396 protein-coding genes, 5 tRNA genes, 2 rRNA genes, 8 pseudogenes and 2 riboswitches (2 of these 413 cut by a window edge) are annotated in these 457,741 nt (G+C 71.4%); of the genes and pseudogenes, 182 read left to right on the top strand and 229 right to left on the bottom strand.

The genetic code is table 11. The features are described 5' to 3' along the window. Both AS594_RS20695 and AS594_RS20690 read right to left on the bottom strand, forming a co-directional pair. Positions 1–513, bottom strand: partial view of a Bax inhibitor-1/YccA family protein gene (locus tag AS594_RS20695; RefSeq protein WP_069928455.1) — the 5' portion only. The gene continues 360 nt to the left of window position 1, outside the view; 513 of the gene's 873 nt are visible here — the first part of the coding sequence; its start codon is at positions 511–513; its stop codon lies off the left edge, out of view. 103 nt (positions 514–616) lie between these two features. Beyond that, positions 617–698: transfer RNA gene (locus AS594_RS20690), tRNA-Leu, on the bottom strand. A 392-nt stretch (positions 699–1,090) separates the two neighbouring features. Between AS594_RS20690 and AS594_RS20685 the strand changes: the two genes are divergently transcribed. Both AS594_RS20685 and AS594_RS20680 read left to right on the top strand, forming a co-directional pair. After that, entirely contained in the window at positions 1,091–1,867 is a 777-nt protein-coding gene (locus tag AS594_RS20685) for an ABC transporter ATP-binding protein (protein ID WP_069928454.1), read from the top strand. A 57-nt stretch (positions 1,868–1,924) separates the two neighbouring features. Next, positions 1,925–4,453, top strand: coding sequence for an ABC transporter permease (locus AS594_RS20680; protein WP_069935210.1), 2,529 nt, complete (start codon positions 1,925–1,927; stop codon positions 4,451–4,453). A 65-nt stretch (positions 4,454–4,518) separates the two neighbouring features. Here the strand turns inward: AS594_RS20680 and AS594_RS20675 are convergent, their stop codons facing one another. From AS594_RS20675 to AS594_RS20610, 14 genes are all read right to left on the bottom strand, one after another. Further along, positions 4,519–5,703, bottom strand: coding sequence for a phospholipase D-like domain-containing protein (locus tag AS594_RS20675; RefSeq protein WP_240509060.1), 1,185 nt, complete (start codon positions 5,701–5,703; stop codon positions 4,519–4,521). Positions 5,704–5,908: 205 nt separating this feature from the next. Then, positions 5,909–7,237 (bottom strand): SAM-dependent methyltransferase, encoded by a 1,329-nt coding sequence (locus AS594_RS20670; protein WP_069935208.1) that lies wholly within the window; start codon positions 7,235–7,237, stop codon positions 5,909–5,911. Between the two features lie 296 nt (positions 7,238–7,533). Further along, the gene (locus AS594_RS20665; RefSeq protein WP_069928450.1) at positions 7,534–8,928 is read right to left on the bottom strand and encodes an NAD(P)/FAD-dependent oxidoreductase; all 1,395 of its coding nucleotides are present in this window, start codon (positions 8,926–8,928) and stop codon (positions 7,534–7,536) included. Between the two features lie 347 nt (positions 8,929–9,275). After that, complete coding sequence (locus AS594_RS20660; protein ID WP_069935207.1) at positions 9,276–10,223, bottom strand: Ppx/GppA phosphatase family protein; 948 nt, start codon at positions 10,221–10,223, stop codon at positions 9,276–9,278. After that, the gene (locus tag AS594_RS20655) at positions 10,220–10,777 is read right to left on the bottom strand and encodes a DUF501 domain-containing protein (protein ID WP_069935206.1); all 558 of its coding nucleotides are present in this window, start codon (positions 10,775–10,777) and stop codon (positions 10,220–10,222) included. Before AS594_RS20655 ends, AS594_RS20660 begins: the two co-directional genes overlap by 4 nt. Positions 10,778–10,829: 52 nt before the next feature. Next, positions 10,830–11,309, bottom strand: coding sequence for an FtsB family cell division protein (locus AS594_RS20650; RefSeq protein ID WP_069928447.1), 480 nt, complete (start codon positions 11,307–11,309; stop codon positions 10,830–10,832). 113 nt (positions 11,310–11,422) lie between these two features. Next, positions 11,423–12,709 carry a phosphopyruvate hydratase gene (gene eno / locus AS594_RS20645; RefSeq protein ID WP_069928446.1) on the bottom strand — a complete coding sequence of 429 codons (1,287 nt, stop codon included), beginning with the start codon at positions 12,707–12,709 and terminating at the stop codon, positions 11,423–11,425. A 253-nt stretch (positions 12,710–12,962) separates the two neighbouring features. After that, positions 12,963–13,667 carry a LysM peptidoglycan-binding domain-containing protein gene (locus AS594_RS20640; RefSeq protein ID WP_069932383.1) on the bottom strand — a complete coding sequence of 235 codons (705 nt, stop codon included), beginning with the start codon at positions 13,665–13,667 and terminating at the stop codon, positions 12,963–12,965. Between the two features lie 3 nt (positions 13,668–13,670). Continuing rightward, a riboswitch (cyclic di-AMP (ydaO/yuaA leader) is annotated at positions 13,671–13,843 on the bottom strand. 277 nt (positions 13,844–14,120) lie between these two features. After that, entirely contained in the window at positions 14,121–15,092 is a 972-nt protein-coding gene (locus AS594_RS20635; RefSeq protein WP_069928444.1) for a LysM peptidoglycan-binding domain-containing protein, read from the bottom strand. A gap of 112 nt (positions 15,093–15,204) precedes the next feature. Then, a complete protein-coding gene (locus tag AS594_RS20630; RefSeq protein ID WP_069935205.1) occupies positions 15,205–16,458 on the bottom strand; it encodes a cytochrome P450 family protein in 1,254 nt (417 codons plus the stop codon). 70 nt (positions 16,459–16,528) lie between these two features. Beyond that, on the bottom strand, positions 16,529–17,521 hold the full coding sequence (locus AS594_RS20625; protein ID WP_069935204.1) for a nucleoside triphosphate pyrophosphohydrolase: 993 nt from the start codon (positions 17,519–17,521) through the stop codon (positions 16,529–16,531). Positions 17,522–17,567: 46 nt separating this feature from the next. Beyond that, positions 17,568–18,227, bottom strand: coding sequence for a SurA N-terminal domain-containing protein (locus AS594_RS20620; protein ID WP_069928441.1), 660 nt, complete (start codon positions 18,225–18,227; stop codon positions 17,568–17,570). 71 nt (positions 18,228–18,298) lie between these two features. Next, entirely contained in the window at positions 18,299–18,748 is a 450-nt protein-coding gene (locus tag AS594_RS20615) for a GtrA family protein (RefSeq protein WP_069928440.1), read from the bottom strand. Beyond that, positions 18,745–19,716, bottom strand: coding sequence for a glycosyltransferase family 2 protein (locus AS594_RS20610; protein ID WP_069935203.1), 972 nt, complete (start codon positions 19,714–19,716; stop codon positions 18,745–18,747). Before AS594_RS20610 ends, AS594_RS20615 begins: the two co-directional genes overlap by 4 nt. Positions 19,717–19,915: 199 nt before the next feature. On the opposite strand from AS594_RS20610, the gene AS594_RS20605 reads away from it, so the two are divergent. After that, a complete protein-coding gene (locus AS594_RS20605) occupies positions 19,916–22,483 on the top strand; it encodes a YfhO family protein (RefSeq protein WP_069935202.1) in 2,568 nt (855 codons plus the stop codon). Positions 22,484–22,546: 63 nt separating this feature from the next. Continuing rightward, entirely contained in the window at positions 22,547–23,458 is a 912-nt protein-coding gene (locus AS594_RS20600) for a class I SAM-dependent methyltransferase (RefSeq protein ID WP_069928437.1), read from the top strand. 30 nt (positions 23,459–23,488) lie between these two features. Here the strand turns inward: AS594_RS20600 and AS594_RS20595 are convergent, their stop codons facing one another. The 3 genes from AS594_RS20595 to AS594_RS20585 all read right to left on the bottom strand — a co-directional run bounded on the left by AS594_RS20595 (position 23,489) and on the right by AS594_RS20585 (position 27,932). Then, the gene (locus AS594_RS20595) at positions 23,489–25,021 is read right to left on the bottom strand and encodes a serine/threonine-protein kinase (protein ID WP_069935201.1); all 1,533 of its coding nucleotides are present in this window, start codon (positions 25,019–25,021) and stop codon (positions 23,489–23,491) included. Further along, positions 25,018–25,704 (bottom strand): hypothetical protein, encoded by a 687-nt coding sequence (locus AS594_RS20590; RefSeq protein WP_069935200.1) that lies wholly within the window; start codon positions 25,702–25,704, stop codon positions 25,018–25,020. Before AS594_RS20590 ends, AS594_RS20595 begins: the two co-directional genes overlap by 4 nt. Positions 25,705–25,835: 131 nt before the next feature. Further along, positions 25,836–27,932 (bottom strand): N-6 DNA methylase, encoded by a 2,097-nt coding sequence (locus AS594_RS20585; protein WP_240509275.1) that lies wholly within the window; start codon positions 27,930–27,932, stop codon positions 25,836–25,838. Between the two features lie 199 nt (positions 27,933–28,131). On the opposite strand from AS594_RS20585, the gene AS594_RS20580 reads away from it, so the two are divergent. After that, on the top strand, positions 28,132–28,971 hold the full coding sequence (locus AS594_RS20580; RefSeq protein ID WP_069935199.1) for a DUF4190 domain-containing protein: 840 nt from the start codon (positions 28,132–28,134) through the stop codon (positions 28,969–28,971). Positions 28,972–29,074: 103 nt separating this feature from the next. Here AS594_RS20580 and AS594_RS20575 read toward each other — a convergent pair whose 3' ends face one another. Continuing rightward, positions 29,075–29,842, bottom strand: a complete 768-nt coding sequence (locus tag AS594_RS20575; protein ID WP_069932387.1) for an HNH endonuclease family protein — start codon at positions 29,840–29,842, stop codon at positions 29,075–29,077. 165 nt (positions 29,843–30,007) lie between these two features. Between AS594_RS20575 and AS594_RS20570 the strand changes: the two genes are divergently transcribed. After that, on the top strand, positions 30,008–31,312 hold the full coding sequence (locus AS594_RS20570) for an SGNH/GDSL hydrolase family protein (protein WP_069935198.1): 1,305 nt from the start codon (positions 30,008–30,010) through the stop codon (positions 31,310–31,312). 44 nt (positions 31,313–31,356) lie between these two features. Here AS594_RS20570 and mfd read toward each other — a convergent pair whose 3' ends face one another. The 3 genes from mfd to AS594_RS20555 all read right to left on the bottom strand — a co-directional run bounded on the left by mfd (position 31,357) and on the right by AS594_RS20555 (position 38,521). Then, complete coding sequence (gene mfd / locus AS594_RS20565) at positions 31,357–34,884, bottom strand: transcription-repair coupling factor (RefSeq protein ID WP_069935197.1); 3,528 nt, start codon at positions 34,882–34,884, stop codon at positions 31,357–31,359. Positions 34,885–35,150: 266 nt separating this feature from the next. After that, the gene (locus AS594_RS20560) at positions 35,151–37,736 is read right to left on the bottom strand and encodes an ABC transporter permease (protein WP_069935196.1); all 2,586 of its coding nucleotides are present in this window, start codon (positions 37,734–37,736) and stop codon (positions 35,151–35,153) included. Next, positions 37,733–38,521, bottom strand: a complete 789-nt coding sequence (locus AS594_RS20555) for an ABC transporter ATP-binding protein (protein ID WP_069928430.1) — start codon at positions 38,519–38,521, stop codon at positions 37,733–37,735. The genes AS594_RS20560 and AS594_RS20555 overlap by 4 nt, the downstream gene beginning before the upstream one ends. Before the next feature lie 434 nt (positions 38,522–38,955). On the opposite strand from AS594_RS20555, the gene AS594_RS20550 reads away from it, so the two are divergent. The 4 genes from AS594_RS20550 (at position 38,956) to AS594_RS20535 (ending at position 44,436) form a co-directional block, all read left to right on the top strand. After that, positions 38,956–40,542: an MFS transporter gene (locus AS594_RS20550; RefSeq protein ID WP_069933843.1), complete on the top strand. Its 1,587-nt coding sequence runs from the start codon at positions 38,956–38,958 to the stop codon at positions 40,540–40,542. Between the two features lie 274 nt (positions 40,543–40,816). Beyond that, positions 40,817–41,221, top strand: coding sequence for a DUF485 domain-containing protein (locus AS594_RS20545; protein WP_069932391.1), 405 nt, complete (start codon positions 40,817–40,819; stop codon positions 41,219–41,221). After that, the gene (locus tag AS594_RS20540) at positions 41,218–42,840 is read left to right on the top strand and encodes a sodium/solute symporter (protein ID WP_069932392.1); all 1,623 of its coding nucleotides are present in this window, start codon (positions 41,218–41,220) and stop codon (positions 42,838–42,840) included. The genes AS594_RS20545 and AS594_RS20540 overlap by 4 nt, the downstream gene beginning before the upstream one ends. A gap of 273 nt (positions 42,841–43,113) precedes the next feature. Further along, the gene (locus tag AS594_RS20535) at positions 43,114–44,436 is read left to right on the top strand and encodes a peptidase (RefSeq protein WP_069935195.1); all 1,323 of its coding nucleotides are present in this window, start codon (positions 43,114–43,116) and stop codon (positions 44,434–44,436) included. Positions 44,437–44,563: 127 nt separating this feature from the next. Here the strand turns inward: AS594_RS20535 and AS594_RS20530 are convergent, their stop codons facing one another. Then, positions 44,564–45,457 carry a cellulose-binding protein gene (locus tag AS594_RS20530; RefSeq protein ID WP_069932394.1) on the bottom strand — a complete coding sequence of 298 codons (894 nt, stop codon included), beginning with the start codon at positions 45,455–45,457 and terminating at the stop codon, positions 44,564–44,566. Positions 45,458–45,668: 211 nt separating this feature from the next. Between AS594_RS20530 and AS594_RS43055 the strand changes: the two are divergent. Continuing rightward, positions 45,669–45,764: pseudogene (locus AS594_RS43055) on the top strand (LCP family protein); the annotation flags it as partial. A gap of 27 nt (positions 45,765–45,791) precedes the next feature. Here the strand turns inward: AS594_RS43055 and AS594_RS20520 are convergent. The 3 genes and pseudogenes from AS594_RS20520 to AS594_RS20505 all read right to left on the bottom strand — a co-directional run bounded on the left by AS594_RS20520 (position 45,792) and on the right by AS594_RS20505 (position 50,038). Then, entirely contained in the window at positions 45,792–45,974 is a 183-nt protein-coding gene (locus AS594_RS20520) for a hypothetical protein (RefSeq protein WP_069932396.1), read from the bottom strand. An 81-nt stretch (positions 45,975–46,055) separates the two neighbouring features. Then, positions 46,056–49,047, bottom strand: a pseudogene (locus AS594_RS47575) (SUKH-4 family immunity protein). 7 nt (positions 49,048–49,054) lie between these two features. Then, positions 49,055–50,038 carry an SMI1/KNR4 family protein gene (locus tag AS594_RS20505; RefSeq protein ID WP_069928421.1) on the bottom strand — a complete coding sequence of 328 codons (984 nt, stop codon included), beginning with the start codon at positions 50,036–50,038 and terminating at the stop codon, positions 49,055–49,057. Positions 50,039–50,277: 239 nt separating this feature from the next. On the opposite strand from AS594_RS20505, the gene AS594_RS20500 reads away from it, so the two are divergent. Both AS594_RS20500 and AS594_RS20495 read left to right on the top strand, forming a co-directional pair. Then, a complete protein-coding gene (locus tag AS594_RS20500; protein ID WP_079144495.1) occupies positions 50,278–50,859 on the top strand; it encodes a YwqJ-related putative deaminase in 582 nt (193 codons plus the stop codon). A gap of 10 nt (positions 50,860–50,869) precedes the next feature. Beyond that, positions 50,870–51,421 (top strand): SUKH-3 domain-containing protein, encoded by a 552-nt coding sequence (locus tag AS594_RS20495; protein WP_069928419.1) that lies wholly within the window; start codon positions 50,870–50,872, stop codon positions 51,419–51,421. Between the two features lie 242 nt (positions 51,422–51,663). Here the strand turns inward: AS594_RS20495 and AS594_RS20490 are convergent. Further along, positions 51,664–52,996, bottom strand: a pseudogene (locus AS594_RS20490) (sensor histidine kinase). Between the two features lie 154 nt (positions 52,997–53,150). Between AS594_RS20490 and AS594_RS20485 the strand changes: the two are divergent. The 7 genes from AS594_RS20485 to AS594_RS20455 all read left to right on the top strand — a co-directional run bounded on the left by AS594_RS20485 (position 53,151) and on the right by AS594_RS20455 (position 58,785). Then, positions 53,151–54,008 (top strand): helix-turn-helix domain-containing protein, encoded by an 858-nt coding sequence (locus AS594_RS20485; protein WP_069935192.1) that lies wholly within the window; start codon positions 53,151–53,153, stop codon positions 54,006–54,008. A gap of 26 nt (positions 54,009–54,034) precedes the next feature. Further along, positions 54,035–54,106, top strand: a tRNA-Gln gene (locus AS594_RS20480). Positions 54,107–54,215: 109 nt separating this feature from the next. After that, positions 54,216–55,664, top strand: a complete 1,449-nt coding sequence (gene glmU, locus AS594_RS20475) for a bifunctional UDP-N-acetylglucosamine diphosphorylase/glucosamine-1-phosphate N-acetyltransferase GlmU (RefSeq protein WP_069935191.1) — start codon at positions 54,216–54,218, stop codon at positions 55,662–55,664. A gap of 121 nt (positions 55,665–55,785) precedes the next feature. Then, a complete protein-coding gene (locus AS594_RS20470; RefSeq protein ID WP_069928415.1) occupies positions 55,786–56,763 on the top strand; it encodes a ribose-phosphate diphosphokinase in 978 nt (325 codons plus the stop codon). 186 nt (positions 56,764–56,949) lie between these two features. Then, positions 56,950–57,534, top strand: coding sequence for a 50S ribosomal protein L25/general stress protein Ctc (locus tag AS594_RS20465; RefSeq protein WP_069928414.1), 585 nt, complete (start codon positions 56,950–56,952; stop codon positions 57,532–57,534). Positions 57,535–57,660: 126 nt separating this feature from the next. Beyond that, complete coding sequence (gene pth / locus AS594_RS20460; RefSeq protein ID WP_069930648.1) at positions 57,661–58,251, top strand: aminoacyl-tRNA hydrolase; 591 nt, start codon at positions 57,661–57,663, stop codon at positions 58,249–58,251. Between the two features lie 66 nt (positions 58,252–58,317). Next, positions 58,318–58,785: a hypothetical protein gene (locus AS594_RS20455; RefSeq protein WP_069932401.1), complete on the top strand. Its 468-nt coding sequence runs from the start codon at positions 58,318–58,320 to the stop codon at positions 58,783–58,785. 111 nt (positions 58,786–58,896) lie between these two features. On the opposite strand, the pseudogene ppc reads toward AS594_RS20455, so the two are convergent. Beyond that, a pseudogene (gene ppc, locus AS594_RS20450) lies at positions 58,897–61,622 on the bottom strand (phosphoenolpyruvate carboxylase). 218 nt (positions 61,623–61,840) lie between these two features. Between ppc and AS594_RS20445 the strand changes: the two are divergent. Next, complete coding sequence (locus AS594_RS20445) at positions 61,841–62,824, top strand: acyl-CoA desaturase (RefSeq protein ID WP_069928411.1); 984 nt, start codon at positions 61,841–61,843, stop codon at positions 62,822–62,824. Continuing rightward, positions 62,821–63,510 carry a TetR/AcrR family transcriptional regulator gene (locus AS594_RS20440; protein ID WP_069928410.1) on the top strand — a complete coding sequence of 230 codons (690 nt, stop codon included), beginning with the start codon at positions 62,821–62,823 and terminating at the stop codon, positions 63,508–63,510. The genes AS594_RS20445 and AS594_RS20440 overlap by 4 nt, the downstream gene beginning before the upstream one ends. Positions 63,511–63,630: 120 nt before the next feature. Here AS594_RS20440 and AS594_RS20435 read toward each other — a convergent pair whose 3' ends face one another. From AS594_RS20435 to AS594_RS20410, 6 genes are all read right to left on the bottom strand, one after another. Then, on the bottom strand, positions 63,631–64,719 hold the full coding sequence (locus tag AS594_RS20435; protein WP_069932403.1) for a serine hydrolase domain-containing protein: 1,089 nt from the start codon (positions 64,717–64,719) through the stop codon (positions 63,631–63,633). Then, complete coding sequence (locus AS594_RS20430; RefSeq protein WP_069932404.1) at positions 64,716–65,642, bottom strand: DUF6895 family protein; 927 nt, start codon at positions 65,640–65,642, stop codon at positions 64,716–64,718. Before AS594_RS20430 ends, AS594_RS20435 begins: the two co-directional genes overlap by 4 nt. Further along, on the bottom strand, positions 65,639–66,598 hold the full coding sequence (locus tag AS594_RS20425; protein ID WP_069932405.1) for a DUF6895 family protein: 960 nt from the start codon (positions 66,596–66,598) through the stop codon (positions 65,639–65,641). Before AS594_RS20425 ends, AS594_RS20430 begins: the two co-directional genes overlap by 4 nt. Next, positions 66,595–67,302, bottom strand: coding sequence for a hypothetical protein (locus tag AS594_RS20420; protein ID WP_240509059.1), 708 nt, complete (start codon positions 67,300–67,302; stop codon positions 66,595–66,597). Before AS594_RS20420 ends, AS594_RS20425 begins: the two co-directional genes overlap by 4 nt. Positions 67,303–67,315: 13 nt before the next feature. Next, on the bottom strand, positions 67,316–67,507 hold the full coding sequence (locus AS594_RS20415) for a hypothetical protein (RefSeq protein ID WP_107364806.1): 192 nt from the start codon (positions 67,505–67,507) through the stop codon (positions 67,316–67,318). Positions 67,508–67,646: 139 nt separating this feature from the next. After that, positions 67,647–68,450 carry a trans-aconitate 2-methyltransferase gene (locus AS594_RS20410; protein WP_069928405.1) on the bottom strand — a complete coding sequence of 268 codons (804 nt, stop codon included), beginning with the start codon at positions 68,448–68,450 and terminating at the stop codon, positions 67,647–67,649. A gap of 88 nt (positions 68,451–68,538) precedes the next feature. Here AS594_RS20410 and tamR point away from each other — a divergent pair, with 88 nt between their 5' ends. Then, positions 68,539–69,036, top strand: coding sequence for a MarR family transcriptional regulator TamR (gene tamR / locus AS594_RS20405; protein ID WP_069928404.1), 498 nt, complete (start codon positions 68,539–68,541; stop codon positions 69,034–69,036). Here the strand turns inward: tamR and AS594_RS20400 are convergent. After that, positions 68,995–69,768 (bottom strand): response regulator transcription factor, encoded by a 774-nt coding sequence (locus AS594_RS20400; protein WP_069930646.1) that lies wholly within the window; start codon positions 69,766–69,768, stop codon positions 68,995–68,997. The two genes, tamR and AS594_RS20400, sit on opposite strands and share 42 nt — an antisense overlap. A gap of 272 nt (positions 69,769–70,040) precedes the next feature. Between AS594_RS20400 and AS594_RS20395 the strand changes: the two genes are divergently transcribed. Beyond that, entirely contained in the window at positions 70,041–70,487 is a 447-nt protein-coding gene (locus AS594_RS20395) for a GNAT family N-acetyltransferase (protein ID WP_069928403.1), read from the top strand. A gap of 36 nt (positions 70,488–70,523) precedes the next feature. On the opposite strand, the gene galK is transcribed toward AS594_RS20395, so the two are convergent. The 3 genes from galK to galT are packed head-to-tail and all read right to left on the bottom strand — an operon-like array spanning position 70,524 to position 73,698. Beyond that, positions 70,524–71,687: a galactokinase gene (gene galK, locus AS594_RS20390; RefSeq protein ID WP_069935189.1), complete on the bottom strand. Its 1,164-nt coding sequence runs from the start codon at positions 71,685–71,687 to the stop codon at positions 70,524–70,526. After that, the gene (galE, locus tag AS594_RS20385; RefSeq protein WP_069928401.1) at positions 71,684–72,655 is read right to left on the bottom strand and encodes a UDP-glucose 4-epimerase GalE; all 972 of its coding nucleotides are present in this window, start codon (positions 72,653–72,655) and stop codon (positions 71,684–71,686) included. Before galE ends, galK begins: the two co-directional genes overlap by 4 nt. Then, positions 72,652–73,698: a galactose-1-phosphate uridylyltransferase gene (galT, locus tag AS594_RS20380; RefSeq protein ID WP_069928400.1), complete on the bottom strand. Its 1,047-nt coding sequence runs from the start codon at positions 73,696–73,698 to the stop codon at positions 72,652–72,654. The genes galE and galT overlap by 4 nt, the downstream gene beginning before the upstream one ends. Positions 73,699–73,893: 195 nt before the next feature. Between galT and AS594_RS20375 the strand changes: the two genes are divergently transcribed. Next, a complete protein-coding gene (locus AS594_RS20375; protein WP_069935947.1) occupies positions 73,894–75,564 on the top strand; it encodes a sodium:solute symporter family protein in 1,671 nt (556 codons plus the stop codon). Between the two features lie 22 nt (positions 75,565–75,586). Further along, positions 75,587–75,868, top strand: coding sequence for a hypothetical protein (locus tag AS594_RS20370; RefSeq protein ID WP_069928399.1), 282 nt, complete (start codon positions 75,587–75,589; stop codon positions 75,866–75,868). A 76-nt stretch (positions 75,869–75,944) separates the two neighbouring features. Here the strand turns inward: AS594_RS20370 and AS594_RS20365 are convergent, their stop codons facing one another. The 11 genes from AS594_RS20365 to rsmI all read right to left on the bottom strand — a co-directional run bounded on the left by AS594_RS20365 (position 75,945) and on the right by rsmI (position 89,892). Beyond that, on the bottom strand, positions 75,945–76,619 hold the full coding sequence (locus tag AS594_RS20365; protein WP_069928398.1) for a helix-turn-helix transcriptional regulator: 675 nt from the start codon (positions 76,617–76,619) through the stop codon (positions 75,945–75,947). A 227-nt stretch (positions 76,620–76,846) separates the two neighbouring features. After that, positions 76,847–78,634 (bottom strand): outer membrane protein assembly factor BamB family protein, encoded by a 1,788-nt coding sequence (locus tag AS594_RS20360; protein ID WP_069928397.1) that lies wholly within the window; start codon positions 78,632–78,634, stop codon positions 76,847–76,849. A gap of 77 nt (positions 78,635–78,711) precedes the next feature. Next, the gene (locus tag AS594_RS20355; RefSeq protein ID WP_069935188.1) at positions 78,712–80,568 is read right to left on the bottom strand and encodes an outer membrane protein assembly factor BamB family protein; all 1,857 of its coding nucleotides are present in this window, start codon (positions 80,566–80,568) and stop codon (positions 78,712–78,714) included. A gap of 229 nt (positions 80,569–80,797) precedes the next feature. Then, positions 80,798–82,600 carry an ABC-F family ATP-binding cassette domain-containing protein gene (locus AS594_RS20350; RefSeq protein WP_069928395.1) on the bottom strand — a complete coding sequence of 601 codons (1,803 nt, stop codon included), beginning with the start codon at positions 82,598–82,600 and terminating at the stop codon, positions 80,798–80,800. 117 nt (positions 82,601–82,717) lie between these two features. Beyond that, a complete protein-coding gene (locus AS594_RS20345) occupies positions 82,718–84,064 on the bottom strand; it encodes an acyltransferase family protein (protein ID WP_069928394.1) in 1,347 nt (448 codons plus the stop codon). A gap of 128 nt (positions 84,065–84,192) precedes the next feature. Beyond that, complete coding sequence (locus tag AS594_RS20340; protein WP_069928393.1) at positions 84,193–85,098, bottom strand: 4-(cytidine 5'-diphospho)-2-C-methyl-D-erythritol kinase; 906 nt, start codon at positions 85,096–85,098, stop codon at positions 84,193–84,195. After that, complete coding sequence (gene rsmA, locus AS594_RS20335; RefSeq protein ID WP_240509058.1) at positions 85,095–85,988, bottom strand: 16S rRNA (adenine(1518)-N(6)/adenine(1519)-N(6))-dimethyltransferase RsmA; 894 nt, start codon at positions 85,986–85,988, stop codon at positions 85,095–85,097. The genes AS594_RS20340 and rsmA overlap by 4 nt, the downstream gene beginning before the upstream one ends. Before the next feature lie 59 nt (positions 85,989–86,047). Then, positions 86,048–87,424 carry a ubiquitin-like domain-containing protein gene (locus AS594_RS20330; protein WP_107357909.1) on the bottom strand — a complete coding sequence of 459 codons (1,377 nt, stop codon included), beginning with the start codon at positions 87,422–87,424 and terminating at the stop codon, positions 86,048–86,050. Positions 87,425–87,543: 119 nt separating this feature from the next. Further along, on the bottom strand, positions 87,544–88,413 hold the full coding sequence (locus AS594_RS20325; RefSeq protein WP_069928392.1) for a TatD family hydrolase: 870 nt from the start codon (positions 88,411–88,413) through the stop codon (positions 87,544–87,546). 85 nt (positions 88,414–88,498) lie between these two features. Beyond that, the gene (locus tag AS594_RS20320; RefSeq protein WP_069928391.1) at positions 88,499–88,903 is read right to left on the bottom strand and encodes a hypothetical protein; all 405 of its coding nucleotides are present in this window, start codon (positions 88,901–88,903) and stop codon (positions 88,499–88,501) included. Positions 88,904–89,031: 128 nt separating this feature from the next. Continuing rightward, positions 89,032–89,892 (bottom strand): 16S rRNA (cytidine(1402)-2'-O)-methyltransferase, encoded by an 861-nt coding sequence (gene rsmI, locus AS594_RS20315; protein WP_069928390.1) that lies wholly within the window; start codon positions 89,890–89,892, stop codon positions 89,032–89,034. Positions 89,893–90,031: 139 nt separating this feature from the next. On the opposite strand from rsmI, the gene AS594_RS20310 reads away from it, so the two are divergent. Together AS594_RS20310 and AS594_RS20305 are read left to right on the top strand one after the other, a co-directional pair. Next, entirely contained in the window at positions 90,032–91,804 is a 1,773-nt protein-coding gene (locus tag AS594_RS20310; RefSeq protein WP_069935187.1) for a dolichyl-phosphate-mannose--protein mannosyltransferase, read from the top strand. Positions 91,805–91,941: 137 nt separating this feature from the next. Beyond that, positions 91,942–93,573, top strand: coding sequence for a penicillin-binding transpeptidase domain-containing protein (locus AS594_RS20305; protein WP_069928388.1), 1,632 nt, complete (start codon positions 91,942–91,944; stop codon positions 93,571–93,573). 110 nt (positions 93,574–93,683) lie between these two features. Here the strand turns inward: AS594_RS20305 and AS594_RS20300 are convergent, their stop codons facing one another. From AS594_RS20300 to AS594_RS20280, 5 genes are all read right to left on the bottom strand, one after another. Next, positions 93,684–94,466: an SDR family NAD(P)-dependent oxidoreductase gene (locus AS594_RS20300; RefSeq protein ID WP_069935186.1), complete on the bottom strand. Its 783-nt coding sequence runs from the start codon at positions 94,464–94,466 to the stop codon at positions 93,684–93,686. A 7-nt stretch (positions 94,467–94,473) separates the two neighbouring features. Then, positions 94,474–95,631: a serine hydrolase domain-containing protein gene (locus AS594_RS20295; protein WP_069932427.1), complete on the bottom strand. Its 1,158-nt coding sequence runs from the start codon at positions 95,629–95,631 to the stop codon at positions 94,474–94,476. 104 nt (positions 95,632–95,735) lie between these two features. Then, positions 95,736–96,485 carry an energy-coupling factor ABC transporter ATP-binding protein gene (locus AS594_RS20290; RefSeq protein ID WP_069932428.1) on the bottom strand — a complete coding sequence of 250 codons (750 nt, stop codon included), beginning with the start codon at positions 96,483–96,485 and terminating at the stop codon, positions 95,736–95,738. Then, positions 96,482–97,243: a cobalt ECF transporter T component CbiQ gene (gene cbiQ, locus AS594_RS20285; RefSeq protein WP_069932429.1), complete on the bottom strand. Its 762-nt coding sequence runs from the start codon at positions 97,241–97,243 to the stop codon at positions 96,482–96,484. The genes AS594_RS20290 and cbiQ overlap by 4 nt, the downstream gene beginning before the upstream one ends. 1 nt (position 97,244) lies before the next feature. Beyond that, positions 97,245–98,321: an energy-coupling factor ABC transporter permease gene (locus tag AS594_RS20280; protein ID WP_069935185.1), complete on the bottom strand. Its 1,077-nt coding sequence runs from the start codon at positions 98,319–98,321 to the stop codon at positions 97,245–97,247. 158 nt (positions 98,322–98,479) lie between these two features. Between AS594_RS20280 and AS594_RS20275 the strand changes: the two genes are divergently transcribed. Beyond that, on the top strand, positions 98,480–98,863 hold the full coding sequence (locus tag AS594_RS20275) for an SsgA family sporulation/cell division regulator (RefSeq protein ID WP_069932430.1): 384 nt from the start codon (positions 98,480–98,482) through the stop codon (positions 98,861–98,863). 127 nt (positions 98,864–98,990) lie between these two features. Here AS594_RS20275 and AS594_RS20270 read toward each other — a convergent pair whose 3' ends face one another. Then, positions 98,991–101,204: an MMPL family transporter gene (locus AS594_RS20270; protein ID WP_069928381.1), complete on the bottom strand. Its 2,214-nt coding sequence runs from the start codon at positions 101,202–101,204 to the stop codon at positions 98,991–98,993. A gap of 154 nt (positions 101,205–101,358) precedes the next feature. Beyond that, on the bottom strand, positions 101,359–101,934 hold the full coding sequence (locus tag AS594_RS20265) for a TetR/AcrR family transcriptional regulator (RefSeq protein ID WP_069928380.1): 576 nt from the start codon (positions 101,932–101,934) through the stop codon (positions 101,359–101,361). 134 nt (positions 101,935–102,068) lie between these two features. Here AS594_RS20265 and AS594_RS20260 point away from each other — a divergent pair, with 134 nt between their 5' ends. The 3 genes from AS594_RS20260 to AS594_RS20250 all read left to right on the top strand — a co-directional run bounded on the left by AS594_RS20260 (position 102,069) and on the right by AS594_RS20250 (position 108,294). Next, positions 102,069–105,731 (top strand): S41 family peptidase, encoded by a 3,663-nt coding sequence (locus AS594_RS20260; protein WP_240509057.1) that lies wholly within the window; start codon positions 102,069–102,071, stop codon positions 105,729–105,731. Between the two features lie 313 nt (positions 105,732–106,044). Then, complete coding sequence (locus AS594_RS20255; RefSeq protein WP_069932431.1) at positions 106,045–107,247, top strand: NAD(P)/FAD-dependent oxidoreductase; 1,203 nt, start codon at positions 106,045–106,047, stop codon at positions 107,245–107,247. Positions 107,248–107,397: 150 nt separating this feature from the next. Continuing rightward, positions 107,398–108,294 (top strand): RNA polymerase sigma-70 factor, encoded by an 897-nt coding sequence (locus tag AS594_RS20250; protein WP_069928378.1) that lies wholly within the window; start codon positions 107,398–107,400, stop codon positions 108,292–108,294. 171 nt (positions 108,295–108,465) lie between these two features. Here AS594_RS20250 and AS594_RS20245 read toward each other — a convergent pair whose 3' ends face one another. From AS594_RS20245 to AS594_RS20230, 4 genes are all read right to left on the bottom strand, one after another. Then, positions 108,466–108,723 (bottom strand): hypothetical protein, encoded by a 258-nt coding sequence (locus AS594_RS20245; protein WP_069928377.1) that lies wholly within the window; start codon positions 108,721–108,723, stop codon positions 108,466–108,468. A gap of 109 nt (positions 108,724–108,832) precedes the next feature. Next, positions 108,833–109,714 (bottom strand): SDR family oxidoreductase, encoded by an 882-nt coding sequence (locus AS594_RS20240; protein ID WP_069928376.1) that lies wholly within the window; start codon positions 109,712–109,714, stop codon positions 108,833–108,835. After that, positions 109,711–110,658 carry an alpha/beta fold hydrolase gene (locus tag AS594_RS20235; RefSeq protein ID WP_069928375.1) on the bottom strand — a complete coding sequence of 316 codons (948 nt, stop codon included), beginning with the start codon at positions 110,656–110,658 and terminating at the stop codon, positions 109,711–109,713. Before AS594_RS20235 ends, AS594_RS20240 begins: the two co-directional genes overlap by 4 nt. Continuing rightward, positions 110,655–112,229, bottom strand: a complete 1,575-nt coding sequence (locus tag AS594_RS20230; protein WP_069928374.1) for a flavin-containing monooxygenase — start codon at positions 112,227–112,229, stop codon at positions 110,655–110,657. Before AS594_RS20230 ends, AS594_RS20235 begins: the two co-directional genes overlap by 4 nt. Before the next feature lie 132 nt (positions 112,230–112,361). On the opposite strand from AS594_RS20230, the gene AS594_RS20225 reads away from it, so the two are divergent. Next, positions 112,362–113,066, top strand: coding sequence for a MerR family transcriptional regulator (locus tag AS594_RS20225; protein WP_069928373.1), 705 nt, complete (start codon positions 112,362–112,364; stop codon positions 113,064–113,066). Positions 113,067–113,121: 55 nt separating this feature from the next. Here AS594_RS20225 and AS594_RS20220 read toward each other — a convergent pair whose 3' ends face one another. After that, positions 113,122–113,919: an exodeoxyribonuclease III gene (locus AS594_RS20220; RefSeq protein ID WP_069928372.1), complete on the bottom strand. Its 798-nt coding sequence runs from the start codon at positions 113,917–113,919 to the stop codon at positions 113,122–113,124. 80 nt (positions 113,920–113,999) lie between these two features. On the opposite strand from AS594_RS20220, the gene AS594_RS20215 reads away from it, so the two are divergent. Beyond that, positions 114,000–114,482, top strand: coding sequence for a GNAT family N-acetyltransferase (locus AS594_RS20215; RefSeq protein ID WP_069928371.1), 483 nt, complete (start codon positions 114,000–114,002; stop codon positions 114,480–114,482). A gap of 160 nt (positions 114,483–114,642) precedes the next feature. Here the strand turns inward: AS594_RS20215 and AS594_RS20210 are convergent. From AS594_RS20210 to galU, 7 genes are all read right to left on the bottom strand, one after another. Further along, positions 114,643–114,716, bottom strand: a tRNA-Ala gene (locus AS594_RS20210). 60 nt (positions 114,717–114,776) lie between these two features. Beyond that, on the bottom strand, positions 114,777–115,901 hold the full coding sequence (sepX, locus tag AS594_RS20205; RefSeq protein WP_069928370.1) for a divisome protein SepX/GlpR: 1,125 nt from the start codon (positions 115,899–115,901) through the stop codon (positions 114,777–114,779). Between the two features lie 172 nt (positions 115,902–116,073). Further along, positions 116,074–116,700, bottom strand: coding sequence for a GNAT family N-acetyltransferase (locus AS594_RS20200; protein ID WP_069928369.1), 627 nt, complete (start codon positions 116,698–116,700; stop codon positions 116,074–116,076). Further along, positions 116,697–117,290: a MogA/MoaB family molybdenum cofactor biosynthesis protein gene (locus AS594_RS20195; protein ID WP_079144496.1), complete on the bottom strand. Its 594-nt coding sequence runs from the start codon at positions 117,288–117,290 to the stop codon at positions 116,697–116,699. The genes AS594_RS20200 and AS594_RS20195 overlap by 4 nt, the downstream gene beginning before the upstream one ends. Continuing rightward, positions 117,287–117,766 (bottom strand): cyclic pyranopterin monophosphate synthase MoaC, encoded by a 480-nt coding sequence (moaC, locus tag AS594_RS20190; protein WP_069928368.1) that lies wholly within the window; start codon positions 117,764–117,766, stop codon positions 117,287–117,289. Before moaC ends, AS594_RS20195 begins: the two co-directional genes overlap by 4 nt. Positions 117,767–117,828: 62 nt before the next feature. After that, positions 117,829–119,130 carry a molybdotransferase-like divisome protein Glp gene (gene glp, locus AS594_RS20185; protein ID WP_069932448.1) on the bottom strand — a complete coding sequence of 434 codons (1,302 nt, stop codon included), beginning with the start codon at positions 119,128–119,130 and terminating at the stop codon, positions 117,829–117,831. Positions 119,131–119,135: 5 nt separating this feature from the next. Next, positions 119,136–120,062 carry a UTP--glucose-1-phosphate uridylyltransferase GalU gene (gene galU / locus AS594_RS20180; RefSeq protein ID WP_069928366.1) on the bottom strand — a complete coding sequence of 309 codons (927 nt, stop codon included), beginning with the start codon at positions 120,060–120,062 and terminating at the stop codon, positions 119,136–119,138. 83 nt (positions 120,063–120,145) lie between these two features. Here galU and AS594_RS20175 point away from each other — a divergent pair, with 83 nt between their 5' ends. Next, the gene (locus tag AS594_RS20175) at positions 120,146–120,739 is read left to right on the top strand and encodes a 5-formyltetrahydrofolate cyclo-ligase (protein WP_069932449.1); all 594 of its coding nucleotides are present in this window, start codon (positions 120,146–120,148) and stop codon (positions 120,737–120,739) included. Here AS594_RS20175 and AS594_RS20170 read toward each other — a convergent pair. Continuing rightward, entirely contained in the window at positions 120,729–123,554 is a 2,826-nt protein-coding gene (locus AS594_RS20170; protein ID WP_069932450.1) for a penicillin acylase family protein, read from the bottom strand. The two genes, AS594_RS20175 and AS594_RS20170, sit on opposite strands and share 11 nt — an antisense overlap. A gap of 181 nt (positions 123,555–123,735) precedes the next feature. On the opposite strand from AS594_RS20170, the gene AS594_RS20165 reads away from it, so the two are divergent. From AS594_RS20165 to mscL, 6 genes are all read left to right on the top strand, one after another. Further along, the gene (locus AS594_RS20165) at positions 123,736–125,262 is read left to right on the top strand and encodes a potassium/proton antiporter (RefSeq protein ID WP_107357910.1); all 1,527 of its coding nucleotides are present in this window, start codon (positions 123,736–123,738) and stop codon (positions 125,260–125,262) included. Positions 125,263–125,635: 373 nt separating this feature from the next. Further along, positions 125,636–126,901, top strand: coding sequence for an MFS transporter (locus tag AS594_RS20160; RefSeq protein ID WP_069928363.1), 1,266 nt, complete (start codon positions 125,636–125,638; stop codon positions 126,899–126,901). Between the two features lie 66 nt (positions 126,902–126,967). Then, a complete protein-coding gene (locus AS594_RS41175) occupies positions 126,968–127,315 on the top strand; it encodes an FmdB family zinc ribbon protein (RefSeq protein ID WP_079144497.1) in 348 nt (115 codons plus the stop codon). Positions 127,316–127,394: 79 nt separating this feature from the next. Next, positions 127,395–128,234 carry an S-methyl-5'-thioadenosine phosphorylase gene (locus AS594_RS20150; RefSeq protein WP_069928361.1) on the top strand — a complete coding sequence of 280 codons (840 nt, stop codon included), beginning with the start codon at positions 127,395–127,397 and terminating at the stop codon, positions 128,232–128,234. Positions 128,235–128,579: 345 nt separating this feature from the next. Beyond that, positions 128,580–129,059, top strand: a complete 480-nt coding sequence (locus AS594_RS20145) for an RcpC/CpaB family pilus assembly protein (RefSeq protein WP_420877808.1) — start codon at positions 128,580–128,582, stop codon at positions 129,057–129,059. 123 nt (positions 129,060–129,182) lie between these two features. Beyond that, positions 129,183–129,659 (top strand): large conductance mechanosensitive channel protein MscL, encoded by a 477-nt coding sequence (gene mscL / locus AS594_RS20140; protein WP_069928360.1) that lies wholly within the window; start codon positions 129,183–129,185, stop codon positions 129,657–129,659. Between the two features lie 10 nt (positions 129,660–129,669). Here the strand turns inward: mscL and AS594_RS20135 are convergent, their stop codons facing one another. Next, positions 129,670–129,894, bottom strand: a complete 225-nt coding sequence (locus AS594_RS20135; protein ID WP_069928359.1) for a hypothetical protein — start codon at positions 129,892–129,894, stop codon at positions 129,670–129,672. 93 nt (positions 129,895–129,987) lie between these two features. Here AS594_RS20135 and AS594_RS20130 point away from each other — a divergent pair, with 93 nt between their 5' ends. Together AS594_RS20130 and AS594_RS20125 are read left to right on the top strand one after the other, a co-directional pair. Beyond that, on the top strand, positions 129,988–131,070 hold the full coding sequence (locus tag AS594_RS20130; RefSeq protein WP_069932451.1) for a P1 family peptidase: 1,083 nt from the start codon (positions 129,988–129,990) through the stop codon (positions 131,068–131,070). A gap of 144 nt (positions 131,071–131,214) precedes the next feature. Beyond that, positions 131,215–131,994: a DUF6227 family protein gene (locus tag AS594_RS20125; protein ID WP_069928357.1), complete on the top strand. Its 780-nt coding sequence runs from the start codon at positions 131,215–131,217 to the stop codon at positions 131,992–131,994. A gap of 78 nt (positions 131,995–132,072) precedes the next feature. On the opposite strand, the gene AS594_RS20120 is transcribed toward AS594_RS20125, so the two are convergent. The 4 genes from AS594_RS20120 to AS594_RS20105 all read right to left on the bottom strand — a co-directional run bounded on the left by AS594_RS20120 (position 132,073) and on the right by AS594_RS20105 (position 137,746). After that, on the bottom strand, positions 132,073–134,304 hold the full coding sequence (locus tag AS594_RS20120; protein ID WP_069935184.1) for a PTS fructose transporter subunit IIABC: 2,232 nt from the start codon (positions 134,302–134,304) through the stop codon (positions 132,073–132,075). 46 nt (positions 134,305–134,350) lie between these two features. Then, positions 134,351–135,298 (bottom strand): 1-phosphofructokinase, encoded by a 948-nt coding sequence (pfkB, locus tag AS594_RS20115; RefSeq protein ID WP_069928355.1) that lies wholly within the window; start codon positions 135,296–135,298, stop codon positions 134,351–134,353. 12 nt (positions 135,299–135,310) lie between these two features. Continuing rightward, complete coding sequence (locus AS594_RS20110; RefSeq protein ID WP_069928354.1) at positions 135,311–136,072, bottom strand: DeoR/GlpR family DNA-binding transcription regulator; 762 nt, start codon at positions 136,070–136,072, stop codon at positions 135,311–135,313. Between the two features lie 183 nt (positions 136,073–136,255). Further along, positions 136,256–137,746: an MFS transporter gene (locus AS594_RS20105; RefSeq protein WP_069928353.1), complete on the bottom strand. Its 1,491-nt coding sequence runs from the start codon at positions 137,744–137,746 to the stop codon at positions 136,256–136,258. A 62-nt stretch (positions 137,747–137,808) separates the two neighbouring features. On the opposite strand from AS594_RS20105, the gene AS594_RS20100 reads away from it, so the two are divergent. After that, the gene (locus AS594_RS20100) at positions 137,809–138,789 is read left to right on the top strand and encodes a helix-turn-helix transcriptional regulator (protein ID WP_069928352.1); all 981 of its coding nucleotides are present in this window, start codon (positions 137,809–137,811) and stop codon (positions 138,787–138,789) included. Positions 138,790–139,077: 288 nt separating this feature from the next. On the opposite strand, the gene AS594_RS20095 is transcribed toward AS594_RS20100, so the two are convergent. Continuing rightward, positions 139,078–140,076 (bottom strand): sigma-70 family RNA polymerase sigma factor, encoded by a 999-nt coding sequence (locus tag AS594_RS20095; protein WP_069928351.1) that lies wholly within the window; start codon positions 140,074–140,076, stop codon positions 139,078–139,080. 163 nt (positions 140,077–140,239) lie between these two features. On the opposite strand from AS594_RS20095, the pseudogene AS594_RS41170 reads away from it, so the two are divergent. Then, positions 140,240–140,599, top strand: a pseudogene (locus tag AS594_RS41170) (N-acetyltransferase family protein); the annotation flags it as partial. Between the two features lie 98 nt (positions 140,600–140,697). Here the strand turns inward: AS594_RS41170 and AS594_RS20085 are convergent. Next, the gene (locus AS594_RS20085) at positions 140,698–141,468 is read right to left on the bottom strand and encodes a dioxygenase family protein (RefSeq protein ID WP_079148147.1); all 771 of its coding nucleotides are present in this window, start codon (positions 141,466–141,468) and stop codon (positions 140,698–140,700) included. Positions 141,469–141,561: 93 nt separating this feature from the next. Between AS594_RS20085 and AS594_RS20080 the strand changes: the two genes are divergently transcribed. Continuing rightward, positions 141,562–142,053, top strand: a complete 492-nt coding sequence (locus AS594_RS20080) for a MarR family winged helix-turn-helix transcriptional regulator (RefSeq protein ID WP_069928348.1) — start codon at positions 141,562–141,564, stop codon at positions 142,051–142,053. A gap of 79 nt (positions 142,054–142,132) precedes the next feature. On the opposite strand, the gene AS594_RS20075 is transcribed toward AS594_RS20080, so the two are convergent. Further along, entirely contained in the window at positions 142,133–143,671 is a 1,539-nt protein-coding gene (locus AS594_RS20075) for an MFS transporter (RefSeq protein WP_069932453.1), read from the bottom strand. A gap of 123 nt (positions 143,672–143,794) precedes the next feature. After that, positions 143,795–144,451, bottom strand: coding sequence for a TetR/AcrR family transcriptional regulator (locus AS594_RS20070; RefSeq protein ID WP_069928346.1), 657 nt, complete (start codon positions 144,449–144,451; stop codon positions 143,795–143,797). 286 nt (positions 144,452–144,737) lie between these two features. Here AS594_RS20070 and AS594_RS20065 point away from each other — a divergent pair, with 286 nt between their 5' ends. Continuing rightward, positions 144,738–146,048, top strand: a complete 1,311-nt coding sequence (locus tag AS594_RS20065) for a M6 family metalloprotease domain-containing protein (protein WP_069935183.1) — start codon at positions 144,738–144,740, stop codon at positions 146,046–146,048. Positions 146,049–146,111: 63 nt separating this feature from the next. Here the strand turns inward: AS594_RS20065 and AS594_RS20060 are convergent, their stop codons facing one another. Together AS594_RS20060 and AS594_RS20055 are read right to left on the bottom strand one after the other, a co-directional pair. After that, a complete protein-coding gene (locus AS594_RS20060; protein ID WP_069932455.1) occupies positions 146,112–147,806 on the bottom strand; it encodes a class I adenylate-forming enzyme family protein in 1,695 nt (564 codons plus the stop codon). A 39-nt stretch (positions 147,807–147,845) separates the two neighbouring features. Beyond that, positions 147,846–149,180, bottom strand: a complete 1,335-nt coding sequence (locus tag AS594_RS20055; protein ID WP_069932456.1) for an MFS transporter — start codon at positions 149,178–149,180, stop codon at positions 147,846–147,848. A 294-nt stretch (positions 149,181–149,474) separates the two neighbouring features. On the opposite strand from AS594_RS20055, the gene AS594_RS20050 reads away from it, so the two are divergent. Next, positions 149,475–149,547, top strand: a tRNA-Arg gene (locus AS594_RS20050). A 345-nt stretch (positions 149,548–149,892) separates the two neighbouring features. Here AS594_RS20050 and AS594_RS20045 read toward each other — a convergent pair. Next, positions 149,893–150,357, bottom strand: coding sequence for a DUF6082 family protein (locus tag AS594_RS20045; RefSeq protein ID WP_069932469.1), 465 nt, complete (start codon positions 150,355–150,357; stop codon positions 149,893–149,895). 103 nt (positions 150,358–150,460) lie between these two features. Here AS594_RS20045 and AS594_RS20040 point away from each other — a divergent pair, with 103 nt between their 5' ends. Beyond that, positions 150,461–151,555, top strand: a complete 1,095-nt coding sequence (locus AS594_RS20040; RefSeq protein ID WP_167368035.1) for a DUF1152 domain-containing protein — start codon at positions 150,461–150,463, stop codon at positions 151,553–151,555. Positions 151,556–151,599: 44 nt separating this feature from the next. On the opposite strand, the gene AS594_RS20035 is transcribed toward AS594_RS20040, so the two are convergent. Next, entirely contained in the window at positions 151,600–151,941 is a 342-nt protein-coding gene (locus tag AS594_RS20035; protein ID WP_069928341.1) for a deoxyxylulose-5-phosphate synthase, read from the bottom strand. 272 nt (positions 151,942–152,213) lie between these two features. Between AS594_RS20035 and AS594_RS20030 the strand changes: the two genes are divergently transcribed. Next, on the top strand, positions 152,214–153,716 hold the full coding sequence (locus AS594_RS20030; protein ID WP_069928340.1) for a VCBS repeat-containing protein: 1,503 nt from the start codon (positions 152,214–152,216) through the stop codon (positions 153,714–153,716). An 86-nt stretch (positions 153,717–153,802) separates the two neighbouring features. Here AS594_RS20030 and AS594_RS20025 read toward each other — a convergent pair whose 3' ends face one another. Both AS594_RS20025 and AS594_RS45425 read right to left on the bottom strand, forming a co-directional pair. After that, complete coding sequence (locus AS594_RS20025; RefSeq protein ID WP_240509056.1) at positions 153,803–154,789, bottom strand: adhesin; 987 nt, start codon at positions 154,787–154,789, stop codon at positions 153,803–153,805. A gap of 342 nt (positions 154,790–155,131) precedes the next feature. Continuing rightward, positions 155,132–155,599, bottom strand: a complete 468-nt coding sequence (locus AS594_RS45425) for a trypco2 family protein (RefSeq protein WP_176733109.1) — start codon at positions 155,597–155,599, stop codon at positions 155,132–155,134. 57 nt (positions 155,600–155,656) lie between these two features. Here AS594_RS45425 and AS594_RS47270 point away from each other — a divergent pair, with 57 nt between their 5' ends. Genes AS594_RS47270 through AS594_RS46220 form a run of 5 tightly spaced genes read left to right on the top strand, consistent with a single transcriptional unit; the run spans position 155,657 to position 163,950 of the window. Continuing rightward, on the top strand, positions 155,657–157,690 hold the full coding sequence (locus AS594_RS47270; protein ID WP_079148151.1) for a S1 family peptidase: 2,034 nt from the start codon (positions 155,657–155,659) through the stop codon (positions 157,688–157,690). Positions 157,691–157,722: 32 nt separating this feature from the next. Further along, positions 157,723–160,230 (top strand): tetratricopeptide repeat protein, encoded by a 2,508-nt coding sequence (locus tag AS594_RS20010; RefSeq protein WP_069932471.1) that lies wholly within the window; start codon positions 157,723–157,725, stop codon positions 160,228–160,230. After that, positions 160,227–161,642, top strand: coding sequence for a VWA domain-containing protein (locus AS594_RS20005; protein WP_069932472.1), 1,416 nt, complete (start codon positions 160,227–160,229; stop codon positions 161,640–161,642). The genes AS594_RS20010 and AS594_RS20005 overlap by 4 nt, the downstream gene beginning before the upstream one ends. After that, entirely contained in the window at positions 161,639–162,676 is a 1,038-nt protein-coding gene (locus AS594_RS46225; protein ID WP_069928335.1) for a hypothetical protein, read from the top strand. The genes AS594_RS20005 and AS594_RS46225 overlap by 4 nt, the downstream gene beginning before the upstream one ends. Beyond that, positions 162,673–163,950 (top strand): extracellular solute-binding protein, encoded by a 1,278-nt coding sequence (locus AS594_RS46220; RefSeq protein ID WP_069928334.1) that lies wholly within the window; start codon positions 162,673–162,675, stop codon positions 163,948–163,950. Before AS594_RS46225 ends, AS594_RS46220 begins: the two co-directional genes overlap by 4 nt. 108 nt (positions 163,951–164,058) lie before the next feature. On the opposite strand, the gene AS594_RS19990 is transcribed toward AS594_RS46220, so the two are convergent. Both AS594_RS19990 and AS594_RS19985 read right to left on the bottom strand, forming a co-directional pair. Then, complete coding sequence (locus AS594_RS19990; RefSeq protein WP_079148154.1) at positions 164,059–166,053, bottom strand: hypothetical protein; 1,995 nt, start codon at positions 166,051–166,053, stop codon at positions 164,059–164,061. A gap of 158 nt (positions 166,054–166,211) precedes the next feature. Further along, positions 166,212–169,106: a serine hydrolase gene (locus AS594_RS19985; protein ID WP_069935182.1), complete on the bottom strand. Its 2,895-nt coding sequence runs from the start codon at positions 169,104–169,106 to the stop codon at positions 166,212–166,214. A gap of 208 nt (positions 169,107–169,314) precedes the next feature. Between AS594_RS19985 and AS594_RS19980 the strand changes: the two genes are divergently transcribed. The 3 genes from AS594_RS19980 (at position 169,315) to AS594_RS19970 (ending at position 171,674) form a co-directional block, all read left to right on the top strand. Further along, positions 169,315–170,058 (top strand): GOLPH3/VPS74 family protein, encoded by a 744-nt coding sequence (locus AS594_RS19980; RefSeq protein WP_069928333.1) that lies wholly within the window; start codon positions 169,315–169,317, stop codon positions 170,056–170,058. Positions 170,059–170,419: 361 nt separating this feature from the next. Continuing rightward, entirely contained in the window at positions 170,420–171,277 is an 858-nt protein-coding gene (locus AS594_RS19975) for a helix-turn-helix domain-containing protein (RefSeq protein WP_069928332.1), read from the top strand. A gap of 187 nt (positions 171,278–171,464) precedes the next feature. After that, positions 171,465–171,674 (top strand): DUF397 domain-containing protein, encoded by a 210-nt coding sequence (locus AS594_RS19970; protein WP_069928331.1) that lies wholly within the window; start codon positions 171,465–171,467, stop codon positions 171,672–171,674. Positions 171,675–171,783: 109 nt separating this feature from the next. On the opposite strand, the gene AS594_RS19965 is transcribed toward AS594_RS19970, so the two are convergent. Continuing rightward, the gene (locus AS594_RS19965) at positions 171,784–172,638 is read right to left on the bottom strand and encodes a hypothetical protein (protein ID WP_069928330.1); all 855 of its coding nucleotides are present in this window, start codon (positions 172,636–172,638) and stop codon (positions 171,784–171,786) included. Between the two features lie 90 nt (positions 172,639–172,728). On the opposite strand from AS594_RS19965, the gene AS594_RS19960 reads away from it, so the two are divergent. Then, positions 172,729–173,511 (top strand): SDR family oxidoreductase, encoded by a 783-nt coding sequence (locus AS594_RS19960; protein ID WP_069932474.1) that lies wholly within the window; start codon positions 172,729–172,731, stop codon positions 173,509–173,511. A 427-nt stretch (positions 173,512–173,938) separates the two neighbouring features. Beyond that, positions 173,939–175,525, top strand: a complete 1,587-nt coding sequence (locus tag AS594_RS19955; RefSeq protein ID WP_069932475.1) for a sodium:solute symporter family protein — start codon at positions 173,939–173,941, stop codon at positions 175,523–175,525. Between the two features lie 13 nt (positions 175,526–175,538). Here AS594_RS19955 and AS594_RS19950 read toward each other — a convergent pair whose 3' ends face one another. The 6 genes from AS594_RS19950 to AS594_RS19925 all read right to left on the bottom strand — a co-directional run bounded on the left by AS594_RS19950 (position 175,539) and on the right by AS594_RS19925 (position 183,103). Beyond that, the gene (locus AS594_RS19950) at positions 175,539–176,654 is read right to left on the bottom strand and encodes an ADP-ribosylglycohydrolase family protein (protein WP_069932476.1); all 1,116 of its coding nucleotides are present in this window, start codon (positions 176,652–176,654) and stop codon (positions 175,539–175,541) included. Between the two features lie 266 nt (positions 176,655–176,920). Then, positions 176,921–178,354, bottom strand: coding sequence for a flotillin family protein (locus tag AS594_RS19945; protein WP_069932477.1), 1,434 nt, complete (start codon positions 178,352–178,354; stop codon positions 176,921–176,923). Positions 178,355–178,441: 87 nt separating this feature from the next. Beyond that, a complete protein-coding gene (locus AS594_RS19940) occupies positions 178,442–178,951 on the bottom strand; it encodes a hypothetical protein (RefSeq protein WP_069932478.1) in 510 nt (169 codons plus the stop codon). 115 nt (positions 178,952–179,066) lie between these two features. Beyond that, on the bottom strand, positions 179,067–181,703 hold the full coding sequence (locus AS594_RS19935; protein ID WP_079148449.1) for a bifunctional FO biosynthesis protein CofGH: 2,637 nt from the start codon (positions 181,701–181,703) through the stop codon (positions 179,067–179,069). 228 nt (positions 181,704–181,931) lie between these two features. Beyond that, positions 181,932–182,150 carry a hypothetical protein gene (locus AS594_RS19930; protein ID WP_069928324.1) on the bottom strand — a complete coding sequence of 73 codons (219 nt, stop codon included), beginning with the start codon at positions 182,148–182,150 and terminating at the stop codon, positions 181,932–181,934. 107 nt (positions 182,151–182,257) lie between these two features. Continuing rightward, the gene (locus AS594_RS19925; protein ID WP_069932479.1) at positions 182,258–183,103 is read right to left on the bottom strand and encodes an LLM class F420-dependent oxidoreductase; all 846 of its coding nucleotides are present in this window, start codon (positions 183,101–183,103) and stop codon (positions 182,258–182,260) included. Between the two features lie 252 nt (positions 183,104–183,355). Here AS594_RS19925 and AS594_RS19920 point away from each other — a divergent pair, with 252 nt between their 5' ends. Then, on the top strand, positions 183,356–184,885 hold the full coding sequence (locus tag AS594_RS19920; protein WP_069932480.1) for a CehA/McbA family metallohydrolase: 1,530 nt from the start codon (positions 183,356–183,358) through the stop codon (positions 184,883–184,885). 112 nt (positions 184,886–184,997) lie between these two features. Here AS594_RS19920 and AS594_RS19915 read toward each other — a convergent pair whose 3' ends face one another. The 8 genes from AS594_RS19915 to AS594_RS19880 all read right to left on the bottom strand — a co-directional run bounded on the left by AS594_RS19915 (position 184,998) and on the right by AS594_RS19880 (position 194,977). Then, on the bottom strand, positions 184,998–186,566 hold the full coding sequence (locus AS594_RS19915; RefSeq protein ID WP_069932481.1) for an APC family permease: 1,569 nt from the start codon (positions 186,564–186,566) through the stop codon (positions 184,998–185,000). Between the two features lie 226 nt (positions 186,567–186,792). After that, positions 186,793–188,265 (bottom strand): aldehyde dehydrogenase family protein, encoded by a 1,473-nt coding sequence (locus tag AS594_RS19910; RefSeq protein WP_069928320.1) that lies wholly within the window; start codon positions 188,263–188,265, stop codon positions 186,793–186,795. Then, on the bottom strand, positions 188,262–190,001 hold the full coding sequence (locus AS594_RS19905; protein WP_069932482.1) for an N-acyl-D-amino-acid deacylase family protein: 1,740 nt from the start codon (positions 189,999–190,001) through the stop codon (positions 188,262–188,264). Before AS594_RS19905 ends, AS594_RS19910 begins: the two co-directional genes overlap by 4 nt. A gap of 173 nt (positions 190,002–190,174) precedes the next feature. After that, entirely contained in the window at positions 190,175–191,302 is a 1,128-nt protein-coding gene (locus AS594_RS19900; protein WP_069928317.1) for an LLM class flavin-dependent oxidoreductase, read from the bottom strand. Positions 191,303–191,396: 94 nt separating this feature from the next. Continuing rightward, complete coding sequence (locus AS594_RS19895; RefSeq protein ID WP_069928316.1) at positions 191,397–192,182, bottom strand: SDR family NAD(P)-dependent oxidoreductase; 786 nt, start codon at positions 192,180–192,182, stop codon at positions 191,397–191,399. 15 nt (positions 192,183–192,197) lie between these two features. After that, positions 192,198–193,145, bottom strand: a complete 948-nt coding sequence (locus AS594_RS19890; RefSeq protein WP_069928315.1) for an LLM class F420-dependent oxidoreductase — start codon at positions 193,143–193,145, stop codon at positions 192,198–192,200. 114 nt (positions 193,146–193,259) lie between these two features. Then, entirely contained in the window at positions 193,260–193,673 is a 414-nt protein-coding gene (locus AS594_RS19885) for a PaaI family thioesterase (RefSeq protein ID WP_069928314.1), read from the bottom strand. An 83-nt stretch (positions 193,674–193,756) separates the two neighbouring features. Further along, a complete protein-coding gene (locus tag AS594_RS19880) occupies positions 193,757–194,977 on the bottom strand; it encodes an amidohydrolase family protein (protein WP_069928313.1) in 1,221 nt (406 codons plus the stop codon). 170 nt (positions 194,978–195,147) lie between these two features. On the opposite strand from AS594_RS19880, the gene afsR reads away from it, so the two are divergent. Together afsR and AS594_RS44735 are read left to right on the top strand one after the other, a co-directional pair. Then, complete coding sequence (afsR, locus tag AS594_RS19875) at positions 195,148–198,150, top strand: SARP-family global regulator AfsR (protein WP_069932483.1); 3,003 nt, start codon at positions 195,148–195,150, stop codon at positions 198,148–198,150. Between the two features lie 211 nt (positions 198,151–198,361). Next, positions 198,362–198,523, top strand: a complete 162-nt coding sequence (locus tag AS594_RS44735; RefSeq protein ID WP_167368034.1) for a hypothetical protein — start codon at positions 198,362–198,364, stop codon at positions 198,521–198,523. 173 nt (positions 198,524–198,696) lie between these two features. Here the strand turns inward: AS594_RS44735 and AS594_RS19870 are convergent, their stop codons facing one another. Beyond that, on the bottom strand, positions 198,697–200,298 hold the full coding sequence (locus tag AS594_RS19870; RefSeq protein ID WP_069928311.1) for a FadD3 family acyl-CoA ligase: 1,602 nt from the start codon (positions 200,296–200,298) through the stop codon (positions 198,697–198,699). A 107-nt stretch (positions 200,299–200,405) separates the two neighbouring features. On the opposite strand from AS594_RS19870, the gene AS594_RS19865 reads away from it, so the two are divergent. From AS594_RS19865 to AS594_RS19855, 3 genes are read left to right on the top strand one after another with little or no spacing between them, the layout of a single operon-like run. After that, on the top strand, positions 200,406–201,554 hold the full coding sequence (locus AS594_RS19865; RefSeq protein ID WP_069932484.1) for a lipid-transfer protein: 1,149 nt from the start codon (positions 200,406–200,408) through the stop codon (positions 201,552–201,554). A gap of 3 nt (positions 201,555–201,557) precedes the next feature. Next, positions 201,558–202,016 (top strand): Zn-ribbon domain-containing OB-fold protein, encoded by a 459-nt coding sequence (locus AS594_RS19860; RefSeq protein ID WP_069932485.1) that lies wholly within the window; start codon positions 201,558–201,560, stop codon positions 202,014–202,016. Next, positions 202,013–202,825, top strand: a complete 813-nt coding sequence (locus AS594_RS19855) for an enoyl-CoA hydratase/isomerase family protein (RefSeq protein WP_069928308.1) — start codon at positions 202,013–202,015, stop codon at positions 202,823–202,825. Before AS594_RS19860 ends, AS594_RS19855 begins: the two co-directional genes overlap by 4 nt. Before the next feature lie 15 nt (positions 202,826–202,840). Here the strand turns inward: AS594_RS19855 and AS594_RS44730 are convergent, their stop codons facing one another. After that, positions 202,841–203,446 (bottom strand): hypothetical protein, encoded by a 606-nt coding sequence (locus AS594_RS44730; protein WP_107357912.1) that lies wholly within the window; start codon positions 203,444–203,446, stop codon positions 202,841–202,843. Positions 203,447–203,669: 223 nt separating this feature from the next. Here AS594_RS44730 and AS594_RS19845 point away from each other — a divergent pair, with 223 nt between their 5' ends. Continuing rightward, complete coding sequence (locus AS594_RS19845; RefSeq protein WP_069932486.1) at positions 203,670–204,317, top strand: hypothetical protein; 648 nt, start codon at positions 203,670–203,672, stop codon at positions 204,315–204,317. 103 nt (positions 204,318–204,420) lie between these two features. Here the strand turns inward: AS594_RS19845 and afsK are convergent, their stop codons facing one another. Both afsK and kbpA read right to left on the bottom strand, forming a co-directional pair. Continuing rightward, positions 204,421–206,952, bottom strand: a complete 2,532-nt coding sequence (gene afsK / locus AS594_RS19840) for a protein serine/threonine kinase AfsK (RefSeq protein WP_069932487.1) — start codon at positions 206,950–206,952, stop codon at positions 204,421–204,423. 439 nt (positions 206,953–207,391) lie between these two features. Further along, positions 207,392–208,189: pseudogene (gene kbpA, locus AS594_RS19835) on the bottom strand (AfsK-binding protein KbpA); the annotation flags it as partial. A gap of 345 nt (positions 208,190–208,534) precedes the next feature. Here kbpA and AS594_RS19830 point away from each other — a divergent pair. Then, a complete protein-coding gene (locus tag AS594_RS19830) occupies positions 208,535–209,182 on the top strand; it encodes a TetR family transcriptional regulator (RefSeq protein WP_069928303.1) in 648 nt (215 codons plus the stop codon). 101 nt (positions 209,183–209,283) lie between these two features. On the opposite strand, the gene AS594_RS19825 is transcribed toward AS594_RS19830, so the two are convergent. Then, positions 209,284–209,805 carry a nitroreductase family deazaflavin-dependent oxidoreductase gene (locus tag AS594_RS19825; protein WP_069928302.1) on the bottom strand — a complete coding sequence of 174 codons (522 nt, stop codon included), beginning with the start codon at positions 209,803–209,805 and terminating at the stop codon, positions 209,284–209,286. Beyond that, complete coding sequence (locus AS594_RS19820) at positions 209,805–211,058, bottom strand: acyl-CoA dehydrogenase family protein (protein ID WP_079148716.1); 1,254 nt, start codon at positions 211,056–211,058, stop codon at positions 209,805–209,807. Before AS594_RS19820 ends, AS594_RS19825 begins: the two co-directional genes overlap by 1 nt. 162 nt (positions 211,059–211,220) lie before the next feature. On the opposite strand from AS594_RS19820, the gene AS594_RS19815 reads away from it, so the two are divergent. Both AS594_RS19815 and AS594_RS19810 read left to right on the top strand, forming a co-directional pair. Then, positions 211,221–212,399: an acetyl-CoA acetyltransferase gene (locus AS594_RS19815; RefSeq protein WP_069932489.1), complete on the top strand. Its 1,179-nt coding sequence runs from the start codon at positions 211,221–211,223 to the stop codon at positions 212,397–212,399. Positions 212,400–212,510: 111 nt separating this feature from the next. After that, positions 212,511–213,164 (top strand): pyridoxine/pyridoxamine 5'-phosphate oxidase, encoded by a 654-nt coding sequence (locus AS594_RS19810; protein ID WP_069928300.1) that lies wholly within the window; start codon positions 212,511–212,513, stop codon positions 213,162–213,164. A 78-nt stretch (positions 213,165–213,242) separates the two neighbouring features. On the opposite strand, the gene AS594_RS19805 is transcribed toward AS594_RS19810, so the two are convergent. Both AS594_RS19805 and AS594_RS19800 read right to left on the bottom strand, forming a co-directional pair. Continuing rightward, entirely contained in the window at positions 213,243–213,665 is a 423-nt protein-coding gene (locus AS594_RS19805; protein WP_069932490.1) for a Zn-ribbon domain-containing OB-fold protein, read from the bottom strand. Further along, complete coding sequence (locus AS594_RS19800) at positions 213,662–214,117, bottom strand: DoxX family membrane protein (RefSeq protein ID WP_069932491.1); 456 nt, start codon at positions 214,115–214,117, stop codon at positions 213,662–213,664. Before AS594_RS19800 ends, AS594_RS19805 begins: the two co-directional genes overlap by 4 nt. Before the next feature lie 182 nt (positions 214,118–214,299). Here AS594_RS19800 and AS594_RS19795 point away from each other — a divergent pair, with 182 nt between their 5' ends. Then, a complete protein-coding gene (locus AS594_RS19795) occupies positions 214,300–215,580 on the top strand; it encodes a flavin-containing monooxygenase (protein WP_079144506.1) in 1,281 nt (426 codons plus the stop codon). Between the two features lie 62 nt (positions 215,581–215,642). On the opposite strand, the gene AS594_RS19790 is transcribed toward AS594_RS19795, so the two are convergent. Next, positions 215,643–216,098 carry a carboxymuconolactone decarboxylase family protein gene (locus tag AS594_RS19790; RefSeq protein ID WP_069928297.1) on the bottom strand — a complete coding sequence of 152 codons (456 nt, stop codon included), beginning with the start codon at positions 216,096–216,098 and terminating at the stop codon, positions 215,643–215,645. A gap of 75 nt (positions 216,099–216,173) precedes the next feature. Between AS594_RS19790 and sigJ the strand changes: the two genes are divergently transcribed. From sigJ to AS594_RS19770, 4 genes are all read left to right on the top strand, one after another. Beyond that, on the top strand, positions 216,174–217,085 hold the full coding sequence (gene sigJ / locus AS594_RS19785; RefSeq protein WP_069932492.1) for an RNA polymerase sigma factor SigJ: 912 nt from the start codon (positions 216,174–216,176) through the stop codon (positions 217,083–217,085). Positions 217,086–217,263: 178 nt separating this feature from the next. Continuing rightward, entirely contained in the window at positions 217,264–219,498 is a 2,235-nt protein-coding gene (locus AS594_RS19780; RefSeq protein ID WP_069932493.1) for an acetate--CoA ligase family protein, read from the top strand. 177 nt (positions 219,499–219,675) lie between these two features. Beyond that, entirely contained in the window at positions 219,676–220,506 is an 831-nt protein-coding gene (locus tag AS594_RS19775) for an enoyl-CoA hydratase/isomerase family protein (protein WP_069928294.1), read from the top strand. Positions 220,507–220,607: 101 nt separating this feature from the next. Further along, positions 220,608–221,249 carry a flavin reductase family protein gene (locus tag AS594_RS19770; protein WP_069928293.1) on the top strand — a complete coding sequence of 214 codons (642 nt, stop codon included), beginning with the start codon at positions 220,608–220,610 and terminating at the stop codon, positions 221,247–221,249. On the opposite strand, the gene AS594_RS19765 is transcribed toward AS594_RS19770, so the two are convergent. Both AS594_RS19765 and AS594_RS19760 read right to left on the bottom strand, forming a co-directional pair. Then, positions 221,239–222,543: an MFS transporter gene (locus AS594_RS19765; RefSeq protein WP_069933854.1), complete on the bottom strand. Its 1,305-nt coding sequence runs from the start codon at positions 222,541–222,543 to the stop codon at positions 221,239–221,241. The two genes, AS594_RS19770 and AS594_RS19765, sit on opposite strands and share 11 nt — an antisense overlap. A gap of 159 nt (positions 222,544–222,702) precedes the next feature. Next, positions 222,703–223,911 (bottom strand): MFS transporter, encoded by a 1,209-nt coding sequence (locus AS594_RS19760; RefSeq protein WP_079148450.1) that lies wholly within the window; start codon positions 223,909–223,911, stop codon positions 222,703–222,705. A 117-nt stretch (positions 223,912–224,028) separates the two neighbouring features. On the opposite strand from AS594_RS19760, the pseudogene AS594_RS41165 reads away from it, so the two are divergent. Beyond that, a pseudogene (locus AS594_RS41165) lies at positions 224,029–225,024 on the top strand (GlxA family transcriptional regulator); the annotation flags it as partial. A 30-nt stretch (positions 225,025–225,054) separates the two neighbouring features. Here the strand turns inward: AS594_RS41165 and AS594_RS19750 are convergent. The 3 genes from AS594_RS19750 to AS594_RS19740 form a co-directional block, all read right to left on the bottom strand. Further along, positions 225,055–226,113, bottom strand: coding sequence for a Zn-dependent alcohol dehydrogenase (locus AS594_RS19750; protein ID WP_069932494.1), 1,059 nt, complete (start codon positions 226,111–226,113; stop codon positions 225,055–225,057). A 14-nt stretch (positions 226,114–226,127) separates the two neighbouring features. Then, positions 226,128–227,267 (bottom strand): acyl-CoA dehydrogenase family protein, encoded by a 1,140-nt coding sequence (locus tag AS594_RS19745; RefSeq protein WP_069932495.1) that lies wholly within the window; start codon positions 227,265–227,267, stop codon positions 226,128–226,130. A gap of 280 nt (positions 227,268–227,547) precedes the next feature. Further along, complete coding sequence (locus tag AS594_RS19740) at positions 227,548–228,462, bottom strand: SDR family NAD(P)-dependent oxidoreductase (RefSeq protein WP_069928289.1); 915 nt, start codon at positions 228,460–228,462, stop codon at positions 227,548–227,550. Between the two features lie 84 nt (positions 228,463–228,546). Between AS594_RS19740 and AS594_RS19735 the strand changes: the two genes are divergently transcribed. Then, a complete protein-coding gene (locus tag AS594_RS19735) occupies positions 228,547–229,473 on the top strand; it encodes a cyclase family protein (RefSeq protein WP_069932496.1) in 927 nt (308 codons plus the stop codon). A 360-nt stretch (positions 229,474–229,833) separates the two neighbouring features. On the opposite strand, the gene AS594_RS19730 is transcribed toward AS594_RS19735, so the two are convergent. From AS594_RS19730 to AS594_RS19715, 4 genes are all read right to left on the bottom strand, one after another. Continuing rightward, on the bottom strand, positions 229,834–230,301 hold the full coding sequence (locus AS594_RS19730) for an ATP-binding protein (RefSeq protein WP_069928287.1): 468 nt from the start codon (positions 230,299–230,301) through the stop codon (positions 229,834–229,836). A 601-nt stretch (positions 230,302–230,902) separates the two neighbouring features. Next, complete coding sequence (locus AS594_RS19725) at positions 230,903–231,814, bottom strand: acyl-CoA dehydrogenase family protein (protein WP_069932497.1); 912 nt, start codon at positions 231,812–231,814, stop codon at positions 230,903–230,905. Further along, complete coding sequence (locus tag AS594_RS19720) at positions 231,814–232,980, bottom strand: acyl-CoA dehydrogenase family protein (protein ID WP_069932498.1); 1,167 nt, start codon at positions 232,978–232,980, stop codon at positions 231,814–231,816. Before AS594_RS19720 ends, AS594_RS19725 begins: the two co-directional genes overlap by 1 nt. After that, positions 232,980–234,251 carry an amidohydrolase family protein gene (locus tag AS594_RS19715; protein ID WP_240509055.1) on the bottom strand — a complete coding sequence of 424 codons (1,272 nt, stop codon included), beginning with the start codon at positions 234,249–234,251 and terminating at the stop codon, positions 232,980–232,982. Before AS594_RS19715 ends, AS594_RS19720 begins: the two co-directional genes overlap by 1 nt. 144 nt (positions 234,252–234,395) lie before the next feature. On the opposite strand from AS594_RS19715, the gene AS594_RS19710 reads away from it, so the two are divergent. Beyond that, the gene (locus AS594_RS19710) at positions 234,396–235,937 is read left to right on the top strand and encodes a class I adenylate-forming enzyme family protein (protein WP_069932499.1); all 1,542 of its coding nucleotides are present in this window, start codon (positions 234,396–234,398) and stop codon (positions 235,935–235,937) included. Between the two features lie 76 nt (positions 235,938–236,013). On the opposite strand, the gene AS594_RS19705 is transcribed toward AS594_RS19710, so the two are convergent. Further along, positions 236,014–236,544 carry an EF-hand domain-containing protein gene (locus tag AS594_RS19705; protein WP_069928282.1) on the bottom strand — a complete coding sequence of 177 codons (531 nt, stop codon included), beginning with the start codon at positions 236,542–236,544 and terminating at the stop codon, positions 236,014–236,016. 50 nt (positions 236,545–236,594) lie between these two features. Further along, entirely contained in the window at positions 236,595–236,969 is a 375-nt protein-coding gene (locus AS594_RS19700; protein ID WP_069928281.1) for an STAS domain-containing protein, read from the bottom strand. Between the two features lie 259 nt (positions 236,970–237,228). Here AS594_RS19700 and AS594_RS19695 point away from each other — a divergent pair, with 259 nt between their 5' ends. Both AS594_RS19695 and AS594_RS19690 read left to right on the top strand, forming a co-directional pair. Further along, positions 237,229–237,813: a sigma-70 family RNA polymerase sigma factor gene (locus tag AS594_RS19695; RefSeq protein ID WP_069928280.1), complete on the top strand. Its 585-nt coding sequence runs from the start codon at positions 237,229–237,231 to the stop codon at positions 237,811–237,813. After that, complete coding sequence (locus AS594_RS19690) at positions 237,810–239,144, top strand: maleylpyruvate isomerase N-terminal domain-containing protein (protein WP_420877806.1); 1,335 nt, start codon at positions 237,810–237,812, stop codon at positions 239,142–239,144. Before AS594_RS19695 ends, AS594_RS19690 begins: the two co-directional genes overlap by 4 nt. An 85-nt stretch (positions 239,145–239,229) precedes the next feature. Here AS594_RS19690 and purU read toward each other — a convergent pair whose 3' ends face one another. Together purU and AS594_RS19680 are read right to left on the bottom strand one after the other, a co-directional pair. Beyond that, entirely contained in the window at positions 239,230–240,120 is an 891-nt protein-coding gene (gene purU / locus AS594_RS19685) for a formyltetrahydrofolate deformylase (protein ID WP_069928279.1), read from the bottom strand. 29 nt (positions 240,121–240,149) lie between these two features. After that, on the bottom strand, positions 240,150–240,596 hold the full coding sequence (locus AS594_RS19680) for an SCO4402 family protein (RefSeq protein WP_069928278.1): 447 nt from the start codon (positions 240,594–240,596) through the stop codon (positions 240,150–240,152). A gap of 171 nt (positions 240,597–240,767) precedes the next feature. Between AS594_RS19680 and AS594_RS19675 the strand changes: the two genes are divergently transcribed. Continuing rightward, entirely contained in the window at positions 240,768–242,102 is a 1,335-nt protein-coding gene (locus AS594_RS19675) for an ABC transporter substrate-binding protein (RefSeq protein WP_069930631.1), read from the top strand. A gap of 100 nt (positions 242,103–242,202) precedes the next feature. Here the strand turns inward: AS594_RS19675 and AS594_RS19670 are convergent, their stop codons facing one another. Then, positions 242,203–243,990 carry a hypothetical protein gene (locus AS594_RS19670; RefSeq protein ID WP_107357913.1) on the bottom strand — a complete coding sequence of 596 codons (1,788 nt, stop codon included), beginning with the start codon at positions 243,988–243,990 and terminating at the stop codon, positions 242,203–242,205. Positions 243,991–244,248: 258 nt separating this feature from the next. After that, positions 244,249–245,634: an NsdA family TPR-like regulatory protein gene (locus AS594_RS19665; RefSeq protein WP_069928276.1), complete on the bottom strand. Its 1,386-nt coding sequence runs from the start codon at positions 245,632–245,634 to the stop codon at positions 244,249–244,251. A 307-nt stretch (positions 245,635–245,941) separates the two neighbouring features. Between AS594_RS19665 and AS594_RS19660 the strand changes: the two genes are divergently transcribed. Genes AS594_RS19660 through AS594_RS19650 form a run of 3 tightly spaced genes read left to right on the top strand, consistent with a single transcriptional unit; the run spans position 245,942 to position 249,244 of the window. Further along, positions 245,942–246,619 carry a bifunctional DNA primase/polymerase gene (locus AS594_RS19660; RefSeq protein ID WP_420877805.1) on the top strand — a complete coding sequence of 226 codons (678 nt, stop codon included), beginning with the start codon at positions 245,942–245,944 and terminating at the stop codon, positions 246,617–246,619. Between the two features lie 43 nt (positions 246,620–246,662). After that, positions 246,663–247,484 (top strand): ABC transporter ATP-binding protein, encoded by an 822-nt coding sequence (locus AS594_RS19655; RefSeq protein ID WP_069932500.1) that lies wholly within the window; start codon positions 246,663–246,665, stop codon positions 247,482–247,484. After that, positions 247,481–249,244 carry a transporter gene (locus tag AS594_RS19650; RefSeq protein ID WP_240509054.1) on the top strand — a complete coding sequence of 588 codons (1,764 nt, stop codon included), beginning with the start codon at positions 247,481–247,483 and terminating at the stop codon, positions 249,242–249,244. The genes AS594_RS19655 and AS594_RS19650 overlap by 4 nt, the downstream gene beginning before the upstream one ends. 121 nt (positions 249,245–249,365) lie before the next feature. Here AS594_RS19650 and AS594_RS19645 read toward each other — a convergent pair whose 3' ends face one another. Together AS594_RS19645 and AS594_RS19640 are read right to left on the bottom strand one after the other, a co-directional pair. Next, entirely contained in the window at positions 249,366–250,256 is an 891-nt protein-coding gene (locus tag AS594_RS19645) for an alpha/beta fold hydrolase (RefSeq protein WP_069928274.1), read from the bottom strand. Between the two features lie 539 nt (positions 250,257–250,795). Then, on the bottom strand, positions 250,796–251,488 hold the full coding sequence (locus tag AS594_RS19640) for an iron-dependent transcriptional repressor DtxR (RefSeq protein ID WP_069928273.1): 693 nt from the start codon (positions 251,486–251,488) through the stop codon (positions 250,796–250,798). A gap of 174 nt (positions 251,489–251,662) precedes the next feature. Between AS594_RS19640 and AS594_RS19635 the strand changes: the two genes are divergently transcribed. Next, on the top strand, positions 251,663–252,418 hold the full coding sequence (locus tag AS594_RS19635) for an SIS domain-containing protein (protein ID WP_069928272.1): 756 nt from the start codon (positions 251,663–251,665) through the stop codon (positions 252,416–252,418). A 168-nt stretch (positions 252,419–252,586) separates the two neighbouring features. On the opposite strand, the gene AS594_RS19630 is transcribed toward AS594_RS19635, so the two are convergent. Both AS594_RS19630 and pdxH read right to left on the bottom strand, forming a co-directional pair. Next, positions 252,587–253,945, bottom strand: a complete 1,359-nt coding sequence (locus AS594_RS19630) for a PAS domain-containing protein (protein ID WP_069930628.1) — start codon at positions 253,943–253,945, stop codon at positions 252,587–252,589. A 462-nt stretch (positions 253,946–254,407) separates the two neighbouring features. Further along, positions 254,408–255,031 (bottom strand): pyridoxamine 5'-phosphate oxidase, encoded by a 624-nt coding sequence (gene pdxH / locus AS594_RS19625; protein WP_069930627.1) that lies wholly within the window; start codon positions 255,029–255,031, stop codon positions 254,408–254,410. A 334-nt stretch (positions 255,032–255,365) separates the two neighbouring features. Here pdxH and AS594_RS19620 point away from each other — a divergent pair, with 334 nt between their 5' ends. Next, positions 255,366–256,466, top strand: a complete 1,101-nt coding sequence (locus AS594_RS19620; RefSeq protein WP_069932501.1) for a citrate synthase 2 — start codon at positions 255,366–255,368, stop codon at positions 256,464–256,466. 92 nt (positions 256,467–256,558) lie between these two features. Here AS594_RS19620 and AS594_RS19615 read toward each other — a convergent pair whose 3' ends face one another. From AS594_RS19615 to AS594_RS19570, 10 genes are all read right to left on the bottom strand, one after another. Then, positions 256,559–257,239 carry a TetR/AcrR family transcriptional regulator gene (locus tag AS594_RS19615; protein ID WP_069928270.1) on the bottom strand — a complete coding sequence of 227 codons (681 nt, stop codon included), beginning with the start codon at positions 257,237–257,239 and terminating at the stop codon, positions 256,559–256,561. Further along, positions 257,227–257,964, bottom strand: coding sequence for an enoyl-CoA hydratase family protein (locus AS594_RS19610; protein ID WP_069928269.1), 738 nt, complete (start codon positions 257,962–257,964; stop codon positions 257,227–257,229). The genes AS594_RS19615 and AS594_RS19610 overlap by 13 nt, the downstream gene beginning before the upstream one ends. Beyond that, positions 257,961–259,553, bottom strand: a complete 1,593-nt coding sequence (locus AS594_RS19605; RefSeq protein ID WP_069932502.1) for a 4-coumarate--CoA ligase family protein — start codon at positions 259,551–259,553, stop codon at positions 257,961–257,963. Before AS594_RS19605 ends, AS594_RS19610 begins: the two co-directional genes overlap by 4 nt. 44 nt (positions 259,554–259,597) lie before the next feature. Beyond that, positions 259,598–260,761, bottom strand: coding sequence for an acyl-CoA dehydrogenase family protein (locus AS594_RS19600; protein ID WP_069928267.1), 1,164 nt, complete (start codon positions 260,759–260,761; stop codon positions 259,598–259,600). After that, complete coding sequence (locus AS594_RS19595; RefSeq protein ID WP_069932503.1) at positions 260,758–262,746, bottom strand: acetyl/propionyl/methylcrotonyl-CoA carboxylase subunit alpha; 1,989 nt, start codon at positions 262,744–262,746, stop codon at positions 260,758–260,760. The genes AS594_RS19600 and AS594_RS19595 overlap by 4 nt, the downstream gene beginning before the upstream one ends. Positions 262,747–262,757: 11 nt before the next feature. Beyond that, positions 262,758–264,356 (bottom strand): acyl-CoA carboxylase subunit beta, encoded by a 1,599-nt coding sequence (locus AS594_RS19590; protein WP_069935179.1) that lies wholly within the window; start codon positions 264,354–264,356, stop codon positions 262,758–262,760. 175 nt (positions 264,357–264,531) lie between these two features. Continuing rightward, positions 264,532–266,265 carry an acyclic terpene utilization AtuA family protein gene (locus AS594_RS19585; protein ID WP_107358082.1) on the bottom strand — a complete coding sequence of 578 codons (1,734 nt, stop codon included), beginning with the start codon at positions 266,263–266,265 and terminating at the stop codon, positions 264,532–264,534. Positions 266,266–266,354: 89 nt separating this feature from the next. Continuing rightward, entirely contained in the window at positions 266,355–267,185 is an 831-nt protein-coding gene (locus tag AS594_RS19580; protein ID WP_069928263.1) for a TIGR03084 family metal-binding protein, read from the bottom strand. 102 nt (positions 267,186–267,287) lie between these two features. Beyond that, positions 267,288–268,274 (bottom strand): EamA family transporter, encoded by a 987-nt coding sequence (locus AS594_RS19575; RefSeq protein ID WP_069928262.1) that lies wholly within the window; start codon positions 268,272–268,274, stop codon positions 267,288–267,290. Between the two features lie 51 nt (positions 268,275–268,325). Beyond that, positions 268,326–271,244 (bottom strand): FAD-binding and (Fe-S)-binding domain-containing protein, encoded by a 2,919-nt coding sequence (locus tag AS594_RS19570; RefSeq protein ID WP_079148157.1) that lies wholly within the window; start codon positions 271,242–271,244, stop codon positions 268,326–268,328. 376 nt (positions 271,245–271,620) lie between these two features. On the opposite strand from AS594_RS19570, the gene serC reads away from it, so the two are divergent. Together serC and AS594_RS19560 are read left to right on the top strand one after the other, a co-directional pair. After that, positions 271,621–272,739 (top strand): phosphoserine transaminase, encoded by a 1,119-nt coding sequence (serC, locus tag AS594_RS19565; RefSeq protein WP_069932504.1) that lies wholly within the window; start codon positions 271,621–271,623, stop codon positions 272,737–272,739. A gap of 295 nt (positions 272,740–273,034) precedes the next feature. Next, entirely contained in the window at positions 273,035–273,724 is a 690-nt protein-coding gene (locus AS594_RS19560; RefSeq protein ID WP_069932505.1) for a DUF4360 domain-containing protein, read from the top strand. A 74-nt stretch (positions 273,725–273,798) separates the two neighbouring features. Here AS594_RS19560 and AS594_RS19555 read toward each other — a convergent pair whose 3' ends face one another. Together AS594_RS19555 and AS594_RS19550 are read right to left on the bottom strand one after the other, a co-directional pair. Continuing rightward, positions 273,799–274,653 (bottom strand): ABC transporter permease, encoded by an 855-nt coding sequence (locus AS594_RS19555; RefSeq protein WP_069928259.1) that lies wholly within the window; start codon positions 274,651–274,653, stop codon positions 273,799–273,801. Further along, complete coding sequence (locus AS594_RS19550; RefSeq protein WP_069928258.1) at positions 274,650–275,642, bottom strand: ATP-binding cassette domain-containing protein; 993 nt, start codon at positions 275,640–275,642, stop codon at positions 274,650–274,652. The genes AS594_RS19555 and AS594_RS19550 overlap by 4 nt, the downstream gene beginning before the upstream one ends. A 98-nt stretch (positions 275,643–275,740) precedes the next feature. Between AS594_RS19550 and AS594_RS19545 the strand changes: the two genes are divergently transcribed. Then, complete coding sequence (locus AS594_RS19545) at positions 275,741–276,595, top strand: TetR/AcrR family transcriptional regulator (protein ID WP_069935178.1); 855 nt, start codon at positions 275,741–275,743, stop codon at positions 276,593–276,595. Between the two features lie 42 nt (positions 276,596–276,637). Here AS594_RS19545 and AS594_RS19540 read toward each other — a convergent pair whose 3' ends face one another. The 4 genes from AS594_RS19540 to AS594_RS19525 all read right to left on the bottom strand — a co-directional run bounded on the left by AS594_RS19540 (position 276,638) and on the right by AS594_RS19525 (position 280,395). Then, complete coding sequence (locus AS594_RS19540; RefSeq protein ID WP_141743752.1) at positions 276,638–277,360, bottom strand: hypothetical protein; 723 nt, start codon at positions 277,358–277,360, stop codon at positions 276,638–276,640. Positions 277,361–277,492: 132 nt separating this feature from the next. Further along, positions 277,493–278,782: an ATP-binding protein gene (locus AS594_RS19535; protein ID WP_069932507.1), complete on the bottom strand. Its 1,290-nt coding sequence runs from the start codon at positions 278,780–278,782 to the stop codon at positions 277,493–277,495. Between the two features lie 307 nt (positions 278,783–279,089). Further along, complete coding sequence (locus AS594_RS19530) at positions 279,090–279,287, bottom strand: DUF6381 family protein (protein WP_069930625.1); 198 nt, start codon at positions 279,285–279,287, stop codon at positions 279,090–279,092. A gap of 97 nt (positions 279,288–279,384) precedes the next feature. After that, positions 279,385–280,395, bottom strand: coding sequence for an esterase-like activity of phytase family protein (locus tag AS594_RS19525; RefSeq protein ID WP_069928254.1), 1,011 nt, complete (start codon positions 280,393–280,395; stop codon positions 279,385–279,387). On the opposite strand from AS594_RS19525, the gene AS594_RS19520 reads away from it, so the two are divergent. The 4 genes from AS594_RS19520 (at position 280,394) to AS594_RS19505 (ending at position 284,969) form a co-directional block, all read left to right on the top strand. Beyond that, positions 280,394–281,173 carry a GDSL-type esterase/lipase family protein gene (locus AS594_RS19520; protein WP_240509053.1) on the top strand — a complete coding sequence of 260 codons (780 nt, stop codon included), beginning with the start codon at positions 280,394–280,396 and terminating at the stop codon, positions 281,171–281,173. The genes AS594_RS19525 and AS594_RS19520 overlap by 2 nt on opposite strands. 278 nt (positions 281,174–281,451) lie before the next feature. Further along, positions 281,452–282,048: a dihydrofolate reductase family protein gene (locus AS594_RS19515; RefSeq protein WP_069928253.1), complete on the top strand. Its 597-nt coding sequence runs from the start codon at positions 281,452–281,454 to the stop codon at positions 282,046–282,048. Between the two features lie 233 nt (positions 282,049–282,281). Further along, the gene (locus tag AS594_RS19510; RefSeq protein WP_240509052.1) at positions 282,282–283,400 is read left to right on the top strand and encodes an IS4 family transposase; all 1,119 of its coding nucleotides are present in this window, start codon (positions 282,282–282,284) and stop codon (positions 283,398–283,400) included. A 366-nt stretch (positions 283,401–283,766) separates the two neighbouring features. After that, entirely contained in the window at positions 283,767–284,969 is a 1,203-nt protein-coding gene (locus tag AS594_RS19505; RefSeq protein WP_069932508.1) for an IS110 family RNA-guided transposase, read from the top strand. Positions 284,970–284,998: 29 nt separating this feature from the next. Here the strand turns inward: AS594_RS19505 and AS594_RS19500 are convergent, their stop codons facing one another. Both AS594_RS19500 and AS594_RS19495 read right to left on the bottom strand, forming a co-directional pair. After that, complete coding sequence (locus AS594_RS19500) at positions 284,999–285,922, bottom strand: hypothetical protein (RefSeq protein WP_069928251.1); 924 nt, start codon at positions 285,920–285,922, stop codon at positions 284,999–285,001. 97 nt (positions 285,923–286,019) lie between these two features. Further along, positions 286,020–286,427, bottom strand: coding sequence for a hypothetical protein (locus AS594_RS19495; RefSeq protein WP_069928250.1), 408 nt, complete (start codon positions 286,425–286,427; stop codon positions 286,020–286,022). A gap of 83 nt (positions 286,428–286,510) precedes the next feature. On the opposite strand from AS594_RS19495, the gene AS594_RS19490 reads away from it, so the two are divergent. The 3 genes from AS594_RS19490 (at position 286,511) to AS594_RS19480 (ending at position 288,045) form a co-directional block, all read left to right on the top strand. Continuing rightward, complete coding sequence (locus AS594_RS19490; protein ID WP_240509051.1) at positions 286,511–287,323, top strand: helix-turn-helix domain-containing protein; 813 nt, start codon at positions 286,511–286,513, stop codon at positions 287,321–287,323. Then, positions 287,320–287,511 carry a DUF397 domain-containing protein gene (locus tag AS594_RS19485; RefSeq protein WP_069928248.1) on the top strand — a complete coding sequence of 64 codons (192 nt, stop codon included), beginning with the start codon at positions 287,320–287,322 and terminating at the stop codon, positions 287,509–287,511. Before AS594_RS19490 ends, AS594_RS19485 begins: the two co-directional genes overlap by 4 nt. A gap of 129 nt (positions 287,512–287,640) precedes the next feature. After that, positions 287,641–288,045, top strand: coding sequence for a peptidase inhibitor family I36 protein (locus tag AS594_RS19480; protein ID WP_069928247.1), 405 nt, complete (start codon positions 287,641–287,643; stop codon positions 288,043–288,045). A 69-nt stretch (positions 288,046–288,114) separates the two neighbouring features. Here the strand turns inward: AS594_RS19480 and AS594_RS19475 are convergent, their stop codons facing one another. Then, the gene (locus AS594_RS19475) at positions 288,115–288,876 is read right to left on the bottom strand and encodes a class I SAM-dependent methyltransferase (protein ID WP_069928246.1); all 762 of its coding nucleotides are present in this window, start codon (positions 288,874–288,876) and stop codon (positions 288,115–288,117) included. A gap of 366 nt (positions 288,877–289,242) precedes the next feature. Between AS594_RS19475 and AS594_RS19470 the strand changes: the two genes are divergently transcribed. Then, positions 289,243–290,241 carry an aldo/keto reductase gene (locus AS594_RS19470; RefSeq protein WP_069928245.1) on the top strand — a complete coding sequence of 333 codons (999 nt, stop codon included), beginning with the start codon at positions 289,243–289,245 and terminating at the stop codon, positions 290,239–290,241. A gap of 195 nt (positions 290,242–290,436) precedes the next feature. Here the strand turns inward: AS594_RS19470 and thpR are convergent, their stop codons facing one another. Beyond that, complete coding sequence (gene thpR, locus AS594_RS19465; protein WP_079148158.1) at positions 290,437–291,006, bottom strand: RNA 2',3'-cyclic phosphodiesterase; 570 nt, start codon at positions 291,004–291,006, stop codon at positions 290,437–290,439. Positions 291,007–291,127: 121 nt separating this feature from the next. Here thpR and AS594_RS19460 point away from each other — a divergent pair, with 121 nt between their 5' ends. Together AS594_RS19460 and AS594_RS19455 are read left to right on the top strand one after the other, a co-directional pair. Then, a complete protein-coding gene (locus AS594_RS19460; protein WP_079144513.1) occupies positions 291,128–291,367 on the top strand; it encodes a hypothetical protein in 240 nt (79 codons plus the stop codon). Then, the gene (locus AS594_RS19455) at positions 291,364–291,735 is read left to right on the top strand and encodes a hypothetical protein (RefSeq protein ID WP_069928244.1); all 372 of its coding nucleotides are present in this window, start codon (positions 291,364–291,366) and stop codon (positions 291,733–291,735) included. Before AS594_RS19460 ends, AS594_RS19455 begins: the two co-directional genes overlap by 4 nt. Before the next feature lie 81 nt (positions 291,736–291,816). Here AS594_RS19455 and AS594_RS19450 read toward each other — a convergent pair whose 3' ends face one another. Then, positions 291,817–293,232: an MFS transporter gene (locus tag AS594_RS19450; protein ID WP_069928243.1), complete on the bottom strand. Its 1,416-nt coding sequence runs from the start codon at positions 293,230–293,232 to the stop codon at positions 291,817–291,819. Between the two features lie 31 nt (positions 293,233–293,263). Continuing rightward, positions 293,264–293,701 carry a MarR family winged helix-turn-helix transcriptional regulator gene (locus AS594_RS19445; protein WP_069932509.1) on the bottom strand — a complete coding sequence of 146 codons (438 nt, stop codon included), beginning with the start codon at positions 293,699–293,701 and terminating at the stop codon, positions 293,264–293,266. 130 nt (positions 293,702–293,831) lie between these two features. Between AS594_RS19445 and AS594_RS19440 the strand changes: the two genes are divergently transcribed. Next, positions 293,832–294,014, top strand: coding sequence for a toxin-antitoxin system HicB family antitoxin (locus AS594_RS19440; protein ID WP_069930621.1), 183 nt, complete (start codon positions 293,832–293,834; stop codon positions 294,012–294,014). Positions 294,015–294,078: 64 nt separating this feature from the next. On the opposite strand, the gene AS594_RS19435 is transcribed toward AS594_RS19440, so the two are convergent. After that, the gene (locus tag AS594_RS19435; protein WP_069928241.1) at positions 294,079–295,530 is read right to left on the bottom strand and encodes an NCS2 family permease; all 1,452 of its coding nucleotides are present in this window, start codon (positions 295,528–295,530) and stop codon (positions 294,079–294,081) included. Between the two features lie 197 nt (positions 295,531–295,727). Here AS594_RS19435 and AS594_RS19430 point away from each other — a divergent pair, with 197 nt between their 5' ends. Both AS594_RS19430 and AS594_RS19425 read left to right on the top strand, forming a co-directional pair. Continuing rightward, the gene (locus AS594_RS19430; protein WP_069928240.1) at positions 295,728–296,033 is read left to right on the top strand and encodes a DUF2530 domain-containing protein; all 306 of its coding nucleotides are present in this window, start codon (positions 295,728–295,730) and stop codon (positions 296,031–296,033) included. A gap of 174 nt (positions 296,034–296,207) precedes the next feature. Further along, positions 296,208–298,610: an HAD-IC family P-type ATPase gene (locus AS594_RS19425; RefSeq protein ID WP_069928239.1), complete on the top strand. Its 2,403-nt coding sequence runs from the start codon at positions 296,208–296,210 to the stop codon at positions 298,608–298,610. Between the two features lie 18 nt (positions 298,611–298,628). Here the strand turns inward: AS594_RS19425 and AS594_RS19420 are convergent, their stop codons facing one another. The 4 genes from AS594_RS19420 to AS594_RS19405 all read right to left on the bottom strand — a co-directional run bounded on the left by AS594_RS19420 (position 298,629) and on the right by AS594_RS19405 (position 304,791). Then, entirely contained in the window at positions 298,629–299,372 is a 744-nt protein-coding gene (locus tag AS594_RS19420; protein ID WP_069932510.1) for a calcium-binding protein, read from the bottom strand. A 163-nt stretch (positions 299,373–299,535) separates the two neighbouring features. After that, positions 299,536–300,369, bottom strand: a complete 834-nt coding sequence (locus tag AS594_RS19415; RefSeq protein ID WP_069928237.1) for a DUF5707 domain-containing protein — start codon at positions 300,367–300,369, stop codon at positions 299,536–299,538. 107 nt (positions 300,370–300,476) lie between these two features. Further along, on the bottom strand, positions 300,477–303,608 hold the full coding sequence (locus tag AS594_RS19410) for a sacsin N-terminal ATP-binding-like domain-containing protein (protein WP_069928236.1): 3,132 nt from the start codon (positions 303,606–303,608) through the stop codon (positions 300,477–300,479). 259 nt (positions 303,609–303,867) lie between these two features. Further along, complete coding sequence (locus tag AS594_RS19405; RefSeq protein WP_069928235.1) at positions 303,868–304,791, bottom strand: DUF3027 domain-containing protein; 924 nt, start codon at positions 304,789–304,791, stop codon at positions 303,868–303,870. 392 nt (positions 304,792–305,183) lie between these two features. Between AS594_RS19405 and AS594_RS19400 the strand changes: the two genes are divergently transcribed. From AS594_RS19400 to AS594_RS19385, 4 genes are read left to right on the top strand one after another with little or no spacing between them, the layout of a single operon-like run. Beyond that, positions 305,184–306,536 carry an MFS transporter gene (locus tag AS594_RS19400; protein ID WP_069928234.1) on the top strand — a complete coding sequence of 451 codons (1,353 nt, stop codon included), beginning with the start codon at positions 305,184–305,186 and terminating at the stop codon, positions 306,534–306,536. 27 nt (positions 306,537–306,563) lie between these two features. After that, positions 306,564–307,058, top strand: a complete 495-nt coding sequence (locus AS594_RS19395; RefSeq protein WP_069928233.1) for a DUF2771 domain-containing protein — start codon at positions 306,564–306,566, stop codon at positions 307,056–307,058. A gap of 2 nt (positions 307,059–307,060) precedes the next feature. Further along, entirely contained in the window at positions 307,061–307,726 is a 666-nt protein-coding gene (locus tag AS594_RS19390; protein ID WP_069932511.1) for a futalosine hydrolase, read from the top strand. Beyond that, positions 307,716–308,567, top strand: coding sequence for a 1,4-dihydroxy-6-naphtoate synthase (locus AS594_RS19385; RefSeq protein ID WP_079144514.1), 852 nt, complete (start codon positions 307,716–307,718; stop codon positions 308,565–308,567). Before AS594_RS19390 ends, AS594_RS19385 begins: the two co-directional genes overlap by 11 nt. A gap of 1 nt (position 308,568) precedes the next feature. On the opposite strand, the gene AS594_RS47265 is transcribed toward AS594_RS19385, so the two are convergent. Then, positions 308,569–308,952, bottom strand: coding sequence for a cold-shock protein (locus tag AS594_RS47265; RefSeq protein WP_028811088.1), 384 nt, complete (start codon positions 308,950–308,952; stop codon positions 308,569–308,571). A 188-nt stretch (positions 308,953–309,140) separates the two neighbouring features. Between AS594_RS47265 and AS594_RS19375 the strand changes: the two genes are divergently transcribed. Further along, positions 309,141–309,395, top strand: coding sequence for a hypothetical protein (locus AS594_RS19375; protein ID WP_069928231.1), 255 nt, complete (start codon positions 309,141–309,143; stop codon positions 309,393–309,395). Here AS594_RS19375 and AS594_RS19370 read toward each other — a convergent pair. After that, positions 309,365–310,024, bottom strand: a complete 660-nt coding sequence (locus AS594_RS19370; protein ID WP_069928230.1) for an HAD family hydrolase — start codon at positions 310,022–310,024, stop codon at positions 309,365–309,367. The genes AS594_RS19375 and AS594_RS19370 overlap by 31 nt on opposite strands. A 75-nt stretch (positions 310,025–310,099) precedes the next feature. On the opposite strand from AS594_RS19370, the gene AS594_RS19365 reads away from it, so the two are divergent. The 4 genes from AS594_RS19365 to AS594_RS19350 are packed head-to-tail and all read left to right on the top strand — an operon-like array spanning position 310,100 to position 314,080. Then, positions 310,100–311,125, top strand: a complete 1,026-nt coding sequence (locus tag AS594_RS19365) for a FecCD family ABC transporter permease (RefSeq protein ID WP_069928229.1) — start codon at positions 310,100–310,102, stop codon at positions 311,123–311,125. Beyond that, entirely contained in the window at positions 311,122–312,183 is a 1,062-nt protein-coding gene (locus tag AS594_RS19360) for a FecCD family ABC transporter permease (RefSeq protein ID WP_069932512.1), read from the top strand. Before AS594_RS19365 ends, AS594_RS19360 begins: the two co-directional genes overlap by 4 nt. Beyond that, on the top strand, positions 312,180–313,106 hold the full coding sequence (locus AS594_RS19355; protein ID WP_079148159.1) for an ABC transporter ATP-binding protein: 927 nt from the start codon (positions 312,180–312,182) through the stop codon (positions 313,104–313,106). Before AS594_RS19360 ends, AS594_RS19355 begins: the two co-directional genes overlap by 4 nt. Continuing rightward, on the top strand, positions 313,103–314,080 hold the full coding sequence (locus tag AS594_RS19350) for an ABC transporter substrate-binding protein (RefSeq protein WP_069932513.1): 978 nt from the start codon (positions 313,103–313,105) through the stop codon (positions 314,078–314,080). The genes AS594_RS19355 and AS594_RS19350 overlap by 4 nt, the downstream gene beginning before the upstream one ends. 6 nt (positions 314,081–314,086) lie before the next feature. On the opposite strand, the gene AS594_RS19345 is transcribed toward AS594_RS19350, so the two are convergent. Beyond that, on the bottom strand, positions 314,087–315,160 hold the full coding sequence (locus tag AS594_RS19345) for a hypothetical protein (protein ID WP_069932514.1): 1,074 nt from the start codon (positions 315,158–315,160) through the stop codon (positions 314,087–314,089). Positions 315,161–315,238: 78 nt separating this feature from the next. Here AS594_RS19345 and AS594_RS19340 point away from each other — a divergent pair, with 78 nt between their 5' ends. Beyond that, positions 315,239–317,788, top strand: coding sequence for a helicase C-terminal domain-containing protein (locus AS594_RS19340; protein ID WP_069932515.1), 2,550 nt, complete (start codon positions 315,239–315,241; stop codon positions 317,786–317,788). 73 nt (positions 317,789–317,861) lie between these two features. On the opposite strand, the gene AS594_RS19335 is transcribed toward AS594_RS19340, so the two are convergent. Beyond that, the gene (locus tag AS594_RS19335) at positions 317,862–318,395 is read right to left on the bottom strand and encodes a VanZ family protein (RefSeq protein WP_069928225.1); all 534 of its coding nucleotides are present in this window, start codon (positions 318,393–318,395) and stop codon (positions 317,862–317,864) included. A gap of 103 nt (positions 318,396–318,498) precedes the next feature. On the opposite strand from AS594_RS19335, the gene AS594_RS19330 reads away from it, so the two are divergent. Beyond that, positions 318,499–320,154 carry a DNA repair helicase XPB gene (locus tag AS594_RS19330; RefSeq protein WP_069928224.1) on the top strand — a complete coding sequence of 552 codons (1,656 nt, stop codon included), beginning with the start codon at positions 318,499–318,501 and terminating at the stop codon, positions 320,152–320,154. A 96-nt stretch (positions 320,155–320,250) separates the two neighbouring features. Here the strand turns inward: AS594_RS19330 and AS594_RS19325 are convergent, their stop codons facing one another. Next, on the bottom strand, positions 320,251–321,453 hold the full coding sequence (locus AS594_RS19325) for a glycosyltransferase 87 family protein (RefSeq protein ID WP_069933861.1): 1,203 nt from the start codon (positions 321,451–321,453) through the stop codon (positions 320,251–320,253). Between the two features lie 218 nt (positions 321,454–321,671). Continuing rightward, positions 321,672–321,869, bottom strand: coding sequence for a hypothetical protein (locus AS594_RS19320; RefSeq protein WP_069932517.1), 198 nt, complete (start codon positions 321,867–321,869; stop codon positions 321,672–321,674). Positions 321,870–322,181: 312 nt separating this feature from the next. Here AS594_RS19320 and AS594_RS19315 point away from each other — a divergent pair, with 312 nt between their 5' ends. Next, positions 322,182–324,272 carry a HelD family protein gene (locus AS594_RS19315; RefSeq protein WP_069930618.1) on the top strand — a complete coding sequence of 697 codons (2,091 nt, stop codon included), beginning with the start codon at positions 322,182–322,184 and terminating at the stop codon, positions 324,270–324,272. Between the two features lie 130 nt (positions 324,273–324,402). Here the strand turns inward: AS594_RS19315 and AS594_RS19310 are convergent, their stop codons facing one another. Next, complete coding sequence (locus AS594_RS19310) at positions 324,403–325,098, bottom strand: copper homeostasis protein CutC (protein WP_069928222.1); 696 nt, start codon at positions 325,096–325,098, stop codon at positions 324,403–324,405. A 262-nt stretch (positions 325,099–325,360) separates the two neighbouring features. Between AS594_RS19310 and AS594_RS19305 the strand changes: the two genes are divergently transcribed. From AS594_RS19305 to AS594_RS19290, 4 genes are all read left to right on the top strand, one after another. Continuing rightward, entirely contained in the window at positions 325,361–327,601 is a 2,241-nt protein-coding gene (locus AS594_RS19305; RefSeq protein WP_069933862.1) for a heavy metal translocating P-type ATPase, read from the top strand. Between the two features lie 149 nt (positions 327,602–327,750). Next, positions 327,751–328,416 (top strand): HD domain-containing protein, encoded by a 666-nt coding sequence (locus tag AS594_RS19300; RefSeq protein ID WP_107357914.1) that lies wholly within the window; start codon positions 327,751–327,753, stop codon positions 328,414–328,416. Between the two features lie 172 nt (positions 328,417–328,588). Beyond that, entirely contained in the window at positions 328,589–329,806 is a 1,218-nt protein-coding gene (locus tag AS594_RS19295) for a Cmx/CmrA family chloramphenicol efflux MFS transporter (protein ID WP_069933864.1), read from the top strand. 133 nt (positions 329,807–329,939) lie between these two features. Next, the gene (locus tag AS594_RS19290; RefSeq protein WP_069932518.1) at positions 329,940–330,542 is read left to right on the top strand and encodes a Uma2 family endonuclease; all 603 of its coding nucleotides are present in this window, start codon (positions 329,940–329,942) and stop codon (positions 330,540–330,542) included. Between the two features lie 30 nt (positions 330,543–330,572). Here the strand turns inward: AS594_RS19290 and AS594_RS19285 are convergent, their stop codons facing one another. Together AS594_RS19285 and AS594_RS19280 are read right to left on the bottom strand one after the other, a co-directional pair. Beyond that, a complete protein-coding gene (locus AS594_RS19285; RefSeq protein WP_069928219.1) occupies positions 330,573–330,839 on the bottom strand; it encodes a DUF4031 domain-containing protein in 267 nt (88 codons plus the stop codon). Continuing rightward, positions 330,836–331,195 carry a hypothetical protein gene (locus AS594_RS19280; protein WP_069928218.1) on the bottom strand — a complete coding sequence of 120 codons (360 nt, stop codon included), beginning with the start codon at positions 331,193–331,195 and terminating at the stop codon, positions 330,836–330,838. The genes AS594_RS19285 and AS594_RS19280 overlap by 4 nt, the downstream gene beginning before the upstream one ends. Positions 331,196–331,411: 216 nt before the next feature. Here AS594_RS19280 and AS594_RS19275 point away from each other — a divergent pair, with 216 nt between their 5' ends. The 5 genes from AS594_RS19275 (at position 331,412) to AS594_RS19255 (ending at position 338,574) form a co-directional block, all read left to right on the top strand. Then, on the top strand, positions 331,412–332,344 hold the full coding sequence (locus AS594_RS19275; protein WP_069930615.1) for a MurR/RpiR family transcriptional regulator: 933 nt from the start codon (positions 331,412–331,414) through the stop codon (positions 332,342–332,344). 100 nt (positions 332,345–332,444) lie between these two features. After that, a complete protein-coding gene (gene murQ / locus AS594_RS19270; RefSeq protein ID WP_069932519.1) occupies positions 332,445–333,407 on the top strand; it encodes an N-acetylmuramic acid 6-phosphate etherase in 963 nt (320 codons plus the stop codon). Between the two features lie 40 nt (positions 333,408–333,447). Next, the gene (locus tag AS594_RS19265; RefSeq protein ID WP_069935177.1) at positions 333,448–335,034 is read left to right on the top strand and encodes a PTS transporter subunit EIIC; all 1,587 of its coding nucleotides are present in this window, start codon (positions 333,448–333,450) and stop codon (positions 335,032–335,034) included. Positions 335,035–335,207: 173 nt separating this feature from the next. Then, on the top strand, positions 335,208–336,908 hold the full coding sequence (locus AS594_RS19260; protein ID WP_069932521.1) for a hypothetical protein: 1,701 nt from the start codon (positions 335,208–335,210) through the stop codon (positions 336,906–336,908). Beyond that, positions 336,898–338,574, top strand: coding sequence for a hypothetical protein (locus AS594_RS19255; protein WP_069932522.1), 1,677 nt, complete (start codon positions 336,898–336,900; stop codon positions 338,572–338,574). Before AS594_RS19260 ends, AS594_RS19255 begins: the two co-directional genes overlap by 11 nt. A gap of 81 nt (positions 338,575–338,655) precedes the next feature. Here AS594_RS19255 and AS594_RS46210 read toward each other — a convergent pair whose 3' ends face one another. Then, complete coding sequence (locus tag AS594_RS46210) at positions 338,656–338,796, bottom strand: hypothetical protein (protein WP_240509050.1); 141 nt, start codon at positions 338,794–338,796, stop codon at positions 338,656–338,658. 77 nt (positions 338,797–338,873) lie between these two features. Then, on the bottom strand, positions 338,874–339,089 hold the full coding sequence (locus tag AS594_RS19245) for a hypothetical protein (RefSeq protein ID WP_069928212.1): 216 nt from the start codon (positions 339,087–339,089) through the stop codon (positions 338,874–338,876). Between the two features lie 116 nt (positions 339,090–339,205). On the opposite strand from AS594_RS19245, the gene AS594_RS19240 reads away from it, so the two are divergent. Both AS594_RS19240 and AS594_RS19235 read left to right on the top strand, forming a co-directional pair. Then, positions 339,206–340,045: a helix-turn-helix domain-containing protein gene (locus AS594_RS19240; protein WP_069932524.1), complete on the top strand. Its 840-nt coding sequence runs from the start codon at positions 339,206–339,208 to the stop codon at positions 340,043–340,045. After that, positions 340,029–340,292: a DUF397 domain-containing protein gene (locus tag AS594_RS19235; protein WP_069932525.1), complete on the top strand. Its 264-nt coding sequence runs from the start codon at positions 340,029–340,031 to the stop codon at positions 340,290–340,292. Before AS594_RS19240 ends, AS594_RS19235 begins: the two co-directional genes overlap by 17 nt. 73 nt (positions 340,293–340,365) lie before the next feature. On the opposite strand, the gene AS594_RS19230 is transcribed toward AS594_RS19235, so the two are convergent. From AS594_RS19230 to thrC, 5 genes are all read right to left on the bottom strand, one after another. After that, positions 340,366–341,475, bottom strand: coding sequence for a S8 family peptidase (locus AS594_RS19230; RefSeq protein ID WP_240509049.1), 1,110 nt, complete (start codon positions 341,473–341,475; stop codon positions 340,366–340,368). 238 nt (positions 341,476–341,713) lie between these two features. Continuing rightward, complete coding sequence (gene groL, locus AS594_RS19225; protein ID WP_069928208.1) at positions 341,714–343,336, bottom strand: chaperonin GroEL; 1,623 nt, start codon at positions 343,334–343,336, stop codon at positions 341,714–341,716. Positions 343,337–343,651: 315 nt separating this feature from the next. After that, the gene (locus AS594_RS19220; RefSeq protein WP_005315736.1) at positions 343,652–343,855 is read right to left on the bottom strand and encodes a cold-shock protein; all 204 of its coding nucleotides are present in this window, start codon (positions 343,853–343,855) and stop codon (positions 343,652–343,654) included. Positions 343,856–344,279: 424 nt separating this feature from the next. Next, complete coding sequence (locus tag AS594_RS19215; protein WP_028811122.1) at positions 344,280–344,555, bottom strand: MoaD/ThiS family protein; 276 nt, start codon at positions 344,553–344,555, stop codon at positions 344,280–344,282. Continuing rightward, positions 344,552–345,850, bottom strand: a complete 1,299-nt coding sequence (gene thrC, locus AS594_RS19210; RefSeq protein WP_069928207.1) for a threonine synthase — start codon at positions 345,848–345,850, stop codon at positions 344,552–344,554. Before thrC ends, AS594_RS19215 begins: the two co-directional genes overlap by 4 nt. Positions 345,851–345,866: 16 nt before the next feature. Continuing rightward, positions 345,867–345,994: riboswitch (SAM riboswitch) on the bottom strand. A gap of 176 nt (positions 345,995–346,170) precedes the next feature. On the opposite strand from thrC, the gene AS594_RS19205 reads away from it, so the two are divergent. Next, a complete protein-coding gene (locus AS594_RS19205; protein WP_069928206.1) occupies positions 346,171–347,121 on the top strand; it encodes a glucosyl-3-phosphoglycerate synthase in 951 nt (316 codons plus the stop codon). Positions 347,122–347,202: 81 nt separating this feature from the next. Further along, a complete protein-coding gene (locus AS594_RS19200) occupies positions 347,203–348,618 on the top strand; it encodes an alpha,alpha-trehalose-phosphate synthase (UDP-forming) (protein WP_069932526.1) in 1,416 nt (471 codons plus the stop codon). Positions 348,619–348,707: 89 nt separating this feature from the next. Here the strand turns inward: AS594_RS19200 and otsB are convergent, their stop codons facing one another. The 3 genes from otsB to AS594_RS19185 form a co-directional block, all read right to left on the bottom strand. Continuing rightward, complete coding sequence (otsB, locus tag AS594_RS19195) at positions 348,708–349,574, bottom strand: trehalose-phosphatase (protein WP_069932527.1); 867 nt, start codon at positions 349,572–349,574, stop codon at positions 348,708–348,710. Positions 349,575–349,682: 108 nt separating this feature from the next. Next, positions 349,683–350,057 (bottom strand): DUF3263 domain-containing protein, encoded by a 375-nt coding sequence (locus AS594_RS19190; RefSeq protein WP_240509048.1) that lies wholly within the window; start codon positions 350,055–350,057, stop codon positions 349,683–349,685. A gap of 95 nt (positions 350,058–350,152) precedes the next feature. Beyond that, positions 350,153–351,367, bottom strand: a complete 1,215-nt coding sequence (locus tag AS594_RS19185) for an ABC transporter substrate-binding protein (protein ID WP_069933868.1) — start codon at positions 351,365–351,367, stop codon at positions 350,153–350,155. A gap of 268 nt (positions 351,368–351,635) precedes the next feature. Between AS594_RS19185 and AS594_RS19180 the strand changes: the two genes are divergently transcribed. From AS594_RS19180 to AS594_RS19165, 4 genes are all read left to right on the top strand, one after another. Further along, a complete protein-coding gene (locus tag AS594_RS19180; protein WP_069932528.1) occupies positions 351,636–352,607 on the top strand; it encodes an ROK family protein in 972 nt (323 codons plus the stop codon). Continuing rightward, positions 352,607–353,752 carry an N-acetylglucosamine-6-phosphate deacetylase gene (gene nagA / locus AS594_RS19175; protein ID WP_069932529.1) on the top strand — a complete coding sequence of 382 codons (1,146 nt, stop codon included), beginning with the start codon at positions 352,607–352,609 and terminating at the stop codon, positions 353,750–353,752. The genes AS594_RS19180 and nagA overlap by 1 nt, the downstream gene beginning before the upstream one ends. Positions 353,753–353,910: 158 nt before the next feature. Continuing rightward, positions 353,911–354,837 carry a 1-phosphofructokinase family hexose kinase gene (locus AS594_RS19170; RefSeq protein WP_069932530.1) on the top strand — a complete coding sequence of 309 codons (927 nt, stop codon included), beginning with the start codon at positions 353,911–353,913 and terminating at the stop codon, positions 354,835–354,837. A 34-nt stretch (positions 354,838–354,871) separates the two neighbouring features. Continuing rightward, positions 354,872–355,723: a class II fructose-bisphosphate aldolase gene (locus tag AS594_RS19165; RefSeq protein WP_069932531.1), complete on the top strand. Its 852-nt coding sequence runs from the start codon at positions 354,872–354,874 to the stop codon at positions 355,721–355,723. 68 nt (positions 355,724–355,791) lie between these two features. Here AS594_RS19165 and AS594_RS19160 read toward each other — a convergent pair whose 3' ends face one another. Together AS594_RS19160 and cdgB are read right to left on the bottom strand one after the other, a co-directional pair. After that, positions 355,792–356,808, bottom strand: a complete 1,017-nt coding sequence (locus tag AS594_RS19160) for a carbohydrate-binding protein (protein ID WP_069932532.1) — start codon at positions 356,806–356,808, stop codon at positions 355,792–355,794. A gap of 110 nt (positions 356,809–356,918) precedes the next feature. Next, positions 356,919–358,592, bottom strand: a complete 1,674-nt coding sequence (cdgB, locus tag AS594_RS19155; protein WP_069928197.1) for a diguanylate cyclase CdgB — start codon at positions 358,590–358,592, stop codon at positions 356,919–356,921. A gap of 373 nt (positions 358,593–358,965) precedes the next feature. On the opposite strand from cdgB, the gene AS594_RS19150 reads away from it, so the two are divergent. After that, the gene (locus AS594_RS19150; protein WP_079148161.1) at positions 358,966–359,571 is read left to right on the top strand and encodes a flavin reductase family protein; all 606 of its coding nucleotides are present in this window, start codon (positions 358,966–358,968) and stop codon (positions 359,569–359,571) included. Between the two features lie 49 nt (positions 359,572–359,620). Here the strand turns inward: AS594_RS19150 and arfB are convergent, their stop codons facing one another. Further along, a complete protein-coding gene (gene arfB, locus AS594_RS19145) occupies positions 359,621–360,046 on the bottom strand; it encodes an alternative ribosome rescue aminoacyl-tRNA hydrolase ArfB (protein WP_069928195.1) in 426 nt (141 codons plus the stop codon). Between the two features lie 293 nt (positions 360,047–360,339). Here arfB and AS594_RS19140 point away from each other — a divergent pair, with 293 nt between their 5' ends. Beyond that, complete coding sequence (locus AS594_RS19140; RefSeq protein WP_069928194.1) at positions 360,340–360,915, top strand: TerD family protein; 576 nt, start codon at positions 360,340–360,342, stop codon at positions 360,913–360,915. A 473-nt stretch (positions 360,916–361,388) separates the two neighbouring features. On the opposite strand, the pseudogene AS594_RS19135 reads toward AS594_RS19140, so the two are convergent. Together AS594_RS19135 and AS594_RS19130 are read right to left on the bottom strand one after the other, a co-directional pair. Beyond that, positions 361,389–362,854, bottom strand: a pseudogene (locus AS594_RS19135) (M1 family metallopeptidase). Between the two features lie 127 nt (positions 362,855–362,981). Continuing rightward, positions 362,982–363,539, bottom strand: coding sequence for a GlcG/HbpS family heme-binding protein (locus tag AS594_RS19130; RefSeq protein ID WP_069928192.1), 558 nt, complete (start codon positions 363,537–363,539; stop codon positions 362,982–362,984). Positions 363,540–363,913: 374 nt separating this feature from the next. On the opposite strand from AS594_RS19130, the gene AS594_RS19125 reads away from it, so the two are divergent. From AS594_RS19125 to AS594_RS19115, 3 genes are all read left to right on the top strand, one after another. Continuing rightward, complete coding sequence (locus AS594_RS19125; protein ID WP_079148453.1) at positions 363,914–365,056, top strand: sensor histidine kinase; 1,143 nt, start codon at positions 363,914–363,916, stop codon at positions 365,054–365,056. Next, positions 365,053–365,676 carry a response regulator gene (locus tag AS594_RS19120; RefSeq protein WP_069928191.1) on the top strand — a complete coding sequence of 208 codons (624 nt, stop codon included), beginning with the start codon at positions 365,053–365,055 and terminating at the stop codon, positions 365,674–365,676. The genes AS594_RS19125 and AS594_RS19120 overlap by 4 nt, the downstream gene beginning before the upstream one ends. 207 nt (positions 365,677–365,883) lie before the next feature. Continuing rightward, positions 365,884–366,387 carry a hypothetical protein gene (locus AS594_RS19115; protein ID WP_069933869.1) on the top strand — a complete coding sequence of 168 codons (504 nt, stop codon included), beginning with the start codon at positions 365,884–365,886 and terminating at the stop codon, positions 366,385–366,387. Positions 366,388–366,390: 3 nt separating this feature from the next. On the opposite strand, the gene AS594_RS19110 is transcribed toward AS594_RS19115, so the two are convergent. Then, a complete protein-coding gene (locus AS594_RS19110) occupies positions 366,391–367,143 on the bottom strand; it encodes a pentapeptide repeat-containing protein (RefSeq protein ID WP_079148715.1) in 753 nt (250 codons plus the stop codon). Between the two features lie 128 nt (positions 367,144–367,271). Here AS594_RS19110 and AS594_RS19105 point away from each other — a divergent pair, with 128 nt between their 5' ends. Continuing rightward, positions 367,272–368,456 (top strand): FAD-dependent oxidoreductase, encoded by a 1,185-nt coding sequence (locus tag AS594_RS19105; protein WP_069932536.1) that lies wholly within the window; start codon positions 367,272–367,274, stop codon positions 368,454–368,456. A 49-nt stretch (positions 368,457–368,505) separates the two neighbouring features. Continuing rightward, positions 368,506–369,510, top strand: a complete 1,005-nt coding sequence (locus AS594_RS19100) for a zinc-binding dehydrogenase (RefSeq protein ID WP_069932537.1) — start codon at positions 368,506–368,508, stop codon at positions 369,508–369,510. 30 nt (positions 369,511–369,540) lie between these two features. Here the strand turns inward: AS594_RS19100 and AS594_RS19095 are convergent, their stop codons facing one another. Further along, entirely contained in the window at positions 369,541–370,413 is an 873-nt protein-coding gene (locus tag AS594_RS19095; RefSeq protein WP_069932538.1) for an alpha/beta fold hydrolase, read from the bottom strand. 337 nt (positions 370,414–370,750) lie between these two features. On the opposite strand from AS594_RS19095, the gene AS594_RS47570 reads away from it, so the two are divergent. Both AS594_RS47570 and AS594_RS19090 read left to right on the top strand, forming a co-directional pair. After that, complete coding sequence (locus AS594_RS47570; RefSeq protein WP_338120173.1) at positions 370,751–371,095, top strand: hypothetical protein; 345 nt, start codon at positions 370,751–370,753, stop codon at positions 371,093–371,095. Positions 371,096–371,182: 87 nt separating this feature from the next. Further along, a complete protein-coding gene (locus AS594_RS19090) occupies positions 371,183–372,097 on the top strand; it encodes an FG-GAP and VCBS repeat-containing protein (protein ID WP_338120172.1) in 915 nt (304 codons plus the stop codon). Positions 372,098–372,201: 104 nt separating this feature from the next. On the opposite strand, the gene AS594_RS19085 is transcribed toward AS594_RS19090, so the two are convergent. Continuing rightward, positions 372,202–372,678 carry a GNAT family N-acetyltransferase gene (locus AS594_RS19085; protein ID WP_079148163.1) on the bottom strand — a complete coding sequence of 159 codons (477 nt, stop codon included), beginning with the start codon at positions 372,676–372,678 and terminating at the stop codon, positions 372,202–372,204. A gap of 209 nt (positions 372,679–372,887) precedes the next feature. Between AS594_RS19085 and AS594_RS19080 the strand changes: the two genes are divergently transcribed. Continuing rightward, positions 372,888–374,279, top strand: coding sequence for an NAD(P)/FAD-dependent oxidoreductase (locus tag AS594_RS19080; protein ID WP_069932540.1), 1,392 nt, complete (start codon positions 372,888–372,890; stop codon positions 374,277–374,279). A gap of 65 nt (positions 374,280–374,344) precedes the next feature. On the opposite strand, the gene AS594_RS19075 is transcribed toward AS594_RS19080, so the two are convergent. Beyond that, positions 374,345–376,036, bottom strand: a complete 1,692-nt coding sequence (locus AS594_RS19075) for an FG-GAP repeat domain-containing protein (protein WP_069932541.1) — start codon at positions 376,034–376,036, stop codon at positions 374,345–374,347. A gap of 186 nt (positions 376,037–376,222) precedes the next feature. After that, positions 376,223–376,299: transfer RNA gene (locus AS594_RS19070), tRNA-Thr, on the bottom strand. 177 nt (positions 376,300–376,476) lie between these two features. Here AS594_RS19070 and AS594_RS19065 point away from each other — a divergent pair. The 3 genes from AS594_RS19065 (at position 376,477) to AS594_RS19055 (ending at position 379,008) form a co-directional block, all read left to right on the top strand. Then, entirely contained in the window at positions 376,477–377,613 is a 1,137-nt protein-coding gene (locus AS594_RS19065; RefSeq protein WP_069930611.1) for an ABC transporter ATP-binding protein, read from the top strand. 213 nt (positions 377,614–377,826) lie between these two features. After that, complete coding sequence (locus AS594_RS19060) at positions 377,827–378,243, top strand: hypothetical protein (protein WP_069928181.1); 417 nt, start codon at positions 377,827–377,829, stop codon at positions 378,241–378,243. 39 nt (positions 378,244–378,282) lie between these two features. Then, a complete protein-coding gene (locus AS594_RS19055) occupies positions 378,283–379,008 on the top strand; it encodes a nucleotidyltransferase family protein (RefSeq protein ID WP_069928180.1) in 726 nt (241 codons plus the stop codon). A 316-nt stretch (positions 379,009–379,324) separates the two neighbouring features. Here AS594_RS19055 and AS594_RS19050 read toward each other — a convergent pair whose 3' ends face one another. The 6 genes from AS594_RS19050 to AS594_RS19025 form a co-directional block, all read right to left on the bottom strand. Next, on the bottom strand, positions 379,325–381,028 hold the full coding sequence (locus AS594_RS19050; protein ID WP_069932542.1) for a DoxX family membrane protein: 1,704 nt from the start codon (positions 381,026–381,028) through the stop codon (positions 379,325–379,327). Positions 381,029–381,170: 142 nt separating this feature from the next. Continuing rightward, the gene (gene rlmB, locus AS594_RS19045) at positions 381,171–382,127 is read right to left on the bottom strand and encodes a 23S rRNA (guanosine(2251)-2'-O)-methyltransferase RlmB (RefSeq protein WP_069928178.1); all 957 of its coding nucleotides are present in this window, start codon (positions 382,125–382,127) and stop codon (positions 381,171–381,173) included. A gap of 91 nt (positions 382,128–382,218) precedes the next feature. Beyond that, the gene (cysS, locus tag AS594_RS19040; protein WP_069930610.1) at positions 382,219–383,622 is read right to left on the bottom strand and encodes a cysteine--tRNA ligase; all 1,404 of its coding nucleotides are present in this window, start codon (positions 383,620–383,622) and stop codon (positions 382,219–382,221) included. A 195-nt stretch (positions 383,623–383,817) separates the two neighbouring features. Continuing rightward, positions 383,818–384,321 carry a 2-C-methyl-D-erythritol 2,4-cyclodiphosphate synthase gene (ispF, locus tag AS594_RS19035; RefSeq protein WP_069928177.1) on the bottom strand — a complete coding sequence of 168 codons (504 nt, stop codon included), beginning with the start codon at positions 384,319–384,321 and terminating at the stop codon, positions 383,818–383,820. Continuing rightward, complete coding sequence (gene ispD, locus AS594_RS19030) at positions 384,311–385,066, bottom strand: 2-C-methyl-D-erythritol 4-phosphate cytidylyltransferase (RefSeq protein ID WP_069928176.1); 756 nt, start codon at positions 385,064–385,066, stop codon at positions 384,311–384,313. Before ispD ends, ispF begins: the two co-directional genes overlap by 11 nt. A gap of 342 nt (positions 385,067–385,408) precedes the next feature. Further along, positions 385,409–385,891 carry a CarD family transcriptional regulator gene (locus AS594_RS19025; RefSeq protein WP_006380568.1) on the bottom strand — a complete coding sequence of 161 codons (483 nt, stop codon included), beginning with the start codon at positions 385,889–385,891 and terminating at the stop codon, positions 385,409–385,411. A gap of 606 nt (positions 385,892–386,497) precedes the next feature. Between AS594_RS19025 and AS594_RS19020 the strand changes: the two genes are divergently transcribed. After that, a complete protein-coding gene (locus AS594_RS19020) occupies positions 386,498–387,181 on the top strand; it encodes a copper chaperone PCu(A)C domain-containing protein (RefSeq protein ID WP_069928175.1) in 684 nt (227 codons plus the stop codon). Positions 387,182–387,304: 123 nt separating this feature from the next. Here AS594_RS19020 and phoP read toward each other — a convergent pair whose 3' ends face one another. Next, positions 387,305–387,985, bottom strand: coding sequence for a two-component system response regulator PhoP (gene phoP / locus AS594_RS19015; RefSeq protein WP_028814608.1), 681 nt, complete (start codon positions 387,983–387,985; stop codon positions 387,305–387,307). Further along, positions 387,982–389,265: a two-component system sensor histidine kinase PhoR gene (phoR, locus tag AS594_RS19010; protein WP_069928174.1), complete on the bottom strand. Its 1,284-nt coding sequence runs from the start codon at positions 389,263–389,265 to the stop codon at positions 387,982–387,984. The genes phoP and phoR overlap by 4 nt, the downstream gene beginning before the upstream one ends. A 190-nt stretch (positions 389,266–389,455) precedes the next feature. Here phoR and phoU point away from each other — a divergent pair, with 190 nt between their 5' ends. After that, on the top strand, positions 389,456–390,148 hold the full coding sequence (gene phoU / locus AS594_RS19005) for a phosphate signaling complex protein PhoU (RefSeq protein ID WP_069928173.1): 693 nt from the start codon (positions 389,456–389,458) through the stop codon (positions 390,146–390,148). Positions 390,149–390,246: 98 nt separating this feature from the next. Then, positions 390,247–390,408 (top strand): hypothetical protein, encoded by a 162-nt coding sequence (locus AS594_RS44725; protein ID WP_167368032.1) that lies wholly within the window; start codon positions 390,247–390,249, stop codon positions 390,406–390,408. Between the two features lie 218 nt (positions 390,409–390,626). Here the strand turns inward: AS594_RS44725 and AS594_RS19000 are convergent, their stop codons facing one another. Together AS594_RS19000 and AS594_RS18995 are read right to left on the bottom strand one after the other, a co-directional pair. After that, positions 390,627–390,923, bottom strand: coding sequence for a hypothetical protein (locus AS594_RS19000; protein ID WP_141747171.1), 297 nt, complete (start codon positions 390,921–390,923; stop codon positions 390,627–390,629). 124 nt (positions 390,924–391,047) lie between these two features. After that, positions 391,048–391,809, bottom strand: a complete 762-nt coding sequence (locus AS594_RS18995) for a phosphoglyceromutase (RefSeq protein ID WP_069928172.1) — start codon at positions 391,807–391,809, stop codon at positions 391,048–391,050. A 148-nt stretch (positions 391,810–391,957) separates the two neighbouring features. Between AS594_RS18995 and AS594_RS18990 the strand changes: the two genes are divergently transcribed. Then, positions 391,958–393,271 carry an MDR family MFS transporter gene (locus tag AS594_RS18990; RefSeq protein WP_069928171.1) on the top strand — a complete coding sequence of 438 codons (1,314 nt, stop codon included), beginning with the start codon at positions 391,958–391,960 and terminating at the stop codon, positions 393,269–393,271. Here the strand turns inward: AS594_RS18990 and AS594_RS18985 are convergent. Further along, positions 393,261–394,943 (bottom strand): glycosyl hydrolase family 28-related protein, encoded by a 1,683-nt coding sequence (locus tag AS594_RS18985; RefSeq protein ID WP_069935945.1) that lies wholly within the window; start codon positions 394,941–394,943, stop codon positions 393,261–393,263. The two genes, AS594_RS18990 and AS594_RS18985, sit on opposite strands and share 11 nt — an antisense overlap. A 257-nt stretch (positions 394,944–395,200) precedes the next feature. Between AS594_RS18985 and AS594_RS18980 the strand changes: the two genes are divergently transcribed. Beyond that, positions 395,201–395,554 (top strand): hypothetical protein, encoded by a 354-nt coding sequence (locus AS594_RS18980; RefSeq protein ID WP_069928170.1) that lies wholly within the window; start codon positions 395,201–395,203, stop codon positions 395,552–395,554. Between the two features lie 177 nt (positions 395,555–395,731). Here AS594_RS18980 and AS594_RS18975 read toward each other — a convergent pair whose 3' ends face one another. Together AS594_RS18975 and mshA are read right to left on the bottom strand one after the other, a co-directional pair. Further along, positions 395,732–396,274 carry a type III secretion system chaperone family protein gene (locus tag AS594_RS18975; protein WP_069928169.1) on the bottom strand — a complete coding sequence of 181 codons (543 nt, stop codon included), beginning with the start codon at positions 396,272–396,274 and terminating at the stop codon, positions 395,732–395,734. Then, positions 396,267–397,613: a D-inositol-3-phosphate glycosyltransferase gene (gene mshA / locus AS594_RS18970; RefSeq protein ID WP_069928168.1), complete on the bottom strand. Its 1,347-nt coding sequence runs from the start codon at positions 397,611–397,613 to the stop codon at positions 396,267–396,269. The genes AS594_RS18975 and mshA overlap by 8 nt, the downstream gene beginning before the upstream one ends. Before the next feature lie 241 nt (positions 397,614–397,854). Between mshA and AS594_RS18965 the strand changes: the two genes are divergently transcribed. The 4 genes from AS594_RS18965 to AS594_RS18950 all read left to right on the top strand — a co-directional run bounded on the left by AS594_RS18965 (position 397,855) and on the right by AS594_RS18950 (position 401,640). Continuing rightward, positions 397,855–398,661, top strand: a complete 807-nt coding sequence (locus AS594_RS18965; protein ID WP_069928167.1) for a class I SAM-dependent methyltransferase — start codon at positions 397,855–397,857, stop codon at positions 398,659–398,661. Positions 398,662–398,855: 194 nt separating this feature from the next. Next, positions 398,856–399,896: a C40 family peptidase gene (locus AS594_RS18960; RefSeq protein WP_069928166.1), complete on the top strand. Its 1,041-nt coding sequence runs from the start codon at positions 398,856–398,858 to the stop codon at positions 399,894–399,896. A 9-nt stretch (positions 399,897–399,905) separates the two neighbouring features. Beyond that, positions 399,906–400,088 carry a hypothetical protein gene (locus AS594_RS18955; protein WP_069928165.1) on the top strand — a complete coding sequence of 61 codons (183 nt, stop codon included), beginning with the start codon at positions 399,906–399,908 and terminating at the stop codon, positions 400,086–400,088. A 184-nt stretch (positions 400,089–400,272) separates the two neighbouring features. Then, positions 400,273–401,640 carry a PP2C family protein-serine/threonine phosphatase gene (locus tag AS594_RS18950; RefSeq protein ID WP_069932545.1) on the top strand — a complete coding sequence of 456 codons (1,368 nt, stop codon included), beginning with the start codon at positions 400,273–400,275 and terminating at the stop codon, positions 401,638–401,640. 66 nt (positions 401,641–401,706) lie between these two features. Here the strand turns inward: AS594_RS18950 and AS594_RS18945 are convergent, their stop codons facing one another. From AS594_RS18945 to AS594_RS18935, 3 genes are all read right to left on the bottom strand, one after another. Further along, complete coding sequence (locus AS594_RS18945; protein WP_069930607.1) at positions 401,707–402,051, bottom strand: DUF2516 family protein; 345 nt, start codon at positions 402,049–402,051, stop codon at positions 401,707–401,709. Between the two features lie 137 nt (positions 402,052–402,188). Further along, entirely contained in the window at positions 402,189–402,746 is a 558-nt protein-coding gene (locus AS594_RS18940) for a hypothetical protein (RefSeq protein WP_069928163.1), read from the bottom strand. A 25-nt stretch (positions 402,747–402,771) separates the two neighbouring features. After that, positions 402,772–403,197, bottom strand: coding sequence for a helix-turn-helix domain-containing protein (locus AS594_RS18935; RefSeq protein WP_069928162.1), 426 nt, complete (start codon positions 403,195–403,197; stop codon positions 402,772–402,774). Positions 403,198–403,339: 142 nt separating this feature from the next. Here AS594_RS18935 and AS594_RS18930 point away from each other — a divergent pair, with 142 nt between their 5' ends. After that, positions 403,340–403,945 carry a hypothetical protein gene (locus AS594_RS18930; RefSeq protein WP_069928161.1) on the top strand — a complete coding sequence of 202 codons (606 nt, stop codon included), beginning with the start codon at positions 403,340–403,342 and terminating at the stop codon, positions 403,943–403,945. A gap of 112 nt (positions 403,946–404,057) precedes the next feature. On the opposite strand, the gene AS594_RS18925 is transcribed toward AS594_RS18930, so the two are convergent. Then, positions 404,058–404,561 (bottom strand): DinB family protein, encoded by a 504-nt coding sequence (locus AS594_RS18925; RefSeq protein ID WP_069928160.1) that lies wholly within the window; start codon positions 404,559–404,561, stop codon positions 404,058–404,060. 129 nt (positions 404,562–404,690) lie between these two features. On the opposite strand from AS594_RS18925, the gene AS594_RS18920 reads away from it, so the two are divergent. Continuing rightward, positions 404,691–405,164: a nitroreductase family deazaflavin-dependent oxidoreductase gene (locus tag AS594_RS18920; RefSeq protein WP_240509047.1), complete on the top strand. Its 474-nt coding sequence runs from the start codon at positions 404,691–404,693 to the stop codon at positions 405,162–405,164. Positions 405,165–405,265: 101 nt separating this feature from the next. Here the strand turns inward: AS594_RS18920 and AS594_RS18915 are convergent, their stop codons facing one another. From AS594_RS18915 to AS594_RS18905, 3 genes are all read right to left on the bottom strand, one after another. Further along, on the bottom strand, positions 405,266–406,510 hold the full coding sequence (locus AS594_RS18915) for a GNAT family N-acetyltransferase (protein WP_069932546.1): 1,245 nt from the start codon (positions 406,508–406,510) through the stop codon (positions 405,266–405,268). A 95-nt stretch (positions 406,511–406,605) separates the two neighbouring features. Beyond that, entirely contained in the window at positions 406,606–407,583 is a 978-nt protein-coding gene (locus AS594_RS18910; protein WP_069928158.1) for an asparaginase, read from the bottom strand. Positions 407,584–407,639: 56 nt separating this feature from the next. Next, on the bottom strand, positions 407,640–408,269 hold the full coding sequence (locus tag AS594_RS18905; protein ID WP_176733112.1) for an RsiG family protein: 630 nt from the start codon (positions 408,267–408,269) through the stop codon (positions 407,640–407,642). A gap of 120 nt (positions 408,270–408,389) precedes the next feature. On the opposite strand from AS594_RS18905, the gene dtd reads away from it, so the two are divergent. After that, positions 408,390–408,815, top strand: a complete 426-nt coding sequence (gene dtd, locus AS594_RS18900; RefSeq protein WP_069932547.1) for a D-aminoacyl-tRNA deacylase — start codon at positions 408,390–408,392, stop codon at positions 408,813–408,815. Positions 408,816–408,882: 67 nt separating this feature from the next. Here dtd and ygfZ read toward each other — a convergent pair whose 3' ends face one another. The 3 genes from ygfZ to AS594_RS18885 are packed head-to-tail and all read right to left on the bottom strand — an operon-like array spanning position 408,883 to position 410,941. Further along, positions 408,883–409,863 carry a CAF17-like 4Fe-4S cluster assembly/insertion protein YgfZ gene (gene ygfZ / locus AS594_RS18895; protein WP_069932548.1) on the bottom strand — a complete coding sequence of 327 codons (981 nt, stop codon included), beginning with the start codon at positions 409,861–409,863 and terminating at the stop codon, positions 408,883–408,885. A gap of 10 nt (positions 409,864–409,873) precedes the next feature. Beyond that, positions 409,874–410,323 carry a Fur family transcriptional regulator gene (locus tag AS594_RS18890; protein WP_069928155.1) on the bottom strand — a complete coding sequence of 150 codons (450 nt, stop codon included), beginning with the start codon at positions 410,321–410,323 and terminating at the stop codon, positions 409,874–409,876. A gap of 54 nt (positions 410,324–410,377) precedes the next feature. Beyond that, on the bottom strand, positions 410,378–410,941 hold the full coding sequence (locus tag AS594_RS18885) for a heme-binding beta-barrel domain-containing protein (protein ID WP_069928154.1): 564 nt from the start codon (positions 410,939–410,941) through the stop codon (positions 410,378–410,380). Positions 410,942–411,254: 313 nt separating this feature from the next. Here AS594_RS18885 and AS594_RS18880 point away from each other — a divergent pair, with 313 nt between their 5' ends. Further along, complete coding sequence (locus tag AS594_RS18880) at positions 411,255–411,617, top strand: DsrE family protein (protein ID WP_069930604.1); 363 nt, start codon at positions 411,255–411,257, stop codon at positions 411,615–411,617. A gap of 7 nt (positions 411,618–411,624) precedes the next feature. On the opposite strand, the gene AS594_RS18875 is transcribed toward AS594_RS18880, so the two are convergent. From AS594_RS18875 to AS594_RS18845, 8 genes are all read right to left on the bottom strand, one after another. Then, positions 411,625–411,885, bottom strand: a complete 261-nt coding sequence (locus AS594_RS18875; protein ID WP_069928153.1) for a DUF3099 domain-containing protein — start codon at positions 411,883–411,885, stop codon at positions 411,625–411,627. Positions 411,886–411,976: 91 nt separating this feature from the next. Continuing rightward, a complete protein-coding gene (locus tag AS594_RS18870; RefSeq protein ID WP_018101653.1) occupies positions 411,977–412,264 on the bottom strand; it encodes a DUF1416 domain-containing protein in 288 nt (95 codons plus the stop codon). A gap of 36 nt (positions 412,265–412,300) precedes the next feature. Beyond that, on the bottom strand, positions 412,301–413,140 hold the full coding sequence (locus AS594_RS18865; RefSeq protein WP_069928152.1) for a sulfurtransferase: 840 nt from the start codon (positions 413,138–413,140) through the stop codon (positions 412,301–412,303). Positions 413,141–413,319: 179 nt separating this feature from the next. Next, positions 413,320–413,403 (bottom strand): putative leader peptide, encoded by an 84-nt coding sequence (locus tag AS594_RS47940; protein WP_355254274.1) that lies wholly within the window; start codon positions 413,401–413,403, stop codon positions 413,320–413,322. 164 nt (positions 413,404–413,567) lie between these two features. Further along, positions 413,568–414,266: an LmeA family phospholipid-binding protein gene (locus AS594_RS18860; RefSeq protein ID WP_069932549.1), complete on the bottom strand. Its 699-nt coding sequence runs from the start codon at positions 414,264–414,266 to the stop codon at positions 413,568–413,570. 90 nt (positions 414,267–414,356) lie between these two features. Beyond that, positions 414,357–415,751, bottom strand: coding sequence for a hypothetical protein (locus AS594_RS18855; RefSeq protein WP_079148164.1), 1,395 nt, complete (start codon positions 415,749–415,751; stop codon positions 414,357–414,359). Between the two features lie 10 nt (positions 415,752–415,761). Then, a complete protein-coding gene (locus AS594_RS18850; RefSeq protein WP_069928149.1) occupies positions 415,762–416,016 on the bottom strand; it encodes a MoaD/ThiS family protein in 255 nt (84 codons plus the stop codon). A gap of 33 nt (positions 416,017–416,049) precedes the next feature. After that, positions 416,050–416,991, bottom strand: a complete 942-nt coding sequence (locus AS594_RS18845) for an alpha/beta fold hydrolase (protein WP_069928148.1) — start codon at positions 416,989–416,991, stop codon at positions 416,050–416,052. Positions 416,992–417,323: 332 nt separating this feature from the next. Between AS594_RS18845 and AS594_RS18840 the strand changes: the two genes are divergently transcribed. The 5 genes from AS594_RS18840 to AS594_RS18820 all read left to right on the top strand — a co-directional run bounded on the left by AS594_RS18840 (position 417,324) and on the right by AS594_RS18820 (position 422,586). Then, complete coding sequence (locus AS594_RS18840; protein WP_069928147.1) at positions 417,324–418,133, top strand: response regulator transcription factor; 810 nt, start codon at positions 417,324–417,326, stop codon at positions 418,131–418,133. A gap of 24 nt (positions 418,134–418,157) precedes the next feature. Next, a complete protein-coding gene (locus AS594_RS18835) occupies positions 418,158–419,186 on the top strand; it encodes a LacI family DNA-binding transcriptional regulator (RefSeq protein WP_069928146.1) in 1,029 nt (342 codons plus the stop codon). A 112-nt stretch (positions 419,187–419,298) separates the two neighbouring features. Continuing rightward, entirely contained in the window at positions 419,299–420,315 is a 1,017-nt protein-coding gene (locus AS594_RS18830) for a S1C family serine protease (RefSeq protein WP_069928145.1), read from the top strand. A gap of 118 nt (positions 420,316–420,433) precedes the next feature. Continuing rightward, positions 420,434–421,153: a response regulator transcription factor gene (locus AS594_RS18825; RefSeq protein ID WP_069928144.1), complete on the top strand. Its 720-nt coding sequence runs from the start codon at positions 420,434–420,436 to the stop codon at positions 421,151–421,153. Next, complete coding sequence (locus tag AS594_RS18820; RefSeq protein WP_069932551.1) at positions 421,150–422,586, top strand: sensor histidine kinase; 1,437 nt, start codon at positions 421,150–421,152, stop codon at positions 422,584–422,586. Before AS594_RS18825 ends, AS594_RS18820 begins: the two co-directional genes overlap by 4 nt. 7 nt (positions 422,587–422,593) lie before the next feature. Here AS594_RS18820 and AS594_RS44720 read toward each other — a convergent pair whose 3' ends face one another. Together AS594_RS44720 and AS594_RS18810 are read right to left on the bottom strand one after the other, a co-directional pair. Beyond that, the gene (locus AS594_RS44720) at positions 422,594–424,000 is read right to left on the bottom strand and encodes a hypothetical protein (RefSeq protein WP_069932552.1); all 1,407 of its coding nucleotides are present in this window, start codon (positions 423,998–424,000) and stop codon (positions 422,594–422,596) included. Positions 424,001–424,416: 416 nt separating this feature from the next. Beyond that, the gene (locus AS594_RS18810) at positions 424,417–426,261 is read right to left on the bottom strand and encodes a bifunctional metallophosphatase/5'-nucleotidase (RefSeq protein ID WP_069932553.1); all 1,845 of its coding nucleotides are present in this window, start codon (positions 426,259–426,261) and stop codon (positions 424,417–424,419) included. A gap of 119 nt (positions 426,262–426,380) precedes the next feature. On the opposite strand from AS594_RS18810, the gene mshD reads away from it, so the two are divergent. The 11 genes from mshD (at position 426,381) to pstB (ending at position 438,182) form a co-directional block, all read left to right on the top strand. Then, positions 426,381–427,307, top strand: coding sequence for a mycothiol synthase (gene mshD / locus AS594_RS18805; RefSeq protein ID WP_069930603.1), 927 nt, complete (start codon positions 426,381–426,383; stop codon positions 427,305–427,307). Between the two features lie 90 nt (positions 427,308–427,397). Then, the gene (locus AS594_RS18800) at positions 427,398–427,784 is read left to right on the top strand and encodes a GntR family transcriptional regulator (protein ID WP_069928140.1); all 387 of its coding nucleotides are present in this window, start codon (positions 427,398–427,400) and stop codon (positions 427,782–427,784) included. Next, the gene (locus AS594_RS18795; protein ID WP_069928139.1) at positions 427,781–428,683 is read left to right on the top strand and encodes an ABC transporter ATP-binding protein; all 903 of its coding nucleotides are present in this window, start codon (positions 427,781–427,783) and stop codon (positions 428,681–428,683) included. Before AS594_RS18800 ends, AS594_RS18795 begins: the two co-directional genes overlap by 4 nt. Next, positions 428,680–429,690, top strand: coding sequence for a hypothetical protein (locus AS594_RS18790; RefSeq protein WP_069932554.1), 1,011 nt, complete (start codon positions 428,680–428,682; stop codon positions 429,688–429,690). The genes AS594_RS18795 and AS594_RS18790 overlap by 4 nt, the downstream gene beginning before the upstream one ends. Positions 429,691–429,932: 242 nt before the next feature. Beyond that, the gene (locus tag AS594_RS18785) at positions 429,933–432,173 is read left to right on the top strand and encodes an RNA degradosome polyphosphate kinase (RefSeq protein WP_069932555.1); all 2,241 of its coding nucleotides are present in this window, start codon (positions 429,933–429,935) and stop codon (positions 432,171–432,173) included. A 25-nt stretch (positions 432,174–432,198) separates the two neighbouring features. Then, complete coding sequence (locus AS594_RS18780) at positions 432,199–433,272, top strand: CHAD domain-containing protein (protein WP_079148455.1); 1,074 nt, start codon at positions 432,199–432,201, stop codon at positions 433,270–433,272. Then, on the top strand, positions 433,242–433,688 hold the full coding sequence (locus AS594_RS18775) for an NUDIX hydrolase (protein ID WP_240509046.1): 447 nt from the start codon (positions 433,242–433,244) through the stop codon (positions 433,686–433,688). The genes AS594_RS18780 and AS594_RS18775 overlap by 31 nt, the downstream gene beginning before the upstream one ends. A 385-nt stretch (positions 433,689–434,073) precedes the next feature. Further along, the gene (gene pstS / locus AS594_RS18770; RefSeq protein ID WP_069928136.1) at positions 434,074–435,207 is read left to right on the top strand and encodes a phosphate ABC transporter substrate-binding protein PstS; all 1,134 of its coding nucleotides are present in this window, start codon (positions 434,074–434,076) and stop codon (positions 435,205–435,207) included. A gap of 114 nt (positions 435,208–435,321) precedes the next feature. Beyond that, entirely contained in the window at positions 435,322–436,311 is a 990-nt protein-coding gene (gene pstC, locus AS594_RS18765) for a phosphate ABC transporter permease subunit PstC (RefSeq protein ID WP_069928135.1), read from the top strand. Next, entirely contained in the window at positions 436,308–437,381 is a 1,074-nt protein-coding gene (pstA, locus tag AS594_RS18760) for a phosphate ABC transporter permease PstA (RefSeq protein ID WP_069932556.1), read from the top strand. The genes pstC and pstA overlap by 4 nt, the downstream gene beginning before the upstream one ends. A 24-nt stretch (positions 437,382–437,405) precedes the next feature. Then, positions 437,406–438,182, top strand: a complete 777-nt coding sequence (gene pstB, locus AS594_RS18755) for a phosphate ABC transporter ATP-binding protein PstB (protein WP_069928133.1) — start codon at positions 437,406–437,408, stop codon at positions 438,180–438,182. 122 nt (positions 438,183–438,304) lie between these two features. On the opposite strand, the gene AS594_RS18750 is transcribed toward pstB, so the two are convergent. Both AS594_RS18750 and AS594_RS18745 read right to left on the bottom strand, forming a co-directional pair. Further along, a complete protein-coding gene (locus AS594_RS18750) occupies positions 438,305–439,303 on the bottom strand; it encodes an inorganic phosphate transporter (protein WP_069928132.1) in 999 nt (332 codons plus the stop codon). A 6-nt stretch (positions 439,304–439,309) separates the two neighbouring features. Continuing rightward, a complete protein-coding gene (locus AS594_RS18745) occupies positions 439,310–439,930 on the bottom strand; it encodes a DUF47 domain-containing protein (RefSeq protein WP_028814660.1) in 621 nt (206 codons plus the stop codon). 195 nt (positions 439,931–440,125) lie between these two features. Here AS594_RS18745 and AS594_RS18740 point away from each other — a divergent pair, with 195 nt between their 5' ends. After that, complete coding sequence (locus AS594_RS18740) at positions 440,126–440,494, top strand: metal-sensitive transcriptional regulator (protein ID WP_069928131.1); 369 nt, start codon at positions 440,126–440,128, stop codon at positions 440,492–440,494. Between the two features lie 121 nt (positions 440,495–440,615). On the opposite strand, the gene AS594_RS18735 is transcribed toward AS594_RS18740, so the two are convergent. Together AS594_RS18735 and AS594_RS18730 are read right to left on the bottom strand one after the other, a co-directional pair. Further along, positions 440,616–440,804 (bottom strand): hypothetical protein, encoded by a 189-nt coding sequence (locus AS594_RS18735; RefSeq protein ID WP_069928130.1) that lies wholly within the window; start codon positions 440,802–440,804, stop codon positions 440,616–440,618. A gap of 134 nt (positions 440,805–440,938) precedes the next feature. Continuing rightward, positions 440,939–441,763: an SCO4651 family lipoprotein gene (locus tag AS594_RS18730; RefSeq protein WP_069928129.1), complete on the bottom strand. Its 825-nt coding sequence runs from the start codon at positions 441,761–441,763 to the stop codon at positions 440,939–440,941. Between the two features lie 194 nt (positions 441,764–441,957). Between AS594_RS18730 and AS594_RS44715 the strand changes: the two genes are divergently transcribed. Both AS594_RS44715 and AS594_RS18725 read left to right on the top strand, forming a co-directional pair. Continuing rightward, the gene (locus AS594_RS44715; RefSeq protein WP_167368031.1) at positions 441,958–442,119 is read left to right on the top strand and encodes a hypothetical protein; all 162 of its coding nucleotides are present in this window, start codon (positions 441,958–441,960) and stop codon (positions 442,117–442,119) included. 420 nt (positions 442,120–442,539) lie between these two features. Beyond that, on the top strand, positions 442,540–444,153 hold the full coding sequence (locus tag AS594_RS18725) for an FAD-binding oxidoreductase (RefSeq protein ID WP_069935175.1): 1,614 nt from the start codon (positions 442,540–442,542) through the stop codon (positions 444,151–444,153). A gap of 180 nt (positions 444,154–444,333) precedes the next feature. Here the strand turns inward: AS594_RS18725 and AS594_RS18720 are convergent, their stop codons facing one another. The 3 genes from AS594_RS18720 to AS594_RS18710 form a co-directional block, all read right to left on the bottom strand. Next, positions 444,334–445,092 (bottom strand): phosphatase PAP2 family protein, encoded by a 759-nt coding sequence (locus tag AS594_RS18720; protein ID WP_069932558.1) that lies wholly within the window; start codon positions 445,090–445,092, stop codon positions 444,334–444,336. Between the two features lie 301 nt (positions 445,093–445,393). After that, on the bottom strand, positions 445,394–446,404 hold the full coding sequence (locus AS594_RS18715) for a C40 family peptidase (RefSeq protein WP_107358085.1): 1,011 nt from the start codon (positions 446,402–446,404) through the stop codon (positions 445,394–445,396). A 154-nt stretch (positions 446,405–446,558) separates the two neighbouring features. Next, on the bottom strand, positions 446,559–446,939 hold the full coding sequence (locus AS594_RS18710) for a peptidoglycan-binding domain-containing protein (protein WP_069932559.1): 381 nt from the start codon (positions 446,937–446,939) through the stop codon (positions 446,559–446,561). A gap of 799 nt (positions 446,940–447,738) precedes the next feature. Here AS594_RS18710 and AS594_RS18705 point away from each other — a divergent pair. The 6 genes from AS594_RS18705 to AS594_RS18680 all read left to right on the top strand — a co-directional run bounded on the left by AS594_RS18705 (position 447,739) and on the right by AS594_RS18680 (position 455,206). Beyond that, a complete protein-coding gene (locus tag AS594_RS18705; RefSeq protein WP_028814667.1) occupies positions 447,739–448,047 on the top strand; it encodes a hypothetical protein in 309 nt (102 codons plus the stop codon). Positions 448,048–448,229: 182 nt separating this feature from the next. After that, positions 448,230–449,078 (top strand): DUF8175 domain-containg protein, encoded by an 849-nt coding sequence (locus AS594_RS18700; RefSeq protein WP_069932560.1) that lies wholly within the window; start codon positions 448,230–448,232, stop codon positions 449,076–449,078. Next, positions 449,068–450,423, top strand: a complete 1,356-nt coding sequence (locus AS594_RS18695) for a hypothetical protein (RefSeq protein ID WP_176742707.1) — start codon at positions 449,068–449,070, stop codon at positions 450,421–450,423. Before AS594_RS18700 ends, AS594_RS18695 begins: the two co-directional genes overlap by 11 nt. Then, complete coding sequence (locus tag AS594_RS18690) at positions 450,420–451,970, top strand: SCO6880 family protein (protein ID WP_069932561.1); 1,551 nt, start codon at positions 450,420–450,422, stop codon at positions 451,968–451,970. The genes AS594_RS18695 and AS594_RS18690 overlap by 4 nt, the downstream gene beginning before the upstream one ends. 19 nt (positions 451,971–451,989) lie before the next feature. After that, positions 451,990–453,405: an ATP-binding protein gene (locus tag AS594_RS18685; RefSeq protein WP_069932562.1), complete on the top strand. Its 1,416-nt coding sequence runs from the start codon at positions 451,990–451,992 to the stop codon at positions 453,403–453,405. A 1-nt stretch (position 453,406) separates the two neighbouring features. After that, positions 453,407–455,206 carry a type IV secretory system conjugative DNA transfer family protein gene (locus AS594_RS18680; RefSeq protein WP_069935174.1) on the top strand — a complete coding sequence of 600 codons (1,800 nt, stop codon included), beginning with the start codon at positions 453,407–453,409 and terminating at the stop codon, positions 455,204–455,206. Here AS594_RS18680 and AS594_RS18675 read toward each other — a convergent pair. The 3 genes from AS594_RS18675 to AS594_RS18665 all read right to left on the bottom strand — a co-directional run. After that, on the bottom strand, positions 455,203–455,778 hold the full coding sequence (locus tag AS594_RS18675) for a GNAT family N-acetyltransferase (RefSeq protein WP_069932564.1): 576 nt from the start codon (positions 455,776–455,778) through the stop codon (positions 455,203–455,205). The genes AS594_RS18680 and AS594_RS18675 overlap by 4 nt on opposite strands. A 116-nt stretch (positions 455,779–455,894) precedes the next feature. Continuing rightward, positions 455,895–456,011 (bottom strand): 5S ribosomal RNA (gene rrf, locus AS594_RS18670). A 74-nt stretch (positions 456,012–456,085) separates the two neighbouring features. Then, positions 456,086–457,741: ribosomal RNA gene (locus AS594_RS18665) — 23S ribosomal RNA — on the bottom strand; it runs 1,469 nt beyond the window's last position.

The raw sequence follows: 457,741 nt of genomic DNA, 5'->3' as shown, positions 1-457,741 counted from the left end.
GACGAAGACCGCCATCGTGCCCAGCACCGCCTGCATGGCCGCGCCCTCGGCCACGTACGTGTTCACGTAGTTGCTGAGTGCGCCGAGGAAGATGCCCTCGAAGGCCGCGTACGCCAGGATCATCGCGGGGACGGGCTTGCTCTTGAAGGACTGGACCAGCCCGAGCACCATCGCCACGAGAGCGGCGCCGATGGCCAGGCCGAGGCTGAGGTCCATCACCCATGCCACGGTGGCGCCGGCGATCACGAGGCCGAGCGTCATGCCCGTCCGCGCGACGACGTCGTCCATCGTCATCACGTTGCCGCGTACGGGCGCCTGCGGGGCGCCGTACTGCGTGTCCTGCTGGGCGTAAGGGTTGGTCGCGTACGGGTTCGCGGGGGCGCCCTGGGCGTACGGGTTGCCCTGCGCCGTACCGACGGCGGGGCCCCCGGCCTGCGGTGCCGCGGTGAAGCCCGCGGTGCCGTTGTCGCGGCTGAAGCCCCGTCGCGAGAAGACCGGGTTGCTGCTCCTCATCTCACTCCTCCATGGCCACCCTGCGTGGCCTTGGAGTCAAGAGTAATGGGAAAGCAAAAGGAACACCCTAGTGCCAGGGGAGGATCTTTCTGAGACCGTGACGTGCCCGGAGCCGGACTCGAACCGGCACGCCCCGAGGGGCAGCGAGGTTTAAGCTCGCCGTGTCTGCATTCCACCATCCGGGCAAGGTGCGCGGCTCCGCAATTAGCGGGTCAGAGCCTATCCGGACGCTTCCCCCGAACAGCGGAACCCCCGGCCGATGTTGTCTTATTTTATTGGCGCCTGAGGGTGTGTCAGCGTGCGTAATGGGCTGTCGGCACATGCCCGGCGCGGTGGACGCGTCCGAAGGGCCGCCTGCGGGAAAGGCGGAAACTCGACTGTGCGTGGCCTCTTCGTGACTCAGGGGACGGGCCCGGGGAGGGTCTCAGGGGCGGCGTCATACCAAAGGAGGACCGCCGTGTCCGGCGATGCGACTCAAGAGGGCCACCCGAACGGGCACGAGGGCTGATCCGCGGGCGCCGATCGGACGGGACGATGAAGGGGTCCCTTTACACGTCCCCGACAGGAGTGCCCTCTCGTGACCACCACCCCCACCGCCACCGCCCACCGCGCCACCGCGGTGGCCGCACGCGCCACGGAGCTTTCGAAGGTCTACGGGCAGGGCGAGACCCAGGTGGTCGCCCTGGACCGGGTCACGGTCGACTTCCGGCAGGGCGAGTTCACGGCGATCATGGGTCCGTCCGGCTCCGGCAAGTCGACGCTGATGCACTGCGTGGCCGGTCTGGACTCCTTCAGCTCCGGCTCCGTACGGATCGGTGAGACCGAGCTGGGCACCCTTAAGGACAAGCAGCTCACGCAGCTGCGCCGGGACAAGATCGGCTTCATCTTCCAGGCGTTCAACCTGCTGCCCACGCTGACCGCCGCCGAGAACATCACGCTGCCGATGGACATCGCCGGCCGCAAGCCCGACCAGGAGTGGCTGAAGACGGTCATCGACATGGTGGGCCTGTCCGACCGGCTCAGCCACCGCCCCGCGCAGCTCTCCGGCGGCCAGCAGCAGCGCGTCGCCGTGGCCCGCGCGCTGGCGAGCAGGCCGGAGATCATGTTCGGCGACGAGCCGACCGGAAACCTGGACTCGCGCTCGGGCGCCGAGGTCCTGGGCTTCCTGCGGAACTCGGTGCGCGAGCTGGGCCAGACCGTCGTCATGGTGACGCACGATCCGTCGGCCGCCTCGTACGCGGACCGCGTGATCTTCCTGGCGGACGGGCGGATCGTGGACGAGATGCTGAGCCCGACCGCGGACGGTGTCCTCGACCGGATGAAGGAGTTCGACTCCAAGGGCCGCACCAGCTGACCCGCGAGAGCTCGCTCCCCTCCGGCCGCCGCTTCCACCACCAGGACTGACAGAAACATGTTCCGTACCGCCCTGCGCAATGTGCTCGCGCACAAGGCCAGGCTGCTGATGACCGTGCTCGCCGTAATGCTCGGCGTGGCCTTCGTGTCCGGCACCCTGGTCTTCACCGACACCCTCTCCAACGCCTACAGCAACCAGTCCGCCAAGAGCTACAAGGACGTCGCCGTCGCGGTCACCACGTACCCCGACATGGAGAACAGCAAGAAGGAACAGGGGATAGACGCCCGGACCCTGAAGAAGATCCAGGGCCTGGACGGCGTCGCCTCCGCCACCGGCCGGGTTTCCGGCTTCGCCGGGGTCGCCGACCCCGACGGCAAGTTGATCGGCAACGGCTGGTCGAACACCGGAGCGAACTTCGAGCCGGGCGCGAACGGCAAGGACCCGGCGTACGACTTCACCGACGGCTCCGGCCCCGCGAAGGCCGGTGAGATCGCTCTCGACAAGGCCACCGCCGACAAGGGCGAGTACCGGACGGGTGACACCGTGCGGGTCGCGACCAACGGCCCGGTGAAGGAGTACACCCTCTCCGGCGTCTTCACCACCGAGGACGGCCAGGTCAACGCCGGCGGCTCGCTGGTGCTCTTCGAGACCCCTGCCGCCCAGAAGCTCTACCTGACGCCCGGCCACTTCAAGGACGTCACGATCGCCGCCGCCTCCGGCACGTCCGAGCAGAAGCTGCTCGACGCGGTGAAGCCGCTGCTGCCCAAGGAGGCCGAGGCCCAGACGGGCAGGGAGCTCGCCGACGACCAGGCGAAGATGATCGAGGAGGGTCTGAGCACCCTCAACCAGGTACTGCTCGGCTTCGCCGCGATAGCGCTCTTCGTCGGCGTCTTCCTGATCTCCAACACCTTCACCATGCTGGTCGCCCAGCGCACCAAGGAACTGGCGCTGATGCGCGCGGTCGGCGCCTCGCGCCGCCAGGTCAAGCGCTCCGTACTGCTCGAAGCCATGGTGGTCGGCGCGATCGCCTCCGTGGTCGGCTTCGCCCTCGGACTCGGCCTCGCGACCGGGCTGCGCTCCGCGATGTCCATGTTCGGCGCGAAGATGCCGGCCGGTCCGCTGATCGTCTCGCCCACCGCGGTCGCCGCCGCCTTCGCGGTCGGCGTCCTGGTCACCATGCTCGCCGCGTGGCTGCCCGCCCGCCGGGCCGCGAAGATCCCGCCGGTGGCGGCGATGAGCAGCGTGCACGCCGTGGCGACCACCAAGTCGCTCGTCGTACGCAACTCCATCGGCGGCTTCATCACGCTGCTGGGCGCCGCCGGCATCCTCGCCGGCGCGGCGGCCGGCAAGGACGGCCGGATGCTCATCGGGGCCGGCGCGTTCTTCGCGCTGATCGGCATCATCGTGCTGATCCCGCTGCTGTCCCGCCCGGTCATCGCGCTCGTACGGCCGCTGATCAGCAAGCTCTTCGGGGTGTCGGGCACGCTGGCCGGCCAGAACGCGGTCCGCAACCCGCGGCGCACCGGAGCCACCGCGTCGGCGCTGGCCATCGGCCTCACTCTGGTCACCGGGCTGTCCGTGCTGGGCGTCACGATGGGCCGGGCCGTGGACAAGATGACCACGGACAACATCAAGGCCGACTACATGTTCACGATGGCCGGCGGCGGTTCGCTGGACACGTCGGCGCTCAGCGCGCTGGAGAAGGCGCCGGGCGTGTCCGCGGTCTCGCCGCAGACGGCCGCCGACTTCGACCTCAAGGGCGAGTGGGCCGCCGCCTCCGGCGTCACGCCGGGCGACATCGAGCGGGTCATCAACGTCACGCCGGTCGCCGGCTCGCTGGACTCGCTCGCCGAGGGCGCGATAGCGGTCGACGACAAGACGGCGAAGAGCCGCGGCTTCAAGGTCGGCGACAGCGTGCCGGTGAAGTGGGCCGACGGCAAGAAGGGGAAGCTGAAGGTCGGCGCGACGTACAAGGGCAACGAGTTCCTCTCGCCGGTCCTCATCGACCAGAAGACCGTCACCGAACACCAGGCCAAGCCGTACATCCGCGAGATCTGGGTGAAGACGGACGGCGGCGCGAGCGAGGCGAACGAGAAGGCGCTCGTGGACGCGCTGGGGCAGAACCCGGCGATCAGCGTGATGGACCAGCAGGACATCCGCAACCAGTTCGGCGGCATGATCAACACGATGCTGAACATCATGTACGGCCTGCTGGGCATGGCCCTGCTGATCGCGGTGCTCGGTGTCATCAACACCCTGGCGATGTCCGTCTTCGAGCGTCAGCAGGAGATCGGCATGCTGCGCGCGATCGGCCTCGACCGGCGCAGGGTCAAGACCATGATCCGGCTGGAGGCCGTGGTCATCTCGCTCTTCGGCGCGGTGATCGGTGTCGGCCTCGGTACGTTCCTGGGCTGGGCCATCGGCCAGACGGTCAGGGACCAGGTGCCGGGTTACGCACTGGTCCTGCCGTGGGACCGGATCGGCGTCTTCCTGCTGCTGGCGGCGGTCGTCGGCGTGCTGGCCGCGATGTGGCCGGCCCGCAGCGCGGCGAGGCTGAACATGCTCGACGCGATCAAGGCCGAGTAGGCGGCGGTACGCATGCGGGCGTGCCGAAGGGCCGGTCCCACCGGGGGCCGGCCCTTCGGCGTGGGTCAGGAGCCCTTGCAGTAGCTCATCAGCCGGGTGTGGCTCGTCTTGTACTGGCCGAAGAGGGTCGCGTTGTCGATCTTCAGCAGCGTCTCGTCGTTGGACCGCAGCGCGGGATACGTGTAGTTGTGGCTGCCGGTGAACACGAGCCTGCGGCCCGCGGCGCCGGCGTACGTGCCCTCGACCAGCAGGTACTTGGAGTGCAGACCGGCCCGCGGCAGCCCGGACCCCCGGTCCTCGTAGCACCGCACGCGCTCGGTGAGACCGCCGGACACGGCCCGTTCGACCGACGCGCTCATCGAGCGTGGCGCCCCGTCGTGGGCCAGGCGTACCGAACAGCCCGCGTTCTTCAGCGACACGAGCTTCTTGGCGACCTCGTCGCGCGTGAACAGGTTCGCCGCCATCCGGACCTGGGTGCCGCCCGCACAGCCGACGTTGTCCAGGATGAGCTTGACGGTGTCGGTCCGGGCGTCGTTGTTGTGCCCGGCGCCCTGCCGTTCCCGGCGCGGGAAGAAGTAGGTCTTGTACCCGCCGCTCGACGGCGTCCGGTAGTAGTGGCTCAGCCCGCCGGACGACGACCCGTACTTCAGCAGATCGGCGAAGTACGCCCGGTAGATGTCGTAGAGCCCGGCGCCGACGATCGTCACCGCGTTGTTGAAGAGGTTCGTGCGCTGGGTGTGGGTCATGTTGGCCGAGGTCTGCACCACCACGGGGTCCGACCCTCCCACCGAGGAGAAGAGGAAGAACTTGTTGTGGTTGATCGGGCCGTCCGCGTCGCCGGGGAGCGTCCGCGTCCCGACACAGCCGCGCCCCGCCGGACAGGCCAGTACCCACGACGGCCTGGTCCGGTCGGTGCCGAGGCCGGCGGCCAGCGTGTCGTACTCGCCGCCGGTCATCGTGACGGAGGTGCGGTCGAGGATCACCTTGACCGAAACGCCGCGACGCTTCGCGGCCACGAGCGCGTCGGCGACGGTGTCGTCGGTGAAGGTGTACATCGACACGGTGATCGAGGTGCCCGCGGCGGCCCGGTTCACCAGGCCGGTGATGTGGTCGCGGATCCGGCTCTGCTCCGCCGCGGTTCCCGCGGGGTGGTTGAAGGTGGCGCCCGTCGCGACGGCCGCCGCGGCCGCCGGCCGGCTTCGCGGCTGCGCCGGGGAGGCTGCCGGGGCGTTCAGCAGGGCGGTGGTCATGAGAATGGCTGCCAGGACAGGCAGCCACGTCCTTCTGGGGCGAAACAAGTGGATCCCCCTTGCTTCGTGACGCATCCATGACGCTGCGGGCACGCGAAAGGCGGGGCACAGGCCGGTCGGATCCTGTGCTCCCGCCTTGCTCGCCGAGCCCGGAGTGCTGAACGTATCCAGAAGCCAAAGGGGTCAGAAAGTCGCAATCAGGCCGTTATCGGATGGTCGGATTCCACGTACGCGCGCGCAGCGGCATCCCTGACCTGCCGCCCTCCCCCGGCCGTACGGCCAGTACCTGATTGACGCCGATCTTGTTGTGCTCGAAGGAGAGCGCGGAGGCCGCCATGTAGAGCTGCCAGACGCGGGCCCGTCCCCATGAGCTCGCCCGCACGGCCTCTTCCCAGTGGTCCTCCAGATTGGCGACCCACTGGCGCAGCGTCAGGGCGTAGTGCTCACGGATCGACTCGACGTCACGGACCTCGAAGCCGGCCTCCTCCAGCGTTCCCACGGTCCGGCCGACCGGGGCGAGCTCGCCGTCCGGGAAGACGTACGCGTCGATGAACTCGTCCACGTGGTACGCCTCTTCGTTCGGCTCCGGGCGCCGCGCGATCTGGTGGTTGAGCAGCCGCCCGCCGGGCTTGAGCAGGGCGAACAGGTCGTCGGCGTACTGCCGGTACTGGACCGAGCCGACGTGCTCGGCCATCCCGATCGACGAGATGGCGTCGTACGGTCCGTCGCTGACATCGCGGTAGTCCTGCACCCGGATCTCGACGCGGTCGGTCAGGCCCTCGTCGGCGATGCGCTTGCGGGCGTACGCCGCCTGCTCCTTGGAGAGGGTGATGCCGGTGACCTGCGCGCCGTACTCGCGCGCCGCGTGCATCGCCATCGAGCCCCAGCCGCAGCCCACGTCGAGCAGCCGCGTCCCTTCCCGCAGCGCCAGCTTGCGGCTGATCAGGTCCAGCTTGGCGTACTGGGCCTCTTCGAGCGTCATCCCGCCGGGGGACGTGTCGGACTCGGCGGAATCGTCGAAGTACGCGCACGAGTAGACCATCGAGGGGCCCAGTACCAGCCCGTAGAAGGCGTTGCCCACGTCGTAGTGGTGGCTGATCGCCTCCTTGTCGCGTCGCCTGGTGTGCAGCGGGCCCGTGCGGCGTCTGACCTCTTCGGCGGGCGGGGGCGGCGGCGGCCAGGGCCCGGCGAGGGCGATCAGGCCGCGGGCGGCTGCGCGCAGGCGCGGGTCGCGCACCGGGTGGACGGCGGACTTGGTCTCGGCGCCGCGCTCCCAGAGCAGTCCGGCGATACGGTCGAGGGCCTCGTACAGATCGCCCTCGATGTCGAGCTCACCGGCCACCCAGGCACGGGCCAGACCGAGTTCGCCGGGCTTCCACAGCAGTCGGCGCAGCGCGCGACGGCTCTTGATGACGATGGCTGGGGCGTCGGCGGGGCCGGACTCGCTTCCGTCCCAGGCACGGACGCGGACAGGCAGTGGAGTCCCGAGGAGTTCCTCGGCAAGCGTGGTCAGCCGCAGGGCGGCGTCGGCCATGGTGCACACCTCCGTGACAAGTGTTGCCCGGATTACTGAGCGTTCACCCCAGACAACACCGGAGGACACCCGGGAGCATCCCGGTGCCGGGCAAGGGATCAGCAAAGCGAGTGACGACCCCTGCGACTCCGGTGACTCAGGCGGCTCCGGTGACTCAGGCGGCTCCGGCGACTCCAGCGGCCGAACGGACCGCGCCGCGGAAACGCCGAAGGGGCCGCCCGCACCACGGATGGCGGGCGGCCCCTTCGGGCTGCGCATTACTGCCTACTGGCTGCTGCCTGCTGATGGCGGCAGCGTCAGGACGCCTTGGCCTTCTCGCTGCCGGCCGGCGCGCCCGTCTTGGCGGCGGGGGCGGGCGCGGGCTTGGCGGCCTCGTAGAACTCCTCGCGCGGAGTCTCCATGGCGCCGAGCGAGACGACCTCGCGCTTGAGGAACATCGCGAGGGTCCAGTCGGCGACGACGCGGATCTTGCGGTTCCAGGTGGGCACGGCCAGACCGTGGTAGCCACGGTGCATGTACCAGGCGAGACGGCCCTTGAGCTTGATCTTCATCTTGCCCATGACGATCATCGCGACGCCCTTGTGCAGGCCCAGTCCGGCGACCGCACCCTTGTTGGCGTGGCTGTACTCCTTCTGCGGGAAGCCCCGCATGCCGGAGACCACGTTGTCGCCGAGGACCTTGGCCTGGCGCAGCGCGTGCTGGGCGTTCGGCGGGCACCAGGCGTTCTCGACGCCGGCCTTGCGGGCGGCGACGTCCGGGACCTGGGCGTTGTCGCCCGCGGCCCAGATGTAGTCCGAGCCCTGCACCTGGAGGGTCGTCTGGGTGTCCACGTGGCCGCGGGGGCCGAGCGGCAGGCCGTAGCGGGCCAGCGCCGGGTTCGGCTTCACGCCGGCGGTCCACACGATGGTGTTGGAGTCGACCTCGAGGCCGTTGTTCAGCACCACGTGGCCGTCCACGCAGGAGTCCATGCCGGTCTTGAGGTAGACCTCGATGCCACGGCCCTCGAGGTGCTCCTTGCCCCACTTGCCGAGCTCGGGCCCGACCTCGGGGAGGATCTTGTCGGCCACGTCGACGAGCAGGAAGCGCATGTCCTCGCGCTTGACGCTGGTGTAGTACTTGGCCGCGTCGCGGGCCATGTCCTCCACCTCGCCGATGGTCTCGGCGCCGGCGAAGCCGCCACCCACGAAGACGAAGGTCAGCGCCTTGCGGCGGACGTTCTCGTCGGTGGTGGAGTCGGCCTTGTCCAGCTGCTCCAGGACGTGGTTGCGCAGGCCGATGGCCTCCTCCACGCCCTTCATGCCGATGCCCTGCTCGGCCAGGCCGGGGATCGGGAAAGTGCGGGAAACCGCGCCGAGTGCGACGACGAGGTAGTCGAAGGGCAGCTCGTAGGCCTCGCCGACGAGCGGCGCGACCGTGGCGACCTTGCGGTCCTGATCGATGGTCGTGACCCGACCGGTGAGCACCTCGGCCTTGGGCAGAACGCGTCGCAGGGGTACGACGACGTGCCTCGGCGAGATGCTGCCGGCGGCAGCTTCGGGGAGGAAGGGCTGGTACGTCATGTACGAGCGCGGGTCGACGACCGTGACGGTCGCTTCCGCATAACGCATCTTCTTGAGAATGCGTCGTGCTGCGTACAGGCCTACGTACCCACCGCCTACTACGAGGATCCTGGGACGCTCCGTGGTGCTCATGCCATCGAGTATCCACCCCTTGAGGAGGGGTGGCTCGTGAGCCCCTTCACAAGCTCTCTGGACACCTCTGCTACACTCCGCCGCCCACGTGATCCAGGTCATGGCGCACCGGGGGAACCACGGTGTACGACCGGACGTTGAAAACCCCCGGTGAGCTGCGCGCACAGGGGGTTTCAGGGGGTGGACCACCGGCCCGGCGGGGGCCCCGTTCACACCGGCGCAACCCGCGGGAAGCGGTCCGGGATACGAGTGGCACCGCCTAGTTGAGCCTCGGAAGGGCTTCTGGACCCACATTCGTAGGCCGAGAGGCCCCAATTCCTTGTGAAGAACTTCACGAAGTTCCTTCGTCAGGCGATGGACCAAGCGATTCCGTCGAGGATGTCGTGCTCGCTGACCACGACTTCGCGGGCTCCCGTGCGCTCCATGATCTCCAGCAGCACGAGCGCTCCGGCCCCGATCACATCGACCCGGCCGGGGTGCATGACGGGGATCGCGGCCCGCTCGTCGTGGGTCGCGGCGAGCAGGTCGCCGGTGATCTCCCGGACGCGCTCGTACGGGACGCGGGAGTGGTGGATGGCCGCCGAGTCGTACGCCTGGAGGCCGAGCGCGATCGCGCCCACGGTCGTCACCGATCCCGCCAGCCCCACGAGGGTGTGCGCCTCGCGCAGCGGCACCGTCTCCTCGGCGAGGTCGAGCGCGGCGCGGATGTCGTCCCGTATGGCGGCGATCCGGCCGGGGTCGGGCGGGTCGCTGACGACGCCGTCGCGCACGAGGTGGCGCTCGGTCATCCGTACGCAGCCGATGTCGACGGAGCGGGCGGCCCGAACGTGGTCGTCACCGACGACGAACTCGGTGGAGCCGCCACCGATGTCCACGACGAGGTAGGGCCCGGCCAGGTCGTCGCGGCCGGTCAGCTCCTTGGTGGCGCCGGTGAAGGAGAACTCGGCCTCCTGGTCACCGGTGATGACCTCGGGCTCCACGCCCAGGATGTCGAGGACGCCCCGTACGAACTCGTCACGGTTGGCGGCGTCGCGGGAGGCGGACGTGGCGACGAACCTGATCCGCTCGGCGCCGTGCGCCTTGATGGCCCCGGCGTACTCGCGGCAGGCCGCGAACGTGCGCTCCAGCGCCTCGGGGGCCAGGCGGCCGGTGCGGTCGACGTCCTGGCCGAGGCGGACGATCTGCATGCGTCGGTCCATCTCGGCGAGCTCACCGGTCGCGGGGTCCGCGTCGGCGACGAGCAGGCGGATGGAGTTCGTACCGCAGTCGATGGCGGCGACGCGGGTGCGGGTCACTTGGCGTCCTCCTGGGCTGCCCCGTCCGTCGTGTTCGGCACGCACGGTGTCACGCACGGGCCCTTCGCCCACCACTCCGGCAGCAGCGCCAGCGCCTCGTCGCCGAACGGGTTCACGCCGGGGCCGGCCGCCAGCGCGTGGCCGACCAGGACGTGCAGGCACTTCACCCGGTCCGGCATGCCGCCCGCGCTCGGGAAGCCCTGGAGCACCTCGATCGCGTCGCGGCGCCGGATGTAGTCCTCGTGGGCGGCGCGGTAGGCGGCGGCCAGCTCCGGGTCCTCGGAGAGGCGGTCCTGCATCTCCTTCATCAGGCCCGAGCCCTCCAGCGTGCCGATCGCGCCGGACGCGCGCGGGCAGGTGAGGTAGTACAGCGTCGGGAACGGCGTGCCGTCCTCCAGCCGCGGGGCCGTCTCGACCACGTCCGGCTGACCGCAGGGGCAGCGGTGCGCGATGGCGCGCAGCCCGCGCGGCGGGCGGCCCAGCTGCTGCTTGAAGGCGTCGATGTCCGCCTCGGTGGGCTCGGTGCGCGGGGTGGTCGGGGGTGCGGCGTCCATGCGTGCGTTCGTGCCTTCGTGTTCGGTGGCGAGTGGTGAGTGGTGAGGGTGCTTACTGGTTGCCCGTGCGGTCGGCCTTGTCGACGCCGTCCCAGAGGTTCGTGTACCAGGGGCGGTCGGCGGCCCCCTGGTCTTCGCGGCGCCTGTCGCGGGCGCCCGGGTCGTAGACGGTGTAGCCCGTCTCGCCCGGCCGTACGAGGTGGAGGTGCTCACGGGCCAGGCGCTCGATGTACGCGTCGTCCTTGAGCCGGGCCTTCTCGTCGCGCAGCTCCTCGACGCGCCGGCCCGCCTCGCGCATCTTCCGCTGCTGGTCGGCGATCTCGCCGCGCTGCGACACGTACTGCCGCATCGGGTAGGCGAGCGCCACGACCAGGGAGCACACGACGAGGACGAGCAGCGCGGCCCGGCCGGTGAGCCGGGAGCGGTGCGCCTGACGGCGGGTCTGCGAGCGGTAGACACGGGCGGCGGTCTGCTCGCCGAGCAGCCGAAGCCTGGTCGCAGTGGAGAACCGGTCCCGGTCCTTCCCGGCCATGTCTCCGCCTCCCCTTATACGCGCGTACGTCCCCGCACACGGTACGGGACCGGGTGCGGGGACGTACGGAGGCTGGGGTCTTCAACCCTTGCCGCGACGGTTCCTTGCTGCGTCTATCCCTTGAAGCGGGGGAAGGCGCTGCGGCCCGCGTACACGGCCGCGTCGTCGAGGATCTCCTCGATGCGCAGCAGCTGGTTGTACTTGGCGACGCGCTCGGAGCGGGCCGGGGCGCCGGTCTTGATCTGGCCGCAGTTGGTGGCGACGGCGAGGTCGGCGATGGTGACGTCCTCGGTCTCACCGGAGCGGTGCGACATCATGCACTTGAAGCCGTTGCGCTGCGCCAGCTCGACGGCGTCCAGGGTCTCGGTCAGCGAACCGATCTGGTTGACCTTCACGAGCAGCGAGTTGGCGGCGCCTTCCTCGATGCCGCGGGCCAGGCGCTCCGGGTTGGTGACGAAGAGGTCGTCGCCGACGATCTGGACCTTGGTGCCCAGCTTGTCGGTGAGGACCTTCCAGCCGGCCCAGTCGTCCTCGAAGAGCGGGTCCTCGATGGAGACGAGCGGGTACGCCGCGACGAGCTCCTCGTAGTACTCCGTCATCTCGGCGGCCGAGCGGGACTTGCCCTCGAACTCGTACGAGCCGTCCTTGTAGAACTCGGACGCGGCGACGTCGAGCGCGAGCGCGATCTGCTCACCGGGGACGTAACCGGCCTGCTTGATGGCCTCGAGGATGAGGTCGAGCGCGGCGCGGTTGGAGTCCAGGTTCGGGGCGAAGCCGCCCTCGTCGCCGAGGCCGGTGGACAGGCCCTTGGACTTCAGGACGGACTTGAGGGTGTGGTAGACCTCCGTGCCCCAGCGCAGGGCCTCGGAGAACGACTCGGCGCCGATCGGCGCGATCATGAACTCCTGGATGTCGACGTTGGAGTCCGCGTGCGACCCACCGTTGAGGATGTTCATCATCGGAACGGGCAGCAGGTGCGCGTTCGGGCCGCCGAGGTAGCGGAACAGCGGCAGGTCGGACGCCTCGGAGGCGGCGTGCGCGACGGCGAGGGAGACGCCGAGGATGGCGTTGGCGCCGAGGGACGCCTTGTTCTCGGTGGCGTCCAGGTCGAACATGGCCTGGTCGATCAGGCGCTGCTCGGTGGCGTCGTAGCCGACGAGCTCCGGGCCGATCTGCTCGATGACGGCGAGGACGGCCTTCTCGACACCCTTGCCCTGGTAACGGTTCGGGTCACCGTCGCGAAGCTCAATGGCCTCGAACGCTCCGGTGGAGGCACCGGACGGAACAGCAGCACGACCGGTGCTGCCGTCGTCGAGGCCGACCTCGACCTCGACCGTGGGGTTGCCTCGGGAGTCCAGGATTTCCCGGGCTACGACGACGTCGATGGACGGCACGAGCATCTCCTTCTGGGATGTGACGCTAGGGGTGCAGGGTCACTTTCGCCTTGCGGCAAGAGCCTAACCGGCCCGGGGGCGTCGGCGGCCCTTCGCCCGCCCCCTGGGACGAGAAGAGGCCCGAATACCCGCATTGGGGACGTAACTCTTGGACGCCTTGGCGGGGCGACGCGACCTACTGGGCAGTAATGGCGAAACCCCGGCCCGGCGCGTACGGGGGGAACGCGCCGGGCCGGGGTGCTCAGGGGGTGATGGCGGGTCAGCTCAGGTGGAGCTGCTGGCCCACGTAGATGACATCGGCGTCGTCGACGATGTCCTTGTTCAGCTCGAACAGCTTCTCCCAGCCGCCCTTGACCTTCTTCGCCTCGGCGATCTTGCCGAGGGTGTCGCCGGACTTCACCTTGTACTCGCCGTCGCCCTTCTCGAAGGACTTCGGCGCGGCGGGCTTCGCGGCCTCGGCCTTGGGCGCGGAGCGGACCTCACTGCGCGAGGCGGGCTGCTCCGCGGCGCGCGGGGCGGCCTGCTGCTGCGGCTGCTCCTGCTTCTGGCTCTGCGAGGAACCGGAGGTGTCGACGCCCGGGTCGACACCGTCGTTGGTCAGGCCACCGGCGCCTGCGCACGCCCAGGCACCCGGGCCCTGCATGTCGAGAAGCTTCTCGGCGGTGGCGATCTGCTGCGCCTTCGACGCCTTGTCGGCGGTCGGGGCGTACTGCGTGCCGCCGGCGGCGGCCCAGCTGGAAGCGGAGAACTGCAGACCGCCGTAGTAGCCGTTGCCCGTGTTGATGGACCAGTTGCCGCCCGACTCGCACTGGGCGACAGCGTCCCAGGTCTCGACGGAGGCGGCGGAGGCCGACGTCGCGCCCATCAGCGGGACGGCGACAGCGGCACCGGCGACGCCGGCGAGCGCTGCGAAACGAGCGGCCTTGGACGGGCGACGGTGCTTGGCGTTGCTGGAAAACAGCATGCGACATCTCCTCACCGACGCCTACGAGGTGAGCTGTCGGGTTCGGGCCAATGAGTGCCCGGCCGCGCGACTCGCGTCGCGCGCCTTAACCCCAAGCCGGTTTCCGTACGTCTTCCGACGTCCGGCCCCCGGCGCCTACCTGGGTCCCCCGCTCCTGCCTACGGCGCTTTACGCGTCAGTTCCCCCCGGCCGCCGGCAGGATTCGGCGTGACGGTCGACGGGGCCCGCGGTGGCGAGCGGTCCGACCGTAATCACATGAGCCCTTGATGTTCAAAAAGGCTCATCAGGGATATATCGCCCCTGTGCGCCCCTTCCCGCCCCTCATCGGCGCAGGTCAGGAGCGGCGCGGCCGGATTGCCGGGGTCAGGGGGGCGAGTTGAGGCAAAGAGACCCTTGTCTCACTTGCTTCTATGCGGACAAAGTGGCCTTAACCGCCCCCAACTACCCCCGAAATCACCCCAGATCGAGGCTCTGGCCAGGGAGGATGAGGTCGGGGTCGGAGCCGACCGTCTTCTCGTTCGCGGCGTAGAGCGCCGTCCAGCCGCCGCTCAGGTCGTGCGCGTCGGCGATGGCCGAGAGACTGTCGCCGTCGCGGACGGTGTAGCTGCCGTCCTTGGCGCCGACGGCGGCCTTGGTGTCGGCAGGATCACGTGTCGATCCGTCACCTCGCGAGGCGTGGCGGCCCGATTCGCGCTCGATGCCCGATACGCCGGGTACGGCGTCGAAGCTTTCTGGCGCCTCTTCGCCGCGGTGCTTGCCCTTGGGCGCGCCCTCCTGGGTGGCGGGCGGCGCGGGGGACTTGGAGGCCCCGCCCGGCTCCTCGGAGGTACCGGGAGCGCCGGACCCCTTGGACGCCTCGGACGCGGGAGGCGTGGCGGGCTCGGCGGTCTTCGCGGACCCCGACCCCTTCTTGCCCGCGCCGGCGGACGCGTCGGCCTTCGGCGCCGCCGGCTCCGGGCTCTGAGAACCCTCGGGAGCGGCGTCCGACGTGTCGGCCTTGGGCTCGGCGTCCGTACCGGCGCTCGCGCCGTCTGCGGACGCGGCGTCGTCACCCTCCGTCAGGCCGGAGATGAGCGCGCAACTGGGCCACGCCTGGGGGCCCTGCTCCGCGAGCACCTTCTCGGCGACCTGGATCTGCTGGGAGCGGCTGGCGAGGTCGGCGCGCGGCGCGTAGGCCGTACCGCCGAACTTCTGCCAGGTCTCCGGGGAGAACTGGAGTCCGCCGTAGTAGCCGTTGCCGAGGTCGGCGCTCCACATGCCGCCGCTCTCACAATCGGCGACCCGGTCCCAGGTCGTGGCTTCGGCAGCGGACGCGCCGCTCGCGCCGAGCAGCGGGATGGCGATGGCCGATCCGGCGACTCCTGCCGCGACGACGAGAGCCGGAGCCTGACGGGGGCGGCGGTGTCTACCGTTCCCGGAGCGCATGCGGTTGCCTTTCGAGTGACGGCTGAGGTTGACGGTGAACGTAGCGGTACTCGAACGTTTGTCACAAGTCGATGCAGCGCAGATCACGTGAAGGTCTCGAAATGACACAGCGTCACTTTCGCTCCGTACCGAATGTGACGGGTAGGGTGCGCAGTCCGCGCATGATCAGGCCGCCCCGCCACCGCAGATCGTCAGGGTCCGCCGCGAGTCGCAGGTCGGGAAGACGCCGCAGCAGCGTCGCGATCGCCGCCTGCCCTTCGAGCCGGGCCAGCGGGGCGCCGAGGCAGTAGTGGATGCCGTGCCCGTAGCCGAGGTGCTGGTTGTCGCGGCGCGAGAGGTCGAGCGTGTCGGGCTCGCTGAAGCGCTCGGGGTCCCGGTCGGCGGCGGCCAGTACGACGAGCACCGGATCGCCGGCGGCGATGTCCCGGCCGCCGAGGGTCAGCGGCTCGGTGGCGTACCGCCAGGTCGCGAGCTCCACCGGCCCGTCGTAGCGCAGCAGTTCCTCGACGCCGGTGGCGAGCAGCTCCGTATCGCCTTCGGCCAGAGCGCGCTGGAGGCGCTCGCGCTGCTCCGGATGCCGCAGCAGCGCGTACACGCCGTTGCCGATGAGATTGACCGTCGTCTCGAATCCGGCGAACAGCAGGATGAAGGCCATCGCCGCCGCCTCGTTCTCGGTGAGGTGCTCGCCGTGGTCGCTGGCGCGGATGAGTCCCGAGATGAGGTCGTCGCCCGGCTCTTCCCTTTTGCGGTGGATGAGCTCGGCGAGGTAGTTGCGCATCTTCTTGACCGACCGCGCCACTCCCCCGCGCGGCCCGCCGCCGTGCCGGATCATCATGCCGGCCCAGTCGCGGAAGTCGTCCTGGTCCTCGCGCGGTACGCCGAGCAGGTCGCAGATCGCGTAGATGGGGAGCGGGAAGGCGAAGTCATGGATCAGATCCGCCTCGCCCTTCTCCGCGAAGGCGTCGATGAGCTGGTCGGTCAGCTCCTGCACCCGCGGCGCGAACTCGGCCACCGTGCGCGGGGTGAACGCCTTCGACACCAGCCGCCGCAGGCGCGTGTGGTCCGGCGGGTCGATGTTCAGCAGATGTGTCATGAGCTCCGCCTTGCGCTCGCCGGGGATCCCCGTCTTCCCCTTGGCGTGCGCGGAGCCGGCGTGGTGAGCCGGGTCCTTGGACAGCCGCTGGTCGGCGAGCGCCTGCCGCGCGTCGGCGTACCGCGTCACCAGCCACGCCTCGACCCCACTGGGCAGCGACGTCCGGTGCACGGGCGAGTGCTCCCGCAGCCAGGCGTACGCCGGATAGGGATCGGTGGCGAACTCCCAGGTGAAGAGCTCGGGCGCGGGGGCGGGGGACGGCTGCTCGGACATCCTCCGACAGTATCGGCCGCTCGCGGGACCACCGCCCGGCGCCGTAACCGGGCAGGGGCCTTCGGAAGGGTCAGCCGGTGTGGTGCTCCGCCGAGCGGATCGCGTCGCGGTAGGTGCGGGCCGCTGCCCGGAGGGCGGCTTCCGGGTCCACGCCCGCTTCTTCCGCCCGTACGGCCATGGCCAGCAGTTCGTAGCCGATGCCTTCGCCCGTGGGCAGGGGCACGTCGAGGTCCGCGTGGCGGACGCGGGAGGAGAGCTTCGCGGCGAGGGCGAGGCCGGGCTGGCCGAGGGGGACGCCGTCCGTGGCCGACTCGCGCTGCTTCTCGATCGCCTTCGTGCGGAGCCAGTGCGCCTTGACGTCCTCGGGGGTCTCGGCGGTGTCGTCGCCGAAGACGTGCGGGTGGCGGTGGATGAGCTTCTCGACGATCGTGCCGGCCACGTCGTCGATCGAGAAGGGCTCCTCCGGGTCGTCCTGCGCGATGCGCGCGTGGAAGACGACCTGGAGGAGTACGTCGCCGAGCTCCTCGCGCAGCTCCTCGCGGTCGCCGTCCTCGATCGCCTCGACCAGTTCGTACGCCTCCTCGATGCCGTACTTCGCGAGGCCCTTGTGGGTCTGCTGCGAGGACCACGGGCATTCGAGGCGGATGCGGTCCATCACCTGCACCAGGTCCAGGAGGCGCGCGCCCGGCAGGTCGTACGAGCCGGGCAGCAGCTCCAGGTTCGGCATCTGGACCCGGCCCGAACCGGCCAGCCTCGCCAGGCCGTCGGTGAGGGCCTGGTCGCCCTCGCCGGACGGCAGCACGACCACCGTGCGGTCGCCCTCGCAGGCGTCGACCAGCTCCTGGGCGGTCGGAGCCGCGTGCTCGACCGCCACGCCGGCCTCGCGCAGGTACGGCAGCTGCGGGTGGCCCGCGTCGGCGCACAGCACCAGGTCGGCGGCGCGCAGCGTCTGCCACGCGGGCCAGGACAGCAGCCCGGGCGCGACGCGGTGGCTGGCGGTCAGGAGGACGATGCGCCCCGGGGCGGCCGGTGCGGGGGCGGGTGCGGATGCTTCGCTGGTCACCTGTCGAACGTACCTCGCCGGTACGACACCCCGGGGGGCCGGGCGGCTATGCGCCCGCCTCGGGTGCCTGCGGCGCCGCCTCTTCCTTCGTCACCTGGGTGATCCACGGGGTCTTGTAGTCGCCCAGCTGCATCTTCTGGTCGTCCCACGTGCCGTACCGCGGGTTCACGTCGATGTGGAGCGCCTTGGACGCGGCGATGAACGCCTCGTTGACCTTCTGCTGGCCCTCGGGGGTGTTCGTCGCGCCGATCTTCTCCGCCAGCTTGCCCACCAGCACGTCCCTGCGCAGGGCCTCGTCGATCTGGTCCGGGGACACGCCGCGCTGCTGGAGGTACATGGCCGCGAGCTGCTCCTCACCGCCCGCCTGTCCGGCCGCTTCCGCCCGCGCCCGCTGGATCTCCTTGCGGCTGGCGCTCACGCCCGCGTCCTCGGCCGCGCGCTGCACGATCCGGTTCACGATGAGGTCGTAGAGCTTGGCGCGGCCGAGCTGCCCGGTCGAACTGATCATCTGGGCGGCCTGCGGCGATGTCTGCTGGGCCTGGCGTACGTCCTTGACCTGCGCCTGGAGCGCGGAGACCTCGATACGGCCACCGCCGACGACGGCCGCCGCCCCAGGATGCGCCTCGTTGCCGCACGCGGCGAGGAACGGCGCCGCGACCAGGAGCGCGGCGGAGACGGAGAGCGCGGTGCGACGGCGGCGGTGCAAAGGGTGCCTCCCGGCGGTGATCGTGCGGCATAGCAACGAAAGTGCGACGAACGACCTTGCGGTGATCGATGTTAGGCAGTCGGAGTGGTCCGGGCCACTGATTCGCCCAACGATTCGTTCGTGTTCGTGGATGCGCTGTCCCGGGAGTCGGGAGCGGGACCGCCGAGCATGATCATGCGGGAGACGACGAAGGTGATCGGGATCGCCGCGGCGGCCGCGATCAGCGGGGCGTACGTACTGTTCAGCCGCAGGACGTCCACGAGGAGATACACACCGGCTGTGGTAATCACGAAGTTCGCCGCGTTGGTGAGCGGGAAGAGCAGGAACTTCCGCCAGGTGGGGCGCGTGTTGTAGGTGAACCGGCAGTTGAGGAAGAACGAGCCGGTCATGCTGAGGGCGAAGGCCAGGACGTGCGCGCCGACGTACGGCAGCCAGGGCAGCAGCAGCAGGTAGCAGGCGTAGTAGGTCCCGGTGTTCACCACTCCCACCAGGGCGAACCTGACCAGCTGGCGACGGATCATCGGCGTACGAGCTCCCGGCCCCGCAGGTGGGCGGGCGCGACGGGCGCCGGCTCCACATTGGTCGCCTTCACCAGGAAGTGCGGTCGGCGCTTCACCTCGTAATAAATGCGTCCGACGTATTCGCCGATCACGCCGATCATCAGCATCTGCACTCCGGCGAGCGCGGTGACGGCGACGAGCAGGGTGACGAAGCCGGGGGTTTCCACTCCGTTCACGAGGGCGACACCGACAATCCACGTCGAATACGCCATGGCGACGGCAACCAGGAGCAGACCGAGATAGAGGGCGATCCGCAGCGGTTTGTCGTTGAAGGAGATGAGGCCGTCGAGTCCGTAGTTGAGAAGCTTGGAGAAGGTCCATTTCGAACGGCCCTCTTCGCGTACGGCATTCTCGTACTCGAAGGTGACGGTGCTGAATCCCACCCAGGCGAACAGGCCCTTGGAGAAGCGGTTGTACTCGGTGAGTTCCAGTACGGCGTCGACGCTGCGGCGGGACAGCATGCGGAAATCTCCGACGCCGTCGACGAGCTCGACGTCGACCAGGCGGTTGATGAGCCGGTAGTACGCACGGGCGGTAAGCGTACGCGTGACCCGGTCGCCTTTCCTGGTACGGCGGGCAATGACCTGGTCGAAGCCCTGCTCGTGCAGCGCCACCATGCGGCGGACCAGTTCCGGCGGGTGCTGGAGGTCGGCGTCCATGATGACGACCGCGTCGCCGGAGGCGTTGCGCAGACCGGCCAGCATCGCGGCCTCCTTGCCGAAATTTCGGCTGAAGGAGACATAGCGCGCGCGGTGATCGGATTTCGCGATCTCCTGAAGAATCGCGAGCGTGCCGTCCTTGCTTCCGTCGTCGACATAGACCAGTTCGACGGGGTGGCCGAGACTTCCGAGCTCTTCTGTCACGTGCTCGTGGAAGCGGCGGACGATCTCCTCTTCGTTGAAGCACGGGACGACGATCGAGATGAGCACGGCTCTCTCCTCCAGGCAGTCAGCTCAGCGAAGAACAGCCGTCGGAAATGGCGGAGTCCGACTTTCCACATGACGTGTCGGCAACCAGTGCGTGAACTCACCGCGCCCTGTGCGTTTTCGGGCTGTGGCGGTGTCATTGAGATCTCTTTTTCCGTCACATGCTGGCTTATTCGGTATCGGGCGCAGTAGAAGGATCACCATGTCGATTGCGGAAGCGGCCAGAGGCCGTGCGGCGGCGCTGTCCGCGCTGATCACGGTGGTCTCGGTGGGCGCCGGTGACGCGATCGCCCGTTCCTTTCCCTTCGGACCGCGCACGCGCGCCGTGAACGACCTCGGCAACCAGTTCGTGCCGTACCACGCCCGTCTGTGGGACCTGCTGCACGGGCGCGCGGACGGCGGGGTGCTGCTCAACTGGCAGTCCGGGTACGGCACGAGCTTCCTGCCCGACATCGGTACGTACGTCAGCAGCCCTTTCGCGCTGCTCGTCGGGCTCTTCCCGCGCGACGGGATCGACCTGGCCGTGTATGTGATCACCGTCCTGAAGATGGCCGCCGCGGCGGCCGCGATGACCGTGCTCCTGCTCGCTCTTGGACGCGGGGGCGGGAGTGCGAGCGGGCGCGGGGGCCCGTGGTGGGCCGCCGGGGTCCTGGGGGCGTCGTACGCGCTGTGCGGGTGGGCGGTCACCGAGGCCGTCTACAACCCGATGTGGATGGACGGCCTGATCGCGTTCCCGCTGCTGTGCCTGGTGGGCGAGTGGGCGCGTACGGGCCGCCACCGCGTCCTGGGCCCCGTGATCGTGGCGCTGGCGTGGGCGGCGAACTTCTACACGGCGTACATGGCGACCCTCGGGGCCGCGCTGGTCCTCCTGCTGCGGCTGCTGACCGACGACCGTTCCGTGCCGGTACGGGAGCGGCTGGGCGTGCTGCTGCGCGCGGCCGGCACCACGCTGCTCGGGATCGGACTGGCGGCGCCCCTGCTGGCCGTCGTCTTCCTCGGGTCGAAGCACGCGTACCCAGGCTGGACGCGGGAGTTCGCGCCGTCGGGATGGACCGACGTGTTCGCGCGGGCGCTCCCGGCGACGTACAGCTTCTTCACGCCCGCCGCTTTCCTCGGCACGGGCGGGCTCGTGCTCGCCGGCACCCTGCTGTTCAACCGGTCGGTGCCCGGGCGCGAGCGGCGGGCGTGGACGCTGCTCGTGGTCGCGGTGGCGGTGTCGATGCAGTGGGGGCCGACGCATCTGGTGTGGCACGTCTTCGCCACGCCGAACGGCAGCCCGTACCGGCAGACGTTCGTGCTGGCCGGGGTCCTTGTGGCAGCGGCCTGGGTGTCGCTCTCGTACGGCTGGCCGGGGCGGCGGGCGCTGCTCGGCGGGACGGGCGTGGTCGCGCTGCTGGCCGTGGGCGCGGCGACGAGCCCCCGGATCACGTCGTGGACGTATCCGCTCGTGGTGACGGGGGTGGCGGCGACCGTGGGGGCGGTGCTGCTGGCGGGGCGCGGCGGGGCCCGGTGGGGCCGGATGCCGGCCGTGGCCGCCGCCGTGCTCCTGGCCGGCGCGCAGGTCACGCAGGCCGCTCTCACCACCGCGTACGCCGACCGGCAGCGCCTCGCCCACCTCGACGACTACGCCCCGTGGGGCACCCGCCAGCAGACCCAGGCGGACGCGGTGGCCGAAGCCGACGGGTGGCCCGCCTACCGGACCGAGCCGGGCCGTGAACCGACCACCGCCAACGACCCGTTGACCGTGGGGGGTCAGGGTGCGGCGTACTACAGCAGCCACACCCCCGGCGTCCTCACCCGCACGCTCGCCGCTCTCGGCGCCGGCTGGACGTCCAACGGCCGCGCCGTCCAGAGCCTCGACAACCCCGTCACCGACGCCCTCTTCTCCGTAGGCGCCCGTGTCCACATGCCGCGCGACCCGCACCACGGCTGGTCACGGCCCGACGACCGCGAGGTGACGGTCACCCGCGCGGCGGTCCCGCGCCTGGTCACCGTGCGTCCGCCCGGCCCCGAGCCGCGCTTCGGGGCGTCCCCCTTCCGCAACCAGGAGAAGCTGCTGGGCGCCCGCGTCTACACCCTCCCGCGCACCACCCTGCGCGGCGCCACGCTGACCGCCACCTGCCCCGCCCTCGCCGAGGTCTTCCTCTGGGCCCCCGGCTTCTCCGGTACGGCGCGGCTCGGCGGTGCTCGCGGCGCCGGTGCCGGTACGGAGGCCGAGCTGCGCGGCAGCGTGCCCGCGCGGCGGGCCGCGATGCAGCCGCTCGGCGCCGTACCGCGCGACGGCCGCGTCGCCGTCGCGCTGAAGGGCACCGGCGCCGGCAGCCTGCCGCGCGAGAGCGTCGGCTGCCTGGACCGGGACCGGCTGGCCACCGCCGTGGACCGCCTCCGGTCGGGCGGCGCGACCTCGGTGCGGGTCACCGACAGCGGTGTCCGGGCGGCGCTGCCGCCCGGCGCCCGGGGAACGGCGGTGCTCGCCGTGCCGCGGATCGCCGGCTGGAGCTGCGGTACGGACGGCGCGAAGGCGCGGCCCGCCGGCTCCTACCTGGGGCTCGTCGCCGTACCCCTCGACGGCGGCGGCAACGGCGGCGGTTCGCGCGAGGTGACCTGCGCGTTCAGTCCTCCCGGGCTGAAGACCGGCGGGCTCGTCGGCGGGCTGTCGCTGCTCGTGCTCACCGCGCTGGGCGTCGTGCCCCGGGCCCTGGCACGGCGTCGCACGAGCCACACGAAGACTTCACCCGAGGACCACCGGCTCGTGGCCCGCACGGTGTGAGCCCGGGCGTACGGTCGGCGCCTGCCCCCCACCCACAGGACCGAGCCCAGAGGCGAATCCCCCATGCCATCTCTGCTGAGCAACCGGCTGACGAAGTGGGCCCTGCGCCCCGTCGCCGCGCTCGTCGACCAGCGCATCTCACGTCACACCGCGGGGCTCCGCCGTGAAGTCGCCGAACTGCGGCGCAAACAGCACGGCCTCGGCATGCTGCTCGACCGCACCGGTCGCGGCCAGCACCGCATGCCGACGCCCGAACAGATCGACACGCTCGTGCGCGAGGTCGCCGCCACCACGGACGCGGGCGAGCGCGCCCGCCGCAATGTGACCGTCGCCTACCGCAATGTGGTGGCCCTGGAGGCGCTGGGCGTCGGCCGGATGGCGGGCGGTACGTCCAACGTGTGCGGCAAGCTCGCCACGGTCCCGCTGCTCGCTCGGCCGCGGGGCGGGAACGGCGACGTACTCGAAGTGCTCGAAATCGGCACGCTGCACGGACTGTTCGCGGCCGCCCTGATGCGGATGCTGCACCGCACGGGCATCGAGGCGACGCTGACGATCGTCGACCCGCTCGCCGGCTCGCAGCTCCAGCCGGGCACCTCCGACTACGAGGAACCGACGGGGACACCAGTGCGTGAGGACGTCGTACGGGCCAACCTGGCGCTCGGCGGCGGCCGTCCCGGCACCGGCGCGCGGATCCGGAAGGGCTTCTCGGGGGACCCGGCGGTGCGGGCGGAGGTCTCCGACCGGAAGTACGGCGTGATCGTCGTCGACGGCGACCACTCCTTCGAGGGCGTACTCGCCGACCTGGAGTGGGCGGAGCTGATCGCCGCGCCGGACGCCGTCGTCGTTCTCGACGACTACGGCGACGCCCGCTGGCCCGGTGTCAAGGACGCGCTGGACAAGCACCTGGCGGGCGGCGACAGCCGGCTCACCCTGGTGGGCCGGGTCGCCACGTCCGCCTTCCTGCGGGCGGGCTGACCGGGAGCACGGGCCCGCGTCGCCGTCGGCTCAGGCGCTGCGCATCCGCTGGTGGCGGTCGAGGGCGCGGCGGACCTCGGACGGGAGCTGGTGGTACGGCCCGTACGCCAGCTCCGCGTCGTACAGCAGGCTCTGCAACTGCGCGTGCGCGGCGGCGTGGTCGCCCATCGCGAGGAGCAGGTTCGCCGTGCGGTGGCGGATGTCGAAGGCACGGGCGGTGGCCTCCGTCGGCGCGCCGCCGCTGCCGTACTGGTTCTCGTAGTACGGAAGAAGGCTCCGGTACTCGGCGAGCGCCGCGGCCGGTTCGCCGAGCTGTTCGAGGCACTGCGCAGCGTCGTAGCGGAACTGGAGCGCCTGCAAATCGGCCAGGCCCGCCTCGGCGGCCCGGTCGTCGGCGAGGCGGCGCAGCTCGGGCAGGGCGCGGCGGTACTGGCCGTCGTCCAGCAGTGTCGCGGCGTACTGCTTGCGCAGGATGCGGACCACCGGGGAGCGCTCGCCGTGCTGGGCGGCGGCGGCCGGGAGGATGCCGCCGAGGATGTCGACGGCCTGGGTGATGCGCCCCTCGCCGAGGAGCTGCTTGACCTCGTCGACGGCGCTCGCGACGTCCGGCTGCGCCTGCACGGGGGTGGGCTGGGCGACGGGCGGCGCGGTGGCGCGGTCGGGCCAGGGGGCGTGCGGGCGCAGGAAGGGGCGGGTGGGGTCGAGCGGCCCCGACGGTACGCCGCCGTGCGCCGGCAGCAGCGGGACGAGCGCCTCGTAGACCTCCTGGGCGGAGGAGGGGCGGTGCTGCGGGTCCTTGGCGAGCAGCCGCAGGACGAGGGCTTCGAGCGGCTCGGGGACGTCCTGGCGGAGCTGGCGCACGGGCAGTGGCGGCTCGTACAGGTGGCGGTGGAGGACCCCCAGGACGGTCGATCCGGCGAAGGGGACGTTGCCGCTGAGCAGTTCGTGGAGCAGGACACCGAGTGCGTAGAGGTCGGTGTACGGGCCGACCGCGCCGCCCATCGCCTGCTCGGGGGCCATGTACGCGGGGCTGCCGATGGGCGAGCCGGTGTGGGTGAGGCGGGTGGTGTCGGTGTCGAGGACGGACGCGACGCCGAGGTCCAGGACGGTGACGGTGCCCTCGGGCTTGACCATGACGTTGCGCGGTTTGAGGTCGCGGTGGACGATCGGCACGGCGTGCACGGCGGACAGCACGGCGCACAGCTGCGCGGCGACCGAAACGGCCCAGGGCCACGGGTACGGGTCGTGCTCGGCCAGGTGGTCCGCGAGGTCGGCGCCCTTGACGTACTGCATGACCAGGTAGAGGTCGTCGTTGTCGCTGCCCGCGTCGTGGACGGTGACGAGCCCCGGGTGGTCGACCTGGGCGGTGACGCGGCACTCGCGCACGAAGCGGCGGCGCATCTCCTCGGCGGCGGTGGCGGCGGCCATCCGGTCGGGGCGCAGCAGCTTCACCGCGACGCGGCGGTCGAGGCGCTGGTCGTACGCGGTCCAGACCTGGCCCATGCCGCCCTGGCCGACGACGGTGGACAGCTCGTACCGCCCGGCGATGATCCGTCCGTTCACCGGTCCTGGTCACCCCGCTGGTCCTTGCGCAGGAGGTCGCTGAGCTCGTCGAGCTCGGCGCGGACCTGGTCCACCCGGCGGGGCTGCGGCTGGGGGTGCTGGGGCTGGTCGTGCGGCTCGTGGTGGTAGTGCGGGTGCGGCTGCTGGGCGGGCGGCTGCTGCTGGGGCTGTTGCGACAGCGGGTTCGGGGCCGGGTTGACCACGGGGGTGCTCGCGTACGGGTTCGGGTAGCCGTACTGCGGCGGGGCGGCCTGCTGGGGAGCGGCCTGCTGCCCGTACGGGGTCTGCTGGGCCTGCTGGGCGTACGGCCCGTAGGGGGCGCGCGGGCCGGTCACGGCGGGCGGGCCGCCGATGTCCCGCAGCCGTGCGTAGTGGCGGATGTCGAAGACCAGGAAGTACCCGGCGCTCACGGCGCCGAGGAGCAGGACGAACGACAGGGCCATGTCGGTCCGCGCATCGCCTTCGGGCAGCGACCCGACGACGGCGAAGGCCGCGATCGCCGCCGGGATGCTCCCCCACGCGGCCACCCAGTCGAACCACCGCCCGCGCACGATCGCGATGCGCAGCAGCGGGATGCAGGACAGCATGCCGCAGCTGAAAACGGCACAGATGGGGAACAGCACACGCATGGTGATGACGACGCCGTCAGTGCGGACTGGCGGCGTGGTGCCGGAGCCGTGCATGGCTGCTCCTGAAGACCTGGTGAGACGTACTGGGGACACTCGGTGCGGTTGAGCGCTTTGAGCGTATACACCGACACCGACAACAGCCCACGGGTTGTACGGATCCGATGTGGCGCGGCTCACGCCCCGTCTCACTCGGGGCGTACGGTCCCGTCCGTCAGACCGTCGTACAGCCCTTGCACGAGCTGTTCGCCGAGGCGTGCCGCCTGGCGCAGCGCGTCCTCGAACTCGGCCAGTGCGCGGAAGCGTTCGCCGTACTTCCGCTGGTCGGAGAGCGGCAGCCGGGGCAGTTGGAGGCGGCGCACGTCGAGCCGGGTCGAGGTGGAGGCGTAGCTGCTGGCCTGGCGGTTGTTCGCGGTGCCGCGCAGGAATCCGGCGAGGAACCAGGCGTCGAGGGCCGCCGGATCCGGGCGCAGGAGCTGAAGGCTGCGGCCGAGGGCGGCGCCGGCGGTGGCCTCGTCGACGACCCGGGCGACCGAGCCGCCGCCGAGCACGGGCACGACGACGTCGCCCGCCTCGACGAGGACGGGGTCCTCCGCCGGGCCTTCGGGGAGAGATCCGGAGGGTGCCGTTCCGGCGAGTACGTCCTGTTCGGTGAGGACCGGCTTCCCGGAACCCGCTCCCGCGCCGCCCGCGCGCAGCACGAGGGCGCCAACCCTGGCGAGTTCGCCGACGGTGGTGGTGGGCCAGCGGGACGGCTGCGCGGACTCGCCGGTGGTGGGCGTGAGTTCGGTGGTCTGCCGCAGTGTCTCGGCCAGCCGCTCCCGTACGCGCGCGAGTGCGGCGGCGTCGCCGCCCGCGGCCGGGGGCGGCAGATGCCGGGCGGGGGCGAGGTCCACGTCGTCGCCGAGCAGCTCGATGACGGACACCGAACGGCTGACACCGGGTCGTTCCTCGACGGTGCCGTCGCGGTCGAACGCCTGCCAGGTGTCGAGAACGGTGCTGTGCAGGGACTGCCAGTCGAGCTTGTCGCGGCCCGCGGCGGAGAGGTCACCGGTGTCGACGAGCAGCACTTCGGGGGAGGGGCGGCCGGCGGGCGCGGGCTTGCGCAGCACCCACAGGTGGAGCGGGATGCCGTACGGGGGCGCGGCGCCCGCGGGCAGTGAGACAACGGCGCGCAGGGCTCCCCGGCGCAGGAGGTCGGCGCGGATGCGCCGGCCGGAGCGGCGGGAGGCGGCGGCGGGGGGCATGAGCAGGACGGCGGTGCCGCCCTCGCGCAGCCGGGCTAGGGCGTGCTGGACCCAGGCGAGTTCGGACTCCGTACGGGCCGGGAAGCCGTACTCCCAGCGAGCGTCGTACGCCAGCTCGTCGTGGCCCCAGTTGCGTTCGTTGAACGGCGGGTGGCACAGCACGGCGTCGGCGGCGAGGCGCGGGAACGCGTCGGCGCGCAGTGAGTCGGCGGCGGCCACCCGCACTTCGGTGCCGCCGCACTCGGTCTGGAGGGCGAGGCGCAGAGCGGCGAGGGCGGCCAGGTCCGGGTCGGCCTCCTGGCCGTGGACGGCCCGGCCTTCCGGGGCGCCCGCGGCCCGGGTGTCCGCGGCCCGGTCGCCGGTGGACCTGGTCCCGGGGCTCCGCACGGCGGCGCGCAGCAGAGTGCCGGTGCCGCAGGCGGGGTCGAGGACGGTGCGGGGGTCGCCGGCGAGGGCGGCCATCAGAGCGGCCGGGCCCGGCGGCGTGAGTGTGTACTGGCGCGGGTTGGCGTCGAGGTGGCGTCCGAGCAGGAACTCGTACGTCTGACGCGTTCCGCACTCGGCGGCCAGCTCGGCGGTCGCGCGCAGCAGGGGCACGGAGGCGGCCAGTTCGGCCGAGCCCGGGGTGTGAACGGCCCGGTCGGGGCCGAAACGGGGGGTGAGGATCTCCTCCAGGGCGGGCGGCAGGAGGAGGGCGAGCTTCTCGTCGGAGACGGCGGAGAGCTGGAGCCACGCGGTCGGCCTGTCGCGTACGAGCAGGAGTGCGCACCCGGCGTGGATCAGGGCCTGGACGGCGCCCGCGGGGTGGCCGGCGAGCTGCTGCCAGACACGCTCCCGCAGGGGTACTTCGGCGATTTTCCCCTGGTCACGCAGCCACTGCTCGACTTCGGCGAGGGCGAACGAGGGGCTCGTCTCGGTGCCGCCCACGGGCCTGGGGAAGTCGGGGTGCCGGCGGCGCCAGTTGCTCACCGCGGCGCGGCCGACTCCGGCGAGCCGCGCGATTCCGGCGGCGGTCACCTCTGCTGCGTTGTCCGACACCGGCCGGCTCCCCTCGTACACCTGCGCCTGCTTGTGGCACGAGCATACCGGTGCACTCAAGAGAGACCCCTTCACGTCGTGAATCTCAATCCATGCGTGAATCGTGTTGACTCGGTTCACAAGCTCTGCTGTGATTAACCCATCGCAGCAGGACGGGGCGGCAAGGCAGTCCCGAACACACCTTGTCCGGAGGACAACCATGTCTCAGTACACGCAGCAGCCGCAGTTCCCGCAGGCTCCGACGCCGGCCGCTCAGGCCCGCAACGGCCTGGGCACCGCCGCCCTGATCCTCGGCATCATCGGCGCGCTGTCCGGTCTGGTCCCGTTCCTGTTCTGGCTCGCCGGAATCCTCGGCGTCATCGCCCTGGTCATGGGCCTGGCCGGCCGGGGCCGCGCCAAGCGCGGCGGCGCCACCAACAAGGGCGTCGCCCTGACCGGCGCCATCCTGGGCCTGGTCTCCCTGATCCTGTCGGTGGTCGGCGCGGTGATCCTCTTCAAGGCCGTGGACGACGCGGTGAAGGACCTCGACAAGGCGACCAGCAGCTCCTCGGCGGGCACGGAGTCGTCCGACGGCTCGGCCAAGGGCAAGAACAAGGGCAAGAACAGCGGCAAGGGCGCCGGGACGAGCGGCGACAGCGGTGCGGACTCCCAGACGCTGGAGGCCGGCGACTCGGCCGTCTACGACGACAAGCTGACCCTCACCATGTCCGCCCCCGCGGCGTACACCCCGGGCGAGTACTCGATCGGCCACACCAAGGGCAACAAGGCGTACAAGGTCACCCTCGTCATCGACAACGCCGGCAAGGAGAAGTTCGACGCCGCCCTCGTCACGACCGAGGCCCGCGCCGGCGAGGAGGGCGTGAAGGCCGAGCAGATCTTCGACGACAAGGTCGGCGAGGTCTTCACGGGCACGGTCATGCCGGGCAAGAAGGCCACCGTGGTGTACGCCTTCGACACCCCGGCCGACGCGAAGAACCTGGTCGTCGAGGTCTCCCCCGACTTCTCCCACGACGCGTCGCAGTGGGAGCTGAAGCTCTGACCACCGGCACCACCTGTATCACCAGGACCGTCCGGCCCACTCGCGCACCCCCTGCGAGCGGGCCGGACACTGTCGTGCGCCCCTCATGCGCCCGTCATGCGCTTCAGCGTCCGAAGCGGGCCGGGGCCTCGGTGGGACCGCCGCCCTTCGGCAGCCGCTCGTCCGGGCACCGCGACAGCACCCGCTTCATGGCGTCCCGCTCGGCGCCCGTCACCCACAGCTCGTACTTCTTCTTCACCGCCACCTGCCGCGCCACGTACACACAGCGGTACGCCTTGTTCCCGGGCAGCCAGGTCGCCGTATCCCCGTCGCTCTTGCGGCGGTTGGCGGAGGAGTCGACGGCGAGCAGGTTCAGCGGGTCGTTGGCGAAGGCCACGCGCTTGCGGACTCGCCACTTCTGTGCGCCCTTCTGCCAGGCGTCGGACAGCGCCACCACATGGTCGATGTCCACCTTGCTGCGCCCGCGCACGAACTCCACGCGCCGGCCGGTGTACGGGTCCTCGGTCAGCGTCCCGGCGGTGACCCGGCAGCCCGTGCCGCTCCCGCCGCTCCTGAGCCGCACGTCGGCCAGGTCCCGCTTCAGTATGTCGTCGCGCGTGCCGCACCCGTTCTCGTCGGTGTCGGCCCAGGCGCTGCCGAACGCCTCCCGCTCGTAACCGGTTCTGGGGGCGCGCCCCTTGACCGTGAGCCCCTCGGTGGCCGCGAGAGCCGATCCGGCGGGGCCCGACGCCTGTCCTCCCCCGCTCCCACCCGTCTCCTCCGGGGTGCAGCCGGTGACGGCGAGGGCGGCGGACAGGGCGGCGGCGGGGAGGGCTGTCCTGAGCGTACGTATCCGTATCAAGGCGGTCCGTCCTGGCAGGTGGGTCTGCATGCCCCCAGAGTCCCACGGCGCCCACCGGATCTTGCCCGCGCCCGGCGCGCTATCCCCAACTGCGGCCCGCCGCAGGGGAATAGCCCGCGTCGCTCAGCGCTTGACCCTGTCGCGTGCACGTGATCAACGACAGAGACACGGGAACTATCGACAGGGGCGGGACACATGAATTCCAGGAGTTCCGGCATTTCCATTCGCCGTACGGGTGTCGCGCTGCTCTCGGCAGCCGCGCTGGCGGCTCTGCCGGTCGTCGGATCACAGGCTCCGACCGGATCCGCCGCCGCCGCCGCGGCCGAGCGACACGGCCGTACGGCCTGGCAGGGCGGCTGGGCGACATCCCCGCAGCCACCCACCGCGCCCTTCGGCCCCAACTGGTCCGAGCAGGGCTTCTCCAACCACACCCTCCGCCAAGTGGTCCGGGTCAGCAAGGGTGGCACCAAGGCCCGCATCGAGCTGTCCAACCGCTACGGCAGGACACCACTGCGCATCACCGGGGCCACCGTGGCCCGCACCGGCAAGGGTGCCTCGGTAAAGGCCGGTTCGGTGCGCCCGCTGTCGTTCGGCAAGGCGCGGTCGCTGACGATCCCGGCCGGCGCCACGGCGTACAGCGACGGAGTGCCGTTCAGAACCGAGGCGCTGGAGTCGGTGACCGTCACCCTGTATCTGGCCGCGCCGACCGGCCCCGCCACCTTCCACACGGCCTCCTCCGCCACCAGCTACCGGGCCGACGGCGACCACCGCTCGGACCGCGACGGTTCGGCGTTCAAGGAGACCAGCAACTCCTGGTACTACCTGACCGGCGTCGAGGTCAGCGGCGGGGACCGGGCGGCACGCCGGGACGGTGTGGTGGCGTTCGGCGACTCCATCACCGACGGCGTCGGCTCCGGCCTGAACACGGACAACCGCTACCCCGACGAGCTGGCGGAACGTTTCGCCGCCGCCGGGAAGCCGCGCAGCGTCCTCAACCACGGCATCGGCGGCAACCAGGTCACCAACGACACCTTCTGGGCCGGGGAGAAGGGCATCGCCCGCTTCAAGAAGGACGTACTCAGCGAGCCGAACGTCGGCACGGTCATCGTGCTGGAAGGCATCAACGACATCGGCGGGAGCGGCTGGCAGGGCTTCCCCGGCGGCCCCACGCCCGAGGTGTCGGCCGAGCGGCTGATCGAAGGTCACCGTTCGCTGATCCGCCAGGCCCACGCCAAGAACATCAAGGTGGTGGGCGCGACCCTGACGCCCATCAAGGGCTCGCTCTACGACGACAAGGACGGCGTCAACGAGGCCAAGCGCAACGCGGTCAACCACTGGATCCGTACGTCGGGTGAGTACGACTCGGTGGTCGACCTGGACCGGGCCCTGGCCGACCCCAAGGGAGGTATGCGCGTCGCCTACGACTCCGGCGACGCCCTGCACCCGAACGACGCCGGGTACCGCGTGATGGCCGAGGCGCTGGACCTCGACACGCTCTGACGGACCCGTCGGCCGTGCCCGCGACGCGGGCACGGCCGGCATCACTACCCCAGGATCGTCGTGAGGAACTCGCCCGTCCAGGACAGCAGTTCGCGGCCCACGACCGGCTTCCCGCCGATCTGGCCGGTGGTCGGGCGCGGCACCAGGATCTGGTGCGTGGCCGGCTTCATGACCGTGCGCGGGTAGAGGCGCTTGAGGCGCAGCTCCTGGGACTCGCGCAGTTCCACCGGGCCGAAGCGGACGTTGGGCCCGGCCAGGGTGATGTCCGCGACGCCGCAGGCCCGCGCCAGCATCCGCAGCCCGGCGACCAGCAGCAGGTTCTCCACCGGCTCGGGGAGCTTGCCGTAGCGGTCGGTGAGTTCTTCCCGTACGGCCCTGATGTCGTCCTCGGAGTTCGCCGAGGCGATCGCCCGGTACGCCTGGAGACGCAGCCGCTCGCCCGGCGCGTAGTCGTGCGGCACGTGCGCGTCCACCGGCAGCTCGATCTTCACCTCCAGCGGCGGCTCCTCCTCGGCCTGGCCGTCCACCGCCGCCCGGTAGTCCGCGACGGCCTCACCGACCATGCGGATGTAGAGGTCGAAGCCGACGCCCGCGATGTGCCCGGACTGCTCGCCGCCCAGCAGGTTGCCCGCCCCGCGGATCTCCAGGTCCTTCATGGCGACGTACATGCCCGCGCCCATCTCGGTGTGCTGCGCGATCGTCGCCAGCCGCTCGTGCGCGGTCTCGGTCAGCGGCTTCTCCGGCGGGTAGAGGAAGTACGCGTAACCACGGTCGCGGCCACGGCCCACCCGGCCGCGCAGCTGGTGGAGCTGGGAGAGACCGAAGTTGTCACCGCGCTCGACGATCAGGGTGTTGGCGTTGGAGATGTCGATGCCGGACTCGACGATCGTCGTCGAGACCAGTACGTCGAACTTCTTCTCCCAGAAGTCGACGACGACCTGCTCCAGCTGACTCTCGCCCATCTGGCCGTGCGCCGTCGCGATCCGCGCCTCGGGCACGATCTCGCGGAGCTTCGCCGCCGCCCGGTCGATCGACTCGACCCGGTTGTGGATGTAGAAGACCTGGCCCTCGCGCAGCAGTTCGCGGCGGATCGCGGCGCCGATCTGCTTCTGCTCGTACGGACCGACGAAGGTCAGCACCGGGTGGCGCTCCTCCGGCGGCGTCGTGATCGTCGACATCTCGCGGATGCCGGTGACGGCCATTTCGAGCGTACGGGGGATGGGGGTCGCGGACATCGTCAGGACGTCGACGTTGGCGCGCAGCTTCTTCAGCTGCTCCTTGTGCTCGACGCCGAAGCGCTGCTCCTCGTCGACGATGACCAGGCCCAGGTCCTTGAACTTCGTCTCGGACGAGAACAGCCGGTGGGTGCCGATGACGATGTCGACCGAGCCCTCCCTGAGGCCCTCCAGGGTCGCCTTCGCCTCGGTGTCGGACTGGAAGCGGCTGAGCGCCTTCACGACGACCGGGAACTGGGCGTACCGCTCGGAGAACGTCCCGAAGTGCTGCTGCACCAGCAGGGTGGTGGGGACGAGGACGGCGACCTGCTTGCCGTCCTGGACCGCCTTGAAGGCGGCGCGGACCGCGATCTCCGTCTTGCCGTAACCGACGTCGCCGCAGACCAGGCGGTCCATGGGGACGGACTTCTCCATGTCCTCCTTCACCTCGGCGATGGTGGACAGCTGGTCGGGCGTCTCGACGTACGGGAAGGCGTCCTCCAGCTCGCGCTGCCACGGGGTGTCCGGGCCGAAGGTGTGGCCGGGAGCCGCCATGCGCGCCGAGTACAGCTTGATCAGGTCGGCGGCGATCTCCTTGACCGCCTTCTTCGCGCGCGCCTTCGTCTTGGTCCAGTCGGCGCCGCCGAGCCGGTGCAGCGTCGGGGCCTCGCCGCCGACGTACTTGGTGACCTGCTCCAGCTGGTCGGTGGGGATGTAGAGGCGGTCGCCGGGCTGGCCGCGCTTGGCGGGGGCGTACTCGACGAGCAGGTACTCGCGTGTCGCGCCCTGGACCGTGCGCTGGACCATCTCGATGTAGCGGCCGACGCCGTGCTGCTCGTGGACGATGAAGTCGCCTGCCTGGAGCGTCAGCGGGTCGATGGTCTTGCGGCGGCGGGCCGGCATCCGGCCCAGTTCCTTGCTGGCGGTCCGCTGGCCGGTCAGGTCCGTCTCGGTCAGTACGGCCAGCCGCAGGCCGGAGTCGACGAAACCGTTGTCGATCGAGCCGCAGGCCACGTGGACGACCGACGGGGTGATCTCGGCGAGCTCCGCCTCCAGGCGGGCCGGGATGCCCTCGCCGCCGAGGACCTCCGCCGTGCGGGCCGCCGGGCCGTGGCCCTCCGTGATGTAGACGGTGCGCCAGCCGTCGGCCAGCCAGCCCTTGGTGTCGGCGAGCGCTCTCGCCGTGTCGCCCCGGTACGCCTCGGGGGCGTGCATGCCCAGCTTGAGCGTGTCGTCCGACAGCTCCTCGTCGGCCGCGAACGGGGCCACCGACCACCACAGCATGTCCAGCTCACGGGCCCGTTCCCGGACGTCCGCGATCCCGCGCAGCGAGGCCGCGCCCACGTCGATCGGGGCGTCGCCGCCGCCCGCCGTGGCCGCCCAGGACGCCTGGAGGAACTCCTGCGAGGTAGCCACCAGGTCCGCCGCCCTGGTCCGCACCCGCTCCGGGTCGCAGACCAGCGCCATGGAGCCCTTCGGCAGTACGTCGAGCAGCAGCTCCATGTCGTCCACGAGCACCGGGGCCAGCGACTCCATGCCCTCCACGGCGATGCCCTCGGCGAGCTTGCCGAGGAGTTCCCCCAGCTCGGGGTGGGCCTCGGCGAGGGCGGCGGCCCGCTCCCGCACGCTGTCGGTCAGCAGCAGCTCGCGGCAGGGCGGCGCCCACAGGCCGTGCTCGGCGACTTCGAGGGACCGCTGGTCGGCGACCTTGAAGTACCGGATCTCCTCGACGTCGTCGCCCCAGAACTCCACGCGCAGCGGGTGCTCCTCGGTCGGCGGGAAGACGTCGAGGATGCCGCCGCGCACGGCGAACTCGCCGCGCTTCTCGACCAGCTCCACGCGGGAGTACGCCGCTGCCGCCAGCGCCGCCGTGACCTCCCCCAGGTCCGCGCTCTGCCCGGTCCGCAGCGCCACCGGCTCCAGATCACCCAGACCCTTGACCTGCGGCTGGAGCACCGAACGCACGGGGGCCACGATCACGCTCACCGGGCCGGCGGACGGGTCGTCGGCGTGCGGGTGCGCCAGGCGGCGCAGGACGGCGAGGCGGCGGCCCATGGTGTCGCTGCGCGGCGAAAGGCGCTCGTGCGGCAGGGTCTCCCACGACGGGTAGTCGACGATCCCCTCCTCCGGCAGCAGCGTGCGCAGCGCGGCGGCCAGGTCCTCGGCCTCGCGGCCGGTCGCGGTGACGGCGAGCACGGTGCGCCCGGTCTCGCGGGCCAGCGCGGCCACCGCGAAGGGGCGTGCGGCGGGCGGGCCGACCAGGTCGATGTGCATGCGGTTGCCGTCGGTGGCGGCCTTCACCGCTTCGGCGAGCGCCGGGTCTCGTACTACGGCATCCAGCAGACCGTGCAGGCTCATGAAGGGTTTCCGTCCGGGTAACGAGGTGACGAGGTGGACAACGCGAAGGGCCCGACACGTCTCACGGGCCGGGGGCTCCAGCCTACGACGCGGGTGCGTCACCCGCGCGAGGGAAGGCTGTGACTCGGACGGCCGCACGCGCGCCGATGTGCCTCTTGCTCCAGGTCATGGCGGCCCGGCCAAGACAGCGGCCCGGCCCCGGAGTGTCCGAAAGGAACACTCCGGGGCCGGGCCCGTCACCGCACCACGTGCACCACCGCCGCGGGCTACTCCGTGGCGATCGCGTTCAGTACGTTCATCCGGCCCGCCCGGAACGCCGGGATCAGGGCCGCGAACAGTCCGACGAAGGCCGAGCCGACGAAGACCGTGATGATCGTGGGCCACGGGATCTCCAGGACCCCGAGCCCCTCCAGTGCCAGCAGCTTCTGGGCCGCCGTGCCCCAGCCCATGCCCAGGCCGAGGCCCAGCAGGGCGCCGAAGAGGGCGATGACGACCGACTCCAGCCGGATCATGCGGCGCAGCTGGCGGCGCGAGAGGCCGATGGCCCGCATGAGGCCGATCTCCCTGGTCCGCTCGACGACCGACAGGGCGAGGGTGTTGACCACACCGAGCACCGCGACGACGATCGCGAGGGCCAGCAGGCCGTAGACGATGTTGAGCAGCTGGCCGATCTCGTCCTTGAGGCCCTGCTTGAAGTCGGTCTGGTCCTGCACCGTGAACTGCGGGTACTTGGCCAGCGCCTTCTTGAGCCCGGCGTACGCGGCCTTCTCCTTGCCCTCCTCCGCCTTCGCGAACATGATCATGTTCGGCGGCACCCGGTCGGCCGGCAGGTACTGCCGGGCGGTCGTGATGTTGGTGTACATCGCGCCCTTGTCGACGTTCGACTCGTCCGAGGTGATCGCCGCGACCTTCAGCTTCGCGGTCTCGCCGCCCGTGAACGCGACGGTCATCGTGTCGCCGGCCTTGATGCCGTGCCGCTCGGCGTAGTCGCTGCCCACCGACATGGCGTTCTTGCCGTACGCCGCCGCCAGCTCACCGGCGACGGTCTCGCGCCGCAGGTCCTGTGCGTACGTCGGATCGGCGGCGGCCAGTTCCTCGGTCTCCTTCTTCCCGTCGGGAGAGGTCAGCTCCGCCTTGATCATCTTGTAGCCGGTGACGTGCTCGATGTGGGGCGCCGCACGCAGCGCCTTCTCGGCCGCCGGCACGATCGGGCCACTGGGACCGCTCTCGATGATGAAGTCCGCGCCGACCGACTTGTCGAGCTCCTGCGTGGCCGAGGCGACCATCGAGGACCCGACGACGGAGAGGCAGGCCACCAGCGCGAGGCCGATCATCAGTGCCGCGCCCGTCGCTCCGGTGCGCCGGGGGTTGCGCAGCGCGTTGCGCTCGGCCATCCGGCCGACGGGACCGAACATCCGCAGCAGCACGGCGCCGAGCACCCGGACCACGCCGCCCGCGAGGAGCGGACCGATGACGATGAAGCCGAGGAGGGTGAGGAGGACTCCGCCCGCGAGGAACAGCGAGCCCCCGCTCGCCTCGTCCGCCTGGGTCGTCAGGTAGAGCAGCGCCCCGCCCGCAGCGGTCAGGACCAGGCCGATTCCGGCCCGGATCCAGCCGGCCCGGCCGTCCGCCGGGGTCCCGGCGTCGCGCAGGGCGGCCATCGGGGAGACCTTGCCGGCCCGCCGGGCGGGAACGTAGGCGGCGACGACCGTGACGACGATGCCCAGGGCGAGCCCGATGACCGGCGTGGTCCAGGCCACGGTCAGGTCCTCGGTCGAAAGCTCCATGTCCATGGTGCCCATGAGCTGCATCAGGCCGACGGCGAGGCCGACGCCCGCACCCACACCGAGAATCGAACCGACGACACCCAGCAGCAACGCCTCGACCAGTACACCCCTGTTGACCTGGGCGCGGCTGGAGCCGATGGCCCGCATCAGGCCGATCTCACGGGTGCGCTGGGTGACCAGCATCGAGAAGGTGTTGACGATGAGGAAGATACCGACGAGGAAGGCGATTCCGGCGAAACCGAGCATCGCGTACTTCATCACGGCGAGGAACGAGGCGACGTCCTCACGGCCCGAGTCCGCCGCCTCCTTCGCGGTCTGGAGCTTGTACGGGCCGCCGGCCGCCCCGTCGAGCGTGCCCGCGAGCCGCTGCTTCAACGCGGTGTCGCTCACGCCCTCTTCGGCGGTCACGGAGACGTGGGTGAAGGCGTCCGACCGGCCCAGCAGCTTGCTCTGCGCGGTCGCGGTGTCGAAGTAGACGACGGTCGCGCCCGGGTTGGTCATCTTGAAGGACGCGATGCCGGAGATCCGGGCGGTGATGTCACCCGTGACCGCGATGGTGCGCAGCTCGTCACCGAGCTTCAGGCCGTTCTTCTCGACGGTGTCGGCGTCGACCATCACCTCGGTGGGTCCGCGCGGGGCGTGCCCGGAGGTGATGTCCATCGACTTGAGGTCGTTGCGCGTCCAGTTGCCGGCGATCGTCGGCGCGCCGCTCTCGGAGCCCATCCTCTTGTTGTCAGCGTTGACCACGGTCACCGACATGCTGACGACGGCGCCTTCGGCGGACTTCACGCCGTCCGCCTTCGTCACCTGCTGGACGAGCGAGGCGGGCAGCGCCTCGGGCCTGCCGGTGCGCGGACCCTGGTCGTCGTCCTCGGCGGCCTTGGGGCTGACGGTGACATCGGCCGAGGTGGCGGCGAAGAGCTTGTCGAACGTGGTGTTCATGGTGTCGGTGAAGACGAGCGTGCCGCACACGAACGCCACCGAGAGCAGGACCGCGACGGCGGACAGCGCCATGCGTCCCTTGTGCGCGAGGAAGTTGCGCATGGAGGTCTTGACGACGGTCATGACGTCCGCCCGCGCGCGTCGAAGTCCTTCATGCGGTCGAGGACCTGGTCGGCGGTGGGCGAGAACATCTCGTCGACGATCCGGCCGTCCGCGAGGTACAGCACCCGGTCCGCGTACGAGGCGGCCACCGGGTCGTGCGTGACCATCACGATGGTCTGGCCCAGCTCGTCCACGGACTTGCGGAGGAAGGCCAACACCTCGGCTCCCGCACGGGAGTCCAGGTTTCCGGTCGGCTCGTCACCGAAGATGATCTCGGGGCGGGCGGCGAGCGCCCGCGCCACCGCGACGCGCTGCTGCTGCCCGCCGGAGAGCTGGGTGGGCCGGTGCTTGAGACGGTCCGCGAGGCCGACGGTCTCCACCACCCGGTTCAGCCACGCCGCGTCGGGCTTGCGGCCCGCGATGTCCATCGGCAGCGTGATGTTCTCCAGGGCGTTCAGCGTCGGCAGCAGGTTGAACGCCTGGAATATGAAGCCGATCCGGTCCCGGCGCAGCTGCGTGAGCTTCTTGTCTTTGAGCTTGGTGATCTCGGTCTCGTCGAGGTGGATCTCGCCCGAGGTCACGGTGTCCAGGCCGGCGAGGCAGTGCATCAAAGTGGACTTGCCGGAGCCCGACGGGCCCATGATGGCGGTGAACTGCCCCCGGTTGATGTCCACATCGACGTGGTCGAGCGCGACGACCCGGGTCTCCCCCGACCCGTACGCCTTGACGAGCTGCCGCGCCCTCGCGGCAACGGCCGTACGCCCTCCAGTGCCCCCGTGCCTGGGAATGGTCATAGCCGTTGTCACGGTGCGTCTCCTCAGTGTGTGATCAGGTACTTCGAGTCTGGCGGCCGGAAACCCCCCGCACACTGGTGCGCATCTCCGTATTCGCCCTGGGGCTACCCCCACCCGCCGAGGTGCGGCGGCCCGTAAGAACAAGCTAAGGAACGGGCGCGTTCTCCTCGTCCTCCACCGGGACGAACGGCCCCTGGCCAGAAATGAGGAGAAGCCCCTAGGGGCTCTCCACCCGCAGGTGGACCCCGACTCGGGGCAGCCTGCACCCTCCCCCTGCGTGACCTGCAAGTGAGAAGGTGTCGGGGTCCAGATACGTGCACGGTGAAGGGATCCTGGTGAGCGGCGCCGGAAGCAGTTCGGGTGGTACCGGACCCGCCGGAAGCACGGGCAGCACAGACAACCCGGACAGCACGAACGGCACGGACAGCACGGACGGCACCAGCGCGATATCCGGAGGCGGGATATCCGGCGGCGGGAACTCCGCCGGCGGGCCGGAGAAGGCGGCCGCAGGAGCCCCCGCCGCCCCGAATGCCCGCCGCGGCCCGGTCGTGGCCGCGCTCATGCTCGGTATGGCACTGGCCGCGCTCGACGGCACGATCGTCTCCACGGCCGTCCCCCAGATCGTCGGCGACCTCGGCGGCTTCGCCGTCTTCTCCTGGCTCTTCTCCGGCTATCTCCTCGCCGTCACCGTCACCCTCCCCGTGTACGGAAAGCTCTCCGACACCTTCGGCCGCAAGCCGGTCCTGATCGCCGGCATAGCGCTGTTCCTCCTCGGCTCACTGCTCTGCGCCTGCGCCTGGAACATGGGCAGCCTGATCGCCTTCCGCATCGTCCAGGGCCTGGGTGGCGGCGCCATCCAGGGCACGGTCCAGACGATCGCCGCCGACCTGTATCCCCTCAAGGAACGCCCGAAGATCCAGGCGAAACTGTCGACCGTGTGGGCGGTGTCCGCCGTCGCGGGCCCGGCGGTGGGCGGACTGCTCGCGGCGTACGCCGACTGGCGCTGGATCTTCCTCATCAACCTGCCGGTGGGCGGCGTCGCCCTCTGGCTCGTCGCCCGCCACCTGCGCGAACCGTCCCGCCCCGAGAAGACGCGGGCACCCCGTATCGACTGGGCGGGCGCCCTGGCCGTGTTCGCCTGCGGCGGCCTGCTGCTGTTCGCCCTCGTCCAGGGCGGTGTCGCCTGGCCCTGGCTGTCCGCGCCCTCGCTCGCCCTCTTCGGCGCGAGCGCGCTGCTCGCCGCCGCCACCGTCGTCATCGAACGCCGCGCCGCCGAGCCGATCATCCCCGGCTGGGTGTGGCGCCGGCGCACGATCGCCGCCGTCAACCTGGCCCTCGGCGCACTGGGCCTGCTCATGGTGGCGCCGACGGTCTTCCTCCCGACCTACGCACAGGCGGTACTGGGCCTGGGGCCGATCGCCGCCGGCTTCGTCCTGTCGGTGATGACGCTGAGCTGGCCGCTCTCGGCGGCGCTGAGCCAGCACGCGTACAACCGCGTCGGCTTCCGCCTCACCGCGATCACCGGCATCGCCTGCGCGATGCTCGTCCTGCTCGCCTTCCCTCTCCTCCCGTTCCCCGGCGCGGCCTGGCAGCCCGCCCTGATCATGCTGCTGCTCGGCGCGGCGCTCGGCCTCTTCCAACTGCCGCTGATCGTCGGCGTGCAGTCGACGGTCGGGTACGCGGAACGCGGTACGACGACCGCCTCCGTACTCTTCTGCCGCCAGGTCGGTCAGTCCGTCGGCGCGGCCCTTTTCGGCGCGGTCGCCAACGCCACCCTCGCGTCCAGGCTCGCCTCCGCCCCCGACAGCATCCGCGACGGCCTGCCCGGCGACCTCGACTCCGTCTCGCACGCACTGGCCGACCCCGGCTCGCTCAGCGCCGAGGCGGCCGACTACCTGCGCCGGGCCGTGGACACGGCCGTCGACCACGTCTACATCGGCGCCGCGGCCGCGGCCGCCCTCGCCCTGCTCGTGCTCGTCTTCGTGGCTCCGCGCCGCTTTCCGGTCATCACGGAGGAAACACCGTCCGACTGACGGAGGACACCGGCCGACGCTCCGGCCGGTGTCCTGGTGACCGCCCGCCCGAGCGACCCTGAGGCCATTACCGCCAGTAACTATGCGCGGGCACCACATTACCCGCGGTAAGCAGCCGATCCGCCGCGCCAGTTCGTACGAAAGACTCCCCGTCGCGGATACCGCTGGGTAACGTACGCGGCCCCACCAGCGCCCCGCCGCCGCTCCACCGGCCCCGGTCGCGCTCCTCCGTGCAGTCCGCCCGGGACCCAGCCGCGCAAGGAGCAGCCCGCACATGTCGCACTACCCGGAATACCTCTACCCCTGGCAGAGTTCCCCGCCCGCCCCGCCGCTTCCCCCGCAGCCCGCCCCCGCCCACCCGGACATCCCCGGCCACCACGGCGATCTGCGCAAGCTCCGCTCGGCCTACCGCCGGCTGCGCCGGGTGGCCACGCTCACCGCCCTCGGCTACTTCACCCTCTTCCTCGTCCTCTCCGCCTTCGCGCCCGGTCTCATGGGCGGCGAGCTGCCCGGCGGCCTCAACACCGGTCTCCTGCTGGGCCTGTGCCAGCTCCCCGTCACCCTGGTGGCCATCGCCGTGTACGAGCGCTCCGCCCGCCGCCGCGTCGACCCGCTCGCCGAACACCTGCGCCGACAGGGCCGCACCGGTCGGACCGGGCGCACTGGGCGGCCCGTATGACCGGATTCAGCGACTCCGCCCAGCAGATGTCCCTCGTCGCCTTCATCGCGGTCGCCACGGTGACGCTCCTGCTGTGCGTCATGACGGGCCCCGACCGCGACGACCTCGCCGAGTTCTACACCGGCTACCGCTCCCTCTCCCCGATGCGCAACGGCCTCGCCGTCGCCGGCGACTACATCTCCGCCGCCACCGTCCTCGGCACCGTCGGCGTCATCTCCCTCACCGGCTACGACGGCGTCGTACTCGCCCTGAGCACCGCGCTCTCCCTCGTCCTCCTGATGTTCCTGCTGGCCGAACCCCTGCGCAACGCGGGCCGGTTCACCATGGGCGACGCCTTCACCCGGCGCGCGCCGAGCCGCGCCGTACGCATCACGGCGAGCGCCGTCACCCTCGCCGCACTGCTCCCGATGATGGTCGTCCAGCTCTCGGGAGCGGGCCATCTGCTGTCCTTCATCCTCGGCTTCGACGGCTCCGGTTTCCGGACCGGCTCCATCGTCCTCCTCGGCGTACTGATGATCAGTTACGCCGCCGTCGGAGGCATGAAGGGCACCGCCCTCATCCAGATCATCAAGACCGTCTTCCTGCTCGGTACGGGCGTGATCCTCGCCGCACTGATCCTCGACCGCTTCGACTGGAGTACGGCGCGACTCATCGGCGCGGCGAAAACCGGCAGCGGCGCGGGCGACGCCTACCTGCGGTCGGGCCTCCAGTTCGGCGGCAGCGAACTCGACATGATCAGCTCCGAACTCACGGTGGTACTCGGCGCCGCCTGCCTGCCGCACATCACGATGCGCATGTACAGCTCACGCGACGCCCTCGCCGTACGGCGCTCGATGTCCTGGGCGGTCTCGGCCGTGGTCTGCTTCTGCCTGCTGATCACGGTGATCGGATTCGGCGCGGCGGCACTGGCCGGCCGCGGGACGATCACCGCGTCCGATCCGCAGGGCAATACGGCGATCCTCCTGGTCGGCCAGGCGCTCGCGGGCGGCGACGCGTCGGCCCTGGAAACCCTCGTCTTCACCTCCGTCACGACCGCCATCTTCCTGACGCTGCTCGCCTCGGTGGCCGGAATGATCCTGGCGTGCGCGAATTCCCTCGCCCACGACCTCTTCGCCCACGGCATGCGCACATCACCGGCCCGTGACGGGACCGAGATGGCCGTGGCCAGAGCGGCGGCGATCGGCGTCGGCATCCCCGCGATCGGCCTGGCGGTACTGGCCCGCGACTGGAACGTACAGCCCCTGGTCACACTCTCGTTCTGCATCGGCGCGTCAGCGCTCGCCCCGGCCCTGGTGTTCAGCCTCTTCTGGCGCCGCTTCACGCGTGCCGGCCTGATGTGCACCCTCATCGGCGGCACGGTGTGCGTGATGGTCCTGATGACCGGCACCAACCTGGTCTCGGGGTCCCCGCACTCCGTGTTCCCGGCCCAGGACTTCAACTGGTACCCGTTCACCACGACGGGCCTGGTGTCCATCCCCTTCGGCTTCCTCATGGGCTGGCTGGGCTCGGTCCTGAGCCGACGCGGCGGCGGCTCGGCCGACCGCCAACGCCGCCGGTACGAGGCGGTCGAGGCGTGGATTCTCGCGGGCGCGGGCGGCGGCGGGCCGACCGGGAAGTGACGGGGGGCGGCACGCGCCGCCTCCGTGCCAGGCCATGCCATGCCCCGCCGCACATGACATCCCCCACAGAGAAATCACCGAACCCGTGGGCAACCATCCGCGAATATCCTTTTTTGCTCCTCCCGCGCGTCCGCGCGAACGGCGGACCAGCCGGACCCGGCTTCTCGCCGCTCTTCACCGGTTCTATTCTTCGGCGAAGTTGCGCGGTGTGAAGTCCTCCCACGGCGACTGCTTCCGTCACTTCTGTACGTTCGGACCCAGAGAAGGCCCCCTGTGAGTCTCCGCCGTATTCTCGCCACTGCCGCTGTCGCCGCCGTGACGACGCCCGTCGTGCTGCTCTCCGTCACCCCGGCGTTCGCCGACACCAGGCCGGCCGCGCAGGAACAGCCCGGCAAGCCCACCCTCGCCCAGCTCGAAAAGGCCGCCGCCGAGGCGCAGAGGGCCTACGACGACGCCGTGCTGGCCGAGAAGGACGGCAGGAAGGTCCTGGAAGCAGCGCTCTCCGACACCTCCCCCCTCGCCGTGGCGGCCGCCGCAGCGAAGAAGGAGGCCGCCGACGCCGCCACCGCGAAGACCGCTGCCGAGAAGGCGCTCGCCGACGCCCGGACCGCGCTCGACGCACTCCCGGAGACCGCCACCGAGGAGGAGAGGGCGGCCGCCGAGAAGGCCGTCACCGACGCCGAGGCGACGGTCAGGACCGCCGACGAGACGAAGACCGCCGCCGACGCCAGGGCCCAGACCGCCATGACCGCGCGGGACGACGCGCGGGTCGCCGCCGCCCGGCAGTACGGCCTCCTACAGAAGGCCGTGGAGAAGACCCTCGAAACCAAGACGGCCGCCGACGAGGCCCTCGCCAAGGCCAGGGAAGAAGCCGAGGACGACGGAGACGACGACAACGAGGGCGACGACGACTGCGCCCCGGCGGACCTCACCACCGTGGCGACCGGCCTGCCCTCCAAGGTCGTCGCGGGCGAGTGGGTCACCTTCCGGCTCCGCGTGACCAACGAATCCGCCCAGACCATGGACGACGTCCACCCGTACGCGTTCGCCCACGCGACCGACACGAGCGGCCTCAAGGACACGAGCGACCTGCTCAGGCTGCAATGGTCGTCGGCGTCCTCCACGGCGTGGAACACCGTCGACGAGTCAGGCACCCTCAGCACCATCAGCCCGCTCAAGGCCGGCGCCCACAGCGACATCAAGCTGCGCCTCAAGGCCGACGCGAAGGCCCCGGCGGGCCACGGTGCCGCGTTCGTCGCCGGCTACTACATCAACGACGACGAGTCGTGCGGCGGGACTCCGGGCGCCGAGATGTACGAGTTCGACATCGCGGCCGCGGGCAGCAACCCCGGCAAGGTCCCGGACGCCGAGCCCAAGCCCGACAAGACCCCGGCCCCCGGGCCCACGCCGTCGGCCACCGCCCCGGCCCCGCGGCCGCTGGGCGGCGCCGCCACCCAGCCGGTGAACGGCAGCCTCGCCGCGACCGGTTCGTCCGCCGCCGTCCCGCAGCTCGCCCTCGCAGCCGCCGCGACCGTAGCGGCCGGCGCCGGTGCGGTGTTCGTCGTACGCCGCCGCAAGGCCGGCTCCGCCGCCTAGCCCAGGACCGCCGACGCCGACGGGCCCGCATCTTCCCCGGATGCGGGCCCGTGCAGGTCATGGCCGCTCAGCCGCACATCCCGCTTCCCGAGCGGGCGAAAGCGCCCGGTACCGGCGCCCGGCGGGCTCAGCCCTCCGCCGGCGCCCGGCCGGTCAGGGTGGCCAGGCTGGTGCGGACGTGCGTCATGTGGGCCTGCATCTCCTCGCGCGCGTCGTCGTGCTCCCGCAGGACGCGCTCCGTCTCGCGTACGACGCGCTCCTCGCGCACCCGCGCCTCCGCGAGCAGCTCGGCGGCCCGTGCCTCCGCGTTCTCCTGCCCGTGCCGGGCCTCCTCCTCCGCCTCGGCCACCGCCCGCTTCGCGTCCGCGAGGCCGCCCTCGGCACGGGCGGTCAGTTCGGCGTGGCGGGCGTCCGACTCCGCCGCCCGCCGGGCGTATTCACGCTCCGCGCTCTGCCACCGCTCCGCGTGCTCCTTCTCCTGGTCGGCGAGCAGACCGGCGCACCGCTGTCGCATCTCCTTCAGCGCCCCGAGGGACTGCCCCCGCCACTCCTTCACGTCCCGGCGGGCCGCTGTCCTGGTCTCGTCGGCGGTGCGCTGGGCACCGAGGAGGATCTGCCGGGCATGGGCCTCGGCGTCCGCCAGTACCGTCTCCGCGTGCGCGCGGGCCGCCTCGCGGGTGGCCGCGGCCGCCGCCGCGGCCTCGTCCCGCAGCGCCTGGGCCTCGTCGCGCGCCGCGGCGGCCAGTTCCGCCGCCTCCTCCTCGACCACCGCGAGAAGGTGCTGGGCGCGCTTGCCGAGGGATTCGTACGTCTGGGGCGCGAGCCCGTCGGCCTGCTCGCGCATCCGCGCCGCCTCGGCCTCCATCTCCTTGCTGAGGACGGTGAGGCGTGCGGCACGCTCCCACGCGGCGTCCCGGTCCCGGGAGAGTCCGGCGGCGTAACGCTCCACCTGGTCCGGACGGTAGCCGCGGCCCCGTCCGGCGACGAAGCCGTGAGGTGACGGTGAAACCGATGCACTCATCCTTGAAGCCTCTCTCCGACGCACAACACAATCCGTCGCAATCTTGGCTGATCAGGCTCAAGCGCCCAAAACCCGACACTCCGCCCCGGCCGCGCGGTCAAGGATGCGTCAATTGCTGTCAGAAGCCGGAATCGCGGCGTCGTCGCGCAGCGCGGGAAAGAGCTTTTCGGCCGCCGGCCCGTCCCACGCGACCACATCACCCAGCCCGGCGATCAACGGCTCGCCCGCGGTGGGCGGGGCGAAGCTGCTGACGCGCACCGTTGAGCAGGCGACCGGGCTGCGCCTGGACCACTACGCGGAGGTGGAGTGAGCGACGAGCGGCTGCCGGAGCCGATCAGCAGCCAGCCGGTTCCCTGCCGTCCGCCGGCCTGCCCTCGTACCGGGCGAACGCGTCCGTCGTCCTGAGCTTCGATCCGGCCCAGAGGTACAGGCCCGCGCCGTACCCCGCTACCAGGACCAGCAGAACCAGTACCAGCAACGCGATCCGTTCGAGCCGGCTCGTACGGCGACGCGTCATACGAGCACGATCGGGGCGCCCGACCCGTACCGCAGGTCGAACGCCCCGACGACTGCCCGTTCGGGCCACTCCTTCAGGCCGTCAGAGCAGGCCGTCCCACATCTGCTCCAGCAGCACCGACCACCAGCTCTCCGGCGACGCGAGCGCCGCGGGGTCCAGCGCGGCCAGCTGCGCCTGGAAGTCGACCGTCCAGCGCCCGGCCTGCTCCGGCGTCAGGCCGAAGCGCAGCCGCCACATATGACCGAGCAGCGCCAGCGAACGGGTGAACTCCGGCAGCCCGGTATTGACGAACTGCGGCGGCACGGGCTGACCACCGGGGCCCGCCTCCACCGGTACGGCCACGATGTTCGCCGTGCCGTACTGCACACAGATCGCCCGGCCGAAGTCGCTGCCCATCACGAGGTACGAACCCGCGTCCGAAGCCGGCTGCACACCGCGCTGCGCCGCGAGCTCCGCGAGCGTCGGCACCGGCTGACCCGGCACCGCCTGCGCCCAGAAGAACGGCCCAAAATCGACGGGCAGTCCGGCCCACACGAGCGTGCGCGCCACGATCTCCGGAACACCCTGCCGCGACACCGCCGCCTGGTCGAAGCGGAAGACGCCCTGCGGACCGAAGGCCCCCATCAGCTCGTGCGCGACGCCCTCCGGCGGGATCGGCGGCGCCTGCATCAGCTGCCCCGGGGCCGGCAGCGGCACCCGCACCGGCGCGGGGCGCGCCGGACCGTCCGCGACCTGATGCAACTCGCCCTGGTGGGTGAGGAGATGCCGCATGCCCTGCTGGCGGCTGGCATGGTCCTTCCCGTACGGCGCCACACTCGTGATCCGCACCTGCGGCCAGGTCTCGCGGATCATGCGGGCGCAGTAACCGCCCGGCAGCTCGCACGACTCCAGCTCCGTGTGCAGCTCCAGCACCTGCTGCGGCGGCACGTTCATCGCGCGCAACTCGTGCAGGATCTGCCACTCCGGGTGCGGAGTACCGGGCGCGGAGCGGCGGATGAGCTGCTGCTCGCTGCCGTCCTGGGCCCGGTAGCGCAGTACGGCCTGGTAGCCGGGACCGACCGTCGGCAGCCCGCTGGGCCGGGGCTGCGGGTAGCCGTACGCCGGCCCCTGCGGCTGCGGGGCGTGCGGCATCGGCACGGCGCCGGGCGGCATTCCCGGCGGCCCGGGAGGGCCGGGGGGCTGCGGCGCACCGGGCGGCGGACCGACCGGCCCGGGACCGGCCAGCATGGTCTCCGCATGGTGCACACCGCCACCGGGAGGACCGGGAGGCTGCGGGGCGCCGGGCATGCCGGGAGGACCGGGCGGGCCGGGAGGCTGCGGCGCACCGGGAGGACCGGGCGGGCCGGGAGGCTGCGGGGCACCGGGCATGCCACCGCCCTGGCTGGGGTCCGCGAACATCGTCGCCGCGTGATGTACGCCGCCGCCCGGCGGCGGGTTCTGCGCACCAGGAACGCCGGGACGCCCGGGCGGAGCCGGCTGACCCGGAGCACCGGGCGGGCCGGGCGGGCCGGGAAGCTGCGGCGCACCGGGCATGCCACCGCCCTGGCTCGGGTCGGCGAACATCGTCGCCGCATGGTGCACACCGCCACCGGGAGGCGACGCCGGCGGACCGGGCGGGGCCGGCGGACCGGGCGGCTGCGGCCCGTCGGGACCCAGCGCCGAAACGAGCTGAGTCGGTACGTACCCGCCCGCCGGGACACCCGGCGCACCCGGCCCCGACGGGGACGGCGGAACCGCACCGGGCCGCCCCCCGGCGTACCGGGGGCGCCGGGCGGCGGCGGAGGCGTCGAACCGCTCCCCCGCTCACCGCGCGGCACGGCGGCCTTGCTGGTCGCCGCATCGGAGATGTCCCCGGCACCGGGCCGGAACCCGCCCGGGCGGTCCGGCGCCTCGGACGGCTGCCGGGCATCACCGGGAAGCACGGGGGCCACCGTCGTCGAGGGCAGCCGACTGCCGCCCGACATCAGCGCCGTCCTGGCCTCCGGCGGCACACCCGGCGGCGGAACGTCGTCCTCGTCGGACCCGGAGAGCGGCGGAGCGAACACCGTCGCCGGCAACGGGACGGACGCGTCGTCGGAACCGGCCGAGTTGGTGTCGGTCCCGGCCCACGGAGTCGCCCCGAGGGGCACGGCCGGAACGCCGTCGGAAGCGGTCGGCTCGTACGCGCCGTGGCCCGCGTCGGGCCAGGCAGTACCCCCGGACCCGCGCTCGGCCTGTGAGGCGTTCTCACTACCGGCGCCGCCCCAGCTTCCGCCCCCGCGGCCGAACCGGCACCGCTCCAGCCGTCACCGGCGGACGGCGACCCGGCACGGTCCTGCGGCCCCCGGTCACCGGCGTCGTCACCGGCGCCCGCCACGCCACCACCCGCCGAAGGCGAACCCGCCCCCGCTCCGGGCACGTTGACACCGCCACCGGCAGTGCCCGCGGAAGGCGAAGGCGCTCCCGCGCCCACCGCGTCGGCCCAGTGGCCACCCACCGAGGGCGAACCCTCCCCGGCCTGCGGCCCGTTGACGCCACCGCCGGAACCACCCGTGACCGAAGCACCCGAAGCGCCCGTGGCCCCGGCCAGAGGCCAGTCACCGTCCGCCGCCGCCGGAGAAGCGGCAGCACCCGCCGGGGGCGGGTCCGACCCCGCGTCCGCACCGCCGTTCCCACCGGCGCCCGACTCCGCCCCCACCCTCCGGCGGTCCGGAATACCCATGGTGTCCGCCGCCTCCTGGAGCCACTCCGGTGGCGTCAACAGGAACGACGTCTGCTCCAGATCCACGCGCTGCGCCGGGGCCGGCCCCGCGTCCGGCGCCGATGACGTGTCCGGCGTCCCGTACTCCTCCTCGTACCGGCGGATCACCTCGCCCACCGGCAACCCGGGCCACAGCGTGGCCTCACCACTGTCCCGCGCGATGACGAGACGCTGACGCCCGCCGTCCGAAGCGGGACCGTCCACCCGGTCCTCCGCCCAGACCACGAAGCCGAGTTCGAACTCGCGCACCCGCACCTCACGGTGCGACGGCACGGGCACGTCCCCGTTGACCCACTCTTCCGCGCGCTCCTGCGCCTGCGCGAAGGTCACCACCGGACCGTCACCCCTCGTCCGAAACCGGGACGGCACGCGCGAAGCCACCGTCGACCATCAGGTTCGCCACGGTCTCCAGCTCCGGCGGATTGCCCGCCAGCCGCTGGAGAAAGGCGTCGAAGTCCTCACCGCAGGGCAGCAGCAGCCGCTCCACACGCTCGTGCACCGTCCAGCCGTCACGGTCCCGCGCGTCGTCGTACGCGACGAACCACACCGACCCCACCGCCTCGCCCCTGACCTTCACGGCCAGCAGCCCGCCCTGCACGAAAGCGACACCCAGGTAGTCCTTGGTCATGTGATCGCGCAGGCACTTGTTGACGTACACCAGGTCGTTCACCGCGGCCTCGTCCCGCACCGTGAAGAACGGCTGGTCGACCAGCAGCCCCAGCTCCGCGTCAAGCGCCGCACCCACCGGCGCGCAGCCGCCCGCCGCCTTCAGGAACGACCGGTAAGCACCCGGAAGCCGGTAGCCGAGGTCCTCCTCCACGCCCAGGATCTGCTGCTCACTCACCGACACGGAGCCCTTCGGCAGCCCGAAATGAGCCGGCCGCGTCTCCTGGAGCGGGCGCGTACCCCGCTTGTCCTGATCGACGGCGGCCGTCGTCAACCCGCCGTGGTGGCGCAACAGCGCCTTCACCTCTACGGGTACGAGTTCCATGCGCCGGGTGTTCGCCACGTGGTGCCACGTCCAGCCGTGCGGGGTCGCGACCGCCGGAATGGTGTCCCACAGGTCGTGCCCCGCGGCCGCCAGCGCCGCGTTCGCGGACACGTAGTCCGTGAGCCGCAGTTCGTCGACACCGAAGCCCTCAGGAGGCTCGGCGATCTCCGCGGCGGCACGCGCGTACGGCGTGAAAACCGGAAACCCCGCTTCGTCCACACGCACACCCTGCGGGTGGCGGGAAGCCCGGACCGGGTCCGGGAAATGCACGAGCTGCCCGGCGTAGGCCGCGTTCGGTGGCGCGGCTTGCTGCCCGAGCCGACCTGTCGTCATGGCGGATGCCCCCTGCTGCGTCTGGCTGGTTCGCACAGCCTATGCGCTGGGGCAACAGCCGGTCCCGCCCCTCGCCTTGCGTAACGAACCGTCACACCGGCGTCACCACCCGGCGACACATGTACACGATTCACCGACCCAGCTTCCGTACCGGTGGACACATTTGGCAGGCTGTCCCAGCAACGCGGGGGCGTGCACACCAGCGGCTACCGTCGCGGGCACGGGAGGGGAGCACCACCATGCACACTGCACAGACAGCCGCTACGACGACACCGACGGGCACGGCCACGACAGTGACAACCACGACGGCGGCGGCAACGACGGCCACGGCCGGCGACCCGCGCCTCAGCTGGAGCAGCGACGAGCCCACCCGTGCGCCCGCGCTCAGCCACCGCCGCGACGGCATCCTCCCGACCGTCGCCGCCGCCCTCTCCGTACGCGGCGCCGACACACTCACCTGCACCGCCGGCCGGGGCGACCAGCCCCCCGCACTGCACCCACTCGTCCAGGACTTCCTCGACACCCTCGGCAGCAGCCAGCGCGAACGCTTCACCGGACGCTGCCCGGAAGCGATCCTGCTGTCCCGGCACATCGCCGCCGCCGAGGGATCACGCTCCAGACGCGCCTCCCGCAAACCCCTCACCACGGGCGAGGCCCGCCGCTCCCTCAAGCACTCCAAGCTCACGGCGCGCCGCATCCGCGAGGACGGAGACCCGCTGCACGGCAGCTACGCGCCCCCGTGCCGTTCCTGCACACCGATGCTCGCCCACTTCGGCGTACGCGCCGTAGAACCGACCACGACCACTACCGAGAAGGGCTGACCCGCAGCCGATGCCGGTCCCCAACCCCACCCCGAGCCCCTCCCCGCACCCCCGCCCCAGCCCCGCCACCAGCACCACCCGCTTCCCGGTGGCAGTGGACGCCGCCCTGCGCGCGGCCGGCTGGCAACCGGGGCGCTGGGACATACGGCAGGCGGAGCACTGGGCGGACACCCTGCGCGCGCACAGCTCACCCGCAGGCCACCGGCACAGCGTCTTCCCCGCCGCGGTCGAGGCGTGGGCCGAATTCGGCGGCCTGCTCGTCGCGCCCCCCGGCCCCGGACGGCAGATCGCTCCGACGCCCGTACGTTTCGACCCGCTCAGCGGCCTCCACCACGCCCGTACGCTCGCCGACCTCGGCCGGGCCCTCGGCACGGAGGTGGCGCCGCTCGGCACCGAACTCGGCAGCGACGGGGACGACGGCCAGGCGGTACTCGCGATCGACGTGGAGGGCCGCGTCTACAGCCTGGACCACACGGGCGACTGGTACCTGGGCCCGGACCTCGACCAGGCCCTGTCCACCCTGGTCACCGGCACCCAGCCCAGCCGGCTGACCCCGGCCTAGGACCGCGCCGGGGCGGTTCTGGGGCCATGGCCCGGTGCCGCACCGGGCCCATTCGCGGGAGCTACGAGGTCGGTGCCGCGCCGGGGCGTCTCCTCGCACGTCAAACGTGCGGCACCGCGATCGGGGCGGCGTGGCCCGCGCTCAACGCCCTGCGGGGACCACCCCTCCCGCCCCCTCCGGCACCGCGCCACACCGCCATCACCACGCCGCGGCCGAAAGCGGAGCCGAACGCGCGCGGCCGGCTACTTCCCGCGCGGACGGGCCGGGAGTACCGCCGAAACGCGGAAGCCGCCCGCGTCCGTCGGGCCGGACACGAAGACACCCCCCAGCGCCGTCACCCGCTCCCGCATCCCCACCAGCCCGTTCCCGCCGCTCGGCAACCCCGCGTCAGCCGTCCCGGCATCCGACGGCCCGTTCTCCACCTGCATCGCGACCTCCGAGCCACGGTGCGCGAGCCGCACCCACGTCTTCGCCCCCGCCGCATGCTTGTGCACGTTCGTCAGCGCTTCCTGCACCACGCGGTACGCCGTCTGCTCCACCAGCGCCCCGCAGTCCACCGGGTCGCCCTCCACCGAGAACTCCACCACCATCCCCGCCTGCCGCGACTGCCCCACCAGCGCCTCAAGATCGGCCAGGCACGGCCCGTCCTCCGCCTCGGCGGCAGCCACAGCCGCAGCGGCCGCACCGACCGCCGCCAGCGGAACCCCCGACGCCACCGCCCTCGCCCCCGACCCCGCGCGTCCCCGAACGCAGCACCCCCAGCATCTCCCGCAACTCCGTCAGCGCCTGCCGCCCCATGTCCCCGACCAGCGCCGCGTTCCTGACCGCCTTGGCCGGGTCCTTCAACGCCACCGCCTGGAGCGCCGCCGCGTGCACCACCATCAGACTCACCCGGTGCGCGACCACATCGTGCATATCCCGCGCGATCCGCGTCCGCTCCTCGGTACGCGCCCACTCGGCCCGCTCCTCCGCCCGGTCCGCCAGCAGCGACAGCTCCCGCTCCAGCGAATCCGCGCGCTCCCGCAAGCTCTCCATCAACCGCCGCCGCGCCCCTATATAGAGCCCGTACAGCACCGGCGGCCCGGTCAGCCCGAGCGACAGGAAGAGCGACACCAGCGGCACGTACCAGGGACTCGGCCGGTAATCGCCGTCCGTCGCGTTCGCCACGTCCTGCTGGGTCCGTACGAACGTCACGATCAGCGTCCCGGCCAGAGACATCCCCGCCAGCACCGTGATGATCCGGCGCGGCACCTCCGACGCGGCCAGCGTGTACAGCGACACGATGCCCATCAGGAAGGCCATCTCGGCCGGCGTCACGGCGATCGACACCAGCACGACCGCGATCGGCCACCGCCGGCGCAGTACCAGCACGGACCCCGCGACCAGCCCGAACACCACCCCGAGCGGGACCGGCAGCCCCGCGTCCCCCGCGAACCTCACACCCTCCAACGCACATTCGAACGCCGATACCAGCGCCAGCCCCACATCCAGGACGACACTGCGCCGCCTGTCCCACCACCAGTAGCGCCGGGCGGTCATGCCCGTGGCGTCCTGATCTGCCCCCGTTACGGTCATGCCATCCACCCTACGGGCGCCCGCCACCCAATATCCGGAGACCGGACGAGCGCGGAAGCGGCCGCACGCGAGCGAAACACGCGTTGTCCACACGAACTGTTGAATCGACCGTACTTTCGACCCGCGAGTCCACATACCGGACAAGGCTGCTCGCATGACGGAAATCCTCGGCAAGTACGCCGACTTCGAACGCCTCCGCGAGCAGGCCGTCGCCCTTCGTCGGGAGGGCCTCAGTCTGCGCCAGATTCGCGATCGCCTGAAGGTCTACAACAACGACATCCTGCAGCGATTGGTGAACGGCGAGCCCGCTCCGGAGTGGACCAGGCGCCCGAACGCCAAGGACGACCTGCGAGCGAAGGCGCAAGATCTGCGTCTGCAGGGGCTGACGTACGACCAGATCCAAGCGGAGTTGGGCTGCTCGAAGAGTTCCATCTCGCTCTGGGTGCGAGATCTCCCCAAGCCGGAGCCCCGCTACACGGACGAAGAGCGTCACGCCCTCATGAACGCGGGTCTCGCCCGCCGACGCGCAGCCGAAGAACAGAAGCGTCAGGAGACGAAGCGTGCGGCTCGCGACGAAATCGGCGCGATCTCGGATCGGGAGTTGTTCCTGCTCGGCGTCAGCCTCTACTGGGCCGAGGGGACCAAGGACAAGGAGTACCGCCGATCGGAAGTTCTCCAGTTCATCAACAGCGACCCGAACGTAATCCGGGTGTACCTGCGCTGGCTCGAAATGCTCGGGGTCACGCGTGACCGCATGCGCTTTCGCGTAAGCATCCACGAGTCCGCCGATGTCCGCGACGCCGAGCGGTTCTGGGCCGACCTGACTGGCGTCGGCGTCACGGACTTCCAGGGCGCGACACTCAAGAAGCACCTACCGAAAACCACACGAAAGAACATTGCCGACGCATACCGGGGATGCCTGATCATCTACGTCTCGAAAAGCGCCGACCTCTACCGTCGCATGGAGGGGGCCTGGTACGGCATAGTGTTGGGTGCCGATCGAGCGACCTGACCAAATGTCCGGTTCGTTCGGTTCGTTCCCCTGTGGTGTAATTGGCAGCACTGAGGCTTTTGGTGCCTTAAGTCCGGGTTCAAGTCCTGGCAGGGGAGCACCTACGCGCGGGTCCTGACCACACAGGTCAGGACCCGCGCGCGTTTCGGACATGACACGCCCCGGTATCCTGCGGGTGTCCACCACCCGAAGCCGAAGGGCATCACCGTGAGCGCCAACCGCCCGGCCGCCGTCGTCGTCCTCGCAGCGGGTGAGGGCACCCGCATGAAGTCGGCCACTCCCAAGGTCCTGCACGAGATCAGCGGGCGCTCGCTCGTCGGACATGTCGTCGCCGCCTCGCGCGAGCTGGACCCCGAGCACCTGGTCGTGGTCGTCGGCCACGCCCGTGAGCAGGTCGCCGCGCACCTCGGGGAGATCGACGCCGAGGCCCGTACGGCCGTACAGGAGCAGCAGAAGGGCACCGGTCACGCCGTCCGTATGGGGCTGGAGCAGCTCGGCGGCGGGATCGAGGGGACTGTGGTCGTCGTGTGTGGCGACACTCCGCTGCTGACCGGTGACACGCTGGCCCGTCTGGCGCGGACGCACGCCGCCGACGGCAACGCGTGCACCGTGCTGACGGCCGAGGTTCCGGATTCGACGGGGTACGGGCGGATCGTGCGGGACCGGGACAGTGGCTCTGTCACCGCGATCGTCGAGCACAAGGACGCGACGGCCGCTCAGCGGGCGATCAGTGAGATCAATTCGGGTGTGTTCGCGTTCGACGGGCAGCTGCTGGCCGACGCGCTGGGGAAGGTCCGTACGGACAACAGTCAGGGTGAGGAGTACCTCACCGATGTGCTGGGGATCCTGCGCGAGGCCGGTCACCGGGTGGGTGCGGCGGTCGCCGCCGATCATCGGGAGATCCTGGGGATCAACAACCGCGTGCAGCTGGCGGAGGCGCGCAGGCTGCTCAACGCGCGGCTGCTGGAGCGGGCGATGCTCGGCGGTGTGACGGTCGTCGATCCGGCTTCGACGTTCGTCGACGTTTCGGTGACGTTCGATCAGGACGCGGTGGTGCATCCGGGTACGCAGTTGCTCGGTGCGACGCATCTCGGTGAGGGGTGCGAGGTCGGTCCGAATTCGCGGCTGGCGGACACGGCGGTCGGTGCGGGTGCCCGGGTGGACAACACGGTCGCCGAGCGTGCAGAGATCGGTGCGGGGGCGAGTGTGGGCCCGTACACGTATCTGCGGCCCGGTACGAAGCTCGGTGCGAAGACCAAGGCCGGTGCGTACGTCGAGATGAAGAACGCCGTTGTGGGCGAGGGCACGAAGGTGCCGCATCTGTCGTACGTCGGTGACGCGACCATCGGCGAGTACACGAACATCGGCGCCGCGAGCGTGTTCGTGAACTACGACGGTGAGTCGAAGCACCACACGACGATCGGTTCGCACTGCCGGACGGGTTCGGACAACATGTTTGTGGCTCCTGTCACGGTCGGGGACGGCGCGTACACCGCGGCCGGCTCCGTGATCACCAAGGATGTGCCGCCCGGTTCCCTCGCTGTCGCCCGTGGGCAGCAAAGGAATATCGAGGGTTGGGTGGCTCGTAAGCGTCCGGGAAGCGCTGCCGCGCAGGCGGCTCAGTCGGCGGCTGATGGGGCCGAAGGCGAAAGCTGACCGGAATCAGGTGCGTCACTGACGGCGTACCGTGATAGGCGCACACAATTCGGCTGGCTCGTATGCGTTTCTTAGGCGTGCGGGCGCAGCAGCAATGATTCACGTCCGAGGAGACAGTGCTGTGACCGGGATCAAGACGACCGGCGAGAAGAAGATGATGCTCTTCTCCGGCCGCGCCCACCCCGAGCTGGCCGAGGAGGTCGCGCACCAGTTGGGTGTCGGCCTCGTGCCGACGAAGGCTTTCGACTTCGCCAACGGTGAGATCTACGTCCGCTTCCAGGAGTCGGCGCGCGGCGCGGACTGCTTCCTGATCCAGAGCCACACGGCTCCGATCAACAAGTGGATCATGGAGCAGCTGATCATGATCGACGCTCTGAAGCGGGCTTCCGCGCGGAGCATCACCGTGATCATCCCGTCGTACGGCTATGCCCGCCAGGACAAGAAGCACCGTGGCCGTGAGCCGATTTCGGCCCGTCTGATCGCGGACCTGCTGAAGACGGCGGGTGCCGACCGCATTCTGACGGTCGACCTGCACACGGACCAGATCCAGGGCTTCTTCGACGGTCCGGTGGACCACCTGTCGGCGCTGCCGGTGCTGGCGGACTACGTCGGCGCGAAGGTCGACCGTTCGAAGCTGACGATCGTTTCTCCGGACGCCGGCCGTGTGCGTGTCGCCGACCGCTGGTGCGACCGTCTGGACGCGCCGCTGGCGATCGTCCACAAGCGCCGCGACAAGGATGTGGCGAACCAGGTGACCGTCCACGAGGTCGTGGGTGAGGTCAAGGGCCGTGTGTGTGTCCTGGTCGACGACATGATCGACACGGGTGGCACGATCTGCGCCGCCGCGGAGGCGCTGTTCGCGAACGGCGCGGAGGATGTCATCGTCACCGCGACGCACGGCATTCTCTCGGGTCCGGCGGCGGACCGGTTGAAGAACTCCAAGGTCAGCGAGTTCGTTCTGACGAACACGCTGCCGACCCCGGGCGAACTGGAGCTCGACAAGATCACGGTGCTGTCGATGGCGCCGACGATCGCGCGCGCGGTGCGTGAGGTGTTCGAGGACGGTTCGGTCACGAGCCTCTTCGAGGAGCAGTCGTAGCGGTGCGGACCGCTCCGTAGATCGATTTCTGATACGGCCTTCCCGCCGGGTAGACTCCCTGAGTTGCTCGGCGAGGGAGGCCGTACTCATGCAGTACGGCGCATCCGTTATCGACGCGCTCTTCGTAGCAGGCCGTTTCGTGGCCGGGTGACCCATCCGTTTTTCGTCACCCGCGAGGAGTGCATCATGGCTGAGATCAAGATCGCCGCTGAAGTCCGCACCGAGTTCGGCAAGGGTGCTGCCCGTCAGACCCGCCGTGCCAACAAGGTTCCCGGCGTCATCTACGGCCACGGCGCCGACCCCGTACACGTCACGCTGCCGGGTCACGAGCTGATGATGGCGCTCAAGACCAGCAACGCCCTGCTGAGCCTGGACGTCGACGGCAAGACCGAGCTGGTCATCCCCAAGGCCATTCAGCGTCACGCCATCAAGCGCAACATCACCCACGTCGACCTGCTGGCCGTCAAGCTCGGCGAGAAGGTCACGGTCGAGGTCGCGGTCCACACCGAGGGCGAGCTGGCCCCGGGCGGCAACCTGCTCGAGAACGTGCTGAACACGCTGTCGGTCGAGACCGAGGCCACGCACATCCCCGAGTCCGTCACGGTCTCCATCGCGGGCCTCGAGGCCGGTGTCTCGATCCACGCGAAGGACATTCCGCTGCCCGAGGGCACGACGCTGGTCACCGACCCGGACGCCATCGTGATCCAGGTTCTGGCCCCGCAGGCCGAGGAGGCCCCGGCCGAGGGTGAGTCCGAGGGTGGCGAGGCCTGAGCCTCGCCGCTCAGCGCACTGCTCACCGTCCAGCCGCCGTTCCGCGCCTTCGTGCGCGGGGCGGCGGCTGGCGTGTGAACCGGCAAGGAACCGGGACGGGATCCGGCGTATGAAGGAGACATGCAGATGACGGACGCAGCCGAGCCCTGGCTGATCGTGGGTCTGGGCAATCCGGGTCCTGATTACGCGGCCAACCGGCACAACGTCGGCTTCATGGTCGTGGACCTGCTCGCGGAGCGCATGCGGGCGAAGTTCAAGGCGCACAAGGCCCGTGCCCAGGTGGTCGAGGGCCGTATGGGGGCGCCGGGGCCGGCGAACCGGCGTGTGGTGCTGGCCAAGCCCCAGTCGTACATGAATCTGTCGGGCGGCCCGGTGACGGCGCTGCGTGACTTCTACAAGGTGCCGACGGCGAACATCGTGGCGGTCCACGACGAGCTGGACATCGATTACGGGACGTTGCGCGTGAAGCTCGGCGGCGGCGACAACGGCCACAATGGCCTCAAGTCGATGACGAAGTCGATGGGTCCCGACTACCACCGGGTGCGGTGCGGGATCGGGCGGCCGCCGGGGCGTATGCAGGTGGCGGACTTCGTGCTGAAGGACTTCTCCTCGACGGAGCGCAAGGAGCTGGACTGGTTCGTGGACCGGGCGGCGGACGCGGTGGAGTGCCTGGTGACTGAGGGGCTGGAGCGGGCTCAGAGCGCGTACAACGCGTAACGATCCGGGCCGTCGCCTCGGCCACAGGTTGACCGAGCGCGGTCAGATGGCCAAGGATCGCGATCCATGGCCTCGAAGCGGACCCAAGCCCTCCTGTACGCCCGACGAGCGGCGATGGCCGGCATCGCCGTGCTGCTGCTCGTCGCGGGCGTCCGTTCCTCCTGGGGCGCCGCCCAGCACGTCATGCTCGCCAAGGGGCGCGAGCACGGGACGATGACGGTCGCGGCGTGCGGCTCCGGGACGTGCACCGGTCCGTATGTGCCCGACGGCCCTACGGCCCGCCATCCGCGCGTGACGATCGACAAGTCGGTCGCCGCGAAGAAGGGTGTGCGGATCCCGGTCGTCCTGAAGCCGGGCACGACCGAAGCGGTACGCGCCGGAGCCCCGGGCATCCTCCACGCCTGGGCCCCGTTGGGCGGGTCCCTGCTGCTGGCGGCCCTGGTGGTCGCTGGCGGCCTGCGGATGACCCGCCTGGCGTGGGGCGCGGCGCTGACGGGCGGAGCGCTGCTGGGCGGGGCCTTCCTGGCCCTGTAGCGGCGGCGGCCACCGCGCGGCGGAGCGTGCGCCCTCGGAATCCTGGCGGGGAAACGCCGCTGCCCCGCGCCGGGGAGGCGCGGGGCAGCGGGTCGGCCGTGGCCGGGAGGGTCAGCCTGTGTTGCGCAGGCCGGCCGCCACACCGTTGACCGTGAGCAGCAGCGCCCTCGCCAGCAGCGGGTCCGGCTCCTCGCCCCGCTCGGCCGCCGCCCGCTGGCGGGCCAGCAGCGAGACCTGGAGGTAGGAGATCGGGTCCAGGTAGGCGTCGCGGATGGCGAACGTCTGGTGGAGCACCGGGCTGGAGCCGAGGAGCTGCTCCTCGCCGGTGATCCGCAGGACCTCCGCCACCGTCAGCTCGTGCTCGGCGCGGATCGTCTCGAAGACGTGCTTGAGGTCGTCCGGGACGAGCGTGTCGACGTAGTGCTGGGCGATGCGCAGGTCGGTCTTCGCCAGCGTCATCTCGACGTTGGAGAGGAAGTTCCGGAAGAAGTGCCACTGCTCGTGCATCTCGTCCAGGACCGTGTCCAGGCCCGCCTCGCGCAGCGCCTTCAGGCCGGAGCCGACGCCGAACCAGCCGGGCACGATCTGCCGTGACTGGGTCCAGCCGAAGACCCACGGGATGGCGCGCAGGCCGTCGAGGCCGGCGCCGCTGTCGGGGCGGCGCGAGGGGCGCGAGCCCAGGTGCAGGTCGGCGAGCTGGTCGACGGGGGTGGCTGCGAAGAAGTACGCCGGGAGGTCCGGGTCCTCGACGAGCTTGCGGTACGCCGTGTGGGCGGCCTCGGACACGGTGTCCATCGCCGCGTCCCAGCGTGCGAGCGCCTCGTCGGACTGGCGCGGCGAGGTGTGCAGCGCGGACGCCTGGAGGGTGGCGGCGACCGTCAGCTCCAGGTTCTCCCTGGCCAGGGACGGTACGAGGTACTTGTCGGAGATGACCTCGCCCTGCTCGGTCACCTTGATCTCGCCCTCCAGCGTGCCCCACGGCTGGGCGAGGATCGCGTCGTGCGAGGGGCCGCCGCCGCGGCCGACGGTGCCGCCGCGGCCGTGGAAGAGACGCAGGCGTACGCCGTACCGGTGCGCGACGTCACGCAGGCGGCGCTGGGCGCGGTGGATCTCCCACTGGCTGGTGGTGATGCCGCCGAACTTGGAGGAGTCGGAGTAGCCGAGCATGACTTCCTGCACGTCGCCGCGCAGGGACACGAGTCGCCGGTACGAGGGGTCGGCGAGCATCTCGTCGAGGATGACGTCGGCCGCGCGCAGCTCGTCCGTGGTCTCCAGCAGCGGCACGATGCCGATCTTCGCCCAGCCTGCGTGGAGGTCGATCAGACCGGCCTCGCGGGCCAGTACGGAGGCGGCGAAGACGTCGTCGGCGCCCTGGCACATCGAGATGATGTACGACTCGATGACCTCGGGCCCGAAGCGCTCCAGCGCCTGCCTGATGGTGGTGAAGACGCCGAGCGTCTTCTCCCCGGCCGCGTCCAGGGGCGCGGGGGTGGGGCCAGCGGGCGCCGCGAGCGCAGTTCCTTGGCGAGGAGCTTCTGGCGGTAGTCGCGCGGCATGTCGGCGTACCGCCAGGACTCCTCGCCGAGGCGGTCGAAGAGCTGCCCGAGGGCGTGGTGGTGCGCGTCGGCGTGCTCGCGTACGTCCATGGTGGCGAGCTGGAGGCCGAACGCCGCGAGGGTGCGGATCGTGCGGTCCATGCGGCCGTCGGCGAAGAGGCCGCCGCGGTGCTTGCGCAGCGACGTCTGGATCAGCGCGAGGTCGTCGATCAGCTCGCCGGTGCCGAGGTAGTCGATGCCGGGCTGGTGGGCGGTGCCCTTGGCGAGGCGCTCGCGGGTGTTGACGAGCTTCTGCCGGATGCAGGTGGCCTTGAGCCGGTAGGGCTCCTCGGCGTTCAGGCGCTTGTAGCGGGGGCTGATGGGCAGCCGCTCCAGGTCGGCCTGGAGGGAGGCCAGCAGCTCCTCGGTGACGCCGGTGTAGCGGATGGAGTTCGACAGCTGGCCGCGCAGTTCGTCGACGAGCTGGAGGGCGTCGGTGATGCCGTGCTCGTGCTGGAGGATCAGCACGTCCCACGTCACGGCCGGTGTCACGTTCGGGTTGCCGTCGCGGTCGCCGCCGATCCAGGTGCCGAAGGTGAGCGGCCGGGTGCCGGCGGGCAGCTCGACGCCGACGCGCTCCAGCTCGGCGGCGAGGTCTTCCAGGACGTCGCCGACGGCGCCGGCGTGCAGCTCGTCGAGGTAGTAGATGGCGTTGCGCGCCTCGTCGGCCGGTTCGGGGCGTACGACGCGCAGCTCGTCCGTCTGCCAGATGAGGTCGATCGATTCGGCCAGACGGAGGTCGTGCCTGCGCCGGTCGGAGGCGATCACCGGGGTTTCCAGGAGCTCGGCGATGCGCCGGAGCTTGTTCAGTACGGACCGGCGCGCGGCCTCGGTCGGGTGCGCCGTGAAGACGGGCCTGACGTTGAGGTTCTTGACGGTGTGGCGCAGGTGCGCGGGGTCGGCGTCCTTGAGCCTGTCCGCCGTTCGGGCGAGAAGTCCGCCCTCTTCGGCGCGCTTCGCCCGCATTTCACGGCCGCGGTGCACCTGTTCGGTGACGTTGGCAAGATGGAAATACGTGGAGAAGGCGCGCACCAGCCTGGCGGCGGTCTCCAGGTCGGTGTCGCCGAGCAGCTCGGCGGCGGCTTCGCCGTCGGTACGCGTCAGGGCGCGCACCCGCTCGACCAGCTCGAGGAGTTCGGGGCCTTCCTGCCGTACGAGCGTCTCGCCCAGCAGGTCGCCGAGGCGGCGGATGTCGGCACGCAGCTCCGCGCTGGTGTTGGAGTTCTGGTCGGCACTGCTCACAGGTGCGGCTCCTTGCAGTGTTTCAGCACGTCTGGAGGTTTTGTGGACCACGCTGTCCGACGTCACCCAGGATATGCGGCGCGGTCGAACCCGATCCCCGCGGCCTCTTGCCGCCGGGCAAAGCGCTGCCATACTTACGACGCCGTAGGTTACGCATCCGTAGCCAAAGCTTTCACGGCAAGAGCTTCCGACACTTCCCTCACCCCACAGGGGACCCCATGACCACTCGTTCCGACGTGCTCGCTGACGCCCGCGAGGCGGGCGACGATACCTCGGCCCCCTCCGCGACCCGCGGCGGGGAGTCCAAGCGCACCATCGAGCAGCTCGCGCTTCTCCTGTTCATCACCGTCCCCTTCCTCGCGCTGCTGGCGGCTGTGCCGCTGGCCTGGGGCTGGGGTGTGAGCTGGCTCGACCTGGGCCTGATGGTCTTCATGTACTACCTCGGGTGCCACGGCATCACGATCGGCTTCCACCGCTACTTCACCCACGGGTCCTTCAAGGCGAAGCGCCCGCTGCGCATCGCTCTGGCGGTCATGGGTTCGATGGCGGTCGAGGGGCCGCTGGTCCGCTGGGTCGCGGACCACCGCAAGCATCACAAGTTCTCGGACGCCGAGGGGGACCCCCACTCCCCCTGGCGGTTCGGGGAGACCCTGCCGGCCCTGATGAAGGGCCTGTGGTGGGCACACATCGCATGGATGTTCGACGAGGAGCAGACCTCGCAGGAGAAGTACGCCCCGGATCTGATCAAGGACCCGGCCCTGCGCCGCATCTCCCGCGACTTCGCGTACTGGACGATCCTGTCGCTGGCGATCCCGCCGCTGGTGGGCGGCCTGGTCACGATGTCGTGGTGGGGCGCGTTCACGGCGTTCTTCTGGGGCTCGCTGGTGCGGGTGGCCCTGCTGCACCACGTCACGTGGTCGATCAACTCGATCTGTCACGCGGTGGGCAAGCGTCCGTTCAAGTCGCGTGACAAGTCCGGCAACGTCTGGTGGCTGGCCGTGCTGTCCTGCGGTGAGTCCTGGCACAACCTGCACCACGCCGACCCGACGTCGGCGCGGCACGGTGTCATGAGGGGCCAGATCGACTCCAGCGCCCGCCTGATCCGGTGGTGCGAGAAGGCCGGCTGGGCGTACGACGTCCGGTGGCCGAGCGCGGACCGGATCGACTCCCGGCGCAAGAGTGAGCCCTCCGAAGCGGCATGATGGGTGACGTGGCGATCGACGGCAGCAGTACGAACAGCGAGAAGAGCAGGCCCACTCCGAGCCGGCGGGCCCGACGCGTCCGCATGACGGGCAAGGAACGCCGCGAACAGCTGCTGGACATCGGCCGCACCCTCTTCGCCGAGAAGGGTTTCGAGGGCACGTCGGTCGAGGAGATCGCCGCGAAGGCCGGCGTCTCCAAGCCGGTCGTGTACGAGCACTTCGGCGGCAAGGAGGGCCTGTACGCCGTGGTGGTCGACCGGGAGATGCGCCGTCTGCTCGACATGGTCACCGGCGCGCTGACCGCGGGCCACCCGCGTGAGCTGCTGGAACAGGCCGCGTTCGCGCTGCTCGACTACATCGAGACGTACACGGACGGTTTCCGCATCCTGGTCCGCGACTCGCCGGTGGCCCAGTCCACGGGCTCGTTCGCGTCGCTGATCAGCGACATCGCCACCCAGGTCGAGGACATCCTGGGCCTGGAGTTCAAGGCCCGGGGCTTCGATCCGAAGCTGGCCCCGCTGTACGCGCAGGCCCTGGTGGGCATGGTCGCGCTGACGGGCCAGTGGTGGCTGGACGTCCGCAAGCCGAAGAAGGCGGAGGTCGCGGCGCACCTGGTGAACCTGTGCTGGCACGGCCTGGAGAACCTGGAGGCCAAGCCCCGTCTCATAGGTCACAGGAAGAGCTGACGGTACGGCCTTCCCCGGCTGCCGGCGCCCTGGGTCACCCGCGCGTTCGGCTTTCCGCGTCTTTCGGTTACCCGCGCCGTTCGAATACCGCGTTCTCCGGCTATTCGCGTTGCTCCCCGGTTACCCGCGTCCTTCGGCTACCCGCGCCGGTCGGCTCCCGGTGGCGGCGGCGAGTTCGTACAGCAGCCCGTACGCCGTTTCCACCAGGCGCAGCCTGTCTCCCCGGCGGGTGGCGAGGGCGGCGACGCCGGTGCCCGAAGCGGGGTGGAAGCCGAGGAACGCCTGCTGGCCGAAGGTCGCCCCGGCGTGGAAGAGCAGTGGCCCACCCGGCGCCGGATGGTGGAACCAGGTCAGCGTGTGGGTGTCGCGGCGGCGCGGGCCGCGGCGCAGTTGCGGCACCTGGACGTCGCGCAGGGGCAGGCGCAGTGGTGTGCGCTCGGGGTCGAGGTGCGCTTCGAGGTACGTGAGCAGGTCGCCCGGGGTGGAGCGCACGGCTCCGGCGGCGACGAAGGGGCCCATGCCGATGCCGGGTACCGGTGTGGTGCCGTCCCTGCGGTGGCCGACGGCGGTGGTCCCGGGGTCGCCCGGCCCGAGGGTGGTGCCGTGCATCCCCAGGGGGCCCAGTACGTGGCGGGTGAGCAGGGCGGGGCAGTCGGTGCCGGTGGCCCGGGCCATCGCGGGGCCCAGCAGCGCCACCCCGAAGTTGGAGTAGTTCCAGCGCGTGCCGGGGCGGTGGTGGGGCCGGGTGCGGGCGAAGGTGCGCAGGAGGCGCTCGGTGTCGTACGTGGCGTAGGCGTCGGTGTACGGGCGCAGCAGCGCGCCGGGGATCAGGTCGCCGGGGATGCGGGGCAGCCCCGCGGTGTGGGTGGCCAGGTGGCGCAGCGTGATGCGGCGTGATGCGGGGTGGCGCAGGGGCAGGCCGCCGGGCAGGTGGGCGGCGAGCGGATCGTCGAGGTTCAGGACGCCGGAGCGGGCCAGGGCGGCGAGCAGCAGCACGGTGAACGTCTTGCTGACCGAGCCGAGTTCGTAGCGCAGTGCGTGGCGGGGCGTGGGCGGGGCGAGTGCGTTGCCGCCGCTGACCGTGGTGCGCCGGCCGTGGCGGGTGACGGCGAGCACGACGTCCGGGGCGTCGAGGGCGGTGACCGCGTCCGCGAGGCGCAGGGCGAATGCGGCGTCGGGTGTCGTGGCGGGTGCCGTACGGCTGGTCACGTGGCGGACATCGCGCGGGAGGTGGCCATCGCGGAGGCGAACGCGGCGACCAGGGTGGGGTGGTGGACGGTGTCGAAGACGTCGTCCGGGTCGCCGTCCGGCATGCCGTGCTGGAGGGGCATCGCGCCCGTCTCGGACTGGGCCGCGGCGTACCGCTCCCACACCTGTGCGTCGAGGGCCGGCCGGGGCAGGCACGTGTCGACGACGAGGAGTTCGCCGAGCAGGTCCCAGTGTTCGAGGTCGGCCCAGTCCTCCAGCCAGGCGGGCAGGTACAGCGCGAGGTAGTCGGCGGTCTCGGGGGGAATACGGTCGGGCGCCGCGCCCCAGTCGGTGAGGTGGAAGACGGTGTGCGTGATGTCGTACGCGATGTGGTACTGCACCGTCCACGGTTCAGGGAGCCGGCTCAGCCAGGTTCCGTTGACGGCTTCGGCGAAGTCAGCGCTGGGTGGGAGGCCGATCCGGCGCTCGGCGCCCAGCACGCTGAGCCGCCGGTTGGGCACCATGTCCAGGGCGGGCCAGGTGCGGGTGTGGTGGCAGACGTCGACGGCCGATTCGAGTGCCGGGTGGCGGAAGCCGAGTTCGTGGAAGGTGGAGTAGATCTCCAGCGGCACCGGGGAGAAGGGTTCGTCGTGCTGGAGGGCGGCCAGTACGTTGCCGCCGTCCAGCAGCTCGCGCCAGGTGAAGTCGAGGAGCTGCCCGGCGCGGGCGTGCTGGCGTGAGCCCGCGACGCCCTCCCGGAAGAGCACGCGCATGTTGAGCGCCAGCTCGCCGATGGGCTTGAGGCGTTCGGCGACGCCTCTGCCGGTCGCGCGGTCCTCGGGGGTCAGCCGGAAGTGCTCGCGGTGGTTGTCGAGCCACATCAGGGCCCGGTCTCCGACGCCGTGCAGGAGGGCGGGAGGAGCGGTCGCGGTCGTGGCGGTCATGGGGCCACCTCGCTTTCGTGGACCGGCGCCCCCTCCCCGCCCCCGGTCGCGTCCAGGGCGATGCGGGTGAGGGTGCCGGCGAAGGCGGTCGCCAGGGTGGAGTGGTAGCGGGAGGTGAAGTAGGCGGAGCGGTCGCCGGAGGCGGACCCCGTGCCCAGGTCGGGCACGCTGCCGTCGGCGGCCTGTGCGCCGGCCAGCCGCTGCCAGACCGCGGGGTCGTACGGAGCGTCGGGCAGGCAGGCGGTGACGGCGAGCAACTCTGCGACCAGGTCCCACAGTTCCTCGTCCAGCCAGTTCTCCAGCCAGGCGGGGAGCCAAAGCCGCAGGTAGTCGGCGTGCGCGCGGGACAGCCGGCCGGGGTCGCGGCCCCAGTCGGTGAGGTGGAAGACGTCGTGGGTGAGGCCGTACGCCCCTTTGCGGTCCAGGGCCCACGGTTCGGGCATCAGACCGAGGCCGGTCAGTTCCAGTACGGCCGTGAAACGGGCGTGCGGTTCCAGTCCGATCCTGCGCTCCGCGTTGAGCACGCCGAGGGTACGGGTGTGGTCCTCGCGCGCCACCCGCCAGCCGCGCAGCCCGGTGGTCGCCGCCAGCAGGCTTTCGACGGCCGGGTTGCGCAGCCCGGCGCGGGCGAAGACTCCGTAGATCTCCACGGGATAGGTCGCGTGCGGCTCGCCGCGGACCAGTTCGGCGAACAGCTCGCCGTCGCGGGTCTCGTTCCAGGCGAAGGCGAACAGCCCGTCCGCCGCCCGGCGCAGGTCCTCGCGGGGGTGTGACGTACTGATGAGGCACGTCAGTTCGGCCAGTTCGCCGAGGGGCTTGAGGGTGAGGTCGGGGTCGGCGTCCGTGGTGACGTCCGGGGGGAGGCGGAAGTCCGCGCGCGCCGCGTCCAGCCACGCCAGGCCGTCGCCGACCATGCGGTCGAGCAGCGACGCCCGGGCGGCCCGGTCGCCGGTCATCCACCCCGTCCGTAGAACTGCCGCGCGGCCACGACGTGGAGTGCCACGCGTGGGTCGCCCTGACTCATCTGCCGTACGAACACCAGTCCGGTGTCGAGGCCGAGGGTGGGCGGGACGTCCGGCAGCCGGGCCAGCCACCGCCCGATACCTGCCGCCTGGAGCCAGTCCCTGCGGCGTACGGCGCGGACGAATCCGCGGGCCAGGTCGTCGGTGCGCGTCGACAGCCGGTCGGCCAGGCTCTGCGCGAGTCCGGGTAGAGCGAGCGCGGCCAGTTGGGACGTCCGATGGGAAAGCTTTGGCCAGGGATCGTCGGCCACCCAGTCCGACGCGGCGTCCGGGGCCTGCGGCCAGCCGTTCGCTCCGCCGGGCAGGAAGGCGTGCGACGCCTCGACCAGGCCCCGGTAGCTCCACACGGACACTGCCGAGGCGTCAGGTCCCGGCGGGTGGGCGGCCAGCGCCTCCCGGACGAGCGCTTCGTCGTTCTCGCCACCGGGTACTGCCCGGTGGTCCAGCGCGTAGGGCGCGAGCGCGTCCGCGCCCAGCACCCGGACGGCCGCTGACGCCAGCGCGTCTCCCTGCCGCAGCAGGCTGGAGAGCGCGTACGGGTCGCCCTCACCCCGAAGGGCGAGGACGACTCCTGTTGCGGCATCGGCGACCACAGCGCTCAGCGGAACTGGTCCCGCTCCTTGAGCCTGTTCAGCCAACGCTTCCTCCTCCTCAACGGGCCTTCGGGTCCGTCTTCGGACGGGGAGTGGGCGGTGAGCCGAGGAGCAGGAGTGCGAGCAGGAACGCGCCCTTGCACTCACGGGTGTCGCGGAAGACGCCCGCCGGCTCCGCGGAGTCCAGCAGCCCCTCTACTTCGGCGTTCAGCGCTGTGGTTTCGACCTGGGAAGTGCGGTCCATGATCATGGAACCATCTCCTCGTATTGCGGCTGAACAACCAGCGTTACATAGGCGCCATTTGGTTGCAAATGAGAGAAAACGCCCCAGGTCGGCGCGGAAATGACCCCTTTGGTTGACGACAGAACAGTTTCCGCCTGACCACCGGTCAGCTCGGCACGGACGCCTTCCTCGCGACGGCGAAGACCCGCCGGAAGGGAAAGACCGTGCCGTGCGGGCCTGCCGGATAGGCGTCGCGCAGCGCCTCGGCGCACTCCGCGACAAAGGCGGCACTCGCCTCGGGGTCGCCCGCCAGGGCCGTCAGGACCGGACGCAGGGCGGTGCCCTTCACCCAGTCCAGGACCGGGTCCTCGCCGTGGAGGACCTGAAGGTACGTCGTCTCCCACACGTCGGCGTCGCAGCCCAGCGCGGCGAGGCGGGTCAGATACTCCCGGGGTTCGAGCACCGCCCCGGCGCGCTCCCCCGCACCGCCCAGGCGCGCCCGCCAGCGCGCGGAGTCGCGCAGGGCCGCCAGGAGGGTGTGACTGGGGGCCGAGAAGTTGCCCGGAACCTGGAAGGCGAGGACGCCGCCGGGCGTGAGGGCGTCCAGCCAGACCGGGAAACGGCTCGCGTGGTCGGGGACCCACTGGAGCAGGGCGTTCGAGACGATCAGGTCGTATGCCGCCTTCCCGGGCGCCCAGGTGGCGGCGTCGGCGTGGGCGAAGTCGAGGCGCGGCCCGGCGTACCGCCGGGCCCGCTCCAGCATCTGCGGGGAATTGTCGTACCCGGTGACACGGGCGTCGGGCCAGCGCTCCGCGAGCAGCGCCGTGACGTTGCCCGCGCCGCAGCCGAGGTCGGCGATGCGGGCGGGGGCGGGGAGGTCGACGCGGGCGAGGAGGTCGAGGAAGGGCCGGGTGCGGTGGCCGGAGTGCCGGAGGTACTGCTGGGGGTCCCAGACGGGTCGTACGGTCATGTGCGGCAGCCTCGCGCGCCAGTATCTTGATGTCAAGACACTTGACGCCAAGAGACTTCATGTCGACAGACCAACTACACTGATCGACATGGAGGACGAGGTCGACCGACTGGTCGCTGCATGGCGCCGCGAGCGCCCCGACCTCGACGTGGAACCACTCGAGGTCCTCAGCCGTGTCTCCAGGCTCGCCCGCCACCTCGACCGCGCCCGGCGGATCGCCTTCGCCGAGCACCAGCTGGAGCCGTGGGAATTCGACGTACTGACGTCGCTGCGGCGCGCCGGCGATCCGTACCAGCTCTCGCCGGGCCAGCTGCTGACGCAGACGCTGGTCACCTCCGGCACCATGACCAACCGCATCGACCGGCTCGCCAAGAAGGGCCTCGTCGAGCGGCTGCCCGACCCCAGCGACCGGCGCGGCGTGCTCGTGCGGCTCACCGCCGAGGGGCGCGACCGGGCCGACCAGGCACTCGCCGGGCTGCTCGCGCAGGAGCGCGCCATCCTGGGCGAGCTGTCCCGCGCCCAGCGCGGCGAACTGGCCGGGCTGCTACGCCAGTTGACCGCCCCGTTCGACAACATCCCGGGTTAGTTCCAGGTCCGCCGGGCCGACTCCGGCGCGGCGCGCGAGCGCGACGGCGGCGAGCGTGGAGTGCACGCCGAGTTTCCCCAGCACGTTCTGCATGTGTGTACGGACGGTGTGCGGGGACAGGAAGAGCCGCTCGGCCACGGCCTTGCGGCCCAGCCCCGCCACCATGCACCGCAGCACCTCGCGCTCGCGCGGGGTCAGCGACTCGACGAGCCGCTCGCTGTCGGTGCGGTGCTTGCGGGCGGCGGTCAGCTCCCTCAGGACCCCCGTGAGCAGCGCGGGCGGCAGGTGGGTCTCGTCGCGCAGTACGCCGCGGATGACGGCCAGCAGGCGTTGCAGCGAGCAGTCCTTGGCGACCCAGCCGGCGGCCCCCGCCTGGAGGGCGAGAGCGGCGCGGCGCGGGTCGTCCCGCTCGGCCAGTACGACCGAACGGACGGCGAGCTGCCCCGAGCGGACCCCCGCGACCAGGGCGATGCCGTCCACCGGGCTGTCCTCGCCCGGCCCGGGGACCTGGACGGCGCGGGCGGGCGGGGCGGCGGCGGCACCGAGGTCGGCGTCGACGAGCATGACGTCGAACCTGCGGCCTTCCGCCGCCGCCCGCTCCAGCGAGCGCAGCGCGGCGGGGCCGCTGCCGGCCGCGCACACGTCGACGTCGGGCTCGGCCGCCAGAGCCGCGGCGAGCGACTCGGCGAAGATGCGGTGATCGTCCACCACCAGTACCCGGATGCGAACCACAGACACCCCCATCTGCGTGGATCCGGGGCGTCCCCCTGGACCCCCGGGAAGGCGGACCGTGTGCGGGTACGGCGCCCGGAGGACGGGACGGGTCGTCCGCACGGCCGCCGCCGCGCACCGACCACTCGCCCACCCCGGGCGACGTACCCGACCGTCTCGCCCCCTGATCGAGCACCGGCCCCCACCGGCGCTCTGCTTCAGCGTACGGGCGGGGGCGGGGAGCGGAAGGTTATTCACAGAACTGATTGGCGGAGGTGTTTAAGGTGTGCCTCATGTTTCGTATAGAGACAGAAGTCGACAAAGAACGACGCACCGTGCTGGGCGAGCGGCTCGAAGCGGCGAACGCGGGGCGCTCACCGGCGATGGCCGCGCTGCGGGGCAGCCGTGCGGATGACGAAATTCCGCTTCAGGTGTGGGCGTTGGACGAGCAGAGCGGTGAACTGATCGCGGGGCTGGACGGTTTCACCTGGGGCCACTGGCTGCACGTGGGACTGCTGTGGGTCGCGGACGCGCACCGGGGGGCCGGTCTCGGGTCCGGGCTGCTGAAACGGGCCGAGACGACGGCCCGGGAGGAGCGCGGGTGCGGGGACGCGCGGCTGGAGACGTGGGACTTCCAGGCGCCGGAGTTCTACCGGCGCCTGGGGTACGAGATCGTCGGCCGCGTCGACGACTACCCGCCGGGTGTCACGGAGTTCATCCTCACGAAGCGGCTGGAGTGAGCGGAGCAGCCCCGGACGGCGACCGGCAGGCCGCCGTCACGCCAGGCGGTGCGCGCCCCTCGACGGAACCGCCGGGAAGACCCGGGGCGGCATCAGGCCCGCCGCGTCGAAGGCGGCTGTCACCGACTTCGTGATCGTGTCCGACGCCGACGACTCCGCCAGGACGATCGCTGATCCTCCGAAGCCGCCCCCCGTCATCCGGGCCCCCAGCGCCCCCGCCGCATGGGCGGTCGCGACCACCAGGTCCAGCTCGGCGCACGAGACGCGGAGGTCGTCGCGCAGCGACGCGTGGCCCTCGGTCAGCAGCGGGCCCGCCGCGCGCGGGTCGCCCGCGTCCAGGTGGGCGATCACCCGCTCCACGCGGTGGTCCTCGGTCACCACGTGGCGTACGTAGCGGCGTATCCGCTCGTCGCCCAGTGACGCCAGCGCCTCCGCCAGCCCCGCGTACGGCACGTCCCGCAGCGCCGCCACACCCAGCGCGCGCGCTCCCGCCTCGCACCCCTCCCGGCGTTCCGCGTACGCCCCGTCGCCCAGCGCGTGCTTGACGCGCGTGTCCACGACCAGGAGTTCGAGGCCGTGGGCGGCCAGGTCGAAGGGGACCTGACGGCTCGACAGGTCGCGGGTGTCCAGGTGCAGCGCGTGGCCCTCCGTACAGCAGGCCGCCGCCGTCTGGTCCATGATCCCGCAGGGAACCCCGACGAAGGCGTTCTCGGCGCGCTGGGCGACCACCGCCAGCCAGGACGGGGAAAGCCCCAGCTCGTAGAGGTCGTTCAGGGCCAGCGCCGTGACCACCTCCAGCGCGGCGGACGACGAGAGGCCCGCGCCCGTCGGCACCGTCGACGTCAGATGGATGTCGGCGCCGCCGACGGCGTGGCCCGCTTCCCGCAGCGCCCACACCACACCCGCCGGGTACGCCGCCCAGCTGCCGCCGGCGAGCGGCGGAGCGAGCTCGTCCGCGCGCAGCTGGACGATGCCGCCGTCGACGTCCGCCGAGTGCAGCCGCAGTACGCCGTCGTCGCGGCGCGCGACGGCGGCGACCGCCGTGTGCGGCAGGGCGAGCGGCATCACGAAGCCGTCGTTGAAGTCGGTGTACTCGCCGATGAGGTTGACCCGGCCGGGCGCCGCCCAGGCCCCGTCGGGCCCGGCGCCGTACAGGTCGGTGAACGCCCGCGCGACGGCCGCGGCGACTGGCTCTGTCATGCGTCCCGCTCCGCACGGCGGGCGAACGCCCACGCGTCCGCGACGATGCCCGCGAGGTCCGCGCGGGACGGCTTCCAGCCGAGCTTCTCGCGCGCCGTGTCGGCGGACGCGACGAGCACGGCGGGGTCGCCGGCCCGGCGCGGCGCCGGGGTCTCGGGGACGGGATGCCCGGTGACCTTGCGTACGGTCTCCACGACCTCGCGGACCGAGAAGCCGTTGCCGTTGCCGAGGTTGCAGATCAGGTGGTTCCCCGGCTCGGCCGCGTCCAGGGCCAGCAGGTGCGCCTCGGCCAGGTCGGCGACGTGGATGTAGTCGCGGACACAGGTGCCGTCGGGGGTCGGGTAGTCGTCGCCGTACACCGCGATCGACTCGCGCCGGCCCTGCGCCACCTGGAGGACGAGGGGGATGAGGTGGGACTCGGGGTCGTGGCGCTCGCCGCAGTTCCCGTAGGCGCCCGCGACGTTGAAGTAGCGCAGCGAGACGGCCGCGAGGCCGTGGGCGGCGCTCTCGCCGCCGATCATGTGGTCGACGGCCAGCTTGGAGGCGCCGTACGGACTGGTGGGCGCGGTCGGCGCGGCCTCGGTGATCGGCGTGGACAGGGGCTCCCCGTACGTCGCGGCCGTCGAGGAGAAGACCAGCTTGCGGACGCCTGCGTCGCGCATCGCGGCGAGCAGCGCCATCGTCCCGCCGACGTTGTTCGTCCAGTACTTCTCGGGGTCGACGACGGACTCGCCGACCTGCGAGAACGCGGCGAAGTGCAGGACGCCGTCGTACGAGGCGTCCAGCCACCGCGCGGCGTCCTGGATGCGGCCCTCGATGAACGCGGCGCCGGCCGGGACGCCCTCGCGGAAGCCGGTGGAGAGGTCGTCGAGGACGGTCACCTCGTGGCCGGCCTCCAGGAGGTGGGCCGCGACCACGCTGCCCACGTATCCCGCGCCGCCCGTGACCAAGTACTTGTGCTGGCTCACTCGCTCGCTACCTCTCGCAGTCGCGCTGCCGCGGTCTCCGGCGGCACATCGTTGATGAACACATTCATGCCGGATTCGGAACCCGCGAGAAACTTCAGCTTGCCCGAAGTGCGTCGGATGGTGAAAAGCTCGAGGTGGAGCCCGAACTCGGGTGCGAAATCGGCCGGGCCGAACGGGGCCTGGTGCCAGGCGGAGATGTACGGCGTCGGTGGCTCACCGGGACCGAAGATCCGGTCGAACCTGCGCAACAGTTCCAGATAGAGCTGTGGGAACTCTGTGCGCGCGTCGTCGTCGAGCCCGCGCAGGTCGGGCACGCGCCGCTTCGGGTAGAGGTGCACCTCGTACGGCCAGTGAGCGGCGTACGGCACGAAGGCCACCCAGTGCTCGCCCTCCAGCACCACGCGGGTGCCCTCGGCGCGCTCCCTTGCCACGACGTCGTCGAAGAGGTTGCGGCCGGTCTCCGCCCGGTGCGCGGCCACGGAGCGCAGCATCTGGGCCGTGCGGGGGGTGACGAAGGGGTAGGCGTAGATCTGGCCGTGCGGGTGGCCGAGGGTCACGCCGATCTCCGCACCCCGGTTCTCAAAACAGAACACCTGTCGGACCCCCGGCAGCCCGGCCAGCTCGGCCGTCCTGTCGGTCCACGCGTCCAGGACGAGACCGGCCCGTTCCTCGGTGAGGTCGGCGAAGGACGCGTCGTGGTCGGAGGTGAAGCACACGACCTCACAGCGTCCGGCGTCCCCGGCCAGTGACGGGAAGCGGTTCTCGAAGACGGCCACCTCGTAGTCGGCGGCCGGGATCTCGCTGTGCCGCCCGTCGCGCGACGGGCACAGCGGGCACTGGTCGGCGGGCGGGTGGTAGGTGCGGGCCTGGCGGTGCGAGGCGATGGCGACACGGTCGCCGAGGAGCGGGTCGCGGCGGATCTGCGAGGTGGTGGCGACCGGTTCGAGGGGGCGCGGGTCCACGGCGTCGCGTACGGCGTCGTCGCGGGAGTCGTAGTAGAGCAGCTCGCGGCCGTCGGCCAGCCGCGTCGGTGTCTTCTTCACACGAAGGCTCCTCATCACCTCTATCCAACACAATCAAACACAACTAACCACGAACACACAGGGCAGTCAACGGCTCACACGGGGCCGTCCCATCACAATCCAACAAAGAACACCAACAGAAGTATTCAGTTTCGCCACCCGGAGGCGTAGGTTCCGTCTCGGTCCGTGTCCTCGACGAAGACGAAGCAGGTCTCCATGCACTACCTGGCCGAAGGGCTACGGCTCCCCACCAACGGGCTCGACTACACGATTCTGGCGATCTACTTCGCCGTGGTCCTCGGCATCGGCTTCGCGGCCCGGGCCAGCGTGAAGACCAGCCTCGACTTCTTCCTCTCGGGCCGGTCCCTGCCGGCCTGGGTCACCGGTCTGGCGTTCGTCGCCGCCAACCTCGGCGCCACCGAGATACTCGGCATGGCCGCCACCGGCGCGCAGTACGGCGTGGCGGTCGTCCACTGGTACTGGATCGGCGCCATCCCCGCCATGGTCTTCCTCGGCCTGGTGATGATGCCCTTCTACTACGGCTCGAAGGTCCGCTCGGTCCCCGAGTTCCTGCTCCAGCGCTTCGACAAGTCGGCGCACCTGCTGAGCTCGGTCCTCTTCGCCTTCGCCGCCATCCTCATCGCGGGCGTGAACCTCTACGCGCTGTCGATCGTCGTGGAGGCGCTGCTCGGCTGGCCTCAGTGGGTGTCGATCGTCGTGGCCGGCTTCTTCGTCCTCGCGTACATCACGGTCGGCGGCCTCTCCTCGGCGGTCTACAACGAGGTGCTCCAGTTCTTCGTGATCCTCGCGGCCCTCATCCCGCTCACGATCCTCGGCCTGAAGCGGGTCGGCGGCTGGGACGGCCTGACCGGCTCGCTGGAGCAGAGCCACGGCGGCGACTTCCTCACCGCCTGGGGCGGCACGGGCATCGGCGACGCCAACCCGCTCGGCGCGAACTGGCTGACGATCATCCTCGGGCTCGGCTTCGTGCTGTCCTTCGGTTACTGGACGACCAACTTCGCCGAGGTCCAGCGCGCCCTGTCGGCGAAGAACCTGTCCGCCGCCAGGCGCACCCCGCTGATCGCCGCGTTCCCCAAGATCTTCATCGTGTTCCTGGTGATGATCCCCGGCCTGGTCGCCGCCGTGCTCGTGCCGAAGATAGGCACCGCCGGATCGGACCTGACGTACAACGACGCGATACCGCTGCTCATGCAGGAGCTGCTGCCGAACGGTGTGCTGGGCATCGCGGTGACCGGTCTGCTGGCCGCGTTCATGGCGGGCATGGCGGCGAACGTGTCGTCGTTCAACACCGTGTTCACCAGCGACATCTGGGCGAAGTACGTGAGGCCCGGCCGCGACGACGCGTACTACCTGCGCTTCGGCCGGCTGATCACGGCGATCGGCGTGCTGGCCTCCATCGGCACGGCCTTCATCGCCTCCAGCTTCTCCAACATCATGAGCTACCTCCAGACGCTCTTCTCCTTCTTCAACGTCCCGATGTTCGTGGTCTTCATCATCGGCATGTTCTGGAAGCGGGCGTCGATGAAGTCCGGAGTCTGGGGCCTGGTCGCGGGCACCGGCGCCGCGATGATCAACTACTTCTGGATCTACAAGCAGGGGATCGTCGACATCCCGACCGACCAGGGCGCCAACTTCGTCTCCGCGATCGTCGGTTTCGTCGCGGGCGCCGTCGTCATGGTCGTCGTCACCCTCTTCACCGCGCCGAAGCCGGAGGCGGAGCTGGCGGGCCTCGTGTACGGAACCCGCTCCCCGGGGCTGGAGGAGCCGCCCGGCGAGGGCGACGACGCCTGGTACCGCAAGCCCGCGCTGCTCGGCTGGGGCGCGATCGTCATCGCCGCCCTGTGCTACGTCCCGTACTCCTTCTGACTTCCGACCGGAGGCCGACACCATGTCCGAGCTGCACCACGAAGTCTCCGAGCTGGAGCGCAAGTCCGCCACGGCGGCCCGCCTGTTCGACATCCGGCGCATCATCGGCGGCCTGTTCGCCGTCTACGGCGTGATCGTCACGATCGCCGGAATCACCGCGTCCGACGCGGACCTGAAGAAGGCCCAGGGCATCAACATCAACCTGTGGACGGGGCTGGCGATGCTGGCGCTCGGCCTGTTCTTCCTGATCTGGCTGAAACTGCGGCCACTGGCTCCGCCGGCGGCGCCCGAACCTGCCGAGTAGACGCCCTGCGGGCGGGTCCACCAACGCCGGACGGGCCGAACGCCGCCGCTTGCGGCGCCGTTCGGCCCGCCCCCGGTCAGCTGGTGTCCGGGGCCGCGCGGTCCAGCAGTCCCGTGCGGGCCGCCAGGGCCGCCGCCTCCAGGCGGGAGCCGACGCCCAGCTTCATCAGGACCCGCTGGACGTGCGTACGGGCGGTGCTCGGCGCGATGCCCATGCCGGCCGCGATCAGCCGGGTGTCCTCGCCGTCCGCGACCCGTACCAGGACCTCGACCTCACGCGGCGTCAGCATCTGGAGCAGCCGCTGTCCCTCGTCGTCGGGCTGCGCCGCCGGGTTCAGCAACTCCGCGAACGCGCCCTGCAACAGCTGCGGCGACACCGCCGCCTCCCCCGCGCGAGCCTTCACCATGGCGCGCTCGACACCCTCGATGCGTTCGTCGTGGCGTACGTACCCGGACGCCCCGGCGGCGAAGGCGGCGGCGATGCCGCGCGGGCTCGGCACCGGGCCCAGTACGACGACGGCCACCTGCGGCCGTTCCCGCTTGATACGGACGACCGGGTCGAAAACCCCCGGCCCGGCAGGGCTCGCCGTACCGAACAGGCATACCTCCGGCGCCCGGCTGACGACCAGTTCCGCCGCCCCCGAGGTCGGGGCGGCCGCCGCGAGCACCCGGTGCCCGCGCAGCTTGAGAGCCGAGGCGAGCGCCTCGGCGAGCAAGCGGTGGTCGTCGACCACCATGAGCCGCACGCCCATATAGAGAAACCCCCATACCCCTGCCCCGTGGAGCTGGCCCCCCGGCCCTCCTGCCCCGGCAAGCTACACGCTTGTTCGAGGTTGCGCGCCCCTTACCGGTAAGAAGCCCTCGGATTGTCGAATTCCACGCGATTCAGGACTACTTGTGGGCGAGGTATGACATGGGACGGCCCCGGCAGTGGCGAGGAGCCACTGCCGGGGCCGTCGTGCGCCAGGTGCCGGACGCGTCAGCCCGCGCCGAAACCGATCGCCAGATAGCGCTTGTAGCCCTCGCGCTCCTGGCTCATCAGGCGCGTCGCCATGAACAGACGGCCGTCGGCGTACCGGAACTCGGCCGAGTCCACCGTGAAGCTCGTCGCCACGTCACGGACCGCCCGGTCGGCCGGGTTCTCCAGCAGCAGCGTCTGCTTCATGGAACCGCCGTCGATGCTCACCACCTGGCCGCCCTTGTCGTACGGCGGGTACTTGTACGCGATGATGTTGCCGCCGTCCATGCGGATCGGGTGCATCGTGTAGCGGTCGCCCGCGTCGGCCCGGTCGCCGGTGACCTTGCCGGTCGCGAGGTCGAAGGAGACGATCTCGTTCGTCCGGCCGCCCTCGGCGCCGCCCTCGTGCTCCTCGGTCGGCATGTAGATCCTGCCGTTGCCGACGACGACCTTGGTGCAGCCCTCGGTGTCGCGGCACCTCGGGGCGTACTTCTCGGCGTCGGCCGAGATCCTGGCGCGCAGCTTGCCGGTCTTCTCGTCGATCGAGAAGAAGTCGGAGACGCCGCTGCCGTCGCCCGCGGTGTCGCCGACGTCGGCGGCGGCGACCAGCGGCTTGGTGGAGACGATGCTCGCCTGGTCCACGCCCGCGGGCATCTTGTACTTCGAGATCGGGGCGCCGGTCTTCGGGTTCAGGTACTCGATGGAGAGCTGGGGGTCGCTGACCGAACCGCAGCTGCGGACGGTGGCGAGTGCCTCGCCGCCCGCGTAGCCCACGTCGCGGCACTGTTCGGCATTGGCCTTCGGCTGCCAGCGGATCTTGCCGGTGGCGAGGTCGAAGGCCGCGCCACCGCGGGTGCCGCCCGCGCCGACCGCGTCGCCGCCGATCGTGATCTCGCTGAAGATGACCCGGTCGTCACCGTCCTTGACCGACTTCTGCCACACCAGCTCGCCCGCGTCGATGTCGATGACACCGACCTCGGTGCAGGGCGAGTACGTCGCTCCCGCCGGCATCGGTCCGGCGAACAGGATCGCGGTCCTGTTGTCCTTGGTGACGTGCGGCGTCGCGGCGCAGACCTCGCCGGGGAGCGGAACGGACCAGAGCTTCGTGCCCTTGTCCAGGTCGTAGCCCACGACCTCGTTGAGGCCGCTCTTGACGTACGCCTTGTCGGTGATCCAGGAGCCGTTGACGCCGGCCACCGTCTCCTTCACCTTGGGGGCGGGCAGCTGGAAGAGGACCTTGGAGTTCGTGTTGGAAGGCGCCTCCTCCTTGCCGGCTCCGTCGGGGGCGGGCTTGGCGTCGCCGCCGCCGCCACCGCCGCCGGTCGAGCCCGCGGCGGAGTTCTGCGGGTCGTCCTTGCCGCTGTCGTCACCGGACACGTACCAGATGCCGCCGCCGACGATCATGGCCACCGCCACCACCGCCGCGATGACGATCAACGTGGTGGAGCTGACCTTCTTGCCGCCGCCCTGCGGGGACATGCCCTGCGTGGGCATGCCCTGCTGGTAGCCGTACGGCGGCTGCTGCGGCTGGCCGTACGGCGGCTGCTGACCGTACGGGTTGGGCTGGCCGGGCTGCGTCGGGTAGCCGTAACCGGGCTGCTGACCGGGCTGGCCCGGCTGCGTCGGGTAGCCGTAACCCGGCTGCTGGCCCGGCTGGGCGGGCGGCGCCGGGGGTGCCTGCGGGTAGCCGTAGCCCGGCTGGTCGGCGGGCGGGGTCGGGGCGCCGAAGCCGCCGCCGGGCGGGGGCGTCGGGGCGCCGTACCCGCCCTGCGGGGGCTCGTTCGGCGGTGGGGGCGGTGGCTGCGTCATGGCGTGCGTACCTCGGGAGAAGGGTGTCGAAGACGTGGGAGGAGACCCGGGATTGGGCCGGGTTCAGTCACCGGCCGTCACTTGCCGAAGACCATCATGGTCTTCGCCTCCTTCTCCTCCTCGTCATTGCTGGCGCTGACGCGGGCGGCGACGACGTAGAACCGGCCGTCCTCGTAGGCGACCTTCGTCGTGAAGAAGCCGTTCTCGATCTCGGCGGTCGACTGCGGGTTCTGGAGCAGCATCTTCGGCTTGCCGCCCGACGCCGGAACGGTCGCGAGCGCGCCGCCCTTGTCGTACGAGGCGTCCATGTGCACCAGGACCTCGCCGCCCTCCATCCGCAGCGGCATCATCGGACGGTCGCCCGCGGAACGCCACTTGGGCTTGCCGGTGTCGAGGTTGAAGGCGATGACCTCGTTGCTGCGGTCCAGGCCGCTCGTCTTCTCGGCGGTGGCCATGTAGAAGGTGTTCGCGTCGGCGGCGACGCCGGTGCAGCCCTGGAGGTTCTGGCCGAAGACGATGAAGCTGCCGCCGCAGCGGGGCTGGAACTTGTCCTTGCCGCCGTCGATCACCGAACGCAGCTTGCCCTTGTCCGTCAGCGCGAAGACGCTCCACTCGCCCTTCTTCTCGCGGTTGGTCGCGGAGACGACGAGCGGGGAGACGGAGTAGACCTTGTCGGCTTCCCAGCCCTTGGCCAGCGGGTAGCTCCACTTGACCTTGCCGGTGGCCGGGTCGTGCTCCTGGATCCGCTCGTGGTTCTTGGCGGCCTCGCCGGTGGAACAGGCGGCGGCGGCGATCAGCTTGGCGCCGCTGGTGAAGGCGTACGGCTGGCACTCACCGGGGAGCTTGCCCCACAGCTGCTTGCCGTCCTTCATGCTGAAGGCGGTGGAGTGGCCGGTGCGGCCGGCGGTGACGGTGTTGCCGCTGATGGCGATGGTGATGTCGGAGAGGATGTCGAACGTCCCCTCCTTCTTCACCTCGGCCGTCCAGCCCGCCTTGCCGGTCTTGAGGTCGATCATCTGGAGCTTGCTGCACTTGGCCCGCTCGGTGGTGCCGTCCTTGACACCGATGACGATCTTGCCGTCGTCGGCGGGCTTCAGGGGGGCTGCACAGATCTCGGTGGAGAGCGGGAGGGTCCACTTCTCCTTGCCGTCGCCGGCGTTGTAGGCGGCGACCTTCTTGTACATGGCCTTGACGACGAGACCGTCGGTGAACCACGGGCCGTACACGTCGGCGCCGTTGCGCGGCAGGTCGACGTCGTTCTTCTGGAGCCACAGGACCTTGGACTCGCCCGCCTGGCGCCCGGCGTTGAGGTCGTCACCGGCGTCGCGGCCGCCGGCGGAGTCGCCGCCGGTGTCGCCGGAGGGCGGGTCCTGCGGCTTGTTGTCCTTGCTGCCGCCGGCGACGGGCCGCTTCTTCTTGCCGCCGTCGTCGTCGCCGAGGGCGATGTAGAGGCCGCCGCCGACCACGAGGACCGCGGCGAGGGCCGCGCCGATGACGACCGCGGCCTTGCCCTTGAAGGGGCCGCCGCCACCGCTGCCGCCCGGGGCGGGTGCGCCCGGGAAACCGCCGTAGGGGCCCGGCTGTTGCTGGCCGTACGGGGCCTGCTGCTGGCCGTAGGGACCGGGCTGCTGACCGTACGGTCCGGGCTGCGGCTGGCCGTACGGGCCCGCCTGACCCGGCTGCTGGCCGTACGGACCCGGCTGGCCGGGCTGCTGGCCCGGCTGCCCCGGGTAGCCGTATCCCGGCTGCGGTGCCTGCTGGGGCGGCTGCTGCGGGTAGCCGTACCCGGGCTGCGCCGGGGGCTGCTGCGGCGGGGCGGCGGGCGGGGCCGGGGGCATCTGCGGCGGCTGGGCGGGCCCCTGGGGCGGCTGCTGCCGGGGGTCCTGGGGGGCTCCGAAGCCGCCCTGCGGCGGCTGGTTGGGCGGCTGAGACATCAGCGCATACCTCTTCACACGAGACCGCCGCCCGTTCGGTCTCCCCCGCAATTCCGGCGGCGTATCTCCGTCGGAAAGGAGCGAATCAGGCTTGAGCCCCGCAGATCTACGTCAGTCGAGCGGGGCTTCTTTCTATCACTTGGGCCCTCCCGAACGAGGGCCCGGTCCGCCCCTGTTCCCAAGGGAGGACCGGGCCGTGACGCGCCCGTTATTCGGCTTCGCGCATCTGCTACGCGTCTTCCGCGAGTTCCATCCAGCGCATCTCCAGCTCGTCGCGTCCGGCGACGAGTTCACGCAGCTCGGCGTCGAGCAGGGCCACCTTCTCGAAGTCGGTGGCGTTGGCCGCGATTTGGGCGTGCAGCTCGGTCTCCTTGTCGGAGAGCTTGCCGAGCTGACGCTCGATCTTCTGCATTTCCTTCTGGGCGGCGCGGGCGTCACCGGACGCCTTCTTCTTGGCGGGCGCGGCGACGGGGGCGGGCGCCGGGGCGGCGGACTCGATCATCTGCCGCCTGCGCTCCAGGTACTCGTCGAGGCCGCGCGGCAGGTTGCGCAGCGTCTGGTCGCCGAGCAGGGCGTACACCTTGTCGGTCGTGCGCTCGATGAAGAACCGGTCGTGCGAGATGACGACCATCGAACCGGGCCAGCCGTCGAGCAGGTCCTCCAGCTGCGTCAGCGTCTCGATGTCCAGGTCGTTGGTCGGCTCGTCGAGGAACAGCACGTTCGGCTCGTCCATCAGCAGCCGCAGGATCTGGAGCCGGCGCCGCTCACCGCCGGAGAGGTCGCCGACCGGAGTCCACTGCTTCTCCTTGCTGAACCCGAACTGCTCGCACAGCTGGCCCGCCGTCATCTCGCGGCCGGTGCCGAGGTCCACCCGGTCCCGTACGCGCTGGACGGCTTCGAGCACGCGCAGCTTCGGGTCGAGCTCACCGACCTCCTGGGAGAGGTACGCGAGCTTCACGGTCTTGCCCACGACGACCTTGCCCGCGACGGGCTGGGTGTCGCCCTGGGTGCGTGACGCGTCGGCCAGGGCGCGCAGCAGCGAGGTCTTGCCCGCGCCGTTGACGCCCACGAGTCCGACCCGGTCGCCGGGCCCGAGCTGCCAGGTGAGGTGCTTGAGCAGCACCTTGGGGCCGGCCTGGACGGTGACGTCCTCAAGGTCGAAGACGGTCTTGCCGAGCCGCGAGTTGGCGAACTTCATCAGCGCGGAGGTGTCGCGGGGCGGCGGCACGTCGGCGATCAGCTCGTTGGCCGCCTCGACGCGGAAGCGCGGCTTCGACGTGCGGGCGGGGGCGCCGCGGCGCAGCCACGCCAGCTCCTTGCGGACCAGGTTCTGGCGCTTGGTCTCCTCGGTGGCGGCGATGCGCTCGCGCTCGGCGCGGGCGAAGACGTAGTCGGAGTAACCGCCCTCGTACTCGTGCACGGCGCCGCGCTGCACGTCCCACATGCGGGTGCAGACCTGGTCGAGGAACCAGCGGTCGTGAGTGACGCAGACGAGTGCGGAGCGGCGCGTCTGGAGGTGCTTGGCGAGCCAGGCGATGCCCTCGACGTCGAGGTGGTTGGTCGGCTCGTCGAGGACGAGCAGGTCCTGCTCGTCGATGAGCAGTTTGGCGAGGGCGATCCGGCGGCGCTCACCGCCGGAGAGCGGGCCGATGACCGTTTCCAGGCCGTGTTCGAAGCCGGGCAGGCTGAGGCCGCCGAAGAGGCCGTTCAGTACGTCGCGGATTTTGGCGGTGCCGGCCCATTCGTGATCCGCGAGGTCGCCGATGATCTCCTGGCGGACGGTCGCGGCGGGGTCGAGCGAATCGTGCTGCGTGAGGACGCCGAGGCGCAGGCCGCCGCTGTGCGTGATGCGGCCGCCGTCGGCCTCCTCCAGCTTGGCGAGCATGCGGATGAGGGTCGTCTTGCCGTCGCCGTTGCGGCCGACGACACCGATCCTGTCCCCCTCCGAGACGCCCAGGGAGACGCCGTCGAGCAGGGCACGGGTGCCGTAGACCTTGCTGACGGCCTCGACGTTGACAAGGTTGACGGCCACTGACACTCCAGTTGAGGGGGTTAAACAACCTCCAGGGTAGTCGTCACGCGGGCGGCTCCACACGGGCCGGGTTCCCTGCGGGCGCAGGGAACGGGCCGAACGCCTCGCCGGAGCGCCTCATCCGCCCGTCGTCGCACCGGCGCGCGCCCGGCCCGCCGCCTCCACCAGCAGCCAGCCCGCGAGGGCCATGACCACGGCGGTGGGTGCGCTGACCCGTACGGCGACGAGCAGGGCCGTACGGCCTTCGAGGAGCCCGGCGAAGCCGACCATCGACAGGCCGAGGATGCCGAGCAGACTCAGCGTGACGCCGACGGCGGCCGCGGGACCCGCCAGGCGCCCGGGGGAGCCCGCCGGCAGGCCGCCGCCGCGTGCGGGCCGCTCGAAGGCCCGGAACGCCGCCACGCACAGCGCCGTCAGCCCCGCCGCCGCGGCGAACCGCGGCGGCACCTGGGCCCACCAGCCGGCGCTCGCCGGCGCGGGCAGCGGCAGGTCGAGGGCGAGCATCGCGCCGTACACGCCGAGCATCGCGGTCAGGTGCCACAGGAACGCCGTCATGGCCATACCGTTCGCGGCCACGACGCCGCGCCAGACGCGCGGCCTCGCCACGAGGCGCGCGCCGGGGCCGCGCAGCAGCTCGACCGCGCCGACCAGCCACAGCCCGTGGGCCAGCAGGGCCAGTGTGGGCGGAGCCATGTTGCTGACCTTCTCGCCGGGCATGCCGACCATGCTCAGCGGATACGGCCCGAACGCGACCAGGGCGGCGGCTCCCGCCAGGCCGGCGGCGGCGAGGACGGCCGGCCTGCGGATGCGTCCGTCGGCGCGCAGGAAGCCCAGTTGGTGGACGGCGAGCCAGACGAAGGCGAAGTTCAGGAATTCGACGTACGGCACCCCGAAGGCGAAGCGCAGCAGGTCGACGCCGACGGCTGCGGAAGCGAGCGCGCCGAAGGCGGCCCAGCCGTGCCGCTCGTGCAGTTTCAGCAGGGCGGGGGTGAAGGCCACCATCGCCAGGTAGATCCCGATGAACCACAGCGGCTGGGCGACGAGGCGCAGCGCGACGCCGGTCAGCCCGTCCTGGCCGCCGAGGAGCTGGATCGCGAGGGCGGCGGCGCCCCAGACCGCGACGAAGACCATGGTGGGCCGCAGCAGCCGCTGGAGACGGGCCCGTACGAACACGGAGTACAGCCCGGCTCCTTCGGGGTGCTTGCGCCGCAGCGAGCGGTACGAGAGCGCGTGCGAGAAGCCGCCGACGAAGAAGAAAACCGGCATGACCTGCAACGCCCAGGTGAGGATCTGCAACCGAGGTACGACGGCCAGCAGATTGCCCACGTCACCGTCGGCCGACACGGCGGCCATCAGCCAGTGCCCGGCGACGACGGTGCCGAGCGAGGCGACGCGCAGCAGGTCCACGTACCGGTCGCGCCCGGCGGGCGTCCGGTCGGCGAGCTCGCGAACACTTTTTCCCATGCGGGTACGCTCTCGCCCCCGCACGGCCCCCCGACAGGGCGCCCGTACTCATTCCGCCCTGAGTACGCGGCGCCCGCGGCCCACCGGAACCGGACCCCGCGACGGAGCCGGGACCGGCCGGCCGCACGTCAGCCGACGGCGCCGGTCACGGTCGCGCCCGCCGCCGGGGACTGCGCCACCCGGGCCGTGCGGCAGGTGCCCGAGGCGACGAGGGCCGCCGCCACCGACTCCGCCGCCTCCGCGTCCTTGGTCAGGAACGCCGTGGTCGGCCCCGACCCGGAGACCAGGCCCGCGAGCGCGCCCGCGTCCGTGCCGGCCGCGAGGGTGGCGGCGAGGGAGGGGCGCAGGGACAGGGCCGCGGGCTGGAGGTCGTTGGCCAGCGCGCCCGCCAGCGCGGTGGCGTCGCCTGTGCGCAGGGCGTCCAGAAGCACGGCCGAGGCGACCGGCGGCGGGACTTCGGTGCCCGCCGTGAGACGGTCGAACTCGCCGTACACCGCGGGGGTCGACAGCCCGCCGTCGGCCACCGCGAAGACCCAGTGGAACGTACCGCCGACGTCGAGCGGCGTCAGGTTCTCGCCGCGCCCCGTACCGAGCGCCGCTCCGCCCACGAGGCTGAACGGCACGTCGCTGCCCAGCCCGGCGCAGATCTCCAGCAGTTCGTCCGCCGGGGACCGCGTACCCCACAGCGTGTCGCAGGCGAGGAGCGCGCCGGCGCCGTCCGCGCTGCCGCCCGCCATGCCGCCCGCGACGGGGATGTCCTTGGCGATGTGGATGTGCACGTCCGGGGACAGCCCGTGCCGGGCGGCCAGCGCGATCGCCGCCCGCGCGGCGAGGTTCGTACGGTCCAGGGGGACCTGTGCGGCGTCCGGGCCCGAGCACGTGACGCGCAGCGAGTCGGACGGCGTGACGGTGACCTCGTCGTACAGCCCCACCGCCAGGAAGACGTTCGCCAGATCGTGGAAGCCGTCGGGGCGCGCGCCGCCGACGGCGAGCTGGACGTTGACCTTCGCGGGGACCCGGACCGTGACCGTCATGCCGCCGCCCCCTTGTTCTCCGCGATACGGGCGAACTCCTCCACCGTCAGGGACTCGCCACGGGCCTGCGGCGACACCCCGGCCGCGACCAGCGCGGCCTCGGCCGCCGGGGCCGACCCGGCCCACCCGGCCAGCGCGGCCCGCAGCGTCTTGCGCCGCTGGGCGAACGCGGCGTCGACCACTGCGAAGACCTCCGCCTTGGAGGCCGAGGTCTTGATCGGCTCGCTCCGGCGCACCAGCGACACCAGCCCGGAGTCCACGTTCGGGGCGGGCCAGAAGACGTTCCGCCCGATGCTCCCGGCCCGCTTGACGTCGGCGTACCAGCAGGCCTTCACCGAGGGCACGCCGTACACCTTGTTGCCGGGGCGGGCCGCGAGCCGGTCCGCGACCTCGGCCTGGACCATGACCAGCGTCCGCTCGATGCTCGGGAAGCGCTCCAGCATGGTGAGCAGCACGGGCACCGCGACGTTGTACGGAAGGTTTGCGACCAGCGCCGTGGGCGCGGGCCCGGGCAGCTCGGTCACCTGCATGGCGTCCGAGTGCACCAGCGCGAACCGCTCGGCGCGCTGCGGCATCCGGGCGGCGATCGTCGCGGGGAGCGCGGAGGCGAGCACGTCGTCGATCTCCACGGCGACCACGCGGTCGGCGGCCTCCAGCAGCGCCAGGGTCAGCGAACCGAGCCCGGGACCGACCTCGACCACCACGTCGTCGGGCCGCACACCGGCCGTCCGTACGATCCGGCGGACGGTGTTCGCGTCGATGACGAAGTTCTGGCCGCGCTGCTTGGTCGGGCGTACGCCGAGGGCCGCCGCCAGTTCCCGGATCTCGGCGGGGCCCAACAGGTCGTGCAGGGGCTCAGGAGGCGTCTCAGAAGGCTCAGTGCTGCTCACCGCTCAAGAGTAAAGGCCGAGAAATTCCCCAGCCCCCACGCGCCCGGTCCCGCCCCGTCTCAGCCCCGCAACCGCCCCCCGCAGTGGGGCCAGGGACTGGCTCCCCGCTGCACGTACAGCTTCTTCGCCCGGAACGTCTGCTCGCTCGCGCTCGCCTCCTGCGGCCGCCCGCTGCCGCCAAGCGCCTGCCAGGTCTGCGTGTCGAACTGGTAGAGGCCGCCGTAGTTCCCCGTGGCGTCCACCGCCGCCGGCCGCCCCCCGGACTCGCAGTGCGCCAGCCCGTCCCAGTCGAGCCCGTCCGCCCCAGCCACGGACGTCGGCTTCTCCTTCGTACCGACCTTCACCCACCGCGCGACCGGCTCGCGCGCGATCTCCTCCGCGATCCGCCTCGGCTGCTGGCGCACGCCGTTGACGGTGCGCACGAAGTACGTCACCCACCTGGACCCCTGCTCCCCCGCCCGGACCACGACTTCCGTGCCCTTGAACAGCGACGGGTCCTCGGTCCTCACCACGTCGAACGCGATGGGTTCCTCGCGCACCTCCCTGGTGCCCCTGATCCGCATCACGGTGATCGTCTGTCCGTCGCGCGGGAAGCTCCCGGGTGGCGCGGAGGTGGTGTCCTGCCCGCGCAGGCTGATGCCGGCCTCGGCGAGCGCCTCCCCGACCGTCGCCGCGTTCGTGCGGATGGTGCGCTCGCGCCCGTCCGCCATGAACGTCACGGCCCGCTCGGTGCGTACGTCCAGGGTGAGCCCGGCGCGCCCGATCTCCAGGGAGCGCGAGGCGGAGAGGTACGCGCCCTCGGCGCGCACCCCGAACTGGCGCAGCGCGCCCTCGACCGTTCGGGCGGTGGTCCACACCCGGCGCCGCTGTCCGTCCAGGGTCAGTGCGACGGGGCGCCCGTACCGGACGACGACCTCGTCCCCGCTGGCCAGCTCGGCACCGGGGCCGGGGGCCACCAGGTCGTGCGCCCCCACCTCGACGCCTTCGTCCTCCAGCAGCTCGGTGACGTCGTCGGCGAAGGTGTGCATCGTGCGGGGTACGCCGTCGACGCTGAGCTTGACCGCCTTGTCGCTCGCCACGAACGCCGAAGTGCCGCCGGCCAGGAACGCGACGACGAGCGCCTGCGGGACGAGGCGGCGCAGCGCGTCGGGCCGTTCGGCCCCCTCGCGGCGCCTGGCGGCCCGCCGGGCCTCCGCCCGCCCGCCCGCGGCGCCGACGCCACCGCCGGTATCCGCGGCCGCACCGGCGTGCTGCCGGGGCAGCCGGGCGGGCTGGAGCTCGTACGCCGGCGCATACGTGTCGTGCTCGACCGACGTGTACGTGTCGTGCTCGACCGGCGCGTATCTGTCGTACCCCACCGGCGCGTACGTGTCGTACTCCACCGTGCGGCGGCCGCTGCCGCGCGCCGCCCGGTGACTGCCCTGCGAATTGCCCACGACGCTCCAGAAGTCCGGTCCGCACCGATGACGCTGCGGGCCGGGAGACTAGCGGAGCGGCCGTCACTCTCCAAAGCAACACGGCTACGGAGGGTCGCGGTATGACCGGGGGGCCGGCGTCAGTAGTCGAACGCGCGTGCCGTGTTGGCCGCGAGCGCCGCCGCCAGAACGTCCTCCTCGATCCCCTTGACCGCCGCCATCGCGCGCACGGTGACCGGGATGAGATACGGGGCGTTGGGCCGTCCGCGGTACGGCGCGGGCGTCAGGAACGGCGCGTCCGTCTCGACGAGCACCAGCTCCAGCGGCGCGACGGCGAGCGCGTCCCGCAGGGGCTGGGCGTTCTTGAACGTGACGTTTCCGGCGAAGGACATGAAGTAACCCTTGCGGGCGCAGATTTCCGCCATGGCGGCGTCACCGGAGTAGCAGTGGAAGACGGTGCGCTCGGGAGCGCCTTCTTCCTCCAGCACGCGCAGGACGTCCTCGTGCGCCTCGCGGTCGTGGATGACGAGCGCCTTGCCGTGCCGCTTGGCGATCTCGATGTGGGCCCGGAAGGACCGCTCCTGGGCGGCCATGCCCTCGGGCCCCGTACGGAAGTGGTCGAGACCGGTCTCGCCCACTCCCCGTACGTACGGAAGGGCCGCCAGTACGTCGATCTCGCCGAGCGCGTCGTCGAGGGCGGCGTCCCCGCCGGCGATCCGCGCACCCTGGCGCGACCAGCCGTCGGGGTCCCCCAGCACGATGCGCGGGGCTTCGTTGGGGTGCAGGGCGACAGCCGCGTGCACGTTCTCGTGCGCCGCCGCCGTCTCGGCCGCCCACCGCGATCCCTTCACGTCGCAACCCACCTGGACGACGGTCGTGACACCGACCGAGGCGGCCTTCGCCAGGGCCTCGTCGACGGTGCCGTCCTGCATGTCCAGGTGGGTGTGCGAATCGGCGACCTCTCCCCGGAGGGGTTCGGGCAGCGGCGGGGGTGCGTCCTTGGGGCTCATGGTCACGATCGTACGAAAACGCGCCCCCGCCCCCGCACTCACGTGCCGCCGGCGCCGTCACGTGCTCCCGGTGACGTACGGCCGCTCACTTCCGGTGGAAGGGATGCAACAGGTCCGACAGGTGCCAGTTGTGCTTGACGCGCACCGGTCCGGGGGCGTCCTCCATCGCCGGCCCCGGGATGCCCACCACTGGTCCGCCCATGGGAGCGTCCACGACGGCCGCCCGCAGCATTTCCCTGATCGACGAGACCTGCCCGGCCTTCATGATCCGGACGACATGTCCGCCGCAGTTGAGACAGGTGGGGCGGGACAGCGGCGACGGGACCCGCTCGCCGTCGGCCGTGTAGGTCACGAAGGTGTGGCCGTTGCCGTCGACGTGGTGGTGTATCTCGAAGGACTGCTCCCAGCCGTGCCCGCACCTCATGCAGGCGAAGGCGTATGCCTCGTGAACGGTGGTTCCTGCGCCGGCGGTGTCTGCGATCTCGCTCATGCCAGCTCCTTTCCACTGATCCAGTGGACGCCTGTTTCGGCGGGAGCGCATCGGTGCCTGTCGTTATATGGACCGGTCTTGGCCTTTCCATGGAAAAAGGCCCGGTGCGCGGTATGCGCTTTAGCTATTCACGATAGTCCTTTGCCCTGCGCTGAGCCTGTCCGTGCCGCATTCTTTGCCGCGACGACGGCGTCGAACACCTCGCGCTTGGGAAGCCCCGCCTCGGCGGCGACTGCCGCGATGGCCTCCTTGCGCCGCTCCCCCGCCTCCTCGCGCACCTGCACCAGCCGCACCAGCTCCGCCGGGTCCAGATTCCGCGGCGCATCGGACGCGCCTTCGACGACGACGGTGATCTCTCCGCGTACCCCCTCGGCGGCCCATTCGGCGAGCGCCTTCAGCGGGCCGCGCTTCACTTCCTCGTACGTCTTGGTCAGCTCGCGGCACACGGCGGCCCTGCGCTCGTCGCCGAAGACCTCGGCCATCGCGGCGAGGGTGTCGTCGAGGCGGTGCGGCGCCTCGAAGAACACCATCGTCCGCCGCTCACCGGCGACCTCGCGCAGCTTGCTCAGGCGCTCGCCGCCCTTGCGCGGCAGGAAGCCCTCGAAGCAGAAGCGGTCGACGGGCAGGCCGGACAGGGCGAGGGCGGTCAGCACGGCGGAGGGGCCGGGCACCGCGGTGACCTTGATGTCCTTCTCGACGGCGGCGGCGACCAGCCGGTAGCCGGGGTCGGAGACGGACGGCATGCCCGCGTCGGTGACGAGCAGCACCCGCTTGCCGTCCTCCAGCGCCTCGACGAGTTCGGGCGTACGGGCGCTCTCGTTGCCCTCGAAGTACGACACGACACGCCCCGTCGTCTGTACGCCGAGCGCCTGCGTCAGGCGGCGCAGGCGGCGGGTGTCCTCGGCCGCCACGACGTCGGCCGTCGCGAGTTCGGCGGCGAGGCGGGGCGGCGCGTCGGCCACGTCGCCGATGGGCGTCCCCGCGAGCACGAGCGTTCCGGCAGCTCCGGCCGTTCCGGGCGCCGCGGCCGTTCGAGCCGTTCGAGTCGTTCCAGTCGTTCCAGTCACAAGAGCCATCCTCGCAGGGCGCGCACACGACGCGCACAGATGTGTTCCCTACGATGGCGCGGTGACCAGTACCGCGTCAGAAGCCCAGCAGGGCCGGGCCCCCGGGGAGCGGCCGCCGTCGTGGCAGCAGCGGCTGCGGCGATTCGGCTACGTACCCCGGCCCGTCATCGGCCTGCGCGAGCGGCTCGTGCCGCCGTACAGCCGGCCCGGCACCCAGGTCTGGCGGGTGCTCGGGGTGCCGCCCGTACTCGCGGGGCATCTGGTGCGGTGGGCCGCCTGGGGCGGCCCGCTGCTGGTCGCGCTGGTCGCGGGCCTGCTGCGGTTCTGGCATCTGGGCAGCCCGAAGGCGGTGATATTCGACGAGACGTACTACGCGAAGGACGCCTGGGCGCTCGTTCACCAGGGGTACGAGGGCCAGTGGCCCAAGGACGTCGACAAGACGATCCTCGCCGACCCGTCGTCGGTCCAGGTCCCGGTCGAGCCCGGCTATGTGGTGCATCCGCCGGTCGGGAAGTGGGTCATCGGGCTCGGTGAACACCTCTTCGGCTTCACGCCCTTCGGCTGGCGCTTCATGGTGTGCGTACTCGGCACGCTGTCGGTCCTCATGCTGTGCCGGATCGGACGCCGGCTCTTCCGCTCGACGTTCCTGGGGTGCCTGGCGGGCGCGCTGCTCGCGGTGGACGGCCTGCACTTCGTGATGAGCCGCACGGCGCTGCTCGACCAGGTGCTGATGTTCTTCGTGCTGGGCGCGTTCGGCTGTCTGCTGATCGACAGGGACCGGCCGCGGCGAAGGCTGGCGGCGGCGCTTTGGACGGACGACGAGGGGGTACTGCGCCCGGACGCCGGGATCGCGGACCGGCTGCGGCTCGGGTGGCGGCCGTGGCGGATCGCGGCGGGGGTGTGCCTGGGTCTCGCCTGCGGCACGAAGTGGAACGGCCTGTACATCCTGGCGGCGTTCGGTCTGCTGACGGTGTTGTGGGACGTGGGCGCGCGCCGGACGGCGGGCGCCGTGCGGCCCTTCCTGACGGTGCTGAAGCGGGACGTCCTGCCGGCGTTCGTCTCGACGGTGCCGGTCGCCGTGGCGACGTATCTCGTGTCGTGGACGGGCTGGTTCGCCGGCAAGGACGGCTATTACCGGAACTGGGCCGACGGGCGGAAGGGCCTGTCGCCGGATCACGTCTCCCTGCCGCTCCTGGGCGATGTGCCGCTGCCGCAGTTCGACATGACCTGGGTCCCGGCCGTCGTGCGGAGCTTCTGGCACTACGAGAGCGAGGTCTACAGCTTCCACGTCAACCTGACGTCGGGTCACACCTACGAGTCGAACCCGTGGAGCTGGATCGTCCAGGGCCGCCCCGTCTCGTACTTCTACGAGTCGCCGAAGCCCGGCCAGGAGGGCTGTCCGGCGAAGGAGACGAGCGACTGCGCCCAGGAGGTCCTGGCGCTCGGCACCCCGCTGCTGTGGTGGGCGGCGTGCTTCGCGGTCCTGTACGTGCTGTGGCGCTGGGCGTTCCGGCGGGACTGGCGGGCGGGGGCGATCGCGTGCGGGATCGTGGCGGGCTGGCTGCCCTGGTTCTTCTACCAGGAGCGGACGATCTTCCTCTTCTACGCCGTGGTGTTCGTGCCGTTCCTGTGCCTGGCGGTGGCGATGATGATCGGCGCGATGCTGGGCCCACCGGACGCCCACGAACGACGGCGCGTGGCGGGGGCGGTCGGCGCGGGATTGCTCGTTCTGCTGATCGTCTGGAACTTCATCTACTTCTGGCCCATCTACACGGGCCAGACGCTCCCGATAGACGAATGGCGCGACCGCATCTGGTTCGACACGTGGGTGTAGGGACGCCCGGCCGGGCCGAGACCGTCCCGGTCCGGTAACAGTCGGCTCCGGTGTCACTACTGTCCCGTACAGTGCGGTACGGCACTTCTTGAACATGTTCAGTTCAAGAGGGACTCCTGGGGAGGGGACTGCACACCATGCGCAGCGGAGCGAAGGCCGCCATAGTCGGCGGAGTGTTCCTGGTCGCCGCCGGAGGAGTGGGATACGGGGCGTACTCCGTGCTGGGCGAGGAGACCGGCGGTGCCGACAGCAGGACCCTGTCGGCACCGAAGAAGACCGGACCGCCGAGCGCGGACGAGGTCGCGCGGACCACGAAGGACTTCCTCGCCGCCTGGGGCAGAGGTGACGCGCGTGCGGCGGCCGATCTCACCGATCACGCCGCCGCCGCACAGCCCGCGCTGTTCGCCTACCGCGACGCGGCGCACATCAGCGAGGTGAAGCTGACGCCCGGCGCGGCGGTGGGGGCGAAGGTGCCGTTCACCGCCGAGGCGACGGTCACGTACAAGGGCCTGCGCAAGCCCTTCTCGTACGACTCGGAGCTGACCGTCGTGCGCGGGCTCACCTCGGGCAAGGCGCTGGTCGGCTGGAAGGCGTCCGTCCTGCATCCGGACCTCAAGGAAGGCGAGGTGCTGCGGACGGGCGAGTCGTCGGCGCCGGCCATCAAGGCGGTCGACCGCGACGGCACCGAGCTGACGCCGGGCAGGTTCCCGTCGCTCGGGCCCGTTCTGGACGCCCTGCGTGAGAAGTACGGCGAGAAGGCGGGCGGGACGCCGGGCGTCGAGCTGGCGATCGAGAGCGGCAGCGACGACAGCGTTGCCCCGCGCACGCTGCTCACCCTCGCCGGGGGCAAGCCGGGCAAGCTGCCGACCACGCTGGACGCGGACGTGCAGGCGGCGGCCGAGAGGGCGGTGAAGCGGCACAGCGAGGCGTCGGTCGCGGCGGTGAAACCGAGCACGGGCGAGATCCTGGCGATCGCCAACAACCGTGCGGACGGCTACAACGCGGCGGTCCTCGGCAAACAGGCGCCGGGCTCCACACTGAAGATCGTGACGGCCGCGATGCTGATGGAGAAGGGCCTGACCGGCGCCGACCGGAAGGTCGAGTGCCCGAAGACCGCGATGTACCAGGGCCGTACCTTCAAGAACCTGGACGATTTCGAGATTCCGGACGGCACGTTCTCCACCAGTTTCGCCCGCTCCTGCAACACCGCCTTCATCAAGCTGATCGACGAGACGAAGGACGACGCGGCGCTGCCCAGGGCGGCCCGTGAGGTCTTCGGTCTCGGCCTCGACTGGCGGACCGGCATCATCACGGCCGACGGTTCGATCCCGGAAGCCTCCGGCGGCGAGGCGGCGGCGCAGTACATCGGACAGGGCACGGTCCAGATGAACGCCCTGAACATGGCGTCGGTCACCGCCACCGCCAAGGCGGGCGTGTTCAGGCAGCCGGTCATCGTGCCGCAGTCGCTCGACGGCCGGGAGCTGGCCAGGGCGGCCCGCGCCATGTCTCCCTCCGTACACAGCCAGCTCGTCGCCATGATGCGGCAGACGGCGACGCAGCCCTGGGGCACGGGAACCGAGGCGATGGCCCCGGTCGGCGGCGACAAGGGCGCGAAGACCGGCTCGGCGGAGGTCGACGGGCAGGGCAAGTCCAACAGCTGGTTCGCCGGGTTCAGCGACGACGTGGCCGCGGCGGCGTCCGTCGAGTCCGGTGGCCACGGCGGCGACGCGGCGGGCCCGCTGGTGGCGGCGGTGCTGCGCGCCGGCTGAGGGCCGGCTGAGGGCCGCGCGAAACGCCTCGCGCGGCCGTACGGCCACTGCGACGTGCGGGTACGGGCGGGACGCGTGCGGCGGAGCCGCTGCACGACCCCGCCGCCGCCTCACGGCCCGCCCAGCGCTTCCCGCAACGCCAGGTTGCCGATCAGCAGCCCGCCGTCCACCGGCAGCGTCACTCCCGTGATCCACCCGGCGTCCCGCGACGCCAGGAACGCGACCGCCGCCGCGATGTCCTCCGGCTCGCCCACGCGCCCCAGCGGGTAGTGCGCCGCCGCGCGCTCCAGGGCGTCGCCCTTCTCCGCCCACACGTCCGTGCGCACTGTCCCCGGCGCGACCAGATTGACCCGCACGCCGCGCCGCGCCGCGTGCCCCGCCAGCGTCCGCGTCAGGCTCGCGAGGCCCGCCTTGGCCGCGCTGTACGCGTGGTTGCCGAAGTCCTGTTCACCGTTGACCGACCCGATGTCGACGATCGCGCCCCGCCCCGAAGCGGCCAGATGCGGCAGCGCCGCCCGCGCGCACCGGTACGCGCCGGTCAGCGTGACGTCGAGGTCGCGCTGCCACACCGTCTCGTCCTCGTCCTCGAAGAACTCCGCGTCGGGCGCGCAGGAGTATGCGTTGTTGACGAGTACGTCGAGCGCCCCGAACTCCCGTACCGCGTACGCGACCGCCGCCTCCACCGACGCCCGGTCCGCCACGTCGCAGTGGAACGCCCGCGCGCCGGCGATCTCCCCCGCCGTCTTCTCCGCCCGCGCGGCGTCCACGTCGGTGACGAGGACCCGCGCCCCCTCGTCCGAGAACTGCCGCGCGATCGCCGCGCCGATGCCGCGTCCGGCACCGGTGACCAGGACGCCGTACCCCTCGAAACGTGCCGGAAGTGTTGTCTGCATCAGCCGATCATGCAGCCGACCGCACCGCCGCGACCAGTGCCTGTGCGCGCGGATCGGCGGTGACTCCCTTCTGGAGCCCGTTGGTCACGTACCCGAAGGCGATCCCCGACTCCGGGTCCGCGAACCCGAGCGAGCCGCCGCGCCCCGGGTGTCCGAACGAGCCGGGCGCGAGCAGGGGCGCGCCGGAGCCGTGCAGCATGAAGCCGAGCCCGAAGCGGGTCCCCACGACCAGCACCCGGTCCGGACCGGCGGACTCCTCGGTGCGCGCGAGGGTCAGGGTGGCGGGGGCGAACAGGCGGTGCCCGTCGACCTCGCCGATCATCGCGGCGTAACACCGGGCGAGCGCCCGCGCGGTGGAGATCCCGCCGGACGCGGGGAGTTCGGCCGCGCGGTACGCCGGGTCGTTCTCGTCCGCGAGCGGGTCGATCGCGCCGAAGGCGCGCCGGGTGAGCGAGGCGGGATCGGCGTACGCCTCGCTGACGCTCCGCTTGGGCCGCAGCCGCAGGGTCCCGCCGCCCGGCGGCGGCGCCTCGACGGGCCCGACGCGGCCGACGCGGTGCGCCTCGTCCGCCGGCAGCCCGACCCAGAAGTCGAGCCCCAGCGGCCGGGCTATCTCCTCGGCGATCCAGCGGCCGACGGTCCGCCCCGTCACGCGCTTCACCAGCTCGCCGATCAGCCAGCTGTACGTCTGCGCGTGGTAGCCGTGGTCGGTGCCGGGCTCCCAGGCGGGCTCCTGGGCGGCGACGGCGCGCGGGCCGCTGACGCCGTCGATCGCCTCGGCGGGTGTCAGCGGCCGGTCGAGCGCCGGTACGCCGGCCCGGTGCGACAGCAGGTGCCGTACGAGCACGCGCTCCTTGCCGTTGGCCTTGAACTCGGGCCAGTACGTGGCCACGGGGGCGTCCAGGTCGATCTGACCGCGCTGGTGGAGAAGCAGCGGCACCGCGGCGGCGACGCCCTTCGTCGCGGACCGCACGACCTGCGCGGTGTCGACGGCCCACGGCTCCGTGCCGTCGACGTCGCGGGTGCCGGCCCAGAGGTCGACGACCTTGTGGCCGTGGCGGTAGACGGCCACGGCGGCGCCGCGCTCGCCGCGTTGCCCGAAGTTGCGTACGAACGCGTCCTTGACCGGTTCGAATCCGGCGGCCACCGTGCCCTGTGCATCCACTGCTGCGCTCGCGCTCATCCCTCCATGGTGCAACGGCCCCGCCGGGCGGTACGGCGTGGGGGTGCGGCTGGGCGGCGGGTGAACCGGGACCGGGTCGCCGGGGGTTACGCCCGCACCCGTACCGACCCCGGGTCGAACCCGAACGGCAGCTCCAGCCGGTGTTCCCGCATCACCGCGTCGTCCGACAGCAGGTCCTGCGTCCGTCCGTCGGCCACGATCACGCCGCCGCTGAGAATCACCGAACGCGGGCACAGCTCCAGCGCGTACGGCAGATCGTGCGTGACCATCAGCACCGTCACGTCCAACGACCGCAGGATGTCCGCGAGTTCGCGCCGCGAGGCCGGGTCCAGGTTGGACGAGGGCTCGTCCAGGACCAGGATCTCCGGCTCCATCGCCAGTACGGTCGCGACGGCCACCCGGCGGCGCTGTCCGAAGGACAGGTGGTGCGGCGGCCGGCCGGCGTACTCCGCCATGCCCACCCGCTCCAGCGCCGCCGTCACGCACGCCTCCAGCTCCGCGCCGCGCATCCCCGCGGCCGCCGGCCCGAAGGCCACGTCCTCGCGGACCGTCGGCATGAAGAGCTGGTCGTCGGGGTCCTGGAAGACGATGCCGACCCGGCGCCGGATCTCGGCGAGGTGCTGCCTGCCGACCGGCAGTCCGGCCACCGTCACGGAACCCGCGCCGGCCGTGAGGATGCCGTTGAGATGCAGTACGAGTGTGGTCTTGCCCGCGCCGTTGGGTCCGAGCAGCGCGACCCGCTCGCCGCGCGCGACGTTCAGGTCGACGCCGAAGAGCGCCTGGTGGCCGTCGGGGTAAGCGTACGCGAGGCCGCTGACCTCAAGAGACATCGTCATAGCGTCCATCCCAGCAGACAGACCGCCAGCGCGGACACCGGGAGCGCCGCCGCGTACGACCACTGCGCCCGCGTCGCGGTCACCTCGTCGATCACCGGCATGGTGCCGGTGTACCCCCTGCTGACCATGGCCAGATGCACGCGCTCGCCTCTCTCGTACGAGCGGATGAAGAGCGCACCCGCCGTCTTGCCCAGGACTCCCCAGTGCCGCACGCCCCGCGCCTCGAATCCGCGTGAGCGCCGGGCGATCGACATCCGGCGCATCTCGTCGGTGATCACATCGCCGTACCGGATCATGAACGAGGCGATCTGCACGAGCATCGGCGGCAGCCTGAGCCGCTGGAGGCCCAGCAGCAGCGACCGCAGCTCGGTCGTCGACGCGAGCAGCACCGAGGCGGCGACGCCGAGTGTGCCCTTGGCGAGGACGTTCCAGGCGCCCCACAGGCCCGAGACGCTCAGCGACATGCCGAGCACCTCCACCCGCTCCCCCTGGGCGACGAAGGGCATCAGTACGGCGAACGCCACGAAGGGCACCTCGATCAGCAGCCGCTTGAGCAGGTACCCGGCCGGCACGCGCGCGGCGTACGCGACCCCGCCGAGCAGCGCGGCGTACAGGGCGAAGGCCCACATCGCCTCGCGCGGCGTGGAGACGACGACGAGGACGAAGCAGAAGACGGCGACAAGCTTGCAGTGCGGCGGCAGCGCGTGCACCGCGCTGTGCCCGTGCCGGTAGAGCTTGTGCGCGTGGCCCGCGCCCATGTCAGGCAGTTTCCTTTTCCCCGGTGCGCGCCGGTGTGACGGCGACCACCGGCGGCTGCTGCCCGCGCCTGCGCCGCACCGTCCAGAAGACGCCGCTGCCGACGGCGACGGTCGCGCCGACACCGACGACACCCGCGAGACCGCCGGAGAGACGGCCGTCGGTGATGCCGCTGACGCCGTAGTCGGCGAGCGGGGAGTCGGCGGCCGCGTGCTCCTCGGCCTTCTTGTCGATGCCCTGGTCGGCGGCGACCTTCTCCAGCCCGTCGGGGCTGGCGGAGGCGTAGAAGGAGACGAATCCGGCGAGGACGATCGCGGAGGCCAGCCCGGCGCCCCACACCGTGCGGGTGGAGCGGGCGGCGACGGGAGCGGGGGCCTGGGCGGGGGCCGCGTCCACCAGCCGCCCGTCCACCAGCAGCTTGAGCGGCGCGGCGAGCCCGCGCGCGCCGTGCACCAGGTCGGGGCGTACGGCGATGACGGCGCCGACGGTCAGCGCGGTGATCGCGGCCTCACCGATGCCGATGAGGACGTGTACGCCGACCATGGCGGTCATCACCTTGCCGAGCGGTACGTCCGTCGTGCCCCCGACGGCGTAGAGCAGCGTGAAGGCCGCGGCGGCGGCGGGCACGGACACCAGGGCGGCGACGAACGCGGAGGCGGTGACCGACGAGCGGCGGCCGCGCGGGAGGACCAGCACGAGCCCGCGGAAGAGCGCGTACGCGACGACGACCGTCACCACGCCCATCACGGTGATGTTGACGCCAAGCGCGGTGAGCCCGCCGTCGGCGAACAGGATGCCCTGCATCAGCAGCACGACCGAGATGCACAGCACACCCGTGAACGGGCCGACGAGTATCGCCGCGAGCGCACCCCCGAGCAGGTGCCCGCTGGTGCCGGCCGCCACGGGGAAGTTGAGCATCTGTACGGCGAAGATGAACGCGGCCACGAGTCCGCCGAGCGGGGCGGTCCGCTCGTCCAGTTCACGGCGTGCTCCGCGCAGGCTGACGGCGACGGCGCCCACCGCAATGGCACCTGTCACAGCCGAGACAGGTGTGTTGATGAATCCGTCGGGGACATGCATGGGGAGGCTCCGCTTCCTGCGGGTGATGAACCGTTCGATGATAGTGCCCTCTTGCAAAGAGGTCGCAAGAGCGCACGGGTCACAAATAAAGCGGAGCGCGCGCCCCAAAATATGGGACATTAGAGGACATACGCCCCCCGAACCTGAGGAGCCGCCCGATGCACCCCCCCATTGAGGACCACGCACGGGCCTGCCTCGTCACGGACGGACCCCAGCGCCACGCCGTCCCCGTCGCCCTTCGCTACGACCCGGCCCGGGACCCGGGCGCCGTCCGCCTGGTCTTCCCGCCGGACGTCTCGCCCGACGGCGCCGAGAACGAATGGGTCTTCACCCGCGCCCTCCTCGAAGCGGGCATGACCCGTCCGGCCGAAACCGAGAGCGGCGATGTACGGGTGTGGCCGTGCGGCAGGGTGCAGGCGGTGATGGAGCTGCGCTCGGACCAGGGCATGGCCGTGATCCAGTTCGACCGGGCGCCGCTCCTGCGCTTCCTGCGCCGTACGCACGCCGCCGAGGAACCCGTGACCCCCGAGGTCGCCCGCTGAAAAACGGTGAGGTCCCCCTGGCCCGAAGGCCAGGGGGACCTCACCGTCGCACCGGGTCCCGTCCCCACGAGCCGGTGCGCGACCGGGGCCGCCCTCCGCTCGGGAGCGGCCCCGGAGCTTGTCGTTCCTAGGCGCGCACGAGCTCCCGCTCGTCCTCGGCGACGTCGTCGCCGAGCGCCTTGCGCAGCTGCTCGCCCTCGACGTCCACATTGGGCAGCACCTTGTCCAGCCGGCGCGGCAGCCACCAGGCCCTGTTGCCGAGCAGCGCCAGCACGGCGGGCACGATGGCCATCCGTACGACGAAGGCGTCGAAGAAGACGGCGATCGCGAGCCCGAAGCCGATCATCTTGACCATCGACTCGCTCGACCCGATGAACCCGGCGAAGACGGCGATCATGATCACTGCCGCGGCGGTGACGACACGGGCGCCGTGCTGGAAGCCGGTGACGATCGCCTGCCCCGGCCGCTCCCCGTGGACGTACGCCTCACGCATGCGGGTGACGAGGAAGACCTCGTAGTCCATGGCGAGACCGAAGACGACACCCACCATGAAGATCGGCATCATCGACATGACGGGACCGGTCTGCTCCACACCGAACAGGCCCGCCAGCCAGCCCCACTGGAAGACCGCGACCACGGCGCCGAGCGCCGCCACCACGGACAGCAGGAACCCGAGCGCCGCCTTGAGCGGGACGAGGACCGAGCGGAACACCAGCATCAGGAGCAGGAACGCGAGACCGACGACGAGCGCGAGATACGGGAGCAGCGCGTCGTTCATCTTCTGCGAGAAGTCGATGTTCATGGCCGTGGCGCCGGTGACCAGCACCTTGGCGCCGGTGTCGGACGCGATGCCGGGACCGGCGTCCCGGATCGACCGGACCAGCTCTTCGGTCCCCTCGGAACTCGGCCGGTCCTTGGGCACGACCGTGACGACCGACGTGTCGCCGGCCTTGTTCAGCGGCCCCGGCACCGTGGCGGCGACGCCGTCCATGCCCTTCACGACCTCGGTGACCCGGTCCACCGCGGCCTGGGGCCTGTCGGCTCCCTTGACATCGACGACCACCATCAGGGGCCCGTTGAAGCCGGGCCCGAAGCCGTCCGAGAGGAGGTCGTACGCCTTGCGCTGCGTCGTACTGACCGGCTGCGAACCGTCGTCGGGCAGTCCCATCTCCAGCGAGGCGGCGGGTACGGCGACGACACCGAGCCCGACCACGGCGGTGAGCAGAACGGCGACCGGCCGGCGGAGCACGAACCGCGCCCAGCGCGTACCCATGTTGGGCTTCGCAGCGGCGTCACCCGCGACAGCCTGCCGCTTGCGGGCCTTGCGGCCGAAGACCTTCTTGCCCGCGAAGCCGAGCAGCGCGGGAACCAGCGTGAGCGCGATGAGAACGGCGATGACGACGGTGCCGGCGGCGGCGAAGCCCATCTTCGTCAGCATCGGAATGTTGACGACGGCGAGCCCGACGAGCGCGATCACGACGGTCAGCCCGGCGAACACGACGGCGGACCCGGCAGTCCCGACGGCCCGTCCGGCGGCGTCCTCGGGCTCGCGCCCCTCGGCCAGCTCGGCGCGGTAGCGGGACACGATGAACAGCGCGTAGTCGATTCCGACCGCGAGCCCGATCATCATCGCGAGCGTCGAGGTGGTGGAGCCGAGGTCGAGAACATTGGCCAGCGCGGCGATGGTGGAGACACCGATCCCCACCCCGATGATCGCGGTGAGCAGCGGCAGCCCGGCGGCGACGAGCGACCCGAACGTGATGACCAGCACGATCGCCGCGACGGCGACTCCGATGATCTCGCCCGACCCGGTCTCGGGCACGGCCTGAAGCGCGTCTCCGCCGATCTCGACGGTCAGACCGGCGTCCCGTGCCTCGTCGCCGGCTTCGATCAGCGCTTCCCGGGCCTCCTCGGTCAGCTCCATGCCGCTGACCTTGTACGAGACCTGGGTGTAGGCCGTCGTACCGTCACGGCTCACGGCCTTGCCGGCGTACGGATCGACGACCGAGGCGATCTGATCGGCCCCGGCGCCGGACTTGAGCCCCTCGACCACCTTCTCCACCTCTTCGCGGTGGCCGGCGTCGGTCATCCGCTCCCCTTCGGGAGCCTTGAACACCACGCGGGCGGTGGCACCGTCCGCGGCGGCGCCGGGGAAGCGCTCTTCGAGCAGATCGAAGGCCCGCTGGGCCTCCGTCCCCGGTATGGAGAAGGAACTGGACGTGGCGGTGGACGCGGAGGCGGCGCCGACACCGGCGAGCACCAGCAGTGCTATCCACGCGAGGGCGACGAAGGGGCGGCGGCGGAAGGCGAACCGGCCCATTTTGTAGAGGAAAGTGGCCACGAGGGCGTACTCCCGGTCAGGTCGTTGGTACGAACAGGGCAGGGGTGACCAGCCCGACGACGAGAGCGGTTGCGCGTCAGGTGGAGCGTTTCTACGGGGACGGACGCCGGGCGGGGAGATTCACGGCGCCGCTGTGGTGGCTACACCGGGACCATCAGGCGGCACCCAGCGCGGGCAGCACCACGGCATCGATGTAGTCGGAGAGGAAGGCCCGGTCGGGCGACCGGCCCTCGATGAGTTCCTGGGCGACGAAGGCGCCGACCAGCATGTGCGGGACGTACCGCAGGGCGGCCGTCTCGGCGGGGATCTCCGCCCGGTCGACGGCGCGCCGCAGCATGCCGTCCAGCCCGGTGAGTTCAGGAGCGATCAGCAGTTCTCTGAGCGCCTGATGGAGATCGGGATTCTTGTGCACTGCCTGAGCGAGCCCCCGCATCAGCGCGGAGTCCTTCTCCATCTGGCAGTCGTCGCTCCGGTCCACCAGGGCATGGAAGTCGCCCCGCAGCGTGCCCGTGTCGATATCGGTGATGCACACGGGCTTGCTGTGCCGAAGCGCCCTGGCGACCAGCTCGGGCTTGCTCCCCCACTGGCGGTAGAGGGTGGCCTTGCTGGACCGCGTACGGGTGGCCACGGCGTCCATGGTCAGACCGTCGTACCCGACTTCGCGCAGGAGATCGAGGACAGCCTCGTACAACTCGCTCTCGCGCTCGGGCGTGAGCCGCGTACGCGCCATACCGATCACCTCCTGCCGAACGAAACCGTTTCGTACACCTCAACGCTACGCCCCGACACAGCGAAACGAAACCGTTTCGGTGGTGTTCTGCGCCACAAGTTGCCGCGCCCCCGCCCTGCGGAAAGCATTGGGGGGTGAGCGACGCACCCGGGTCCGTCGGCCCGCAAGAGACCACACCCACCGAGCCCCTGGGCGCGGAGGGCATACCCCCCGACGACGCGAACACCCCCGCCGCACACCCCCCGACCCCGGAAGCCGAGGCGCCGGGGCGCACCACCCCACCGCACTCCACGGTGCCGGGAGGGGACGTGCCGGGGCGCTCCCCGCAGGGCGCCGAACGCGACCACCCCGAGGGAAACGCAGCGGTAGCCGAACGTTCGATACCCGAGGAGACGCCCCGGCGCGGCACCGACCCCGGCGCCCCGGGCCGGAACGCCCCCGAAGAGGCCGCGGCCCCCGGCGGCACCCCCGCGTACCTCCGCTTCCCCCACCTCCACGGCGACCTCCTCTGCTTCGCCGCCGAGGACGACCTCTGGGTGGCCCCGATCGTCCCGCCCGGCAAGCAGCCCGACCGCGCCTGGCGCATCACCGTCGACCGTACGAAGGTCTCGCACCCCCGCTTCTCCCCCGACGGCCGCCACATCGCCTTCACCACCTGGCGCAGCCTCGACCCCGAGGTCCACCTCGCCCCCGTGGACGGCGGCCCCGCCCGCAGGCTCAGCCACTGGGGCTCGCTGGACACCCGCGTCTGCGGCTGGACCCCCGAGTCGCCCGACCACCCCTCGCACATCCTCGCCGTCGCCTCCCACGGCCAGCCGTTCTCGCACTACTCCTGGGCGTACACCCTCGCCACCGACGGCAGCCCCGGCGCCAAGCTGCCCTGGGGCCCGGTCTCCGACATCGCGGTCGCCGACATCGAGGGCGAGCGCCGTACGCTCCTGCTCACCGGAAAGCCCCCGCACGAGCCCGCGGCGTGGAAGCGCTACCGGGGCGGTGCCACGGGCCGCCTGTGGCTGCACGGCAAACAGCTGCTTCCCGAGCTCGACGGACACCTCGACTGTCCGATGTTCGTGAACGGCCGCATCGCGTTCCTGTCAGACCACGAGGGCGTCGGGAACCTCTACTCCTGCCGGTACGACGGCACGGACCTGCGCCGGCACACCGACCACGACGCGTTCTACGCCCGGCACGCCTCCAGCGACGGCGCCCGCGTGGTCTACCAGTGCGCGGGCGACCTCTGGCTGGTCGACGACCTGTCCCCCGGCGCGAAGCCGCGCCGCCTCGAAGTCCGCCTCGGCGGCCCCCGCGCCGGCCGGCGCAAGTACCACGTCCCCGCGGCGGCCAACGTGGACGGCCTCTCGGTCGACACTACGGGCCGCGCCAGCGCGGTGGTGGTCCGGGGCAGCCTGTACTGGCTGACCCACCGCGACGGCCCGGCCCGCACGATCACGGACGTACCGGGCGTACGGGCCCGCCTGCCCCAGATGCTGGGCGGCGGCGGCCAGGTCGCGTACATCACGGACGCGGAGGGCGAGGACGCGATCGAGATCGCGTACCTGCCGCGCGCGAGCGGCGACCGCGCCCCGCGCCGCCTGGCGTCCGGGAAGCTCGGACGCGTACACGAGCTGGTTTCGGACCCGGAGGGCGAGCGGCTCGCGATCGCCTCGCACGACGGCCGGCTGCTCCTGGTGAACACCCTCACGCAACCGGAAGGCGAAGCCACGGAGGCCACCGGAACCACCGGGACCACCGAAGCCACAGAGGCCCCCGGGAGCACCGAGGTCACCGAACTGACCCGGTCCACCAACGGCCCCGTCCGCGACCTGGCGTTCTCCCCCGACGGCGCCTGGCTGACCTGGTCGCACCCCGGCATCGGCCGGTCCCTGCGCCAGATCAAGATGGCGAAGATCGAGACGAAGCAGATCATCGAGGTCACCAACGGCCGCTTCGAGGACGAGAACCCCGTGTTCACGAGCGACGGCCGCTACCTGGCCTTCCTCTCGTGGCGAGGCTTCGACCCGGTGTACGACGTCCACACCGGCGATCTGTCGTTCCCTCTGGGCTGCCGCCCCTACCTGGTCCCCCTCTCCTCGGCGACGCCGTCCCCCTTCGCGCTGTCCGCCGAGGGCCGCCCGGCGGCGGGCGGTCTGGACCCGGTGGAGGGCGAGGACGGCGAGACCACGGACAGCACGGCGGTACTGGTGGAGGTCGAGGGTCTGCCGAACCGGGTGACGCCGTTCCCGGTGTCCGCCTCCAAGTACTCGGGACTGCAACCCGTCTCCGGCGGCGGCCTGGTCTGGCTGCGCTGGCCGATCTCGGGAGCGCTCGGCGAGACGTTCGCCAACCCGGCGGACATGTCGGGCCGCCCGACGCTCGAACACTTCAACCTCACCAAGGCGCGTAAGACGGAACTGGTCGACCACCTCGACTGGTTCGCGGTGAGCGGCGACGGGACACGGCTGGTGGTGATGGACGAGGGCGAGCTGCGCGCGGTCCCCGCCACCGAGTCCGGCGACACCGACACGACGGTCTACCTGGACCTGCGCCGCATCCTCCACCAGGTGGACCCGGCGGCGCAGTGGCGGCAGGCGTACGCGGAGGCGGGCCGCATCGTACGGGCGTACTTCTGGGAGCCGCGCATGTGCGGCATCGACTGGGACGCGATCCTCGACCAGTACCGCCCGCTGCTCGAACGGGTGGCCACACCGGACGAGTTCGCGGACCTGCTCCGCGAGGTCCTGGGCGAGCTGGGCACCTCGCACGCGTACGTCGCCGCCGCGCGCCGCAACGAGGGCCCGCCGCACTACCAGCGGGCGATGGGGCTGCTGGGCGCGAACTTCGTCTGCCGTGACGGGCAGTGGCTGGTACGCCGCATCCTCCCGGGCGAATCGTCCGACTCCAAGGCGCGGTCGCCGTTGGCCGGTACGGGCATCCGGGAGGGCGCGGTCCTCACGCACGTGGACGGCCGGCCGGTGGACCCGGTGGCGGGCCCCTCCCCGCTCCTCGCGGCGGCGGGCGGTACGACGGTGGAGCTGACGTTCAGGCCGGCGGAGGGCGGGTGCCCGGCCCGCCGCGTCGCGATCGTCCCGCTGATCGACGAGCGGCCGCTGCGCTACCAGGACTGGGTGGCCAAACGCCGCGAAGTGGTGCGCGAGTTGAGCGGCGGCAAGTGCGGCTACCTGCACATCCCCGACATGGGCGGCTCCGGCTGGGCGCAGTTCAACCGCGACCTGCGGATGGAGGTGTCGCTCCCGGCGCTGATCGTCGACGTACGGGGCAACGCGGGCGGCAACATCAGCGAACTGGTCGTCGAGAAGCTCACCCGCACCATCATCGGCTGGGACCTGACGCGGGACGCGGAGCCGGTGTCGTACGCCTCGAACGGTCCCCGGGGGCCGGTGGTCGCGCTGGCCGACGAGGCGACGTCGTCGGACGGCGACATGATCACGGCGGCGTTTAAACTCCTCGGCCTGGGCCCGGTGGTGGGCCAGCGTACGTGGGGCGGCGTGGTGGGCATGACGGGCCGCCACACGCTCGGCGACGGCACGGTGATCACGGTGCCGATGAACGCGGCGTGGTTCGACGCGTACGGCTGGGCGGTGGAGAACCACGGCGTGGCGCCGGACATCGAGGTGCTGCGCACGCCGCTGGACTGGGCGGAGGGGCGGCACGCCCAGCTGACCGACGCGGTCCAGGTGGCGCTGGACCTCCTGGCGGAGCGCCCGGCGGCCACTCCGCCGACGTACGAGAACGTCCCGGACAGGACCCGCCCGCCGTTGCCGCCGCGCGCCCACTGAAGAAGCACGGCCTGGGCCGGACGCGGGGTGCCGCACCCCGCGTCCGGCCCCGCCGGGCTGCGGTACGGCCGCCGGCTCCGAACGCTCGATCACGGCCGTCCCGCACAGACGCCTTCCGGCACGGGCTCCGTCCGCACGGGCGCCGACCCGCACGGGTTCCGTCCCGCACAGGCTCCGACCCGCACAGTCTCCTTCCCGCACAGGCGCCCGGCCGTCTGCGAACAGACTCGCGCAGTGACCTGCGCCACAAGCTGTCACAGCGACCGGCCGTGCGGTGTCTTGTGCCCGAAGACCCGCGAATGAAGGAGTCACCATGACGAACAACACCGAGGTGGTCGTGATCGGCGGCGGATACGCCGGCGTCATGGCGGCCAATCGCCTGACGCGGCGCGACGACGTGACCGTCACGCTGATCAACCCGCGCCCGACCTTCGTCAACCGGATCCGCCTGCACCAGCTGGTGGCCGGGTCCGACAGCGCGGTCGTCGACTACCGGGAGGTCCTGAGCGAGCGCGTCGCGCTGGTGGCCGACTCCGTGGCCCGGATCGACTCGGCCGGCCGCAGCGTGACGCTGGCGTCGGGCAGCACCGTCGGCTACGACTACCTGGTGTACGCCGTGGGCAGTGGCAGCGCCGACCCGGCTGTGCCCGGGGCCGCGGAGTTCGCCCACCCGATCGCCACCTTGGAGGAGGCGGAGCGGCTGCGGCCGGTCTTCGAAACCCTGCCCGCGACGGCCGCGGTGACGGTCGTCGGAGCCGGTCCGACCGGCATCGAGACCGCCGCCGAACTGGCGGAGGCGAACCGCGCCGTGACGCTGGTCTGCGGAGGGGGGCTCGGGCCGTACCTGCACCCCCGGGGCCGGCGCTCGGTCGCCAAGCGGCTGGCCGGGCTCGGTGTGACCGTGGTCGACGGCCCCGACACGACGGTGACGGCCGTGACCCGCGACGCCGTGCGGCTCGCCGACGGCCGGGAGCTGCCGAGCGCGTTGACCGTCTGGACCGCCGGATTCGGTGTGCCGGACCTGGCCGTCCGCAGCGGGCTGAGCACGGACGCCCTGGGCCGGCTGCGTACGGACGAGACGCTGACCAGCGTGGACGACGTACGCATCGTCGCGGCCGGCGACTCGGCGGCGCCGTCGGGCCTGCCGCTGCGGATGAGCTGCCAGGCCGCGATACCGCTGGGCGCGCGGGCCGCCGACACGGTGCTCAGCCGGATCGCGGGAAAGCAGCCCTCGCCCCTGAACGCGGTGTTCGCCGGTCAGTGCATCAGCCTGGGCCGGCGCGACGGCATCTTCCAGTTCGCCCGCAACGACGTCGCTGTGTGGTTCAACATCGACGGCCGCCCCGGCGCGAAGCTCAAGGAGTTCGTGTGCAAGGGCGTCGTCAAGCAGCTGGCCGGTGAGGGGGACAAGCCCGGTTCGTACCGCCTGCACCTCACGCCCGGAGGCGCCCAGCGCCAGGAGCTGCTGCGGGCCGGGCGCGACGCCGCGCCGGCCACCGCCGAACGGACAGCCTGAACGGACAGCCTGACGGGCAGGCGCGGCCGATCGCACCGGGCGGGTGGGGCAGGATCGAACGGCTGCCGGAGAAAGGGACCTTGCTGTGGATGCACGCACGAAGGCGGGAGTCGGCGCCCAGGGGCGGCCGCGAAGGAGAGGAGCCGGGGCATGAGCGACCACGCCACCGACCCGGCGACGGAGAGCTTCGTCGCCCACCGCAACCTGCTCTTCACCGTCGCCTACGAGATGCTCGGATCGGCGGCCGACGCCGAGGACGTCCTCCAGGAGACATGGCTGCGCTGGGTCAAGGCCGACCTGGACCAGGTGAGCGACCACCGCGCCTATCTGGTCCGGATCACGACCCGGCAGTCGCTCAACCGGCTGCGCACCGTGAAGCGCCGCAGGGAGGCGTACGTCGGCCAGTGGCTCCCCGAGCCGATGCTCACCGCGCCGGACGTGGCCGACGACGTCGAACTCGCCGAGAGCGTGTCGATGGCGATGATGCTCGTCCTCGAAACGCTGTCGCCGACCGAGCGCGCCGTCTTCGTGCTGCGCGAGGTCTTCGACGTCGGTTACGACGAGATCGCCGCCGCCGTCGGCAAGAGTCCGGCGGCCGTGCGCCAGATCGCGCACCGCGCCCGCCGGCACGTCGACGCCCGCCGCCCCCGCCGGGCGGTCTCCCCGAGCGTGGTCGGCGCGGCGCTGGAGTCGTTCCGGCGCGCGCTCGAAACGGGGGACCCGCAGGGCCTCCTCGACGTGCTCGCCCCGGATGTCGTCATGGTGAACGACGGCGGCGGCATCAAGCAGGCGGCGCTGCGGCCGATCACCGGCGCGGAGAAGGTGACCCGCTTCGTGATCGGGGGTCTCGGCAAGACCAAGGCGCCGATCACCCTGGCGCCCACCGTGGTCAACGGCAACCCGGCACTGCTCGTACACCTGGACGGCGAGATCGACGGCATCATGGCGGTCCGGGTCGAGGACGCCGGCATCACGGGCCTCTACTACGTCCGCAACCCCGAGAAGCTGACGCACGTCGAAGCCGAGAACCCGCTCACCCTGCGATGAATCCCGCTGGCGAGCGGCCACTTGGGGACCCGGCGCGGCCGCCCACCGGTAACCCGCGCCACCGTGGCGGCTCCCGCCCGCCACGCGAAAGGGCGCACCCGGCGGCAAGCCGGATGCGCCCTTCCTCAGCACCGCGCACGGGGCAGCGCCCCGCACCGCATCGCCGCGCGGTCAGGCCCGGTAGCGCTCCGGGCCCTCACCCATCTCGTCGTCCAGCATGTCCTGGCGGCCCCGCTCCGGCTCCACACCAAGGTCCCGGTCCTCCCGGGCCCGACGCAGTCGCTCCGACGCCTCGTCCTGCGCACCGCGCGAGGACGGGTCGCCCTGCGCACCGCGCGAGACCGGAGCGCCCTGCTTGCCCTGCTTCGCCTGCTTCGCCTGGTCCGCGAGCTCCTGCGCCTTGTCCTTGAACTGGTCCTTGATGCCCATGAGGTTCACTCCTACGGGGGTATGAGGGAAGGGAAACGGGGCGGCGTATCGTCGCCCCGCTGAGCCTCGACCAGACTGACACGACCGGACATTCAACGCATTTCGATCACTAACGCTGCGTACGCGCCTTCTCGTCCGCCTCGCCGCCCGCGCCCACCAGCCCTGTGGAGACCCCCGCCAGCCGTGGCTCGAAACGCTTCATCTCCCGCTGCCCCACGGCGCCGATGACCGTCGGCAAGTACCCCCGAACGGACTGCATCCCGCGCAGCCACCACTGCGCGTACACATGCGAGGAGCGCCGTTCGATCCCGGCGACGATCCGGTCCACCGCCGGACCGAGCGGGTACGTCCGGTTCGACGGCCACGGCAGCCGCTGCCGCAACTCCCGCATCACGTCGTCCTGGTCCGCGCCCCGCACCATGTCCGTGTCGGTCCACGACAGGTAACCGACCCCGACCCGCACCCCGCGGTACCCGACCTCGGCCCGCAGCGAGTGCGCGAACGCCTCCACGCCGGACTTCGAGGCGCAGTACGCCGTCATCATCGGCGCCGGCGTGATCGCGGCCAGCGACGCGATCTGGAGGAAGTACCCCCGGCTCTCCATGAGCACGGGCAGGAACGCCCGCCCCGTCACCGCCCCACCGATCAGGTTGACCTCGATGACCCGCCGCCAGGCGACCGGATCGGAGTCCACGAACGGCCCCCCGGAGGCGACCCCCGCGTTGGCGACGACGATGTCGACCTTCCCGAACCGTTCCTTCACCTCCCGCGCGACCTGCGCCATCGCCTCGTGGTCGGTGACATCGGCGTACCACCAGTGCGCCTCGGAGTGCAGCCGCTCCGCCACCTGCTTCAGCTCGTCCGGCTCCAGGCCGACCAGCGCCACCTTCGCGCCGCGCGCCGAGAGCTTGCGCGCCAGCAGCTCGCCCACCCCCCGCGCCGCGCCCGTGACGACAGCGACCTGCCCCTCAAGACTGCGCCTGCTGTTCATACGGCCTGCTCCTTCTCTGCTTCGCCGACCGAGGCCGGGACGACGACGTACGCGTTCACCAGTTCCCGCAGCTTCGCCGTGACGGTCTCCGGCGCCTCGACCGGTGTCATGTGTCCGACACCGGTCAGCTCGGTGAGTCCCAGCGAGTCCGGCAGCGCGGCGGCGATCTCGCGGGCGAGCACGGGCGGTGTCAGCCGGTCGGCGGTCCCCGCGACGACTGCGGTGGGTACGGTCAACTCCCGTACGCCCGAGCTCAGATCGAGCTCCCCGAGCACGTGCGACCAGGCCACCCGCGCCGCGCGCGGACAGGCGTGGACGATACGAGCACACTCCGCCACCCGCTCCGGCGACGCCCCGGGCCCCATCGTCGCGTACTTGAGAATCGCCTTCGAGAGCGCCGTGACCGGCCCCAGCGGAGCCCGCGCCCCCAGCACCGCGCGGGTCATCCGCGTCCGCAGGCGCCCCGCCCGCATCGGCAGTACGAGCGACTCGGCGACCAGCCGCGAGCTGCCCGTACTGCACAGCAGGACGGCGGCCGCGTGCTCACGGAACCCCGGCCGCCCGGCGGCGGCCATGATCGTCATGCCCCCCATGGAGTGCCCGGCCAGTACGGCCCGCTCCCCCGGCGCCAGCGCGGCGGCGAGCACCGCTTCGAGGTCGTCGGCGAGGGCTCCGGTGCTGTAACCGTCAGGCCCCGCGGCCGGGGAACGCCCGTGGCCCCGCTGGTCGTAGACCACGACCCGGTACTCACCGGCGCCGGCCAGCTCACGTATCTGCGCCGACCAGAAGAGCGTCGAGCAGGTCCAGCCGTGCGCCAGGACGAGCGCGGGGGCGCCCTCGGGTCCGTACACCTCGACGTGCAGGCGCGACCCGTCGGCGGAGACGGCGGTCAGTTCCCGCGTGGCGACGAGCGGCACGCCCGCGGCCTTCATCAGCCGGCTCACGCGACGGCCTCCGCGGTCCCGGCCCCGGCGGCGGCCGCACGCGCGACCCCGGCGGCATCCGCGTTGCCGGCCCCGCCCCCGTCCGCGTCCCCGTCCCCGGCCCGCGCCCGGACGACTTCGTACTCGGCGAGGTTCACCGCCCGCGTCGCCCGCCGGAACTCGCTCGGCGTGCCCGGCCAGATGGTGGTGTTGCGACCGCTCGCGTCCAGGTACCAGCTGTCGCAGCCGCCCGTGTTCCACACGGTCCGCTTCATCCGGTCCTGCACCCGCCGGTTCCACGCGTGGACCGCCGAAGCCCGCGCCCCGAGCGCCGCCCGGCCGCCCAGCACCTTCAACTGCCGCAGGTAGTCGGCCATGTAGTTGAGCTGGGACTCGATCATCAGGATCATCGAGCTGTTCCCCAGCCCGGTGTTCGGCCCGATGATCGTCATCCAGTTGGGGAACCCGGCCGCCGTCGCACCGCGCAGCGACTCCATCCCGTCCTTCCACGCCTCGGCGAGCGTGATGCCGTCCGCGCCGACCACCCGCTCGGCGATCGGCATGTCGGTGACGCGGAAGCCCGTACCGAAGACGATCGCGTCGACCTCGGCCTCGGTCCCGTCGGCCGCCACGACCGTCGAGCCGCGCACCTCCCTGAGTCCCGAAGCCACCACGTCCACATTGCGCTTCGCGAGCGCCGGGTAGTAGGAGCTCGACAGCAGGATGCGCTTGCAGCCGATCCGGTACGACGGTGTGAGCTTGGCCCGCAGCGCCGGGTCCTTGATCGCCTTGGTCATGTTTGCCTTGGCGAGCGCCTCGACGGCCCCCAGCTGGTTGGGGTGCTTGGTGAAGGCCGTGACCTGCAACTCCCGTATGCCGAAGAGCAGTCCGCGCCGCGCCTTCGCGGTGAACGGCAGCTGCCGGTGCAGCCAGCGCTCCGGCCCGGTGATCGTCCGGTCCATGCGCGGCATCACCCACGGCGCGGTCCGCTGGAAGAGCGTCAGCTTCGCCACGTCGGGCTGGATCGACGGCACGATCTGGATCGCCGAGGCGCCGGTGCCGATCATGGCGACGCGCTTGCCGCGCAGGTCGTAGTCGTGGTCCCAGCGCGCCGAGTGGAACACCTTGCCGGGGAAGCCGTCGAGCCCCGGGATGTCCGGGATCTTCGGGTCCGACAGCGGCCCGGTCGCCGAGACCACCACATCGGCGGTGATCGTGCCGCGCGCGGTCTCGATCTCCCAGCGCAGCTCGTCGCCGTCCCAGCGCATCATCTCCACCTCGTGGTTCAGCCGGATGTGCGGCCGCAGCCCGAAGGTGTCGGTGACGTGCTCCAGGTACGCCCTGATGTGCTCCTGGCCCGAGAAGGTGCGCGGCCAGTCGGGGTTGGGCGCGAAGGAGAACGAGTACAGGTGCGACGGTACGTCGCAGGCGCAGCCCGGGTAGCTGTTGTCCCGCCACGTGCCGCCCACCGCGTCGGCGCGTTCCAGGACGACGAAGTCGGTGATCCCCTCGCGGCGCAGCCGGACGGCTGCGCCCAGGCCGCCGAATCCGGATCCGATCACCGCCACTCGTACGTGCTCGTGCTCGGCCATGCCGACGCCTCCCGCGATCCCACGACTCTGCCAGCAATCACTGGCACGATTCGGAGAGTAGAGCAGCGGCGTACTGATGGGTAGGGGTCGGACGGCATTAGGTTACCGGCGGTAGAACATAGGCTTTCTCCCGTGGACAAAGCCGCAGGAGCCCGCGAGTACCGCACGGAGGACCTGGCCAGGGAGGCCGGCATCACCGTGCGCACCCTGCGCTTCTACCGCGAGCGCAAGCTGCTGCCGCCACCGCGCCGCGAGGGCCGTATCGCCTGGTACGACGAGCGCCACCTGGCCCGGCTGCGCACCATCGCGGCGCTGCTGGAGCGCGGCCACACCCTGAACGGCATCGCGGACCTGACCGCCGCCTTCGAGAGCGGCCGCGACGTCGGCGAGCTGTTCGGCGTCGGCGACGTCGCGGCCGCCACCTGGACCGAGGAGACGCCGGTCCGCCTCACCCCCGAGGACCTCGCCGACCACTTCGCGGGCGAGGTCACCGCGGAGAACCTCGCCGCGGCTCTCGACCTCGGCTATCTCGCCACCGACGGCGAGGAGATCATCCACATCAGCCGCCGCCTGCTGGACGTGTCCGCGGCCCTGGTGCGCGAGGGCGTGCCCCTGGCCGCCGTGCTCCGAGCGGGCCGGGAGGTGCGCAAACACACGACGGCGATGGCCGAGATCTTCGCGGACATGGTCCGCTCCCACCTCAAGGAGGAGCCGCCGGGCAGCGGCTCGCAGGGCGCCGCCCCCCTGGAGCGCCTGCGCCCGCTCGCCAAGAGCGTGGTCGAGGCGGAACTCTCGATGGCCCTCGACCGCCTGGTCAGGGCCGAGAAGGACGCCTAGCCCGCGACCGGCCCCCGGTCGCGGCCCGCACCCTCGGCGCCCGGCGCCCCGCCGCTCAGCGCGCGAAGACCGTCGTCACCGGCGCGTGGTCCGACCAGCGCAGGTCGTACGCGGCCGCCCGCTCGACGTACGCCTTGACCGCCCGGCCGGCCAGCCCCGGCGTCGCCACCGCGTAGTCGATGCGCCATCCCGAGTCGTTGTCGAACGCCTTCCCCCGGTAGGACCACCAGGTGTACGGGCCCTCCTGGTCCGGATGCAGCGCGCGCACCACGTCGACGTACTCCGCCTCCGCGAACACCCGCGTCAGCCACTCCCGCTCCTCCGGCAGGAACCCGGAGGACTTCCGGTTGGCCTTCCAGTTCTTGAGGTCGGCCTCCTGGTGGGCGATGTTCCAGTCACCGCACACCAGCACCTCGCGCCCGTCCGCCGCCGCGCGCTCCTTCAGGCCCTTCAGGTACGGCAGGAACTCGTCCATGAACCGCACCTTCTCGTCCTGCCGCTCCGTACCGACCTCACCGGAGGGCAGGTACAGGCTGGCCACCGTGACCCCCGGCAGGTCCGCCTCGACGTACCGTCCGCTCCCGTCGAACTCCGTGCTGCCGAATCCGACCCGTACCCGCTCCGGCTCCCGCCGCGTGTAGAGGGAGACGCCCGCCCGCCCCTTGGCGGCGGCGGGGGCGTGCACGACGTGCCAGCCCTCGGGCTCCCTGACCTCGGCGGGGAGCTGCTGCGGTTCGGCCCGCACCTCCTGGAGGCAGATCACATCGGCCGGGGTTTCCGCCAGCCACGGCACGAAGCCCTTCTTGGCAGCGGCGCGCAGGCCGTTAACATTCACGGTGGTCACAGTGAGCATCCCGGCACAATACAGACACCGGAACCGGCCACCGGAATGCGTCCACCGCTCGGACTCCGCATAGAAGTACGCTGACTCGCATGAATATACAGATCGCCTCGTACGACCACCCCGACGCCGTGAAGCTCGAAGCCGAGGTGCAGCAGGAATACATCGAGCGCTACAACGGCGAGGGCGACACGACCCCGCTGGACCCCGCGATGTTCCGGCCACCGGGCGGCCTCTTCCTCATCGCCTACGACGACCGGGACCGTCCCGTCGCCACCGGCGCCTGGCGGGCCCTGGACGAGAACGGCGAGGGCTACGCGGACGGCGACGCCGAGCTGAAGCGCATGTACGTGATCCCCGCTTGCCGGGGCCTCGGCCTGGCCCGGCGCATCCTGGCCGCGCTGGAGGACGACGCCCGCGCGGCCGGCCGCGTCCGGATGGTCCTGGAGACGGGCACCCAGCAGCCGGAGGCCATCGCCCTGTACACGTCGAGCGGTTACGCCCCGACGAAGAAGTTCGGCCACTTCCGGGAGTACGAGGACAGCCGCTGCTTCGCCAAGCCGCTGGCGCCGTAGGGAACGTGACGCCCCTCACCGTCGAAATGCGCGGCGGCCCGGTCGAGTTCGGGCGACGGTGATCCGCATCACCATCGGGCCGGAGCCCGCCCGCGGCGCGACGGCGTACGACGCCAAAGAGCCCCAGCCGGATCTCTCCGACTGGGGCTCTGAGCTGCGGTGGACCTGTGGGGATTTGAACCCCAGACCCCCTCGATGCGAACGAGGTGCGCTACCAGACTGCGCCACAGGCCCTTGCAACGAGTGAAACTTTAGCACCTCGATCGGGGTGCTCGGTAATCCGTTCCGCGCAGGTCACTCGTTGACCGCCCGCGGCCGGTCCCCGTCCTCGTACTGGTCGAAGAGCGGCGTGCGGCCACGGCCCCGGTCGCGGCGGGATGGGTTGGCGCGGCGGCCCGCGGGCGGGTCGGCGGCGGGCTGGGCCTCGGGCGCCGGCGTCGGTTCGGCGGTGCTCGAACGGGCCGAGCTCCAGGTGCCGGGGTCGCCGAAGTCCACGCTTCCGGTGGCGCGCGGCGCCACGGGAGCGGTGACGTACGTCGGCAGCGGGACCGGGACCGGGTCCCAGCTCTCGCCCCGGGCCGCGCCCCTTTCACGCTCGCGCTGCTGGTCGACCCACTCGGCGTGGTCCGTCTGCTCCACCAGCGCGCGGCGGCCCGCCTCCTGCGGCGAGACCGCGGGCGCCGGTTCGGGCTCGGGGCGTACGACAGGCTCCTCGTCCGGCTCCGCGGAGGCTGGCCGGCGGCCCGGATGCGGGCGGCGCTCGCGCAGGCGCTGCGCCGCGGCTTCCGCCCGGCGCCGGTCCATGGTGAAGGCGAAGCGCCGCCGCTCGGTGGCCCGCAGATGCACGATGTACGTGCTCAGCAGCACGGCGGGGACAGCCGGGGCCCAGAGGAACCGCAGGCCGCCGACCGCCGCGACGATCGCGCCGAGCGTGAAGGCGAGGAAGAGGATCACGGTGGTGCGCCTGCGGCGCGCGAGGACCTTCGAGCGGCGGGCGCGCTCGGCGGCGGCGCTCGCGGTGCGCACCCGCCGCTCCTCCCGCGCGCTCTCCCGGGCCTTCTCGCGCGCGTCCTCCTGGGCGCTCTCGCGTGTCGGCTCCCGCACGTCCTCCCGCGCGGCAGGACGCTCGGTCGCCTGGGTCGGGGGCACGGCGAAGGCCCGGACGTCGACGGAACTCAACCGGTCCGTGACGGCGTCCGGGTCCACGTCGGGCTCCACCTCGGCCCCGGCGCGTTCCTGTAGTTCCCTGGCGTATCGGCGCTCCATTGCCGCCCGTCCGGACAGCAACCGGATGGCTGTGCTGAAGCGTTCCGTCGGACGCGCCTCGTTGAGCTCGTCCTGCCTGCGGAGCCACATCGGCACCAAGTAGGCGGCCCAGGCCCCGACAATGACTGCGTAAATCAGGCCGCTGCTGCTCACACCCCACACCGTAGAGGGCTTCGCACAAGGCCATCCGCCAATTGAGCCGGTGTGTCGCACGATCTGGCTGATAACTCGAACTTTTTTGTGACTGATCGGATCAACAGGCTGCTTTACAGGTCCTTTTTGCGTCCTTTTGCAATCAGCGGCCGGTTAATATCGAACACTCATTTCATTTGTGGGAGGTGCCGGGTCGTGCCTGGTGCCAGCGGTTCAGCAGCCCCTCGGGCACTTCCTCCGCCGTGAGCGCGTAGACCAGATGGTCACGCCACCCACCGTCGATGTGGAGATATCGGGGTCGCAGCCCTTCCTGGCGGAATCCGAGCTTTTCCACGACCCTGCGGCTGGGCGTGTTCTCGGGGCGAATACAGACCTCGATGCGGTGCAGACCGACGTGACGGAAACAGTGGTCGACCGCGAGGGCGACCGCCGTCGGCATGACGCCGCGGCCCGCGACCTCGCGGTCCACCCAGTAGCCGACGTGCCCGGAGCACATGGACCCCCAGGTGATCCCGGCCACCGTCAACTGGCCGACCAGCTCACCCCGGTACTCGATGACGAAGGGCAGCATCCGGCCGGCGTTCGCCTCTGAGCGCAGGTGGCGCACCATCTGACGGTACGTGGGGCGCTGCGCCACCGGGCCCGCCGGTGCGGGCGGCGGGATGGTCGCCTCCCAGGGGCGCAGCCACTCGCGGTTGCGCCGGTTCACCTCGCGCCAGCTCCGCTGGTCGCGCAGCCTTATCGGGCGGAGGGTGACATCGCCGTCCACCAGCTCGACGGGCCAGGACGAAGCGTTCAGCTCTGGCTCCCCGGCAGGGGGGACCCGGAGCCGGACCCGGGGTGGTCGCCACCCCTGATCTGGTCCACGGCGTGGAGCAGGAGGCGTTCCAGGACTGCCAGCCCGTCCCGTACGCCGCCGGTGGAGCCCGGCAGATTCACGATCAGCGTGCGGCCCGCGACGCCCGCGAGCCCCCGGGACAGCGCGGCGGTCGGGACCTTCCCGCGGCCCTCGGCGCGGATCGCCTCGGGGATGCCCGGGATGTCGTAGTCCAGGACGCGGCGGGTGGCCTCGGGTGTGCCGTCGGTCGGCGAGATGCCGGTGCCGCCGGTGGTCAGGATGACGTCGTACGCCGCGGCGACGCCTGCCCGCAGGGCCTGCTCCACCGGGTCGCCGTCGGGAACGACCTGCGGCCCCTCGACCTCGAAGCCCAGGCCGCGCAGACCCTCGGCGAGGATCGGGCCGCCCCGGTCGGCGTAGATTCCGGCGGAGGCGCGGTTGGAGGCCGTCACCACCAGGGCGCGGCGCGGCGGCTGCGGCGCGGCGGCGGGCGCGGGCTGCGCCGCCGGCTCGTGGCTGTGGCTGTGGACCTCGCCGGCGCGGGGGCTCATGCCCGGCTCCAGTCGCCGGACTTGCCGCCCGTCTTCTCCTCGACCCGTACGTCGGTGATGACCGCGCCCTTGTCGACCGCCTTCACCATGTCGATCACGGTGAGCGCGGCCACCGTGACGGCGGTCAGGGCCTCCATCTCGACGCCCGTACGGTCCGTCGTACGCACCGTCGCGGCGATCTCGACGGCGTCGTCGGCGACCGTGAGGTCCAGCTTCACGCCGGAGAGCGCGAGCGGGTGGCAGAGCGGGATCAGGTCGGGCGTGCGCTTGGCGCCCATGATGCCCGCGATACGGGCCGTGGCGAGGGCGTCGCCCTTCGGGACTCCCTCGCCGCGCAGCAGCTCGACGACACGCGGCGCGACCAGGACGCGCCCGGTGGCGCGGGCGGTGCGCGCGGTGACGTCCTTGCCCGAGACGTCGACCATGCGGGCCGCCCCCGCCTCGTCGATGTGCGTGAGCCGTTCGTGCGTACTCATTACGTGTTGCGCTCCCGGTCAGGGCCTGTGAGGGCAGACACGGTACTCCCACCGGGCGCCGGTCAGCCGAGCAGGACCACGTCGACCTCGGTGCCGGGCTCCGCCTCGGTGGTCTCCTCCGGTACGACGATCAGGGCGTCGGCGTGGGCGAGGGCCGCGACCAGGTGCGATCCGGCGCCGCCGACGGGCGTGACGGTGCCCGCCTCCTTGTCGTACGTACCACGCAGGAACTGGCGCTTCCCCGACGGCGAGGTCAGCGGCTTGTCGGCGACCAGCAGGGCGCGGGTCCTCGGGCGGTGCACGTCCTCCAGGCCCATCAGGGCGCGGATCGCCGGGCGCACGAACAGCTCGAAGGAGACGTACGAGGAGACCGGGTTGCCCGGGAGTGCCAGCAGCGGGGTGTGCTCGGGGCCGATCGAGCCGAAGCCCTGGGGCTTGCCGGGCTGCATGGCGAGCTTGCGGAAGTCGACACCGCCGCCGGTCCCGTCCTCGCCGCCGACCGAGGACAGGGCCTCTTTGACGACGTCGTACGCCCCGACGCTGACGCCACCGGTGGTGACGATCATGTCGGCGCGGATCAGCTGGTCCTCGATGGTGGCGCGGAGCGTCTCGGCGTCGTCGGTGACGGCGCCGACGCGGTAGGCGATGGCTCCGGCGTCACGGGCGGCCGCGGTCAGGGCGAAGCTGTTGGAGTCGTAGATCTGGCCGGCGGCCAACTGCTCTCCGGGCTGTACCAGTTCGCTGCCGGTCGACAGGACGACGACGCGGGGGCGGGGCCTGACCTTGGCGGTGGCGCGGCCGATGGCGGCGAGCAGGCCGATCTGGGACGGGCCCAGGACCGTACCAGCTTCGAGGGCCAGGTCACCGGCCTGGACGTCGCTGCCGCGCGCGCGGACGTGGGCCCGCGCCTCGACCGGCCGGTGGACCCGGACCTCGCCGGACGCGCCCTCGGGGGCGTCGCTCGCGGCGCGCATCGTGGCGGCCGGCCCGCCGCCCGTGCCCCCGTCGGTCCACTCGACCGGGACGACGGCCTCCGCGCCGGGCGGCAGCGGGGCACCGGTCATGATGCGGGCGGCCTCGCCGGGGTTGACCCTGAGCGTCCCGCCGCTGCCCGCCGCCACGTCACCGATGACGGTGAGGACGGCGGGGAACTCCTCGCTGGCGCCCGCGACATCGCTCGTACGGACGGCGTACCCGTCCATCGAGCTGTTGTCGAAGGGGGGCAGCGCGATCTGGACCGTGATGTCCTCCACCAGGACACAGCCCTGCGCGTCGGGGAGTTGCAGCTCGATGGGCTCGAGCGGGCTCACCGCGGCGAGGATGTCCTCAAGGTGCTCGTCGACAGACCAGATCGTGCTGCTCAAGGTGCCTACATCTCCTCGGTCACGTAACTGCGAAGCCAGGTCCGGAACTCCGGCCCCAGGTCCTCACGTTCGCACGCGAGTCTGACAATGGCACGCAGGTAGTCGCCGCGGTCGCCGGTGTCATAGCGGCGGCCCTTGAAGACGACGCCGTGCACGGGGCCGCCGGCCTTCCCCGCGGCGTCGGCCGCCGACTCGTACGTCTCGGCCAGGTGCTGGAGGGCGTCGGTGAGCTGGATCTCGCCTCCGCGGCCCGGCTCGGTCTTGCGCAGTATGTCGAACACGGCCGGGTCCAGCACGTAGCGGCCGATGATGGCGTAGTTGCTGGGCGCGTCGGCCGGGTCGGGCTTCTCGACCAGTCCGGTGACCCGTACGACATCGCCTTCGGCGGTCGGCTCGACGGCCGCGGACCCGTACAGGTGGATCTGGGCGGGGTCGACCTCCATGAGCGCGATGACGCTGCCGCCGTACTGCCCCTGGATCTCGATCATCCGGGACAGCAGGGGGTCGCGCGGGTCGATCAGGTCGTCACCGAGCAGTACGGCGAACGGCTGGTCGCCGACGTGCGGCGCGGCGCACAGCACGGCGTGGCCGAGGCCCTTGGGGTCGCCCTGGCGGACGTAGTGCATGGTGGCGAGGTCGCTCGACTCCTGCACCCGGGCGAGGCGTTCGGCGTCGCCCTTGCGGCCGAGGGCCGACTCCAGCTCGTAGTTGCGGTCGAAGTGGTCCTCAAGAGGGCGCTTGTTGCGGCCGGTCACCATGAGGACGTCGGAGAGGCCCGCGGTCACGGCTTCCTCGACCACGTACTGGATGGCCGGCTTGTCGACGACAGGCAGCATCTCTTTTGGAGTGGCCTTTGTCGCCGGCAGGAACCTGGTGCCGAGGCCGGCGGCAGGGATGACAGCCTTGCTGATCCCGGGGTGCGACTGAGTCATGGTCGAACGATATCCGCTGCCTATGGGGAGAAGATTAGGCTCCGGTCAATAAATTCTCATACGAGGCGTTTTGTGGAGCCAATATGTGGTGTGACGAGCCTGACAAGGCCGGGCTACGACGAGAACTCCTGGCCCTGAGATCCCGGTTGACCAGCGATGACATCGAGAAGGCCGGGGCGGCTCTGGCCGACAGGGCACTGGAGCTGCCGGAACTCGCCGAGGCCGGGACGGTGGCCGCGTACGTTTCCATCGGGAGTGAGCCCGCGACCCGGGCGCTGCTGGACGCGCTGCGCGCGCGGGGCGTACGGGTGCTGCTTCCCGTGCTCCTCGCGGACAACGATCTGGACTGGGCCGAGTACGAGGGCGCCGAGCGGCTCGCGCGCGCCCGGCTCGGGCTCCTCGAACCGATGGGCGCACGGCTCGGTGTGGACGCGGTGACGGAGGTGGACACGGTGCTGCTGCCGGGCGTGGCGGTGGACGGGCGCGGAACGCGGCTCGGGCGGGGCGGCGGGTCGTACGACCGGGTGCTCGCCCGGCTGGAGGCGGCGGGCGCACGGCCTCACCTGGTGGTGCTCCTGTACGACGAAGAGGTGGTCGCGCGGGTCCCGAGGGAACCGCACGACCACCCTGTGAGCGCCGTGGTGACGCCGGGCGGTGTCAGGCGCTTTACGGCCTGAGCACCAGCTTGTCGGTGGTGCTCTTCTCGACCGCCTCGTCGCCGAACGGCCAGTCGAGCAGCTCGCCCTTCGCCCACTTGTCGGTCTGGTCGGTGTAGTGCGCGCTGTACGCGTGGCCGGAGGCGCCGGTGAGGTTGATCCAGCGGGACTTGTCGAGGTCGTTGAGGTTCACGACCATCCGCATGGAGGGCACCCAGATGACCTCGTAGCCGCCCGCCGCGTTCCAGCCGGTGGCGTCGACCGCCGCCTCGCCGCCGCCCAGGTTCCACGGGCCGCGGTTGAGGAGGGACCGGACGAAGCCGGGACCGCTCGTACCGAGGGTCTGGTTCTTCAGCTCCAGCTGGTGCAGGCGGCCCCAGCTCCAGGAGTCGACGTCCTTGCCGAGCTTGGCGGTCAGCTCCCAGCGGGCGTCCTTCAGCGCGCGGGCGAGCAGCTCGTCACGGGTGTCGGTGGCCGGGTCGAGGCGGGTCTTCGGCGCCTGCCACCACTCGTTCTTCTCGTCCTTGAGCATCGTGCGGACGACCTCGTACCAGCGGTCGCCGCCGTCCGGCTGCGCCGAGTCCTTCGCCCGCTGCCCGCACTCGCGCACGCGCTCGTCGAGGTCGTCGAGCGGGCCGGTGCTGTCGGCGGGACGGACGCTGAGGCACTGCCCCTTGACCCGCAGCTCCTTGGGCAGCTTGTTGCCGAAGGCGAGCTTGAGGACGTTGCGCCAGACCGCGTTGAAGTACGCGGCGGCCCCCGAGTCCGGCTCCTGGGTGTAGTCCCAGCCTTCGAGCAGCTTCTGTGTCTCGCGGACGTTCGGGTCGTCGACGTCGATCTTCAGCAGGTGCGGCGTGAGCAGCTTGGCGATCTCGCTGCTGTTGTCCGTCTGCATGGTGCGCATGTCGTCGGTGGAGATCTTGCCGCCGTCGGCGATCTTCGACTCGATGAGGTCGTTGATGCGCTGGCTGCGGGCGCCGTAGCCCCAGTCCTCGGTGAGGAGGTAGGGGTACTTCTTCTTGTCGATCACGGCCTGGTTGGCGGTGACGATGTAGCCGCGCTTCGGGTTGTACTCGTACGGCAGCTCGGCCTGCGGGACGAAGCTCTTCCAGTCGTTGCGCGAGTCCCAGCCGGCGGCGGGCATGGTGCCGTCGTGGCCGCCGCCCCGGACCGGGATGCGGCCCGGCGCCTGGTAGCCGATGTTGCCCTGCGTGTCGGCGTAGATGAGGTTCTGCGAGGGGACCTCGAAGTGGGCGGCGGCGGCGCGGAAGCCCTTGAAGTCCGTGGCCCGGTTCAGCTCGAACACGGCGTCCATGGACTTTCCGGGCATCAGCGCGGTCCACTTGAGGGAGATCCCGTAGCCGTCACCGCGGTCGGGGGCGGCGTTGTCTACCGGGGCCCTCTTGCCGACCTTGCCGAGCTCGTCGCTGCGGTCGGAGACGAGCGGGCCGTTGTTGGTGGAGCGGACGGTGATCTTCTTCGGCTTGCCGCCGGCGACCTTGATGGTCTCCTCGCGGGTCGTGAAGGGCTTCGTACCGCCGTCGTAGAGGTAGCCGTCGTCGGAGACCTTCTCCAGGTAGAGGTCGGTGACGTCGGCGCCGAGGTTGGTGAAGCCCCAGGCGATGTTCTGGTTGTGGCCGATTATCACGCCGGGCATGCCGGAGAAGGTGTAGCCCGCGGTGTCGTACTTGCAGGTCGCGGAGACCTTCCGGCAGTGCAGGCCCATCTGGTACCAGAGCGAGGGCAACTGCGGCGCGAGGTGCGGGTCGTTGGCGAGCAGCGGCTTCTTGGTCGTGGTGAACCGGCCGGACACGACCCAGGAGTTGGAGCCGATGCCGCTGCCGTTCGGACCGAAGAGCGCGGGGATCTCGTCGAGTGCGTCGGAGATGCCGGAGAGCTGGGACTGGAAGCCCTGGGTGGCGCCGGCGGTGCCCGCGCCGGAGCCGGTGCCGGTTCCGGTTCCGGTTCCGGTTCCGGAGCCCGTGCCTGCGCCGGTTCCGGAGCCCGTGCCGCCCGTGCCCGCCCCGGTGCCCGTACCCGTACCGGCGTCGGGGGTGGCTGACGCCTTCGGGTCGTACTTCTTCGCCGTCTCGTCGACCGCGCCCTCTTCGACCACCGGCTTGTTGCGGTCGTACGGATAGGGCGGGTAGAGGGACTTGATCTGCTTCGCGTTCAGCCTGCTCGTCAGCAGCGAACGGTCGATCTCCTCCTGCATGTTGCCGCGCAGGTCCCAGGCCATGGCCTTGAGCCAGGCCACCGAGTCGACGGGCGTCCACTTCTCGGGCTTGTAGTCGTTCACGAAGCCCAGGGCGGCGTACTCGACCGAGATGTCCTTGCCGTCGCGGCCTTCGAGGTAGGAGTTGACGCCCGCGGCGTACGCCTGGAGGTTCTTCTTCGTCTCCGGCGACAGCTTGGTGTCGTACTCCTGCTGCGCGACCCGGCGCCAGCCGAGGGTGCGCAGGAAGGCGTCGGTGTCGACCTGGTCGGCGCCGAACATCTCCGACAGCCGGCCCGACGTCATGTGACGGCGGACGTCCATCTCGTAGAAGCGGTCCTGCGCCTGGACGAAGCCCTGGGCACGGAAGAGGTCTTCGTCGGTGTCCGCGTAGATCTGCGGAATGCCGTAGTTGTCGCGCTTGACGTCGACGGGGCCGGAGAGGCCGTCGAGCTCGATCGACCCTGTGGTCTGCGGGAAGGAGGCGCGCACGGTGCTGATGCTCCAGTACGTGCCGTAGCCGACACCCGCAACGAGGGCCAACACCAGCACGATCACGATCAGGCGGGCGCGACGCCCCTTCTTCTTCTTGCCGGAAGAGGCGGTGGTGTTGGCGGGCATCGCTGTCCTTCGAGGGGCAGGGTGGTCCTTGAGTGCTGGAGCAACCATAGGCGCAGCGCTCTCGCGCCCTGGACTCGGTGCCCGCAACGGCGATCGTACGGACGGTCCCGCGCGTCAAGGAAGCGTTAAAGATTAGGTAAGGTAACGAAGTACCGGCCGCCGGAGGAACGATCCGGCAGGCGTGCGAGGGAAGGAACGGCCGCTGACTGTCCACCAGCTCAATGAACTCCTGCTCATCTGCTCGCTCGTTCTTCTCATCGCCGTCGCGGCCGTGCGCATTTCGTCCCGGAGCGGGCTTCCCAGCCTGCTGCTGTACCTCGGGATCGGGATCGCCATAGGGCAGGACGGCATCTTCGACGTCAAGTTCGACAATGCCGAACTGACGCAGGTGATCGGCTATGCCGCACTTGTGGTGATCCTGGCCGAGGGTGGCCTGGGTACGAAGTGGAAGGAGATCAAGCCCGCGTTGCCCGCCGCGGTGGTCCTGTCGACCGTCGGCGTCGCGGTGAGCGTGGGCGTCACGGCCGCCGGTGCGCACTATCTCGTCGGTCTCGACTGGCGGCAGTCACTGATCATCGGTGCGGTCGTCTCGTCGACGGACGCCGCCGCGGTCTTCTCCGTACTGCGCAAGGTTCCGCTGCCCTCCCGGATCACCGGTGTGCTGGAGGCGGAGTCGGGCTTCAACGACGCCCCCGTCGTGATCCTGGTGGTCGCCTTCTCGACGGTCGGCCCGGTGGACGAGTGGTACGTCCTGCTCGGCACGATCGTCCTCGAACTGGCGATCGGCGCGTCCGTCGGTCTCGCGATGGGATGGCTCGGCGCGTACGCGCTGCGCCACGTGGCGCTTCCCGCGTCCGGTCTCTATCCGATCGCGGTCATGGCCATCGCCGTATCGGCGTACGCCGCCGGAGCGATCGCGCACGGCAGCGGGTTCCTCGCCGTGTACCTGGCCGCGATGGTGCTCGGCAACTCCAAGCTGCCGCACTGGCCGGCCACGCGCGGATTCGCGGACGGGCTCGGCTGGATCGCGCAGATCGGGATGTTCGTCCTGCTCGGCCTGCTGGTGACGCCGCACGAGCTGCTGGCCGACTTCTGGCCCGCGGTGATGGTGGGACTCGTGCTCACCATGATCGCGCGGCCCCTGTCGGCGCTGATCAGCCTGCTGCCGTTCCGGATTCCGTGGCAGGAACAGGCCCTGATGTCGTGGGCCGGGCTGCGCGGAGCGGTGCCCATCATCCTGGCGACCATTCCGCTGGTGTCGGAGGTGGAGGGCAGCGACCGGATCTTCAACATCGTCTTCGTCCTGGTCGTCGTCTACACCCTCGTGCAGGGGCCGACGCTGCCCTGGCTGGCGAAGTGGCTGCGGCTCGGCGACGACCCCTCGGAGGCCGCGGACCTGGGCATCGAGTCGGCGCCGCTGGAGCGGCTGCGCGGACACCTGCTGTCCGTCGCGATCCCCGAGAGGTCGCGGATGCACGGCGTGGAGGTGGCCGAGCTGCGGCTGCCGCACGGGGCCGCGGTCACCCTGGTCGTACGGGAGGGAACCAGCTTCGTACCCCTTCCCACGACCGTGCTGCGGCGCGGCGACGAGCTGCTCGTCGTGACCACCGATCCGGTACGGGACGCCGCCGAGCGGCGGCTGCGGGCGGTGGGGCAGGGCGGAAAGCTGGCCGGGTGGCTCGGAACGGGCGGCAACAGCGCGCACTGAGCGGCTGCCCGCGCTGGGCGTCCTGCTCGCCCTGATCGTCCCGCTCGCACGGGTCGTCCCGCTCGCACGGGTCGTCCTTGTCCGGTGCCCGTGCTGCCATCCCATGGGCATGGCATTGATCACAGGTGGTGTGACGCATTCCGTTCGTAATCACAGGTGCGTCACACCGACCGCCCTGTAACATGAAGGTCTACTGATCGACCAACTCTGCCTGACGCAGAGCTGGCGCGACCGTACGGCGGCCGGCCCCCTCTCCGCGGGTGTCCTGGTATCTACCGCCGGTCCTGCGCAAGAGGACAGCTCTCGGCGGCTCCCGCACGCACACACTCGCGTGCACAGGGGAGCGTCACCAGGCGGCAGAAAGGCAAGGACCGTGTCCGACACGGTCACCACCACCCGCCCCGGCTACGGCCAGCTGCTCCGCACCCCTGGAGCGTGGACGTACCTGTTGCCCGGGTTCCTGGCACGCCAGCCCTTCGCGATGCTGACCATCGGCATCGTGCTGCTCGTGCAGCACACCACCGGGTCGTACGGCAGCGCGGGCGCTGTCGCCGCCGTCACCGGCGTTTCCATGGCCCTGTTCGCGCCGCAGAGCGGCAAGCTCGCCGACCGCTTCGGGCAGAGCGCCGTTCTGATTCCGGGCGTTCTCGTGCACACCGCTTCCGTCGTGACGCTGACGGTGCTCGCGCTCTCCGGAGCGCCCATGTGGGCGCTCTTCGCCGCGGCCGTTCCCACGGGTGCGTCCGTTCCGCAGATCGGTCCGATGGTGCGGGCACGCTGGGCCGCCAAGCTGGAGGGCTCGCCCCTCATGTCGACCGCCGCGGCCTTCGAGTCCGTGACGGACGAGTTCACCTTCGTCGTCGGGCCGGTCCTCGCGACCGCCCTGTGCACCGGTGTGCACCCGGCGGCCGGTCTGGTCGCCGAGGCCACGCTCACTCTGGTCGGCGGACTGTTCTTCGCCGTACAGCGGCGCACCCAGCCGCAGGCGGGCCGCCTGTCGCTGACCGACGGGCCGCGCGTATCCGCCCTGTCCGTGCCCGGCGTACGGGTGCTCGCGGGAGCCTTCCTCGGCATCGGAGCGGTCTTCGGCGGAATGCAGGTCTCGCTGACCGCGTTCTCCGAGGAGATCGGCAATCCGGGCGTGAACGGGCTGCTCTACGGAACGTTCGCCGCGGGCAACATGCTCGCCGGTATCGCGTGCGGCGCGATCGCCTGGAAGGTCGGCCCCCGCCGCCGTCTGATCGTGGGGTACGCGGCGCTGACGCTGGCCGCCTCGGGGCTGTGGGCGGTGCACTCCGTGCCGCTGCTCGCGGGTCTGGGGCTGCTGGTCGGTCTGTGCATCGCGCCAGCACTGATCACCGGATACACGATGATCGAGACGCTGGTGCCGGCCTCGGCCCGTACCGAGGCGTTCACGTGGCTGACCGGCGCGGTCGCGCTCGGCCAGGCCGCGGGCGTCACCGTCGCGGGACGGCTGGCGGACGCCAACGGCGCGAGCGCCGGTTTCCTGGTACCCCTGGTGGGCACCGGGCTGGCCCTGGTCACCCTGGTGGCGCTGCGCTCGCGGCTCGCACCGAAGGCTCCGGGCCGGGTCGCCGCGCGTGGCGTGAGTCACCGAGTGCCTGTGACGGTGGACTGATCGCGCGGAATACGTCAGTATGGAACGTCGTTAGCACTCATCGAGTGAGAGTGCCAGGAGGAGCAAGTGCCGACCTATCAGTACCAGTGCACCGAGTGCGGCGAAGGCCTCGAGGCGGTGCAGAAGTTCACCGATGACGCGCTGACCGTGTGCCCCAGCTGTGAGGGGCGCCTGAAGAAGGTGTTCTCCGCGGTCGGCATCGTCTTCAAGGGCTCCGGGTTCTACCGGAACGACAGCCGCGGCTCCTCGTCGAGCAGCACGCCGGCCACGTCGTCCTCGAAGACCGCCGCCGGTGCGTCGTCGTCCTCGGGCTCGTCGGGTTCGTCCGGGTCCTCGGGGTCCGACTCCAAGCCCGCCGCCGCGTCGTCGAGCTCCGGCTCCAGCAGCTCTTCCAGCAGCACCACGGCCGCCTAGGCCCACCGCTTCATGGGTGACCCCGCCGTTTCGGACGGCGGGGTCCTCGGCGTTTCCGCGCCCGGCTACTGTGACGGCCATGGCGAACGCGAACGCAGAGATCGGTGTGATCGGCGGCTCCGGCTTCTACTCCTTCCTGGAGGACGTGACCGAGGTCGAGGTGGACACCCCGTACGGGAAGCCGAGCGATTCGCTCTTCCTCGGTGAGATAGCGGGGCGGCGGGTCGCCTTCCTGCCCCGCCACGGGCGCGGCCACCACCTGCCGCCGCACCGCATCAACTACCGGGCCAACCTGTGGGCGCTGCGTTCCGTCGGCGCGCGGCAGGTGCTGGGGCCGTGCGCGGTGGGCGGGCTGCGGGTCGAGTACGGGCCCGGAACCCTGGTCGTACCGGATCAGCTGGTGGACCGTACGAAGGCGCGCGCGCAGACGTTCTACGACGGTGAGACACCGGTCGACGGCAGGCTGCCGAATGTCGTACACGTGGCCTTCGCCGACCCGTACTGCCCCGCCGGCCGCCGGGCCGCGCTCGCGGCCGCGCGCGGGCGGGAGTGGGAGCCGGCGGACGGCGGGACGCTGGTCGTCATAGAGGGGCCGCGGTTCTCGACGCGGGCGGAGTCGCGGTGGCACGCGGCGGCGGGCTGGTCGGTGGTCGGCATGACGGGGCACCCGGAGGCCGTACTCGCCCGGGAGCTGGGGCTTTGCTACACCTCCTTGGCGCTGGTGACGGACCTGGACGCCGGGGCGGAGACCGGTGAGGGCGTCTCGCACGAAGAGGTGCTGACGGTGTTCGCGGCGAATGTGGACCGGCTGCGGAACGTGCTCTTCGACGCGGTGGCAGGGCTGCCGGCGGACGAGGCGCGCGACTGTCTGTGCGGGCGGGCGCTGGACGGTCTCGACACGGGGATCACGCTGCCTTAGCGGGCTGCCTTAGCGGGACGGGCGGGTGGGACGGGCCGGGTGGGACGGGCACACGTGCGGGCCGGAGGGACGGGCGGGTGCGGGTCGGGGGTGGCCGGGTTTTCCACAGTCGGGGCGCTGTCCACAGGGCCCGGCGGGATTCCGGCCGGAACGGGATCGTGAGGAGCGTTCAGGCGGAACTCCCCGTGGCAGGCGGTGGTCACCGTGTCCCTCTACCCCTACGTCCCCATTCCCCCGGCGCCCGTTCCGGGATCGGATCCGAACGGCGTGCCCGCGTTCGCTCCCCTGCGAGTGCACGGGGGCAGGCACCGGCTCCGGCGCGCGGTGCGGCGCAGGAGGCGCGCGATGGCGGCCGGACTGGCGATGACCGCCGCCGCGCTGGCCGCCTCGGGCGCGCGTGACGCGGGGCGCGCGGGCGGTGCGGCCCAGGCGCGCGCCCAGGCACAGGACCGGGACCGGGCGGAGGTCCGGGCGTCCGACGGGGCACGGGGCGGCGGGGGCGGGGCGCGGGGGCGCGAGCGGCCGCCGGTGCGCCTGGTGTCCGCTCCGGTGCGCATCGCGGACGCAGCGACCGTGCGGCTGCTGCGCCGGGGAGACCGCGTCGATGTGATCGCTGCGGCCGCCGGGTCGCCGCCGCGGGGCGGCCGGTCGCCGGAGGCCCGCGTGGTGGCCGCCGGTGTGCGGGTGACGCAAGTCCCCGAGGCGCACGAGACGTTCGCCGACGGAGGCGGCGGGGCGCTGGTCGTGCTGGCGGTGCCGCGCGCCACGGCCGCGGAACTGGCCGGTGCGGGAGCGACGTCCCAACTGGCGGTGACCTTGTGCTGACTAGAACTGGCGATCTGTCATGTCACTGGTACGTGGACGGCGATTGGACAGGGCCGTCACCTGCTGACGTAGGTTTCGGAACTGTTTGTTCCGCCCCCAGTACATGTGAAAAGAGGCTCATCCGTGAGCGAGGAGAAGAAGCAGACCGTTCTGGCGGGCTTCAAGGCCTTCCTGATGCGCGGCAATGTGATCGATCTGGCTGTCGCTGTGGTCATCGGCGCCGCGTTCACCAACGTCGTGAACTCGATCGTCAAGGGCGTGATCAACCCGCTGGTCGGTGCGTTCGGCACGCAGGATCTGGAGAAGTACAGCTCCTGCCTGAAGCAGCCGTGCCGGCCGGACGAGAACGGCGTGATGCAGGGCATCCCGATCAACTGGGGGCTCGTCCTGAGCGCCGCACTCAGCTTCCTGATCACCGCCGCGGTCGTCTACTTCCTCATGGTCCTGCCCATGGCCAAGTACCTGGCGAGGCGGGCGGCCCGGGACAAGGCGAAGGAGGCCACCACGGAGATCATGGAGGTCACCGAGATCGAGCTGCTGAAGGAGATCAGGGACGCCCTGGTCGCCCAGCGCGGCTCGGGCCACGACAACACGCCGTAGCCCGGGTCGCTCACAGGTGGTGGGGCGGCTTCTCGTCCAGGAACCGGGCGAGGTCGGCCGCGCTGCCACCACTGCCGGGAGGCCGCTCGCCCCACCCCCGGTCCGTGTCGTCCGCTGATTGGTGGTCCAGTGGATCGCCGAAGTCCAGCGCCGGCTTCGGCCGCGGGTCGCGCTCGGCCTTCTGCTGGGACGTCTGCTCCGGATCTCGCGGTCCGTGGGCGGGGGCGGTGCTCATGGTTCCAGGGTACGGCGGAGGGCCGGCCCCGGTGTCCCGGCGTTCTCCGCGACCTCGGCCCCCCGGGGTTCGCCGCGTGATACGCAGGACTTCATGGGACACGAGACGAGGGCCGACGCCCTGACCGATGTGGCCGGACTGCGCGTGGGCCACGCGCGTGTGCCGGGTGAGCGGGCGCTGAGCGGCACCACCGTCGTGCTGGCGCCGGAAGGCGGGGCGGTCGCCGCCGTGGATGTGCGGGGCGGCGGTCCGGGCACCCGCGAGACGGACGCTCTCGACCCGCGCAACCTGGTGCAGCGCGTCGACGCCGTCGTCCTGACGGGCGGCAGCGCGTACGGGCTCGACGCCGCGTCCGGAGTGATGGCCTGGCTGGAGGAGCAGGGCCGGGGCTTCCGGGTCGGGCCCGGCCCGGCGCAGGTGGTGCCGGTGGTTCCGGCCGCCTGCCTCTTCGACCTCGGGCGCGGCGGCGACTGGCGGGCCAGGCCGGACGCCGCGACCGGGCGGGCCGCCGTCGAGGAGGCCGCCCGTACCGGCATCGGGGCGCCGGTGGCCCAGGGCGGGGTGGGGGCGGGCACCGGTGCGGTGGCGGGCGCGATGAAGGGCGGCGTGGGCACGGCCTCCGTCGTACTCGACTCCGGCGTGACGGTGGGGGCGCTCGTGGTGGTCAACGCCGCCGGTTCGGCCGTCGATCCGCTGACCGGCGTTCTCTACGGGAGCTACTTCCAGGGGCGGACCGCCTACCCGCCGCCGGACGTGCACGCGGCGGCGCTGCTCAGGCTGGCCGAGGCGCGGGCGCAGACGCAGCGGCTGTCGGACGGCGCCGCGCTCCCCCCGCTGAACACCACCCTGGCCGTCGTCGCCACCGACGCGGAGCTGACGCGGGCGCAGGCGCAGAAACTCGCCGGGACGGCGCACGACGGGCTCGCGCGGGCCCTGCGTCCGGTGCATCTGCTCACCGACGGCGACACCGTCTTCGCTCTCGCCACGGGTGAGAAGCCGCTGTCGGCCGGCTCGCCGGAGCCCGCGTTCGCGGTGCACGCGGATGTCGCGGCCCTCAACGAGGTGCTGGGGGCGGGGGCGGACACGCTGACCCGTGCGGTGGTGAAAGCCGTGCTGGCGGCGGAGGGGGTCGAGGGGCCCGGCGGCGTTTACCCGGCGTACCGGGACCTCTACTGACGTACCGGCGTGGCGAGTTGGCCAGGAGGCGCGGGAACCTCGGGTGCGCCCCCTTCGTTTTGCTCAACCCCGGCGACGTTGTCAGACCCAGGGGCTACGTTGAGCACTCGGCAAGTAACAAGCGGCGACGGCCTGGAGAAACCCTTGAGCGATCCGTACGAGACAACCGAGGAGCACCTCGAGCGACTCCTGGGGCGCGCACTCAACTCGTTCGACCTGCCCGACGCCACGGTGGAGCGGCTCGAATCGGCGCTGGCCCACAGCACGTCCCTGCATTCCTCGCACCACAGCGCGGGGCTGCACCGCGAAACGTTCAAGCATGTCTTCCTGCTCTCCGACGGCAGCTCGCTCACGTTGTGGGAGCTGGCGCACAACGCGGGGCGCGACGGGACCACGCAGCACGAGCTGTACACCGAGGCGGCCGAGGTCCGGCTGGCCGCGTCCAGGCTGCCGCGCCCGGGCGGCACGGACGCCTTCGGCCCGTCCTGCGCGGACGTGGACGGGGGCGACCCGGACGGCGGCGGCGCCGGGCTCGACGCCGATCTCGAAATCCTCGCCACGCTCATGGCCACGCGGCCGCCCGCCGCGCGGCGCGTCTTCGTCCCGGACGACTCCGCCGACCACGCGCGCCGTGTGCTCCGCCGCGCCGAGAACGCCGACCGGCCGGGGCCGGACGCCGCGCTGCGCCTGAGTGACGCCGTGGGCCACCAGATCACCCAGGCGTTCGGCCGCCAGTGCAGCGTGGAGGGCCGGGACGCCGGCTTCACCCTGTACGAGCACGCGTTCCTGCTGGCCGACCGCACCGAGGTCAGCCTCTGGGAGGTCGAGCACACGGCCACGCCGGACGGCCGTCACATGTGCGAGGTGTACGAGACGGAGCGCGCCGCGCGCGAAGCGATGGAGCTTCGCGCGCGGGTGCGCTGAGGTGGCGCGGTGCGCTGAGGTGGAGTGGGTGCGGTGCGCTGAGGTCGCGCTGGTTCGCTGACGTGGAGCGGGCGGTGCTTACGCGGGTACCGCCACCTTGGGTTCGTGGGTCTCCGTGGTCGTGCCGGCCTCGGGAGCGGTGGGCCTGCGCAGGCCCTTGAGGAGGACGACCAGGGCGGTGCTGACCGCCGTACCGGCCAGGATGGCGACCAGGTAGAGGAACGGGTTGCCGATCAGCGGCACCACGAATATGCCGCCGTGCGGGGCGCGCAGTGTGCATTCGAAGGCCATGGACAGGGCGCCGGTGACCGCGCCGCCCGCCATCACCGACGGGATCACCCGCAGCGGGTCCGCCGCCGCGAACGGGATCGCGCCCTCCGTGATGAACGAGGCGCCCAGCACCCAGGCCGCCTTGCCGTTCTCGCGCTCGGTCCTGGTGAAGAGCTTGCCGCGTACGGTCGTGGCCAGCGCCATCGCGAGCGGCGGGACCATGCCCGCCGCCATGACGGCGGCCATGACCTTGAGGCTGCCCTCGTTCGGGTTGGCGAGGCCGCCCACCGCGAAGGCGTAGGCCACCTTGTTGAGCGGGCCGCCGAGGTCGAACGCCATCATCAGGCCGAGGACGACGCCGAGGATGACCGCGTTGGCGCCGGAAAGGCCGGACAGCCAGTCGGTGAGCGCGCTCTGGAGTTCCGCGATCGGCTCGCCGACCACCAGGAACATCAGGAAGCCAACCACGATCGAGGAGATCAGGGGGATCACCACCACCGGCATGATGCCGCGCAAGGGCGTGGGGACCCTCAGCTTCTGGATCGCCATCACCACCGCGCCGGCGATGAGACCGGCGACGAGGCCGCCGAGGAAGCCCGCGTTGATCGCCACGGCGATCGCGCCGCCGACGAAGCCGGGAACCAGGCCCGGTCTGTCGGCCATTCCGTACGCGATGTAGCCGGCCAGGACCGGGACCAGGAAGCCGAAGGCCAGGCCGCCGATCTGGAACATCAGAGCGGCCCAGCTGGTGGTGTCCGTCCAGGCGAAGTGCTCGACGACGGACGGGGCCTTGTTGATCCCGTAGCCGCCGATTGCGAAGCCGAGGGCTATGAGCAGGCCGCCCGCCGCGACGAACGGAACCATGTAACTCACGCCGGACATCAGCCACTTGCGCAGCTTCGTTCCGTAGCCTTCGCCCGGGTCGCCGGACTCTTGCAGTGGGGAACCCTTGGACTCGGTGATCTCGCCGCGTTCCGCCTTGGCCCGTACTTCGGTGAGGAGTTCGGCCGGGCGGTTGATGGCGGCTTTGACGCCGACGTCGACGGTCGGCTTGCCCGCGAAGCGCTCCTTGTCGCGTACGGGCACGTCGTGCGCGAAGATCACGCCGTCCGCGGCGGCGATCACCGCCGGGTCGAGGCGTGCGAAGCCGGCGGAGCCCTGGGTTTCCACCGTCAGTTCGATGTGGCCGGTCGTCGCGGCCCGTTCCAGCGCCTCGGCCGCCATGTAGGTGTGCGCGATGCCGGTGGGGCAGGAGGTGACAGCCACGATCTTGAACGGGGCGGGGGTCGCTGCGGGGGTCTGTGGAGCGGGGGCTTCGGGCGCGGGGTTTGGGGTCGGGGGCTTCCGGCGCGGGGGTTTGGGGGCGGGGGCTTCGGGGTCGGTGCCGCGCCGGGGCGTCTCCTCGGGTGCCGAACCTTCGGGCAGCGCTGCGGTGTGTTCGGGGTGGTTGCGTTCGACACCCTGCGGGGAGCGCCCCGACACGTCCCCTCCCGGCACCGGGGTGTGGGGGGCGGTGGGCTGCGCGGCCGCTTCCGACGCGTCCCCTCCCGGCACCGGGGAATGCGGGGCGGTGGGCTCCGCTTCCGGTAGCGGGGCGGGGGCGTCGCCCCGGATCAGGGCTGCTGCCGGCTCCTGTGCGGTCGCCGTACGGAGGGCCGTGGTGAAGTCCTCGTTCATCAGCCGGCGGGCCAGTCCGGAGAGGATCGTCAGGTGGGCGTCGTCGGCGCCCGCCGGGGCGGCGATGAGGAAGATCAGGTCCGCCGGGCCGTCCGGGGCGCCGAAATCGATGCCCGGTGTGCTGCGCCCGAACGCGAGCGTCGGCTCGGTGACGTGAGCGCTGCGGCAGTGCGGGATGCCGATACCGCCGTCCAGCCCGGTCGGCATCTGCGCCTCGCGCGCCGCGACATCGGCGAGGAAGCCGTCGAGGTCGGTGACGCGCCCGAGGGCCACCATCCGCTCGGCGAGCGAACGCGCCGCCTCTTCCTTCGTGGTGGCGACCAGGTCGAGATCGACCAGGTCCGCGGTGATCATCTGGCTCATCGCGGGCTCCTTCGCTCGCAGGGGGTGGTGGGGGGAGGTTCGGGGGTCATGACGCCGGCTCCGTCAGGGCGCGGTCCAGGGGGATGTCCGTGGTCACCGTGACGGCGGAAGGGACCAGGTCCGCGGGCGTCGGCATGACGCTGCCGGGGAGCTGCACGGCAGCCGCGCCGTGTGCGACGGCCGAGGCGAGGGCGTCCGGGCCCGCGCCGCCCGCCGCCAGGAACCCGGCGAGCGAGGCGTCGCCCGCGCCGACGTTGCTGCGGACGACGGCGGCGCGGGCGGTGGCGTAGTACGTGCCCTCCGCCCCGGCCAGGAGCTGTCCGTCGGCGCCGAGGCTGGCCAGTACCGTACGGGCGCCCATGTCCCGGAGATCCCGCGCCGCCTTCAGCGCGTCGCCGACCGTGGCGAGGGGGCGGCCGACCGCCTGGGCCAGTTCTTCGACGTTGGGCTTCACCACGTCGGGGCGCTCGCGGAGTGCGGCGAGGAGGGAGGCGCCCGAGGTGTCCAGGGCGATCCGGGCGCCCGCCCGGTGGGCGCGGGCCACCAGTTCGGCGTACCACTCGGGGGCCAGGCCGCGCGGAAGGCTGCCGCAGCAGGCGATCCAGTCGGCGCCTGCCGAGTGGTTCTGGGCCGTGGTCAGGAGCGACTCGGATTCGGCCGCGGTGAGTTCCGGGCCAGGGGCGTTGATCTTGGTGAGGGTCCCGTCCGGTTCGACCACGGTGATGTTGGAACGGGTGTGGCCCGATACGGGCACCGGCGCGACCTCGATCCCCTCCGCGGCGAGGAGTTCGGCCACCAGCGCACCCGGCGCCCCGCCCAGCGGCATGACGGCGAGGGTGCGGCGTCCGGCGGCGGCCACCGCGCGGGAGACGTTGACGCCCTTGCCGCCCGGGTCCATCCGGTCGGTCGTGGCGCGCAGCACCTCACCGCGTTCCAGGGCGGGGACTTCGTATGCCCGGTCGAGGCTGGGGTTGGGGGTGACGGTGAGGATCATGTGCACTCGTTCCTAGACACACTGCACTTCGGTGCCGGCCGCTTCGATGGCGGCGGCGTCTTCCGGGCTCAGGCCGGTGTCGGTGATGAGCAGATCGACGTCGGTCAGGTCGCCGAAGCGGGCGAAGTGCTCCTGGCCGTACTTGGCGGAGTCGGCCAGCAGGACCACGCGGCGGGCGGAGGAGACGCAGGCGCGCTTCACCGCCGCTTCGGCCAGGTCGGGGGTGGTGAGGCCGCCGCCGGGTGAGAAGCCGTTGGTGGCGAGGAACGTCACGTCGGCGCGGATCTCGCCGTACGCGCGCAGGGCCCAGGCGTCGACGGCGGCGCGCGTACGGTGGCGGACCCGGCCGCCGACGAGGTGCAGGTCGATGCCGGGGTGGTCGGCGAGGCGGGCGGCGACCGGGAGTGCGTGGGTGACGACGGTGAGGCCGCACTCCAGCGGTACCTCCGCCGCGAGGCGGGCGATGGTCGAGCCGGCGTCGAGGATGACGCTGCCGTCGGCGGGCAGTTCGGCGAGGGCGGCCCGGGCGATGCGGTCCTTCTCGTCGGCGGCGGTGGATTCGCGCTCGGCCAGGTCGGGCTCGAAGCCGAGGCGGCCGGCGGGGATGGCTCCACCGTGTACGCGGCGCAGGAGGCCGGCGCGGTCCAGGGACTTGAGGTCCCGGCGGACGGTCTCCGCCGTCACCTGGAAGGTTTCCGCGAGGGAGAGCACGTCCACCCGTCCGCTCTCGCGTGCCAGGCGGAGGATCTCCTGTTGGCGCTCCGGTGCGTACATGTGGGATTACTTCCGTTCGATGCCCGATTCTGTGGTTTTGAAGGGATGGTACGGCCGGGTTGCCTGCGTGTAAACAGATTCGGGCAAGGGGATGGGCACATTCGGGCGTCGGAGAAAACAGAACGGCGCCCGTGTCCCCCGGACACGGGCGCCGTTGGCAGTACGAGCTCGGAGTGTGCGAGCTCAGGGTGTGAGGGCCGGCTCCTTGGAGACGGCCGCGGAGTCGCCGGCCGCCACCTCCGCGCCGGCCTTCGGGCGCGCCGGCAGGGCGAACATGATGCAGAAGATGGCGACCAGGACCGCCGTCGTCCACCACAGCGCGTTCTGGAACGCGTCCACGAAGGCCGTGCCGACCGCGGTGGGTGCGAGGCCGTCGTCGATCACACCGAAGAAGACGACGGAGACGAGGCCGAGACCCAGCGCGTTGCCCGTCTGCCCCATCGTGTTGATCAGGCCGGACGCCGAGCCCGCGTGGTCGCGCGGTACGTCGGACAGCACCGCGTCCGTCAGCGGCGCCACGATCAGTCCCATGCCGAGGCCCATCACCACGAGCGGCAGCGCCATCTGCCAGGACTGGATGGCCGTGCCGTACCGGTCCGCCTCCCAGATGTAGAGCAGCAGTCCGGCCACCATCGTCAGCGCGCCCGCCTGGAGGACCTTCCGGCCGAAGCGCGGTACGAGTTTCTGTACGGACAGACCTGCCGCCAGCGACACCGCGATGGAGAACGGGATGCCCGTCGTACCGGCGCGCAGCGCGCTCCAGCCGAGGCCCATCTGCATGTACAGCGTCCAGACCAGGAAGAAGATGCCCAGCGCCACACCGAACGTCAGCTGCACCGCGATGCCCGCCGCGAAGCTCTTGACCTTGAAGAGCGAGAGCTCGACGAGGGGCGAACCGTCCTTGCGGGTCTTGTAGCGCTCGTACACGACGAAGAGCGCGAAGACGGCCGGGCTGGCGATCATCGAGAGGTGGCCCCACAGCGGCCAGTCCAGCTCCTCGCCCCGGGTGAGCGGGTAGATCAGCATGAGGAGGCCGAGCGTCGCGAGCGCCACGCCCACGAGGTCCAGGCGCAGGGCCTTGGGGGCCTTCGACTCGGTGATGAAGCGGGCGCCGAGGATCAGTCCCGCGATGCCGACGGGGAGGTTGATCAGGAAGATCGGGCGCCATCCCAGCCCGAAGAGGTTCCACTCGGTGAGCAGCGCGCCCAGTATCGGGCCCGACACCGCGCCGAGGCCGACGATCGCACCGAAGAGACCGAAGACCTTGCCGCGCTCGTGCGCGGGGAAGGTGGCGTGGACGATCGACAGGACCTGCGGCACCATCAGGGCAGCCATCGCGCCCTGGAGGATGCGGGAGGCGACGAGGATCTCCGAGCCGCCGGCGAAGCCGCAGAGCGCCGAGGCGAGCGTGAAGCCGCCGATGCCGAGCAGGAAGAGGCGCTTGCGGCCGTAGATGTCACCGAGCCTGCCGCCCGTGATCAGCCCGGCGGCGAAGGCCAGGGCGTATCCCGCGGTGATCCACTGGACGGCGCCGAACGTGGCGCCCAGGTCCTGCCGGATGCTGGGGATCGCTATGTTGACGATCGTCACGTCGACCAGGTCCATGAAGGCGGCGGTCATCACGATGGCGAGCGCGAACCACCGGCGGCGGTCGGGCGGGGCTGTTGAAGTCATGGTGTGAGGCTAGGGGGGATGTAGGACAGGTCATGTCCTAAGGGGGCGGCATCCTGAAGAACATGACGACCGACACTCCGGCCCGGCTCCTGCAACTCCTCTCGCTGCTCCAGACGCCCCGCGAATGGCCGGGCAGCGAGCTCTCCGAGCGGCTGGGAGTCAGCCGCCGTACGGTGCGGCGCGACATCGACCGGCTGCGCGAACTCGGCTATCCCGTACAGGCCACCATGGGTGCGGACGGCGGTTACCGGCTCGTCGCGGGCAAGGCCATGCCGCCGCTGGTCCTCGACGACGAGGAAGCCGTCGCCATCGCCGTGGGACTGCGGGCGGGAGCGGGTCACGCGGTCGAGGGCATCGAGGAGGCGTCCGTACGGGCGCTGGCGAAGCTGGAGCAGGTACTGCCGTCGCGGCTGCGCCGGCAGGTGTCGACCCTTCAGGCCGCCACCATCCCGCTGACCAGCGGCGACGGCGCGACCATCGACCCCCGCACGCTGACCGTGATGGCGGGCGCGGCGACCGGGCAGGAGCGGCTGCGCTTCCGCTACCGGTCGGGGAACGGGTCCGAGACCAGGCGGCTCGTGGAGCCGCACCGGCTGGTCAGCACGGGGCGGCGCTGGTACCTCGTGGCGTACGACCTGGACCGGGAGGACTGGCGTACGTTCCGCGTCGACCGGGTCAGCGAGCCGTTCGCGACGGGGGCGCGCTTCACGCCGCGGGGCCTGCCGAGCGGGGACGCCGCCGAGTTCATCCGGCAGTCCCTGAACCGCTTCCAGTCGCGGTACCGGGTGGTGGCGACCTTCGAGGCGCCCGCCGCTTTCGTGGCGGCCCGGCTGCCGGACTCGCTCGGCACCCCGGAGCCGGTGGGGGACGACGACAGCCACTGCCGGCTCGACGTCACCTCCACCGAATCGATGGAGTGGCTGGGGATCCGGCTGGCACTGGTGGACTGCGAGTTCACGGTGTCCGAGCCACCTGAGCTGGTCGGCTACCTGGCCGATCTCGGCGGCCGGATCAGCCGTGCGACCGCCGAACGGGACCGGTAGACCGGGCGGCCGGGACCGGTGGACCGGGAGCGCACGAGGTCGGCCGCTCCGATCAGCCGCTCCGATCAGCCGGGCCGATCAGCCGGGCCGCCTCGCCGAGCGCGGCTCCGAGCACGGCGGGGGCGGGCAGCCGTGAGCCCCGGCGCCGGGGGGAGGGCACCGGGGCTCGTCCCTGGGAAGGAGACGACGGTTCGGTCTCCGGGAGCGACACCGCGGTTCGGCCGTCTCCGGGAGGAACACGACGGCTCGGCCGTCTCCCGGGGGCACACGACGGTTCGGCCGGGGCGCTTACGCCGCCGATTCGAAGCCGGTGTCGTGGGCCAGGCGCTTCAGCTCCAGCAGAGCGTGCTTCTCGATCTGCCGGATCCGCTCGCGCGTCAGTCCGTGCTGCTTGCCCACCTCGGTCAGGGTCCGCTCGCGGCCGTCCTCGATGCCGTAGCGCATACGGATGATCGAAGCGGTGCGCTCGTCGAGGTGGCCGATGAGGTTCTCCAGCTCCTCGCTGCGCAGCAGGGAGAGCACCGACTGCTCGGGCGAGACCGCCGAGGTGTCCTCCAGCAGGTCTCCGAACTGGGTCTCGCCCGCGTCGTCGACCGGCATGTTGAGCGACACCGGGTCGCGCGCCCAGTCGAGGACGTCGCTGATGCGCTGCGGCTTGGCCTCCAGCTCGGCCGCGATCTCCTCGTGCTCCGGGTCGCGCCCGTGCATGCGGTTGAACTCGCGCTGCACGCGGCGGATGCGGCCCAGTTCCTCCACGAGGTGGACGGGGAGCCGGATGGTGCGCGACTGGTCGGCTATGGACCGGGTGATGGCCTGGCGGATCCACCAGGTCGCGTACGTCGAGAACTTGAAGCCCTTCGCGTAGTCGAACTTCTCGACCGCGCGCACCAGACCCGCGTTCCCCTCCTGGATCAGGTCGAGCAGGGGCAGACCGCTGCGCGGATAACGGCGCGCGACCGCCACGACGAGGCGCAGGTTGGAGCGTATGAAGAGGTCCTTGGCGCGCTCACCCGCCACGACCAGGGCTTCCAGCTCCTCGCGGGAGGCGCCGTTCGCATCGCTCTCCACCTCCTTGTCGAGGATCTGCTGGGCGTACACGCCCGCCTCGATCGTCTGTGAGAGGTCGACTTCCTTTTCGGCGTCGAGCAGCGGCGTCCGTGCGATTTCGTCGAGGTACATGCCGACCAGGTCGCGGTCGGCGATCTCCCCGCCTGCGGCGCGAACGCTGCGCACCCCGCCTGACCCGCTGCTGGCGGTCTGACGACGGGCGACGGCACGGGTTGCCATGCGTGCTCCCTTGCGTAAGTAGGTCGCGATTGGTTGGCTGCCGGACCCCCTTCGGGTGCCCTGCTTCCGAAGGAAACAACGACTGGAATCCGGACAGAATTCCCATGGCGTGCATTCATTTTCGTGATCTTGCAGTACCCTGTCGGCCGCCGAGGGGAGACGCATGCCGCAGGGACACTCAGAGGTGCAGGTCAGGGCGGGCACGGAGGCCGACCTCGGAGCCCTCACCGACCTCTACAACCACTACGTCCGTGAGACGGCGATCACATTCGACACCGCCGTCTTCACGCCCGAGCAGCGCCGCCCGTGGCTGCGCTCCCACCCTGAAGACGGCCCGCACCGCCTCCTGGTTGCTCACGATGTGCGTTCCGGCCGCATTCTGGGCTACGCGACGAGCAGCCCTTTCCGGCCGAAGGCCGCCTACGCCACCTCCGTCGAGGTGAGCGTGTACTGCGCACCCGAGGCCGGCGGGCGCGGCATCGGGACCCTGCTCTACACGGCGCTCTTCCCGGACCTAGACGGCCCGCACACATACGGCCCGGACCTGGAGGGTGCAGACCTGGACGGCCAGGACCTGTGTACGCCCCGGTGCCGGTCAGCCGCGTGCGCGGCGCTCGCCGGTCAGCCGAATTGCACCGACCGCTTCGCCAGTCCCATCCAGAAGCCGTCGATCACGTCACGCTGCGACCCCAGCTCGCCCTCCGATGCGCCCAGCGTCACGAACAGCGGCGCGAAGTGCTCGGTGCGCGGGTGGGCCAGGCGGCCGGCCGGCGACTTGTGTGCGAAGTCGAGCAGCGCGTCCACGTCCGCCGCCGCCAGCGCCTCGCGCCCCCACGCGTCGAACTCCGCCGACCAGCCGGGCACCCCGCCGCCCTGGTGGCGCAGGGCGGCCAGGTTGTGGGTGAAGAAGCCGCTGCCGACGATCAGTACGCCCTCGTCGCGCAGCGGCGCGAGCTTGCGGCCGATGTCCATCAGCCGCCGCGGGTCGAGGGTGGGCATGGAGATCTGGAGTACGGGGATGTCGGCCGCCGGGAACATCTCCACCAACGGGACGTACGCCCCGTGGTCGAGCCCGCGGTCCGGGAAGTCCTGGACGGGCGTGCCGGGCCCGCTCAGCAGCTTCCGTACGGACGCTGCCAGGTGCGGCGCTCCGGGAGCCGCGTACTCCACCCGGTAGTAGTGCTCCGGAAAGCCCCAGAAGTCGTACACGAGCGGGACGGTTTCCGTGGCGCCGAGGGCGAGCGGGGCCTCCTCCCAGTGGGCGGAGACCATCAGGATCGCGCGGGGGCGCGGCAGCTCGGCGGACCAGGCGGCGAGCTGGCCGGGCCACACGGGATCGTCGGCCAGCGGCGGCGCGCCGTGGCTCAGGTAGAGGGCGGGCATACGCTCCATGGCCGAACCTTCCTTGAAGTTTCAAGCTCTCGTCGCTACAACCCTAACTCCATCTAGTTTAAGTTTCAAGAAGTGGGTCGTACAGTGGTGTGCATGACGACGGCACCCCGCTGGCTCAGCGAACAGGAACAGCGCACCTGGCGCGCCTACCTCCAGGCAACCACGCTTCTGGAGGACCACCTCGACCGCCAGCTCCAGCGTGACGCCGGAATGCCGCACGTCTATTACGGCCTGCTGGTGCAGCTCTCCCAGGCACCGCAGCGGCGGCTGAGGATGACCGAGCTGGCCCGCGTCGCCAAGATCACCCGCTCCCGGCTCTCGCACGCGGTCGCCCGCCTGGAGCGCAACGGCTGGGTGCGACGCGAGGACTGCCCCTCCGACCGGCGCGGGCAGAACGCCGTACTGACGGACGAGGGGTACGCGGTGCTGAAGCAGACCGCGCCCGGCCATGTCGCCACCGTCCGGCAGGCGATGTTCGACCGGCTCACCCCGGAGCAGGTCGGCCAGCTCGGCGAGATCATGCGGGTGATGGCCGAAGGACTCCAGCCGCAGGACACGGACGCGGACCTGCCCTGGCTCCGCTAGGAACCGGGACAGGCCCGCTGGACCGGCGTACGCCGCTGGACCGACGTACGCCGACAGGCAGATACGCGTGTGTCAGACGTCAGAGCGCGATGACGGGGATCTTGATCTCGTCCGCCGCATCCGTTTCGGTGCCGGCACCCGTGCCCGGCCCGGAGCCCGCGATCGTCGTCGTACCCGGACGGCCGGTGTTGATCAGCGTCAGCGCGATCGTCGCGGAGACGGCCAGGATGCCGACCGCCCACCAGATGGCGCTCGCGTAGCCGTGCACCATCGCCTGCGCCTGGAGCAGCTGCTCGTTGGTGGCGCCGGCGGCGTGCGAGGCGATGTACGCCGTGGTGGCGCTGGCCGCGATGGTGTTCAGCAGCGCCGTACCGATCGCGCCGCCCACCTGCTGCGAGGTGTTGACCATGGCCGAGGCCACGCCCGCGTCACGCGGCTCGATGCCGTGCGTCGCCAGCGACATGGCCGGCATGAACGCCGTACCCATGCCCAGACCCAGCAGCAGCTGCGCGGGCAGGATGAGTCCGGCGTACGACGAACCGATCTCCAGCTGCGTCAGCAGCAGCATGCCGAGCGCCGCGACCAGGAAGCCGGGACCCATCAGGTAGCGGGGTGCGACCCGCGTCATGAGGCGGGCGCCGATCTGGGTCGAGCCCGTGATCATGCCCGCGATCATCGGCAGGAAGGCGAAGCCGGTCATGACGGGCGAGTAGCCCTTCACGATCTGGAGGTAGTAGGTGAGGAAGAGGAACAGGCCGAACATCGCGATGACGGCGAGACCCAACGACAGGTATACACCGCCGCGGTTGCGCTCCATCAGGACGCGCAGCGGCAGCAGCGGCGACTTGACCTTCGACTCGACGAACACGAAGGCGGCCAGCAGCACGGCCGAAGCGACGAACAGGCCGACCGTGGCGCCCGCCGCCCAGCCGTCGGACTCGGCGCGCGTGAAGCCGTACACCAGCGCGACCAGGCCCAGCGTGGAGAGAACGACACCGGGGATGTCGAGCGGCGAGCGGTTGCGGCCGCCGGCCGGCTCGCGGATCACGAAGTAGGCGCCCGCGGCGGCGACGATCGCGAACGGGATGTTGACGAAGAAGGTCCAGCGCCAGTTCAGGTACTCGGTGAGGAAGCCGCCCAGGATCAGGCCGACCGCGCCGCCACCGCCCGCGATGGCACCGAAGATGCCGAACGCCTTGGCGCGCTCCTTCACGTCGGTGAACGTCACCGCGAGCAGCGAGAGCGCGGCCGGCGCGAGGAGTGCGCCGAAGGCGCCCTGGAGGGCGCGCGAGCCGAGCATCATCGCCTCGTTGGTGGCGGCGCCGCCGAGCGCGGAGGCCGCGGCGAAGCCGAGGAGGCCGACGACGAAGGTGCGCTTGCGGCCCCACAGGTCGGCTATGCGGCCGCCGAAGAGCAGCAGTCCGCCGAAGGCCAGGGCGTACGCGGTGATGACCCACTGGCGGTTGGCGTCGGAAATTCCCAGGTCCTGCTGGGCCGACGGCAGCGCGATGTTCACGATGGTCGCGTCGAGCACCACCATCAGCTGGGCGAGGGCGATGAAGACGAGGGCTTTCCAGCGGTTGGGATCAGGGAGGACAGCGGCGGCTGTTTTTGGCATGGAGGTATCCACCTAAGGGTGCGAAGAGCCGAAAAAGGTACGTAATTAAGCGGGCGGAGGGCCGAGTGGGGTGGGAGTCACGGGCCGAGTGGGGTGGGAGTCACGGGCCGAGTGAGGCGGGAGTCACGACTCCCGGCGCAGGTCCTCCAAGGTCGCGGGAGAGCCGGGGAGAACGGAGCGCGCCGGTGCCTCCAGGCCGTCGAGGAAGAGTTGCAGGTGCCGGTGCACGAACTGGTCGAAGTTGACGCAGGCGCTGCCCGGCAGCGGGCGGGTGAGCTGGGAGAGCGCGACCATCAGGTCGCCGACGGCCACGTCGTCGCGGAGCCGGCCCGCCTGCCGGGCGCGCTCCATGAGGCCGTCGACGGCGTGTTCGAGGCGCGCGCGCTCGGCGAGCAGTTCCGGGTGCTCCTTGTCGAAGCCGTCGGCGAGCATCGGGCACAGCGCGCCGATGCGCTCGTCGGCGGCGGCGTGCACGAAGCGGCGCAGCGCGTCGAACGGGTCGGCCTCTTCGGCGGTCGCCGCGTCCGCCCGGTCCGTGGTGCGGGACATGACGGAGACGACCACGTGGCGGATCAGTTCGTCGCGGTCGGGGAAATGCCGGTACAGCGTCGCGTTGCCGACGCCCGCGCGGCGGGCGATCTCGTCGAGCGGCACCTCGGGGCCGAACTCGACGAACATCTCGCGCGCGGCCGCGACGATCCGCTCCCGGTTGCGCACGGCGTCGGCCCGCGGGCGCGGGGCATTGCGCTGAGCGGTTCCGGTGCGGGTGACGGTGGCCACGGCGCTTCCTCTCGGGCGTAGGCGGTGCGGTCGCGTGCGTACGGCGTGCGGCATGCGACTCAGGTACGTAACCGGGGATCGTTTCCCCACTTCGGCGAACACAGGCATAAACGGGGAGACGGTCCCCGGTTATTTCCCGAAGGCGCACATGTGAGCCGGATCACGCACCGGGCCGAAATTCCCACGATCGGGCCACCCAGCGGGCGCCCGGACGGCCCCCGGCAGAGGGTGATCGAACGAGAGCAGTCAGGGACGGCCGACTGCCGCGGACCCCGAAGGCGAATCTATGCAGCAGACCCGCCCCCGGATACGCAAGCCCCGCCACATCGTCAGCGTCGCCGTCCTGACCGGCCTGGCTCTCACCTCCGTGACCTCCGCCGGCTCCCCGCTCAACAACGGCTCCGAGGCGTCGGCCGGCCCGGTGGGCGCCGGCGACCAGGCCGTCTCGGTGGTCGACGAGGCCGCCCTCAGACCGTGCCGGATCACGGGCACCATGGGCGTACAGATGTCGGAAGGGCTCCCGACACCGCCCGGCTTCGCCCGCTCGACGGGTGAGGTACGCGCCCTCACCCTCATGATCGACTTCTCGGACGCGCCGGGGAAGGGCCCGGCACGCGACCGGTTCGAGGAGTTCTTCCCGCAGACGACGAAGTGGTTCACGACCAGCTCGTACGGGCGCCTGCGCTACCGCCCCGTGACCCCGTTCACCGACTGGGTACGGATGCCGCTGCCCTTCGCGGCGTACGGGATAGACCGGGGCTCACCGTACGAACCGGGCTACCGCAGCCTCGTCCAGGACATCATCGCGGAGACCGACGACCGGGTGAACTTCCGGGCATACGACCTGGTGAACATCCTGGTCACGCCCAATGCCGGGCCCTCGGCCCTGGACACCGTCCTGTCCGTCACCTTCTCCGGCAACGACGACGCGCCGCGCGCGGACGGGGTCCCGCTGGCCAACACCTCGTTCGTCTACAGCCGCCAGGACGACGGATCGGGCTCCTACGGCGAGACGGGCTTCCGGGTGCTGCCGCACGAGAACGGCCACGTCTTCGGGCTGCCGGACCTCTACACCGTGGACGGCGGCGGGACCGTCGGGCACTGGGACATCATGTCGGAGGACTGGGGGGCCAACAACGACCTGCTGGGCTGGCACAAGTGGAAGCTGGGCTGGCTGGACAGCGCACAGATCCGCTGCGCGTCCGAGCGCGGCACCACCGAGCACCTCCTGGCGCCCCTCGCCTCCCGCGACGGGCACGAGGGCCGGGCGAAGCTCGTGTTCGTACCCCTGACGGAGACGACGGGGTACGCCGTCGAGGTCCGCATCCGGGCGGGCAACGACGACGCCGTCTGCAAGCCGGGAGTACTGGTCTACCGCGTCGACGCTGACGTCGACACCGGCAACGGGCCGGTGACCGTCGCCGACAGCGAGCGCGACAGCGGGGGCTGCACGCGGCAGCCCAATGTGCACGCCGAGCTGTCGGACGCGCCGTTCGAGGAGGGCGAGACGTTCCGGGACCGTCAGCACGGCGTCCGAATCGCCGTGACGGACGAGGACGAGCGCGGCAACTTCCGCGTCCGCGTCACCCGCCGCTGACCCTGGGCAACTTCCGGGTCCGCGTCCGCGTCACCCGCCGCTGACGAGGGACAGCCCCGCGGATCACCCGCCGCTGACGAAGGGCCCGGCGGTGGCGCGCAGCTCCCGCTTGAGGATCTTCCCGGTGGCGTTGCGGGGCAGCGGTTCGTCCCGTACGCACACCTGGGCGGGCACCTTGAACGCGGCGAGGCGCTCGCCGACGTGCGCGCGCAGCTCCGGCGCACCGGCCGTGGCGCCGGGCCGCATCCGAACGACGGCGGCGACCTCCTCGCCCAGCACCGGGTGCGGGACGCCGAGCACGGCCGCTTCGAGCACGTCCGGGTGGGCGTGCAGCACGCTCTCGACCTCGACGCAGTACACGTTCTCGCCGCCCCGGACGATCATGTCCGTGATCCGGTCGACGATGCTGACGCGGCCGTCGCGCACGGTCGCGAGGTCACCGGTCATGAACCAGCCGCCGTCGGCGAAGGCCCGCGCGGTGGCATCGGGGTCGTTCCAGTACCCGCGGATGAGGGACTGCCCGCGCAGCCACAGCTCACCGACCTCGCCCTCGGCCACGGCCTGGCCTCCGGGCCCGGCGACGCGGACCTCGGTGCCGGGTGCGGGCCTGCCGACGCTGCCGGGGTACGCGCGGTACGCCGCCCCGAAGTTGGCCATGACGCCGCCGCAGGTCTCGGTGAGCCCGTAGCCGTTGCGCGGCTCGACGCGCCCGCCGTACCGGGCGGTGAGCCGCCCGACGAGGCCGGCGGGCGCGGCGGACCCGCCGGTGTTGAGCATGGTGAGGCTCTCCAGCCCGTCCCCGGCGGCCTCGGCGGCGTCCAGCAGCTGGAGGGCGGTGGCCGGCACGCCGGCGTAGTGCGTGACGCGGTGCTCGCGGATCAGCTCCAGCGCCCGCCCTGCGTCCCACTTGCGCATGAGGACGAGGGTGCCGCCGGCCGCCATGACGGAGTACAGCGCGGTGAAGGCCGCGACGTGGAAGAACGGGAACGTCATGAGCGACACCGGGGCCGGCCCCTGCCCCGGAATCTGCCCGCGCCCGAGTGCGGAGAGCGCGGCGTGGAAGCGCGGGTGCGTGGCGGCGCCCGCCTGGGCGAGGTGGGTGGCCACGGCGCCCTTGGGCCGGCCCGTGGTGCCTGAGGTGTAGATGATCGTGGCGTCGTCCTCGAGGCGCACGTCCACGTCGGGCGGCCCGAGCAGCGGGTCGGCCGCCCGGATCCCCTCGTACGCCTCGTACTCCTCGCCCCACTCCCCCGCGTCGCCGTGGAACACGATCACCCGAGGGCGGTCCTTCCGCCCCCGGGCCCAGGGCTCCACGCGCGGCAGCCGCTCGCCGTCGACGAGCAGCACGCGGGGCGCGCAGTCGTCGAGCGCGTACGTCAGTTCCGGCCCGGTCCACCAGGCGTTGAGCGGTACGGCGACGAGACCGGCCAACTGGGTCGCCCAGAAGGCCACTTGCCATTCGGGGTGATTGCGCATGGCGATGCCGGCGCGGTCCCCGGGCACGAGCCCGAACTCCCCGGTGAACCGCCGGGCCAGCGCGCAGGCCGCGGCGAAGAACTCGCCGTACGTGTACGTCCCGCTCTCCGCGACCAGGAAGGGCCGGTCGCCGTACGCCCAGGTCGCCTCGACGAACTCGCGCAGCGTCCGGGGCCCGCCGGCGTACAGCGGACTGCCGTCCTCCGCGCGCACGACCTCGAAGGGCGCCCCGAGGGCGGTCAGCGCGGCTTCGGCGGCGCGCAGCGGATCATTGTTCGGCACGGACGGACCTCTCCAAGCGCTTGCTCAGCACCCCGGACGCTATGCCGGGTGCCGCTCCGCGTCAAGGTCGGTGCATCCACCATCTTTCTCCCGTCCGGGCGCTTCCCCCTGCCCGGCCTCTCCACTCCCCACAGGCGCCCCACTCCCCGCACGCACTCCACTACGCCCCCGACCTGCACCCCGGCAGGCGACCGCCAGCGCGGCCGGCAGCAGGAGCCCGCCGGCCACGACGATGGAGACGGTGATCCCCAGCAGGTCGGCGGCAAGGCCGCCCAGGACGACCCCGATGATGGTGAAGTTGACCATCAGGGCGTTGAGCAGCCCGACGCCGCGCCCGCGCAACGCCTCGGGCAGGTCGCTGATCAGCGTGTTCGCCACCGGGACCTGGAAGAGACCGGAGCCGACGCCCGCCACCAGGCACCAGGCCAGTACGACGCCCACCCCGAGGGTGTCCCGCAGCCGGCCGGTCGGGGCGAGGAGCAGCAGGGACACCCCGAACAGCACGATGGAGCCGATGAGCAGCCGCCGGTCGGAGAACCGGCGTACCAGCGGCGGGCCGGTCAGGGCCCCGATCACGCAGCCCGCGCCGAACGCCGCCTGTGCCAGGCCGAAGTTGAAGGCGGACAGGTCGAAGACGCCGAGGAGCTGGGAGTTGAGGTTGGTGGTGAACAGGCCGAGGACCAGCATCACCGGTACGAGGACGACCGCGAGGAAGCGCAGCGAGGGGACGGCCAGCACCCCGGAGATGCCGGTGCCCAGCGACTTCCAGTACGACTCCCGGCCGCTGTCCGGGCCGGGGACCGGCACCTCACGCAGTACGGCCATGCTGCCCAGCAGCACCGCGGAGATCACGAAGGTGGCCGCGTCGATGACGAAGACGGCGGAGACGCTGCCGAACGCGAGGAGCAGACCGCCCAGGGCGGGGCCCACGAGGTTCAGCGTGTGGTTGGAGGACTGGAACAGAGCCACCGCCGTCGGGATGCTGTGCCCCCGGACGATCAACGGGATCGCGGTGATCCGGGCCGTCTCGAAGAACGCCTTGGCGATGCCGGTGAGCAGGATCAGTACGAGCAGCAGCAGCGGCGAATCGCGGACCGGAATCATGGCCAGGACGAGCGCGACGCGGACCAGGTCGGAGCCGACCATCAGCCCACGGGCCGGAAAACGGTCGGCCAGCGGGCCCACGAAGGCCCCCAGCACGCCGGAGGGCAGGAGCTGGGCGATGACCACCAGGGACACGTACAGGACCGGATCCGAGGTCTCGGTGGCCACGACGTAGATCAGCGTGATCTTGGTGATGGCATCACCGAGGAAGGACGCGACAACGGCCAGCCAATAGCGTATGTACGTCCGGTCCTTGAGCAGTTCGAGCACTGCCGGCCCCCTGGTTCGAAGTCATGACGACGCCCTCGGAGTGGAGTGGCGCACGGTCTGTGCGGCCGCGCGGATCAGCGCGGCCCGCCCCTCGGGATGCGTACGAAACCCGGGCGGGCGGAGGCGAGTCCATCACGGCGACGGACACCGCGTAAGGGCCTCCTGGCCGCCCGGCGGGACCGGCCGGGCGACCGGGAAGACCACGAACGCTGCCCGGCCCCCAATGCTGCGCCCGCACGAGCACCCATCCGGTACCCTGTGGACCGGTGCCTCCACGGGGCGCCACACGCATTGGCCTCCGTAGCTCAGGGGATAGAGCACCGCTCTCCTAAAGCGGGTGTCGCAGGTTCGAATCCTGCCGGGGGCACAGGTCGGTCAGCCGGTCAGAGGAATCAAGGGCCCTTCCGTTCATACAACGGGAGGGCTCTTTCGTGATCTGGCGTCCGTAGACAGCGGTCCGGCCCGTGGTCCCGGCGGAGCACGGTCACCCTCCCCGCGTGTCCGGCATCGGTCGGGGCGGGAATCAGGGGCAATGAGCAGGGCGACTGTCTGTGACAGACGCAGTCGCAGCGTCGCGACGGCGAGCGCGCTGCCGGGCACCCGGACGTCGCCGGGGCCGAGGCCACGTTCTGGGTGCGGCGCCGAGTCGGAGGGTGAGGCTTCGGCGCCAAGCACATCCCCGCTGGACCGTCGGCCCTCAAGGGCTGGGTCCCTAGGACGTCCGCGCCCCGGCAGACTCGTAACAGCTGTCGGCCACGGCCAGGAAGTTCTTCTTCCTCTTCGCCTCCACGGCATTCGTCAGGTCCGCCCACCCCGACCGGGCCGCACTCCAATACGCCCTGCCGATCTCTCCACGAAAGAATGTGTCGAGATTTACCTTGAGCTGCGCATCGTTGACATCCCTCGTCATGTAGGCCGAGTAGTACCAGGAAAATATGAGATTCGAGAACAGGAGCTGTCTTTGTCTCTCTTCTGATCCAGAAGGTGTCCCCTCGCCCCAGCAGGGCCGCAGGGAGGGGTCGTTCATCGACATGTGTACAAGTTCTCTGTGGTGCGCCCTCATGTTCTCGTCCTGGGACATTCGCGTCTGCCGAGACTGATAGCTGAGTGAAATCGCGATAATGACGAGCGCGGCAGTGGAAATGGCAAGCGAGATGACCGAGATGGCTTGATTCACGTTCAACCCCCCGTTGAAACGGCTTCCATGACTGACTGCCCAGGCGCGGGGCCACCTCAAACGATCCCGGTCGTCGGGCACGACAGGCCGTACGCTGAGGCGGGTGACGCGATTGATCGTGGCAGCCGGTGGCGGGGGCGACGCTGTCGCCGCCGTGATGCTCGACGCGGCCCTGTACGCCGGACAGAGCCCGGCCCTGGTTCTCACGTACGCCTGGGACCGCCTCCTGATCGACCGCGTGCCCGGTCCACGGGGGCCGGGCAATTTCACCGGGCTCCGTCCGATCACCAGAAGCGTGCGGGCCGTGCCGGCCGGCGCCGAGGCGGTGGCACCCGCAGGGTCGACCCTGCCCAGGCTGGCTGCCGAACTGCCCCACACCTTCGCCCTCATCGACCCTCACCACGGGGCCGAGGGCATCGCCCGCCAGCTCGAAGAACTCACCGAGCACCTGGCTCTCGAATCGATCGACCTCCTGGACGTCGGCGGTGACATCCTCGCCCGGGGCGACGAGCCGACTCTCGTCAGCCCGCTGGCCGACGCCCTGACGCTCGCCGCCTGCTGCCGGGTCAACACCCCCGTACGGCTGCTCGTCGCAGGCCCCGGCCTCGACGGCGAGCTTCCCGCCGACGTCCTGCGTAACCGCATGGGCCCGGCGGTCCTCACCCTCACGGCCGAGCATGTCGAGCCGGCCGGACGGGTCCTGGAGTGGCACCCGTCCGAGGCGGCGGCGATGCTCGCGGGCACAGCCCGAGGGGTACGCGGGCTGTGTGAGGTCGTGGGCGCCGGCCGGCCCGTCCCGCTCACCGGGGACAGCCCCACGATCCACGAAGCCGGACTGGACGACGCGCTCAACCGCAATCGGCTCGCCCGAGCCGTCCTCGCGACCGTAAGCCTGGAAGAGGCCGAACAGTACAGCCGCGAGATCTGCGGGTTCTCGGAGATCGACGACGAGCGCGACAAGGCTATGCGGCTCGGCTCCCGGCCGGACCACAGGCTCGCCCCGGAGTCCACGCTCCGCCGGCTCGACCGCTTCGAGGCCGAGGCCCGCAGCCGGGGCATCACCCACGCGACCTTCGGCAGGCTCACCGAGGCCCTCGGCCTCAACGGCACCCAGCGCCCGGACCTCCAGGCCCTGCTTCTCGGCATCCGCCCGGAGCAGTACCAGTCCCCGCTGTGGCACATCCCGGCCGAGGTCTGAGAAGCGACCGCCTTGTGCGAGGCCGGTCCTTCGGTCCGCGCCGGCTAGGGGAGTGTTCTGCGTACGAGCGCTCTGGCGACCGGCTCCCCCGTGGCCTGCGCGTACGCCATGCGCTCCTTCACTTCCCGCAGCGTGCGCGGCCGGTAGCCGGGGCCGCCGCAGCAGCTCTTGTGGAAGCGGATTCCGGCGTTCAGGAGTACGGACAGGACCCGCCAGCCCTCGCGGTCCCGCTTGGACGGCGGGGCGAAGGCAGAACCCACATGGATCAGCGGCTCCGCGCAGCCGGGACAGCGGCGCTCGTGATCACCGGACCGCGCCGGGTACGCCTGCTTGTACGAGGCCCGGCAGGGCAGGCAGACGTAGGAAGTCCTCGCGTGGCCGAACATGCCGTCAGCCTAGAGCGGTCGGAGGAGCGGTTCCACGGCTTTCCCGACGGCTGGGAGCTGTCCGGCCCGGCCGCGCTCTGGGCTGCTCGCCACGGACGTCGGCTGCCGCGGTAGTCGGACCGGACCGGACTCGACGTTACGAGTCGGACCGGACCGGCCTCGACGTTACGAGTCGGACCGGACCGGACTCGATGTTGCACAACCTTCGTACACGTTTGCGGGTCTCCTCTGTGATCACCGCGTCCTTACGCACCGCACCTGGAGAACTCACTGTGCACAAGCGTTTCAGAACTGCCCTGGCCGTCGCGACCGCCGCTGCGCTGACCGGCGGGCTGCTGGGCGTGGCCGCCGGAACGGCGGGGGCTGCCGCGCCCAAGGTGGAGAACGACTTCAACGGGGACGGCTTCAGCGACGTCGTGGTCTCCGCGCCCGGGGCCGGGAGCGCGGGCAACGGCGCCGGCGCCGTCGTCGCGTTCTACGGCTCCGCCACCGGCCCCTCCCTCACCGGACGCACGCTCATCAGCCAGGACACCCCGGGCGTGACCGGCTCCGGCGAGGCCACCGACCTGTTCGGCGCGGCCACCGCGCCGGGCGACTTCAACGCCGACGGGTACACGGACCTCGCGGTCGGTACGCCGAAGGAGGACACCGGCGCCGCGGTCAATTCCGGCCTCGTCCAGATCATCTGGGGCTCCCCGCAGGGCCTGTCCGGCGGGGTGAACGTGCCGAACCCGGCGCCCGTCGACGAGGGCCGGTTCGGTGCGTCGCTCGCCGCCGGCGACTTCGACGGCGACGGCAGGACCGACCTGGCCGTCGGCTCCGCCTCGGCCACCCTGCGGATCTTCTCGCACGGCATCGCCGAGGACGGCACGCCGGGCCGGAAGTCGTCCGTCGCCATGCCGATCCACAGCGGCATCAAGGCCGGAATTCTCAATCTCACCGCCGGCAAGGTCGACAAGGACGGCCGTACCGACCTCGTCGTCGACGGCCAGAGCCGCAATGTCTCGGGCGGCAAGCACCACAACGTCAACTACTACCTGCCCGGCGCCGAGGGCGGTCTCAAGGCGTCCAGCGCCAAGCTGCTGCCCGGTGGCATCAGCGGCGCGATCGGTGACCTCGACGGTGACGGTTACGGCGACCTCGTCACCGGTGTCTGGTGGGCCGCCGCCGGACCCAAGGGCCGGGCCGCCGGCAAGGTGATCATCAACTACGGGTCACCGAACGGCCCTTCGGGACGCACCCAGACCATCGACCAGGCGACCGGCGCCATCCCCGGCGAGCCCGAGAGCCTGGAGCGGTTCGGCGACGCCGTCTCGGTCGGTGACATCGACGGTGACGGCAGGAAGGACCTCGCCATCGGCACGCCGCGCGAGAGCTTCGCCCTCACCCACTCGACGTTCCGTGACGTCGGCACGGTCGTCGTGCTGCGCGGCACGGCGAAGGGGATCGACACCTCCGCCGTCCAGAACCTGCACCACCTGCTCCCGGACATGCCCGGCGTCCACCAGCTGGGCGCCCGCTTCGGCGGCGACGTACTGCTGTCCGACCTCAACGGGGACGCGAAGGCCGACCTGACCATTGGCTCCCGGTACGCCAACGCGGGCCAGGGCATGGTCACCACACTGCCCTCCGACGGCAGGAAGGTCGTCGTCGAAGGCGCGTTCCACACCGGCGCCGCCGATGCCCTCGGCTTCTGGGCGGGCCTCCCGCAGTTCGGCGGCGGCCTGCACAACTCCCGTGCGACGTCGACCATCTCCCGGTCGGGCGACCAGTAGGAGAGACTTCGTCGCCCGCCGGCCGGGCGCTGTGCGTGCGTGCGGCCGGCGGATCGCCGTACGTGCGCGCGGCCGGCGGATCGCCGTCACGCGCGGCAGGTGATCTTCATCTGGGCCGCCGCGTGGTGGGCGCCGACCCGGTCGTCGTCCCCCCAGTCGCGGCCCCGGTCGATCATCTGGACCGCGAAGGTGTCTCCCCTGACCTCGTGGCTCCCCACGGACACCAGGTCGCCCCGGTGGTCGGTCTGGCGGACCGCGAAGGCAGCGTACGACGACTCGTTGTCGTCGGGGTCGGCCAGCAGCCGGTAGAACGTGGGGTCGCCCGCGACGTCCACGTCGCGGGCGCTCTTCGGTACGTACACCGCCAGCGCGCACTCCTCGAAGCCGTCACCGACCCGCCAGGACCAGGTCGCGGTGTTGCCGCGGTCCTTGTCGGGGGCGCCCGACATGGGGACGGCACTGAACCGGCCGTCGCAGGAACCGCCGTCGAAGCCGCCGGAGTCGACCGTGTACCAGCCCGCGTCACCGTTCTCGAACCGGCCGAACTCCTCGTAGTGGCCGGCCGAACAGCCCGGTCCCGCCCACGCCGTGTAGGACGGGTGACGTGCGGGCGGCGGCGGGTTCTTGGGATTCTTGGGGTTCTTGGGTACGCGTGGGGTCTTCGCAGGGGGGCGGGACGTGGCGGCCGGGCTGCTCGGTCCCGGCGTCCGGCTCGCGCCGGGCGGCGGTGCGGCCGGGGCCTCGGGCGGGCCGGTCGGGCCGATCCGCGTCGGTACGCCGCGTGCGAGGTCGTCCGCGTTGCCCACGGGGTCGCCCGTACCGCCGCCGCTGCCGCCGTCCGCGTCGGCCAGCAGCGTGGCCGACGTGACGAGGACGGCCAGGGCGAGGACAACCGCCGTCGCCAGCAGCGCCTTTCGCGGACGGGAGAGCGTCGACAGGCGTCCCGCCGCGGTCTCCCGGGCGATCCAGGCCCCGCTCGCAAGGCGGCTTTCGCCCGTGTCGCCCCCGCAGCCGGGGCAGACCATGCCCGGGAGCGCACCCCTGCGTACGCCACCGCACTGTTCGCACACCATGCGCACCTTCTCGCACCCGAGCTCATGGATCGTGGATCGCAGATCGCGCCTCGTGCCCGTAGCTCGTGGCTCGTGGCTCGTGGCTCGTGGCTCGTGGCTCGTGGCTCGTGGCTCGCGAGCGCGAAGCGTCCGGACCGTCGATCGTCCTCAGAAGTCGTCGGCCCTGTGGCCAAGGGACCCACTATGCATGAGCCGACGACGGCGAGACAGAGGCCGGGCACGAATACCCGAACTGTGGTGCGCCCGCCCCCTCCGTGCGGCACGCCTCCCCGTGCGGCACGCCGTGCCCGGTGGCGGGGCTGGGGCGCGGGCTGCCCCGAGAAGGGGCCCGCGCCCCGCCCCTCAGCCGTCCTCGCGCGGCGCGTCGGCCGTCTCGCCGCCCGCGTCCGCCGGGCCACCCTCTCCCTCCGGACCGCCCGCGTCGTCCGGGCCGCCCTCTTCCTCCGTACCGCCCGCGTCGTCCTGACCGCCCGAATCCACCGGTCCGGCCGCCCGGTCCGGGCCGCCCACGTCCACTGTGCCGCCGCCGTCCCGGTTGCGGGGTTGCAGTTCCACGCTGATGCGGTGGGTCCTGTCGTTCCCCGTCGTCCTGCCGACGTCCGCCGTGACCACGCCGATCCGCAGACCGCCCTTGCCCCCGGTCTCACGGCGGACCTGGACCTCGAACTCCAGGTTCACTTTCTCCACCCGGAAGCGCAGGTCGCTTTCCCTGCCCCGGGTCTGCGCCTTCTCCAGCTCGGCGCGTACCTGGCTGATCACATCCGCCAGTTCCGCACCCTGTGTCTCGCCTTCGGCGTTCAATGTGCTCACATCCCCCCACTGCCGCCAAGGCCCCATTGTCACCTACCGCGACTATGCTGGTACAGCATGGGGGAGTCGATCGGTGGAGCCGGATTAGAGACCAACTTCCGTACGGATCTTGAGACTTGGCGTGTACGGATCCGCAGCAGCCCGCGCGGCCAAGTGCTCGGAGCCGGTGTGCTGCTCGGTGACGGGCTCGTGCTGACCTGCGCCCACGTCATCCGGATCTACGGAACGGACGTCCCCCAGCCGTCCGTGACCGTCGAGTTCCCCGGGGCCGCCGGCGGCGCCGGGTGTCTGCGCGCCGCCGTCGTACCGAACCACTGGGTTCCCCGCGCCGACGACCACAGCGGGGATCTCGCCCTCCTGCGGCTCGACGGGCCGCCGCCGGTCGTCTCGCACGCCACCCTCCACCGGATGCCGACCATCTGGAACCGCCGCGTCCACTTCGCTGGTTACCCTTCCAGGATCACCGGCGGCAAGTGGTCCGAGGCCCTCATCAAGGGCCCGGGCGGGCCCGGCGACGAGTGGGTGCAGATCGATCCGGTCACCGAGGCCGACACCCTGCTGCGGCGCTTCAGCGGCGCGGGAGTCGTCGACAACGCGACCCATCGCGTCATCGGGATCGTCGTCAGTAAACTCGACTCCGAACGCGACGGCGTGCACTACCGGCACGGTTACATGATCCCGACCGGCACGATCGTCAAGCACCTCGACCTCGTGCGCGAGCGCTTCGTGAGCGGCCGGCCCCCGGTGCCGGCCAGCCTCAGCGTCGACCCCGCCACCCTGGCCGCCCGTCCGGCGGTCCTCGTCCCGGTTCCCACCGGACCTGCCGATACCGCCGGACCTGCCGGTACGGCCGGACCTGCCGATACCGCCGGTACGGCCGGTGCTGCCGATACCGCTGGTCCCACAAGCCCCACCGATCCCGCACGTCCCAGTGATTCCGCCGGGCCGGGTAATCCCGCGAGCCCCAGTGATTCCGCCCCTCCCACCCACCCCGCGCATCCCGTCGCCGCCAACAGCCCAACCGGCCCCCCTGGTCCCACCCACGCCGCCGACGCCACTGCCCCCCACAGGCCCCGCCGCCCCGTGTCCGACCTCGGGTTCGCGCGCTGGGTCACCCGCTGGCTGGCGGGTGAAGAGGACATGGCCGATGTGGAGATCACCTTCGTACGGGACGAGGACGAGGACGCCGCCCTCGCCCTGCGCACCACCCTCACCCTCGCCGACCGCGAGCAGTCTCCGCGCACCTCCGTCGCCGTGCCCGGACGCGACCACACCGGCACGGCGCCCCGTGCGGGCAGCCTCGACCTGGCGCTGGACGTCGCCGGCAAGAGTCCCGCGCAGATCATCGAGGAGGTCGCCGAGGGCATGGCGCTCGACGGACCCGGCCTGCTGCCCCTGCCTGCGCGCATCGAGACCGGCGCCCTGCCGCTGACCACCGTGGTCCGCGGGGTGGACGACGCCCTCCGGCCGCTGGAGACGGTGGAGCTGCTGCACACGCTGGTGCGGGCCGGCGGGCGGCTCCTGCTGGTTTTCCGGCAGCTCGACTCCCCCGCCCTGCACCGTACGTACGAACGCCTCCTCGCCCCGGACCGCCCCCAGCGATGGCTGGAGCGCGTCGGCCTGCGCATCGGGGCGCTGGCCCGCACGGAGGAGTCCGCCCGGGAGTTACGGCGCCGAGCGGCGGCCTGCGTCACCCCCCTGCCGACCGTCCGCCGTTACGCCCCCGACCTCGCGATCAAGGCGGCCCGGCTGGAGGGCGATCCGCGGCAGGGCACGACCGGCTTCCTCGTCAAGCTGTCGTACGTCGAGAGGAACGCCGAAACCGCGCTGCTGGAGGCGGAGACCGCCCACCGGCTGCTGACCAGGCAGCTCGCCCGGCACCAGGAGCTGCGCGGCCTGCTCGACGGGCACCAGGCGCGCCTCGCCGCCCACGGCCTGGCCGAGGCGGCGGCCGCCCCGCACCAGGAGGCGCAGCGGCTGCTCACCGGCGGCCCGTGCGAGCTGCCGGTGGCGGCGGCGGCGGTCGACCGGTTCGCGCGGGAGGTCCGCAAGGTGCTCGCGGCCCGCACCGGCACGAAGGGGGACAAGTGAGAGCGTGTCCGCACCCCGGCTGCACCGGGCAGGTGACCGAAACCGGGTTCTGCGATCTCACCGGCCTTCCCGTCGACGAAGAGCCGGAGGCGCAAGCGCAAGCGGAAGCGGAAGCACCGGTCGGGGAAGGCCCAGCCAGGGTAGGTGCGACGCGGAACACCGGGGCAGCGGCACGGAAGGCGGCAGCGGACGCGGCGGCCGAGCGCGCCGCCGACGCCGCCCGCTTCGTGCTCTCCAGCGCGGGCGACGGCCTCATGGACCTGCCGGTCGTCAAGGTCCCCGACCCCGCCCTGCTCGTCGAACCCGTCGTGGACCAGCCGTCCTCGCACGTCATGCGGTGCGGCAACCCGGACTGCACGGAGCTGATCGGGGTCGTGACGGCCGAGGGCCGGTGCAGTTGCGGCACGCCGTACGCGCTCCAGCCCCAGCTGTCCTGCGACGACGTACTCGCCGACCAGTACCACGTCGTCGGGCCCATCGCCCACGGCGGTCTCGGCTGGGTCTATCTCGCCGAGGACGCGCAGCTCTACAACCGGCCCGTCGCCCTCAAGGGCCTGCGCAATCCGCACAGTTCGCTGGCCCGTGAGGTCGCGCTGCGCGAGCGCCGGCATCTGACCGACCTCAACCACAAGGACATCATCCGCGTCATCAACTACGCGACGCACCGCCCCACCGGCACCGACTACATCGTGATGGAGTTCGCGGGCGGCATGGCGCTGCACCAGATCGCCGAGCGGATCGCGCGCGACGAGGAGCCGTTCGCCGGCCCGCGCGTGCACGAGTTCATCGTGAGTTACGGAATCCGGATCCTCGACGCGCTCGGCTATCTGCACACGCACGAGCGCAAGGTCTACGGCGACATGAAGCCGGACAACGTCATGCACTGCGGCGACGGCATCAAGGTCATCGACGTGGGCGGGGTGCGGGAGTTCGGGGCGGCGGGGCCGTACACCGACCACTACAAGGGCCCGGAGGTCGGGGAGGACGGCGGTGCGTACCCGTACTCCGATCTCTACAGCGTCGGTGTCACCCTGCGGGAGCTCGCCGACTCCGCGCACCATCCGGCCCGGGGCCTCGGGGCCGAGTCCCTGCACCGCGCGCTCGCCCGCGCCACCGACGAGGAGCCGCGCAAACGCTTCGCCACGGCCGCCGAGATGTCGCTCCAGCTGCGCGGCGTCATCCGGGAACTGCGTTCCCTGCGGCTCGGTACGGAGACCTTCGAACCCTCCCGGCTCTTCGAACCGGCGTCGGCCGCGCTCGACGGCGGTCTCGGCGCGGCTCCCGCCCTGGACAGCTGGGCGTACGGCACCCACCGCCTGCCCCTGAACGCGGCACGTCCCTCCGCCGACGAGGTCGCGGCGGGCCTGCCCGTGCCCAAGACCGACCCCGACGACCCGCAGGCGGCGTCCCTCGCCCGCATCTCGTACGACGCGCCGGGCCTGCTGCAACTGCTCGCCGACTGGCGGCCGTCGACGGAACTGCACCTTCTGCGCTGCCGTCTGCATCTCGACCAGGCCCGCCGCGCTTCCGTCCGCCGCACCGGGCAGCGCGGCCACCACCACAAGCGGGCACGCGCCGAACTCGACCTGGCCGTGGCCCGGGTCGGCGACATGGCCCCGCACGACTGGCGGCTGCGCTGGCACGCCGGGCTGCTCCACCTCAGCGAGGACCGGATCGCGGAGGCCCGCGAGGAGTTCGACCTCGTCTACGACTCGCTCCCCGGTGAGTACGCCCCCAAGCTCGCCCTGGGGTACTGCCACGAACGGCTCGGCGAACCGGACCGCGCCAGGGACTACTACGAGGCGGTGTGGCTGCGCAACCACTCCCTGGGCAGCGCGGCCTTCGGCCTCGCGCGGATCCACCTGGCCCGGGAGGAACGGGAGAAGGCCCTGGACATCCTGGAGCACGTGCCGAAGGACTCCCGGCACCGCACGGCCGCGCGGACGGCGGTCGTACGGATCCTGGCCGGCCGGCGGCCCCCGGACGGCGCGCCGCCACCCCTGGAGTCCGTCATCACCGCGCTGGCCCGCGTCACGCAGTTGCAGGAGGAGGAGGGGCTGACGGACCGGCACGCGGTGCTGCGGCTGGAGACGCACATCAGGGAGGTCGTCCTCGACTGGCTGTGCGGGGCGCCGGACGGCCTGAAGCGCTCGGAGAGCGGAGCGCCCGACGGCGTGCAGGGCTCGGAGAGCGGGGCGCCCGACGGCGTGGAGGGCTCGGGGGGCGGGGCGCCGGGCGGTACGGCCAGGGCGCACGGCGGAGCCCGGCGCCTGGCGGAACTGCGCGAGCGCGTCCAGGACGGGGAGCTGACCGAGAACAGGCTGCGCAGACGCCTGGAAGAGGCGTACAGGGGACTGGCCCACCAGGCCGGGGACGTGCGGGCGCACGCACTGCTCGACCTGGCCAACGGAATTCGGCCACTGCGCTGGACACACAAGGAGCACGCATGGCTCAGGACGGCACAGCAGGTGCGGACGATGCGAGAGGCGTGGAAGGCGGCGCAGGAGCTCCAGCAGCCGGAGTCGTCTCCCTCGAAGTGAGCCAGCAGCCCTACGTCTCCGTGGAGCGCGGGGCCGAGGGCGGGACGCGCATGTGCGGCGTGGTGAGCGTGACGGTGAAGCTGCCGACGGCCGGTGAAGGGGCGGCGGCCCCCGCGTCGCCCGTCAGGGCCGAGGTACTGCTCCTCGACTGTTCCGCCTCCATGGGCCACCCGCGCGAGAAGCTGTGGGCCGCCCAGGACGCGGCGGCGGAGGCGGTGGGCGCGCTGCCCGACGGCACGTACTTCGCGATCGTCGCCGGACGCCACACCGCCGAACTGCTCTATCCCCCGCCGTCCCGCCCCGACGCGCCGGCTCTCGTACGCGCCGACGCCACCACCCGCAAGGAAGCCCAGGACGTCGTGGCCCGTCTCGTGCCGAGCGGCGGCACGGCCATCGGCAGCTGGCTCGCTCTCGCCCGCCGGCTGTTCGTGAGCAGGCCCGGACCCGCCGTCCGGCACGCCCTGCTGCTCAGCGACGGCCGTAACGAGCACGAACAGCCGGCCGCGCTCGCCGGTGAACTCGCCGCCTGCTCCGGCCTGTTCACCTGCGACACCATCGGCGTCGGCGAGGACTGGGACCCCGACGAGCTCCAGCTCGTCGCCGACGGCCTCGACGGCAGGGCCGACGCCGTACGCGATCTCGACGCACTGCCCGGCGAGTTCCGCGCCGTAACCGCCGAGTCGACGGGCCGGCACCTCACGGGCCTGCGGCTGCGCCTCACCCACCGCCCGGGCAGCGACCCGCTCACCGTGCAGCAGGTCCACCCCACGCGCCGTGACCTGCTCCCCGAGCGGATGAGGGCCGGCGAGCGGTGCCTGGAGTTCCGTACGCCGCCTTGGGGCGACGAGACCCGCGAGTACCTGGTGTGCGTCGCCGCTGCCCGTACGCCGCGGGAACCCGTCGACCGGGCGCTGTGGCTGGCCGACCTGAAGGTGGTCCGGGAGCCGTCGCAGGACGATGCCACGCCGGAGCCGCTGCTCCCCCCGGCACGGACGCTGCTGGTCCACTGGACGCACCACCGCGACCTCTACAGCACGTACGACCCCAAGGTCGCGCACTACGCCCACCACGACGCCCTCGTCCGCGGTCTCGAAGAGGGCCGCGCCGCCCAGCGCGCCGGCGACGCGGCGGGGGCCCGCGCCGCCTGGGGCGAGGCCGTGCGCCGTGCCCACGCGATGGGCAACGAGCCCATGCTGCAACGCCTCGGGGACGTCGTACGGATCATCGACGCGGCGGCCGGCCACGTGGAGATCCGCCCCGACATCCGGCCGCTCGACATCAAGTCGGCGATGGTCCTGCGCTCCCAGAGCACGATGCTGCCGAGGCCGGCGAAGCCGGCAGCACAACCGGAAGCACAGCCGGAACCAACGTCCGGGCCGCTTCCCGGGCGAGAGCCGCAGGACGGGGAATGACAGACCTGACACGCCGGTTCTGGCGTTCGGCGACCGGGGCCGACGGCGTCAGCACCGTCGGATACCTGCGCCGCCAGCTCGTCTGGCTGCTCGCGCTGACCGTTGTGGGCGGTGCGGCGCTCTTCGGCGCGTACGACGAGGTGCACAGCGACTCGGTGGCGATCCGCGACCGCACCGCCCCCGCGGTCGTCGAACTGGCCAAGGCCCACACCTCGCTCCAGCAGGCCCACAACACGGCCGTCGACCACCTGTACTACCGGGCCCTCCACCCCGAATGGCCGGACATCCTGGCCCGCGGCGAGGAGTACCGGACGCAGGTGGCCGAGGCGAAGAGCAGCCTCGGGCGGGCCGCGGCCACGGGCGCGCTGAACCGCGAGGACCGGCAGACCCTGCGCATCGTGTCCGGCCTCGTCGACAGCTACGCCCTGCGCATCGACGGGGCCTGGACGCAGTCGAGCCGGCCGGAGCTGAGCAGCGCCAATCTCTCGTACGCACGGAGGATGATGTACGTCGCCGACTCCGGCATCCTCGACCGGATCGCCGCACTCCAATCCCGGCAGAACAAGGCGCTGGACCACCAGGAGGACTGGGGCGCGGCCCCGCTGCTGGCCTGGCCGGTTGCGGTCGCGGCCTGTGTGCTGCTCGGCATACGTCTGGTGGGAACGCAGGTGTTCCTGCGGCGGCGTTTCCGGATGCGGCTGAGCATCCCGCTGGCGGCGGTGACGCTGCTGCTGGCCGCCGTTCCCGTCCTGGCGTTCGGCACCTGGCAGGCGCACGCGAGCCAGACCACGGTGCAGCACGAGGCGGCCACGCTGGAACCGGCGGACCCGCCGACCACGCAGGTGACGGCCATCGCCGCCGCCGAGTCCCGCATGGACCGGGCCGTGCGGCAGGGGAACACCGCGACCTGGGCCCGGGGGACCGCGTTCATTCCGCTCGCGGCCGTACTGATGGCGGGGGTCATCCTGTGGACACTCCAGTCGCACCTCCTGGAGTACGCCGTTCCCCGGCGCCGTACGGGAGGCAACCGGTGAACCGTCCCCTTCGCCCGCTCCGGTCGCTCATCGCCCTCTGTCTCTTCGCCGGGCTCGCCCTGACCTCCGCCGCCTGCGCCGAGCCGCCACCGCCGGCCGTGAGCGTCCTCGGCCCCTGGACCGGTGACGAGGAGGAGAGCTTCAAGACGGTGCTCGACCAGTTCGAGAAGAAGTACGGGGTCGCGTACGACTACCAGGGCACGACGTCGTTGCGCGAGACGCTGCTCGCCCAGGTGCAGGCCGGATCGCCGCCCGACATCGCCATCCTGAACAGCCTCGGCGAACTCACCGAATACGCGCACGGGGGCGTGCTCAAACCGCTTCCCGAGAACGTCCGCGAACGTTCCCCGGAACCGTGGGCTCCCGAACTCACCGTCCAGGGACGCAAGAACACGTACTGGACCCCCGTCAAGGTCGACCTCAAGAGCGTGGTCTGGCACTACCCGGGACGTGCGCCGCAGCGCGGCGACTGGTGCGTCGGGGTGGGTTCCGAAGCGACGACGGGGTGGCCCGGCAGCGACTGGATCGAGGACATCCTGCTCCAGAAGTCCGGCCCGGCCGTCTACGAGGAGTGGGCGACGGGCCAGCGGTCCTGGACCAGCGACGAGGTCCGCGCGGCGTGGGAGACCTGGGGCCGGCTGATCGGGTCCCGGGCCGACGCCGCCTTCGGCAACGACTTCGACGGCAACGACGGCAAGGGGCTGCTGAAGCGGTCCGGTGACGGCTGCCGGCGCGAGCACCAGGGCAGCTTCATCCGGCGGCTGTACGGCGAGGACATCACGTACGTCCCGACGACCGAGGCGATCGCCGAGCTCGACAACGACCGGGGCGCGTACGAGGTGGCGGGCGACATGGCGGCGCTGTTCAGCGACTCGCAGGGCGCGCGGACGCTCCTCACCTTCCTCACCGGCGACCAGGCGCGGGCCACCTGGGCGCGGGCCGTGCCGGAACGAAACCGGCCGTTCTTCCCGGTCTCCGCCGGAACGTACGGCGACGCCTGGGCGAACCGTTCGGTGAACGAGACGCTGACCGGGGCCCAGCGGCTGTGCGCCGACGCGTCGGACGCGATGCCGCCGGGGGTACGGGGAGCCTTCTACCGCGCCGTACTGGAGTTCCTCGCGGCTCCGGATGACGAGGAGCTGCTGGACGGCCTGCTCCAGCAGCTCGACGACGAGACGCGGCGGCAGCAGGAACTGGGCCCGCCCCGGATTCCGTCGGTCTGCGCGGCGCCGCCGGGCGGGCCGTCCCTCGCCGGGCAGCCGACGGGCCCATGACGGGCGCCGGACGGGCCGCAGACGGGCCCCGACCGGCCCTTGACGGGGCCCCAGACGAGCGGCTGACCGGGCGTTCTCCGACCTGGCGGCGGCCGGACCCCGCTACCGCTACCGCTGCTGGGTGCGCAGTTCCTCCGGGCAGGCGGTGCCGCGGGTCAGGCCGTAGGGGGCCGCCAGGCGGTACACGCCGGGCCTCGGCGCGAGCAGTTGCGTCCACTCGTCGCCGGCCGCGTCCTCGTCGGCCTTCATCAGGCAGCCGTTCGGATTGGTGTACGTGCGGGGCTCCCGGCCCCGCAGCTTCGACTCCGGCGTCTCGCTCGGCGGTTCGACGCGCTCGCCCTCGGCGTCGACCAGGCCCAGCCACGGCGAGTACGGGATGCGGATCAACACCCGGCCCGCGCTCTTCACCCGGATCGTCAGCTCACCCGCGCCCGCGCGGTCGACCGTCGCGGGCGGGTCGGCCAGCGGCGTCGGGTCGTCGACGCGGAAGAGCTGCCAGTTGTCGTCGGACCAGACCCGCTCCAGGTAGGGCTGGCCGTCGCGCACGAGCTCGTACTCCTGCGTGGCGCCGCTCTTGTCGGGGGCGCCCGTGGGCAGGACGACGTAGTGCACGGCCCAGCGGTCCAGCCACTCGCGGTACGTGTCGGGGTGCAGCGTGTCGTCGTAGAAGACCGGGTTGCGCTCCATGTCGGCCTGCCGGTTCCAGCCGCGCGCGAGATTGACGTACGGAGCGAGCGCCGACGCCTCCCGGTGGCTGCTGGCCGGGACCACCTCGACCCGGCCCCTCTCCGCACCCACCTCCTGCAACTGGTTGACCAGCGGCGCCAGCTCGCGCGTCCAGGACGCCGTGGGCGCCGTACGGATGATGTCGTCGACGCTCTTGAAGCCGATCCACACGTTGAGGCCGGCGAAGGCCACGACGAGGGCGTACCACCGAAACGTCCGGGGCGCGGTGAACGGCAGCGCCGCCAGCAGCACGACGCCGGCGAACACCATCGGCAGGCGGGAGACGTTGCTGCCGATCTGCGAGTCGATCAGCCAGGTCAGCAGCACCCCGACGGCGTACACGGCGGCTCCCGCGCGGACCGTCTTCCAGTCGGCGGGTACGAGCACGAACACCAGGACGCCGTACAGGAACGGCAGCGAGGCGGTGGCGACCGACATCGGCTGCGTACCGGAGAACGGGAACAGCCAGGACGACAGGGCGACGACGACGACCGGGGCGACGCCGAGCGCGTACGCCCCGGGGCGGCGCTTGTTGAGGAAAAGTGCCGCCGCGACGACGCCGAGGAACAGGCCCGCGACCGGGCTGCTCGCCGTGGCCAGCCCGGCCAGCGGCGCGGCGACGGCCGCCTTCGCCCACCGGTTGGCCGCCCAGCGGCGCGGCCAGCAGAACACCGCGGCGACCGCGCCGAGCGCGAACATCGTGCCGAGGCCGAAGGTGACGCGGCCCGACAAGGCGTTGCAGAGGAAGGCGAAGACCCCGGCGAGCGCGCACCACATCGGGTTGCGGACCGTCTTGACGCGCACCAGGATCAGCGCGGTCAGGGCGGCCGAGACGGTGCCGGCGATCATCATCGTCGTACGGACCCCGAGGACCGACATCAGGTACGGCGAGACGACGCTGTACGACACCGGGTGCATCCCGCCGTACCAGGCGAGGTTGTACGCGGAGTCGGGGTGGCGGCCGACGAACTCGGCCCAGGCGTCCTGTGCGGCGAGGTCGCCGCCACTGTTCGCGAAGAAGAAGAACCACACGACGTGGACGACCGCGGCGGCGACCGTCGCGACCGTCACGGGGTGCCGCACGAGGCGGCGCGGACGGTCGTCGCCCTCGCCCGGGGCGGGGGCGACGATGGTCGCGGGGGCCGGCCCGGCGGTGGTCGAGGGGGCCGGCCCGGGGTGTGTCCCGGGGGCCGGCCGGGTGCTCTGTCCGGGGCCCGGCCGGGTGCTCGGCTCGGGGGCCGGCTCCGGGCCTCGTTCCGCGTTCGGCCGTACAGCGGCCTCTGAACCGCTGCGCGTGCCGGAGGTACGGCCGTGGCGCCGGGCGTCGTCCCCGTCGCCGTCCCCGCCCTCGGCGCGCATGGGCTCAGCGGTGGTCATTACGGCTCTCCCCGTCTCCCCCGGGTACCAACAACCCCCGACACGCACAGGGACGCCGCCCCCGCGCCCCTTGGTTGCCCGGACGCTAACACGCGTCGCCCGCCGCGCTGCCGCCGGTTCCCGCGTCCGGCGGCAGCACTGGGCTCATCGCCCTGTCATCAGCCGACGCGGGTCAGCTTGGCCCCGACGCCCGGCTCGACCAGGTCGTTCTTGAGCGCGACCGGCGCCTTGACCTGACCGGGTCCCGAGCCGACGGTCACCTGGCCGACCTCGTCGCCCGCCTTCGCGGTGTGCGGCAGCGGCTTCCCGGCGTCGGAGATGGTCAGCTCCACCTTCAGGCCCGGCCAGCCGACGGCCTTCAGGTTCTTCGTCGCCACGACCGGGGTCCGCCCGCCGAGCCCGTCGTCGACGTAACCGACGACTTCGCCCTTCTTCACGACGGTCGCGGACGTGACGTCCCGCTGGGCCGCCTGAATCAGCTTCAGGCTCCTGCTGATCGCGAGCTGGAGCTTGCCGTCGAGCGTGGTGGCGTCCTCCTGGCCCATCACCGCGCCGACGATCCGGCGCTCCTTGCCGTCGACGACGGTGTTGGCCGACCACAGCAGGTTGCCGCCGGCGGGGGTGGAGGAGCCGGTCTTGATGCCGCTGACTCCGGGCTGGAGCAGGATGTTGTTGTTGTTGTAGATCTTTCCGTCGATGCCCGGGATCTCGACCTCCGGCAGGTTCACGATCTCGCGGAACACGTCGTTCTCCATGACCGCCTTCGCCAGCTTGAGCTGGTCGGTCGCGGTGCTGACCGTGGTGGCCTTGAGGCCGCTCGGGTCGGTGTACGTCGTGTTCTTCATGCCGAGGTCCTTGGCGGCGTCGTTCATCTTCCGGACGAACTCCTCCTCGGACTTGGCGTCCCAGCGGGCCAGCAGCCGCGCCGCGTTGTTGCCGGAGGGGACCATCAGGAGCTGGAGCATCTGCCGCTCGGTGAACTGCTGCCCCTCACGGATGCTGGCGGTCGACTCCTCCTTGAACTTGGACTCCTTCTCGGCCTGCGCGTCGACCGTGATCTTCGGGCCCGTCTCGTTGCCCGTGAGCGGGTGCTCCTTGAGGATCACGTAAGCCGTCATCGCCTTGGTGACGCTGGCGATCGGCCAGGGCTTCTGCTCCCCGTGCGTGCCGATGCTGCCGACACCCTGCACCTCGACGGCCGACTGGCCCTCCTCGGGCCACGGCATGTCGAGCGCGTCGCCCTCGAAGGTGTACGTCGGCTCCGCCGTCAGCGCCAGGGTGGGCGGAGGAAGCGGCCGCAGGAACTGCACGACCGTGAAGACAATCACCACGAGCAGAACGAGCGGCGTCCAGATCTTGACCCGCCGCACAGCGGTCCTGACCGGGGTCTCCGGCGGGGGCGGGGTGTTCGTCAGCTCGGCCAGCAGGTCGAGCGGCGGCTTCGGCGGCAGCGGCTGCTGCCGCGTGCGCTCCGCCTCCGGCACGGGGGCGGGGGTGGCGGCCGGTGCGGGTGCGGGGGGTGCAGCGGAGGTGGACGCGGCGGGGGTGCTGCGCGGCCTGCCGGCCGGCGGGCGGATGTCGTCCCGCTTGAGAGGAACGAATTTGCTGGTGCGTTCGGCGGCGGACTCGGGCGTGACGGCCTTGAGGGCCGTGGTGGGCTGATCCACGGCCTGACGCGGCCGCACGGCCTTGAAGACGGCGGTGGCCTGATCGACCCCGCCGCCACTGCCGCCACCACTCGGCGGCTGCTCACCACTGTCGTCAGCCGCGTCCGTACCGGTCGATGTGCCGGTGTCGGTGTCTGCGTCGGTGCCGGGGTCGGCCTTGGCAGCCGCCCGGCCTGCGCCGGCACCGCCCGTACCGGCGTTGCCCTTCGTGGCCGCCGGACCCGTACCGGGAGAATCCACGCCGGTAGGCGCCGCGTCAGCCTCGGAACCGGCCCGGCTCGTACGACCACCGCCCACGCCGCTGTCGGCCCATGCGGGCACCCGGCCGGTACCGGGAGCGTCCGCGCCGGTCGCGGGCGCGTCGTCGGCGCCGGTCGTGTCCTCGTCCGTGCCGTCGTCCGTGCCGTCCGAGGGCGTCGAGACCTCGGCGTCACGCGGGGCTGCGGCACCGGACGCGGCAGCCGTACTGGGGCTCTTCACATTCGCATTGGCATCCGCGTCCGCGTCCGCGTCCGCGTCCGCGTCCGCGTCCGTGTTCGCGTTCGCATCGGTCACGCGCGCTTCCGCCTCGGCCGGCTCCGGCTCGCGCGCGGCGCTCCGCGCCTCGCCGGCCGACTCGCGGCGGAGGCCGCCCGTGTCGCTGTCCGACGGGCCGCCGTCACGGCCCGCACCCGGCGCGTCGTCGCCGGACCGGGACCCGGCCCCGGCGTCCTCGTCCGTGGCGGACTCGCCTTCCGCGTCCTCGTCCGCGGCGGTCACGCCTTCCGTCCGCTCGGCCCGCGCCGACGCCCCGGCGGCCGGCAGCGGCTCCGCAGCGGGCTTGGGCAGCGCCGGTCCGGCGCTGTCCGCGGCGGCCTCGCCACCCGCACCGGTGGTCTTCGCGTCGTCGTCCGCGCCAGGAGCCTCCGACGGCTGTTCGGGGCCGTCCGCGCCCGCCTCCGGCGCCGTGGCCGCCCGGGCGCCCTCAGGGCGCCCGTCGGCACGTGTCCCGGCTTCGGCGGCCTCAGCGGCGCCGTCGCGGCCCGCACCGGCGTCCTGAGCCCCGGACGCCCCGTCCTCGGCCGCGGCCCGCGCGTCCTCCGGGGAGTCCGCCGTGGCCACCCACGCCGCCACCGCCGCCCGCAGTCGCGCGTCGCCCTCGGGCTTCTCCGCGCTCTCCGTGCTCTCCGCGCCGGCCTCGGTCGCCGGGGACGCCGGGGGCACAGGAGACGCTTCCGGGGGCAGCTTGAAGACCGCCGTCGGCTGGTCCACGCGGTCGCTGCCTCCGGGCTCCGGCCGCCGCGCGGCCGCTTCCCGGAAAACGGCGAGCCGCGGATCGCGTTCGCCCGGGGCCGTCTCCCCCGACGACTTCCGCTGCTCCGACTTGTCGGGGGACTCGCCCGCCACCGATGCCTCCTTCATACGCGCCCGCGCATACGCCCGCTGTCCGCGGTCCGATGTCCGAACCATGTACCAGTGTCCTGTCTGAGACCCCGGCCTTCCTCGCTAGACGAGAACGACATACCTGCCGGTTCCCGTACGAAGCACCCAGGCGCTCTCGACAGATGAATGTGAGAGGGGTCACCCTGTCATTCATCCACGCGGGGAGGCATGGATGGGCAGGAGCCGCAGAACACTTCCGGAAGAGCTTCTGTTGCTCGCTCTGGACCCGACAACGGGTACCACAGCGCAGCCGCAGTCGCTCGACCTCGGCCTGGCCGGGGCACAGCTAGTAGAGCTGGCTCTGGCAGGACGGATAGCCCCAGACGGGGATCGTATCGCCGTGGTGATGGCACGGCCGACAGGAGATCCGACATTGGACTCCGCACTGGAACTGCTGCGCAGGCGCGGCAGCCCGGTACGGGCGGTCCACTGGATCGGCGGGCCCCGGCTGGGGCTCCGCCAGACATATCTCTCGCATCTGGAGCGGTGCGGCATGGTGCATGCCGTGGCGGGCCAGATGTGCGGAGTGCTGCCGACGACTCGCTACCAGGCGACGGAATCGGTGATCTGCCGGGAAATCAGGTCCCGGCTCGACAGTGCGATCCGCACCGGCGTACCGCCGGACCCGCGGACCGCGGCGCTCGCCGCGCTCGCTCACGCAGTGGGGCTCGGCAAGCACCTCTACCCCGGCAACGAGGGGCGCTCATCACGCTCCCGGCTCCGGGATCTGATCAGGCACGACCCCATGGGCGGACTCGTGGCGCACGCCGTGATGGACGTCCAGAACGGTGTGGCCGCCCAGCCGCGCCGGGCACCCGCAGCGGGTGGCCGGCCGCAGTCGGCCGTACCGATGCAGTCGCAACCGCGGCAGGCACCGTCACGCCGCGACGCCATGGCACGCGTCCCGGCGCACTGAGCGAGGCACGGGACAACACGCCGGGCAGAGCACCGAGCAAAGGGCTGCGCAAAGCGCCGAGCAAAGCGCCGCGCGGCAGGGCAGCACCCTGAGCAGCACCCGTACGACCAACGCCGCACCGACGTCCCCAAGACCCGGTTCGGGAGCCGCACCGCTGCGCGCGGGGTGGCGGACCGGTCGTCCAGGCCATCCTGGGCAGGACCGGACCGCCACCCCGCGCGCTCGCGTCCGCACCCTGTGTGCGCATTTCCCAGCGCGGACATGACCATTGGTGGCAGTCTGCTGAGCAGTAGAGCGTGCTAGCAGTACAAACGTGCTGGCGGTACATACGCACAACGCATCAGCCGGAGGTGCAGTTCCCGTGGCGTCCAACGTCAACCCCACCGTCAGGCGACGCCGATTGGGCCAGGAGCTCCGCCGGCTGCGCGAGCTCAAGGGCATGACGGCCGAGGAGGTGGCGGAGCGCCTGCTGGTCTCGCAGTCGAAGATCAGCCGTCTGGAGAACGGCCGCCGTTCCATCAGCCAGCGCGACGTGCGCGACCTGTGCGGCGTGTACGACGTCGAGGACCACCGCATCGTCGACTCGCTGATGCAGATGGCCAAGGACTCCCGCCAGCAGGGCTGGTGGCACGCCTTCGGCGACATCCCGTACAGCGTCTACATCGGCCTGGAGACGGACGCCGCCTCGCTGCGCGTGTACGACCCGCAGATCGTCCCCGGCCTGCTCCAGACCCCGCGGTACGCCGAGGCGCTCATCACCGGCGCACTCCCCGAGACCGCGGCCTCCGACGTCGAGAAACGGGTCAACGTCAGACTGCGCCGGCAGGAACGCATCCTCACGGCCGACCAGCCGCTGCGTCTGTGGGCCGTCATCGACGAGGCTGCCCTGCGCCGCGTCGTCGGCGACCGGCAGCTCATGCGGGAGCAGTTGGAGCATCTGGTGGAGCAGTCGCAGCTGCCCCACGTGACGGTCCAGATACTTCCGTTCGACATGGGTGCGCATCCCGGAATCAGCGGTCACTACGCGATCCTGGAGTTCCCCGACGCGGCCGACTCCAGCGTGGTGTACATCGAGGGCGTCACGAGCGATCTCTACCTGGAGAAGGCGAACGACGTACAGAAGTACAGCGTCATGTACGAACACCTGCGCGCCCAGGCCCTGAATGTCGAGGCGTCACGGCACTTCATCGCGAACATCGCGAAGGAATACGCCCGCTGAAGCAGTGCGTCGGCCGGAGGAAACCGGAACGGTACACCTTCGCCGCACCGCAGCGGAAGTCCCCATGGGATATGCCATCCGGTCGGGTGAACGGCCACTTCACGCCTAGTGGTTCGCGAGTAGCGTCGCTCACGCCAGCAAGAACGTTGGCGTCTCACTCTCCACGACCAGCAAAATCGGAGTGAACATGGCAATCCATCAGGGCGCTACGGACACCTGGACGAAGTCCTCGTACTCCGGGGGTAACGGCGCATGTGTAGAGGTCAAGTCCCCGGTCACCCACGCTGTCGCGGTGCGGGACTCGAAGGCGCCCGAGGGTCCTTCGATCACCTTCGCCCCCGGTTCCTGGAGCGCGTTCGTGGGCGGGGTCGGCCAGGGCACGTTCGACCTCGGCTGACCCGTCCGAGCCGAGCAGAAGCGCACGACCGCAGTGAGCCCTCTCGACCGGTCCGCCGTCCTGGCCGAGGGGGCTCCGGCGCGCCCGGCACCGGACGGACGGCAGCCGCTCAGCGCAGTTCGGTGACGTACCGGTCCGTCCCCGGCACCGTCGGAACGAACGGCGCCACCAGCTCCACGCGCCCCAGCCCGGAGGCCGCCACCTCCCCGTCCAGCCCGCCGAAGCGCTCCTCCCACGCCTCGCGCGGGTCGGCCTCCAGGAACCACAGCAGGGTCAGCCGGGTGTCGACTCCTTCGACCTGCTTCACGTAGCTCATCCGGTCCCCCGGCAGGGGTGTCGGCCGGAAGACGGTGACCATCGCGGCCGGTGAGGGCGATCCGGGCCGTCCCGCCAGCCGCTGCGGCAGGTGGGTGTCCCGCAGCCAGTCCAGCAGTGCGGCCCGCCGCTCGGGGCCGTCGGTGTCGACGACCTCCAGCACCAGCCCCCGGTACGGGTGGTCGAGCGCGTGGAAGTCGCGCGGCCCAGCGGCGCCGTCGCGGTAGACTGTGGCCTCGTGGTCCTGGAAGGCCGTGAAGACGTGCGTGCGGTCCTGGTGGACGCGTCCGTCGCGGTTGAGCCGCTTGTTGATGCCGACGGTCCACTTCATGTGCTCGTCGTAACGGCCCTCCGTCACCCAGTACGTCGAGAGGTAGCAGCCGGCCGTGACAGGTTGCGCGACGGCGGACTTCTCCGGGTAGCGCTGCATCTGGAGGTCGCGGGTGGCGACCCAGCGGCGCCCGGCGTACATCCAGGGCATGGCCATCGCCCCGGCGATGAAGTGGTCGTCCTCGTACCAGCGGTTGTACGCGTACTCGTGGCCCGGGTGCGGTTCCACCATGGTGATCAGGGCGTGGCCGGGCCGCACGCCGTACGGCCCCACGGCCGCCAGTTCCGCGTACACCTCACTGTGTGTGTCCTCATCCATGGCCGCCGATCCCTTCCTTCCACCGCCGGACGGACCTACTCTGACGCCTCGTCAGATAAATGGCCAGAGCCGGGCGCAGCGGGAGGCTGGATGTTGCTTCAGGGGAAGACCGTCGTCGTGTCGGGCGTCGGTGCCGGACTGGGCCACCGGATCGCGGCCGCCGCCGTGCGGGACGGCGGCAACGCGGTGCTCGGCGCCCGCACGGAGGCGAATCTCGCCAAGTGCGCCGCCGAGATCGACCCGGACGGCCGGCACACGGCCCACCTGGCCACGGACATCACGCACGAGGACCAGTGCGAGGCGCTGGCCGCACTCGCCGTCGAGCGCTTCGGGCGGATCGACGCGGTCGTTCATGTCGCCGCCCGGGACAGCTACTTCGGCGGCGTCGAGGACGCCGACTTCGCCACCTGGCAGAGCGTGCTCGACGTCAACCTGCTCGGCACCCTGCGGATGACCCGGGCCTGCCTGCCGGCGCTCAAGGCGCAGGGCGGCGCGGTCGTCATCATCGGTACGCAGTCGGCGATCGCCGCACCGTCCCAGGTCGAGCAGGCGGCGTACGCGGCCTCCAAGGGGGCGCTCACCTCGGCGATGTACTCGATGGCCCGTGAACTCGGGCCGCACCGGATCAGGGTCAACACCGTGCTGCCGGGGTGGATGTGGGGGCCGCCGGTCCAGGCGTACGTACGGTTCACGGCGCACACCGAGGGCGTGCCGGAGCCGGAGGTGCTGGGCCGGCTCACCGAGCGCATGGCGCTGCCCGAGCTGGCCACGGACGGCGACGTGGCGGAGGCCGTGGCCTTTCTGGCCTCCGACCGGGCCCGCGCGATCACGGGCCAGTCGCTGCTGGTCAACGCGGGTGAGCTGATGCATTAGCCACCCGCGCGCGTCAGCCGGGTGCGTCATTGCGTACGTCAGCCGGGTACGTCAGTTGTGTACGTCGGCAGGTACGTCACCCACCCCTCCTTCTTACGACCGCACGGGACCCGCATCCCGTGCGGTCGTCGCTGTGTGTACGGCGTGTACGTGCGTGTACGGCGCCTGACGAAGTGTCCGCTCATCGTGTGGCTGTCGTCACGTTCACGACAACGGCCCGGCGGGTCAAGAAAAGGCAAAGACGTTCTGCTTTATGACCTGCGTTCACATGCTTGATCAATGAAAGTCTTGACCGGCCCCCTGAACAGACGGTTCAATCCCCGAAGTCCCCGCTCCCGCACGGGGGCGCCGCCAACCGGACGTACTGACGAAGCGCGATCGGGTTCATTCAGATGAACGCAGCACAAGGCGGACCCCTGGAGGGGGCATGAACAGTCTCGACTGGGCCGTGCTCATCGGCTACTTCGGAATCATGGTCGCGATCGGCGTCTGGTCCCACAAGCGCGTGGACAACGTCAGCGACTTCTTCACGGCCGGCGGAAAGATGCCGTGGTGGCTCTCCGGCATCTCCCACCACATGTCCGGCTACAGCGCGGTCATGTTCACCGGCTACGCGGGCATCGCGTACAAGTACGGCGTCACGTCCTTCGTCACGTGGTCCTTCCCCATCGCGATCGGCATCGCAATCGGGTCGAGCCTGTTCGCCCCGAGGCTCAACCGGCTGAGGTCGAAGCTCCACGTGGCCTCGCCGCTGGAGTACCTCAAGAACCGCTACAACCTGCCCACCCAACAGGCTCTCGCCTGGTCCGGCGTCCTGCTGAAGATCGTGGACGTGGCGGCCAAGTGGGCGGCGATCGCCACCCTGCTGACCGTCTTCACCGGCATCTCGCTCAACCAGGGCATTCTGATCACCGGTGTCATCACCGGCATCTACTGCACGGTCGGCGGGCTGTGGGCCGACGCCCTCACGGAGCTGGGGCAGTTCGTCATCCAGCTCTTCGCCGGGCTGGCGATGCTGATCGCGGTGATGGGGGAACTCGGCGGGTTCAGCTCGCTGTGGACGGTGTGGGACAAGCTCCCGGAGAGCCACAACGACCCGCTGACCGGCGACTTCACGATGATGTTCCTGCTGGCCTACCTCTTCATCAAGACCTTCGAGTACTCGGGCGGCATGTGGAACCAGGCCCAGCGCTACATGGCCACCGCGAACGCCCGGGAAGCCACGCGCTCGGCCCGGCTGTCCGCCGTCCTGTGGCTGGTGTGGCCGCTGGTGCTCTTCTTCCCCATGTGGTGCGCGCCGCTGCTGGTCGACGCGCAGAAGCCGGACGCGTCGGACTCGTACGCCCTGATGACCGAACAGCTCCTGCCGCACGGCCTGCTGGGTCTGGTCATCGTCGGCTTCTTCTCGCACACGATGGCCATGTGCTCGTCGGACGCCAACGCCATCGCCGCCGTCTTCACGCGCGACATCGCGCCCGCCCTGTCGGCGAAGGCGCGCGGGTGGTCGCAGCGGGCGGGTCTGGTGGCCGCGCGACTGTCCACGGTGGCGTTCCTGGCGCTGTCGATGGCGATCGCGACCCAGGTCAACTCGCCGGCCTTCAAGGACATCATCACGATCGTCATCAAGTGGGTCGCCGGTCTGATGGGGCCGATCGCGATCCCGTTCATGCTCGGGCTGCTGCCGCGATTCCGCAGGTCCGGCCCGACGGCCGCGCTGGTGTCGTGGGCGAGCGGGCTGTTCGCGTTCTGGGTGGTGAACTACGGGATGGACGGCGTGGCGACGCAGTACCAGGTGTCGGTGCCGCTGGCGGTCTCACTGGTGCTCTTCGTACTGATCGGGTTCGTCAAGCCGGAGGGCACGCCGGAGCGCGACGCGGTACTGGCGCGCATCAACTCGGACGGCGACGGCGACAGCGGCGGGCACCTGGACGGGAGCGGCGCCTCGGCGGGAGCGGCCGTACCGGCGCCCGCCCGGGCCGGGGACGCGGCCGTGGCGGAGGGGGCGAAGGACTAGGAACGGCGCGGGGTCAGGCCCTCGGGTAGCGGGCCAGCCAGCCGGGGGCGTTGATCGCGGGGCCGTGGAGGGCCGGGCCCTGGGTCATCTCCATCGCGAAGTCGTCGGCGAGTTCGAGGACCGTGGCCCGCCCTTCGAGTTCCGCCACCCAGCCGGGCGGCAGCGCGGTCTCGCCGTGCAGGGCGCCGAGGAGGCTGCCGCAGAGGGCGCCGGTGGCTTCCGAGGCCCCGCCGTGGTTGACGGCAAGGCGCAGGCCGTGGCGGATGTCCTCGCCGACGAGGGCGCAGTAGACGGCGACGGCCAGTACGCCCTCGGCGGTGCGCCCGTCGCCGAGCGACTCGACCAGGGCGGGGGACGGCATGCCCTGGCGTACGGCGCCGAGGGCGTGCTTGAGGGCGTCGGTGACGGGCTGGTGGCCGGGGCGGGCGGCGAGCAGGGCGAGGGCGCACTGCACGGAGACGTCGACGGTCTCGCCGCGCGCCAGGCCGTGCACGATCACGGCGAACGCGCCGGCCGAGAGGTACGCGGTGGGGTGGCCGTGGGTCTGGGCGGCGCACTCGACGGCGAGCTGGAGGACGAGCTGCGGCTCCCAGCCGACGAGGAGCCCGAAGGGCGCGGAGCGGGTCACGGCGCCGGAGTCGCGGGCGGTGGGGTTCCTGGGCCGGTCGAGGGTGCCCATGGTCTCCTCGGCCAGGCCGGTCAGACATTCGCGGGAGGGGTCGCGGCGGGCGTACAGCCACTCCTCGCAGGCGAGCCACCCGTTGTCCTTGCGGCGCTCGTCGGGGCCCCACTCGCGCTGGGTGAGGGCCCAGCGCAGGTGGGCGCGGTGCACGTCGGTGGGCGGGTGCCAGGCGCCCGTGTCGCGGCGTACCTGGGCCCGTATGAGTCCGTCGACGGTGAAGAGGGTCAGCTGGGTGCCGGCGGTGACGGCGCCGCGTCTTCCGTAGGCGGGGACGAGGTCGGTGACGGCGTCGATGCCGTGGGCCGCCTGTATCTCGTCCAGGCTGAGGGAGGCCACCCCGGCACCGAGCGCGTCACCCACCGCGCCGCCCAGCAGGCAGCCCCGTACCCGGCTGCGGAAGTCCTGCTGTTCCGCCCGGCCCCATACGGATGTGACTGGTGCGCTCACCGCTCTGCCCTTCGCGTGTGCCGGCGTACGACGTCTGGAGGGACGTCTGGACGACGTCAGGCGCAGCACTGTAATCGAAGGGGAACGGGGTGTTCAGGGGACGGGTGTGCGACCGGTGGCTGTGGCTCCGCCCGCCCCGGCCGAAGCTCCGCCCGTCGCGCCCGGCCCTCGCCCCGGCCCTCGCTCCTGCCCCGGGGACGCCGGAGGGGGCATACGGTGCCCTGTCCGGCACCGTCCGCCCCCTCCCGCTCGGCTCGCCGCGCGGATCAGTCCGTGATGTGGATCTTGCCGTTGGCGTCGGCCGGCTCCGGGGCCGCCGGCGCCGGCTTCACGCCGCGCTGGGTGATGCCCTTGAGCAGCTCGGCCAGGTCCACGCCCGTGGTGGAGTTGAGCAGCTCCATGCCCTGGGCGACGTTGTCGGTGACCGTACGGGCCAGCTGGCTGGCGCCGTCCGTCGAGATCACGGTCATCTTGTCGATGGCGCTCAACGGCTCGGCCGCCTTGGCGACGACCTGCGGCAGCACCTCGACGAGCATCTGGAGCACCGCCGCGTCGCCGTACTGCGCGAACGCGTCGGCCTTCTTGCGCATGGCCTCGGCCTCGGCCGACCCCTTCGCGGCGATGGCGGCTGCCTCCGACTCGCCCTCGATCCGTACGGCTTCGGCGAGCGCCGCACGGTGCAGCTTCTCGCCCTCACCGGTGAGACGGGAACGCTCGGCGTCCGCCTCGGCCTCCTTGACCTGCGCGATACGACGGGCCTCGGCCTCCTGCTCCGCCTGGTAGCGGGCGGCGTCGGCGGGCTTGCGGACCTTGGTGTCGAGCTCGCGGTCGGTCAGCGCGGCCTGGCGCTCGGCGACCTTCTCCTGCTCGGCGAGGACTTCCTGCTGCCGGGCGGCGTCGGCGAGCGGGCCGGCAGCGTTGGCCTTGGCGGCCGCGGCTTCCGTCTCGACGCGGATCTCGGCCTGCTTGAGGTAGAAGGTCCGCTCGGCGATGGCGATCTCCTCGGCCGCCTTCAGCCGGGCCTGCTCCGAGGCCCGCTTGGCGATGGCCTCGGCGATGTCGGCCTCCTGGCGGGCGCGGGCGGCCTCGGGGCGGCCCAGGTCCTCCAGGTAGGAGCCCTCGGTGGTGATGTCCTGGATCTGGAAGGCGTCGAGGATCAGGCCCTGGCCGGAGAGGCTGGCCTCGGCCTCCTCGGCGACCTGCCCGGCGAACGCGGCGCGGTCGCGGATGATGTCCTCGACCGACATGCGGCCGACGATGGCGCGCAGCGCGCCGGACAGCACTTCCTGCGTGAAGCCGACGATGCCGTCCTGCTGCTGGAGGAAGCGCTGGGCTGCGGCCCGGATCGCGTCCTCGCTGCCGCCGACCTTGACGATGGCCACGCCTTCGAGGTTCGCCTTCACACCGCGCAGGGTGACGGCGCCGCGCACGGAGATGGGGATGTGCCGGCTGGAGAGGTCGAGGGTGAACTTCTGCTGTACGAACGGCACGACGAAGACGCCACCGCCGACGACGACCTTCTGGCCGCTGTTGTCGGTGGAGGTCTGACCGGTGACCGGGTCGACGGACGTCTTGCCGCGCCGGCCGGTGATGATGAATGCCTCGCTGGGGCCGGCGACCTTGTAGCGCGTGATGACGACAAGGGCCAGCAGGACGAGGAGTACGACGACTCCCACGACCGCGATGACGACTGGACTCATGATGGAATTCCCCCCTGCCTTCCCAGGGGACGGCAGCAGTTGGAGTGGTGGTACGTACGCGGAACTGCGGGGCGGCGGCGTCGGCCGTCAGCGTTCGACGGGGCGCACCGCGACCGAGGTGCTCGACAGGGACGCCTCCACCCAGATCTCGGCGCCCCGGGCGACGGGCACGGCGCTCTTGGCAGCCAGCTTCACCGGCTGGCCGCCGAGCCGCACCATCACCTCGCCGTAGCCGTCGGCGGGTATGGCGGTGACGACGGACCCGGAGGTCCCGACGAGGTCGGTGCCGCGCGGGGTGGCGTGGGTCTGGTCGCGCATCAGCGCGCGGCTGAACCGCCACGCCAGCCAGCCGGCGGCGACCCCCGCCGCCACCCCGACTCCGGTGGCCGCACCGGCTCCCAGACCTGTGGCGCCCAGCACGATGGCGCCGCCGAAGCCGAACATCGAGAGGAACCCGGCAACGACGGGCAAGGACAGGAGCCCGTCGAAAAGGCCGTCGAGGACGCCCCCGAAAAGCCCTTCCAATATCCCGTCGAAGATCAACGAGAGGGCCAGCAGCACGATCCCCGCAACGCCGAGACCGAGAAATACATTCATCCCGCTCGCCTTCCCCCGTGTGCGCCGAGCTCTTGAACAAAACGGATCGTCTCATGCGGCACTGACAGAAAACATTGCCGGGTTCCGGCAATCTTTACGCCGCCTTGATGCCGCGTCACTCCAGTACCGGCAGCAACTCCGGAAGGTGCCCGTCCGACGCGGCCGCCGCCTGCTGCCGCTCCACCGGTACGTCGCCGTACAGCGTCGTCCGGGGCTTGGAGGGGCGCCCCGCGGCCTCGGCGATCGCGACGAGGTCCTGGACGGAACGGTACGAGCCGTAACCGGAGCCCGCCATGCGCGAGATGGTCTCCTCCATGAGCGTCCCGCCGAGGTCGTTCGCGCCGGAACGCAGCATCTCGGCGGCGCCCTCCGCCCCCAGCTTCACCCAGCTGGTCTGGATGTTCGTGATGTGCGGGTGGAGGAGGAGGCGGGCCATGGCGATGACGGCCCGGTTGTCGCGGTCGGTCGGGCCGGGGCGGGCGATGCCGGCCAGGTAGACGGGCGCGTTGGTGTGGATGAAGGGAAGCGTCACGAACTCCGTGAAGCCGCCGGTCTCCTGCTGTATGCGGGCCAGCGTGCGCAGGTGGCCGAGCCAGTGGCGGGGCTGGTCGACATGCCCGTACATCATGGTCGAGGAGGACCTGATGCCCAGCTCGTGCGCGGTCTTGACGACCTCGATCCAGGTGGCGGTGGGCAGTTTGCCCTTGGTGAGGACCCAGCGCACCTCGTCGTCGAGGATCTCGGCCGCCGTGCCCGGGATCGAGTCGAGCCCGGCCTCCTTGGCCGCCGTCAGCCACTCCCGGACGGACATGCCGGTGCGCGTGGCGCCGTTGACGACCTCCATGGGTGAGAAGGCGTGGACGTGCATGCCGGGTACGCGTTCCTTCACGGCGCGGGCGATGTCGAAGTACGCCGTGCCGGGGAGGTCGGGGTGGATGCCGCCCTGCATGCACACCTCGACCGCGCCGACCTGCCACGCCTGCTCGGCGCGGTCGGCGACCTGGGAGAGGGACAGGGTGTAGGCGTCGGCGTCGGTACGGCGCTGGGCGAAGGCGCAGAAACGGCAGCCGGTGTAACAGACGTTGGTGAAGTTGATGTTGCGCGTGACGATGTACGTGACGTCGTCGCCGACCACGTCACGGCGCAGCTCGTCGGCGATGCGGGTCAGGGCGTCCAGCGCCGGGCCGTCGGCGTGGAGCAGCGCGAGCGCCTCGTCGTCGGTGAGCCCGGTCGGGTCGTCGGCGGCCTGCTTGAGTGCCTGGCGTACGTCGGTGTCGATGCGCTGGGGCACCATGCCGGGGGCCGCGGCCTCGCGCAGCGCGTCCCAGTCGCCGTACACGTTGTCGAAGTCGTCCCGGCGGTCGGAGGTGCGGCCGGTGGTGTCGATGGTGCGGTGGAGGTCGGTGCGGCCGGTGCCGGCCGCCGACGCGGCCGCGTTGAACCCCTCGTCGGGTTCCTGCCACGGCAGCCCCACCGGACGTACGTCCTCCCGGGCGAGTCCGGTCTCCGGGTCCGCGAGGGCGCGTACGTGCGGCATCAGCCGGGGGTCGAGCCAGGGTTCGCCGCGCCGGATGAACTCCGGGTAGATGGTCAGGCGTTCGCGCAGCTCGAATCCGGCGGCGGCGGTCTTCGCGGCGAGCTCGTCGATGTGCGGCCAGGGGCGCTCGGGGTTCACGTGGTCGGGGGTGAGCGGCGAGACGCCGCCCCAGTCGTCGATGCCGGCGCCGATGAGCAGGGCGTACTCGGAGTCGACGAGGTTGGGCGGGGCCTGGATGCGCGCGCCCGGCCCGAGGATGTGGCGGGCCACGGCGATGGCGGCGGCCAGCTCCTCCAGCTCGGCGTCGGGCATGCCGCGCATGGCGGTGTCCGGCTTGGCGCGGAAGTTCTGGACGATGACTTCCTGGATGCCGTGGTAGGCGCGGGCGGTCTTGCGGAGCTCGAAGAGGGAGTGGGCGCGCTCCTCGTACGTCTCGCCGATGCCGATGAGCAGGCCGGTGGTGAAGGGGACGTTGGAGCGCCCGGCGTCCTCCAGGACCCGCAGGCGTACGGCGGGCTCCTTGTCGGGGGAACCGTGGTGCGGGCCGCCGGGCTCGGACCACAGGCGGGTGGCGGTGGTCTCCAGCATCATGCCCATCGAGGGGGCGACGGGCTTGAGCCGCTGGAGGTCGGTCCAGGACATGACGCCGGGGTTGAGGTGCGGCAGGAGCCCGGTCTCCTCAAGGACGCGGATGGCCATGGCACGGACGTACGCCAGGGTGTCGTCGTACCCCTCCGCCTCCAGCCACTCACGCGCCTCCGGCCACCGGTCCTCTGGGCGGTCGCCGAGGGTGAAGAGGGCTTCCTTGCAGCCCATCCCGGCGCCCCGCCGCGCGATGTCGAGCACCTCGTCGGGGGAGAGGAACATGCCGTGGCCGTCGCGGCGGAGCTTGCCGGGGACGGTGACGAAGGTGCAGTAGTGGCACTTGTCGCGGCACAGGCGCGTGAGCGGGATGAACACCTTGCGCGAGTACGTGATGACGCCGGCCCGCCCCACGGCCTCCAGCCCGGCGTCGCGCACGCGGGCGGCCGACGCGGCGAGGTCGCGCAGGTCGTCACCGCGCGCCTGGAGGAGCACGGCGGCCTCGGCGGTGTCGAGCGCGACACCGTCGCGGGCCCGCTTCAGGGCGCGGCGCATGCCGTTGGCGGTGGGGGTGGGGGCGGTCCCGCGGTGGTTCGCGTTTCCTCGCGGTGCGTCGCTCGCGCTCGTCGTCATGCGTCCGAGCATACGAGCGGACACCGGCATGGTCCGCTGTGCGGACTGCCCGGCAGGAAGGAGGTGGTGCCCCCGGGCCGTCTCCCGAGGGGCTGCGAAGTGGCGGTGCCGGCCGTCGACGGCGGTCGCGGGGTGCGTTCCCGTACGGTCGTGGCGTCGCGCGGCCCGGCCGGTACGCCGGAGGGCGCGTCCTCGACGACGAGGCCGCGCCACTGCCCGGTCAGTCGCTCACGGTGCCGACATCGAGCTGAAGACGACGAAGCCCAGCACCATCCCGAGGACCAGGCCGATCCCGGCGACGACCAGGCCGGTCACCGCGAGCGGCTCGTCCTTGGACTTGGCGATCCCGCCGAACACCAGGCCGAGGACGCCGAACAGAGGCGGACAGAAGAAGAGTGCTACCACGCCGAAAACGATCGCGACGATGCTGAACGGGCTTTTCTGCACGTGCGTTCCTCTCCCCCGAGGTGCCGGCCACCGGCCGGCGCTCACCATGCCGAATGGCCAAGGTAGCGGCGCACGGGCCGGTGGCACAGAGGGACGGACGAAAGTGGTCAGACAAACCTCGCGTACGCGTCGAGCACGCGGAGCACCTCGGCCTCTCCGGCCGGCGGCAGCTGCACCACCAACTCCTCGATGCCCAGCTCCGCGTAGTGCTCCATCTTGCCCGGGTTCGGCTTCACGGCGTACGGGACCACGTGCAACGTCCGCGGGTCGCGTCCCGCCGCCTCCCAGGCCGTACGCAGCGCCGGCACCGCCTCCGTCAGGCCCCGGCCCCCGATCGGCAGCCACCCGTCCGCGTACTCCGCGATGTGCGCGAAGAGTTTCGGGCCCGCCGCCCCGCCCACCAGCGTGCGCGGCCCGGTCACCCGGCCGCGTGGCTTCTGCACCGGCTTCGGATGGGCGTACGAGGCCCGCACCGAGCCGAACTCCCCGTCGTACGCGGTTGGTTCCTCCGCCCACAGCGCCCACATCAGCGCCATGCGGTCCCGTGTCCGTTCGCGGCGCGTGGCCCACTCCACGCCGTGGTCCGCGGCCTCCTCCTTGTTCCAGCCGTAGCCCACACCGAGCGTGAAGCGGCCGCCGGACAGGTGGTCCAGGGTCGCGATCTGCTTGGCCAGGTCGATCGGGTCGTGCTGGGCCACCAGCGTGATGCCGGTGCCGAGGCCGAGCCGTTCCGTGACCGCCGCGGCCTGGCCGAGGGCGACGAAGGGGTCGAGCGTGCGGCCGTACTCGCGCGGCAGTTCGCCGCCCGCCGGGTACGGCGACTCGCGCGACACCGGGATGTGGGTGTGCTCGGGCAGGTACAGGCCGGCGAAGCCGCGCTGCTCCAGTTCGCGCGCGAGCCGTACCGGGGTGATCGTCTCGTCGGTGAGAAAGATCGTCGTGGCGATCCGCATGCGGGAGCTCCTCGTCGTCGGCTGTCCGGCTTCCGCCGCCCGGCGCCCTGCTCTGTTCCGGTCGGGGGCGACCGGTGGGGCGTCGGGTGGGGCGTCCGGTGGGCGCCAAACTACGCTCTGCCGGGCTTCGGCGCAGCGCCGCACCGGCGAAGCGTCATCGTGGCCGTCGGCTGCCGCACCCCTTCCGTTGCACGGGAGTTCACGGCTCAATCAGGGTGTCAGTACGCGCGGGTACCCCTGGGAGAGGCCGACATGACGAGTTCGACGACTGGACCGACGCGCCGCGGACTGTTCGTGACCGGCGCCGCCACCGCCCTCACCTTGGGCGGCATGAGCTTCGCGGATGCCGCGCCCTCCGGCGGCGAGGAGACCAGGACCGTACGCGGCACACTCCCGCCGGGGTCGCCCGACTACGTCTACCTGCCCGTCGAAGTGCCGCGCAGAGTACGGGAGATCGCCGTCTCGTACACGTACGAGAGACCTCCTGTGCCCGCCGGCACGCAGGGCAACGCCCTCGACATCGGCATCTTCGACGAGCGCGGCACCGGCCTGGGCGGGCGCGGCTTCCGCGGCTGGTCGGGCGGGGCCCGGCCGGAGTTCTTCCTCCGCGCCGACGCCGCGACGCCCGGGTACATCCCCGGTCCGGTGCGCGCGGGGACCTGGCACATCGTGCTGGGTCCGTACACGACCGCCCCCGGGGGGCTTCCGTACGCCGTCACCGTCACGCTCCGGTACGGCGCGCCCGGCAGCACCCCGGCCCCCGTCTACCCGCCGGAGCGCGCCATGGGGCGGGGCCGCGCCTGGTACCGGGGCGACTGCCACCTGCATTCCGTGTACTCCGACGGGAGGCGCACCCCGGCCGAGATCGCCGCGGCGGCCCGTGCGGCGGGGCTCGACTTCATCAACACGAGTGAGCACAACACCCATGCCGCGCACAGTGCCTGGGAGGGGCTGTGGGGGCCGCACCCCGACGGCGAGCTGCTGATCCTCACCGGCGAGGAAGTCACCACCCGTAACGGGCATGTCGTCGCCGTCGGCACCGACCCCGGCACCTTCGTCGACTGGCGCTACCGCGCCCGTGACAACCGCTTCGGCCACTACGCCCGTGAGATCCGCCGCGCGGGCGGCCTCGTCGTACCCGCGCATCCGCACGCCACCTGCGTCGGGTGCAACTGGAAGTTCGGGTTCGGGGAGGCGGACGCGGTGGAGGTGTGGAACGGGCCGTACACCCCCGACGACGAGATCGCGCTCGCGTCCTGGGACAGCACGCTCGCCACCGGGGGCGGCCGGGGCTGGACGCCGGCGATCGGCGGCAGTGACGCCCACCGCGAGCCGCAGCTCGTCGGCCTGCCGCAGACGGTGGTCCTGGCCGACGACCTGACCCGGGAGGCGATCCTCGACGGCATCCGCGCCGGCCGCTCCTACCTCGCCGAGTCCTCCGCCGTGTCGCTCGCCTTCGGCGTCTCCGGGGGCCGCGCCCGTCACGCGGGCATCGGTGAGCGGCTGGCCGTCGGCGCCGGCACCCCCGTCACCGTCCGCCTCGACGTCACGGGCGCCCCCGGGTGCACGGTCCGCTTCGTGACCGACCAGGGCACCCTGCACACGGCGCCGCTGCCGGCGTCCGGCGCGGGCACGGTGGAGTGGCGTACGACGCCCCGGTACGCCGCCTACGTACGCGCGGAGGTGCGCCACCCGCCGGCCCCGGACGCGCCCGGCCTGCCGGGAGCACCGGCGGCGCTGACCAACCCCGTCTTCCTCGGCGGAGCGGACGGGGCGCCGTAACGCCGGGCCGGGCCGGAGACGGCATGACGAGAGGGCCGGGAAGCCGCGTCACGGCTTCCCGGCCCTCTTGAGACTCGGGTCGAACAGGTGGTCCGTCCGGCGGACCGGCGGGTCAGTCCTGGACGACCAGCGCCGGGGTCTCCTTCGTCAGCACCTCGCCGCGGAAGAACGCCGGGCTGCGGCGCTGCATCGCGGCCATCAGGACCACGCCGAGCAGCAGCAGTCCGACGGCGATGACGAACACCGAGCCGACGCCGCCGACCGAGGAGCCGCTGCCGTACGCCGGGTCCCACATGTCGTACAGGGTCTTGCCGAAGACTCCGGTCAGCAGGACGCCGCCGAGGACCGGGCACAGGCCCTTGTAGACGAAGTCGCGGGTGGAACGCAGCAGCTCGCGACGGAAGTACCAGGCGCAGGCGAACGCGGTGATCGAGTAGTAGAAGCAGATCATCAGGCCGAGGGCGTAGATCGTGTCGATCAGTACGTTCTCGCTGAGCAGGGTCATCACCGTGTAGAAGACGCCGGTGCTGAGGCCCGCGACGACCGTGGCGCGGCCCGGCGACTTGAAGCGCGGGTGGACCTTGGCGAAGGACGCCGGCAGCGCCTCGTACGAGGACATGGCCAGGACCGTGCGGGCGACCGGGATGAAGGTGGTCTGGAGGCTGGCCGCGGCGGAGGCGAAGACCGCGAGCGACAGGAAGATGCCGAGGACCAGGCCCATGACGGGCTCGCCGAGAACGGCGAAGACGTTGTCGGAGTTGTCCGGGTTGGCGAGTCCGAGGCCCTTGTCGCCGGAGCCGACGGCCATCTGGGCGGCGATGCCGGTGGCCAGATAGGAGGCGACCAGGACGAGCATCGCGATGAGGGCGGCGCGGCCGGGCGTCTTGGCGCTGCCGGTGGTCTCCTCGTTCGCGGTCAGGCAGGCGTCCCAGCCCCAGTACATGAAGATCGACAGGGAGAGACCGGCCGTGAAGGCGGCGAAGGACTGGACGGCGAACGGGTTCATCCAGGACCAGGAGAAGTCCAGGCCCGTGTCGAAGGAGCCGCTGCCGGCCTTCTGGAAGGCCATCGTCACGAAGATGGCGAGCACGACGAGCTGGAGGCCGACCAGGGCGTACTGCACACCCTTGGTGGCGGTCATGCCCCGGTAGCTGATCGCCGTGGCGATGGCGATGAGGACGAGGCACGTGAGGATGTGGACGGCCTTGTTGTCGTCCAGGGCGCTGATCGCGTCGTTGCCCGTGAGCCGGCCGGCGAGCAGCCAGAAGTACGTGGTCGCGACACCCGCGAGGTTCGAGAGGACGATGATCGTCGCGATCACCAGGCCCCAGCCGCACATCCAGCCGACGCGCGGCCCGAACGCCTTCACCGTCCAGGTGAAGGAGGTGCCGCAGTCCGGCATGACGCGGTTGAGTTCGCGGTACGCGAAGGCGACCAGCAGCATCGGCAGGAAGCCGGCCAGGAAGATGGCGGGCATCTGGAGGCCGACCTCGCCCGCGGTCGAGCCGAGCGTCGAGGTGAGGCAGTAGACGGGCGCGACCGTCGAGATGCCGATGACGGCGCTGCCCATGAGGCCGACAGACCTGCTGCCGAGGCCCTTGTCACGTACGCCTGGGCCGTCCGGGGCGTTGACGCCCCTTACCGTGTCTCCGGCCTGGGGCCGGGTGTCAACCTGAGTCATGAACGGGACGTTAACGCGTGCGTTTTCCACATCCGGAGGCAAAGGATCCGCTCAAAGATCCTTGAATTTGACGGAGTCGAGCGCCTTATTGGTTGCGGATTGAAGGTTCTCACGGACGTGGGAGCAGGCATTACCAGGCAGCACACCCATACTTCCGAGGTGCGGAAATCGCAACCCTGTCCTATATGCCCGGTTCAAAAGTTTCCCGTACCTCTTTCCGGAGGGCTCATCCGGTCCAGACGACGGCCTGCGTCTCGCTGTACGCGTGCAGCGCGTACGAGCCCACGTCCCGCCCCACTCCGCTCTTCTTGAAGCCGCCGAACGGCGCCTCCATGTTGCGCCCCACGGTGTTCACCCCCACTCCGCCCGCGCGCAGCCGCCGTGCCACCCGGAAGGCCCGGGACACATCGCCCGACCAGACGTAGTCGATGAGCCCGTAGTCGCTGTCGTTGGCGAGCGCGATGCCCTCCTCCTCGTCGCCGTCGAAGGGGACGACCACGACGACGGGGCCGAAGATCTCCTCGCGGACGACCCGCATGTCGTTCGTACAGTCGGCGAAGAGCGTGGGGGCCACGTAGAACCCCTTGTCGTACGCGGGCCTGCCGCCGCCCGCGACCAGCCGGGCGCCCTCCTTCCTGCCCAGCTCGATGTACGACTCGACGCGGTCACGGTGGGCGGCGGAGATCACCGGGCCGACGACCGTGTCCCGGGCGGCGGGGTCGCCGACCTTGAGGAAGCCGAGGTAGCCGGTCAGCTTCTCTACCAGCCGGTCGTATATCCCCCGCTGGGCGATCACCCGGGTCGGCGCCGTACAGATCTGCCCGCTGTAGAAGGAGAACGTCGTGCCGATGCCCCGCACGGCGGAGTCGAGGTCGGCGTCGTCGAAGACGACCGCCGCGCCCTTCCCGCCGAGCTCCATGAGCTGGCGCTTCATGTGGCGCCCGCAGACTTCCGCGATGCGCTGTCCGACGGCCGTCGACCCGGTGAAGCTGACCATGTCGACGTCCGGCGAGCCGACGGCGGCCTCACCGGCGGCGGGCGACGAGCCGGTCACGACGTTCACGACACCCGGCGGCACCCCGGCCTCCGCCAGCGCCGCCGCCATGCGGTAGACGGACAGCGGGTCCTGTGGCGCGGGCTTCACGACGACGGTGTTGCCCATGGCGAGCGCGGGCGCGACCTTGCCCGCCGCGTTGGCCCACGGGTTGTTGTACGAGGTCACGCAGGTGACGACGCCGACGGGCTGGCGTACGGCCAGCGCCCCGAAGACGCCGGCCTTCCCCATCGGCCCCGCCGGATTGACCTGTGGCGGCAGCCCCGTCTCGACGGGCTCCAGCGCCCCGCGCGCGTACCGCCGGAAGCGGGCGGCGGCGACGGCGACCTGCATGCCGAGGGCGGTGGCGGCCGTGGCGCCGGTCTCGGCGCGGGCGACGCCCGCGTGCGCGGCGGCGTCGCGCTGGATCAGGTCGGCGGCCCGGTCCAGGATGGCGGCCCGTTCCTCCGGGGCGGTACGGGACCAGGCCGGGAAGGCGGCCCTGGCGGCGGAGGCGGCGGCGTACACCTGCTCACGGCTCGCCTCCGGGGCCAGGCCGGCGACCTCCTCGGTGGCCGGGTCGATCACCTCGTAGTGCCCGCCGTCGGGCTCGGTCCACTCGCCGCCGATGAACAGCCGTCCGGGCGGCTCCCGGTGCGGGCTCACTTCGTCGCCACCGTCCTCGTGTCCCGGCCCGAGCGCAGTACCGTGCCCGGCACCGCCCCCGTGACCTGGTCGTCCCGTATCACCTCGACGCCGTTGACGCGCACGGACACGATCCCGAGCGCCTTCGAGTCGAGCCGCGGGCTGTCCCCGGGCAGGTCGTGCACCAGCGTGGCCGGTCCCGCCGCGATCCGCTCCGGGTCGAAGAGGACGAGGTCCGCGTGGAAGCCCTCCTCTATACGTCCGCGCTCGCGCAGCCCGAAGAGCCGGGCGGGGTCGTCGGTCAGCATCTTCACCGCCTGCTCCAGCGGCACGAGCCTGCGGCCGCGCAGGCAGTCACCGATGAAGCGCGTCGTGTACGGCGCCCCGCACATCCGGTCCAGGTGCGCCCCGGCGTCGGAGCCGCCGAGCAGGACGTCCTCGTGCTGCCAGGTGCGCTGCCGCAGTTCCCAGCTCGCGGGGTCGTTGTCGGAGGGCATCGGCCACAGGACGGTAAGCAGGCGGTCGTTGGCGCAGATCTCGACGAGGCAGTGGAAGGGGTCCTGACCGCGTTCGGCGGCGATGTCACGCACGACGCGCCCGCTCAGGCCCTCATTGGCCTCGGAGTACGTGTCGCCGATGACGTACCGCTCGAAGTCGGCGAGGCGGCGGAAGACGCCGGCCTCCTTGCTGTCGGCGCGGCGCAGCATTTCGGCGCGTACATCCGGATCGCGCAGCTTCTCGATGCGCTCGGAGACGGGGAGAGCGAGGATGTCGCCCCAGCCGGGGATGAGGTTGAGGGCGCAGAAGGTGCCGAGCGACATGTTCATCGGGGTCAGGATCGGCATGGTGAGGGCGACGATCCGGCCGCCGGCCTGCCGGGCGCGTTCGCTCGCCCGCAACTGGCGCGGGACGCGCTCGGGAACGGCCGCGTCGATGGTCAGCACGTTCCAGTTGAGGGGGCGGCCGGCGGCGGTGGTCATGTCGACCAAGAGGTCGATCTCGTCGTCGGTGAACTGGTCGAGGCAGCCGGCGACGATCGCCTCCAGCTGGGTGCCCTCGTGCTCGCCCACCGCGCGGGAGAGTGCGATCAGCTCGGCGGGCGTGGCGTGCCGGGAAGCGACGGGCTGCCCGTCGCCGTCGGAGTGGGTGGACGACTGGGTGGTGGACAGGCCCCACGCGCCGGCGTCCATCGCGTCGTGCAGGAGCTGGACCATGTGCGCCATCTGCCGCTCGGTCGGCTGCCCGCCGACGGCGTCCGCGCCCATGACGTGGCGGCGCAGGGCGCAGTGGCCGACCATGAAGCCGGCGTTCACGGCGATGCGGCCTTCGAGGGCGTCGAGGTACTCGCCGAAGGTGTGCCAGTTCCAGGGGGCGCCCTCTTCGAGCGCGACCAGGGACATGCCCTCGACCTTCGACATCATGCGGCGCGTGTAGTCGGCGTCCTCGGGGCGGTCGGGGTGCAGCGGCGCGAGGGTGAAGCCGCAGTTGCCGCCGGCGACGGTCGTGACGCCGTGGTTGAGGGACGGGGTGGCGAACGGGTCCCAGAAGAGCTGGGCGTCGTAGTGGGTGTGGGGGTCGACGAAGCCGGGCGCGAGGACGAAGCCCTCGGCGTTCTCGGTGGTACGGGCGGGCTCGTCGACGGTGCCGGGTCCGGCGATGAGGGCGATGCGGCCCTCGCGGACGCCCACGTCGGCGACGTACGCGGGGGCGCCGGTGCCGTCCACGACGGTGGCTCCGCGGATGAGGTGGTCGAGCATGGCGGTCCCTTCGGGAGAGTGGGGTGGGAGAGGGGGCGCGTGGGCGGCGGTGGCGGGCGCGTGGCGGACCGCAGCTCCGCCCCCGGCCCACGGCGCGAACGCCGGAGGGGCTGAGGTCGCCCAGGGCGAAGTCCGGCCCGTGCGGCGTTCGCGGCCCACCGCGCGGCAGCCCCTCAGCCCCCCGCGGCCTCGCGGAAGCGGGTCGTCCGGTGGACCGGGTCCGTGTCGATCTTCGGGATGACGTGCTCACCGATCAGCCTGATCGTCGTCTTCGTGTCCTCGGGCGACACTCCGATCGGCAGCCCGAAGGAAAGCTGATCCGCCCCCGCCTGCTCCCACCGCTTGCACTGCCGGAACACCTCGTCCGGGTCCCCGCAGATCATCAGCTCCTCCGCGATGAGCAGCTCGATGATCTCCGCCGTGTACTCCGGCAGCAGCTCGGGCCACTCCGGAATCCCCTCCGGCCGGGGAAACGTGTCGTGGTAGCGGAAGAGCAGTGACTGGAGGTAGTTGAGGCCCCCGCTCACCGCGATCTCGACCGCCTTCTCGTGCGTCTCGGCGCATATCGCCGTGGACGTCACCATCACGTTGTCGTTGACGAAGCCCCCGATCGGCTCCGCCTCCTTCACCGCGTTCTTGTACGACTCGACGACCCACTCCATGTCGGAGACCTTCTGGACGCTGAAGCCCAGCACCCCGAGGCCCTTCTTCCCCGCCATGGCGTACGAAGAGGGCGACCCGGCGGCGTACCACATGGCCGGGTGGGCCTTCCCGTACGGCTTGGGGAGGATCTTGCGCGGGGGCAGCGACCAGTGCTTGCCCTGGAAGCCCACGTACTCGTCCTGGAGCCACATCTTGGGGAACTCGGAGATCGTTTCCTCCCAGATCTCCTTGGTGTGGTTCATGTCCGTGATGCCCGGCATGAAGCCCAGGATCTCGTGGCTGCCGGCCCCGCGCCCCGAGCCGAACTCGAAGCGTCCCTCCGAGAGGTGGTCCAGCATCGCTACCTTCTCCGCGACCTTGACCGGGTGGTTCACCGGCGCCAGCGGGTTGAAGATGCCCGAGCCCAGGTGGATCCGGTCGGTGGCGTGTGCGAGGTACCCGAGGAAGACGTCGTTCGCCGAGAGGTGCGAGTACTCCTCCAGGAAGTGGTGCTCGGAGGCCCAGGCGTACTTGAAGCCGGACTTGTCCGCCTGGATGACGTACTCGGTCTCCTCCATCAGCGCCTTGTGCTCCGCCTCGGGGTCGGCCTTGGCACGCGCGGCCGGCACGTACCCCTGTACAAAGAGCCCGAATTCCAAGGTACTTCTCCTTCGGAGAAACTGACACACCGTCAGTTACGGATGTCCACGACTGTTCCACTGCCCCTGCGGACCGTCAATACCTGATACACCGTCAGAAAAGGCTGACGCCCGCCAGCCATCCGCCGTCGATGACGAACGGCTGCCCCGTGATGTACGACGAGTCGTCGCCCGTCAGGAAGAGCGCCAGCGCCGCCACCTCCTGCGGCTGCCCGATCCGCCCCATCGGCACGAGCTTCTTGTACAGCTCCTCCACCGCCGCCGCGGCCTCCACGGGGTCGGCCGCCGGGTCCAGCGCCGCCGGGTTCGTCATGGGGGTGTCCACGGCACCCGGGCACACGGCGTTCACCCGGATCCTCTTCGCCGCCAGCTCCACGGCCGCGACCCGGGTCAGGCCCAGAATGGCGTGCTTGGTGGCGGCGTACGCGCCCACGAAGGCCATGCCCGTCAGAGCCGTGTACGACGCCGTGTTCACGATCGTCCCGCCGCCCGCCGCCTCGATCTCCGGCGCCACGGTCTTGATGCCGAGGAAGGCGCCGGTCTGGTTGACCTGCACCACCTGCTGGAACTCCTCCAGCGGCGTGTTCACGAGCTCGTTGAACCGCAGGATTCCCGCGTTGTTGACCAGACCGTCGATCTTGCCGAAGGCCCTCTTCGCGGCGGCCACGGCAGCGGCCCAGTCGTCCTCCCGGCTCACATCGAGACGGACGTACGCCGCCACGCCCTCCCCCAGCTCCTTCGCGAGCGCCTCGCCCTGGTCGTCCAGTACGTCGGTGAGGACCACCTTCGCGCCCTCCGCGACGAAGAGCCGCGCCTCCTGCTCGCCCTGCCCGCGCGCCGCGCCGGTGATGAGAACGACGCGCCCGTCCAGCTTCCCCATGGGGTCCCCACTCCTTCAGTCGTTGAGGTGCGGGGCGACCTCGCCGCCGAAGGCCGCCATCTGATCGGTCAGTTCGCCCAGGCTCCTGCTGCGGAAGCGCACCTGGATCTGGTCGACGCCCATCGCCCGGTAGGCGCGCAGCGACTCGGCGAGGCGGTCGGGTTTCCCGGCCAGCGTGCGCCGCCCGACGTCCCAGGACGGCTCGCCGACGTACAGCGGCTCGGTGATCGCGCCGATCTCGATCGGCGCGGTGATCCCCGCCTCCGCCCGTGTTCGCCGCAGCTTCGCGATCTGCTCCGGCAGGCGGTCGCGCGGGTCGCCCTGCGGCAGCCACCCGTCGCCCCGCACCGCCGCCCGGCGCACGGCCGCCGGCGACGAGCCGCCGACCCACACCGGCACCTGGCGCTGCGCGGGCCGGGGCCGCTGCCCGAGCCCGCTGAACGAGAACCGCTCGCCGGCGAACTCGGGGTACTCCTCCTCCCCCAGCGCCGCCCGCAGCGCGTCGATCGTCTCGTCCAGTACGCCGCCCCGCCCGGCGAAGTCCGCCCCGACCGCGTCGAACTCCTCCCGCACGTGCCCGGCGCCCACCCCGAGGACCAGCCGGCCGCCGCTCAGGTGGTCGAGCGTCGCGTACTGCTTGGCCGTGACCAGCGGGTGCCGCAGCCCGACGACGGCCACGTGGCTCAGCAGCCGTACGCGCTCGGTGACGGCGGCGAGGAACGCAAGCGTGGCGACCGGGTCGTACCAGACGGTGCTCATGGCCCCCGCCAGCCGCTGCGGGATCGCCACGTGGTCGCAGCTCGCGATGTAGGCGAAACCCGTGCGGTCCGCGACCCGGGCCACCTCGGCGAGTTCCCGGGGCCCGGCCTCCGACTCCCACGTCTCCGCGTAGATGGTGCTCTGCGACTGGACCGGGAGCTGCATCCCGTACGACAGCCGCCCTGCGGGCAGAACCCGTGCCATGAGAACCCCTCCGGAGCTGACGGTCCGTCACGGTTGGACGGCAAGGCCATCGTCATACCTGACGGTCCATCAGACAAGAGGCCGGAACGCGCCCGGGGTCAGGAGGTCACCGGGTCACCCCAGCAGTGCGTAGACCGCCGAGGCGCGGGCGGCGGGGTCCTCGGACCCGGCGGCGGTCATGGTGATGTCGGCGAACGCCATGCGCTTTCCCAGCTTGGTGACGCGCGCGTCGAGCAGCACGTCCGCGCCGACGACCGCGCGCTGGAAGGACGTCGACTGCTGGACGGTGGTCATGGGAACGAACGCGCCCCGGGCCGCGGCCACGGCGATGACGGTCGCGGTGTCGGCGGCGGCCATCAGCGCCTGTCCGGACAGCCCGCCGCCCTCCCGCGCCAGCCTGTCCGACCAGGGCAGCCGCAGTACGGCGTGGCGCTCACCCGTCTCGACGACGGCGAGCCCCAGGTCGAGCACCCAGGGGGCGAAGTTGTCGGCGAGGATCTTCTCGGCTTCGGTGAGCGTCAGCGTCAGCGTCATGCGTGAGATGATCCCGCGCGGCCGCGCCCGCCACCAGAGGCCGGCCGGAGGGCGGCGGACGGCCCGCCGCTACCGGATCACGCCCCCGCCCACAGCCCCTCGTCGGTGAGGCCGAGCAGTTCGATCGCGTTGCGCCGTACGATCCGGTCCACCACGTCCGGGTCCAGGTGGCCCATCTGCTCCTCGCCGACCTCGCGGGACCGGGGCCAGGTGGAGTCGGAGTGCGGGTAGTCGGTTTCGTACAGGACGTTGCCCACCCCGATCGCGTCGAGGTTGCGCAGGCCGAACGCGTCGTCGAAGAAGCAGCCGTAGACGTGCTCGGCGAAGAGCTCGGACGGCGGGCGCAGCACCTTCTCGGCGACGCCGCCCCAGCCCCGGTTCTCCTCCCACACGACGTCGGCGCGCTCCAGGATGTACGGGATCCAGCCGATCTGCCCCTCGGCGTACATGACCTTGAGGTTCGGGAAGCGTTCGAACTTGCCGCTCATCAGCCAGTCGACCATCGAGAAGCAGCAGTTGGCGAAGGTGATCGTCGAGCCGACGGCCGGCGGGGCGTCGGCGGAGGTCGACGGCATCCGGCTGGAGGACCCGATGTGCATCGCGACGACCGTGCCCGTCTCGTCGCACGCGCGCAGGAAGGGGTCCCAGGCGTCGGTGTGGACGGACGGCAGGCCCAGGTGCGGGGGTATCTCGGAGAACGCGACCGCGCGGACGCCGCGCGCCGCGTTCCTGCGGACTTCGGCGGCGGCGAGTTCAGCGTCCCAGAGCGGGATGAGGGTGAGGGGTATGAGGCGGCCGCCGGCGTCCGGGCCGCACCACTCCTCCACCATCCAGTCGTTGTACGCCCGGACGCCGAGCAGCCCCAGCTCGCGGTCCTTGGCCTCGGTGAACGTCTGGCCGCAGAAGCGCGGGAAGGTGGGGAAGCAGAGGGCCGACTGGACGTGGTTGACGTCCATGTCGGCGAGGCGGTCGGGCACGGAGAAGGACCCGGGCCGCATCTGCTCGTAGGTGATGACTTCCAGCCTGATCTCGTCCCTGTCGTAGCCGACGGCGGTGTCGAGCCTGGTCAGGGGGCGGTGCAGGTCCTCGTACACCCACCAGTCGCCGACCGGGCCGTCGTCGCCCTTCGCGCCCATGACGGGGGCGAACTTGCCGCCCAGGAAGGTCATTTCCTTCAGCGGGGCGCGGACGATGCGGGGGCCGGAGTCCCGGTACTTGGACGGGAGCCGGTCCCGCCAGACGTGAGGGGGCTCCACCGTGTGGTCGTCCACCGAGATGATCTTCGGGAAGGTCTCCATACGATCCAAGGTAGCGTTCATCTGACGATCCGTCAGCTAGTGCGCGGTGGGTAGGTAATGGGGAGGCCCCTTCCGGTGCTGACGCATACGGCAGGGACAAGGCAAACTGACTGTTGCGACTGGGCGGTAGGGCAGACCGCAGGCGGCAGCCGAGCAGTAGGGGGAGTGCGATGGACGGCGTACCTCGGGTACCGGAGCAGCGGACTCCGGCTTCCGGTCCGGGTCCGCGGCCCGCCGGGGACACCCGGCGCGAGGACCAGCGGCAACAGCGGCAACAGCCCGAGGCGGTGCGCTTCAGCGTGCTGGGACCCGTCCGTGCCTGGCGGGGCGGCGAGTCGCTCAACACGGGCTCTCCGCAGCAACGCGCCCTGCTGGCCGCCCTCCTGCTCCGCGACGGCCGCACCGCGACCGCCTCCGAGCTGATCGACGCCATCTGGGGCGAGGACCCGCCGTCCCAGGCGCTGGCGGCGGTACGGACGTACGCCTCCCGGCTGCGCAAGGCGCTGGACCCGGGGGTGCTGGTCAGCGAGTCGGGCGGGTACGCGATCCGGGCCGGCGCCGACACCCTCGACCTGGCCGTCGCGCAGGAACTGGCCGCCGGCGCGGAGAAGTCCCGGGCGTCCGGCGACCGCTGCCAGGCCCGGACGCTGATCAACAAGGCGCTGGGCCTGTGGGAGGGCGAACCGCTGGCGTCGGTTCCCGGACCGTACGCCGAGAACCAGCGGGCGCGGCTGGAGGAGTGGCGCCTCCAGCTCACCGAGACCCGCCTCGACCTGGACCTGGAGGTCGGCTGCCACGCGGAGGCGATCTCCGAGCTGACCGCCCTGACGGCGGAGCACCCGCTGCGCGAGCGCCTGCGCGAGCTGCTGATGCTCGCCCTCTACCGCAGCGGCCGCCAGGCCGAGGCCCTCGCGGTGTACGCCGACACGCGCCGCCTGCTCGCCGACGAGCTGGGCGTGGACCCGCGCCCGGAGCTCACCCACCTCCAGCAGCGCATTCTGGAGGCCGACGCGGACCTGGCACGGCCGGTGGAACCGGCGCCGTCGGGGGCCCCCGCCGTCGTACGCCCCGCCCAGCTGCCCGCCACCGTGCCGGACTTCACGGGCCGCGCGGCGTTCGTACGCGAGCTGGGTGACCGCCTGGCCACGGCCGGGACGAGCGTCATGGCGGTGTCGGCGCTGGCCGGCATCGGCGGCGTGGGCAAGACGACGCTGGCGGTGCACGTGGCCCACACGGCCCGCTCGCACTTCCCCGACGGCCAGCTGTACGTGGACCTCCAGGGCGCGGGCTCGCGCGCGGCGGAGCCGGAAACGGTCCTGGGCGCCTTCCTGCGCGCCCTGGGCACCCCGGACACCGCCATCCCCGACACCCTGGACGAACGCGCGGCCCTCTACCGCTCGACGCTCGCCGGCCGCCGCATCCTGGTCCTGCTGGACAACGCCCGCGACGCCTCGCAGATACGCCCCCTGCTCCCCGGCACGACGGGCAGCGCGGCGCTGGTGACGAGCCGGTCTCGGATGCTGGACCTGGCGGGGGCGCACCTGGTCGACCTGGACGTGATGTCCCCCGAGGAGGCGTTGCAGCTCTTCACGAAGATCGTGGGCGCGGAGCGCGTCGCCTCCGAGCGCGAGGCGGCGCTCGACGTCGTGGGCGCGTGCGGCTTCCTGCCGCTGGCCATCCGTATCGCGGCCTCGCGGCTGGCGGCCCGCCGGACGTGGACCGTATCGGTCCTGGCGGCCAAGCTGGCGGACGAGCGCCGCCGGCTGGACGAGCTCCAGGCCGGCGACCTGGCCGTGAAGGCCACCTTCGAACTCGGCTACGGCCAGCTGGAGCCGCAGCAGGCGCGCGCCTTCCGGCTGCTGGGCCTGGCGGACGGCCCGGACATCTCCCTGGCCGCGGCCGCCGCGGTGCTGGACCAGCCTCTCCGGGCCACCGAAGACCTCCTGGAATCCCTGGTGGACACGTCCCTGCTGGAGTCGGCGGCCCCCGGCCGCTACCGGTACCACGATCTGGTCCGCCTGTACGCGCGGGCCTGCGCGGAACGCGACGAACAGCCGCCGGTGGAACGCGAGCTGGCCCTGTCGCGGCTGCTGGACTTCTACCTGGCCACGGCCGCGGCGGTGTACGCGCTGGAGCGGCCGGGCGACCGGCTGGCCGACCACCTGGAACCGACCGAGTTTCCGGGCCTCACGTTCGCGGACCGGCACGCCGCGCAGGACTGGCTCTACTCCGAGGCCAACAGCCTGCTCGCGTGCGTACGGCAGTCCTCCGAGCCGGCCATGCTCCGCCGGGCCGTGGACCTGCTGTGGGCGGCGAAGGACCTGGCCGAGTCCGGCGCCAACGCCAAGCAGTACGAGGCGGTGGCCACGGCGGTGCGCCAGCGAGCCCGGACGTGCGGCGACGCGCGCGCCGAGGGCCGCGCGCTCACCACGCTGACCAACGTCCACCTCGTCGCCGGCCGCTTCGACCAGGCCGATCAGGACGCTCGGCGCGCGATGCTGCTCGCCGAGGACGCCGGAGACCCACTTCCGAGCTGCTGGGCGCCCAACGACCGGGGCATCATCGCGATCTACCAGAACCGGCACGCCGACGGCGAGGGGTTCCTGAACCAGGCGATCACCAACTTCCGCCTGGGCAAGAACCGCGCCGGTGAGGCGAGCGCGCTGTGCAACCTGTCCCGCATCCGGCTCGCGATGGGACAGACGGACAGCGCCGTCGAGCTCGCGCAACAGGGCATCGACATCTACGACTCACTGGGGCACTCCCTCCGGGGTGCGAACGGCCGGTACGCCCTCGGGCTGGCCCTCACCCGGTCCGGGCAGTTCTCCGATGCCACGGACAGGCTCCTGGAGGCCCTGGACGTGTTCCGCGACAGCCGTCAGCGCCTGTGGGAGGGCATGACCCTGTTCCGCATCGCCGAGGTCGATCTGGCGGCGCGGCGACCGGCGGCGGCCGCCGCCCGGGCGGAGCAGGCACTCGCCATACTCCGGGGCATCGGCGGGGAGTGGCGCCGCGGCAACGTACTGACCGTCCTCGGCCGCGCCCTGCACGGGATCGGCCAGATCGGCCGGGCCCAGGTCTGCTGGCGCGAAGCCATGGCCATCTACGAGGAACTGGGGTCGCCGGAAGCGGCCGAGGTCCGGTCGCTGCTGGCGCCGGTAGCGGCCGCGTAACGCCCCGTACAGGGCGTTCATTGAACGTTTATCGCCGCACGGCATGCTCATGTCTGTCGATCCGCCGCGTCGGGGGGCAGACGGATCAACGGGGGAGGCCGCGCACTATGGTGAACGGCCCTGACGTGCCCGCCCGGCAGTCCACGGGGGAACAGCCGGGCGGGCATCGCCGAACGATCGAGCAGAGCCAGCCTCACAGGGGAGCAGACACATGAGCGAGACGAAGAAGACGCAGCCCGTCCTCAAGCCGCAGGACAACCACGCCACCGGCACGGGCGACGACGCCGTCACCACCTTGGACAACCACGCCACGGGCTCGGGTGACGTCGTCGCCACGCCCCAGGACAACCACGCCACGAGCGAGCCGGCGTAACACGGACCTTCCTGACGGGGAACGGCCGCGGTGGCGCGGAGGGGGAGCCACCGCGGCCGCCGCATGTCCGGGGGCGGGGCGGAGCGGTCGGGGGGGCGCGCCGGGGAGCCTGTCCGCACGGCTGCAACGGGCCCTCACCGCGTGCGCCTCTGTCAGGACGGCTCCACGCCACTTCAGCGGCGGACCCTGGCCCGCAGCTCCGTCTTCAGGACCTTGCCGCTCGCGTTGCGCGGGAGTTCCGTGACGAACTCGACCTCTCTGGGCACCTTGTAGTTCGCCATCTCCCGGCGGGACCAGGCGATCAGGTCGTCGGACGTGAGCGTGGAGCCCCGGCGGCGGACCGCGTACGCCTTGCCCACCTCACCCAGCCGCGCGTCCGGTACGCCGATCACCGCGACGTCCGCTATGTCCGGGTGCAGGCCCAGCAGTTGCTCGATCTCCGCCGGGTAGGCGTTGAAGCCGCCGACGATGAACATGTCCTTGATCCGGTCGGTGATCCGCAGGTTGCCGGCCTCGTCCAGTACGCCCACATCGCCCGTACGCAGCCAGCCGTCCGGCGTGACGGCGGCAGCCGTCCCGGCCGGGTCCTCGAAGTACTCGCGCATGACGTTGAAGCCCCGGACCAGGACCTCCCCGGGCGTGCCCGGCTCCGCCAGGACGCGGACCTCCGTGCCCGGGATCGCGCGGCCCGACGTCGACGCGATCGTCTCCGGCGGGTCGCCCCGGCGGCACATCGTCACGATGCCGGACGCCTCCGACAGTCCGTACGCCGTGAGGACCGTCGCGATGTGGAGCTCCGAGCGCAGCCGCTCCACCAGCCGGAGCGGGACCACCGCCGCGCCCGTCACCACCAGGCGCAGCGCGGACAGGTCGTGGGAGTCGCGGGACGGGTGGTCGAGGATCGACTGGTGGAGCGTGGGCGGGCCGGGGAGGACCGAGATGCGTTCGGCGGCGACGTTCGCCAGGACCGTGCCCACATTGAAGACCGGCTGGGGGACCATCGTCGCGCCCCGCATCAAGCAGGCGATGACGCCCGCCTTGTAGCCGAACGTGTGGAAGAAGGGGTTCACGATCAGGTAGCGGTCCCCCTCGCGCAGGCCGGCCAGGTCGCACCAGATGGCGTAGCAGCGCAGCGTCTGCGCGTGCGTGATGACCGCGCCCTTCGGGCGGCCCGTCGTGCCCGACGTGTAGATGATGTCGGCGGGGTCGGAGGGGGCGATCGCCGCCGCCCGCGCGCGGACCTCCGCCGACGACACCGCCTCGCCCTGCGCGAGGAAGTCCTTCCAGGTGCTGAAGTCCTCCGGCGCGTCGTCCGCCAGCACGACCACTTCCTCCAGGTGCGGGAGGGAGGCGAGCGGGCCGCCCCCAGGGCCCTCGGCCGTCGCGCGGCGCAGGGAGGCGACGTACGACGTACCGAGGAACGTTCCCGTGACGAAGAGGAGTCTGGCCCGGCTGCGGTGCAGGATGTACGCCGCCTCCTGGCCCTTGAAGCGGGTGTTCAGCGGGACGAGGACCGCGCCCGCCGTCACCGCGCCGAGCGCGGACACGATCCAGTCCAGGGTGTTGGGCGCCCAGACGGCGACCCGGTCGCCCGGCTCCACGCCCCGCGCCATGCACGCGGCCGCCGCACGCTCGACGCGCTCGCCCAGATCGGCGTACGAGATCCGGGTACGGCCCTCGACCACGGCCTCCCGCTCGCCGTACCGTTCGGCCGCACTCCGTACCAGCTCCGGGATGCTGCCCCATCCGGCGTCTCCGCCGTCCGCTGCGCTCATCGCAAGCCCTCCCACACCGCACGCCGACGCACTAGCTGACTATCCGTCAGATTAGCTGTAGCCTGACGCGCTGTCAGCAGTCATGACCCCCGCGGAGGTGCCCCGGCGTGGCGACACTCAAGGACGCGACAGCGATAGTCGGTACGGGGCAGACCCGCTTTGCCAGGCAACTCCCCGAGTCCGAGAAGACCTTGGCCTGCCGCGCCGTGCTCGCCGCCCTCGACGACGCCGGCATCGCCCCGTCCGAGGTCGACGGCCTCGCCTCCTACACCATGGAGGAGACCGACGAGGTCGAGTTGGCGAAGTCCATCGGCGCCGGCGACCTCACCTTCTTCTCCAAGGCCGGCTTCGGGGGCGGCGGTTCCTGCGCGACCGTCGCCCACCTCGCCGCCGCCATAGCCACCGGTCAGGCGAGCGTCGGCGTCGCGTGGCGCTCGCGCAAGCGCGGCTCGGGGCCCCGGCCCTGGAAGAACACCACCGCACAGCTCCCCACCCCCGCCCAGTGGACCCGCCCCTTCGGCCTGCTGCGCCCCGCCGACGAGATCGGCATGCTGGCCCGGAGGTACATGCACGAGTACGGCGCCACCCGCGACCACCTGTTCAACGTCGCCCTCGCCTGCCGCAACCGGGCCAACCAGAACCCGGCCGCGATGATGTACGACCGGCCCCTGACCCGCGACATGTACATGAACGCGCGCTGGATCAGCGATCCCCTGTGTCTGTTCGACAACTGCCTGGAGACGGACGGCGCCCTGGCGTGCGTCATCGTCTCGGCGGAGCGCGCCCTCGACTGCCGGCAAAAGCCCGTGTACGTCCACTCCGTCGCCCAGGGACTGCCCGCCCAGCACCACGGGATGGTCAACTACTGGAACGACGACCCGCTCACCGGCCCCGCCTGGACCGCCGCCCGCCAGCTCTGGAAGCAGGCCGACTTCGGCCCCGACGACGTCGACGTGGCCCAGATCTACGACGCGTTCACCCCGCTCATCCCGCTGTCGCTGGAGGGCTACGGCTTCTGCGGAAGAGGAGAGGGGGCGGCCTTCACCGAGGGCGGCGCCCTGGAGAGCGGCGGGCGGCTGCCGATCAATACCGGGGGCGGCGGGCTCAGCGAGGCGTACGTCCACGGCTTCAACCTGATCACCGAGGGCGTGAAGCAACTGCGCGGCACCAGCACCGCCCAAGTACCCGGAGCCGCCACCTGCCTGGTGACGGCGGGCGAGGGCGTACCGACGTCGGCCCTGCTGCTGAGGAGCTGAAGGATGAGCGAGAACACGAGCGGCGGCCTGCTCGTTCCCGTCGTCGACGACGACGGCGCGCCCTTCTGGACGTACGCCGCCCAGGGCGAGCTGCGCGTCCAGGCATGCGCCGCCCCCGACTGCGGGGAGCTGCGGTTTCCGCCCCGGCCGTGCTGCCCGCACTGCCACTCCTTCGACAGCGAGTGGCGGCGGATGAGTGGCAAGGGGCGGATCTGGTCGTACGTCCTGCCCCACCCACCGCTCCTGCCCGCCTACGCCGCCCAAGCCCCGTACAACGCGGTCGTCGTCGAGCTGTCCGACGCCCCGCGCATCCGGCTCGTGGGGAACGTGGTCGCCGCGCCCGGGGCCGCCCTCGACTCCGTCGATCCCGCGCGACTGCGCGTGGGTGCGAAGGTGCAGGTCGCGTTCGCCGAGGGCGCGGACGGGCTGACCGTGCCGCAGTGGCTGCTGGAGCGGTCGTGAGCGCCGGTGGCGGAGACGGCGCCGACGGCGTTCGCGTCGAAGGCGTTCGCGTCGAACGGGACAAGGAGACCGGCGTCGCGGTGGTCACGCTCGACCGCCCGGAGCGGCTTAACGCCATCGACCTGGGCACGGCGGCCCGGCTGGCCGCCGTATGGCGCGCGTTGCGGTTCGACGAGAGCGTACGGGCCGTCGTGCTCACCGGCGCCGGGGACCGGGCCTTCTGCACCGGCATCGACCGGGGGGCCGAAGTGCCGCAGCCCCCCTCGCCGTACTCCGTCGACGATCCCCTCCTGTCCATCGGCCCGAAGGCGAATGACCTGTGGAAACCGGTGATCACGGCGGTACGGGGAATGGCGTGCGGCGGGGCGTTCTACCTGCTGGGGGAGGCCGAGTTCGTCGTCGCCGCCGAGGATGCGACGTTCTTCGATCCGCATACGACGTACGGGATGGTCAGCGCGTACGAGACGGTCTTCATGGCGCAGCGGATGCCGTGCGGTGAGGTCGCCCGGATGGCGCTCATGGGGACGGCGGAACGGCTGTCGGCGCGGCGCGCGTACGAGACGGGCCTGGTGTCGGAGGTCGTGCCGAGCGGCGAGGAGGTCGCGGCGGCCGTGCGGGCGGCCGAAGTGATCGCCTCGCATCCGACGGCGGCCGTGCAGGGCACCGTGCGGGCGGTGTGGGCGGCCACGGAGGGGGCGCGCGGCCGGGCGCTGGCGCAGGCGCCGCAACTGGTGGCACTCGGCAATCTGCCACCGGACCGGCAGGCGGAGCTGTTCGCCGCCCGCCGGCCCGGATTCCGTACCCGCTAGGCGTCCGGCGCGGCGTCAGCCGGCCATGCGCCGCACGTTGCTGAGGGTGCACTTGCCGCCGGAGGTCGCACCCGACTGGGCGACGTAGGGGGTGGCGACGTCGAGCTTCTCGGTCCTGCCCGCGAGCACCATGTAGAAGCTGGGGTGGCGCGTTCCGACGGTCGTACCGCTCGGGTCGGTGAACGTCACCGTGAAGGTGTAGGTGTAGTTCTCCGACGAGCTGCTGTTGGTGGCGCTCACAGCCGCGACGATGCCGCGGGACGGGTCGTACTCGCAGCGGTCGATCCGCACGTCCGTGATGTTCGCGTCGCCTCGGCTGCCGGAGGTGTAGCCACTGGTCGAGCTGCCGCTGGTGCTCGTGCTGGTGCTGGTGCTGGTGCTGCTGGTGTCGCCGGTGGTGTAGCCGCCGGTGGTGCTGCCACTCGTCGTGCTGCTGCCGGTCGTGGTGTCGCCGCTGGTGTAGCCGCCCGACGTGGAGCTGTCGTAGCTCGAACCCCCGCTGGTGCTGCTACTGCTGCTCGAACCGCCGAAGCTGCTGCCACCACTGCTGCCGCTGCTGTCGTCGCAGCTGCCACCGCGGCCACGGGCACCGGTGAGCGCGAGGACGGCGATACTGAACACGGCAATAGCGCGGACATGGCGAAGCTTCACGCTTCAACCCCCGTTGAAATCGTAGATTTGTGGCGCCCGATTGACGAGCGCACGTCACCCTAGTGGGGCGCCGAACGCGGCCGCAAACGCCCGTTCGAGGCGCCCGCGCCGCCGCTGCCGCCCCCTCCGTAACTGGCAGCGGCCCTCCGGCGGGCGTAGCGTCGTCACCGAGAGCCACCGAAGGAGGCCCGCGATGATCCGCAGCGTCCTCGGCTGGGTCCTCGGTCTCGCGGGAGCGACGGCCGCCGTACTCAGCCCTTTCCGTACCTGGTACGACGGTCGTCTCGGGCGGCACTACCGGATCGGCGACCTGTTCGGCGGCATCACGGACAGTTCGGCCGGGATCTGGGTGTCGATCCTGCTGCCGTTCGCCTTCGCCGCCCTGCTGACCCTCGTCGGGCTGCTGCTCCGGGTCAGGCTGCTCGTCGCCCTCGCGGGAGTCGTCGTACTCGGTTTCACCGTCCTGTGGATGGTCCGCGTGGGCCAGGCGCTGGGCAGCCTCACCGTCGACGGGGAGGGCAACGGCCTGGGCGCCGGCGTCGCGCTGGCCCTGGGCGGCGGCGTACTCCTCCTGCTGTCCGCCGCGGTGATTGCCGGGCGCGGCCCACGGCATCGCGTGGACGGCGACAGGCACGGGCGGCACGGGCACGGGCGCCACGGGCGGCAGGAGTACGAACCCGAGGCCGATCACGCGTACGACGCCCACCCCGCGTACGACCACGACCACCGGCAGCACGAGCCCGCACCGGATCAGGGGGACACGCAGTCCTTCCCCTGGCGTCCGGGTCCGGGGCACCCGGACGACCGGCCGCCACCGCCGCCGGATCACCGCTACCAGTAGCGCGTCCCACCCGCCGCCACACCGGCCGCCACCGGCCGCCGGATCGCGGCTACCGGTGGCGCGCCGCCACCGGTAGCCGCGCCGGGTGTTCTCCGTGCCCGCCTCAGGCGCGCGTTCCCGAGGAGCGGCCGGTCGCCGTGCCCTTCACCGCGTCCAGGGCGTACACGCACCGGTCCTTGCTGCACGCGTACACGACACCCCCCTGTGCCACCGGTGAACCGGTGATCTCGCCGCCCGTCGCCAGCTTCCAGCGCAGTTGCCCGCCGCTCGCGTCCAGCGTGTAGAGGCAGTGGTCGGCCGAGCCGAAGTGGACGCGGCCGTCGGAGACGACCGGCGCGCCGACGACGTCGCCGCCCGCCGCGAAGCGCCACTTCGGGGTGCCGGTCACCGCGTCCAGGGTGTAGAGCGCGCTGCCGCTGCCCACGTGGACGTTGCCCGCCGCGACCAGGACCGGCTCGATGGACTGGCGGGACTCCGTGGCGATACGCCACCGGTCCTTGCCCGTGGCGGCGTCCAGGGCGTACACCGTGCCGAGGTAGTCGGCCAGGTAGACGCCACCGCCCGTGACGGCCGGCCCCGGCGCGAACGCGGGCGGGCTCAGGAACACCGCGGGAGCCTCGAAGTGCCACCGCACATGACCGCCGGCGGCGTCGATCGCCAGGACGCGCGTCCCGGCGGCGACGTACACGCAGCCGTCCGGCGCCGACGTCAGCCGCAGCGGGACTCCCCCGCACGACGCCGCGTCGCCGATCGGGTACGACCAGCGCTCGACGCCACTGCGGGAGTCCAGGGCGCGCAGCCGCGCGTCCTTCCACACGTACACCGTGTCGTCGTGTACGGCCGGACCGGCCTCCGGGGTCTCGAAGTCGCTCTGCGCGCCGGTGAGTTCCCACAGCTTCTGCCCGTTGGACGCCTCCCACGCCTGGATGCCGCCGCCCCGCGTGCCGGTCACCACCGTGCCGCGGTCGGCCTTGAGGGAGTACACCCAGGCGTCGGTCTGGAGCCGCCAGCGCTCCTGGCCGTCGGTGGCGTCGAGGGCGTACAGCGTGGGGCCGTCGGAGGCGTGGATACGACCGCCCGCGACCGCCATCGCCCAGGCGACGTCTCGGGTCTTGAACTGCCGCCGTCCGCTGGCCACGTCCAGGGCGTGCACCTCGAAGGAGGTGACGTAGACGAGATCGCCCGCCACGGCCGGCGTTCCCCACACGTCGTTGGACATGCGGAACCGCCACGGCCGCCATCCCCCGGAAGGCCCCGCGCCGTCGGCGGACTGCGCGGGTGGCGGAACGGCCGGGGGCGGCGGGGCCCCCACGGGCGGCGCCACGACGCCGGTGGCGGCGTCCGTGCCGTGCGCCGGGGCGCTCACTCCGGCCGGCGGCCTGATCCACCCCGTGGCCTGCTCGCCCGGCGCGTGACCGGCGTGACCGGAGCCCCGGGCATCGGCCACGCGCGGACCCGGGCCGATCGGCACCTTGGAGCCGGGCAGCCGCACGGAGGCATGGGCGCCGGCCTGCGCGGCGTGGGCGCCGCGCCCGCCCTGCGCGCCCTGCGCCGCGTGACCGGCGTGCGCGCCCTGCGGCGCCCGCCCGTCCGCGTACGCCGAGGCCGGTGAGGGGGACGGGGACGAAACCGGGGCGTCCGACCGGGACGCCACCGGGGCGAACGGCGGCGGGCCGGGCGGCCTCGGCGGCGTGGCGTGCTGCCGGGCCGGCGGCGCACTCGGCGTGCTCGGGAGCGCCGGACGGCCGCCCCGCCGCTGCTCGATCATCGCGGTGGCCCGGGCGGGCAGCCAGGCGGACGCCGTACCGCTGTCGTCCTCGCCGGAGGCGAAGAGGTGCGGTGAGAGCTGCGCCTGGAGGTCGGCCGGGCTGGGCCGCCGTACCGCTTCCATCTGCATGCACGACTCGATCAGCGGGCGCAGCTCGTCGGGCAGCCCCTCGACGTCGGGGCCTTCCCGCAGCAGCATGAAGACCGTCTCGACCGGGTTCGCGCCGTGGAAGGGCGCGTGTCCGGTGGCCGCGAAGACGAGCGTGGAACCGAGCGAGAAGATGTCGCTGGCACCCGTCACGCTGCGCGAGTCGCGCGCCTGCTCGGGCGACATGTAGGCGGGCGTACCGACGGCGACGTTGGTCATGGTCAGCCGTGTGTTGGAGACGCCCGACGCGATGCCGAAGTCGATGACGCGCGGCCCGTCCTCCACCACCAGGACATTCGACGGCTTGAGGTCGCGGTGGACCAGGCCCGCCCCGTGGATGGACTGGAGCGCCTCGGCGATCCCCGCCGCCAGCCAGCGCACCGCCTGGGCCGGCATCGGCCCGCATTCATTCACTATTTCTTCGAGGGAGGGCGCGGGTACGTACGCCGTGGCCAGCCACGGCACCGCCGCCCGCGGATCGGCGTCCACGACGGCGGCCGTGTAGAACCCGCTGACCGCCCGGGCGGCCTCCACCTCACGCGTGAAGCGGACGCGGAACAGCTGGTCCTCGGCGAGTTCGGTCCGTACCGTCTTGATCGCCACGCGGCGGCCCGACGCCGACCGCGCGAGATAGACCAGCCCCATGCCGCCGGCCCCGAGCCGTGCCAGCACCTCGAACGGGCCGATACGCCGCGGGTCGTGCTGCGTCAGCTGCTCCATAACTTGCCTGCCACCTCCCCGTACGAGGCCGCGAAACACAGCCCCGTGAAGCGTCTCACCACTGGGCACCACCCAGCGGTGCGCACCCTGATTCTTCCTGTCGGAGGCGGTGGTGGCGAACCCGGGGGCGGACCGGGGTGTCTCACCCGGATTCGGACAGGTCGCGCACGTGCGAAAAGTCGCTGATGAGCCGCTACGTCTTGGTTTCGCCGGGGCTGGCGGGGCCGGGCCGCTCACCGGCCTCGTCACTTTCGGCCACGTCGGCGGGTACGCCGGACCCGGAAGCCTCAGCCGCCTTCGCACGCCCGTCCGTCTTCTTCGCGGGTTCGGCGGGCTCCTCGGGTACGGCCGTCGTCTTCGCGGGTTCGGCCGTCGTCTCGGCGGGCTCGGCCGTCGTCTCGGCGGGCTCGGGGGGCGCGGCCGACTGAGCCGGTTCGGCCAGTACCGCGAAAGTCGCGCCCTGATCGTCGGTGAGTACCGCGATCCGCCCGTACGGCGTGTCGAACGGCTGTGCCTGGACACGGCCACCCAGTTCGACGGCCCTCGAAGCGGCCCGGTCGCAGTCGTCGGCCACGAAATAGACCATGAAGTGGTCGGGCATCTCGGCCGGGAACACGTCGCCCATGACGCTGCGCCCGCCGATCGCCGTGTCGGGACCGGGTTCGGCCCCCGCCGGGGACCACGTCCGGAAGTCCTCGCCCGCCTCGTCGAGGTCGAAGCCCCGGAAGCCGAAGACCGTCTCGTAGAACGGGTCGGTCCGTTCCTTGCCGCGCGCGTAGACCTCGGTCCAGCAGAACGAGCCCGGCTGGTCCCGCTTCTCGAAACCGGCGTGGGTGCCCGCCTGCCAGAGGCCGAACACCGCGCCGCCGGGATCGGCCGCCACGGCCATCGTGCCGAGCGGGGGCACGGGCACCGGGTCCGTCACCATCTGGCCGCCGGCGTCCCTGATCCTTCGGGCCAGCGCCGCCGCGTCGTCGGTGGCGAAGTAGACGCCCCAGGCGGTCGGCATGCGCCCGTCGCGCTTGGCCGCGAGGGCGGCCACCTTCTTTCCGCCGCTGAGGGCGTTGACGAACGTGGCCCACCCCGTCCGGCCCGACCATCCCGTTCTCGCCCGGTCGTCGATGCCGGGCTCCTCGAAGGTCCAGCCGAACAGCTCGCCGTAGAAGCGCTTGCCCGCTTCCACGTCGTCCAGCGTCACATCGACCCAGCACGGCATGCCTTCCGCATATACGGCCATGGGCCCGGTCCTTCCGTCGCGCGGGGCAGGGGCGATGTGTGGTGCCCGTCACACTCAAGCTAACGGGCCGGGGCGCTCCACGCAGGGAAACAAATCGAACAAGTGGGGCAATACCGGGGCATGACGCCATGGCGCGTACGGGTTGTCCACCAAAGTTGTCCACAGGCTGTTGATAAGACTATTCGGGTCGACGGATGGCCCAGGAGCGGCACAGACGGCCCGAAGTGGCCGAAAGCGCTCAGTACGGCGGACGGCGGGTGCGCGCGGTGCGCCGGTGCGGCTGGCCGGTTCCCCATTTGCAGTCGGCCGAATCGCGCTCCGATCACCCCTCGGTAAGCTGACGGCATGACAGGACAAGTACGCACCGTCGACGGCCGCGTGGCCGGACGACGCGGTCAGGCGACGCGGCAGAAGCTGCTCGACTGCCTCAGCGAGATGCTCAGCTCCTCGCCCTACCGCGACGTCAAAGTCATCGATGTGGCCCGGAAGGCGGGGACTTCACCCGCGACGTTCTACCAGTACTTCCCCGATGTGGAGGGCGCCGTCCTCGAAATCGCGGAAGAAATGGCCAAGGAGGGTGCCGGGTTGACCGAACTCGTCTCCGGCCGCTCCTGGGTCGGCAAGGCGGGCTGGGCGACCTCCGAGGAACTCGTCGAGGGCTTCCTCGACTTCTGGCGCAAAAACGACGCCATCCTGCGTGTCGTCGATCTCGGTGCGGCCGAGGGCGACAAGCGTTTCTACAAGATCCGCATGAAGATCCTGAACTCGGTCACCAACTCCCTTACGGACACGGTGAAGGAGCTCCAGGCCAAGGGCAAGGTCGACAAGGACATCAGCCCCGCCGCGATGGCCGGCTCGCTCGTGGCCATGCTGGCGGCGGTCGCCTCGCACCAGAAGGGTTTCCAGACCTGGGGTGTGAAGCAGAACGAACTCAGGCCCAATCTGGCCCTGTTGGTGCACCTGGGCATCACCGGCAAGAAGCCGACGAGGTAAGCCGGCCCCCCGCCCCCGCCCGCCCCAGAACGAGCCGACGCCACCGTTCAGTCCTGTCTACGCAGCGGCGGCCGCCACACCGGTCCGCCGCTGCGGCGTTCTCAGCGGCTTCGCCGCTCCTCCAGCCGGAAGAGCCGGATCTCCCGCTCCACCCTGGCCTGGTACGTCGCGTACGGCGGCCAGAACTTCAGTACGGCCTGCCACGCGGCGGCCCGCTCGGCGCCCTTCAGCAGCCGCGCCGTGACCTCGATGCCCTCCCCCCGCCAGCTGATCCGGGCATCCGGGTGCTTCATCAGGTTGGCCGTCCAGGCGGGATGCCCGGCCCGGCCGAAGTTGCTGCCGATCAGGATCCAGCTGTCGCACGCCTTGCCGCCGCCCCGGCCACCACCGCTGCCGCCGCTCGCCTCCTCCGGCATGCAGGCCAGCGGCGTGGTGCGGGGCAGGCCGCTCCTCGCCCCCTTCGCCGTGAGGATCACGCCCGGCAGCATCCAGGCACTCAGCAGCACCCTGCCCCGGGTCAGACGGTGGACCGCGCGGTCCACGGCGGGCACGAAGTGCGGGGCGACCCTGGCGAAGGCGCGGGTCGAGGACAGCTTCTGCATGATGCGAATTCCGGGTGCCATCAGGCCGTCACCTCCCGCCCGGCCGCTCCCGCCGCCTCCGCCGCCATGTCACCCTCGTCACCCTCGTCACCCTCCGTACCGCCGAACAGCCCCGCGACCCGTGCCGCACGGTCGCGCAGGCGGTGGACCGGGCCGAACAGCAGCTCGTCCGCCGCCGCCCGCTTGAAGTAGAGGTGCGCGTCGTGCTCCCACGTGAACCCGATCCCGCCGTGCAGCTGGACCGCCTCCCCCGCGGCCGCACGCAGCGCCTCCAGGGCCTGCGCGAGCGCGAGACCGCCGGTCGCCGGGTCCCAGGCCGCGTAGTAGGCCGCCGAGCGTGCCGCCTGCACCTGTACGTAGACGTCGGCCAGCCGGTGCTTGACCGCCTGGAACGAGCCGATCGCCCGTCCGAACTGCTCACGCGCCCTGACGTGGTCGACCGTTCGCTCCAGGGCGTACGAGGCGGCCCCGACCGCTTCGGCGGCGAGCACGACGGCTGCGGTACGCCCGGCCTCCGCCAGCGCGCCGGGCACATCGGCGGCCTCGTCCGCGCCGAGCAACTCGCCCTTCACCTCACGCAGTTGGATGCGCGCCTGGGGCCGTGTCCCGTCCAGGGCGGTCTGCCGTACGCGCACCAGCCCGGGCGAGTCGGCGCGTACCAGGAACAGTGACGTCCGGCCGCGCGCGTACCCGCCCGTGCGGGCCGCGACGAGCAGCAGGCCGGCGCTGTGCCCGTCGAGCACCTGGGCCGCCTCCCCGTACAGCGCCCAGGCGCCGTCGCGCCCGTCCGCGGCCGTACGCCGGGCCTGTACGCCACCGGAACGGCCGCCGCCCGCCCAGTCGCCGCCGGTGTTGGCGCCGGTGAGGGCTAGCGCGGTGGCGAGTCCGCCGCCGGGAACGGCGAGGGTGGCGGTCAGCGTGCCCTCGGCGACGGGCGGCAGCAGGGCGGTCCGCTGGGCCTCCGTACCGAGCGCGGCGATCAGCGGGGCGGCGAGTACGGCGGTGGCGAGCAGCGGCGACGGCAGGAGCGCGCGGCCGGTCTCCTCGCAGGCGACGGCGAGTTCGACGGTGCCGCAGCCGGCTCCTCCGTACGCGGCCGGGAGGGCGAGGCCGGGCAGCCCGATCTGTTCGGCGAGCTGCCGCCAGAGGCCGGCGTCGTATCCGGCGGTGGTCCGTACGGCCGCCTTCACCTCGTCGGGACCACTTCGTTTGGCCAGCAGATCGCGCAGCGTGCGGCGGATCTCGTCCTGCTCCACGGTGAAGGTGGCGTCCATGGAACTCCCTCCCTGTCTGACGGGCCGTCATGTTAGGGGTGGGGGGCCGAGAAGCACAGGGGCGCGTCGGCCCGGGGCGGCGGCGGGTGCGGAGCGTCGCCGCCGACGGCGGTCGCGCCGCCGAGGGCCCGCGACCACATAATCTGATGTACCGTCAGATTCATGCTGCCACGCCCTCTCCGCCGCAAGGTGGCCATCGTCGGCACAGCCCTCTCCGACTGCGGACGCGTCGACGACGCCACCCCCTACGCCCTCCACGCCCAGGCCGCCCGCCGCGCCCTCGCCGACTCCGGGCTCGACCGGTCGCTGATCGACGGCTTCGCGTCCGCCGGCCTCGGCACGCTCGCGCCGGTCGAGGTCGCCGAGTACCTGGGACTGCGGCCCACCTGGGTCGACTCGACCACCGTCGGCGGCTCCACCTGGGAGGTCATGGCCGCCCACGCCGCCGACGCGATCGCGGCCGGCCATGCCAACGCCGTACTGCTGGTGTACGGCTCGACCGCCCGCGCCGACATCAAGGCGGGGCGCCGCACCTCGAACCTCTCGTTCGGCGCGCGCGGCCCCCTCCAGTTCGAAGTCCCGTACGGGCACACGCTCGTCGCGAAGTACGCGATGGCCGCCCGCCGCCACATGCACGAATACGGCACGACCCTGGAGCAGCTCGCCGAGGTCGCCGTCCAGGCGCGGGCGAACGCGGCGACCAACCCCGGAGCGATGTTCCGCGACCCGGTGACCGTGGACGACGTACTGTCCGGGCCAATGATCGCCGACCCCTTCACCAAACTGCACTGCTGCATCCGCAGCGACGGCGGCTGCGCGGTACTGATGGTGGCGCGGGAGTACGTACCCGATGCGGCCAAGGCCCCGGTGTGGGTGCTGGGCTCCGGGACCGCCGTCTCGCACACCACCATGTCCGAGTGGGACGACTTCACGGTCTCCCCGGCGGCCGTCTCGGGGCGCCTGGCCTTCGAGCGGGCGGGCGTGCGCCCCTCGGACATCGACCTCGCGGAGATCTACGACGCCTTCACCTACATGACGCTGGTGACGCTGGAGGACCTCGGGTTCTGCGCGAAGGGCGAGGGCGGCGCTTTCGTCGAGAAGGGCCGGCTGCTGCGCGACGGCGCGCTGCCGGTGAACACCGACGGCGGCGGTCTGTCCGCCTGCCACCCCGGCATGCGAGGGCTGTTCCTGCTGGTGGAAGCGGTACGGCAACTGCGCGGCGAGGCGGGCGAAGGCCAGGTCCGCAAGGCGGACGGCGCGCTGCCGGAGCTGGCGGTGGCGTCGGGGACGGGCGGCTGGTTCTGCTCGTCGGGAACGGTGGTGCTCGGGCGGGACGGGTGACCCGGACGCGTACGACCGCCCGCGCCCCGGTTCGGCGGCGTCCTTTCCTCCGGACGTGCGTCCCCTCCTCCGGACGTGCGTCCCCGCGCACACCCGGCGCATTATGGCTCGATGACCAGCTTCCACGAGACCCTCCGCTCGCTGCGCGTGTGGGACACCACTCTCCCCGCCTTCGACCCGGACACCGCGCCCGCCGATCCGCTGCCCCTCTTCAGGCAGTGGTTCGTGGCGGCGGCCCGTGCCGGACAGGCGGAGCCGCACACCATGTCACTGGCCACCGTCGACCCGGACGGGCTGCCCGACGTGCGGACGCTGATGCTGCACGACGCCGACGAGCGGGGCTGGCACTTCGCGTCGCACGCCACCAGCACCAAGGGCCGCCACCTCGCCGCCGCCCCGCGAGCGGCGCTCGGCTTCTACTGGCCGGTCCAGGGCCGCCAGGTCCGGGTACGGGGGCAGGTCTCCACCGGGACGCCCCAGGAGGCCGACGCCGACCTGCACGCCCGCTCGACGGGGGCGCTGGCGTCGGCGCTGGTGGGGCGGCAGAGCGAGGTGCTGCGCTCGCGGGAGGAGCTGGCGCGGGCGAGCGAGGCGGCCTGGGCGCGGGCAGAGGCCGAACCGGACGCCGGATCGGCGACCTGGACGGTGTACGTCCTCGAACCGCGCGAGGTCGAGTTCTTCCAGGGCGACGAGCGACGCCGGCACGTACGGCTGCGCTACCGGCGGGACGGAGACGCGTGGGTCCGGGAGCTGCTCTGGCCGTGACCGGCTGTCGACCGGCCGCCTCCCACGGAGTCAGAGCCTGGGCCGGCAGGGCGCCGAACCGGGTGAGGTGGTCACCGCTCAGCTCTGCCCGCCGCCGGAGAGCCGGGCCGTACGGAAGACGGGAACCGCCGGCCCTTCGCCCTCGCGCCGGAAGGTGACCGTCAGCTCCATCCCGATCCGCAGGTCCGCCTCCGCGCAGCCGACGACCTCCGTCATCATGCGCGGCCCCTCCGCCAGGTCCACGACGGCGGCGACATACGGGACGCGGGCTCCGAAGGGCGGCAGGTCGTTGCGGTGGACGACGGACCAGGTGTAGAGCGTCGCGCGGCCGTTCGCCCGCTCCCACACGACGTCCTCGCTCCAGCAGTACGGGCAGAACTCACGGGGGTAGTGGTGCGGCCGGCCGCAGGCGCGGCAGCGGCGCAGCAACAGGCGGCCGTCGGCGGCGGCGTCCCAGTAGGGGCGGGTGAACGCGTCGATGTCGGGCACGTCGGCGCTCATGCCCCGAGCCATCCGATCGCGTGGTCGAGGGACCACGTCTGCCAGGACAGGGCGAACAGGGCGACGAGCGATATCAGCGCCATCATGGCGTTCTGCCCCTGCTCGGCCCAGTCGTGGATCATCAGAACGAGGTAGAGGAGGTTCAGGAGCAGGCCGGCGGCCAGCGCGACCGGCGTCAGGAATCCGGCGACCAGGCCGAGTCCGAGGGCGAGTTCGGCGTACACGACGATGTACGCCATCACCTTGGGCCGGGGCGCGACCACGGTGTCGAAGCCGCGCTTCACCGCCGGCCACCGGTGCTTCCCGGCGACGTCCGCCGCCCAGGCGATGCCCGTACCGCGCTCGAACCAGCCCTTCTTGTCCTTGTGGCGCCAGCTCTCCAGCCACCACAGGCCGAGGCCGACGCGCAGCACGGCGAGCCACTCCGCGCCACCGAGCCAGATGGTCTGCATTCCGCTCCACCCACCTTCAGCCGTCCCCGCCTATCTGACGGTACGTCAGTTCAGCGGATGGGGCGGGCCGCGCGCAAGGGGTACGGCTCCGCGACCGTCCGCGACTGTCCGTGACCGATTCGCAACCGATTTCGGTCTTGACCGATACCCATCAACAAGTTTCGTCATTACGCTGACGAATCATGGCCGATACCCCACACAACCACCCCGTCTACGTCATAGGCGGCGGACCCGGCGGACTAGCCGCCGCGGCTGCCCTGCGCGACCAGGGCGTACGCGCGGTCGTACTGGAGAAGTCCGACTCCGTCGGGGCGTCCTGGCGGGCGCACTACGACCGGCTGCGCCTGCACACCACCCGGCGCCTGTCGGGCCTGCCGGGACTGCCGATACCGCGAGCGTTCGGGCGGTGGGTGACGCGGGACAACGTGGTCAGGTACCTGGAGAAGTATGCCGAGTTCCACGAACTGGAGATCGTCACGGGGGTCGAGGTCTCCCGTATCGACCGCATCGAGGCCGCACCCGGCGAGAGGGGCGGCTGGCTGCTGCGGGCCTCCGGCGGGCGCGAGCTCACCGGCTCGGCCGTGGTGGTCGCCACCGGCTACAACCACACGCCGTACGTCCCCGAGTGGCCCGGCCGCGACACGTACACCGGCGAGCTGACCCATGCCCGCCAGTACCGCGCCCCGCGCCCGTACGAGGGCAAGGACGTCCTGGTCGTCGGCACCGGGAACACGGGCGCGGAGATAGCGGTGGACCTGGCGGAGGGCGGCGCGGCGCGCGTACGGCTGGCGGTGCGCACCGTCCCGCACATCGTGCGCCGCTCGACGGCCGGCTGGCCCGCGCAGCGCACCGGCATCCTCGTACGCCGCCTGCCGGTCCGGCTGGTGGACCTGGCCGGTGGCCTGGTCGCCCGGCTGTCGGTCCCCGACCTCTCCGCCCACGGCCTGCCGCGCCCCGGTACCGGGCTCTACTCCCGGGTCAAGGAGGGCGCCGTTCCGGTGCAGGACGTGGGGCTGATCAGTGCCGTGAAGCGGGGAGCCGTGGAACCGGTGGCGGCGGTCGAGGCCCTCGACGGGGGCGAGGTCGTACTGGCCGACGGCACCCGCATCGCGCCGGAGGCCGTGATCGCGGCGACCGGCTACCGGCGGGCGCTGGACGGACTGGTGGGCCACCTCGGGGTGCTGGACGGCCGGGGCCACCCAGTGGTGCACGGCGCGCGCACACCGCCGACGGCTCCGGACCTGTACTTCACGGGCTTCACCAACCCCATCAGCGGCATGTTCCGCGAACTGGCCATCGACGCCGGGAAGATCGCGAAGACGGTGGCGAAGAGGGCCGCGAAGAACGCCGGGAAGAAGGCCGGGAAGAAGGCCGGTGAGCAGCCCGCGAAAAGGGCCGCGAAGAAGGCCGCGAAGGCGACCGCCGAGGGGGCCGCGGCCGGTCGCGGGGCCGCCGCCGGCTGAGCGGCCCGGCGAGCCGGGGCGCGGCCGAGCGCGCGGCGACCGCGGCCCCCGCGCAGGCCCGGCTACCAGCCGGCCCCCGCCACCTGCTTCGTGGTGGCGTTCAGGCGGTTGAAGAGGTTGGTCACGCCGATGTAGAGCACGAGGCTCGCGAGCTGCTTCTCGTCGTAGTGCCTGGCGGCCTCGTCCCAGATGTCGTCCGGCACCGGCTCCGCGCGGTCGCTCAGCCGGGTGGCGGCCTCCGAGAGCGCGAGCGCCGCACGCTCGGCGTCGGTGAAGTAGGGCGTCTCCCGCCAGGCCGCCACCGCGAAGAGGCGCTCGTCGCTCTCGCCCGCCTTCCGCGCGCTGCGCACCCCGCCGTCGACGCACACACCGCAGCCGTTGATCTGGCTCGCGCGCAGGTGCACCAGCTCCAGCGTCTTCTCCGGTACGCCGCCCTTCTTCGCGGCCTTGAGGACGCTGAGGATGGCGGGCATGGCCTCGGGGATGACCACCGCGGGGTTCGGCATCCGTGCCTGCATGATTGATCTCCTTCAAGTGTGTTCGCTGTTCCGTTCGTTACCGCACTGACGGAACCGGCCGGGGGAATGTGACCGATGACCGACCACGAATTTCTGGCGGAGCGCTTCGAGGCCCACCGGGGGCACCTGCGCGCCGTCGCGTACCGGATGCTGGGCTCGCTGAGCGAGGCCGAGGACGCCGTCCAGGAGGCATGGCTGAAGCTCAGCCGGTCCGACACCACCGACGTCGCGAACCTGGGCGGCTGGCTGACGACGGTCGTGGGGCGGGTGTGCCTGGACATGCTGCGCTCGCGCACGTCACGGCGCGAGGACCCCCTCGACGTACACGCATACACGCACGTGCCCGATCCCGTCATCGGCCGGGCCGACAAGGCCGATCCCGAGCAGCAGGCCCTGCTCACCGACTCGGTCGGCCTCGCGCTCCTCGTCGTACTGGAGACGCTGCCGCCCGCCGAGCGGCTCGCCTTCGTCCTGCACGACATGTTCGCCGTGCCCTTCGACGACATCGCTCCCGTCGTCGAGCGCACCCCGGCCGCGACCCGGCAACTGGCCAGCCGCGCCCGGCGGCGGGTGCAGGGGGCCCGGCCGCCGGAGGCCGACCGTGGGCGTCAGCGGCAGGTCGTCGACGCCTTCCTCGCGGCTTCGCGCGAGGGTGACTTCGACGCGCTTCTCGCGCTCCTCGACCCGGACGTGGTGCTGCGGGCCGATGCCGGCGCCGTCACTCCCGCGACGGCGGGGACGGTCTTCGCGTCCAGGGTGGTCCGCGGGGCACGGACCGTGGTGGAGCAGGCGCTCACGTTCTCCCGGTTCGCCCCGTACGCACGGCCGGCGCTCGTCAACGGAGCGCTCGGGCTCGTCACGGCGACCGGCGGGCAGACGTACTCGGTCATGGACTTCACGCTCAGGGACGGGAAGATCGTCGAGATCAACATCCTGGCGGACCGGGACCGTCTGAGCCGGCTGGAAGTGCCCGCCCTCGACGGCTGATCGGCCCGCGGGCGGGTCTTGACGAGGCTCCGGGGCGGGTAGGGGCAGGGGAGGGCGGGCGCGGTGTGCGGGCCCGCCCTCCAGGCTTTGCCCGCCGGACTGTTCCTGACGAGCCATCAGTTCAGTAATCTGACTACGCGTCAGTTACGTTGGCCGACGAGCAGGAGCGGGCTGAGACATGCTTGGATCTACCCACGGCACCCTGACCACCGATCTCCGCGCCCGCGTCGTGGCCTGCGGAGAGGCTTCCCGCGCCGCTGTCCACGACACGGCGACCCCCACCGCCGTCGCGGCCGGCGACCTCGACGTCAGCGGCCGGCCGCTGTACGCCGAGGTCCCGGACCTCGACCGGTTCTTCCGGCCCGAGTCGGTGGCCGTCGTCGGCGCCTCCGACGCCGAGGGCAGGCCCAACACCGGGATCACCCGGCAGCTGATCGCCTGGGCCGAGCGGGTCGGCGCCCGGCTGCACCCCGTCCATCCCACGCGCGCGTCCGTGTTCGGGCTGCCCTGCGTGCCCTCCGTCCGCGACGTGCCGGAGCATGTCGACCTGGCCGTGCTGCTGGTCGGTGATCCCCTTCCGGTGGTCGGTGAACTGGGCGAGGCCAAGGTGAGGTTCGCCGTCGCCTTCGCGTCCGGCTTCGCCGAGACGGGCGAGGCGGGCGCCGCCGCCCAGACACGGCTGGCGGCCGCGGTGGAGCGGTCCGGCGTACGGCTGCTGGGACCGAACACCAACCTCAACGCCTTCGAGCGGTTCCGCGACGACCTCGAAGGCCCCGCCATCGCACTGATCACCCAGTCGGGTCACCAGGGCCGCCCCCTGCACGCCCTCCAGGAGCTGGGCATCCGCCTCTCCCACTGGGCGCCCACGGGCAACGAGGCCGACCTGGAGACGGCCGACTTCATCGCGTACTTCGCCCAGCGGCCCGAGGTCGGCGCCATCGCCTGCTACGTCGAGGGCCTCAAGGACGGCCGCTCCTTCCTGCTCGCCGCCGACCGGGCCGCGCGGGCGGGGGTGCCGGTCGTGGCGGTCAAAGTGGGCCGTACGGAGGCGGGCGCGCGTACGGCCGCCTCGCACACCGGCAAGCTGACCGGCGCGGACGAGGTGGTGGACGCGGCGATGCGGCAGTTCGGCGTGATCCGCGTGGACGCACTGGACCAGCTCCAGGACACGGCCGCCCTGCTGGCGCGGGCGCGGAAGCCGGTGGCCGACGGGGTCGTCGTCTATTCGATCTCGGGCGGTACGGGCGCGCACTTCGCGGACCTGGCCACGGCGGCGGGACTGCGGCTGCCGGAACTCCCGGCGGCCAAACAGGCCGAGCTGCACGAGTGGATACCCGAGTACCTGAACGTCGCGAACCCCGTCGACAACGGCGGGCACCCCGTCGGTGACTGGCGCGGCCGCAAGATCATCGACGCGATCCTGGCCGACCCGGCGGTGGGCGTCCTCGTCTGCCCGATCACGGGTCCCTTCCCTCCCATGAGCGACAAGCTGGCCGAGGACCTGGTGGCGGCGGCCGAGGCGACGGACAAGCTGGTGTGCGTGGTGTGGGGCTCTCCGGTCGGGACGGAGGCGGCGTACCGCCAGACGCTGCTCGGTTCGTCGCGGGTCGCCACCTTCCGTACCTTCGGCAACTGCGTCTCCGCCGTACGCGCCTACCTGGACCACCACCGCTTCACGGCCTCCTACCGCTCCCCCTTCGACGAGGCGCCGCGCACGCCGTCCCCCTCCTTCCGCAAGGCGCAGGCCCTGATGCGCCCCGGCGAGCAGCTCAGCGAACACGCGGCGAAGCAGCTGCTGCGGGCGTACGGCATCCGCGTACCGCGCGAGCAACTGGTGACCAGCGCGGCGGCGGCGGTCCGGGCGGCGGGGCTCGTCGGCTACCCGGTGGTGATGAAGGCGTCCGGGCCGCGGCTCGCGCACAAGAGCGAGCTGGGCCTGGTGAAGATCGGGCTGACGTCCGCCAGCCAGATCCGCGACGCGTACCGCGAGCTGACGGACATCGCGCGGTACGAGGGGATCGGGCTGGACGGCGTCCTGGTGTGCCAGATGGTGGAGCGGGGCGTCGAGATGATGGTCGGCGTCACGCAGGACGCGCTGTTCGGGCCGACGGTGACGGTGGGGCTCGGCGGCGTACTGGTGGAGGTGCTCCGCGACGCGTCGGTACGCGTACCCCCCTTCGGCGAGGACCAGGCCCGGGCCATGCTCGGCGAACTGCGCGGCCACGCGCTGCTGGAGGGCGTACGGGGTGCGCCGCCGGCGGATGTGGACGCGCTGGTGGAGGTCGTGCTGCGGGTGCAGCGGATGGCCCTGGAACTGGGCGACGACCTCTCGGAACTGGACATCAACCCGCTGATGGTCCTGCCCCGGGGCCAGGGAGCGGTGGCACTGGACGCGCTGGCGGTATGCCGATGAGGAAGGCGGGCGTGCCGGTGACCCCGGCGCGGTGGCCGCCGCGCGGCGCTTTCCCACCCCGCCCCTTCCCGGACCCGGGGGCAGGCCCCCAGCCGCCCGACGCCTCCGGGCGGGTCCTCAGACGCCGGACGGGCCGATTGCGCCCGCTCACCCCACCACTCCCCCAGGAGCCCCCGCATGGCGACCGACACCCCCCTCGACGACGCCGGTGAATCCCTCGACTCATTGATACGCCACACCACTGACAACAACGTCTCGTGGATCACCCTCAACCGCCCCGCCGCCATGAACGCCCTGACCTGGCCCCAGCGCGACCGCGTCATCTCGCTGCTCGCCGCCGCCTCCGCCGACCCCGCCGTGCGTGCCGTCGTCGTCACCGCCACCGGCAAGGGGTTCTGCGCGGGCGCGGATCTGCGCGGAGCCCCTACGAGCAGTGGGGAACGGGTGGCCGGGGACGTCGCCCGTACGATCCGGCTGGGCGCCCAGCGGCTCATCAGCGCCGTACTGGACTGCGAGAAGCCGGTGCTCGCCGCCGTGAACGGCACCGCCGCCGGCATCGGGGCCCACCTCGCGTTCGCCTGCGATCTCGTACTGGCCGCCGAGTCCGCCAGGTTCATCGAGGTCTTCGTACGGCGCGGACTGGTCCCGGACGGCGGCGGAGCGTACCTGCTGCCACGCCTCGTCGGCCCGCAGCGCGCGAAGGAGCTGATGTTCTTCGGGGACTCGGTGCCGGCCGCCGAGGCCGAGCGGCTGGGCCTGGTCAACCGTGTCGTGCCGGACGCGGAACTGGCCGCGACCGCCCGTGCGTGGGCCGAGCGGCTGGCGGCCGGGCCGACGCGGTCGATCGCCCTGGCCAAGCAACTCGTCAACGCCTCCCTGGACGTGGACAGGACCACCTCGTTCGCCGCCGAGGCGGCCGCCCAGGAGATCAACATGACCACGGCGGACGCGAACGAGGGCGTGGCCAGCTTCGTGGAGCGCCGTACGCCCAAGTACCGCGGTCTCTGAGCCCGGCCCGGCCGAGGTCATGCCCCACCCCGGCGGGCCCGCACCCCTTTCCATCTGACGACCCGTCAGGTTCAATGGGTGAGGTGATGGGACACGCAGGGATGGCGGCCACCGTCGTCCGATACCTCAGGACGGTCGGCGCCCCCACGGCCGCCGAACCCTACGACGCGCTCCCGCGCCCCGACCTGCGGGCCGTCGGCGCGGACGAGCGGCCACCGGTCGACCCGGCCGCGTTCCGGTCCGTACTCGGCCACTTCGCGAGCGGCGTCACGGTCATCACGGCACCGCCCGCCGCCCACCCGGACGAAGCGACGGACCAAGTGACGGACCAGGTGACGGACCACACCGGACCCGCCGGATTCGCGTGCCAGTCCTTCGCCTCGCTGTCCCTCGACCCGCCCCTGGTCACGTTCATGGTCGCCCGTACGTCCACGACCTGGCCGCGCATAGCCCGCGCCGGCGTCTTCTGCGTGAACATCCTCGGCGCGGACCAGGGCGACCTGTGCCGCGCCTTCGCGGTGAGCGGGGCGGACAAGTTCGCCGGGGTCGGCCACGAGCCCGCACCCGTCACCGGGTCACCGCTGCTCGACTCCGTACCCGCCTGGATCGACTGCCGCGTCCAGGCCGTGCACACGGGCGGCGACCACCTCATCGTGGTCGGCAGGGTGGAGGCGCTGGGCGGCACCGACGACGGTGAGCCCCTGCTGTTCCACCGGGGCCGGTTCGGCCGTTTCAGTGCTTGAGGGCGGGCGCGGCGGGGCTCCTGCGGATCACCAGTGACATCAGCGCGGCCGCCGCGCACAGCGCCCCCGCCGCATACCAGACCACGTCGTACGAACCGAACACGTCCCGCGCCACACCGCCCGCGAACGCGACGACCGCCGCGCCGACCTGGTGTGAGGCGAGCACCCAGCCGAAGACGATGGCCGAGTCCTCGCCGTACTGATCGCGGCACAGGGCGAGGGTCGGCGGGACCGTCGCCACCCAGTCGAGTCCGTAGAAGACGATGAAGAAGATCATCGGCGGGTGGACGGCCGGGGCCATCAGCATCGGCAGGAAGAGCAGCGAGACGCCGCGCAGCGCGTAGTACGCGGCCAGCAGGCGGCGGGCCTCGAAGCGGTCGGTCAGCCAGCCGGAGGCGATCGTGCCGATGACGTCGAAGACGCCGATGACGGCCAGCAGCGAGGCGGCTGCGGTGATCGGCATGCCGTGGTCGTGCGCCGAGGGGACGAAGTAGGTACGGACGAGTCCGTTCGTCGACGCCCCGCAGATCGCGAACGTGCCCGCCAGCAGCCAGAACGGCCCGGTCTTCGCCGCCGCGAACAGCACCGTGACCGCACGCTTCGCCGCCCCGCGCCGGGGCGCGGGCTTCTCGACGAACTCACCGCCGTACGGGGCGAGTCCGACGTCCGCCGGATGGTCGCGCAGCAGCAGCCACACGAACGGGACGACGACGAGGGCCGCCAGCGCGACCGTGACGGAGGCGGGCTTCCAGCCGTGGTCCTCGACGATCCAGGCGCAGAGGGGGAGGAAGACGAGCTGTCCGGACGCCCCCGCCGCCGTCAGGACGCCGGTGACCAGGCCGCGGCGCTCGACGAACCAGCGGTTGGTGACCGTCGCGGAGAACGCCATCGCCATCGAGCCGGTACCGAGGCCGACGAGCAGGCCCCAGTAGAGCATCAGCTGCCAGCTCGCCGTCATCCAGACGCTGAGCAGGGCGCCGGCCGCGACCATGCTCAGCGCGACGACCACCACCTTGCGCATACCGAAGCGGTCCATGAGCGCGGCGGCGAACGGCGCGGTCAGGCCGTACAGCGCCATGTCGATGGAGACGGCGAAGCCGATCTCGCCGCGCGACCAGTGGAACGACTCGTGCAGCGGTTCGATCAGCAGGCCGGGCAGGGAGTTGAACGCCGCTCCGCCGATGATCGTCACAAAGGCCACCGCCGCGACGAACCACGCACGGTGGATACGAGGGCGGCGGGGGCCCGCGGGTGCAGGTACGGCTCCCTGGGCGGCTTCGGTTGTCTGGGTCACGTCACACAGCTTCGAGTGCGTGGCGAGCGCGGGCGAGTGGCCCGACGGCCAGGGTTCGAAAGAATCGGGACACGCCACCAGGCCGCACAGCGCCACCGCCGACGCGGAAACCACCACGTCACAGGCGCGGCCAGAGTCCCCCTCCCGCCCCCGCGCGCGTCACTCCACCCGCCGCAGCTCCCGGACCGGCCGGGCCCCCAGCAGCGCCCCGACCACCGCCACCATGATCACCACCCCCGCCAGCAGCACCTGCTCCGCGCCCACCCGCTCCGCCACCGGACCGGCCAGCGCCCGTCCCGCCGCCATCATCAGCAGCGATCCGGACACGTCGTAGGCGTGCAGCCGGTTCAGCGCGTCGGCCGGGACGTGCGTCTGGACCGTCGTCGACCACATCACCAGCCAGAACGCGAAGGCCGCCCCGCCGGCGAACTGGCCGATCCCCAGGGCGAGTACGGACATGTCGAGACCCAGGACCACCAGGTTCACCACGACGCCGAGCAGCGCCACCGCCCCCGCCGCCAGCGGACGCCCCGGCCGCAGGCGCAGCGCCAGCAGGCCGCCCGCTACGCTGCCCGCGCCATGGACGCCCATCAGCGCGCCGTACGTCCCCGCACCGTGCCCCTTGGTCACCAGGACCGCCGTGAGCGGCATCATCGGGCCCGCCACGGTCAGCCCGTACACCGTCCAGATCGCGTTCACGCCCCACAGCCAGCTGCGCGCGGTGAACTCGTGCCACCCGTCGACCAGTTCGGACACCAGGGAGCCGCGCCGCACCGGGTCGCCCACCGGGGAAAGCCGCAGCAGGAACATGCAGGCGCCGCTCACGCCGAAGGTCGCGGCGTTCGCGGCGAACACCGCGCCCGCACCCCCCGAGAGCCCCACCACGAGCCCCGCGAAGGCCGGACCCGCCATGGTCATCAGCGCCTCGCAGACGCGCAGGACCGCGTTCGCCCGCTGTATGTCGTGCGCGATGCGCGGGACGGTCGAGGCGACCCCGGGCTGGAAGAGCGCCGCGCCGACGCCGCTGACCGCGCTCAGCCCGTACACCACCCACACCGACGGATCCCCGGCCGCGAAGGACAGGGCGAGCACCGAGGCACCGACCAGCCGCAGAGCGTCCGCGAGGATCATCATCCGGCGGGGCGTGAAGCGGTCCGCGAGTACGCCGCCGAAGAGGACCAGCACCGCGAAGGGGCCGATCCACGCGGCGAGGGCGTAGCCGACGGACGAGGCGGGACGGCCCGCGCCGAGCAGGCCCGCCGCCAGGGCGACGGGCACCATGCCGTCACCGAAGACGGCGACCGTGCGGGCCACGAAGAAGAGCCTGAAGTTACGGTTCCACAGTCCGCCGGAGTCCGCCTGCCGCATGCGTACCGTCTCGGGAATGTCCTGGGCTGCTGCGCGCTTGTCCGTCACAGCGCAGAGATGTACCAGCTAGAGGTCTATACCAGCCAGCCAATTTGGGACCGTGAGGAGCCGGGGCCGATGGACAGGAAGCACGGCACCGTGCCGCACCGCGTGGTCGTCCTCGCGCTCGACGGGCTGCTCCCCTTCGAACTCGGTATCCCGCACCGCATCTTCGGCCGTGCGAAGGACGCGGCGGGCGAACCCCTCTACGAGATCGTGACGTGTTCCGTCCGGCCGCCGGGCCCGGTCCGTACGGACGCCGACTTCTCCATCGCCGTCGAGCTCGGCCCCGAGGCCCTGGCCACCGCCGACACCGTCGTGGTCCCCGCGTCGTACGAGCTCGGCGCGGTCTACGAGCAGGGCGTGCTGACCGAGGACCTCAAGGCCGCCCTCACCTTCGTACGCCCCGGCACCCGCATGGTCTCCATCTGCACCGGCGGGTACGTCCTGGCTGCCGCGGGCTACCTCGACGGCCGCCCCGCGACCACGCACTGGTCGGCGGCCGGGCATTTCCAGCGCCTGTTCCCCTCCGTGCGGGTCGACGCGGACGTCCTGTTCATCGACGACGGCGATGTCCTGACCTCCGCCGGGGTCGCCGCCGGGCTCGACCTCTGCCTGCACATCGTGCGGCGCGACCACGGCAGCGCCGTCGCCAACGAGGTGGCCCGGCGCACCGTCGTACCCCCGCACCGGGACGGCGGACAGGCCCAGTACATCCATCGCCCGGTCCCGGAACCGCAGGTGGCGACCACGACCAGGGCACGGGCGTGGGCCCTGGACCGCCTCCACGAGCCGATCCAGCTGCGGGACATGGCCGAGCAGGAGTCGATGTCGGTACGGACCTTCACGCGCCGGTTCCGCGAGGAGGCCGGGATCAGCCCCGGGCAGTGGCTGGCCCAGCAACGCGTCGAGCGGGCCCGGCACCTCCTCGAATCCAGCGACCTGTCCATCGACCAGGTCGCGCGCGACGCCGGTTTCGGTACGGCGACGTCGCTTCGCCAGCACCTCCAGGCGACGCTGGGCGTCCCGCCGACGGTCTACCGCCGCACTTTCCGCGCGACGGCGGGGGCGACCGGCCGTCTCCGGAGCACCGTCCGGCGAGGATCAGAAGGTGAGCACTCCGCGCGCCACACGCCCGTGGTGCGCGTCGTCCGCCGCCTTCGCGAAGTCCTCCACGGGGTAGGTCCGCGTCACCAGTTCGTCGAGCAGCAGCTTGCCCTCCCGGTACAGCTCGGCGTACAGGGCGATGTCCCGCTGCGGGCGCGAAGAGCCGTACCGGCATCCGAGGATGGACTTGTCCAGGTACATGGAGGACACCAGGAACGACGCCTCCGCCGTCGCGGCCGGCACACCGAGGAGCACCGCCTGTCCGTGCCGGTCGAGCAGGTCGACCGCCTGCCGGATCAGGTCCGTCCTGCCGACGCACTCGAAGGCGTGGTGGGCGCCGGCCGGCAGGATCTCCCGTACTGCGTCGCCGTCCGCCGACGCCAGGAAGTGGGTCGCGCCGAACTGCCGCGCGACGGCCTCCTTGGCCGGATTGGAATCGACGGCGACGATGACCGAGGCCCCGGCGATACGGGCACCCTGGATGACGTTGAGCCCGATGCCGCCCGTTCCGATGACGACGACGGTGTCGCCCGGGCCGACCTTCGCGCGGTTCAGCACGGCGCCCACGCCCGTGACGACGCCGCAGCCGATCAGGGCGGCGGAGGTCATCGGGATGCCGGCCGGGATCCGCACGGCCTGGACGGCCTTCACGATCGTCCGCTCGGCGAAGGACGAGCTGGACGCGAACTGGTACAGCGGCTCGCCGCCCCGCCGGGAGAACGGCTGCCCCGGCATGCCGATCGCCTTGCGGCACATGGTCGGCCGGCCACGGCCGCACTCCGCGCACGCCCCGCAGTTGGCGATGGTGGACAGCGCCACATGGTCACCCGCCACCACATGCGTCACGCCCGCGCCGACCGCCTCGACGACCCCGGCGCCTTCGTGCCCGAGGACGACGGGCGCCGGGAAGGGGATGGTCCCGTCGATGACGGACAGATCGCTGTGGCAGAGCCCGGCCGCGCCGACGGCGACCATGACCTCGCCGGGCCCCGGGTCCCGTACCTCCAGGTCGTCCACGACCCGCGCCGCCTTCCCGTCGAAGACAAGGCCACGCATTCCGCCGCCACTCGTCACCCGGACTCCCTCGGTAGGCCGAGCACGCGCTCGGCGATGATGTTCCGCTGGATCTCGTCGGACCCGCCGTAGATGGTGTCGGCCCGGCTGAACAGGAACAGCCCTTGCAGACCGTCGAGTTCGTACGGACGCTCCTCGTCCCAGTCGTACGGCCCGACCGTCGCGGCGGCGCCCCGCACCTGTACGGCGAGCTCGCCGAGCCGCTGGTGCCAGCCGCCCCAGAGGAGCTTGGTGACGCTGGGCGCACCGGGCCCGGATCGCGAAGTACCCAGCGTGCGCAGCGCGTTGACGCGCATCGTGTGCAGCTCGGCCCAGAGCCGGACGAGGCGGGCGCGTACGACGGGATCCCCGGCTGCGCCCGTCGCGACGGCGAGCCGGACGACCTGCCGCAGCTCCTGGGCGAAGCCGATCTGCTGCACGAGCGTGGACACTCCGCGCTCCAGCGCGAGCAGGCCCATGGCGACGCGCCAGCCGTTGCCCTCCCCGCCGACGACGTCACGCGCGACGGCCCCGTCGAAGAAGACCTCGCTGAACTCGCTGGTCCCGGTCATCTGCCGGATGGGCCGTACGTCCACACGGCCCGGCTGGTCCATCGGCACCAGCAGGAACGACAGCCCGTGGTGACGACGCGCCTTCGCCGCGCCGGTCCTGGCCAGGACGAAGCACCAGTCGGCGTCCTGGGCGAGGGAGGTCCAGATCTTCTGCCCGGTGACGCGGTACGTGCCCGCGTCCCGTACGGCGTGCGTACGCACCCCGGCAAGATCGGAACCGGCGCCGGGCTCGCTGTACCCCTGGCACCACAGCTCCTCGCCGCGCGCGATCGCGGGCAGGAACCGCTGCTTCTGCTCCTCGGTCCCGTATGCGACGAGGGTGGGAGCGAGGAGGTTCTCCCCGATGTGCCCGGCCCGCGCGGGGGCGCGGGAGCGGGCGTACTCCTCGGCCCAGACGACCTGCTGGGTCAGCCCGGCCCGCCGGCCGCCGTACGCCCCGCCGTCGTCCCACCCGATCCCGATCCAGCCGCCACCACCGAGCTCCCGCTCCCACTCCCTTCCGGACGCGTCCCCGACATGCGCGGCGAGCCACGCCCGCGCGTCAGCCCTGAACGCGTCGTCGTCGACGCCGAAGGCGAAGTCCACACCGGGTCCCCTCTCAGTAACCACTCCCGCACCGCGTCCGGCGGTGCAGGCAAGACACCACCCCGGCGTCGCACTCCACGGTGCCGGGAGGGGACGTGCCGGGGCGCTCCCCGCAGGGCGTCGAACACAACCACCCCGCAGGCAACGCAGCGCTGGCCGCACGTTCGACGCCCGAGGAGACGCCCCGGCGCGCCACCGACCCCACGCCCCCGCACCGCACCCTCGCCACCGCCGCACCGCACCGCACCGCCCCCGCGAGTACCGCCCCACCGCCCCCGCCTCACGCGTTCGGCCGCGCCCCCCGGGACGCCGCCTCGGCCATCGCCGAAAGCTGCGCCAGCATCGGCATCGGGTCCGTCCCCACCGTCCCCGGCAGAAAGTCCGCGATGCTCTCCGGCGTCCACCGCCCGCCCTCCGCGTACGCCGCCCGCAGTTCCCGGGGCTGCGCCCAGACGGCGATCTTCGGACCGGCGACCGTGTAGACCTGCCCGGTGATCCCCTCGGCCCGCGCCCGCTCGGAGAGCAGGTAGACGACCAGCGCCGCGACATCCTCCGGCTCGCCGATCTCCTTCAGCTCCATCGGTACGTTCGCGGACATCCGCGTACGCGCCACCGGAGCCACCGCGTTCGCCGTGACCCCGTACTTGTGCAGCCCGAGCGCCGCGCTCCGCACCAGCGAGATGATCCCGCCCTTCGCGGCGCTGTAGTTGGCCTGCGCGACGCTCCCCTGGTGGTTGCCGCTCGTGAAGCCGATCAGCGTCCCGCCGCCCTGCTTGCGCATCACCGCCGACGCCGCCCGGAAGACCGTGAACGTCCCCTTCAGATGGGTCGCGACGACCGGATCCCACTCCTCCTCGGCCATGTTGAAGAGCATCCGCTCGCGCAGGATCCCGGCGACGCACACCACCCCGTCGATACGCCCGTACCGGGCCAGCGCCACATCGACGATCCGCTGTCCGCCCGCCATCGTCGAGATGTCGTCGGCGACGGCCACCGCCTCGCCGCCCACGGCCGCGATCTCCTTCACCACCGTCTCGGCGACCTCGCTCGTCGGCTCGGAACCCTCCATCGAGACCCCGTAGTCATTGACGACGACCCGCGCCCCCTCGGCCGCGCAGGCCAGCGCCACCGCGCGCCCGATCCCCCGCCCCGCCCCTGTCACGGCCACGACCTTGCCTGCCAAGAAGTTCCCCACGACCGGCCCCTTCCCGCGGTTTCTGACGGACCGTTAGATTTTATGCGTACCCGGTCGTCCGAACACAAGACCCGAGGAGTGCCCATGTCCCTGCCGGCCGAGTTCCACGAGATCGCCAAGCGCGTGAACAACTGGGGCCGTTGGGGCGCCGAGGACGAGATCGGCACCCTCAACCTGATCACCGACGAGGTCGTACGCACCGCCGCCACCACCGTCCGGACCGGCCGCCGCGTCCCCCTCGCGCTCCCGCTCAAGGAGGACGGCGTACAGACGGGCCTGATCCCCGGCCGGGTCAACCCGCTCCACTCCATGGTCCAGATCAACCAGGAGCTCTTCGGACCCGGCACCGTCGCCACCAGCGACGACGCCGTGACCATGGGGCTCCAGGCGGCCACCCACTGGGACGCCCTCACCCACGCGTCGCACTCGGGAAAGATCTACAACGGCCGCCCGGCCGACACCATCACCCCCCACACCCGCGCCCGCTTCAGCGGCATCGACAAGGCGCGGCACGTCGTCTCGCGCGGGGTGCTGCTCGACGTGGCCCGCGCGCGCGGACTGGACCGGCTGGCCGGTGACCACGCGGTGACGCCCGAGGACCTCGAAGCCGCCGAAGAGCTGGCGCGTACGCCCGTAAGGGCCGGCGACATCGTTCTCGTACGGACGGGGCAGATCCAGACGTACCTGGCGGGCGACAGGCACGCGTACGGCTACCCGTCCCCGGGCCTGTCCGTCCGTACGCCCGAGTGGTTCCACGCGCGCGACGTCGCCGCCGTCGCGAACGACACGCTCACCTTCGAGATCTTCCCGCCGGAGAACGAGAACCTGTGGCTGCCCGTACACGCCCTCCACCTCGTCGAGATGGGCATGCTCCAGGGGCAGAACTGGAATCTGGAGGAGCTGTCCACAGCCTGTGCGGAGGAGGAGCGGTACGCCTTCCTGCTCTCCGCGATGCCGGAGCCGTTCGTCGGAGGCACGGGCACACCGGTCGCCCCGGTGGCGATTTTCTGACGGGAACCACGCCGGACGGCAGGCGGCGGGCGGCGAACGGCAGGCGGCGGGCGGAACGCCCCGCACGCTCCAAACGGGCCTGACATGAACAGCCGGGTGGCGACGCACTCCCGCACGCCCCGAGCGCGGCACAAGGGCCACCACCCGGCTCCGGCGCACAGGCCCTGCCCCTCGTGTCCCGAAGACCCGGAGACCCGAGAACTCTGAAACCGAAGAGCTGACGCCGAACCACGACCCGCACTCGCCAAGGACAGACCGCCCAGCACGGCCGGGTCCTCGACGTCCCCTCGCAGCGAATCGCCTCACACCAGGTTCATCAGGCCATCACGACCCGTCAACACCGGATCGGAGATTTACCCGTTACGCACTATTTGTGACGGCGCATGGCGGCTCATACACCTTCACTTCGTACGCCCCTGTTGCCACCACGGGCGCCCCCCGGTCCACTTCGCACCAGATGCGTTTGCCGGCCCCCTCGGACTGCCAGCCCCAGCGGTCGGCGAGGCCGTCGACCAGCTCCAGACCCCGTCCGTTCGTGTCGTCGCCCTCCGCGTGCCGGGGCTTCGGCGGGCGGGCGCTCGCGTCGGCGACCTCGACCCGGACCGTGCTGTCGCCCGCGGTGCCGAAGAGCATGCGCAGTACGGCCGGACAGCCCGTATGCACCACCGCGTTCGTGACCAGTTCGGAGATGAGCAGGATCAGGGTCTCCGCCAGTGGCTCGTCGACCCTTATCCCGGAGCCGGCCAGCCGCGAGCGCGCCCATCTCCGGGCACGCCCCACCTCGGCCGGATCGGCCCCTACCTCCAACTGCACCTGAAGCACCTGCACCGCTCACACCATCCGAACCGGCGGACACATCGCCTCGCGTCTCCACAGGGTCACGGAACGTGATTCCCTTGTGGAACAGCATGGTTGACGTACAGTCACCGCAACAAGCGCTTCGGGCATATTCCAGCGCGAAGGAGTACGCGTGGTGCATACTGTGCGACGCACGCTGCGGGGAGTCGAACAGGGGCGCGCACGGCGCCTCCGCACGGCACGAGCGGCGCACATCCCGCGGCCCGGAGTCACCACAGAGGCAACGCCGGGACGTCTGCGCATCAGAACCACTCGCATCCCACGGAGAGTACCGGAGCGCACCCCCGACTCCGGCCCGTGACGAGTCACGCGTAGGACACAACCCGATATCGACGCAGGGTAATCGATCACCAGTCGCAGGACGGGGCGACCGGAGGATTACCGACGGTCATGCTCACCACGGAACGTGCACGGTCCGTGTTCGCCGGTAAGCGGATTCAGCGCCTTCGAGGCAGGCACGCAACGCCCACACCCACCGCAACCCATGCACGACAGCACAATCACCGCACCACCTCCACCGAGCCCCGCTCACCGCACCACAATCACCGCACCCCACTCACCGCGCCCCTCCTCACAGTAGCGCCGCGGCCAGCGTCTCGGACGCGTCCCCCGCCGTCGGCCACCGCTCGGCGCGCACCCACGCGCGCTTCAGATGCAGGTGTACGTCGGCCTCCCAGGTGAAGCCCGTTCCGCCGTGCACCTGAAGGCAGTCCCGTGCGTTGCGGACGGCCGCCTCGTCGGCGAGCAGCTTGGCTCCGGCGATCTCCACCGGGTCCCCGGTCACCGCGGCCCCGTACACGGCGCCGCGGGCCACCTCGGTACGTACCAGCATGTGCGCGCACAGTTGCTTGACCGCCTGGAAGGCTCCGACGGGCCGGCCGAACTGTTCCCGCTCGCAGGCGTGATGAACGGCCGCCTCGGTCGTGCGGGCGGCGCTGCCGAGCTGTTCGGCGGCGGTCAGCAGGGCGCCGAGGGCCGCTCCGGGCTCCGGCGGCTCCCCGGAGGCGCCCGCGCCGCCGGGTACGCGGTGCAGCGGCGTCAGCGGGTCCACGGAGCGTACGGGCACGGCTCCCGCGGTGATCCCGGTTCCCCCGAGGACACAGTCGGCCGCGTCCAGCCACTCCACCAGCTCGCCGTCCACCCGCGTCACCACGGTCTCGCCGGTGGCCGCTCCCGGGACCGAGCCGGCGGCGAGGTGCGTGGCCACCAGGGGGCCCGGCACCAGCGCGCGGCCCGCCTCCTCGAAGGCGAGCACCGCTTCGGGCAGTCCCAGGCCCACTCCGCCGTCCTTCTCGGGCAGCCGCAGCGCGAAGAACCCGGCGTCCCCGAGCTCCCGCCACAGCGCACGGTCCAGGGCCGGGTCCGCGCCGGGGGCCGGCTTGTCGACCGCGGCACGCAGCCGCTCCCGTCCGAAGCGGCCTTCGAGGAGCTCCCGTACGCCTGCCCGGAGCGCCCGCTGGTCGTCGGTGAGACGGAAGTCCATCAGCGCCCCCTGGGAAGGCCGAGGATCCGCTCGGCGACGATGTCCTGCTGGATCTGCGACGTGCCCGCCGCGATCGTGTACGAGAGCGACGACAGCCGTTCCGGGGTCCAGTCGTGGGACAGGTCCAGGGAACCGGCACCGAGCACCCGGGCGGCGGCGTCGTACAGCTCCTGACGCGCGTGCGAGTAGCGCAGCTTGAAGACGGAACCGCCGTTCCCTGGAACGGCGGTTCCGGTGTGCTGTGCCTCGCTGACGCTCCACTGGGTGAGCCGCCACAGAGCGGTGAATTCGGCGTTCAGACGCCCCAGGGTGCGACGCAGTTCCTGGTCGTCCCAGCGGCCGTTCCCGCGAGCGGCCGCGGCGAGTCTCCGGAGGGTGCGGCGGCACGCCACGACCTCGCCCACGAAGGCGGTTCCGCGTTCGAAGGAGAGGGTGACCATGGTGACGCGCCAGCCGTCGTTCTCGTCCCCCACGCGATTGGCCACCGGGACGCGTACCTCGTCGAGGTACATCTGCGCGAATTCGGCCGTTCCCGTGAGCGTGCGCAGCGGCCTTACGGTCACCCCGGGAGCGTTCATCGGCATGGCGAGCCAGGTGATGCCCCGGTGCTTGGGAACGGCCGCGCTCACCGGTTCGGTGCGCACCAGCAGCTCGCACCAGTCGGCGACCTCCGCGTGCGAGGTCCAGATCTTCGATCCGGTGACGACGTACGCGTCCCCGTCGCGCACCGCCCGGGTACGCAGCGAAGCGAGGTCCGACCCCGCGTCCGGTTCGCTGAAGCCCTGGCACCAGACCTCGTCGCCGCGCAGGACCGGCGGCAGCCACCGGGCGCGCTGCCGCGGGGTTCCCTCGGCGGCGATGGTGGGTCCCGCGTGCAGCAGGCCGACGAAGTTCGCGCCGACGTAGGGGGCCCCGGCCAGCTCGGTCTCCTCCAGGAAGATCAGGTGCTGGGTGGGGGTGGCACCGCGCCCGCCCGCGTCGGCGGGCCAGTGCAGTCCCGCGTACCCGGCGTCGTACAGCCGCCGCTGCCACCCCGTGTCGTACGCCCGCCGCCCCGGCCAGTCCAACGGGTCCGGCCGGGGCGGCAGGCCCGGCAGCGTGGCCGCCAGCCACTCGCGCAGGCGCGCCCTGAAGTCCTGTTCCTCCTCGGTGTACGTCAGGTCCATCAGCGCAGGCGGTCCGCGCCGGGGACGCTTGCGGCGGAGCCATGAGCGGCGGCGGGGACCTGGCCGGCGGCGGGGACGCGGTCGCGGTCCAGGTCGAGCCCGAGCATGCGGATGGCGTTGCCGCGCATCAGCTTGTAGACGGTCTCGTCGTCGAGGCCCTTCACGTGATCGAGCGCCACTTCCTTCGTGTGCGGGAACGTCGAGTCGACGTGCGGGTAGTCGGTCTCGAACGTGGCGTTGTCGCGGCCGACGACGTCCAGGGAAGCGACCCCGTGCTTGTCACGGAAGAAGCAGCAGAACATCTGACGGTAGTAGTACGTCGAAGGGGGCTCCGGAATCAGGTCCCGCACGCCGCCCCACGCGCGGTGCTCCTGCCACACGTCGTCCGCGCGCTCCAGGGCGTACGGAATCCACCCCATCTGGCCTTCGCTGTAGGCCAGTTTCAGGCGCGGGAACTTGACCAGGACGCCGCTGAACAGGAAGTCCATCATCGAGGCCATGGCGTTGTTGAAGCTGAGGGCGGCCTGCACGGCGGGCGGGGCGTCAGGGGAGGCGGCGGGCATCTGGGAGGACGAACCGATGTGCATGTTGACGACCGTGCCGGTCTCCTCGCAGATCGCGAAGAACGGGTCCCAGTAGCCGGAGTGGATGGACGGCAGCCCGAGGCAGGTGGGGATCTCGCTGAAGGTGACCGCCCGTACGCCGCGTGCCGCGTTGCGTCCGATCTCGGCGACGGCCAGGCCGATGTCCCACAGCGGGATGATGCACAGCGGGATCAGCCGGCCGCCGCTGTCGCCGCACCACTCCTCCACCATCCAGTCGTTGTACGCGCGCACGCAGGCGAGGGCGACCTCCTTGTCGTGCGCCTCCGCGAAGGTCTGCCCGCAGAAGCGCGGGAAGGTGGGGAAGCACAGCGACGCCTCGACGTGGTTGAGGTCCATGTCCGCGAGCCTGGCCTTCGGGTCCCAGCAGCCGCGCCGCATCTCCGCGCGGGTGATGCCTTCCAGCGTCATGTCGTCGCGGTCGAAGCCGACGGCGGCGATGTTGCGCTTGTACGGGAACTTCAGGTCCTCGTAGATCCACCAGTCGGTGGGCGGCCCGTCCGGGTCCATCGTGATCCGGTACTTCCCCGCCACGTACGCGAGCTCGCCGATCCCGGCGGTCAGCGGCTTGGGGCCGCGGTCGCGGTACTTCGCCGGAAGCCAGGTCTCGAAGAGATGCGCCGGCTCGATCACATGGTCGTCGACGCTGACAATCCGGGGCAGTTCCATGGGTGTGTCCTCCGGCGCTCGCGATCCCACATTTCTGATGACCCGTCAGATATCAGGCTAGCCCCGCACCCCTGGACCGACAAGGCGCAGCGCCCTACGCTCTCCGGACAATCTGACTGACCGTCAGCTGTGAGGAGAACCGCCGTGACCGACACCGCGTACGCGCTGGGCGCCTCCCGCACGCTCTGGGAGCTCGTCGACCGCCGCGCCGCGCTCACTCCGGAGCGGCCCGTACTGCTTCAGGACGACCGCCTCGACCGCGTACTCACCTTCGGCGGGCTCAGGGACCGCGCCGAGCGCGTGGCGGCCGGCCTGTACGCCCGGGGCGTGCGCCCGGGCAGCGTCGTCGCCTGGCAGCTGCCCACCCGGATCGAGACGGTGCTCCTCTCGGTGGCGCTGGCCAGACTTGGCGCCGTACAGACACCGGTCATCCCCTTCTACCGGGAGCGGGAGGTCGGCTTCGCGCTCCGGGAGTCGAAGGCGGACTTCTTCGCCGTACCGGGACAGTGGCGCGGTTTTGACCACACGGACATGGCGCACCGGCTCGGCGCGCGCGGCGTTTTCGAGGCGTACGGGAACGTTCCGGACGGGGACCCGGGAACGCTTCCGCCGCCACCCTCCGACGGCACCACGGTCCGCTGGATCTACTGGACCTCCGGGACGACGTCCGACCCCAAGGGCGTCCTGCACACGGACCGTTCCCTGATAGCGGGCGGTTCCTGTCTCGCGCACGCGCTGCGGCTGTCCCAGGACGACATCGGCTCGATAGCGTTCCCGTACGCGCACATCGGCGGCCCCGACTACCTGGTGATGCTGCTCCTCTACGGCTTTCCCGCCGTTCTCTTCGAACACTTCGCGATGCCCGCCGCCCTGGACGGCTACCGCAGGCACGGCGTCACGGTCGCGGGCGGGTCGACCGCCTTCTACTCGATGTTCCTGGCCGAACAGCGCAAGGACCCGTCCCGCAGGATCGTCCCCACCCTCCGGCTGCTCGCCGGCGGCGGGGCGCCGAAACCACCGGAGATCTACCACGCCGTCGTACGCGAGATGGGCTGCATGCTGACCCACGGATACGGCATGACCGAAGTACCGATGATCACGATGGGCTCCCCCGGCGACACCCCGGAGAACCTGGCGACGACAGAGGGCCGGCCCCCGGCAGGGATGGAGATACGCATCACCGCCGAGGACGGCACACCGCTGGCGGCGGGTACCGACGGGGAGGTGCGGCTGCGCGGCGAGGCCGTGTGCCGGGGCTACCTGGACCCGTCCCAGAACGCGGACGCCTTCGACGAGGACGGCTTCCTGATCACCGGCGACGTCGGGCACCTCACCGCGACGGGCCACCTGGTGCTCACCGGGCGGCTGAAGGACATCATCATCCGCAAGGGCGAGAACATCTCGGCCAAGGAGATCGAGGACCTGCTGCACCGGCACCCGGGCGTGGGCGACGCGGCCGTCGTCGGGCTGCCCGACCCGGCACGCGGCGAGCGCGTGTGCGCCGTCGTCGAACAGCCCCCGGGCGCCGCGCCGCTGACCCTGGAGGAGGTCGCCGCGTATCTGCGGGAACAGGGGCTGTCCGTGCACAAACTGCCCGAGCAGCTCGAACTCGTGGACGCCCTGCCGCGCAACGAGACGCTGCGCAAGGTACTCAAGTACAAGCTGCGCGAACGCTATTCACCGTGATCGGCGGCGGTGCGTCGCTCGCGGCGTACACCGGCGTACACGGGCGGCCGCCGGGCGGTGCCCGGTCCGCCGACGCTCAGGACTCCGGGGCGTCGGGTCCCGGCGTGGTGTAGTACGCGGCGAAGGCGGCCAGGATCTCTTCCTCGCTGATCAGGCCGTCACCGTCCGCGTCGAGCGCCTCCGCCACGGCCTGCGCCCTGTCACCGGCCACGCCCAACACCCGAAGGACCCGGTCGGCGGCCTGCGGAGTGACTCCGCCGCCGTCCTCCTCGGCCGCGACGGCGATCGCCGCGTGCAGGAACGGGCGGGCGATCTCGGCGAACCGCCGGGGGTTGTCCCGCAGGCGCTTGACCGCGCCCGTGACGAACTCCTGGCGGGTGACCCGCTGGTCACCGTCCACGTCGGCGATGCCCGCCATGCCCTGCCAGAAGGCTTCGGCCCCCATGTAGAGCGCCTGCCCCTTGTCGCAACGGGCCGTCGTCCCGAACTCGGCCAGCAGGGCCGCCGCGGCGGCACTGAAGTCCTCGCGGTCGATGTATCCGTTGCCGTCCTGGTCGAAGCTGGCGAAACGGGCCGCGGTCTTGCGCTCGTACTCTGCGCTGTCCATAGGGGGGAGGGTACGACGTGGGCGGGCGGACGGGGGAATTCTGCGCGTTCTCAGGCGGAGAGCGCCTGGGCCTCGTCGTCGGCGGCGGTGGCGACGTCGGGGTAGACCTCGAAGAGACGGCGTACGCCGAGGGCCGCGAGCACCTTGTTCACGTGCGAACCGTCGACAGCGCCGCGCGCGGGCAGGATCAGACGCAGATCACCGCCGCAGGAATGCATCAGACGGCGGGCGGCGATCATGATGCCGACGCCGCTGGAGTCACAGAACTGCACCCCGGACAGGTCGAGCACCACGCGGTGGCGGCCGTTCGCGACGGCGTCGTGCACGTGTTGGCGGACCGCGGGTGACGTCACCAGGTCCAGCTCTCCGGAGACGTGCAGCACGGCCCAGGCGTTGTGCTCTGCCTCGATCACCTTCAGCGTCACGCGACTGGACCTTTCGTTCTGCTGATGCGGAAGTCGTCCTTCCATCTGGCGGCTGCCCCACCGCACTCCCATGAAACGCACTCCACGAAACGCGGCCCCCTGAGGGACAACACCCCGGTCGGACCGGATCATTATCATCCCGGGGCCGGGACATCGACGCACTTACCGTAAAGGGGCATGGGTTGTCAGTGGCTCGCACTACATTCGAAGGAAGTGACGAGGGGCACACGGTGGGCAGGCGCACAGGGTTGGGGGCCGCATGGCGAAGGACACACCGCCCCGCTGGGACCGCAGGATGCAGCAGCGGCTGGCACGCGGCGAGGCGGCGGCGCTCGGCGAGCTGTACGACAGGTTCGCGTCGCTGGTGCACAGCCTGGCCCACCGCGTGCTCGACGACGACGGGGCGGCCGACCAGATCACGCGCGAGGTGTTCGGCCATGTCTGGGAGAACCCGGAAGCGTACGACCCGAAGCAGGGCTCGATGAGGTCCTGGGTGGCCGGGCTCACGCACCGCAAGGCCGTCGACCGGCTGCGGCGGACCGAGGCGGCGGCGCTGGAGGACGGCGCTGACGGCACCTCGGAGGAGCTGGAGCAGAAGGTCCGCCGGGCGTCGGCGGCCGCCCGTGCTGACTACATCGTGACGTCGATGCCGGCGCCGCTGCGGGCCGCGCTGGAGCTCGCGTACTTCCAGCGCAGGGACTACCGGCAGACCGCGGCCGACCTGGGGGTCACGGAGGACGAGGCCCGTCGGCGGCTGCGGCTCGGGCTGCAACTGCTGTCGACCGCGAACCCCCGCCACCAGGACGGGCTGTCGTCCCCGCCCGGATACGGACAGCACCGGTGAACGCGCCACACGGCCCGACCGGACCGGGCGGCCCGCACGGCTGGGACGGCGCCGCGGGCGGCGGCTCCGGCGGGAGCGGTGGCGGGCAGGGCCGGCCGGAGGGCCGCGGCCCGCGCATACCGTCACCGAGAACGGCCGCGGACGACCGCGAGGTACTGGAACCGGCGTCCCCGCCCCCGCCGCCTCCCTCGCCTCCCCCGCTTCCCTCCCCGGCGACCCCACCGGTTCCCCCGGCGCTCTCCCACAGCGTGCTGAAGTCGCTGCTGGGCGCCTGGGCCCTGTCCGCGTGCTCCGCCGACGAGACCAGGGCCGTAGAGGACCACCTCACCGAGTGCGCCCCCTGCGCGGACGAGGCCCTGCGGCTGCGGGACGCCGTCGCCCTGCTCCACACCGAGCGGAGCCTCGACCTCGACCCCCTGCTGCGCAACCGCGTGCTCGACGGCTGCCTGGGCCGCAGGCCGGCCAGGATCCCCGTCCCCGGCTGGGCCACGCCGTACGACGCGGAGACGGCGCGCCTGGACGCCCTCCTGCGGGACATCGGCGACGCGGAGTGGCACGCTCCGGTGCGCCTCAAGTGGTTCGCGGGCGAGGAGTCCACGACCCGCAAGACGACGGTGGCCGGGGTCATCGGACACCTGATGACCGTCGACGGCCTGGTGGCGAAGGCTCTCGGCCTCGACGATCCGCTGGGCGCTTCGGGACCCGTGTCGCCGTCGGACCGCACCGAGGCGTACTGGCGCGGCTCGCACTTCCCGCCGACCCGTACCGTCCGCGCACCCTGGCGCGGGCAGAGCCACGACCTGATCCGCACGGTCTCCTTCGCGGGCAGAGGATCGGCCGAACTCTCCGTGTCGTACGGCGACTTCTCGCTGCCCCTGCGCGACGCGCTGCTGGACCGGGCGTTCGAGTGCTGGGTGCACGCGGGCGACATCGCGGACGCGGTGGACTACCCGTACGAACCACCGGCCGCCGCGCACCTCAACAGCATGATCGACCTGGCCGCGCGGCTGATCCCGGCGACCCTCGCGGCCCGCCGCAGGGCAGGTCTCGCGGCCCCGTCGCGGAGTCTGGTGACCGCCGGTTCTCCCGGCCGCTCGCTCCACCTGGAGATCGAGGGCGCGGGCGGCGGCGACTGGTACATCGCGCTGGACTCCCCGGCGGCGGTCGGTTCCCCCGCCCACCAGGTGGCCCACATCGCTCTGGACGGCGTCGAATTCTGCCACCTGGCCTCGGGCCACGTACCGCCCGAGGAAGCGGCGGCGGGCCAGAACGGCGACCGGGAGGCCATCCGCGACGTACTCTTCGCGGCGGCGTCGCTGAGCCGCCTGTAACCGTAACCGCGTCTCTTCGCGGCGGCGTCGCCGAGCCGCCCGTAACCGCGTCCGGCCCGCGGGGCGGACCGGCCCGACTGCCCGCCTACGCGAAGACCACTGTGCGGCGGCCGTTGAGCAGGACGCGGTGCTCGCTGTGCCACTTCACGGCCCGCGCCAGCGCCTGGCACTCCACGTCGCGCCCGATCGCCACCAGCTGCTCCGGAGTCACGTCGTGGCCCACCCGCTCGACCTCCTGCTCGATGATCGGCCCCTCGTCGAGGTCGGCCGTCACATAGTGCGCCGTCGCACCGATGAGCTTCACACCGCGCGCGTGCGCCTGGTGGTACGGCTTCGCGCCCTTGAAGCTCGGCAGGAAGGAGTGGTGGATGTTGATGATCCGGCCGCTGAGCTGCTTGCAGAGGTCGTCCGAGAGGACCTGCATGTACCGGGCGAGGACGACCAGCTCGACGTTCTCGGAGCGTACGAGCTCAAGGAGCTGCGCCTCCGCCTCGGACTTGTTGTCCCGGGTGACCGGAATGTGGTGGAAGGGGATGTCGTACGAGCCGACCAGCTCGGCGAAGTCCGTGTGGTTCGAGACGACCGCCGCGATCTCCACCGGCAGCGCGCCGATCCGTGACCGGAAGAGCAGGTCGTTCAGGCAATGGCCGAACTTGCTGACCATCAGGATGATCCGCATCCGCTCCTCGGGGCGGTGGATCTCCCAGTCCATCCGGAAGGAGTCACCGATCGCGGCGAAGCTGGCGCGCAGCTTCTCCACCGTCACCGGGGCCTCGGCCGAGAAGTGGACCCGCATGAAGAACAGGCCCGTGTCGGGGTCGCCGAACTGCTGGCTGTCCTCGATGTTGCATCCGGTCATGAACAGGTAGCTCGACACGGCGTGCACGATGCCCTGCTTGTCCGGACACGAGAGCGTAAGGACGTATTGGTCCGAGGAGGGCCGGCGGGACGAGGGGGCGGGCTGCGGGGCGGTCATGCCACCGAGGATTTCATATCCGGCCGGGGTCAGGCCGACCCGGTCAGAATGCGGATGACCTCCAGCGTGCGCGGCGCGGTGTCCGGGTCCTCCCCGTCGTTCGCGGCCAGCCGTACGTGCGCCTCGCGCGCCGCCCGCACCGCCTCCGGCCAGGCATGGTGTTCGAGGTACGCCGATACGGGAGCGTCCGCGCCCACCTGATGCATGATCTTGAGGACGCGCAGGACGGCGACGTCGACGAGCGACGCCTCCTGGGCGTCCCGGAAGATCGTCCCGACGTACTTCTCGGCGGACCAGTTGTCCAGCCAGGTGTCCTCCACCAGCCGGTACACGGCGTCTGTCACGTCTCCGTAGCCCTCGACGCCGGCCAGCCAGCACTCCTGCTGGAAGACCGGATCCGAGAGCATGTGCAGCGCCGATCGCACATGCGTGCGCCAGCGCCACCACGGCATGTCATTGAGCGGCATGCCGCCCATGGTGGGGGAGCGACGGCCGCGACGGGAAGAGTTCACCGAACCTTGCACGGTTGCAGATCGTACGTTCCCTGACAGCACGGGCGTACGGCCCCCCGTAATTCACCTCGATGTCACTGGACGTTGAGACATGCTCACTCCACCGTTACCCATGGGGCGGAAACGTGCATGCACATGACCGGACGGCGAAGCTGCTTCTTCACCCGCCCATTCCTCTCCAAGGCCGCGACCCTGATCGGCGCGGCCACGGCAACGGCGGTCGGGGCGTCGCTGCTGACCGGCTGCGGGTCTCTCCCTGGAGCATCGGGGGGCTCCAGGGAGCCCGTGACCGTCATGACGTGGGCCCCGGAAGGCACCGCGGCCACGAACATGCCGGGCATGCCCGCCATGGCGCAGGCATACGCCCGCTGGGCCAACGCGAACGGCGGCCTTGCGGGCCACGAACTCAAAGTCATCACCTGCAACGAACGCAACAGCACCGTCGGCGCGGCCAAGTGCGCCAAACAGGCCGTACGGCAGGGCGCCATCGCGGTCGTCGGCTCGTACAGCCAGCATGGCCGGGCCTTCATGGCGCCGCTGGAGGTCGCCGGCGTTCCGTTCCTCGGCGGCTACGGGGCCTCGGACGAGGAGTTCGCCAGCCCCCTCTCGTACCCCGTCAACGGCGGGCAGACGGCCCTCCTGGCGGGCAACGGCAGGCAGCTCTCCCGCGACTGCGACCGTGTCTCCCTGGTACGCCCCGACACGGTCGCGGGCGACGACCTGCCGACGCTCCTGGGTTCGGGCCTCGCCGAGGGCGACCGCAAGCCGCCCACCGACATCCTCGCGGCGGAGGACGCGAACGACTACACCGCACAGGCGCGGCAGGCGCTGACCAGCGCCGGCGCCTTCGACGCGTACGGGAACGGGAAGGGCTGCGTCACGGCGGTGCTCGGCGACCGTACGGAGACCTTCTTCGACTCGTTCCGGAGAGTGGAGAGCGAAGCCGCCAGAAAGGTCGGCGTCGCGTCGGTCCTCGGAAGCGTCGGACAGCCCCTCATCGACCGTACGGGCGGCAAGGACGGGCCCTTCGAGGGTGCGTACATCACGGGCTGGTACCCGGTGGCGAGCGACCCGCGCTGGGACCCGATGCTCGACGTGATCCGGGAACACGCCTTCGCGGACAACCGGATCGACCCGGCCGACCCGGGGGTGCAGACCACGTGGATCGCGTACACGGTCCTCAGCGCCGTCCTGGAGTCGCTCGCGCAGAGCGGCGGGGACGACGACAAGGACAGCGTTTCGGCGTCCGACGTGGTCGGGGCGCTCAACCGGTCGGAGGGCGTCGAGACGGGCGGCCTGACTCCGACGCTCAGCTGGCGCCTGGAGCACATGCTGGCGACCCGGGACTTCCCGCGCATCGTCAACAGGGAAGTGACGTTCCAGGTGGTGCGGCGCGGGCGGCTGGTGTCCGTGCAGGAGGGCTTCGTCAACGTCGGCAACACGCTGGTACAGGCGCCGTCCGCGGGCTGACGGGGGCCGCTCGCGGGAACGGACGGCGGGCAGGGAGGGGGCGGGCGCCGACACGGCGCCCGCCCCCTCCCTGCCCGCCGTCCGTACGCGTCCGTACCCGTCAGAGCTGCGTCGCGTCCCGCTCCGTCAGCCCGTAGCGCTTCGCTATGCCGTTCCACATGCCGACGGCTTCCTTCTTCGCCTGTGACGCCTTGCCGCTCTCGCGGTTGCCCGCCTGCTGCTGCGGCGTCGTCCGCGCCTGGCCCTTACGGCAGCCCTTCTTGCCGGCGACCTGGTCGGCCCAGGCGGCGTAGTGGTTGTCGGCCGCCGCCGACGCCTTCCACGCGGTGGTGAGCGACGCGGACAGCTTCGTGTGGTCCGGCAGCTTGTCGATGGTCAGGCCCTGGAGGCGGGTCACCAGTTCGTTGCGCTGCTTGGCGGCGGCCCGCAGGTCACTCGCCGCCTTCGGCAGGTTCTTGCAGCTCCCGATGGACTGGACCGCGCTGATCACGGAGGCGCGGCTGTCGTTGCTGTCCGCGAGCAGCGCGTCGAGCGTCTTGGCCTGCGGCTCGGCGGGGTCCTGCGCGGCCTGCGGCGACGTCTGGGCGCCCGGCGAACTGGCTCCGGCGAGCGGCTTCTTGTTCTCGGGACTGTCGTCCTCGCCACCGCTGAGCAGCGCGCCCGCACCGAGTCCGAGTACGGAACAGCCGACCACGACGGCCGCGATCAGCACCAGCGGCGAATTGCGCCGGCGCGGTGCGTCGCCTGCGGCGGCCGTGGGCGTCATGGGAGCGCCGGGCACCGGCGGCCCGCCCGGTGCGGCGTTGCGCCGGGCCGCGCGGCCCTGCGGCCCGGCCGCGAACTGCGGCTGCTGGTACGGCGGCTGCTGCTGATGCGGGGACTGCGCGCCGACGGGCGGCATCTGCTGCGTGGCATCCGCCGGCGGGCCGGCATCGGCCCGGAAGAGGTTGTCGAACTCGGCGGGCGGCTGCCGGTCTTCGGGTGCGCCGGGGCGGATGCCGAACGGAGCGCCCGAAGGGGCCGCGGGCGCGCCCTGCGCGTTCGGGACGGGCGGGAGGTACTGCGTGGCGTCCGCGTCGCCTCCGGGGGCCCCTGCGGGAGCGGGTGCCGCTCCGGCGGGTCCGCTCTGGTGCCGGCCGAGGAACTGGGTCGACTCCGCCGGGTTTTCGGGCGGCAGGGCTCCTGGCCCGGCCGCCGGTACGTACGGGATGTACTGGGTGGCGTCCGCCTCACCCGGCTTGGCCCCGGCGGGCGCCTCCTGGGGCAGGGGCAGCGGCTGCGCCTGCGGAGCGCCGTACTGCTGCGGCGCGGGGAGCGGGGCGGCGGGCTGCTGGTGGTGCTGCTGCTGCTGCTGCTGCTGCTGGGGAGCCTGCGGCTGGGGAGCCTGCGGCTGGGGTGCGTGGGGCTGCTGGGCGCCGTACTGCTGCTGGCCGGGCTGCTGGGGCCCGGGCTGGGCGCCGTACTGCTGCTGCGGCTGCGCACCGTACTGCTGGGCCTGCTGCAGCTGCGGCGACCCGTACTGCTGCTGCGACCCCTGCTGCGGCTGAGGCTGCGGCAGGGCGCCGGGCTGCTGCTGGGGCGGCAGGGGGCCGCCCGGCTGCGCCTGCGGAGCGCCGTACTGCTGCTGAGGTGCTTGCTGCTGGGCGCCGTACTGCTGCGTCCCGTACTGCTGCTGAGGGGCGTCGTACTGCTGCTGCGGCGGTGCGGTCGCGGACTGCTGCGGCCCCCACGGCTGGCCCCACGGCTGTCCACCCGCCGGAGCCACCTGCTCCTCGGGCGTCCCGGGTATCCAGGGACCGCTGCCGTCCGCGGGCAGCACGACACCTTCGTGCGCGGGCGGCCGCGCCGCGGGAACCCGCGACTCGTCACCCTGTCCGCTCTGCGTCACCGGGACTCCTACGTGTGGACGTATGTGTGGACCTACGGAACCGTCGGTTCACGCTACCGGGTGACAACACGCCTCTGCCACGCACCCACGGTCCCCACACATACCGCCGGAGTCCCACCGGGCGGCCCTGTAACACATTGCGCCCTCCAGACGCTGTTAAGGGCCGTCCCGTTCCACGCGTCCCTGCACCCCGTCCCCAGGCCCTCACCCCACCCCCTCCCAGGGGCCCTCCGGTCGTCCTGCTCAGGCCGGGGGCCGTCAGGCCGCCTGCATCTCCATCCGGGCCCCGAACTCGCGCACAGCGGGTTCGTCGCGGAACGGCGCGAGGCGCTGCTGGAAGTCCTCCAGGTACTCCGCTCCCCGGTTCGACCGCAGCGTGCCCAGCAGCTCCACCGCGCGCGTGCCCGTGTGGCACGCCTGCTCGACCTCGCGCTGCTGGATCTGCGCCGTGGCCAGTACGACGAGCCCGATCGCGCGCCGCCGCGCCCGTGACGGCGGATGGCCGTCCAGCGCGTCCTGTGCGCGCCGGGCCGCCGCTTGCCCCTGTCCCAGGTCGCGGTGGCAGTGCGCGAGCTCGTCGGAGAGATACGCGTGGTCGAAGTGCGCGATCCACGTCGGATCGTCGCCCGAGCCTTCCCCGGTACGCTCCATCGCCCCCAGCGCCTTGCCCGCCATCTGGTTGCACGCCCGGGCGTCGCCCATCAGCGCGTGCCCGCGCGCCTCCGCCGCGCAGAACATCGCCTCCGCGCGGGGCGTCACCTGCCCCCGCGCCCCTTCCTGGGCGGCCCGCGCCAGTTGTGCGATCTCGCGCGGGTTCCCGAGCTGGGCGGCGAGGTGGCTCATGGAAGCGGCCAGTACGTACCCGCCGTAACCGCGGTCACCCGCCGCCTGGGCGAGCCGCAGCGCCTGAATGTAGTAGCGCTGCGCGAGCCCCGGCTGGCCCGTGTCGACGGCCATGTAGCCGGCCAGTTCCGTCAGCCGCGCGACCGCCGCGAAGAGGTCCCTTCCGACCGATTCGCGGTACGAGCCGGACAGCAGCCCGGAGACCACGCTGTTGAGGTAGTGGACGACGATCGGCCGGACGTGGCCGCTGCCGTAACGGTGGTCCAGTTCGACGAGCGCCTCCGTCGTCGCCCGTACGGCCCCGACGTCCGACGCGCCGACCCGCCCGCCGCCCGCCGTCCTGGCGACCTGGTTGTCCGCTCCCGTGATCAGCCAGTCGCGGCTCGGCTCGACGAGCGCCGACGCGGCGACCGTCGAGCCCGACAGGAAGTCGCGGCGCCCCACGTCGCTGCGCCACAGCTCACAGACCTGCTCGATCGCGCCGGGCACGGTCGGCGAGAACTGGAGACCGATGCCCGAGGCCAGGTTCTTGCCGTTCGCCATGCCGATCTCGTCGATCGTGACCGTACGGCCGAGTTTGCGCCCGATCGCTTCCGCGATGATGCCCGGCGCCCGCCCGCGCGGCTGCTGTCCGCGCAGCCAGCGGGCCACCGATGTCTTGTCGTACCGCAGGTCGAGGCCGTGTTCGGCGCCGCACATGTTGACGCGACGGGCGAGCCCGGCGTTGGAGCACCCGGCTTCCTGAATGAGCGCCTGCAACCGTTCGTTCGGCTGGCGGGCGACGAGAGGCCTGGCTGCCATTGACTACCCCCTGGTGCCGCAGTGGTCCATGAGTCGTGGTCCGTACTTCGTGAACTGATCACGCCGGTCACGCTGATCACTGCCCGGCAGATATCCAGAGAATGCGGAACATGCCGGACGAAACGGTATTGACGGTCTCTTGACCGCCATTCCCGGGCTTCCCCACCTGTGGCTACCCGCCCGCCGCCGCGCAGCCCCATGCGCGCCCCCGCCCATGCACCGATGCGCCCCACGTGCAGGATCGATGTTCCTCCGCAAGCCGACCGCACGCCCGTAACCCAAGGTGACGGCGGTAGTTGAGCTGTTCGTGGAAGAGACCATCGGAGTCACGGATGCCGCCCAGATCCCCAAGCAGCGCGGCGAACAACTGCTGGACAGCGCCGTGCGGTACGCCGAAGAACGGCACTGGGACGTGTTCCCGGGCACCTGGCTGGAGGCGGACGAGGGCATCGAGCGGTGCTCGTGCGGCGTCCCCTCCTGCGCTTTGCCCGGCGCGCACCCCGCCACCGCCGACTGGGCGGCCCAGGCGACGGGCAGCGCCACCGCGGCACGGCGCATGTGGTCGAAACAGCCGAGGGCCTCGATCCTGCTGCCGACGGGCCGCTCCTTCGACGCTCTGGACGTTCCCGAGTCGGCCGGATTCCTGGCGCTCGCCCGCATGGAACGCATGGAGCTGACGCTCGGCCCCGTGACCTGCACGCCCGACCGCCGGATGTTGTTCTTCGTACTGCCCAGCGCCGCTGCCAAGGTTCCCGACCTGGTGCGCAAGTTGGGCTGGACGCCGACGGCGATCGACCTGGTCACGCGCGGCGAGGGCGACTACGTCGCGGGGCCGCCGACCCGGCTCGGCGGAATGGGCGCGGTGCAGTGGGCGCGCCGCCCCACACCGGCGAACCGGTGGCTGCCCGACGTGGAGGAGTTGATCAGCCCCCTGGCCTACTCCTGCGGGCGAGAGGCAGCGGCGGCGCGTACACGCCGACCGTAGGGTGTCCCCGTAGCGGCACGGGGACACCGAAAGGTTGTGCGACATGTCCGACGGCGCAGTGGGACCGGAAGAGGCGGGCGGAGCGCACATCGCGCCGCCCGCCGCTGTACGTGTAGAGGGCCTGTGGAAGCGCTTCGGCGAGCAGATCGCGGTCGCGGGCATCGATCTGGAGCTGCCCGCGGGCAAGTTCATCGGCCTGGTCGGGCCGAACGGAGCGGGCAAGACCACCACCCTGTCGATGGTCACGGGGCTGCTGCGCCCCGACGCGGGAAAGGTCCTGGTCGGCGGCCACGACGTGTGGCAGGACCCGGTGGCGGTCAAGGCCAGGATCGGCGTACTGCCGGAGGGGCTGCGGCTCTTCGACCGCCTCTCCGGGCGTGAACTCCTCGCGTACTCCGGCCGGCTTCGGGGGCTGCCCGGCGACGTGGTCGACCGGCGGGCGACGCAGCTTCTCGACGTACTGGACCTCGCCGGCGCCCAGCACAAGCTGGTCGTCGACTACTCGACCGGCATGCGCAAAAAGATCGGCCTCGCCGCGGCGCTGCTGCACAACCCCGAAGTGCTCTTCCTGGACGAGCCCTTCGAAGGCGTCGATCCCGTGTCGGCGCAGACGATCCGCGGCGTGCTGGAGCGGTACACAGTGTCCGGCGCGACCGTCGTCTTCTCCAGCCACGTCATGGAGCTCGTCGAGTCGCTGTGCGACTGGGTCGCGGTGATGGCCGCGGGCCGCATCCGCGCGCAAGGGACGCTCGCCGAAGTACGCGGCGACGCGCCCACCCTCCAGAGCGCCTTCCTCGAACTGGTCGGCGCGAACGGCCGGGACAGCGGGGAGAGCCTGGACTGGCTGGGCGGCGGCGCCCGATGAGCGCGGAAGAGCCGCCGGTTCACGGGAAGGGCGCGACGGGCGTCCCGGCCGTTCCCGAGAGCGACACAACTGCCCTTCCCGGGAACGGCGCGTCGGCTCTTCCCGGGAACGACACAACGGCCGCTCCCGGGAGCGGCGCGGCGGCCATTCCCGAGACCGGCGCGGCGGCCGTTCCCGGGATCACGTCCGTCTTCGTACGGCTCAAACTGTCGTTGCTGCGGAACGGACTGCGGCAGTCGTCCGGCCGCAGGACGGCGTACATCGTCTCCGGTGTGATCGCGCTGCTCTTCGCTGCGCTTCAACTGATCGGCCTTGTAGCGCTGCGCGGGAACGAGCACGCGACAACAATCGTGGTGCTGCTGACGGCGCTTCTCGGGCTCGGCTGGACGGTGATGCCGCTGTTCTTCCCCAGCGGCGACGAGACGCTCGACCCGACCCGCCTTGTCATGCTGCCGCTGCGACCGCGCCCGCTCGTCCGGGCGCTGCTGACGGCGTCACTCGTGGGGATCGGACCGCTGTTCACGTTCTGCCTGGCCCTGGGCTCGGTGATTTCGGTGGCGCACGGCGCGGCGGCCGCGGTCGTCGGCGTCCTCGCCGTGGCGCTGACGCTGCTGCTGTGCGTGGCGCTGGCCCGGGCCGTGGCAGCGGCGAACGTCCGGCTGCTGAGCAGCCGCAAGGGCCGCGATCTGGCCGTACTGAGCGGTCTGGTGATCGCCGTCGGCATTCAGGTGGTCAACTTCGGCGCTCAGCGGCTCAGCAACGCGGGCGGCCTGGCGAAGCTCGATCCGATGGCGGACGTCCTGAGCTGGGTGCCGCCCGCATCGGCGGTCGGCGCGGTGGACGCGGTGAGCGACGGGGCGTACGTGCGTGGCGCGGCGCAGCTGCTGCTGGCCGTGGTGGCGCTGGCCGCGCTGCTGTGGTCCTGGGAGCGCAGTCTGGTGAAGCTGATGACGTCCCCGGACGGCTCGACCCTCCAGGCCGCGGAGCCGGCCCGCCAGTCGGCGTCGCGGGGCCTCGGCGGGCGGTTCCTGTCGGGCGGGCGTACGGGAACGGTGATCGAGCGCAGCCTGCGGTACGTGTGGCGGGATCCCAAGACGAAGGCCGCGTGGGTGACCTCGCTGGTGATCGGGCTGATCGTGCCGGTGTTCAACGCGCTCCAGGGAACGGGCACGATCTACTTCGCGTGCTTCGCGGCGGGGATGCTCGGCATCCAGATGTACAACCAGTTCGGCCAGGACACCTCCGCCTTCTGGATGGTCGCCATGACGATCTCCACTGCACGGGACGCATACGAGGAACTACGGGCGCGGGCCCTGGCCCTGCTGCTCATCACCCTGCCGTACTCGGCGCTGGTGACCGTGGTCACGGCGGGGCTGGTGGGTGACTGGCGGGCTCTTCCCGAGGCACTCGGCCTGTCCTTCGCCCTGCTCGGCGCGATGCTGGCGACAGGTGCGGTGACGTCCGTGCGTTTCCCGTACTCGATCCCGCAGGGCAGCGCACACAAGAACGTCGCGCCGGGGCAGGCGGGCCTCGCCTGGATCTCGATCCTCGGCGGCATGATCGCGGCGGCACTGCTGTGCGCTCCGCTGATCACACTGACCATCTGGCTCCATGTGGCCGACGCGGAGGGCTGGTTGTGGCTAGTGCTGCCGCTGGGGGCGGCGTACGGCGCGCTGATCTCCTGGGCGGGCGTGCGCTGGTCGGCGCCGCAGGCGGCGGCGCGGCTTCCGGAGATCCTCGCCGCGGTGAGCAAGGGATGACCGGGGCGGGGCGGCGTGCGCCCGTTGCCGGAGGGCTCCAGGCTTGGTTGGAAGCCCCTCGGACAACGGGCGGAGTCAACGGATCAGAGGTGACTACTGCTCAGGGCTGGCTCAGGCCGGCTCAGGGCTGACTCAGGGGCGGGGCTACCGGCTCGTTGGCGGTTTCTTCCAGGAACGGCTCGATCTCGGTGCGCCAGCCCTCCGGCTGGTCGTAGTGGACGAGGTGGCCGGCGTCGACCACTTCGGCGTACCGCCCGCGCGGCAGCACTCTGACCATCTCGTGCGCCTCCGCCCGGCCCAGTTCGCCGTCGAGGCCGCGGACGACGAGGGTGGGACACCGGACCAGCGCAAGCTCCTCCCAGTGGGCGTCGTGCACCCAGGTCTCACGGGAGATGAGCATCTGGCGGCGGGAGAAGACCGGACGCCAGCCGTCGGCCCGTTCGGCCATGACCTCGGCGAAGAACTCGCCGCGGGCCGGGCTCGGGCGTTCCACCCAGGGGTCGTCCTCGCCGAACCACTTACGTACGTCGGCGAGGGTGGCGAAGGGGACCGGCCAGGTCCTGAACCAGTCCTCCCACTCCCGCTGGGAGGCCGCACCGAGCGCGCCCGCCCGCATGTCGCAGATGACGACGGCCCGCACCAGGTCGGGGCGCTTGGCGGCGAGCTGCCAGGCCGTCAGGGCGCCCATGGAGTGGCCGATGAGAGTGACGGGCGCGAGGCCCAGTTGTTCGACCGCGGCCTCGGCGTCGGCGACGTACGCCTCGCGGGTGTACGGGCCGTCGGCCGGCTTGTCGCTTCGGCCGTGGCCGCGCTGGTCGAGGGCGACCGCCCGGTAGCGCTCCGAGAGCCAGCGGGCGGTGCCCGCCCAGTGGGCCGCCCGGCCCATCAGGCCGTGGAGCAGTAAGACCGCGGGGGCGCGGTCGGTTTCCCCGCTCCCCTTGGGAGGATCGGCGAACTCCCAGGCCGCCAGGCGTACGCCGTCGGCTCCGGTCACGTCAATGCGCCGCACCATATGTCCTGGCACCCCCTTCGTCCCCCGGGTGGTCCGTCCATGAGTGAGTGGTCGAGTCCAGCACAGACTATCGAACCCGTATTCGAAAATACGGCTTCCGCGTGCAACACCCCTCGTTCGAGTGACCCCGCTCCAGGATTGACCGCTGCCGCCGAGGGGAGATCTTCAGCGGGAGGCGGGCCGCTCGGGGAAAACGGTCCGCGGGGGCCGACCCTGGGAGCTCGGGGCTCCGGGTCGGCACAGGGGAGGACAGGCTCCGGCGCCTCAGGGCGCCGGAGCCACTCCCTTCGCCAAGAAGGTCGTCGCCGGCACGGCGAGCAGAACGAATCTCCGGGCGGTGCCCGCGCGACGGGCGCATTCCCTGCCCCCTCCCCGACGAACCGTCAGACCTCAGACGGCCAGACCGGCGTGCGACCTCACATCATGTCCCTCGGTCACAGCCTGGCACGCGATCCGTCCGGTCGCTGGGATTCCGGAGGATCGCCGGACCGGCCCCAAGCACGGTGGGGCCGGCGGACGTTGCCGCTCGGGCGCCGGTGTCAGCGCTTGGCGACGAAAACGTGCGAGGCCACCTCGGCACCGAGCTCCGCGGCCTCGCCACTGCTGCCTACGAGTACCCCGCCGGGGGACTCCGTCACACTCACGACCGAACCGGGCTGCACTCCCGCGCGGCGCAGCGTATACATCAGCTGGGCGTCCGTCTGGATCGGCTCCCCGATCCGGCGTACGACGACCGTCTTCCCCTCCGGGCCGGGCGCCAGGTCGTTCAGGCTGACCATGTTGTCGTCCAGGAACGGGTCGGCCTCCGCCTTCTCGCCAAGCTCCTCCAGGCCGGGGATCGGGTTCCCGTACGGAGACTCCGTAGGGTGACGCAGCAGCTCGAGGACTCGCCTCTCCACCGCCTCGCTCATCACGTGCTCCCAGCGGCACGCCTCGGCGTGAACCTGCTCCCACTCCAGGCCGATCACGTCGACCAGCAGACACTCGGCGAGCCGGTGCTTGCGCATGACGCGGGTCGCGAGCTTGCGGCCCTCGTCGGTCAGCTCCAGATGACGGTCGCCCGCCACTGTCACCAGGCCGTCACGCTCCATGCGCGCCACCGTCTGGCTCACCGTCGGCCCGCTCTGGTCGAGCCGCTCGGCGATACGGGCGCGCATGGGGACCACGCCTTCTTCCTCGAGTTCGAGGATGGTGCGGAGATACATCTCCGTGGTGTCGATCAGTCCGGACATACGTGCCCCTCGATTGCTCGTGCGCTGGCCCTGACCCAATTCTGACGCATGGCGCCGACAACCGTGCCGCGCCGACGGGAAGCCGTATTGACACGGCACTGGTCCAGACCGCAACGTGATCCGCGCCACCGTCGCACGACGTTCGCACATGTACCGCTGGAAGGGGCCCGCGCGATGAGCGAGAGCAAACTGGCCGGTCAGTTCTTCGACGCCGCGATCGGACTGCTTCACCGCGTCCGCGACGAGGAGGCCGGGAACATCGCGGCCGCCGGTACCGCCCTCGCCGACGCGGTGGCCTCGGGCGGGCGCCTCTTCGCCTTCGGCGCCGGCCACTCCTCCCTCGCCGCCCAGGACGTCGTCTACCGGGCGGGCGGCCTCGCGCTGATGAACCTGCTGGCCGTTCCCGGGACCGTCGGCGTCGACGTCATGCCGGCCACGCTGGGCTCCGCCCTGGAGCGGGTCGACGGGCTCGCGGCAGCCGTACTGGACAGCAGCCCCGCCAAGCCGGGCGACGTACTCGTGATCATCTCGCTGTCCGGGCGCAACGCGCTGCCGGTCGAAATGGCGATGAACGCCCGGGCGCTCGGCCTCAAGGTCATCGGCGTGACCTCGGTGGCGTACACGCGGGAGACGAAGTCGCGGCACGTCTCGGGTACGTACCTCAAGGACCACTGCGACATCGTCCTGGACAGCAAGATCGCGCCGGGTGACGCGGAGCTCACCGCGGAGGGGATCGAGGCCCCCTTCGCTCCCGCCTCCACGGTGATCACGAGCGCTCTGATGCAGGCCGTCGTGGCCGCCGCGGCGGGCGAGCTGGCGGACCGGGGCATCGAACCGCCGTTGCTGCGCTCCGGCAATGTCGACGGCGGCCACGAGTGGAACGGCCGCGTGATGACGGAGTACCGCGACCGGATCTTCTACCGGCACTGATCTCCCGTACCGGCACTGATCTCCCGCGTTCCTGTGGGTTCACGGGAACGCACGCGCGCGCCCTCTGTTCTTGGGAACGCACGCCGACGGCCGTCAGCCGGCGCGGTCGCACCGCACCGGCCGGCGCCCTTCCCCGGAACGTCCGCGGACCGTTCCCGGGAACGGTCGTTACGCCGCTCTCAGCACCTGCGCCAAATCGATCGCCGCCGCCACGCGCACCGCGATGTTCTCCGCGTACGTCGCGTCCGGACGCTCGAAGGCGCTGCGGCTCGGACCGCGCAGGAACGTCACCACACCCAGCGTCCTGCCCCGGCTGCGCAGCACCGCGCACAGCGCGTGCACGGTGTCCTTCGGCCACTGGCGCTTCGCCGCCCACTCCCGGGACCCCCCGCTCGCCCGTACCGAACCGAGACGGTCGAGGCACTGGAACGCCGGATGGCCGGACGGATAGGGAACCGGAATGCCCGCTCCACCCGCCACCGGAACGCACGGCCCGGGGGCACCCGACGGCGTGGCCGCCGCCCGGACCAGACGCGCCGGACGGTCACCCGAGGTCAGATCGACCAGAGCATGGTCCGCGAACCCCGCGAGGGCGAAGTCGAGGTACGACAACGCGGCCTCCATCGGGTCCTCGCACTCGGCGGCCGCACGCCCCGCGCGGTGCAGCTGGTTGCCCCGGAAGCGCAGCTGCGCGGCTTCCTGTTCCGCGGTCTTCGCCTCGGTGATGTCCTGGAACAGCCAGCCGACCCCCAGCGGAACCGGCTCCTCCGCCAACGGCGACGCCAGTCGCAGGAAACCGCTGCGCCAGCATCTCCGCCGCTCCCCCGCACCGCCCCCCTCTGCCCTGCGCAGCGTTACCCACAGCTCGGCGGGGGCCGGGGGCGCTCCTTCGGCCAGTACGTGCTGGAGAGCGCCCTCCAGTTCCTCCACGCCCTGCACGACGAGCTCCCCCAGGGGCCGTCCCAGGAGCGTCGCGCGGCCTCCGAGCGCGCGCGCCGCGTGCGCGTTGACGACGGTCGGACGCAGGTCCACGTCCACCAGAACGACACCCCAGGACGCGTCTTCGAAGAGCGCCTCGCTCAGCGCGATCGCCCGCTCCAGGTCGATCTGCGCGTGCACCTCGCTGAAAGCGCAGTACACCCCGGCGGGCTTACCCTCCGCGCCGCGTACCCCGGCCGACTGCGTCCGTACGAGAACGCGTCCGCCGTCCTTGCGCAGCAGCGCGAATTCGTGGACCTGACGGCCCGGCGCGTGCATCGCCGCCATCAGCCGCCCCTGCACCTCGTCCGCGTCCGCGGGCCGCGCCGCCCACCCCGCCAGACCGGTCCGCCCGATCGCCTCGTGGGCCGTCCATCCGAGGATCCGCTCGGCCTCGCGGTTCCAGTGGGTGATCACCCCGTCCGCGTCGAAGGCGCACAGCGCCGCGTCCATGCCGTCGAGAAGCGCGGCGAGAAGATCGTCGGAACCGGGCCCTGGCTCGTCGGGACCGAACGCGTCGGTGGTCTCGCCAATCCGGGAAGCACTCACCTGGCACCCCCTGCAGGTGTTCGCCTTTGCTGCGCTGCTGTCCGCTCCGGTGCGGAACTCGGGATCATTCAACTGGAACGTGACCCAGCACACACCGCGTTCAGGGAAAAATGCTCCCCCTTAATTCGGTTGTGGTGAGCGGGAGGGGTTCTTAGGCTTGCAGTACACGTGAAGGGAGGTGGTTCGGAAGTGATGTCATTTCGGACTCGTGAGGTGACTGCGGGCTGACGGCCCGTCGTCGCACTTAGTGCAGGCCGACAGATCGTCGGCCGAAATCCCAGCAGTCACTGACCCGCGGGCTCGCCGGTAAGTCCGGCCGGCTCCTCTTCGGAGGGACCAGAGCCCGCGGGTTTCTGCGTTTCGCGGGGTTCTGTCCGGGCTCCTCCGGGCCTCCACGGGCCTCCGCCGACCCCTCTCCGGGCCTCCGCCGCGCCTCCGCGGCCCTGGGCGGCGTGGTCGGCCCTACGGGCAGAGGCGCTCCACACGCCATGCGCCGTCCTCGGCGACGTACCGCAGGCGGTCGTGCAGGCGGTTCGCGTGACCCTGCCAGAACTCGACCGTCCCGGGAACGACCCGGTAGCCGCCCCAGTCCGGCGGCACGGGTACGCGTTCGGTGTGCGGGTAGCGCGTCGCCAGTTCGTCGTAGCGTGCGAGCAGCTCTTCCCGGGAAGCGATGACGGACGACTGCGCGCTCGCCCAGGCGCCGAGCTGGGAGCCGTGCGGGCGTGTTCTGAAGTACGCCGCTGTCTCGTCGCGGCCGATCCGCACGGCCGTGCCGGTGACTATGACCTGGCGGGCGACCTGGTGCCACGGGAAGAGCAGGGAGACGTACGGGTTGGACGCGATCTCCTGGCCCTTGCGGGAGGCGTAGTTCGTGAAGAAGACGAAGCCCTGGGGGTCGTACTTCTTGAGCAGGACCGTGCGGGACGAGGGCCGGCCGTCGGGGGTCGCCGTGGAGAGGATCATGGCGTTCGGCTCGTGGAGGCCGCCGGTGGCGACTTCCCGGAACCAGTGGTCGAACTGACCCATCGGCTCGGCGGCGAGTTCCGCCTCGGTGAAGGCTTCGCTGCGATAGTGCTCGCGCATGGCGGCGGGATCGAAATCTCGGTTCGGCACGGTGCCATCCTGCCGCAGGGGTCCAGTCTTCCCGGCACCCGGTGCCATCAACCCTCAGCCGGGAAATGGGGCAGTGTGCCGGTAATCACGCTTCCCCGCATCGGCGGAACCCGCCAAAATATGGGCGCCGGGCACTGTGACCTCCATACAGCAGGGGATATCGTGCCTGCTTCTGAAGCGGTTGGGTGACCACCTGCCGCGCGGGGAATCACCGGGGTGACCGATGGCACTGAAACCTGCCCCCCGGTCATAAGCCGCTTGCCGCTTGTCGATGCTTGTCGAACACGTCATGAGGAGCCGCCTGATGTCCGACTTCGTACCCGGACTCGAAGGAGTCGTCGCGTTCGAAACGGAGATCGCAGAACCGGACAAGGAGGGCGGTGCGCTCCGTTACCGGGGGGTCGACATCGAAGACCTCGTCGGGCACGTGTCCTTCGGGAACGTCTGGGGTCTGCTGGTCGACGGCGCGTTCAACCCGGGTCTTCCGGCCGCCGAACCTTTCCCGATCCCCGTCCACTCCGGTGACATCCGCGTCGACGTGCAGTCCGCACTCGCGATGCTCGCGCCCGTGTGGGGCCTGAAACCGCTGCTCGACATCGACGAGCAGACCGCGCGCGACGACCTCGCGCGTGCCGCCGTGATGGCGCTGTCGTACGTCGCCCAGTCGGCGCGCGGGCAGGGTCTGCCGATGGTGCCGCAGAAGGAGATCGACAAGGCGGACACCGTAGTCGAGCGCTTCATGAAGCGCTGGCGCGGTGAGCCCGATCCCAAGCACGTCAAGGCGGTGGACGCGTACTGGACGTCGGCCGCCGAGCACGGCATGAATGCCTCCACGTTCACGGCGCGTGTGATCGCGTCGACCGGCGCCGATGTGGCCGCGGCGCTCTCGGGAGCGGTCGGTGCGATGTCCGGACCGCTCCACGGCGGCGCGCCCTCGCGCGTCCTCGGCATGATCGAGGAGATCGAGCGCACCGGTGACGCGACGGCGTACGTGAAGCAGGCCCTGGACAAGGGCGAGCGCCTGATGGGCTTCGGCCACCGTGTGTACCGCGCCGAGGACCCGCGTGCGCGCGTTCTGCGGCGTACGGCGAAGGAGCTCGCCGCGCCGCGCTTCGAGGTCGCGGAGGCGCTGGAGAAGGCCGCCCTGGAGGAGCTGCACGCGCGGCGTCCCGACCGGGTGCTCGCCACGAACGTCGAGTTCTGGGCGGCGATCGTGCTGGACTTCGCGGAGGTTCCGGCGCACATGTTCACGTCGATGTTCACGTGTGCGCGTACGGCGGGCTGGAGCGCGCACATCCTGGAGCAGAAGCGCACGGGGCGTCTGGTGCGGCCTTCCGCGCGGTACGTCGGTCCGGCGTCGCGCAACCCGCACCAGGTCACGGGATTCGACGACATCGCGCGCTGAGCGTCGCGGATGCCGCACGTCCCGTGAACGCCGGCTCGTGCACGCCGGGCGAGGGGTCGGACCGGTGTCCGGCCCCTCAGTCCTGTCCGCCGTCAGTCGTGTCCGCCGTCGAGCGCGCCGTCGAGCAGGGACGCCCACTGCGTCACCACCCGGTCGCGGCGCGCCGCGTCGTCGGTGAGCAGGTTGGCGAGTCCCAGGCCGCGGGCCATGTCGAGGAGGCCCTGGACGGTCTCGCGCACGCCCGGCACCGATTCGTCGGCGGCGAGCAGTTCCACGGCGATGCGGTGGGTCTCGCGGCCCACACGGGCTTCCAGTTCGGTGACGCGGACGCCGAGCTGGTCCTCGTTGGAGGCGGCGACCCACAGGTGCAGGGCGGCCCGGAAGAGCGGTCCCGTGTAGAGGTCGACGAGGGCGCCGACGACGGCGGCGCGGTTGGTGGCGCCCTGGGGGAACAGTGCGCGCAATGCCGTGGAACGCTCCTCGGCGACGTACTCGACGGCCGCCGTGAAGAGGTCTTCCCGGGTCGGGAAGTGATGCTGGGCGGCGCCGCGTGAGACGCCGGCCCGTTCCGCGACGACGGACACCGTGGAGCCTGCCCAGCCGCGCTCGGCGAGGCAGGACACGGCGGCCTCCAGGAGGCGTTGTCTGGTGGCCCTGGAGCGGTCCTGCTTGGGTGCCTTGCCGGCGGCCGGCGCCGAGCCTTCGGCGGGCGCCGGTCCTGCGGTTTGCGCCCGGCCCGCGGCGGGCGTCGGTGTCGGGGTCACAGCACCCATGCGGGGTCCCGTCGTTCGAGGAATGCCGTCACGCCTTCGGCCGCCTCCCTGGAGGCGAACAGGCTCGCGGACCGCTCGACGAGCGTGTCCGTGTCCCGGTCGAAGGCTGCCAGCACTGTAGCCGTGACCAGGCGCTTGGACTCGGCCAGCCCTTGCGGGGACGCCCTGCGCAGCCCGTCCAGCACGGGTGCGAGGGCTTGGTCCACGTCGTCGTCGGACCCGATCGTGATCAGTCCCGTACGGGCGGCCTCCGCCGCGTCGAACCGTTCTCCGGTGAGGTAGTAGCGGGCGGCGGCGCGCGGGTCCATGCGGGGCAGCAGCGGCATCGAGATGACGGCCGGGGCGAGCCCGAGCCTGGACTCGGTGAACGCGAAGCTCGCGCCGGGCCCCGCCGCCGAGATGTCGCACGCGCCGAGCAGCCCCAGGCCGCCGGCCCGCACGTGGCCCGTGACGCGCGCCACGACCGGCTTGGGGAGTCCGACGATGCCGCGCAGCAGGGCGACGAGGGCCGCCGGGTCCGGCGGCGTCTTGAGATCGGCGCCCGCGCAGAAGGTGCCCCCTGTGTGGGTGAGCTGTACGGCCCGTACGGAGGGGTCCTTCGCGCACGCGGAGAGGGCGTCGGCGAGCTCACCGACGAGCCGCGCGGACAGCGCGTTGCGGTTCGCCGGTGAGTCGAGGGTCAGGGTCGTGATCCCGCGTTCGTGCGCGGCCGGTACCAGGGTCATGTGCTCTCGCCTTCACGTTCGCGGTCCCGCTGTGCGCGCAGTTCCCGCCTGAGGATCTTTCCGGAGGCCGCCCTGGGGACACTCGCGGTGAACACCACCCGGCGGATCTTCTTGTACGGGGCGACGCGTTCGGCGACGTACGCCTTCACGTCGTCCTCGGTGAGGCTCGTGGACGGCTGGGGGACGACGTAGGCCATGGGCGATTCGTTGCCGTCCTCGTCGTACACGCCGATGACGGCGGCGTCCGCTATCGACTCGTGGGTGAGCAGGAGTGCTTCGAGTTCGGCCGGCGCGACCTGGAAGCCCTTGTACTTGATGAGTTCCTTGACGCGGTCGACGACGAAGAGCCAGCCGTCCTCGTCGATCCTTCCGACGTCGCCGGTGTGCACCCATCCGCCGGCGTCGATCATCGCGGCGGTGGCGTCGGGACGGCCGAGGTAGCCCTTCATCACCTGGGGGCCCCGGATCGCGATTTCGCCCTCCTGTCCCGCGCCCACGTCCGTGGTGGGGTCGTCGAGGGAGAGGATGCGCATCTCCGTTCCCGGGAGCAGCTTTCCGACCGTTCCCGGAGGCGGGTTGGGAGCGTTCCGGGGAACGACGTGTGTGCCGGGCGACAGTTCCGTCATGCCGTACGCCTGGAGCACGGGCGGCAGGCCGAGGCGTTGCGAGCACGCCTGCGCGAGAGCGGCGTCGAGCGGGGCGGCGGCGCTGACGATGTACTCGAGGCCGGACAGGTCGTACTTCGCGACGGCGGGGTGCTTGGCGAGGGCCAGGACGATCGGCGGGGCGACGTACAGGCCGTTGATGCGGTGCTTCTCGATCGCGCCGAGGAACTGGTCGAGTTCGAAACGCGGTAGTACGACGACCGTCGCACCATTGCGCAGCGGTGCGTTCATGAGAGCCGTGAGGCCGTAGATGTGAAAAAAGGGGAGTACGGCAAGGATGCGGTCGCCCGGGCCCATGGGGATGAAGGGGTCCAGTTGCGCGAGGTTGGTGGCGATGCTGCGGTGCGTCAGCATCACGCCCTTGGGAACGCCCGTGGTGCCCGACGAGTACGGAAGCGCAGCGATGTCCTCGGACGGGTCGATGGTGACCTGCGGCTCGGGTGCGGTCGAGGCGAGCATGTCGAGGACCGAGCGGTGTCCCTCCGCGCTGTCGCAGACGAAGATCTCCTCTATTCCGCCGACGAGTTCGGCGGCCCTGCGGGCGACGCTGAGCAACGGTGAGACGGTGACGATCCAGCGGGCGGAGGAGTCGGCGAGCTGCTTGGCGAACTCCTCCGCCGTGGACAGCGGGTGGATGGTCGTGACCGAGGCCCCGGCGCGTGTGGCGGCGTAGAAGACCACGGGGTAGGCGATGGTGTTGGGGCTGTGCAGGGCGAGTACTTCGCCCTTCCGCAGGCCCGCGTCGGCAAGCGCGGCGGCGATCCGCCGGTGGAAGGTGTCCAGTTGGCCGTACGTGATCGTGTCGCCGTTCGTCCCGTCGATCAGGGCGGGCGTGTCGCCGTACTCGGCGGCCCTCCCGAGCACCGCCTCGTGGATGGGCAGCTCGACGGGCTCTACGGGTGCGTACTCGCTCTGGAACGCCATGACGGTCCCCTCCGCGGTATGGGTGGTGGCCAGAATCGCGCCTACTAGTACGACTTGGGGAGCCCCAGGGACTGGTGAGAGACGAAGTTCAGGATCATTTCCCGGCTGACGGGCGCGATACGGGCCACCCGGGCGGCGGTAATGAGCGACGCGAGGCCGTATTCGCGGGTGAGTCCGTTGCCGCCCAGGGTGTGGACGGCCTGGTCGACCGCTCGTACGCAGGCTTCGGCGGCGGCGTACTTCGCCATGTTGGCGGCCTCCCCCGCTCCGAGGTCGTCGCCCTCGTCGTAGAGCCGGGCCGCTTTCTGCATCATCAGGCGGGCCAGTTCGAGTTCGATGTGGGCCTGCGCGAGGGGGTGGGCGATGGCCTGATGGGCGCCGACGGGGGCCTTCCAGACGGTACGTTCCTTGGCGTACTCGACGGCCCTGTTGACGGCGTAGCGGCCCATGCCGACGGCGAAGGCGGCGGTCATGACGCGCTCGGGGTTGAGGCCGGCGAAGAGCTGGAGCAGGCCCGCGTCCTCGTCGCCGACGAGGGCTTCGGAGGGCAGGCGCACGTCGTCGAGGACCAGCTCGAACTGCTTCTCCGGTGCCTGGAGTTCCATGTCGATCTGTGAGCGCCGGAAGCCCGGGGCGTCGCGGGGGACGATGAACAGGCACGGCTTGAGGCGGCCCGTCCTCGCGTCCTCCGTGCGGCCGACGACGAGGGTCGCGTCGGCGATGTCGACCCCGGAGATGAATACCTTGCGTCCCGTGAGCAGCCAGTCGTCGCCGTCGCGGCGGGCCGTGGTGGTGATCCGGTGGGAGTTCGACCCGGCGTCGGGTTCGGTGATGCCGAAGGCCATGGTGAGGCTTCCGTCGGCGAGGCCCGGCAGCCAGGCGGCCTTCTGGCCGTCCGTTCCGAAGCGGGCGATGACGGTGCCGCAGATGGCCGGCGAGACGACCATCATGAGGAGCGGGCAGCCGGCCGCGCCCAGTTCTTCCAGGACGATGGAGAGTTCCGCTATGCCGCCTCCCCCTCCGCCGTACTCCTCGGGGAGGTTCACTCCGAGGTACCCGAGTTTGGCGGCCTCCGCCCAGAGGGCGTCGGGGTGCGCTCCTTCGCGCACGACGGTGGCGAAGTAATCGCGTCCGTAACGCTTCCCGAGAGCGGCGACGGCCGCCCGGAGCGCCCGGTGTTCTTCGGTCTCTGCAACGGCGGTGCTCATGACTGCTGTTCCTCCTGAGACTCTTCGCCAGGCTCTTCGGCCTGTACGACGGCGAGCAGGGCGCCGACCTCGACCTGGTGGCCGGGAACGGCGTGGAGCGCGGTGAGCGTGCCGGAGGCGGGAGCGGTGATGCGGTGCTCCATCTTCATGGCCTCCAGCCAGAGCAGGGGCTGCCCGGCGGTGACGTGCGTGCCTTCCGCGAGCCCTTCGGCGACGCGGACGACGGTTCCGGGCATGGGGGCGAGCAGGGAGCCCGGGGCGGTACTGGTGGTGGGGTCGGGGAAGCGAGGCAGGGTCGTGAGCGTGTGCGCACCGCCGGTGGACGTGTCGACGTACGTACGGCCTCCTGGGTGCGCCGCGACGCGGAAGTGCCTCAGTACGCCGTCGATTTCGAGCGTCACGTGATCGGTCCGTACGTCGTTCACGCGAACGCCCGCGATGCCTTCCGCGGTGAAGCCGTCGCGGGTGGCCCGGTAGCGGATCTCGTGCTCCGTACCGTCGGGCTCGGTGCGGTAGGTCCTGGTCTGTGGCTGGGAGGGCAGGTTGCGCCAGCCGCCGAGGCGGGCCGTCGTGGTCGTTCCCGTGTTCCGCCGGGCGGCCGCGTCGGCCAGGGCGGCGGCGAGCGCGGCGAGCGCCCCTTCCGTGCTGTCCGCGGACGGCGCTGTCAGTGCGTCCAGGTGCCGGTCGTAGAACCCCGTGTCGAGCCGCCCGGCCGCGAAGTCCGGGTGACGGAGTGAGCGGACGAGCAGTTCCCTGTTGGTCACCGGGCCGTGGATTCGGGCGCGCTCCAGGGCATGGGCCAGTTTGCGTACGGCTTCGGTCCGGGAGGGCGCGTGGGCGATCACTTTGGCCAGCATGGGGTCGTAGTGCACCCCTACGACGTCTCCGTCGGCGTACCCGCTGTCGAGCCGCAGGCCGGGCGCCCGGGTGACGCCGAGGGAGTGCAGGAGCCCTGTCTGGGGCTGCCAGTCGCGGGCAGGGTCCTCCGCGTAGAGACGCGCTTCCACGGCGTGGCCGGAAGGGGTGGGTGGCTCGGGGGGCAGCGCCTCGCCCTCGGCGACGCGGAGCTGGAGTGCCACCAGGTCGATCCCGTACACCGCCTCTGTCACGGGGTGCTCGACCTGAAGGCGGGTGTTCATCTCCAGGAAGTAGGGGCGGCCCTCGGCGGAGAGGAGGAATTCGACCGTTCCCGCGCCCCGGTAGTCCACCGCCTTCGCCGCCGCCACGGCGGCGTCGTGCAGTGTGGTGCGCAGGGCGTCGTCCAGGCCGGGTGCGGGGGCCTCTTCGAGAACCTTCTGGTGCCGGCGCTGGAGCGAGCAGTCACGGGTGCCGAGCGCCCACACCGTGCCGTGCGCGTCGGCCATCACCTGGACCTCGACGTGACGGCCGCGTTCGACGTACGGCTCGGCGAAGACCTCACCGTCACCGAAGGCCGCCCGCGCTTCCGCGGTCGCCGCTGTCAGCTCTCCCGGGAGCGCCGCGAGATCGCGTACGACGCGCATGCCCCTGCCGCCGCCGCCCGCCGCCGCCTTGAGGAGCAGCGGGAGGTCCGCTTCGGTGGCCTTCCCTGGCGCGACGGGGGCGAGGAGGGGGACTCCGGAGGCCGCCATGAGTTCCTTGGCGCGCGTCTTTGAGGCCATGGCGTCGATCGCCTCGGGCGGCGGGCCGATCCACACCAGCCCGGCGTCCAGTACGGCGCGGGCGAAGGCGGCGTTCTCGGAGAGGAATCCGTACCCGGGGTGCACCGCGTCCGCGCCGGACGCCAGGGCGGCCTTCACGACGAGATCGCCCCGCAGGTAGGTGTCGGCCGGGGCCGTTCCCGGGAGGCGTACGGCAGCGTCCGCGGAACGCGCGTGGAGCGCTCCCGTGTCCGCGTCGGAGTACACGGCGACCGTGGTGATGCCTAGGTGCGCGCACGTGCGGAAGACGCGGCAGGCGATCTCGCCGCGGTTGGCTACGAGGACTGAGGAAATCGTCGGACTCATCGGGAGGCCCTTCACATCCGGAAGACGCCGAAGCCGCCGCGCGCGCCCTCGACCGGTGCCGTGTGGATCGCGGACAGGCACAGACCCAGCACGGTCCTGGTGTCGCGCGGGTCGATGACCCCGTCGTCGTACAGCCGCCCCGACAGGAACATCGGCAGGGACTCCGACTCGATCTGCTGCTCGACCATGGCGCGCAGCCCCGCGTCGGCTTCGTCGTCGTACGGCCGGCCCTTCGCGGCGGCGGACGCGCGGGCGACGATCGAGAGCACACCGGCGAGCTGCTGCGGGCCCATGACGGCGGACTTGGAGCTGGGCCAGGCGAAGAGGAAGCGGGGGTCGTAGGCGCGCCCGCACATGCCGTAGTGACCGGCTCCGTACGACGCGCCCATGAGGACGGACAGGTGCGGGACCTTGGAGTTCGACACCGCGTTGATCATCATCGCGCCGTGCTTGATGATGCCGCCCTGCTCGTACTCCTTGCCGACCATGTAGCCGGTGGTGTTGTGCAGGAAGAGGAGGGGGATGTCGCGCTGGTTCGCCAGCTGGATGAACTGGGCGGCCTTCTGGGACTCCGCGCTGAACAGGACGCCCTGGGCGTTGGCCAGGATGCCCACGGGATAGCCGTGGAGGCGGGCCCATCCGGTGACGAGGCTGGGGCCGTACAGCGGCTTGAACTCGTCGAAGTCGGAGGCGTCGACGATACGGGCGATGACTTCGCGGGGGTCGAAGGGGACTTTCAGGTCGTCGGGGACGATGCCGGCGAGCTCGTCCTCGTCGTACTTGGGCGGCTCGGCGGGGGCCGGCTCCGGGTGCGCCTTGCGCCAGTTGAGGCGGGCGACGACGCGGCGGGCCTGGCGCAGGGCGTCGCGCTCGTCCAGGGCGAAGTAATCGGCGAGGCCGGACGTACGGGCGTGCATCTCGGCGCCGCCGAGTGATTCGTCGTCCGACTCCTCTCCGGTGGCCATCTTGACCAGGGGCGGGCCGCCGAGGAAGACCTTCGAACGCTCCTTGATCATGATGGTGTGGTCCGACATTCCGGGGATGTACGCCCCGCCGGCCGTCGAGTTGCCGAAGACGACCGCGATGGTCGGGATTCCGGCGGCGGAGAGGCGCGTGATGTCGCGGAACAGCGCGCCGCGGGGGATGAAGATCTCCTTCTGGGACGGGAGATCCGCGCCGCCGGACTCGACGAGGCTGATGCAGGGGAGACGGTTCGCGTACGCGATCTCGTTCGCCCGCAGGGCCTTTTTGAGGGTCCAGGGGTTGGAGGCGCCGCCGCGGACCGTGGGGTCGGTGGCGGTGATCAGGCATTCGACGCCCTCGACGACGCCGATGCCGGTGACCATCGACGCGCCCACGGCGTAATCGCTGCCCCAGGCGGCGAGGGGTGACAGCTCCAGGAACGGGGTGTCCGGGTCGAGCAGCAGCTCTACGCGTTCCCGGGCGAGCAGTTTGCCGCGCTCGCGGTGGCGGGCGACGTACTTGTCGCCGCCGCCGGCGAGGGCTTTGGCGTGTGCGGCGTCGAGGTCGGCCAGCTTGGCGAGCATGGCGGCGCGGTGGGCTGCGTAGTCGGGGCTCCGGGGGTCCAGGGCGGTGGGGAGCACGGTCACTTGGGCACCGCCGTGGGAGTGGGGGTGAGTGCGTGTGCCGACGACGCTGCGGGCGAAGGCGCGGCGGCGTCTGCGCGTGCCGTGGCGGGTTCGGGTGGCTGCGGTGCTGTTCCCGCGCCCGCCCCTTCCCGAGCCGGGGCTCCGGCCCGGGCCGCCGCCCGGGAGTGTTCGGCCTTCACAGGAGTACCTCCGGTATGTCGATGTGCCGGGAGCGCAGCCATTCGCCCAGGGCCTTGGCCTGGGGGTCGAAGCGGGACTGGGAGGCGACTCCCTCTCCCAGGAGCCCCTCGACCACGAAATTCACCGCTCGCAGGTTCGGCAGGACGTGCCGGGTGACGGGGAGGTGCGCGGTCTCCGGGAGCAGCTCCCGGAAGCGGTCCACCGTCAGTGCGTGCGCCAGCCAGCGCCACGCGTCGTCGGAAGGCACCCATACGCCTACGTTGGCGTCCCCGCCCTTGTCCCCGCTGCGTGCTCCCGCGACTCGGCCGAGCGGGACTCTGCGGGTCGGTCCGGTCAGTACGGGCGGCAGGCCGGGCGCTTCGCCGAGCGGCTCCAGGGCGCGGGTCGTCGCGGGTCGCGGAACACGCACCCGTTCGCCGTCCGGCAGCACCGCTACATGCTCCACCTCCGACGCGTCCACGTACGCCGCCTCGAAGACCCCGTACGGCGCCCCCTTGCCCGGCGGGGCCGTCACGTGGAAGCCGGGGTAGCTGGCGAGCGCCAGCTCGATCGCCGCCGCGCTGATCACGCGGCCGACGTTCGCGGGGTCCGGGTCCCGTACGACGAGGCGCAGCAGGGCACTCGCGCGTTCCTGTGTGTCCGCGTCCGGCCTGTCCGTGCGCGCCAGTTCCCAGCGGACCTCCGCCGGGCGGCTCTTGGCGGCGGACAGCGCGTCTTCCACCTGCTCCCGAACGAGTTCCGCCTTCGCCTCGATGTCGAGGCCGGTCAGGACGAACACGACCTCGTTGCGCCACCCGCCGACGCGGGTCATTCCCGCCTTGAGCGTGGGCGGCGGCGCTTCTCCGCGTACGCCCGAGATCAGTACTCGGTCGGGGCCTTCCCGCGTCAGCCGTACGGTGTCGAGTCGCGCCGTGACGTCGGGGCCGGCGTACCGGGGCGGGCCCGTTTCGTACAGGAGCTGCGCTGTGACCGTTCCCGTGTCGACGCGACCGCCCGTTCCCGGGTGCTTCGTGATGACCGACGAACCGTCGGCACGGATCTCCGCGAGGGGGAAACCGGGGCGCCTTCGGGCACGTTCACGGGAACGCTCCGGGAAACGTTCCGAGGAACGGTCGGCAGAAGAAGAGGAACGCTCCCCGGAACGGTCCGCAGCAGGAGTTGAACGCTCCCGGGAAGGGGCCGGGAAGTCCTGGAAGAACGCGTAGTTGCCGCCCGTCGCCTGCGCCCCGCACTCCAGCACGTGCCCGGCCACCACTGCCCCCGCCAGCCGGTCGTACTCCTGCGGGCCCCACCCGAACCACCACGCCGCCGGTCCCGTGACCAGAGCGGCGTCCGTGACGCGTCCCGTCACCACCACGTCGGCGCCCGCGCGCAGGCACTCCGCGATCCCGCCGCCGCCCAGGTACGCGTTGGCCGTCAGGGCCCCCTCGGGCAGCGGCAGGCTGTCGCCCTCCACATGGGCCACCCGCACCGGCACTCCGACGCGTTCCGCCAGTTCCCGTACGGCGTCGGCGAGCGCTCCCGGGTTCAGCCCGCCCGCGTTGGCGACGATCCGCACCCCGCGCTCCCGGGCCGCACCCAGGTTCTCCTCCAGTTGCCTCAGGAAGGTCTTGGCGTAGCCGAGGCGCGGGTCCTTCAGGCGGTCGCGCCCGAGAATGAGCATGGTCAGCTCGGCAAGGTAGTCCCCGGTGAGTACGTCGAGTTCGCCGCCGGTGAGCATCTCCCTCATGGCGTCGAAGCGGTCGCCGTAGAAGCCGGAGGCGTTCCCGATCCGCAGGGGGCGCCGCTCCCCGCCGCTCCCGCTGCCGGCCGCCGCCCTCACGCGTCTCCCCCGGCGTCTCCCTCTGCGTCTCCCCCGGCCCGGCGCTGCGACGGCCGCCCCTCGCCCGCCGGTCCCGCGAACGCCTGCGCGATGTCCAGCCACCGGTCGGCGTCGGCTCCCTCGGCCCGTACCGCCACGTCGTCACGGTGGGCCCGCTGCGTCACCAGGAGGCAGAAGTCGAGCGCGGGTCCGGTCACCCGCTGCCGGGCGTCCTCAGGGCCGTACGTCCACAGTCCCGACCCGTCCGGCGCGGTCAGCTCCACCCGGAACTCCGCGGCGGGCGGCGTCAGCCCCCGGACCGCGAAGGCGTAGCCGCGTGCCCGCACCCCGATGCGGGCCACGTGCCGCAGCCGCGCCGTCGGCTCCCGGCGTACGCCCAGCGCGTCCGCGATGTCCTGGCCGTGCGCCCAGGTCTCCATGAGCCGCCCGGTCGCCATCGAAGCGGCGCTCATCGGCGGCCCGTACCAGGGGAACTTCACCCCGTCCGGCGCTGCCCGCACAGCGCGCTGGAGCTGCTCGCGACCGTCCCGCCACCAGGCCAGCAGCTCGTCGACCGGCAGCGCGGCCCCTGCCTCGGCGCCGTCGTCGACGAACCGCTCGGGCGCGGCGAGCGCCTCGCGCGCCTCGGCCGCGAAGCCCTCGGGGTCGGTCACGGACAGCAGTGCCGCCGTGTCCGTCCAGGCGAGATGCGCGATCTGGTGGGCGACGGTCCAGCGCGGCGCGGGGGTGGCGAGCGACCACTGCTTCTCGCTCAGGCCCCCGACCAGCCGGTCGAGTTCGTCGCCTTCGGCACGGAGATCGTCGAGCACGTCTGTCGGATCGGACACGGTGCGCTCCCCTCGGGGTAGGGCGGTGTGTCCGGAGCATGGCAGCCCCTCAAGAAACAAGCAAGCGTGCTTGCATTATTTTCCGAAGCCCGAATGCGGGCGTCACTCGGCCGACTTGGCCCGCTCCCGCCGCCCCTGGCGCGCCTGGCTCCGTACCGCGCCCATGCTCGCGCCGATGACCAGCGCGATCGCCAGTGCGTCGGTCGTCGAGAGGGCCTGGTGCAGCACCAGGAAGCCCGCAACCGCCGCGATGGCGGGCTCCAGGCTCATCAGTACGGCGAAGGTCGCGGCCGGCAGCCGGCGCAGCGCCAGCAGCTCCAGCGTGTACGGCAGTACGGAGGACATCAGCGCCACCGCCACACCGAGCGCCAGCGTGCGCGGCTCCAGCAGCCTGTCGCCCGCTCCCGCGATGCCGAACGGCAGGCTCAGCAGCGCCGCCACCGCCATCGCCAGCGCCAGCCCGTCCGCCTGCGGGAACCTGCGGCCGGTCCGCGCGCTGAAGAGGATGTACGCCGCCCAGCAGCCGCCGGCCCCCAGCGCGTACGCCGCGCCGACGGGATCCAGCCGGTCGAAGCCCCCTCCGCTGAGCAGCACGACGCCGCCGAGCGCGAGCGCGGCCCACACGACGCTCATGGCGCGGCGCGAGGCGAACACGGACAGCGCGAGCGGGCCGAGCACCTCCAGGGTCACCGCGACGCCCAGCGGGACACGGTCCAGCGACTGGTAGAAGAGGCCGTTCATTCCGGCCATGGCGAGGCCGAAGGCGGCGACGGTCCACCAGTCGGCCCGGGCGTACCCGCGCACCTTCGGCCGGCACACGACCAGCAGGAGCACGGCCGCGACGGCGAGTCGCACGGCGACGACACCGGCGGCTCCGGTACTGGGCATGATCGTCACCGCGACGGCGGACCCGAACTGCACCGACAGCCCACCGGCCACCACCATCGCGACCGGCCCGAGCCGGGCCCCCAGCCGTGCTCCGGCGGGGCTGCCGGCGCTCTCGACGGGACCGGCGTCGGAATACGGAGGAAGGGAGGGGGAAGCGGGGGCGGGGGCGTGGCCGGGGGCCGCCGAGGTGGGTTGATCCATGCCCTCCACGGTAAAGGGGCCAGCACCGTAGACCGCCCACACCCCTGACCGTCAGCCGTCCAGCGCCTCGTCCGGCGCCTCGTCCAGGGCCTCGTCCAGCCCCTCCGCCAGTACTTCCGCCAGGTGCCTCGCTCTGCGGCCCGCCAGTTGCTCCAGTTGCGTGCGGCAGGAGAACCCGTCCGCCAGGAGCTCCGTTCCGGGGGCGGCGGCGCGGACAAAGGGCAGCAGTTGTTCCTCCGCGCAGGCGACCGACACGTCGTAGTGGCCGCGCTCGAAGCCGAAGTTTCCCGCGAGGCCGCAGCAGCCTCCGCTCAGGGCGCCGGTGAGACCGGCCCGCTCGCGCAGGCGCTGTTCAGCCGCGTCGCCCAGTACGGCGTGCTGGTGGCAGTGGGTCTGGCCCGCGACCCGGCGGTCGATCCTCGGCGGCTGCCAGTGGGGGGCGTACTCCTCCAGCACCTGCGCGAAGGTGCGTACCGAGGAAGCGAGCGCGGCCGCTCTCGGGTCGTCCGGCAGGAGCTCGGGGAGATCCGCCTTCAGCGCGGCCGCGCAGCTCGGTTCCAGGACCACGACGGGCAGCCCGGCGGCGCGTTCCATGCGGTCCAGGGTGTGGCGCATCACCGCGCGGGCCCTGCCGAGCTGTCCGGTCGAGACGTACGTCAGGCCGCAGCACAGCTGCCGTGGTGGCATCACGACCCGCAGACCGGCTGCCTCCAGTACGCGCACCGCCGCTCGGCCGGCCTCGGGGGAGAGGTGGTTGGTGAACGTGTCGGGCCACAGTACGACGGTCGTCGTACCAAGCTCCGGGGGCCGTTCCCGCACGGCCCTGTTCCGCGCCCGCCACCAGTTCCGCAGAGTGGTGCGCGCCGGGGTGGGCAGGTCACGCTCCGGGGCGATGCCTCCCAGGCGCTTCACGAGAGCGGTCAGCGGGCGTACCCGGGAAGCGACCCGCAGCGCACCCGCGAACGGTGCCGCCGCGCGCAGCCACACGGGAAGCCACCCCATCGCGTAGTGGGCCGCGGGTCGCAGGCGGCCCTCGTAGTGGTGGTGCAGGAACTCCGCCTTGTACGTCGCCATGTCGACGCCCACCGGACAGTCGCTCCTGCACCCCTTGCACGACAGGCACAGGTCGAGCGCGTCGCGCACTTCCCGCGACCGCCACCCGTCCGTGACCACCTCTCCGGCGAGCATTTCGTGCAGCAGACGCGCACGCCCGCGCGTGGAGTGCTGCTCGTCGCCGGTGACCCGGAACGAGGGGCACATGACGCCCGCTCCCGCCCCCGACTCGGTACGGCACTTCGCGACGCCCACACAGCGGCGGACGGCGGCCGAGAAATCGCCGCCGTCGTGGGGGTACGCGAAGGTGACGTCCACGCGCTCCCTGGGGAGCACGGTGAAGCGGAGGTTCTCGTCCAGCCGGGCGGGGCGGGCGAGCATGCCCGGGTTCATTCCGCCGGCCGGGTCCCACACGTCCTTGAAGCGTCCGAAGAGGGCGACGAGTTCGTTCCCGTACATCTTCGGCAGCAGTTCGGCGCGTGCCTGTCCGTCGCCGTGCTCGCCGGAGAGGGAGCCGCCGTGCGCGACGACGAGTTCCGCCTGTTCCTCGGAGAAGGCGCGAAAGCGCCGCACCCCGCTCTCGCTGAGCAGGTCGAAGTCGATCCGGACGTGGATGCAGCCGTCGCCGAAGTGGCCGTACGGCGTGCCGCGCAGGCCGTGCCCGGCGAGCAGGGCCCTGAAGTCCCGCAGGTACGCGCCGAGCCGTGCGGGCGGTACGGCGCAGTCCTCCCAGCCGGGCCATGCCTCGCTCCCGTCGGGCATCCGGGTCGCCGTGCCGCTGGCGTCCTCACGGACGCGCCACAGGGCGCGCTGTCCGGCCGCATCGGTGACGACCGTCCCGTCGAGCGCCTGGGCGGCCTTCACGAGCCGCTCGGCGCGCGAGAGCGCCTCGGCGGGCGAGCCCCCGCCCATCTCCACGAAGAGCCAGGCGGAGCCGCGCGGGAGCAGTCTCCGCTCGTTCTCGGGAACGAGGTCTTCGGCCATCCCTTCCACCGTGAGCGGACCGTACGGCAGGAGCGCGGGAGCGGCCTCGGCCGCGGCACTCTCGCCGGCGTACCCGAGAACGGCGAGTGCGCGTGCACGGGGTGCGTCCACCAGGCGTACGGTCGCCTCGCTCACCACCCCCAGCGTTCCCTCGCTTCCGCAGAACGCCCGCGCGAGGTTCACGCCGTTCTCGGGAAGGAGCGCGTCCAGTGCGTACCCGGAGATACGGCGCGGCAGCTCGGGGAAGCCGGTGCGCAGGAGCGCGAGGTTGCCGTTCACGAGTTCGCGCAGACCGGCCGGTGCGCCCTGCCAGCCCTCGGCCAGGCGCAGCTCGTCGCCGCCGTACGTGACGACCGACAGGTCGTAGAGGTTGTCGGCCGTCGTACCCCATGCCACCGAGTGCGAGCCGCACGAGTTGTTCCCGATCATCCCGCCGAGCGTGCAGCGGCTGTGCGTGGAGGGGTCCGGCCCGAAGGTCAGCCCGTACGTCCCCGCCGCAGCCCGCAGGTCGTCGAGGACGACGCCCGGCTGCACCACGACCGTGCGGGTCTCGGGGTCGAGGTCCGTGATGGCGCGCATGTGGCGCGTGAAGTCGAGGACCACGCCCGTTCCGGTCGCCTGCCCGGCGATCGACGTGCCGCCGCCGCGCGGCACGACCGGCACCCCGTACGCCCGGCAGACGGCGAGCGCGGCGACCACGTCGGCGGTGTCGCGCGGGGCGACGACACCGAGCGGCACGCGCCGGTAGTTGGAGGCGTCCATCGTCATCAGGGCGCGCGCCGCCGCGTCGAAGGCGACCTCGCCCCGCACAGTGGCGCGCAGCTCGCGCGTCAGCGCCGCCGTGTCGTTCCTGGGCAGCCCCTCCCCTTGCCCGCGCCACCCGTTCCGCCCGCCACGCCCGTCGTGCTCGCGCCCGTCACCCTGCTCAGCCATGCGCTCAAGGATGCCGATGACCCGCTCCTCCCCGCGAGGGCGCGGGGGAAGGCCGCAGTGGAGGCCACGGACGCGCGCTGCGGCCGGTACGCCGAAAGGGTGAAGTTCGGCGCAGCGGCAAAGGAGCGGGTGGACGTGCCTGCGGCGCTTTCCCCACCCCGCCCCTTCCCGAGCCCCTACCCCGCCCCTCCCGAACGCCTTCCCCAGTCCCTCCCGAACCCCTTCCCCAATGCCTTCCCGAACCCCTCCCGCCCTCTCCCCGACCCAGGGCTGGGGCCCCGAGGAAAGCGATCCGCCGTCTCACGGGCCGGAGCGCGCGTCTCACCCGCCGGACGGGCGCCTCCCGGGCCTCCGCAAACCGGCTACGCTCCGGCTCGTGGCTGAGATCCAGATTCCCGCTGACATGAAGCCCGCCGACGGCCGTTTCGGCGCGGGCCCCTCCAAGGTGCGTACGGAGGCGCTGGACGCCCTGGCCGCGACCGGCACCTCCCTCCTCGGTACGTCCCACCGCCAGGCCCCGGTCAAGAACCTGGTCGGCTCGGTGCGTGACGGCGTACGCGACCTCTTCCAGCTCCCCGAGGGTTGCGAGGTGATCCTGGGCAACGGCGGTTCCACCGCCTTCTGGGACATCGCGACCCACGGCCTGATCGAGCGCAAGTCCCAGCACCTGAACTTCGGCGAGTTCTCGTCGAAGTTCGCGAAGGCCGCCAAGCAGGCGCCCTGGCTGGACGACCCGACCGTGATCGCCTCCGACCCCGGTACGCACCCGGACCCGCAGGCCGAGGCGGGTGTCGACGTGTACGCGTTCACCCACAACGAGACCTCGACCGGTGTCGCGGCGCCGATCAAGCGCGTGCAGGGCGCCGACGCCGGCTCCCTCGTCCTGGTCGACGCCACCTCCGGCGCGGGCGGCCTGCCGGTCGACATCGCCGAGACCGACGTCTACTACTTCGCCCCGCAGAAGTCCTTCGCCTCCGACGGCGGCCTGTGGATCGCGGTCTTCTCCCCCGCCGCCCTGGAGCGCGCCGCGCGCGTCCACGCGTCCGGCCGCCACATCCCGGAGTTCTTCAGCCTGCCCACGGCGATCGACAACTCGCTCAAGAACCAGACGTACAACACCCCCGCGCTGGCGACCCTCTTCCTGCTGGACGACCAGCTGAAGTGGATCAACACGCAGGGCGGCCTCGACTGGTCGACCCGCCGTACCGCGACCTCCGCGGCCAACCTGTACGGCTGGGCCGACGAGTCGAAGTACGCGACGCCGTTCGTCACCGACCCGGCGAAGCGTTCGCAGGTCATCGGCACGATCGACTTCTCCGACGAGATCGACGCCACGGCGGTCGCCAAGGCGCTGCGCGCCAACGGCATCGTCGACACCGAGCCGTACCGCAAGCTGGGCCGCAACCAGCTGCGCGTGGCGATGTTCCCGGCGATCGACCCGGCCGACGTCCAGGCCCTGACCGCCTGCGTCGACTACGTGATCGAGAAGCTCTAGCCGTTACGCACGAAACGAGAAACGAAAAGGGGGCCCGGCCGACACCGGGCCCCCTTTTCGTACCTCCCGCGCTCGTTTCTGGTTGCGCTAGGCCGATAACCGCTCTACCCAGGGCGCACCCCGCTGCTTACAGTCCAGTCCGAAGGGTTCCGGCGCTTCGGGTACCGGCCGGAACCGCTTGAATCTTTGACATGCCCATGCCACTTTACGCCGTCTCGCGCACGGGTTCAGAGATTCAGCACGCAGGCCCCTCGGTTGCACCCCCCAAGTTCGCCCGACGACCGATCGGAGCACCATGCCCGGATGCACGCGCACACACCCGAAGTTACTCGTCGGCGGAGCGGCCGCCGCGCTGCTCGCGTCCACCCTGTTCGCGCAAAACGCCTCGGCGACCGGAAACCCGAGCGAAAAGCAGGGAATCGTCGCGCCGCCCGACAAGATCGTCATCGAGATAGCGACCGTCAACGGTTCGGGCTGCCGCCAGGGAACGGCCGCCGTCGCCGTCTCCCAGGACAACACGGCCTTCACCGTCACGTACAGCGACTACCTCGCCCAGGTCGGCCTGGGCGCGAAGCCGACGGACTTCCGCAAGAACTGCCAGCTCAACCTCATCGTGCACGTCCCGCACGGCTTCACCTACGCGGTCGCCAGCGCCGACTACCGCGGTTACGCCCGCCTCCAGGCCGGCGCCACCGCCATCCAGAAGGCGTCGTACTACTTCCAGGGTTCGCCCGATACGGCGTCCAGGACCCATCCGCACACCGGCCCGTACGACAACAACTGGCAGGCGACCGACGAGACCGACTGGGGTCAGCTGGTCTGGGCGCCCTGCGGGGTGAAGCGGAACTTCAACATCAACACCGAACTGCGGGTCAGCGCGGGCACCTCCGACCCGGCGAAGACGAACAGCTTCATCACCATGGACTCGACGGACGGCGACATCAAGACCATCTACCGGCTGGCCTGGAAGGAATGCCCGGCCTGACCGCGACTGGGTGGGCCCGCACCCCTCCCGGGCCCACCCCCCGAATCCGCCCCGCAGTCAAGCGGTTCGGCGGCTCACCGACTGAGCCCCTGGAACCGCCGCACCGCCAGCGGCAGGAACACCGCCGTGATCACCAGCGGCCAGACCACCGCCATCAGCACCGCGTTCTCCTCGATCCAGGAGCCGCCGCTCACCGGCTGCCCGAAGAGCTCGCGGGTCGCCGTCACCGTCGACGAGACCGGATTCCACGCCGCGACAGGACCGAGCCAGGTCGGCATCAGGGACGGGGCCACGAAGATGCTGGAGATCATCGTCAGCGGGAACGCCACGGCGTAGAGACCGCCGGCCGCCTCGGCGTTGGGCACGAGCAGGCCCAGCCAGACGCCCACCCAGATCAGGCTGAAGCGCAGCAGCAGGAGCAGTCCGAAGGCACCCACCGCCGCGAGCGCGCCGCCCTCGGCCTCCCAGCCGATGAGCAGGGCCGTCCCCGCCAGGATCGCCAACTCGGCGCAGGCCACCAGCAGATCGGACACGCCCCGCCCGGACGCCACCGCCGACGGCGCCATCGGCATGGAGCGGAACCGGTCGATCACACCCTTCGTCGAGTCCGTGACCACGGCCATCGTCGTTCCCATGAAGCCGAAGGCCATGGTGGACGCGAACATGCCCGGCATCAGGAACTCCCGGTAGTCCCCGTCCCCCGGCACGGCCATCGCCTCGCCGAAGACGAACCCGTACAGCAGTACGGAGACGATCGGGAAGCCGAGCTGCCAGACGATGTTCACGGGCTGGCGCTGGTAGTGGGTGAGGGTGCGCCGGGTCACGTTCCAGCAGTCGGCCAGCGCCCAGTAGAGCCTGCGCTCGGATCCCGCCACGGCAGCGTACGAAGTGTCCGCAGTGCTCTTCACAGTGGTGTCCGCGGTGCTCATGCCGCTGCCTCCAGTTCCGCACGGTGTCCGGTCAGGCGCAGGAACACGTCGTCGAGGCTCGGCCTGCGCAGTCCGATGTCCTCCACCGCGATGCCCTCGTCCTGCAACGTCCGCGCCACCTCTGTCAGCGCGGCCACCCGGTCGCCGACCTGCGCGTGCACCCGCAGCGCCGCGTCGTCCGTCTCCGGTTCGGACTCCGACACCCGGGCGATCACCTTGGCGGCGATCGCGAGATCCGCCGCGTTCCCGACCACAACCTCGATACGGTCGCCGCCGACCCGGTTCTTCAGCCCGTCCGGGGTGTCGTCGGCGATGGCCCGGCCCCGGTCGATGACGGTGATGTGCGAGGCGAGCTTGTCGGCCTCCTCCAGGTACTGGGTCGTCAGCAGTACGGTCGTGCCGCCCGCCACCAAGGCCCGTACCGCATCCCACACTTCGCCCCGCCCGCGCGGATCGAGCCCGGTCGTCGGCTCGTCGAGGAAGAGCACCCGGGGAGCGAGGATCATCGACGCGGCGAGGTCGAGCCGGCGCCGCATCCCACCGCTGTAGGCGGCCACTCCCTTCTCCGCGGCCTCCACCAGATCGAACTGCTCCAGGAGTTCACCGGCCCGGGCACTCGCCCGCTTGCCGCCCAGGTGGAAGAGGCGGCCGAACATCTCCAGGTTCTGCCGCCCGGTCAGCACCTCGTCGACCGCCGCGTACTGTCCGGCGAGGCCGATCCGGCGGCGTACGCGCCGGGCATCGCGGGCCACGTCCACGCCCGCGACCTCCGCGCGGCCGCCGTCGAACTTGAGCAGCGTGGCCAGGACGCGCACGGCGGTCGTCTTGCCCGCGCCGTTGGGCCCGAGGAGGCCGTGGACGGTGCCCGCGCGGACGGCGAGGTCGAAGCCGTCGAGGGCGAGTTTCCGGGCACCGCCCCTCGCCCCCCTCTTCTCGGCGTACCGCTTCTGGATTCCTTCGGCCCGCACGGCGTAATCGGTGGCACTCACAAGGGGCTCCCTTCCCGCTCAAGACGAAACTGAGTACGGCGTACTCGAATGAGAGTACACCGTACTCAGTTTGTGTCCACGGGATTTAAGGTGAGCTCATGAAGAAGAAGACCGGGACCGGCGACACGAACGCCACGAGCGACGCGAGCGCGACGGGCGACACGAGCGCCACAGGCGACACGAGCGCCACGGGTGCCACGAGCGACGCGAGCGGCGGCGGGCGCATCGGCCGCAGCCTCGAAATCCTCTGGGGTACGGGCGAGCGCCCCACCCGCGGCCCCAAGCCCGGCCTGACGCTCGACCGCATCGTCGGCGCGGCGGTGGCACTCGCGGACGCGGAGGGCATGGACGCGGTGTCGATGCGCCGCCTGTCCACCGAACTCGGCACCGGCACCATGTCGCTGTACCGCTACGTACCGGGAAAGGCCGAGCTGCTCGACCTGATGCTCGACCGCGTCCAGGGGGAACCGCTGGACGCGGTCGACACCTCGGAACCGGTGGACTGGCGGGAGGCCGTCGAGACCATGGCCCGCACCCATCTCGCTCTGCTGCGGCGTCACCCCTGGCTACTGAAGATCAACCAGGCGCGCACGGTTCTGGGCCCGAGCGCCGTGCTGGGACTCGAAGTGTCCCTGGCCGCGCTCAAGGGGATGGGGCTCACGGACAAGGAACTGATCGGCGCGATCATCACGGTCCAGAGCTTCGTCGTCGGCATCGCCCGGATGGAGACCGAGGCCGACGAGGCGGCCAAGGAGACGGGGCTGAGCCACGAGGACTTCTGGGCGAGCCAGACGCCGTACCTCGAACGGGCCATGGCCAGCGGCCGGTTCCCGCTGGTGGCGGGACTCGACGAGGACACCTTCTCCACCGACTTCGACCACTTCTCGTTCGGCCTGCGCCGCCTGATCGCAGGGTTCGAGGTGCTGGTGACGGAGCGGGCCGAGGGAAGGTGACGGGGCGCGGCACCGACGTGCTCCCACCCCCCGCGTCAGCCGTCAGGCCGTGCCGCGCGCCGTGGCCGGCTCCGGGCCCTCGTCCCGCTGGGCCACCCGGGCGTTGAGGATCAGCACCACACCCGCCGCCACGATCCACAGCCCCAGCAGCAACGGTGTCGCCCAGGCGCTGAACGGTCCGGCCAGCGACAGCACCGCCACCACGAAGCCGAACCACCCGAGCCACCCCGGCACGGCCCGCGACTCCCGTGCCACGCGCCAGACGGCGAACAGCAGTACCGCCGCTCCGGCCATCGCCGCGATCTCGGCGGCGTACGCGACGTCCAGGAGCAGGATCGCGATGAGCGCGGTCTGGGGGCCGACGCGGAACACATCGGACGTGTTCAACGTGATCGCGAACACGTTCCCGGCGATCGCCGCCAGCAGCAGGAACGCGGTGAACACCGTCCCGCCCACCAGCACCAGGTGCGAACGGTTGCCCGCCAGCCGCGACAGCGCGACCAGGAAGAACATGAACAGCAGGCCGGCCGCCAGCAACAGCAGGGCCGAGGTCTCCGCCAGCGCCTGGTTGCTGTCCTTCCGGTAGAAGGACACGACCTCACCGAGGGCGCCCCGCCCGTCGGTGTCCGGTGTGTTCAGCCACAGGATGTGCCCGACGATCAGCAGTACTCCGGCCACCAGCCCGGCGATCCCCGGCCACAGGTCCCGGTGCGGGGCGGGTTCCGGATGCGACGCGTAAGGGGTTTGTGCGCTCTGCGAAGCCATGATCGCGGCCTCCCGCGTGCCGTGAAGCATCCCCGAGCCGTCTGTCCCATTTTGTCACCGGGAGCCACGGACCCGCACGACGCAGTACCGCGCCGCAGAACCGCGCCGCGTCCTCAGAACCGCGCTGCGTCCTCAGAACCGGGCGTGTGCCGTGATGTCCGCGTCGAACTGGTCGATCATCGTGGGCGTCACCGTCGGCCGGCACTGCCCGATGGCCGCCAGGTAGTCCTCCGTACTGGCGCCGATCGCGCGCGGATCGCCCGTACCGCCTCCGACCTCCTCCAGGTCGCGCTCGAACGCGGCCTGGGCGGCGATGCGGGCGGCGTGCTCGATGTCGGCCGGCGTGAACAGTTCGCTCGCCTCCACCAGTCGCGCCACGTCCACATCCACCCGGCCGTCCGTGTACCGGGCCCAGATCGCCGCCCGCGCCGCCGTGTCCGGCGTACCGATCGGGATCAGGTAGTCGAACCGGCCGGGCCGCAGGAACGCCGGATCGAGCGACCGGATCGAGTTGGTCGCGCACACCAGCAGACGCTCGTCACCCTCCCGGAAGCCCGGTATGAGCTTGAGCAGCTCGTTGGTCACACCGTGCATTCCGCCCGGCTGCGCGGGTTCGGTCCGTACGGGAGCGATCTCCTCGACCTCGTCGATGAAGACGAGCACCCGCTCCAGCTCCGCGATACGGGCGAACGCGTCCCGCAGCGCCGCCGCCAGGTTGCCCTCGTCCGCCAGCCGGGAGGGCAGCAGCTCGACGAACGGCCAGCCGAGCTTGGAGGCGATGCCTCTCGCGAACGTCGTCTTGCCGGTCCCGGGAGGCCCGAAGAGAGCGACCGCGCGCGGCGGCCGTACGCCGTGCCGGGCAGCCCGCTCCGGCTGCGCGAGCGGCAGTACGACGCGCCGCTCGATCAGGTCCTTCTCGGCCTCCATACCGGCCACCTTGGCCCACAGGTCGCTCGGCAGGAAGCGCCCGCCGAGGTCCTCCAGCAGGTTGGCGGACGGCCCGTGGAGCGGCTCCACCTTCTCGAAGTAGGCGACAGCCGGCCGGCGCGTGTACCCCGCGTTCAGCAGCCCCTCCCCGAGGAGATCCTCCTCGGGCAGTACGTAGGCGATACGCCCCACCCGCGCGGCGACGAGCCGCCGCTCCAGCTCCACCAGGAGCGCACTGGCCAGACCCCGTCCCCGCCACGCCGAGGAGATGGCGATACGCATCACCCAGGCGCGCTCACCGGCGACGCAGGCGAGCGCGGCGCCGATGGGAACGCCCTGGTGCACGGCGACGACGGCGGGCTGCCGTGAGGTGAGCGCACCGATGCACTCGGCCAGCGAGAAGACCGACTCCTGCCCGAGCTCGGCCGTGGTGTCGATCAGGTGGACCACTGCCGCGAGATCGCTCTCGCGGTAGTCGTGGATGAGCCAGTTCACCGGTACCGCCCCTCGTAGGTGCTGTTCCGGTGAGGCTAGGGGCGCCGCTGTGGCGGGTCCTGCGCCACTGTGCACAAAGCGGGGAGAGAAGTCGGACGATCCGTCCCTAGCCAGTCACGGCCGGCGGGGACCGCGACAACCGGCAGGACGGACGACCAGGCAGCCGGGCAACCGGGCACCGGGCACCGGGCAGACAACGCACCGATGGCCCCCGCCCCGCTCGAACGCGGGACGAAAGGCCATCGGCTCATGATGATGCTGAGGACAGACAGACAGGCTGACGAGCAGCCGGCCAGTACGGCTGTGGCTACTCGGGCAGGAACCCCTGCTGCTGGCTGCCGCCCATCCTGCCCTCCTGCTGGCTCTGCTCCCGCAGCCGGTCGGCCTTGTCGAGCAGCTTCTGACGCTCCTGCGGGTCGGTCGCGCGCTCCGCCGCCTGCTTCAGCTGCTCAGCCTTCTCGCGCATCTGCTGCACACGGCCACTGGATTCGCCTGCAATGCTCATCGTCACTCCTTGACGCTAGGAAGAGCGGGTCCCCTCCAGCGAAGCAGGGCTTCGTCACCCTCGCACGCCGAACGATCACTCTCCGTAACGCCACCACCTAGGCCCTGCGCCGCAGCCGCTTCAGCCCGAGGAAGGCGACGACCACTCCGCCGAGCACGACCAGCCCCAGGGTGACCTTCCCGTCACCGCCGGCCGCGTCACCGCCCGCACCGCCCTCACCCTTGCCGCTGTCCGCCGAACCCCCGCCGGAGGAAGGCGACTTGGACCCGGAACTCTCACCGCCGCCCTTCCGCCCCTCGACCGCCACCCGCTGTACGTCGCTGCCGACGCCCTCGGAGCCGAACATCATGGCCGTCCCGTCAGCGGTGTACGTGACCGACTCCGCCTGCCCCTGGAAGGGCGCGCGCACGGCCCGGTCGGCCCCCAGCCGCCCGTCGGCCTTCCATTCGTACGCACGGGCGCTGAAGTAGGAGCGCAGTACCAGCTCCTTCCCGTCGGGCGAGAACGCCCCGTCGGTCACCCACGGCACCTCGCCCATCCGCCGGAACACGTTCGTACCGCCGGCCGACAGCCGGGCGGGCCCCTCGTAAAGTCCGCCGCCGTCCTCGTTCTTGCTGGCGATGTAGACCCGGCCGGTCTTGGGATGCACCATCAGCGCCTCGGCGTTGCGGGGCCCGTCGGCGTACTTCACGGTGAACTGCGTTGCGTCGACCGTGGCGTTCCCGAGCTGCTTCGGCTCGGGGAAGCGGTAGACCCACACATGGCTCCAGCTCCCGTCGAGGTTGTCGCCGATGTCGCCCACGTACACGTTCCCGTCCGGCCCGATGGAGATGCCCTCGACATCGCGCGGCGCCCCGACGCCGCGCAGGGTGAGCGTCGCGACCGTCTCGCCGCTCCTGGAATCCACCGCGTAGACGAACGCCCCGTCGTCGCTGTCGTTGTGCGTCCAGTAGATGCCGGGATGGAGCCGGCTGGCGGCGAGGCCGCTGGACTCGGTGATCCGCGCGTCCTTGATCGTGAAGCCGTCGTCGGCCACGGCGGTGCCGGACGAGAGCAGGAGAAGGACAGCGGCGGCACAGGGGGCGACGGCGTACGAGAGCGAGCGCATGGCCCAAGTGTTCATCATCACGATGCAGGCCACGGCGGTGATCCGGGATGATGACGCAATGCGCTTCCTGTTCGTCGGCGACTCCATGACCATCGGGCGCGCCGGCGACTTCACGTGGCGCTACCGCATGTGGCAGCACCTCGTGGCGACGTACGGCGGCCCCTTCCGCATCGTCGGCCCCCGCACCGAGCTGTACGACACCTTCGCGAACGCCCCGCTGTCGTACGAGTACGGCGACCCCGGCTTCCCGGAGCACGCCCGCCGCCACCTGTCGGGATGGGGCGAGGGCTGGCTCCACATGGCGCCGGTGATCGGGGAGACGGTTGCTTCGACCAAGGCGGACGTACTGCTCATCTCGCTGGGCCTGATCGACCTCGGCTTCTACACGGACGCGGGCCAGACCGCCGAGAACGCGGAACGCTTCATCGCGCAGGCCCGCGCCGCCAACCCCGGCGTACGCATGGTGATTCACCCGGTCATCCCGAACGTCCGGGCCGAGTCGGACGCCCCGTTCGCCGCCGAGTGCGACCGCTTCAACGCACTGCTGACGAAGGCGGTGGCGAACCTGGACGCGCCCGCCACGTCCCCGCTGCTGCTGGCGGCGCCGCACCCGGCGTACGACATCCACCAGGACACGTACGACGGCACCCACCCGGGTCCGACGGGCGAGCACAAACTGGCGGCGGCTTTTGCGGACGCGATGCACGCCGCGTGGGGAGTGGGTGCGCCGTACACCCCGGCCCCCGCCGCACCCACCGCTTCGCTCAGCCGCGCGTAGTCCGGTCACCGCGCGTACCGTCGTACCACGCGGGCTGCCTGCCGACACGCGGCGGCGGGGAAGAGCCGCCGCACGACGGCTGCACCACGCCCGAGTCCCCCCGCGCCCTAACCGCCCTCCCGGCCAGGTGGGTTGGCGGGCAGGGCGGACGCCCGAAGTGACGCCCGGAAGCGTGATCTGCATCACCAATCCGCAAGATCGCGTGGAGAGCGATGATTCTGGACGGTGGCGACCGTCTCTACTGGCGTACACCGGAACGAGGAAGAGGAACGATTCCCATGCGCATCGTCATCAGCGAGTTCATCAGCCTGGACGGCGTCGTACAGGCGCCGGGCGGCCCCGAGGAGGACACGGACGGCGGCTTCGCCCACGGCGGCTGGTCGCACCCGTTCTTCGACCCGGAGGTGGTCGGCGGCGCGTTCGACGACGCGATGTCCAACGCCGAGGCGCTGCTGTTCGGCCGCCGCACGTGGCAGACGATGGCCTCGGCGTGGCCCGAGCGGGCGGGCGACCCGTTCGCCGACCGCATGAACGCCCTCCCGAAGTACGTCGTTTCCGAGACGCTCAGCGACGACAAGCTGACCTGGAACAACACCACCCGCATCCCCGGCGGTGAGGCGGTCGCCCGCATCCGCGAGCTGCGCGAGCGCGAGGGCGGCGACGTAGTGGTCATGGGAAGCCCCACGCTCGTACGCACCCTCCTGAGCGAGGGCCTGGTCGACGAGCTCCGCCTCATGGTCATGCCGGTGCTCCTCGGAGGCGGCAAATCGATCTTCCCCGACGACGGTGGCCTGCACACCCTGGAGCTGGCCTCCACGGTCACCAGCCCCACCGGCGTTCACGTGTGCACCTACCGGCCGGTCGCCAAGGGCTGAACCGGGCAGCGGCTGACAACGCTCCCCCGACGACCGAAAGCGATACACCGGCGACCGACCGGATGTGGGGGGTAACCCGCCAGGTGAAGGGTTACTCCGGGCTGTTTCCCCCTGTCGAAGGCATGACAATGCCGTTGCTTTTGCGGGGTCCGGGCGGTTGAAGCGGTGTGTTGATATCGCGACTGGAGCAACTGGGGTTAGGGGTCCTGACCCGGTCGTGTCCGCTTGAGTTGGTGGACCAGGTGGTGGGTGAGGCGGGCCGTGCGGAGAAGCGTCGGCGTCTGTTGTCCGCCCGGTTCACGGTGTACTTCGTGCTGGCTATGTGCTTGTTCCCGCAGGCCGACTACCTAGAGGTCCTCCGGCTGGTGAAGACCGGCGACAAGGGGCTGCGGTCCTGGCCCGGGGTGAACAAGTCGTCGCTGACCAGGGCCCGGCAGCGGCTCGGTTGGCCGGTGATGCGGGAGCTGTTCCGGTCGGTGGCCCGTCCGCTGGGCACGGACGCCGAGCTGTTCCGAGGACTGCGGGTGCTGGCCCTGGACGGGATGCTGCTGGCCGTGCCCGACTCTGCGGGCAACAACGACGCCTTCGGCAAGTCCGGATCCCAGCGCAGCCCCATGGGCTATCCGCAGGCCAGAGTGGTCGCGGTGGCCGAGTGTTCCTCTCACGCCGTCCTGGACGCCGCGATCGGCGGGTTCAAGGATTCCGAGCGCATCGTCTCCGACGCCTTGGACGCCCATGTCGGGACCGGCACGCTGTTATTGGCTGACCGAGGACTGTGGGGTCTGGCCCGTTGGCACCGGCTCCGGGACCAGGGCACGCAACTGCTGTGGCGAATCGAGCGGCGAAAGGCCCGCCGGGTCCAGGACGTCCTGCCCGACGGTAGCTACCTCGCTCGGATCGAGGCGAACAAGCACAGCAAGGCGGCCGGAACCGTCAAGGCGCCGCCGGCGTTGGTCCGGGTGATCGAGTACCGCGTCGACGGGCAGGCCGACATCGTCCGGCTCATCACAAGCCTGACCGATCACGAGAAGTACCCCGCCGAAGAACTCGCCGTCCTCTACGCCCGGCGCTGGGAGATCGAGCTCGTCTTCGACGAGATCAAGACCCATCAACGCGGCCGGCCGGTCCTCAGATCGCAGACACCGGACGGCGTGCGGCAAGAGATCTACGCGCACTTGATCGTGCACCATGCCACCCGGGATCTGCTGGACGAGGCCGCCCGCTTGCACCGCAGCATCGCCGAGCGGACCTCGTTCACCCGGGCCCTGCACGTCGTCCGCCGCTCGGTGATCTCACCGAGCGGCTTTTCCCCCCTCAGCTCGCAAGCGGGACCGACGCCTCGGACTCTTTGAGATCGGTTGCAGTCTGCTGCCCCGCCGTAGATCCCGTGACTGCCCTCGCAAGATCCGTTCCTGCATCACCGGCTACGCCAGCAAAGCACCTGGCGAACCCTCCAGCAGCCCACGTCCACCGATCGCCGTGGCCTTGAACAACCGGTGGCACGACCACTAAAGCAACGGCATTGGAAGGCATGACCTGGGGGGTGGTGCCACCGGGCCCGAGGGGTGCCGATGGAGACGCTGATGAGAGGTCCGACTACCGCCCCGCCTGGCGCAACGCCCGGCATCTCGCGGGTGGCAGGTCTGCATAACGTGGATGCGCGAATACGGCGCCAACACCGTGGCCAGCACCGCACCAACCCCGTTCGGGAGGATGGCTTGTACGACATCAGCGACGTCGACGTGTTCTTCGCTCTGGACGTCGGCAAGACGGCCCACCACGGCCACGGACTGACCCCTGCCGGCAAGAAGGTCTTCGACAAGCCGCTGCCCAACAGCGAGCCCAAGCTCCGGGCCGTCTTCGACAAGCTGACCGCGAAGTTCGGCACAGTCCTACTGATCGTGGACCAGCCCGCCTCGATCGGCGCCCTGCCGCTGACGGTCGCCCGGGACGCGGGCTGCAAGGTCGCCTATCTGCCCGGACTGGCGATGCGGCGGATCGCCGATCTCTACCCGGGCGAGGCGAAGACCGACGCGAAGGATGCCGCGGTGATCGCGGACGCCGCCCGCACCATGCCGCACACCCTGCGCTCGCTGGAGCTGACCGACGAGATCACCGCCGAGCTGACCGTGCTGACCGGCTTCGACCAGGACCTGGCGGCCGAGGCCACCCGCACCTCCAACCGGATACGCGGCCTCCTCACCCAGTTCCACCCCTCGCTGGAACGCGTGCTCGGGCCGCGCCTGGACCACCCCGCAGTGACCTGGCTGCTGGAACGCTACGGATCCCCGCAGGCCCTGCGGAAAGCCGGCCGACGCAGGCTCGTCGAAGTTATCCGGCCCAAGGCCCCGCGCATGGCTCAGCGGCTGATCGACGAGGTCTTCGACGCGCTCGACGAGCAGACCGTGGTCGTGCCGGGCACGGGCACCCTCGACATCGTCGTCCCGTCGCTGGCCCGCTCGCTCGGAGCCGTCCACGAGCAACGCCGGGCCCTGGAAGCCCAAATCGAAGCCCTGCTGGAGGAGCACCCTCTTTCCCAGGTCCTGACCTCGATGCCGGGGATCGCGATCAGGACCGCCGCCACCTTGCTCGTCACCGTCGGCGACGGCACCAGCTTCCCCACCGCCGCCCACCTTGCCTCCTACGCCGGCCTCGCCCCGACCACGAAGTCGTCGGGCACCTCGATCCACAGCGAACATGCACCCCGCGGCGGCAACCGCCAACTCAAGAGAGCCATGTTCCTGTCCGCGTTCGCCGCCCTCCACGACCCCGCCTCCCGCACCTACTACGACAAGTGCCGGGCCCGCGGAAAGACCCACACACAAGCCCTCCTCCGCCTCGCCCGCCACCGCATCAGCGTGCTGTTCGCCATGCTCCGCGACGGCACCTTCTGCGAACACCGAACCCCCAGCCTCGCTTGACGAAAGACATAGAGGCACCCCGCCCCGCTTCACGCCGAACCGGCCCCACCCGTCGGCACACGTTCCCTCCAAGGCGTGTGTACGGTCCCCAACGTTCCGGTCCCCAACGCCCCCCGGAGGTCCGGGACCGCCCCCTCGGCAGCCGCCGCCCTCCGGCACTCTCCGCACTCCGTCTCGCCGGGCCTCGGCCGGAACATGTGGTCGTCGCCCGGCCCCGCGCACAGCACCAGCGCGCCCCGGACACTGTCCGGCGGCGGCGCCGTTTCGCGCGGGCGGCCGACCGGCGGCATCTCCGGCATCTTCCGCACCAGCCGGTGCCGCAGGAAGCCCACCACCGACCTGACGCCACTCACCGGCAGTCCCGTGCTCAGCACCCGTCGCAACTCCGCGGGCGACACCCCGCGCCGCAGCCACTCGCCCGCCATCTCCACCAGGCTTCTGGCCTCGCGTACACCCAGGTGCAGCCCAAGGTTGACGTTACGCAGCGACAGCAACACCCGTTCCGCCTCGGCGAGCACGCCACCGAGAGCGGCGAGCGGTTCGTCTTCGGGTGGGGGGTGGGAAGCGTTCTTCCCCTGTTCTTCCTCCTCCGTAGGAGAGTCTCCGGCCACCCGATCGGTCGAATCACCGACCGCCGGGAAGTGCGTACTCGGTAACCCGGCCGCATCGTTCGTCACCGTCTGCTCGGTCACCCAGCGCCCGCGCTCGTTCTGCCACTTCCTCTCCAGCAGAAACCCGCACTCGACCAGCAGCGCCTTGGCCTTCTGGTACGCCCGCGGCTTGATGCCCAGCCGGGCGGCGTGCTCACCCAGGGGCTTGCCGCACCTGCTCTCGGGCAGCCCGAGGACGTACAGCAGGAGCATCTTGGCGTCGTTGTTGAGGCGCGAATGCCGCACGATCGCGTGCGGGGCCTTCAGATAGTCGCGCGAGGGCGCGATAGAGTGCCGGAGCATTCCGTTGGACCTCTGATCCAGTCGGCGTGTAGGTCCTCGGCCGGTGTCGCAAGCACTGCCGGGGACCGCTCCGCATGTACGGAGCGTGATGACGCGGTTACCGTACAGCACGGACCGCTCTCCCCACCATTTCGTGCAGCAACCCGCCGTCCACGTACGGCACTTCCGCCGTCGGCCGCGACTGCCACCGCAGCGGCAGGGTCGCCCCCTCCAACGCCGGTACGCCGACGTACGCCGCACACCCCGCGTCACGGCTCAGCGCACGAGCACCCGCCGGCCACCGGTACGCGGCGGCGGTTTGCGGTGGCAACAGGAAGTAGACGCTCCGCGCGCCGGTGTCCTCGCGGACGATCGGACCGGCCTGGAAGTCCGTGAACTGAAGCAGCTCGTACGCCGCCTGCTCCCCCAGAATCCCCTCGATCCGGACCGCGTCGAAGTGAATACCGGCATGTCGCAGGGCATGCCCGGAGGCGGGCACCCATGAGGGCGCAGTTTCTCTGTTCATGAAACAGACGATGACGCGCGAAGGTTGACTGTGACCAGCACCACAGGACGACTGTGCAGGTCTGTGCACCCGGGGAGGACTTTGTGCACACCAGTGAACGTGGCTCCGGCAACGCGAAGATGTTCGGCTCGTTGCTGCGCTTCTACCGGGAGCGCGCAGGCATCTCCCAGGAGGCGCTGAGCCGCCGCATCGGCTTTTCCAAGTCTCAGGTAGCCATGGTGGAAAGGGGAGAGCGCCCGCCGAAGGCCACGTTTGCTCCCAACGCGGACGAGACGCTGGGTGCACAAGGTGCACTTTTGGCAGCGGCGAGAGAACTCAAGGTCAACCACTTGCCGTCCTGGTTTGCGGCACTCGCTGATGAAGAAGCAAGGGCGGTGGCTCGCCATTCCTACGAAAACCACGTCGTGCCTGGCCTTCTCCAGACCGAGGACTACGCTCGCGCCGTCTTCAACTGCCACTATCCGCCGTTGGACGACGAGGAGGTTGAGGGCCGTGTGACAACACGGCTGGAGCGCCAGAACCTTCTTCAGCGCAAGCCTGCACCCGTCATCAGCTTCGTCTTGGAACTGATCGCCCTGACTCGCCCAGTGGGCGGCCGCGAAGTCCTCAAACAGCAGCTGCACCACTTGCTTGATACGACGCGACAGCGCAACGTGGACATCCAAGTGATGCCTGCGGACCGCGAAGCTCACGCGGGACTCGACGGCCCCATGATTCTCCTGGAAACGGCGGAACGCCGTCAGCTCGGCTATGTCGAAGGACAGAGCGGAGGTTACTTCGTGAGCGAACAGCCCGCCCTAGGAGACCTGTTCGGAAAGTATGGCATTCTGCGAGCTCAGGCTCTCAGCCCCGAAGAGTCCGCGAAGTTGATCGAACAGGTGGCAGACGCACTATGAGCACCGACCTGAACTGGTTCAAGAGCAGCTACAGCGGCAGCCAGGGCGGCGACTGCGTCGAGGTAGCCACCTCCCACCACGCCATCCACATCCGCGACTCCAAAGACACCACCCGCCCCGCACTCGCCGTCTCCCCCACCACCTGGTCCGCCTTCGTAGCCACGTACCGCAGCGGCAACAACCGCTAGGCGGAGGCACGTCCGGCTTCTGGCCGATTGGTGCCCTTGGACTTCCGTGGCCGCATTCTTAGCGTGGGCGCGTCGCCCACTGACCCGGGCGGCGGGGGAAGTCTCTCAAGGGAGAGGAAGTACTTCATCATGCCCAAAATCCGTACGGCGCTGGCCGGCCTCGGCACAGCCGCCCTCCTCACCACCGTGGCCGTACCCGTGGCAGCCGCCGCACCGGCCGGCGAGCAGGCGTGGGGGGCGTGCGCCAGCGGCAACGTCTGCTTCTACACCGGGGCGAACGGCACCGGTTCGAAGTGTTCCTGGAGTGTCGCCGACGAGGACTGGACGCAAGGCTCCATCCGCTGTTCCTGGTCGCAGACCACGAACGTGAAGTCGGTGTGGAACCGGGGCACCAGCTCCGCCTCAGGTGTCGCGTACTACCGCTGGCGCGACTACAACACCCGCATGGGCTGCACGCCTCAGGGCCAGCGCGGCAACCTGACCGGCACGTACATGCTCAAGTCGCACCGCTGGATCAACGGCGCGTGCGGCTGACCGACCGAACCTGACGCCACCGCGCACCGCGTACCGCTGCCCCGCCGGAATCCGGCGGGGCAGTCACGTCTACGCCTCCGCTCCCCGGCGGAACAGCGCCGTCCAGAGGAAGGGTTCGCCGAACGACGGTGACTCGGCGGGTTCGTCGTACATGCGGCGCAGTTCGACCTCCGCCAGGCCGCCACCGTCTGCGAAGATCCACCGCAGCGACTCCGGCGTGTACGCGAGGCCGCCGTGGAGCCGGGACGCCCGGTAGAAATCCGCGTCCGGGACCTCGGAGCCCATCCCCGCCTCCCCCGCAGCGAAGCACGTCAGCGCGAAGTGACCGCCCGGCGCCAGCGCCCGTTCCAGCAGCGCCAGGTAACTGACGCGGCGGTGCGGCGGCAGGTGGTGGAAGCAGCCGGAATCGTAGATGAGATCGTACGGACCACCCCGTTCGGCCACGTCCGCCGCCGACATGGCGAACGCGTCGCCGCACCGGAACCGGACCTCCGCCCCCGTCTCCCGCGCCCGTTCCTCCGCCCACGCGATTGCTTGCGGCGACAGGTCGACGGCGTCGACCTGCCAGCCCAGCGAGGCGAGACGCAGGGCGTTGCGGCCCGGCCCGCAGCCCAGGTCCAGGGCGCGGCCCGGCGTGATCAGGCCGCGCTCGGCGTACGAGACCAGGTTCTCGTCCGGCTTCGCCACGAAGAACGGCACGGGCTTGTCCCGGTCCGCGTAGAAGCCGTCCCACCAGTCGGCCGCGTCGACAGTCCAGCGGTCGGCGTCCGGCGCGAACAGGCCGTCCAGAAGCTTCAGCACATCGTCGACCGTGCGTATGTTCCGGTCCATCCGGTCCCCTTTCCCGATGGGGAAATTTTAGGTCCGGGAAGCCCATAAGCCCAGGTCAGGGCAGGTGTGAGAGGAGTCGGCGAACCGCGCAGCCCGTCGCCTGACGGGCTGTCCGCAGTACGCCGAGGGCCTCACCCGCGCCCTTCGTCGTCCCACCGCTCCGGCCCCCGCCGAAGGCCGCCCAGGGGCCAATCCCCGCCACTCCGAAGGGAGTTTCTCGCGGCGTCTCACGACTTCTCGTGCTTCTCGTGCTTCTCGCGCTTCTCACGAGCCCAAGGTCGGCCCCGGGATCGGCCCCGCGCCCCGCTCCCCTCCCGCGCACGCCCTCTTGCTTCGAGCGCGCTCGAAGGCGTTGGGTTGGGGACCATGAAGTACACGCAACTCGGACGCACGGGACTCAAGGTAAGCCGCCTCGTCCTCGGCACGATGAACTTCGGGCCCCAGACGAGCGAGGCCGACAGCCACAGCATCATGGACGCCGCTCTCGGGGCCGGCGTCAACTACTTCGACACCGCCAACGCCTATGGATGGGGCGCCAACAAGGGACGGACCGAGGAGATCATCGGCTCCTGGTTCGCGAAGGGCGGCGAGCGGCGGGACAAGACCGTCCTCGCCACCAAGGTGTACGCCAACATGTCGCTCGACGACACACCGCCCTGGCCCAACCACGACCGCCTCTCCGCCCTCAACATCCGCCGGTCCGTCGAGGCGAGCCTCCGGCGGCTGAGGACCGACTACATCGACATCTACCAGTTCCACCACGTCGACCGGCACACGCCGTTCGAGGAGATCTGGCAGGCCGTCGACGTACTCGTACAGCAGGGCAAGATCCTGTACGCCGGGTCGTCGAACTTCGCCGGCTGGCACATCGCCCGCGCCAACGAGACCGCGCGGCGGCTCGGATCGTACGGCCTGGTCAGCGAGCAGTGCCTCTACAACCTCGCCGAACGGAGCGCCGAGATGGAGGTGATCCCGGCGGCCCGGGAGTACGGGCTCGGGGTCATTCCGTGGTCGCCGCTGCACGGCGGTCTGCTCGGCGGCGTACTGCGCAAGGAGCGCGAGGGCGGGGCGGCACGCTCTGCGTCCGGGCGGTCCGCGGACGCGCTCGCGAACACGACGGTGCGCGCGCAGGTGCAGGCGTACGAGGACCTGCTGGAGAAGCACGGGCTCGCGCCCGGTGAGGCGGCGCTGGCCTGGCTGCTGACGCGGCCGGGGGTCACCGGCCCGATCGTCGGGCCGCGCACGGCGGAGCAGTTGGAGTCGGCGCTGCGCGCGGTGGAGCTGGAGCTTTCGGAGGAGGTGCTGACGTCGCTGGACGAGATCTTCCCGGGGCCGGGACCGTCTCCCGAGTCCTTCGCCTGGTAGACGCGGCCGACGCCTGCCTCGCACGCGTCACGCGCCGTGGCGGCCCCGGCCGTCCGGTCAGCCGCCGACCGCGGCCGCCACGGCGACGACGACGAACATCAGAACGAGTACACCGGCCATGATCCGGTTTCTGCTTTTCGGGTCCACCCATCGAGCGTAACCGCCCCCGGCGCGCCTCCTCGCCGCCGCCCCGCCTCAGTGGCCCAGCGGCCAGATCCGCAGGGGCTCGTAGCGGGGCTGTGCGCCCGGAACCCCGGCGGTGGGCGGGTTGCTGCGTACGAGAGCAAGCTCACTCACCGTCCAGGCCGTGCCCTCGAAGCCGGCGAGCGCGTCGACGTACGGCCTCAGGTCGGTGTCGGAGCCGGTGCGGCTCCGGGCCAGCGTGAGGTGCGCCTTGTACGCCCGGTGCTCATCCATCGCCACCCCGGCCCGCCGCGCCGCCGCGTCCGCGCGGTCGGCGAGCAGCCGCATCGCGTCCAGGCCGCCTGCCGCCCCGGCCCACAGCGCGCGCCGGCCGAAGTGGCCGCCGCCGTGGAGGCGCAGCGAGAAGGGGGCCTGGCGGGCGGCGGCGCGGCCGAAGCGCTCCTCGACGGCGGGGAGGAGTTCCTCGTCCACCTCGCCGAGGAAGGCGAGCGTGAAGTGCCAGCCGTCGTGCCCCGTCCAGCGCAGCCCTTCGTTGCCGGGCAGGGTGCGCAGCCGGTCGACTGCGGCGGCGAGTTCGTCGATGGCCTCTGCGGGTGGCAGCACGGCGGCGAAGAGTCTCATACGACCAGTTTCCGGCACGGACGCGACTCCTGGTGATCGACTGCGGTCGCCGCCCGGTCACCGCCCACCCGAATGTGCACTTCCACTTTCACCTGCGCAGACACCGTGCAAGCATGGCGGCATGGCCACCAGGATGCTCAGCGTGCGCATAGACAGCGACTCCCTTGAATCGATCAAGGAGCGAGCCGCCGCCCGCGACATGACGGTTCAGGAGTACGTCGTCACGACGCTCCAGCGGGACGAGTTCACTGAGCGGTACAAAGAGGCGGTGCTGGAGACATTCGAGTTGTACGGTGACGTGCTCGCCGAGGCGGATCTCGCAGACGACGCCCCGCCTCGTACGCAAGCCGATGCCGCATGACCCATCACCTCGACCTGAGCCAGCTGTTGTGGACTGCGGAACAAGTCCCCGGCGACCCTCAGGCGGACGACCTCGGTGTACTGATCGCCGGGTCGGCCCGCACGCAGGCCAGGGCCTGCAACCACGAGGTGTACGGCTCGGTTCCGCTCAAAGCGGCCGCGCTCATGCAGACGCTCGCCCTGCTCGCCCCCTTGGAGCGCAGCAACAAAGCCTTCGCCTTCGCCTCAGCCCGCGCGTTCATGAAGGCAAACGGCCTGCGGCTCCAGCCGCCTCCCGACGAACTGCGGAAGGTACTGGCTTCCATCGCGCCGGGTGCCGCCGGCGTCAGGGCCCTGAGTGAGCACCTGCACCGCTGGGCTCAGCGATAACCGCCCCGCACAGAGGTGTGGCCCCGGACACGGCACGTGTCCGGGGCCACATGGTGCGAGGTCAGGGGTCTCACTCCCCTGTCACGCCACCGTCGTGAGTTCCTTCGCGCGTACGCCGTCGTCCTGCCGCCGGAGCGGGGCCTTGGGCACGAACGCCACGTGCTGGTGCCCCCGGCGCAGGTCCAGCTTCAGGCGCAGGCCCCCGAGGCGTGCCAGTACGAGCGCCACTCCCACGCCCGCCAGGAGCGATATGACGCCGCCCGTCGCGAAGCCCACGCGCGCGCCGTAGGTGTCGGTCACCCAGCCGAGCAGGGGCGCGCCCACCGGCGTACCACCGGCGAAGACCATCATGTAGAGGCTCATCACGCGGCCCCTCATCGCCGGGTCCGTCGCCATCTGGACGCTCGTGTTGGCGGTGATGTTGACCGTCAGGCCGAGCATGCCGATCGGCACCAGCAGCATCGCGAACAGCCACATGGACGGCGAGAACGACGCCGTGATCTGGAGCAGGCCGAAGGCCATCGCCGCGGCCACCAGCATCCGCAGCCGCGAGGAGCGGCGGCGGGCGGAGAGCAGCGCGCCGGCCAGCGAACCGGCCGCCATCAGGATGTTGAAGAAGGAGTACAGCCCGGCTCCGCCGTGGAAGACACCGTCGGCGAAGGCGCTCAGCCAGATCGGGAAGTTGAAGCCGAAGGTGCCGACGAAGCCGACGAGGACGATCGGCCAGATCAGCTCGGGGCGGCCGGAGACGTAACGCAGGCCCTCCCGGAGCTGGCCCTTGCCGCGCGCGACGCGTTCGGCCTTGTGCATCTCGCTCTGGCGCATCAGCAGCAGACCCGCGAGCGGCGCGAGGAAGGACAGGCCGTTGAGCATGAACGCCCAGCCGCTGCCGACCGTCGTGATCAGCACACCCGCGACGGCGGGGCCGATCAGGCGGGCCGACTGGAAGTTCGCCGAGTTGAGGCTGACCGCGTTGCGCAGCTGGCCGGGGCCGACCATCTCGGAGACGAAGGACTGCCGGGCCGGGTTGTCGACGACCGTGACCATGCCGAGCAGGAACGCGATCAGGTAGACGTGCCAGACCTGGATGTGGCCGGAGAGCGTGAGCGCGGCGAGCGCCACGCCGCACAGGCCGAGGGCGGCCTGGCTGAAGAGCAGGAGGGTTCGCTTCGGGTACCGGTCGGCGATGACACCGCCGTACAGGCCGAAGAGCAGCATCGGCAGGAACTGGAGGGCCGTGGTGATACCGACGGCCGCCGCCGACCCGGTGAGGTCGAGCACCAGCCAGTCCTGGGTGATGCGTGCCATCCATGTCCCGGTGTTGGACACGACGGCGCCGGTCGCGAAGAGCCGGTAGTTGCGGATCTTCAGGGACGAGAACATGCCCGTCCGCTGGTGTTCCGCGTGTTCCTTGTGTTGCGTGTGCTGTCTGGTGGTGCTGGTCTCGTGGTGGATGTTCGGTGCGGGGGCGGAGTCTGCTCCGGATCCCGTACTCAAAGTGGGTTCGCCTCCTTGGCGGCGCGCGGGGTCAGAGGTGGGCGAGCTTCTCCAGAACGGGGGCGGCAGCGCGCAGCTTCGCCCATTCGTCCTCGTCCAGACCCTCACAGAGGCCGGCCAGCCAGGCGTTCCGCTTGCGGCGGCTCTCTTCGAGCATCGCCTCGGCGGTCTCGGTCTGGCTGACCACCTTCTGCCGGCGGTCGTCGGGATGCGGCTCCAGCCTGACCAGTCCCTTGGCTTCGAGCAGCGCCACGATGCGGGTCATCGAGGGCGGCTGCACATGCTCCTTGCGGGCCAGCTCACCGGGGGTGGCCGAGCCGCAGCGGGCGAGGGTGCCGAGTACCGACATCTCGGTGGGACTCAGCGATTCGTCGACGCGCTGATGCTTCAGGCGCCGGCCCAGCCGCATGACGGCCGAGCGCAGGGAGTTCACAGCGGCAGCGTTGCCGGCGTGCGACAGGTCAGGCATGTACTTAGCCTAACTCATTACCCACACTAAAGACCAGTCGTATCCGGACTCCCTCGCCACATCACCCGTACGAGTGAGTCAGATCCGGAAAGTGACCACCGCGGGGGCCGGTCCCACGACGCTGTCCCCCATGGGATCGACAGTGCTCAGCCTGCGAATAGACGGTGAGCTGCACGACCGCCTCCGGGACCATGCCGCCAAACGCGGAATGAGCGTCCAGGACTATGTGGTCCGGACGCTCATTCGCGACGACTTCGACGAGCGCTTCAAGACGGCGGTCGACGAGACGGAGAAGTTCTACGGCCTGGCGTGAGGCCGCGGGGGCACAGCCCGGGGGCGCACGCGGGGGCCGCACCCGGGGCCACGCCTGGGGCCGCCTACGTGAGGTTCAGCGCGGGCATCAGGTAGTAGAAGGCGAAGACCCCGGACACCGCGTACATCGCCACCGGCACCTCGCGCCCGCGCCCGGCCGCCAGGCGCAGTACGCAGAAGGCGACGAAGCCGATGCCGATGCCGTTCGTGATGGAGTACGTGAACGGCATCATCACCATGGTCAGGAACGCCGGGATCGCGAGCGTGTAGTCGCTCCAGTCGATGTCCTTGACCGAGCCCGACAGGATCAGGAAGCCGACCGCGAGCAGGGCCGGCGTCGCGGCCTGCGACGGCACCATGGTCACCAGCGGCGTGAGGAACAGGCCCACGGCGAAGAGACCGCCGGTGACGACGTTGGCCAGACCCGTACGCGCGCCCTCGCCGACGCCCGCGGTGGACTCCACGAAGCAGGTGGTGGCGGAGCTGGAGCTGGCGCCGCCGGCCGCGACCGCGATGCCGTCGATGAGCAGCACCTTGTTGACGCCGGGCAGGTTGCCCTGCTCGTCCAGCAGCTTGGCCTCGTCGCTGACGCCGAGGATCGTGCCCATGGCGTCGAAGAAGCAGGACAGCAGCACGGTGAAGACGAAGAGGACACCGGTCAGCAGGCCGACCTTCTCGAAGCCGCCGAAGAGGCTGACCTGGCCGACCAGACCGAAGTCCGGGGAGGCGACCGGATTGCCGGGCCACTCGGGCGTGGTCAGACCCCAGGACGGGATGTCGGCGACGGCGTTGATGGCGACGGAGACCAGGGTCATCACGACGATCGAGATGAGGATCGCGCCCGGCACCTTGCGGACGATCAGCGCGAGTGTGAGCAGTACGCCGAGTACGAAGACGAGCACCGGCCAGCCGTTGAGGTGCCCGTCGGCGCCGAGCTGGAGCGGCACGGTGGTGTGCGCGGCGTCCGGGATCCGGGAGACGAAGCCCGAGTCCACGAGGCCGATCAGCATGATGAAGAGGCCGATGCCGATGGCGATGCCCTTGCGCAGGCTGATCGGCACCGCGCTCATCACGCGCTCCCGCAGGCCGGTGGCCACGAGCAGCATCACCACGAAGCCGGCGAGTACGACCATGCCCATCGCGTCGGCCCAACTCATCCGGGGCGCGAGCTGGAGCGCGACCACGGTGTTGACGCCGAGACCGGCGGCGAGCGCGATCGGCACGTTCCCGATGACACCCATCAGCAGCGTGGAGAACGCGGCCGTCAGGACGGTGGCGGTGACCAGCTGACCGCCGTCGAGCTGGTGCCCGTACATGTCCTTCGCGCTGCCGAGGATGATCGGGTTCAGCACGATGATGTAGGCCATCGCGAAGAAGGTGGCGAGACCGCCCCGGATCTCGCGGGCGACGGTGGAGCCCCGCTCGGAGATCTTGAAGAAGCGGTCGAGACCGCTCTGCGGCTCCGAGGGAGAGGGCGGCTGCTTGGCGTCGACCGGAGCCGTGGCCGAGGGAGACATGCGTGACCTCATGCGGAAGAAGGGAAGCTCAGGGAGTGAACCGGAAGCGGTCGACATTGGATGTTCAGCCGAACAAAACCAGTCAGAACAAAGCCGTTTCAGTATGAATACATCATGGAAAGATCGCTATCTCCGCGCGTAGACCCTTGAGCCGCCTGGCCGGCGGGCCCGCCGGAAGGCCCGCCTACACTGTCCCCATGGCGAAGTGGACCCCCAAGCACGAGGCACCCGAGCCCCTTGAGGGGCCCGTCGTCGCCACCATCGTCGGCGGCACGATCCTCTGGTTCGTCCTCTTCCTCGTCCAGCTCCCCTTCTACGGCTGGTACGACGACCGCGGCTGGTCGTGGTGGGTGTGGACCTGCCTGGCCGGCGCCGGACTCGGGCTGATCGGCATCTGGTACGTGCGCGGACGCGAAGCCGCGATCAGGCGCGCGAAGGCGGCGGAGTCCGAGGCGTCGGCGGCGTCGGCGGAAACACCCGGCTCGGACCGCGAAACCCCCTGAACCAAGGGCTCCCGCACCGGCTGCTCGGTACGGGTCCCGTACGGGCTCGCGTACCGGCTCAGTACCGCCTCCGTACATCCGAGGGACCGTCCCGGCCGCCCCGCCCTCATACTCCGGTCCGATCTTCCGTAACTCGACGGGTCAATCGGCACATCCGGTCGTACCGTCGAAACCATGACGCAGCGGGCAGAGATCGACTCGGACGGAACCGTCGCACGGCCGAGGCTCACCGGGCTCACCACGGCCGAGGTCGCCGAACGGGTCGCCCGGGGCGAGGTCAACGACGTACCGGTACGCAGTTCCCGCTCCGCCGTCGAAATCGTCCGGTCCAACGTCTTCACCCGCTTCAACGCGATCATCGGCGTGCTGTGGGCGATCATGCTCTTCGTCGCGCCGATCCAGGACAGCCTGTTCGGCTTCGTGATCGTCGCCAACACCGCCATCGGCATCGTCCAGGAACTGCGCGCCAAGAAGACCCTCGACAGCCTCGCCGTCATCGGTGAGGCGAAACCCAAGGTCCGGCGTGACGGGGTGTCCGCCGAGGTGTCCACCGCCGAGATCGTCCTCGGCGACCTGGTGGAACTCGGCCCCGGCGACAAGGCCGTCGTCGACGGAGAGGTCGTCGAGGCCGACAGCCTGGAGGTCGACGAGTCCCTCCTCACCGGCGAGGCCGACCCGGTGCTCAAACAGCCCGGCGACCAGGTGATGTCCGGCAGCTTCGTCGTCGCGGGCGGCGGCGCGTTCACGGCCACCAGGGTCGGCCGGGAGGCGTACGCGACCCAGCTCGCCGAAGAGGCGTCCCGCTTCACGCTCGTGAACTCAGAACTGCGCAACGGCATCAACCAGATCCTCAAGTTCGTCACCTGGCTGATGGTTCCGACGTCGATCGGCCTCATCATCAGCCAGCTGGTCGTCAAGGACAACGAGCTGAGGAACTCCATCGCGCGCACCGTCGGCGGCATCGTCCCCATGATCCCCGAGGGGCTGGTGCTGCTCACCTCGGTCGCCTTCGCGGTCGGCGTGATCAGGCTCGGCCGCAAGCAGTGCCTCGTGCAGGAGCTGCCCGCGATCGAGGGCCTCGCGCGGGTCGACGTCGTCTGCCTGGACAAGACGGGCACGCTCACCGAGGGCGGCATGGACGTCACCGAGGTCCGGACGCTGAACGGCTCCGGCTCGGACGAGGCGTACGTACACACCGTGCTCGGGGCCCTCGGCGAGTCCGACCCGCGGCCGAACGCCAGCCTTCAGGCGATCAGGAAGTCCTACCCGGACACCGACTCCTGGCGCTGTACGCAGGCGCTGCCGTTCTCCTCCGCCCGCAAGTACAGCGGGGCGACCTTCACCGAGGGCGACGGCGGCAGCAGCTCTTGGCTCCTCGGCGCCCCCGACGTGCTGCTGCCGAAGGGCGACCCGTACCTGGACGAGATCGATCTGCTCAACCAGCAAGGTCTGCGAGTGCTGCTGCTCACCCGCGTCACCGGAGAGCCGGAAGGGCTCGACGGCCCACGGGTCGCGGACGGCTCGCGCGCGACCGCCCTGGTCGTCCTGGAGCAGCGGCTACGCCCCGACGCCTCCGACACCCTCCAGTACTTCGCCGACCAGGACGTCGCCACGAAGGTCATCTCCGGTGACAACGCGGTGTCCGTCGGCGCGGTGGCCGCCAAGCTGGACATGCCGGGCGCCGCCAACACCGTGGACGCCCGTACGCTGCCCGCCGAGCGGGGAGAGATGGCCGAGGCGCTGGACGACAACGCGGTCTTCGGCCGGGTCACCCCGCAGCAGAAGCGCGAGATGGTGGCGGCGCTCCAGTCGAAGGGCCACACGGTGGCGATGACGGGCGACGGTGTCAACGACGTACTCGCCCTCAAGGACGCCGACATCGGGGTCGCGATGGGCTCCGGGTCGGAGGCGACCCGGGCGGTCGCGCAGATCGTGCTGCTGAACAACAGCTTCGCGACGCTGCCTTCGGTGGTGGCCGAGGGGCGCCGGGTCATCGGCAACATCACGCGGGTGGCGACCCTCTTCCTGACGAAGACGGTCTACTCGGTGCTGCTGGCGATCCTGGTGGTCTGCTCGCAGATCGAGTACCCGTTCCTGCCCCGGCACCTGACGCTGCTGTCGACGCTGACGATCGGCGTGCCGGCGTTCTTCCTCGCGCTGGCGCCCAACAAGGAGCGCGCCCAGCCGAACTTCGTCCGCAAGGTGATGCGGTACTCGATCCCCGGCGGCATCATCGCCGCGACCGCGACCTTCTGTACGTACCTGCTGGCCCGCACCCACTACTCGGGCCCGGACGCGCTGTCCGCCGAGACGAGTGTGGCGACGCTGACGCTCTTCCTGGTGTCCATCTGGGTGCTGGCGATCATCGCCCGCCCGTACACCTGGTGGCGCGTCGGCCTGGTGGCCGCGATGGGGCTCGGCTTCCTGCTGGTGCTCGTGGTGCCGTGGCTCTCCGACGTCTTCGCCCTGAGGCTGGTCGGTACGACCATGCCGTGGGCGGCGGTGGCCGTGTCGGCGGTGGCGGCGGCCGCCCTGGAGCTGGTGTGGCGCTGGGTCGGCCGCCGCTTCCCCGCCTAGCGGGGCATGCCGGTTCCGCTAGCGGACGTCGACGTAGTCACCGGTCGCGGTGGCCGCGGGGGTGGTGGTCGTACCGGCGAACGCGTAGCGCCAGTAGCCGTCGGACACCGCCGTGGCGGTCGCCTTCAGCTGGCCGGTGCCGTTCGACGTCACCGTCTTGACGGTGGTGTACGTGGTGGTGCCGGCCTTGCGGAACTGGAGCTTCACGGGCTGGTTGGTGTAGCCCGCGTAGGTGTACGTCTCCCAGTTGGCGCGGGCCAGCTTGCCCGTGATCGTGATCGTCCTGCCCTTCACGACTGGCTCGGGCGAGGCGTTGACCGACACGGTGGACTGGCGCTGGAGCTTGAAGGAGGCGGACTTCTGCTTCCAGACGTAGTCGCCGTCGGCCGCGTCCACCCAGGCGTCGACGTACCAGGTGCCGGCCTTCTCGTTGGAGTACGCCAGGTCGACCCGGGGGTCGGCCGAGAAGGCCCCGGTGCAGGTGTTGCCCAGGCAGTCGACGTCGGTGGGCTCCAGGGAGCCGAAGCCGGGGCCGTTCAGCGTGAGGTCGGCGCCGACGATCCCGGAGTCGTCCGCGGCGGTGACCGCGACGGTGAAGGTCCTGACCTGGGTGGTGCCGACCACGACGTTCTTGCCGCCGTTGACGACCACCTTCGTGATCGCGGTGTCACCGTGGCCACCGTCCGCGTGGGCGGCCGGGACGGCGAGGGCGGACAGGGCCAGGGCGCCGGAAACGGCTGCCACAGTGGCACGGATGCGCATGTGTGTTGTCCCCATGGTTGGCACGCGTCCCGCCGCGTATTCCCCCCGGCGGGGACGTGAGGTGTCGAGCGGGATGTACTGCGATGGCGCCACCGCCCCGGAGCCGGTGCGGCTCCGGGGCGGCGTCGGACGTTCCCCGCTAACGGGGTCGGCCGGTCAGTGCTCAGCGCACGTCGAGGTAGTCACCGGCCGCGGAGATCGCGGGGGTGGTGGTCGTACCGGCGAACGAGTAGCGCCAGTAGCCGTCGGACGCCGCGGTGACGGTCGTCTTGAGGTCACCCGTGCTGTTGGTGTTCACCGTCTTGACGGTGGTGTACGTGGTGGTGCCGGCCTTGCGGAACTGGAGCTTCACCGGCTGGGCGGTGTAGCCCGCGTAGGTGGAGGTCTCCCAGTTGGCGCGGGAGAGCTTGCCCGTGATGGTGATGGTCTTGCCCTTGACGACCGGCTCGGGCGAGGCGTTGACCGTCAGCTTCGAGGCGCGCTGGACGCGCGCGGTGCCGGCGATCTCCTTGAAGATGTAGTCACCGTCCTTGGCGTAGACCGACGCCCACACCTTCCACGTACCGGCCAGAGCGTTCTTGTACAGGTCGAGCTGCGGGTCGACCGTCACGCTCACGGTGCACGTGGAGGTGGTGGCACTGGCCTGGACGCAGTCGGCCGCGTCCTGCTCCGAGGTGAGCGCGCCGTCGATCTCGTTCTCGTTGAAGGCGGAGCCGTGCCAGAGGAACTGGTCACCGCCCTCGATGCCGGACGGGTCGGTGGCCGTGATGGCGATCTTGAACGTCTTCGCAGCGGTAGTGCCAACCACAACGTTCTTGCCGCCGTTGACGACGACCTTAGTGATCTTGATGTCGCCTTCGATCTCGTCCTGCGGCGCGTTGGCGACGAAGGGCGAGACTCGAGAGTCCGCCGTGTCCTCGGCCTGGGCGGCCGGGACGGCGAGGGCGGACAGGGCCAGGGCGCCCGAAACGGCGGCCACAGTGGCACGTATGCGCATGTATGTATGTCCCCACAGGTATGCGAGCCCGCCGCGTTTCCCCCCGGCGGGATCTTTGAGTGTCGAACGAAGTGTAGGGAGCGTGCGGAGAGTTCGTAAACAAAAAATCAGTCGAACCAGCGGTCCCGGGCCAATTCGTCCGTGCGCGACGGGTCCTCGATCAGCGCCGCCACCTCGAACCGTCGCGGCCACTGCCCGGCTGACCAGGCGAGACCCGCCGCCACGCCCTCCAGCGTGGCCGCGTGGACGACTCCGTCGGGCGTACGGCGCCAGTCCAGCTCGACCCCGCCCGCGAGCAACTCCTCGTGTTCGATATAGGTCGTCGGGGTGCCCGCGCCGAGCAGGACCCGTACAGCTTCCGGAACTTCGCGCTCCACACCGTCCGAGGTCACCTCGGCCTCCGCCGACTCGCTCAGGCGGCGCACCTGGAGGAGTTCGGCCAGGTCGGCGGCGCGGGACGGCGCCACCGGCAGCAGCGGCAGTCCCGAGGTGAGCGGCAGCAGGTCGGGGGCGTCCGCGACCACCGCGTCCGCCGCGTCGACCACCCGCACCTCGCCGTCCACGACCGCGCGCAGCTCGTCGGGGAGGGTGACCTGTTCGGGGTCGAGGTCGGCCAGGGCGCCGTACAGCGCGTGGAGTTGGGCCGCGGTGACCGTACGGTCGGGGTCCGCGAGGCGGCCGAGGAGCTCGGCCGCGCCGCCGGGCTCGTCCAGCAGCGCCCCCACGGAGGTCCGTACGCCGAGCGCCCTCAGCACCTGCTCGTCGTCGAAACCGGTCGCGTCGGCGGACGTGTAGAGCCCTTCGAGCAGCGGGTCGCCGCCCGCCGAGCGCAGACCGGCCGGACGGCGCCCTCCGAGCACGGGGTGGTCGCGCAGCCACCACGCGGTGTACGGGCGCACGGACTGCGTCGTCCCGTCCGGCAGCAGTACGCGCACCGGCTGGGTCAGCGCGTCGCGCAACGGCGGCTGGGCGAGCAGCGCCAGGGCCTGCGGCCACTTGTCGTCGTCCACCAGGTCCAGGTCCCGTACGGCGACGATCTCGGTGGCGACCGGCGGCACGGAGGTCTCCGGCAGCTGGTCGAGGATGTCCTCGCACCACACGTCCACGGCGTCGAGCAGTCCCGCGTCGTCGGGTTCGGCGTAGTCGCCGTCGCGCGGCTCGAACTCATCGGGGTCGAGGACGATGTCGGTGGTGCGCACGAGCGCGAAGGTGGCCAGGACGCCGCAGGCGGTGAGCGGCTGCTCGCCCCAGCGGGCGGCCAGTTCGCCGTCGCACAGGGCCAGTTCGCCCTCGCGCATGATCCGGGCGAACGGGCTTGCGGGCAGCACGAGTTCACCGGCGGGGGACAGTTCGCCGTCCTCGTCGGGCAGCGCCAGCGCGCCGAGCCACGGCTCGTCGCCGGGCGACAGGTCGGCGTCCCGTACGAGGGCCAGCACGGTCTCGGCGAGTTCCTCGGCGTCCGGGGCGTCCTCGTCCCAGATCTGGCCGCCCTCGTCCAGGGAGGCGGCGACGGCGGCCCGCACCTGGGGAGTCGTCAGGACGGCGCGGGGAGTGGCCGGGAGCGAGCCGAGCTTTTCGAGCAGGGGGTGGGCGGCGTCGGGGTGCGCGACCTTGAGGCCGAGGCGGGCGAGCTGCTCGGGGGCGGCGGTGTCCGGGTCCGCGCCGGGCAGCGGGAGCAGGACCTGGCGGGGGCCGATCACCGTGCGGCCACTGGCCAGCGGCACCGGCAGCCCGGACAGCCGGTCCGGGTCGACGCCGGCCAGCGACTCGTACAGCCGCCGCCACCAGGACGGGTCGCGCTCGGCGCCCGCGAGCCGCTCGATGGCGTCGCCCAGCGGCAGCCGGCCGACGCCGAGGGTGCGCAGCTCGGCACGGCGCTCCAGACCGGCGGGCAGGAGGGTGGGCAGCACTTCCGCCATGACGCGGACCGTGTCGGCTCCGGCGCCCTCGACGACCTCGGCCTCGAAGGGGCGCAGTGCGGTGAGTTCCTCGGACGGGGCGGCCAGGGCGAGGAAGGCGACGCGGGGCAGCCGCTCGATGACGGCGGCGCGCAGGGCGCCGTCCAGCTCGCCTTTGCCGAGCGGGCCGGGCACCAGGTCGACGGTGCCGGTGGACACCGGCTCCCAGTCGCCGAGCAGTTCGGCGTACGCGTCGGCGGCGCGCTGCACCAGGAAGTCGGTGAGCGGGCCCGGCGCGGGGTGGCGGCGGGTCGTGTCCAGCGGCAGCGACGCGATGAGCAGCGCCGGTACGCCGAGGGGTTCGTCGGTCGGGGTCGGGGCGTGCACGACGGGCGCGGTGGCGGGCCGCTGCGGAGCGCCCTCGCTGTCCACCGGAACGGCCCAGGTGACGGCCCAGTGGGGGCGCAGGCGCTCTTCGACGGGCCGGCCGGCGAGCAGGGCGGGCGCCAGGGCGCCGGAGCGGGTGACGGTGCGCCAGCGGGTGGTGCGGGTGGCCGTGCCCACGGTGTCGTCGATGTGTACGTACGCGTCCTGCTCGGCGCGCGTGAGCGTACGGGTGGCGCCGTCCGGCGTCTCCACGACGACCTCGGCGAGGCCGGGGAGGGTCAGCAGCAGCGCGTCGTCGATGGCGTCGAGGAGGTGCTGGGCGAGGTCCACGGCGCCGCCGTCGCGCAGGGGCAGGACCACGACGGTGTCGTAACCGGAGGGGGCGGAGCCCTCGGCGGGCAGCGGGAGACGCAGCAGGGGTACGTGGCCGTCGCGGCGCCGCAGCTCCTCGCCGAGCCCGGGGGCGGTCTGGGCGGCGTCCACGGCCAGCTCCCTGGCCTCGGCCAGGGACCAGCGGACTCCGCCGTGGCGGCCGAGGACGGCGGGCTCGTCGCTGACGGCGAGGACGGCGGCGAAACCGACGCCGAAGCGGCCGACGGCGCCGTCCGTGTCCTCCCGCTTGGCGGAGGCGCGCAGCGTGCTGAGCGATTCGACACCGGCGGCGTCGAGGGGGGCGCCGGTGTTGGCGGCGGCGAGGATCGCGGGCGCGTCGGCGGTGGCGGCGTGCAGGGTGAGGCGCAGGCGGCCGGTCACTCCGGCGCGGGCGGCGGCGTCGGCGGCGTTCTGGGCCAGCTCGACCACGAGTCGGTCGCGGTAGCCGCCGAGGGCGAGGTCCTCCTCGGCGTTGGCGTCCTCGCGGAAGCGGGCGGGGCTCGCGCTCCACGCGTCGAGCACTCCGCGCCTCAGCCGCGCCGTGCCGAAGGGGTCGGCCTCGTCGGTGGCCCTGACGCTCACGCTTGTCTCCGCTCGTCCTGGGGTACAAGTAGCTACTGCTACTGACGCCTACCCGTGTCTACGGGGCGCAAGTATCCCGCGCCGGCGGCCCGCCGCCGGCCACCTGACCATCGGTGCGGTGCGGGTGTGGGTGCGGCGGCGGTGGGTGGCCGTTGCGCGGGGTTTCCCTGCCCGCCCCTTCCCGAACCGGGGGCGAGCCCTCAGATCCCCGGACGCCCTCCGGGCGTGTCCGTTCGCGGAGCGGGGTCCGGGCACGGGGTCAGGAGTGGCCCAGGTCCTCGGTGGGGTCCGGGGTGGCCGGGACCGAGCCGCCCTCCGGGTCCGGGCGGAGCGGGAACGCGTCCGTGGCCATCGAGTCCAGCACCGGCGGCGCCGGCCGCAGCGGCTTCGGCATGACCGCCGCCTCCGAGTGGCCACCACAGCCGTAGGCGAGCGACACGACGCGCCCGTCCGCGGGGGAGTACTCGTTCGCGCAGACTCCGAACGCCTGGCGGAGCGACCCGGCCAGCGGAACCAGGAAGGCACAGGAGACACACGTGGCCGGCGCCGCCTGCGCCATCGGGGTCTTCGCCCCGTACGCCTCGTCCCAGCGGTCCGCCGCGATGTGCAGCCCGTACCGCGACAGGACACGTGCCCGTCGCATCCCCAGCTCCTCGGCGACCGCCGCGATCGAACCGCGCGTCGGTACCAGCGGAAGGGTCGCCGGCGCGCCGCCCGTGACCTCGGCGTCCTCCGCCTCGACGAGCTCCGCCATCTCCTCCGAGACGGCCGAGTCCGGCGGCGGCGCGTCCTCGCCGGAGTAGCCCGGCTCCAGGCGCAGGTCCTCCGCCTCGGTGGGCAGGAGGTCGCCCGGACCCATGTCCCCCGGCCGCAGCCGCTCGCTCCACGGCACCCACTCCGGCGCCAGCAGGGACTCGGGCCCCGGCAGGAGCACGGTCTCGTTGAGGGTGACCAGCTTGGCCCGCGAGGCGCGGGTGACCGTCACCGCCCAGCGCCAGCCCAGGTATCCGGGTTCCTTGCATTCGAAGAGGTGGGTGACCACCCGGTCACCCTCGGCGAAGAGGGAGACATGCTCGCCGACCACCCCGGGGAAGGCGGCCTCCTCGGCCGCCGCCCGGGCAAGGTCTACCGCCTCGGCGCACAGGCGGTCAGGGGTTCGGCTTCGCGTCGTCGCAGCACTCACAGGTCTCGCTTCTCTCCTACGCCGTCTCACGGGTGCGCCAACGGATGCCCGTACGAGGTACGAGATACGAGGTGCGAGCTGCGGGCGGAGCGGACCAAAGGGCCGCGTCGACGTCCGCGCCCTACCTGGTCTCGGTCTCGGGCGCACTTTCCACCACCCATTCTGCGGGATGACGGAGAGGCGCGCGGCCGAGGACAACCGCCGGTGGCGCGCTACGCACGCTACCCCCTCTGCCGCCCCCGGCCCACCTGCACGCCCGTCTTTGGGGCGGGAACGCCCGAGAGATCCGGCTCGGAATCCGCTGAGCGTCCCAAATGCCCGGAGTGGTGGTTCACCTGCGCCGTCCGCCACGTTTCAGGTTCGAGCCGGGGGCCTTGGGGCACTATGGCGGGGTGGCTGCCGCAAAGTCGTCCGACGGATCCGGTCCACTCAGCAGAACGGGCCGGGCGGTCGGCCGTGCCCTGCACCTGCCCATCACCGGTACGGCGAAGGGAATCCGCCGCGCCACGCACGCACACGGCGCGGGCGAGTCGGGCCTCGGCAAGCTGATCGAGCTGCACGCCGTGAACGGCGCGGGCGACGTCATGATCACGGTCGCCCTCGCCTCCACCGTCTTCTTCTCCGTCCCGACGGACGAGGCACGGGGCCGCGTGGCCCTCTACCTCGCCGTCACCATGGCACCGTTCACCCTCCTCGCCCCCGTGGTCGGCCCGCTCCTGGACCGGATCCCGCACGGCCGCCGCGCCGCGATGGCCGGCGCGATGCTGGCCCGTGCCCTGCTCGCGCTCGCGATGTCGGGCGCGGTGGCGACGGGGGGCCTGGAGCTCTACCCGGCGGCACTGGGCGTGCTGGTGTCCTCGAAGGCGTACGGCGTCGTACGGAGCGCCGTCGTCCCACGCCTCCTCCCACCCGGCTTCTCCCTCGTGAAGGCCAACTCGCGGGTGACCCTGGCCGGGCTGCTCGCGACGGGCGCCGCCGCGCCCATCGGGATCGGGCTCCAGCAGATCGGCCCGGCCTGGCCGTTGTTCGGGGCGTGCGCGCTGTTCGTCGCCGGTACGGTGCTGGCCTTCACGATGCCGCACAAGGTCGACTCCGCGAAGGGCGAGCGCAAGGCCATGCTCCTGGAGCACGGCCACGCGCCGCGCCGCCCCGGCCTGCGCACTGTCGGGCCTTCCGTACTGCACGGCCTCCAGGCCAACGCGGCGCATCGCGCCCTCTCCGGCTTCCTGATCTTCTTCCTGGCGTTCCTCATCCGCGAGCATCCGCTCTCCGGGCAGAGCGCGGCCGTGTCGCTGGCGGTCGTCGGCATCTCGGCCGGTGTGGGCAACGCTTGCGGAACGGCCATCGGGGCTCTGCTCAAGTCGCGCGGCCCCGAGCTGATCATCGCGACGGTGCTGCTGCTGACGCTCGGGGTGGCCGTCTTCGCGGCGGTCTTCTTCGGCGGACTGATGGTGGCGGTGCTCGGCGCGACGGCCGGGCTGTGCCAGGCGCTGGCCAAGCTGTCGCTGGACGCGCTGATCCAGCGGGACGTACCCGAGGAGGTACGTACGTCCGCCTTCGCGCGGTCGGAGACGCTGCTCCAGATGGCCTGGGTGGTGGGCGGCGCCATCGGGATCGCCCTGCCGCTGAACGGCTCGCTCGGCATGGCCGTCGCCGCGGGCATCCTGGCGACCGGCGCCGCCCTGTCCGTACGGGGTCTCCTGAGCGCGGCCCGGCGCGGCTCGCCGCACCCCCGCGTGGCGTGAGGCGGAGCGGGCGATAGCCTTCGCCCCATGACCGTTGCGCTCCTCTCTGGTAAGGCCCGCCGCACCGCCACCGTGATCGGTGCCGTGTCGGCCGGACTCCTCGTCCTGTCCGCCTGCGACAAGCCGACACCGCTCGCGACCGTGACGGTCGGCACGGACTCGGTGAACACCGAGGCCGCCTGCTACAACGACGGCTCCGCGATCAAGGAATCCCTGCTCCAGGGCTGCCTGAACAAGAAGGCCGAGAAGACCGTCAAGGTCGCCATGGACGACAAAGTCCGCTTCGGCGTGGACCCCGAGATCGCCGACAAGGGCTGGACGCTCTTCATCAACGGCCAGCAGGCCGAGCAGGAGCCGTTCAAGAAGACCTACCGGACCATCCCGGGCAGCGCCTTCTTCGCCCAGCAGCAACAGCAGCAGCCGGGCGCGCCGAGCCCCGACGAGGCGCAGGTCAGCGTCGTCGAGACGAAGGGCAAGAAGCTCACGGGTATCTGGCACTTCAAGCTGGAGAAGACCTCCTGACGATGCGTGTACTGGTCGTGACCGCGGTTCCCGCAGAGCGGGACGCGGTCACGCGCGCGTTGGGGCCCGGACCGGGTGACATCGACGTGATCGCCGCCGGGGTGGGTCCCGCCGCGGCGGCCGCCGGGACCGCGACCGCGCTGGCCCTGGCGTCCGCGACGCGCCCGTACGCTCTGGTGATCTCCGCGGGGATCGGCGGCGGCTTCCACCCGGTGGCCCCGCTCGCCTCCCTCGTCGTCGCCGACGCGATCGTCGCCGCCGATCTGGGCGCCGAGACCCCCGACGGCTACCTCCCGGTGACCGCCCTCGGCTTCGGCGCCGTGGAGCACCTGCCGCCCGCCTCTCTCGTACGGGCCGTGGCCGGCGCGACCGGCGCGCTCACCGGCACCGTGCTGACCGTGTCCACCGTGACGGGCTCCGCCGCCCGCGCCGCCGAGCTGCGCGGACGGCACGCGTACGCCGCCGCCGAGGCCATGGAGGGGTCCGGGGTCGCGGAGGCCGCCGCCCTGCACGGCGTGCCGGTGATGGAGATCCGTGCGGTGTCGAACGCCGTGGGGCCCCGCGACCGGGCGGCCTGGCGCATCGGGGACGCGCTGGACGCGCTCGCCGGGGCGTTCGGGAAGCTCGTGCCCGTACTCGAACGTTGGGATGAGGACGATGACCACTGACGCGCCGCTGAAGATCGCCTACTCGCCCTGCCCGAACGACACGTTCGTCTTCGACGCCTGGGCGCACGGCCGGGTGCCGGGCGCGCCCGCGCTCGATGTCACCTTCGCGGACATCGACATCACCAACGGGATGGCGGAGCGCGGGGAGTTCGACGTGCTCAAGGTGTCGTACGCCGTGCTGCCCTGGGTCCTGGACGAGTACGCGCTGCTGCCCTGCGGCGGGGCCCTCGGGCGGGGCTGCGGGCCACTGGTGCTCACGCGCGAGCCCGGGGTCGACCTCACCGGCAAGCGGGTGGCCGTGCCGAGCGAGCGTTCGACGGCGTATCTGCTGTTCCGGCTGTGGGCGGCGGAGGTCGTGCCGGGCGGGGTCGGCGAGATCGTCGTCATGCCGTTCCACGACATCATGCCGGCGGTGCGCGACGGCAAGGCCGACGCGGGCCTCGTCATCCACGAGGCGCGCTTCACGTACCAGGACTACGGGCTGCACTCCCTCGCCGACATGGGCGAGCACTGGGAGAACACGACCGGTCTGCCGATCCCCCTCGGCGCGATCATCGCCAAGCGCTCGCTGGGCGCGGAGCGCCTGCGCGAGCTGGCGGACGCGGCGCGGACCTCGGTGCGGATGGCCTGGGACGACCCGCTGGTGTCGCGTCCGTACGTGCTGGAGCACGCCCAGGAGATGGACCCGGCGGTGGCGGACCAGCACATCGGGCTGTACGTGAACGAGTTCACGGCCGACCTCGGGGAGAGCGGCTACGCGGCGGTGCGGGGGCTGCTCACGCGGGCCGCGGCCGAGGGGCTGGTTCCGCCCCTCGGCGGCGGCGTGCTGGAGTTCGTCTGACTCACACGTCGAGCTGGTCGGCCACCGCGCGCAGCAGGCCGGCGATCTTGGCGCCCGCCGCCTTGTCGGGGTAGCGGCCGCGCTCCAGGGCCGGGGTGATGTTCTCCAGAAGGGTCGTCAGGTCCTGCACGATCGACGCGAGTTCGTCGGGTTTGCGGCGCTGCGCGGCGGCGACGGACGGGGTCGGGTCGAGGATCGTCACGGAGAGCGCCTGGTCGCCGCGCTGGCCCGCCACGACGCCGAATTCGACGCGCTGGCCGGGCTTGAGTGCGTCGACTCCGGCAGGGAGCACCGACGAGTGAACGAAGACGTCGCCGCCGTCGTCGCGGGAGAGGAAGCCGAAGCCCTTCTCACTGTTGAACCACTTGACCTTGCCGGTAGGCACGTCTGTCCTCGTCCTCGTACTCGTCGGATCCCCGGTGGTCCCGCTCGCGCGTTCGATCCGGGAAATCGGCTCTGGATAGCACTACAGCGGGTCGTAGGACCCGCCACCACCAAGGCTAATGGTCCAGGGGCTGGTGACAAGACGTCGCCGGGCGGTTCCTCCGGGCAGGGAACTACCCTGAGCGGGTGATGACTGAAACCCAATCTGCCGAGGCCGGCGCCGGTGACCGGCTGGTACGCGTCGGCGCGATCGTCTTCTTCGTCGGCGCGCTGGCCACTTTGGTCACCGTGGCCCCGCTCTTCCTCGGCACGGACCCCTTCCCGACGGTCGCGTACGCCGTCTGCATGCTGATGGGCGCGGGCTTCGTGATCGCCGCCGCGGGCGTGCTCCGGTCCATCGCCGCGCAGCGCCGTCAGGCGCGCGCCGCCACCGTCTCGCAGTAGCCGGCCAGCCAGGCGGGGAAGGCCGTGAGGTCGTCCAGAATGACGTCCGCACCGGCTTCCCGCAGCTCAGCGGCGTCGCAGGGCCCCGTCGGAACGGCCACGGACAGGGCGCCCGCCGCTCGCGCGCCGCGTACGTCGCCGAGGTGGTCGCCGACGTACACCGAGGCGCCGTGCTCGCGCAGCGCCTCCGCCTTGGCCTCCGCCCACAGCCAGCCGATGACCGCGTCCGGCTCGATGCCGAGGTGCGCGAGGTGGAGCTTGGCGTTCGGCTCGTGCTTGGCCGTGACGACGATCGCCCGGCCGCCCGCCGCCCGTACCGCGGTCACCGCCTCGCGGGCTCCGGGCAGCGCGGGAGTTGGCGTGATCGCGTACGTCGGATAGATCTCGCGGTAACGGTCGCCCATTTCCTGGATGTGCTCCTCGGGGAACCAGAACGCCAGTTCCCGTTCCAGCGGCGGACCCAGCCGGGTGACCGCCAGGTCGGCGTCGATGTGCACGCCGGTCTCGGCGGCGAGCGCCTCGTACGCGGCCTTGATGCCCGGCCGGGAATCGATGAGCGTCATGTCGAGGTCGAAGCCGACCGTCAGGGGGAACGTCGGCGTCTCGGAGTGCGAAGGCATACCGGCCATTGTGCCTGCGGGGGCTCCGGAGCCCACCCGTACACTTAGCCAAGCCTTACCAAATCCGGACGCGGAATGGGTCATATGCGAGCCGCCACCAGCCACCCGCGACGCGCCCTGGTGACCCGCCGCATCGGCTGGACGGCCGCGGCCGTCGCCGCCCTGCTGCTGTCCGTCCTGCTCAGCCTCGCCGTCGGGGCACGGACCACAGCGCCGTCCGAGGTCATCGACGTACTGCTGCACGGCGGTCACAGCGATGCCGCCGAGGTCGTACGGACCATGCGGGTGCCGCGCACGCTCATCGGGCTGATGGTCGGCGCCGCGCTCGCACTCGCCGGAACCGTGCTCCAGGGCATCACCCGCAATCCCATCGCCGACCCCGGAATCCTGGGCATCAGCCAGGGCGCGTCCGTGGGCGTGGTTCTCGCCATCGCCTTCGCCGGAATCCACTCGCTCTCCGGTTACGTCTGGTTCGCCTTCGCCGGAGCGGCGCTCGCCTCGGTCGCGGTGTACGCCGTCGCGGCGAGCGGGCGCGGCGGCGCGACACCGGTGAAGCTCGCGCTGGGCGGCGCCGCGATCAACGCGCTGCTCGCCTCCGTGACGATGGCGGTCCTGACGACGCAGGCGGCGGCGCTCGACGAGTTCCGGTTCTGGCAGGTCGGGTCCGTCGCCGGGCGGGACGCGGAGGTCGTCGGCCAGATCTGGCCGTTCCTGCTCGCAGGCGTCGTGCTCGTCGCCTCCGTCGCACGCGGACTGGACGCGCTGGCGCTGGGCGAGGACGTGGCGAAGGGGCTCGGCCAGAACGTCGCGACCGTACGGATCGTCGGCGGCATCGGCGCCACGGTCCTGACCGGCGCGGGGGTCGCCGCGGCCGGCACGATCGCCTTCGTGGGCCTCGCCGTCCCGCACATCGCGCGCGCGATCGTGGGCAGCGACCACCGGTGGGTACTGCCGATGGCGGCGCTGATCGGACCGGTGATGCTGCTGGTGTCCGATGTCGTCGGCCGGATCGTCTTCCCGCCGGGCGAGGTCCCGGCGGGCGTGATGACGGCGCTGATCGGCGTGCCGTTCCTGGTGGCCCTGGTACGACGGAAGGCGGTGCCGGCGTGACGACCGACGCGACGGCCGGGGTCCGCCCGGCGGGCTACGCACTCGTACGGGCCGGGCGGGGGCGGTTCCTGCTGCACCGGCGGGCGGCCGTGGTCGCGGGGTCCCTCGCGCTCGTACTCGCCGGGGTGTGCGTCGCGTACCTGTGCGTCGGCGAGAGCAGCGTCCCGCCCGCCGAGGTGCTGAAGGTCCTCTTCGGGCAGCCGTCGGCGAACGAGCTCGTCGTGGGAACGCTCCGGCTGCCCCGCATGACCGTCGGGCTGCTCGTCGGGGCGGCGTTCGCCGTGGCCGGCGCGCTGATCCAGACCGTCGCGCGCAACCCCCTCGCCAGCCCCGACATCATCGGCGTCAGCCAGGGCGCGAGCGCGCTCACCGTCGGGGCCATGACGTTCGGCATCACCTCCTACGCCGTACTCCCGTACCTCTCCGTCGCCGGCGGAGTCCTCGCCGCCGCTCTCGTCTACGCCTTCGCCTGGCGCGGCGGACTGCACGCCACCCGCTTCGTGCTCATCGGCATCGGCTTCGCGATCGCGCTGCGCTCCATCACCCACCTCTTCCTCACCAAGGGCGACTACCTCGTCGCCCAGCAGGCCCAGATCTGGATGACCGGCTCCCTCAACGGGCGCGGCTGGGACGAGGCGGCCCCGCTGGCCTGGGTGCTCCTCGCCATGCTGCCCGCCGTGCTCTGGGCCACCCGCGCCCAGCGGAGCGTGTCGCTGGACGACGACACCGCGACCGCGCTCGGCGTACGGCTGGGGCGGGTGCGCCTGGGACTGGTGCTCACCGGGGTCGTGCTCGCATCGGTCGCCACCGGAACGGCGGGCCCCGTCGACTTCGTCGCACTGCTCGCACCCCAGATCGCCCGCCGCATGACCCGCACCGCGCAGATCCCGCTGCTCTGCTCGGCCCTCACGGGCGCACTCGTCGTCGTACTGGCGGACCTGCTGGCCAAACGCCTGCTGTCGCCCACCGAACTTCCGGTGGGCGTACTGACGGCGGCGGTCGGCGCCCCGTACCTGATCTGGCTGATCGTCAAAGGCCGTACTGGAGGCAAGGCGTGAGCAGGCTCACCGCGCGCGGGCTGACGCTCGCCTACGAGGACCGTACGGTCGTGCACGAGCTCGACCTGGCCGTACCCGACGGCCGGGTGACCGTCATCGTCGGCCCGAACGCATGCGGAAAGTCCACCACCCTGCGCGCACTCGGCCGGCTGCTCAAGCCCCGCCGCGGCGCGGTGCTGCTCGACGGCGCCGAGCTGGCGAAGATCCCGACCAGGAGGATCGCGCAGCAGATCGGCCTCCTGCCCCAGACCCCCGTCGCCCCCGAGGCCATCACCGTCGCCGACCTGGTGGCGCGGGGCCGCCAGCCGCACCAGCACTGGTGGCAGCAGTGGTCCGACGAGGACGAGCGGGCGGTGACGGACGCCATGGCCCGTACGGACGTCACCGCGCTCGCGGAGCGGCCCGTCGACGCGCTGTCCGGCGGCCAGCGTCAGAGGGTGTGGATCGCCATGGCGCTCGCCCAGGAGACGGACCTCCTGCTGCTGGACGAGCCGACGACGTATCTCGACATCTCCCACCAGGTGGAGGTACTGGACCTGGTGCGCCAGCTCAACCACGACCAGGGCCGGACGGTCGTCACGGTCCTCCACGACCTCAACCAGGCGGCCAGGTACGCCGACCACCTGGTCGCGATGAAGGAGGGCCGGGTGGTCGCCGAGGGCCACCCGCGCGACATCGTCACGGCGGATCTCGTACAGGAGGTCTTCGGGCTCTCCTCAGTGGTCGTCCCCGACCCGGTGACCGGCTCCCCCCTGGTGATCCCCGGCGCCCCCTGGACCCCACCCGGCCCGCTCCCCGGGCCAGAGGTGGCCGGAGGGGACGCGCCCGGCCCGCTCCCCGAACCCGAAGTGGCCGGAGGGGGCGCGCCGGGCGCCCTCCCCGAGCCCGCCGACCTGCCTCCCCGAAAGGCGCCCACCTCATGACGCGACCCCTCCACCGCGGCCTCGCCGCCGGCTCCCTCGCCGTGACCGCCGCCCTCACGCTCGCCGCCTGCGGGTCCGACGCCGGCGACGGCAAGACGGCGCCGTCCGCCGACGGCGGGACCCGCACCGTCAAGACCGCCATGGGCGACGTGAAGGTCCCGGCCGCCCCGAAGCGGGTGGTCGTCCTCGACACCGCCGAACTGGACTCCGCCATCACGCTCGGCGTGAAGCCGGTCGGCTCCACGCACACCGGCGCCGAGTCGGGTTTCCTGAGCTACCTGCCCAGGGAGAAGGTCGCGGGCATCAAGGACGTCGGCGAGATGATGAGCCCCAACCTGGAGGCCGTCGCCGCTCTCAAGCCCGACCTCATCCTCACGAGCAAGGTACGCCACGGCGCGCTGTACGACGAACTCAAGGCGCTCGCGCCGACCGTGATGACCGAGAACACCGGCTACCCCTGGAAGGAGAACTTCCAGGTCCACGCCGACGCGCTGGGCAAGCGGGCCGAGGCGAAGCGAGTGGTCGCCGGCTACACCGCGCGCGCCGCGAAGGTCACCGACGCGGTCGGCGGCAAGGAGAAGGCCGCGAAGACCAACGTCAACGTGGTGCGGTTCATCGAGGGCGCGGACATCCGCATCTACGGCCGGAAGAACTACATCGCGACGGTCCTGGCCGACGTCGGCCTGGGCCGCCCGGCCGTCGCCGACAAGGCGAAGGACGGATTCTCGTACGACGTGAGCCCCGAGAAGATCAACCTCGCGGGCGAGGACGCCGACGTCGTCTTCCACTCGACGTACGGCGACCCGGAGAAGGCCAAGGAGACCCGGACGCTGAACAGCGGGCTGTGGAAGAACATGCCCGCCGCGAAGGCGGACAAGGTCTTCGGCGTCGACGACGAGCTGTGGATCCAGGGCATCGGCTACACCGCCGCCAACAAGATCCTCGACGAGTTGCGCGGCCACCTGGCCACGTAGGCGCCGCTACCGCCTCCGCGCCCGCCACACCAGGTAGAGCGCGGAGGCGACGGCCGCGGCCCGTACGACCACGGGCCACACGTCCGAGACCGCCTCGCCCATCGCGCCCCGGGCGACGGGCTCACCCCACCGGCCCTCGGTACGGCCCCACAGCCACACGAGCCCGCCCGCAGCGACCAGCCCCGGCAGCCCCAGCACCGCCCACTTCGCCTGGGCGCGGCTGATGCGCCGCGAGGCGTACGCGAGGAGCCAACCGCCGCCCAGCGCGAGCAGGTTGCCGAGTACTGCCCCGGCCACGAGCAGCGCGGCGGCGAGCAGGAGCAGGACGTTGGCGGGCGGGCGTGCCGCTTCGGGCGCCACCACGGCGGCGGGCGCGGCGGTACGTCGCCGCAGGCGCGGAAAGCGGCGGCGAGGAGCGGATTCCACCCCGGCGGCGGTGCCCTCGCCGTCCTCCCCGTGCTCGTCGCCGTCCCCGTCCTCGTCGTCCTTCGCCGGCGGGGGCTTGAGTATTTCGGGGATCTCCACGCCGCCGGTGAACCCGGGCACGGTGTCGCCGAGGCCGAAGGGACCCGGTTCGACGCGCCACCAGTCGGTTTCGCTGCCCGGCGGGCCGAGTTCGTCCGACCCGGCGAGGTGCGGCGGCGAGGCGCCGGCGGGCTGGTCCACGGTGTCCGGCAGTTCGGCGCCGCGCTCCTTGCCGCCCTTGGCGCCCTTTCCGCCCTTGGCGCGCCCGGAGTCGCGGTCGGGGTCGCGGTCGCGGGGCCGGGGAATCCACCCGCGCCCCTTCGACGTGTCCCGCTGCTCCGGCAGCACGACCGGCTGCGCCGCCGCGGGCCTCGGCCCCGCCTCGTCCGACGCCGCCCGCGCCACCAGTTCGGCCGGCGGACCGATCCGGCCCAGGATGCGGCGTACCGCCGCAGGGGAGTCCGGCGTACCGAACTTCGAGCGCTGACGGTCGATTTCGTCGCGCAGCCCGGCCACCAGCCGCATCCGCGTCGCCGCGGGCAGCTTCTGCTGCTGCGCCAGGTCGCCGACCCGGCTCAGGTAGTCGTAGACGAGCTGATCGCTCTCGATCCCCACGCGCCGTTCCGTCCCCTCGCCCTCCAACCTCCAACTGCCTGCACCGACGGTAGCGCCACACCGGCTACCGTGGGGCGGATGGGGACCGGCGAGCGCAACCAGGAGGCGCACGTGTCCGAAGGAACAGGCGCAACGCCACCACGCACGCTCGCGGAAGCCCTGCGCCACCGCGGCGACGCGTCCCTGGCCGCGCTGCTGCGCGCCCGGCCCGACCTGCTCTCGCCCGTGCCGAACGACGTGTCGCAGCTCGCGACCCGCGCGGCGACGCGCGCCTCGGTCGTGCGCGCCCTGGAACGGCTCGACCGGTTCACGCTCCAGACCGCCGAGGCGCTGGCCGTGGCCCCCGATCCGGCGCCGTACGAGGCGCTGCGCGCGCTGATGACCGGCGACGACGGCGACCCGGCGGTCGAGGCGGCGCTGCCGGGAGCCGTCGCCGTGCTGCGCGACCAGGCACTGCTGTGGGGTGCCGACGACCGGCTCCGCCTGGTCCGTACCGCCCGCGAGCTGCTCGCCCCCTCCCCCACGCACCCGTCCCCCACCGGCCTCGGCCCGACCGTCGCCGAGGCGACCGCGGGGATGTCGCCGGGACGATGGCAGGAGACCCTGGCGGCGGCGGGACTGCCGCCCACCCACGATCCGGTGTCGGCGGTCACGGCGCTGGCGGAGCTGTTCAACGACCGCGCCCGGATGTCCGCGCTGCTCGACACCGCGCCGCCCGAGGCGCTGATGGTGCTGGAGCGGCTGGTGTGGGGGCCGCCGTACGGGGAGGTCACCTCGGACCCGGCGCCGCCCGTGCGGTGGCTGCGCGACCGGGGGCTGCTGCTGCCGACGAGTCTGCGTACGGTCGTGCTGCCGCGCGAGGCGGCGCTGCATCTGCGCGCCGGGCGCGCGCACCGGGTGCCGGAGCCGGTGCCGCCGTCCGTCGAGCCGGCCCACTCGTACCGTCCACAGGTTGTGGACAGTACGGCGGCGGGTCAGGCGTACACCGCGCTGGCCACCGTCGAGGAGCTGCTCAAGGACTGGAACGAGGGCGGCCCGGCCGTCCTGCGCTCCGGCGGGCTGAGCGTGCGCGACCTGAAGAGGACGGCCGCCGCGCTCGACGTGCCCGAGCACACGGCGGCCTTCTGGGTCGAACTCGCCTACGCCGCCGGGCTGCTGGCGTCCGACGGCGAGGCGTCCGAGCGGTACGCCGCCACGCCCGCGTACGACGAATGGCTCGACCTCCCGCCACAGGACCAGTGGACCCGCCTCGCCACCGCCTGGCTGCACGCCACCCGTACCGCCGGCCTGATCGGCAGCCAGGACGCGAAGGGCCGGGTCCTGGCCGCGCTCGGCCCCGACCTGGACCGCTCGGCGGCCCCGGAGGTACGCCGCCGGGTCCTGGCGCTCATGGCCGGCCTGCCGGAGGGGTCCGCGCCCGCCCCGGAGCAGATGCTGGCGCGGCTGCGGTGGGAGCGGCCACTGAGGGGTGCGGGGGCCGCGACCGCTCCCGCGTCCGCCTCCCCCCCGGCCTCCGCTGCCGCTTCCACCGGCACGCCGGGTGACCTGCGCTCCCGTATCGCGCTGTGGACACTGACCGAGGCGGAACTCCTCGGGGTGACCGGGCGCGGGGCCCTCTCCTCGCACGGGCGCGCGCTGTCGGCCACCGGCGGCGCCCCCACGCGGGGGAGCGACGTGGAGGAGGCCGCGGCCGCCGCGAGCGCCGCCGCGCTGCTCGCGCCGCTGATCCCGGAACCGCTGGACCACGTACTGCTCCAGGCGGACCTCACCGCCGTCGCACCGGGGCCGCTGCGCCGCCCGCTGGCCGACACGCTCGACGTCCTCGCCGATGTGGAGTCGAAGGGCGGGGCGACCGTGTACCGGTTCACGCCCGCGTCCGTACGGCGCGCCCTGGACGCCGGCCGGGCCGCGTCCGACCTGCACACCTTCCTGGCCGAGCACAGCCGTACGCCCGTGCCGCAGCCGCTGACCTACCTCATCGACGACGTGGCCAGGAAGCACGGGCATCTGCGGATCGGGGCGGCGTCGGCGTACGTGCGGTGCGACGACGACGCCATGCTGGGCGAGATCCTCGCCGACAAGCGGTCCCAGCCGCTGGGGCTGCGGCGCCTGGCCCCCACGGTGCTGGCGGCGCAGAGCGACCCGGGGACGCTGCTGGAGGGCCTGCGGAGCATGGGGTTCGCGCCCGCCGCCGAGTCGGCGGCCGGAGACGTGCTGATCACGCGGGCCCACGCCTACCGGACCCCGCCGCGCACCGCGCCCGTACCGGTGCCGGAGGGGCCGCCGACGCCGGACGAGACGCTCCTGGGCGCGGCGCTGCGGGCGATCCGGGCGGGCGACATGGCATCCACGGCGGTGCGCAAGGAGGCTCCGGAGGCGGCGCCGGTCGGCGAGCTGCCGCGCACCTCGTCGGCGGAGACCCTGGCCACGGTGCAGGCCGCGGCCCTCACCGGCTCGGCCGTGTGGATCGGGTACGTCAACGCGGACGGCGCGGCGAGCCAGCGCGTGATCGCGCCGGTCCGGGTGGAGGGCGGCTTCGTCACGGCGTACGACCACACCGCGGACGAGGTCCGCACGTACCCCCTGCACCGGATCACGGGCGTGGCGGAACTGGCGGACAGCCCCTAGCCCGGGCCGGAGTCCCGGGCGCCGACCGGCACCCGGGGCCGCGCTCCTCCGGTCCGTCCACGTGCGAGCTCGCTCACTTGCCCAGAGGCACCGTGTCCGCATCCCGGCGCGGCGCGCGCTTCGCGTGCACGGCCCGGCCGATCCGGCGGCCGAGGAGGAAGTAGCCGATGAGCGCGCCCGTCGTGTTGAGGATGACGTCGTCGACGTCGAAGGCCCGCCCCGCGACGATCGCCCCCTGCGCCAGCTCCACGAGCACCATCACCACGACCGTGAGAGCCACCACACGCAGCATCCTCAGCGAGCGCGGCACCAGTACCGGCAGCAGCAGGCCGAAGGGCATGCCCAGCAGGAGATTGCCGCCGATCTGCTTGCAGGCGGCGAGGAAGGTGTAGTCCTCGGCGTACTGCCGCAGGGAGGCACCGGGTCGCAGGTTGGTCGTGACCAGGGCTTCCGACGCGTGCGAGGGCGCGAGCGTCAGCCGCGCCAGTACGGCCGAGAAGAGTACGAGCCCGACAAAAGCCAGGGCGACCGCGAGGGCCCGCAGCAGCGCCCGCCCCCAGGAGCGGCGTGGTTCCGTGCCGTCCGCTTCATCCGCTTCAGCTGTCATGGACACCCACCTACCCCGAGTCCCGACCCGTACCGCACGCGATGCGGCACACTGGACGTTTGGCCGTACCGGCCGACCTGCCGCAGAAAGGGCCGAAACCCGCGTGAACGGACCCCTCATCGTCCAGAGCGACAAGACGCTGCTCCTCGAAGTCGACCACGAGCTCGCCGACGCCTGCCGCCGGGCCATCGCGCCCTTCGCCGAACTGGAGCGGGCGCCGGAGCACATCCACACGTACCGGGTGACGCCACTCGGCCTGTGGAACGCGCGGGCCGCCGGACATGACGCGGAGCAGGTCGTCGACGCGCTCGTCGAGTTTTCCCGGTACCCGGTCCCGCACGCGCTGCTCGTCGACGTCGCCGAGACGATGGCCCGCTACGGCCGCCTCACCCTCTCCAAGCACCCGGTCCACGGTCTCGTCCTCACCTCGACGGACCGCCCGGTGCTGGAGGAGATCCTCCGCTCGAAGAAGGTCCAGCCGCTGGTCGGCGCCCGGATCGACGCGGACACGGTCGCCGTACATCCCTCCGAGCGCGGCCAGATCAAGCAGACGCTGCTCAAGCTGGGCTGGCCGGCCGAGGACCTTGCGGGTTACGTCGACGGCGAGGCCCACGCGATCGACCTGGCCGAGGACGGCTGGGCCCTGCGCCCGTACCAGAAGCAGGCCGTCGAGGGCTTCTGGCACGGCGGCTCGGGCGTGGTCGTACTGCCCTGCGGCGCGGGCAAGACGCTGGTCGGCGCGGGCGCGATGGCGCAGGCCAAGGCCACCACGCTGATCCTCGTCACGAACACCGTCTCGGCCCGCCAGTGGAAGCACGAGCTGGTGAAGCGGACATCGCTGACCGAGGACGAGATCGGCGAGTACAGCGGTACGCGCAAGGAGATCCGGCCGGTCACCATCGCGACGTACCAGGTCCTGACGACGAAGCGGAAGGGCATCTACCCGCACCTGGAGCTGTTCGACTCCCGGGACTGGGGTCTGATCGTGTACGACGAGGTGCACCTGCTGCCCGCGCCCGTCTTCAAGTTCACGGCCGACCTCCAGGCGCGGCGCCGCCTCGGCCTGACGGCGACGCTCGTGCGCGAGGACGGCCGCGAGTCGGACGTCTTCTCCCTGATCGGGCCGAAGCGTTTCGACGCGCCGTGGAAGGAGATCGAGGCGCAGGGTTACATCGCGCCCGCCGACTGCGTCGAGGTCCGGGTCAACCTCACGGAGACGGAACGGCTCGCGTACGCGACCGCCGAGACGGAGGAGAAGTACCGGTTCTGCGCGACGACCGCGACGAAGCGGAAGGTGACGGAGGCGCTCGTACGGAAGTTCGCGGGCCAGCAGATCCTGGTCATCGGCCAGTACATCGACCAGCTCGACGAGCTGGGCGAGCACCTGGACGCGCCGGTGATCAAGGGCGAGACGTCCAACGCACAGCGGGAGAAGCTCTTCGAGGCGTTCCGGCAGGGCGAGATCAGCGTGCTGGTCGTCTCGAAGGTCGCCAACTTCTCGATCGACCTGCCCGAGGCGACGGTCGCGATCCAGGTCTCGGGCACCTTCGGCTCCCGCCAGGAGGAGGCCCAGCGCCTCGGCCGGGTCCTGCGCCCGAAGGCGGACGGACACCAGGCGCACTTCTACTCGGTGGTCGCCCGCGACACGATCGACCAGGACTTCGCGGCCCACCGCCAGCGCTTCCTGGCCGAACAGGGCTACGCGTACCGCATCGTGGACGCGGACGAACTCATGGCAGAGGACGGCACCACGCCGTAACCCGGGTCCGGGACGGGCGCGGGCCAACGGGCCGGCGCCCGGCCGCCCCGCCCGCCGCGCCCACCCCGTCCGCACCGTCCGCCCCGTCCGCACCGCTCACCGGCTCTCCTTGCCGACCGGGCTTCCCCTGCCCACCCGGGTGGCATCGTCCGGCCTGGTGGGTGAAGGAACCCCGGCCGGGCGCGGGAATGGGTGAGGCCGGGAGGTGCGGGGCGGGATCGCCGCGTACGCCAGCAGGGCCAGGCCCAGGAGCGGGTACGGGGACGCCAGTGGCTGCTGCCACCACGGGAGCCGGAGGTCCAGCGGGCCTTCGTGCGGGACCAGCCACAGCGTGCGGGCCAGGAAAACGCCGGCCACCGCCACCGCCGCCCCGCGCCTCCCCTCCGCCAGGAGCACCGCGAGCAACGGCACGCACCACACCCAGTGGTGCGACCAGCTGATCGGCGAGACGAGCAGCGCCGTCAGCGCGGTGGCCAGCACGCCCCACGTCTCGCGGCCCGTCCCGGCCACCGCACCCACCGCCGCCCGGCGCGCCGTCCACAGCCCGGCCGCGCCGATCAGCACCGCCGCCGCCAGCCACACGGCTCCCGGCTCGGGATGGTGCAGTACCCGGGCCAGCAGCCCTTGCAGCGACTGGTTGTCGACGATCCACGCCTTGCCGACCCGCCCGGTCTCGAAGACCCGCCGGGTCCAGAAGTCGACGCTGGCGTGCGGCAGTACGAGCGCGCCGAGCAGCACCGTGCCGGTCAGCGACGCGACGGCGGTCAGACCGGCCCGTACCCGGCCCGTCAGGATCAGGTACACGATGAAGATCGCGGGCGTGAGCTTGACGCCCGCCGCGACGCCGAGCGCGAAACCCTTGCCGATCGCGTCGTCCGAACGGGTCAGGTCCCACAGAACGAGGCAGACCAGGGCCAGGTTGATCTGCCCGTAGACGATCGTCTGGAAGACGGGTTCGCACCACACGCCGACCGCCGTGCCCGCGAGTACGAGCGCGGGCGTGGCCGGAAGCCGGGCGAACCGGCAGGAGAGGTGGACGAGGAGGGCGAGGAGCGCGGTGTTGCCGACGGCGAAGGCGACTTTGAGCGCGCCGATCGGCAGCCAGGTCGTCGGTACGAAGAGGATCGCGGCGAACGGCGGGTAGGTGGCGGGCAGTTGCCACTGGGTGACGGTGAACCCGTACAGGTCGGTGCCGTTCGCGACGGCCGCGCCTTCCGCCCGGTAGACGAGCGTGTCGGCCATGGGGATGTGCTGGAGTACGCACAGGGCGGCCAGCGTGGCCAGCGACACGGCGAGCAGCACGCCGGCGGGCAGTGGGGCCGCGACGGCGAGTACGACCGGTGATCGGGGGGTCACGCTCCGTTTTTCCACGGCCGCGACCCTAGTGGATCAGCGGGCGGATCCGCGGGCGCAGACGGGCGTCCGGGTACGGAACGCCGCCCGGAACGCTGTCCGGAGCACTGTCCGGAACGCCCCACGGAACGCCGTCCGGAGCGCCGTCCGGAAGGCCGCCCCCCTCACCGCCGCTTTACGCCCGCCTCCTGCGCGTACTCCCCGAGCACGGCCACGCTGAACGCCGCCGCCGCGAAGACCTTGAGTGCGCGCAGCGCCGCGCCGAACGGACGGCCGGAGTGGCCGGCGGCCAGGGCGGTGGCGCCACCGGAGGGGTGGTCGAGGCGGGCGGAGGGGCCTGGGGTGAAGGTCGTTGCGCTCATGTCTCCATGATGGATACCGGACATTTCACGTACAACGGTCCAGGGGTTGAACTCCGCACCCCCCGCCTCCTCCCGCGGTCTGACGCCAACCCCTAGGGCCCGCGCCCCAGTGGCGGGCGCCGTGCCGTCCCCGCCGCCGCCCCCGCGACGGAAAACCATTGGCCCGCGCCACGGCCCCCCGACTACACTCCCCCGTCTTCCCGCCTCCCTCCGAGGAGCGCCGCCGCCCGGACGGAAACCGGCCGGTCCACGCCCGTGATCCCCTACGTGATCCCGCGCGACACCCACGTGCACCCCTCCGGAGGCAAGACCGTGCCCGCGCCCGACCCCGCCACGTCCCACCGCGACGCCCCCGCCGGCTCCGCCGACCCCCTCAGCCGCGAACGCGCCCACCTCACCGCCTCGCGCGCCGCGCTGCGCGCCATGCGCGAGGACGCGGAGGCCCTCGACATCCGCGACGTCACCGCGAACTGGGTGAATGCCGTCGTCCTCGGCGCCCAGATCGAGGAACGCATCAAGTCGCTCGCCGACCTCTCCCACACGCCGCTCTTCTTCGGCCGCCTCGACTACCTGCACGTCGTCGGCGCCGAAGAGGCCGAGGGCGCTGAGGGCGAGCGCTTCTACATCGGTCGCCGGCACGTCCACGACGCCGACGGCGACCCCATGGTCATCGACTGGCGCGCCCCCGTCTCCCAGCCGTTCTACCGCGCGTCGAAGAAGGACCCGCTGGACGTCGGCCTGCGCCGCCGGTTCGGCTACACGGGCGGCGAACTCACGGCGTACGAGGACGAGCACCTGTCCGACCCGGCGGAGGCGGAGCGGACCAGCAAGCTGCTCCAGGCGGAGATCGAGCGCCCGCGCGTCGGCCCGATGCGGGACATCGTGGCGACGATCCAGCCCGAGCAGGACGAGATCGTACGGTCGGGCCTGTCCGGCAGCGTCTGCGTGCAGGGGGGTCCCGGCACCGGGAAGACGGCGGTGGGCCTGCACCGCGTCGCGTACCTCCTCTACGCGCACCGGGACCGGCTGGCCCGTACCGGAACGCTGGTCATCGGCCCCAACAAGTCCTTCCTCCACTACATCGAGCAGGTCCTGCCCGCGCTCGGCGAGCTGGAGGTCAAGCAGGCGACGGTCGACGACCTGGTGGCGGTGCACGGCGAGGTGCGCGGCGCGGACGACGCGGACGCGGCCGTCATCAAGGGCGACGCGCGGATGGCGGAGGTGCTGCGCAGGGCGCTGCGCTCGCACGTCACCGCCGTGCCCACCGAGCCCGTGATGGTGGTGCGCGGTTCGCGCAGGTGGCGGGTTCCGGCGTACGAACTGGAGGAGATCGTCGGCGAGTTGCTGGCCCGCGACATCCGCTACGGGGCCGCCCACGACGCCCTGCCGCAGCGCATCGCGCACGCGGTGCTCGTCCGCATGGAGCAGGCGGGCGAGGCGCCGGACGACCGGGTGCAGGACGCGGTGGCGCGGAACACGGCGGTGAAGGCGGCCGTCAAGGCGATCTGGCCGGCGGTGGACCCGGCGAAGCTGGTGCTGCGGCTGCTGTCCGACGCGGACTTCCTGGCGGAGCACGCGGAGGGCGTGCTGTCGGCGGAGGAGCAGAAGCGGATCCTGTGGGCGAAGCCGGCGCGTTCGGTGAAGTCGGCGAAGTGGTCGGCGGCGGACGTGGTGCTGCTGGACGAGGCGGCGGACCTCATCTCGCGTACGCACTCGCTCGGGCATGTCGTGCTCGACGAGGCGCAGGACCTGTCGCCGATGCAGTACCGGGCGGTGGGCCGCCGCTGCACGACGGGCTCGGCGACGGTACTGGGCGACCTGGCCCAGGGCACGACGCCGTGGGCCACGGCGAGCTGGGCGCAGGCCCTGCGGCACCTGGGCAAGCCGGAGGCGGCGGTCGAGGAGCTGACGGCGGGGTTCCGCGTGCCGCGCGACGTCATCGCGTACGCGTCGCGGCTGCTGCCGGAGATCTCGCCGGGGCTGGCGCCGGTGTCGTCGGTACGGGAGAGCGCGGGGGCGCTGGCGGTGCGCCAGGTGACCGCCGCCGACCTGTCGGGCGCCGTGGTGGCGGCGTGCGCCGAGGCGCTGCGCAACGAGGGGTCGACGGGCCTTATCGCGGCGGACGCGCGCATCGGGGAACTGGCGGCGGCCCTGACGGCGGCGGGCCACGCGTACCTCTCGCCCGGCGAGGAGACGACCGCGGAGTCCCGCCTGACCCTGGTGCCGGCATCGCTGGCCAAGGGCCTGGAGTACGACTACGTGGTGCTGGACGAGCCGGCGGCGGTGGTGGCGGGAGAGCCGGACGAGCGGACCGGTCTGCGCCGCCTGTACGTGGCGCTGACCCGAGCGGTCTCGGGTCTGACCGTCGTCCACACGGCCCCGCTCCCCTCCTCCCTGACCTGACCTCACCGCCCCGGGGTAGCTGCCGGGCTCCGCCCGGACCCCGCTCCTCGAACGCCCGGACCCAGCTCCTCGCCGGGCGCCGGGGGCCGGGGCGCCGGGGGCCGGGGTCCGGACCCCGGCGCCCCCGGGCCTACCCGTCCAGCCTCGTCCGCCACTCCCGTACCGCATCGGCGGAAACCGGCGCCTCCCAGCCACCCGGCCGCGCCGCGCCACCGATGTGGAACGCGTCGATCCCCGCCGCCCGCAGCTCCGGCAGGTGGTCCAGGCGCAGCCCTCCGCCCACCAGGAGCTGCGCCTGATAGCCCGGCGCGCCCCGCCTCCCGGCCTCCGCCTCCGCCAGCAGCACCGGAAGCCCCGCGTCCACGCCCTCCGCCGCACCGGCGGTCAGGTACGTGTCCAGGCCCGGCAGCTCCGCGATCCGCTTGCGCAACGCGTCGCGGTCCGCAGCCCGGTCGATCGCCCGGTGGAACGTCCACCGGCACCCCTCGATCTCCGCCACCACCCGCTCGACCGCGACCAGATCGGGATTGCCCTCCGCGTCCAGGAACCCCAGGACGAACTCGTCCGCCCCCTCCGCACGCATCCCCTGCGCCGCCCGCACCAGCTCGTCGATGTCCCCCGCGAGGAACCCGTCCGCCAGCCTCAGCATCACGCGCAGCGGAATGTCCACCGCCGCGCGGACCCGCCCGAAGGTCTCGCGGGACGGCGTCAGGCCGTCCGCCGCCATGTCGGTGACAAGCTCCAGCCGGTCCGCCCCTCCGGACCGGGCGGCGACCGCGTCCTGCGCGTCGAGGGCGATCACCTCCAGGACTGCACGGTTGTTCATGGGACTCCATTCTCCGGAAAACGGCCACTACAGGTCTAGTCCAATCTCCACCCTAGAGCGCCCGCCGGGCCCGCGCATCAACCCACGCTTGCACAAGCGGATGGCCGGGGGTATACATGGAGCCAACAGATACCCCCCTGGGGTATCCATAGGACAGCGACCGAGGAGAGCAGACGTGACCACGAGGCCCGCCACCGTCAGCACCCCCGCCCCCGGAGCCCAGGCCGCCCCGGGCGCCGAGGTCGAACTCGCCATCGGCGGCATGACCTGCGCCTCGTGCGCCGCCCGCATCGAGAAGAAGCTGAACCGCATGGACGGCGTCGAGGCGACCGTCAACTACGCCACCGAGAAGGCCAAGGTCACCTACCGGGGCGAGGACGTCTCCGTACAGGACCTGATCGCGACGGTGGAGGCCACCGGGTACACGGCCAAGGAACCGCCCCCGCTACGCACCGGACCACAGAGCGGGGCAATGTCGGCCGCCGGCCCGGACGCACCGGCGGACCGCGCCGAGGACGACGCACTGCGCCCGCTCCGCCAGCGGCTGATCACCGCGACCGTCCTCGCCGTCCCGGTCGTGGCGATGGCGATGGTCCCCGCCCTTCAGATCGAGTACTGGCAGTGGCTGTCCCTGACGCTGACCGCCCCGGTCGTGACGTACGCCGCCTGGCCCTTCCACCGCGCCGCCTGGACCAACGCCAGGCACGGCGCGGCGACGATGGACACCCTGATCTCGGTCGGTACGTCGGCGGCGTTCCTGTGGTCGCTGTGGGCGCTGTTCTTCGGTACGGCCGGTACGCCCGGCATGACGCACCCCTTCGAGCTGACCATTTCGCGCGGCGACGGCGCCGGGAACATCTACCTGGAGGCGGCGGCCGGCGTCACCGCCTTCATCCTGGCCGGCCGCTACTTCGAGGCCCGCTCCAAGCGCAAGGCGGGCGCCGCCCTCAAGGCCCTGCTGGAGCTGGGCGCCAAGAGCGTGACCGTACTGCGCGACGGCGGCAGCCGGGAGGAGACGATCCCCACCGACCGGCTGGCCGTAGGGGACCGTTTCCTGGTCCGTCCCGGCGAGAAGATCGCCACGGACGGCACCGTCGTCGAGGGCACCTCCGCCGTCGACGCCGCCCTGCTCACCGGCGAGTCCGTGCCGGTCGAGGTCGCCCCCGGCGACACGGTCACCGGCGCGACCCTCAACGCCGGCGGACGCCTGGTCGTCGAGGCCACCCGGGTCGGCGCCGACACACAGCTCGCCCGCATGGCCAAGCTCGTCGAGGACGCGCAGAACGGCAAGGCCGCCGCCCAGCGCCTGGCCGACAGGATCTCCGCCGTCTTCGTTCCCGTCGTCATCGCCCTGGCGGTCGGCACGCTCGGCTTCTGGCTCGGCAGCGGCTCCGGCCTGACCGCCGCGTTCACGGCCGCCGTTGCCGTACTGATCATCGCCTGCCCCTGCGCGCTGGGCCTGGCCACGCCGACCGCGCTCATGGTCGGCACCGGGCGCGGCGCCCAGCTCGGCATCCTCATCAAGGGGCCGGAAGTACTGGAGAACACCCGCAAGGCCGACACGATCGTCCTGGACAAGACCGGCACCGTGACCACCGGCCGGATGACCCTCCTCGCCGTCCACACCGCGCCCACCACCACCGAGGAAGAGGTACTCCGCCTGGCGGGCGCCCTGGAGCACGCCTCCGAGCACCCGATCGCCCGGGCGGTGGCGGCCGGCGCCGCGGAGAAGACCGGCCCCCTGCCCATCCCCGAGGACTTCGCGAACGTCCCCGGCCTCGGCGTCCAGGGTGTCGTCGAGGGCCACGCGGTCCTCGTCGGCCGCACCAAGCTGCTCGCCGAGTGGTCGATGACCCTGCCCGTCGAACTGGAGCGCGCCAAGGCCGCCGCCGAAGCCGCCGGCCGTACCGCGATCGCGGTGGCCTGGGACGGCGAGGCCCGCGCGGTGCTGGAGGTCGCGGACGCGGTCAAGGACACCAGCGCCGAGGCCGTCCGCAGGCTGCGCGCGCTCGGCCTGACCCCCATCCTGCTGACCGGCGACAACCGGGCCGTCGCCGAGTCGGTCGCCCGTGAGGTGGGCATCGACGAGGTCTTCGCGGAGGTCATGCCGCAGGACAAGGTCGACGTCGTCAAGAAGCTCCAGGCGGAGGGCCGCAGCGTGGCCATGGTCGGTGACGGCGTCAATGACGCCGCCGCGCTCGCCCAGGCCGACCTGGGCCTGGCCATGGGAACCGGAACCGACGCCGCCATCGAGGCGGGCGACCTGACGCTCGTACGGGGCGACCTCCTCGCGGCGGCCGACGCCATCCGCCTCTCCCGCAGGACGCTGGGCACCATCAAGTCCAACCTCTTCTGGGCCTTCGCCTACAACGTGGCCGCCCTCCCGCTGGCAGCCTCCGGTCTGCTCAACCCGATGATCGCGGGCGCCGCGATGGCGTTCTCCTCCGTGTTCGTCGTCGGCAACTCCCTGCGCCTGCGCGGCTTCAAGGCGGCCACCGGCTGACGGCGAAGCGGACGGGCCGGCGGACGGTCGACAACGCACTCCCCCGACCGCCCTTGGGCGCGGGCCCTCACCGGCCTGCGCCCAAGGGCGGTCGTACGTTTGCCCGAGCCCGGGAAGACGCGCAGACGCCGCGCGGCACAATGAGGGGCATGAACGCCATGGCCGCCGCCCCCCGGCACCCCGCGCACGAGGACCTGGTCCGCCGCTGGCTGGACACCGTCCCGGCCCGAAGCGGGCTTGCCGCCGACCCTCGCCCGTACGCCGAGAACCTCCTCGCCCGCTGGGCCGAACCCCAGCGGCGCTACCACTCCACCGACCACCTCGTCGCGGTCCTCGGCCACCTGGACACGCTGGCCGGCCACGCGGACGACCCGGCCGCCGTCCGCCTCGCCGCCTGGTTCCACGACGCGGTCTACCGCCCCGACCGCTCCGAGAACGAGGAACGCAGCGCCGACCTCGCCGAGCGCGCCCTGGCCGAGCTCGGGCTCGACGACGCCCGTACGGCCGAGGTGGCCCGCCTGGTCCGCCTCACCGCCACGCACGACCCCGCCCCGGACGACACCAACGGCGAGGCCCTCTGCGACGCCGACCTGGCGATCCTCGCCGCTCCCCCCGCCCCGTACGCCGCCTACGCGGCAGCGGTCCGCGAGGAGTACGGATTCGTCCCCGACGCGGCGTTCCGCGAGGGACGCGCGGCGGTGCTGCGGCAGCTCCTGGAGCTGCCGACGCTGTTCCGTACGCCGTACGGGCAGGCCGAGTGGGAGGCACGGGCGCGCCAGAACCTGACGACGGAGCTGGACCTGCTCACGGTCTGACCGGCAGGCGAACAAGGCGAACCGGACCGACCGGGCCGACAGGACCGACCGGACCGACCGGGCTACCGGACGACCGGGCCGACCGGGCCGACCGGGCCGACCGGGAATGCGAGCCCTTCCAGCGGCGTTCTCCCCTGTCATGCCCGACTCCGCCGAAAAGCGCCGCGCCCGCATGCCCCTCGCCGTCTACATACTCGGCCTGGCGGTCTTCGCCCTCGGAACCAGCGAATTCATGCTGTCCGGGCTGCTGCCGCCGATCGCCGCCGACATGGACGTCTCGATCCCCCAGGCGGGGCTCCTCATCTCGGCCTTCGCCATCGGCATGGTGATCGGCGCGCCCCTGCTGGCCGTCGCCACGCTGCGCCTTCCCCGCCGTACGACCCTGATCGCGCTGATCACGGTGTTCGGCCTCGGCCAGGTCGCCGGCGCGCTGGCGCCGTCGTACGAGCTGCTCTTCGTCTCGCGCGTCGTGAGCGCGTTCGCGTGCGCCGGGTTCTGGGCGGTGGGCGCGGCGGTCGCCATCGCGATGGTGCCGGTGAACGCGCGGGCGCGGGCGATGGCGGTCATGATCGGCGGGCTGAGCATCGCGAACGTGCTGGGTGTGCCCGCCGGGGCGTTCCTCGGCGAGCACTTCGGCTGGCGGTCGGCGTTCTGGGCGGTCGGCGCGGCCTCCGCGCTCGCGCTGGTGGGTGTCGTGACGCTGATCCCGCGCATCCCGCTCCCGGCGGAGAAGCCGCGGCTCAAGCGGGAGCTGGCGATCTACCGCGACGGCCAGGTCTGGCTGGCGATCACGATCACGGCGCTGGCGGCGGGCGGCGTCTTCTGCGCGTTCAGCTACCTCGCGCCGCTGCTGACGGACGTGGCGGGCCTCGACGCGGGCTGGGTGCCGACGGTCCTGGCGCTGTTCGGCATCGGCGCGCTGGTGGGTACGACGGTGGGCGGCCGGGTCGCGGACGCGCACCTCTTCGGCGTACTGATCAGCGGTATCGCGGCGTCGACCGTCTTCCTCGTCGTACTGGCCCTCTTCGCCTCCAGCGCGGTGGTGGCGGTCGCCCTGTCGTTCCTGCTCGGCCTCTCGGCCTTCTACACGGCGCCGGCGCTCAACGCCCGGATGTTCAACGTCGCGGGCGCGGCGCCGACCCTGGCGGGCGCGACCACGACGGCGGCGTTCAACCTGGGCAACACGGGCGGCCCCTGGCTCGGCGGCACGGTGATCGACGCGGGCTTCGGCTTCTCGTCGACGGCGTGGGCGGGCGCGGCGATGACGGTGGTGGCACTCGTGGCGGCGGCGTTCTCCCTGCGCCTCCAGCGGTCGCGCTCCCGCCTGGTGGCGTCCTCGGCCACGTCACCGTTCGAGGCACCGAAGGCAGTGCACACCGAGCGAACCTGACCCCGGCCCGTGCGCCTTTGCACGGGGTCGGCGCGCCAGTCATTCGATCGTGGCACGCTGTTGAAAGCGGCTCACCGCCGCAGATCCGTCGATCTACGCTCGCCGTGTCAGGCCGCTGGAGAAGGGAGGCGCGATGACCGCCGCAATGGTCGGGAACGACCAGGTGCCTCGCCGTCGGCCGTGGGACTACCTGTTGCAGGTCTGGCGCGAGCTGGACGTGCCCGAGGGCTGGCGCGCCGAGATCGACGGAGGACAGATCGTCTTGGTACCACCGCCACACGCGCACCACAACGGCATCGCCGCCAAGGTCCAGCGCACGCTCTACCGCGACTTGTCCGAGGAGTTGGAGGTCTACCAGACCCTCGGCGTCCACATCGCCCCACTCGACAAGCTCTACGTCCCGGACCTGGTCGTCATGCCGACCGCACTGATCGCGGCAATGGACCCGGACACCAGCGACCCGGTGGACGCCTCGGAGGCCCTGCTCGTCGTCGAGATCACGTCCAAGGGCAACGCCAAGGACGACCGGACCAAGAAGCTATGGGCATACGCGCACGCGCCGGTGCCGGCGTACCTGCTGATCGACCGGTTCGACGAGCACGGCCCGACGACCACCCTCTTCACCGAGCCGCAGAACGGCGCGTACAAGCACAGCGAGCGTGCCGCCTTCGGCGAGCAGGTGCGCCTCCCCGAGCCCTTCGGCGGGCTGCTGGACACCGGCGCTTTCCCGGTCTGACGCCGGAGCGACCCGGCAGCACCCGCATTCCTACGCCGGCCGCCCCTTCGGCCGCCGCAGGCCCGCCGCCGTGATGCGGCGTACGAGTTCCTTCGAGCCCACCTCCACCGCACCGGCGGCCACCGCGTCGGCGTAGCGCACGTCGGGCACGTCGTAGTGGTCGCGTTCGAAGGCGCGCGGCGGGCACCCGATGGCGGCCGCGAACGCGTGCAGTTCCTCGAACGAGACGTCACTCACCAGGTGCGACCACATCCGGCCGTGCCCGGGCCAGGTCGGCGGGTCGATGTACAACGTCACCGCAGGCTGCCGACCGGCGCCACGATCACGGCCGCCTTCGAGCACACCCAGTGCGGATCGGGCCCCAGCTCCGGCTCGACCGCGAGCGCGTGCGGCTCCACGTCGGTGCACACGGGGCAGATCGGCCAGCGGCCGTACTTCTCCAGCAGGGCGTCCTGGACGTCCTGGGCAATCAGGCCCGTGACGAACTCCGCCCCCGCGGGCCACTGCTCCACCCACCAGCGGCGGTGCACTATCGCGTCCTCGACCAGCGACACGACGTCCGCCCGCGCCACGTCACGGGCCGTGAGGTCGGCCATGACGAGCGCGCGGGCGGCGTGCAGCGCCTGTTCCGTGGGGGAGGGAATGGGGTCCATAGAGCCATTGTCGCGCGCCGCGTGGGCGCGCAGGGGTTCCACGGCAGGGGGTTGACGGCCCCACCCGCACGAAAATATCTTTCAGGCGTGACCAATGAAGTGAAGGAAATTTTCACCGGCGGTTCCGCGAGCACGCCCACCCCGGCAGCAGGCGCGGTCGGCACGGCAGGCGCGGTCACCACGGCAGGCACCGCAGGTACGGCAGGCACGGCAGGCATCGGCACAGCTCGCACGGTCGCCCCAGCCGGCGCCCGCACCACCGCCCCGCCCGCCCCCGCCGCCCTCGCGGCCAAGGTACGGACCCTCGCCCCCTCCATGACCCGCTCCATGCAGCGCGTCGCCGAGGCCGTCGCCGCCGACCCGGCCGGCTGCGCCGCCCTCACGGTCACCGGCCTCGCGGAGCTGACCGGCACCAGCGAGGCCACCGTCGTCCGCACCGCCCGCCTCCTCGGCTACCCCGGCTACCGCGACCTGCGCCTCGCGCTCGCCGGACTCGCCGCCCAGCAGCAGTCGGGCCGGGCGCCCGCCGTCACCGCCGACATCGCCGTCGACGACCCGATCGCGGACGTCGTGGCGAAGCTGGCGTACGACGAGCAGCAGACCCTCGCCGACACCGCCGCCGGCCTCGACACCGTCCAGCTGGGCGCGGCCGTCACCGCGCTCGCCGCGGCCCGCCGCATCGACATCTACGGGGTCGGCGCCTCCTCCCTCGTCGGCATGGACCTCGCCCAGAAACTCCTGCGCATCGGCCTCATCGCGCACGCGCACACCGACCCGCACCTCGCCGTCACCAACGCCGTCCAGCTCCGCTCCGGCGACGTGGCGATAGCCATCACGCACTCCGGCTCGACCGGTGACGCCATCGAGCCGCTGCGCGTCGCCTTCGACCGGGGGGCCACCACGGTGGCGATCACGGGCCGCCCGGACGGGCCCGTGTCGCAGTACGCCGACCACGTCCTGACCACGTCGACCGCCCGCGAGAGCGAACTGCGCCCGGCCGCCATGTCGAGCCGTACGAGCCAACTCCTCGTCGTCGACTGCCTGTTCATAGGCGTGGCGCAGCGTACGTACGAGACAGCCGCCCCCGCCCTCGCCGCCTCCTACGAGGCGCTCGCCCACCGCCACGCGCCCCGCAGCAGCAACCGTTAGCCGCCGGCGGGCAAACGCCGCGCGGCCCACAGCACAGCGGCCACGCCCGCAGCGCACAGCCACTCCCGCAGTCGTACGACGAGAAAGAGCCGCACTCCTCATGACCTCGACCCGCGCGAACACGCCCTCCGCCACGTACGGCGCACTGCGCGCCCAGCTCGCCACCTTGACCACCGAGGCGTTCCGCCCCGAGCTCGCCGAGATCGACCAGCTCCCCACGGCCGACATCGCCCGCATCATGAACGGCGAGGACCGCACCGTCCCCCAGGCCGTCGCCGCCCGGCTCCCGGAGATCGCCGCCGCCATCGACGCCACCGCCGAGCGGATGGCCCGGGGCGGGAGGCTGATCTACGCGGGCGCCGGCACGGCGGGGCGGCTCGGCGTGCTCGACGCGAGCGAGTGCCCGCCGACCTTCAACACCGACCCCGCCCAGGTCGTCGGCCTGATCGCCGGCGGACCGACCGCGATGATTAAGGCGGTCGAGGGCGCGGAGGACTCAAGGGAGCTGGCGGCCGAGGACCTGGACCGACTCGGTCTGACCGCCGACGACACCGTCGTCGGCGTATCCGCCTCCGGCCGCACCCCGTACGCGGTCGGCGCCGTCGAACACGCCCGCGCCCTCGGCGCCCTCACCCTCGGCCTGTCCTGCAACGCGGACAGCGCGCTGGGCGCGGCCGCCGAGCACGGCCTGGAGATCGTCGTCGGACCCGAACTCCTCACCGGCTCGACCCGGCTCAAGGCGGGCACGGCCCAGAAGCTCGTCCTCAACATGATCTCGACCATCACGATGATCCGGCTCGGCAAGACGTACGGAAATCTGATGGTCGACGTACGCGCCTCCAACGAGAAGCTGCGCGCCCGCTCGCGCCGCATCGTCGCGCTGGCGACGGGCGCCCCCGACACGGACATCGAAGCCGCGCTCGCCGCCACCGGCGGAGAGGTGAAGAACGCCATCCTGGTGCTCCTCGGGTCCGTCGACGGCCCCACCGCGGCCGCTCTGCTCAACGAAGCGCAGGGGCACTTGCGCGTGGCGCTCCAGGCCGCGGCCGCCCGTACGGCCTGAACTGGACGCACCACCCCCGCACAGTAAGGCACCACGCACCATGACAGAGAACAAGAACCGCGCCACCGCCGCCGCGATCCTTCCCCTCGTCGGAGGCGCGGGGAACATCACCTCCATCGCCCACTGCATGACCCGCCTCCGGCTGGGTCTGCGCGACCGTGCCCTCGTCCAAGACGAGCGGCTCAAGGCCCTTCCCGCCGTACTGGGCGTGGTCGAGGACGCGACGTACCAGATCGTCCTCGGGCCCGGTACGGTCGCCCGCGTCACCCCGGAGTTCGAGGCCCTGGTCGCCGCGGAACGAGCGGCCACCCCCGAAACGGCCATCCCTGAAACGGCCACCCCCGGAGCGGCCGGCCCCGCGCCCTCCCAGGGGCCCGCCTCCCCCTCCCCCATCCCCCTCACCGCCGACGAACTCGCCGCCCAGGGCGCCGCCATCAAGGCCGAGCGCAAGGCGAGGAACGCCACCCCCGTCAAGCTCTTCCTGCGCAGGATCGCGAACATCTTCGTCCCGCTCATCCCCGCCCTCATCGGCTGCGGCATCATCGCCGGTCTCAACGGCCTGATGGTCAACCTCGGGTGGCTCCCCGCCGTCACCCCCGCGCTCGCCGCCGTCGCGACCGGCTTCATGGCCCTGATCGCCGTCTTCGTCGGCCTCAACACGGCGAAGGAGTTCGGCGGTACGCCGATCCTGGGCGGCGCGGTCGCCGCCATCATCGTGTTCCCGGGCGTCGCCAAGGTCGACGCCTTCGGTCAGACGCTGTCGCCCGGCCAGGGCGGCGTGCTCGGCGCGCTCGGCGCGGCGGTCCTCGCGGTGTACGTCGAGAAATGGTGCCGCCGGTGGGTCCCGGAGGCCCTGGACGTCCTCGTCACCCCGACCCTCACCGTCCTGGTCGCGGGCCTCGTCACCGTCTACGGCCTGATGTTCGTCGCCGGTGAGGTCTCCGCCGCCATCGGTGACCTTTCCGACCGGCTACTGGCCACCGGCGGCGCGGCGGCCGGGTTCGTGCTCGGCGGCCTGTTCCTGCCGCTCGTCATGCTGGGCCTGCACCAGGCCCTCATCCCCATCCACACCACCCTGATCGAGCAGCAGGGCTTCACCGTCCTCCTCCCGATCCTCGCCATGGCGGGAGCGGGCCAGGTCGGCGCGGCCGTCGCGGTCTACCTCCGCCTCCCCCGCAACGGCTCGGTCCGACGCACCATCAAGTCCGCGCTCCCGGCCGGTTTCCTGGGCGTGGGCGAGCCGCTCATCTACGGCGTCTCGCTGCCCCTCGGCCGCCCGTTCATCACCGCCTGCGTGGGCGGCGCCTTCGGCGGAGGCTTCGTCGGCCTGTTCAACCAGCTCGGCGACTCGGTCGGTTCCACGGCCATCGGCCCGTCCGGCTGGGCCCTGTTCCCCCTCCTGGCCGGCAACCAGGGCATGGGCGTGATGATCGCGGTGTACGCGGCAGGGCTGGTCGCCGGTTACGTCGCCGGCTTCCTGGCCACGTACTTCTTCGGCTTCAGCAAGCAGATGCTGGCCGACCTGAACGCGGACGCCCCGTCCCCCGGCGCGGACGCGGCCACCACCACCGCCACCGGCCCCGCTTCCCCGCCCACCGCCCCGGAGAAGGAACCCGCCGCGCTCTGACTCACATCATCACCACAATTCACACGGGCCACTCCCCTTTTGCGGGGTGGCCCGTTATTCTGCGCTGACGCGATCATTGGATCGTCTCGCGGGCGTCGCCCCTTCTTCCGGAATGTTTTTCCGGGTTGCCGACGCCGCCATTTGACCTGTGGGGGGTCCCGTACTTGCGCCCAGTGCGCCCTCTTTCGCATGCCGTTACGCATGGCGTCTCGCACGCCGTCGTACGCGCGGCAGCGGTCTTCACCCTCGCGGCGGGCCTGACCGTCCCCGCCCTGGTGACCGCCCCCGCCGCGCATGCCGCACCCGCTGCGGACATCACCGGCATCAGCACCTTCGACGACGGACGGCTGAACGTCGTCCTGTCCGCCCATGCCCTGTGGGTCAAGGTCGACGTCCTGGCGTCGGACCTGCCCGGCGCCCAGGTGCTCGCCTCGACCGACGACCTGACCTGGAACTCGACCGGCTCCGTCTACGGCTGGGCCACCGCCGAAGCCCCGGCCCTGCCCGAAGGCACCGCCCTCGGCGACTACCCCGTGGCCGTGACCTACCGGCTGCCCGGCGGCACGGTCCAGCGCCGCCAGGACGCCGGTACGTACAGCTACAAGCTCCGCACCGGCGTCGAGCGCGCCGCCTTCGACCGCGCGTCGCTCGACTACGACCACCGCACCGCCGTCCTGACGGGCAGGGCGACGACGTACGACCCGCGCACCGGCGAGCGCACGCCGGCCCGCGCCGGCACCAAGGTGGAGATCCGCTACACCCTGAACGGCAACGGCCACTACACGCCGGTCAGGACGACCGTCGCCACGGACGCCGACGGCGCGTTCTCGCTGACCGCCACACCCGTCGCCCCGATGACCGGCGTGGGTGCCGTCGTCGTCCAGCCGGCCGCCGACACCGACCCCGACGAGGCCCTGAGCGTCGACGCGCTCGGCATCGAGCGGACCAGGTACCGGATCACCGCGAAGCTCGGTGCCAAGCGCGTCCACGCCGGGGACTCGGTACGGGTCACCGGCCGCGCCGAGCGGCTGACGGCCGACGGCTGGAAGCCCTTCGCCGGCGAGACGGCGGTGTCCTCCTCCGACGCCCCGGACCACAACAGCACCACCGTCCGCGGGCTCATGGGCAGCGGCAGGACCGCCGCCGACGGCACCTTCGGCTACGGAGCGAAGGCCGGCCGTACGACCGACGTCCATACCTTCCTCAGGCCGAGCGCCTTCCTCCAGGAGGCGCCGTCGGCCCTCGGCTCGGTCGCCGTGCCGCAGCGCTTCAAGTTCACCGGCGTGAAGATCTCCATCGACGCGTACGGAAAGCTCCGCGCCACCGGCAAGTTCGCCGCCCCGTACTGCGAGAACGAGAAGATCGTGCTCCAGGCGTCGACGAACGGCCGTGACGGCTGGGCCGAGCTGAAGAAGGGCACCACCCAGTACGACGGCAACGGCAGCGGCTGTGCCTTCACCCTGGAAACCGGCGGGTTCGTCAGCTCGTACTACCGCGTCTCGCACGCGGAGACCGACCGCTTCCTGGGCGGCACCTCCGCGCCGGTACGGGTCGGCCGTACGGCGACCAGGTTCGCCTCCTTCAAGGTCAGCAACACCCGGCCGGCCCAGGACGCCTCCTTCACCGCGTCGGGCTCTCTCCAGAGGCACCTCGACGGCAAGTGGAAGGCGTACGGCGGAGCGAAGGTCACGCTGGTCTTCAAGCCCCGGAGCCAGAACCAGTGGTACTGGGTCGCCAAGGGCAGGACCGGCAGCGGCGGCAAGTACAGCCTCAAGGGCAGGGGTTACGAGGACGGCGACTGGGTCGTGGTCCTGGAACCCGACGCCAAGCACTTCTACGCCGAGTCCAAGAAGGTGTACGTCAATGTCCGCTGAGCGCGCACTCACCCGCACGGTCTCCCTGATCGCCACCACCGCGCTGCTGACCACGGGCACGGTCTTCCTCGGCGCGGGCACGGCCTTCGCCGACCCGGCGCCCGTCGGCATCGGCCGTGCCGTCACCGACGGCGCACAGCGCGGCCTCTTCTCCGTCAACGCCTGGACCGACGCCACCGGGGCCGACATCGTCTCCGTCTCCGCGCGGGTCCGCAGCGGCTCCGACGTCGTCACCGAAATCCCCGCGCTGGCCGAACAGTCCTGGGACAAGGGCCGGTTCCGGGTCCCCGAGAGCGCGGTGCTCAAGCTCACCGAGGACCAGGGGGCCGTCCCCGCTCTCGGCCGGTACGCCATCGACGTGACCGCCAAGGACAGCAAGGGCAACACGACCACCCGCCAGGACGCGGGCGTACTCGACTTCACCCTCACCCCCAGGCTCGGTGAGCTGAAGCAGGAGAACACCCCGAGCCGTGAGAACCCCAGGGTGCGACTGCGGACCACCCTCATGGGCGAACAGCCCGGCAGCGGCGACCTGGTGCCGCTCAAAGACGCCACGGTCACCTTCGTCCGTACGTACACGGGCGACACGCCGGACCCCGTCGCGGTGACCGCCGTGACGGACGGCTCGGGCGCCGTGACGAGCCCGGAGATCGACATCCGGGACTGGGCGAACTTCAGGGCCACACACACGGCGGACACCGCGACGGCGCACGGCTCGTCCACCACGTACGAGGGCCTGACCATCACGCCGTACCCCGTGAAGATCACCGCCAAGTCCGACAGGACGCGCCTGCTGCCCGGCGCATCGGCCACCATCACCGGCCGGGTGACGCACGGCACCGCGAACACGCCCGTCGAAGGGACCGACATACGCGTCGGCTTCCTGAACGGCGGCGCGGGCCATGCGACGCACAAGACCGTCAGGACGGACGCCGACGGCCGCTTCACCGCCGGGCTCACCGGTCCCACCGGACTCAGCCTGAGCGGCTGGAGTGCGCGGGCCGCCGAGTTCTACGTCAGCGGGGAGGCGAGCGGGAAGCTCGCCGTACCGGCCGAATCGGCGGTCCGAGGCGTACGTTCCACCCTGGCCGCGGACGGCCTCGTGACCGTCACCGGAGCGCTCGCCGCCGTCTACGACCGGGGAGCGGCCTTCAGCGAAGAGCCCGTACAGCTGGAGCACTCCAAGGACGGCAGGACCGGCTGGAAGAAGGTGGCGTCGGCGAAGACCGCGTACTGGACCGGCGAGTTCTCCCGGTCGGTCAAGGGCAGCACCGGCGGCCACTACCGGGTGCACCACCCGGCCACCGACGCCTACACCGAGAGCTTCGGCCCCTCCCACCTCCTCACCCGCACCGCGACCCGCGTGACCTCCGTGAACGCCGGTCCCGAGCCGGTGACGAAGGGCGGGACGGTCACGGTGAGCGGCGTGCTCCAGGAGAAGGCCGGGAGCGGCTGGAAGGCGTACCAGGGCAGGGCCGTCGACCTGTACTTCAAGGCCAAGGGCTCCACCAAGTGGTCGTACGTCACCTGGGGCCGGCCCGCGTCGAACGGCAGAATCACGCTGAAGACCAAGGCCGTCAAGGACGGCACCTGGACCTTCCGCCACGCCGGTGACAGCAAGCACTTCAACAGCACGTCGGGGACGGACTACGTCGACGTGCGCTGACGCCGCGTCCACCGGCCCCGAGGGCCCGAGGGCGGCACCCCCGCGAACCGGCAGGGGGTGCCGCCCTTTTCGCGCGGCATGTCACGGCAGCCGGCCCTGCGCGTTGATCTCCCGCACGCGCGCCCTGAGCACCTCCCCGCTCGGAGCCGCCCGCACGTCCTCCGGCGGGCAGTCCCACTCCTTGCCCCCACCGGGCGGCCGTAGCTGTACGTAAGTACCCACACGGCCCATCACCCGGCCCACCCGCCCGTCCCGGACATCCACGGCGTACGCCCCCGTCGCGGGCGGCTCGCCGTCGGTCACGGCTTGAGCCCCTGAAGTACGGCGGCGAGCCGCATCGCCGTGTCCAGATTGCATCGCCCCAGGTCGACCAGCGGATACGGCGCCTCGCTCGCCAGCGACACCACGTCCACCCGCAGCGACGGCAGCGTCACCGCGACCACCCCGAGCCCCTCCCGCAACTGGGCCACCACCTCTTCCGCGGCCCGCAGCCGCTCCGACGATCGCACCACCATGACCAGGTACCTCCGCACGCTGTGTATTCGCTTTCCTCACACAGCGTGTCCGAAAGAGCACTAGCCTGAACAGTGAAGACGGCCCAACAACCCCGTATGTACGACAGGGAGTTGCCATGCCCGGTCCGAAGGACCTCGACCCTTCCTCCTCACCCCGCGCCCTGCTCGGCGCGGAACTGCGCCACGCGCGCGAGAAGGAGGGCCTCACCCAGGAGGAACTCGGCCGGCCACTCTTCGTGAGCGGCTCGTTCATCGGCCAGCTGGAGGCGGGAACGCGCCGGATGATGCCGGAGTACGCCGCGAAGATAGACGAGATCTTGGGAACGGGCGGCTTCTTCGAACGGAACTGCAAGGCGTCCACGAAGTCGAAGTACCCGGACCACTTCGCGGAGGCGGCCGAGGCGGAAGCGATCGCGACGGCGATCAAGGAGTACGCGCCGCTCCTGATCCCCGGCCTGTTGCAGACGGAACCGTACGCGAGGGCGATCTTCCGCGCGTACCAGCCGACAGCCGCCGAAGAGGTGATCGACGAACTGGTGGCGGCGAGGCTGGAGCGCGCGCATCTCCTCGACGACCCAACAAAGCCGCTGTTGTGGACGGTGCTGGACGAGGCGGTACTGCGCCGGAAGGTGGGCGAGCCCGCGGAGATGGCGCAGGCGCTGAACCACCTGGCGGCGATGGTCCGCCGCCACCGCATCATCGCGCAGGTGCTGCCGTTCGGGGCGGGGGCGCATGCGGCGATGGACGGCGGCATCAAACTGATGGGGTTCGAGGACGCGCCCCCTCTCGCCTACCTCGAAGGTCTGGGCACAGGCCAGTTGGAGGACGATCCGGCCACCGTCGCCCGCTACGAACTGACCTACGATCTGGTCAGGGCCATGGCACTGTCCCCCAAGGAATCCCTGGCTCTGATCGCATCAGTGGCGGAGGATTACGCGCATGAGAACCAGCCCTGAGTACGACCTGTCCACGGCGACCTGGCACAAGTCCAGCTACAGCGGCGGAGACGGCGGCAACTGCCTTGAGGTCGCCACCTGGCGCAAGTCCACCTACAGCGACGGCAGCGGCGGCGACTGCCTCGAAGTGTCCGACGGACACCCCCACGCCGTCCCTGTCCGAGACTCCAAGAACCCCGAAGGCCCGGCGCTCGTGTTCCCCGCCGCCGCCTGGTCCGCCTTCGTCGCGGATCTCAAGCGGCGGTAGCCGGACCGGAAACGACGACCGCCTGTCCTCCACCCCACGTTCGGGGGCGGAGGACAGGCGGCTGCCGCAGGGGTCAGAGACCGCCTGTGAAGAGGAGCTTGTTGGGCGTGCCCGGGGTGACGCCCGACAATGCGTCCTTGGTCGAGGTGGTGTCGAGCCAGCTCGCGATCTGCTCCGAGGTGGCCGACGCGTTGGTGCTGTTGTAGAGCAGGGCCGTCCCGGCCACGTGGGGAGAGGCCATGGACGTGCCGTCGAGAGCGACGCTTCCGCCGCCGAGCTTCGCCGAGACGATCTTGGTGCCCGGCGCGTAGACCTCCACGCACGAGCCGCGGTTGGAGAAGGGCGCCTCCGCGTCGGCGTGGTCGGACGCGGCGACCGTGACCACCCCTTCGGCGGACGCCGGGGAGACGTCGCAGGCGTCCTTCGCGTCGTTGCCGGCCGCCATCACGGGCAGGACGCCACTGGCCGCGAGCTTGGTGGCGGCAGCGTTCACCTGCTCCGACTTGGGACCGCCGAGCGATGCGTTGAGTACGGCCGGCCTGTCGGGGTCCTCGGCGGCGTGCGAGGCCGCCCAGTCGAGCCCGGCGATGACCGTGGCGTTGCTGCCGGTGCCCTCGCAGTTCATGACCCGGACGCTGTAGAGCTGTGCCTCGCGCGCGACGCCGTACGTCGCGCCTCCCACCGTGCCCGCCACATGGGTGCCGTGGCCCTGGCAGTCCCGCCCCAGGCGCCCCTCGCCCGGGAAGGCGTCGAACCCGGACCTCGCGCGCCCCGCGAACTCCGTGTGGCTGTAGTCGATGCCCGTGTCGAGGATGTAGGCGATTCCCCCGGCGCCGGTCGCCGTGGCGGTGAACTGGTTGTCGAGCGGCAGGGCGTGCTGGTCGATCCGGTCGAGGCCCCATGACCCAGCGGGCCCGGACACGGTGACCTTGGCGTCCTGCTCCACGGCCGCCACGTTCGGATCGGCCCGCACCCGGGTCAGCTGATCGTCCGTGAGCTTGGCGGCGAAGCCGTGCATGACCTTCTTGAAACTGAACAGCGGCGTCACGCCGACCTGGGTCGCCACCTTGGCGACGTCGGACGTGGGCTTCATCTCGACGAGGTACTGACCGGGCACGGCCTGATCCACGAGTCTGAGCGGGGCGGGGGCGGAACGGGCAGCCTGCGTCGCGGAGGCGGACAACGGGCCTACTGTCGCCAGGACAGCCGTGACGGCGGCCGCGAGGGCGATCTCATGGGGTTCGGCGTGGTCACGATGGCACCATGCAGAAACGATCAAGCGCAATCACTCAGTGCGGTGGTTTGAATACTAAGTGTATTCACATCCCGGATCAGGAACGCCGGGAACGCCCGAGGGCGGCATCCCCCTCGCAGGGGATGCCGCCCTCGGTCCGTACAGCTGAACAGCCGATCCGTGAGGATCAGAAGTCCATGTCACCGCCCGGCATGCCGCCGCCCGCGGGGGCACCGGCCTTCTCGGGCTTGTCGGCGATGACCGCCTCCGTGGTGAGGAACAGCGCGGCGATGGACGCGGCGTTCTGGAGAGCGGAGCGCGTGACCTTCGCCGGGTCGATGATGCCCTCGGCGATCATGTCGACGTACTCGCCGGTCGCGGCGTTCAGGCCGTGGCCGAGCGGGAGGTTGCGCACCTTCTCGACGATGACGCCACCCTCGAGACCACCGTTGACGGCGATCTGCTTGAGCGGAGCCTCCAGCGCGAGCTTCACGGCGTTGGCGCCGGTCGCCTCGTCGCCCTGGAGCTCGAGCTTCTCGAAGACGGCCGTGGCCTGGAGCAGCGCCACGCCACCACCGGCGACGATGCCCTCTTCGACGGCCGCCTTCGCGTTGCGAACGGCGTCCTCGATACGGTGCTTGCGCTCCTTGAGCTCGACCTCCGTGGCGGCACCGGCCTTGATGACGGCCACGCCGCCGGCCAGCTTCGCCAGACGCTCCTGGAGCTTCTCGCGGTCGTAGTCCGAGTCGGAGTTCTCGATCTCGGCACGGATCTGGTTGACGCGACCCTGGACCTGGTCGCTCTCACCGGCGCCGTCGACGATCGTGGTCTCGTCCTTGGTGATGACGACCTTGCGGGCGCGGCCGAGCAGGTCGAGACCGGCGTTCTCCAGCTTGAGGCCGACCTCCTCGGAGATGACGGTGCCACCGGTGAGGATGGCGATGTCGCCGAGCATGGCCTTGCGGCGGTCACCGAAGCCCGGAGCCTTGACGGCGACGGACTTGAAGGTGCCACGGATCTTGTTGACGACGAGCGTGGACAGCGCCTCGCCCTCGACGTCCTCCGCGATGATCAGCAGCGGCTTGCCCGACTGCATGACCTTCTCCAGCAGCGGAAGGAGGTCCTTCACGTTGGAGATCTTGGAGTTGACGATCAGGATGTACGGGTCGTCGAGCGACGACTCCATGCGCTCCATGTCGGTGGCGAAGTACGCCGAGATGTAGCCCTTGTCGAAGCGCATGCCCTCGGTGAGCTCAAGCTCGAGACCGAAGGTCTGCGACTCCTCGACGGTGATGACGCCTTCCTTGCCGACCTTGTCCATCGCCTCGGCGATGAGCTCGCCGATCTGCGTGTCGGCGGCGGAGATGGAGGCCGTCGAAGCGATCTGCTCCTTGGTCTCCACGTCCTTGGCCTGCTCAAGGAGAGCGGCGGAGACGGCCTCGACGGCCTTCTCGATGCCGCGCTTGAGGGCCATCGGGTTGGCGCCGGCGGCGACGTTGCGCAGGCCCTCGCGGACCAGAGCCTGGGCGAGGACAGTCGCGGTCGTCGTGCCGTCACCGGCTACGTCGTCGGTCTTCTTCGCGACTTCCTTGACCAGCTCGGCGCCGATCTTCTCGTACGGGTCCTCGAGCTCGATCTCCTTGGCGATGGAAACACCATCGTTGGTGATCGTGGGGGCGCCCCACTTCTTCTCGAGGACGACGTTACGGCCCTTGGGGCCGAGGGTGACCTTGACGGCGTCGGCGAGCTGGTTCATCCCGCGCTCGAGACCGCGCCGTGCCTCCTCGTCGAACGCGATGATCTTGGCCATGTGAAGTGGTCCTCCCGGACTGGGGTGGATTCTCCGGACCGAGTGGCGCCCGCGACGGACGGCCTGCCTGCCTGGTGGTTTTCCTTGTCCCACCCGGCCTGCGGGCCTCACCGGCCCGGTCCTTCTGTCACTCTCACTGGGAGAGTGCTAACAGTGCTAACGCCAATGATTAGCACTCGACCCCTTCGAGTGCAAGCGTCCCCCTCGGATGTGGACAGGCGTCCGAACGGAACGCGGCACGCGTGAAGGGCCTGTACCCGGTGTGGGGTACAGGCCCTTCATGCGTGAGTGCGTCGGTGGCCGATCGCGCCGGGATCAGACGGCGAGCTTGACCATGTCCGCCTGCGGACCCTTCTGGCCCTGCGAGATCTCGAACTCGACTCGCTGACCTTCTTCAAGGGTGCGGTACCCGTCCATCTGGATCGCGCTGTAGTGGACGAAAACATCCGCACCACCGTCGACCGCGATGAAGCCGTACCCCTTCTCCGCGTTGAACCACTTGACGGTGCCCTGAGCCATGGCTTAACTCCCCTATTTCTGGCCCTTGCACAGGACCGCACTTCGCGGGTCCTGGGTCAGACTCCTCCACCCTCCGACAGGAGAGGGCGTGCGCCGGAACGCGTCGACCGCGGCTGAATGTATCCGCCCAACTGCCCTCTGCAACAGGTCAATCGGACGAGAAATCTGGGCATGGCGGAACACGCGAAAGAGAGTAATTCCCCGATTTCCAGGGCAAGTCGGGCCGGACAAAGCACACATGAGCGGCAATTAGGTCCGGCACTTTGGCTGCTTCTTGTCGCGCGGGGACGCATTCTCATATGCGCCGGGCACAGGCAGAGGAGGGGGCTTCCCCAACTGTACCGCGCTCAACCATGCAGAATTGCCCCCTCCGCTTTCATCGCGGAGGGGGCAATCGGCGTAACACGGGGTGGTGCGAGGCGGGTCAGCCTCCGGCGACGGCCGGGATGATCGAGACGCCGGCGCCGTCGGGCGTGGCCGTCTCCAGGCCCTGCTCGAAGCGCACGTCGTCGTCGTTCACGTACACGTTGACGAAGCGCCGCAGCTTGCCCTGGTCGTCCAGGACACGGGCCGCGATGCCCGCGTGGTTCTTCTCCAGGTCGGCGATGACCTCGGCGAGGGTCGCGCCCTCGGCCGCGACCTCGGCCTTGCCGTCCGTGTACGTACGGAGAATCGTCGGAATGCGGACGTTGACGCTCATGCGAGGCCAGCCTCTCGGAAAGAGTCCAGGTTGGGGCGGATGACGGCGGACTGACCCGTGGTCGGGGCCACCGCCTCAAGGGTCTTCAGGCCGTCGCCCGTGTTGAGCACGACGGTGGTCAGGGAGGGGTCGAGCAGCCCGGCCTCGATGAGCTTCTTCGTCACGCCGACGGTCACGCCGCCCGCGGTCTCCGCGAAGATGCCCTCCGTCTCGGCCAGCAGCTTGATCGACTCCACGACCTGCTCGTCGTTGACGTCCTCGACCGCGCCACCCGTACGGCGGGCGATGTCCAGGACGTACGGGCCGTCGGCCGGGTTGCCGATCGCGAGGGACTTGGCGATCGTGTTCGGCTTCTGCGGCCGTACGACGTCGTGCCCGGCCTTGAAGGCCGCCGACACCGGCGAGCAGCCCTCCGCCTGGGCGCCGAAGATCTTGTACGGCTTGTCCTCGACCAGACCCAGGGCGATGAGCTCCTTCAGCCCCTTGTCGATCTTCGTGAGCTGCGAGCCCGAGGCGATCGGGATGACGAGCTGGTCCGGGATCTCCCAGCCGAGCTGCTCGCAGATCTCGTACGCCAGGGTCTTGGAGCCCTCGCCGTAGTACGGGCGCAGGTTGACGTTGACGAAGCCCCATCCCTCGCCCAGCGGGTCCCCGATCAGCTCCGAGCAGAAGCGGTTCACGTCGTCGTAGTTGCCCTCGATGCCGACGAGGTCACCGCCGTAGACCGAAGCCATGACGACCTTGCCCTGCTCCAGGTCGTGCGGGATGAACACGCACGAGCGGAAACCGGCCCGCGCGGCGGCGGCACCGACCGCGCCGGCGAGGTTGCCGGTGGAGGAGCAGGAAAGCGTGGTGAAGCCGAACGCGCGTGCGGCCTCGACGGCGATCGCGACGACACGGTCCTTGAAGGAGTGCGTCGGGTTGCCGGAGTCGTCCTTGACGTACAGACCACCGGTGACGCCCAGCTCACGGGCCAGGTTGTCGGCCTTGACCAGCTTGGTGAAGCCCGGGTTCAGGCTCGGCTTCGAGGCCACGTCGGCGGGCACGGGCAGCAGCGGCGCGTACCGCCAGATGTTGTCCGGTCCGGCCTCGATCTGCTTGCGCAGCGCATCGGCGTCGCCGAGCGGGAGGTCGTAGGCGACCTCAAGAGGACCGAAACAGGAGGAACAGGCGAAGATCGGGCCGAGTTCGAATCGCTCTCCGCACTCGCGGCAGGAAAGCGCGGTGGCGGGGCCCAGGTCTACGGGCAGGGGATTCGTGGTGCTTGCATCAACTTCAACAGACTGCACAGCCATGGTGCGAGGCCCTTTCTCCTCATCTTCCCCACGGCGCGTTTCGCCGTGAGACGGAATTGGCACCGTCCCCACCGTTACCTCGCGGTCGGCGGACTGGTTGCCGGGACTTCAACGGGCCGTTCCCTCTGTCCCTCTGGATGAGCGCTATGGCGCCGGGTCTGGGCCCGGCGCGTTTGTTCCGCGGCACCCCCCGAGATGCGAGGGTCGTCCGCGTTGTTCAAGACTGTAACCGAACCCCCGGACGGTTGAACCAGTCGTCCGCACCGCGAGATGGATCACTTGGAGAGCCGGGAAGCGGCTCACCGACGAGGGAGAGGCCCGTGCTGGAAGAGGTGGAGCGCTGGCTGAACCTGAGGTCCTGGTCCACGGCCGACCGGCCGCTGGACCGGCTGGTCGCGGCCAAGGCCGGGCGCGGCCTCACCGTCAGCGTCGTCCTGCCCGCCCTCGACGAGGAGGAGACGGTCGGCGACATCGTGGCGGCGATACGCCACGAGCTGGTGGAGGCCGTGCCCCTCGTGGACGAGCTCGTCGTCCTGGACTCGGGCTCGAAGGACCGTACGGCCCAGGTGGCGACGGCGGCGGGAGCCCGGGTCGTCCACCGGGACGCCGTACTGCCCCGCATACCCGCCCTGCCCGGCAAGGGCGAGGTGCTGTGGCGGTCACTGCTCGTGACCAGCGGCGACATCGTGTGCTTCATCGACTCGGATCTGAAGGACTTCTCCGCCTCGTTCGTGTCGGGCATCGTCGGGCCGCTGCTGACCGAACCCGACGTGCATTTCGTCAAGGCGATGTATGACCGGCCGCTGGGCGAAGCCACTGGTCAGGGAGGCCGCGTCACCGAATTGGTGGCACGCCCGCTGCTCAATCTGCACTGGCCGCAGCTGGCCGGGTTCGTACAGCCGCTGGGCGGCGAGTACGCCGTACGGCGGTCCCTCCTGGAGCGGCTGCCCTTCCCGGTCGGTTACGGAGTGGAGCTGGGCCTGCTCGTGGACTCGCTGCACACGGTCGGCCTGGACGCGCTGGCCCAGGTGGACGTGGGCGTACGCAAGCACCGTCACCAGGACGGGCAGGCGCTCGGGCGGATGGCCGCCACCATCTACCGGACGGCCCACCTCCGGCTCTCGCGCGGCGCCCTGGTGCGGCCGGCGCTGACCCAGTTCGAGCGGGGCGTGGACGGGTGCGGGTTCGTACCGAAGACGTACGCGGTGGACACGGAGGAGCGGCCGCCGATGCGTGAGATCGCCGAGTACGCGGCGCGGCGGGCGGCGTAACCGGGGCCACGGATCGGGGGTGGCCCATGGCACGTCCGTACGCACGTTTGAGGGCTTCCAGTACGGGCTAGGTTTCGCCACATGGTCTCCACGGTCTCCGAGCACGCCGCACAGGTCCTCGTCGCATCCAACCGCGGCCCGGTTTCGTACACGCTCCTGGAGGACGGCACGCTCGCCGCCAAGCGGGGCGGGGGCGGTCTGGTCTCGGGGCTGTCGGCGATCGGGCGGGCCGGCGAGGAGACCGCCTCGCTGTGGGTGTGCGCGGCACTCGGCGACGGCGACCGGGAAGCGGTACGGCGCGGGGAGGGCACGGCGGGCGTCCGGATGCTCGACATCGACGCCGGGGTGCACGCGGACGCGTACAACGGCATCGCGAACTCGGTGCTGTGGTTCGTCCACCACATGCTCTACCAGACGCCTCTGGAGCCGGTCTTCGACACGGAGTTCCGGCGGCAGTGGGCGGCGTACGAGACGTACAACCGCGCCTTCGCCGACGCGCTGGCGTCGGAGGCCGCTCCCGGGGCGGCGGTGCTGGTGCAGGACTACCACCTGTGCCTGGTGCCGGGCATGCTGCGCGAGCTGCGCCCCGACCTGCGGATCGGCCACTTCACGCACACCCCGTGGGCGCCGGTGGACTACTTCCGCCTGCTGCCCGACGACATCGCCCGGCAGCTCCTGCGGGGACTGCTCGGCGCGGACCGGGTGGCGTTCCTGACCCGGCGCTGGGCCGACGCCTTCGCGGCGTGCGCGGTGGAGGTGCTGGGCGCCGAGGCGCTGGAGGGCACGGCGGTCGGGGTGCATGGTCTGGGCGCCGACGCGGAGTTTTTGCGGGAGCGGGCGCACCAGGAGGACGTGAACGAGTGGATGGTCCGGCTGCGGGAGCGGGTCGGGGCCGGGCGCAGGACGATCGTCCGGGTGGACCGTACGGAGCTCTCCAAGAACATCGTCCGCGGCCTGCTCGCGTACCGCCGGCTGCTGGCGGACCGGCCGGAGTGGCGCGGGCAGGTGGTGCACATCGCCTTCGCGTACCCGTCACGGCAGGACCTGGAGGTGTATCGCGACTACACGGCGGCGGTGCGGCGGCTCGCGGACGAGATCAACGCGGAGTACGGGACGGACGACTGGCAGCCGGTGCTGATGGAGCTGGACGACGACTTCGGCCGGTCGCTGGCGGCGTACCGGATGGCCGACGTGGCGCTGGTCAACCCGATCAGGGACGGCATGAACCTCGTGGCGAAGGAGGTGCCGGTGGTGTCCGACGCGGGATGCGCGCTGGTGCTTTCGCGGGAGGCGGGGGCGTACGAGGAGCTGGGCGGCGACGCGATCGTCGTGAACCCGTACGACATCGGTGCGACGGCGGACGCGTTGCACGCGGCGCTGGTGATGGAGCCGGGTGAGCGGGCGGAGCGCACGAAGCGGCTGTCCGCCGCGGCGACGGCGCTGCCCCCGGCGGCCTGGTTCCTGGCGCAGCTCTCGGCGCTGACGACGGGGGCCTGACCTCGGGACTGGCCGGGGGAAATGCCCCCCGGCCCCCGTACTCCCTCCGGGCGTGTCCTCGAACGCCGGACGGGCCGGACCTGCCCGCTTCAGGCCGCCTTGCCGGCGACTGTGGACAGGGACTTCAGCAGGGCCACGACTCCCGACGGGCCCTCCACCACCAGGTCCGCACGGTCCGCGAGGGCCGGAACCTCGCTGCCGCTGCACACCAGCAGACCCGGCACGCCCTCCGTACGCAGCTTCTCCACCGTCGAGTACGCCGCCACGTCACCCAGGTCGTCCCCGGCGTACAGCACGCAGCCCGCGCCGACCTCACGCACGTACTCCGCGAGCGCCACGCCCTTGTCGACGCCCGGCGGACGCAACTCCAGTACCAGACGGCCCGGTTCGACGATCAGCCCGTGACGGGCGGCCAGCTCCGATAGAGGCACGCGCAACGATTCGAACGCCGTCACCGGGTCCTCCGCGCGCCGCGTGTGCACGGCGACCGCCTGCCCCTTGTCCTCGATCCACGAACCGCGCCACGCGCCGATGCCGTCGAGGAAACCGGGCAGTTCGGCGCGGGCCGCCTGCACGCCGGGGTGCGCGGCGGGGGCGCGGACCGTGCCGGTCGTGGCGTCCCAGCGCTCGGCGCCGTAGTGGCCGAGTACGACGAGGTGTTCGAGCCCGGCGACTCCGGCGAAGCCGCCGTACCGGACCGCGACGCCGGCCGGCCGGCCGGTGATCACGGCGATGGAGCCGACGTACGGCGCGAGTGCGGCGAGCGCCCCCACGGCGCCGGGATGGGCGCGGGACTGCTCCGGGTCGGGGACGATGTCGGCGAGCGTGCCGTCGAAGTCGAGGGCGATCAGGGCCCGGTCAGGTGCGGCCAGCAGCGCGGCGAGGCCGTCGCGGCCGGCGGGCGTCGCGGGCGTGAACTCGGTCGGCAGGGGGTGCGGTTGCGATTGGCTGGCCATGCCCCCCGACCCTACCGGCGCACGCCCTGCTCGGCACCGGGGCGACGGGAAGCGGGCGACCGCCCGGCCCGCCCGGTCCGGCCCGACCCGGCCCGCCCGGCCACTCGCTCAGCGGCGCTCGCGGCGGGCGTCGCGTACCCGGCGGAGGCGGTTGACCGTGACGGGGTCGAGCGCGACGGCGCGCGGATCGTCCAGCAGGGCGTTCAGGAGCTGGTAGTACCGGGTCGGCGAGATGCCGAGCTGCTCCCGGACCGCCCGCTCCTTGGCGCCGGGCCCCGGCCACGACCGCCGCTCGACGGCGAGGACGGCCCGGTCCCGCTCCGAAAGCCCGGAGCGCGCGGAGGGCTCGGCGGGCTCGGACAGCTCGGCTGACTCGGAGAGCTCGGCGGGCTCCGAGGACGCGGGGGACTCCGAGGACACGGACGGCCCGCCGGACTCGGAGGGCTCCGAGGGCTCGACGGGCTCGTCCGGGGCGTAAGGCATATGAGCAGTCTAGGGCGGCGCCCGGAACCCCCGCGCGGTCCAGGGCGGCGGCCGGAACCCCCACCCGGCCTCCCGCTCCGCCACTCCGCTGCTCGCTACTCCGCGTTCTCCGTCGCCGCCGCCTCGCGCCCGATCGCGCCCAGTGTCCCGGTCGGGTCGCCGTTGGGCGTGACCACCGCACCGATCTGCTTTTTGATGTTCTCGCTGACCTTCGCCCACGACGTCTTGCCCACCGGGTAGAGCGTCGATTCCGACAGCGCCTCCAGGAACGGCCACAGCTCCTTGTGCGCCGGGTCCTCGGCCATCGTCTCGGAGGCGGAGACCGTCACCGGCAGCAGGTCGTACTGGTCGGCGAACTCCAGAACGTTCTCGTCGTTGTACGCGAAGTCGAGGAACTTGCCGATCTGCCGGCCGTGACCGTTCTGCTTGAAGCCCATCATCCAGTCGGCGACGCCCATGCTCGACCTCGCCTTGCCGTCCGGCCCGGGCAGCGGCACCATGCCGACCTTGACGCCCTTCTTGGCCGCCTGCTGGAGCAGGGACGGGTGACCGTTGAGCATGCCGACCTCGCCGTTCGCGAACGCCGTGAAGGCCGGCTTCCGGTCGAGCTTGCCGGGGGCGACGGGCCCGGTCAGCTGCTCGCCGACGAGGGTGTCCTTCAGCCAGTCGAACGCCTCGACGTTCTGCGGGGAGTCGATCGTGTACGTACCGACCGAGTCCGTGTAGCCGCCGCCGTTGCTGAGCATCCACATCATGGTCTCGGCCTGGGCCTCTTCCTTGCCCAGCGGCAGCGCGAACGGGTACTTCACGCCGCGCTCCTTGAGCGCCTTGGCGGCGCTCTCGATCCCGTCCCACGACTTGGGGGGTTCGAGACCGGCCTGGGTGAAGAGCGTCTTGTTGTAGAAGAGCAGGCGGGTGCTGGCGACGAAGGGGATGCCGTACGCCATCCGCCCGACCTCGCCCGCCTCGGCCAGCGGGGCGAGCAGGTTGGCCTGTACGGGGATGGAGAGCAGGTCGTTGACGGGGTAGAGCCGGCCCTCGGCCGCGTAGTCGGCGTACGCGCCGATCTGGGCGATGTCCGGGGCGTCGCCCGCCTCGACCATCTCGGCGACCTCGCGGTCGACGTCCTTCCAGTCGTAGACGGAGACGTCGACCTTGATGCCCTTGTTCTCCGCCTCGAACGCGGTCGCCACGCCCTCCCAGTACTGCTTGGTGCTGTCGCCGCCCTCAGGGTCGTAGTCCGCCGCGACGAACTTGAGCGTGACATCCCCGTCCCCGGAGCTGCCGCATCCCGACAGGGCCACTGTCATGCCCAGTGCCACCACTGTCGCGGTCAAACCCAAAAGACGCCGGTGCACAGCTCTTCCCCACCTGTTTCTTTGTCCGACATGCGTATGAGCTGCGATTTTCTCCTAGTGCGCGCTGTGAGGTCTACACCAGTGCGGTCTCACTTGTGCAACACCTCCCTCAGGAAGCTCGCGGGAAACAGGGAGGGAAGAAGTACGGAAAGGAGTGACGAACGGCGCGGGTGCGCGAGTGGACTAGACCTTTCCATGGTCCACGCGCGAGACTGTTCCCGTGAAACACGTCATCGCCCTCGATGTGGGCGGCACCGGGATGAAGGCCGCGCTGGTCGGCGCGGACGGCGCACTGTTGCACGAGGCCCGCCGGGCCACCGGCAGGGAGCGGGGGCCGGACGCCGTCGTCGAGACGATCATGGACTTCGCGGCCGGACTGCGCGCGTACGGGGAGGCCACGTACGGCGAGAGCGCCTCCGCCGCGGGCGTCGCCGTGCCCGGCATCGTCGACGCCGGGAACGGGATCGCGGTGTACGCCGCCAACCTGGGCTGGCGCGACGTACCGATGCGCGATCTCCTCAGCCGGAAGCTGCACGGCGTGCCGGTCGCGCTCGGCCACGACGTCCGCACCGGCGGGCTGGCCGAGGGCCGCATCGGCGCGGGCCGGGGCGCGGACCGCTTCCTGTTCGTACCGCTCGGCACGGGGATCGCCGGCGCCATCGGCATCAACGGCGTCATCGAGTCCGGGGCCCACGGTTACGCCGGCGAGATCGGCCACATCGTCGTACGCCCCGGCGGTGTCCTCTGCGGCTGCGGTCAGCGGGGCTGCCTGGAGCGCCTGGCCTCCGCCTCCGCCGTGTCCGCCGCCTGGGCGGCCGCCTGCGGTGACCCGGACGCCGACGCCGCGGACTGCGCCAAGGCCGTGGAGGCGGGAGACACCCGGGCGCGTGAGGTGTGGCTGGACGCCATCGGCGCGCTCGCCGACGGGCTCGTCACCGCTCTCACCCTGCTGGACCCGCGCACGCTGATCATCGGTGGCGGGCTCGCCGAGGCCGGGGAAACCTTGTTCACACCCCTGCGGGCGGCCGTCGCGGAACGCGTCACGTTCCAGAAGCTGCCCCAGATCGTTCCGGCGGCCCTCGGGGACACCGCCGGATGCCTGGGCGCGGGGCTCCTCGCCTGGGACCTTCTCGCCACAAACGCTGCGGACCCCACGCACGCCACAGAAGAAGCCACGGAGGTATCCGCCTGATGACCGGACGCGCTGCAAGCAAGGTTCTCTCCGGCGCCCGGGTGGTGCTGCCGACCGGGACCGTCGAGAACGGCCGGGTCATCGTCGAGGGTGAGCGCATCGCGGGCGCCGCCCCGGCGGACGCCCCCTCCCTGGACCTGTCCGGCCACTGGATCGTGCCCGGCTTCGTCGACATGCACGTGCACGGCGGCGGCGGTGCCTCCTTCACCTCAGGCACGGCCGAGGACGTACTCAGGGGCGTACGGACGCACCGCGAGCACGGCACCACGACCATCGCCGCGTCGACCGTGACCGGCGAGATGGACGTACTCGCCCGGCAGGCCGCGCTGCTCTCCGAGCTGGTCCAGCAGGGCGACCTGGCCGGCATCCACTTCGAGGGCCCGTTCATCTCGCCGTGCCGCAAGGGCGCGCACAGCGAGGACCTGCTGCGCGACCCGGACCCGGCGGAGGTCCGCAAGCTGATCGACGCCGCGCACGGCACCGCGAAGATGGTCACGCTGGCGACCGAACTGCCCGGCGGCATCGAGTCGGTGCGGCTGCTCGCCGAGCACGGCGTGATCGCCGCCATCGGCCACACGGACGCGACGTACGAGCAGACCGTCGAGGCCATCGACGCGGGCGCGACCGTGGCCACGCACCTCTACAACGCCATGCCCGCCCTCGGCCACCGCACGCCCGGTCCGATCGCCGCGCTCCTGGAGGACGAGCGGATCACGGTCGAGCTGATCAACGACGGCACGCACCTGCACCCCGCCGCGCTGGAACTGGCGTACCACCGGGCGGGTTCGGCGCGGGTCGCGTTCATCACGGACGCGATGGACGCGGCGGGCTTCGGCGACGGCACGTACGCGCTCGGTCCACTGGCGGTCGAGGTCAGGGACGGCGTGGCGCGGCTCGCGGAGGGCGGCTCGATCGCGGGCTCCACACTCACCCTCGACACCGCGTTCAAGCGCGCGGTGACCGTCGACCGGCTGCCGGTCGAGGATGTCGTACGGTCCGTCTCCGCCAACCCGGCCCGCCTGCTCGGCGTCGACGACAGGGTCGGCTCGCTGGAACCCGGCAAGGACGCGGACCTGGTGGTGCTGGACGCGGACTTCACGCTCAGGGGCGTGATGCGCAAGGGTGCCTGGGTGATCGAACCGTAAGTCCCATGTAACCCCAAGTGCGGCGATTTCACCATCAGTTGATATCAAAGCGACACAGAGCGGCTGGCCCGGAACCCTGGGCCAGCCGCCTTCTTTTTGGCATGATCGCCCCGGCAGGGTTCGAACGGAGCAAGCGCTTTCCACGGGGGGTGACACGAGTGATCCTTACCGTCACGCTGAACACCGCGCTCGACATCACCTACCGCGTCCCGGCCCTCGTCCCGCACGCCTCCCACCGGGTGACCGACGTCGCCGAACGCCCCGGCGGCAAGGGCGTCAACGTCGCCCGGGTACTGGCCGCCCTCGGCCACGACACCGTCGTCACCGGCTTCGCGGGCGGCCCCACCGGCGCCGTACTCCGCGACCTGCTGGCCCCCCTCGGCCCCGTCGACGCGCTCATCCCCGTCGCCGGCAACACCCGTCGCACCATCGCCGTCGCCGACGCCACCACCGGCGACACCACCCAGCTCAACGAACCGGGCCCGGCGGTCACCCCCGAGGAGTGGGCCGCCTTCCTCACCTCGTACGCCGAACTCCTCGGCGACGCCGACGCGGTGGCCCTCTGCGGCAGCCTGCCCCCCGGCATCCACGTCGGCGCGTACGGCCAACTGATCCGCCGCGCCCGCGCCGCCGGCGTCCCCGTACTCCTCGACACCAGCGGCGAACCGCTGCGCCGCGGCATCGCCGCCCGCCCCGACCTCGTCAAACCCAACGCCGACGAACTCGCGCAGCTCACCGGCTCCCGCGAACCCCTGCGCGCCGCCCACGACGCCCGCCGCCGGGGCGCGCACGCCGTGGTCGCCTCGCTCGGCGCGGACGGCATGCTCGCCGCCACCCCCGAGGGCCGCTGGCAGGCGGCCCCGCCCGCCCGTGTGAAGGGCAACCCGACGGGCGCGGGTGACTCGGCGGTGGCCGGACTGCTCTCGGGGCTAGTGGAGCGGCTCCCCTGGCCCGAGCGGCTGGCGCGGGCGGTGGCACTGTCGGCGGCGACCGTACTGGCCCCGGCGGCGGGCGAGTTCGACACATCGACGTACGAAGACCTGCTGCCGCGGGTCGAAGTCACCGCGCACGCCACGGCGGCGTAACCGCGCACTCCCACCACGAGCACCAGGGGACCGCATGCCACTCGTCAGCACCGGCGAACTCGTCACCGCAGCCCGGGAATCGGGCCACGGCCTGGCCGCCTTCAACGTCATCACGCTGGAGCACGCGGAGGCGATCGCGGCCGGCGCGGAGCGGGCGGGAACACCGGCCGTCCTCCAGATCTCCGAGAACGCGGTCAAGTTCCACGGCGGCGACCTCACGGCCGTCGCGGCGGCGGCGACGGCCGTGGCGCGGGCGTCCACCGCCCCGCTGTCGCTGCACCTCGACCACGTCGAGTCGGTCGAACTGCTGCGCGCCGCGCACCCGGCGGGCTTCAGCTCCGCGATGTTCGACGCCTCGAAGCTGACGTACGGCGACAACGTGAAGGCCACCGCGGAAGCGGTCCGCTGGGGTCACGAGCGCGGCATCTGGATCGAGGCGGAACTGGGCAAGGTCGGCGGCAAGGAGGGCGAGGCCCCGCTCGACGCCCACGCGCCGGGCGTCCGCACCGACCCGGGCGAGGCGGTGAACTACGTGGCCGACACGGGCGTCGACGCCCTCGCCGTCGCCGTCGGTTCGTCGCACGCGATGACGGACCGCACGGCGGCCCTGGACCACGGCCTGATCGCCGCCCTGCGGGACGCCGTACCGGTGCCGCTGGTCCTGCACGGCTCGTCCGGCGTACCGGACGGGGAGATCCGGCGGGCGGTCGCGGCGGGCATGGTCAAGATCAATGTCGGCACGGCCCTGAACACGGCCTTCACGGGCGCGGTACGGGAGTACCTGGCCGCGAACCCGGCGACGGTCGACCCCAGGAAGTACCTCGTCCCGGCTCGCGAGGCGATGACCGGGACGGTGGCGCACTTCCTGGGGCTGATGGGCCACTAGAGCACGGGGATCACTGGACGTGACCGGCCGGTCTGGATACGACCGGTCCTGTCCGGACGTGGCCGGACCTACTGAATGTGACCGGCCTTGAGCTCCAGCCGGTCGAGGTTGGCCTCGCACTGGTCGCCCTCGCCGCAGGAGATCACGAAGGTGTTGTCGCCCTCGGTGAGATTGACGTAGGCGAAGGTGTTCGTCCAGCCCTTGTCCCAGGCGCCTTCCTCGGCGCGGGCGAAGTTCTTCATGTTGAGCCCGCTGCCGTGCGGCTTCCCGTTGACGGTCAGCGACGTCTTGGCGTCCTTGCCGGGCACGCCGTAGTCGATCGACAGCGTGTACGCCCCGGCCTTCGGCACCTTCACCGTCCAGGTCGCCGAGGCGCCCGGCGTGTTCAGCGGCACGTACGCGCCGCTCGACGACCGCGCGCCGGGGATCGTCTTGTCCGTGGACAGGCCCGGAGAGAGCTGGAGCAGCGCCGCGTCCTTCTTGGGCAGCTCGGCCGCCGGCTTCTCGGACTTGTCCTTGTCCTTCGGGTCCTCGCTCGGCTTGACCGTCTGGCCCGCACTGGAACCACCGCCGCCCGTGTCACCGGCCTGGGTGTTCTTGTCGTCCTTGTCACCGCTGGTCAGCAGCGCGATGCCGATTCCTATGACGACGACCGCGACGACCGCGAGCGCGCCGATCAGCAGGCCCTTGGTGTTGGGCCCGCCGCCGCGGCCACCGACGCCGCCCGAGTGCGAGTGCGCCACCGGGCGGGTGGGTGCGCCGCCGGGCTGCGTCTCGGGGGCCGCGTAGTGGGCGTTGGGCTGGCTGTAGTTCTGCTGGCCCTGCTGGCCGTACTGCTGCTGCGGGGGCACCTGCTGGCCGTACTGCTGCTGGTGCTGGCTGTGCTGCTGCCCGTACTGCCGCTGCCCGACCGTTCCCACCTGGTGGTACGAGGTTCTGGGCACCCCGGGCTGCGAGGCCGAGCCCGGGTAGCCGTAGCCGCCCGAGCGGGGCGAGACGGCACCCGCCGCCTGGCCGTCCTCGTAGAGGTAGCCGAACGGATCGTCGTCCTCAGGCGTGCTCGTGCCGTTGTTCGCGGCAGTCATCCCTGGTCACTCCTCACCATGTTCGCCAGCCGTCGCCGACCGGGCGAGCCTACCCCGAACGGGCAACCCGAAGGTTTGACGTGGACCACAGTGCGGTAGTGGGGGGCCGGTCAGCCCGCTCGCCTGTGAACCTTGGCGCGGGAGCGCTTCTCCACGTACATCCGCTGGTCAGCGGACTGCAACACCTCGTCGGCCGACATTCCGCAGCTCGCCCAGCCGATACCGAAGCTCGCTCCGACGCGGACCGCCCGGCCGTCGACCCGGATGGGCGGAATGATGGCGTTTCGCAAGCGTACGGCGAGGTCGGCGGCGTCCGCGCTGCCGAGACCGTCGGCGAGAACGACGAATTCGTCACCCCCGAGCCGGGCGACCGTGTCTCCGTCGCGTACGCAGGTCGTCAGACGGCGGGCGACCTCGATCAGGACGGCGTCACCGGTGTGGTGCCCGAACCGGTCGTTGATCGACTTGAAACCGTCCAGGTCGCAGAAGAGAACGGCGAGGCCCTTCGTGCCGTCGTCCGCGCCACCGCCTCCGCCCGCCCCCTCGGAGGTCGGCGCGACCATGTGGACGTGGTGGTCGAAGGAACCGGCGTCCGTGTGCGGGTTGTAGTCGAAGTCGTGCTCGGGCACGGCCGACCCTGGCGCGGAGGGTTCGCCGTACGCCGCGTCGAGAGCCTCCACCGCCGTGGCGCGCACCGAGTGCGGCCGGCGGCACAGCCGGGCGGACAGGCGCGAGCGCAGCTCGGCGCTGTTGGGCAGACCGGTGAGCGAGTCGTGCGAGGCGCGGTGGGCGAGGTGCAGCTCGTGGCGCTTGCGCTCCTCGATGTCCTCGACGTGGGTGAGGAGGAAGCGCGGCCCGTCGGTGGTGTCGGCGACCACGGAGTTGCGCAGCGACACCCAGACGTACGTCCCGTCGCGCCGCGCCAGCCGCAGCTCGGCGCGGCCACCCTCGGCGGAGGTGCGCAGGAGGGTGCCGATGTCCTCCGGGTGGACGAGGTCGGCGAAGGAGTAGCGGCGCATCGCGGAGGCGGGGCGGCCCAGGAGGCGGCAGAGGGCGTCGTTGGTCCGCAGGAGGCGGCCGTGCTGGTCGCCGCCCATCTCGGCGATGGCCATGCCGCTGGGCGCGTACTCGAAAGCCTGGCGGAAGGATTCCTCGCTGGCGCGCAGGGCCTGCTGCTCCCGCTCCAGCCGGACGAGGGCGCGTTGCATGTTTGCGCGAAGCCGGGCGTTACTGATCGCAATGGCGGCCTGGGACGCGTACATCTGGAGCGCCTCCTGACCCCAGGCGCCGGGGTGTCTGCCGTTGCGGGGCCGGTCGACGGAGATGACGCCGAGGAGCTCCTGGCCGCCGCCGGACGCGTACATCGGGGCGTAGAGGCGGTCGTGCGGGTGCCACTCGTCGGCGAAGCGGGGCTCGGGGCCCTCGGTGTGCCACTGGGGTACGTCGTCGTCGAGGAGGACCCAGCCCTCGGTGTGCGGGATGAAGTGCAGGTCACCCCACGCCTCGCCCATGGAGAGGCGGCGCTCCCAGGAGGCGCGGGAGCCGACGCGGCCGGTGATCAGGGCCTCGGCCGCCGGGTTGCCCGCGAAGGCCGCTATGACCAGGTCACCGTCGGGCTGGACGAGGTTCACGCAGGCCAGCTCGTACCCGAGGCCGGCGACGACTCCGTCGGCCACGGCCTGCAAGGTGTCAGCCAGGCTGGTGGCCCGGTTCAGGTCGGCGACCACCTGGTGCAGCTGCCGCAGCGTCGCCAGGCGGACGTACGGCTCGGACTCGGCCTCCATTGTTCGCTCTCCCCGAGACCTCGACAGCAACTCCAGGATTCTCAATCGCCGCACTTGTTGCAGTATCACGTCCACTGAATCACAGCGAGCTGCCCACCCGGTACACAGGGTCAGCGAATACTCGGCTCTGTGACTCAAGTCACGTCAGGTGATGAACGGCCGTACGGGGTGTGTGGGAGCGCTCCATAGCTTTATTGAACGCAAATCTCCCTCGGTCGGCTCACGTGCCGCCCGGTACTCCCCTGCCGGTCCTAGGACCGGGAGGGGGAGCGTACTGGTTCCAAGGGCCGATGGTGGAGGCGGGAGTCCCGGGCATAGCGTTCCGTGTGTGCACCAGACGACTTCCCGAACGACTTCCCGGATAAGTGCCCAGATGACTTCCGAGACGGCTTCCCCGACGGCTTCCGAGGCGGTTGCTGAGACGGTTGCTGAGACGGCGTCCGCCCTGCCCGCTGCGTCCATCCCCCATCCTGAGGGGGTGAGCAGCGAAGAGTTCCGGGCGGCGATGTCCCGTTTCACGGCGGGGGTGACCCTCGTGACCGCGCACGATCCGGACAGTGGGGCGCGCGGTGAGGCCGTCGGCATGACGGCGACGGCCTTCATGTCGGTGTCGCTGGACCCGCCGCTGGTGCTCGTGAGCGTACGGAACGGCTCGCGCATGGACGACCTGCTGGCGGAGCAGCCGCTGTGGGCGGTCTCACTTCTGGCGGAGAGCCAGCGGCAGATCGCCGGACGGTTCGCCATGAAGGGCCGGCTCAGCGACCGCCTGCTGTTCGAGGACATTCCGCATACGCGCGGCGCGGTGTCCGGCGCCCCGCTGATCGGCGGGGCGCTCGCGGTGGTGGAGTGCAGGACCGAGCAGCGGGTGGAGGCCGGTGACCACACGCTGGTGATCGGCCGGGTGCTCGAAGTGGGGCTGCCGAACGCGGACGACGGCCCGCTCACGTACTTCAGGGGCCGGTACAGGCACTTGGCGTAACCAGAGACTGGGTCACAGGGGCCGGGTGAGGCTGGGCGTGCGTGGGCCGTCAGTCCCATCCGCCCGAACGGCCGCGCTTCGTTTCGCTGCGGGCCTTCTTGTTGCGCAGGCGGCGCTCGTTGATGCCTCGGGGGATCTTCTTGGCGCGGCGCGGCTTGGGCGGCGGCGCGGTCGCTTCCGCGAGCAGGGCGGCCATGCGGACGAGCGCGGTTTCCCGGTTGCGCCACTGGGAGCGGTGCTCGGACGACCGTACGGAGACGACACCGTCCACGAGCCGGGAAGCGAGCCGCTCCAGGGCGCGCTCTTTCCAGACGGGCGGCAGGGCCTCGGTCTTCGCCAGGTCGAAGCGGAGTTCCACCTGGGAGTCGGTGGTGTTGACGTGCTGACCGCCGGGCCCGGAGGACCTGGAGAAACGCCACGAGAGCTCTGCCTCTGGCAGGGAGACAGCACCGCGAATGACATGAGGCCCGGACATGCGTCCAATGATCCCGTGTTCGCGGGCCTTACGTCACCCGCTTTACGGCGCCCGCTTCGGGCCCTGGCTTGAGGCGCGGAGTGAGGGGTGGCTTGAGGCGTGGGGCAGGGATGCCGGCAGGCGTGGGGGCAGGGATGCCGACGGGCGTGGCGTCGGGCCGCTTGCTGCGGGCCGCGCTTTTCCCCGGGGGAAATGGAACCTTGTAGTGGCCTGTCGGCGTTAGAACGGGTGACGGTAGCTTCGGACCCCACGGGTCCGACCGGCCCGCACGACTTAAGGAAGAGGACATCCAGATGGCTGTAAGTCTGTCCAAGGGCGGCAACGTCTCGCTCACCAAGGAGGCCCCGGGCCTGACCGCCGTCACCGTGGGCCTCGGCTGGGACGTCCGTACGACCACCGGTACGGACTTCGACCTGGACGCGTCCGCGATCGCGGTCAACCCGACCGGCAAGGTGTACTCCGACGCGCACTTCGTCTTCTTCAACAACAAGTCGACGCCGGACCAGACCATCGTCCACACCGGTGACAACCGCAGTGGCGAGGGCGCGGGAGACGACGAAGCGATCAACGTCAACCTGGCCGCCCTGCCGGCCGACGTCGACAAGATCGTGTTCCCGGTCTCGATCTACGACGCGGTAACCCGCAGCCAGAACTTCGGCCAGGTGCGCAACGCGTACATCCGCATCGTCAACCAGGCCGGTGGCGCCGAGATCGCGCGCTACGACCTCAGCGAGGACGCCGCCACCGAGACCGCGATGGTCTTCGGCGAGCTGTACCGCAACGGTGCGGAGTGGAAGTTCCGCGCGGTCGGCCAGGGCTACGCGTCCGGCCTGACGGGCATCGCATCGGACTTCGGCGTCAACGTCTGACCTCCGGTCGACTCACGGCGCACGCCTGAGCAGGGCCCCGGCTTCGGCCGGGGCCCTGCTGCGTTGCGCGTGGCTGGGGGTGGGGTGCGTTGGGCGGGGGCGTGACAATGGGGCGGGCTTCGACGGGCCTGGGGCGTTGGTTGCTTCTGGGGTGGGGGCCGCCTTGACCAAGGTTGGCGTCGGAGGCCCGCCCCTCAAGGGCGCTCCTGCGTCGCGTCGCCTTGACTGGTGCGGCTGGAGAGGCGATTGCCCTCGCCAAGTGCCGGGTTAGTCGCATTCCGGCCCCTGTGAGGGGTGTTGGGGCGGTCGGAAGGGGCACCAACGGCGTCGCGCGGGCATGCATTCGGCTCGGTGGTCCGCCGGGTTTGTCGCGCGGTTCAAGTGACGCCGGGCGGTGGGATTGCGACTGACCCAGCACATGGCGCACCACCAGCACTCCACCATGTGGAGAAGTCGTCCTTTAACGGGCGACGCTAGGACCTCGGCTTGTTCTTGCCGTAGAGCCATGTCTCCCAAAGGCCCTCCAGATCCCTGCCGGACTTCTGTTCGACGTACGCCGTGAAGTCGTCCGTCGAGGCGTTGCCGTGACGGTGGGTGGCGGTCCAGCCCCGCACGATGTCGAAGAAGGCATCGTCGCCCACCGCTTCACGGATCTTGTGAATCACCATCGCGCCGCGCCCGTAGACGGGTTCGTCGGAGATGTCGGCCGCCGTCGGGGGCTCGCGGGCGGGAACGCCCAGTTGCCCGGCAGGGCGAAGGCGCGGCGGAAGCTCGCGTCCGCCGGGATGTGCTCGAAGTCCTCCGCCCACAGCCATTCCGCGTACGTCGCGAACCCTTCGTTGAGCCACATGTCACGCCACGTCTTGGGCGTGACCGAGTTACCGAACCACTGGTGCGCCAGCTCGTGGACGAGCAGCCCCTGGTCGGGCGCGCCCGGAAAGACGGGCTTGGTCTGGGTCTCCAGGGCGTACTCGGAGTCGTTGCCGCGCTCGACGATCGCGCCGGTGGAAGAGAAGGGGTACGGGCCGAACGCCTTGGTAGCCCACTCCATCACTGCGGGGACGGTCGCCAGGACCTTGGCGCTGCTCTTCGCGACCGTCGGGTCCACGGCCGTGTAGACGGGCACACCCGACGGTGTGCGCGAGGTCTTCGTCTCGTACGCACCGATGGCGACGGTGGCGAGGTAACTGGCCATCGGCTCGCCACTGTGCCAGGCGAAGGTGGTGCGGCCGTTTCGCGTGCGCTCGCTCTTCAACTCGCCGTTGGAGACGGCCTTCAGGCCCTTCGGGACGGTGATCGTGATGTCGTACGACGCCTTGTCGCTCGGGTGGTTGTTCCCCGGGAACCACGCCATCGACCCGCTCGGCTGCCCCAGCGCGACCGCGCCGTCCACGGTCGTCAGCCAGCCCTCCTCCGACCCGTCCGCGTCGACGAGGGTGGCGGGGTCGCCGGAGTAGCGGACGACGGCGGTGAAGGTCTCGCCCTCGGACAGTTCGGTGTCGGGGCGCAGGGTCAGCTCGTTGCCCGCACGGCTGACGGCGGCCTCGGCGCCCCCCACGGTCGCGGACGACACGTCCAGGCCGTGGAGGTCCAGGTTGAAGGCGCTCAGGTCCTGGGTGGCGCGGGCGGTGATCTTCGCCGTACCCGTGAGGCGGCCGGCGGGTCCGCCCTGGTCCGCGCGGCGGGTCCGGTCCGCCCCGCGTGCGCGGTCGACGGTTCCGGGTCGCGGGGCGTAGTCGAGGGTCAGGGTGTAGTGCTGGACGTCGTAGCCGCCGTTTCCGAGCCTCGGGAAGTAGGGGTCACGCACGCCCGACGCACCCGGTTCCCCCATGACGCCGCCGACGCCGCCGAGGCTCGTGCACGAGGTGAGCGCGAGCAGAGCGGCGGCGGCGACGGCTACGGCGGGGGCTGTGCGGCGTACACGAGTCCTTTGCTCCACACAGATGATCCTATGCGCGGAATGTGACGCCCACCCGGCGGTACGGCCCCGCCAGGTGAGCCGCGTGCAGCCCGCTCGCCGCGCGCTGCGGCTTGCCTGCCCGGTGACAGCGCCTGCCTGCCGGGGCCTACTTGCCCAGCGCCGCGACGCCCGCCTGCGCGAACTTCTCATCCAGGTCGCCGCTCGGCGCGCCCGCCACCCCGATGCCCGCGACCGGGGCGCCCTTGACCTGCACCGGGGCACCGCCCGCGAGGAACAGCGTGCCGGGGATGTCCTTCAGGTTCGGGGCCTGGGCGAGGCGCTTGGCCAGCTCGGAAGTGGGCGCGTTCCAGGCGGCGGCGGTGAAGGCCTTGCGCTCGGCGGACTCGTACGACTGCGGGCCCGCACCGTCGCCGCGCAGCGTGACGACGGTGTTGCCGTTGCGGTCGACGACGGCGACGGTGACGCGCTGGTTCTCCGCCTCGGCGGCGTCGAGGGCCGCCTGCGCGGCCTCGGTGGCGGCGTCGATGGTCAGGTGGGTCGACTGCTGGAGGTTCTTGTTCGCCGTGTCGGCCTGCACGGCCACCGCCGGGGCGGCGGCGGGCTCGGTGGCGTTGGCGGACATCGCACCGAAGGTGCCGGCGCTGAGGGCGGCGGCGGCCACGGCGCCGGTCAGGACACGGGTGCGCAGCGAGAGCTTCTTCATGGCAGGACTCCTGGGAAGGGGTTCGACGGGATCGTTCGACGGGGTCGGCCGAGGGGTGATCGTTCGGGACTTGGAGGGACCTGAGGGCGGCGCTGTTCGGGCTTCTTGCGCCCCGTTCCGCTCTGCTATCGATCCTCCGGCCGGTTCCGGGCCCGTACCGTCGGCGTACCGGCTGCATACGGCGTGCGGGACGGCCGACCTTCCCGTCAGCCGATCGGTTGATGCGGGTCTGGTCCCACCGGGTCACCATGAAGGCACAGGCGCAGGTCGGCGAGGAGTGAACGGTGCGGCGGGAGCAGGATCAGGAGCACGTGCCCGGGTTCCGGGAGCGGCCGCAGCAGCCGGACCCCGATGCCCGCTGGCTCGCGCCCGTCATGCACGTGGCGTTCTTCCTGCTGCTCGGCGCCTCGCTCACCCGCTTCCTGCTGCGGCACCCCGGCGAGGCCCGCACGCCGTGGATCATCGCGCTGAGCATCACGCTGGCCCTGCTGTACGTGCTCGGGCCGGTCCTGGGCCCCGCCGCCCCCGGGGCGGCCCGCCCCGCGCCCCGCCGACTGGCCTGGCTGGGCGGGGTCGTCGCCGTCTGGATGGTGCTCGTGGTCCTGGCGCCGAGTTTCGCGTGGTGTGCGGTGCCGCTCTTCTTCACCGGGCTGCGTACGCTCCCCTCCCGCGCCGCACTCGTCCTGGTCGGGGTGCTCACCGCGTTCGTCGTCGCCGCGCAGCTCCAGCTCGCCCACGGCGGGTTCGACCCCAACCTGGTGCTGGCCCCACCGGCGGTGGCGGCCGTCGCGACAGCCGTCTTCCTCTACATGCAGCGGCAGGCCGCGCGGCAGCGGGCGCTGATCGACGACCTGATCCGCACCCGCCGCGAACTGGCCGCGACCGAGCGGCGCGAGGGCACGCTCGCCGAGCGCCAGCGGCTCTCCATGGAGATCCACGACACGCTGGCCCAAGGGCTGTCCAGTCAGCAGATGCTGCTCCAGGCGGCGGACCGGCAGTGGGACGCGGACCCCGAGACGGCCCGCCGTCATGTCCGTACGGCCGAGTCCATCGCGGAACGCAACCTCGCCGAGGCGCGCCGCTTCGTCCACGACCTGGCCCCCGCCGACCTGGCCGAGGGCGGCAGCCTGGAGGAGGCGCTTCGGATGCTCGCCGCCCGGGAGTCGGCTGCGTTCCGGGTGGACGGGGCGCCGGCGGGCGGGCTGCCGGACCAGGTGCAGTCGGCGCTGCTGCGGATCGCGCAGGGCGCGCTGGCGAACGTACGCGAGCACGCGAACGCGCGGGCGGCGGCCCTGACCCTCACATACCTGGGCGACCAGGTGGTGCTGGACATCGCTGACGACGGCACGGGGTTCGGACCCGACGACGTACCGTCCGCCTCTCCCGGCGTACGCGGCCACGGCCTGCCCGCGATGCGCGCACGGGTGCGCCAGCTCGGCGGCACCCTGACGATCGAGTCCGCCCCCAGCGAGGGCACCGTGCTCTCCGCCGCGATCCCCCTGGAGCCGCAGTCATGAGTCCGGTACGGATCCTGCTCTGCGACGACCACGTGGTCGTACGCGCCGGACTGCTGGCCCTGCTGGGCAGCGAGCCGGACATCGAGGTCGTCGGGGAGGCGGGCAGCGGCGAGGAGGCGGTGGCGCTGGCTGCCAAGCTGACCCCGGACGTGGTGCTGATGGACCTCCAGCTGGGCGCGGGTATCGACGGGGTCGAGGCGACCCGCCGCATCGCCCCGACCGGCGTGCATGTGCTGGTCCTGACGACGTACGACACGGACGCGGACATCACGCGGGCCATCGAGGCGGGCGCCACGGGTTACCTCCTCAAGGCGGAACGCCCGGAGGAACTCTTCACCGCCATCCGCTCGGCCGCGCAGGGCCGCACGACGCTCTCCCCGCCGGTCGCCAGCCGCGTCATGGACCGCATGCGGGGTGCGGCGCGGCCGACGCTGACCGAACGCGAGACGGACATCCTGGGGCAGCTGGCGCAAGGGCTGGGCAACCGGGAGATCGCCCGCGCGCTGTTCATCAGCGAGGCGACGGTCAAGACCCACTTGGGCCGCATCTACGCCAAACTGGGCGTGGACACGCGGTCGGGCGCGGTAGCAGTGGCCAAGGAACAACGCCTGCTGCCGTAGCCCGGGGGGGTACGTCGGGCGGGGGCACGTCGGGCCGGGGGCGTGCCGCCCAGGACCTCACGCCGGTGGCCGAGCACGGCCGGCCGGTGCCGGGCGACCCCGGCCGAGAGTTCCGTGGGCAGCAGCCGCCGTCGCTCCGGGCAGGGGCTGCGCGGGCCCTTGGCCGGTCGTGCGGGAAGCCTCGCCAAGCGTGACACCATCGACTACGTGCTCGACATCGGCTACTCCCTCTCCCGCCGCTTCCCGGACCCCCCGCAGACCGACTACCGGCGCGTCGGCGTCCACGACCTGCGGCACGACCTCTTCTGCGGGGACGTCTACCTCGCCGACACCAAGGCCGACCGGGAAGTGTCCACAGCCTGGGGATGGGTCCCCGTACTCGACTTCGCGTGGGCGCTGTGCGACATCGTCGAACTGCTCGACCAGGACCCGCGCGGCAGCCGCTCCGCCAAGCCGCAGTTCGCCGAACTGGACTTCACCGAGTCGACGGACCGGATGCTCTTCGAGCGCCGCTTCGGCTGGGTCGACATCGCGGCCGACTGGATGCCGGTCGAAGAGCCCCCGATCACCTTCAGCCACCGGCTGCTGCGCCGCGAGGCCCGCGACTTCCTGCACGACCTGATCGCGGACCTCACCGACATGCACGACGGCCTCGCCGACAACCCGGTGATCTGGGACCTCCAGGCCCGCTTCCCCCGCATGCCCGCCTGATCCTTACGCCCCCGGGCTCTCCACCCGCACCCCTATCTGCGCCGCGAACGCCGGCGCCAGCTCCAGGAGCTGCGACGGGCTGATCACCGAGCCCGCCAGCCGGTCCAGGCCACGGGCGACGTCCAGCTCCGCGACCGTACGCAGGTCCACGTCGGCCATCGTGGCCGCGCTGAAGTCCGCCCGCCGCAGGACACAGTCCCGGAACTCCACCCGCTCCAGACGCGCCCCGCCGAAGTCCGGCTCGACCAGTACGCACCCCTCGAAGACGACGTCCTTCAGGCGCGCCCGCCGCAGATTCAGGTAGTCGATCTTCCCGCCCCGCACCAGCACCCGCTCCAGGGACGACGCGTGCAGCTGGACGCCGCCGAGCCGGGCATCGATCACCTCGACGTCACGCAGCGTCGCCTCGGCCAAGTCGGTCCCCACGCCCCGCACGCCGTCCAGCACCGAGTCGATGAACCGCGCCCGGCCCAGCCTCGTCTCGTCCAGCGCCACGCCGTACAGGCCGCAGTCCATGAAGCGGGCCCCGCGCCCCTCCTGGGCCGTCAGGTCCAGCTCGCGGAACTCCACACCGTCGTAGTCCCCCTCCGACTCCAGCTCACCGGAGCCGAACGGTTCCAGCCGCGGCAGCCGCACCTCGGGACGCCGGACCGCGCGCACAGCCCTCACGGACGGTTCGGACCTCACGGGTCGTTCGGACTGTTCGGACCCTTCGCCCCTGGAGTTCTTCGGGTCGGTGCTCGTGTTCCGTGCCATCCACCCATGCTGGACCACCCCACTGACAATCCCCCGGACAGCGCCGCCGTGCCCCCGATGTCACATCCCGGCCCCCGCCGTCCGTCCTCCCCAGTGAGAGCCACCACGACGGCAAGGAGAACGGAAGAATGCGGCACCACATCACAGTCATCGGCGGCGGAGTCGCCGGCCTCACCGCAGCCATCACGGCGGCCGAATCCGGCGCCGGAGTGACCCTGTGCGAGGCCCACGACACGCTCGGCGGACGGGCCCGCACCGCCGAAGGCCCGTACAAGACCAACGAGGGCCCGCACGCCCTCTACAGCGGCGGCCCCTTCTGGGCCTGGCTCAAGCAGCGCGACCTGCTCGGCCAGGTCCTGGCCGTGCCCCCGCTCGAAGCCGCCCGCCTGCGCTTCCACCGCGGCGGCGCCCTGCGCCGTACTCCGCCGCTCGCCATGACGAAGCTGGTGCTGCGCTCCGCCGCGAAGGCCCCCATCGACGCCGACTTCACGACCTGGGCCACCGGCCAGGTGGGCGAGGAGGGAGCACGCGCGGCGGCGCACCTCGTCGCGGCCGCCCTCTTCCACCACGACCCCGGCTCCCTCTCCGCCCGCTTCGTCCAGGAGCGGCTGCGGCGTCTCCTCACGCTTCCGCCCGAGGCGCACTACCCGCGCGGCGGCTGGGCCTCCCTCGTCGACCGGATGGCCGAGCGGGCCTGGAACCTCGGTGTACGCATCGAGACGACCGAGCGCGTCACCGTCCTCCCGGACCGCAGCGGCCCGGTGATCGTCGCCACCTCCCTCGACGCGGCCCGGCGGCTCCTCGGCGACACCACCCTGACCTGGGACAGCGGACGTACGGTCCTGCTCGACCTGGCCGTCAGGACCCGCAAGGGCGACCCGTTCATCGTCTCCGACCTGGACGCGCCCGGCTGGATCGAACGGTTCACCGCCCAGGACCCCACCCTCGCCCCGGCAGGCGAACAGCTCCTCCAGAGCCAGTTCCCGATCGCCCCCGGCGCATCGAGGCAGGACGGCATCGCGCGCGCCGAGCACCTGCTCGACCTCGGCTTCCCGGGCTGGCGCGAGCGCGTCACGTGGCGGCGCGAGGCCGTCGCGTCCGGCCGTACGGGCGCACTCGACCGGCCCGGCACCACCTGGCGGGACCGCCCCGCCATCGAACGGGGCGACGGAGTGTTCCTCGCGGACGACCAGGTGGCGGCGCCGGGCCTGCTGGCGGAGGTGTCCTTCAACAGCGGCCTGGAGGCGGCCACCCTGGCGCTGCGGACCAGGAAGACCAGCGGCCGGGAAGGGCTTGACCTCAACCGCGCTTGAGGCCCGAGCCTGGGCTCAGTCGCAGATCAAACAGCCCGAGGAGCCCGTCATGCACGCTGTCCGCCTCCACGCCTACGGCCCCGCCGAGAACCTCACGTACGAGAAGACCGACGACCCGGTGCCCGGCCCCGGCCAGGTCCGCATCGCCGTCGCGGCGGCCGGCGTGCACCTGCTCGACACCGCCCTGCGCGAGGGCCTGCCCGGCCCGTTCCCCGCCCCCGTCGAGCTGCCCACCGTCCCCGGCCGCGAGGTCGCCGGCACGGTCGAGTCGCTCGGCGAGGGCACCGACCCGTCGTGGCTGGGCAAGCGCGTCGTCGTCCACCTCGGCATGAACCCGGGCGGTTACGCCGAACTCGCCGTCACCGACGCCGAACGCCTCCAGCAGATCCCGGAGAACCTCGACGAGGCCCAGGCCGTCGCCATGATCGGGACGGGCCGCACCACCATGGGCATCCTCCAGTTCACCGAGGTGACGCCCGACACCGTCGCCATCGTCCCCGCGGCGGCCGGCGGCATCGGCACCCTCCTCGTCCAGTACGTGAAGAACGCCGGCGGCACCGTCATCGGCCTGGCCGGCGGCCCCGCCAAGGTCGCCCGCGTACAGGAGAACGGCGCCGACCTGGCCGTCGACTACAAGCTGCCGGACTGGCCGGAGAAGGTACGGGCGTTCCTGGGCGACGGCGGAGCCACCGTCGTCTTCGACTCGGTCGGCGGGAACACCGGCCGCGCCGCCGTGGACCTCCTCGCCAGAGGAGGGAAGCACGTCGTTTTCGGCTGGTCCTCGGACGGTCTGCACGACGGTTCCCCGCTCACCTTCACCGACGAGGAACTCGCCGAGCGCGGCATCACCTCCGAGGGCGTACTCGGCCCCGCGATGCTGGGCAAGACCGGAGGCGACAACCCGGTGCGCACCCTGGAGAACCGCGCCCTGGCAGAAGCGGCGGCCGGCCGCCTGGTCCCCGCCGTCCAGCGCTTCCCCCTGGCCGAAGCGACGGCGGCCCACCGCGCTCTGGAGACGCGCGCCACGATGGGCAAGGTCGTCCTCGTACCGTAGGACGCTCTTCGGCGCCGTCCGGGGACGCTCTCAGCGCCCGACGCCCCGCAGGAACTCCCGCACCAGCGCGGCGATCTCGTCGCCGTGCGTCTCCAGGGCGAAGTGCCCGGCGTCGAGCAGGTGGATCCGGGCGTCCGGAAGGTCCCTGGCGAACGCCTCCGCTCCCGCCGCCCCGAAGATCTCGTCGTTGCGGCCCCACGCGACGAGGGTGGGCGGGCGGTGGGTGCGGAAGTACTCCTGGAAGGCCGGGTAGCGGTCGATGTTGAACTGGTAGTCCCAGAAGAGCTGGAGCTGGATCTCCTTGTTCCCCGGCCGGTCGAGGCCGGCCTGGTCCAACGTCCACGTCTCGGGAGCGATCCGGTCGAGGCAGTCCGCCGGCACCCCGTGCTCGTACTGCCAACGCGTCGCCCCGGCGGTCAGCAGCTCGCGCACGGCCGGCTCGTTCGTGGCGCGGTCCTTGGCGTGCGCGAACAGCACCTCCCAGAAGGGCGTGAAGCCCTCCGCATAGGCGTTGCCGCTCTGGCTGATCAGCGCGGTGACCCGCTCGGGGTCGCGGACGGCGATGCGCAGGCCGATCGGCGCACCGTAGTCGTGGACGTAGAGCGCGAACCTGTCGATGCCGAGCTTGTCGAGCAGCGCGAGCGTGACCTCGGTCAGCTTGTCGAAGCTGTACGGGAAGTCGGCCGTGCCCGGGGCCGCCGAGCGGCCGAAGCCGATGTGGTCCGGGGCGATGAGGTGGAACTCGTCGGCGAGTTCGGCGATCAGCCCCCGGTACATGTGCGAGCTCGACGGAAAGCCGTGCAGGAGCACGAGCGTGGGCCGGGACGGGTCGCCCGCCTCGCGGTAGAAGACGTCGAGCCCGTCGACGTCGACGGTGTGGTGGCGCGTACCGAACACAGACACAACTACCCCCATACGATGGCCACATGACAGGGAGAACGATCGTTCTCCCCCGTGTCCGTACCGTACGAGAACGTCGGTTCTCCATGCAAGGGAGATCGGAAATCGGCCGGAAACCGCCGGGACCAACCCCGGGCGGACGACCCCGGGCGGACGGCATCGAGCGGAAACCCCCGGCGCCGACCCCCGACCGACACCCCCGCGCGCACGCCGTCGCAACCCGGAGCGATCTCCGTACAACCTCACGCCCTCGTCGGCCGTCTCCTGTTCGTGCACCGCCTCGCGCCTGCGGGACAACTCCCGGCGAAACGGGCGGTTATGAACACTTCAGGAGACATTCATGCGCATACGCCATGCCGCCGGCGCGGCCCTTCTCGTGGCGTCCGTCGTCCCGGTCGTCACGGCCGCCCCCGCGACAGCGGCCGCCGCGAAGTACGCCGACGACTTCAACGGCGACGGCTACCGCGACTACGCCACCTACTCCTTCCGCGCGAACAACGGCGGCGGCGTGCTCGTCACCTACGGCACCGCGGACGGCCCCGGCACCCGGACCCAGCTCATCACCCAGTCGAGCCCCGGCGTCCCCGGCACGGACGAGACCGACGACATGTTCGGCGACACGCGGGCCGCCGCCGACTTCAACGCCGACGGCTACGCCGACCTGGCGGTGAACACATACGGGTAGGACGTCGACGGACGCGAGGACCAGGGCTCCGTCACCATCCTGTGGGGCAGCGCGGCCGGCCTCGACGGCGGCACCAACGTCCCCAACATGGGCGCGAAGGTCGCCGACGGCCGCTTCGGGCTGGGCCTCGCCGCCGGTGACTTCAACGGCGACGGAAAGAAGGACCTCGCCGCCACCAGCGCCGGCAAGACGTACATCTACCGCGGCGCCATCACCCGCTCCGGCGTGGCCGGCACCGTGTCCACCCTCGCCAAGTCCGGTTTTTCCGCCCGGGCGCTGACCGCGGGCAAGATGAACGGCGACTCCAGCACCGACCTGGTCGTCACCGGAATCACCGACGCCCCGAACACCTTCGGCACCGACGTCTGGTTCATCAAGGGCGGCTCCACGCCGACCTCGGGCAAGACCCTGCGCGTCGTGGCCAACTACGGCGACCCCCGCAAGGGCGTCATCGCCGACTTCAACAAGGACGGCTACGGCGACTTCGCGATCGGCACGCAGATGTACGGGGACTACAAGGGCAGCGTGTCGCTCTGGTACAGCTCGTCCACCGGCCCGGCCACCAGCGCGCGCATCACCCAGGCCACCACCGGCGTCTCCGGCACCGCCGAGACCGGCGACCGCTTCGGCACCTCGGTCTCGGCCGCCGACATCAACCGCGACGGCTACCACGACCTCGCGATCGGCGTCCCCGGCGAGAAGCTCAACGACCAGGCGGACGCCGGAGCCGTACACGTCCTCAAGGGCGGCGCCGGCGGCATCACCGGCACGGGCTCCCAGTGGATCGCCCGCGACACCGCGGGCGTACCCGGCGACGTGGCGTGGAACGACAACTTCGGCGACACCGTCCGCCTCCGCGACACCAACCGCGACGGCTACGCCGACCTGTACGCCACCGGCATCGCCGCCGACTCGCTGCGCCTCCCCGGCACGGCGTCCGGCATCACCACGACGGGAGTCTCCTCGGCGGACTCCGGCGCCATCGAAGGCATGATCCAGTAGCAGCCGGCGCTCGCGTACGACCCGGCCGTCCGTCCTCGTGACGGACGGCCGGGCCCGGTCCGGCGCATGCGTCGACGCCCGCGCGTGGCTCGACGCGGTCGGTCCTACTCCGCCGTGCCCAGCCGCACCAGCGCCCCGTCTGTCAGCCGGTTCGCCGTCCACTCCGACATCGGCACCGCTCCGAGCGACCGGTAGAACTCGACAGCAGGCGTGTTCCAGTCCAGTACGGACCACTCCAGCCGCTCGTAGCCCCGCTCGACACAGATCCGCGCCAGCGACGCCAGCAGCGCCTTCCCGTGCCCGCCCCCGCGCTGCGAAGGCCGCACGTACAGGTCCTCCAGGTAGATGCCGTGCACCCCGCGCCACGTCGAGAAGTTGAGGAACCACAGCGCGAAACCGGCGACCTCCCCCGCCTCCGTCTCCGCGATGTGCGCGTACGCCGCCGGGCGCTCCCCGAAGAGCGCCTCCCGCAGCTGCTCCTCACTCGCACGCGCCTCGTGCAACGCCTTCTCGTACTCGGCCAGTTCGCGGACCATCTCGTGAATGACGGGGACATCGGCAGGTGTGGCGTTTCGAATCATCCCCGCAGCGTAAGCAACCCCCACGTGCGACCTCCCCTCCCCTCCCCCTGCCCCCGGACCCCGGACCCCACAGGAGGTTCCCGGATACGTGCCCACGGCCGCACCGCACCCGACCCCACACCCGACCCCACCGTTGCCGACCCCGCTCCAGCCCGCTAGCGTCCCCGCCACCACCACTGATCAGCAGCGGAAACGAACGCAGGGGCATCATGAGCACCGTCAACGGCGGCATCTCCTACTGGTACGCGAACGATGGCATACCCGACCCCCGTGAGCCCCTGCCCGGCGACGCGACGGCCGACGTCTGCATCGTCGGCGGCGGCTACACCGGCCTGTGGACGGCGTACTACCTCAAGAAGGCCGTCCCCTTCCTCAACATCACCGTCCTGGAGGCCAAGTTCTGCGGTTACGGCGCCTCCGGCCGCAACGGCGGCTGGCTCTACAACGGCATCGCCGGCCGCGACCGCTACGCCAAGCTGCACGGCCACGACGCCGCCGTCCGCCTCCAGCAGGCCATGAACGACACCGTCACCGAGGTCATCAGCACCGCCGCCGCCGAGAACATCGACGCCGACATCCACCACGGCGGCGTACTCGAAGTCGCCTACACCCCGGCCCAGCTGGCCCGCCTCAAGCACTTCCACGCCGCCGAGATCGCCTTCGGCGAGAAGGAGCGCACCCTCCACGGCGCCCGCGAGACCTCCGAGCGCGTCCGCGTGACCGGCGCCGTCGGCTCCACCTGGACCCCGCACGGCGCCCGCCTGCACCCCGTGAAGCTCCTCAAGGGCCTGGCCGAGGCGGTGGAGAACCTCGGAGTGACCATCCACGAGTCGACCCCCGTCACGGAGATCAAGCCCAAGCACGCCGTAACGCCGTACGGCACGGTCCGCGCGCCGTACATCCTGCGCTGCACCGAGGGCTTCACCGCCGCCCTCAAGGGCCAGCGCCGCGCCTGGCTCCCGATGAACTCCTCGATGATCGTCACGGAGCCGATCCCCGCCTCCGTCTGGGAGACCATCGGCTGGGACGGCCGCGAAACCCTCGGCGACATGGCCCACGCCTACATGTACGCCCAGCGCACCGCCGACGACCGCATCGCACTCGGCGGCCGCGGCGTCCCGTACCGCTACGGCTCGCGCACCGACAACGACGGCCGCACCCAGCCCGCCACCATCGAGGCCCTGCGCGAGATCCTTGTCCGCTTCTTCCCCACCGCCGCCGGCGTCCCCATCGCCCACGCCTGGTCCGGCGTCCTGGGCGTCCCCCGCGACTGGTGCTCCACCGTCGCCCTCGACCGCTCGACCGGCATCGGCTGGGCGGGCGGCTACGTCGGCAGCGGCGTGGCCACCACCAACCTCGCCGCCCGCACCCTGCGCGACCTGATCCAGCAGGACTCCGGCCAGGGCGGCCCCACCGACCTCACCACCCTGCCCTGGGTCAACCACAAGGTCCGCAAGTGGGAGCCGGAGCCCTTCCGCTGGCTCGGAGTCCAGGCCATGTACGCCGCCTACCGCACCGCCGACCGCCGCGAGGCGTCAGGCCGTACGGCCGAGACGGACCCCATAGCCCGCTACGCCGACCGCATCGCCGGCCGCCACTGAGCCCCGGACGCACCGGGGGCCCGGGCCGCTGGACAGCGACCCGGGCCCCCGGTGGGCCGTCCCGCTCAGAACAGCTTCGTGCCCTCCATGCCCGTGATGACCTTCCGCGCCGCGAAAGGTGCCGCGGCCTTGCCCGTCCCCTTGTAGAGGTACGTCTTGTTCGCCTTGTCCCGGGCGACCAGCTCGGTCCTGCCGTCGTCGTTCGTGTCACCCGTGACGACGATGTCCTTGTACTGGCCCCAGCCGGACCCGATCTTCGTACGCGCCGCGAACGGCGCGGCCGCCTTGCCCGTGCCCTTGTAGAGGTACAGCACCCCGCCCGCGTCCCGCGCGATCAGGTCGGCCCTGCCGTCACCGGTCAGGTCCGCGCCACCCTTGAGGGCGTTGAACTTCCCCCACCCGGTACCGATCTTCGTCCGCGCCGCGAACGGAGCGTCGGGGTTGCCCGTCCCCTTGTACAGGTAGAGCGTGTCCTTCTCCCGCGCGACAAGATCGTCCTTCTTGTCCCCGCTCACATCGCCCACGCCTTCGATGACGTTGAACTTCCCCCACCCGGAACCCGTCTTGGTGCTCCGCTTGAACGCCCACGGCAGGATGGGATTGGTGAAGTCGTCCTCGTACTGCCACTCCCAGTCCTTCACCTGCGGCGCGTAGTAGTGCAGCGAGCCGTTCTTGTCCCGCGCCACCAGCGCGCCGGCGCGGCCGTACCCCGTCACCGGCGACAGCTTGGTGATGGTGTCGTACGCCCAGTAGCCGGACACCTCGTGGTAGCCCCGGAAGGGATCCGGGGAATACGGGCTGCGCGTCCGGCCGCTCAGGTAGCGACCCGACCAGGCGAAGAGCCCGTACCGGTCCATGACGGGCTTGGAGCTCTCGACCTGGAACCCGCCCTTCGCGCTCGGACTGGCTACCGTGGGAACCGGGGTGTAGACGTCGTAACGGGACTTGACACCCACCTTCCAGGCGGCCAGCCCGGCGTCCGCCTTGACGGTGTACGAGATCGTCACGTCACCCGGCGTGACATCGCATTCCAGTACGGGATGCATCTCCTGTATGTAGTCGTCCGGCCCCGGTTGCCGGCAGGTGGCCGTGGAGCCGTCGGAAATCGACGTCACTTCCGGCTTCCACTCGTTTCGGTCCCAGAGGCGCTGCCCCTTGACCGGCCACCAGCTCACATGCAGCTTTCCCGCGTCGAGGGCGTGCAGGGTGACCGAGTGCGTGGCCGTCCCCCCGGCCGGCAGCGTCGGACTGGAAAGGCCGATCGTGTTCTTGGCGACCTCTTCCGCCCGCTTCAGCGTGACCTTGCTCGCGACGTGCGAGGCGGCGGGCGGCAGCGAACCGGCCGTCTGAGCCTCGGTGACGGCGGCCGAGACGTCACTGCCGGCCGGGGCGAACGCGATGCCGAAATGCAGCGTCGTATTGTGCGCCGCGGAGCTCTGCGACGTCACACCGGGCGAAGGCGCCGTGTACTCGCCCGGCGCCTTCTCGCACAGGAAGACGCCCTCGACGCCGGCCGCCGGGGCGCACCCGTTCCGCTCGACCGACATACCGTCGGGGACCCCGCCCGCCGCCCACGACGGATCGGTCAGCTCCTCCTTGCTCAGCGCGTAGACGTAGGTGCCGTCACCGTTGCCACCCCAGAAGAGCCGCTCCGCCGACTCACCGGGTTGCATCACCTGGTCCTTGAGCTGACGAAAAAAGTGCGGATCTCCGTCCGCGAAGGCGGTCCCGGCCGCCCCGATCCCCGTGGTGGCCAACAACGCCACCGTCCCCCCGATGGCGAGGATTCTCCGCATGCACAGCCCCCAGTAGTCACAGCCGGGCAACCTCCCGGCACCAGTACGACCGCTCGTGATCACCGAAGGTTGTGCGGGCCGGGGCGGGATGTTCACTTCCGTACGGCACCAAAAAAGCCCAGGTCGCATGAGCTGCGACCTGGGCCGTGGAGCCCCCTGTCGGATTCGAACCGACGACCTACGCATTACAAGTGCGTTGCTCTGGCCAGCTGAGCTAAGGAGGCGTACCGGAGCAGTGTAACCAACGCCGGTCCGGCGTCCGCCGGGAATTCGATCAGCCCAGGAGTGCTGACAGAACCGTTTCCGCCAGGTAGCGTCCATGCAGGTTCACACCTGTGGACTACACCACTCCCTTACTCGGATCGTCCGGCACGTTCCTGCCGGTGAAGGAGAACATCACCATGGCCACTGTCACGTTCGACAAGGCGACCCGGATCTACCCGGGCTCCACCAAGCCCGCCGTCGACCAGCTCGAGATCGAGATCGAGGACGGCGAGTTCCTCGTCCTCGTCGGTCCCTCCGGCTGCGGCAAGTCGACCTCCCTGCGCATGCTCGCGGGTCTTGAGGACGTCAACGGCGGCGCCATCCGCATCGGTGACCGCGACGTCACGCACCTGCCGCCGAAGGACCGGGACATCGCCATGGTGTTCCAGAACTACGCGCTGTACCCGCACATGTCCGTCGCCGACAACATGGGCTTCGCACTCAAGATCGCCGGCGTGAACAAGAGCGAGATCCGCAAGAAGGTCGAAGAGGCCGCGAAGATCCTCGACCTCACCGAGTACCTGGACCGCAAGCCCAAGGCGCTCTCCGGCGGTCAGCGCCAGCGTGTCGCCATGGGCCGCGCCATCGTGCGCGAGCCGCAGGTCTTCCTCATGGACGAGCCGCTGTCGAACCTCGACGCCAAGCTCCGCGTCTCGACCCGTACGCAGATCGCGTCGCTCCAGCGCCGCCTCGGCATCACCACCGTGTACGTCACGCACGACCAGGTCGAGGCCATGACGATGGGCGACCGCGTCGCCGTACTGAAGGACGGTCTGCTCCAGCAGGTCGACTCGCCGCGCAACATGTACGACCGTCCCGCGAACCTCTTCGTCGCCGGCTTCATCGGCTCGCCCGCCATGAACCTCGTCGAGGTCCCGATCACCGACGGCGGCGTGAAGTTCGGCAACAGCGTCGTCCCGGTCTCGCGCGAGGCTCTCTCCGCCGCGGCCGACCGCGGCGACACGACCGTCACGGTCGGCGTCCGCCCCGAGCACTTCGACATCGTCGAGCAGAACGGCACCGCCGCCGCTTCGCTCACGAAGACTGCAGCCGACGCCCCGGCCGGCCTCGCCGTCACCGTCAACGTCGTCGAGGAGCTCGGCGCCGACGGTTACGTGTACGGCAGCGCGCAGGTCGGCGGCGGGCACCAGGACCTGGTGGTCCGCGTCAACGGCCGCGCCGTACCGGACAAGGGCACCGAGCTGCACGTCGTGCCGCGCGCGGGCGAGACGCACGTCTTCTCGTCCTCGACGGGCGAGCGCCTCAGCGACTGACCATGAGTTGAGCAGTACGCAGGGAAGGGCCCCGCACCGTGGTGCGGGGCCCTTCGCATGGGCCGCCCGGCCCGGGGTGTCGACAAATACCCCGGCATACGAGTCATTTCGGACCTTGTTCGTCAACACCTAATTCGAAAAGAGACTTCGAACCATCACCCACCAGAGTGACTGAATGTCTCCAAATCATTACTGGCCGCTACGCTCACTCGCGTGACCCACACAGCCCGCCGAATCGGCCGAAGTCTCGCTCTCGTACTGCCCGTCGTCCTGGTGCTCTCCGGGACTCTCGCGGTCGCCAACGTCCCGTGGTCCACCAGTGGACCCGAATCGCAGGTTCTGACCGCGTCTTCCGAGAAGGTAAACGTACGCGCCAAGTCCCGCGCTCCGCAGGACATTCTGCGCGACAAGCTCCTTCTGGAGCTCCAGGAGAAGGACCCGGGCGTCGCGCTCACGCACCTCCAGCGCGAGGTCGAGCGCCGTCCGTCGCTCGCCCAGCACTGCATGTCGATCGCCCGCTCGCTCGGCCGCGCCGCCGTGAAGCAGTACGGCCCGACCCGCGCCCAGTCGTTCTCGCGCCCCGTGTGCGACACGTCCTTCGCCTCCGGCGTCGCCCAACAGACCGGCTGATCGGGGTCCAACGGCGTCCTGCCGCATATCGTGCCCCGTATGACCCGTACGACGACGTATCCGACGCAGGCCGTGGTCCTGGCAGGCGGCCAGGGCTCGCGACTGCGCCCGTACACCGACGACCGCCCCAAGCCGATGGTCGAGATCCCGGGCACCGGGACCCCGATCATCGGCCATCAGCTTTCCTGGCTCGCCGAGGAAGGCGTGACCGACGCGGTCGTCTCCTGCGGCCATCTCGCCGGCGTGCTCCAGGAATGGCTGGAGTCCGCCGACCTTCCGCTGCGTGTCACCACCGTGGTCGAGAGCGAGCCGCTGGGCCGCGGCGGCGGCCTCAAGTACGCCGCCGCGCACCTTCCCGACCCCGGGCTGCCCTGGTACGCGACGAACGGCGACATCTGGACGCGCTTCTCGCTCCAGGAGATGGCCGCCTTCCACGCCGAGCGTGACGCCACCGCCACCCTCGCACTGGCCCGGCCCCGGATTCCCTGGGGCGCCGTCGAGACCGACACCTTCGGCCACATCACGGACTTCATCGAGTCGCCGCCCTCGCCCTATCTGATCAACGCGGGCGTGTACGTCTTCTCAGCGGCCTTCACAGAGCTTCTGCCGGACCTGGGCGACCACGAACGCACCACGTTCCCCCGGCTGGCGCGAGAGCGCCGCCTGGCGGGCTTCCCGCTGCCGCAGGGGGCGTACTGGCGGGCCATCGACACCGCCAAGGACCTCAGCGAGGCCGCCAAGGAGCTCGCCGCCGCACGCGGCTGAGCCCGCAGCGGTGGTGGGTGACCGGCCATCGGCCCACGGCTCGCTGAGCCGGCCTGCCGAGCCGGCCCTTTGCGCCCGGCCGCCGGCCCCGGCCCGCTGTTCGCCGTACGCCCCGAAGGGCCCCTGTACGCCGCGAGCAGCGCCACGGCGAGTTCTCGTGCGGTACCCGCCGCGAGCGGTGCCCGTACGCCGCGAGAAGGGCTCTGGTGCACGGCGGAGGGCCCGGCGCGCATCCCGTGCGCCGGGCCCTTCGTCCTGCCTTCGCCGTACTCTCGCCGTACTCGTGGCGTGCCTTCGGCAGTCGCGTGTGGCCGGGCTAGCCGAGCAGGCCACCGATCACACGGCCGCCGTTGCCGCCGCTCCCGCCGTTGCCGCCGGTGCCGCCGGTGGCGCTTCCGCCCGTCGTGCCGCCGGTCGTGCCGCCGGTCGTGCCGCCGCCCGTCGTGCCGCCGCCGGTGGTGGTGGTGCCGCCCGTGGTCCCGCCGCTGCCGGCACCGCCGCTGGACGTCGGTCCCGCGCTCGTGGTGGGCGCCTGCGGAGGTGCGGGCTGCTGCTGGGGCGGCGGTGCCTGACCCGCCGTGGCCCCCTGCGTCTGGCTCGGCCGCTGGGCGTCCGGGCCGACCGTGGCGGTCTCGCGGACCGTGCCGGGCGTCGTCGCCGTGGCGGAGGGCCCGGCGGAACTGCTCGCGGACGGCGACGGGTTGCGGCTGGACGGGCTCTGCGAGGCGCGGCCCGTGCTGCTGCCGGTCTCCTGGGGCAGCGGGGCCCCGGGAAGGTGGTTGGTCGGGTCGTCGTTCGGGCCCGGCACGGTGACCATGTCGGAGGAACGTACGGCCCCGCCCAGCATCGAGCCGATGAGCAGTGTGAGTCCGACCACCAGGGAGGCGACGACGGTGCCGCGCCGCAGGACGCGCCGCCGCAGCTCCCACAGCTCGGAACGGGGACCGAGCTTGCGCCACGCCTCACCGGCGAGCCGCGCGTCGATCGAGTAGACCGGCGCGCCCGCGATGATCAGCGGCGACCAGGCGGCCAGGTAGATGATGTCGGGCGCGTCGTACGCCGGTACGGTCTTCCAGCTCACCGTCATGATCAGCGCGGCGGAGAGCAGCGTCCCGAAGCAGGCGGCGACGCGCTGCCACAGTCCGAGCACCGTGAGCACGCCGACGACGACCTGGAGGAACGCCACGGTGAGGCCGGCGCCCACCGGGTGGCTCAGGGCGAAGTCGCGCAGCGGCTCGGCGACGGTCCAGGGGTGCAGCGAGGTGAGCCACTTGACCATGGAGCCGCGTTCGCCGCCGTCGAAGTACACGGGGTCGCAGAGCTTGCCCATGCCGGCGTAGATGGAGATGAAGCCGAGGAACACGCGGAGCGGCAGCAGCACCACGCCGAGGTTCATCCGCCGCCCGGGGTAGTAGGCGTGCCGGACCGCGTCGGCGCGGCGGGCGCGCTCGCCGTCCTCGGCGTACTCGTCCTCGTCGTAGGCGTCGTCGTCGAACTGGCGGGTGTAGGCGTCGTCGCCGTCCCGTTCGGGCGCGTCGTACGCGCCGACGGCCTGCTTCGTTCTGGGCAGCATCCGCGTCATGGGCGGCTCAGAGCCGCGCGGCCCGATGATGGTGGGGATGGCCGCTGTGTCCTCCGCGGTCTCGCCCGGGGAGAGCCGGGGGATGACCTGCGTGGCGCCGCTGTCGAGGCGCTCGCCGGCGGAGGAGTTACGTACGGCCTGGAGGAGTCCGGTCGCGCCGGGGTCGCCCGGCTCGGACTTCCCGCTCCAGACCACAGGCGACCGCCGTCGGCCTGAGGTCGCACCGGCCATCGCCGGAATGCGCGGGGTGTCCCCCAGGCCACTGCCCACACCGCCCGCCCCCGCGTACGGCGGGACGGGCCGCCGGCTCTGGGCCGGGGCGAGCTGCACGCGGAAGCTGGCGTGGTTGACGATGACCTGCGCTGGGTCGCAGGGCACCTTGACCATGCTCAGGGCGGGCTGATCGTCGAACCCGGGTGTTCTGGTGTCCACACTCATCTAACCGAGTGACGTGTCGTTAGGACACTGCCTTGACGCCCTCGATCTGTCCGAGACCCGTCAAGACACCCTTACCGGGACATAACCGACCACACTTCCCGCCCGTGCCGACGCGCCGCCGCGCCGGCTGCGGTCGGTGGCGTCAGCGCCGGCGCTGCGCCGCTTCCCAGAGCACGATGCCCGCCGCCACACCGGCGTTCAGCGACTCCGCGCCGCCCGGCATCGGGATGCGGACCAGGTAGTCGCAGGTCTCGCCGACGAGGCGGCCGAGGCCCTTGCCCTCGCTGCCGATGACGATGACGACCGGGCCGCCGAGCTGCTCCAGGTCCTGGACCGTGTGCTCGCCGTCCGCCGCGAGGCCGACGACCGTGATCCCGGCCTTCTGGTAGCCCTCCAGGGCGCGCGTCAGGTTGGTGACGCGCGAGACGGGGGTACGGGCCGCCGTACCGGCGGACGACTTCCACGCGCCGGCCGTCATGCCCGCCGCGCGGCGCTCCGGAACGACCACGCCGTGGCCGCCGAACGCGGAGACCGAGCGGACGATGGCGCCGAGGTTGCGCGGGTCGGTCACGCCGTCGAGGGCGACGATCAGCGGGTCCTCGTGCTTGTCGTACGCCGCCGCCGTGAGGTCGTCCGGGTGCGCGTACTCGTACGGCGGGACCTGGAGGACGAGGCCCTGGTGGTTCAGGCCGTTCGTCATCCGGTCGAGCTCCGGACGCGGGGCCTCCATCAGGTTGATGTTGCCGCGCTCGCCCGCGAGCTGGAGCGCCTCGCGCACCCGCTCGTCGTTGTCGATGTACTGCTGGACGTACAGGGTGGTCGCCGGTACGCCGTCGCGCAGCGCCTCGAAGACGGGGTTGCGGCCGACGACCATCTCGGACGTGCCCTTGGCGCCGCCGCGACGGGGGGCAGGGCGGCGGACCGCGGCCTGCTTGGCCTTGGCTGTGGCGATGCGGTTCTTCTTGTGCTTCTTGCGGGCCTCGGCGGGCGGCGTCGGGCCCCTGCCTTCGAGGCCCTTGCGCCGCTGGCCACCGCTGCCGACCGTAGCGCCCTTCTTGTTGGACGTGCGGCGGTTCCTGCGCTGGCTGTTCCCGGCCATGACCTGTTACCTGTTCCGTTGCTTCAGACGTGCGTACGTATAAGTGAAAGTGTGCCGCCCGGGACGCCGGGCGGCACATCGCGCGTGCCGGTCAGCGGGACCCGAGGGTCCATCGCGGGCCCGACGGGCTGTCCTCGATGACGAGTCCGGACTGCTGGAGCTGGTCGCGGATCGCGTCGGCCGCGGCCCAGTCCTTGCGGTCGCGGGCCGACTGCCGCTGGTCGAGTACGAGGCGTACGAGCGTGTCGACGACCCCGTGGAGGTCTTCGCCGCGCTCCGTGCCGCCGCCCGACCACGGCTCGGCGAGCGGGTCGAGGCCGAGGACGCCGAGCATCGCCCGTACCTCCGCGAGCCGTGCGACGGCCTCGTCCTTGTCGTCGGCGGCCAGCGCCGAGTTGCCCTGGCGCACGGTGGTGTGGACGATCGCGAGCGCCTGCGGGACGCCCAGGTCGTCGTCCATCGCCTCGGCGAACGCGGGCGGGACCTCGGTGGCGGGCTCGACGACGCCGCCCGCCTTCTCCATCACCCGCTGGACGAAGCCCTCGATGCGCGCGAAGGCGGACTCGGCCTCGCGCAGGGCTTCCTCGCTGTATTCGATGGTGGAGCGGTAATGGGGCGTACCGAGGTAGTAGCGCAGCACGATGGGGCGCCACGCCTTGACCATCTCGGACACGAGCACCGAGTTGCCCAGTGACTTCGACATCTTCTCGCCGGCCATGGTGACCCAGTGGTTGTGCACCCAGTACGTGGCGAAGTCGTCGCCGAACGCCTTGGCCTGGGCGATCTCGTTCTCGTGGTGCGGGAAGATCAGGTCGATGCCGCCGCCGTGGATGTCGAAGGCGGTGCCCAGGTACTTGTGGGCCATCGCGGAGCACTCCAGGTGCCAGCCGGGGCGCCCGCGTCCCCACGGGGTCTCCCAGCTCGGCTCGCCGGGCTTCGCGGCCTTCCACATGGCGAAGTCGCGCGGGTCGCGCTTGCCGGTCTCGCCGTCGCCGGACGGCTGAAGGAGGTTGTCCAGCTCCTGGTTGGAGAGCTCCAGGTAGCCGGGGAAGGACCGCACGTCGAAGTAGACGTTCCCGTCGGCCGCGTACGCGTGCCCGCGCTCGATGAGGCCGCGCATCATCTCGACCATCTCGGTGACGTGGCCGGTGGCGCGGGGCTCGTAGGTGGGCGGGAGGCAGCCGAGGGCGTCGTAGCCGTCGTTGAAGGCGCGCTCGTTCTCGTACCCGATGGACCACCAGGGGCGGCCCTGCTCGGCCGACTTGTTGATGATCTTGTCGTCGATGTCCGTGACGTTGCGGACGAACGTCACGTCGTAGCCCCGGTAGCTAAACCAGCGGCGCATGATGTCGAAGTTGAGGCCCGACCTGATGTGGCCGATGTGCGGGGCGGCCTGCACGGTAGCGCCACAGAGGTAGATCGAGACGCAGCCCGGTGTGAGCGGGGAGAAGTCGCGAATCTGCCGGGCGCTGGTGTCGTACAGCCGAATAGTCACCACACCAGGGTAGTGGGCGGACGACAGTGCCTTGCGACCCTTGCGGTTCTGGGAGGGAGTGTCCTGCCGAGGGGTGCGGCAGGACATCCGGCCCGTCCGGGGTCCGGGGGGCCGGGGGGCTTGCCCCCGGCGGGGGCTAGCCCCCAGTTCGGGAAGGGGCGGGGTGGGGAGCAAGCCCGCGCAGGCGTCTGCCGCTCAGCCCGTACGGACCACCAGCGCCGTGGCGATCGCGGCCAGACCCTCGCCCCGGCCCGTGAACCCGAGGCCGTCCGACGTCGCGGCCGACAGGGCGACCGGCGCACCGACCGCCTCCGACAGCACCTTCTGCGCCTCTTCGCGCCGCTTGCCGATCTTCGGCCGTACGCCGACGACCTGCACGGCGACATTGCCGATGGCGAAACCTTCGGCCCGTACGATCCGCGCCGCCTCTGTCAGCAGCGTGATGCCCGACGCACCGGACCACTCGGGCCGGCCCGTGCCGAAGTGCGCGCCGAGGTCACCGAGCCCGGCGGCGGAGAACAGCGCGTTGCAGGCGGCGTGCGCGACGACGTCCGCGTCCGAGTGGCCGGCCAGTCCGGGGCCCTCGCCCTCCCAGAGCAGGCCCCCGCACCACAGCTCGCGGCCTTCCTCGAAGGCGTGGATGTCGGTCCCGATGCCGACCAGCGGCAGCGCGGGGAGGGACGGGGTCTCAGAAGCCATCGTTTGCCCTCCTGCGGGCGAGTACCGCCTCGGCCAGGACGAGGTCCAGGGGCCGGGTCACCTTGAATGCCTCTTCGTGGCCGGGGACGACCACGACCTGCACGCCGAGCTGCTCGACCATGCCGGCGCAGTCCGTCGCGCCCTCCCCGCTCGCCGCGATCGTCTCGTGCGCGCGCACGAGCGTGGCCCGGTCGAAGCCCTGCGGTGTCTGCACGGCGCGCAGGCGGGCCCGCGCGGGCGTCGCGACGACCGGCTCGGGCGCGCCCTTCTCCCCGGGCTCGACCTCCTTGACGGTGTCGGCGAGCGGCAGGGCGGGCACCACGGCCGGCGCCCCGTCCCGTAGGGCCTCGATGACGGCGTCGACGGTGTCGACGGGTACGAGCGGGCGGGCCGCGTCGTGCACCAGGACCGCCGTGATGTCGGCCGGGAGGGCTGCCAGACCGAGCCGCACCGACTCCTGGCGGGTCTCGCCGCCCGGTACGACCAGGAAGTCCGTCCGCTCGGGCAGCGCGTGCTCGCTGAGCAGGTTCTTCACCTCGACGGCGCCGTCCTTGGGTGCCACTACGACGACGAGCGAGACGGCCCTGGAGTTGGCCATGGCCCGTACCGCGTGGATCAGCATGGGGGTGCCGCTCAGCGTGCGCAGCGCCTTGGGCGCGCCGGGGCCCAGCCGTACTCCGCGGCCGGCCGCGGGGATCACGGCGGCGGTGCGCGGGGTGGGGGTGGGGCGCGATTCGTCTGTCATCGGTAGCTCCGGGGCCGACGTGCTTCGGGAAGGGTTTGGGTCCGCCAGGTTTGTGTCCGCGGGCTTCGTGGGTATGGCCACAAACGTGCTGGGCGCGACGCCTTGACCGGCCCCTTCCGTGACGACTGGTCGAGGCGGCTGCCCGGGCCCGGCACACCGGAGCACCAGGGATCAGGGCGTGGAAGTACGGCGCCGGGGCATGCGAGGGCGGGGATCAGGCGCGCGGACAAACGCGGAGGGAACGCGACATGCCGCAGCGCCCGCAACAAGGGCTGGGAACCTTGTCGGCGGGCACCGCGGCATCATTACTGGGTATCAGGGAAGGAGCCCCTGGACCCGGAGTCAGGACGCGAGGACCTCGTCGAGCAGAGCCTCGGCCTTGTCTTCATTGGTGTTCTCCGCGAGTGCCAGCTCGCTCACCAGAATCTGGCGTGCCTTGGCGAGCATGCGCTTCTCACCTGCGGAGAGACCGCGCTCGCGCTCACGACGCCACAGGTCGCGGACTACCTCGGCGACCTTGATGACATCGCCGGAGGCGAGCTTCTCGAGATTTGCCTTGTAGCGCCGGGACCAGTTCGTCGGCTCTTCGGCATACGGTGCGCGCAGCACCTCGAAGACCCGGTCGAGACCTTCCTGACCGACTACATCGCGTACACCGACGAACTCCGCATTGTCCGCAGGCACACGAACAGTCAAGTCACCCTGGGCGACCTTGAGCACCAAGTAGGTCTTGTCCACGCCTTTGATCTGGCGAGTTTCGATAGCCTCGATCAGCGCGGCCCCGTGATGGGGATAGACCACGGTGTCGCCAACCTTGAACGTCATGTGACAGGTACCCCTTCCGTGGCTATCCAGAGTAACACGGATACGGCTTCTTCTGAATGGCGTTTCCGCAGGTCAGGGCATATCTCGGGGCTTGACAACAGCAACAGGAACGTGCTGCGCGGGGCTTGCGGAAGCGGGTATTCGCAGGTCGGAGCGGCTGTACGGGCGGAGAGAAACGCGTACGTTACACACATCACCGACCCCTCCGAAGAGGCCGAACGTCCCGTTTTGCCGGGTTCCAAGCGGTGAACTTGGTGTACTCCGTTCGGCCATCGGTCACCCGTTCGGCCGGAAACAAAAATTGATCACGGGCCCCGGTGATCAATTCTCCGGCCCGCCTGCATTCCTTACGGATAATCCGCACTCGGGACGCCGGGTCACCCTCCCCGGATATGTGAAGGCCGTGCGAAACAAGCCGCCGTGTCCGCCGCCGCGTCTCCGGTGGCCGGTATGGGCGGCCGGGTGGGGCGGGTCGGGTGCGAGGGCCGGTCGACGGCTCGGTAACCTAAGCGCGCTGACACACCATTGGGGCGGCTTTACGCCGCTCGACACCGCCACTGTCCGCCCGCCCGTACGTCCGTACCTCTGACTGGAGATGCCGCCGCCGTGAGCAGCAGCCTTCGACGCGGTGCCCTTGCCGCAACCGCCATCGTGTTCTCGATCGCTTCGCTTGCCGCCTGCGGGGCGGGCAACGACGCGCAGACGCTGGGGGTCAGGCCGGACAACGCCGCAGCCTCCGTCGACGACATCAAGATCCAGAACGCGACGATCGTCACGCAGCCCGAGATCGACGCCGAAGGTCCGGCGGCCGTCACCGGCATGATCTTCAACAACGGCACGAAGGCCGAGACGCTCGAAGCGGTCTCGCTGCCCGGCACCAGCACCAAGGTGACGCTCAAGCCGGCCAAGGGCTCCGGTCCGCTGACCGTGCCGGCCGGCGGCTCGCTGCTCCTCGGCGGCAAGGGCAACGCCTCGGCCGTGATCGAGGACGGCCGCGAAGCGGCCAAGGACGGCGACGCGCAGCCGGTGCGCTTCGAGCTCAGCGAGACCGGCACGGTCGAGCTGCGGGCGTTCGTGGTTCCGGCGACGCAGTACTTCAAGGACGTCGGCCCGAGCCGGCTCCCGAAGGCGCCGGCCCAGTCGCCGTCCGGCTCGGCGACCGCGTCCCCGACGGGCTCGCCCGCCGGTGAGGCGGGCTCCACGGCCTCGTCGAGCCCGTCCCAGGGTGTCTCGCAGTCCTCCGACGCGCAGTCCTCCGACGACGCGGACGAGCACGGCGCGGAGCACTGAGTGCTGAGCACTGAGCACTGACGCCCGTACGCACGCAGTACGCGGAAGGGGGCGCCCCACCGGTTGGTACCGGCGGGGCGCCCCCTTCCGCTTGAGCGGCATCGCGGTTTACGGCTTCGCGGTTTACGGCTCGAACTTGTAGCCCAGGCCGCGGACCGTGACGAGATACCTCGGTGCGCCGGGGTCCGGCTCGATCTTGGCGCGCAGGCGCTTCACGTGGACGTCGAGGGTCTTCGTGTCGCCCACGTAGTCCGCGCCCCACACGCGGTCGATCAGCTGCATACGGGTGAGGACCCGGCCCGCGTTGCGCAGCAGCATCTCCAGGAGGTCGAACTCCTTGAGCGGGAGGTCGACCTTTCCGCCGCCGACCGTGACCACGTGGCGGTCGACGTCCATCCGGACCGGTCCGGCCTCCAGGGCGGCCGGCGTGACCTCTTCTGGCTCTCCGCGGCGGCGCAGGACGGCGCGGATGCGGGCGACCAGTTCCCGCGAGGAGAAGGGCTTCGTGACGTAGTCGTCGGCTCCTATCTCCAGCCCGACGACCTTGTCGATCTCACTGTCCTTGGCGGTCACCATGATGACCGGAACATTGGAATGGCTGCGCAGCTGGCGGCAGACCTCGGTGCCGGGCAGGCCGGGGAGCATGAGGTCGAGCAGGACGAGGTCGGCGCCGTTGCGCTCGAACTCGTCGAGCCCGTCGGGGCCGGTGGCCGCGATGGCGACCTCGAAGCCTTCTTTGCGCAGCATGTAGGACAGGGCGTCGCTGAAGGATTCCTCATCCTCGACGACGAGCACTCGGGTCACGGAAGGACCTCCGGGTGGGGAATGGGTTCGCGATCAGTGGTCTCGTACGGGCCGCCGGCAGCGTTGTCCGTGTGCTCGTCGGCTTCGTCGTCGTCCGGGACGGCGACCGGGGACCGGTCGCGTGGCGCGGCTGCCTCGGGCAGTCGCAGGGTGAAGGTGGAGCCCTGTCCTTCGGAGCTCCACACCGTGACCTCTCCGCCGTGCGAGGCGGCCACGTGCTTGACGATGGCCAGGCCGAGGCCCGTGCCTCCGGTGGCCCGGGAGCGGGCCGGGTCCACGCGGTAGAAACGTTCGAAGATCCGCTCGCGGTCCTTCTCGGAGATGCCGATGCCCTGGTCGGTGACGGCTATCTCGATCAGGTCCCCGCCGGGGGCGGAGATCCGGCGCCCGGCTATGCCGACGCGGGTGCGGGCGGGGCTGTAGTTGACGGCGTTCTCGACGAGGTTGCCCAGGGCGGCGGCGAGCTGCCCCCGGTTCCCCCACACGCGCAGGCCCTCGGTGCCGCCCGCGGCCATCGTGATGTTCTTGGTGGAGGCGGAGTGGCGGCTGCGGTCCATGGCCTCGGCGACCAGTTCCTCGACGCGGACCGGCTCGGCGTCCTCCAGCGGGTCGTCGTTCTGGACGCGGGAAAGATCAATGAGCTCCTGGACCAGATTGGTGAGGCGGGTCGCCTCGATCTGCATGCGGCCCGCGAAACGGGTGACCGCCTCGGGGTCGTCCGCGGCGTCCATGACGGCCTCGGAGAGCAGGGAGAGCGCGCCGGTAGGAGTCTTGAGCTCATGGCTGACATTCGCGACGAAGTCGCGCCGTACCGCTTCGATGCGGCGGGCCTCGGTGAGGTCCTCCACCAGGAGCAGTACGAGGCGCGAGCCGAGCGGGGCGACGCGGGCGGAGACCGCGAGAGCCTCGCCACGGCCCGTGCCACGACGCGGGAGGTCCAGTTCGACCTGGCGTATCTCGCCGTCGCGGCGGGTGTCGCGGGCCATGTGGAGCATGGGGTCCACGGCCAGCTTTCCGCCCCGGACGAGGCCGAGCGCGTACGCCGCCGAGCTGGCCTTGACGACGCTGTCGCTCTCGTCCAGGACGACGGCGGAGGAGCGGAGCACGGACAGCACGGTGTCGACGCCCGGCGGCAGCACCGCGTTGACGTCGGGGCGCATGGAGGACCGGGTGGGCCTGGCCTGCTCGCGCTCGCTCCAGCGGAACGTCAGCACGGCGATCACACCGGTCAGGAGACCGGCGATCGCTGCTGCTGCGGCGACTGCCGCGTTCACGTCCATGCACCCAGGTTAAGCGGGTGCTGTGACACTCCCCCAGCCAAAAGGGTGGCCGCTCGAACACTCGTCGCTCAGAGTTCACCGAGGGGATGGGGTTGGTTCACTTGGGGTGCCGGAATCGGACGCGTAACGGACAGAACGTGGGAGCGTGGGGTTCAGAGGCTGGCCTCAGTAAGACAAGAGAGGGACTTTCATGCGCGACGCGTACCACGAGGAACTTGACTCGATCGGTGAAGCCCTGGTCGAGATGGCCCGGCTCGTCGGGTCCGCGATCGGGCGGGCCACCACCGCCATGCTCGACGCGGACCTCAAGCTCGCCGAGAGCGTGATCGCCGCCGATCAGAAGGTCGACGATCTCCAGCACGACCTGGAGGCCCGCGCGATAGCACTGCTGGCCCGCCAGCAGCCCGTCGCCACGGACCTGCGGATTGTCGTCACCTCACTGCGGATGAGCGCCGACCTGGAGCGCTCGGGCGACCTGGCCCAGCACGTGGCGAAGCTCGCCCGCCTGCGTTTCCCGGCCTCGGCCGTACCGCACGACCTGCACGCCACGATGCTGGAGATGGGGCAGCTCGCGCAGCGCCTGATGGCGAAGGCGGCGGAGGTCATCACCACGAAGGACGTCGACCTCGCGCTCCAGCTGGAGCACGACGACGACGAGATGGACCTGCTGCACCGCACGCTGTTCCAGCACCTGATGGACGACCGCTGGAAGCACGGCATCGAGACGGCGGTCGACGTGACGCTGCTCGGCCGGTACTACGAGCGGTTCGCCGACCACGCCGTTTCGGTGGCGAAGCGCGTGGTGTACCTGGTGACGGGTGAGCACGCGGACGAGCTCCAGGCGGCGGCCGCCACCGCGCCCGCGCCCGGGCAGGGCGAATAAGTACGGGGATTGCGCGTGTGCGCCGTTGATGCGCCCGCAGGACTGGGCATCCAATGGGCAGCAGGAGTACGTCACGTGCGCCTTCGAGGAGGATCCCCATGGCCGAATCCCCCACGTCCGAATCCCACCAGGAACCACCGGTCGAAGTGGCCCGCCACCGGCCGGTGCTGCCTCTGCTCGGCGCCTGCGGCTGCGGGGCCGGCTGCGGCTGCGGCTGCCAGTCGGGCGCGCCGTGCCAGTGCGGCGGCTGCTGCGGCTAGGGCGACCGGGTGCGTACGGAAGGGGCCCCGTCCGAAGGCGGACGGGGCCCCTTTCACATCCGATGGCGTACGAACACCGAATGCGGCGCCGCCGGGCTGATGCCCCGGCGAGGGCGGCCGTGCTGAGGCCGGCGGCGTAGCGGTACGGAGAGCCGGAACCGGCCGTACCGGGAGCCGGGCCGAGCCGGAGCGGCAGCCGCACCGGGAGCCGGGACGGTCTACGCGGCGTGCCCGTCGTCGTACGCGTCCTCGTCGTCGTCCTCCAGGCCGAAGTTCTCCGGCACCTCCAGCATCGCCTCCCGGAACTCGGGACGCGTCTCCTCCATGGCCGCTTCCCTGAAGAGCGCCGCGAGCCGGTGCTGGTCCTCGGCGGGGAGCCTGCCGAGCTGGTCGGCGAGGTCCTCGAACCAGGTCGTGGCCAGATCCGGATCGACCTCGTCCTCGTCGGTCATGTCAATGGCCGTGACCAACTGCGCCATGGCGGTGGCCAGGGTGGTCAGCAGGGTGTCGCTCATATCGTGCGCTCGCCTCTTCGCGTACATCGCGTACATAGCGGACCGTCAGGAACCTTCACCTCACGCGGCAACACCGAGCCCCCTGCCGCGGACACTCCGCGGCAGGGGGCTCGATCCGTGCGTGTTACTTCTTCTTGCCCTGGTTCTTCACGGCCTCGATGGCGGCCTTCGCGGCCTCCGGGTCGAGGTACGTGCCGCCCTTGGTGACCGGGCGGAAGTCGGCGTCCAGCTCGTAGTAGAGCGGGATGCCGGTGGGGATGTTCAGGCCGGTGATCTCCTCGTCGGAGATGCCGTCGAGGTGCTTCACCAGGCCGCGCAGCGAGTTGCCGTGGGCGGCGACCAGGACGGTGCGGCCCGCCAGCAGGTCCGGGACGATGCCGTCGTACCAGTACGGCAGCATGCGCTCGACGACGTCCTTGAGGCACTCCGTGCGGGGGCGCAGCTCGCTGGGGATCGTCGCGTAACGCGGGTCGTCCGACTGGGAGAACTCCGTGCCGTCCGCCAGGACCGGCGGCGGGGTGTCGTACGAGCGGCGCCAGAGCATGAACTGCTCCTCGCCGAACTCGGCCAGCGTCTGCGCCTTGTCCTTGCCCTGGAGGGCGCCGTAGTGGCGCTCGTTCAGGCGCCAGGAGCGGTGGACGGGGATCCAGTGGCGGTCCGCGGCCTCCAGCGAGAGCTGGGCGGTACGGATGGCGCGCTTCTGGAGCGAGGTGTGGAGGACGTCGGGGAGCAGGCCGGCTTCGACGAGCAGCTCACCGCCGCGTACCGCCTCCTTCTCGCCCTTCTCGGTGAGGTTGACGTCCACCCATCCGGTGAACAGGTTCTTCGCGTTCCATTCGCTCTCGCCGTGGCGGAGGAGGATCAGCTTGTACGGTGCGTCGGCCATGCGTACGAGACTAATGGACGCCCCGCACGGTTGACTGCTCGCGTCAATTGAGTAGCCTGCGGCCGCTTCCCGCTTGTAAGTTGCGGTAACCGCTTCAGCCGCTTACAGGCGCTCACCGCCGCGCCGCAGGTCCCCGGGGGGATACCGAATGTCCATAGCCACGCTCGGACGTGCAGCGAAGGAAACGGTCTCGGGGCTTCCCGACGGCTTCTGGTGGCTGTGGACGTCGACGCTGGTGAACCGCACCGGGGCCTTCGTCCTCACCTTCCTGTCGCTGTATCTGACGCAGGAGCTGGGTTACTCGGCGTGGTACGCGGGGCTCGTCATCGCGCTGCACGGGCTCGGCGGGGTGGCCGGTTCGCCGCTCGGCGGGATGCTCACCGACCGGTGGGGGCGGCGGCCCACGATGATCGCCGGGCACCTGGGCACGGCGGCGGGCGCGGCCGCGCTCGCCGTGGTGACCAGCGCGGTGGGGGTCGCGGTGGTGGTGCTCCTGATGGGCGTGGCCATGCAGGCGGTACGGCCGGCGATCGGCGCGACCATCGCCGACCTGGTGCCGGAGAACGAGCGCCGGCGCGCGTACGCCCTCAACTACTGGGCTCTCAACCTCGGTTTCGCGATAGCGGCGCTCGGCGGCGGCGCGGCGATCGTCTTCGGTTACCGGACCCTGTTCGTGGTGGACGCGGCGGCCACCGTCCTGTGCGCTCTGATCGTCTTCCTGCGGCTGCCGGAGACCCGGCCGGTCGCCGCGCCACTCGCCAAGGGCGAGGAGGCGGTGGCCGAGCCGAAGGTGAGCGTGCTCGAAGTCCTGCGGGACGCGCCCTTCCGGACGCTCGTACTGCTCAACCTGCTCGTCTGCCTCATCTTCACCGCGCCCTGGGTCGGCCTGCCGCTGACCATGGCCGGTGAAGGGCTCGAACCGAGCGCGTACGGCATGGTGATCGCGGTCAACGGCGTCGTGATAGTCGGCTTCCAGCTGCTCGTCAACAAGATCACCGACCGGCGGTCGCCGGCCGCGCTGCTCACCGTCTCCGCGCTGCTGTTCGCCGCCGGAACGGGGGCGACCGCGCTGGCCGGGACGCCGCTGCTGTTCGCGGTCACCGTGGTGGTGTGGACGCTCGGCGAGATGGTCCACGTGCCGACGAACGCCGCCGCGACCGCCCGGCTGGCGCCCGACCACGCGCGTGGTCGCTACCAGGGCGTCATGGGCATGTCCTGGGCCCTGGCCGGCTTCCTCGCGCCGATCCTGGCGGGCTGGATCGTGGACGGGCCCGGCCCGGACGCGCTGTGGATCGGCTGCGGGGTCGTCGGGTGCGTGGCGGCCGCCGGGTACACGACGCGCCTGCGACGGGTGCTCGCCGACTCGGACGCCCCGGACGCGGCCGCGAAGGACGAGGTTCCGCCGGTCGCGGCCGCCCCCGTCCCCCCTGCCGAGGCGGACGGCGAGAAGATCAGCGGCTGAGGTCGCGCTGCGCCTCGTAGAGGTTGGGGGGCTGCACGGAGGCGGGGGTTCCGTATGCCTCGAGACGTGCGTGCAGGGGGCCCGTGAAGTCGGGTACGTCGGTCTGGTCGAACTCCCTGACCTCGCTGATGCCGACGGTCGCGCTGTACGGGGCGATGGTGTCGATCTTGACGAGGCCGGCGCGGGCGTTGGTGACGGTGACGTTCCAGTGGGTGAAGCGGGCGCCGTACAGGGGGCCTGCGGAGGCGTCGCCGCCGTGACGGCCGTTGTTGTTGACGGTGATCTGGGTGCGGACGTTGGCGAACGGCATGCCACGGTGGGTGTCGAAGGTGCCCATGCGCATGACGCCGCGCGACCAGACGTTGTGGCTGGACAGTCCCTCGACATTGATGCCGTGGAGCTGGGTCCCGGCGGGAGCGGGCGCGGTGCGCGCGGCGACCGTGAAGTCCTCGACGAGGTTGTCGTGCGAACCCTCGCGGCAGAAGTACGGATGGTGCGAGCCGCGGCCCTCGACGCGGGTGCGGCGCAGCGTACAGGCGGAGGCGGCGACGAGGCCGAAGCCGTTGTCGGCGTGGCGGACGGTGACGTCCTCGGCCCAGCAGTCGTACGCGCACTGGAATGTGACGCCGTTGTAGCCCTTGTCGAGGAGGTGCGGGGCCTGCGGCGTCTCCACCGCTTCGAGGGTGAGGCCCTCGACTCCCGAGCCGGTGAGCGGGGTGACGGGGGTGGTGAGGCGCGGGTCCCAGGCGGGGCGGAGGTCGAGCGGCAGGGGGCGTTCGAGGGTGACCTCGCGGCCGGTGACGCGGGTGATGCGTACGGGCCATTCGTACGGGACGTAGCTGGTCAGCTTGGTCTTGTCGGCCCAGGGGTACGCCCGGGCCCCGGCGCTGTCGCCCGCGATGTGCGCCAGCAGGGTGTGGGCGGGGTCGTCGGCCAGGCGCAGGAGGACGAGTTGGCCGGTGCGCAGGTGGGCGGCGTCGTGGACGGTGACGGTCCGGTCGCCGCGCTCGGCGGGGGCGAGGGTGGTGAGCGTCCGCCATGCGTCGCGCCTGTTGCCGGTCCAGCCTTCGAAGGGCCAGGCACCGGCCCTGATGGCGGCGGTGAGGGAGTCGTAACGCGCTTGGGGGCAGAGCCAGATGAGGCCGCCGGCCCAGGACCAGGACGACTTGTCACCGCCGTAGCGGCTGCCGTAGGGACCGATCAGCTCGGTGAGGTTCCTGGTCGCGAGCAGCTTGGTGCGGCCGCTGCCCGCGCCGCGCAGGACGACGTCGCTGTGGCCGATGCGGATCACGTCGTCGATGCGGTACGTACCGGGCGGGACGAGGACGGTGCCGCCGCCGCGGGCTCCGGCGGCGGCGAGGGCCCGGTTGATCGCGGGGGCGGCGTCCGAGCCGTCGGGCCGGGCGCCGTGGTGGAGGACGTTGGCGACGACGGGGCGGCGGGGGACGCGGGTAGCTCCGGCGCGGGCGCCGGCCCGGCCGACGTACGGGATCTGGGGGTGGGTGAAGGGCGTGGCGGCGTACTCCCGCCACAGGGGGGAGGAGGTGTGCCCGTCGGCGCCTTGCGCGGGTGGGGCGGCGCCGTGCGCGGGTGGAGCTGCGCCCGCCACCGCTATGGCTATCGCGCCGCCGAGCACACCACGTCTGCTGATGCCGGATCGACCGGTACCCATGCTCACACCCGCCTCCAGATACATGTATGTGAACGATGTTCAGATGTGCGTCGGCGGCGAGCATGCCACGAGGAGGCGGTGCGGGAAAGGGGGTGGGGAGGAAGAAGGCCGACGGCAGCGGGTGCGACCGAGCGGATGCAGACGCCTCCCCCGTCCGGATGACCCCCGTGGCGTGTGCTGACGCCGAGTGCGCGGACATGGAGTGAAGTCAGACCCCGTCAGGCCTCACCCGTCACGTACGTACAGGAGAGCGAAACATGCTTCGTCGCGTCGCGATCACCCTCGCCGGCATCACCGCCGCCGGCTTCATGGCAGCCGGCCCCGCTGCCGCCGCCACCATGGACTTCGACGGCGGCCCCTCCGACAACGCCCCCTACAGCGACGGCCCCTTCGCCGGTGGCCACTACGGCGACGGCCCCTTCGACTCCGACCGCCACCACTGCCGCAACAGCAGCGGGGCGTTCTACCTCTCCAACGTCGGCGGCCCGTACGGCATCACCGAGATCGCCGCCGCGCACTCCTGCGGCCGGGGTTACAACGGCGACAACGGCGACAACGGTTACGACGGCGACGGCTACGACGGCCGCAACGGCTTCTACGACGAGGACTGAGGTCCGACGAAGCCGGCCACCCGCCGCGCACGCCACATCCGAACGGCCCCGTCTCGCACGCGCATGCGTGGAGACGGGGCCGTTCGTCCGGGCGGAGAGAAGCGCCGGTCAGGCAGGCGGTGTCGCCCCGCCCAGCGGCCGGTCCGCCTGCGACCGGTCCGTCTGCGACCGGTCCGCCTACGGCCGGTCCTCCGTTTGTACTTGGTCCGGCCCCTGGAGCGGCCTCTGGTCCTGGGTCAGGTGCGTGAACGCTTCCAGATTCCTCGTCGACTCGCCGCGCGACACCCGCCACGCGTACTCCCGGCGGATCGCGCTCGCGAAGCCCAGCTCCAGCAGGCTGTTGAAGCTGCCGTCCGCCGCCTCCAGAACGCTCCCCAGCAGGCGGTCGAGCTCGTCCGGGGTCACGGCCGACAGCGGCAGCTTTCCGGCCAGGTAGATATCGCCGAGGGAGTCGATCGCGTAACTCACGCCGTACAGGCGCAGGTTGCGCTCCAGCAGCCAGCGGTGCACCGCCGCGTCGTTCTCGTCCGGGTGGCGGATCACGAAGGCGTTGACGGACAGGGAGTGCCGTCCGACGATCAGCGAGCAGGTCGTGGACAGCTTGCGCGTGCCAGGGAGTTTCACCACGTACGAGCCGGGCTCGGGACTCTCCCACTCCAGCTCGGCGTCCTTGAGCGTCTGCTCCAGCGTCTCGGCGGCCTGCTGCTGTACGTCAGCCATGGTGCGAGCGTACGCGACGGCGGTGTTCGTGCATCGCGGCCAGGTACACGTCGGCCGTGGCGGACGCGGCCGTGCCCCAGCCGAAGGACTGCGCGTGGCGGGCCGCCGCCGCGCCCATGCGGTCCACCAGGCCCGGCTCGTCGACGAAGCGCCGCAGCGCGCGGGCGTATCCGGCCGGGTCGTGGCCCTCGACGAGGATGCCGGTCCGGCCGTCCCGTACGGCTACGGGCAGTCCGCCGACCGACGCCGCGACGACGGGCGTGCCGGACGCCTCGGCCTCGATCGCGACCAGGCCGAACGATTCGCTGTACGAGGGCATGACCAGGACCGAAGCCGCCCGGAACCAGTCCGCGAGGCGGTCCTGGCCGACCGGCGGGCGGAAGCGTACGACGTCGGCGATGCCCAGTTTCGCGGCCAGCTTCTGGAGGCCCTCGGGCTTGGCGAGGCCGCTGCCGCTCGGTCCGCCGACGACCGGCACCACGATCTTCGAGCGCAGCGACGGGTCCTCGTCGATGAGCAGCGCCACCGCGCGCAGCAGTATGTCCGGGGCCTTGAGCGGCTGGATGCGGCCGGCGAAGAGCGGAATGATCGCGTCCTGCGGCAGGTCCAGGCGGGCTCGCGCCGCGGCCCGCCCGTCGGCCGGGCGGAAGCGATCCAGGTTCACGCCGGGGTGTACGACGGCGATCTTGGCGGGGTCGGCCTCGTAGAAGCGGGCCAGTTCGTCCGCCTCCTCCGCCGTGTTGGCGATGAGGCGGTCCGCCGCCCGCACGATCTGCGTCTCGCCGATGACGCGCGCGGCCGGTTCGGGGGTGTCACCCTCCGCCAGCGCGGCGTTCTTGACCTTCGCCATGGTGTGCATGGCGTGCACGAGGGGCGCGCCCCAGCGTTCGGCGGCGAGCCAGCCCACGTGGCCCGAGAGCCAGTAGTGGGAGTGGACGAGGTCGTAGTAACCGGGGCGCTGACCGGCCCATGCCTGCATGACGCCGTGCGTGAAGGCACAGAGCTGCGCGGGCAGCTCCTCCTTGGCCAGGCCCTCGTACGGGCCCGCGTCGACGTGGCGGACCAGAACGCCGGGCGACAGCTCGACACTGGGCGGCAGGCCGCCGGTGGTCGCCCGGGTGAAGATCTCGACCTCGATGTTGATGGCGGCGAGGCGCTTCGCGAGTTCGACGATGTAGACGTTCATGCCGCCCGCGTCGCCCGTCCCCGGCTGGTGCAGCGGCGAGGTGTGGACGCTGAGCATCGCGATCCGGCGCGGCTTGCGGTGGTGGCCGCCCGGCAGCCGGAGGCGGGGTGGCGTCGCCAGTGTGCCGGCGAGTCGGGAGACGTACTGGCTCACGTCGACGGTCCTCTTCGCTCGGGGCATGGGATGGCAGGGCTGTGCGGACCGCTGGTACGGACAGCCGGGTACGGACAGCGGGCACGGCACAGGGCATGCCACACAGAGGGCGCGGAGCACCCTCCGTCAGGCCAAACAGCGGAATGCCTGCTTCCAATTTCCGTTTTGCCAAATCATTACTTCAGTCACATCAACCTTTGCCGGTCCCGGGCGGACTCCCCCGCTCGCTTACCCTCGCTTCATGGCCTCCCGCACCCCCTCCCCGCGCCCTGTCGGCGCCGTCACCCGCGGGACGACCAACCCGAACCGGCTGCGCCGGATGGACCGGTGGATCGCGGCCGCGCACGGCCCCGAGCTGCGCCGCAGCGGCGACCCGGTCGCGGTCGACCTCGGGTACGGCGCGGCGCCGTGGACCGCCGTCGAGCTGCTCGGCCGGCTGCGTACCGCCGCGCCCGCCGCCGAGGTCGTGGGCATCGAGATCGAACCGGCCCGGGTGGCGGCCGCGAAGCCGTACGAGCGAGCGGGTCTCGCCTTCCGGCACGGCGGCTTCGAAGTACCCCTGCCGGACAGCCGCCGCCCCGCCCTCATCCGGGCGGCCAACGTGCTGCGCCAGTACGACGAGGGGGAGGTCGCCGGGGTCTGGGCGCGGCTGTGCGGGCGGCTGGCGCCCGGAGGACTGCTGGTGGAGGGGACGTGCGACGAGATCGGGCGGCGGCACGTATGGGTCGCCCTCGGGGTGGAGGGGCCGCGGACCGTCACCTTCGCGACCCGGCTGGGGTCGCTGGAGCGTCCTTCCGACCTCGCGGAGCGGCTGCCCAAGGCGCTGATCCACCGCAATGTGCCGGGCGAGCCGGTGCACGCCTTCCTGCGGGACTTCGACCGGGCGTGGGCGGCGGCGGCTCCGTACGCCTCACTCGGCGCCCGGCAGCGCTGGATCAAGGCCGTGCGTGATCTCTCCGCCGACTGGCCGCTCGCGGACGGGGAGCGGCGGTGGCGGCAGGGCGAAGTCACCGTGAACTGGGCCGCTCTCCAGCCGCGCACCGGCTGAAACGGCCTCGGACCTACCCGAACGAGTGCCGGCCGAGGGGAACGCGGCGACCTGGCCGTTCGTCAGAAACCTTTGGGTGGGGGCCTCTGTCGTTTTCACGGACGGCATGGCAGCATCACCGCAGCGCACCTAAGTTACTGACGGTAAATCACATGCGGGGCATGTGATGAGGGATCCGGGATCCGGGGGAGCTTGTGAACCGACGTCGCAGCGCCGCGACCGCGATCGCGCTGGTCTGTGCCCTGACCGTACTGGCCGTGCCCGGGCAGGCGTACGCGGACCCGAGGCCGCCGAGGAGTGAGCGGAGCCTCCAGGAGGTCCGCGTGGAGATCGACGCCCTCTACCGCAAGGCGGGGGCGGCCACCGACGCGTACAACCTCGCCGAGGAGCGCGCCGACAAGCAGTCGTCCGAGATCGTGAAGCTGGCCAGAGAGATCGTCGAGGGCCAGCAGCGGATCGAGGATCTGAAGCGGAAGGTGGGGGCCGAGGCACGGGCCCAGTACCGCAACGGCGGGCTGCCGCCCGAGGCGCAGATGATGCTCAGCGGCGACCCCCAGCTCTTCCTGGACAGCGCCGGCCGGATCCGCGAGGGCCGGCAGGCCGCCAAGGGCCTCCTGGGCGAACTGTCGCGCACCCAGGCGGACTTGGAGGCGTACACCGAGGACGCGGCCGCCCAGTGGAAGAGGCTGGAGTCCAGCCGCAAGAAGAAGGAAGCGGCGAAGAAGGAGATCAAGAAGCAGATCGCCGCCGCCGAGAAGCTCGAGTCGACGCTTGAGGAAGAGGAGCGCGAGCGGCTCCTCAAGATGGAGCAGGAAGCGCAGTACCGGGCGCAGACCGCCTGGCTCGACTCCGGGGCGGTCGGGAAAGCGGCCGGCAAGGCGTCGAAGGGCGGCGCGGCGGCCGTCGCGTACGCGACGGCGCAGATCGGCAAGCCGTATGTCTGGGGCGCCGAGGGCCCGGGTGCCTTCGACTGCTCGGGGCTGACGTCGCAGGCGTGGCTCGCAGCCGGACGCGGCATACCGCGCACCTCGCAGGAGCAGTGGAAGCGGCTGCCCAGGGTCGACGTGAAGGACATGCGGCCGGGCGACCTGATCGTGTACTTCGACGACGCCAGCCACATCGGGATGTACATAGGGGACGGCGCGATGGTCCACGCGCCCCGGCCCGGCCGGGACGTGACGGTCGCGGGGGCGGGCTCGATGCCGATTCTGGGGGTCGTGCGTCCGGACATGTAGACCGGACATGTGGATCCGGGGAGGGGGCGGCCGTACCGGCCGGCCGCCTCGGCGACGGCGGCTGCCCGCCGCCGCCAGCCGCGCCGCGTGTACGCGGACACGGACCCGGACGCCGGCATGGACTCCGACCCGGACGCCGACATGGACGCGATCATGTGCCGCCAGGGGCCGTACGGGTGGCCCGGGGCGTGATGTTCGTCATGACCCGGCACCCCGCCGATCCGCCCGGATGCGTTGCGGGAGGCGGCATATGACCCCGGGCGGCTTTCCGCACGGCATTCCGCTGGGGCGCCCGGTAACGCTATGGTCCCCGTTTGGCGGAACGTCGATCGTCGTGCCGCCGCACCCTCGGGGGGAGGGAAGGAAACCGAAACCGATGCCCGTACCCGTACCGCGGCAGCGCGAGAGCACGGCCGTGGAGAGCGGTCAGGCCCTCCTGCCGAAACAGCAGGCCGGGAGCAGCATGGGAACCACGGCAGCCTCAGCACCCACGGCAGCCACGGCCCCCGCCGCCCCGGCCGCCCCCGTCGTGTCCGCGAACAGCACCGATCTCACCCTGCTGGTGATCGAGGACGATCCGGCGGGGACGTTCACCGTCCCCTCGCTGCTCGACGCCGCCGGCACCCGTGTCCGTATCCGCACCGCGCGCAACCTCACCGAGGCCGAGCGGCTGCTCACGGACGACGTGCACTGCATCCTGCTCGACCTGGCCATGCCGCCGCCCTCCGCCGGTTCCTCCGGCTCGTCCGGCTCCTCCGCCGACGACGGCGACCGTCTGGCCACGCTCCGGCACGTGCTGCGCCTCGCGCCCCGGCACGCCGTACTGGCGCTGACCTCCGAGACCGACGCCGAGCGGGCCGCCGAGGCGGTGCGCGTCGGCGCGCAGGACTACCTGTTCCGCGACGAGCTCGACGGGCGCCAGCTCAGCCGCGCCATCCGGTACGCCGTCGAGCGCAAGCGCGCCGACACGGCGCAGCACAAGCTGGCCGAGTCACGGCTGCGCGCCCAGGAGAACGCCCGCCTGGAACGCGGCCTGCTGCCGACCCCGCTGCTGGAGGGTTCGAACCTCCGCTTCGCCTCCCGCTACCGCCCCGGACGCTCACGCGCCCTCCTCGGCGGTGATTTCTACGACGTCGTGCGCACCTCGGACGGCACGGTCCACGCGATGATCGGCGACGTCTGCGGCCACGGCCCGGACGAGGCCGCCCTCGGCGTGGAACTGCGCATCGCGTGGCGCGCCCTGACCTTCGCGGGACTGTGCGGCGACGAGCTGCTCTCCACGCTCCAGCAGGTCCTGGAGCACGAGAGGGAGAGCGAAGAGATCTTCGCGACGCTGTGCACGGTCGACATCGCGCCGGACGGACGGCGGGCGGGGCTGTGCCTGGCCGGCCACCCGTCACCGCTGATCGCCCGCCAGGGCCGGGCCGCGCAGCTTCTCCCGTACGAGGACGGGGGCCCCGCGCTCGGGCTGCTGCCGCGCGCCCGCTGGTCGCGCCGACAGGTCGAACTGGGCGGCTCGTGGAGCCTGATGATGTACACGGACGGTCTGATCGAGGGCCATGTCGGCCCGCCCGGGTCGAAGCAGCGGCTCGGCCAGGACGGCATGGTGGACATGATCAACCGCCAGCTGGCGGCCGGGCTCCGCGGCGAGACGCTGCTGGAGGCGGCGGTCAACGAGGCGCGGGACCTCAACCACGGCGAACTCACCGACGACGTGGCGCTGCTGCTTCTCGACCGGGGCTGAGCGGCGACGCCCGCCGCTGTCGCGGCTGTCGCGCCCCGGCGGCCGGAGCCCGGGGCGCCGTCGTGCCTAACGCCCGCCGTTGTACGGCCCGTACGGACCGTCGCTGCTGCTGCCGCCGCCCCTGCGTCCGCCACCGCCGCCGCCCGAGACCTGCTTGATCGCGGGCCGTACGTCGACCATGAACACGATGGTCGCGACCAGGCCGGCGATTTGCAGGAACAGCATCGGGACGAACAGATTTACTGCGACCGTCACGCCCAGAAGCACCAGCCAGAAGACCTTGCTCTGCTTGTCGGTGGCGCGGTACGCGTCCTCACGGGCCGTCGCGGCGAAGAACAGCGCCACCACGGCGAGGACGAGCATGGCGAGGTTGAGCAACGACAACAGAGTGCCGAATCCCGAGAGCAACATGCTGTACACCGCCTAGAGAGTGGATGTGCGCCTCGCGGCCAAGGTACCCGGACAACGAGCCGGACACCCATAAAGGTGCCCGGCTCGCGCCCCTACGGCCCTGATCGCCGTAATAGCCCCGATCGAGCTCGCGCGGCCTACTTCTCGCCGGCCGGCGTCGCCTTCTTCGCCGGCGCCTTGCGCGCGGCGGGCGTCTTCTTCGCCGAAGCGCCCTTGGCCTCGGCCGCCTGCGGCGAGGCCGTCTTCGGCTCCGGGTCGGGCTCGACGGCGATGGCGATCTCGTTGATCTCCTCGGCCGCCTCGCCGCGCCACGCCTTCACGCTCTGCTCGCCGTGCTCGGCGACCTGCTCGTACTTCTCACGCGCCTTGACCGCGTACTCGGCGGCCACGCCCACGCTCCGCAGCGCCAGGTCCTGGGCCTGCTCGGTCAGCTTCTTGAAGTCGGTGTCGAGCGCGCCGAGCACCTCGGTGACCTTGGCCTGAACGGTGGCCTGCGCCTCCTTGGCCTTCTCCTGCACGGCCTTGGGGTCGGTGTTGCGTACGGCGTCGATGCGCGCCGGAGCCTCGGCACGCAGCTGCTCGATCAGCGCGGGCACCTTCTTCGCCTGCTGTACGGCGAGGTCCGCGGTGCCGGCCGCGAAGTAGAGGGGAGTGGGGTCGGTGAGGGTCTTGCGCAGGTCATCGGTGATGGCCATGACTGTGGTCCTCCCGGAGCTCAGTTCACTGTGAGGGTGGTGGTGTGCCGGCATCACTGCCGTCGGCAGTGCGGGGGCCGTCGGCAGGGGCGTCCGACGGGGTGTCCGTGGCGTTCTCCTTGCGGAACGACTCGTAGATCTGGAGCAGCACCTGCTTCTGCCGCTCGTTTATCGACGGGTCGGCGAGGATGACGGCGCGCGTCTCCAGCTCCTCGCGCTCCCGCTCGTCGAGGATCCCGGCCTGGACGTACAGCGTCTCGGCGGAGATCCGCAGCGCCTTCGCGAGCTGCTGGAGAATCTCCGCACTGGGCTTGCGCAGGCCGCGCTCGATCTGGCTGAGGTACGGATTGGACACCCCGGCGGCGTCGGCGAGCTGCCTCAGCGACAGCTGCGCGGTGCGCCGCTGCTCGCGCAAGTACTCGCCGAGATTGCCGACGTTGAGTGATGCCATGTCCCGATAGTGCGGCATGAGCGCTAACTTTTGCAAGCGGCTGCTTGCAAAAGTGTTCGCGTGTCGCGGCCGGAGCAGAGCGGCCGGAGCAGAGGTATACGGTCCCTGGGAACACCAGTGCCCCACGCCAGGAGCGGTACGCATGCCCTACGACGTCCCACTGCCACCGGCCGGATGCGCCTTCGACCATACGGAGACGCGGAAGGCATGGCAGAGCGCGCGACGGCGTGTCGCCGGCGGCCTGGTCGTCTGCGTACTGCTGACGCTGACGGCCCTCGCCGTCACCGGCCTGTACGCGCCGCAGATCCGCCGGGCCGGCGCGGGCGTCGTCCCCGCGCTCTTCTTCGGCCTGCTGCTCCCCTGCGCGCTGTACTCCTCCATCGGGTCCCTGCGCCGCCTGGGCCGCATGCGCGCGGTGCTGCGGGACAACCCGTGGCAGAGCCGGGCGGCGTTGCGCAGGCAGCAGGGCACGCGGGACCCGGGCGGCGTGCCCGTACAGCTGATGACCAGGGAAGGCGGCTGGTCCAGGGCGCTGACGGCGCGTGATCCGCTGCGGTGGTACCGCTGGGACCCGGCGATGGAGAACGGTGTGTGGATGGCCGGAAGCCCCGCCTCCGGTGCGGTGGTCGCGCTGCCGGGCGGCCGGGGGCCGATGCTGACCCTGGAGCGCCGTCGGCGTGACGTGGTCCCGCCTCGCCGTCCGCAGCGCCGCGACCTCAAGAGCGCGGACGCCCCGCCGGCCGGCTGACCCGCCGCCGTGCAGACGCGCCGCCGGCCGGCTGACCCGCCGCCGTGCAGACGCGCCGCCGGCCGGGTGACCCGCCGCCCGGTGCGCCTCCGGGGTGCCCCCGGCAACGTCCCTAGGAGCCCGTACGGCCGTCCGCCAGCTCCCGCAGGATGTCCAGGTGGCCGTTGTGACGGGCCGTCTCCTCGATCAGATGCAGCAGGATCCAGCGCAGGTTGACCGGCCTGCGGCCGTCCCGGGCGCGCTTCGCCTCGGTGTCCAGGTCGTTGGCGGCGACCAGCTCCCGGTAGCGGGCGCACTGCGCCTCGTACGCCGAGAGGAGGTCGGCCAGCGGGACGTCGAGCGCGATGCGCATCTCGCGGTCGGGGTCCTCCTCCGTCCACGGCCCCTGGTCCTCCTCGCCGAGGAACACCACCTGGAACCAGTAGTACTCCACCCAGTGGAGGTGGCTGATGAGCCCGCACAGCGTCATCAGCGGCGAACCGGGCAGCGGGGCCCTGCGGGCGTCCTCGGGCGACACGTCGTCACACTTGGCGCGCGCGGTGTCGCGGACGTAGTCGAGGAAGGTCACGAGCGAGGCGCGCTCGTCGGGCGTGGGAGGCATGTCGGTTCGTGTCATCGGGGTGAATGTTCTTTGCCCGTACGCCCGTTGTCGAGCGATTTTGCCCCGCCGGGGACGCCAGGGGTGACCCTGGATGGTGTCCGGCACTACGGGACGACAGCGACACGGCGAGAAGGAGCAGTACGGGTGACCACACACGTGACAGACGAGAACGGCGCCGGCGACGGCACCGAAGCGGTGAAGCTCAGCCCCAGCGGCTGGGTGGCCGAGCAGGCCGAGCTGTACGAGGAGTCGGGCGGCACCAGGGGCACCACCATGCAGGGCGCCCCCTGCCTGTTGATGGACTACGTCGGCCGGCGCAGCGGGACCGCCCGGCGCACGGTGCTGATCTACGGGCGCGACGGCGAGGACCACCTGGTCGTGGCGTCGAAGGGCGGGTCGGACGACCACCCCCTGTGGTACCTGAACATCCAGGCCAACCCGCAGGTGCGGCTGCGGGTCGGCACCGAGCGGTTCCCGGCCCGAGCCGAGACACTGTCCGCCGAGGAGAAGGCCCGGGTGTGGCCGCACCTGGTCGACGTCTTCGCGCCGTACGAGAGCTACCAGAAGAAGACCACGCGCGACATCCCGGTGGTGCGGCTGCGGCGTACGGACGTCTGAGGCAGGGCCGCCCGGGCCCCGCGCGTCCGGGCGGCTCCGCCGGTCCGGCCGAACGGCCTCCCGAGCGGGCGTCGAGAGCCCTGATCACGTGAGAGCCCCGGTCAGAAGACGTCCGGGCACCACGGTCGCCTGGACGTACGGAACAGGGCGTCGGCCACGGCGGCGGCGCCCGCCGCCCCCTCCTCGGCCCGGCCGAGCGCGACAAGCCGCACCGCGGACTCCTCGCCCAGGTACAGCGACCCCAACTCCCCCACCCCCAGGGTCAGACCGGGCGGCTCCGCCGAAGGGGCGCACACGGCGCCCTGCGCCGAGGCATCCAGCCGGAACCGCCCGCCGGCCAGTCCCGCCGCGTCGCGCACGTCGAGCACGAGCGAGCCGGGCACCGCGTACGTACGGGCCTCCAGGGCGCGTGCCACGTCCAGCAGCCGCACCCAGAGGAAGTCCGCCTGGGTCACGACCCTGGCGGCCCTGGGGTCCGGGAGGAGGAGGGGGAGGAGATCGTCGCCGGCGCGGTAGCCGGACCGTACCGTCGTGATCCAGTCGACCGCGCAGACGAAGTGCCACAGCGCGCGCTCGGCCGCCGGCGACACCGCGATCAGGTCGCGTACGGTCGCCGTGTTGAGCGGCTGCTTGGCGTCGCCCCACTTCTCGTCGGCGCGGTAGACCAGCAGTCCCTCCACCTCGCCCCGCGCCGAGCGGTAGACGGCGTAGAACGGCTCGGTCCAGGGCTCGACCGACGTCACCACCCGGCCCGTGTTGAGCTGCCACCAGCGCTCGGACCGGTCGACCGCGCCGTGCTGCCTCGCCCGGAAGCGCTCGTGCAGCTCGGGCCCGAGCTTGCGTACGTCGGCCCCGTCGACCAGATCGATCCGGCCCCCGTCGCCGGGCCCCGCCCAGCGCGCGTCGAGCCCGGCCCGCGGTACGTCGATCTCCCACTCGGTGATCGAGGTGGCGGGCCCGAACCCGTACCGTCCGTAGATCGGGTACTCGGCGGCGATCAGCGTCGACAGCACGTCGCCGCGCTCCTTCGCCTCCGCGAGGTCGGGGCCCATCATGCGGCCGAGCAGCCCGCGGCGGCGGTGCGTGGGGGACACCGTCACGTTCGAGACAGCGCTCGCCGGCACCCGCGCACCGCCCGGCACCGTGAGTTCCTGCGCGAAGGAGCGGTACGTCGCGACACAGCGCCCGTCGTCGAACGCGCCCCGAACCCTGGGCAGGCCCATGTGCGGCAGGCGCTCCGCCGCCTCGTGCGGCGGAACGACGGGCGGGCGGAGGAAGCCGGTGGCCAGGGCTCGCAGCCAGTCGGGGAACTCGGACTCGGCGACCGTACGGACATCGACACTCATGCGCTCACGCTAAGCACACGGCGTACGGCCTGTCGCCCGCATTTCCGCCCGCCCAACGACCCGCCCACCGCACCGCCGCCCACAACCTGTGGACCTCAGAACGCCGCGCGTATCTCCCCGACTTCGGCCGCCCCGCCCATCAGCGGCGCCCGCCCGATGCGATCCACCACCGGCCCCTCCACCCCGAGCCGCCGCAGCGCCCGCGCCAGCACCGGCCCCAGCGCGCGCGTGGCGCCGTCGTCGACCTTGAACGCGAGGGCGCGGCCGTCCGGCAGGGCCACCGCCTGCACCGCCTCGGCGCCCATCTTGGACAGCGCGCCCGGCACCTCGCGCATCAGCCAGGTGTCGGGGCGACGCGTACCGGCGACGTACTCCGGGTGCGCGCGCATCGCGTCCGCGACACGTCGCTCGGCCGTGCCCGGCTCGGCCAGCACGAAGTGGCGGAAGGCCGTCGCGAGCCCCACCAGGCTGATCCCCATCAGCGGCGCACCGCACCCGTCCGTGCCGACCGCCGCGACGCGCTCGCCACTGGCCTCCTCGACCACGCTCAGCACGAGCCGCTGAAGCGGATGAGCCGGGTCCAGGTACGAGGCGGCGTCCCAGCCGTTCAGCCCGCACACCGCCAGCATCGCCGCGTGCTTGCCCGAGCAGTTCATCGTGAGCCGCTCCCGCACCCCGCCCGCCGCGAGGTACGACTCGGCCTCGACCGGGTCCAGCGGCAGGTCCGGCGGGGTCTGGAGTTCGGCCTCCGTGAGCCCGGCCTCCGCCAGCATCTTCCGTACGAGATCGAGCTGGAAGCGCTCCCCGGAGTGGCTCGCCGCCGCGAGCGCCAGCCGCTCGCCCGACAGGTCGAGCCCGGCCCGCAGGATCGCCGCCGCCTGCATCGGCTTGTTGCTGGAGCGCGGGAAGACCGGGGCGTACGGGTCACCGATCTCCAGCTCCACGCTGCCGTCCGCCGCCAGAACGACGAGCGAACCCCGGTGGTGGCCCTCGACGAAGCCCGAACGGACGATTTCCGCGAGGACCGGGGATATGACCGGGGACACGGCGGCAGCGGCGGTGCTGGAGGACATCTCGACCTTCCGGGAACGGGAACAGGACCACGCTCCCGCAAGGCCGGATCGCGGCCTCAGGTCAGCAGGTCGTCTACTTGTGCTTCCCCATCACGGTACCTGCGGGCAATCTCCGCACTGCAATCGTCCGCCGTCCGCTGAAGGTGCTGCCGGCGCCGCGAGACCTGCTGTTCGTAACGGACCAGCCGTCCCATCGCCTCGTGCAGCTCCGCGTCCGTGCGGGCCGCCAGGTCCGACAGCTCCACATCGGCCAGCATCTCCGCCGCCAGCAGCCGGAACTCCTCGCTCTGCGGCGTGGACATCGTCACGTGCCGGGCGGAGGACCGGTGACGCGAAGGGGCGTCGGCGAGGATCTCCGAAAGCCGCTCGACGACAGGGGACTCCGGCCCCGTACGCCGCGCCAGCTCGGCCCGCAGAATGTCGATCCGCCCGTGCAGCAGCCGCCGCACATAGCTGAGGTCCGCCTCGTCGCGCTGCGAGTCACGGCGCAGACCGCGCAGTTCCGGCAGCCGCAGCACACCGAGATCGCTCTTCTCCCCGTTCCCGCGGTCCGGCACCGGCAGGCCACCGCCCATGCTCTCGCCCGTCCGCTGCGCGGGTGGTCGCGCCGCGGAAGCGGAAGACGTCATCTGGATCATCGGCAGAGATACGGGCCCGGGCGGCTGCCCGGCGCCAGGTGTGCTCATGAATGTGTTTCCGTCCCCTCGACCGGTGCGGGGCGCGCACCGCCTCCGTGCATCGTGCCACTCCTGACGGCGGCTACGCAGGCGCTCTACGCCCGTTCAGCCCCGGCTAGATTGGGCCGCATGCGTGCAGTGGTGCAGAGGGTCGACGGCGCGAGCGTCGTCGTGGCCGGACAAATGGTCGGCGAAATCGTGGGCGAAGGTCTGTGTGTGCTGGTGGGAGTCACCCATGAGGACACAACGGACAAGGCCGCACAGCTCGCCCGGAAGCTCTGGTCGGTTCGGATCCTTGCGGGTGAGAAGTCCTGCTCCGATGTGAATGCGCCACTTCTGGTCATTTCACAGTTCACCCTCTACGGGGACGCCCGCAAGGGCCGCCGCCCGACCTGGAACGCCGCGGCCCCCGGCGAGATCGCCGAACCCCTGGTCGACGAGGTCGTCGCCCAGCTCCGCGCACTGGGCGCGCACGTCGAGACGGGCCGCTTCGGAGCCCAGATGCGGGTCTCCCTGACGAACGACGGCCCGTTCACGGTCCTGATCGAGGTCTGACGAGTCCCAGCGCCCCACGGCCAACGGCGCTGGGCTCGGTCACGACTCAGCGGCTCAAGAGCACTTCCTACGGCTCTACGACGACTTCCTGCGCCGCCGCCGTGTTCCCCGCCAGCAGCTCCGCGTCCACCGGCACGTTGCGCTTGACCAGCGCCAGCGCGATCGGCCCCAGCTCGTGGTGGCGGGCCGACGTCGTGACGAAACCGAGCTGGCGCCCCTCCTCACCGTCCGCCGCGAGCCGCACCGGCGTACCGGGCGGGGGCAGCAGCACATCGCTGCCGTCCAGGTGCAGGAAGACGAGTCGCCGCGGCGGCTTCCCCAGGTTCTGGACCCGGGCGACGGTCTCCTGACCCCGGTAGCAGCCCTTCTGGAGGTGTACGGCGCTGCCGATCCAGCCCAGCTCGTGCGGAATCGTGCGGTGGTCGGTCTCGAAGCCGAGGCGCGGCCGGTGCGCCTCCACGCGCAGGGCCTCGTACGCCAGGATGCCCATCGCCGGGCCGTGCGCCGCGGCGTACGACTCCAGCTCCGTACGCGGCAGGAAGAGGTCCCGGCCGTGCGAGGTCTCCCGTACGGCCACACCCGCCGGTACGTCGGCGATCGAGCCGGCCGGGAGGTGAACGACCGCGAAGTCCTCGGTCCGGTCGGCGGTCTCCACCCGGTAGAAGAACTTCATCGACTCCAGGTACGCGAGGAGATCGCCCTGCGTACCCGGCTCGACGTGCATCCACACCGTCTCACCGTCGTCGACGAGGTACATCGCGTGCTCGACATGACCGTGCGCGGTGAGGATCAGCGCCTCGGTGGCGTGGCCCGCCGGGAGATCGCTGACGTGCTGCGTGAGCAGGAGGTGCAGCCAGCTCAGCCGGTCGTCGCCGGTGACGGTGACGACGCCGCGGTGGGACAGGTCGACGAAACCCGCGCCTCCCGCGAGTGCCCGCTGCTCGCGGAACAGGTCTCCGTAGTGCGCGGCGACGCCTTCGTCGCGCCCTTCGGCGGGAACGGCGCCGGGCAGGGACAGCAAGGGGCTTGCCGGTGAGTGTCGGAGCATGACGCCAAGCCTACGACTCGGTAGTTGAAGCTTCGGCCGAAGCCCGCTCAGCGCACTTCTCACAGCGCCCGAAGATGGCGAAGTGCTTCATGTCCGTCTCGAAGCCGAACTTCTCGCGCAGCTTGGCCGTGAAGTCGGCGGCGACCGCGATGTCGGCCTCGATCACGTTCGTACAGTCACGGCAGACCAGGTGGATGTGGTGATGGCGGTCCGCCAGGTGGTACGTCGGAGCCCCGTGCCCCAGATGGGCGTGACTGACCAGCCCCAGCTCCTCCAGGAGCTCAAGGGTCCGGTAGACGGTGGAGATGTTCACGCCCGACGCCGTTTTGCGCACCTCGACGAGGATGTCGTCCGGCGTCGCGTGTTCCAGGGCGTCCACGGCTTCCAGGACGAGCTGACGCTGGGGCGTCAGCCGGTAGCCGCGCTGCCTCAGGTCGCTTTTCCAGTCGGTGCTCACCACGTGCCCAGTGTAGGCAGCGTGGCGAGCGACCGACGGGCATCCGGCCAGGTCCGCCTACTTGAAGAAGGCGATGCCGTCGTCGGGCAGGTCCTTGAGGTCCTTCGCCCACTCGCTCGGGTCGACGACCTTCTTCAGGTGCGCCGACATGTACGGGCGGAGCTCGACGTCCGGGGTGGCCTTCTCGCCGACCCACATCAGGTCGCTCTTGACGTAACCGTAGAGACGCTTGCCGCCGGTGTACGGCCCCGAGGCGGCGGTGCGCGCGACCGCGTCCGTCACCAGGTCGATCTGCGGCTTCTGGTCGGCCAGCTCGCCGTACCAGACCTCGACGACGCCCTGGTCGCGGATCATGACGACCTCGACCTTGCGGTCCTTGTCGACGCGCCAGTAACCGGACTCGCTCTCCAGCGGCCGGACCTTCTTGCCCTCGTTGTCGAGCACCCACGTGTGCGAGACGTACTCGAGGAAGTCCCGGCCGTCGTGGGTGAAGGTGACTTCCTGGCCGAAGTTGGCCTTCTCGTCACCGGGGAAGTCGAAAACGCCCGCACCCTCCCAGTTACCGAGGAGGAAGACGAGGGGGACAAGGTCCGGGTGGAGGTCGGACGGAATCTCGATCATGAGCTGCTCAGGCGATCTGTGAGGGGAGGGGTGGGTTAGCGCTGACCCTGGTAGAGCTTCTTCACGGTCAGACCGGCGAAGGCGAGAACACCGACGCAGACCAGAACCAGCAGGGCTTCGAAGAAAATCGTCAGCACGGGGTTGCTCCTTGCATGAGCGGTGGGCAGTACGGGGGCCGCGCCCCAGCTTAGTCGCCGGGGGCGCGGCGTTCTCTGCGAGGGGCGTCCCCGGCTCGGCCGGCGGCCGACCGGAGCGTCACCGGCCGGAGGACGGGCACCCGCGGGTCGCCGTGGCGGCGGATTACAGTTCGGACATGGCGAAGAAGCTCGTGATCAAGGTGACCGCCGGGGCCGACGCCCCCGAGCGGTGTTCGCAGGCGTTCACGGTGGCGGCGGTGGCCGTGGCCAGTGGGGTGGAGGTCTCGCTCTGGCTGACCGGCGAGTCCTCGTGGTTCGCGCTGCCGGGCCGCGCGGCCGAGTTCGAGCTGCCGCACGCGGCGCCGCTGCCGGACCTGATCGAGTCGATCAACGCGGCGGGACAGATCACGCTGTGCACGCAGTGCGCGGCGCGCCGCGAGATCACCGAGAAGGACGTGATCGAGGGCGTACGGATCGCGGGTGCCCAGGTCTTCGTGAGCGAGATCATGGCGGACGGCGTCCAGTCCCTCGTCTACTGACACCCGGCTACTGACGGCGCTTCTTGCCGTCGAGCTCGTCCCACCACTCGTCCGACGCCGGGTCCCCGGACGGATCGTCCCACCAGCGGTCGTCCGGCCCCCGCCGGTTGGCCACCATCGCCGCGACGGGCGGGATGACCATGGCAGCGAAGCACATCCCCACGGCCGCCGGTACGGACCACAGCCGCACGAAGGCCCAGGCGGAGACGAAGAGGAAAAGGCATCCGCCCATCAGCAGGAAGTAGGCGTGCCGCCGCCGCTCGTACATACCTCCACGGTACGACCGAAGGGCCGCACCCGGTCAGGAAAGCGTCCAACCCCCTGGGGTGCGGCCCTTCGGCCAGTGAGAAAGCGCCTCGTCAGACGGCGATCGCGACCTCCGCGAGGCCGCCCGTCTGGGCGACGACCGTACGGTCGGCCGTGCCGCCCGGGACGAGTGCGCGGACGGTCCACGTGCCCTCGGCCGCGTAGAAGCGGAACTGGCCCGTGGCCGAGGTCGGGACCTCGGCGGTGAACTCGCCGGTCGAGTCCAGGAGGCGGACGTAGCCGGTGACGGGCTCGCCGTCGCGGGTCACGCTGCCCTGGATGGTGGTCTCACCGGGCTTGATCGTCGAGGCGTCGGGGCCGCCGGCCTTTGCTCCACACATGTTGAAATCCGTCCTTCAAGTCGCGGTCGAGAGGGGTTACTTGTTGGCGCCGAGCTCGATCGGCACGCCGACCAGCGAGCCGTACTCGGTCCACGAGCCGTCGTAGTTCTTGACGTTGTCGACACCGAGCAGCTCGTGCAGGACGAACCAGGTCAGCGCCGAGCGCTCACCGATGCGGCAGTACGCGATGGTGTCCTTCGCGAGGTCGACCTGCTCGGCCTCGTACAGGGCCTTGAGCTCTTCGTCGGACTTGAAGGTGCCGTCGTCGTTGGCGTTCTTCGACCACGGGATGTTGCGGGCGGACGGGACGTGGCCCGGGCGCTGCGACTGCTCCTGCGGGAGGTGGGCCGGGGCGAGCAGCTTGCCGCTGAACTCGTCGGGGGAACGCACGTCGACGAGGTTCTGGTTGTTGATCGCGGAGACGACGTCGTCGCGGAAGGCGCGGATCGAGGTGTCCTGCGGCTGGGCCTTGTACTGCGTGGCCGGGCGCGCGGGGACCTCGGCGACCAGGTCGCGGGAGTCGAGCTCCCACTTCTTGCGGCCGCCGTCGAGGAGGCGGACGTCCTGGTGGCCGTAGAGCTTGAAGTACCAGAAGGCGTACGAGGCGAACCAGTTGTTGTTGCCGCCGTAGAGGACCACCGTGGTGTCGTTCGCGATGCCCTTCTCGGACAGGAGCTTCTCGAAGCCGGCCTGGTCGATGAAGTCGCGGCGGACCGGGTCCTGGAGGTCCTGGGTCCAGTCGATGCGGATCGCGTTGCGGATGTGGTTCTTCTCGTACGCCGAGGTGTCCTCGTCGACCTCGACGATCGCGACCTTCGGGTCCTCGATGTGGGCCTCGACCCAGTCTGCGTCGACCAGTACGTCGCTGCGGCTCATGCTGTTCTCCTCCGGGGCAGTGTGCGGCGGTTATGCGCGAGGGGGCTGTGCGGGTACGCCGGTACGCGAAACGGGACGGCGTACGACCGCACGAGGGGTGGCCCTGACTTCGACTGCACCAGTTCGGTCGGTCGGAGGGCCGGGGAAGGCGGGTGCCGGACTGTTCCGGTCAGAACCGCTCAGGCAGTACGACAGAGCATGGCGGCGACGCGGCACAGGTCTACTGCCCGCCGCTTCGTGAGGTCCGCCTGTCGCTGCTGCATGGGACCGATCGTAGGGATGTCACGACCGGCGTGTCACCGGTGTGTCGGATAGTGAGACGCGATCGTCCGCGATGCGGGACGAGGTGCTGGTGACGGGGCCCCGCACCGGCCCGGCGCACGGTCTGCGTCCGCCCGCCGCCTGAGGGGCGGACGCTGCCGTCTCACTATCCGGCGAGGCCCACGTTCGTACCGGCCACGGAGATTTCCAGGCCGTCCTTCGTGGCGTCGGCCTTCTTGAGGTTCAGACCGTCCGGCAGGCCGCTGATCTGCCGGTCGAAGTCGGTCTTCTCGCGCACCTGCTGCTCGATCCCGGGAAGCCCTTCACCCGGGACCTCGTCCGCCCGCACCCGGATCGTGCTGCCGTCGATCACGCTCACACTCGACAGCACGCTGCGCGTGATCTTGCGGCCGAGAATTTCGACGGAGCCGGTGACCTTCACCTTGTCGTTGCCGCCGTACGCGACCGGGAAGCCGCTCTCGGAGGCCCGCGACAGGTCCTCGTACGAGATGCGCGCGGTGCCGGTCGCCAGGTCCGCCGTCGCGCCGGAGAAGCCGCTGAAGCTGCCGCTCACGCGCACGTCGTGGAGTTCGGCGGTCATCTCGCTGATCCGGACCCTGCGGCCCTCCGCGCTCGCCTCGACGCCCTCCACGGTGACGTCGACCTGGTCGAGGTGCTTGGCGGCGACCTGGGTCAGGAAGGGAAATCCCTTGATCGCCACGTCGGGTTCGCCGGTCAGTCCCTGCCGGGTCTGGACGCGCTTGGCGACCTCGGACTCGGCGTAGTTCACCGCGAGTCGGTCCACGATGACGAAGATGCCGCCGAGGATCACGGCGACGACCAGCAGTATTCGCAGTGCACGCATGGCTTACAGGTCCCCCACAACTCGTGTGTCTCGTCGCACTCGTTCAAGCCCCCCGACGCACGCGAGCCTACTGCCAGGTAATCGCGGGGCTCAGGCGATGGCCCTGCCGATCAGATAGACGGCGGGGGCGGCGGCCGTCAGCGGCAGCGCCACTCCGGCCGTCATGTGGACGAACCGCGACGGGTAGTCGTAGCTGGCCACGCGCAGGCCGACCAGCGCGCACACCCCGGCCGCGAGCCCCAGCAGCGCGCCCCGGGCGCCCAGGTCCGTCATTCCGCCGGCCGCGATCCCGGCGCCGGCGGCGGCGAGCAGCGCGACGACCACGGAGGCGACGCCGGGCAGCGGCAGCGCGCGGGCCAGTACGGCCACGGCGACAGCCACGGCGCCGACGGTCACGGCCTCGGCGTCCGCCGCGAGGTGACCCGCGGCGACGACCGCGAGGGCGGCCGAGGTGACGGTGGCGGTCAGGCCGTACATCCGCTCGTCGGCGGGTGCGCGGTTGCGGAGCTGGAGCACGAGGGCGAGCAGCACCCACACGCCGAGCGTGCCGATGATCGCGGCGGGAGCGTGCTCGGTGCCGACGGCCAGCAGCGCGATGTCGGCGGTGACGCCGCCGAGGAAGGCGAGCGCGATGCCCTGCCGGGCGGGCCACATGCCGTTGAGCCGGAACCAGCCTGCGGCGGTGACGGCCTGGAGCAGCACGAGCGGTACGACGAGCGCGTACGGGCCGACGGCCGCGGCGCCGGCGAGCAGCAGCGCGAGCACGGCGGTCAGCGCGGCGGGCTGCATGCCCGGCGCGATGATCGGCGACCGGCCCTCGGCGCGGGCGCGCTGGGCGTCGGTGACGCGCGCGTTGCCTCCGGTGGTGGGCGGGCTGTACGCCGCCGGTCCGGTGGCGGCGGGCGGCGGCGCGGGGGCCGCCGTGGTGGCGTGGGCGGGTTCGTACGCCGCCGCGGCGGGCGTGTAGGCGCCGGGTACGGGCTCGTAGGCGGCGTGGGCGGGCTCGTGGGCCCCCGGTGCCGGTTCGTATGCCGCCGGTGCGGGCTCGTACGCGGCCGGTGCGGGCTCGTACGACGCCGGTGCCGGTTCGTACGCGGCCGGTGCGGGCTCGTACGACGCCGGTGCCGGTTCGTACGACGCCGCCTGGGGCTCGTACGACGCCTGGCCGGCCGGGTACTGGCCGTACGGCGCGGAGGTCTCGGGCGGCAGCGGGGACGCGCCGTTCTGCACCGGGGGGTACGCCGCGCCGGCGGGGTCCTGCGGCCGGTAGGGCTCCTGCTGGAGGGGCTGCTGCACCGGCTGGTACTGCGTGTCCCAGGTCTGCCCCTCCCACGTCTGGGTGTAGGGCTCCTGCGCCTGGGCGTACGGCTCCTGCGCGAACGGGCGCTGTTCCTCGTACGCGTCACGGCGGTCACTGCCGTCACCACTGTCACGCCCGTCGCGTGCGTCACGCCCGTCGTACGGGTAGGGCTGCTGGTTGCTCATGGTGTGGGGCTCATCCTCCTGCGAACGGCGGGAGCACCTCGACCGTGCCGCCCTCGGCCAGCCGCACGGTCTCATGACCGCGGGTCCCGACGGGGTCACCGTCGATGAGGAACGAACAGCGCTGGAGTACGCGTGTCAGCTCCCCGGGGTGCCGCTCGCGCACCGCGTCGAGCGCCTCGGCGAGCGTCCCGGCCGTGTACGGCTCCTCTGCGGTGCCGGCGGCGGCCTTGGCCGCCGCCCAGAAGCGGATGGTGCCCACTGCCATAGCGGCGCTCCTTTCGTCGGCTTCCATGATGGGCTATGCCGCTGTGAGCCAGGCGCCGATGCGGGTGAGGAGTGTCTCTTCGGCCGCGTTCTCGGCGTGGCCCATGCCGGGCACGATCCACAGTTCGCTTCCCTCCGCCGCCGCCGCGAGCGCGCGCGGGTGGTCGAGGGGGAAGTACGGGTCGCGGTCGCCGTGCACGACCAGCAGCGGTGTCCGGCCGAGCCTGGCCGCCGCCTCGACGGGGGACAGCGGCACCGGGTCCCAGTCGCGGCTGTGAATGCGGGTGCGGAGCCCGAAGCGGCCGACGAGCCGTCCGGCGGGCCGGGTCACCACCCAGTGCAGCCGCCGCATCGGCGCCGTACCCCGGTAGTACCAGCGGGCCGGGGCGCTGACCGCGACGACCGCGTCGGCTCGCGCGGACACCCGGTCGGCGGCGCGCACGGGGTCGCTCTGGGCGCGTACCGAATCGTTGCCGGCGCGTACGGGGTCACGGTCGGCGCTCGCGTGCGCTCCCTCCGCCGGACGCGCTTCCGTGCGCTCCCCGTCCCCCGCGTCGCCGTCCGCGCCGCTGTGCGCGGTGTCCTCCCGGTGGAGCGCCGCGTGTCTGACGACCACCGAGCCGCCCATGGAGAAGCCGACCGTCACCACCCGCTCGTGCCCCAGGGAGCGCGCCCAGCGGACCGCCGCCGCCACGTCGAGGACCTCGCGGTCGCCGACCGTGGAGCGGCCCCCCGAGCCGCCGTGTCCACGGAACGAGAAGGTGACGACGGCGCCGTACCGCCTGAACACGCGCGCCGCCCGCCGCACCGCCGGCCGGTCCACCGAGCCGGTGAAGCCGTGCGCCACGACGATGGCCGGGCCGCCCCCGCCGCCCGGCGCCGGTTCGTACAGGGCCTCGATCCGGACCCCGTCCTGTGCCCGCAGGACCGTCCGCCGGACCGGCCCCCGCCCGGGTTCCCGGGCCGCCCGGACCATCGGCGAAACGGCGTGTGAATCCGCCCGTGACGGCGTGCGCCGCGGCCCGCGCGTGATCAAGGGAACAAGCGATCTGCGGATTCGACCCTCCGGTACGGAACTCATGTGGGCTATTCTGCTGGGCATAGGACCTGGGCAACGTTGCCCCCGGGTCCTTTTGTGTTTTCTGACCGTTGTTACGGACAGATGACGCGGATCGGCCCCAGGGCGCGGGGCCGGGCCGCAGCAGTAACGAAGCAGTGCCGCATACGTCCTCGCAGGGACCGAGGAGGAACCGACGTAATGGGCAAGCGAACCGTGCACGACCGGACGACCCGGGCAGGTGGCCGACGATGAGTTCTCTGCTGCTCCTGACCAATGCCCTCCAGCCGTCGACGGAGGTGCTTCCCGCCCTCGGACTGCTTCTGCACAGCGTGCGGGTGGCCCCCGCCGAGGGCCCGGCCCTCGTCGACACCCCTGGTGCCGACGTCATCCTGATCGACGGCCGCCGCGACCTTCCGCAGGTCAGGTCGCTGTGTCAGCTGCTGCGGTCCACCGGACCCGGCTGCCCGCTGATCCTCGTCGTGACGGAGGGCGGTCTCGCGGCCGTCACCGCCGACTGGGGCATCGACGACGTACTGCTCGACACGGCGGGTCCGGCCGAGGTCGAGGCGCGGCTGCGGCTGGCGACCGGCCGCCGGCAGATCTCCGCGGACGACAGCCCGATGGAGATCCGCAACGGTGACCTGTCGGTCGACGAGGCGACGTACAGCGCGAAGCTCAAGGGCCGGGTCCTGGACCTGACCTTCAAGGAGTTCGAGCTGCTCAAATACCTGGCGCAGCATCCCGGCCGCGTCTTCACGCGCGCCCAGCTCCTCCAGGAGGTGTGGGGTTACGACTACTTCGGCGGCACCCGGACGGTCGACGTGCACGTACGGCGGCTGCGGGCCAAGCTCGGCCCGGAGCACGAGTCGCTCATCGGGACCGTCCGCAATGTGGGCTACCGCTTCGTGACTCCGGAGAAGGTCGAGCGGGCGGCGGCCGAGGAAGCCAGGGCCAAGGCGGCGCAGAAATCGGCGCCGGCGACCGTCACCCGTACGGCGGACAAGGGCGCGGACGCGGCCGACCGGGAGGAAGCAGCCGTACGGCCTGCCCAGCGGTAGGTCACCACGCGTAGACTGCCGCGCGTGGCCAAGGTGACGCGGGACGATGTGGCGCGACTGGCGGGGACTTCGACCGCGGTCGTCAGTTACGTCATCAACAACGGACCCCGGCCGGTCGCCCCGGCCACGCGCGAGCGTGTCCTCGCCGCGATCAAGGAGCTCGGCTACCGGCCGGACCGGGTCGCGCAGGCCATGGCGTCCCGCCGCACCGACCTCATAGGCATGATCGTCCCCGACGCCCGGCAGCCCTTTTTCGCCGAGATGGCGCACGCGGTCGAACAGGCCGCCGCCGATCGCGGGAAGATGGTCCTCGTCGGCAACTCCGACTACCGCGACGAGCGCGAGGTCCACTATCTGCGGGCCTTCCTCGGGATGCGGGTCTCCGGCCTGATCCTGGTCAGCCAGGGCCCGAGCGAGTGGGCGGCCGCCGAGATCGAGGCGTGGGACGCCCGGGTGGTGCTGCTGCACGAGCGGCCCGAGACGATCGACGACGTGGCGGTCGTCACGGACAACATCGGCGGCGCGCAGCTCGCGACCCGCCACCTCCTTGAGCACGGTCATCCGTACATCGCCTGCCTGGGCGGCATGGAGTCGACGCCGCTGATCGGCGACCCGGTGGCCGACCACGTCGTGGGCTGGCGCCGGGCGATGCGGGAGTCGGGGCGGTCCACGGAGGGCCGGCTCTTCCACGCTCCGTACAACCGGTACGACGCCTACAAGGTGGCCCTGGGGCTGCTGGCGGGCCCGGACCGGCCGCCGGCGATCTTCTGCTCGACGGACGACCAGGCCATCGGTGTGCTGCGGGCCGCGCGCGAGCTGCGGATCGACGTGCCGGGCGAGCTGGCGGTGGCGGCGTTCGACGACGTGAAGGAAGCGGCGCTCACCGATCCGCCGCTGACGACCGTCTACTCCGACCGGCCGGCGATGGCGCGGGCTGCCGTGGACCTGGTGCTGGACGACTCGCTGCGGGTGGCGGGATCGCGGCGCGAGCGGCTGAAGCAGTTCCCGTCGGCGCTGGTGGTACGCCGCTCCTGCGGCTGCCCGGCGACGTAACCGCACTTCCGGCGCGGCTCGCACGGCCCCTTATATGGGCCGTACACGGTTTTGTCGGGCTTCTCAGCGGCTCCTCAGACGGTTCTCATGTCCGCCGCCGAAGCTCTGAGACATGACCGAGAGCCCCCGCCGCAGCGGCGAGTACCCCGAGCCCGAGCAGCAGCCCTACGCCTTCTCGTACGGCGGCGGCGCGTACCCGCCGCCGCCCGCGTACCCGCCCCCGGTGCCGGCGCCCGCCCACCGGCGGGCCCGGCGGCCGGTCGCCCTCGTCGCGGCGGTGGCCATCGTCGCGGCGGCGGTCGGTGGCACGACAGCGGCCTTCGCGGAGCGCCTGACCGGCACGGACCCCGTCGCGGGCGGCGGCGGGGTCCCCGGAACGAACGTCTCGCAGAGCAGCAAGGGCACCGTCTCCGGCGTCGCGCGGGCGGTGAGCCCGAGCATCGTCGAGATCAGCGCCACGTCCGCGTCCGGCGACTCCACGGGTTCCGGGGTGATCATCACCGCCGACGGGGAGATCGTCACCAACAACCACGTCGTCTCCGGCGCGTCCTCCGTCAAGGTCCGGCTGAGCGACGGCAAGACGTACACCGCCGATGTCGTCGGCACCGACCCCGGCAAGGACCTCGCCCTCATCGGGCTCCGGGGCGCGAGCGGCCTGAAGGCGGCGGCGCTCGGGGACTCCGACAGCGTGAAGGTCGGCGACCAGGTCGTGGCGATCGGCTCGCCCGAGGGGCTCACCGGGACCGTGACCAGCGGCATCGTCTCGGCGCTCGACCGGGACGTGACGGTGTCGAAGAACGAGGACCCGGCCGGCCAGGAGCAGCAGGGGCAGGGCGGGGACGGCAGTGGGCAGTGGCCGTTCGAGTTCGGCGGGCAGCAGTTCAACGGCGACACCGGTTCGTCGAAGACGACGTACAAGGCGATCCAGACCGACGCCTCCCTGAACCCGGGGAACTCCGGCGGCGCGCTCATCAACATGGACGGCGAGATCATCGGTATCAACTCCGCGATGTACGCACCGAGCGGAGCGAGCGGTTCCGCGGCGGGCAGCGTCGGGCTCGGGTTCGCCATCCCCGTCGACACGGTCAAGGCGGACCTGAAGCAGCTCCGCGCCGGGGGCGACGGCTGAGACCCGTACCGCCGTGCCGCCGTGCCCGCGTACCGCCGTGCCGTGATGCGTACCGTGCGAGGCTGAGAGAGCAGCGCCCGACCACGCCCAGCCACCCCAGGCAAGCCGAGGAAGCCCGATGAACACCCCCGCCGAGCGCATCCTGATCGTCGACGACGAGCCCGCCGTGCGCGAGGCCCTCCAGCGCAGTCTCGCCTTCGAGGGGTACGGGACGGAGGTCGCCGTCGACGGGCTCGACGCGCTCGCGAAGGCGGCGTCGTACGCACCGGACCTGATCGTCCTCGACATCCAGATGCCGCGCATGGACGGCCTCACGGCGGCCCGCCGCATCCGCTCGTCGGGGGACACCCTGCCGATCCTGATGCTGACCGCGCGCGACACGGTCGGTGACCGGGTGACCGGGCTCGACGCGGGCGCCGACGACTACCTGGTGAAGCCGTTCGAGCTGGACGAGCTGTTCGCCCGCATCAGGGCGCTGCTCAGGCGCAGTTCGTACGCCGCCGGGGCAGCGTCCGGCGAGGAGGGGCCCGGGCACCTGCTGTCCTTCGCCGACCTGCGGATGGACCTGGCGACGCGCGAGGTGACGCGGGCCGGCCGGCCGGTGGAGCTGACCCGCACCGAGTTCACGCTGCTGGAGATGTTCCTGGCCCACCCGCGCCAGGTACTGACGCGCGAACAGATCCTCAAGGCCGTGTGGGGCTTCGACTTCGAGCCGAGCTCGAACTCCCTCGACGTGTACGTCATGTACCTGCGCCGCAAGACGGAGGCGGCCGGCGAACCGCGCCTGGTGCACACGGTGCGGGGTGTGGGGTACGCCCTGCGGGGCGGTGAGGCGTGAGCGGTGCGCTGGGCAGATTCCGCGCGCTGCCGCTGCGGTCCCGGCTGGCGCTGCTGACCGCGACGGCGGTGGCGATCGCGGTGGCGGCGGTCGCGGCGGCGTGCTGGTTCGTGACGCGGGCGCAGCTGGAGGAGCAGCTCGACGACTCGCTGCGCAGCGTCGAGGTCGGGCAGGACTACGTGCAGCAGCTGCGCGTGGGCTGCGCCAGCCGCCAGGCGGCCGGGCAGGCGCTCGGCATGTACGTCGTGCAGTTCGTCCCGGTCTCCGGCGAGCCGTGCACATCGCCCGGGGCCCCGGCGATTCCGGTGCGGCCCGTCGACACCGCCGTGGCCCGGGGCGAGCAGCCGTTCGCCCTGCACACCACGCCGGACGCGGACGGCCGGGACATGCGGGTCTACACGTACCACTTCCGCGACGCCCGGCAGAACCTGCTCCCCGGCCCCCCGTTCGCGGTCTCCATCGCCCGCCCCATGAGCGAGGTCGACGAACCGCTCGGCTCCCTCGCCTGGGTGCTGCTCGCGCTCTCCGGCATCGGGGTGCTGGGCGCCGGGGCGACCGGGCTCCTGGTCGCCCGCGCGGGGCTGCGCCCCGTGGACAAGCTGGCCGACACGGTCGAGCACGTGGCGCGCACGGAGGACCTGACCGTACGTATCCCGGTCGACGGCGAGGACGAGATCGCCCGCCTCTCGCGTTCCTTCAACGCGATGACCGGCGCCCTGGCCTCGTCCCGCGACCGCCAGGCCCAGCTGATCGCCGACGCGGGCCACGAGCTGCGCACGCCGCTGACGTCGTTGCGTACGAACGTCGAGCTGCTCGTCCGCAGCGACGAGACCGGGCGGGCGATCCCACCCGCCGACCGGGCCGCGCTCATGGCGTCCGTCAAGGCACAGATGACGGAACTGGCCGCGCTCATCGGCGACTTGCAGGAGCTCGCACGGCCCGACACGGCCGGCCAGGGCGGTCCGCTGCGCGTGATCGCGCTGCACGAGATCGCGACCGCCGCGCTGGAGCGCGCCCGGCTGCGCGGCCCGGAGCTGACCATCAACGCGGATCTCCGGCCCTGGTACGTACGGGCCGAACCGGCGGCGCTGGAGCGGGCGCTGGTCAACGTCCTGGACAACGCGGTGAAGTTCAGCCCGGCGGGCGGCACGGTCGATGTGGCCCTGAACCAGCAGGGCGAGCTGACGGTACGCGACCACGGTCCCGGCGTCCCGGACGCGGAACTCCCCCACGTCTTCGAACGCTTCTGGCGCTCCCCGTCCGCCCGCGCCCTGCCGGGATCGGGTCTGGGCCTGTCCATCGTGGCCCGCACGGTCCAGCAGGCGGGCGGCACGGTCACCCTGCGCCGGCCACGGGACGGGGCCGGCGGCACGGAGGCGCTGATCCGCCTGCCGGGCGCGCCGACCCCACCGCCGCCGGACGCAACGGCGTGACGCGGCTTCAGGGCTGGTGGGGCGGTGGTGGCGGAGGCGGCGGAGGCGGCGGAGGCGGCGGAGGCGGCGGAGGCGGCGGCGGCGGCTCCACCGGCGGCGGCTCGGGTGGCTGCTCCGGCTGGTGAGGCGACTCCGCGGGAGGCTCCGCAGGCGGCTGCGCGGGAGGCTCCTCCGGCTGGGCGGGAGGCTCAGCCGGCGGCTGCTCGGTCCGGGTGGTCGTCTCCGCGGGAGGCTCGGCAGGCGGCCGCTCGGGCGGCGGCTCTTCGGGAGGCTGCTCACCGGGCGGCTGCTCACCGGGCGGACGTTCCCGAGGCTGCTCGGGCACGTCGACCGGCGGCGGCTCGCACTCCTGCTGCCGGCCCGGCCTGCGCTTCAGACCACCCGGGACCGGACAGGTGCGGATGTAGTCCCGCACGCCTTTGTAGGCGTCGATGATCTGCTGGCGGGAGGTCGTGCCCTGCCGCGTGTAGTTGCCGAGGAGGTGAATGTTGACCGCGTCGGCCTTGCCCTCGGGCTGACCCGCCGTCGACTCCACGGTGTGGGGGAGGTTCGTCGCACCCGTGACCGAGAGGACATCGTCCTTGAGCAGAACGTACCGGGTGTCATTGCTGTTCAGGGAGCGAGCGGCGCTGTTCGGATCGTCGGGCTTGAAGGGGGGTGCGATGTAGACCGCACCGATGGGTGAGCGGCCAGGAGCGACCTTCATCTGCGCGTCCAGGTCGTCCTTGACCTGGCGGCCGATGAAGCAGCCTTCACTGTGGCAGAGGAATACGACGCGGGTGCCGGTGTTCAGCTGCTCCGTCGCCTGCTTCTTCAGCGTGGCGTAGGCGGGAGACTCTCTGGCCGCTTCCGGCGTACGCCACCTGTCGATCGTTCCCGGTATGGAATTGCGCAGGAGGTCTCCGGCGGCCACCACCCCCACCGCCCCGCGGAAGAAGGGTCCGCTCAGGCTCCCCAGCAGCGTCTGCGTGGCCTCGTCCTTGTCCTTATTGATCTCCGGAGACCGTGCGTTCGCCTGGCCGGCTTTCACGCTCCAGTTGGCCTCCGTGAAGCTGCGGTTGTAGACGGGGTCCATACCTACCCCCAGCGTGTCCCGCAAGGCCGCCCCTGCTTGGCTGATGTCCGGACCGCTGTTGTTGTAGACACCGTTGACGAAGAAGTTCTTCTCCGGGGCCTGGGCCTTTTGAGCCGGCACTCCGTATCGAGCCGGCTGCGGGCCGTCGGCGCTCCCGCGCTTCTGGTCACCACTGCCTGACGGAGGAGGAGGCAGCGTCGCCGCGTGCCCGTTCAGCGTCGCGTTGTTCGCCTGGAACGCCTCCATGCCGCCAGGCTCCTTCCACTGGCGAGCCTGCGAGGCCAGCACTTCACCGAGCATGGCTTCCTGCCCCATCCCGGCATCACTCGCGGCGGCCATGGCATCCGCAAGCTCCTGGTAGGCACGCTGCGCCCCATCTTCCGGCAGCCGTTCCTCAAAGGACGCCAAGCGCTCTCTGAGCGTCGCCGTCGCGGCCTCCTTGTCGGGCGGCCCGGTCTCCTGCGAACCCTGTGACAAAGCCGAAGTGCAGGCCGTGCCCATGGCCAGGGTGACCGCTATGGCTATGCAATGCCGTCCACGTGCCTTCCGTGGCCGACGGGGTGCTCCAGGCAGCGTCTTCGCGTCTGGTTCCATGCCGCCAACGTGCCACGACACAACACTCCGTGCTCGGCCATGTCCGCCGAAGGGGCGATCACTTGCTGTGACCGCGGCCGAGAAACAGCACTGCGGGGCGGCATCCGGTGGGAATGCCGCCCCGCAGGACCACTTTCACGCAATGACTGCCTCGGCGGTGTCTACTTCAGCACCGTGATCCGGTCGGCCGCCGGAGGCGTGATCGGGCCGGCCGCGCTGGAGTTCTGCGCCAGGTAGGCGTTGAAGACGTCCAGGTCGGAGGCGCCGACCAGCTTGTTCTTGTGCTCCTTGAAGACCGGGAAGCCGTCGCCGCCGCCCGCGAGGAACTCGTTCATCGCGACGCGGTACGTCTTGGCCGGGTCGAGCGCGACGCCGTTCAGCTTCACCGAGGCCACGTCGACGCGCGCGGCGCCCGTCTTCGTCATGTCCAGGGTGTAGGTGAAGCCCTTCGAGACCTGAAGGATCTTCGGCGACGCCTCGTTGGCGCCGCTGACCTGCTGCTGGAGCGCGGTGATGAGCTGGGCGCCGGTCAGGTCGACGACGTTCATCATGTTGGTGAACGGCTGGACGGTGAACGCCTCGCCGTACGTCACAACGCCGTCGCCCTCACTGCCGCTCGCCTTGAAGACGAGGTCGGAGCGGATGCCGCCGGGATTCATGAAGGCGATCTGCGCGCCGCCCTTGTCGGCCGGGGCCAGGCCCTCCAGCTGCGCGTCCGCGATGAGGTCGCCGAGCGGCTTCTCGGGGGCCGTCGAGCCGCGTCCGTTGATGTCGGCGGAGATGAAGCCCTGGGGCTTGCCGGCGATCGGGGCGGCGAGCGCGTTCCAGCGGCCGATGAGCGAGGTCATGTCCGGCGCCCAGATCTTGGCCTGCTCCTGGTCGCGGACGACGATGTGGTTCGCGCTCTTGACGCCCGTGCGCACGATGTCCTGGGTGCGGCGGTCGTAGGTGAGCGTGGTGTCCGTGTAGAGCTTGCCGTACGAGGACGCCGAGGTGACCATGCGCGGCTTGCCCGCCGGGTCGGGGACGGTGCAGACGTACGCCTGGTGCGTGTGGCCGGTGACCAGCGCGTCGACCTTCGGCGTGATGCCCTTGGCGATGTCGACGATCGGGCCGGAGATGCCGTCGCCGGCGCCCGGCGAGTCGCAGTCGTAGTTGTACGACGAGGAGGCCGGCGAGCCGCCCTCGTGGATGAGCGCGACGATCGACTTGACGCCCCGGCGGTCGAGTTCCCTGGCGTACTTGTTGACCGTCTCGATCTCGTCGTGGAACTTGAGGCCCTTGATGCCGTTCTCGGTGACGATGTTCGGAGTGCCTTCGAGGGTCACGCCGATGAAGCCGATCTTGACGCCGTTCTTCTTCCACACCGTGTACGGCTTGAGGATCGGCCTGCCGGTCTTCTCGTTCGTGACGTTGGCGGCCAGGTAGGGGAAGTCCGCGCCCTCGAACTCCTTGTCCTTCTCGAAGCAGCCCTCGACCGGGTGGCAGCCGCCGTTCTGCATGCGGGCCAGCTCGGTGGCGCCCTCGTCGAACTCGTGGTTGCCCACGGCCGACACGTCGAGGTCGAGCTTGTTCAGCGCCTCGATCGTCGGCTCGTCGTGGAAGAGGCCGGACATGAGCGGGCTGGCGCCGATCATGTCGCCGCCGGCGGCGGTGACGGAGTACCGCTCACCCTGGCGCGCCTTGCGCAGCGAGGTGGCCAGGTGTTCGACGCCACCGGCCGGGATCGCCTTCACGGTGCCGTCGGGCTGCGTCTCGCTGACCGTGCCGGCCGAGCCCGCCGGGGGCTCCAGGTTTCCGTGCAGGTCGTTGAAGGACAGCAGCTGCACGTCCACGGTCCGCGAGGGCTTGTACGTGTGCCGCGCGTCGCCGGCCAGGTCGCCCTCCTCGGCACCGGAAGCCGGCATGGCGGCGACGAGGGCACCGAGGGTGGCGAGACCCGCGGCGGAGGCGAGTATGCGCCGGGCCGCTCGGTGCTTGCGGGTGGTACGAGGGTTCGCTGACATCTGTCCCCTTGTGAGTTCAGCGTGATCGACGAACTGCAGCCTAAAGTCAACGCGCGTAGCGCAACAGGGGGTGACGGGTTACAAGCTGGTTGCCGTACGGCGGCCGTACGCTCGTACTCATGACGACTGACCCCACGACCCCCGCCTCCCTCAGGAAGATCCAGACCCTCGACGCGCTCGACGAGGAGCAGGCCCGGCAGGTCCTCGGGCTGCTCGACGAGGCCGCCCGCGTGGACGGTGTGCAGGCCGTGTCCGAGCAGGGCCGGCTTCAGCTGCGCGGCGGACACCGGGAAGGCATCCGGCACTTCCTGCTGTACGTCGGAGACGGGCCCCTCCTCGGTTACGCCCAACTGGAGGACACCGATCCCGTCGAGGCCCCCGCCGCCGAGCTGGTCGTACACCCCTCGCACCGCGGTCACGGGCACGGCCGCACGCTCGGGTCGACCGTGCTGGACGCGTCGGGCAAGCGGCTGCGGGTCTGGGCGCACGGCGGGAAGGCGGCGGCGCGGCACCTCGCGCAGGTGCTCGGGCTCACGCTCTTCCGCGAACTGCGGCAGATGCGGCGGCCGTTGGCCCCGCTGGACATCCCCGAGCCGGTGTACCCGGCCGGCGTGAGCGTGCGGACGTTCGTACCGGGGCAGGACGACGCCGCCTGGCTGTCCGTCAACGCGGCGGCGTTCGCGCACCACCCCGAGCAGGGCGGCATGACGCAGCGCGACCTGGACGACCGCAAGGCCGAGCCGTGGTTCGACCCCAAGGGCTTCTTCCTGGCGGAGCGCAACGGGGAACTCGTCGGTTTCCACTGGACGAAGGTGCACGCGGAGGAGCAGCTCGGCGAGGTGTACGTCGTCGGCATCCGCCCCGACGCGCAGGGCGGCGGCCTCGGCAAGGCCCTGACCTCGACGGGGCTGCGGCACCTGGCGGCCGAGGGCGTGCCGACCGCGATGCTGTACGTCGACGCCGACAACACGGCGGCGGTGACGGTGTACGAGCGGCTCGGTTTCACCACGCACGAGACGGACCTGATGTACCGCACGGAGTCGTGACCAACACGGTTTTCGGAGGGGGTGGTTGACACCGCCCCCTCTTTTGCATCACCCTTCCACTACTTAAATAGTGAAAGGAGGTTCAGGCGCATGGTCGAATACCGCATCGACCGGCGATCCGGCGTCGCCACCTACCTCCAGATCGTGCACCAGACCAAACAGGCCCTGCGCCTGGGCCTGTTGGAGCCCGGCGACAAGCTGCCGACCGCCCGCGAGGTCGTCGAAGCCACCGCCATCAACCCCAACACCGTGCTCAAGGCCTACCGCGAGCTGGAACGCGAAGGGCTGGTCGAGGCGCGGCGGGGGCTCGGCACCTTCGTCCGCAGGTCCCTCGGCGGCGCCCCCGCCCAAACCCCGCTGCACGCCGAGCTCACCGCGTGGGCGGCTCGGGCGCGCGAGGCGGGGCTGGACAGGGACGACGTGGCCGCGCTCTTCACATCCGTACTGGACGACCTGTTCGAGGGAGATCACGCATGACCGATACCGCCATCGAGGCGGTCGCGCTGGGCAAGAGCTACGGGCGGCGGGGCCAGGCCCTGCGCGCGTGCTCCTTCCGGCTGCCCGCAGGACGCGTCTGCGCGGTCGTAGGCCCCAACGGCGCCGGCAAGTCGACCCTCCTCGCCCTCGCGGCCGGACTGCTCCGCCCCACCGAGGGTTCGCTCACCGTGCTGGGCACCGACCCGGCGAGCGCCCGCGACCGCATCGCCCACGTCGCCCAGGACAAGCCGCTCTACCCGCAGCTCACCGTGGGCGACACCCTACGCCTCGGCGCCGAACTGAACCCGGGCCGTTGGGACGCCCGTACCGCCGACCGGGTCGTACAGGAGGGCGGACTCGACCTCGGCGCACGCGTCCGCACGCTCTCGGGCGGCCAGCGCACCCGCGTGGCTCTGGCTCTCGCGCTCGGCAAGCGGCCCGAACTCATGCTGCTGGACGAGCCGATGGCCGACCTCGACCCGCTCGCCCGGCACCAGCTCATGGGCACCCTCATGGCGACGGCCGTCGAACACGGCACGACCGTCGTGATGTCGTCGCACATCATCGGCGAACTCGCCGACGCCTGCGACCACCTGCTCCTCGTCTCCGGCGGGGGCATCCGTCTCGGCGGTCCCATCGACGACCTGGTCGCGGCACACACCCTGGTGATGGGCCTGGGCCCGGCATCGGACCTGGCCCCGCACACCGTCGTCGAAGCGCGCGCCACCGGGCGCGGAACCACTGCCCTGATCCGCCGCGAAGGCCCGGTCGGCGGCGACTGGGACGCCGAAGAGCCCTCCCTGGAGGAACTGTTGCTCGCCCACCTGCGCTCCCCGGACGCGCCGCCGCTGCTCGCCCCGGGCACGACGGCCCGCCCGGAGCGGGGGGTGGCCGCGTGAGCACCCTCACCGCCCCGGAAACCCGCCCCGAGACCCCGGAAGCCACCCGGCCGGGCGCCGCGCGCGGACCACTCCGGGTACTCCTGCGCATCCACCGCACGGCCCTGTGGTGGGCCCTCGGCGTCGTCGCACTCGCCACCACGGTGACGGCCTTCCTGCGCTGGGCGGCATGGGCCTACCCGGAGGAGCCGGGCAACTGCGACCCCCAGTGCGACACCTTCCTCGGCTTCGCCGACGCGCAGACGCTGCTGACCGAGTACGTGAAGAACGGCTCCCTGCTCCTCCTGCTGCTGCCCCTGGTGGTCGGCGCCTTCGTCGCGGGGCCGGTCGTCGCCCGGGAACTGGAGACCGGGCTGCACCGCCTCGTCTGGACCCAGTCGGTCCCTCCCGCCCGCTGGCTCGCCGCGAAGCTCGGCGCCGCCGCGGCGCTCGCCGCGGGCGGCGCGCTGGCCCTCATGGGCGTCCTCCGGCTCGGCGCGTGGAACCTGTTCGGCACCTGGAACCTGAACTGGCCCGACCGAGGCGTCTACGAGGCCACCGGCCCGGCCCTCGTCGCGTACTGCCTGCTCGCCGTCGCCGTGGGCGCGCTCGCCGGCCTGCTGGTACGCCGCACCGTGGCGGCCATGGCCGCCACCGGCGCGGTCGTGGGCGCGGTCCTGGTCACCCTCGGCAGCGTGCGGTGGGACCTGGTGCCGGTCCGTACGATGACCGGTGTCGCCTCCACCGCCGACTTCACGCCGCCCGCCCACATGCCCGTCAACTCCTTCATGACCGACCTGGGCGTGCACAACGCCGCCGGCGAACGCTTCCGGGCCCGCGAGTGCGTCCCCGAGCGGCTGCCCGGCGCCTCCTGCCCGACCGACGTGAAGATCACCGGCTGGTACCTGGACTACCACCCGCACGAGCACTTCTGGTACGTACAGCTGATCGAGACCGGCATCCTGCTGGCCCTGACCGCACTGGCCGTGTACGCCGCCCACCGCGTCCTGCGCCGCCTGCACGGCTGACCGGCCCGCACGGCCGGACGGCCGCGGGGCCCCGTCCCACGGGGGTGGGCGGGGCCCTGCGGCCCAGGCGCGGACCCGGCACCGCAGCCTGTATGTCATGTCTCCGTTACCGCGTATTCAGACACGCTTGCGACGCTCTCGGAATGCAGCCCGCTGTGCCACCCTCCCCGAACGGGAGAGCCTCCCGCACATCACCCCTCCTCGGCGCGCCCGGCACCCCCCAGGCGCGGAACAATGGGGTCATGAGCCAGCAGCCGAGCGCCGATGTCCCTGTCCAGCATGCTCAGCCGTCCGTCGGTTCCATCGCCGTGCACCGCCCGCACACCCTGGCGGGCTCCCCGGTGACCAATCTGGATCCCGACATCGACGCCGATCTGGACGCGTACGCCGAGTACGCGGAGGGACCCGCGGCCGACACCGAGCTGCCGCAGGGCCGCTTCCTCGACCGGGAGCGCAGCTGGCTGGCCTTCAACGAGCGGGTGCTCGAACTCGCCGAGGACCCGGCCACGCCCCTGCTCGAACGAGCGAACTTCCTCGCGATCTTCGCCTCGAACCTGGACGAGTTCTTCATGGTCCGGGTGGCGGGCCTGAAGCGCCGCATCGCGACCGGTGTCGCCACCCGGTCCGCGTCCGGCCTCCAGCCCCGCGAGGTGCTGGAGCTGATCTGGACCCGCTCGCGCGAGCTCATGGCCCGGCACGCCGCCTGCTACCAGCAGGACATCGCCCCCGCCCTCTCCGACGAGGGCGTGCACCTCATCCGCTGGCCGGACCTGACCGAGAAGGAACAGGCGCGCCTCTTCACCCTCTTCCGCCAGCAGATCTTCCCGGTGCTCACCCCGCTGGCCGTGGACCCCGCGCACCCCTTCCCGTACATCTCGGGGCTGTCCCTCAACCTCGCCGTGGTCGTACGCAATCCGGTCAGCGGCCACCGCCACTTCGCCCGTGTCAAGGTGCCGCCGCTGCTGTCCCGCTTCCTGGAGGCGTCCCCGCAGCGGTACGTACCCCTCGAGGACGTCATCGCGGCGCACCTGGAAGAGCTCTTCCCCGGCATGGAGGTCCTCGCGCACCACATGTTCCGGGTGACCAGGAACGAGGACCTCGAAGTCGAGGAGGACGACACCGAGAACCTCCTCCAGGCGCTGGAGAAGGAGCTCATGCGCCGCCGCTTCGGGCCGCCGGTGCGCCTGGAGGTCGAGGAGTCCATCGACCCGTACGTCCTGGACCTGCTCGTACGCGAACTGAAGATGTCCGACGCCGAGGTGTACCCGCTGCCCGGCCCGCTGGACCTCACTGGACTCTTCGGCATCGCGGCGCTGGACCGGCCGGAGCTGAAGTTCCCGAAGTACATCGCGGGCACCCACCGGGACCTCGCGGAGGTCGAGTCGGCGTCCGCGCCGGACGTCTTCGCCGCCCTGCGGGAGCGCGACGTGCTGCTGCACCACCCGTACGACTCCTTCTCGACCTCCGTGCAGGCGTTCCTGGAGCAGGCGGCGGCCGACCCGGACGTGCTGGCGATCAAGCAGACGCTGTACCGGACCTCGGGCGACTCCCCGATAGTGGACGCGCTGATCGACGCCGCCGAGTCCGGCAAGCAGGTCCTCGTCCTCGTCGAGATCAAGGCCCGCTTCGACGAGCAGGCCAACATCAAGTGGGCCCGCAAGCTGGAGGAGTCCGGCTGCCACGTCGTGTACGGGCTCGTCGGGCTCAAGACCCACTGCAAGCTGTCCCTCGTCGTCCGGCAGGAGGGCGACCTGCTGCGCCGCTACTCCCACGTCGGTACGGGCAACTACCACCCGAAGACGGCCCGCCTGTACGAGGACCTGGGACTGCTGACGGCCGATCCACAGGTCGGCGCCGACCTCTCCGACCTGTTCAACCGGCTGTCCGGCTACTCGCGCCGCGAGACCTACCGACGGCTGCTCGTCGCGCCCAAGTCGCTGCGGGACGGACTGGTCGCCCGTATCAACAAGGAAGCCGCGCACCACCAGGCGGGCCGTCCCGCGTACGTCCGGATCAAGGTCAACTCGATGGTCGACGAAGCGATCATCGACGCCTGCTACCGGGCGGCGAAGGCGGGCGTTCCGGTCGACATCTGGGTACGCGGCATCTGCGCCATCCGCCCCGGAGTCTCCGGCCTCTCGGAGAACGTCCGGGTCCGCTCGATACTCGGCCGCTTCCTCGAACACTCGCGGATCTTCGCCTTCGGCAACGGCGGCGAGCCCGAGGTCTGGTTCGGCAGCGCCGACATGATGCACCGCAACCTCGACCGCCGCATAGAGGCGCTTGTACGGGTCACCGACCCGGCGCACCGCGCGTCCCTCAGCCGGCTGCTGGAAACCGGAATGTCCGACTCGACGGCCTCCTGGCACCTCGGCCCCGACGGCAACTGGACGCGGCACGCGGCCGACGCCGACGGCCAGCCGCTGCGGCACGTACAGGAGATGCTCATTGACGCCCGGAGGCGCCGGCGTGCGAAACCATGACACCGCATCACGCCCCCGCACCCGCGTGAGCGGCGATCCCGCCGTCCCGCCCCCGGACAGCGGGCACCTGCCGCCGACCGCGGCGCCCCGCCGCGACCTCCACCCGGACGTCCTCACCCGCGAGCTGCTGGCGCCGTACCTGCACGACCAGGCCACGGACTTCCTGCGCAGCCTGCGCGTGCACCGCGAGAGCGGCCAGGACCCGCAGGGCGCAGCGGACGCGGCCGGGGCGGCGCGCGCGCTGCGCGGCTCGGCCCGCCGGATCAGCGCGACGCTGCACACGTTCCGGCCGCTGACCGACACCGGCTGGGCGGACACCCTGCGGTCGGAGCTGGCCTGGCTCTCCGGCGTCCTGGCCCGCGAGCACGCCTACGCCGCCCGCCTGAACCGGCTGCTGGAGGCCCTGAACCGGCTCTCGGGAGCGGGCGCCGGTCCGGTTCCGGTGTCCCCGGCGCGCGGCGGCGGGAAGTCGGAGCCGGGCAGTTCGCTGACGGTGGGCGCGGCGCGGGCCGGTGCGCTGCTGGAGCGGCAGCTGACCCTGGCCCGGACCCGGGCGCACTCGGCGGCGCTCCAGGCGCTGGGTTCCTCGCGGTTCCACGCGGTCGCCGACGCCGTGGCCTTACTCGCCTCGGACGTTCCGCTCGGCCCGGCCGCCGCCGCCCCTGCCGCCGAGGTGCTCGCGCCGCTGGCGACGGGCGCCGAGCAGCGGCTCAGGGAGGCGGTGGCGGCGCTGCCGCTGGGACGCGCCGCGCACCCGTACAACGCCGAGGCCCTCGTCCACGGCCTGGCCCCGGCGCCGAGCAGCGAGGCGCAGGACGCCCCCTGGCACCACGTACGCCTGCTCCTGCGCCTGCACCGCTACGCGCGGGAGGTCATCGCCGCCCCCGCCGACACGCTCACCGCGGCCCGGGCCCTGGACCGCCACCGGGACGCGGCCGAGGCGGCCACCGCGGCGGCGTCGGCGGCCCGCACCCCGCGCATCGCCCCGGCGACGGCGTACGCCCTCGGCGTCCTGCACGCCGACCAGCGCCACGAGGTCGAGGCGGCCCGGTTCGCCTTCCAGCAGGCGTGGCAGCCCCTGCCGGCGGCGGCGCCGTGACCGGCCCCGAGGACACGGTCCTCGCCGCCGGCTGCGTGCTCTGGCGCCGGTCGCCGTTCGACGGCGGCCTGGAGATCTGCCTCGTGCACCGGCCGAAATACGACGACTGGTCGCATCCCAAGGGCAAGCTCAAGCGCGGCGAGGACGCACTGGCTGGCGCGCTGCGCGAGGTCCTGGAGGAAACCGGCCACCACTGCGCGCCGGGCGCCGAACTGCCCACGATGCGGTACGTCGCGAACGGCCGCCCCAAGCGCGTGTCCTACTGGGCGGCGGAAGCCACGGAGGGTGACTTCACCCCGGGCGACGAGGTGGACCGGATCCTCTGGCTCTCGCCCACGGCGGCCAGAAACCGCCTGACGCAGCCCCGCGACCGCGACCTGGTGGACGCCCTGCTGGACTCCCTCCACCGCGCGTAACCGCCCGTAGTACCGCAAAGGAAAGACGCACCGCGGTGCAGACCCCCGCGTTTCGGGCACCTTCCGTACGGGGAGCCTCCCCCGGCCACGGCCCCGGCCGCCCGCCCGGCCGCATGCCCCGCCCCACACCCGCCCAGACCCGCCGCACCCCCGCCCCCGCCGCCGGCCGCGGTGCGGACCGCACACCACACCGTTCGGCACGGTTCACCTCCCGTTCACTCTCCCCCGTCGACGGCTTCACCTGTTCTGCCTAATTTCGGACGTACACAGTGCGAGGCACATCGCGAGATGTCCGCCCCACTGGGTAGCTGGGACCCGAGAACTCATACCTCTTCGCACGCCGCCACCACACAGGACCGGCGGCTCCTGGAAGGAACACCCGAAAGTGAAGCTTCAGCGCAAGAACCGGCTTCGCGCCACCGCGCTCGGCGCCCTCGCCGTCTCCGGCGCCCTGGTCCTCACGGCGTGCGGCTCGGACGACAACACTGCTTCCACCGGTGGGGCCGGTGAGAACACCAAGGCCGCCAGCAACATCAAGTGCGACGACGCCAAGGGCAAGCTCCTCGCGTCCGGGTCGAGCGCGCAGAAGAACGCCATGGACCTCTGGGTCAGGAACTACATGGCCGCCTGCACCGGCGTCGAGGTCAACTACAAGTCCTCGTCCTCCGGTGAGGGCATCGTCGCGTTCAACCAGGGCACGGTCGGCTTCGCCGGCTCCGACTCGGCGCTCAAGCCCGAAGAGGTCGCCGAGTCGAAGAAGATCTGCAAGGGCGGCCAGGGCATCAACCTCCCGATGGTCGGCGGCCCGATCGCGCTCGGCTACAACCTGGAGGGCGTCGACGACCTGAACCTCGACGCCGCCACCGTGGCCAAGATCTTCAACAGCAAGATCAAGAAGTGGAACGACCCGGCGATCGCCAAGCTCAACCCGGGCGCCAAGCTCCCCGCCAAGGCGATCCAGCCGTACCACCGCTCCGAGGACTCCGGCACCACGCAGAACCTCGGCAAGTACCTCGGCGCCACCGCCAAGAAGGACTGGCCGTACGAGGCCGAGAAGAAGTGGCCCGCGCCCGGCGGCCAGGCCGCGTCCGGCTCCTCCGGTGTCGCCGCGCAGGTCAAGCAGGAGGACGGGGCGATCGGTTACTTCGAGCTCTCGTACGCCAGCTCGCAGAACATCTCCACCGTCAAGATCGACACGGGTGCGGCCGAGCCGGTCGCCGCGACCTCCGAGAACGCCTCGACGGCCATCGCCGCCGCGAAGATCGAGGGCCAGGGCAAGGACCTCGCCCTGAAGCTCGACTACGCCACCAAGGCCGACGGCGCGTACCCGATCGTCCTGGTGACCTACGAGATCGTCTGCGACAAGGGCAACAACGCCGAGACCCTCGGCACCGTCAAGTCCTTCCTGACGTACACCGCCAGTGAGGACGGCCAGAAGGTCCTCTCCGAGGCCGGCTACGCGCCGATCCCGGCGGAGATCAACGCGAAGGTCCGCGAGACGGTCGCCACCCTCTCGTAACACCCGAGCAGCACGGCACAGCGGCTGCCGGCCCGGCGCACGGGCCGGCAGCCACCACCCATCCGGTGCACCGCCGCCAGGGGAGCCCGCTCCCCCACACAGACCGGAAAGACCATGGCTATTACCTCGTCACCCTCACCACAGGCCCCACCAGTCATAGAACCGAGCGGCACGTCCACCGGCCGCGCGGGAGACAAGGTCTTCGTCGGCCTGTCCCGCGGGTCCGGCATCCTGCTCCTGGTGGTCATGGCGTCGATCGCCGCCTTCCTGACCTACCGCGCCGTACTGGCCATCTCGAAGGACGAGGGCAACTTCCTCACGACCTTCGACTGGAACCCGGCCGGCGACCCGCCGGTGTTCGGCATCGCGGTCCTGCTCTACGGCACCGTCGTCAGCTCGATCATCGCGATGGTCATCGCGGTACCGATCGCTGTCGGCATCGCCCTCTTCATCTCCCACTACGCGCCGCGCAAGCTGGCCTCGCCCCTCGCGTACGTAGTGGACCTGCTGGCAGCCGTGCCGAGCATCATCTACGGCATCTGGGGCGCCCTCTTCCTCGTCCCGTACCTGGCCGGGCTGAACTCCTGGCTCGACGAGTACATGGGCTGGACGTACATTTTCGACAAGACGGAAATGGGCGCAGCCCGGAACCTCTTCACCGTCGGCATCCTGCTGGCGATCATGATTCTGCCGATCGTCACCAGTGTCAGCCGTGAGGTCTTCCTCCAGGTCCCCAAGATGAACGAAGAAGCCGCACTCGCGCTCGGCGCGACCCGCTGGGAAGTCATCCGCATGTCGGTGCTTCCCTTCGGCCGCTCGGGCGTCATCAGCGCCTCGATGCTGGGCCTGGGCCGCGCGCTGGGCGAGACGATGGCCGTCGCCACCGTCCTCTCCCCGAGCTTCCTCATCTCCGGCCATCTGCTGGACCCGGGCGGCGGCACGTTCGCCCAGAACATCGCGGCGAAGTTCGACGAGGCCAACGAGTTCGGGCGCGACGCCCTGATCGCCTCGGGCCTGGTCCTCTTCGTCCTCACCCTGCTGGTCAACGGCGCGGCACGCCTCATCATCGCCCGCCGCAAGGAGTACTCGGGGGCCAACGCATGAGCAACACCGCCGTACAGGACAAGCGGCCCTCGCCCTCCGTCCGTCCGCAGAGCCTGTCCCGCAAGGGCCTGCCCCGCTGGGCCCCGTCCGCCTTCGCGGTCGTCTCGATCGCGCTCGGCTGCGGCCTCGGCCTGGTGGCCGGCTGGGAGAGCCGCATCCAGTGGGGTCTGCTCTCGGCGCTGTTCTTCGTCCTCATCACGTACTGCACCGCCACGGCGGTCGAGGGCAAGCGCCAGGCCAAGGACCGCGTCGCGACCAGCGTCGTCTGGGTCTGCTTCATCCTGGCGATCGTTCCGCTCCTGTCCCTGATCTGGGTCACGGTCAGCCGCGGCATGAAGGTCATGGACGCCTATTTCCTGACCCACTCCATGGCGGGCGTCCCCGGCTTCGAAGCAGGCGGCGGCGTCTACCACGCCCTCATCGGCACCCTGGAGCAGGTCGGCCTCGCCACCGTCATCGCCGCCCCGCTGGGCCTGCTCACCGCGATCTACCTGGTGGAGTACGGCAGGGGCCAGCTGGCCAGGGCCGTGACCTTCTTCGTGGACGTCATGACGGGCATCCCGTCGATCGTCGCGGGTCTGTTCATCCTCTCGATCATGCTGATCGCCGGCCTCCAGCCCTCCGGCCTGATGGGCGCCCTGGCCCTGACCATCCTGATGGTCCCGGTCGTGGTCCGCTCCACCGAGGAGATGCTCAAGCTCGTACCGAACGAGCTGCGCGAGGCGTCCCTGGCCCTCGGCGTACCGAAGTGGCGCACGATCCTCAAGGTCGTCCTCCCCACGGCGGTCGGCGGCATCACCACGGGCGTCATGCTCGCGATCGCCCGTATCGCCGGTGAGACCGCGCCGATCATGCTGCTCGTCTTCGGCAGCCAGCTGATCAACTCCAACCCCTTCGAAGGCGCCCAGTCCTCGCTCCCCTTCTACATCTGGGAGCAGTACCGGGTCGGCAGTGAGGCGTCGTACGACCGCGCCTGGGCCGCCGCCCTGGTCCTGATCGCCTTCGTCATGATCCTCAATCTGGTGGCCCGCGGCATCGCCCGCTGGAAGGCCCCGAGCACCGGCCGCTAAGGCCAGCAGAAAGCAGTGATTCAGATGGCCAAGCGAATCGACATCAGCGGCCTGTCGGCCTACTACGGCACCCACAAGGCGATCGACGACATCTCGATGACCGTCGAGCCCCGCTCGGTGACGGCCTTCATCGGGCCGTCCGGCTGCGGCAAGTCCACCTTCCTGCGCACCCTCAACCGCATGCACGAGGTCACCCCCGGTGGCCGCGTGGAGGGCAAGGTCCTCCTGGACGACGAGAACCTGTACGGCAAGGACGTCGACCCCGTCGCCGTACGCCGCACGGTCGGCATGGTCTTCCAGCGCCCGAACCCCTTCCCCACCATGTCGATCTTCGACAACGTGGCGGCGGGCCTGCGCCTCAACGGCTCGTACAAGAAGAACAAGCTGGCCGAGGTCGTCGAGAAGTCCCTGCGCGGCGCCAACCTCTGGAACGAGGTCAAGGACCGCCTGAACAAGCCCGGCTCCGGTCTCTCCGGCGGCCAGCAGCAGCGTCTGTGCATCGCCCGCGCGATCGCGGTGGAGCCGCAGGTGCTGCTGATGGACGAGCCGTGCTCGGCCCTGGACCCGATCTCGACCCTCGCCATCGAGGACCTGATCGGCGAGCTGAAGTCGCGCTTCACGATCGTCATCGTGACGCACAACATGCAGCAGGCGGCGCGCGTCTCGGACCGTACGGCGTTCTTCAACCTCGCGGCGGTCGGCCAGCCCGGCAAGCTCGTCGAGATAGACGACACCGAGCGGATCTTCTCCAACCCGTCCGTCCAGGCCACCGAGGACTACATCTCCGGCCGCTTCGGCTAGAAGCCGGCCGCCACACCTGTCCTGCGGTGCTGCATGGCGGTGCCACCGCAAGGCAAAGGGCCCGCCCCCCACTCCTCTTGAGGAGTGGGGGGCGGGCCCGTCTTCGTCCGTACGCCGGACCGCTAGCCGAAGGCCAGCAGTACGACCCAGTAGCACGTCGCGGCCACCAGTGCGGCGGCCGGCATCGTGATGAACCAGCCCAGCACGATGTTCTTGGCTACACCCCAGCGCACCGCACGCGACCCCTTGGTGGAGCCGACGCCCATGATCGCGGAGGTGATGACGTGGGTGGTGGAGATCGGCGCGTGGAACATGAACGACGCCGTGTACATCACGGACGCGGCCGTCGTCTCCGCCGCGAAGCCCTGCGGCGGGTCCAGCTCGATGATCCGCCGGCCGAGCGTCCGCATGATCCGCCAGCCGCCCGCGTACGTACCGAGCGAGAGCGTCAGCGCACAGGCGATCTTGACCCACATCGGGATCGCGTCGCCCTGACCCTCGACATCGGCGATGACCAGCGCCATCACCACGATGCCCATGGTCTTCTGCGCGTCCTGGAGACCGTGGCCAAGCGCCATGCCGGCCGCGGACACGGTCTGGGCGATACGGAAGCCCCGCTTCGCCTTGTGCGGGTTGGCCTTCCGGAACATCCACAGGATGACGACCATCACCAGGTAGCCGAGCAGCAGCCCGACGAACGGTGAGATGAACATCGGGATGACGACCTTCTCCAGCACCCCCGACCAGATAACCTCGGTGCCGCCCGCGAGCGCCGCGCCCACCATGCCGCCGAAGAGCGCGTGCGAGGAGGACGACGGCAGACCGAAGTACCAGGTGACGAGGTTCCAGACGATCGCACCGACCAGCGCGGCGAAGAGGATTCCCATCCCCTTGTCGCCGTGCGGGGTCGCGATGAGCCCTTCACTGACGGTCTTGGCGACGCCGCTGCCCAGGAAGGCACCGGCGAGGTTCATCACGGCGGCCATGGCGAGGGCCGCGCGCGGGGTCAGCGCCCGCGTGGAAACCGAAGTCGCGATGGCGTTCGCGGAGTCGTGAAAGCCGTTTGTATACGTGAATCCGAGCGCGACCCCGATGGTCACGATGAGCGCAAAGGTGTCCACCGGAGGTCAGGACTCCTTGACGGCGATCGTCTCGACCGTGTTGGCGACGTGCTCGAAGGCGTCGGCCGCCTCCTCCAGCACGTCCACGATCTGCTTCAGCTTCAGCACGTCCATGGCGTCGTACTTGCCGTTGAACAGGTGCGCGAGCAGCTTCCGGTGGATCTGGTCGGCCTGGTTCTCGAGGCGGTTGACCTCGATCCAGTACTCGGTGAGGTTCGTCATGGTCCGCAGGTGCGGCATGGCCTCGGCGGTCAGCTCGGCGGCCCGGGCCAGCACCTCGATCTGCTGCTCGACACCCTTCGGCAGCTCCTCGATCTGGTACAGCACGACCAGGTCGACGGCCTCCTCCATGTAATCCATGATGTCGTCGAGCTGCGACGCGAGGTTGTAGATGTCCTCGCGGTCGAACGGCGTGATGAACGAGGAGTTCAGCTGGTGGAAGATCGCGTGGGTCGCGTCGTCCCCCGCGTGCTCCGCTGCCCTCATCCGCTCCGCGATCTCGACTCGGGCGGAGGAGTCCGCTCCGAGCAGTTCCATCAGGAGCTTCGAGCCCGTGACGATGTTGTCCGCAGATGCGGAGAACATGTCGTAGAAGCTCGTCTCCCTGGGGGTCAGACGAAAGCGCACGTGGGGTCCTCGGGGTGCATTGGATTCGGTCAGGGTGATGCTAGGCGCATCATCCGGCCACGGCTAACCGGCGTTCTTCAGTGTCGCCCATCAGGCACAGTGCTCTGTACGGGCCCCCGAGCCCCTACCCACAAAATTCGCTACCATATACCCACGAGGGGTATACAGCCCCTTTCAGGACAACGGGAGGACGCGATGACGACCACCGAGGCGGCCGGCGCGACGACGAGCGACGCGCCCTCCGGAGCTTCCGAAGCCGTGGTGACCGACCACGACCTGGGTGTGCACGGATACCACAAGCAGAAGGACGAGCACCTCAAGCGACTGCGCCGGATCGAGGGCCAGATCCGCGGCCTCCAGCGGCTGGTCGACGAGGACGTCTACTGCATCGACATACTCACCCAGGTCTCGGCGTCGACGAAGGCGCTCCAGTCCTTCGCCCTCCAGCTCCTGGAGGAGCACCTGCGGCACTGCGTGGCGGACGCCGCGGTCAAGGGCGGCGGGGAGATCGACGAGAAGGTCGAAGAGGCCACCAAGGCGATCGCCCGCCTGCTGCGCACCTGACCGAGGCCGAGTACCGACGCCGCACTTCTTAGACGCCGCACTTCTTAGACGCCGCACTTCTGAGACGCCGCGCTTCTGAGCGGGCCCCCGGGCCGGGGCCTTCACCCCCCGGGCCGGGGCCTCACTTCTCGGCGGCTTCGACCGTCCCGGCCGTGGCCCCCACCTTCAGCACCTCGTCGATACGGTCCGGGCTGAGCCGGTCCCCGTCGGCGGCGGACGCCGCGATCATCAACTCACCGCACAGCTCGATCTCGGCGAGGGCGACGTGGTCCTGGACGGGCGTACTACTGCCGAGCGGAGCCACATTCATCACCTCTTTCAGCCGTCTTCAGCCGTCGTCGGCTTCCTAGCGTAGGCAGAGCGGCACAGACCGCGCATGGCACGGACGGACCATTTCCCCGCCACCCGGGGCGGGGCGGCGCGTCCCCCACCCCGCGCCCGGACTCACGCCTGGATCTTCCCGGCGTAGATGTCACGGGCTGCCGGCAGCCGCACCTCCACGGGCACTCCGAACGCGTAGAGCAAGGTCGTGGAGGCGACGGCCACGGTACGTCCCGCATTGGCGAAATCGAACCGGTGGCGGACCTTGCGCAGCCGCCCCTGGTCGTCGAGGTACGCGTCGAACGGAACGGCGTCCTTGGCGAACCCTTTCGCCGCCGCGGCGAGCGCACCGCGGACGTGCGGCGAGGCGACGCGGGCGGCGCGGGCGATGTCGGTGACCCCGCGGTAGTGCCGGACACCGGTCCCGGCCACATCGGTCCGGCCCACGTACGTCGCGTGCTTCGTCCCGCGCAGCAGCTCGGCGGCGGTCAGCGGGTCCGTGGCCCCGCCGGTGACGAGATTCCCGTCGTCCAGGGTGGTCGTGTCGATCCGCACCCACTTGTCGGCGGGCACGCCCGCGCCCCGGTTCTTCATGTACAGCGCACCGGGCGCGAGCAGCTCGGTGATGGGACGGTGCTTGTCCGCGCCGTCGGGGTCGGGCGGCAGCATCACCTTGAGCTGCCCCATGCGCTTCCTGAAGTCGTACGTCCCTTCGCCCCGGATGGTGACACGCGTGCCGCCGGTGGCCATGACCATGGACGTACGGGCCTCCGAGCTCCCCGCGGCCACCAGCGCGTCCGCCGCGCCCCGCACCGTGACCAGGGGGTCACTGCCCTGCTGGTCCTCGGCGACGGCACCGTCACCGGAACAACCGGCGGAGGCGATCAGCCCCGCCGCGACGGCCACGGCGACCGCGCCGCCCTTGACCCTGTGCTGCTGCACCACCATCGCCGCCAACCCCCAACGCCCTGCCACCCGGTGTCCGATCCCACCCGCCCCGCCTAACGACCCCCCACCACCCCGGTCACGCCCACCGGGGCCAGACCGCCCGGGAGGGGGGCGCCCGGGTGGCACGGCTTCGGCGAGTACGGAGTCGGGCGACCGCCGACCACGGCCGCCAAGTACCCCGGTACGGTGGACGCGTGCTTCAAGAGGCCACTCAGGACGCCACCACCCACCGCACCGGCACCACCGAACGCGGCTCCTTCTGCTTCGCGCACTGCTCCTGCGGCTGGCGCGGACCGGCCCGCCGCTCCCGCGAACGAGCCCGCACGGACGCGGAGCTGCACGCGACAACGGCCTGACCCCACCCCGAGGCAGCCAGCACCGCCGCGCCGCTCCCACTCGCCGCCACTGGCCCGCGCTCGTGCGCGCCCGGCGCGGTACACGGGACGTCACGGGCCGAACCGCCGTACCCGCACCCGCACCGACGCTCGTACGCGATCGACTCTCGTACGGGCCCGGCGCTCGTACCCGGAGCCGTCGGCCGCCCCGCCGCACACGCACGGCCACGCCCGGACGCGGCCCCACCGCCCGCGGCTGTCGGCCCAGAGGCTCACTCCCGGTTTCCGGGAGGCCCAGCTGGGGAACCTTCCGCGCCACGCACAGCCACGCACAGCCACGCACAGCCACGCACAGCCCCACCACGACGCCCCGGCAGAAAACCCGGCCCCGCAGGAACCCGTGCCGCCGCAAAGCCGTCTGGCCTCCGGGAGGCAACACACATGGAACGGCGCACACTTCTCACCTCGGCCTCGGCCCTCGCGGCCACTGTCGCGGCAGCCGCCTGCACCGGCACCACCACCGGCAGAGGCACAGGCACAGGCACAGGCACCGGCAACGGCCCCGGACCGGCCACCCGCACAGCGGCCTCGGCCACCACCACCGGCCGAACCCCACCTCCGTCCGCCACCCCGACCTGGGCCGCTCTCGCCCGAGGTCTCGAAGGCCCGCTCGTCCGGCCCGGGGACGCCGCCTACAAAACCGCCCGCCAGCTCTACAACACCCGCTTCGACACCCTGAAGCCCGCGGCTGTCGCGTACGTGGCGAACAAGGCAGACGTCAAGGAGTGCCTGGCGTTCGCCAAGGCCCACCGCACCCCCGTGGCCATCCGCAACGGCGGCCACTCCTACGCCGGCTGGTCCTCCGGCACCGGGCGTCTCGTCATCGACGTATCGAAGCTCGCTCAGGTCAGGGCGAGCGGCACCACGGCCACGGTCGGCGCCGGCGCCAAGCTCATCGACGTCTACCAGGGCCTCGCCCGTCAGGGCCGGCGCACCATCCCCGCCGGCTCCTGCCCCACCGTCGGCATCTCGGGGCTGACCCTCGGCGGCGGCCACGGCGTCGTCTCGCGTGCGTACGGCCTGACCTGCGACAGCCTCACCTCCGCCACGCTCGTCACCGCCGCCGGTAAAAGCCTGCGCTGCACCCCCACCGAGAACGCGGACCTCTTCTGGGCCCTGCGCGGTGCGGGCAACGGCAACTTCGGCGTCGTGACCGAGCTGACCTTCCGCACCCACCCGGCCCCGGCCGCCGTCACCGCGTACATGTCCTGGCCCTGGTCGAAGGCCCAGGCCGTCATCACCGCGTGGCAGGAGTGGGGCCCGTCCCAGCCCGACGAGATCTGGTCGTCCGCGCACCTTGCCGCAGGCCCTGGCGGCACCACGCCCAACGTCTCCGTCGCCGCGTTCTCGCTCGGTACGTACGGCGATCTCCAGAACGCCGTCGACCGCCTCGCCGACCGGATCGGCTCCCCCGCCCGGTCGGTCTCGCTGCGCCGCCGCAGCTACCAGGAGTCGATGCTCGTGTACGCCGGCTGCGCCGGTTTCAGCGACGACCAGTGCCATCTGCCCGGCACCACCCCCGGCCGCACCGCCCAGGGCGCGCTCGGCCGCGAAACGTACGCGGCCCGCAGCGACTTCTTCGACCGCTCGCTCTCCCCGTCGGGCGTACGGGAGCTACTCGCCCGGACCGAAGCGTTCACCCGCCTGCCCGTGTCCCAGGGCGGCGGCGGAAGCATCGCGCTGACCGCGCTCGGCGGAGCGGTGAACCGGGTGGACCCACTGGCGACGGCGTTCGTGCACCGCCGGCAGCGGATGCTCGCCCAGTACATCGGCGCGTGGCGCGCGGGCACCGCCGGCACCGCTCAGCAGGCGTGGCTGAAAAACGCCCATGGTGCGATGCGCCGGTACGCCTCGGGGGCGGCGTACCAGAACTACACGGACGCGACCCTGACGGACTGGCGGAAGGCGTACTACGGGGCGGCCGCCGACCGTCTGACGACTCTGAAGAAGCGTTACGACCCGGACAGGCTCTTCGACTTCCCCCAGGCCCTGTGAGCACGGCCCCGAGCACCTGAGGCCACCCAGACCTCGCGGGCGGGCCGCCCAGACCTCTGAGCGGGCCGCCCGTGCCCCTGAACGGGCCGCCTACGGCCCTGCACCGGCCGCCCAGGCCCTACGAGCGCGGCCGAGCACTCCAGGGCCCTGCGCCCCGGCCTGGCCTCCTACGCCCCGTCCTCAGGCAGCCAGGTCGTTGCGCGTGCTGTCCGCGCCGCGCGGTGCGGGGACCACGGCCGGCCCACCGCCGCCGTCGCCCGGGCCCAGACCGGAGCCGAGCGCCGGCCCCGCACCGGCGACCGACCCGGCACGCTGCGCCGAGCCCTTCGCCCGTACGAGCCAACCGACCTTCTGCGAACGCGAGATCGCCGCCATGAGCGGCGTCAGCAGCGCCATCGCGACCGGCGCGAGCAGCAGTGCGACCGCCGTCCCGAGGGCGAATCCGCCGATGACGTCGGTCGGGTAGTGCACGCCCATGTAGACGCGGCAGAAGCCGGCCACGACCGCCAGCCCGATCGCGGCGAGCCCGAACTTGCGGTTGGCGACGAAGACTCCGACGGCGATGGCCATCGCGAGCGTCGCGTGGTCGCTGACGAACGAGTAGTCCGTCTTGCCGGCGATCAGGACTTCGAGTCCCTTGTGGTCATTGAAGGGTCTAGGCCGTTCCACGAACCCGCGGATCGGAATGTTGATCAGCAGCGCGATCGCTGCCGCCAGCGGGGCCCAGACGAGTCCGGCCACCGAGGTGACCGCGTCGTCGTGCCTGCGCACCCTCCACCAGCACCAGAGCCCCAGCAGGACGATGCCGAGCATGGTCCCGTACTCACCGACGAACTCCATGACCCGGTCGAACCAGCCCGGCGCATCCGCCGCCAGTCCGTTGATGTCGTAGAGCAGACTGACGTCGGGGTTCGCCCCATCCAGTGCGAGTCCAGCCATCTGCCGCGGCCCCTTGCCTTGTTGCCTGCTGCGCGGCACACGTGTCTGCGTGCCGCTCCTGCGAACCCCCGTGGTTCATGCGATGCGATGCCGTGCTCTGCCGTGCCGTGCTTGGTCTGCCCTGCAGTGCCGAGGTCGGCCGCGTCGCGTGGTCAGCGCGACTGTCCCACTTCCCCAGTCCAGGGAACGCCCGGTCGGCCCCCACCGTTCCACTCTCCACCGAATGATCACGATCACGTTATCGAAGAGAGACACGTCGTCGCAGCTCAGAGGGCGGCGATAACGGAGAGTTCAAGCCATGTCACGCGCCGCCGCGAGTCCCCGGCAGGTCCGTGGGAAGCGCCTTCGCACCGTCCTCGGTCACCCGGGTCGCACCAAAGTAATCCGGCGTATCGATCTTGTCGAAGCGGATCACGGCCCCGGTGAACGGAGCGTTGATCATGTACCCGCCACCCACGTAAAGCCCTACGTGCCGGATCGCACGCGAGTTGGTGAGGTCGTCCGAGAAGAACACCAGATCGCCGGGCAACAGCTCGTCCCGCGAGGGGTGCGGACCCGCGTTGTACTGGTCGTTGGCCACGCGCGGCAGCTCGATCCCAACGGTCCGGTACGCCGCCTGAGTGAGTCCGGAGCAGTCGAAACGCCCGCCCTGCTCCGGAGTTCCGTTGCCGCCCCACAGGTACTTGGTCCCCAGCTTCTTCTGGGCGAAGTAGATGGCCCCGGCGGCCTGCCGCGACGGCTCGACCCGCCCGACGGGCCGGGCGAAGCTCTGCTCCAGGCTGGTGATGATCTTCACGTAGTTCTGCGTCTCGCGGTACGGCGGAACGCCCCCGTACTTGATGACGGCGTACGCGCCCGCGTTGTAGGCGGCGAGCATGTTCTTGGTCTGATCCCCCGGCACCTTCTTGACGTATCCGGCCAATTCACAGTCGTACGTCGCCGCCGACGGAATCGCGTCGGCCGGATCCCAGATGTCCCGGTCGCCGTCTTTGTCACCGTCGACGCCGTGGGACGCCCAGGTGCCGGGGATGAACTGAGCGATACCGCGCGCGTTGGCCGGGCTCTGCGCCTGCGGGTTCCAGCCGCTCTCCTGGTACAACTGCGCCGCGAGCAGCGCGGGATTGATGGCCGGGCAGAGGTTGCCCCACTTCTGCACGAGCGGCTGGTACAGCGCGGGCACGGCGCCTTTGGCCAGCCCGACCGCCCGTCCCCCGCCGGCACCGCCGGCCAGCCCCGCGGCCGCCGAGAAGGTCCCGACGACGAGCAGCGCGACGAAGCTCAGGCAGAGCCCGATCCCGATCCCAGTGGCCACCCAGACTTTGCGCACCCCTCAACCCTCCCCCATCCGGGACGGGTTCACAGCAGTTTTCGCGCGCGCGTCCGATGCGGCGTAGAACACGTCCGAAACGCCACGCCGCGGAACGAGGACACGGCGTTCCGAAGCCCCCCTCGGGCCGGACGGCCGATCAGACGCCGCGTCGCAGAGCCGCCCAGGTCTGCGGCCCGACGATGCCGTCGACCCGCAGGCCCTTCACGTCCTGGAAGTGGACGACCCAGCTCTCCGTACGCGCCCCGAAGATGCCGTCGACGGCGAGCGGCTGCCCGCCGGACCAGTGGTTGATGAGGCACTGCACCTCCCGCACAGCGGCACCGGACTGGCCGCGCCGGGCGGTGGCGTTGCCGTCGTAGTAGCCGCAGTAGGCGGGCGCGGCAGACTCCGCGACGGGCACGGCCGTGACGACGACGGCGGCAGGCGGGGCGGTGTACGCGGCGGCGGGCGCGACGGACAGGGCGAGCGCGCCGAGTACGGCGGCCGACGCCAGGGCGGCCCGGTGGCGTACGAGCATGAGGAACTCCCCTTCTCAGGCTGAGGAACGCGGTTGCAGTGCCGGAGATGTCCGTGTCCGCCGAATGTCGGACTATGCGCATATGCCAGGAGAACAACCCATGCGAGTGACACGCATGGGATGCATCCCGCCCAGTGGCGACAGCGACAGCAGGGACTTACGAGACGTCAGGCAGCTCGCCGCACCGGCTTGGGGCACGCTGAAGCCCGCGCCAGACCCTCACGTGAACCAAACCGCTCCCACGACGCCCACCGAGACGCCCGGTCACCCACCGGCCCCGGTGCCCGCGTACGTCCGGAATGGGAACGCCGCACCAACAACCGTCCCCGCACCCGCCGACCAGGGGCCGCACCACCCCAAAAGTCGACGCGCACCCCACCCACCAACCCGCAAGCCACCCGCGCAGCGACGCGACGCGGGAGCGCCCTTGACGCACCACCCCGGCCCACCGACACTCAAGCGCCCAGGGGCAGCCCAAAACTCCCAGAAACAACTAATTCGTCCGCCCCTGACCCCCTGGAGCGACCAATACCTTCCGCCGCGCCACGGCCGACCAAAGGTGCATAACGCCAGTCATTGCCCGGAGTCACCCAGCGTGATACACAGAGTGACCATACGCGTTTCCGAATTCAACCGGCTGGCACCGCAGGTCAACGCGGTGCTTCCAGCCATGCGTGCGGAGGTCGGGTAAAGACAGGCGCCAAGTCGACATACCAGTGCGGTTTCATCAGCGAAGATAGAGCGTGACCCCTGCCGCGTGGCGGGGGCGACGAACTACCCGACAGGGGCGGTGACTTACATGAACCTGGCAGCCGAAAAGGGCGACATCACCACCATCATCGGTGGAATCGCCCCGAACTGGGGTCCGTTCGGGACCCTGGGGAACGAAGCCCGCGTCATGATCGAGGTCGTGATGGCTGTCGCCATCCTCCTCTGCCTCGGAATCGCCATCTGGGGAGCAGCAAAACAGCGGATCGGCGCGACGGCTCTGAGGGACACGTTCAGCGCGGAGCAGGGCAAGGGCCTGATCGTCGCCGGCCTCACCGGCGTCTTCATCATCGGCTCGCTCGGCACGCTCTTCACCATCGTGTACGGGATGGCTGTTTAACCCACCGTCAGCCGGCACCGGGCGTTCCCGGCCCCACTCCCCCCATCCCACCCGTCCGTCGTGCCCATTGGCTGAGGTTGCGTCTCCCTGATGTCGAGTCACCACACCGCGTCCGCGCGGGAAGCAGCACGGCTACCGTCGTACTACGCGGAACTGCTAACGGTTGAGGGGGCGCACGCGGCATGAATCTCGGGGACGAGCACGGCTACGGCAACGACAGCGGTCGTTCGGACCGTGTCGGCGGCTCCGGTCAGACGCGCACACGCCTGCCAGAGGGTGGCGGGAGTGATGTGTACGGGGGCGCCCGACGGCCCGTACGGACCTCACGCTCCCTCATCACTGTGGTGGGCGTCGTAGTGCTGCTGATCGCGGCTATCGCGTTCGCGAATCGCGGTGGTGGAGAGACCGGCCCGGTCGACGAGGCCAAGCGAGGGGCTGGGGCGGAGCCCACGTCCGCGACGGGCGTGAAGCCGGTCGCGGGCAAGAACGGGACGATCCCGTCCGGCTTCGCACGCGACGAGCAGGGAGCGCAGTCCGCTGCGGCGAATTTCGCCGTTGCTCTCGTCTCAGCCGAGATTCTCAATCCCGACCGTCGGCAGGAGATCGTGGGTCAGATCTTCGTTCCGGTGAAGGTCCCGGAGCTCGAGGCCAAGTTCGACAAGGCGTACAACCAGGACTTCCTCGACAAGGTCGGACTCGACAAGAACGGCAATGCCGCCGAGGGAATGACGTACGTCTCGCGCACAGCGCCCGTCGGCACCAAGGTCACCGCCTACACGGACAGCACCGCAACCGTCGAAGTCTGGTGCACAGGCGTGTTCGGTACGGCAGGTGTCGGCTCGACCAACCCGGTAACCAATGACTGGTTCACCATGACGCTCGAGATCCAGTGGGCAGGCGGCGACTGGAAGGTCGCGAGCTTCTCCCAGAAGGAGGGGCCGGCCCCCGTGAACGCCGACCGTGCGGCCTCCGGTGCAGATGAGATCGCCAAGGCAGTCGACGAGTACGGAGGGTTCACTTATGCCCGGTAGCTCACGCCTGGCGCTGAAACTGGCCGCCGCCTTCACCTTCGTACAGACGATGTTTGTGCTTCTGGCAGGCCGCGCCTTGGCCGCACCGACGCCGACGCCGACTCCCTCCGCCAAAGACAACTGCGACCTCATCGTCGGGCCGGCAAAGGACTACTGCGAAGGCGGTGACGGCGGTGGTTCGCGTCTTCGCGCGCCCACCGAGCCCGCCGAGGCGCTCGACCCCCTCGCCTCCCTGGCCAAGGGGTGCGCCGACGCAGCCGCCTGGATCGTGGGGAAGCTCTCCGAGGCCGTGAAGTCGACCGCCGACGTCGATTTCACCAACCCCACTTTCCTCAAGCAGTACGCCATCGTCTTCGCCGCCTCCGCCATCCTCACCCTCGTCCTCTGGCTGCTCGCCGTCGCCAAGCGCGCCATCCGCGGCGTGCCGCTCGCGACCGCGCTGTCCGAGGCCATCGGGTTCCTCTGGCTCACCGTCCTCGCGTCCGCCTTCACCCCGCTGGTCCTCTACACGATCGTCTCCGCCACCGACGGTGTCACCGAGGTCATCGCCGCCGGCACCGGCGGGCAGACCGACGTGTTCTTCGGATCGTTCGCCGAGGCGCTCAAGAAGGGCGACGACATCGGCGGCGGCCCGATCATGCTGATCGTCGTGTCCCTCGTGACGATCCTCGCGGCGGGAATCCTCTTCCTGGAGCTGTTCATCCGCGCCCTGCTCCTCTACGTCGGCGCGCTCCTCGGCGTCGTCGTCTACGCCGGGCTCGTCGACAAGAACATGTGGGGCCACGTACGCCGCTGGGCCGGCATCATGATCGCCGTCATCATGGTCAAGCCCGTCATCGTGATCGTCCTCGGCCTCGCCGGGGCCCTCTCCGCCGACGACGGACCGAACGCCTTCTCCGCCGTCGTCTCCGGTCTGGCCATCATCCTGCTGGCGATCTTCGCCTCCGGCATGATCTACCGCTTCGTCCCCGGCTTCGGCGACGAGATCGCCGCCGCCCGCAGCAACCGCAACAAGGCCACCGACGGCGCCCAGGCGGCCGCCGTCATCAGTTCCCCCGCCGCCCTCGTCTCGCAGGGCATCAAGGCGCACAGCAGCCGTGGCGGAGGCGGCGGCGACCGGGGCGGCAACAGTTCGCCGTCCCGTCAGGCCAACGCCGTCAGCGGCGGCGTGGCCGCCCACAGCGCCCGCGGCTCCGGCGGCGGGTCCGGCGGCGCCCCCACGGGCGGAGGCGGCGGAGTCGTCCCCTCCGCCGCACCCTCGCCCCGTAGCAACAGCACTCACACGAACCGCGGTACCGGAAGCACGAGTACCGGCAACAACAGCACAGGAGGTGCAGGGCGTTGACGACGCAGTCCCAACCGATCACGCCCCGCCGTACGTATCTCATCGGCCGCGCCCGGCCGAGCGCGATCGTCGGCAAGAACCGCGAGACCGGCGAGATCGCGCTGATCATCGCCGGCGCGTTCCTCGGCATGATGAGCGGGCTGCTGGTCCCCGTCCTGTCCCTGCGGATCGTGCTGCTCATGGGCTTCCCGATGGTGGCCCTGATGGCGGTGTACGTCCCGTACAAGCACCGCACCTTCTACAAATGGTTCGAGATCAACCGCAGTTACAAACGCACCCTGCGCAACGGCACGACGTACCGCAGCGGCGCCATGGAGGCCGGTGTCCGCAGCGACGGCCGTGAGGTGGAGGTCGGCCCGCCGCCGGGCATCGGGCGTATCAACTGGCTCGCCGCCCCCTTCGGCCCCGACGAGATCGCCGTACTCCTGCACGCCGACCGGCGGACGGTCACCGCCGCCATCGAGATCGAGGGCCCCGGCGTCGGCCTGCGCGACAGCGAGGACCAGGAAGCCCTGGTGGACCGTTTCGGCACGCTGCTCAAGCACGTCGCCAACGGCGACGGCTTCGTGACCCGCCTCCAGATGCTCGCCCGCACCCTCCCCGCCGACCCCGACGCCCACGCCAAGGACGTCGCCCAGCGCGGCGACACGCACGCTCCCGGCTGGCTGAAGGACTCGTACGACCAGCTCCAGTCCATGGTCTCAACGTCCAGCGAGCAGCACCGCGCCTACCTCGTCGCCTGCATGCACTACTCCCGCGAGCTCGCCGCCGAGGCCAACGCCATGGCCCGCGCCGCCCGCCCGCACGGCGGCCGCAGGCTCGACCGCGACTCCGGCCTCGCCGTCGTCATGGCGCGCGAGCTCACCGACATCTGCGCGCGGCTCGCGGAGGCGGACATCCGGGTGCGCCAGCCCCTCGGCCAGGGCCGCCTCGCGTCCCTCGTGCACTCGATGTACGACCCCGACCACCCCATCGACCACATCCAGGCCATGACGAAGCGCAACGCCTGGCCGGCCGAGCTGGACGCCATGGAGGCGACGTACCTCCAGGCCAAGACGCGCGAGTCGTCCACCCGCGCCCCCTGGTGCCACGCCACCGCCTGGGTCAAGGAGTGGCCGATGACGCCGGTCGGCGTCAACTTCCTCGCCCCGCTGCTCGTCCACACCCCCGACGTGATCCGTACCGTCGCCGTCACCATGGACCTCGAACCCACCGAGATCGCCATCGAGCGGATGCTGACGGAGAAGACCAACGACGAGGCGGAAGCCAGCCGTCAGGCCAAGATGAACCGCACCGTCGACCCGCGCGACATCGCCGCGCACGGCCGGCTCGACCAGCGGGGTGAAGATCTCGCGAGCGGCGCGGCGGGGGTCAACCTCGTCGGGTACATCACTGTGTCGTCGCGTTCACCCGAGGCGCTGGCCCGCGACAAGCGGACCATCCGGGCCTCGGCAGGCAAGTCCTATCTGAAGCTGGAGTGGTGCGACCGCGAGCACCACCGGGCGTTCGTCAACACCCTGCCGTTCGCCACCGGTATCCGTCGTTAGCCGAGAGGGCAGACCCGCCATGCGAGATCCGCTGTCCGCCGTCACGGATGCCTTCACCAGCTTCCTCTTCGGAAAGGTCGAGACGACCAGACTTCCCGTCCGTACGTCGACGGGGCAGGCCCAGGCCGTGTACCTGCCCACCGCCGCTCCGGGCCTCGGCGACTCGGGCGTGATCATCGGCCGTGAGGTCTACAGCGGCAAGGGATACATCTACGACCCCTTCCAGCTGTACGGACAGCAGCTCCCGGCGCCGCACTGGCTGGTCCTCGGCGAGTCCGGCAACGGCAAGTCCGCGCTGGAGAAGACGTACGTACTGCGCCAGCTGCGCTTCAAGGACCGCCAGGTCGTGGTCCTCGACGCCCAGGGCGAGGACGGCATGGGCGAGTGGAACCTCATCGCCCAGGAGCTGGGGATAACCCCCATCCGGCTCGACCCGACGGCGGCCCTCAACGGCGGCATCCGCCTCAACCCCCTCGACCCGTCGATCACGACCACGGGACAGCTCGCGCTGCTCCGTACGATCATCGAGGTCGCGATGGGGCACGGCCTCGACGAGCGCTCCGGCTTCGCGCTCAAGGTCGCCCACGCGTACGTGAACGAGACGATCATCGACCGCCAGCCGGTCCTGACGGACATCGTCGAACAACTGCGCCACCCGGAACCGGAGTCGGCCGAGGCGATGAACGTCGACCTGGACGACGTACGGGCCTGGGGCCTGGACGTCGCCCTCGTCCTGGACCGCCTCGTCGACGGTGACCTGCGCGGCATGTTCGACGGCCCGACGACGGTCGGCATCGACCTCGACGCGCCGCTGATCGTCTTCGACCTCTCCCACATCGACCGGAACTCGATCGCGATGCCGATCCTGATGGCGATCGTCGGCGTGTGGCTGGAACACACCTGGATCCGGCCCGACCGCAAGAAGCGCATCTTCCTGGTGGAGGAGGCGTGGCACATCATCAACAGCCCGTTCGTCGCCCAGCTCTTCCAGCGGCTGCTGAAGTTCGGCCGCCGTCTGGGCCTGTCCTTCGTGGCGGTCGTCCACCACCTGTCCGACGTGGTGGACGGCGCGGCGGCGCGGGAGGCAGCAGCGATCCTGAAGATGGCCTCGACACGGACGATCTACGCCCAGAAGGCGGACGAGGCCCGGGCCACCGGGCGGGTGCTCGGCCTGCCGCGCTGGGCGGTCGAGATCATTCCGACGCTGACCCCGGGCATCGCCGTATGGGACGTGAACGGCAATGTCCAGGTCGTCAAACACCTGATCACGGAAGCGGAACGCCCCCTCGTCTTCACGGACCGCGCGATGACGGAGACCTCGGCGGACATGATCGCCGACGACCTGCGAGCCGCGGAGTTGGAGGCGGAGCAGCGGGCGGCGCTCATCGAGCAGCAGATGAACGAGTCCTCGTCCTCGGAATCGACGGTCGCCTGACATGAGACAGCACCACGACGGGCGGCACGGCCACCAGCAGCCGGGGGAACGCGGCATCCCCGACTCCCTGCTGGTCGGCCTGCTGGCGTTCCTGCTCGGCCTGACGATCCTGGCATGGCTGGCGACGGGCCTCGCGGGCCTGTTCGCCCGCGGCGCGTGGCCGGACGGCGTCACCTTCGCCCGTACGCCGCTGGCCCTGCGCCGCCTGTTGGGCGCCCCGCAGGACATCGCGGCCGCATGGCCGGACACACCGCCGGACCAGTTGTCGGGGTACGGACTGTTCTGGGGCCTGCTCATCGGCGAGCTGATGGTGGCGTGCGTACTGACGATCTTCGTGATCGGCGTACTGGCCCGTCTGAAGGCACAGCGCGAAACGGCGAGAGCGGCGGCGACGACGGCGAAGCAAACCGGGGCGGAGCCGCACTACAACCGCCCCGCCGCCCCGCCGCACGCCGGCGCCGGTACCCGTCCGGGTGACGCGGAAGGCACGGGCGCCGGCCACGTACCCGCGGCTGTGCCCCACACCGGCGCGGGTGCGGCCTACGCGGATTACAAGGATTACGCGGACTACGCGGGTCACGAATCCGCCGCTCTGCCGCACCCTGATCATGCCGGCGGCAGCGCCAGGACAGGTGTCCACGGACCCGGTCACGAATCCGCGGCAAGGCCCGAGCCGGCCGCCGCCCACACCCCGGGCACCGAATCCGCCTCAAGCGTGTCCGCCGCCGCACCCCTCCACGCCGCCGCCACTGCCCCCGGCCCGCACCCCGGCGTCCACCCCGGTACCCACCCCGGTACCCACCCGCCAGGGAGCCAGGCCGCCACGAGCCCGTACCTCCCCACTCGGTCCGCCTCCGCCGTCCCGGCCCCCCGTACGCCCCGTCTGCTCTACGGCAGCCCTGAGGCCCGCCGACCCACCGCCGTGCAGGCCGTCCTCGACGCCGAGGGTCCGGCGCTCGTCGTCACTTCCGACCCCAGCCTCTGGGCCGAGACCAAGGGCGCGCGGGCCAAGCTCGGCCCGGTCCTCGTGTACGACCCCGGGCACCTGTGCGACACCCCGGCCCGCCTCCACTGGTCGCCCACCACCGGCTGCGACCGCTCCGATATCGCCGCCGCGCGAGCGGTGGCCCTGCTGGCGCCCATACGGCCCCAGGCGCGGCTCGACGCCGCGATGGCCGACACCGCGGAGACGCTGCTGAGCAGTTGGCTGCACGCCGCCGCCGTCGACGGCCGCCCCTTCCGGCAGGTGCACCGCTGGGCGCAGGGCCACAGTGCGCACGAGCCGGTACGTATCCTCCGCACCCACCCCGAGGCGTCGAGCGGCGCCGCGGGCCTCCTGGAGTCCGCCCTCACGGCGTACCCGGAACGTCGCGAAATCGCACAGGAGTTGACCGTACGGGCGCTCGCCGCGCTCTCCTCGGTTCATATTCGCGAGGTCTGCACACCCAATCGAAACGATTCGGTCACCTTGGAATCATTCGCGGACGAAGGGGGCACCCTTTATGTGGTGGGTGAAGCAATCGAGGACCCGAAGTCGCGTCCCGGGGCGATGCCTCTGCTCACCGCACTCACCTCAAGCGTGGTCGAGCACGGCCGCCGCATGGCCGCACGGTCATCCGACGGTCGGCTCGACCCACCAATGACGTTCGTCCTGGACGACGTCGCGGCCGTGGCTCCGCTTCCCCAGCTTCCGGAGCTGCTGTCGACCGGTCAGGACCAGGGCCTGCCGACCCTGGTCCTGCTCCGCTCCCAGGAGCAGGGCCGTGCCCGCTGGCCGGACCACACCCTGGCCGCCGGTTAGCGCGGGCCCCCGGAAGCCGGCGACCGCACCGCCACCATCTCGTACTCCTTCGCCGCCGGGTCCCCCGGCGGCGCCATCGTCACCCCGCTCCGTACGAACCCGGCCTTGGTGTAAAGCGCCTCGGCCCGCCCGTTGCGCTCGTGCACGAACAACCGCACCTGCTCCGCACGGGGCTCCGTGAGCGACCACGCCCAGTCCAACGCCGCTCCGAGAAGCTCCTGCGCCACACCGGTGCCCCGCGCCTCGGGCCGTACGAAGACTCCGACCACATGGACCTGGTCGACCTCGGGCGAAGGGGCGAAGTGGGCTTCCGCACCAGCCCGTTCGACGATGCCGGTGACGGACCCCACCCACCGCCCGTCCGGCGTCTCCGCCACGAACTGCCGCACGTGACCGCCCGCGACCGCCCCGTCCGTACGCTCCTGCCAGAAAGAGTCAGGCTGGGTCAGGGCCTTCTCGTACGTATCCAGGAACGCGATGTCCGCCGCCGGGTCCTGGAGCGCGGCAAGCCGCAGCTCTTTCACCCGGGGCCACTCGCCGGCGTCACGTACAGGTCGAATCACATAGTCCATGCCCTGATGCTCACCCGTCCCCGGCCGCCAAACCAAACAGTTTTGCCGGCCGCCCGACGGCCCCAGAACACAGAAAAGCCCCGCACCATAAGGTGCGGGGCTTTCCCACAATAATTGTTCGGCGGCGTCCTACTCTCCCACAGGGTCCCCCCTGCAGTACCATCGGCGCTGAAAGGCTTAGCTTCCGGGTTCGGAATGTAACCGGGCGTTTCCCTAACGCTATGACCACCGAAACTCTATGAAGTTGAACAAACCGGAAACGGCACAGTTCGTTACTTCAGAACTAACACAGTGGACGCGAGCAACTGAGGACAAGCCCTCGGCCTATTAGTACCAGTCAGCTCCACCCGTTACCGGGCTTCCACATCTGGCCTATCAACCCAGTCGTCTACTGGGAGCCTTAACCCCTCAAAGGGGGTGGGAATACTCATCTCGAAGCAGGCTTCCCGCTTAGATGCTTTCAGCGGTTATCCTTTCCGAACGTAGCCAACCAGCCATGCCCTTGGCAGGACAACTGGCACACCAGAGGTTCGTCCGTCCCGGTCCTCTCGTACTAGGGACAGCCCTTCTCAATATTCCTACGCGCGCAGAGGATAGGGACCGAACTGTCTCACGACGTTCTAAACCCAGCTCGCGTACCGCTTTAATGGGCGAACAGCCCAACCCTTGGGACCGACTCCAGCCCCAGGATGCGACGAGCCGACATCGAGGTGCCAAACCATCCCGTCGATATGGACTCTTGGGGAAGATCAGCCTGTTATCCCCGGGGTACCTTTTATCCGTTGAGCGACAGCGCTTCCACAAGCCACTGCCGGATCACTAGTCCCGACTTTCGTCCCTGCTCGACCCGTCGGTCTCACAGTCAAGCTCCCTTGTGCACTTACACTCAACACCTGATTGCCAACCAGGCTGAGGGAACCTTTGGGCGCCTCCGTTACTCTTTAGGAGGCAACCGCCCCAGTTAAACTACCCATCAGACACTGTCCCTGATCCGGATCACGGACCGAGGTTAGACATCCAGCACGACCAGAGTGGTATTTCAAGATTGACTCCACACACACTGGCGTGCATGCTTCAAAGTCTCCCACCTATCCTACACAAGCCGAACCGAACACCAATATCAAACTGTAGTAAAGGTCCCGGGGTCTTTCCGTCCTTCTGCGCGAAACGAGCATCTTTACTCGTAGTGCAATTTCACCGGGCCTATGGTTGAGACAGTCGAGAAGTCGTTACGCCATTCGTGCAGGTCGGAACTTACCCGACAAGGAATTTCGCTACCTTAGGATGGTTATAGTTACCACCGCCGTTTACTGGCGCTTAAGTTCTCAGCTTCGCACGCCCGAAAGCGCACTAACCGGTCCCCTTAACGTTCCAGCACCGGGCAGGCGTCAGTCCGTATACATCGCCTTACGGCTTCGCACGGACCTGTGTTTTTAGTAAACAGTCGCTTCTCGCTGGTCTCTGCGGCCACCCCCAGCTCACGGAGTAAATCCGATCACCAGTGATGGCCCCCCTTCTCCCGAAGTTACGGGGGCATTTTGCCGAGTTCCTTAACCATAGTTCACCCGAACGCCTCGGTATTCTCTACCTGACCACCTGAGTCGGTTTAGGGTACGGGCCGCCATGAAACTCGCTAGAGGCTTTTCTCGACAGCATAGGATCATCCACTTCACCACAATCGGCTCGGCATCAGGTCTCAGCCTTAACGAGGGACGGATTTACCTACCCCTCGGCCTACACCCTTACCCCGGGACAACCACCGCCCGGGCTGGACTACCTTCCTGCGTCACCCCATCGCTTACCTACTACCACCTTGGACCGGCGGCTCCACCACTTCCCTTTGCCCGAAGGCTCCAGGACGGCTTCACGGCCTTAGCATCAATGGATTCGATACTGGGCGTTTCAAAGCGGGTACCGGAATATCAACCGGTTGTCCATCGACTACGCCTGTCGGCCTCGCCTT

This window comes from Streptomyces agglomeratus (genome assembly GCF_001746415.1).
GTDB lineage: Bacteria > Actinomycetota > Actinomycetes > Streptomycetales > Streptomycetaceae > Streptomyces > Streptomyces agglomeratus.
The sequence above is the reverse complement of the archived record's forward strand: the minus strand, read 5'-3'. Positions and strand labels throughout refer to the sequence as shown.

What these genes read in the sequence shown, in the direction of transcription:
- AS594_RS20680 (WP_069935210.1), top strand. Translation starts at nt 1,925, where the DNA reads ATGTTCCGTACCGCCCTGCGCAATGTGCTCGCGCACAAGGCCAGGCTG.
- AS594_RS20675 (WP_240509060.1), bottom strand. Translation starts at nt 5,703, where the DNA reads ATGACCACCGCCCTGCTGAACGCCCCGGCAGCCTCCCCGGCGCAGCCG.
- AS594_RS20670 (WP_069935208.1), bottom strand. Translation starts at nt 7,237, where the DNA reads ATGGCCGACGCCGCCCTGCGGCTGACCACGCTTGCCGAGGAACTCCTC.
- AS594_RS20665 (WP_069928450.1), bottom strand. Translation starts at nt 8,928, where the DNA reads ATGAGCACCACGGAGCGTCCCAGGATCCTCGTAGTAGGCGGTGGGTAC.
- AS594_RS20655 (WP_069935206.1), bottom strand. Translation starts at nt 10,777, where the DNA reads ATGGACGCCGCACCCCCGACCACCCCGCGCACCGAGCCCACCGAGGCG.
- AS594_RS20650 (WP_069928447.1), bottom strand. Translation starts at nt 11,309, where the DNA reads ATGGCCGGGAAGGACCGGGACCGGTTCTCCACTGCGACCAGGCTTCGG.
- eno (WP_069928446.1), bottom strand. Translation starts at nt 12,709, where the DNA reads ATGCTCGTGCCGTCCATCGACGTCGTCGTAGCCCGGGAAATCCTGGAC.
- AS594_RS20640 (WP_069932383.1), bottom strand. Translation starts at nt 13,667, where the DNA reads ATGCTGTTTTCCAGCAACGCCAAGCACCGTCGCCCGTCCAAGGCCGCT.
- AS594_RS20635 (WP_069928444.1), bottom strand. Translation starts at nt 15,092, where the DNA reads ATGCGCTCCGGGAACGGTAGACACCGCCGCCCCCGTCAGGCTCCGGCT.
- AS594_RS20630 (WP_069935205.1), bottom strand. Translation starts at nt 16,458, where the DNA reads ATGTCCGAGCAGCCGTCCCCCGCCCCCGCGCCCGAGCTCTTCACCTGG.
- AS594_RS20615 (WP_069928440.1), bottom strand. Translation starts at nt 18,748, where the DNA reads ATGATCCGTCGCCAGCTGGTCAGGTTCGCCCTGGTGGGAGTGGTGAAC.
- AS594_RS20605 (WP_069935202.1), top strand. Translation starts at nt 19,916, where the DNA reads ATGTCGATTGCGGAAGCGGCCAGAGGCCGTGCGGCGGCGCTGTCCGCG.
- AS594_RS20600 (WP_069928437.1), top strand. Translation starts at nt 22,547, where the DNA reads ATGCCATCTCTGCTGAGCAACCGGCTGACGAAGTGGGCCCTGCGCCCC.
- AS594_RS20590 (WP_069935200.1), bottom strand. Translation starts at nt 25,704, where the DNA reads ATGCACGGCTCCGGCACCACGCCGCCAGTCCGCACTGACGGCGTCGTC.
- AS594_RS20580 (WP_069935199.1), top strand. Translation starts at nt 28,132, where the DNA reads ATGTCTCAGTACACGCAGCAGCCGCAGTTCCCGCAGGCTCCGACGCCG.
- AS594_RS20575 (WP_069932387.1), bottom strand. Translation starts at nt 29,842, where the DNA reads ATGCAGACCCACCTGCCAGGACGGACCGCCTTGATACGGATACGTACG.
- AS594_RS20570 (WP_069935198.1), top strand. Translation starts at nt 30,008, where the DNA reads ATGAATTCCAGGAGTTCCGGCATTTCCATTCGCCGTACGGGTGTCGCG.
- mfd (WP_069935197.1), bottom strand. Translation starts at nt 34,884, where the DNA reads ATGAGCCTGCACGGTCTGCTGGATGCCGTAGTACGAGACCCGGCGCTC.
- AS594_RS20560 (WP_069935196.1), bottom strand. Translation starts at nt 37,736, where the DNA reads ATGACCGTCGTCAAGACCTCCATGCGCAACTTCCTCGCGCACAAGGGA.
- AS594_RS20545 (WP_069932391.1), top strand. Translation starts at nt 40,817, where the DNA reads ATGTCGCACTACCCGGAATACCTCTACCCCTGGCAGAGTTCCCCGCCC.
- AS594_RS20540 (WP_069932392.1), top strand. Translation starts at nt 41,218, where the DNA reads ATGACCGGATTCAGCGACTCCGCCCAGCAGATGTCCCTCGTCGCCTTC.
- AS594_RS20530 (WP_069932394.1), bottom strand. Translation starts at nt 45,457, where the DNA reads ATGAGTGCATCGGTTTCACCGTCACCTCACGGCTTCGTCGCCGGACGG.
- AS594_RS20520 (WP_069932396.1), bottom strand. Translation starts at nt 45,974, where the DNA reads ATGACGCGTCGCCGTACGAGCCGGCTCGAACGGATCGCGTTGCTGGTA.
- AS594_RS20505 (WP_069928421.1), bottom strand. Translation starts at nt 50,038, where the DNA reads ATGACGACAGGTCGGCTCGGGCAGCAAGCCGCGCCACCGAACGCGGCC.
- AS594_RS20500 (WP_079144495.1), top strand. Translation starts at nt 50,278, where the DNA reads ATGCACACTGCACAGACAGCCGCTACGACGACACCGACGGGCACGGCC.
- AS594_RS20495 (WP_069928419.1), top strand. Translation starts at nt 50,870, where the DNA reads ATGCCGGTCCCCAACCCCACCCCGAGCCCCTCCCCGCACCCCCGCCCC.
- AS594_RS20485 (WP_069935192.1), top strand. Translation starts at nt 53,151, where the DNA reads ATGACGGAAATCCTCGGCAAGTACGCCGACTTCGAACGCCTCCGCGAG.
- AS594_RS20465 (WP_069928414.1), top strand. Translation starts at nt 56,950, where the DNA reads ATGGCTGAGATCAAGATCGCCGCTGAAGTCCGCACCGAGTTCGGCAAG.
- pth (WP_069930648.1), top strand. Translation starts at nt 57,661, where the DNA reads ATGACGGACGCAGCCGAGCCCTGGCTGATCGTGGGTCTGGGCAATCCG.
- AS594_RS20455 (WP_069932401.1), top strand. Translation starts at nt 58,318, where the DNA reads ATGGCCTCGAAGCGGACCCAAGCCCTCCTGTACGCCCGACGAGCGGCG.
- AS594_RS20445 (WP_069928411.1), top strand. Translation starts at nt 61,841, where the DNA reads ATGACCACTCGTTCCGACGTGCTCGCTGACGCCCGCGAGGCGGGCGAC.
- AS594_RS20440 (WP_069928410.1), top strand. Translation starts at nt 62,821, where the DNA reads ATGATGGGTGACGTGGCGATCGACGGCAGCAGTACGAACAGCGAGAAG.
- AS594_RS20430 (WP_069932404.1), bottom strand. Translation starts at nt 65,642, where the DNA reads ATGACCGCCACGACCGCGACCGCTCCTCCCGCCCTCCTGCACGGCGTC.
- AS594_RS20425 (WP_069932405.1), bottom strand. Translation starts at nt 66,598, where the DNA reads ATGACCGGCGACCGGGCCGCCCGGGCGTCGCTGCTCGACCGCATGGTC.
- AS594_RS20415 (WP_107364806.1), bottom strand. Translation starts at nt 67,507, where the DNA reads ATGATCATGGACCGCACTTCCCAGGTCGAAACCACAGCGCTGAACGCC.
- AS594_RS20410 (WP_069928405.1), bottom strand. Translation starts at nt 68,450, where the DNA reads ATGACCGTACGACCCGTCTGGGACCCCCAGCAGTACCTCCGGCACTCC.
- tamR (WP_069928404.1), top strand. Translation starts at nt 68,539, where the DNA reads ATGGAGGACGAGGTCGACCGACTGGTCGCTGCATGGCGCCGCGAGCGC.
- AS594_RS20395 (WP_069928403.1), top strand. Translation starts at nt 70,041, where the DNA reads ATGTTTCGTATAGAGACAGAAGTCGACAAAGAACGACGCACCGTGCTG.
- galK (WP_069935189.1), bottom strand. Translation starts at nt 71,687, where the DNA reads ATGACAGAGCCAGTCGCCGCGGCCGTCGCGCGGGCGTTCACCGACCTG.
- AS594_RS20375 (WP_069935947.1), top strand. Translation starts at nt 73,894, where the DNA reads ATGCACTACCTGGCCGAAGGGCTACGGCTCCCCACCAACGGGCTCGAC.
- AS594_RS20370 (WP_069928399.1), top strand. Translation starts at nt 75,587, where the DNA reads ATGTCCGAGCTGCACCACGAAGTCTCCGAGCTGGAGCGCAAGTCCGCC.
- AS594_RS20365 (WP_069928398.1), bottom strand. Translation starts at nt 76,619, where the DNA reads ATGGGCGTGCGGCTCATGGTGGTCGACGACCACCGCTTGCTCGCCGAG.
- AS594_RS20360 (WP_069928397.1), bottom strand. Translation starts at nt 78,634, where the DNA reads ATGACGCAGCCACCGCCCCCACCGCCGAACGAGCCCCCGCAGGGCGGG.
- AS594_RS20355 (WP_069935188.1), bottom strand. Translation starts at nt 80,568, where the DNA reads ATGTCTCAGCCGCCCAACCAGCCGCCGCAGGGCGGCTTCGGAGCCCCC.
- AS594_RS20345 (WP_069928394.1), bottom strand. Translation starts at nt 84,064, where the DNA reads ATGGGAAAAAGTGTTCGCGAGCTCGCCGACCGGACGCCCGCCGGGCGC.
- AS594_RS20340 (WP_069928393.1), bottom strand. Translation starts at nt 85,098, where the DNA reads ATGACGGTCACGGTCCGGGTCCCCGCGAAGGTCAACGTCCAGCTCGCC.
- AS594_RS20325 (WP_069928392.1), bottom strand. Translation starts at nt 88,413, where the DNA reads ATGAGCCCCAAGGACGCACCCCCGCCGCTGCCCGAACCCCTCCGGGGA.
- AS594_RS20320 (WP_069928391.1), bottom strand. Translation starts at nt 88,903, where the DNA reads ATGAGCGAGATCGCAGACACCGCCGGCGCAGGAACCACCGTTCACGAG.
- AS594_RS20305 (WP_069928388.1), top strand. Translation starts at nt 91,942, where the DNA reads ATGCGCAGCGGAGCGAAGGCCGCCATAGTCGGCGGAGTGTTCCTGGTC.
- AS594_RS20300 (WP_069935186.1), bottom strand. Translation starts at nt 94,466, where the DNA reads ATGCAGACAACACTTCCGGCACGTTTCGAGGGGTACGGCGTCCTGGTC.
- AS594_RS20290 (WP_069932428.1), bottom strand. Translation starts at nt 96,485, where the DNA reads ATGACGATGTCTCTTGAGGTCAGCGGCCTCGCGTACGCTTACCCCGAC.
- cbiQ (WP_069932429.1), bottom strand. Translation starts at nt 97,243, where the DNA reads ATGGGCGCGGGCCACGCGCACAAGCTCTACCGGCACGGGCACAGCGCG.
- AS594_RS20280 (WP_069935185.1), bottom strand. Translation starts at nt 98,321, where the DNA reads ATGCATGTCCCCGACGGATTCATCAACACACCTGTCTCGGCTGTGACA.
- AS594_RS20275 (WP_069932430.1), top strand. Translation starts at nt 98,480, where the DNA reads ATGCACCCCCCCATTGAGGACCACGCACGGGCCTGCCTCGTCACGGAC.
- AS594_RS20265 (WP_069928380.1), bottom strand. Translation starts at nt 101,934, where the DNA reads ATGGCGCGTACGCGGCTCACGCCCGAGCGCGAGAGCGAGTTGTACGAG.
- AS594_RS20255 (WP_069932431.1), top strand. Translation starts at nt 106,045, where the DNA reads ATGACGAACAACACCGAGGTGGTCGTGATCGGCGGCGGATACGCCGGC.
- AS594_RS20250 (WP_069928378.1), top strand. Translation starts at nt 107,398, where the DNA reads ATGAGCGACCACGCCACCGACCCGGCGACGGAGAGCTTCGTCGCCCAC.
- AS594_RS20245 (WP_069928377.1), bottom strand. Translation starts at nt 108,723, where the DNA reads ATGGGCATCAAGGACCAGTTCAAGGACAAGGCGCAGGAGCTCGCGGAC.
- AS594_RS20240 (WP_069928376.1), bottom strand. Translation starts at nt 109,714, where the DNA reads ATGAACAGCAGGCGCAGTCTTGAGGGGCAGGTCGCTGTCGTCACGGGC.
- AS594_RS20230 (WP_069928374.1), bottom strand. Translation starts at nt 112,229, where the DNA reads ATGGCCGAGCACGAGCACGTACGAGTGGCGGTGATCGGATCCGGATTC.
- AS594_RS20220 (WP_069928372.1), bottom strand. Translation starts at nt 113,919, where the DNA reads ATGCTCACTGTGACCACCGTGAATGTTAACGGCCTGCGCGCCGCTGCC.
- AS594_RS20215 (WP_069928371.1), top strand. Translation starts at nt 114,000, where the DNA reads ATGAATATACAGATCGCCTCGTACGACCACCCCGACGCCGTGAAGCTC.
- AS594_RS20195 (WP_079144496.1), bottom strand. Translation starts at nt 117,290, where the DNA reads ATGAGCCCCCGCGCCGGCGAGGTCCACAGCCACAGCCACGAGCCGGCG.
- moaC (WP_069928368.1), bottom strand. Translation starts at nt 117,766, where the DNA reads ATGAGTACGCACGAACGGCTCACGCACATCGACGAGGCGGGGGCGGCC.
- galU (WP_069928366.1), bottom strand. Translation starts at nt 120,062, where the DNA reads ATGACTCAGTCGCACCCCGGGATCAGCAAGGCTGTCATCCCTGCCGCC.
- AS594_RS20175 (WP_069932449.1), top strand. Translation starts at nt 120,146, where the DNA reads ATGTGGTGTGACGAGCCTGACAAGGCCGGGCTACGACGAGAACTCCTG.
- AS594_RS20170 (WP_069932450.1), bottom strand. Translation starts at nt 123,554, where the DNA reads ATGCCCGCCAACACCACCGCCTCTTCCGGCAAGAAGAAGAAGGGGCGT.
- AS594_RS20150 (WP_069928361.1), top strand. Translation starts at nt 127,395, where the DNA reads ATGGCGAACGCGAACGCAGAGATCGGTGTGATCGGCGGCTCCGGCTTC.
- AS594_RS20145 (WP_420877808.1), top strand. Translation starts at nt 128,580, where the DNA reads ATGGCGGCCGGACTGGCGATGACCGCCGCCGCGCTGGCCGCCTCGGGC.
- AS594_RS20135 (WP_069928359.1), bottom strand. Translation starts at nt 129,894, where the DNA reads ATGAGCACCGCCCCCGCCCACGGACCGCGAGATCCGGAGCAGACGTCC.
- AS594_RS20130 (WP_069932451.1), top strand. Translation starts at nt 129,988, where the DNA reads ATGGGACACGAGACGAGGGCCGACGCCCTGACCGATGTGGCCGGACTG.
- AS594_RS20120 (WP_069935184.1), bottom strand. Translation starts at nt 134,304, where the DNA reads ATGAGCCAGATGATCACCGCGGACCTGGTCGATCTCGACCTGGTCGCC.
- pfkB (WP_069928355.1), bottom strand. Translation starts at nt 135,298, where the DNA reads ATGATCCTCACCGTCACCCCCAACCCCAGCCTCGACCGGGCATACGAA.
- AS594_RS20110 (WP_069928354.1), bottom strand. Translation starts at nt 136,072, where the DNA reads ATGTACGCACCGGAGCGCCAACAGGAGATCCTCCGCCTGGCACGCGAG.
- AS594_RS20105 (WP_069928353.1), bottom strand. Translation starts at nt 137,746, where the DNA reads ATGACTTCAACAGCCCCGCCCGACCGCCGCCGGTGGTTCGCGCTCGCC.
- AS594_RS20100 (WP_069928352.1), top strand. Translation starts at nt 137,809, where the DNA reads ATGACGACCGACACTCCGGCCCGGCTCCTGCAACTCCTCTCGCTGCTC.
- AS594_RS20095 (WP_069928351.1), bottom strand. Translation starts at nt 140,076, where the DNA reads ATGGCAACCCGTGCCGTCGCCCGTCGTCAGACCGCCAGCAGCGGGTCA.
- AS594_RS20085 (WP_079148147.1), bottom strand. Translation starts at nt 141,468, where the DNA reads ATGGAGCGTATGCCCGCCCTCTACCTGAGCCACGGCGCGCCGCCGCTG.
- AS594_RS20080 (WP_069928348.1), top strand. Translation starts at nt 141,562, where the DNA reads ATGACGACGGCACCCCGCTGGCTCAGCGAACAGGAACAGCGCACCTGG.
- AS594_RS20075 (WP_069932453.1), bottom strand. Translation starts at nt 143,671, where the DNA reads ATGCCAAAAACAGCCGCCGCTGTCCTCCCTGATCCCAACCGCTGGAAA.
- AS594_RS20065 (WP_069935183.1), top strand. Translation starts at nt 144,738, where the DNA reads ATGCAGCAGACCCGCCCCCGGATACGCAAGCCCCGCCACATCGTCAGC.
- AS594_RS20035 (WP_069928341.1), bottom strand. Translation starts at nt 151,941, where the DNA reads ATGTTCGGCCACGCGAGGACTTCCTACGTCTGCCTGCCCTGCCGGGCC.
- AS594_RS20025 (WP_240509056.1), bottom strand. Translation starts at nt 154,789, where the DNA reads ATGGTGTGCGAACAGTGCGGTGGCGTACGCAGGGGTGCGCTCCCGGGC.
- AS594_RS47270 (WP_079148151.1), top strand. Translation starts at nt 155,657, where the DNA reads ATGGGGGAGTCGATCGGTGGAGCCGGATTAGAGACCAACTTCCGTACG.
- AS594_RS46225 (WP_069928335.1), top strand. Translation starts at nt 161,639, where the DNA reads ATGACAGACCTGACACGCCGGTTCTGGCGTTCGGCGACCGGGGCCGAC.
- AS594_RS19990 (WP_079148154.1), bottom strand. Translation starts at nt 166,053, where the DNA reads ATGACCACCGCTGAGCCCATGCGCGCCGAGGGCGGGGACGGCGACGGG.
- AS594_RS19980 (WP_069928333.1), top strand. Translation starts at nt 169,315, where the DNA reads ATGGGCAGGAGCCGCAGAACACTTCCGGAAGAGCTTCTGTTGCTCGCT.
- AS594_RS19970 (WP_069928331.1), top strand. Translation starts at nt 171,465, where the DNA reads ATGGCAATCCATCAGGGCGCTACGGACACCTGGACGAAGTCCTCGTAC.
- AS594_RS19965 (WP_069928330.1), bottom strand. Translation starts at nt 172,638, where the DNA reads ATGGATGAGGACACACACAGTGAGGTGTACGCGGAACTGGCGGCCGTG.
- AS594_RS19960 (WP_069932474.1), top strand. Translation starts at nt 172,729, where the DNA reads ATGTTGCTTCAGGGGAAGACCGTCGTCGTGTCGGGCGTCGGTGCCGGA.
- AS594_RS19955 (WP_069932475.1), top strand. Translation starts at nt 173,939, where the DNA reads ATGAACAGTCTCGACTGGGCCGTGCTCATCGGCTACTTCGGAATCATG.
- AS594_RS19945 (WP_069932477.1), bottom strand. Translation starts at nt 178,354, where the DNA reads ATGAGTCCAGTCGTCATCGCGGTCGTGGGAGTCGTCGTACTCCTCGTC.
- AS594_RS19940 (WP_069932478.1), bottom strand. Translation starts at nt 178,951, where the DNA reads ATGAATGTATTTCTCGGTCTCGGCGTTGCGGGGATCGTGCTGCTGGCC.
- AS594_RS19935 (WP_079148449.1), bottom strand. Translation starts at nt 181,703, where the DNA reads ATGACGACGAGCGCGAGCGACGCACCGCGAGGAAACGCGAACCACCGC.
- AS594_RS19925 (WP_069932479.1), bottom strand. Translation starts at nt 183,103, where the DNA reads ATGCGGATCGCCACGACGATCTTTCTCACCGACGAGACGATCACCCCG.
- AS594_RS19920 (WP_069932480.1), top strand. Translation starts at nt 183,356, where the DNA reads ATGACGAGTTCGACGACTGGACCGACGCGCCGCGGACTGTTCGTGACC.
- AS594_RS19915 (WP_069932481.1), bottom strand. Translation starts at nt 186,566, where the DNA reads ATGACTCAGGTTGACACCCGGCCCCAGGCCGGAGACACGGTAAGGGGC.
- AS594_RS19905 (WP_069932482.1), bottom strand. Translation starts at nt 190,001, where the DNA reads ATGCTCGACCACCTCATCCGCGGAGCCACCGTCGTGGACGGCACCGGC.
- AS594_RS19895 (WP_069928316.1), bottom strand. Translation starts at nt 192,182, where the DNA reads ATGGGGAAGCTGGACGGGCGCGTCGTTCTCATCACCGGCGCGGCGCGC.
- AS594_RS19890 (WP_069928315.1), bottom strand. Translation starts at nt 193,145, where the DNA reads ATGGCACGGGTTCTGCCCGCAGGGCGGCTGTCGTACGGGATGCAGCTC.
- AS594_RS19880 (WP_069928313.1), bottom strand. Translation starts at nt 194,977, where the DNA reads ATGGAGACCTTCCCGAAGATCATCTCGGTGGACGACCACACGGTGGAG.
- afsR (WP_069932483.1), top strand. Translation starts at nt 195,148, where the DNA reads ATGGACGGCGTACCTCGGGTACCGGAGCAGCGGACTCCGGCTTCCGGT.
- AS594_RS44735 (WP_167368034.1), top strand. Translation starts at nt 198,362, where the DNA reads ATGAGCGAGACGAAGAAGACGCAGCCCGTCCTCAAGCCGCAGGACAAC.
- AS594_RS19870 (WP_069928311.1), bottom strand. Translation starts at nt 200,298, where the DNA reads ATGAGCGCAGCGGACGGCGGAGACGCCGGATGGGGCAGCATCCCGGAG.
- AS594_RS19860 (WP_069932485.1), top strand. Translation starts at nt 201,558, where the DNA reads ATGAGCGAGAACACGAGCGGCGGCCTGCTCGTTCCCGTCGTCGACGAC.
- AS594_RS19845 (WP_069932486.1), top strand. Translation starts at nt 203,670, where the DNA reads ATGATCCGCAGCGTCCTCGGCTGGGTCCTCGGTCTCGCGGGAGCGACG.
- afsK (WP_069932487.1), bottom strand. Translation starts at nt 206,952, where the DNA reads ATGGAGCAGCTGACGCAGCACGACCCGCGGCGTATCGGCCCGTTCGAG.
- AS594_RS19830 (WP_069928303.1), top strand. Translation starts at nt 208,535, where the DNA reads ATGACAGGACAAGTACGCACCGTCGACGGCCGCGTGGCCGGACGACGC.
- AS594_RS19825 (WP_069928302.1), bottom strand. Translation starts at nt 209,805, where the DNA reads ATGGCACCCGGAATTCGCATCATGCAGAAGCTGTCCTCGACCCGCGCC.
- AS594_RS19820 (WP_079148716.1), bottom strand. Translation starts at nt 211,058, where the DNA reads ATGGACGCCACCTTCACCGTGGAGCAGGACGAGATCCGCCGCACGCTG.
- AS594_RS19815 (WP_069932489.1), top strand. Translation starts at nt 211,221, where the DNA reads ATGCTGCCACGCCCTCTCCGCCGCAAGGTGGCCATCGTCGGCACAGCC.
- AS594_RS19810 (WP_069928300.1), top strand. Translation starts at nt 212,511, where the DNA reads ATGACCAGCTTCCACGAGACCCTCCGCTCGCTGCGCGTGTGGGACACC.
- AS594_RS19805 (WP_069932490.1), bottom strand. Translation starts at nt 213,665, where the DNA reads ATGAGCGCCGACGTGCCCGACATCGACGCGTTCACCCGCCCCTACTGG.
- AS594_RS19800 (WP_069932491.1), bottom strand. Translation starts at nt 214,117, where the DNA reads ATGCAGACCATCTGGCTCGGTGGCGCGGAGTGGCTCGCCGTGCTGCGC.
- AS594_RS19795 (WP_079144506.1), top strand. Translation starts at nt 214,300, where the DNA reads ATGGCCGATACCCCACACAACCACCCCGTCTACGTCATAGGCGGCGGA.
- AS594_RS19790 (WP_069928297.1), bottom strand. Translation starts at nt 216,098, where the DNA reads ATGCAGGCACGGATGCCGAACCCCGCGGTGGTCATCCCCGAGGCCATG.
- sigJ (WP_069932492.1), top strand. Translation starts at nt 216,174, where the DNA reads ATGACCGACCACGAATTTCTGGCGGAGCGCTTCGAGGCCCACCGGGGG.
- AS594_RS19780 (WP_069932493.1), top strand. Translation starts at nt 217,264, where the DNA reads ATGCTTGGATCTACCCACGGCACCCTGACCACCGATCTCCGCGCCCGC.
- AS594_RS19775 (WP_069928294.1), top strand. Translation starts at nt 219,676, where the DNA reads ATGGCGACCGACACCCCCCTCGACGACGCCGGTGAATCCCTCGACTCA.
- AS594_RS19770 (WP_069928293.1), top strand. Translation starts at nt 220,608, where the DNA reads ATGGCGGCCACCGTCGTCCGATACCTCAGGACGGTCGGCGCCCCCACG.
- AS594_RS19760 (WP_079148450.1), bottom strand. Translation starts at nt 223,911, where the DNA reads ATGCGGCAGGCGGACTCCGGCGGACTGTGGAACCGTAACTTCAGGCTC.
- AS594_RS19750 (WP_069932494.1), bottom strand. Translation starts at nt 226,113, where the DNA reads ATGCGTGGCCTTGTCTTCGACGGGAAGGCGGCGCGGGTCGTGGACGAC.
- AS594_RS19735 (WP_069932496.1), top strand. Translation starts at nt 228,547, where the DNA reads ATGTCCCTGCCGGCCGAGTTCCACGAGATCGCCAAGCGCGTGAACAAC.
- AS594_RS19725 (WP_069932497.1), bottom strand. Translation starts at nt 231,814, where the DNA reads ATGGACTTCCGTCTCACCGACGACCAGCGGGCGCTCCGGGCAGGCGTA.
- AS594_RS19720 (WP_069932498.1), bottom strand. Translation starts at nt 232,980, where the DNA reads ATGGACCTGACGTACACCGAGGAGGAACAGGACTTCAGGGCGCGCCTG.
- AS594_RS19715 (WP_240509055.1), bottom strand. Translation starts at nt 234,251, where the DNA reads ATGGAACTGCCCCGGATTGTCAGCGTCGACGACCATGTGATCGAGCCG.
- AS594_RS19705 (WP_069928282.1), bottom strand. Translation starts at nt 236,544, where the DNA reads ATGGACAGCGCAGAGTACGAGCGCAAGACCGCGGCCCGTTTCGCCAGC.
- AS594_RS19695 (WP_069928280.1), top strand. Translation starts at nt 237,229, where the DNA reads ATGGCGAAGGACACACCGCCCCGCTGGGACCGCAGGATGCAGCAGCGG.
- purU (WP_069928279.1), bottom strand. Translation starts at nt 240,120, where the DNA reads ATGACCGCCCCGCAGCCCGCCCCCTCGTCCCGCCGGCCCTCCTCGGAC.
- AS594_RS19680 (WP_069928278.1), bottom strand. Translation starts at nt 240,596, where the DNA reads ATGGGCGGCATGCCGCTCAATGACATGCCGTGGTGGCGCTGGCGCACG.
- AS594_RS19675 (WP_069930631.1), top strand. Translation starts at nt 240,768, where the DNA reads ATGACCGGACGGCGAAGCTGCTTCTTCACCCGCCCATTCCTCTCCAAG.
- AS594_RS19665 (WP_069928276.1), bottom strand. Translation starts at nt 245,634, where the DNA reads ATGGCAGCCAGGCCTCTCGTCGCCCGCCAGCCGAACGAACGGTTGCAG.
- AS594_RS19655 (WP_069932500.1), top strand. Translation starts at nt 246,663, where the DNA reads ATGTCCGACGGCGCAGTGGGACCGGAAGAGGCGGGCGGAGCGCACATC.
- AS594_RS19650 (WP_240509054.1), top strand. Translation starts at nt 247,481, where the DNA reads ATGAGCGCGGAAGAGCCGCCGGTTCACGGGAAGGGCGCGACGGGCGTC.
- AS594_RS19645 (WP_069928274.1), bottom strand. Translation starts at nt 250,256, where the DNA reads ATGGTGCGGCGCATTGACGTGACCGGAGCCGACGGCGTACGCCTGGCG.
- AS594_RS19640 (WP_069928273.1), bottom strand. Translation starts at nt 251,488, where the DNA reads ATGTCCGGACTGATCGACACCACGGAGATGTATCTCCGCACCATCCTC.
- AS594_RS19635 (WP_069928272.1), top strand. Translation starts at nt 251,663, where the DNA reads ATGAGCGAGAGCAAACTGGCCGGTCAGTTCTTCGACGCCGCGATCGGA.
- pdxH (WP_069930627.1), bottom strand. Translation starts at nt 255,031, where the DNA reads ATGCGCGAGCACTATCGCAGCGAAGCCTTCACCGAGGCGGAACTCGCC.
- AS594_RS19620 (WP_069932501.1), top strand. Translation starts at nt 255,366, where the DNA reads ATGTCCGACTTCGTACCCGGACTCGAAGGAGTCGTCGCGTTCGAAACG.
- AS594_RS19615 (WP_069928270.1), bottom strand. Translation starts at nt 257,239, where the DNA reads ATGGGTGCTGTGACCCCGACACCGACGCCCGCCGCGGGCCGGGCGCAA.
- AS594_RS19610 (WP_069928269.1), bottom strand. Translation starts at nt 257,964, where the DNA reads ATGACCCTGGTACCGGCCGCGCACGAACGCGGGATCACGACCCTGACC.
- AS594_RS19605 (WP_069932502.1), bottom strand. Translation starts at nt 259,553, where the DNA reads ATGGCGTTCCAGAGCGAGTACGCACCCGTAGAGCCCGTCGAGCTGCCC.
- AS594_RS19600 (WP_069928267.1), bottom strand. Translation starts at nt 260,761, where the DNA reads ATGAGCACCGCCGTTGCAGAGACCGAAGAACACCGGGCGCTCCGGGCG.
- AS594_RS19595 (WP_069932503.1), bottom strand. Translation starts at nt 262,746, where the DNA reads ATGAGTCCGACGATTTCCTCAGTCCTCGTAGCCAACCGCGGCGAGATC.
- AS594_RS19585 (WP_107358082.1), bottom strand. Translation starts at nt 266,265, where the DNA reads ATGAGGGAGATGCTCACCGGCGGCGAACTCGACGTACTCACCGGGGAC.
- AS594_RS19575 (WP_069928262.1), bottom strand. Translation starts at nt 268,274, where the DNA reads ATGGATCAACCCACCTCGGCGGCCCCCGGCCACGCCCCCGCCCCCGCT.
- AS594_RS19570 (WP_079148157.1), bottom strand. Translation starts at nt 271,244, where the DNA reads ATGGCTGAGCAGGGTGACGGGCGCGAGCACGACGGGCGTGGCGGGCGG.
- AS594_RS19560 (WP_069932505.1), top strand. Translation starts at nt 273,035, where the DNA reads ATGCCCGGATGCACGCGCACACACCCGAAGTTACTCGTCGGCGGAGCG.
- AS594_RS19555 (WP_069928259.1), bottom strand. Translation starts at nt 274,653, where the DNA reads ATGAGCACCGCGGACACCACTGTGAAGAGCACTGCGGACACTTCGTAC.
- AS594_RS19545 (WP_069935178.1), top strand. Translation starts at nt 275,741, where the DNA reads ATGAAGAAGAAGACCGGGACCGGCGACACGAACGCCACGAGCGACGCG.
- AS594_RS19540 (WP_141743752.1), bottom strand. Translation starts at nt 277,360, where the DNA reads ATGGCTTCGCAGAGCGCACAAACCCCTTACGCGTCGCATCCGGAACCC.
- AS594_RS19530 (WP_069930625.1), bottom strand. Translation starts at nt 279,287, where the DNA reads ATGAGCATTGCAGGCGAATCCAGTGGCCGTGTGCAGCAGATGCGCGAG.
- AS594_RS19520 (WP_240509053.1), top strand. Translation starts at nt 280,394, where the DNA reads ATGGCCCAAGTGTTCATCATCACGATGCAGGCCACGGCGGTGATCCGG.
- AS594_RS19525 (WP_069928254.1), bottom strand. Translation starts at nt 280,395, where the DNA reads ATGCGCTCGCTCTCGTACGCCGTCGCCCCCTGTGCCGCCGCTGTCCTT.
- AS594_RS19515 (WP_069928253.1), top strand. Translation starts at nt 281,452, where the DNA reads ATGCGCATCGTCATCAGCGAGTTCATCAGCCTGGACGGCGTCGTACAG.
- AS594_RS19500 (WP_069928251.1), bottom strand. Translation starts at nt 285,922, where the DNA reads ATGCTCCGGCACTCTATCGCGCCCTCGCGCGACTATCTGAAGGCCCCG.
- AS594_RS19495 (WP_069928250.1), bottom strand. Translation starts at nt 286,427, where the DNA reads ATGAACAGAGAAACTGCGCCCTCATGGGTGCCCGCCTCCGGGCATGCC.
- AS594_RS19485 (WP_069928248.1), top strand. Translation starts at nt 287,320, where the DNA reads ATGAGCACCGACCTGAACTGGTTCAAGAGCAGCTACAGCGGCAGCCAG.
- AS594_RS19480 (WP_069928247.1), top strand. Translation starts at nt 287,641, where the DNA reads ATGCCCAAAATCCGTACGGCGCTGGCCGGCCTCGGCACAGCCGCCCTC.
- AS594_RS19475 (WP_069928246.1), bottom strand. Translation starts at nt 288,876, where the DNA reads ATGGACCGGAACATACGCACGGTCGACGATGTGCTGAAGCTTCTGGAC.
- AS594_RS19470 (WP_069928245.1), top strand. Translation starts at nt 289,243, where the DNA reads ATGAAGTACACGCAACTCGGACGCACGGGACTCAAGGTAAGCCGCCTC.
- thpR (WP_079148158.1), bottom strand. Translation starts at nt 291,006, where the DNA reads ATGAGACTCTTCGCCGCCGTGCTGCCACCCGCAGAGGCCATCGACGAA.
- AS594_RS19460 (WP_079144513.1), top strand. Translation starts at nt 291,128, where the DNA reads ATGGCCACCAGGATGCTCAGCGTGCGCATAGACAGCGACTCCCTTGAA.
- AS594_RS19455 (WP_069928244.1), top strand. Translation starts at nt 291,364, where the DNA reads ATGACCCATCACCTCGACCTGAGCCAGCTGTTGTGGACTGCGGAACAA.
- AS594_RS19445 (WP_069932509.1), bottom strand. Translation starts at nt 293,701, where the DNA reads ATGCCTGACCTGTCGCACGCCGGCAACGCTGCCGCTGTGAACTCCCTG.
- AS594_RS19440 (WP_069930621.1), top strand. Translation starts at nt 293,832, where the DNA reads ATGGGATCGACAGTGCTCAGCCTGCGAATAGACGGTGAGCTGCACGAC.
- AS594_RS19435 (WP_069928241.1), bottom strand. Translation starts at nt 295,530, where the DNA reads ATGTCTCCCTCGGCCACGGCTCCGGTCGACGCCAAGCAGCCGCCCTCT.
- AS594_RS19430 (WP_069928240.1), top strand. Translation starts at nt 295,728, where the DNA reads ATGGCGAAGTGGACCCCCAAGCACGAGGCACCCGAGCCCCTTGAGGGG.
- AS594_RS19425 (WP_069928239.1), top strand. Translation starts at nt 296,208, where the DNA reads ATGACGCAGCGGGCAGAGATCGACTCGGACGGAACCGTCGCACGGCCG.
- AS594_RS19420 (WP_069932510.1), bottom strand. Translation starts at nt 299,372, where the DNA reads ATGCGCATCCGTGCCACTGTGGCAGCCGTTTCCGGCGCCCTGGCCCTG.
- AS594_RS19415 (WP_069928237.1), bottom strand. Translation starts at nt 300,369, where the DNA reads ATGCGCATACGTGCCACTGTGGCCGCCGTTTCGGGCGCCCTGGCCCTG.
- AS594_RS19395 (WP_069928233.1), top strand. Translation starts at nt 306,564, where the DNA reads ATGACCGTTGCGCTCCTCTCTGGTAAGGCCCGCCGCACCGCCACCGTG.
- AS594_RS19390 (WP_069932511.1), top strand. Translation starts at nt 307,061, where the DNA reads ATGCGTGTACTGGTCGTGACCGCGGTTCCCGCAGAGCGGGACGCGGTC.
- AS594_RS19385 (WP_079144514.1), top strand. Translation starts at nt 307,716, where the DNA reads ATGACCACTGACGCGCCGCTGAAGATCGCCTACTCGCCCTGCCCGAAC.
- AS594_RS19375 (WP_069928231.1), top strand. Translation starts at nt 309,141, where the DNA reads ATGACTGAAACCCAATCTGCCGAGGCCGGCGCCGGTGACCGGCTGGTA.
- AS594_RS19370 (WP_069928230.1), bottom strand. Translation starts at nt 310,024, where the DNA reads ATGGCCGGTATGCCTTCGCACTCCGAGACGCCGACGTTCCCCCTGACG.
- AS594_RS19365 (WP_069928229.1), top strand. Translation starts at nt 310,100, where the DNA reads ATGCGAGCCGCCACCAGCCACCCGCGACGCGCCCTGGTGACCCGCCGC.
- AS594_RS19350 (WP_069932513.1), top strand. Translation starts at nt 313,103, where the DNA reads ATGACGCGACCCCTCCACCGCGGCCTCGCCGCCGGCTCCCTCGCCGTG.
- AS594_RS19340 (WP_069932515.1), top strand. Translation starts at nt 315,239, where the DNA reads ATGGGGACCGGCGAGCGCAACCAGGAGGCGCACGTGTCCGAAGGAACA.
- AS594_RS19335 (WP_069928225.1), bottom strand. Translation starts at nt 318,395, where the DNA reads ATGACAGCTGAAGCGGATGAAGCGGACGGCACGGAACCACGCCGCTCC.
- AS594_RS19320 (WP_069932517.1), bottom strand. Translation starts at nt 321,869, where the DNA reads ATGAGCGCAACGACCTTCACCCCAGGCCCCTCCGCCCGCCTCGACCAC.
- AS594_RS19310 (WP_069928222.1), bottom strand. Translation starts at nt 325,098, where the DNA reads ATGAACAACCGTGCAGTCCTGGAGGTGATCGCCCTCGACGCGCAGGAC.
- AS594_RS19305 (WP_069933862.1), top strand. Translation starts at nt 325,361, where the DNA reads ATGACCTGCGCCTCGTGCGCCGCCCGCATCGAGAAGAAGCTGAACCGC.
- AS594_RS19300 (WP_107357914.1), top strand. Translation starts at nt 327,751, where the DNA reads ATGAACGCCATGGCCGCCGCCCCCCGGCACCCCGCGCACGAGGACCTG.
- AS594_RS19295 (WP_069933864.1), top strand. Translation starts at nt 328,589, where the DNA reads ATGCCCCTCGCCGTCTACATACTCGGCCTGGCGGTCTTCGCCCTCGGA.
- AS594_RS19290 (WP_069932518.1), top strand. Translation starts at nt 329,940, where the DNA reads ATGACCGCCGCAATGGTCGGGAACGACCAGGTGCCTCGCCGTCGGCCG.
- AS594_RS19280 (WP_069928218.1), bottom strand. Translation starts at nt 331,195, where the DNA reads ATGGACCCCATTCCCTCCCCCACGGAACAGGCGCTGCACGCCGCCCGC.
- murQ (WP_069932519.1), top strand. Translation starts at nt 332,445, where the DNA reads ATGACCTCGACCCGCGCGAACACGCCCTCCGCCACGTACGGCGCACTG.
- AS594_RS19265 (WP_069935177.1), top strand. Translation starts at nt 333,448, where the DNA reads ATGACAGAGAACAAGAACCGCGCCACCGCCGCCGCGATCCTTCCCCTC.
- AS594_RS19255 (WP_069932522.1), top strand. Translation starts at nt 336,898, where the DNA reads ATGTCCGCTGAGCGCGCACTCACCCGCACGGTCTCCCTGATCGCCACC.
- AS594_RS19245 (WP_069928212.1), bottom strand. Translation starts at nt 339,089, where the DNA reads ATGGTGGTGCGATCGTCGGAGCGGCTGCGGGCCGCGGAAGAGGTGGTG.
- AS594_RS19240 (WP_069932524.1), top strand. Translation starts at nt 339,206, where the DNA reads ATGCCCGGTCCGAAGGACCTCGACCCTTCCTCCTCACCCCGCGCCCTG.
- AS594_RS19235 (WP_069932525.1), top strand. Translation starts at nt 340,029, where the DNA reads ATGAGAACCAGCCCTGAGTACGACCTGTCCACGGCGACCTGGCACAAG.
- groL (WP_069928208.1), bottom strand. Translation starts at nt 343,336, where the DNA reads ATGGCCAAGATCATCGCGTTCGACGAGGAGGCACGGCGCGGTCTCGAG.
- AS594_RS19220 (WP_005315736.1), bottom strand. Translation starts at nt 343,855, where the DNA reads ATGGCTCAGGGCACCGTCAAGTGGTTCAACGCGGAGAAGGGGTACGGC.
- AS594_RS19215 (WP_028811122.1), bottom strand. Translation starts at nt 344,555, where the DNA reads ATGAGCGTCAACGTCCGCATTCCGACGATTCTCCGTACGTACACGGAC.
- thrC (WP_069928207.1), bottom strand. Translation starts at nt 345,850, where the DNA reads ATGGCTGTGCAGTCTGTTGAAGTTGATGCAAGCACCACGAATCCCCTG.
- AS594_RS19200 (WP_069932526.1), top strand. Translation starts at nt 347,203, where the DNA reads ATGGTCTCCACGGTCTCCGAGCACGCCGCACAGGTCCTCGTCGCATCC.
- otsB (WP_069932527.1), bottom strand. Translation starts at nt 349,574, where the DNA reads ATGGCCAGCCAATCGCAACCGCACCCCCTGCCGACCGAGTTCACGCCC.
- AS594_RS19190 (WP_240509048.1), bottom strand. Translation starts at nt 350,057, where the DNA reads ATGCCTTACGCCCCGGACGAGCCCGTCGAGCCCTCGGAGCCCTCCGAG.
- AS594_RS19185 (WP_069933868.1), bottom strand. Translation starts at nt 351,367, where the DNA reads ATGACAGTGGCCCTGTCGGGATGCGGCAGCTCCGGGGACGGGGATGTC.
- nagA (WP_069932529.1), top strand. Translation starts at nt 352,607, where the DNA reads ATGACCGGACGCGCTGCAAGCAAGGTTCTCTCCGGCGCCCGGGTGGTG.
- AS594_RS19165 (WP_069932531.1), top strand. Translation starts at nt 354,872, where the DNA reads ATGCCACTCGTCAGCACCGGCGAACTCGTCACCGCAGCCCGGGAATCG.
- AS594_RS19160 (WP_069932532.1), bottom strand. Translation starts at nt 356,808, where the DNA reads ATGACTGCCGCGAACAACGGCACGAGCACGCCTGAGGACGACGATCCG.
- cdgB (WP_069928197.1), bottom strand. Translation starts at nt 358,592, where the DNA reads ATGGAGGCCGAGTCCGAGCCGTACGTCCGCCTGGCGACGCTGCGGCAG.
- AS594_RS19150 (WP_079148161.1), top strand. Translation starts at nt 358,966, where the DNA reads ATGACTTCCGAGACGGCTTCCCCGACGGCTTCCGAGGCGGTTGCTGAG.
- arfB (WP_069928195.1), bottom strand. Translation starts at nt 360,046, where the DNA reads ATGTCCGGGCCTCATGTCATTCGCGGTGCTGTCTCCCTGCCAGAGGCA.
- AS594_RS19140 (WP_069928194.1), top strand. Translation starts at nt 360,340, where the DNA reads ATGGCTGTAAGTCTGTCCAAGGGCGGCAACGTCTCGCTCACCAAGGAG.
- AS594_RS19130 (WP_069928192.1), bottom strand. Translation starts at nt 363,539, where the DNA reads ATGAAGAAGCTCTCGCTGCGCACCCGTGTCCTGACCGGCGCCGTGGCC.
- AS594_RS19125 (WP_079148453.1), top strand. Translation starts at nt 363,914, where the DNA reads ATGCACGTGGCGTTCTTCCTGCTGCTCGGCGCCTCGCTCACCCGCTTC.
- AS594_RS19120 (WP_069928191.1), top strand. Translation starts at nt 365,053, where the DNA reads ATGAGTCCGGTACGGATCCTGCTCTGCGACGACCACGTGGTCGTACGC.
- AS594_RS19110 (WP_079148715.1), bottom strand. Translation starts at nt 367,143, where the DNA reads ATGGCACGGAACACGAGCACCGACCCGAAGAACTCCAGGGGCGAAGGG.
- AS594_RS19105 (WP_069932536.1), top strand. Translation starts at nt 367,272, where the DNA reads ATGCGGCACCACATCACAGTCATCGGCGGCGGAGTCGCCGGCCTCACC.
- AS594_RS19100 (WP_069932537.1), top strand. Translation starts at nt 368,506, where the DNA reads ATGCACGCTGTCCGCCTCCACGCCTACGGCCCCGCCGAGAACCTCACG.
- AS594_RS47570 (WP_338120173.1), top strand. Translation starts at nt 370,751, where the DNA reads ATGCGCATACGCCATGCCGCCGGCGCGGCCCTTCTCGTGGCGTCCGTC.
- AS594_RS19090 (WP_338120172.1), top strand. Translation starts at nt 371,183, where the DNA reads ATGGGCGCGAAGGTCGCCGACGGCCGCTTCGGGCTGGGCCTCGCCGCC.
- AS594_RS19085 (WP_079148163.1), bottom strand. Translation starts at nt 372,678, where the DNA reads ATGATTCGAAACGCCACACCTGCCGATGTCCCCGTCATTCACGAGATG.
- AS594_RS19080 (WP_069932540.1), top strand. Translation starts at nt 372,888, where the DNA reads ATGAGCACCGTCAACGGCGGCATCTCCTACTGGTACGCGAACGATGGC.
- AS594_RS19065 (WP_069930611.1), top strand. Translation starts at nt 376,477, where the DNA reads ATGGCCACTGTCACGTTCGACAAGGCGACCCGGATCTACCCGGGCTCC.
- AS594_RS19055 (WP_069928180.1), top strand. Translation starts at nt 378,283, where the DNA reads ATGACCCGTACGACGACGTATCCGACGCAGGCCGTGGTCCTGGCAGGC.
- AS594_RS19050 (WP_069932542.1), bottom strand. Translation starts at nt 381,028, where the DNA reads ATGAGTGTGGACACCAGAACACCCGGGTTCGACGATCAGCCCGCCCTG.
- rlmB (WP_069928178.1), bottom strand. Translation starts at nt 382,127, where the DNA reads ATGGCCGGGAACAGCCAGCGCAGGAACCGCCGCACGTCCAACAAGAAG.
- ispF (WP_069928177.1), bottom strand. Translation starts at nt 384,321, where the DNA reads ATGGCTTCTGAGACCCCGTCCCTCCCCGCGCTGCCGCTGGTCGGCATC.
- ispD (WP_069928176.1), bottom strand. Translation starts at nt 385,066, where the DNA reads ATGACAGACGAATCGCGCCCCACCCCCACCCCGCGCACCGCCGCCGTG.
- AS594_RS19025 (WP_006380568.1), bottom strand. Translation starts at nt 385,891, where the DNA reads ATGACGTTCAAGGTTGGCGACACCGTGGTCTATCCCCATCACGGGGCC.
- phoR (WP_069928174.1), bottom strand. Translation starts at nt 389,265, where the DNA reads ATGGACGTGAACGCGGCAGTCGCCGCAGCAGCAGCGATCGCCGGTCTC.
- phoU (WP_069928173.1), top strand. Translation starts at nt 389,456, where the DNA reads ATGCGCGACGCGTACCACGAGGAACTTGACTCGATCGGTGAAGCCCTG.
- AS594_RS44725 (WP_167368032.1), top strand. Translation starts at nt 390,247, where the DNA reads ATGGCCGAATCCCCCACGTCCGAATCCCACCAGGAACCACCGGTCGAA.
- AS594_RS19000 (WP_141747171.1), bottom strand. Translation starts at nt 390,923, where the DNA reads ATGAGCGACACCCTGCTGACCACCCTGGCCACCGCCATGGCGCAGTTG.
- AS594_RS18995 (WP_069928172.1), bottom strand. Translation starts at nt 391,809, where the DNA reads ATGGCCGACGCACCGTACAAGCTGATCCTCCTCCGCCACGGCGAGAGC.
- AS594_RS18990 (WP_069928171.1), top strand. Translation starts at nt 391,958, where the DNA reads ATGTCCATAGCCACGCTCGGACGTGCAGCGAAGGAAACGGTCTCGGGG.
- AS594_RS18985 (WP_069935945.1), bottom strand. Translation starts at nt 394,943, where the DNA reads ATGGGTACCGGTCGATCCGGCATCAGCAGACGTGGTGTGCTCGGCGGC.
- AS594_RS18980 (WP_069928170.1), top strand. Translation starts at nt 395,201, where the DNA reads ATGCTTCGTCGCGTCGCGATCACCCTCGCCGGCATCACCGCCGCCGGC.
- AS594_RS18975 (WP_069928169.1), bottom strand. Translation starts at nt 396,274, where the DNA reads ATGGCTGACGTACAGCAGCAGGCCGCCGAGACGCTGGAGCAGACGCTC.
- AS594_RS18965 (WP_069928167.1), top strand. Translation starts at nt 397,855, where the DNA reads ATGGCCTCCCGCACCCCCTCCCCGCGCCCTGTCGGCGCCGTCACCCGC.
- AS594_RS18950 (WP_069932545.1), top strand. Translation starts at nt 400,273, where the DNA reads ATGCCCGTACCCGTACCGCGGCAGCGCGAGAGCACGGCCGTGGAGAGC.
- AS594_RS18945 (WP_069930607.1), bottom strand. Translation starts at nt 402,051, where the DNA reads ATGTTGCTCTCGGGATTCGGCACTCTGTTGTCGTTGCTCAACCTCGCC.
- AS594_RS18940 (WP_069928163.1), bottom strand. Translation starts at nt 402,746, where the DNA reads ATGGCCATCACCGATGACCTGCGCAAGACCCTCACCGACCCCACTCCC.
- AS594_RS18935 (WP_069928162.1), bottom strand. Translation starts at nt 403,197, where the DNA reads ATGGCATCACTCAACGTCGGCAATCTCGGCGAGTACTTGCGCGAGCAG.
- AS594_RS18930 (WP_069928161.1), top strand. Translation starts at nt 403,340, where the DNA reads ATGCCCTACGACGTCCCACTGCCACCGGCCGGATGCGCCTTCGACCAT.
- AS594_RS18925 (WP_069928160.1), bottom strand. Translation starts at nt 404,561, where the DNA reads ATGACACGAACCGACATGCCTCCCACGCCCGACGAGCGCGCCTCGCTC.
- AS594_RS18915 (WP_069932546.1), bottom strand. Translation starts at nt 406,510, where the DNA reads ATGAGTGTCGATGTCCGTACGGTCGCCGAGTCCGAGTTCCCCGACTGG.
- AS594_RS18910 (WP_069928158.1), bottom strand. Translation starts at nt 407,583, where the DNA reads ATGTCCTCCAGCACCGCCGCTGCCGCCGTGTCCCCGGTCATATCCCCG.
- AS594_RS18905 (WP_176733112.1), bottom strand. Translation starts at nt 408,269, where the DNA reads ATGAGCACACCTGGCGCCGGGCAGCCGCCCGGGCCCGTATCTCTGCCG.
- dtd (WP_069932547.1), top strand. Translation starts at nt 408,390, where the DNA reads ATGCGTGCAGTGGTGCAGAGGGTCGACGGCGCGAGCGTCGTCGTGGCC.
- ygfZ (WP_069932548.1), bottom strand. Translation starts at nt 409,863, where the DNA reads ATGCTCCGACACTCACCGGCAAGCCCCTTGCTGTCCCTGCCCGGCGCC.
- AS594_RS18885 (WP_069928154.1), bottom strand. Translation starts at nt 410,941, where the DNA reads ATGATCGAGATTCCGTCCGACCTCCACCCGGACCTTGTCCCCCTCGTC.
- AS594_RS18880 (WP_069930604.1), top strand. Translation starts at nt 411,255, where the DNA reads ATGGCGAAGAAGCTCGTGATCAAGGTGACCGCCGGGGCCGACGCCCCC.
- AS594_RS18875 (WP_069928153.1), bottom strand. Translation starts at nt 411,885, where the DNA reads ATGTACGAGCGGCGGCGGCACGCCTACTTCCTGCTGATGGGCGGATGC.
- AS594_RS18870 (WP_018101653.1), bottom strand. Translation starts at nt 412,264, where the DNA reads ATGTGTGGAGCAAAGGCCGGCGGCCCCGACGCCTCGACGATCAAGCCC.
- AS594_RS18865 (WP_069928152.1), bottom strand. Translation starts at nt 413,140, where the DNA reads ATGAGCCGCAGCGACGTACTGGTCGACGCAGACTGGGTCGAGGCCCAC.
- AS594_RS47940 (WP_355254274.1), bottom strand. Translation starts at nt 413,403, where the DNA reads ATGCAGCAGCGACAGGCGGACCTCACGAAGCGGCGGGCAGTAGACCTG.
- AS594_RS18860 (WP_069932549.1), bottom strand. Translation starts at nt 414,266, where the DNA reads ATGCGTGCACTGCGAATACTGCTGGTCGTCGCCGTGATCCTCGGCGGC.
- AS594_RS18855 (WP_079148164.1), bottom strand. Translation starts at nt 415,751, where the DNA reads ATGAGCAACCAGCAGCCCTACCCGTACGACGGGCGTGACGCACGCGAC.
- AS594_RS18850 (WP_069928149.1), bottom strand. Translation starts at nt 416,016, where the DNA reads ATGGCAGTGGGCACCATCCGCTTCTGGGCGGCGGCCAAGGCCGCCGCC.
- AS594_RS18845 (WP_069928148.1), bottom strand. Translation starts at nt 416,991, where the DNA reads ATGGTCCGGGCGGCCCGGGAACCCGGGCGGGGGCCGGTCCGGCGGACG.
- AS594_RS18840 (WP_069928147.1), top strand. Translation starts at nt 417,324, where the DNA reads ATGAGTTCTCTGCTGCTCCTGACCAATGCCCTCCAGCCGTCGACGGAG.
- AS594_RS18830 (WP_069928145.1), top strand. Translation starts at nt 419,299, where the DNA reads ATGACCGAGAGCCCCCGCCGCAGCGGCGAGTACCCCGAGCCCGAGCAG.
- AS594_RS18825 (WP_069928144.1), top strand. Translation starts at nt 420,434, where the DNA reads ATGAACACCCCCGCCGAGCGCATCCTGATCGTCGACGACGAGCCCGCC.
- AS594_RS44720 (WP_069932552.1), bottom strand. Translation starts at nt 424,000, where the DNA reads ATGGCCGCCGCGAGTGATGCCGGGATGGGGCAGGAAGCCATGCTCGGT.
- AS594_RS18810 (WP_069932553.1), bottom strand. Translation starts at nt 426,261, where the DNA reads ATGTCAGCGAACCCTCGTACCACCCGCAAGCACCGAGCGGCCCGGCGC.
- mshD (WP_069930603.1), top strand. Translation starts at nt 426,381, where the DNA reads ATGACGACTGACCCCACGACCCCCGCCTCCCTCAGGAAGATCCAGACC.
- AS594_RS18800 (WP_069928140.1), top strand. Translation starts at nt 427,398, where the DNA reads ATGGTCGAATACCGCATCGACCGGCGATCCGGCGTCGCCACCTACCTC.
- AS594_RS18795 (WP_069928139.1), top strand. Translation starts at nt 427,781, where the DNA reads ATGACCGATACCGCCATCGAGGCGGTCGCGCTGGGCAAGAGCTACGGG.
- AS594_RS18785 (WP_069932555.1), top strand. Translation starts at nt 429,933, where the DNA reads ATGAGCCAGCAGCCGAGCGCCGATGTCCCTGTCCAGCATGCTCAGCCG.
- pstC (WP_069928135.1), top strand. Translation starts at nt 435,322, where the DNA reads ATGGCTATTACCTCGTCACCCTCACCACAGGCCCCACCAGTCATAGAA.
- pstA (WP_069932556.1), top strand. Translation starts at nt 436,308, where the DNA reads ATGAGCAACACCGCCGTACAGGACAAGCGGCCCTCGCCCTCCGTCCGT.
- pstB (WP_069928133.1), top strand. Translation starts at nt 437,406, where the DNA reads ATGGCCAAGCGAATCGACATCAGCGGCCTGTCGGCCTACTACGGCACC.
- AS594_RS18740 (WP_069928131.1), top strand. Translation starts at nt 440,126, where the DNA reads ATGACGACCACCGAGGCGGCCGGCGCGACGACGAGCGACGCGCCCTCC.
- AS594_RS18735 (WP_069928130.1), bottom strand. Translation starts at nt 440,804, where the DNA reads ATGAATGTGGCTCCGCTCGGCAGTAGTACGCCCGTCCAGGACCACGTC.
- AS594_RS18730 (WP_069928129.1), bottom strand. Translation starts at nt 441,763, where the DNA reads ATGGTGGTGCAGCAGCACAGGGTCAAGGGCGGCGCGGTCGCCGTGGCC.
- AS594_RS18725 (WP_069935175.1), top strand. Translation starts at nt 442,540, where the DNA reads ATGGAACGGCGCACACTTCTCACCTCGGCCTCGGCCCTCGCGGCCACT.
- AS594_RS18720 (WP_069932558.1), bottom strand. Translation starts at nt 445,092, where the DNA reads ATGGCTGGACTCGCACTGGATGGGGCGAACCCCGACGTCAGTCTGCTC.
- AS594_RS18710 (WP_069932559.1), bottom strand. Translation starts at nt 446,939, where the DNA reads ATGCTCGTACGCCACCGGGCCGCCCTGGCGTCGGCCGCCGTACTCGGC.
- AS594_RS18705 (WP_028814667.1), top strand. Translation starts at nt 447,739, where the DNA reads ATGAACCTGGCAGCCGAAAAGGGCGACATCACCACCATCATCGGTGGA.
- AS594_RS18700 (WP_069932560.1), top strand. Translation starts at nt 448,230, where the DNA reads ATGAATCTCGGGGACGAGCACGGCTACGGCAACGACAGCGGTCGTTCG.
- AS594_RS18695 (WP_176742707.1), top strand. Translation starts at nt 449,068, where the DNA reads ATGCCCGGTAGCTCACGCCTGGCGCTGAAACTGGCCGCCGCCTTCACC.
- AS594_RS18685 (WP_069932562.1), top strand. Translation starts at nt 451,990, where the DNA reads ATGCGAGATCCGCTGTCCGCCGTCACGGATGCCTTCACCAGCTTCCTC.
- AS594_RS18680 (WP_069935174.1), top strand. Translation starts at nt 453,407, where the DNA reads ATGAGACAGCACCACGACGGGCGGCACGGCCACCAGCAGCCGGGGGAA.
- AS594_RS18675 (WP_069932564.1), bottom strand. Translation starts at nt 455,778, where the DNA reads ATGGACTATGTGATTCGACCTGTACGTGACGCCGGCGAGTGGCCCCGG.